Annotated in this window: 419 protein-coding genes, 2 tRNA genes, 1 pseudogene and 2 riboswitches (2 of these 424 cut by a window edge); of the genes and pseudogenes, 246 read left to right on the top strand and 176 right to left on the bottom strand. The window is 70.0% G+C overall.

The window, feature by feature from the left end:
* The 3 genes from FHS07_RS04250 to FHS07_RS04240 form a co-directional block, all read left to right on the top strand.
* On the top strand, positions 1–178 hold the 3' portion of the coding sequence (locus FHS07_RS04250) for a hypothetical protein (protein WP_183418615.1). Its footprint begins 20 nt before the window's first position; the window shows 178 of its 198 coding nt (coding positions 21–198); its start codon lies beyond the left edge, outside the window; it ends in the stop codon at positions 176–178.
* 64 nt (positions 179–242) lie between these two features.
* Positions 243–1,709 (top strand): cardiolipin synthase, encoded by a 1,467-nt coding sequence (gene cls / locus FHS07_RS04245; RefSeq protein WP_183418614.1) that lies wholly within the window; start codon positions 243–245, stop codon positions 1,707–1,709.
* A 79-nt stretch (positions 1,710–1,788) separates the two neighbouring features.
* Entirely contained in the window at positions 1,789–2,511 is a 723-nt protein-coding gene (locus tag FHS07_RS04240; RefSeq protein WP_183418613.1) for a hypothetical protein, read from the top strand.
* Positions 2,512–2,627: 116 nt separating this feature from the next.
* On the opposite strand, the gene FHS07_RS04235 is transcribed toward FHS07_RS04240, so the two are convergent.
* Together FHS07_RS04235 and FHS07_RS04230 are read right to left on the bottom strand one after the other, a co-directional pair.
* Positions 2,628–2,861 (bottom strand): helix-turn-helix domain-containing protein, encoded by a 234-nt coding sequence (locus tag FHS07_RS04235; protein WP_183418612.1) that lies wholly within the window; start codon positions 2,859–2,861, stop codon positions 2,628–2,630.
* The gene (locus FHS07_RS04230; RefSeq protein ID WP_183418611.1) at positions 2,858–3,484 is read right to left on the bottom strand and encodes a hypothetical protein; all 627 of its coding nucleotides are present in this window, start codon (positions 3,482–3,484) and stop codon (positions 2,858–2,860) included. The genes FHS07_RS04235 and FHS07_RS04230 overlap by 4 nt, the downstream gene beginning before the upstream one ends.
* Positions 3,485–3,673: 189 nt before the next feature.
* On the opposite strand from FHS07_RS04230, the gene FHS07_RS04225 reads away from it, so the two are divergent.
* The 4 genes from FHS07_RS04225 (at position 3,674) to FHS07_RS04210 (ending at position 8,171) form a co-directional block, all read left to right on the top strand.
* On the top strand, positions 3,674–6,199 hold the full coding sequence (locus FHS07_RS04225) for an ATP-dependent Clp protease ATP-binding subunit (RefSeq protein WP_183418610.1): 2,526 nt from the start codon (positions 3,674–3,676) through the stop codon (positions 6,197–6,199).
* Positions 6,200–6,270: 71 nt separating this feature from the next.
* The gene (locus FHS07_RS04220) at positions 6,271–6,780 is read left to right on the top strand and encodes an amino-acid N-acetyltransferase (protein ID WP_183418609.1); all 510 of its coding nucleotides are present in this window, start codon (positions 6,271–6,273) and stop codon (positions 6,778–6,780) included.
* 91 nt (positions 6,781–6,871) lie between these two features.
* A complete protein-coding gene (locus FHS07_RS04215; RefSeq protein WP_183418608.1) occupies positions 6,872–7,552 on the top strand; it encodes a hypothetical protein in 681 nt (226 codons plus the stop codon).
* A 208-nt stretch (positions 7,553–7,760) separates the two neighbouring features.
* Positions 7,761–8,171 carry a dehydrogenase gene (locus FHS07_RS04210; protein ID WP_183418607.1) on the top strand — a complete coding sequence of 137 codons (411 nt, stop codon included), beginning with the start codon at positions 7,761–7,763 and terminating at the stop codon, positions 8,169–8,171.
* A gap of 536 nt (positions 8,172–8,707) precedes the next feature.
* On the opposite strand, the gene radA is transcribed toward FHS07_RS04210, so the two are convergent.
* Together radA and FHS07_RS04200 are read right to left on the bottom strand one after the other, a co-directional pair.
* Positions 8,708–10,075 (bottom strand): DNA repair protein RadA, encoded by a 1,368-nt coding sequence (gene radA / locus FHS07_RS04205; RefSeq protein ID WP_183418606.1) that lies wholly within the window; start codon positions 10,073–10,075, stop codon positions 8,708–8,710.
* Positions 10,076–10,407: 332 nt separating this feature from the next.
* Complete coding sequence (locus tag FHS07_RS04200; protein ID WP_183418605.1) at positions 10,408–11,361, bottom strand: L-lactate dehydrogenase; 954 nt, start codon at positions 11,359–11,361, stop codon at positions 10,408–10,410.
* A 126-nt stretch (positions 11,362–11,487) separates the two neighbouring features.
* On the opposite strand from FHS07_RS04200, the gene FHS07_RS04195 reads away from it, so the two are divergent.
* Positions 11,488–11,577, top strand: a tRNA-Ser gene (locus FHS07_RS04195).
* A 67-nt stretch (positions 11,578–11,644) separates the two neighbouring features.
* Here FHS07_RS04195 and FHS07_RS04190 read toward each other — a convergent pair.
* The gene (locus FHS07_RS04190; protein ID WP_183418604.1) at positions 11,645–12,292 is read right to left on the bottom strand and encodes a hypothetical protein; all 648 of its coding nucleotides are present in this window, start codon (positions 12,290–12,292) and stop codon (positions 11,645–11,647) included.
* A gap of 74 nt (positions 12,293–12,366) precedes the next feature.
* Between FHS07_RS04190 and FHS07_RS04185 the strand changes: the two genes are divergently transcribed.
* On the top strand, positions 12,367–13,731 hold the full coding sequence (locus FHS07_RS04185) for a 3' terminal RNA ribose 2'-O-methyltransferase Hen1 (RefSeq protein WP_183418603.1): 1,365 nt from the start codon (positions 12,367–12,369) through the stop codon (positions 13,729–13,731).
* The gene (locus tag FHS07_RS04180; protein WP_183418602.1) at positions 13,728–16,247 is read left to right on the top strand and encodes a polynucleotide kinase-phosphatase; all 2,520 of its coding nucleotides are present in this window, start codon (positions 13,728–13,730) and stop codon (positions 16,245–16,247) included. The genes FHS07_RS04185 and FHS07_RS04180 overlap by 4 nt, the downstream gene beginning before the upstream one ends.
* 142 nt (positions 16,248–16,389) lie before the next feature.
* On the opposite strand, the gene FHS07_RS04175 is transcribed toward FHS07_RS04180, so the two are convergent.
* The 6 genes and pseudogenes from FHS07_RS04175 to FHS07_RS04150 all read right to left on the bottom strand — a co-directional run.
* A complete protein-coding gene (locus FHS07_RS04175; protein ID WP_183418601.1) occupies positions 16,390–17,007 on the bottom strand; it encodes a hypothetical protein in 618 nt (205 codons plus the stop codon).
* 148 nt (positions 17,008–17,155) lie between these two features.
* Entirely contained in the window at positions 17,156–18,010 is an 855-nt protein-coding gene (gene panB, locus FHS07_RS04170) for a 3-methyl-2-oxobutanoate hydroxymethyltransferase (protein ID WP_183418600.1), read from the bottom strand.
* Positions 18,007–18,888, bottom strand: a complete 882-nt coding sequence (gene panC, locus FHS07_RS04165; protein WP_183419397.1) for a pantoate--beta-alanine ligase — start codon at positions 18,886–18,888, stop codon at positions 18,007–18,009. Before panC ends, panB begins: the two co-directional genes overlap by 4 nt.
* 2 nt (positions 18,889–18,890) lie before the next feature.
* A complete protein-coding gene (locus FHS07_RS04160; protein WP_183418599.1) occupies positions 18,891–19,655 on the bottom strand; it encodes a DUF2520 domain-containing protein in 765 nt (254 codons plus the stop codon).
* Between the two features lie 98 nt (positions 19,656–19,753).
* Positions 19,754–20,782, bottom strand: a complete 1,029-nt coding sequence (locus FHS07_RS04155) for an agmatine deiminase family protein (RefSeq protein WP_246383104.1) — start codon at positions 20,780–20,782, stop codon at positions 19,754–19,756.
* Between the two features lie 358 nt (positions 20,783–21,140).
* A pseudogene (locus FHS07_RS04150) lies at positions 21,141–22,814 on the bottom strand (amidase); the annotation flags it as partial.
* A gap of 89 nt (positions 22,815–22,903) precedes the next feature.
* On the opposite strand from FHS07_RS04150, the gene FHS07_RS04145 reads away from it, so the two are divergent.
* The 4 genes from FHS07_RS04145 (at position 22,904) to FHS07_RS04130 (ending at position 26,418) form a co-directional block, all read left to right on the top strand.
* Complete coding sequence (locus tag FHS07_RS04145; RefSeq protein ID WP_343054654.1) at positions 22,904–23,524, top strand: TetR/AcrR family transcriptional regulator; 621 nt, start codon at positions 22,904–22,906, stop codon at positions 23,522–23,524.
* A gap of 79 nt (positions 23,525–23,603) precedes the next feature.
* Entirely contained in the window at positions 23,604–24,350 is a 747-nt protein-coding gene (locus FHS07_RS04140; protein WP_246383103.1) for a phosphatase PAP2 family protein, read from the top strand.
* A 16-nt stretch (positions 24,351–24,366) separates the two neighbouring features.
* Positions 24,367–25,170 (top strand): DUF1206 domain-containing protein, encoded by an 804-nt coding sequence (locus FHS07_RS04135; RefSeq protein WP_183418596.1) that lies wholly within the window; start codon positions 24,367–24,369, stop codon positions 25,168–25,170.
* A gap of 93 nt (positions 25,171–25,263) precedes the next feature.
* The gene (locus FHS07_RS04130) at positions 25,264–26,418 is read left to right on the top strand and encodes a PQQ-dependent sugar dehydrogenase (RefSeq protein ID WP_183418595.1); all 1,155 of its coding nucleotides are present in this window, start codon (positions 25,264–25,266) and stop codon (positions 26,416–26,418) included.
* A gap of 66 nt (positions 26,419–26,484) precedes the next feature.
* Here FHS07_RS04130 and FHS07_RS04125 read toward each other — a convergent pair whose 3' ends face one another.
* Positions 26,485–27,291, bottom strand: coding sequence for a DeoR/GlpR family DNA-binding transcription regulator (locus tag FHS07_RS04125; protein WP_183418594.1), 807 nt, complete (start codon positions 27,289–27,291; stop codon positions 26,485–26,487).
* A gap of 233 nt (positions 27,292–27,524) precedes the next feature.
* On the opposite strand from FHS07_RS04125, the gene FHS07_RS04120 reads away from it, so the two are divergent.
* From FHS07_RS04120 to FHS07_RS04100, 6 genes are all read left to right on the top strand, one after another.
* Positions 27,525–28,424, top strand: a complete 900-nt coding sequence (locus FHS07_RS04120) for an ABC transporter substrate-binding protein (protein WP_246383102.1) — start codon at positions 27,525–27,527, stop codon at positions 28,422–28,424.
* Between the two features lie 120 nt (positions 28,425–28,544).
* Positions 28,545–28,820, top strand: coding sequence for a hypothetical protein (locus FHS07_RS16405; RefSeq protein ID WP_246383100.1), 276 nt, complete (start codon positions 28,545–28,547; stop codon positions 28,818–28,820).
* 70 nt (positions 28,821–28,890) lie between these two features.
* The gene (locus tag FHS07_RS04115; RefSeq protein WP_183418593.1) at positions 28,891–29,820 is read left to right on the top strand and encodes a carbohydrate ABC transporter permease; all 930 of its coding nucleotides are present in this window, start codon (positions 28,891–28,893) and stop codon (positions 29,818–29,820) included.
* A 1-nt stretch (position 29,821) separates the two neighbouring features.
* Positions 29,822–30,718, top strand: a complete 897-nt coding sequence (locus FHS07_RS04110; protein ID WP_246383099.1) for a carbohydrate ABC transporter permease — start codon at positions 29,822–29,824, stop codon at positions 30,716–30,718.
* Positions 30,719–30,751: 33 nt separating this feature from the next.
* Positions 30,752–31,615 carry a ketose-bisphosphate aldolase gene (locus FHS07_RS04105; protein ID WP_183418592.1) on the top strand — a complete coding sequence of 288 codons (864 nt, stop codon included), beginning with the start codon at positions 30,752–30,754 and terminating at the stop codon, positions 31,613–31,615.
* 19 nt (positions 31,616–31,634) lie between these two features.
* Entirely contained in the window at positions 31,635–32,876 is a 1,242-nt protein-coding gene (locus tag FHS07_RS04100; RefSeq protein ID WP_183418591.1) for an ADP-dependent glucokinase/phosphofructokinase, read from the top strand.
* 118 nt (positions 32,877–32,994) lie between these two features.
* On the opposite strand, the gene FHS07_RS04095 is transcribed toward FHS07_RS04100, so the two are convergent.
* Positions 32,995–33,966, bottom strand: a complete 972-nt coding sequence (locus FHS07_RS04095; RefSeq protein WP_183418590.1) for an alpha/beta fold hydrolase — start codon at positions 33,964–33,966, stop codon at positions 32,995–32,997.
* A 78-nt stretch (positions 33,967–34,044) separates the two neighbouring features.
* On the opposite strand from FHS07_RS04095, the gene FHS07_RS04090 reads away from it, so the two are divergent.
* Positions 34,045–34,284 carry a DUF3072 domain-containing protein gene (locus FHS07_RS04090; RefSeq protein WP_183418589.1) on the top strand — a complete coding sequence of 80 codons (240 nt, stop codon included), beginning with the start codon at positions 34,045–34,047 and terminating at the stop codon, positions 34,282–34,284.
* Between the two features lie 32 nt (positions 34,285–34,316).
* Here FHS07_RS04090 and FHS07_RS04085 read toward each other — a convergent pair whose 3' ends face one another.
* Positions 34,317–34,805: a MarR family winged helix-turn-helix transcriptional regulator gene (locus tag FHS07_RS04085; protein WP_183418588.1), complete on the bottom strand. Its 489-nt coding sequence runs from the start codon at positions 34,803–34,805 to the stop codon at positions 34,317–34,319.
* A gap of 136 nt (positions 34,806–34,941) precedes the next feature.
* Here FHS07_RS04085 and FHS07_RS04080 point away from each other — a divergent pair, with 136 nt between their 5' ends.
* A complete protein-coding gene (locus FHS07_RS04080) occupies positions 34,942–35,469 on the top strand; it encodes a MarR family transcriptional regulator (RefSeq protein WP_183418587.1) in 528 nt (175 codons plus the stop codon).
* 98 nt (positions 35,470–35,567) lie between these two features.
* Positions 35,568–35,822, top strand: coding sequence for a three-helix bundle dimerization domain-containing protein (locus FHS07_RS04075; RefSeq protein ID WP_183418586.1), 255 nt, complete (start codon positions 35,568–35,570; stop codon positions 35,820–35,822).
* 1 nt (position 35,823) lies between these two features.
* Here the strand turns inward: FHS07_RS04075 and FHS07_RS04070 are convergent, their stop codons facing one another.
* Positions 35,824–36,135, bottom strand: a complete 312-nt coding sequence (locus FHS07_RS04070) for a DUF7882 family protein (RefSeq protein WP_183418585.1) — start codon at positions 36,133–36,135, stop codon at positions 35,824–35,826.
* A gap of 114 nt (positions 36,136–36,249) precedes the next feature.
* Here FHS07_RS04070 and FHS07_RS04065 point away from each other — a divergent pair, with 114 nt between their 5' ends.
* Positions 36,250–36,567 (top strand): DUF7882 family protein, encoded by a 318-nt coding sequence (locus FHS07_RS04065; RefSeq protein WP_055959437.1) that lies wholly within the window; start codon positions 36,250–36,252, stop codon positions 36,565–36,567.
* A gap of 44 nt (positions 36,568–36,611) precedes the next feature.
* Here FHS07_RS04065 and FHS07_RS04060 read toward each other — a convergent pair whose 3' ends face one another.
* Positions 36,612–36,938 (bottom strand): DUF7882 family protein, encoded by a 327-nt coding sequence (locus FHS07_RS04060; RefSeq protein WP_183418584.1) that lies wholly within the window; start codon positions 36,936–36,938, stop codon positions 36,612–36,614.
* Positions 36,939–37,055: 117 nt separating this feature from the next.
* Here FHS07_RS04060 and FHS07_RS04055 point away from each other — a divergent pair, with 117 nt between their 5' ends.
* The 8 genes from FHS07_RS04055 to FHS07_RS04020 all read left to right on the top strand — a co-directional run bounded on the left by FHS07_RS04055 (position 37,056) and on the right by FHS07_RS04020 (position 48,188).
* On the top strand, positions 37,056–37,193 hold the full coding sequence (locus FHS07_RS04055; protein WP_183418583.1) for a hypothetical protein: 138 nt from the start codon (positions 37,056–37,058) through the stop codon (positions 37,191–37,193).
* Positions 37,194–37,236: 43 nt separating this feature from the next.
* On the top strand, positions 37,237–37,914 hold the full coding sequence (locus tag FHS07_RS04050) for a GTP pyrophosphokinase (protein WP_183418582.1): 678 nt from the start codon (positions 37,237–37,239) through the stop codon (positions 37,912–37,914).
* Positions 37,915–37,965: 51 nt separating this feature from the next.
* Positions 37,966–38,835, top strand: coding sequence for a transposase (locus tag FHS07_RS04045; protein WP_183418581.1), 870 nt, complete (start codon positions 37,966–37,968; stop codon positions 38,833–38,835).
* Complete coding sequence (locus FHS07_RS04040) at positions 38,832–39,320, top strand: glutaminase (protein ID WP_183418580.1); 489 nt, start codon at positions 38,832–38,834, stop codon at positions 39,318–39,320. The genes FHS07_RS04045 and FHS07_RS04040 overlap by 4 nt, the downstream gene beginning before the upstream one ends.
* Before the next feature lie 90 nt (positions 39,321–39,410).
* A complete protein-coding gene (gene glgX / locus FHS07_RS04035; RefSeq protein WP_183419392.1) occupies positions 39,411–41,624 on the top strand; it encodes a glycogen debranching protein GlgX in 2,214 nt (737 codons plus the stop codon).
* Between the two features lie 5 nt (positions 41,625–41,629).
* Entirely contained in the window at positions 41,630–44,035 is a 2,406-nt protein-coding gene (gene treY / locus FHS07_RS04030) for a malto-oligosyltrehalose synthase (RefSeq protein WP_183419393.1), read from the top strand.
* A 66-nt stretch (positions 44,036–44,101) separates the two neighbouring features.
* Positions 44,102–45,853, top strand: coding sequence for a malto-oligosyltrehalose trehalohydrolase (gene treZ / locus FHS07_RS04025; protein WP_183418579.1), 1,752 nt, complete (start codon positions 44,102–44,104; stop codon positions 45,851–45,853).
* A 184-nt stretch (positions 45,854–46,037) separates the two neighbouring features.
* Entirely contained in the window at positions 46,038–48,188 is a 2,151-nt protein-coding gene (locus FHS07_RS04020; RefSeq protein WP_183418578.1) for an alpha-galactosidase, read from the top strand.
* Positions 48,189–48,350: 162 nt separating this feature from the next.
* On the opposite strand, the gene FHS07_RS04015 is transcribed toward FHS07_RS04020, so the two are convergent.
* The 3 genes from FHS07_RS04015 to FHS07_RS04005 form a co-directional block, all read right to left on the bottom strand.
* Complete coding sequence (locus tag FHS07_RS04015; RefSeq protein WP_183418577.1) at positions 48,351–49,166, bottom strand: tryptophan-rich sensory protein; 816 nt, start codon at positions 49,164–49,166, stop codon at positions 48,351–48,353.
* Positions 49,167–49,247: 81 nt separating this feature from the next.
* On the bottom strand, positions 49,248–49,976 hold the full coding sequence (locus tag FHS07_RS04010; RefSeq protein WP_183418576.1) for a glutamine amidotransferase-related protein: 729 nt from the start codon (positions 49,974–49,976) through the stop codon (positions 49,248–49,250).
* A gap of 227 nt (positions 49,977–50,203) precedes the next feature.
* The gene (locus FHS07_RS04005) at positions 50,204–50,920 is read right to left on the bottom strand and encodes a LysR substrate-binding domain-containing protein (RefSeq protein ID WP_183418575.1); all 717 of its coding nucleotides are present in this window, start codon (positions 50,918–50,920) and stop codon (positions 50,204–50,206) included.
* Between the two features lie 34 nt (positions 50,921–50,954).
* Between FHS07_RS04005 and FHS07_RS04000 the strand changes: the two genes are divergently transcribed.
* Positions 50,955–51,344, top strand: a complete 390-nt coding sequence (locus tag FHS07_RS04000) for a DUF1304 domain-containing protein (protein ID WP_425488141.1) — start codon at positions 50,955–50,957, stop codon at positions 51,342–51,344.
* A gap of 70 nt (positions 51,345–51,414) precedes the next feature.
* Here the strand turns inward: FHS07_RS04000 and FHS07_RS03995 are convergent, their stop codons facing one another.
* From FHS07_RS03995 to FHS07_RS03985, 3 genes are all read right to left on the bottom strand, one after another.
* Positions 51,415–51,822, bottom strand: coding sequence for a transferase (locus FHS07_RS03995; protein ID WP_055959412.1), 408 nt, complete (start codon positions 51,820–51,822; stop codon positions 51,415–51,417).
* A 548-nt stretch (positions 51,823–52,370) separates the two neighbouring features.
* A complete protein-coding gene (locus FHS07_RS03990; protein WP_183418574.1) occupies positions 52,371–53,147 on the bottom strand; it encodes a DNA-formamidopyrimidine glycosylase family protein in 777 nt (258 codons plus the stop codon).
* 104 nt (positions 53,148–53,251) lie between these two features.
* A complete protein-coding gene (locus tag FHS07_RS03985; RefSeq protein WP_183418573.1) occupies positions 53,252–57,925 on the bottom strand; it encodes an ATP-dependent helicase in 4,674 nt (1,557 codons plus the stop codon).
* A gap of 137 nt (positions 57,926–58,062) precedes the next feature.
* Here FHS07_RS03985 and FHS07_RS03980 point away from each other — a divergent pair, with 137 nt between their 5' ends.
* Positions 58,063–58,398 carry a hypothetical protein gene (locus FHS07_RS03980; RefSeq protein WP_183418572.1) on the top strand — a complete coding sequence of 112 codons (336 nt, stop codon included), beginning with the start codon at positions 58,063–58,065 and terminating at the stop codon, positions 58,396–58,398.
* Positions 58,399–58,525: 127 nt separating this feature from the next.
* On the opposite strand, the gene FHS07_RS03975 is transcribed toward FHS07_RS03980, so the two are convergent.
* Entirely contained in the window at positions 58,526–59,194 is a 669-nt protein-coding gene (locus FHS07_RS03975; RefSeq protein WP_183418571.1) for an alpha/beta hydrolase, read from the bottom strand.
* Positions 59,195–59,439: 245 nt separating this feature from the next.
* Here FHS07_RS03975 and FHS07_RS03970 point away from each other — a divergent pair, with 245 nt between their 5' ends.
* Positions 59,440–60,054: a DUF4916 domain-containing protein gene (locus FHS07_RS03970; RefSeq protein WP_183418570.1), complete on the top strand. Its 615-nt coding sequence runs from the start codon at positions 59,440–59,442 to the stop codon at positions 60,052–60,054.
* Positions 60,055–60,101: 47 nt separating this feature from the next.
* On the top strand, positions 60,102–62,030 hold the full coding sequence (locus FHS07_RS03965; RefSeq protein ID WP_183418569.1) for a M3 family metallopeptidase: 1,929 nt from the start codon (positions 60,102–60,104) through the stop codon (positions 62,028–62,030).
* Between the two features lie 51 nt (positions 62,031–62,081).
* Here FHS07_RS03965 and FHS07_RS03960 read toward each other — a convergent pair whose 3' ends face one another.
* Positions 62,082–63,149, bottom strand: coding sequence for a beta-eliminating lyase-related protein (locus FHS07_RS03960; protein ID WP_183418568.1), 1,068 nt, complete (start codon positions 63,147–63,149; stop codon positions 62,082–62,084).
* Between the two features lie 100 nt (positions 63,150–63,249).
* Between FHS07_RS03960 and FHS07_RS03955 the strand changes: the two genes are divergently transcribed.
* Positions 63,250–66,447 carry a DEAD/DEAH box helicase gene (locus tag FHS07_RS03955; protein WP_183418567.1) on the top strand — a complete coding sequence of 1,066 codons (3,198 nt, stop codon included), beginning with the start codon at positions 63,250–63,252 and terminating at the stop codon, positions 66,445–66,447.
* 65 nt (positions 66,448–66,512) lie between these two features.
* Positions 66,513–68,036 carry an MFS transporter gene (locus FHS07_RS03950; protein ID WP_183418566.1) on the top strand — a complete coding sequence of 508 codons (1,524 nt, stop codon included), beginning with the start codon at positions 66,513–66,515 and terminating at the stop codon, positions 68,034–68,036.
* A gap of 50 nt (positions 68,037–68,086) precedes the next feature.
* On the opposite strand, the gene FHS07_RS03945 is transcribed toward FHS07_RS03950, so the two are convergent.
* Both FHS07_RS03945 and FHS07_RS03940 read right to left on the bottom strand, forming a co-directional pair.
* Positions 68,087–68,782 (bottom strand): SDR family NAD(P)-dependent oxidoreductase, encoded by a 696-nt coding sequence (locus FHS07_RS03945; RefSeq protein WP_183418565.1) that lies wholly within the window; start codon positions 68,780–68,782, stop codon positions 68,087–68,089.
* A gap of 141 nt (positions 68,783–68,923) precedes the next feature.
* On the bottom strand, positions 68,924–70,315 hold the full coding sequence (locus FHS07_RS03940; protein WP_246383271.1) for a DUF6421 family protein: 1,392 nt from the start codon (positions 70,313–70,315) through the stop codon (positions 68,924–68,926).
* Positions 70,316–70,429: 114 nt separating this feature from the next.
* Between FHS07_RS03940 and FHS07_RS03935 the strand changes: the two genes are divergently transcribed.
* The 3 genes from FHS07_RS03935 to FHS07_RS03925 all read left to right on the top strand — a co-directional run bounded on the left by FHS07_RS03935 (position 70,430) and on the right by FHS07_RS03925 (position 72,946).
* Positions 70,430–70,921, top strand: coding sequence for an Lrp/AsnC family transcriptional regulator (locus tag FHS07_RS03935; RefSeq protein WP_183418563.1), 492 nt, complete (start codon positions 70,430–70,432; stop codon positions 70,919–70,921).
* A 68-nt stretch (positions 70,922–70,989) separates the two neighbouring features.
* Entirely contained in the window at positions 70,990–72,183 is a 1,194-nt protein-coding gene (locus FHS07_RS03930; RefSeq protein ID WP_246383097.1) for a sensor histidine kinase, read from the top strand.
* 112 nt (positions 72,184–72,295) lie between these two features.
* Positions 72,296–72,946 carry a response regulator gene (locus tag FHS07_RS03925; RefSeq protein ID WP_183418561.1) on the top strand — a complete coding sequence of 217 codons (651 nt, stop codon included), beginning with the start codon at positions 72,296–72,298 and terminating at the stop codon, positions 72,944–72,946.
* Between the two features lie 61 nt (positions 72,947–73,007).
* On the opposite strand, the gene FHS07_RS03920 is transcribed toward FHS07_RS03925, so the two are convergent.
* A complete protein-coding gene (locus FHS07_RS03920) occupies positions 73,008–73,523 on the bottom strand; it encodes a hypothetical protein (protein ID WP_183418560.1) in 516 nt (171 codons plus the stop codon).
* A gap of 86 nt (positions 73,524–73,609) precedes the next feature.
* On the opposite strand from FHS07_RS03920, the gene FHS07_RS03915 reads away from it, so the two are divergent.
* Positions 73,610–74,239 (top strand): 2-phosphosulfolactate phosphatase, encoded by a 630-nt coding sequence (locus tag FHS07_RS03915; protein ID WP_183418559.1) that lies wholly within the window; start codon positions 73,610–73,612, stop codon positions 74,237–74,239.
* A 171-nt stretch (positions 74,240–74,410) separates the two neighbouring features.
* Here the strand turns inward: FHS07_RS03915 and FHS07_RS03910 are convergent, their stop codons facing one another.
* From FHS07_RS03910 to FHS07_RS03900, 3 genes are all read right to left on the bottom strand, one after another.
* Complete coding sequence (locus FHS07_RS03910) at positions 74,411–74,899, bottom strand: SprT-like domain-containing protein (RefSeq protein ID WP_183418558.1); 489 nt, start codon at positions 74,897–74,899, stop codon at positions 74,411–74,413.
* Between the two features lie 30 nt (positions 74,900–74,929).
* Positions 74,930–75,457 (bottom strand): hypothetical protein, encoded by a 528-nt coding sequence (locus FHS07_RS03905; protein WP_183418557.1) that lies wholly within the window; start codon positions 75,455–75,457, stop codon positions 74,930–74,932.
* A 94-nt stretch (positions 75,458–75,551) separates the two neighbouring features.
* On the bottom strand, positions 75,552–76,418 hold the full coding sequence (locus FHS07_RS03900) for a spermidine synthase (protein ID WP_183418556.1): 867 nt from the start codon (positions 76,416–76,418) through the stop codon (positions 75,552–75,554).
* 293 nt (positions 76,419–76,711) lie between these two features.
* Between FHS07_RS03900 and FHS07_RS03895 the strand changes: the two genes are divergently transcribed.
* From FHS07_RS03895 to FHS07_RS03885, 3 genes are all read left to right on the top strand, one after another.
* Positions 76,712–78,385 carry an ABC transporter substrate-binding protein gene (locus FHS07_RS03895; RefSeq protein WP_183418555.1) on the top strand — a complete coding sequence of 558 codons (1,674 nt, stop codon included), beginning with the start codon at positions 76,712–76,714 and terminating at the stop codon, positions 78,383–78,385.
* Positions 78,386–78,522: 137 nt separating this feature from the next.
* Positions 78,523–79,527 carry an ABC transporter permease subunit gene (locus FHS07_RS03890; RefSeq protein WP_183418554.1) on the top strand — a complete coding sequence of 335 codons (1,005 nt, stop codon included), beginning with the start codon at positions 78,523–78,525 and terminating at the stop codon, positions 79,525–79,527.
* Complete coding sequence (locus FHS07_RS03885; RefSeq protein ID WP_183418553.1) at positions 79,524–80,483, top strand: ABC transporter permease; 960 nt, start codon at positions 79,524–79,526, stop codon at positions 80,481–80,483. The genes FHS07_RS03890 and FHS07_RS03885 overlap by 4 nt, the downstream gene beginning before the upstream one ends.
* A gap of 140 nt (positions 80,484–80,623) precedes the next feature.
* Here FHS07_RS03885 and FHS07_RS03880 read toward each other — a convergent pair whose 3' ends face one another.
* Entirely contained in the window at positions 80,624–82,291 is a 1,668-nt protein-coding gene (locus tag FHS07_RS03880) for an ABC transporter ATP-binding protein (protein ID WP_183418552.1), read from the bottom strand.
* 221 nt (positions 82,292–82,512) lie between these two features.
* On the opposite strand from FHS07_RS03880, the gene pxpA reads away from it, so the two are divergent.
* From pxpA to FHS07_RS03855, 5 genes are all read left to right on the top strand, one after another.
* A complete protein-coding gene (gene pxpA, locus FHS07_RS03875) occupies positions 82,513–83,265 on the top strand; it encodes a 5-oxoprolinase subunit PxpA (RefSeq protein ID WP_183418551.1) in 753 nt (250 codons plus the stop codon).
* Positions 83,259–84,905 (top strand): 5-oxoprolinase subunit B/C family protein, encoded by a 1,647-nt coding sequence (locus tag FHS07_RS03870; protein ID WP_343054598.1) that lies wholly within the window; start codon positions 83,259–83,261, stop codon positions 84,903–84,905. Before pxpA ends, FHS07_RS03870 begins: the two co-directional genes overlap by 7 nt.
* Positions 84,906–85,179: 274 nt before the next feature.
* Complete coding sequence (gene rpoB, locus FHS07_RS03865) at positions 85,180–88,677, top strand: DNA-directed RNA polymerase subunit beta (protein ID WP_183418550.1); 3,498 nt, start codon at positions 85,180–85,182, stop codon at positions 88,675–88,677.
* A gap of 56 nt (positions 88,678–88,733) precedes the next feature.
* Entirely contained in the window at positions 88,734–92,609 is a 3,876-nt protein-coding gene (gene rpoC / locus FHS07_RS03860) for a DNA-directed RNA polymerase subunit beta' (protein ID WP_183418549.1), read from the top strand.
* A 167-nt stretch (positions 92,610–92,776) separates the two neighbouring features.
* On the top strand, positions 92,777–93,391 hold the full coding sequence (locus FHS07_RS03855; RefSeq protein WP_183418548.1) for a hypothetical protein: 615 nt from the start codon (positions 92,777–92,779) through the stop codon (positions 93,389–93,391).
* A 12-nt stretch (positions 93,392–93,403) separates the two neighbouring features.
* Here the strand turns inward: FHS07_RS03855 and FHS07_RS03850 are convergent, their stop codons facing one another.
* Complete coding sequence (locus FHS07_RS03850) at positions 93,404–93,991, bottom strand: hypothetical protein (protein ID WP_183418547.1); 588 nt, start codon at positions 93,989–93,991, stop codon at positions 93,404–93,406.
* 118 nt (positions 93,992–94,109) lie between these two features.
* Between FHS07_RS03850 and FHS07_RS03845 the strand changes: the two genes are divergently transcribed.
* The 47 genes from FHS07_RS03845 (at position 94,110) to FHS07_RS03615 (ending at position 134,750) form a co-directional block, all read left to right on the top strand.
* Positions 94,110–95,216, top strand: a complete 1,107-nt coding sequence (locus FHS07_RS03845) for an ABC transporter (RefSeq protein ID WP_183418546.1) — start codon at positions 94,110–94,112, stop codon at positions 95,214–95,216.
* 10 nt (positions 95,217–95,226) lie between these two features.
* On the top strand, positions 95,227–95,709 hold the full coding sequence (locus FHS07_RS03840; RefSeq protein WP_183418545.1) for a hypothetical protein: 483 nt from the start codon (positions 95,227–95,229) through the stop codon (positions 95,707–95,709).
* Positions 95,710–95,798: 89 nt separating this feature from the next.
* Positions 95,799–96,461, top strand: a complete 663-nt coding sequence (locus FHS07_RS03835) for a spermidine/putrescine ABC transporter substrate-binding protein (protein ID WP_183418544.1) — start codon at positions 95,799–95,801, stop codon at positions 96,459–96,461.
* Between the two features lie 100 nt (positions 96,462–96,561).
* Positions 96,562–97,698 (top strand): serine/threonine-protein kinase, encoded by a 1,137-nt coding sequence (locus FHS07_RS03830; protein WP_183418543.1) that lies wholly within the window; start codon positions 96,562–96,564, stop codon positions 97,696–97,698.
* Positions 97,695–103,634 (top strand): Ig-like domain-containing protein, encoded by a 5,940-nt coding sequence (locus tag FHS07_RS03825; protein WP_183418542.1) that lies wholly within the window; start codon positions 97,695–97,697, stop codon positions 103,632–103,634. Before FHS07_RS03830 ends, FHS07_RS03825 begins: the two co-directional genes overlap by 4 nt.
* Positions 103,635–103,682: 48 nt before the next feature.
* Entirely contained in the window at positions 103,683–104,648 is a 966-nt protein-coding gene (locus FHS07_RS03820; RefSeq protein WP_183418541.1) for an AAA family ATPase, read from the top strand.
* A gap of 46 nt (positions 104,649–104,694) precedes the next feature.
* Positions 104,695–106,071: a DUF58 domain-containing protein gene (locus FHS07_RS03815; RefSeq protein WP_183418540.1), complete on the top strand. Its 1,377-nt coding sequence runs from the start codon at positions 104,695–104,697 to the stop codon at positions 106,069–106,071.
* Positions 106,068–108,596, top strand: a complete 2,529-nt coding sequence (locus tag FHS07_RS16790; RefSeq protein ID WP_343054597.1) for a transglutaminase TgpA family protein — start codon at positions 106,068–106,070, stop codon at positions 108,594–108,596. The genes FHS07_RS03815 and FHS07_RS16790 overlap by 4 nt, the downstream gene beginning before the upstream one ends.
* A complete protein-coding gene (locus FHS07_RS03805; protein WP_183418539.1) occupies positions 108,593–110,308 on the top strand; it encodes a DUF5684 domain-containing protein in 1,716 nt (571 codons plus the stop codon). The genes FHS07_RS16790 and FHS07_RS03805 overlap by 4 nt, the downstream gene beginning before the upstream one ends.
* A complete protein-coding gene (locus FHS07_RS03800; RefSeq protein WP_183418538.1) occupies positions 110,305–111,078 on the top strand; it encodes a hypothetical protein in 774 nt (257 codons plus the stop codon). Before FHS07_RS03805 ends, FHS07_RS03800 begins: the two co-directional genes overlap by 4 nt.
* A gap of 353 nt (positions 111,079–111,431) precedes the next feature.
* A complete protein-coding gene (gene rpsL / locus FHS07_RS03795) occupies positions 111,432–111,800 on the top strand; it encodes a 30S ribosomal protein S12 (protein WP_013584051.1) in 369 nt (122 codons plus the stop codon).
* 5 nt (positions 111,801–111,805) lie between these two features.
* Positions 111,806–112,276: a 30S ribosomal protein S7 gene (gene rpsG, locus FHS07_RS03790; RefSeq protein ID WP_055833595.1), complete on the top strand. Its 471-nt coding sequence runs from the start codon at positions 111,806–111,808 to the stop codon at positions 112,274–112,276.
* 92 nt (positions 112,277–112,368) lie between these two features.
* Positions 112,369–114,483, top strand: coding sequence for an elongation factor G (gene fusA / locus FHS07_RS03785; protein WP_183418537.1), 2,115 nt, complete (start codon positions 112,369–112,371; stop codon positions 114,481–114,483).
* 160 nt (positions 114,484–114,643) lie between these two features.
* Positions 114,644–115,837, top strand: a complete 1,194-nt coding sequence (tuf, locus tag FHS07_RS03780; RefSeq protein WP_055959340.1) for an elongation factor Tu — start codon at positions 114,644–114,646, stop codon at positions 115,835–115,837.
* 158 nt (positions 115,838–115,995) lie between these two features.
* Positions 115,996–116,214 carry a hypothetical protein gene (locus FHS07_RS03775; RefSeq protein WP_183418536.1) on the top strand — a complete coding sequence of 73 codons (219 nt, stop codon included), beginning with the start codon at positions 115,996–115,998 and terminating at the stop codon, positions 116,212–116,214.
* 435 nt (positions 116,215–116,649) lie between these two features.
* Entirely contained in the window at positions 116,650–116,958 is a 309-nt protein-coding gene (rpsJ, locus tag FHS07_RS03770; RefSeq protein WP_013584016.1) for a 30S ribosomal protein S10, read from the top strand.
* An 8-nt stretch (positions 116,959–116,966) separates the two neighbouring features.
* Positions 116,967–117,626 carry a 50S ribosomal protein L3 gene (gene rplC / locus FHS07_RS03765; RefSeq protein WP_055959336.1) on the top strand — a complete coding sequence of 220 codons (660 nt, stop codon included), beginning with the start codon at positions 116,967–116,969 and terminating at the stop codon, positions 117,624–117,626.
* Positions 117,627–117,628: 2 nt separating this feature from the next.
* Positions 117,629–118,291, top strand: coding sequence for a 50S ribosomal protein L4 (gene rplD / locus FHS07_RS03760; RefSeq protein ID WP_183418535.1), 663 nt, complete (start codon positions 117,629–117,631; stop codon positions 118,289–118,291).
* The gene (gene rplW, locus FHS07_RS03755) at positions 118,288–118,587 is read left to right on the top strand and encodes a 50S ribosomal protein L23 (protein ID WP_055959332.1); all 300 of its coding nucleotides are present in this window, start codon (positions 118,288–118,290) and stop codon (positions 118,585–118,587) included. Before rplD ends, rplW begins: the two co-directional genes overlap by 4 nt.
* Before the next feature lie 24 nt (positions 118,588–118,611).
* Positions 118,612–119,451, top strand: coding sequence for a 50S ribosomal protein L2 (gene rplB, locus FHS07_RS03750; protein ID WP_013584012.1), 840 nt, complete (start codon positions 118,612–118,614; stop codon positions 119,449–119,451).
* Positions 119,452–119,463: 12 nt separating this feature from the next.
* Positions 119,464–119,745: a 30S ribosomal protein S19 gene (gene rpsS / locus FHS07_RS03745; RefSeq protein WP_013584011.1), complete on the top strand. Its 282-nt coding sequence runs from the start codon at positions 119,464–119,466 to the stop codon at positions 119,743–119,745.
* Positions 119,746–119,767: 22 nt separating this feature from the next.
* The gene (gene rplV / locus FHS07_RS03740) at positions 119,768–120,166 is read left to right on the top strand and encodes a 50S ribosomal protein L22 (protein WP_183418534.1); all 399 of its coding nucleotides are present in this window, start codon (positions 119,768–119,770) and stop codon (positions 120,164–120,166) included.
* Positions 120,166–120,924 carry a 30S ribosomal protein S3 gene (rpsC, locus tag FHS07_RS03735; protein WP_055959329.1) on the top strand — a complete coding sequence of 253 codons (759 nt, stop codon included), beginning with the start codon at positions 120,166–120,168 and terminating at the stop codon, positions 120,922–120,924. Before rplV ends, rpsC begins: the two co-directional genes overlap by 1 nt.
* Complete coding sequence (gene rplP / locus FHS07_RS03730; protein ID WP_055833705.1) at positions 120,924–121,343, top strand: 50S ribosomal protein L16; 420 nt, start codon at positions 120,924–120,926, stop codon at positions 121,341–121,343. Before rpsC ends, rplP begins: the two co-directional genes overlap by 1 nt.
* On the top strand, positions 121,343–121,657 hold the full coding sequence (gene rpmC / locus FHS07_RS16645) for a 50S ribosomal protein L29 (RefSeq protein ID WP_183418533.1): 315 nt from the start codon (positions 121,343–121,345) through the stop codon (positions 121,655–121,657). Before rplP ends, rpmC begins: the two co-directional genes overlap by 1 nt.
* Positions 121,657–121,983: a 30S ribosomal protein S17 gene (gene rpsQ, locus FHS07_RS03720; protein WP_055959326.1), complete on the top strand. Its 327-nt coding sequence runs from the start codon at positions 121,657–121,659 to the stop codon at positions 121,981–121,983. Before rpmC ends, rpsQ begins: the two co-directional genes overlap by 1 nt.
* Positions 121,984–122,018: 35 nt before the next feature.
* Positions 122,019–122,387 (top strand): 50S ribosomal protein L14, encoded by a 369-nt coding sequence (gene rplN / locus FHS07_RS03715; protein WP_055959324.1) that lies wholly within the window; start codon positions 122,019–122,021, stop codon positions 122,385–122,387.
* Positions 122,388–122,389: 2 nt separating this feature from the next.
* A complete protein-coding gene (rplX, locus tag FHS07_RS03710; RefSeq protein WP_013584004.1) occupies positions 122,390–122,749 on the top strand; it encodes a 50S ribosomal protein L24 in 360 nt (119 codons plus the stop codon).
* Between the two features lie 2 nt (positions 122,750–122,751).
* Positions 122,752–123,372, top strand: coding sequence for a 50S ribosomal protein L5 (gene rplE / locus FHS07_RS03705; protein ID WP_235561318.1), 621 nt, complete (start codon positions 122,752–122,754; stop codon positions 123,370–123,372).
* A gap of 92 nt (positions 123,373–123,464) precedes the next feature.
* A complete protein-coding gene (rpsH, locus tag FHS07_RS03700; RefSeq protein ID WP_055959322.1) occupies positions 123,465–123,863 on the top strand; it encodes a 30S ribosomal protein S8 in 399 nt (132 codons plus the stop codon).
* A 6-nt stretch (positions 123,864–123,869) separates the two neighbouring features.
* The gene (rplF, locus tag FHS07_RS03695; protein ID WP_183418531.1) at positions 123,870–124,406 is read left to right on the top strand and encodes a 50S ribosomal protein L6; all 537 of its coding nucleotides are present in this window, start codon (positions 123,870–123,872) and stop codon (positions 124,404–124,406) included.
* A gap of 2 nt (positions 124,407–124,408) precedes the next feature.
* Complete coding sequence (gene rplR / locus FHS07_RS03690) at positions 124,409–124,768, top strand: 50S ribosomal protein L18 (RefSeq protein WP_043361012.1); 360 nt, start codon at positions 124,409–124,411, stop codon at positions 124,766–124,768.
* Positions 124,765–125,445, top strand: coding sequence for a 30S ribosomal protein S5 (gene rpsE, locus FHS07_RS16640; RefSeq protein WP_055959318.1), 681 nt, complete (start codon positions 124,765–124,767; stop codon positions 125,443–125,445). Before rplR ends, rpsE begins: the two co-directional genes overlap by 4 nt.
* Positions 125,445–125,630 (top strand): 50S ribosomal protein L30, encoded by a 186-nt coding sequence (rpmD, locus tag FHS07_RS03680; protein ID WP_013583998.1) that lies wholly within the window; start codon positions 125,445–125,447, stop codon positions 125,628–125,630. The genes rpsE and rpmD overlap by 1 nt, the downstream gene beginning before the upstream one ends.
* Entirely contained in the window at positions 125,630–126,160 is a 531-nt protein-coding gene (rplO, locus tag FHS07_RS03675; RefSeq protein ID WP_183418530.1) for a 50S ribosomal protein L15, read from the top strand. The genes rpmD and rplO overlap by 1 nt, the downstream gene beginning before the upstream one ends.
* A gap of 110 nt (positions 126,161–126,270) precedes the next feature.
* A complete protein-coding gene (gene secY / locus FHS07_RS03670) occupies positions 126,271–127,593 on the top strand; it encodes a preprotein translocase subunit SecY (protein WP_055959315.1) in 1,323 nt (440 codons plus the stop codon).
* Positions 127,590–128,186: an adenylate kinase gene (locus tag FHS07_RS03665; RefSeq protein WP_183418529.1), complete on the top strand. Its 597-nt coding sequence runs from the start codon at positions 127,590–127,592 to the stop codon at positions 128,184–128,186. Before secY ends, FHS07_RS03665 begins: the two co-directional genes overlap by 4 nt.
* Position 128,187: 1 nt before the next feature.
* Positions 128,188–129,027: a type I methionyl aminopeptidase gene (gene map / locus FHS07_RS03660; protein ID WP_183418528.1), complete on the top strand. Its 840-nt coding sequence runs from the start codon at positions 128,188–128,190 to the stop codon at positions 129,025–129,027.
* Between the two features lie 5 nt (positions 129,028–129,032).
* Complete coding sequence (locus tag FHS07_RS03655) at positions 129,033–129,731, top strand: DsbA family protein (protein WP_246383094.1); 699 nt, start codon at positions 129,033–129,035, stop codon at positions 129,729–129,731.
* 140 nt (positions 129,732–129,871) lie between these two features.
* Complete coding sequence (infA, locus tag FHS07_RS03650) at positions 129,872–130,093, top strand: translation initiation factor IF-1 (protein ID WP_013583992.1); 222 nt, start codon at positions 129,872–129,874, stop codon at positions 130,091–130,093.
* Positions 130,094–130,154: 61 nt separating this feature from the next.
* A complete protein-coding gene (rpmJ, locus tag FHS07_RS03645) occupies positions 130,155–130,271 on the top strand; it encodes a 50S ribosomal protein L36 (protein WP_005050492.1) in 117 nt (38 codons plus the stop codon).
* A gap of 169 nt (positions 130,272–130,440) precedes the next feature.
* The gene (gene rpsM, locus FHS07_RS03640; protein ID WP_055959307.1) at positions 130,441–130,815 is read left to right on the top strand and encodes a 30S ribosomal protein S13; all 375 of its coding nucleotides are present in this window, start codon (positions 130,441–130,443) and stop codon (positions 130,813–130,815) included.
* Between the two features lie 36 nt (positions 130,816–130,851).
* On the top strand, positions 130,852–131,250 hold the full coding sequence (gene rpsK, locus FHS07_RS03635; RefSeq protein ID WP_013583990.1) for a 30S ribosomal protein S11: 399 nt from the start codon (positions 130,852–130,854) through the stop codon (positions 131,248–131,250).
* Positions 131,251–131,438: 188 nt separating this feature from the next.
* The gene (locus tag FHS07_RS03630; RefSeq protein WP_055959305.1) at positions 131,439–132,428 is read left to right on the top strand and encodes a DNA-directed RNA polymerase subunit alpha; all 990 of its coding nucleotides are present in this window, start codon (positions 131,439–131,441) and stop codon (positions 132,426–132,428) included.
* Between the two features lie 43 nt (positions 132,429–132,471).
* Positions 132,472–133,032 carry a 50S ribosomal protein L17 gene (rplQ, locus tag FHS07_RS03625; protein ID WP_183418526.1) on the top strand — a complete coding sequence of 187 codons (561 nt, stop codon included), beginning with the start codon at positions 132,472–132,474 and terminating at the stop codon, positions 133,030–133,032.
* Between the two features lie 100 nt (positions 133,033–133,132).
* The gene (gene truA, locus FHS07_RS03620) at positions 133,133–133,990 is read left to right on the top strand and encodes a tRNA pseudouridine(38-40) synthase TruA (protein ID WP_183418525.1); all 858 of its coding nucleotides are present in this window, start codon (positions 133,133–133,135) and stop codon (positions 133,988–133,990) included.
* 67 nt (positions 133,991–134,057) lie between these two features.
* Complete coding sequence (locus tag FHS07_RS03615) at positions 134,058–134,750, top strand: endonuclease/exonuclease/phosphatase family protein (protein ID WP_183418524.1); 693 nt, start codon at positions 134,058–134,060, stop codon at positions 134,748–134,750.
* A gap of 72 nt (positions 134,751–134,822) precedes the next feature.
* Here the strand turns inward: FHS07_RS03615 and FHS07_RS03610 are convergent, their stop codons facing one another.
* The 5 genes from FHS07_RS03610 to FHS07_RS03590 all read right to left on the bottom strand — a co-directional run bounded on the left by FHS07_RS03610 (position 134,823) and on the right by FHS07_RS03590 (position 141,478).
* A complete protein-coding gene (locus FHS07_RS03610) occupies positions 134,823–135,377 on the bottom strand; it encodes a hypothetical protein (protein WP_183418523.1) in 555 nt (184 codons plus the stop codon).
* A 187-nt stretch (positions 135,378–135,564) separates the two neighbouring features.
* Positions 135,565–137,331, bottom strand: coding sequence for a DUF4012 domain-containing protein (locus FHS07_RS16785; RefSeq protein ID WP_183418522.1), 1,767 nt, complete (start codon positions 137,329–137,331; stop codon positions 135,565–135,567).
* Positions 137,332–137,662: 331 nt separating this feature from the next.
* Positions 137,663–139,333, bottom strand: coding sequence for a sensor histidine kinase (locus tag FHS07_RS03600; RefSeq protein ID WP_183418521.1), 1,671 nt, complete (start codon positions 139,331–139,333; stop codon positions 137,663–137,665).
* An 86-nt stretch (positions 139,334–139,419) separates the two neighbouring features.
* The gene (locus FHS07_RS03595) at positions 139,420–140,499 is read right to left on the bottom strand and encodes a hypothetical protein (protein WP_183418520.1); all 1,080 of its coding nucleotides are present in this window, start codon (positions 140,497–140,499) and stop codon (positions 139,420–139,422) included.
* Positions 140,500–140,608: 109 nt separating this feature from the next.
* Positions 140,609–141,478: a response regulator transcription factor gene (locus tag FHS07_RS03590; protein WP_183418519.1), complete on the bottom strand. Its 870-nt coding sequence runs from the start codon at positions 141,476–141,478 to the stop codon at positions 140,609–140,611.
* 357 nt (positions 141,479–141,835) lie between these two features.
* Here FHS07_RS03590 and FHS07_RS03585 point away from each other — a divergent pair, with 357 nt between their 5' ends.
* Entirely contained in the window at positions 141,836–142,150 is a 315-nt protein-coding gene (locus FHS07_RS03585) for a DUF7882 family protein (RefSeq protein ID WP_183418518.1), read from the top strand.
* A gap of 6 nt (positions 142,151–142,156) precedes the next feature.
* Here FHS07_RS03585 and FHS07_RS03580 read toward each other — a convergent pair whose 3' ends face one another.
* On the bottom strand, positions 142,157–142,612 hold the full coding sequence (locus FHS07_RS03580) for a MarR family winged helix-turn-helix transcriptional regulator (protein ID WP_183418517.1): 456 nt from the start codon (positions 142,610–142,612) through the stop codon (positions 142,157–142,159).
* A gap of 95 nt (positions 142,613–142,707) precedes the next feature.
* On the bottom strand, positions 142,708–143,001 hold the full coding sequence (locus FHS07_RS16635) for a sigma-70 family RNA polymerase sigma factor (RefSeq protein ID WP_183418516.1): 294 nt from the start codon (positions 142,999–143,001) through the stop codon (positions 142,708–142,710).
* A 149-nt stretch (positions 143,002–143,150) separates the two neighbouring features.
* Here FHS07_RS16635 and FHS07_RS03570 point away from each other — a divergent pair, with 149 nt between their 5' ends.
* The 4 genes from FHS07_RS03570 (at position 143,151) to FHS07_RS03555 (ending at position 145,193) form a co-directional block, all read left to right on the top strand.
* Positions 143,151–143,528: a DoxX family protein gene (locus FHS07_RS03570; protein WP_183418515.1), complete on the top strand. Its 378-nt coding sequence runs from the start codon at positions 143,151–143,153 to the stop codon at positions 143,526–143,528.
* Positions 143,510–144,076, top strand: coding sequence for a 2'-5' RNA ligase family protein (locus tag FHS07_RS03565; RefSeq protein ID WP_343054593.1), 567 nt, complete (start codon positions 143,510–143,512; stop codon positions 144,074–144,076). Before FHS07_RS03570 ends, FHS07_RS03565 begins: the two co-directional genes overlap by 19 nt.
* Positions 144,070–144,447, top strand: a complete 378-nt coding sequence (locus FHS07_RS03560) for a TIGR03618 family F420-dependent PPOX class oxidoreductase (protein ID WP_183418514.1) — start codon at positions 144,070–144,072, stop codon at positions 144,445–144,447. Before FHS07_RS03565 ends, FHS07_RS03560 begins: the two co-directional genes overlap by 7 nt.
* A 254-nt stretch (positions 144,448–144,701) precedes the next feature.
* The gene (locus FHS07_RS03555) at positions 144,702–145,193 is read left to right on the top strand and encodes an FBP domain-containing protein (RefSeq protein WP_183418513.1); all 492 of its coding nucleotides are present in this window, start codon (positions 144,702–144,704) and stop codon (positions 145,191–145,193) included.
* 218 nt (positions 145,194–145,411) lie between these two features.
* Here FHS07_RS03555 and FHS07_RS03550 read toward each other — a convergent pair whose 3' ends face one another.
* The 12 genes from FHS07_RS03550 to FHS07_RS03495 form a co-directional block, all read right to left on the bottom strand.
* The gene (locus tag FHS07_RS03550) at positions 145,412–146,377 is read right to left on the bottom strand and encodes an LLM class F420-dependent oxidoreductase (protein WP_183418512.1); all 966 of its coding nucleotides are present in this window, start codon (positions 146,375–146,377) and stop codon (positions 145,412–145,414) included.
* Positions 146,378–146,529: 152 nt separating this feature from the next.
* Positions 146,530–147,552, bottom strand: coding sequence for a TerC family protein (locus FHS07_RS03545; protein WP_183418511.1), 1,023 nt, complete (start codon positions 147,550–147,552; stop codon positions 146,530–146,532).
* 246 nt (positions 147,553–147,798) lie between these two features.
* On the bottom strand, positions 147,799–149,355 hold the full coding sequence (locus FHS07_RS03540; RefSeq protein WP_183418510.1) for a glycoside hydrolase family 32 protein: 1,557 nt from the start codon (positions 149,353–149,355) through the stop codon (positions 147,799–147,801).
* Positions 149,356–149,433: 78 nt separating this feature from the next.
* Positions 149,434–150,828, bottom strand: coding sequence for a glycoside hydrolase family 32 protein (locus tag FHS07_RS03535; protein WP_183418509.1), 1,395 nt, complete (start codon positions 150,826–150,828; stop codon positions 149,434–149,436).
* A complete protein-coding gene (locus tag FHS07_RS03530) occupies positions 150,825–151,814 on the bottom strand; it encodes a LacI family DNA-binding transcriptional regulator (RefSeq protein ID WP_183418508.1) in 990 nt (329 codons plus the stop codon). Before FHS07_RS03530 ends, FHS07_RS03535 begins: the two co-directional genes overlap by 4 nt.
* Before the next feature lie 16 nt (positions 151,815–151,830).
* On the bottom strand, positions 151,831–152,742 hold the full coding sequence (locus tag FHS07_RS03525) for a carbohydrate ABC transporter permease (RefSeq protein WP_183418507.1): 912 nt from the start codon (positions 152,740–152,742) through the stop codon (positions 151,831–151,833).
* Positions 152,742–153,620 (bottom strand): carbohydrate ABC transporter permease, encoded by an 879-nt coding sequence (locus tag FHS07_RS03520; protein ID WP_183419387.1) that lies wholly within the window; start codon positions 153,618–153,620, stop codon positions 152,742–152,744. Before FHS07_RS03520 ends, FHS07_RS03525 begins: the two co-directional genes overlap by 1 nt.
* 76 nt (positions 153,621–153,696) lie before the next feature.
* Positions 153,697–155,037, bottom strand: coding sequence for an ABC transporter substrate-binding protein (locus FHS07_RS03515; protein WP_183418506.1), 1,341 nt, complete (start codon positions 155,035–155,037; stop codon positions 153,697–153,699).
* Between the two features lie 39 nt (positions 155,038–155,076).
* Positions 155,077–156,552 carry a glycoside hydrolase family 32 protein gene (locus FHS07_RS03510; RefSeq protein ID WP_183418505.1) on the bottom strand — a complete coding sequence of 492 codons (1,476 nt, stop codon included), beginning with the start codon at positions 156,550–156,552 and terminating at the stop codon, positions 155,077–155,079.
* 101 nt (positions 156,553–156,653) lie between these two features.
* Positions 156,654–157,487 (bottom strand): glucose PTS transporter subunit IIA, encoded by an 834-nt coding sequence (locus tag FHS07_RS03505; RefSeq protein WP_425488140.1) that lies wholly within the window; start codon positions 157,485–157,487, stop codon positions 156,654–156,656.
* Positions 157,391–158,539 carry a PTS transporter subunit EIIC gene (locus FHS07_RS03500; RefSeq protein WP_246383260.1) on the bottom strand — a complete coding sequence of 383 codons (1,149 nt, stop codon included), beginning with the start codon at positions 158,537–158,539 and terminating at the stop codon, positions 157,391–157,393. The genes FHS07_RS03505 and FHS07_RS03500 overlap by 97 nt, the downstream gene beginning before the upstream one ends.
* Positions 158,540–158,755: 216 nt before the next feature.
* The gene (locus tag FHS07_RS03495) at positions 158,756–160,363 is read right to left on the bottom strand and encodes a glycoside hydrolase family 68 protein (protein WP_343054591.1); all 1,608 of its coding nucleotides are present in this window, start codon (positions 160,361–160,363) and stop codon (positions 158,756–158,758) included.
* A gap of 269 nt (positions 160,364–160,632) precedes the next feature.
* Here FHS07_RS03495 and FHS07_RS03490 point away from each other — a divergent pair, with 269 nt between their 5' ends.
* Genes FHS07_RS03490 through FHS07_RS03480 form a run of 3 tightly spaced genes read left to right on the top strand, consistent with a single transcriptional unit; the run spans position 160,633 to position 164,464 of the window.
* Positions 160,633–161,757 (top strand): choice-of-anchor L domain-containing protein, encoded by a 1,125-nt coding sequence (locus FHS07_RS03490; protein ID WP_183418503.1) that lies wholly within the window; start codon positions 160,633–160,635, stop codon positions 161,755–161,757.
* Entirely contained in the window at positions 161,754–162,842 is a 1,089-nt protein-coding gene (locus tag FHS07_RS03485) for a hypothetical protein (protein WP_183418502.1), read from the top strand. The genes FHS07_RS03490 and FHS07_RS03485 overlap by 4 nt, the downstream gene beginning before the upstream one ends.
* A complete protein-coding gene (locus tag FHS07_RS03480; protein WP_183418501.1) occupies positions 162,839–164,464 on the top strand; it encodes a glycoside hydrolase family 32 protein in 1,626 nt (541 codons plus the stop codon). The genes FHS07_RS03485 and FHS07_RS03480 overlap by 4 nt, the downstream gene beginning before the upstream one ends.
* Positions 164,465–164,531: 67 nt before the next feature.
* Here the strand turns inward: FHS07_RS03480 and FHS07_RS03475 are convergent, their stop codons facing one another.
* Both FHS07_RS03475 and FHS07_RS03470 read right to left on the bottom strand, forming a co-directional pair.
* The gene (locus FHS07_RS03475) at positions 164,532–165,506 is read right to left on the bottom strand and encodes a LacI family DNA-binding transcriptional regulator (RefSeq protein ID WP_183418500.1); all 975 of its coding nucleotides are present in this window, start codon (positions 165,504–165,506) and stop codon (positions 164,532–164,534) included.
* Positions 165,507–165,736: 230 nt separating this feature from the next.
* Positions 165,737–165,895: a hypothetical protein gene (locus FHS07_RS03470; protein ID WP_183418499.1), complete on the bottom strand. Its 159-nt coding sequence runs from the start codon at positions 165,893–165,895 to the stop codon at positions 165,737–165,739.
* A 101-nt stretch (positions 165,896–165,996) separates the two neighbouring features.
* Between FHS07_RS03470 and FHS07_RS03465 the strand changes: the two genes are divergently transcribed.
* Positions 165,997–166,185: a hypothetical protein gene (locus tag FHS07_RS03465; protein WP_055960171.1), complete on the top strand. Its 189-nt coding sequence runs from the start codon at positions 165,997–165,999 to the stop codon at positions 166,183–166,185.
* Between the two features lie 236 nt (positions 166,186–166,421).
* Here the strand turns inward: FHS07_RS03465 and FHS07_RS03460 are convergent, their stop codons facing one another.
* Entirely contained in the window at positions 166,422–166,667 is a 246-nt protein-coding gene (locus tag FHS07_RS03460; RefSeq protein WP_183418498.1) for a hypothetical protein, read from the bottom strand.
* 144 nt (positions 166,668–166,811) lie between these two features.
* Here FHS07_RS03460 and FHS07_RS03455 point away from each other — a divergent pair, with 144 nt between their 5' ends.
* A complete protein-coding gene (locus FHS07_RS03455) occupies positions 166,812–167,492 on the top strand; it encodes an esterase/lipase family protein (RefSeq protein WP_343054590.1) in 681 nt (226 codons plus the stop codon).
* Between the two features lie 54 nt (positions 167,493–167,546).
* Here FHS07_RS03455 and FHS07_RS03450 read toward each other — a convergent pair whose 3' ends face one another.
* On the bottom strand, positions 167,547–168,338 hold the full coding sequence (locus FHS07_RS03450; protein WP_183418496.1) for a transglutaminase-like domain-containing protein: 792 nt from the start codon (positions 168,336–168,338) through the stop codon (positions 167,547–167,549).
* Positions 168,335–168,919: a MarR family winged helix-turn-helix transcriptional regulator gene (locus FHS07_RS03445; RefSeq protein WP_183418495.1), complete on the bottom strand. Its 585-nt coding sequence runs from the start codon at positions 168,917–168,919 to the stop codon at positions 168,335–168,337. The genes FHS07_RS03450 and FHS07_RS03445 overlap by 4 nt, the downstream gene beginning before the upstream one ends.
* An 81-nt stretch (positions 168,920–169,000) precedes the next feature.
* On the opposite strand from FHS07_RS03445, the gene FHS07_RS03440 reads away from it, so the two are divergent.
* Positions 169,001–169,372: a DUF7882 family protein gene (locus tag FHS07_RS03440; protein WP_183418494.1), complete on the top strand. Its 372-nt coding sequence runs from the start codon at positions 169,001–169,003 to the stop codon at positions 169,370–169,372.
* Between the two features lie 167 nt (positions 169,373–169,539).
* On the opposite strand, the gene FHS07_RS03435 is transcribed toward FHS07_RS03440, so the two are convergent.
* Positions 169,540–169,758 (bottom strand): hypothetical protein, encoded by a 219-nt coding sequence (locus FHS07_RS03435; protein WP_183418493.1) that lies wholly within the window; start codon positions 169,756–169,758, stop codon positions 169,540–169,542.
* 271 nt (positions 169,759–170,029) lie between these two features.
* Between FHS07_RS03435 and FHS07_RS03430 the strand changes: the two genes are divergently transcribed.
* Complete coding sequence (locus FHS07_RS03430) at positions 170,030–170,485, top strand: hypothetical protein (protein ID WP_183418492.1); 456 nt, start codon at positions 170,030–170,032, stop codon at positions 170,483–170,485.
* Between the two features lie 36 nt (positions 170,486–170,521).
* Here FHS07_RS03430 and FHS07_RS03425 read toward each other — a convergent pair whose 3' ends face one another.
* The gene (locus FHS07_RS03425; RefSeq protein ID WP_183418491.1) at positions 170,522–171,460 is read right to left on the bottom strand and encodes an aldo/keto reductase; all 939 of its coding nucleotides are present in this window, start codon (positions 171,458–171,460) and stop codon (positions 170,522–170,524) included.
* Positions 171,461–171,494: 34 nt separating this feature from the next.
* Positions 171,495–172,862: a coiled-coil domain-containing protein gene (locus FHS07_RS03420; RefSeq protein ID WP_183418490.1), complete on the bottom strand. Its 1,368-nt coding sequence runs from the start codon at positions 172,860–172,862 to the stop codon at positions 171,495–171,497.
* 524 nt (positions 172,863–173,386) lie between these two features.
* On the opposite strand from FHS07_RS03420, the gene FHS07_RS03415 reads away from it, so the two are divergent.
* Positions 173,387–174,079, top strand: a complete 693-nt coding sequence (locus FHS07_RS03415; protein WP_183418489.1) for a DUF998 domain-containing protein — start codon at positions 173,387–173,389, stop codon at positions 174,077–174,079.
* Positions 174,072–174,323 (top strand): hypothetical protein, encoded by a 252-nt coding sequence (locus FHS07_RS03410; RefSeq protein WP_183418488.1) that lies wholly within the window; start codon positions 174,072–174,074, stop codon positions 174,321–174,323. The genes FHS07_RS03415 and FHS07_RS03410 overlap by 8 nt, the downstream gene beginning before the upstream one ends.
* Here FHS07_RS03410 and FHS07_RS16375 read toward each other — a convergent pair.
* Positions 174,298–176,769 carry a LuxR C-terminal-related transcriptional regulator gene (locus tag FHS07_RS16375; RefSeq protein WP_246383092.1) on the bottom strand — a complete coding sequence of 824 codons (2,472 nt, stop codon included), beginning with the start codon at positions 176,767–176,769 and terminating at the stop codon, positions 174,298–174,300. The genes FHS07_RS03410 and FHS07_RS16375 overlap by 26 nt on opposite strands.
* 315 nt (positions 176,770–177,084) lie before the next feature.
* On the opposite strand from FHS07_RS16375, the gene FHS07_RS16780 reads away from it, so the two are divergent.
* On the top strand, positions 177,085–178,734 hold the full coding sequence (locus FHS07_RS16780) for a polysaccharide biosynthesis tyrosine autokinase (RefSeq protein ID WP_183418486.1): 1,650 nt from the start codon (positions 177,085–177,087) through the stop codon (positions 178,732–178,734).
* Between the two features lie 58 nt (positions 178,735–178,792).
* On the opposite strand, the gene FHS07_RS03395 is transcribed toward FHS07_RS16780, so the two are convergent.
* Positions 178,793–180,268 carry a sugar transferase gene (locus tag FHS07_RS03395; protein WP_183418485.1) on the bottom strand — a complete coding sequence of 492 codons (1,476 nt, stop codon included), beginning with the start codon at positions 180,266–180,268 and terminating at the stop codon, positions 178,793–178,795.
* 350 nt (positions 180,269–180,618) lie between these two features.
* Here FHS07_RS03395 and FHS07_RS03390 point away from each other — a divergent pair, with 350 nt between their 5' ends.
* The gene (locus FHS07_RS03390; RefSeq protein ID WP_183418484.1) at positions 180,619–180,894 is read left to right on the top strand and encodes a helix-turn-helix domain-containing protein; all 276 of its coding nucleotides are present in this window, start codon (positions 180,619–180,621) and stop codon (positions 180,892–180,894) included.
* A gap of 94 nt (positions 180,895–180,988) precedes the next feature.
* On the top strand, positions 180,989–181,339 hold the full coding sequence (locus tag FHS07_RS03385) for a DUF6907 domain-containing protein (RefSeq protein WP_183418483.1): 351 nt from the start codon (positions 180,989–180,991) through the stop codon (positions 181,337–181,339).
* A gap of 16 nt (positions 181,340–181,355) precedes the next feature.
* On the opposite strand, the gene tatC is transcribed toward FHS07_RS03385, so the two are convergent.
* Both tatC and tatA read right to left on the bottom strand, forming a co-directional pair.
* Complete coding sequence (gene tatC / locus FHS07_RS03380; protein WP_183418482.1) at positions 181,356–182,087, bottom strand: twin-arginine translocase subunit TatC; 732 nt, start codon at positions 182,085–182,087, stop codon at positions 181,356–181,358.
* 62 nt (positions 182,088–182,149) lie between these two features.
* A complete protein-coding gene (gene tatA / locus FHS07_RS03375) occupies positions 182,150–182,401 on the bottom strand; it encodes a twin-arginine translocase TatA/TatE family subunit (protein ID WP_425488139.1) in 252 nt (83 codons plus the stop codon).
* A 197-nt stretch (positions 182,402–182,598) separates the two neighbouring features.
* Here tatA and FHS07_RS03370 point away from each other — a divergent pair, with 197 nt between their 5' ends.
* Positions 182,599–183,261 carry an arsenate reductase/protein-tyrosine-phosphatase family protein gene (locus tag FHS07_RS03370; RefSeq protein ID WP_183418481.1) on the top strand — a complete coding sequence of 221 codons (663 nt, stop codon included), beginning with the start codon at positions 182,599–182,601 and terminating at the stop codon, positions 183,259–183,261.
* A gap of 304 nt (positions 183,262–183,565) precedes the next feature.
* On the opposite strand, the gene FHS07_RS03365 is transcribed toward FHS07_RS03370, so the two are convergent.
* The 6 genes from FHS07_RS03365 to FHS07_RS03340 form a co-directional block, all read right to left on the bottom strand.
* A complete protein-coding gene (locus tag FHS07_RS03365) occupies positions 183,566–184,000 on the bottom strand; it encodes a hypothetical protein (protein WP_183418480.1) in 435 nt (144 codons plus the stop codon).
* A gap of 47 nt (positions 184,001–184,047) precedes the next feature.
* On the bottom strand, positions 184,048–186,054 hold the full coding sequence (locus FHS07_RS03360) for an AarF/UbiB family protein (RefSeq protein ID WP_183418479.1): 2,007 nt from the start codon (positions 186,052–186,054) through the stop codon (positions 184,048–184,050).
* Between the two features lie 22 nt (positions 186,055–186,076).
* A complete protein-coding gene (locus tag FHS07_RS03355; RefSeq protein WP_183418478.1) occupies positions 186,077–186,256 on the bottom strand; it encodes a hypothetical protein in 180 nt (59 codons plus the stop codon).
* A 104-nt stretch (positions 186,257–186,360) separates the two neighbouring features.
* Positions 186,361–186,585 carry a hypothetical protein gene (locus FHS07_RS03350; protein WP_055959202.1) on the bottom strand — a complete coding sequence of 75 codons (225 nt, stop codon included), beginning with the start codon at positions 186,583–186,585 and terminating at the stop codon, positions 186,361–186,363.
* Between the two features lie 286 nt (positions 186,586–186,871).
* Positions 186,872–188,197 carry a nucleotide sugar dehydrogenase gene (locus tag FHS07_RS03345; protein ID WP_183418477.1) on the bottom strand — a complete coding sequence of 442 codons (1,326 nt, stop codon included), beginning with the start codon at positions 188,195–188,197 and terminating at the stop codon, positions 186,872–186,874.
* A 74-nt stretch (positions 188,198–188,271) separates the two neighbouring features.
* Positions 188,272–189,819: a sugar transferase gene (locus FHS07_RS03340; RefSeq protein WP_425488138.1), complete on the bottom strand. Its 1,548-nt coding sequence runs from the start codon at positions 189,817–189,819 to the stop codon at positions 188,272–188,274.
* 262 nt (positions 189,820–190,081) lie between these two features.
* Between FHS07_RS03340 and FHS07_RS03335 the strand changes: the two genes are divergently transcribed.
* Positions 190,082–191,179, top strand: coding sequence for a PIG-L family deacetylase (locus FHS07_RS03335; RefSeq protein WP_183418476.1), 1,098 nt, complete (start codon positions 190,082–190,084; stop codon positions 191,177–191,179).
* A 197-nt stretch (positions 191,180–191,376) separates the two neighbouring features.
* On the opposite strand, the gene FHS07_RS03330 is transcribed toward FHS07_RS03335, so the two are convergent.
* Together FHS07_RS03330 and FHS07_RS03325 are read right to left on the bottom strand one after the other, a co-directional pair.
* Positions 191,377–191,901: a YbhB/YbcL family Raf kinase inhibitor-like protein gene (locus FHS07_RS03330; RefSeq protein WP_183418475.1), complete on the bottom strand. Its 525-nt coding sequence runs from the start codon at positions 191,899–191,901 to the stop codon at positions 191,377–191,379.
* A 62-nt stretch (positions 191,902–191,963) separates the two neighbouring features.
* A complete protein-coding gene (locus FHS07_RS03325; RefSeq protein WP_183418474.1) occupies positions 191,964–192,254 on the bottom strand; it encodes a hypothetical protein in 291 nt (96 codons plus the stop codon).
* 230 nt (positions 192,255–192,484) lie between these two features.
* On the opposite strand from FHS07_RS03325, the gene FHS07_RS03320 reads away from it, so the two are divergent.
* Positions 192,485–193,546, top strand: a complete 1,062-nt coding sequence (locus tag FHS07_RS03320) for a PIG-L family deacetylase (protein ID WP_183418473.1) — start codon at positions 192,485–192,487, stop codon at positions 193,544–193,546.
* Between the two features lie 114 nt (positions 193,547–193,660).
* On the opposite strand, the gene FHS07_RS03315 is transcribed toward FHS07_RS03320, so the two are convergent.
* The 4 genes from FHS07_RS03315 to FHS07_RS03300 all read right to left on the bottom strand — a co-directional run bounded on the left by FHS07_RS03315 (position 193,661) and on the right by FHS07_RS03300 (position 196,718).
* Positions 193,661–194,080, bottom strand: a complete 420-nt coding sequence (locus tag FHS07_RS03315) for an organic hydroperoxide resistance protein (protein ID WP_055959174.1) — start codon at positions 194,078–194,080, stop codon at positions 193,661–193,663.
* A gap of 38 nt (positions 194,081–194,118) precedes the next feature.
* Positions 194,119–194,598 carry a MarR family winged helix-turn-helix transcriptional regulator gene (locus FHS07_RS03310; RefSeq protein ID WP_183418472.1) on the bottom strand — a complete coding sequence of 160 codons (480 nt, stop codon included), beginning with the start codon at positions 194,596–194,598 and terminating at the stop codon, positions 194,119–194,121.
* Between the two features lie 100 nt (positions 194,599–194,698).
* Positions 194,699–196,003 (bottom strand): hemolysin family protein, encoded by a 1,305-nt coding sequence (locus FHS07_RS03305; protein ID WP_183418471.1) that lies wholly within the window; start codon positions 196,001–196,003, stop codon positions 194,699–194,701.
* Between the two features lie 175 nt (positions 196,004–196,178).
* Positions 196,179–196,718, bottom strand: a complete 540-nt coding sequence (locus FHS07_RS03300; protein WP_183418470.1) for a PepSY domain-containing protein — start codon at positions 196,716–196,718, stop codon at positions 196,179–196,181.
* 143 nt (positions 196,719–196,861) lie between these two features.
* Between FHS07_RS03300 and FHS07_RS03295 the strand changes: the two genes are divergently transcribed.
* From FHS07_RS03295 to glmM, 5 genes are all read left to right on the top strand, one after another.
* Entirely contained in the window at positions 196,862–197,698 is an 837-nt protein-coding gene (locus tag FHS07_RS03295; RefSeq protein ID WP_183418469.1) for an alpha/beta fold hydrolase, read from the top strand.
* Positions 197,699–197,901: 203 nt separating this feature from the next.
* A complete protein-coding gene (locus FHS07_RS03290; RefSeq protein ID WP_183418468.1) occupies positions 197,902–198,654 on the top strand; it encodes a CPBP family intramembrane glutamic endopeptidase in 753 nt (250 codons plus the stop codon).
* A 187-nt stretch (positions 198,655–198,841) separates the two neighbouring features.
* Positions 198,842–199,288: a 50S ribosomal protein L13 gene (gene rplM / locus FHS07_RS03285; protein ID WP_183418467.1), complete on the top strand. Its 447-nt coding sequence runs from the start codon at positions 198,842–198,844 to the stop codon at positions 199,286–199,288.
* A gap of 24 nt (positions 199,289–199,312) precedes the next feature.
* Complete coding sequence (gene rpsI, locus FHS07_RS03280; RefSeq protein WP_183418466.1) at positions 199,313–199,783, top strand: 30S ribosomal protein S9; 471 nt, start codon at positions 199,313–199,315, stop codon at positions 199,781–199,783.
* Between the two features lie 14 nt (positions 199,784–199,797).
* Positions 199,798–201,153: a phosphoglucosamine mutase gene (gene glmM / locus FHS07_RS03275; protein ID WP_183418465.1), complete on the top strand. Its 1,356-nt coding sequence runs from the start codon at positions 199,798–199,800 to the stop codon at positions 201,151–201,153.
* An 84-nt stretch (positions 201,154–201,237) separates the two neighbouring features.
* On the opposite strand, the gene FHS07_RS03270 is transcribed toward glmM, so the two are convergent.
* Positions 201,238–202,167, bottom strand: coding sequence for a Ppx/GppA phosphatase family protein (locus tag FHS07_RS03270; protein WP_183418464.1), 930 nt, complete (start codon positions 202,165–202,167; stop codon positions 201,238–201,240).
* A gap of 203 nt (positions 202,168–202,370) precedes the next feature.
* Between FHS07_RS03270 and coaA the strand changes: the two genes are divergently transcribed.
* The 5 genes from coaA (at position 202,371) to tsaE (ending at position 207,548) form a co-directional block, all read left to right on the top strand.
* The gene (gene coaA, locus FHS07_RS03265; RefSeq protein WP_183418463.1) at positions 202,371–203,333 is read left to right on the top strand and encodes a type I pantothenate kinase; all 963 of its coding nucleotides are present in this window, start codon (positions 202,371–202,373) and stop codon (positions 203,331–203,333) included.
* 66 nt (positions 203,334–203,399) lie between these two features.
* Positions 203,400–205,250, top strand: a complete 1,851-nt coding sequence (gene glmS, locus FHS07_RS03260; RefSeq protein WP_183418462.1) for a glutamine--fructose-6-phosphate transaminase (isomerizing) — start codon at positions 203,400–203,402, stop codon at positions 205,248–205,250.
* Between the two features lie 272 nt (positions 205,251–205,522).
* Entirely contained in the window at positions 205,523–205,930 is a 408-nt protein-coding gene (locus FHS07_RS03255) for a holo-ACP synthase (RefSeq protein WP_183418461.1), read from the top strand.
* Positions 205,927–207,048: an alanine racemase gene (alr, locus tag FHS07_RS03250; protein ID WP_183418460.1), complete on the top strand. Its 1,122-nt coding sequence runs from the start codon at positions 205,927–205,929 to the stop codon at positions 207,046–207,048. Before FHS07_RS03255 ends, alr begins: the two co-directional genes overlap by 4 nt.
* A complete protein-coding gene (gene tsaE / locus FHS07_RS03245; RefSeq protein ID WP_343054589.1) occupies positions 207,045–207,548 on the top strand; it encodes a tRNA (adenosine(37)-N6)-threonylcarbamoyltransferase complex ATPase subunit type 1 TsaE in 504 nt (167 codons plus the stop codon). Before alr ends, tsaE begins: the two co-directional genes overlap by 4 nt.
* A 16-nt stretch (positions 207,549–207,564) precedes the next feature.
* Here the strand turns inward: tsaE and FHS07_RS03240 are convergent, their stop codons facing one another.
* Positions 207,565–208,497: an alpha/beta fold hydrolase gene (locus FHS07_RS03240; RefSeq protein WP_183418459.1), complete on the bottom strand. Its 933-nt coding sequence runs from the start codon at positions 208,495–208,497 to the stop codon at positions 207,565–207,567.
* A gap of 76 nt (positions 208,498–208,573) precedes the next feature.
* Between FHS07_RS03240 and tsaB the strand changes: the two genes are divergently transcribed.
* Genes tsaB through FHS07_RS03220 form a run of 4 tightly spaced genes read left to right on the top strand, consistent with a single transcriptional unit; the run spans position 208,574 to position 211,363 of the window.
* Positions 208,574–209,206, top strand: a complete 633-nt coding sequence (gene tsaB / locus FHS07_RS03235) for a tRNA (adenosine(37)-N6)-threonylcarbamoyltransferase complex dimerization subunit type 1 TsaB (RefSeq protein WP_343054588.1) — start codon at positions 208,574–208,576, stop codon at positions 209,204–209,206.
* Positions 209,206–209,703 carry a ribosomal protein S18-alanine N-acetyltransferase gene (gene rimI / locus FHS07_RS03230; RefSeq protein WP_183418457.1) on the top strand — a complete coding sequence of 166 codons (498 nt, stop codon included), beginning with the start codon at positions 209,206–209,208 and terminating at the stop codon, positions 209,701–209,703. Before tsaB ends, rimI begins: the two co-directional genes overlap by 1 nt.
* A complete protein-coding gene (gene tsaD / locus FHS07_RS03225) occupies positions 209,703–210,821 on the top strand; it encodes a tRNA (adenosine(37)-N6)-threonylcarbamoyltransferase complex transferase subunit TsaD (RefSeq protein WP_183418456.1) in 1,119 nt (372 codons plus the stop codon). The genes rimI and tsaD overlap by 1 nt, the downstream gene beginning before the upstream one ends.
* Positions 210,818–211,363: a hypothetical protein gene (locus FHS07_RS03220; protein ID WP_183418455.1), complete on the top strand. Its 546-nt coding sequence runs from the start codon at positions 210,818–210,820 to the stop codon at positions 211,361–211,363. Before tsaD ends, FHS07_RS03220 begins: the two co-directional genes overlap by 4 nt.
* Before the next feature lie 64 nt (positions 211,364–211,427).
* On the opposite strand, the gene FHS07_RS03215 is transcribed toward FHS07_RS03220, so the two are convergent.
* Entirely contained in the window at positions 211,428–212,615 is a 1,188-nt protein-coding gene (locus FHS07_RS03215) for a THUMP-like domain-containing protein (RefSeq protein ID WP_183418454.1), read from the bottom strand.
* A gap of 381 nt (positions 212,616–212,996) precedes the next feature.
* Between FHS07_RS03215 and FHS07_RS03210 the strand changes: the two genes are divergently transcribed.
* The 4 genes from FHS07_RS03210 (at position 212,997) to FHS07_RS03195 (ending at position 218,310) form a co-directional block, all read left to right on the top strand.
* Positions 212,997–213,854, top strand: coding sequence for a hypothetical protein (locus FHS07_RS03210; RefSeq protein WP_183418453.1), 858 nt, complete (start codon positions 212,997–212,999; stop codon positions 213,852–213,854).
* Positions 213,855–213,883: 29 nt separating this feature from the next.
* Complete coding sequence (locus tag FHS07_RS03205; RefSeq protein WP_183418452.1) at positions 213,884–214,735, top strand: hypothetical protein; 852 nt, start codon at positions 213,884–213,886, stop codon at positions 214,733–214,735.
* A 126-nt stretch (positions 214,736–214,861) separates the two neighbouring features.
* Positions 214,862–216,778, top strand: coding sequence for a dynamin family protein (locus tag FHS07_RS03200; protein ID WP_343054587.1), 1,917 nt, complete (start codon positions 214,862–214,864; stop codon positions 216,776–216,778).
* Positions 216,775–218,310, top strand: a complete 1,536-nt coding sequence (locus FHS07_RS03195; protein WP_183418451.1) for a dynamin family protein — start codon at positions 216,775–216,777, stop codon at positions 218,308–218,310. The genes FHS07_RS03200 and FHS07_RS03195 overlap by 4 nt, the downstream gene beginning before the upstream one ends.
* Positions 218,311–218,358: 48 nt before the next feature.
* Here FHS07_RS03195 and FHS07_RS03190 read toward each other — a convergent pair whose 3' ends face one another.
* From FHS07_RS03190 to FHS07_RS03175, 4 genes are all read right to left on the bottom strand, one after another.
* Positions 218,359–219,057, bottom strand: coding sequence for a hypothetical protein (locus FHS07_RS03190; protein ID WP_183418450.1), 699 nt, complete (start codon positions 219,055–219,057; stop codon positions 218,359–218,361).
* The gene (locus tag FHS07_RS03185) at positions 219,044–219,787 is read right to left on the bottom strand and encodes an IniB N-terminal domain-containing protein (protein ID WP_183418449.1); all 744 of its coding nucleotides are present in this window, start codon (positions 219,785–219,787) and stop codon (positions 219,044–219,046) included. The genes FHS07_RS03190 and FHS07_RS03185 overlap by 14 nt, the downstream gene beginning before the upstream one ends.
* 91 nt (positions 219,788–219,878) lie before the next feature.
* Positions 219,879–222,455 (bottom strand): helix-turn-helix transcriptional regulator, encoded by a 2,577-nt coding sequence (locus tag FHS07_RS03180; protein WP_183418448.1) that lies wholly within the window; start codon positions 222,453–222,455, stop codon positions 219,879–219,881.
* A 25-nt stretch (positions 222,456–222,480) separates the two neighbouring features.
* Positions 222,481–224,325 carry an Hsp70 family protein gene (locus FHS07_RS03175; RefSeq protein WP_183418447.1) on the bottom strand — a complete coding sequence of 615 codons (1,845 nt, stop codon included), beginning with the start codon at positions 224,323–224,325 and terminating at the stop codon, positions 222,481–222,483.
* A gap of 484 nt (positions 224,326–224,809) precedes the next feature.
* On the opposite strand from FHS07_RS03175, the gene groES reads away from it, so the two are divergent.
* Positions 224,810–225,106: a co-chaperone GroES gene (gene groES, locus FHS07_RS03170; RefSeq protein WP_039394204.1), complete on the top strand. Its 297-nt coding sequence runs from the start codon at positions 224,810–224,812 to the stop codon at positions 225,104–225,106.
* A 9-nt stretch (positions 225,107–225,115) separates the two neighbouring features.
* On the opposite strand, the gene FHS07_RS16630 is transcribed toward groES, so the two are convergent.
* Positions 225,116–225,247: a hypothetical protein gene (locus FHS07_RS16630; RefSeq protein WP_281369376.1), complete on the bottom strand. Its 132-nt coding sequence runs from the start codon at positions 225,245–225,247 to the stop codon at positions 225,116–225,118.
* An 11-nt stretch (positions 225,248–225,258) separates the two neighbouring features.
* Here FHS07_RS16630 and rarD point away from each other — a divergent pair, with 11 nt between their 5' ends.
* Entirely contained in the window at positions 225,259–226,200 is a 942-nt protein-coding gene (gene rarD / locus FHS07_RS03165; RefSeq protein ID WP_183418446.1) for an EamA family transporter RarD, read from the top strand.
* Positions 226,201–226,392: 192 nt separating this feature from the next.
* A complete protein-coding gene (locus tag FHS07_RS03160) occupies positions 226,393–227,679 on the top strand; it encodes an ABC transporter substrate-binding protein (protein ID WP_183418445.1) in 1,287 nt (428 codons plus the stop codon).
* A gap of 250 nt (positions 227,680–227,929) precedes the next feature.
* Here FHS07_RS03160 and FHS07_RS03155 read toward each other — a convergent pair whose 3' ends face one another.
* The 5 genes from FHS07_RS03155 to FHS07_RS03135 are packed head-to-tail and all read right to left on the bottom strand — an operon-like array spanning position 227,930 to position 232,766.
* Positions 227,930–228,733 (bottom strand): hypothetical protein, encoded by an 804-nt coding sequence (locus FHS07_RS03155; RefSeq protein WP_183418444.1) that lies wholly within the window; start codon positions 228,731–228,733, stop codon positions 227,930–227,932.
* 35 nt (positions 228,734–228,768) lie between these two features.
* Entirely contained in the window at positions 228,769–229,551 is a 783-nt protein-coding gene (locus FHS07_RS03150; RefSeq protein WP_183418443.1) for an ABC transporter ATP-binding protein, read from the bottom strand.
* Complete coding sequence (locus FHS07_RS03145; RefSeq protein ID WP_183418442.1) at positions 229,551–230,483, bottom strand: ABC transporter ATP-binding protein; 933 nt, start codon at positions 230,481–230,483, stop codon at positions 229,551–229,553. The genes FHS07_RS03150 and FHS07_RS03145 overlap by 1 nt, the downstream gene beginning before the upstream one ends.
* Positions 230,476–231,456 (bottom strand): branched-chain amino acid ABC transporter permease, encoded by a 981-nt coding sequence (locus tag FHS07_RS03140; protein WP_183418441.1) that lies wholly within the window; start codon positions 231,454–231,456, stop codon positions 230,476–230,478. Before FHS07_RS03140 ends, FHS07_RS03145 begins: the two co-directional genes overlap by 8 nt.
* Before the next feature lie 11 nt (positions 231,457–231,467).
* Positions 231,468–232,766, bottom strand: a complete 1,299-nt coding sequence (locus tag FHS07_RS03135) for a branched-chain amino acid ABC transporter permease (RefSeq protein ID WP_183418440.1) — start codon at positions 232,764–232,766, stop codon at positions 231,468–231,470.
* A gap of 302 nt (positions 232,767–233,068) precedes the next feature.
* On the opposite strand from FHS07_RS03135, the gene guaB reads away from it, so the two are divergent.
* The 7 genes from guaB (at position 233,069) to FHS07_RS03100 (ending at position 241,101) form a co-directional block, all read left to right on the top strand.
* Positions 233,069–234,571, top strand: coding sequence for an IMP dehydrogenase (gene guaB / locus FHS07_RS03130; protein ID WP_183418439.1), 1,503 nt, complete (start codon positions 233,069–233,071; stop codon positions 234,569–234,571).
* Positions 234,572–234,647: 76 nt separating this feature from the next.
* A complete protein-coding gene (locus FHS07_RS03125; RefSeq protein WP_183418438.1) occupies positions 234,648–235,310 on the top strand; it encodes a TMEM175 family protein in 663 nt (220 codons plus the stop codon).
* A 15-nt stretch (positions 235,311–235,325) separates the two neighbouring features.
* Positions 235,326–236,441 (top strand): GuaB3 family IMP dehydrogenase-related protein, encoded by a 1,116-nt coding sequence (locus tag FHS07_RS03120; RefSeq protein WP_183419381.1) that lies wholly within the window; start codon positions 235,326–235,328, stop codon positions 236,439–236,441.
* Positions 236,442–236,451: 10 nt separating this feature from the next.
* Positions 236,452–237,321, top strand: a complete 870-nt coding sequence (locus FHS07_RS03115) for an SURF1 family protein (RefSeq protein WP_183418437.1) — start codon at positions 236,452–236,454, stop codon at positions 237,319–237,321.
* 10 nt (positions 237,322–237,331) lie between these two features.
* Positions 237,332–237,853 carry a DUF3817 domain-containing protein gene (locus tag FHS07_RS03110; RefSeq protein WP_183418436.1) on the top strand — a complete coding sequence of 174 codons (522 nt, stop codon included), beginning with the start codon at positions 237,332–237,334 and terminating at the stop codon, positions 237,851–237,853.
* Positions 237,850–239,430 (top strand): glutamine-hydrolyzing GMP synthase, encoded by a 1,581-nt coding sequence (gene guaA / locus FHS07_RS03105; protein WP_183418435.1) that lies wholly within the window; start codon positions 237,850–237,852, stop codon positions 239,428–239,430. Before FHS07_RS03110 ends, guaA begins: the two co-directional genes overlap by 4 nt.
* 303 nt (positions 239,431–239,733) lie before the next feature.
* Positions 239,734–241,101 (top strand): glycosyltransferase, encoded by a 1,368-nt coding sequence (locus FHS07_RS03100; protein ID WP_343054586.1) that lies wholly within the window; start codon positions 239,734–239,736, stop codon positions 241,099–241,101.
* A 48-nt stretch (positions 241,102–241,149) separates the two neighbouring features.
* On the opposite strand, the gene ligD (FHS07_RS03095) is transcribed toward FHS07_RS03100, so the two are convergent.
* Entirely contained in the window at positions 241,150–242,379 is a 1,230-nt protein-coding gene (gene ligD, locus FHS07_RS03095) for a non-homologous end-joining DNA ligase (RefSeq protein WP_183418433.1), read from the bottom strand.
* 262 nt (positions 242,380–242,641) lie between these two features.
* Complete coding sequence (locus tag FHS07_RS03090) at positions 242,642–243,514, bottom strand: Bax inhibitor-1/YccA family membrane protein (RefSeq protein ID WP_183418432.1); 873 nt, start codon at positions 243,512–243,514, stop codon at positions 242,642–242,644.
* 142 nt (positions 243,515–243,656) lie between these two features.
* On the opposite strand from FHS07_RS03090, the gene FHS07_RS03085 reads away from it, so the two are divergent.
* Both FHS07_RS03085 and FHS07_RS03080 read left to right on the top strand, forming a co-directional pair.
* Positions 243,657–244,646 carry a glycerophosphodiester phosphodiesterase family protein gene (locus tag FHS07_RS03085; RefSeq protein ID WP_183418431.1) on the top strand — a complete coding sequence of 330 codons (990 nt, stop codon included), beginning with the start codon at positions 243,657–243,659 and terminating at the stop codon, positions 244,644–244,646.
* 162 nt (positions 244,647–244,808) lie between these two features.
* Positions 244,809–245,738 carry an NAD(P)/FAD-dependent oxidoreductase gene (locus FHS07_RS03080; protein WP_183418430.1) on the top strand — a complete coding sequence of 310 codons (930 nt, stop codon included), beginning with the start codon at positions 244,809–244,811 and terminating at the stop codon, positions 245,736–245,738.
* A gap of 245 nt (positions 245,739–245,983) precedes the next feature.
* On the opposite strand, the gene FHS07_RS03075 is transcribed toward FHS07_RS03080, so the two are convergent.
* From FHS07_RS03075 to FHS07_RS03045, 7 genes are all read right to left on the bottom strand, one after another.
* Positions 245,984–246,175 (bottom strand): hypothetical protein, encoded by a 192-nt coding sequence (locus FHS07_RS03075; RefSeq protein ID WP_183419464.1) that lies wholly within the window; start codon positions 246,173–246,175, stop codon positions 245,984–245,986.
* Between the two features lie 239 nt (positions 246,176–246,414).
* Positions 246,415–246,639, bottom strand: coding sequence for an RNA-binding S4 domain-containing protein (locus FHS07_RS03070; protein ID WP_183418429.1), 225 nt, complete (start codon positions 246,637–246,639; stop codon positions 246,415–246,417).
* Positions 246,640–246,749: 110 nt separating this feature from the next.
* Positions 246,750–247,259, bottom strand: coding sequence for a DUF1697 domain-containing protein (locus FHS07_RS03065; RefSeq protein WP_183418428.1), 510 nt, complete (start codon positions 247,257–247,259; stop codon positions 246,750–246,752).
* 31 nt (positions 247,260–247,290) lie between these two features.
* A tRNA-Met gene (locus FHS07_RS03060) sits at positions 247,291–247,366 on the bottom strand.
* Positions 247,367–247,450: 84 nt separating this feature from the next.
* Entirely contained in the window at positions 247,451–248,179 is a 729-nt protein-coding gene (locus FHS07_RS03055; protein ID WP_183418427.1) for a GntR family transcriptional regulator, read from the bottom strand.
* Positions 248,160–249,065, bottom strand: coding sequence for a DMT family transporter (locus FHS07_RS03050; RefSeq protein WP_183418426.1), 906 nt, complete (start codon positions 249,063–249,065; stop codon positions 248,160–248,162). The genes FHS07_RS03055 and FHS07_RS03050 overlap by 20 nt, the downstream gene beginning before the upstream one ends.
* A 155-nt stretch (positions 249,066–249,220) precedes the next feature.
* Entirely contained in the window at positions 249,221–249,658 is a 438-nt protein-coding gene (locus FHS07_RS03045; RefSeq protein WP_183418425.1) for a MarR family winged helix-turn-helix transcriptional regulator, read from the bottom strand.
* Between the two features lie 54 nt (positions 249,659–249,712).
* On the opposite strand from FHS07_RS03045, the gene FHS07_RS03040 reads away from it, so the two are divergent.
* Together FHS07_RS03040 and FHS07_RS03035 are read left to right on the top strand one after the other, a co-directional pair.
* Positions 249,713–250,081 (top strand): VOC family protein, encoded by a 369-nt coding sequence (locus FHS07_RS03040; protein WP_183418424.1) that lies wholly within the window; start codon positions 249,713–249,715, stop codon positions 250,079–250,081.
* 87 nt (positions 250,082–250,168) lie between these two features.
* Complete coding sequence (locus FHS07_RS03035; protein WP_183418423.1) at positions 250,169–251,104, top strand: hypothetical protein; 936 nt, start codon at positions 250,169–250,171, stop codon at positions 251,102–251,104.
* A gap of 113 nt (positions 251,105–251,217) precedes the next feature.
* Here FHS07_RS03035 and FHS07_RS03030 read toward each other — a convergent pair whose 3' ends face one another.
* Positions 251,218–251,625, bottom strand: a complete 408-nt coding sequence (locus FHS07_RS03030; protein WP_183418422.1) for a YccF domain-containing protein — start codon at positions 251,623–251,625, stop codon at positions 251,218–251,220.
* 141 nt (positions 251,626–251,766) lie between these two features.
* Here FHS07_RS03030 and FHS07_RS03025 point away from each other — a divergent pair, with 141 nt between their 5' ends.
* The 3 genes from FHS07_RS03025 (at position 251,767) to FHS07_RS03015 (ending at position 256,177) form a co-directional block, all read left to right on the top strand.
* On the top strand, positions 251,767–252,243 hold the full coding sequence (locus FHS07_RS03025) for a YflT domain-containing protein (protein ID WP_183418421.1): 477 nt from the start codon (positions 251,767–251,769) through the stop codon (positions 252,241–252,243).
* Positions 252,244–252,302: 59 nt separating this feature from the next.
* The gene (locus tag FHS07_RS03020; protein WP_183418420.1) at positions 252,303–254,735 is read left to right on the top strand and encodes an ATP-dependent helicase; all 2,433 of its coding nucleotides are present in this window, start codon (positions 252,303–252,305) and stop codon (positions 254,733–254,735) included.
* Positions 254,736–255,019: 284 nt separating this feature from the next.
* A complete protein-coding gene (locus tag FHS07_RS03015) occupies positions 255,020–256,177 on the top strand; it encodes an SseB family protein (protein WP_183418419.1) in 1,158 nt (385 codons plus the stop codon).
* A gap of 280 nt (positions 256,178–256,457) precedes the next feature.
* Here FHS07_RS03015 and FHS07_RS03010 read toward each other — a convergent pair whose 3' ends face one another.
* Positions 256,458–257,084: a DUF1684 domain-containing protein gene (locus tag FHS07_RS03010; protein WP_183418418.1), complete on the bottom strand. Its 627-nt coding sequence runs from the start codon at positions 257,082–257,084 to the stop codon at positions 256,458–256,460.
* Positions 257,085–257,280: 196 nt separating this feature from the next.
* Here FHS07_RS03010 and ligD (FHS07_RS03005) point away from each other — a divergent pair, with 196 nt between their 5' ends.
* Positions 257,281–258,309: a non-homologous end-joining DNA ligase gene (ligD, locus tag FHS07_RS03005; protein WP_183418417.1), complete on the top strand. Its 1,029-nt coding sequence runs from the start codon at positions 257,281–257,283 to the stop codon at positions 258,307–258,309.
* Between the two features lie 57 nt (positions 258,310–258,366).
* On the opposite strand, the gene FHS07_RS03000 is transcribed toward ligD (FHS07_RS03005), so the two are convergent.
* The 8 genes from FHS07_RS03000 to FHS07_RS02965 all read right to left on the bottom strand — a co-directional run bounded on the left by FHS07_RS03000 (position 258,367) and on the right by FHS07_RS02965 (position 269,600).
* Positions 258,367–259,410, bottom strand: a complete 1,044-nt coding sequence (locus FHS07_RS03000) for an ATP-dependent DNA ligase (protein WP_183418416.1) — start codon at positions 259,408–259,410, stop codon at positions 258,367–258,369.
* Positions 259,411–259,415: 5 nt separating this feature from the next.
* Positions 259,416–260,588: an AI-2E family transporter gene (locus tag FHS07_RS02995; protein WP_183418415.1), complete on the bottom strand. Its 1,173-nt coding sequence runs from the start codon at positions 260,586–260,588 to the stop codon at positions 259,416–259,418.
* A gap of 195 nt (positions 260,589–260,783) precedes the next feature.
* The gene (locus FHS07_RS02990) at positions 260,784–262,025 is read right to left on the bottom strand and encodes an acyl-CoA dehydrogenase family protein (RefSeq protein WP_183418414.1); all 1,242 of its coding nucleotides are present in this window, start codon (positions 262,023–262,025) and stop codon (positions 260,784–260,786) included.
* A gap of 142 nt (positions 262,026–262,167) precedes the next feature.
* Positions 262,168–262,836, bottom strand: a complete 669-nt coding sequence (locus FHS07_RS02985; RefSeq protein ID WP_183418413.1) for a TetR family transcriptional regulator — start codon at positions 262,834–262,836, stop codon at positions 262,168–262,170.
* A 586-nt stretch (positions 262,837–263,422) separates the two neighbouring features.
* Positions 263,423–264,055, bottom strand: a complete 633-nt coding sequence (locus FHS07_RS02980; RefSeq protein ID WP_183418412.1) for a LysE family translocator — start codon at positions 264,053–264,055, stop codon at positions 263,423–263,425.
* A 376-nt stretch (positions 264,056–264,431) separates the two neighbouring features.
* Positions 264,432–266,045 (bottom strand): FAD-dependent oxidoreductase, encoded by a 1,614-nt coding sequence (locus tag FHS07_RS02975; protein ID WP_183418411.1) that lies wholly within the window; start codon positions 266,043–266,045, stop codon positions 264,432–264,434.
* Positions 266,038–268,206, bottom strand: a complete 2,169-nt coding sequence (locus FHS07_RS02970; RefSeq protein ID WP_425488144.1) for a molybdopterin oxidoreductase family protein — start codon at positions 268,204–268,206, stop codon at positions 266,038–266,040. Before FHS07_RS02970 ends, FHS07_RS02975 begins: the two co-directional genes overlap by 8 nt.
* Positions 268,207–268,211: 5 nt before the next feature.
* Entirely contained in the window at positions 268,212–269,600 is a 1,389-nt protein-coding gene (locus FHS07_RS02965) for an MFS transporter (RefSeq protein ID WP_183418410.1), read from the bottom strand.
* 476 nt (positions 269,601–270,076) lie between these two features.
* Here FHS07_RS02965 and FHS07_RS02960 point away from each other — a divergent pair, with 476 nt between their 5' ends.
* The 4 genes from FHS07_RS02960 to FHS07_RS02945 all read left to right on the top strand — a co-directional run bounded on the left by FHS07_RS02960 (position 270,077) and on the right by FHS07_RS02945 (position 277,252).
* On the top strand, positions 270,077–271,783 hold the full coding sequence (locus FHS07_RS02960) for an aspartate:alanine exchanger family transporter (RefSeq protein ID WP_183418409.1): 1,707 nt from the start codon (positions 270,077–270,079) through the stop codon (positions 271,781–271,783).
* Between the two features lie 14 nt (positions 271,784–271,797).
* Positions 271,798–273,426, top strand: a complete 1,629-nt coding sequence (locus FHS07_RS02955) for a bifunctional aspartate transaminase/aspartate 4-decarboxylase (RefSeq protein WP_183418408.1) — start codon at positions 271,798–271,800, stop codon at positions 273,424–273,426.
* A 35-nt stretch (positions 273,427–273,461) separates the two neighbouring features.
* Entirely contained in the window at positions 273,462–275,531 is a 2,070-nt protein-coding gene (locus FHS07_RS02950) for a bifunctional lysylphosphatidylglycerol flippase/synthetase MprF (protein WP_246383087.1), read from the top strand.
* A gap of 101 nt (positions 275,532–275,632) precedes the next feature.
* A complete protein-coding gene (locus FHS07_RS02945) occupies positions 275,633–277,252 on the top strand; it encodes an L-lactate permease (RefSeq protein ID WP_183418406.1) in 1,620 nt (539 codons plus the stop codon).
* A gap of 48 nt (positions 277,253–277,300) precedes the next feature.
* Here FHS07_RS02945 and FHS07_RS02940 read toward each other — a convergent pair whose 3' ends face one another.
* The gene (locus FHS07_RS02940) at positions 277,301–278,251 is read right to left on the bottom strand and encodes an L-lactate dehydrogenase (RefSeq protein ID WP_183418405.1); all 951 of its coding nucleotides are present in this window, start codon (positions 278,249–278,251) and stop codon (positions 277,301–277,303) included.
* A 313-nt stretch (positions 278,252–278,564) separates the two neighbouring features.
* Between FHS07_RS02940 and FHS07_RS02935 the strand changes: the two genes are divergently transcribed.
* From FHS07_RS02935 to FHS07_RS02910, 6 genes are all read left to right on the top strand, one after another.
* Positions 278,565–279,410 (top strand): MarR family transcriptional regulator, encoded by an 846-nt coding sequence (locus tag FHS07_RS02935; protein ID WP_183418404.1) that lies wholly within the window; start codon positions 278,565–278,567, stop codon positions 279,408–279,410.
* A gap of 81 nt (positions 279,411–279,491) precedes the next feature.
* Positions 279,492–279,965 carry a hypothetical protein gene (locus FHS07_RS02930; RefSeq protein ID WP_183418403.1) on the top strand — a complete coding sequence of 158 codons (474 nt, stop codon included), beginning with the start codon at positions 279,492–279,494 and terminating at the stop codon, positions 279,963–279,965.
* A gap of 5 nt (positions 279,966–279,970) precedes the next feature.
* Positions 279,971–280,348 (top strand): hypothetical protein, encoded by a 378-nt coding sequence (locus FHS07_RS02925; protein WP_183418402.1) that lies wholly within the window; start codon positions 279,971–279,973, stop codon positions 280,346–280,348.
* Between the two features lie 67 nt (positions 280,349–280,415).
* The gene (locus FHS07_RS02920) at positions 280,416–281,201 is read left to right on the top strand and encodes a CPBP family glutamic-type intramembrane protease (RefSeq protein ID WP_183418401.1); all 786 of its coding nucleotides are present in this window, start codon (positions 280,416–280,418) and stop codon (positions 281,199–281,201) included.
* A 184-nt stretch (positions 281,202–281,385) separates the two neighbouring features.
* Positions 281,386–282,798: an alanine--tRNA ligase-related protein gene (locus FHS07_RS02915; RefSeq protein WP_183418400.1), complete on the top strand. Its 1,413-nt coding sequence runs from the start codon at positions 281,386–281,388 to the stop codon at positions 282,796–282,798.
* Between the two features lie 19 nt (positions 282,799–282,817).
* Positions 282,818–284,116, top strand: coding sequence for an alpha/beta fold hydrolase (locus tag FHS07_RS02910; RefSeq protein ID WP_183418399.1), 1,299 nt, complete (start codon positions 282,818–282,820; stop codon positions 284,114–284,116).
* A gap of 13 nt (positions 284,117–284,129) precedes the next feature.
* Here the strand turns inward: FHS07_RS02910 and FHS07_RS16365 are convergent, their stop codons facing one another.
* Complete coding sequence (locus FHS07_RS16365) at positions 284,130–284,861, bottom strand: CPBP family intramembrane glutamic endopeptidase (RefSeq protein WP_343054584.1); 732 nt, start codon at positions 284,859–284,861, stop codon at positions 284,130–284,132.
* Between the two features lie 409 nt (positions 284,862–285,270).
* Here FHS07_RS16365 and FHS07_RS02900 point away from each other — a divergent pair, with 409 nt between their 5' ends.
* A complete protein-coding gene (locus FHS07_RS02900; protein WP_183418397.1) occupies positions 285,271–285,528 on the top strand; it encodes a nuclease in 258 nt (85 codons plus the stop codon).
* A gap of 6 nt (positions 285,529–285,534) precedes the next feature.
* Here FHS07_RS02900 and FHS07_RS02895 read toward each other — a convergent pair whose 3' ends face one another.
* The 3 genes from FHS07_RS02895 to FHS07_RS16775 all read right to left on the bottom strand — a co-directional run bounded on the left by FHS07_RS02895 (position 285,535) and on the right by FHS07_RS16775 (position 287,372).
* Positions 285,535–285,936 carry a four-helix bundle copper-binding protein gene (locus FHS07_RS02895; RefSeq protein ID WP_246383085.1) on the bottom strand — a complete coding sequence of 134 codons (402 nt, stop codon included), beginning with the start codon at positions 285,934–285,936 and terminating at the stop codon, positions 285,535–285,537.
* 111 nt (positions 285,937–286,047) lie between these two features.
* A complete protein-coding gene (locus FHS07_RS02890; protein WP_183418396.1) occupies positions 286,048–286,761 on the bottom strand; it encodes a GAF and ANTAR domain-containing protein in 714 nt (237 codons plus the stop codon).
* 29 nt (positions 286,762–286,790) lie between these two features.
* Positions 286,791–287,372 (bottom strand): ANTAR domain-containing protein, encoded by a 582-nt coding sequence (locus tag FHS07_RS16775; protein WP_183418395.1) that lies wholly within the window; start codon positions 287,370–287,372, stop codon positions 286,791–286,793.
* Between the two features lie 269 nt (positions 287,373–287,641).
* Here FHS07_RS16775 and FHS07_RS02880 point away from each other — a divergent pair, with 269 nt between their 5' ends.
* Together FHS07_RS02880 and FHS07_RS02875 are read left to right on the top strand one after the other, a co-directional pair.
* The gene (locus tag FHS07_RS02880) at positions 287,642–287,989 is read left to right on the top strand and encodes a DUF7882 family protein (RefSeq protein WP_183418394.1); all 348 of its coding nucleotides are present in this window, start codon (positions 287,642–287,644) and stop codon (positions 287,987–287,989) included.
* On the top strand, positions 287,986–288,345 hold the full coding sequence (locus FHS07_RS02875) for a hypothetical protein (RefSeq protein ID WP_183418393.1): 360 nt from the start codon (positions 287,986–287,988) through the stop codon (positions 288,343–288,345). Before FHS07_RS02880 ends, FHS07_RS02875 begins: the two co-directional genes overlap by 4 nt.
* A 56-nt stretch (positions 288,346–288,401) precedes the next feature.
* Here FHS07_RS02875 and FHS07_RS02870 read toward each other — a convergent pair whose 3' ends face one another.
* A complete protein-coding gene (locus FHS07_RS02870) occupies positions 288,402–288,611 on the bottom strand; it encodes a DUF1653 domain-containing protein (protein WP_183418392.1) in 210 nt (69 codons plus the stop codon).
* A 311-nt stretch (positions 288,612–288,922) separates the two neighbouring features.
* Between FHS07_RS02870 and FHS07_RS02865 the strand changes: the two genes are divergently transcribed.
* Together FHS07_RS02865 and FHS07_RS02860 are read left to right on the top strand one after the other, a co-directional pair.
* Positions 288,923–289,075 carry a hypothetical protein gene (locus FHS07_RS02865; protein WP_183418391.1) on the top strand — a complete coding sequence of 51 codons (153 nt, stop codon included), beginning with the start codon at positions 288,923–288,925 and terminating at the stop codon, positions 289,073–289,075.
* Positions 289,076–289,127: 52 nt separating this feature from the next.
* Positions 289,128–289,601, top strand: coding sequence for a nucleoside deaminase (locus FHS07_RS02860; protein WP_183418390.1), 474 nt, complete (start codon positions 289,128–289,130; stop codon positions 289,599–289,601).
* Positions 289,602–289,619: 18 nt separating this feature from the next.
* Here FHS07_RS02860 and FHS07_RS02855 read toward each other — a convergent pair whose 3' ends face one another.
* Together FHS07_RS02855 and FHS07_RS02850 are read right to left on the bottom strand one after the other, a co-directional pair.
* Positions 289,620–290,222 (bottom strand): hypothetical protein, encoded by a 603-nt coding sequence (locus FHS07_RS02855; protein WP_183418389.1) that lies wholly within the window; start codon positions 290,220–290,222, stop codon positions 289,620–289,622.
* A 137-nt stretch (positions 290,223–290,359) separates the two neighbouring features.
* Positions 290,360–290,860 carry a small multidrug efflux protein gene (locus FHS07_RS02850; RefSeq protein ID WP_183418388.1) on the bottom strand — a complete coding sequence of 167 codons (501 nt, stop codon included), beginning with the start codon at positions 290,858–290,860 and terminating at the stop codon, positions 290,360–290,362.
* A 304-nt stretch (positions 290,861–291,164) separates the two neighbouring features.
* Here FHS07_RS02850 and FHS07_RS02845 point away from each other — a divergent pair, with 304 nt between their 5' ends.
* Genes FHS07_RS02845 through FHS07_RS02835 form a run of 3 tightly spaced genes read left to right on the top strand, consistent with a single transcriptional unit; the run spans position 291,165 to position 293,522 of the window.
* Positions 291,165–291,725: a GNAT family N-acetyltransferase gene (locus tag FHS07_RS02845; RefSeq protein ID WP_183418387.1), complete on the top strand. Its 561-nt coding sequence runs from the start codon at positions 291,165–291,167 to the stop codon at positions 291,723–291,725.
* Between the two features lie 43 nt (positions 291,726–291,768).
* Complete coding sequence (locus FHS07_RS16770) at positions 291,769–292,923, top strand: sensor histidine kinase (protein WP_343054583.1); 1,155 nt, start codon at positions 291,769–291,771, stop codon at positions 292,921–292,923.
* A complete protein-coding gene (locus tag FHS07_RS02835; RefSeq protein WP_183418385.1) occupies positions 292,920–293,522 on the top strand; it encodes a response regulator transcription factor in 603 nt (200 codons plus the stop codon). Before FHS07_RS16770 ends, FHS07_RS02835 begins: the two co-directional genes overlap by 4 nt.
* Positions 293,523–293,609: 87 nt before the next feature.
* On the opposite strand, the gene FHS07_RS02830 is transcribed toward FHS07_RS02835, so the two are convergent.
* The gene (locus FHS07_RS02830; RefSeq protein ID WP_183418384.1) at positions 293,610–294,017 is read right to left on the bottom strand and encodes a RidA family protein; all 408 of its coding nucleotides are present in this window, start codon (positions 294,015–294,017) and stop codon (positions 293,610–293,612) included.
* Positions 294,018–294,128: 111 nt separating this feature from the next.
* Between FHS07_RS02830 and FHS07_RS02825 the strand changes: the two genes are divergently transcribed.
* Entirely contained in the window at positions 294,129–294,341 is a 213-nt protein-coding gene (locus tag FHS07_RS02825; RefSeq protein WP_183418383.1) for a hypothetical protein, read from the top strand.
* Here FHS07_RS02825 and FHS07_RS02820 read toward each other — a convergent pair.
* Positions 294,307–295,335, bottom strand: a complete 1,029-nt coding sequence (locus tag FHS07_RS02820) for an alcohol dehydrogenase catalytic domain-containing protein (RefSeq protein WP_183418382.1) — start codon at positions 295,333–295,335, stop codon at positions 294,307–294,309. The genes FHS07_RS02825 and FHS07_RS02820 overlap by 35 nt on opposite strands.
* A gap of 208 nt (positions 295,336–295,543) precedes the next feature.
* On the opposite strand from FHS07_RS02820, the gene sucC reads away from it, so the two are divergent.
* Together sucC and sucD are read left to right on the top strand one after the other, a co-directional pair.
* On the top strand, positions 295,544–296,707 hold the full coding sequence (gene sucC, locus FHS07_RS02815; protein WP_183418381.1) for an ADP-forming succinate--CoA ligase subunit beta: 1,164 nt from the start codon (positions 295,544–295,546) through the stop codon (positions 296,705–296,707).
* Positions 296,708–296,726: 19 nt separating this feature from the next.
* Positions 296,727–297,629: a succinate--CoA ligase subunit alpha gene (sucD, locus tag FHS07_RS02810; RefSeq protein WP_183418380.1), complete on the top strand. Its 903-nt coding sequence runs from the start codon at positions 296,727–296,729 to the stop codon at positions 297,627–297,629.
* 182 nt (positions 297,630–297,811) lie between these two features.
* Here sucD and FHS07_RS02805 read toward each other — a convergent pair whose 3' ends face one another.
* The gene (locus FHS07_RS02805) at positions 297,812–298,411 is read right to left on the bottom strand and encodes a hypothetical protein (RefSeq protein ID WP_221189104.1); all 600 of its coding nucleotides are present in this window, start codon (positions 298,409–298,411) and stop codon (positions 297,812–297,814) included.
* Positions 298,412–298,977: 566 nt separating this feature from the next.
* Entirely contained in the window at positions 298,978–300,429 is a 1,452-nt protein-coding gene (locus FHS07_RS02800; protein ID WP_183418379.1) for an NCS2 family permease, read from the bottom strand.
* Positions 300,430–300,494: 65 nt separating this feature from the next.
* Between FHS07_RS02800 and FHS07_RS02795 the strand changes: the two genes are divergently transcribed.
* From FHS07_RS02795 to purH, 9 genes are all read left to right on the top strand, one after another.
* Positions 300,495–300,932 (top strand): nitroreductase family deazaflavin-dependent oxidoreductase, encoded by a 438-nt coding sequence (locus FHS07_RS02795; RefSeq protein ID WP_183418378.1) that lies wholly within the window; start codon positions 300,495–300,497, stop codon positions 300,930–300,932.
* Positions 300,933–301,257: 325 nt separating this feature from the next.
* A complete protein-coding gene (nirB, locus tag FHS07_RS02790) occupies positions 301,258–303,915 on the top strand; it encodes a nitrite reductase large subunit NirB (RefSeq protein WP_183418377.1) in 2,658 nt (885 codons plus the stop codon).
* Positions 303,912–304,379: a nitrite reductase small subunit NirD gene (gene nirD, locus FHS07_RS02785; protein ID WP_246383081.1), complete on the top strand. Its 468-nt coding sequence runs from the start codon at positions 303,912–303,914 to the stop codon at positions 304,377–304,379. Before nirB ends, nirD begins: the two co-directional genes overlap by 4 nt.
* A complete protein-coding gene (gene cobA / locus FHS07_RS02780) occupies positions 304,376–305,608 on the top strand; it encodes a uroporphyrinogen-III C-methyltransferase (RefSeq protein WP_183418376.1) in 1,233 nt (410 codons plus the stop codon). The genes nirD and cobA overlap by 4 nt, the downstream gene beginning before the upstream one ends.
* A complete protein-coding gene (locus tag FHS07_RS02775; RefSeq protein WP_183418375.1) occupies positions 305,605–306,744 on the top strand; it encodes a uroporphyrinogen-III synthase in 1,140 nt (379 codons plus the stop codon). The genes cobA and FHS07_RS02775 overlap by 4 nt, the downstream gene beginning before the upstream one ends.
* A complete protein-coding gene (locus FHS07_RS02770; protein ID WP_183418374.1) occupies positions 306,741–307,610 on the top strand; it encodes a sirohydrochlorin chelatase in 870 nt (289 codons plus the stop codon). Before FHS07_RS02775 ends, FHS07_RS02770 begins: the two co-directional genes overlap by 4 nt.
* 40 nt (positions 307,611–307,650) lie before the next feature.
* Positions 307,651–309,345 carry a cell division protein PerM gene (locus FHS07_RS02765; protein WP_246383078.1) on the top strand — a complete coding sequence of 565 codons (1,695 nt, stop codon included), beginning with the start codon at positions 307,651–307,653 and terminating at the stop codon, positions 309,343–309,345.
* 87 nt (positions 309,346–309,432) lie between these two features.
* The gene (purN, locus tag FHS07_RS02760) at positions 309,433–310,032 is read left to right on the top strand and encodes a phosphoribosylglycinamide formyltransferase (RefSeq protein ID WP_183418373.1); all 600 of its coding nucleotides are present in this window, start codon (positions 309,433–309,435) and stop codon (positions 310,030–310,032) included.
* Between the two features lie 65 nt (positions 310,033–310,097).
* Positions 310,098–311,708 (top strand): bifunctional phosphoribosylaminoimidazolecarboxamide formyltransferase/IMP cyclohydrolase, encoded by a 1,611-nt coding sequence (gene purH, locus FHS07_RS02755; RefSeq protein ID WP_183418372.1) that lies wholly within the window; start codon positions 310,098–310,100, stop codon positions 311,706–311,708.
* Positions 311,709–311,989: 281 nt separating this feature from the next.
* Here purH and FHS07_RS02750 read toward each other — a convergent pair whose 3' ends face one another.
* Together FHS07_RS02750 and FHS07_RS02745 are read right to left on the bottom strand one after the other, a co-directional pair.
* Entirely contained in the window at positions 311,990–312,508 is a 519-nt protein-coding gene (locus FHS07_RS02750; RefSeq protein WP_183418371.1) for a DUF1697 domain-containing protein, read from the bottom strand.
* Between the two features lie 223 nt (positions 312,509–312,731).
* Positions 312,732–314,159 carry a dihydrolipoyl dehydrogenase family protein gene (locus FHS07_RS02745; protein ID WP_183418370.1) on the bottom strand — a complete coding sequence of 476 codons (1,428 nt, stop codon included), beginning with the start codon at positions 314,157–314,159 and terminating at the stop codon, positions 312,732–312,734.
* A gap of 514 nt (positions 314,160–314,673) precedes the next feature.
* Between FHS07_RS02745 and FHS07_RS02740 the strand changes: the two genes are divergently transcribed.
* The 15 genes from FHS07_RS02740 to FHS07_RS02680 all read left to right on the top strand — a co-directional run bounded on the left by FHS07_RS02740 (position 314,674) and on the right by FHS07_RS02680 (position 329,945).
* Entirely contained in the window at positions 314,674–316,311 is a 1,638-nt protein-coding gene (locus FHS07_RS02740) for an AlkA N-terminal domain-containing protein (protein ID WP_183419377.1), read from the top strand.
* Positions 316,308–316,805 (top strand): methylated-DNA--[protein]-cysteine S-methyltransferase, encoded by a 498-nt coding sequence (locus tag FHS07_RS02735; protein WP_183418369.1) that lies wholly within the window; start codon positions 316,308–316,310, stop codon positions 316,803–316,805. The genes FHS07_RS02740 and FHS07_RS02735 overlap by 4 nt, the downstream gene beginning before the upstream one ends.
* Positions 316,806–317,177: 372 nt before the next feature.
* Positions 317,178–319,034 (top strand): ABC transporter ATP-binding protein, encoded by a 1,857-nt coding sequence (locus FHS07_RS02730; protein WP_183418368.1) that lies wholly within the window; start codon positions 317,178–317,180, stop codon positions 319,032–319,034.
* Positions 319,031–320,848 carry an ABC transporter ATP-binding protein gene (locus tag FHS07_RS02725; RefSeq protein ID WP_183418367.1) on the top strand — a complete coding sequence of 606 codons (1,818 nt, stop codon included), beginning with the start codon at positions 319,031–319,033 and terminating at the stop codon, positions 320,846–320,848. The genes FHS07_RS02730 and FHS07_RS02725 overlap by 4 nt, the downstream gene beginning before the upstream one ends.
* Positions 320,849–321,105: 257 nt before the next feature.
* Positions 321,106–322,215, top strand: coding sequence for a daptide biosynthesis RiPP recognition protein (gene mpaB, locus FHS07_RS02720; protein ID WP_183418366.1), 1,110 nt, complete (start codon positions 321,106–321,108; stop codon positions 322,213–322,215).
* A complete protein-coding gene (gene mpaD, locus FHS07_RS02715; protein ID WP_183418365.1) occupies positions 322,212–323,462 on the top strand; it encodes a daptide-type RiPP biosynthesis aminotransferase in 1,251 nt (416 codons plus the stop codon). The genes mpaB and mpaD overlap by 4 nt, the downstream gene beginning before the upstream one ends.
* Positions 323,459–324,673, top strand: a complete 1,215-nt coding sequence (locus FHS07_RS02710) for an iron-containing alcohol dehydrogenase (protein ID WP_183418364.1) — start codon at positions 323,459–323,461, stop codon at positions 324,671–324,673. The genes mpaD and FHS07_RS02710 overlap by 4 nt, the downstream gene beginning before the upstream one ends.
* The gene (gene mpaA1, locus FHS07_RS02705; RefSeq protein WP_183418363.1) at positions 324,670–324,807 is read left to right on the top strand and encodes an MpaA1 family daptide-type RiPP; all 138 of its coding nucleotides are present in this window, start codon (positions 324,670–324,672) and stop codon (positions 324,805–324,807) included. Before FHS07_RS02710 ends, mpaA1 begins: the two co-directional genes overlap by 4 nt.
* A 40-nt stretch (positions 324,808–324,847) precedes the next feature.
* Positions 324,848–324,976, top strand: coding sequence for an MpaA2 family daptide-type RiPP (gene mpaA2, locus FHS07_RS16620; RefSeq protein WP_281369375.1), 129 nt, complete (start codon positions 324,848–324,850; stop codon positions 324,974–324,976).
* A gap of 62 nt (positions 324,977–325,038) precedes the next feature.
* Complete coding sequence (gene mpaA3, locus FHS07_RS16615) at positions 325,039–325,161, top strand: MpaA3 family daptide-type RiPP (protein ID WP_279390918.1); 123 nt, start codon at positions 325,039–325,041, stop codon at positions 325,159–325,161.
* A gap of 70 nt (positions 325,162–325,231) precedes the next feature.
* Positions 325,232–326,053 (top strand): daptide-type RiPP biosynthesis methyltransferase, encoded by an 822-nt coding sequence (mpaM, locus tag FHS07_RS02700; RefSeq protein ID WP_183418362.1) that lies wholly within the window; start codon positions 325,232–325,234, stop codon positions 326,051–326,053.
* Positions 326,043–327,734, top strand: a complete 1,692-nt coding sequence (gene mpaP, locus FHS07_RS02695) for a daptide biosynthesis intramembrane metalloprotease (RefSeq protein ID WP_183418361.1) — start codon at positions 326,043–326,045, stop codon at positions 327,732–327,734. The genes mpaM and mpaP overlap by 11 nt, the downstream gene beginning before the upstream one ends.
* Positions 327,731–328,447 carry an ABC transporter ATP-binding protein gene (locus FHS07_RS02690; protein WP_183418360.1) on the top strand — a complete coding sequence of 239 codons (717 nt, stop codon included), beginning with the start codon at positions 327,731–327,733 and terminating at the stop codon, positions 328,445–328,447. The genes mpaP and FHS07_RS02690 overlap by 4 nt, the downstream gene beginning before the upstream one ends.
* Before the next feature lie 8 nt (positions 328,448–328,455).
* Positions 328,456–329,172 carry an ABC transporter permease gene (locus tag FHS07_RS02685; protein WP_183418359.1) on the top strand — a complete coding sequence of 239 codons (717 nt, stop codon included), beginning with the start codon at positions 328,456–328,458 and terminating at the stop codon, positions 329,170–329,172.
* The gene (locus FHS07_RS02680; protein WP_183418358.1) at positions 329,169–329,945 is read left to right on the top strand and encodes a hypothetical protein; all 777 of its coding nucleotides are present in this window, start codon (positions 329,169–329,171) and stop codon (positions 329,943–329,945) included. Before FHS07_RS02685 ends, FHS07_RS02680 begins: the two co-directional genes overlap by 4 nt.
* A 58-nt stretch (positions 329,946–330,003) precedes the next feature.
* Here FHS07_RS02680 and FHS07_RS02675 read toward each other — a convergent pair whose 3' ends face one another.
* Complete coding sequence (locus tag FHS07_RS02675) at positions 330,004–330,456, bottom strand: GNAT family N-acetyltransferase (protein WP_055958767.1); 453 nt, start codon at positions 330,454–330,456, stop codon at positions 330,004–330,006.
* A 218-nt stretch (positions 330,457–330,674) separates the two neighbouring features.
* Between FHS07_RS02675 and FHS07_RS02670 the strand changes: the two genes are divergently transcribed.
* A complete protein-coding gene (locus FHS07_RS02670) occupies positions 330,675–332,894 on the top strand; it encodes an NADP-dependent isocitrate dehydrogenase (RefSeq protein ID WP_183418357.1) in 2,220 nt (739 codons plus the stop codon).
* Positions 332,895–333,517: 623 nt separating this feature from the next.
* Here FHS07_RS02670 and FHS07_RS02665 read toward each other — a convergent pair.
* The 3 genes from FHS07_RS02665 to FHS07_RS02655 form a co-directional block, all read right to left on the bottom strand.
* On the bottom strand, positions 333,518–334,909 hold the full coding sequence (locus FHS07_RS02665; RefSeq protein WP_183418356.1) for a L,D-transpeptidase family protein: 1,392 nt from the start codon (positions 334,907–334,909) through the stop codon (positions 333,518–333,520).
* 104 nt (positions 334,910–335,013) lie between these two features.
* Positions 335,014–336,378 (bottom strand): FAD-linked oxidase C-terminal domain-containing protein, encoded by a 1,365-nt coding sequence (locus FHS07_RS02660; RefSeq protein ID WP_183418355.1) that lies wholly within the window; start codon positions 336,376–336,378, stop codon positions 335,014–335,016.
* Positions 336,375–336,761 carry a YrdB family protein gene (locus FHS07_RS02655; RefSeq protein ID WP_343054582.1) on the bottom strand — a complete coding sequence of 129 codons (387 nt, stop codon included), beginning with the start codon at positions 336,759–336,761 and terminating at the stop codon, positions 336,375–336,377. Before FHS07_RS02655 ends, FHS07_RS02660 begins: the two co-directional genes overlap by 4 nt.
* A gap of 200 nt (positions 336,762–336,961) precedes the next feature.
* Positions 336,962–337,047, top strand: a riboswitch (ZMP/ZTP riboswitch).
* Between the two features lie 57 nt (positions 337,048–337,104).
* On the opposite strand from FHS07_RS02655, the gene glyA reads away from it, so the two are divergent.
* From glyA to FHS07_RS02640, 3 genes are all read left to right on the top strand, one after another.
* Entirely contained in the window at positions 337,105–338,379 is a 1,275-nt protein-coding gene (gene glyA, locus FHS07_RS02650) for a serine hydroxymethyltransferase (protein ID WP_183418354.1), read from the top strand.
* Between the two features lie 381 nt (positions 338,380–338,760).
* Entirely contained in the window at positions 338,761–339,642 is an 882-nt protein-coding gene (locus FHS07_RS02645; RefSeq protein WP_183418353.1) for a bifunctional methylenetetrahydrofolate dehydrogenase/methenyltetrahydrofolate cyclohydrolase, read from the top strand.
* 125 nt (positions 339,643–339,767) lie between these two features.
* Positions 339,768–340,247, top strand: coding sequence for a cytochrome C5 (locus FHS07_RS02640; RefSeq protein ID WP_183418352.1), 480 nt, complete (start codon positions 339,768–339,770; stop codon positions 340,245–340,247).
* A gap of 50 nt (positions 340,248–340,297) precedes the next feature.
* Here the strand turns inward: FHS07_RS02640 and FHS07_RS02635 are convergent, their stop codons facing one another.
* From FHS07_RS02635 to FHS07_RS02610, 6 genes are all read right to left on the bottom strand, one after another.
* A complete protein-coding gene (locus tag FHS07_RS02635) occupies positions 340,298–341,098 on the bottom strand; it encodes an aldolase/citrate lyase family protein (RefSeq protein ID WP_183418351.1) in 801 nt (266 codons plus the stop codon).
* Entirely contained in the window at positions 341,083–341,868 is a 786-nt protein-coding gene (locus FHS07_RS02630) for an FAA hydrolase family protein (protein WP_183418350.1), read from the bottom strand. The genes FHS07_RS02635 and FHS07_RS02630 overlap by 16 nt, the downstream gene beginning before the upstream one ends.
* Positions 341,869–342,129: 261 nt before the next feature.
* The gene (gene hpaD / locus FHS07_RS02625) at positions 342,130–343,317 is read right to left on the bottom strand and encodes a 3,4-dihydroxyphenylacetate 2,3-dioxygenase (RefSeq protein ID WP_246383076.1); all 1,188 of its coding nucleotides are present in this window, start codon (positions 343,315–343,317) and stop codon (positions 342,130–342,132) included.
* A gap of 133 nt (positions 343,318–343,450) precedes the next feature.
* Positions 343,451–344,977, bottom strand: coding sequence for a 5-carboxymethyl-2-hydroxymuconate semialdehyde dehydrogenase (gene hpaE, locus FHS07_RS02620; RefSeq protein ID WP_183418349.1), 1,527 nt, complete (start codon positions 344,975–344,977; stop codon positions 343,451–343,453).
* A 90-nt stretch (positions 344,978–345,067) separates the two neighbouring features.
* Positions 345,068–345,760 (bottom strand): GntR family transcriptional regulator, encoded by a 693-nt coding sequence (locus FHS07_RS02615; RefSeq protein WP_183418348.1) that lies wholly within the window; start codon positions 345,758–345,760, stop codon positions 345,068–345,070.
* Positions 345,760–347,313: a fumarylacetoacetate hydrolase family protein gene (locus FHS07_RS02610; RefSeq protein WP_183418347.1), complete on the bottom strand. Its 1,554-nt coding sequence runs from the start codon at positions 347,311–347,313 to the stop codon at positions 345,760–345,762. The genes FHS07_RS02615 and FHS07_RS02610 overlap by 1 nt, the downstream gene beginning before the upstream one ends.
* A gap of 119 nt (positions 347,314–347,432) precedes the next feature.
* Between FHS07_RS02610 and FHS07_RS02605 the strand changes: the two genes are divergently transcribed.
* On the top strand, positions 347,433–348,815 hold the full coding sequence (locus tag FHS07_RS02605; RefSeq protein ID WP_183418346.1) for an MFS transporter: 1,383 nt from the start codon (positions 347,433–347,435) through the stop codon (positions 348,813–348,815).
* 397 nt (positions 348,816–349,212) lie between these two features.
* Here FHS07_RS02605 and FHS07_RS02600 read toward each other — a convergent pair whose 3' ends face one another.
* Entirely contained in the window at positions 349,213–350,181 is a 969-nt protein-coding gene (locus tag FHS07_RS02600) for a hypothetical protein (protein WP_183418345.1), read from the bottom strand.
* A gap of 237 nt (positions 350,182–350,418) precedes the next feature.
* Between FHS07_RS02600 and FHS07_RS02595 the strand changes: the two genes are divergently transcribed.
* Positions 350,419–350,583 (top strand): hypothetical protein, encoded by a 165-nt coding sequence (locus FHS07_RS02595; protein WP_183418344.1) that lies wholly within the window; start codon positions 350,419–350,421, stop codon positions 350,581–350,583.
* On the opposite strand, the gene FHS07_RS02590 is transcribed toward FHS07_RS02595, so the two are convergent.
* Complete coding sequence (locus tag FHS07_RS02590) at positions 350,567–352,219, bottom strand: thiamine pyrophosphate-binding protein (protein ID WP_183418343.1); 1,653 nt, start codon at positions 352,217–352,219, stop codon at positions 350,567–350,569. The genes FHS07_RS02595 and FHS07_RS02590 overlap by 17 nt on opposite strands.
* A gap of 316 nt (positions 352,220–352,535) precedes the next feature.
* The gene (locus tag FHS07_RS02585; RefSeq protein ID WP_183418342.1) at positions 352,536–353,240 is read right to left on the bottom strand and encodes an IclR family transcriptional regulator; all 705 of its coding nucleotides are present in this window, start codon (positions 353,238–353,240) and stop codon (positions 352,536–352,538) included.
* Positions 353,241–353,359: 119 nt separating this feature from the next.
* Between FHS07_RS02585 and FHS07_RS02580 the strand changes: the two genes are divergently transcribed.
* Together FHS07_RS02580 and FHS07_RS02575 are read left to right on the top strand one after the other, a co-directional pair.
* Positions 353,360–355,207, top strand: a complete 1,848-nt coding sequence (locus FHS07_RS02580; protein WP_183418341.1) for an FAD-dependent monooxygenase — start codon at positions 353,360–353,362, stop codon at positions 355,205–355,207.
* 202 nt (positions 355,208–355,409) lie between these two features.
* Entirely contained in the window at positions 355,410–356,882 is a 1,473-nt protein-coding gene (locus tag FHS07_RS02575; RefSeq protein WP_183418340.1) for an NAD-dependent succinate-semialdehyde dehydrogenase, read from the top strand.
* Between the two features lie 279 nt (positions 356,883–357,161).
* On the opposite strand, the gene FHS07_RS02570 is transcribed toward FHS07_RS02575, so the two are convergent.
* Positions 357,162–358,601 carry an XRE family transcriptional regulator gene (locus FHS07_RS02570; protein ID WP_183418339.1) on the bottom strand — a complete coding sequence of 480 codons (1,440 nt, stop codon included), beginning with the start codon at positions 358,599–358,601 and terminating at the stop codon, positions 357,162–357,164.
* Between the two features lie 118 nt (positions 358,602–358,719).
* Here FHS07_RS02570 and FHS07_RS02565 point away from each other — a divergent pair, with 118 nt between their 5' ends.
* Positions 358,720–360,624 carry a phosphoenolpyruvate carboxykinase (GTP) gene (locus FHS07_RS02565; protein WP_183418338.1) on the top strand — a complete coding sequence of 635 codons (1,905 nt, stop codon included), beginning with the start codon at positions 358,720–358,722 and terminating at the stop codon, positions 360,622–360,624.
* A gap of 448 nt (positions 360,625–361,072) precedes the next feature.
* Here FHS07_RS02565 and FHS07_RS02560 read toward each other — a convergent pair whose 3' ends face one another.
* From FHS07_RS02560 to ribD, 7 genes are all read right to left on the bottom strand, one after another.
* On the bottom strand, positions 361,073–362,938 hold the full coding sequence (locus tag FHS07_RS02560) for an ABC transporter ATP-binding protein (RefSeq protein ID WP_183418337.1): 1,866 nt from the start codon (positions 362,936–362,938) through the stop codon (positions 361,073–361,075).
* A gap of 370 nt (positions 362,939–363,308) precedes the next feature.
* Complete coding sequence (locus tag FHS07_RS02555) at positions 363,309–364,760, bottom strand: MFS transporter (RefSeq protein WP_183418336.1); 1,452 nt, start codon at positions 364,758–364,760, stop codon at positions 363,309–363,311.
* Positions 364,761–364,966: 206 nt separating this feature from the next.
* Positions 364,967–365,320 carry a Fe-S protein gene (locus tag FHS07_RS02550; RefSeq protein ID WP_183418335.1) on the bottom strand — a complete coding sequence of 118 codons (354 nt, stop codon included), beginning with the start codon at positions 365,318–365,320 and terminating at the stop codon, positions 364,967–364,969.
* An 82-nt stretch (positions 365,321–365,402) separates the two neighbouring features.
* Entirely contained in the window at positions 365,403–365,876 is a 474-nt protein-coding gene (gene ribH, locus FHS07_RS02545; RefSeq protein WP_183418334.1) for a 6,7-dimethyl-8-ribityllumazine synthase, read from the bottom strand.
* Entirely contained in the window at positions 365,876–367,144 is a 1,269-nt protein-coding gene (gene ribA, locus FHS07_RS02540; protein WP_183418333.1) for a GTP cyclohydrolase II, read from the bottom strand. The genes ribH and ribA overlap by 1 nt, the downstream gene beginning before the upstream one ends.
* Positions 367,141–367,794 (bottom strand): riboflavin synthase, encoded by a 654-nt coding sequence (locus tag FHS07_RS02535; RefSeq protein WP_183418332.1) that lies wholly within the window; start codon positions 367,792–367,794, stop codon positions 367,141–367,143. Before FHS07_RS02535 ends, ribA begins: the two co-directional genes overlap by 4 nt.
* Positions 367,794–368,918, bottom strand: a complete 1,125-nt coding sequence (gene ribD, locus FHS07_RS02530) for a bifunctional diaminohydroxyphosphoribosylaminopyrimidine deaminase/5-amino-6-(5-phosphoribosylamino)uracil reductase RibD (protein ID WP_183418331.1) — start codon at positions 368,916–368,918, stop codon at positions 367,794–367,796. Before ribD ends, FHS07_RS02535 begins: the two co-directional genes overlap by 1 nt.
* 58 nt (positions 368,919–368,976) lie before the next feature.
* Positions 368,977–369,126: riboswitch (FMN riboswitch) on the bottom strand.
* 318 nt (positions 369,127–369,444) lie between these two features.
* Here ribD and FHS07_RS02525 point away from each other — a divergent pair.
* On the top strand, positions 369,445–371,151 hold the full coding sequence (locus tag FHS07_RS02525) for a S8 family serine peptidase (protein ID WP_183418330.1): 1,707 nt from the start codon (positions 369,445–369,447) through the stop codon (positions 371,149–371,151).
* 220 nt (positions 371,152–371,371) lie between these two features.
* On the opposite strand, the gene FHS07_RS02520 is transcribed toward FHS07_RS02525, so the two are convergent.
* On the bottom strand, positions 371,372–372,235 hold the full coding sequence (locus FHS07_RS02520) for an Fpg/Nei family DNA glycosylase (protein ID WP_183418329.1): 864 nt from the start codon (positions 372,233–372,235) through the stop codon (positions 371,372–371,374).
* Between the two features lie 510 nt (positions 372,236–372,745).
* On the opposite strand from FHS07_RS02520, the gene FHS07_RS02515 reads away from it, so the two are divergent.
* On the top strand, positions 372,746–373,564 hold the full coding sequence (locus tag FHS07_RS02515) for an endonuclease domain-containing protein (RefSeq protein ID WP_183418328.1): 819 nt from the start codon (positions 372,746–372,748) through the stop codon (positions 373,562–373,564).
* A 358-nt stretch (positions 373,565–373,922) separates the two neighbouring features.
* On the opposite strand, the gene trpS is transcribed toward FHS07_RS02515, so the two are convergent.
* The 7 genes from trpS to sdhC all read right to left on the bottom strand — a co-directional run bounded on the left by trpS (position 373,923) and on the right by sdhC (position 381,119).
* Positions 373,923–374,927 carry a tryptophan--tRNA ligase gene (trpS, locus tag FHS07_RS02510; RefSeq protein WP_183418327.1) on the bottom strand — a complete coding sequence of 335 codons (1,005 nt, stop codon included), beginning with the start codon at positions 374,925–374,927 and terminating at the stop codon, positions 373,923–373,925.
* 118 nt (positions 374,928–375,045) lie between these two features.
* Positions 375,046–375,894 carry an exodeoxyribonuclease III gene (locus tag FHS07_RS02505; protein WP_183418326.1) on the bottom strand — a complete coding sequence of 283 codons (849 nt, stop codon included), beginning with the start codon at positions 375,892–375,894 and terminating at the stop codon, positions 375,046–375,048.
* A 122-nt stretch (positions 375,895–376,016) separates the two neighbouring features.
* Complete coding sequence (locus FHS07_RS02500; RefSeq protein WP_183418325.1) at positions 376,017–377,237, bottom strand: YhjD/YihY/BrkB family envelope integrity protein; 1,221 nt, start codon at positions 377,235–377,237, stop codon at positions 376,017–376,019.
* A 326-nt stretch (positions 377,238–377,563) separates the two neighbouring features.
* A complete protein-coding gene (locus FHS07_RS02495; protein ID WP_055958605.1) occupies positions 377,564–378,349 on the bottom strand; it encodes a succinate dehydrogenase iron-sulfur subunit in 786 nt (261 codons plus the stop codon).
* 1 nt (position 378,350) lies between these two features.
* Positions 378,351–380,180 carry a succinate dehydrogenase flavoprotein subunit gene (sdhA, locus tag FHS07_RS02490; protein ID WP_055958601.1) on the bottom strand — a complete coding sequence of 610 codons (1,830 nt, stop codon included), beginning with the start codon at positions 380,178–380,180 and terminating at the stop codon, positions 378,351–378,353.
* 46 nt (positions 380,181–380,226) lie between these two features.
* Positions 380,227–380,685: a succinate dehydrogenase hydrophobic membrane anchor subunit gene (locus FHS07_RS02485; RefSeq protein ID WP_183418324.1), complete on the bottom strand. Its 459-nt coding sequence runs from the start codon at positions 380,683–380,685 to the stop codon at positions 380,227–380,229.
* The gene (gene sdhC / locus FHS07_RS02480) at positions 380,685–381,119 is read right to left on the bottom strand and encodes a succinate dehydrogenase, cytochrome b556 subunit (protein WP_082485057.1); all 435 of its coding nucleotides are present in this window, start codon (positions 381,117–381,119) and stop codon (positions 380,685–380,687) included. Before sdhC ends, FHS07_RS02485 begins: the two co-directional genes overlap by 1 nt.
* Before the next feature lie 216 nt (positions 381,120–381,335).
* Between sdhC and FHS07_RS02475 the strand changes: the two genes are divergently transcribed.
* The 8 genes from FHS07_RS02475 (at position 381,336) to FHS07_RS02440 (ending at position 390,949) form a co-directional block, all read left to right on the top strand.
* Complete coding sequence (locus FHS07_RS02475; protein WP_183418323.1) at positions 381,336–382,454, top strand: mannose-1-phosphate guanylyltransferase; 1,119 nt, start codon at positions 381,336–381,338, stop codon at positions 382,452–382,454.
* Positions 382,455–382,688: 234 nt separating this feature from the next.
* A complete protein-coding gene (locus FHS07_RS02470; RefSeq protein ID WP_183419375.1) occupies positions 382,689–383,756 on the top strand; it encodes a BMP family lipoprotein in 1,068 nt (355 codons plus the stop codon).
* Positions 383,757–383,908: 152 nt separating this feature from the next.
* Positions 383,909–385,429: an ABC transporter ATP-binding protein gene (locus FHS07_RS02465; RefSeq protein ID WP_183418322.1), complete on the top strand. Its 1,521-nt coding sequence runs from the start codon at positions 383,909–383,911 to the stop codon at positions 385,427–385,429.
* Positions 385,426–386,790, top strand: coding sequence for an ABC transporter permease (locus FHS07_RS02460; RefSeq protein WP_183418321.1), 1,365 nt, complete (start codon positions 385,426–385,428; stop codon positions 386,788–386,790). The genes FHS07_RS02465 and FHS07_RS02460 overlap by 4 nt, the downstream gene beginning before the upstream one ends.
* The gene (locus tag FHS07_RS02455; RefSeq protein ID WP_425488137.1) at positions 386,787–388,085 is read left to right on the top strand and encodes an ABC transporter permease; all 1,299 of its coding nucleotides are present in this window, start codon (positions 386,787–386,789) and stop codon (positions 388,083–388,085) included. Before FHS07_RS02460 ends, FHS07_RS02455 begins: the two co-directional genes overlap by 4 nt.
* Before the next feature lie 43 nt (positions 388,086–388,128).
* On the top strand, positions 388,129–388,530 hold the full coding sequence (locus tag FHS07_RS02450) for a cytidine deaminase (protein ID WP_055834370.1): 402 nt from the start codon (positions 388,129–388,131) through the stop codon (positions 388,528–388,530).
* A complete protein-coding gene (locus FHS07_RS02445) occupies positions 388,527–389,819 on the top strand; it encodes a thymidine phosphorylase (RefSeq protein WP_183418320.1) in 1,293 nt (430 codons plus the stop codon). Before FHS07_RS02450 ends, FHS07_RS02445 begins: the two co-directional genes overlap by 4 nt.
* Positions 389,820–389,842: 23 nt before the next feature.
* Positions 389,843–390,949, top strand: coding sequence for an adenosine deaminase (locus tag FHS07_RS02440; protein ID WP_183418319.1), 1,107 nt, complete (start codon positions 389,843–389,845; stop codon positions 390,947–390,949).
* A gap of 106 nt (positions 390,950–391,055) precedes the next feature.
* Here the strand turns inward: FHS07_RS02440 and FHS07_RS02435 are convergent, their stop codons facing one another.
* Positions 391,056–391,733, bottom strand: coding sequence for a response regulator (locus tag FHS07_RS02435; RefSeq protein WP_183418318.1), 678 nt, complete (start codon positions 391,731–391,733; stop codon positions 391,056–391,058).
* On the bottom strand, positions 391,733–393,319 hold the full coding sequence (locus FHS07_RS02430; protein WP_183418317.1) for an ATP-binding protein: 1,587 nt from the start codon (positions 393,317–393,319) through the stop codon (positions 391,733–391,735). Before FHS07_RS02430 ends, FHS07_RS02435 begins: the two co-directional genes overlap by 1 nt.
* A 169-nt stretch (positions 393,320–393,488) precedes the next feature.
* Between FHS07_RS02430 and FHS07_RS02425 the strand changes: the two genes are divergently transcribed.
* The 3 genes from FHS07_RS02425 to FHS07_RS02415 are packed head-to-tail and all read left to right on the top strand — an operon-like array spanning position 393,489 to position 396,727.
* Positions 393,489–394,505, top strand: coding sequence for a Bug family tripartite tricarboxylate transporter substrate binding protein (locus FHS07_RS02425; protein WP_183418316.1), 1,017 nt, complete (start codon positions 393,489–393,491; stop codon positions 394,503–394,505).
* Positions 394,502–395,053 carry a tripartite tricarboxylate transporter TctB family protein gene (locus FHS07_RS02420; protein WP_183418315.1) on the top strand — a complete coding sequence of 184 codons (552 nt, stop codon included), beginning with the start codon at positions 394,502–394,504 and terminating at the stop codon, positions 395,051–395,053. Before FHS07_RS02425 ends, FHS07_RS02420 begins: the two co-directional genes overlap by 4 nt.
* A 12-nt stretch (positions 395,054–395,065) precedes the next feature.
* Complete coding sequence (locus tag FHS07_RS02415; RefSeq protein ID WP_183418314.1) at positions 395,066–396,727, top strand: tripartite tricarboxylate transporter permease; 1,662 nt, start codon at positions 395,066–395,068, stop codon at positions 396,725–396,727.
* Between the two features lie 78 nt (positions 396,728–396,805).
* On the opposite strand, the gene FHS07_RS02410 is transcribed toward FHS07_RS02415, so the two are convergent.
* From FHS07_RS02410 to FHS07_RS02365, 10 genes are all read right to left on the bottom strand, one after another.
* Positions 396,806–397,738 carry a class C sortase gene (locus FHS07_RS02410; protein WP_246383074.1) on the bottom strand — a complete coding sequence of 311 codons (933 nt, stop codon included), beginning with the start codon at positions 397,736–397,738 and terminating at the stop codon, positions 396,806–396,808.
* An 11-nt stretch (positions 397,739–397,749) separates the two neighbouring features.
* Entirely contained in the window at positions 397,750–399,264 is a 1,515-nt protein-coding gene (locus tag FHS07_RS02405; protein ID WP_183418313.1) for a SpaH/EbpB family LPXTG-anchored major pilin, read from the bottom strand.
* A 71-nt stretch (positions 399,265–399,335) separates the two neighbouring features.
* Complete coding sequence (locus tag FHS07_RS16610; protein WP_183418312.1) at positions 399,336–403,637, bottom strand: DUF7933 domain-containing protein; 4,302 nt, start codon at positions 403,635–403,637, stop codon at positions 399,336–399,338.
* Positions 403,638–403,949: 312 nt separating this feature from the next.
* Complete coding sequence (locus FHS07_RS02395) at positions 403,950–404,720, bottom strand: alpha/beta hydrolase (protein ID WP_183418311.1); 771 nt, start codon at positions 404,718–404,720, stop codon at positions 403,950–403,952.
* A gap of 108 nt (positions 404,721–404,828) precedes the next feature.
* Positions 404,829–405,980, bottom strand: a complete 1,152-nt coding sequence (locus FHS07_RS02390; RefSeq protein ID WP_183418310.1) for a mannitol-1-phosphate 5-dehydrogenase — start codon at positions 405,978–405,980, stop codon at positions 404,829–404,831.
* Entirely contained in the window at positions 405,977–406,414 is a 438-nt protein-coding gene (locus FHS07_RS02385; RefSeq protein ID WP_183418309.1) for a PTS mannitol transporter subunit IIA, read from the bottom strand. Before FHS07_RS02385 ends, FHS07_RS02390 begins: the two co-directional genes overlap by 4 nt.
* A 101-nt stretch (positions 406,415–406,515) precedes the next feature.
* Positions 406,516–408,180: a PTS mannitol transporter subunit IIBC gene (locus FHS07_RS02380; RefSeq protein ID WP_183418308.1), complete on the bottom strand. Its 1,665-nt coding sequence runs from the start codon at positions 408,178–408,180 to the stop codon at positions 406,516–406,518.
* Positions 408,181–408,233: 53 nt separating this feature from the next.
* Positions 408,234–409,919 (bottom strand): phosphoenolpyruvate--protein phosphotransferase, encoded by a 1,686-nt coding sequence (ptsP, locus tag FHS07_RS02375; RefSeq protein ID WP_183418307.1) that lies wholly within the window; start codon positions 409,917–409,919, stop codon positions 408,234–408,236.
* Between the two features lie 15 nt (positions 409,920–409,934).
* Complete coding sequence (locus FHS07_RS02370) at positions 409,935–410,210, bottom strand: HPr family phosphocarrier protein (protein ID WP_183418306.1); 276 nt, start codon at positions 410,208–410,210, stop codon at positions 409,935–409,937.
* A gap of 19 nt (positions 410,211–410,229) precedes the next feature.
* The gene (locus FHS07_RS02365) at positions 410,230–410,556 is read right to left on the bottom strand and encodes a PTS sugar transporter subunit IIB (protein ID WP_183418305.1); all 327 of its coding nucleotides are present in this window, start codon (positions 410,554–410,556) and stop codon (positions 410,230–410,232) included.
* A gap of 186 nt (positions 410,557–410,742) precedes the next feature.
* On the opposite strand from FHS07_RS02365, the gene FHS07_RS02360 reads away from it, so the two are divergent.
* From FHS07_RS02360 to FHS07_RS02340, 5 genes are all read left to right on the top strand, one after another.
* Positions 410,743–411,072 carry a PadR family transcriptional regulator gene (locus FHS07_RS02360; RefSeq protein ID WP_183418304.1) on the top strand — a complete coding sequence of 110 codons (330 nt, stop codon included), beginning with the start codon at positions 410,743–410,745 and terminating at the stop codon, positions 411,070–411,072.
* A 1-nt stretch (position 411,073) separates the two neighbouring features.
* Positions 411,074–411,433: a DUF1048 domain-containing protein gene (locus FHS07_RS02355; protein ID WP_183418303.1), complete on the top strand. Its 360-nt coding sequence runs from the start codon at positions 411,074–411,076 to the stop codon at positions 411,431–411,433.
* Between the two features lie 89 nt (positions 411,434–411,522).
* Positions 411,523–412,311 carry an ABC transporter ATP-binding protein gene (locus FHS07_RS02350; RefSeq protein ID WP_183418302.1) on the top strand — a complete coding sequence of 263 codons (789 nt, stop codon included), beginning with the start codon at positions 411,523–411,525 and terminating at the stop codon, positions 412,309–412,311.
* Positions 412,308–413,069, top strand: coding sequence for an ABC transporter permease (locus FHS07_RS02345; protein WP_183418301.1), 762 nt, complete (start codon positions 412,308–412,310; stop codon positions 413,067–413,069). The genes FHS07_RS02350 and FHS07_RS02345 overlap by 4 nt, the downstream gene beginning before the upstream one ends.
* A gap of 195 nt (positions 413,070–413,264) precedes the next feature.
* Positions 413,265–415,193: a BglG family transcription antiterminator gene (locus FHS07_RS02340; RefSeq protein WP_343054580.1), complete on the top strand. Its 1,929-nt coding sequence runs from the start codon at positions 413,265–413,267 to the stop codon at positions 415,191–415,193.
* A 383-nt stretch (positions 415,194–415,576) separates the two neighbouring features.
* On the opposite strand, the gene FHS07_RS02335 is transcribed toward FHS07_RS02340, so the two are convergent.
* The 6 genes from FHS07_RS02335 to FHS07_RS02310 all read right to left on the bottom strand — a co-directional run bounded on the left by FHS07_RS02335 (position 415,577) and on the right by FHS07_RS02310 (position 421,656).
* On the bottom strand, positions 415,577–416,536 hold the full coding sequence (locus FHS07_RS02335; protein WP_183418300.1) for a type IV toxin-antitoxin system AbiEi family antitoxin domain-containing protein: 960 nt from the start codon (positions 416,534–416,536) through the stop codon (positions 415,577–415,579).
* A gap of 415 nt (positions 416,537–416,951) precedes the next feature.
* The gene (wecB, locus tag FHS07_RS02330; RefSeq protein ID WP_183418299.1) at positions 416,952–418,136 is read right to left on the bottom strand and encodes a non-hydrolyzing UDP-N-acetylglucosamine 2-epimerase; all 1,185 of its coding nucleotides are present in this window, start codon (positions 418,134–418,136) and stop codon (positions 416,952–416,954) included.
* Positions 418,133–418,795: an exosortase S gene (xrtS, locus tag FHS07_RS02325; RefSeq protein ID WP_183418298.1), complete on the bottom strand. Its 663-nt coding sequence runs from the start codon at positions 418,793–418,795 to the stop codon at positions 418,133–418,135. The genes wecB and xrtS overlap by 4 nt, the downstream gene beginning before the upstream one ends.
* 8 nt (positions 418,796–418,803) lie before the next feature.
* On the bottom strand, positions 418,804–420,168 hold the full coding sequence (locus FHS07_RS02320; RefSeq protein ID WP_183418297.1) for an XrtP-associated glycosyltransferase: 1,365 nt from the start codon (positions 420,166–420,168) through the stop codon (positions 418,804–418,806).
* The gene (locus FHS07_RS02315; protein WP_183418296.1) at positions 420,165–420,362 is read right to left on the bottom strand and encodes an LPXTG cell wall anchor domain-containing protein; all 198 of its coding nucleotides are present in this window, start codon (positions 420,360–420,362) and stop codon (positions 420,165–420,167) included. Before FHS07_RS02315 ends, FHS07_RS02320 begins: the two co-directional genes overlap by 4 nt.
* Positions 420,363–420,366: 4 nt before the next feature.
* Positions 420,367–421,656 (bottom strand): PVV-CTERM domain-containing choice-of-anchor G protein, encoded by a 1,290-nt coding sequence (locus FHS07_RS02310; RefSeq protein ID WP_183418295.1) that lies wholly within the window; start codon positions 421,654–421,656, stop codon positions 420,367–420,369.
* 260 nt (positions 421,657–421,916) lie between these two features.
* Between FHS07_RS02310 and FHS07_RS02305 the strand changes: the two genes are divergently transcribed.
* Positions 421,917–424,352 carry a helix-turn-helix transcriptional regulator gene (locus FHS07_RS02305; protein WP_183418294.1) on the top strand — a complete coding sequence of 812 codons (2,436 nt, stop codon included), beginning with the start codon at positions 421,917–421,919 and terminating at the stop codon, positions 424,350–424,352.
* A 33-nt stretch (positions 424,353–424,385) separates the two neighbouring features.
* Here the strand turns inward: FHS07_RS02305 and FHS07_RS02300 are convergent, their stop codons facing one another.
* Entirely contained in the window at positions 424,386–426,104 is a 1,719-nt protein-coding gene (locus FHS07_RS02300) for a phospho-sugar mutase (protein WP_183419371.1), read from the bottom strand.
* A gap of 53 nt (positions 426,105–426,157) precedes the next feature.
* Positions 426,158–426,991, bottom strand: a complete 834-nt coding sequence (locus FHS07_RS02295) for a purine-nucleoside phosphorylase (RefSeq protein WP_183418293.1) — start codon at positions 426,989–426,991, stop codon at positions 426,158–426,160.
* A gap of 113 nt (positions 426,992–427,104) precedes the next feature.
* On the opposite strand from FHS07_RS02295, the gene FHS07_RS02290 reads away from it, so the two are divergent.
* Positions 427,105–428,565, top strand: a complete 1,461-nt coding sequence (locus tag FHS07_RS02290) for an NAD(P)H-quinone dehydrogenase (protein WP_183419370.1) — start codon at positions 427,105–427,107, stop codon at positions 428,563–428,565.
* A gap of 815 nt (positions 428,566–429,380) precedes the next feature.
* On the opposite strand, the gene FHS07_RS02285 is transcribed toward FHS07_RS02290, so the two are convergent.
* Positions 429,381–431,147, bottom strand: coding sequence for an ATP-binding protein (locus tag FHS07_RS02285; protein WP_183418292.1), 1,767 nt, complete (start codon positions 431,145–431,147; stop codon positions 429,381–429,383).
* Between the two features lie 77 nt (positions 431,148–431,224).
* On the bottom strand, positions 431,225–431,872 hold the full coding sequence (locus FHS07_RS02280) for a Maf family protein (RefSeq protein WP_183418291.1): 648 nt from the start codon (positions 431,870–431,872) through the stop codon (positions 431,225–431,227).
* Between the two features lie 181 nt (positions 431,873–432,053).
* On the opposite strand from FHS07_RS02280, the gene FHS07_RS02275 reads away from it, so the two are divergent.
* Genes FHS07_RS02275 through FHS07_RS02260 form a run of 4 tightly spaced genes read left to right on the top strand, consistent with a single transcriptional unit; the run spans position 432,054 to position 436,319 of the window.
* Entirely contained in the window at positions 432,054–433,313 is a 1,260-nt protein-coding gene (locus FHS07_RS02275) for a class I SAM-dependent RNA methyltransferase (protein WP_183418290.1), read from the top strand.
* A 57-nt stretch (positions 433,314–433,370) separates the two neighbouring features.
* A complete protein-coding gene (locus tag FHS07_RS02270; protein WP_183418289.1) occupies positions 433,371–434,039 on the top strand; it encodes a response regulator transcription factor in 669 nt (222 codons plus the stop codon).
* Positions 434,032–435,288 carry a sensor histidine kinase gene (locus FHS07_RS02265; protein ID WP_183418288.1) on the top strand — a complete coding sequence of 419 codons (1,257 nt, stop codon included), beginning with the start codon at positions 434,032–434,034 and terminating at the stop codon, positions 435,286–435,288. The genes FHS07_RS02270 and FHS07_RS02265 overlap by 8 nt, the downstream gene beginning before the upstream one ends.
* On the top strand, positions 435,285–436,319 hold the full coding sequence (locus FHS07_RS02260) for a hypothetical protein (RefSeq protein ID WP_183418287.1): 1,035 nt from the start codon (positions 435,285–435,287) through the stop codon (positions 436,317–436,319). Before FHS07_RS02265 ends, FHS07_RS02260 begins: the two co-directional genes overlap by 4 nt.
* A gap of 250 nt (positions 436,320–436,569) precedes the next feature.
* Here FHS07_RS02260 and FHS07_RS02255 read toward each other — a convergent pair whose 3' ends face one another.
* Together FHS07_RS02255 and FHS07_RS02250 are read right to left on the bottom strand one after the other, a co-directional pair.
* A complete protein-coding gene (locus tag FHS07_RS02255; protein WP_183418286.1) occupies positions 436,570–436,806 on the bottom strand; it encodes an acyl-CoA carboxylase epsilon subunit in 237 nt (78 codons plus the stop codon).
* Entirely contained in the window at positions 436,803–438,392 is a 1,590-nt protein-coding gene (locus FHS07_RS02250; RefSeq protein ID WP_183418285.1) for a carboxyl transferase domain-containing protein, read from the bottom strand. Before FHS07_RS02250 ends, FHS07_RS02255 begins: the two co-directional genes overlap by 4 nt.
* Positions 438,393–438,550: 158 nt before the next feature.
* On the opposite strand from FHS07_RS02250, the gene FHS07_RS02245 reads away from it, so the two are divergent.
* The 10 genes from FHS07_RS02245 (at position 438,551) to FHS07_RS02200 (ending at position 450,729) form a co-directional block, all read left to right on the top strand.
* Positions 438,551–439,333: a biotin--[acetyl-CoA-carboxylase] ligase gene (locus tag FHS07_RS02245; protein ID WP_183418284.1), complete on the top strand. Its 783-nt coding sequence runs from the start codon at positions 438,551–438,553 to the stop codon at positions 439,331–439,333.
* A gap of 66 nt (positions 439,334–439,399) precedes the next feature.
* On the top strand, positions 439,400–439,954 hold the full coding sequence (locus FHS07_RS02240; RefSeq protein ID WP_183418283.1) for a PH domain-containing protein: 555 nt from the start codon (positions 439,400–439,402) through the stop codon (positions 439,952–439,954).
* Between the two features lie 428 nt (positions 439,955–440,382).
* Positions 440,383–441,516: a 5-(carboxyamino)imidazole ribonucleotide synthase gene (locus tag FHS07_RS02235; protein WP_183418282.1), complete on the top strand. Its 1,134-nt coding sequence runs from the start codon at positions 440,383–440,385 to the stop codon at positions 441,514–441,516.
* Positions 441,517–441,617: 101 nt separating this feature from the next.
* Positions 441,618–442,085, top strand: a complete 468-nt coding sequence (gene purE, locus FHS07_RS02230; protein ID WP_183419369.1) for a 5-(carboxyamino)imidazole ribonucleotide mutase — start codon at positions 441,618–441,620, stop codon at positions 442,083–442,085.
* Between the two features lie 86 nt (positions 442,086–442,171).
* Complete coding sequence (locus tag FHS07_RS02225; RefSeq protein ID WP_183419368.1) at positions 442,172–443,545, top strand: LCP family protein; 1,374 nt, start codon at positions 442,172–442,174, stop codon at positions 443,543–443,545.
* On the top strand, positions 443,542–444,645 hold the full coding sequence (locus FHS07_RS02220; protein WP_183418281.1) for a glycosyltransferase: 1,104 nt from the start codon (positions 443,542–443,544) through the stop codon (positions 444,643–444,645). Before FHS07_RS02225 ends, FHS07_RS02220 begins: the two co-directional genes overlap by 4 nt.
* Positions 444,646–444,696: 51 nt before the next feature.
* Entirely contained in the window at positions 444,697–445,635 is a 939-nt protein-coding gene (locus tag FHS07_RS02215) for a glycosyltransferase family 2 protein (protein WP_183418280.1), read from the top strand.
* Between the two features lie 60 nt (positions 445,636–445,695).
* Positions 445,696–446,217 (top strand): hypothetical protein, encoded by a 522-nt coding sequence (locus FHS07_RS02210; RefSeq protein WP_183418279.1) that lies wholly within the window; start codon positions 445,696–445,698, stop codon positions 446,215–446,217.
* The gene (locus FHS07_RS02205; RefSeq protein WP_183418278.1) at positions 446,214–448,580 is read left to right on the top strand and encodes an FG-GAP-like repeat-containing protein; all 2,367 of its coding nucleotides are present in this window, start codon (positions 446,214–446,216) and stop codon (positions 448,578–448,580) included. The genes FHS07_RS02210 and FHS07_RS02205 overlap by 4 nt, the downstream gene beginning before the upstream one ends.
* A gap of 100 nt (positions 448,581–448,680) precedes the next feature.
* Positions 448,681–450,729: a DUF7657 domain-containing protein gene (locus FHS07_RS02200; protein WP_183418277.1), complete on the top strand. Its 2,049-nt coding sequence runs from the start codon at positions 448,681–448,683 to the stop codon at positions 450,727–450,729.
* Between the two features lie 30 nt (positions 450,730–450,759).
* Here the strand turns inward: FHS07_RS02200 and FHS07_RS02195 are convergent, their stop codons facing one another.
* The gene (locus FHS07_RS02195) at positions 450,760–452,172 is read right to left on the bottom strand and encodes a sugar nucleotide-binding protein (RefSeq protein ID WP_183418276.1); all 1,413 of its coding nucleotides are present in this window, start codon (positions 452,170–452,172) and stop codon (positions 450,760–450,762) included.
* A gap of 2 nt (positions 452,173–452,174) precedes the next feature.
* Positions 452,175–453,173 (bottom strand): dTDP-glucose 4,6-dehydratase, encoded by a 999-nt coding sequence (gene rfbB, locus FHS07_RS02190; protein ID WP_183418275.1) that lies wholly within the window; start codon positions 453,171–453,173, stop codon positions 452,175–452,177.
* 81 nt (positions 453,174–453,254) lie between these two features.
* On the opposite strand from rfbB, the gene rfbA reads away from it, so the two are divergent.
* The 5 genes from rfbA to FHS07_RS02165 all read left to right on the top strand — a co-directional run.
* Complete coding sequence (rfbA, locus tag FHS07_RS02185; protein WP_183418274.1) at positions 453,255–454,139, top strand: glucose-1-phosphate thymidylyltransferase RfbA; 885 nt, start codon at positions 453,255–453,257, stop codon at positions 454,137–454,139.
* An 87-nt stretch (positions 454,140–454,226) separates the two neighbouring features.
* On the top strand, positions 454,227–456,149 hold the full coding sequence (locus tag FHS07_RS02180; RefSeq protein ID WP_183418273.1) for a rhamnan synthesis F family protein: 1,923 nt from the start codon (positions 454,227–454,229) through the stop codon (positions 456,147–456,149).
* Positions 456,146–458,074, top strand: a complete 1,929-nt coding sequence (locus tag FHS07_RS02175) for a rhamnan synthesis F family protein (RefSeq protein WP_183418272.1) — start codon at positions 456,146–456,148, stop codon at positions 458,072–458,074. The genes FHS07_RS02180 and FHS07_RS02175 overlap by 4 nt, the downstream gene beginning before the upstream one ends.
* Before the next feature lie 22 nt (positions 458,075–458,096).
* A complete protein-coding gene (locus tag FHS07_RS02170; RefSeq protein WP_246383072.1) occupies positions 458,097–459,014 on the top strand; it encodes an ABC transporter permease in 918 nt (305 codons plus the stop codon).
* Positions 459,014–460,201 carry the 5' portion of an ABC transporter ATP-binding protein gene (locus FHS07_RS02165; RefSeq protein WP_183418270.1) on the top strand. It continues 21 nt past the right edge of the window, so 1,188 of the gene's 1,209 nt are visible here — the first part of the coding sequence; its start codon is at positions 459,014–459,016; the stop codon falls past the right edge of the window. The genes FHS07_RS02170 and FHS07_RS02165 overlap by 1 nt, the downstream gene beginning before the upstream one ends.

Here is a 460,201-nt window from a genome sequence, read left to right as displayed (position 1 = left end):
TGTGCTGTGGGCGATCCTGCCGACGATCGTCGTGTCGTTCGTCTTCTTCTTCATCCTCCGCAACGTCATCCGCATGGACCGCACCGAGCGCAGGGCCTACGCGCGCATCGAGGCGCAGGAGCGGGCCAAGCGCGGTCTCCCGCCGGTGGCGTCAACGGGCGACGGCCCCGCGAACTGAGGTCCGACAGACCGCTGTCGGCGGTCATCGCTACGCTGGGTCCACAACCCGTCCAGGAGGACCCGTGATCAACGCCTCGTTCGACGCGAGCTGGCTCGTCATCACGCTGTTCGTCGTCGACCTGGTCGTGCGTATCGCCGCGGTCATCATCGTGCCCCGCAACCGCCGTCCCACTGCGGCGATGGCCTGGCTCCTGGCGATCTACTTCATCCCGTTCGTCGGTGTCTTCCTCTTCCTGCTCATCGGCAATCCGCGTCTTCCGCGGAAGCGGCGGCGCAAACAGACGGCGATCAACGAGTACATCCACGACACCAGCGCGTCGCTCGAGTTCGGAACGCTCCGACCCCACGCGCCGCACTGGTTCCGCGCCCTCGTTCAGCTCAATCGCAACCTGGGCGCCATGCCGATCGCGGGCGACAACGCCGCCACCCTCATCGCCGATTATCAGCAGAGCCTGGACGCCATGGCCGAGGCGATCAGGCAGGCCACCCGTTACGTGCACGTCGAGTTCTACATCCTGCAGTCCGACGACGCCACCGACAATTTCTTCCGCGCGCTCGAAGAGGCCGCCCAGCGCGGTGTGGTCGTACGGGTCCTGCTCGATCACTGGGCGAACCGGGGCAAGCCGTTCTACAGGCAGACCCTGCGCCGCCTCGATGCGATGGGGGCTCACTGGCACCTCATGCTCCCGGTCCAGCCGTTGCGGGGGCGGTGGCAGCGGCCCGACCTGCGCAACCACCGCAAGCTGCTCGTCATCGACGGAGAAGTGGCCTATATGGGCTCGCAGAACGTCACCGACTCCTCCTACAACCTGCGCAAGAACATCCGCCGCGGGCTGCACTGGGTCGACCTCATGGTTCGCGTCGAGGGTCCCGTCGTCGCCAGCATCAATGCGGTCTTCCTCTCCGATTGGTACAGCGAGACCGACGAGACCCTGGCCGACGAGATCGACCTGTTCAGCGTGACCTCCGGCCCGGGCGACCTGGATTGCCAGATCGTGCCGTCGGGTCCGGGCTTCGACTTCCAGAACAACCTCAAGCTGTTCCTCGGCCTGCTCTTCGCCGCGCGGGAACGCATCATCATCGTCAGCCCGTACTTCGTGCCCGACGAGGCGCTGCTCCTCGCCATCACCACCGCGTGCCAGCGCGGCGTGCACGTGGAACTCTTCGTATCGGAAGAGGGCGACCAGGCCATGGTCTACCACGCCCAGCGCAGCTACTACGAGGCGCTGCTGCGCGCCGGCGTCGTCATCTGGATGTACCGGAAGCCCTTCATCCTGCACAGCAAGAGCGTCACCATCGATGACGAGGTCGCCGTGATCGGCTCGAGCAACATGGACATGCGTTCCTTCGGTCTGAACCTCGAGGTGTCGATGCTCGTTCGTGGCGAGGAGTTCGCCCGCGACATGCGAGCCGTCGAAGACCGCTACCGGGAGTTGAGCCGTCAGCTCACGATCGAGGAGTGGCGCCGCCAGCCCCTGCGCTCGACGATCCTCGACAACCTGGCTCGCCTCACGTCCGCGCTGCAATGACGCGACGCGGTGTTTCGCCGCCGGCATCCAGGAAGCTTCGCCATCATGGGTCGGAAGCGAACCGACCCCGGAGGTTTCCATGTCTCGCCGTCGTCTGACCCTCATCGGCCTGCTCGGTGCGGGCGTGCTCACCGCCGGTGCCCTGACCGGTTGCGCCTCGGGCGCGGCGTCAGCGCCCTCGTCGTCTTTGCCGTCGGAAGCCGCCACCGCGGTACCCGCGGGCGAGGTCGGGGCCGCGTGGGTGGATGCGGGCCGATCGATCGCGGTGGTCACGTATGGAAGTTCGTCGTGCGTCCCCACCGTCGGGGGAGATCCGCAGATCGCCGACGGGGCCCTCACGGTCGATCTCGTCGATCCGTCGCAGGGTCCCTGCACGCGTGACATGGCACCCCGCGCCACCCTGGTGGGGCTTCCGGCGGGAACAGATCCGAGCGCCGACCTCGCCGTGCGGGTGACGGGAGCCGCCGACGGCGAGACGCTGCTCGCCGGGTTGACGGACGTGCCCACGGCCTCCGAGGACCTTGCGCCGAGCGCCGGCTGGGTGAGCTCATCGCTCGTCGCGATCGTCACCTACGGCAGTTCCAGCTGTGTTCCGACCGTCGAGTCGGTGAGCGCCGACGGGGACGATGTGGCGGTGCAGTTCGCGACGCCCCCCGCCGACCAGGTCTGCACGATGGACTTCGTCCCGCGCGTGACGCTGGCCGACGTGGGCGCCGAGGCCGGCGATGGTCCGGTGTCGCTGATCCTCTCCGGCGGAAACGTCCAGGCGCCCGATCCCATCGCGGTGCTCGGTAGCCGCTGACGCGGAGACCTGGGAGTCCGACCGACCTCGTCCCCGTGCTCGGCAGCCGCTGACGCGGAGACCTCGACGCTCGACCGACCTCGTCCCCGTGTTCGGCTGCGGCTGACGGGGAGACGTCAGCGCTCGACCACGAGGAGGTCGCCGACCTCGCACTCCAGCACGCGACAGATCGCCGCGAGCGTGGAGTAGCGGATCGCGCGGGCGCGGTCGTTCTTCAGCACCGACAGGTTCACCACCGAGACCCCGACCAGTTCGCTGAGGCGGGTGAGCGTCAGACCCCGCGCCTCGAGGAGCTCATCGAGGCGGCAGTGGATGCCGGTGGGCCCGTCCTCCGCGGTCGCCGGGGTCATACGAGACCTTCGGTGTCGCGCTGAAAACGGTCGCCGACAGCGAAGACGGTGCTCGACAGGCCCGCGACGAAGCCGATCGCGATGAGGACGGGCAGATCGATCTGCTGAGTGAGCCCACGGTCGTACGTACGCTCGGACAGCAAGGCCAGCGCGCCATTGGCCACCATGTTGTGGAAGAAGGGGACGCCGAAGGCTCCCACCAGCGCGACGGCTCCCACGGACGTGACAAGGACGGTGTGGCGGCGGCTGAAGATGTGCCCGCGCAGGATGCCGACGCACAGCACGAGCAGCAGGACGACCACCGTGACGACCGTTGCGGCGAAGATGCCCTCGCCCAGGAAGAGTGCCCAGAGGGAGGCGAGCGGCAACGACGGGGCGGTGACCACGGCGCCGGTCAGCTCGACGGGCACGCCGGCGCCGTCGGGACCGATGGGGGCCTGCGCGACGGTGTCGAGGAACTCGATCGGCACGCGCACGTCGCGGTTTCCGACCGCCGCGACGATGTTGCCGATGCTGCGGATGACCGCCCATGCGGCGATCGCTATTCCCGCGACGATGAAGAGCAGGAAGCTCCAGGTGTCGCCACGGGAGAGGGTGCGAGAGGTGGATCGGGGGGATGCCATGATCGCTCCTTATCGATGATCGTTGTTATCGGTGATCGATAATGTAACGACTATCGATAGGTCCCGCAAGACCGGCCGCAGTCGCGGTATGCCCACGGCGAACACGCGTCCCTGGCCTCCGGCCGCTGGTTACTCTCGATGTACGGCGCGCGGAGGCGTGCCTGTCAGCCCATTTCTGGAGGGACTGAGATGTTCGAGAGATTCACCGACCGTGCCCGTCGTGTGGTCGTCCTCGCCCAAGAAGAGGCGAAGATGCTCAACCACAACTACATCGGCACCGAGCACATCCTGCTGGGACTGATCCACGAGGGCGAAGGTGTCGCGGCCAAGGCGCTCGAGTCCCTCGGCATCTCCCTCGACGCCGTGCGCGAGCAGGTGCAGGACATCATCGGCCAGGGACAGCAGCAGCCCACGGGGCACATCCCCTTCACGCCGCGTGCCAAGAAGGTCCTGGAGCTGTCCTTGCGCGAAGCGCTGCAGCTCGGCCACAACTACATCGGCACCGAGCACATTCTGCTCGGCCTCATCCGTGAGGGCGAGGGTGTGGCGGCCCAGGTGCTCGTCAAGCTCGGCGCCGACCTGAACAAGGTGCGCCAGCAGGTCATCCAGCTGCTCTCGGGCTACCAGGGCAAAGAGCCCGCAGGGGTCGCCTCCGGCGCCGGCGAGCAGCAGTCCGCCGCCGCTCAGGGCGGCTCGGCCGTGCTCGACCAGTTCGGTCGCAACCTCACGCAGGCCGCGCGCGACAACAAGCTCGACCCCGTGATCGGGCGCGAGAAAGAGATCGAGCGCGTCATGCAGATCCTGTCGCGCCGCTCCAAGAACAACCCTGTCCTCATCGGCGAGCCCGGTGTCGGAAAGACGGCGGTCGTCGAGGGTCTCGCGCAGGCCATCGTCAAGGGCGACGTGCCCGAGACGCTGAAGGACAAGCAGGTCTACTCGCTCGACCTCGGTTCGCTCATCGCCGGTTCCCGCTACCGCGGTGACTTCGAAGAGCGCCTGAAGAAGGTCACGAAAGAGATCCGCACGCGCGGTGACATCATCGTCTTCATCGACGAGATCCACACCCTCGTGGGTGCCGGTGCGGCCGAGGGCGCGATCGACGCGGCATCCATCCTCAAGCCGCTGCTCGCTCGTGGAGAGCTCCAGACCATCGGCGCTACCACGCTGGATGAGTACCGCAAGCACTTCGAAAAGGATGCCGCGCTCGAGCGCCGCTTCCAGCCGATCCAGGTGGCCGAGCCGAGCCTGCCCCACGCGATCAACATCTTGAAGGGTCTGCGCGACCGTTACGAGGCGCACCACAAGGTGCAGATCACCGACGGCGCCATCGTCGCCGCGGCCAATCTCGCCGACCGCTACATCAGCGACCGGTTCCTCCCCGACAAGGCGATCGACCTGATCGACGAGGCCGGCGCCCGCCTGCGTCTGTCGATCCTGTCGTCGCCGCCGGAGCTGCGCGAGTTCGACGAGAAGATCGCCAAGGTCCGCGAGCAGAAGGAGCAGGCCTCCGAGGAGCAGGACTTCGAGAAGGCCGCGTCGCTGCGCGACGAGGAGAAGTCGCTGCTCGCGGAGCGCCTGCGCCTCGAGAAGCAGTGGCGCTCGGGAGACGTCGCCTCCCACGCGGTGGTCGACGAGGGCCTGATCGCCGAGGTGCTCGCCCAGGCGACCGGCATCCCGGTGTTCAAGCTCACCGAAGAAGAGTCCAGCCGCCTCATGTTCATGGAGAAGGCTCTGCACCAGCGCGTCATCGGCCAGGAAGAGGCCATCGCGGCCCTTTCGCGGACGATCCGTCGTCAGCGGGCCGGCCTCAAGGACCCGAAGCGCCCCTCTGGCTCGTTCATCTTCGCCGGCCCCACGGGCGTCGGAAAGACCGAACTCGCCAAGGCGCTCGCCGAGTTCCTCTTCGACGACGAGGGCGCGCTGATCTCGCTCGACATGTCGGAGTTCGGTGAGAAGCACACCGTCTCGCGTCTGTTCGGTGCCCCTCCCGGGTTCGTCGGATTCGAAGAGGGTGGCCAGCTCACCGAGAAGGTGCGCCGCAAGCCGTTCTCGGTCGTGCTCTTCGACGAGATCGAGAAGGCTCACCCCGACATCTTCAACTCGCTGCTGCAGATCCTCGAAGAGGGTCGCCTGACCGATGGTCAGGGTCGCGTCATCGACTTCAAGAACACGGTGATCATCATGACGACCAACCTCGGTTCGTCGGCGATCGCCGGGGGCCCGGTGGGCTTCCAGGTCGAGGGCAACGCCCAGACGTCCTACGAGCGGATGAAGGGCAAGGTCGACGAGGAGCTCAAACGACACTTCAAGCCCGAGTTCCTCAACCGCGTCGACGACGTCATCGTCTTCCCGCAGCTGAGCAAGCCCGAGCTTCGCCAGATCGTCGGCCTGTTCGTCAAGCGGCTGGCCGACCGTCTGCTCGACCGCGACATGACGGTGGAGCTGTCGGATGACGCGAAGGACAAGCTCATCGAGATCGGTTTCGACCCGACTCTCGGTGCGCGTCCCCTCCGCCGCGCCATGCAGCGCGAGGTGGAAGACCGCCTCAGCGAGAAGATCCTGCACGGCGAACTCGAGGCCGGCGACCACGTCAAGGTCGGCGTCGAGAACGGGCAGTTCTCGTTCGAGACCAGCCCGCGGGGCGAGAAGGTCGCGCTCGGCGTCGGGACGGTCGGCGAGATCGCCGCTACCCCCGACACCCTCGCCGGCAGCTGACGCCGTAGCACGAAGGGGCCCGGATGCCATGGCATCCGGGCCCCTTCGCCGTCGCGGCGTACGCTGGGACGATGACTTCTCCCGCGCCGTTCGTCGTCCGCTCCGCCGGAACCGCCGACGTCCGACGCATCCACGAGCTGCTCGAACCCTTCGTGCAGAAACGGATCCTGCTGGGCAAAGACCTGGTCGTGCTCTACGGCTCGGTTCAGCAGTTCGTCGTCGCCGAGGTCGACGGCATCGTCGTCGGCTGCGGCGCGCTCCACATCATGTGGGAGGACCTCGGCGAGATCCGCACCCTCATCGTGCACGACGACTGGCTGCACCTGGGAGTCGGGCGTGCCCTCGTCGAGACGCTCGAGCAGCGCGCCCGCGAGCTGGGTGTGTCGCGCCTGTTCTGCCTCACGTTCGAGGTGGATTTCTTCACTCGACGCGGGTTCGCCGAGATCGGCGAACAGGTGGTGCCCCCCGACGTGTACTCGCAGCTCGTGCGCAGCCCCGACGAGGGTGTCGCCGAGTTCCTCGACCTCGCGCATGTGAAGCCCAACACGCTCGGCAACACCCGCATGTTGAAGAACCTCTGAGCTCAGTCGGCGTCCCGCGGGGCGGTGACGCACCGGCGATTCCGAGCGTGCCGTGGAGAGGGCTCACGGCCAGGACGCCTACCCTGGAACCATGACCGATGCCCCCCGTAGGCGGAGGCAGTCCCCGGCGGTCTATCGCCGACGCCGTCTCGCGGCAGGGCTTCTCGCCCTGATCGTGATCGGCCTCGTCGTGTGGCTCGTCGCGGCTCCGCCCTGGCGTGTCGCACCGACCGCCGCCCCCTCGTCCGACCCGTCCGTCAGCAGTGCTGCGGCGTCGCCGTCGGCGACCGCTGCGTCGCCCTCGGCGGCCGTCACGCCGACGGCAGGCTCCTCGGCGACACCGACGCCGAGCGTGCCGGCAGGGCCCCTCGAGTGCACGGCGGCGAACATCACGGTGGAGGCGCTGTCGGACAAGGCGGAGTACGCCCAGGGTGAGAATCCGCAGTTGTCCATTCGGCTGTCGAACACATCGGCCACCCCGTGCGTCTTGAATGTGGGCACGAGCGCGCAGTCGTTCACGGTGACGAGCGGGACCGATGTGTGGTGGCGCTCGACCGATTGTCAATCGGAGCCGAGCGACATGGAAGTGACGCTCGCCGCGGGCCAGGTCGTCACCAGTTCCGCCCCGCTGACCTGGGATCGCACGCGCTCGTCCGTCAGCTCGTGCGACGGGGAACGTCCCTACGCACCGGGCGGAGGCGCGACGTACCACCTGAGCGTTTCGATCGGCGGCATCCCCTCGGCGGGGACTGCGTCGTTCGTGTTGCAGTGACGCGGCTCCCGTTCGGGACACGTCTCGGCTGACCCGGCGCCGGGTACCGGTCGTCGTCCCTGCGGCCGTGATGCGGGACCGGGGGACGGGATGCGGCGAGCGGAGGATGCTTTCGCGTCGGTGGTCCTCCCTTCGCCGCATCTCCTCCCTCCGGCGCGGTCACGGGCGCGGGAACCGGAGGGCGCGGGGCCGCGGATAGGCTCGGAAGATGGCCGCAGGCAAGAAGCGCAAGGGGAAGAAGCTCGACGTGGACTTCAAGAACACCGCACTCTCCGACGCGCTGCAGACCCAGGACATGGCCGCCATCGCATTCGCGCTGCGTCACGGCCCCACCGTCGTTCCCCTGATGACCCCGGGTGACGCGGACAACCCCCTCAGCGTCGGCGAGGTGTGGACGTACCGCGACCCGAACAACGGTCAGGTCGCGCTGCTGCTGTTCAGCGACGCCGCGCACAAGCCCGAGACGCTGCCCCCGCACGTGGCGTTGCAGTCTCCCCAGTGGCTTCGGGCGTTCCTCGGTGCGCATCAGGATGCCATCACCACGGTGTTCATCGACATCGCCGGGCCTCACCCCATCCAGGCGTCACCCGCCGATCTCATCGCCGCACTCGACGCCTGACACGGCGGGAGTCGATCCGAGGTGACTTCGCGCGCGAGCGCGTTCGTCCGGCCTGGATGCGTGTGATCGAACCACATCGCGTGCAGGATCGCCCGCCTGCGGGTGGGCGGGGAGGCCGCTGCGTGTGGGCTCGACCAGCGGCGCGGTGCTCGCGGGCTATGCCACCGGAGCGTGTGGGCGGGCCGGCACTGCGGGCGAGCGGTTCGCTTGGGTGGTGAATAAGGTGAGTCGCGCGGGTGAGGCCGGCGTGCAAGACTCGGGGCCATGGAGTTCCTGATCGCCGGCGCCGTGTGCGCCGCCGGACTTGTCATCCCCGCCGTTCTGGGCATGACGTCGCCGCACCGCCGCCGTCGGTCCGCTCCTCCCGGGCGCTGACCCGAGGCGCGCCGCCACCGGTCCGCTCCTCGCGGGCGCCAATCCCAGGAACGTGGCCACAGGGCGGCCGCGACGGACGCACCACCGAGCCCTCCGGCTTTTCTGCCATGTGACCGACCATGGCTTCAGGTCGAGGCGGTGAGCCGGCGCCCGGCGGCGGGTCAGAATCCGGGCTCGCCCTCGTCGCGCGGCATACCACGCACCTGCAGTTCGTTGAGTGCCTGAGCGAGCTTGCGCGACGACGAGTCGAGCACCGTGTGATACCCGAGCCGTTTGGCCTCGGATGCCCGCTGTGCAGCCTGGGTGACGTTGCGGATCTCGCCGGTCAGGGTCAGCTCGCCGATCGCGGCGAGACGTTTCGACACCTTGCGGTTCTTCACCGCATTGGCCACGGCGATGGCGATGGCGAGGTCGGCCGCGGGCTCGACGAGGCGTACGCCGCCGACGGTCGAGACGTAGACGTCGCGGTCGGACAGCGTCAGGCCCATACGACTCTCGAGCACGGCGAGCACCATCGCCACGCGCGACGAGTCGACGCCGTTGACGATGCGCCGTGGGTTGGGGGCGGTCTGCCGCACGGCGAGCGCCTGGATCTCGACGGGCAGGGCACGTCGCCCCTCCATCGCGATGGTGACGCACGTGCCCGGCTCGGGTTCGCCGTGCCCGAGGAACAGAGCGCTGGGGTCGGAGACCTCGGCGATGCCGGTGCCGGTCATGTCGAAGCAACCGACCTCATCGGTGGGCCCGAAGCGGTTCTTGAGCGCGCGGACGAAGCGCAATGACGTCTGCCGGTCGCCCTCGAAATGGCACACCACGTCGACGAGGTGCTCGAGGATGCGGGGGCCGGCGATCGACCCGTCTTTCGTGACATGGCCGACGAGGATCACGGGCAGGCCCCGCTCTTTCGCCACGCGGATCAGCGCCGACGCGACCTCGCGCACCTGCGCCGGCTGACCCGCGGCGCCGTCGCTATGCGCTGATGACACCGTCTGCACGGAGTCGACGATGAGCAGGCCCGGCTCGACCTGATCGATGTGACCGAGGATCGTCGCGAGGTCGGTCTCGGCCGCGAGGAAGAGCTCGTCGTGCAGCGCGCCCGTGCGCTCGGCGCGGAGACGCACCTGCGCGGCGGACTCCTCGCCGCTGGCGTACAGCACGCGGCGCCCCGCGCGGGCGCTCTGTGCGGCGACCTCCAGCAGGAGCGTCGACTTGCCCACGCCCGGCTCGCCGCTCAGCAGGATGGCCGCGCCGGGGACGATGCCCCCACCCAGCACGCGGTCGAACTCGCCGACGCCACTGGTACGTCGAGGGGCGTCTTGCGTGTCGATCTCGGTGATGCGACGGGCGGCGCGCGCGGCTCCGGGTGCGACCGGCGTGATCGAGCGGACGATGCCCGTCTGCTCGGCGGCCTCGACGACGGTGCCCCACGACTGGCACTCACCGCAGCGACCGACCCACTTCAGCGTCGTCCACCCGCACTCGGTGCAGCGGTACGGAGCGGGGGCTGCAGCGGGACGTCGGGATGCCATGGGTTCAGGCTACGCGGGGCCTCCGACATCGGCCGTCGAGGTCGCGGCATCCGGGACCGCGTTCCACCGGCCTCATCGCCGAGAAACGCTCCTCGCGGCGAAACACGTCTCGACGAGGCGTTTCTGCGCGCCGATCGCGTTTCTCGCACGAAGCCCGGGCGCGTGACCCGCGCGGATCCCGATCGCGTTTCTCGCACGAAGCCCGGGCGCGTGACCCGCGCGGATCCCGACCGAGTCCCTCGCAAGGAGCCCGGGCGCGTTGTCTCGCACGAAGCCCGACCACGTCCCTCGCGAGCAGGCCGATCGGGTCCCTCGCGAGCGGGGAGGCGGCCTCAGCCGCGCAGCGAGTCGGCGACCTCGGTGAGGGCGTCGGCGGAGCGGCGCAGCAGTGCCACCTCAGCGTCGGAGAACGGCGTGCCGGCGACCGGTACGGCCCCCGCCGCGCTGACGACCGACGGCACCGACAGGGCCATGCCGTCGATGCCGTGGAAACCCTGCAGCACGGTGCTGACGGGCATGATGGCGTGCTCGTCGCGCAGGATCGCCTCGACGATGCGAGCGCTCGACAGGCCGATCGCGTAATTCGTCGCGCCCTTGCCCTTGATCACCTTGTACGCGGCATCGCGGACGTCGACGGCGATGGCATCCAATTCGTCCTCGTCGAAACGGCTGCCGTCGGGAAGCTCGAACTGCGTGATCGGCACCGATCCGATCGTGGCGGTGGACCAGAGCGGGAACTCGGTGTCGCCGTGCTCGCCGACGATCCAGGCGTGGACGCTCGAGGTGGCGACGCCCGCGCGCTGCGCGATCTTCCACCGCAGCCGCGAGGTGTCGAGCACCGTGCCCGAGGCGAAGATGCGGCGGGTGGGCACGCCCGTGGCCTCCTGCGCGAGCACCGTCAGCACGTCACAGGGGTTCGTGACGATCACGTAGACGGCGTTCGGTGCGACCTCGAGCAGGTTCGGCATCATGTCGCGGATGATGCGCGCGTTCGTGGCGGCGAGCTCGGTGCGGGTCTGCCCCGGGTTCTGCTTCGCCCCCGCGGTGATGACGACGACGTGGGAGCCCTCGGCGACGGAGACGTCGCTGCCCCCGGTGATGTCGCTGGAACCGGTGAACTGCGTGCCGTGCGCAAGGTCGAGCACCTCGGCCTCGACCTTGTCGGTCGCGATGTCGTAGAGCGCGATGTGCCGCGCCGAACCCCGGATGAGGGCCGCGTACGCGACACTCGCCCCCACGCTTCCCGCGCCCACGACCGTCAGCTTGGAGTTCTCGATCACGCTCATGGCTCGATCCTGGCAGCGGCCGTGAGCGGCCTCCACCGTGGTCGTTCGACGGTGGACGAATGGATGCCGGGACCTCGCCCGGGCGCCGATTCGCGGCATCCGCGCATCTGTCGTAAGCTTTCCGGCGGTGACGTGTCCGAGCGGCCGAAGGTGCAACACTCGAAATGTTGTGTAGGTTCACCCCTACCGTGGGTTCAAATCCCACCGTCACCGCCACCACGAAGGCCCCGATCCTCACGGATGCGGGGCCTTCGTCCTGTCGTCCGGACATCGCCCATCGCCGTCATGCGCCTGTTTCCGGCGGCCGCATTGTGTCGAGCGATCGTCGGTATTCCCGCCGAAGCGACGGGGGCGCGGACGAGCCGGCGCGGGACCGGCGTCGTGCGCGGGCCAGCAAGCGGCGGACGTCCACCCCCAGGACATGGCACAGCCCCCACAGTAGTAACGCGCCGATGACCCACGGAGCGACGCCCGTGAGGAGGGAGGAATGGACGATGTCAGCTGACTCGCCGCCGAGGATCGCGGTGGGCTGGTAGCTGGCGCGCGAGGTGCCGTCGTCCTCCGGCCATCCGTCGAGGTAGACGTCATGTCGGACGAGATCCCCATCGTCACTGACCCACGTTCCGATCGCGCGGCAGCCGCCCCGAGGACGCGGCTCGCAGTCCGTCTGCGTGAACGTGCCCCAGATCACGGGCTGTCTCAGATCGAGGACGCTGATCACCAAAAGCACCACGAGGACGACGGCGAGGGCGCCCACGATCAGGGCGGACGCGACTCGACCGAAGCCCCGCCACCAGTCACCCCACCGCTCCCTCCGCGCGATGTCACGGTCGTACGCGGCGTGCGGAGTTGCGGGGGTGTCCACGGACGGCACTCTAGCGAGACACAGCGTCGAGGCCCGCAGCGGAGACGCCACGAACGGCGTGGTCATGCGGCGGGGTACGGCGTGGCGCGTAGATCGTCCCCGCTTTACAGTGGGCGGATGCCCCGGAGATGGAACCGTCGATGCTGGTGACCGTGACACACGAGCCCGACAACGGCTCGGAGATCGATGCCACCGTGCTCGGCTACCTCCTGCACAAGCACCCCGCCCGCGCGCAGACCTTCACCGCGCCGGTCGGCGACATCCACGTGTTCGCCCCGGAGGCCCGCCCACAGCGGTGCACCTTCGCGATGATGCTCGAGGTCGATCCGGTGGGTCTGGTGCGCGACAAGAGGTTCCGCGGAGATACCCGAGCGCTCGACCACTACGTCAACGACCGTCCCTATGTCGCCTCGAGCATGCTGGCCGTGGCGATCGGCGCCGTCTTCCGCACCGCGATGACCGGCCGCAGCGACTCCTATCCCGACCTCGCAGCGTCACCGCTTCCGCTTCGCATCGAGATCCCCGTCGTTTCGGTCCGCGGCGACGACGACCTGGTCGAGCGCCTGTTCGCTCCGTGCGGTTGGAGTGTGAAACAAGAGCAGATCCCCCTCGACCCGGAGTTCCCCGAGTGGGGCGTCTCGCGTTTGCGTTCCATCACGTTGACGGGACGCTTGCGCTTGGCCGATGCCCTGCGCCAGCTTTACGTGCTGCTCCCCGTCCTCGACGATGCGAAGCACTACTGGGTCGGCGACGACGAGATCGCGAAGCTCGAACGCGCCGGTGAGGGATGGCTGTCCGCGCACCCCGAGCGCGAACTCATCACTCGCCGATATCTCCTGCACCACGCTTCGCTCGTCTCCCAGACTGTCGGAGCGGTCGCCGACCCTCCTGCCACGCCGCTTCGGTCGATGCGCGCGGACGCCGTCGTCCAGGCTCTCTCCGACGTCGGAGCGCGCAGCGTCGTCGACATGGGCTGCGGACAGGGCGCGCTGCTGGGTCGACTGGCGAAGGACCGGGCGATCTCGCGCATCATCGGCGTCGACGTGTCGGCGCGCTCGCTCGAACAGGCGGCGCGGGCGCTGCAGGTCGAGAGGATGTCGGATGCCGAGCGGCAGCGGATCCAGCTGCTGCATGGTTCGGTCGTCTACCGCGACGACCGGCTGCGCGGTGCGGACGCGATGGTGCTGATGGAGGTCATCGAACACCTCGAGCCGTCGCGCCTGTCGGCGCTGGAAGACGCCGTCCTCGCCGGTGCCCGCCCCGGGGCGGTCATCTTGACCACACCGAATGCGGAGTACAACGTGCTCTACCCCGGGTTGCCGGCGGGCGCGCTGCGCCACGAAGATCACCGGTTCGAGTGGACCCGCGCCGAATTCCGGGAATGGGTGGATGCGGCGGCCCGGCGGCACGGGTACGCGGCCGAATACCGCCCGGTCGGGTCCGAACACCCGGACCACGGCGCCCCCACCCAACTGGCGCTGCTTCGGCGGGAGGTCGCGGCATGAGCGTTCTCGACATCCCCGAGCGCTCGCTCGTCGTGCTCGTGGGGGCGTCGGGCTCGGGAAAGTCCACTTTCGCCCGGCTGAACTTCGGGCCGTACGAAGCGCTTTCCAGCGATATCTTCCGCGGTCTGGTCGCGGGCGACGAGGCGGACCAGTCCGCGACGTCCGCGGCGTTCGATGCGTTGCAATACGTTGCGGGCAAGCGTCTCGAGGCGGGGTTGCTGACGGTGATCGACGCCACCAGCGTGCAGCCGGAGTCCCGGCGGCGGCTGGTGGAGCTGGCGAAGGCACACGACGTCCTGCCGGTGGCCATCGTGTTCGACCTCCCCGAGTCGACGTGCCTCGCGCGAAACGCCGAACGGTCGGACCGGCTCATCCCTCCGGCGGCCGTCAAGCGGCAGTCGGACCAGCTGCGACGCGGTCTGCGCCACATCGGCAAGGAGGGCTTTCGTAAGGTGCACATTCTGCGGACGCCCGACGAGGTGACGGCGGCGACCGTCGAGCGTACGCGCCTTCTCAACGACCGCTCCGACGAGCACGGTCCCTTCGACGCGATCGGCGACGTGCACGGCTGCTTCGGTGAGCTGGTGAGCCTCCTCGGGCGCTTGGGATACGACATCGTCCGCGACGACGAGGGCCGCCCCGTCGACGCGGTCCACCCCGAGGGGCGACGTGTCATCTTCCTCGGCGACTTGGTCGACCGCGGTCCCGACGTCGTGGGTGTCCTGCGTCTCGCGATGGGGATGGTGGCATCCGGGTCCGCACTCGCTGTTCCCGGGAACCACGAGGCGAAGCTCGTCCGAGCGCTCCGGGGAGCACGGGTGACGCCCACCCACGGTCTCGCGGAGACCCTCGCGCAGCTCGCGGAGGAGTCGGCGGAGTTCCGCGAGCACGTGGCCGACTTCTGCTACGACCTCGTCTCGCACCTCGTGCTCGATGAGGGGCGGCTCGTCGTGGCCCACGCGGGCTTGAAGGAGCAGTACCACGGCCGAGCCTCAGGGCGCGTGCGCTCGTTCGCGTTGTACGGGGACACGACGGGTGAGACCGATGAGTTCGGCTTGCCCGTGCGATACCCCTGGGCCGAGGATTACCGCGGCAAGGCCGTCGTGCTGTACGGCCACACTCCGGTCCCCTCCGTCGAGTGGATCAACGGCACCGCGTGCTTGGACACGGGGTGCGTGTTCGGCGGTGCGCTGAGCGCCATGCGCTACCCGGAGCGCGAAGTGGTGTCGGTTCCGGCCGAGCGGGTCTGGTACGAACCCGTGAGGCCGCTCGTGCCCGAGGCTCCTCAGCGCGCCCCCGGCGTTCTGCAGTTGGCCGATGTGCAGGGCAAGTTGATCATCGAGACCGGTGTCATCGGCCGCGTGAGCATCAAAGAGCAGCAGGCGGCGGGCGGACTCGAGACCATGAGTCGCTGGGCCATCGACCCCCGCTGGCTCACCTACCTCCCGCCGACGATGACACCACCGGCGACGTCCGCACGGGAGGGATTCCTCGAGCATCCCGACGAGGCGTTCGCCGCGTTCCGCGGCCACGGTGTGACAGACGTGATCTGCGAAGAGAAGCACATGGGCTCGCGCGCCGTCGTCCTGGTGTCTCGCAAGCCCGCTCGCTTCGACGCCCCCGAGGGTTGGCGGGGAGTCATCCACACGCGCACCGGGCGCGCGTTCTTCCCCGCCGACGTCGAGTCGGTCATGCTCGCACGACTCGACGACGCTCTCGAACGCGCCGGACTGTGGAATGAGCTGACGGCCGACTGGATCCTGCTCGACGGCGAGATCGTCCCGTGGTCGGCGAAGGCCGGGCCGTTGATCCGCGATCTCTTCGCCTCGGTGGGTGCGGCGGGAGCGGCGGCCACCACGGCGGCGTCTGACGTGTTGGCCACAGCCCTGGCATCCGGAGTCGACGTCGCCGCACTCGCCGAGCGCACCAAGGTGCGCGCCGACGACGTCGATCGCTTCCGTCAGGCGTACCGGCGATACGTCGGCGGCGCGGACGAGGTGCGGTTCGCACCGTTCCAGCTGCTCGCAGCGGGCTCGGAGACCTTCGAGGAACGCGACCACGGCTGGCATCTCGCCGCCGCCGACCGGCTCGCGCAGGCGGCGCCGGAGCTGGTGATGTCGACCGGGCGCATGCGGGTAGACCTCGACGACCCTGCGTCGGTGCAGGCCGCGACGGCCTGGTGGGAACAGCTGACAGACGCCGGCGGGGAGGGGATGGTCGTGAAGCCCTTCTCGAATCTGACGCGCACCGGAAAAGGGCTCGTGCAGCCGGGCATAAAGGTGCGCGGTCGGGAGTACCTCCGCATCGTCTACGGGCCCGACTACACCACCACGGAGAACATCGTGCGCCTGCGCGACCGTGATGTCGGGCACAAGCGCTCACTGGCTGCGCGGGAGTACGCGCTCGGCATCGAGGCGCTGCGTCGTGTGACCGCGGGTGAGCCCCTGTGGCGCGTCCACGAGGCCGTGTTCGGGGTCCTGGCATTGGAGTCGGATCCGCTCGACCCGCGGTTGTGAGCGCGGAAGCGGAGAGGTCGTTCGCGGACCCGACTCGACGGGGCCGATCACTCGCTCGGCTTCAGCCACTCGGGTGCGGTCGCGCGGGCTCGGAGTGAGCCGCGGGCACGGGCGGTCGATGGCGGCTGCTCCGGAGCGCGACTCAGCCCCCCGGCCCCGATGGCTGAATCGGGGCGCCGTCGCCGTTCTCGGGAAGGTCGCCGCGTTCGACGGGTGCCGGTGGCTCGGTCGGCGCGTCGGCGAACAGCGCTTCCAACTCGGCATCCGAGGGGATACGCACCGCCTCGGCGGCTTGGTGCAGGTCGTCGAGCGGCGTTCCGTTCGGGCCGATCACCCAGATCGTGGCGCCGCCCCGCGCGACGAAGAACTCGTGCGTGCCACCGCCCTCGCGATGCCACAGGCCGGACTCCTCGGTGCAGGTGACCGTGGCGTCGGGCAGGTCCCACAGCGGCGTCGCCGCGCAGCCCGCAGCGTCGGGTTCTCCCGGCGAGGTGCGGATGGTGATCATGGCCGCGGTCTGCTCATCGACCCACGTCGCCGACAGGCCGTCGTCGTTCGCCGGTCCGACCGACTGCGATGCGAGGTCGTATCCCTCGACCTGGGTCGTGAAGACCAGTGCGGGGTCGATGTCGAGAAGTGCGGCTTTCTGGGCGATCGAGGCGCTGTCGGCCGGCGTCGGCGTTCCCCCGCAGGCGGCGAGGGAGAGGGCGACGACCCCTGCGAGGCCGACGAGGATCGGAGCACGGGAGGCGGGGCGCATGACAGCATCTTCGCTCAGCCGGCCCGCGCGGTCGATGGTCCGTCCACCCGCGGCCGGGTCTGAGGGATGCCGGAGCCTCGGCGCGCGTCGACCGGAGCGACCCGCACGATCCGACTCCGTCACCCCGCCGACGGCCGACGGGAGCTTGTCAGAGCCCGTCGATGAACTCCCGCACCGCCGTCGCGGCGTCGGCGGCGGCGGGGTACGTGTGCTCGTCCGCGGGGAAGACGCCCTCGCGCACCTCTCGGGCGTACGCCTCGACGCCCTCGACCATCGCGTCGCCGAGGGCGGCGTAGCGCTTGACGAAGACGGGTGCGCGGCCCTCCGTGATCCCGAGCAGGTCGTGCTGCACGAGCACCTGCCCGTCCGCGGCTCCGGCGCCGATGCCGATGACGGGGATACGCAGGGCCCGGCGGATCTCGTCGACGACATCGGCGGGCACGGCCTCGATGACGAGCATGAACGCCCCGGCCTCCTGCACGGCCAGCGCATCGCGCGCGACGCGGACCGCCTCGTCGGACGTACGTCCCTGCGCGCGGAGACCACCGAGCGCGGTCGCGGTCTGCGGGGTGAGTCCCACGTGCCCGACGACCGGGATTCCGGCCTCGACGATCGCCCGCAGACGTGACAGTCGTGCCGGGTTCGCGCCCTCGATCTTGACCGCCTCGGCACCGGCCTCGTGGACGAAGCGGATCGACGTCGCGACCGCCTGTTCGTCGCTCAGCTCGGTCGACCCGAACGGCAGATCGCACAACAGCAGGGGGGTCTGAAGCGCCCTGCGGACGGCTTTCGACAGCGTCAACATCTCGTCGAGCGTCACCGACGTGGTGTCGGGGTGCCCCAGCACCACCTGCGCGCCGGAGTCGCCGACCAACACGATGTCGACCCCCGCGCGTTCGGCCACCCGGCCCGAGGCGTAGTCGTATGCCGTCACCATCACCAGCGGCGTACCGGTCTCGGCGAGCTCGCGGAGCCGGCGGAGCGTCATCCTGCGGCGGGTCATGCCGTGCTCCTCTCGAGGACGATGCGGTCGTCGACACCGGGATCGAGCACCACGTTGTCGATGAGTCGGACCTGGCCCACCCGCACGGCGAGCGCGAGCAGCGCCGGGCGCGCGATGTCGGTGAGCGGTTCGAGGCTGTCGGCGTCGACGATCTCCACGTACTCCTGATCCAATCCGGCGTGGGCGAGTCCCTCGTGTACGAGGGCGGTGAGGCGATGAGGATCCCGGATGCCGGAGGCGAAGGCATCCTGCGCCGCGCGGAGCGACCGCGGGACGGCCGCCGCGAGCGTGCGCTCCTCGGCCGACAACCGCGCGTTGCGGCTGGAGCGGGCCAGGCCGTCGGCGTCGCGCGAGGTCGGGCACGCCACGATCTCGACGGGGATGCGCAGGTCGGTGACCATGCGCCGGACGACGACGACCTGTTGGGCGTCCTTCGCGCCGAAGTACGCGCGATCGGGTTGGACGGCGAGCAGCAGTTTGGCGACGACGGTGGCGACCCCGTCGAAGTGGGAGCGGCCGCGGACGGCGCCCTCGAGCGTTGCGGTGAGGGCCCCGTCGACCGAAACGGTCGTGGCGAAGCCCGCCGGGTACATCTCGGCCGCCGACGGCGCGAAGACGACGTGGGTGCCGACGTGCGCGGCCGACGCGATGTCGGCCTCCTCGGTACGCGGGTACGCCTCGAGGTCGGCGGCGTCGCCGAACTGGGTCGGGTTCACGAAGAGCGACAGCACCACGGTGGTGTTCTCCGCCCCCGCGGCGCGCAGCAGCGAGAGGTGCCCCTCGTGGAGGGCGCCCATGGTCGGCACGAACCCGATCCGTCCGGCGCGATGCGGTTCGAGCGTTGCGCGCAGTTCGGCGACGGTGCGCACGATGCGAATGGTCACGGGAGGGACTCGATTCCGGTTCGTTGAGCAGTGGCGAGGTCGCGCGTCGCGTCGACGAGCGCGTCGAAGAGTGCCACGCGGTCGGGCAGGCGCTCGACGACGGCTCGCCGCTGCCGCGCCACTGTGGCGTCGTCGCCGCGCGAGACCGGGCCGGTGAGGGCTGCGGCCGCCCCGCGTTCCGCCCAGTTGTCGACGGCGGCGCGCACGAGGGGGACGAGGGCTTGCCTGCTGATCCCCGCGGTCGCGGCGAGCTCCTCGGCCATCCCCTCGAGCGTCACCAGGAAGTTCGCGGCGACCGAGGCGGCCGCGTGGTACGCCGCCCGGTCGCGGTCGCGCACCTCCACGCCCGTCATCCCGAGAACCTCCGCGAGGGCCGACGCGATGGCGAAACTCTCGGGAGTCGTCGCTGCGAGGGCGGCGGTGACCCCGGCGAACGACGCCCCGGCCGTCGTGACCGTCATGAGCGGGTGGACGCTGAAGGCGTCGTGAGGATGGAGGATCGACAGGTCGAGCGCTCCCGAGAGGTGACCGACCGTGCGGCCGGGGGCGATGGCGCGCGCGGCGGTGGCGATCGCGGCATCCGGGACCGCGAGGAGCACGATCGCGGCGTCTGCGCCCGACTCACCCCGACCCGCCGGGCCGACGACCGGCACCTCGGCGGCGTCCAGGGCGGCCACGAGCGCGCGCCCCATGCGACCGTCGCCGACGACGAGAACGGGGCCCGGGGGCGTCAGGGCGGAGGAGAGGGGAGGCGGTGTCATATGCGTGTGGCGCCGGCCCCTGGGGCGGCTTCGCCGTCTTCCACCGTACTCGCTCTCGCCCCCGCCGGAGCGGTGCTCGCGATCGACCGCGGCGGCCCTCAGCTCACCCGCGGCTGCTGCTGCGTGATGCAGTGGATGCCGCCGCCCCGGTCGAAGATCGGGCGCGCGTCGACCAGAACCACACGACGCCCCGGATAGGCGTCGGCGACGATCTCGGCCGCGCGCGCGTCTGCGGCCTCGTCTCCGAAGCCGCAGAGCACGACGCCGTCGTTGGTGACCAGGTGGTTGATGTAGCTCCAGTCGACCCAACCGTGATCATCGCGCAGGGTCGTGGGGGCGGGTACCCCGGTGACGGTCACGGAGCGCCCGAGCGCGGCGAAGGCGGCCTCGAGTTCACCGCGGACGATGCGCGACACCTCGTGATCGGGGTGGGTGGCATCCCTCTGCTCGTGCAGGAGCACGTGGTCGGGCGAGGCGAAGGTCGCGACGATGTCGACGTGGCCGTTGGTGCCGAACTCGTCGTAGTCGCGGGTGAGGCCGCGCGAGAGCCACACGGCATCCGTCGCCCCGAGGGTGCGGGCCATCTCGGCCTCGACACGAGCGCGGTCGGCGTGGGGGTTCCGGCGCGGGTCGAGCTGCACGGTGTCGGTGAGCAGCACCGTGCCGACGCCGTCGACGTGCAGACCTCCGCCCTCGGCGACGAGCAGCGAGTCGATCACCTCGGCGCCGGCGTGCTCCGCCACCACGCGCGCGATCAGGGCCGACTTCTGCCACTCGGCCCAGTCGGGAGCACCCCAGCCGTTGAAGATCCAGTCGACCGCGCCGAGGGCGCCCGGCCGGTCGGGGTCGGTGACGAAAGTGGGACCGACGTCGCGCATCCAGAACTCGTCGAGCGGGGCCTCGACGATCTCGATCGACGAGTCGAGCATGCGGCGGGCACGGGCGATCTCGGTCGGGTCGACGACCATCGACACCGGCTCGAATCGCGCGACCGCGTGGGCGACATCGGTCCAGGCGCGGTATCCCTCCTCACGCGCCACGACGGTGTCGCCGAGGGTGACACCCTCGCGGGGGAACGCCATCCAGGTGCGCTCGTGCGGGGCGGATTCGGCGGGCATGCGCCACATGTCGTGCTCCTCGTGTCGAGTCGGGTCAAAGGGGAGAGCTGGATGCCGTGGCCACGGCTCCGGCGACGGCTCCGGTGTCGTCGCGCACGGCGATGACGACCAGGGGGCCGTAGGGGCCGATCCATTCGCTCACGGGTTCACCGGCGAGCGTGACAGGAGACGACCCGTGCAGTCGGTCCCCGTCACGCGAGAGAGCCACACGCACGCCGTCGACGTACGCGGCGTGTTCGGCGGCCGCGCCGCCGCGGACCGTCGCGGTGAAACGAACACGGTCGCCGTCGACGACGACCTCGTCGATGTCGACCCGCACCTCACCGTCCGCGGCCGGCCGGGGCTGGGCGAACAGTGCCTCATCGGCCAGGGCGGGCGTACGCGGGGGCGGGGTGCGGCGCTCGCCGAGCCCGGTGATGGCGGACCCGAGCTGCACGAGCCGGACGTCGCTGTAGGCGGGCCCGGCGATCGTCAGGCCCACCGGCATCCCCGTGTCATCCATCGTGCCCATCGGCACGGTGACGGTCGGGATGCCGAGGTGACGCGGAACGAGGTTGCCGTTGGACACCCACACGCCGTTCCGCCACGCGATGTCGGCGGAGTCGGGATTCCGGTCGGCGTCGGCGGGCCCCACGTCGGACTGCGTCGGGAAGATGACGGCGTCGAAGCCGCCTGCCTCCATCCACTCCTCGAAGTCGACGCGGCGCGTGTGCTCGAGGCCGCGCAGGCCCTCTTCGAGGCTCGTCACCTCGCGCCAGTCGGGCTGCCGCTGCTTCGCCCGGCGCACGTAGTCGCCGATGTCGTACGAGATGTCGTAGTGCCAGATGCCGTAGCAGTCGGGGAGGGCGCCCGGGGGGTGCGGGAAGATCTGCGCGGCGTCGACGTCGGCGAGGCGGTTGAGGGCCGGGTCGTCGTTGTGGCGGAGGAAGGCGTCCATCGCCCAGACGGCGAGGTCGCCCACCTCGTCGTCGAGGAAGCGCCGGGTGACGAACCCGCGGTCGAGGAAGTCCTCGTCGCCGGGGTGGAGCTTCTCGTAGCGGTCGACGACGGGGAAGTCGGTCTCGATGACCTCCGCGCCGGCGGCCTGGAGGTCGGCGCGCAGGTCCGCCCACAGCCGCATCACGCTCGCGCGCGTTGCGATGGGGGAGGCGTTGTCGGGGTCGCCGTTGACGTAGATGCGCGGCACGGCCAGGCGGAGCCCCGCCAGCGGCAGCGGCTCGAGTTCCACGAAGGACTCGGGGCGTACCTCGGAGGGGCGCGGCAGGGCGATCCACGGCTGCGTGCGCCACAGGTCGCCGTCGGTCACCGGGTCGTCGGCCACGACGGCGTCGAGCACGAACTGCAGGTCGCGCATCGACCGGGTGTGGGGGACCACGACGTCCATGGTCGGCACGAGCGGCCAGTTACCCCGGATCGAGATGACCCCGCGTGAGGGGGTGTAAGCGACGAGGGCGTTGTGCGAGGCGGGGGCGCGGCCGGACGACCAGGTCTCTTCGCCGAGTCCGAAGGCGGCGAAGCTGGCCGCGGTGGCCGTGCCCGAGCCGTTCGAGGAACCCGAGCCGAAGGCCGACGGGAGATAGTCGCCGTTGTAGGGCGACTCGGCGCGGCCGTAGACGCCGCGCTGCATGCCGCCGGCGGCCATCGGCGGCATGTTCGTCAGACCGAGGAAGACCGCCCCGGCCGCGCGCAGCCGTTCCACCGCGAAGGCGTCGTCCTGCGCGATGAGATCGCGGAAGGCGGGGGATCCGGATGCCACGGGCAGCCCCTCGACCCGGTAGCTGTCCTTCGCGGTGAAGGGAATGCCGTCGAGCGGGCCGCGCGGCTCGCCGTGGGAGCGGCGGAGGTCCGCGGCGCGGGCTTCGTCGAACGCCCGGGGGTTCAGTACGGGCACCGCGTTGAGTCGGATGCCGGAACGGTCGTACGCGCCGATGCGGTTGAGGTAGCGGGCGACGAGCTCGACGCTCGTTACTTCTCCCGCCTCGAGGGCGGCGCGCAGCCGGTCGATGTCGGCTTCGACGACGGTGAGGGCGGCGGTGTCCATGGCGGTAAACATACACCGTTTGTTTTAGGAAGGCGAGGGCTGATCGACGCAGTCGCGCCTAGGCTCGACAGCGACCCCAGGAGGCCGCCATCGCTCGCCCGTCGACGCCGCTGCTGAACCGTGCGCTGATAGCCCGCACCGCGCTCGCCCTCGTCGACCGGCACGGCCCCGACGGCGCGAGCCTTCGGCGTGTGGCCGCGCGCCTGGGGGTGAACCCGACGTCCCTGTACAACCACGTGCCCAACCGCGCCGCGATGATCGAGGACGTGCGCGCGCTGGTCTCGGCCGGTATCGACTCGGAACCGCTGCGCTCGCTGCCGTGGGAGGAGGGGCTGCGGGCCTGGGCGCGGTCGTATCGTCGAGCGTTCGCGCGTCACGCCCGCGCGATCCCGCTGCTGATGACCGAGCGCGCGTCGACGCCGGTGCTGTTGTCGGGGTACGAGGACTTCGTCGTGGCGGCCGAGGCGGCGGGCTGGAAGAGCAGCGACGTCCTGCCGCTCCTCACGGCTTTCGAGAACTTCATCCTCGGGAGCGTGCTCGACATGTCGGGGCCCGCGGTGGTGTTCGACCCGACCGGGCAGGAAGACGACTTCCCCCGCTTCGCCGCCGCCTTCCAGACCCTCGCCGACGAGGACCCCGCCGATCCGGTCGCCACCCGGGCCTTCGAACGCGGGCTCGACATGCTGATCGCCGCGGCCCGGCCCCGCTGACGCGGCGAGCGGTCACGCCGTGCGCACCGCAGCGCAGACGCCGGGCGCGCGGCCCCCGCTGACGCGGCGATGAGGGCCGATGACCGATCCGCGCGGTCACGGCAAGTGCTGGCTCGCGAAGCCTGCGACCTGGGACGATGCGCGGATGGATGCCACGACAGACGACACCGCCCTGCTCCCCGATCGGCCGCGCATCGACCCGCGCCGCCCGATCGCCCTGGTGGTGGGCGTGGTGGCGACGGTGCTGTTCGTCGCCCTGCGTTTCGCGGTGGCCCTGAGCGGATCCGCCCCCCTGCCGATCGACCAGGCCTGGGACGACGCGATGGCGGCGCTGGCGAATCCCGTCGGGGTGATCGTGGCGTGGGTGCCGGCGATCGTGGGCGGAACGATCGGCATGATCGTCATCGGGGTCGCCACGACCATCGTTTTCCTGATCGTCCGCCGCCCGTGGGACGCCCTGAACGTCGCGGCATCCATCGCCCTCGTTGTGCTGATCGGTGCGCCGCTCGCGGCGGTCATCGCCCGCAGTCGTCCGGCCGACTCGCTCGCCGAGACGGTGGCGACCTCCTTCCCCTCGGGGCACACCGCCGTGGCGACCACCATCGCGCTGACGCTCGCGCTGATTCTGAGACGCCGATGGGTCTGGATCGTCGGGGCCGTGTGGGTGGTGCTGATGATGTGGAGCCGCACCTACCTGCATGCGCACTGGTTGTCGGACGTGGTGGCCGGCTTCCTCGAGGGCGTCGCCGTGGCCACGCTCGTGTGGGCGATGGTGGAGGTGTGGCGTGTGCGCCGCGCGCAACGCCTTCACGCGTCCGCGGAGTGAGCGCTAGGGTTCGCGGATGACCTCCGCAACCGCCGCCGCCGACAAGGCACAGGACTCCACCGCGTTCCGGGTGACAGCCCGCGTCGGCTATGTCGTCCTCGGCCTCCTCCACCTGCTCATCGGCGTCATCGCCGTCTCGATCGCCACCGGCGCCGGTGGCGACAGCGCCGATCAGAGCGGGGCGCTGCAGCAGGTGCGCGACGCGCCGCTCGGCACGGCGCTGCTGTGGGTGATCGTGGTGGGACTCGCCGCTCTCGCGGTCTGGAAGATCGCCGAGGCGATCGTGGAGCGCGATCCGGATTCCAAGAAGCGGTGGGCGCACCGCGCGAAGGACGTGGGCACCGCGATCGCGTACGTGGCGATCGCCGTCACGGCATTCACCCTCGCGACGGGCGGGAGCTCGGAGTCGTCGGAGTCGTCCAAGACGCTCAGTGCGCAGATCCTGGCGATGCCCGGCGGCGTCGTCCTCCTCGTCGTCGTCGGACTCGGTGTCGCCGCGATCGGTGTCGCGTTCGTGGTGCGCGGCATCACGCGCGCCTTCGAGAAGAGCCTGTCGATCCCCGGAGGCAACACGGGTCGTGGCATCCGGGTGTTCGGCACCGTCGGCTACATCGCCAAGGGCATCGCGGTGGGGGTCGCCGGCATCCTCTTCATCGTCGCCGCGCTCACCCACGACCCGAACGCGGCCGGCGGCATCGACGCGGCCCTGCGATCGCTGGCGAGCCTGCCCTTCGGCCAGATCGTGCTGTGGGTGGTCGGTGCCGGGCTCGTCGTCTACGGCGTGTTCTGCTTCGCCCGCGCCCGCTACGCGCGCATGTGAGGGCCGGGAGGCGACCGGCGGGGCGCAATCCCCAGAGCGCTCGCAGGTGCGACGGGTAGGACGGACCCACCACCGCAGCGCCGAGGAGGCCCCATGATCGACCTCGAACCCGTCGGCCCCGTCCGGCGCTCCCACGCATCGTCCCCGCGTCGATCGGCTTTCGCGGTCGTCGCGGCGCTGTCGCTGGTCGCCCTCGCCGGGTGCGCGGCAGAGCGCGAGACGGATGCCGCGCCGACCGCCGCCGCTCCGATATCGACGCCGCCCGCCAGTCGTGCCGCGCCCACCCTCGGAGTCGTCGCCCCCGCCGGAGCGCCCGGGGTGGTGGCATCCGGATTCACGACGCCGTGGTCGGTCGTCTTCGTCGACGACGCCGCGCTCGTGAGCCAGCGCGACACCGGGGAGATCCTCGAGATCGTCGGCGACCAGACCCGCGTCGTGGGGGAGGTGCCCGACCTCGCCGCCCGAGGAGAAGGGGGACTGCTCGGTCTCGCCCATGCCGAGGGCTACCTCTACGCGTACGTGACCGTACCGGGCGGCAACCGGGTGCTGCGGTTCGCGCTCGAAGGTTCGGCCGGAGCGTTCTCGCTCGGCGCCGCGCAGACCGTCGTCGACGGCATCCCCTCGGCGAACATCCACAACGGCGGACGGATCGCCTTCGGTCCCGACGGCATGCTGTACATCACTGCGGGAGACGCCGCCGACCCCGACGCCGCGCAGGACCGGGCGTCGCTGGGCGGAAAGATCCTGCGCGTCGAGCCCGATGGCGCGGTGCCCGCCGACAATCCGTTCCCGGGATCACCGGTGTGGAGCCTGGGGCACCGCAATCCGCAGGGGATCGGGTGGGATGCCGCCGGAACCATGTACGCCTCGGAGTTCGGGCAGGACACCTGGGACGAGCTCAACGTCATCGAGCCCGGTGCGAACTACGGCTGGCCCGAGGTGGAGGGCATCGGCGGACAAGACGGTTTCGTCGACCCGGTGCAGCAGTGGGCGCCCGTGGATGCGAGTCCGAGCGGCCTCGCGGTCCTCGACGGCGCGGTGGTCATCGCCAACCTGCGGGGCGAGCGCCTCCGCATCGTCCCGACCGACGACCTCGGCGCATTCGACGACTATCTCGTCGGAGAGTACGGGCGCCTCCGCGACGTCGCGGCGGCCCCCGACGGCTCGCTGTGGGTGGTCACGAGCAACACCGATCGCGGCGGCGGCGACTCCGACACGATCCTGCGGGTCGCCCTGTCGGCGGAGTGAGTCTCGCACCGACGCGGCCCAGCACTGCCCGCTCTCGCGTGCGGAACCGGGCGGTGTCACGGCCGTCTAGGGTGTGAGCACCGTCACTCCCGCCTCGGCCAGGGCGGCCGCGAGGTCGGGGGAGGGCGGGGCGTCGGTGACGAGGTAATCGGCCTTCTGCAGCGGTGTCACCTGGGCGAAGAGTCGGCGATCGAGCTTGCTCGAGTCGGCGAGGATCACGGTGCGGTCGGCGCGCTCGATCATCTCGCTCATCATCGTCGCGTCGCCGAGGTTGCTCGTCGAGTACCCCGAGGCGTCGACCGCGCCCACGGCGATGATCGCGTAGTCGCAGCGGATGTCGACCTCGGTGGTGTTCGAGGTCATCGCGAGCGTGACCGGACCGGTCGTCGCCTGCGTGATGGTACGCACCGCGCCGCCGAAGATGAAGAGGTCGCGGAAGACGCTGGGGGAGATCTCCGCGGGGATGCGCAGGTTGTTCGTGGCAATCGTCAGGTTGCGGTGGTTGCGCAGAGCCCGGGCGACGGCGAGCGTCGTCGTCCCCGCGTTGAGCATGAGCACGGAACCGTCTTCGATGAGCTCGACGGCGAGCGCGGCGATGCGCTCCTTCTCGGAGATCTGCATCTGCAGGCGCACGTCGAGACCCCGGTCGCGGCCGGGCACCGACATCGCGCTGACCGCACCTCCGTGCGTGCGGACCACGATCCCCTCGCGGTCGAGCTGATCGAGGTCGCGCCGCACCGTGTCGATCGAGACTCCGAAGTGCGACGCGAGATCGACGACGGTGACCTGACCGGATTCGGCGACGTAGGCGGCGAGTTCCGCTTTGCGCCCCGCCGGCAGTCGTCGCTTCGTCGTGGCTGTGGCTGCATCCATGCCGTCATCTCTAGCACAGCGCGGCGTCGAAACGGAGGCCGAGAACGGCAAAGACGCACGAATCGGCACTGATTCTGCAAGGTTTGCTGCTTTCGGTGCGGATGCGTGCCCTTATTGTCACGAATCTGCATCAGCGTCTTGACGATCGCCGCACGACGGCGCATACTCATGCTTAAAGCAGCAAGAACGCGCAGAAGAGCGCGAAACAATGCAGATCTCAACGAGGAGAAACGATGGACAACAGCGGGCGCCGGCGTCGGAACGCCATCAAGCTCGTCGGTGTCGCAGCAGCGGCCACGACCCTCCTGGCGATGGCGGGGTGCTCGTCGAACAGCACCGGAACCGCCGGCGACGGAGGAGACGTCACGATCGAGTTCGCCCAGTGGTGGGAGCCCGAGCTCGGCGACGGCGAGTTCCGCGGTCTCATGGACCAGTTCGAACAGGAGAACCCCGGCATCAAGGTCGATCTGGTCAGCGGCCCGTACGCCTCGACCAAGGAGCAGCTCTTCGCGGGCGCGGCCTCCGGCACCATGCCCGACGTCGTCGGTCTCGACGGCGCCTGGGTGAGCGACTTCGCGAAGCAGGGCGTGATCGCCGACCTGACGCAGCTGATGAGCGAGGCGGGGTACGACGACAGCCAGCTGGCCAGCCAGATCAAGGTCGACGACAGCACCTACATGATCCCCGTCGTCAACTTCGTCTACCCGATGTTCACGAACGACGGCCTGCTCGCCCAGGCGGGTGTCACGGCTCCGCCCTCGACCCGTACCGAGTTCGCGGATGCCGCCAAGAAGATCACGGCTCTCGGCGGAGACGTGTCGGGATGGGTGCTCCCCCTCTCGCTCGAGGCGCCCAACGGCGTGCAGAACGACGTCATGTCGTGGGTCTGGGCCTCCGGCGGTTCCATGCTCAAGGACGGCCAGCCCGACCTCACGAACTCCGACGTCTCGGACGCGACCGACTACATCCAGCAGCTCTGGGCCGACGGGGTCATCGCTCCCGGATCCTTCACCATGAAGGAGCAGGACAAGGTCGAGGAGTTCACCAACGGTCGCGTCGGCATGATGATCGACTCGCTCGCGCACATCAACCTCATCCGCGAATCCAACCCGGACCTGACCTTCTCCATCTAGGCGATCCCGGCCGAGGACGGCTTCTCGGGTGAGCGCGGCATCCCCTACGCCTCGTGGGGCATCGGCGTCGCCGAGAACTCCGAGAACAAGGACGCCGCCTTCAAGCTCGTGCAGTTCCTCATGGGTCAGGACGTCAACAGCGAGCTGTCGACGATGGCCAAGGCCTTCCCGGGCAACACCGAGAGCGTGCCGACCTTCGTCGAGGACGACGAGCTGTTCAAGACGGCGTTCGAGATCTACAAGGACGGATACCCCGCGAACGAGTTCACGGGCCTGCCCGTCGCCGAGGAGCTCATGCGCCAGTTCGGCACGCAGTTCCAGTCGGCGCTGGACGGTCAGCAGTCGATGAGCGACGCGCTCACCGAGACGCAGGACGAATGGACGTCGGAGTTCTGATCCGACGCCGATCCGGGATGCCGCATCGCCCCCCGCGGTGCGGCATCCCGCTCATCGAAAGCCGCACACCATGACCATGCGCACCCTCACACCCCCCGACACCGAGGTGATCGTCACCGGACGACCGGCCTCCCGCCGTACGCGGCAACTCCGCAAGGCCGGCGAGGCCTACGTCTTCCTCTCGCCGACCCTGATCCTGCTCTTCATCCTCATGATCGTCCCGATCGTGATGGTGATCGGCTACTCGTTCCAGGACAACGTCATCCTGAACAAGAGTCCCGATGTCGTCGGCGTCGCCAACTACGTCGCGATCCTCACCGACCCGAGCTTCTGGAAAGCCACCGGCAACACCCTCTTCTTCACGATCACCAGCGTCGCCGCCCACCTCGTGCTGGGGCTGTCCTTCGCGATGCTCCTCAACAGCACCCTCATCGGCGCCGTGCCCCGCGCGATCTTCCGCGGTCTGTACGTCCTCCCGTGGCTGTTCACCGTCGCCGTGATCGCAGTCCTCTGGCGGATGCTCCTGGCCCCCAACGGCATCGTGAACTTCCTGCTCAACACCGACATCGAGTGGCTCGCCTCTCCGCAGCTCGCGCTGGGAACGGTCACCTTCATCAACATCTGGGCCGGGTACCCCTTCTTCATGGTGAGCCTGCTCGCCGGCCTCCAGGGCATCCCGAGCGACCTGTACGAGGCCGCGACCGTCGACGGGGCGAGCCCCGCGCAGCGGTTCTGGAACGTCACCGTCCCGCAGTTGCGCCCGATCATCGTCAGCCTCGTGCTGCTCGACCTGATCTGGACGTCGCAGCAGTTCGCACTCATCTGGCTGACCACCGGCGGCGGTCCCATCGACGTCACCGAGATGCTCAGCACCTTCACCTACAAGCTCGCGTTCGCTCAGTACGACTTCTCGATGGCCTCCACCTCTGCGGTGCTGGTCCTGGCGATGTCGATGATCGTCGCGGTGCTCTACGTCCGCCATCAGAAGGCGAGGGACTGACATGGCCCTGACCACCGCCGCTCGCCAGCGCGCCACCAGCCCCGCGCGCCAGCGCCCCACCCGCACCGTCACGCGACGCCGCCTCGCCCAGACAGGAGTCTTCCTCGGCCTCGTCCTCGGCGCGGTCTTCGCCGCCGGCCCCGTGCTCTGGATGCTGTCGAGCTCGTTCAAGTCGAACACGCAGATCTTCGAGCTGCCCCCGCGACTGGTCACCGAGACGTTCTCGTTCGACGCCTACGTCGCGATCTTCACCAACCCCGAGACGGTGCGCTTCTTCATCAACAGCTACGTGGTGGCGGGAGCGGTCACGATCCTGACGCTGCTCGTCGCGATCCAGGCCGCGTACGCCTTCAGCCGCTTCGAGTTCCGCGGCAAGCGCATCGTGAACGTCATCATCGTGAGCGTGCAGGCCGTGCCGCCGATCACCCTGCTGATCCCGTACTTCGGCCTGATGGTCGGGCTCGGGCTCTACAACACCTACCCGGGCCTCATCTTCACCTACATGGTGTTCACGCTGCCCTACGCGATCATCATGATGACGGGGTACTTCAACACCCTGCCGAAGGAGCTCGACGAGGCCGTCCGGGTCGACGGTGCGGGCTCCTTCACGGCCCTCTGGCGCGTGCTCGTGCCGATCTCGATCCCCGGGATCGTGTCGGTCGGCATCTACACGTTCATGATCGCGTGGAACGAGTTCCTCTTCGCGCTGACCCTCACGCGCACCATCGACATGCGCACCGTGCCGATCGGCATCCAGTTGCTCATGGGGCAGCACTCGTACGAGTGGAACCAGATCATGGCGATGAGCATCCTCGGTTCGATCCCGGTGTTGCTGCTCTTCCTCTTCTTCCAGCGCTTCTTCATCAGCGGCCTCACGGCCGGCTCGGTGAAGAGCTGATCCGCCCGACCCCACCCAACAAGGAGAATCTCCGTGCTCTACACCGGCAAGTCCATCCTCGACGTGGCCAACGCCCACAGCTTCGCCATCCCGGCGTTCAACATCAGCGACTGGGCGATGTTCACCGGAATCATGGACATCAGCGAAGAGAAGTCCGCTCCGGTCATCATCGCCATCCACCCCGACGAGGTCTCGCACATCACCACCGACCTGATCCCCGCGATGCACGCCCGTGCGCACCGCTCGAGCGTGCCCGTGGCCATCCACTGGGACCACGGCGGAACGTACGACCAGATCATCACGGCGATCAAGGCCGGCTTCACCTCGGTCATGATCGACGCCTCTCTCGAGCCCTTCGATCAGAACGTCGCGCTGACCCGCAAGGTCGTCGAGGCCGCGCACGCGGTCGGCGTGCAGGTCGAGGGCGAGCTCGGAACCATCGGCGCCAACGACAGCTACGGCGAGTCGGGTGCCGCAGAGATCATCTACACGAACGTGGATGACGCGGTGCGCTTCGTCGAGCAGACCGGCGTCGACAGCCTGGCCATCGCGATCGGCACCTCGCACGGGCTCTACCCGGCCGAGAAGAACCCCGAGCTGCGTCACGACCTGCTCGAGCAGATCAAGGCCGCCGTCGGCATCCCGCTCGTGCTGCACGGCGGCTCCAGCAACCCGGACGCCGAGCTCTCGCGCGCCGTGTCGCTCGGCATCAACAAGATCAACATCTCCAGCGACATCAAGGTGGCCTATCACGACCGCATGCGCGAGGTGCTGGGCACCGACCGGCGCCTGCGCGAGCCCAATGCCATCCAGCCCGAGTGCATCGCCGCGATGAAGGTCACCGCGGCGGAGAAGATCGACCTGTTCGGCGCCGCCGGCAAGGCCGACCTGTACTGAGAGATCGGAGACCGGCGTCATGGGGGAAGACCTCGTCCTCGGACTCGGCGGCACCGTCGACTACGAGATCAGATGGGATGCCGCGGTGCTCTCCGCCCTCGCGCGGGAGCACGGCATCCACCTCGGGGAGCTGACCACCACGACGCCGATCATCGACGAGCGCGCCCTCGTCGTCACGGTGCTCGCCTTCCTCGCCACGGGCGGGGGAGGCGAGCGCTTCGTGCTGTCGTCGGAGATCGTCGAGCGCTTCGCGTCGCATTTCGACGTCGAGACCACCCTCGGGGGTACGGGCGTGCGCGCGGGGATCGCCCTCGACCGCATCGGCGTGCCCACGGTGCAGCACCTCGTGAGCATCGATGACAACGTGCGGCGCCTGCTTCCGACCTCGATGCGCATCGTGTCGTCGGCGACGCAGGACACCCTCGACCCCCACCTCATCGTGCAGTACCCCGAGGGCACGACCGTCGAACTGGTGGATGCTACGGTGACCGCCTCGGCATCCAATCGCCTGATCTTCGCGAACGACGCCCCCAACCGCGAGATGGCGATCGCCGCCGGACTCGGCGAGGCACTGGCGCGAGCGGCGGCCTTCCTCGTCTCGGGCTTCAACACGATGCAGGATGCCGCCATGCTCGAGCGTCGTCTCGACGACCTCACCGCGGCGATGCGGCATCTCCCCGCCGACGCTCTCGTGTACTACGAGGACGCCGGGTTCTACCAGCGCGAGCTGTCGTCGCTCGTGCGCGCACGTCTGCTCGACCGCATCGACGTGTACGGCATGAACGAGGACGAGTTGCAGGAGTACCTCGCCCGTCCGGTCGACCTGCTCTCGCCCGACGACGTCGTCGCAGCTCTCGCCGAGGTGCACGACCTCATCCCCGCCCGGGCGCTCGTGGTGCATACGAAGTACTGGGCGATCGCGGTCGGTCCCCACGCCGCCCGTCATCGCGCCGGCCTCGAGAGCGCGGTGCGCACGGCCGCGACCCGCTACCGTCTGGGCGACGCGTGCACGGCCGCAGACCTCGAAGACACGGCACGACTTCCTCGACACGCCGGGGGCGCAGCCGTTGTCGCGGCGGCGGAGAGCAGGCGGGGGGCGACCGGCGTGCCCGCGTTCCTGGTCGACACCGCGCATCCCACGACCATCGGGCTCGGCGATACGTTCGTCGGCGGTTTCCTCGCCGCGGTCCCCGCAGCCGCCCGTCTCGCGACGGCGGTGGCCCTGGAACGTGCGCTCGACGCGACATCGCCCGTGCGCTGACCGGTCGGCGCAGGATGCGGGAGCCGCCGAGGGCCGACCGGCTCGCCGGCACTCCGCTCATCCCTGCCCCTCCGCTCGGCACGCTCGAGCGAGCCCCGCACGGCGGGGGTACCCGGCGTCAGTCGCGGGAGCCGGGCCGGTAGGCGCTCCACAGCACGCGAGTGTGGCGCGCTTTGGCCTGTTCGACCCCGTCCTCGTCCTTTCGGGCGGCGCTGATCCATTCCGCCAGCCGGCTCGCCATCGCCCCGAGCACCATGCGCAGATCGGCGTGCGCAGCGGGCGGGACCGCGGCGTCGGCGGCCGGCATCCGTCCCTTCGGCGCGAGCTCGTCGTGCACGTGCCGCATCGTCAGCCGCGCGACGCCGACGGCATGGCTGTTGACGACGCAATGCGCGGCCCCCTCGATCTCCCACCGTCGGGCCGCGTGAGCGCGAGCCACCAGACGCGAGTGGAGGCGTCGGGGAGAGGGGCGGTCGAACTCCCCGCGGATGAGCAGCACGGTGGCACGGCCCGCACCGATGCGATCGGAGATGCGGTACCGCAGCATGTGCGGGAGCGTCTCGAAGAAGTAGAGGAACCCGCACAGCAGATACGCCGAGAGGGCCAAGAACGCGATGTGGATCGACTCGCGCACGGTGGACTGCGCGAAGCGCACGGCCTGCAGCAGCGCGTTCGACTCGGTCTCGTCGATCACCGGGCTCACCAGCACGGCGTGCGTCAGTCGATGGCGTCGTGCCAGGACTTCGGTGACGACCTGGGTGCCCATCGAGTGACCGATGAGCACGGGTTCGGTGAGGCCGTAGTGATCGAGCACGCCCTCCACCTGATCGGCGAAGAACTGCGCGGTCGGCTGCTCGCCGGACGCCGGGACACCGCCGAAGCCGGGCAGGTCCAGGGCGTACACCTCGCCCTCCTCGGCCAGCAGAGGGGCGAGGAACTCGAAGTACGACGAAGCGACCCCGATGCCGGCGACGAGCACGAAGGACCGGCCTGTCTCCGTACCCGTCGAGATGCGGGTCACGCGCGTCCGCGCGCCACCTCGGCGGTACGTGTCGACCTGAACGTCGGCGGGGCGGGAGGCATCGGGCATCCGACCAGGATGCCGTACGTGCCTGAGCGCCCTGTCAATCCCGGTCGCGGCGTCACGGAACGCGCCTAGCCTCGGGTCATGAGCGATTCCTCCCGTGAAGAAGAGACCCTGGGCGCCGTCCGCGAGGGTGAGAACCCCGCCGAGAAGGACCCCTCCGACTGGGTCACCGGCGACGAGCCGATGACCGCTCCCCAGCGCAGCTACCTCGACACCCTCGCGCGCGAGGCGGGTGAGGAGATCCCCGCCGACCTCAACAAGGCCGAGGCCTCCGAACAGATCGAGCGTCTGCAGAACGAAACCGGTCGCGGCAACAGCTGACCTCTGGTGCGAAGCGCCCCGAGACCTGGAACTCAGGTCGTGCGGGGCGCTTCGTCGTTGGGGCACATGGCGCCCATGTCCTCGGTCTCGCCCCGCGCGATGTCGTCGAGGAAGTCGGCGACGATCCTCCGCTCCTCGGGACCCAGTCGCTCGGCCGCAGCGACGGCGGACGCACGTCGGACGGCGAGCATGCGGCGCGCGGGGGACGCGGCGTCGATGGTCTCGCGCACGACGATGGAGCGCCGGTCGCCGGGGTACGGCTCCCTCGCCACCCAGCCCGCGTCGGCGAGACGGTCGATCAGGGCCGTCGTCGCCGCCGACGAGATGCCCAGCATCGCCGCGAGCATGCGGGGGGTGACGGGTTCGGCGTCGTCCCCGCGCTGCAGCAGGAAGCGCAGGACCTTCGCATCGTTGGGGCCAATGCCCAGGGACTGCAGCGCCGCGCGCTCGGAGGCGATGCCCGAATCGGTGAGGTCGTTGAGTGCTTTCACCACGTCGTCCGCTGTCGCCGGGTCTCGCATCTCGCCTCCTCAAATGTCTCGATGGGTTAGTGTCTTCGGCGCCGATCAAGTAGTCAGCCGCTCTAATTGCATGCTACCCGCCCGTCACAGGGGTGGGCAGGGGGCTGGACGAGCTGGGCTGTCATAGGATGCCCTGGTGGAAAACGGGTCGGAGTCGTCGCGTTACTGGTACGGCGCGGGCGAAGAGGATCGCCGTCGTCGCGCCGTCGACGTGCTCCAGGCCTTCCGCGTGTACCGGGCCGCCGAGGTGGCGATGCGGCGACGCACCCGTGACTCGATGTCGATGGGCGAGAACGAGCTGCTGGTCCTGCGCTACCTGCTGAGGGCAGCGGGTCAGAAGCGGCAGGTCTCGCCGAGTGAGTTGACGCGGTACCTGGGGGTGTCGACGGCGTCCACCACCGCGATCGTCGACCGCCTCGAGAAGTCCGGCCACGTGGTGCGGGTGCCACACCCCACCGACCGCCGCAGCATCTTCATCGTCGCCACGGAGGCGAGTGACGACGAGGTGCGAGCCACCCTCGGATCGATGCACTCGCGCATGATGGCCGCCGTGGTCGACATGACCCCGGAAGAGAGCGCCGCCGTGATCGCCTGCCTCGGCCGGTTGCAGGATGCCGTCGACCAGGTCGACCCGCACCCGGTCGACTCCGAACTCGCGCACTGATCTCGCCCCGTCGCGATGAAGAGGCGTCCGAGAAGCTCGCCTAGCTACTTTTCCTCGAAGCATTAGGCCTCGGCCGGGTGCCGTGAAACTATCGACGCATGGACGAACGCGCAGTCGAGACCCGCGCGCCCGGTGTCCCGGGTGAGATCGTCGCCGTCGTCGACGGGGTGCCGGTGGCGTCGTTCCGCGACGTGGTCGCGCGGCTGCGCGCGGAGTACCCCGGCGAAGACCCCGCACACATCGAGGGGGTCGTCCTCCGCGAATGGGACGCCTTCTCGGCGGGTCGCCCGCTCGTCGTGCCGACCGCTGTCGAAGAGGGCGCGCGAGAGATCCTCGACCAATCGCGCGTCTGACTCACGACCCGGGGTGCGGGGGCTCCTCGACGAGGATCAGTCCTCCCGACGAGTTGGCCGAGTTCGCGAGGGCCTCGATCCACGCGCGACTCAGAAGTGCCGGCTCGGGCTCGTCGAACACGAAGCGCAGCGGGATCGACGGGTGCAGCCACACCGTGCTGCGTCCCACCTCCTGACCGGGTCCGTGCGTCCACGACAGCGTGAAGCTCTCGCCGCGGCGGAGCTTGGTGGCGATGACGACCTTGAGGTGCGCCAACGCACGGTCGTCGATCTCGATCGGCGTCGCGACATCTCCGTAGTAAAGGGTTCCCACACGAGCACGTTAGTCTCGCCGCGCATCACCGGCTCGAGGGCTTGATTCGGGTGGGCCGGCATGGCATCCGGGAATGCGGAGGGCGCTCTGTTTTCCTCGACTAGGCTCGTCGACATGGGCAGATTCATCTACGACACCGTGGCCAATGCGGTCGACATCGATGACCGTACGCTGGCGCACCTGCGCATCGTCGTGATGAACAAACTGCGCCGCTCCGAGTCGTTCATGTTCGACGTCGAGGTCGGCGACGGCAGCGGGCGTCGCAGCTTCTGGATGCACCCCTCGGTGCCGATCCAGTTCCACTTCTACGGCAGCCGCCAGCCGCGCATCAACCGCGTCTGGGTCGAAGACCTCATGCTCGCGGCGTCCGGACCGAACGGCCTCGCGATCACCCCCGAACCCAGCGAAGACGCTCACGTCGAAGAGGGCTGATCCCGCCACGACGCGAGGGTCGCACGCTGCGCGTGGAGCGGAGCTCAGGCCGTTCCGGAGTGTTCGGCGGGGCTCATGTCTTCCGGCACCAGCATGATGCCGCCGGACGAGTTGGCGGAATCGGCGAGACGCTCGATCCATTCGCGACTCAGCGTCGAGGGTTCGGCCTCGTCGAAGACGAAGCGCAGGGGGATCGCGGGATGCAGCCACAGCGTGCTGCGCCCGCGTTCCTCGTCGTCACGGTGACGCCATGAGAGTGTGAAGCTCTCTCCGCGACGCAGCTTGGTCGAGATCACGACCTTGAGGTGGGCGAGAGTACGGTCCTCGATGTGGACGACCGTGCCGCCTCCGCCGTAGTGAATGGTCCCCATGCGGCCACGATACGCCAGAGCACCGGCGAAGTACGCCGAGGACCGCGCGGTGTCAAGACCACCCGGGGGTCCGCGGGCCGCCTGGCAAGGTGGAGGAACGCACGGAAGGAGAGCGCCGTGACACATCCCCCGATCCCCAGGCACTCCGAGCCCGCGGACGACCCCGATCTGCCGGAGGTCTTCCGCAGCCTGATCGGCATCGACGTGATCGATGGCGAGCTGGTCCCTCGAGCGTCGGAGCCGCCGCAACGGTGAGGTTCCCAGCGGCCTCGTAATCATCGTCGGTACCGTCGTGTCCATGTCGGATGCGCTGGACGATCAGCAGATCACCGTTTCCGGTGCCGCACTCCGGGCGATGCGCGACGAGTTCCAACGCTTCCTGATGGAGTACCGGTTCGGGCTCGCGGAGGTCGAGACGAAGATCTCGATCCTTCGCGAAGAGTTCCAGGAGATGCACGCGTACAACCCGATCGAGCACGTTTCGAGCCGGGTCAAGTCGCCCGACAGTCTCGTCGACAAGGTGCGGCGCAAGGGCATCGAGGCCGACTTCGACTCGATCCGCTCCGCGATCACCGACATCGCCGGCATCCGCATCACGTGCAGCTTCGTCGACGACGCCTACCGTCTGTCCGACCTGCTCACCCGGCAGGACGACATCACCGTGCGCGACGTGAAGGACTACATCGCCCAGCCGATGGCGAACGGGTACAAGAGCTTGCACGTCATCGTCGAGGTCCCTGTGTACCTGTCGACGGGGCGCGTAGACGTGCCGGTCGAGGTGCAGTTCCGCACGATCGCGATGGACTTCTGGGCCAGCCTGGAACACAAGATCTACTACAAGTACGACCGCCTCGTGCCGGCTGAGTTGCTCGCCGAACTGAAGAACGCCGCCGACACGGCGTCGGAACTCGACGCGCGCATGGAGCGACTGCATCGCGAGATCCGCGGCCCGCGACCGGGCATCGTCTCGCTCTGAGAGCGCGGCGAGCGGGTGGTCACGCCCCTCCCGGTTGGGGACAATAGGGGGATGAGCGACGACGACGCACGCCTCGACGAGGTCGCCGCCGATCTGCTCGCCCTGCCGCCCGCGCGCTTCACCGCCGCGCGCAACGAACGCGCCGCGGAGATCGGCGGAGGTGTCGGTCGACGGATCGCCAAGCTCCGCAAGCCCACCGTCGCCGCCTGGGCCGTGAACCTGCTCGTGCGCGATGGGCAGCTCGGTGAAGCGGTGGAGCTGTCGCGCGCGCTGCACGAGGCGCAGGACGACCGGGATGCCGCCGAGCTCGCGCGGCTCGGACGTCAGCGCCGGCAGCTGGTGGCAGCGCTCGCCCGCCGCGCGGGGGAGCTCGCCGCCGGCGCGGGCACGCCGCTGAGTGCGGCGATGGCCGATGCCGTGGAGAAGAGCGTCAACGCCGCGATCGTCGATGAGACGGCCGCCGCCGCGATCCTGACGGGCCGTCTCGTGGCCACGGTCGACCTGGCCGCCCTCGAGGGTGATGCGCTCGGCCAGGCGGTCGCCGGCTCGCTCCCCGAAGCCCTGCCCGCGCTTCCCGCACGGGACGACCTCGCCGCCCGCCGCGCGCGCAAGGCCGCCGAACGAGCGGTCCGCGAGGCGGAGCGAGTGCTCGCCGACGCCGAGCGTGAGCGGACCTCCGTCGAGAAGAAGCTCGCCTCGGCGCGAGAGAAGGCCGACCGCGCGCAGGAGCGCGTCGATGCCCTGCGAGCCGACCTCGCGCGCGCCGAGAAGGACGCTGCGGACGCCGATGCCGCGGTGCAGCGGCGGGAGGGTGAGCAGAAGGATGCCGCCGACGCGGTGAGCACGGCCCGGCGCGCCGTCGTGCGCGCCGAGTCGGAGCGCGACGCCGAGGCGCAGCGAAACGAAGGGGGCGGGGCATGATCGAGGGGTCGGTGGACGGGATTCTGTCCGCCGCGCGCGCGCGCCTCGGTGACGCGCCGCGCGAACGGCTGGGGGAGCTGCAGGAGGGGCGCCGCCTGCTCGGCATCCCGCGCGCGACCCGCATCGCCCCGCGCGGGACAGCCTGGCACCTGGGGGCGCTGCTCCTCACCGACGACGGCGTGCTGGCCACCGGAGACATCGTGCGTTCGCGCGCCGAGGTGCGCCGGGGTTTCGCGGCGGAGTCGCAGCGGCGCCGCGCCGAGCTGTCGGCCGCGGCCGCGCGCGGCGGCGTCCCCGAGGGGGAGACCGTGCACATCGAATGGCATCCGATCGATCTCGCCAGCGTGGACGCGGGATCGACCCCCCTGGCGGTACGCGGCGGAGAAGCGCTCGTGAGATGGAGCGCGGCCGGCGGCTACATGCCCCTGACGCGCTACCTCGACGAGCGGATCGACCTGCTACGGCATCCCCCGGAGCGCGCGTGAGGACCTGCACCCATAGTCGGGGTGGGGGGACCTGTCAACAGCGATGACCGCGTTCCTGGCCGGAAACGACGCTGGTCTATCGTGAGCCACGTGCAGCAGGTATGGCCAGGATCCAGTTATCCCCTCGGGGCCACATACGACGGAAATGGGACGAACTTCGCCCTTTTCAGCGAAGGAGCGGAACGCGTAGAGCTCTGCCTCTTCGAAGAGGACGGAACGGAGACGCGCTTCGACCTCGTGGACGCCGACGCGTTCGTGTGGCACGGCTACCTTCCCAACATCCAGCCCGGGCAGCGGTACGGCTATCGCGTGCACGGGGAGTACGAGCCGAAGAGCGGCAAGCGCTACAACGCGAGCAAGCTCCTCCTCGACCCGTACGCCAAGGCCGTCGAGGGCCAGATCGATTGGGGCCAGCCGGTCTTCAGCTACGAGTTCGGCGACCCCGACTCGTTCAACGACGAGGACTCCGCCCCGCACATGATGAAGGGCGTGGTCGTGAACCCGTTCTTCGACTGGGCGGGCGACCGTCAGCCGAAGATCCCCTACGCCGAAAGCTTCATCTACGAAGCCCACGTGAAGGGCCTCACCCAGCTGCACCCCGACGTGCCCGAGGAGTTGCGCGGCACCTACGCCGGCATCGCCCACCCCGCCGTCATCGACCACCTGCGAAAGCTCGGCATCACCGCCATCGAGCTCATGCCGGTGCACCAGTTCGTCAACGACTCCACTCTCGAGGAGAAGGAGTTGTCGAACTACTGGGGCTACAACACCATTGCGTTCCTCGCCCCGCAGAACACCTACTCCTCGACCGGTGACCACGGCCAGCAGGTGCAGGAGTTCAAGGCCATGGTGAAGGCGCTCCACGCCGCCGGCATCGAGGTCATCCTGGACGTGGTGTACAACCACACCGCCGAGGGCAACCACATGGGCCCCACGCTCTCCATGCGCGGCATCGACAACGAGGCGTACTACCGCCTCGAGGACGACGACAAGCGCTACTACACCGACTACACCGGTACCGGCAACAGCATGAACGTGGGCAATCCCCACACGCTGCAGCTGATCATGGACTCGCTGCGATACTGGGTGCTCGAGATGCACGTCGACGGCTTCCGCTTCGACCTGGCATCCACCCTGGCCCGTGAGTTCTACGAGGTGGACAAGCTCGCGACCTTCTTCGAACTCGTGCAGCAGGATCCGATCGTGTCGCAGGTCAAGCTCATCGCCGAGCCGTGGGACGTCGGCCCCGGGGGGTACCAGGTCGGCAACTTCCCGCCCCAGTGGACCGAGTGGAACGGCAAGTACCGCGATACCGTGCGCGACTTCTGGCGCGGCGAGCCCCAGGCTCTCGGCGAGTTCGCCTCGCGCCTGACCGGTTCGGCCGACCTCTACGAGCACTCCGGCCGGTTCCCCGTGGCATCCATCAACTTCGTCACCGCGCACGACGGCTTCACGCTCCGCGACCTCGTGTCGTACAACGACAAGCACAACGACGCCAACGGCGAAGACAACAACGACGGCGAATCGCACAACCGCTCCAGCAACATGGGTGTCGAAGGTCCCACCGACGATCCCGAGGTGCTGAAGCGTCGCGCGCAGCAGCAGCGCAACTTCATCGCGACGCTCCTGCTCAGCCAGGGTGTGCCCATGCTGCTGCACGGCGATGAGCTGGGCCGCACGCAGGGCGGAAACAACAACGGCTACGCGCAGGACAACGAGATCACGTGGGTGGACTGGTCGAACATCGACACCCCGCTCATCGAGTTCACCGCCGCCCTCGCGCGTCTGCGCAAGCAGCACCCGACGTTCCGTCGCAGCAGGTTCTTCGACGGCCGCCCCGTGAAGATGGAGGAGGGCGCTCCCATCCCCGACGTGGTGTGGCTGCGTCCCGACGGCTCGCTCATGCAGCCGGAGGACTGGGACAACGGCTTCGGCCTCGCCGTGGGCGTGTTCCTCAACGGCCAGGGCATTCGCGAACGCGATCGCCGCGGCGAGTCGATCAGCGACGACCACTTCCTCGTGCTCTTCAACGCGGGTGACGACAAGGTCGACTTCCGGCTCCCCGACTTCGAGTACGCCCCCAAGTGGGACGCGTACGTCGACACCGCGGGGGAGCGGGCCAACACCGAGCCCCTCGACCCGGGCGAGACGCTGCCGCTGGAGCCGAAGTCGCTCATGGTGCTGCGCGAGCACCACCTGCCCGAGCCGGAGATCGACCACTCGGTCGCCGCTTCGCTGACGGCGCAGATCCAGGTCGTCGGCACCGACGAGATGCCCGGGCAAGCCCCCAAGCCGGAGCTGTGACCGAGATGCGGCATCCGCTCTCGACCTATCGCCTGCAGATCCGCGAATCGTTCACCCTCGACCAGGCCGCCGAGGTCACGGACTATCTCCGTGACCTCGGGGTCTCGTGGGCGTACCTCTCGCCGATCCTCGAGGCCACTCCGGGTTCCGACCACGGCTACGACGTCGTCGACGTCACGCGGGTGGATCCGGCCCGGGGCGGCGCTGCCGGTCTCGACCGTTTCGCGGCAGCCGCGCGCGCCGAGGGACTCGGCATCCTGATCGACATCGTGCCCAACCACATGGGCGTGTCGGAACCCCGCACGAACGCGTGGTGGTGGGACGTGCTCCGCCAGGGCCGCGCCTCGGCGCACGCGACCGCGTTCGACATCGACTGGGAGTTCGGCGGTGGCAAGGTGCGCGTGCCGGTTCTCGGCGATCATCTGGACGCCGTCATCGACGAGATCTCGTACGACCCCGCCCCGGCCGCGGACGCCCCCGACGGGCTGATCCGGTACTACGACCACGTCTTCCCGGTCGCACCGGGCACGGGGACGGATGCCGCGGCCTCGGGGTCGCGCGACGCGATCCGGGCCCTGCTCGACGCGCAGAACTTCGAGCTGCGCTTCTGGCAGGACGAGGCGGCGGACCTCAACTACCGTCGGTTCTTCGCCGTGACGACCCTCGCGGGCGTGCGCGTCGAACTGCCGGAGGTCTTCGAGGCCACGCACGCCGAGATCCTGCGATGGGTGCGTGAAGGGCTCGCCGACGGCCTTCGGGTCGATCACCCCGACGGCCTCGTCGATCCGGGCGGTTACCTCGACCGGCTCGCCGCGTCATTGGCCGAGGCGAGCGATTCCGAGGTGGGCTACGTGCTGGGGGAGAAGATCCTCGAGCACGGTGAGGCTCTGCCCTCGTGGTGGAAGACCGCCGGTACCACGGGCTACGACGCGCTGGCCGAGATCGACCGCGTGCTGACCGATCCCGCGGGGGAGGCGGCGCTGGACGCCCTCGACGCGCGCCTGCGCGCCGGCAGCGACCTGCCGGCACTCACCGGCTGGCACGACCTCATCCACGACACCAAGCGCAAGATCGCCGACTCCATCCAGGTGTCGGAGATCCGCCGGATCGTCCGGGGGCTTCCCGCACCGCTGCGCGAGGAGTTCGAGGCCGAGGTGCTGCAGGACGCGCTCGCCGAGATCCTCGCGTGCTTCCCGGTCTACCGCTCCTACCTCCCCGCCGGCCGCGCGCACCTCGACGCCGCCGCGGGCGAGGCCGAGGTGCGCCGACCCGAGCTCGGCGACGTCATCGAGAAACTCGTGCCGGCCCTCGCCGACACCGACCTCGAGATCGCCTGGCGTTTCCAGCAGACGACCGGTCCCGTGATGGCGAAGGGCGTCGAGGACACGGCGTTCTACCGCTACACCCGTCTCGGCTCGCTCACCGAGGTGGGCGGCGACCCGGGCCAGTTCGCGCTCGACGTCGCCGGCTTCCACTCCGCGCAGGCCGCCCGACACGCGTCGTGGCCGCTGGCGATGACGACCCTGTCGACCCACGACACCAAGCGCGGGGAAGACACGCGCGCGCGCATCGCGGTGCTGGCCGAGATGCCCGAGCGGTGGGCGGCGCGCTTGGAGCAGTTCCAGGGCATCGCCTCGACCGGTCACGGTCCCTTCGACGCCCTGCTGTGGCAGGCGATCATCGGGGCGTGGCCCGCGTCGGCATCCACTCCCGAGGGCCTGAAGGTGTACCGCGAGCGTCTGCACGCGTACGCCGAGAAGGCCGCACGCGAGGCGAGCGAGGTCACGGGCTGGTGGGAGCAGGACGAGGCGTTCGAAGAGCGCATGCATGCGGTGGTCGACGCCGCGACGGGCCCCGCCGCCGAGCGCGTGCGCGCGTTCGTCGACGAGATCTCGGCCGCGGGCTGGTCGAACGGCCTGTCGGCCAAGCTGATCCAGATCGTGGGCGCCGGTGTTCCCGACGTGTACCAGGGCTCCGAGCTGTGGGAGCAGTCGCTCGTCGACCCCGACAACCGTCGCGCGGTCGACTTCGTCGAGCGACGTCGACTGCTCGCCGAGATCGACGCAGCAGGCGCGGCGACGCCCGAGGTGGACGCCACGGGTGCTGCGAAGCTGCTCGTGACGTCCCGTGCGCTGCGCGTGCGCCGCGATCACCCCCTCGAGGTGTACCGGGCGCTCGAGGCGGCGGGCGTGGCATCCGACCATGTGGTCGCCTTCGACCGCGGCGGGGTGTCGGCCGTGGCGACGCGTCTGCCGTGGGGTCTGGCCGAGCGTGGCGGGTGGCGCGACACCGTGCTGCTGCTGCCCGAGACGCCGGTCACCGACGTCTTCACCGGTCGCACGTACCCCGGCGGCCCGACTGCGCTGTCGGACCTGCTGGCGACGTACCCCGTGGCCCTGCTGGTCTCGTAATCCCGCGCGCGGCGGGGTGGCCGCCCCGCCGCGCGACGACAACTCACGCGTGAAGGAAGAACCCACATGAGCATCGACGTCTGGGCACCCAAGGCGAAGCGGGTGCGGCTGCGCCGACTCGACGACAGCGGCGACACCGTCGTCGGAGACGTCGAGATGGAGGCGGCCCCCGACGGGTGGTGGACGGCTCCCGTCGACCTCGCCGACGGGGAGCGCTACGGCTTCGTACTCGGCGACGGCGACGACCTGCGCCCCGACCCGCGCTCGCGGCGTCAGCCGGGCGGCGTGCACGAGGCGTCGGCGTGGTTCGACCCCTCGGTGTACTCCTGGAACGACACCGCGTGGACGGGCAAGCAACTCGCGGGCGGGCTGATCTACGAACTGCACCTCGGCACCTTCACCCCCGAGGGGACCCTGGATGCCGCGATCGGTCGCCTCGACCACCTCGTCGACCTCGGCGTGACCCACGTCGAACTGCTGCCGGTCAAGGGCTTCAACGGCACGTGGAACTGGGGCTACGACGGCGTGCTCTGGTACACCGTGCACGAGGCCTACGGCGGCCCCGAGGCGTACCAGCGGTTCGTCGACGCGGCGCACGCGGCGGGCCTCGCCGTCATCCAGGACGTCGTGTACAACCACCTCGGCCCCTCGGGGAACTACCTGCCGGAGTTCGGCGAGTACCTGCGCGAGGGCAGCCGCAACACGTGGGGCGACTCCGTCAACCTCGACGAAGACGCGGTACGCGCCTACATCGTCGAGAACGCGCTGATGTGGATGAGCGACTATCACGTCGACGGCCTGCGTCTGGATGCCGTGCACGCGCTGCTCGACCACCGTCCGGTGCACGTGCTACAGCAGATCGCCGAGCGCACCGACGCCCTGTCGGCCCACCGCGGGGTGCCGCTCACCACCATCGCCGAGAGCGACATGAACGACCCGAAGCTGATCCTCCCGCGCGAGGCCGGCGGGTACGGGCTCACCGCGCAATGGTCGGACGACTGGCACCACACCGCCCACGTCGCGCTGACCGGCGAGACCATCGGCTACTACGAGGACTTCGCCGATGTCGAAGCGTTCCGCAAGGTCAGCGAGGGCGGCTTCTTCCACGACGGGACGTACTCGACGTTCCGCGAGGAGAAGCACGGCAAGCCCATTCCGGAGGTCGTCCCCAACTGGCGCCTCGTGACCTTCGCGCAGGACCACGACCAGATCGGCAACCGCGCCGCCGGCGACCGGCTCTCGCAGTCGCTCGGTTACGACCGTCTCGCCGCGGCCGCCGTCCTGACCCTCACGGCGCCCGGCACGCCGATGCTCTTCATGGGGGAGGAGTGGGGAGCGACCACGCCGTGGCAGTTCTTCACCTCGCACCCCGAGCCCGAGCTCGGCAAGGCCACCGCCGAGGGGCGCATCGCCGAGTTCGAGAAGATGGGCTGGGACGAATCGACCGTCCCCGACCCGCAGGACCCCTCGACGTTCGAGAACTCGAAGCTCGACTGGGACGAGGTGGGCGAGGGCGATCACGCGCAGCTGCTCGGGCTCTACCGCGAACTCGCGAAGCTCCGCCGCGAGCGCCCCGAGCTCACCGACCCGTCCCGTGAGGGCCTGTCGGCCGAGGCCCGTGAGGCCCGGGGCGGACGTGTCTACGAGCTCCGCCGCCGCGACCTCGTCGTCGTGGTGAACCTCTCGGACGCCGAGGCCACGGCATCCGTCGTCCCCGGCGCTCGGGTGCTGCTGGCCACGGCGGAGGGCGTCGTGCTCGACACCACGTCGCTGACGGTGCCCGCGGGTGCCAGCGCGATCGTCGGCCCGGCGCTCTGACACACCTTCGGCGGCCCCGTCCCCTCGGGGGGCGGGGCCTCTGCCGTGCGGGCGCGGCTGGGCTGCGGGTTCAGACTGTGATCAACATAAAGCGGTCGAAGCGGCCCCGCATTCGATGAGCTTCGCGCCGCTTCCCCTGTATCGCTCGGTGAACACGTCTTCGTTCGGTGAGAGGAATCACGCCATGTCGCACACCGCTGTCGTACCCGAGACCGCTCCGGCGGTGCACCTCCGAGCGGGCGGCACGAGCATCGTCGTCGACCTCGCCGCGCATCCGGCCCCGGCGATCATCCACTGGGGCCCCGACCTCGGCGTGCTCGGGGCCGATGCCCTGTCGTCGATGGTGGTCTCCGCGCGTCCGCAGCGCGTCTCGGGGGGCATCGACCAGACCCCCCGACTCACGATCGTTCCGACCGCCGCGGCGGGGTGGCCCGGTGCTCCCGGCTTCGAGGGCGGGCGCGGCGGTGTCGTGCAGGGGACGGTGTTCACCCTGGAAGCCGTCGACTCCGACACCGACACGCTCGTGCTGCACCTCGTCGACCGCCAGCGCGCACTGCGCCTGCGTGCCGATCTGCGGGTCGAGACGTCGGGCCTGTTCTCCCAGGCGCTCACCGTGGTCAACGACGGCGCCGACGACGTCGTGATCGCGGCACTGCAGCCCACCTTCCCGCTGCCCTGGGAGGCGACCGAGATCCTCGACACGACCGGCCGGCACCTGCGCGAACGTTCCGCGCAGCGTCACGCGTTCACCTTCGGCACCCACCTGCGCGAGAGTCGGCGCGGGCGCCCCGGCGCCGATGCGACGGTACTGCTGGCCGCGGGTCGCCCCGGCTTCGGCTTCGAGACGGGGCTGGTGCACGGCATCCACGTCGCATGGAGCGGCAATCAGCGCGTGCTCGCCGAGCGGTTGCCGCTGGGGGAGTCGCTGCTCGCGGGCGGCGAGCTCGCCGCGTGGGGGGAGATCGTGCTCGCGCCGGGGGAGGAGACGTCGTCGCCGACGGTCTACGGCTCGTGGGGTGACGGCCTCGACGAACTCGCTGCGCGGTTCCACGACACCTGGCGCGCGCGCCCTCAGCACCCCGCGCGGCCGCGCCCGATCACGCTGAACACATGGGAGGCGGTCTACTTCGACCACCGCCTGCCGAAGCTCACCGCGCTCGCCGACGTGGCCGCGGAGATCGGCGTGGAGCGGTTCGTGCTCGACGACGGCTGGTTCCGTCATCGTCGCGACGACACCGCGGGCCTGGGCGACTGGTACGTCGACGAGGACGTGTGGCCCGACGGGCTGAGCCCCCTCGTCGAGCACGTCACGGGCCTCGGAATGGAGTTCGGACTGTGGTTCGAGCCCGAGATGGTCAACCCCGACAGCGACGTCGCCCGCGCCCACCCCGAGTGGATCCTGCGCGGTCGCGAGGAGCTGCCCCCCTCTGCCCGCCAGCAGCAGGTGCTGAACCTCGCGCATCCCGACGCCTACGCGTTCATCCTCGAGCGCATGAGCGACGTGCTGCGGGCCTACCCGATCGCCTACGTGAAGTGGGACCACAACCGCGACCTCGTGGATGCCGCGACCGGCCCCGGCGGCGGTTCGGCCGTGCACGCCCACACGCTCGCGGTGTACCGGCTCCTCGACGAGCTCAAGGCCGCGTTCCCGGGGCTCGAGATCGAGAGCTGCGCCTCGGGCGGAGCGCGGGTGGACCTCGGCATCCTGGACCGCACCGACCGCATCTGGACCAGCGACTGCCTCGACCCCGTCGAGCGGCTCGAGAACCAGCGTCACACCGCGCTCGTCGTGCCGCCCGAGATGATGGGCATGCATCTGACCACCCCGCACGTGCACTCCACCGGTCGCACGGTCTCGCTCGCGTTCAGTGGCGCTGTGGCCCTGTTCGGGCATTTCGGCATCGAGTGGGATCTCACGACGCTCGACGAGCACGACCGCGCTCTCGTGGGCGAGTGGGTCGCCCTCGCCCGCCGCGTGCGGCCGTTGGTGGCGACGGGGCGTGTCGTGAACGCCGACGTGAGCGACCCCGGTCTCGACGTGCGCGGTGTCGTCGCAGCCGGTCGCGATCGCGCGTTCTTCACCATCGCGCAGACCCGCACACTCGTTTCCTCGCCCGCCGGCCGCGTGCGCCTTCCGGGACTCGACCCCGATCGCGTGTACCGGGTGCGCCTCGTCACCCCGGGCGGGCTGGTGCAGGAGCCCGCGCAGTCGCCCCTGGCGTGGGCGCATCACGACACCGTGCTGACCGGGCGTCAGTTGGGAGTGACCGGCATCCGGCCGCCCGTGCAGAATCCGCAGCGGGCCGTGGTGGTGGAGTTGACGACGGCGAGCTGACGCCGTCAGCTGGTCCGGCGGAGACCACGCAGAGACCGCCGATGCCGAGAGCACGCGCACGCTCGGGCGCCACGCACGCCGCCACGGCATCCGGAGTATTCACGCCCCGGGATGCCGAGGAACCGAGGGCTCCGGCTCCCGCGTGGGGGCGTCGTCGGACCGTCAGTCGACGCTGGGGCGGATGAGTCGCAAGAGGCTGACGACCGCCGGCGGTACCAGCACGACGACGGCGACGATGATCGCCGTGACGCCGATCGGTGTGCTCTGAGGCTCGCCGCCGAAGCGTTCGACGGCCAGCCAGCCGAGGCCCCACGCGAGAGCGAGCGCGGGGGTGACACGCCAGGAGCTGCGCCACGCGATCGCCAGTCCGATGAGCGCGACCACGATCAGCACGGCGATGCCGATGGCACTTGCCGCGTCCTCCCAGCTGGGCGGGACGACGGTCGTGAGGTAAGCCGCGGTGTTCGCCACGGTGGCCAGCGTGACCCACCCGAGGTGAAGGCCCGTGACGCCGTCGATGAGGACGGAGTCGACCACGCCGCCGCGCGGCTCGCGCGTGGTGACGGCGACCTTGAAGGTCCAGCCCAGGGCGGCGAGCAGCAGCACGATCACCACGACCGTGAGGAACAGCGTGCCGAAGCGGGCGGCGACGAGCCAGAGGCCGTTCAGCGTCATCGTGAGCGCGATGAGCCACCCGAGTGCGCGCTGGCGCGGATTCGTCCGCTGGCCGGGGAGCGCCTGCCAGATGCCGTAGACGATGAGTCCGAGGTAGATGACCGACCAGATCGAGAAGGCGGGGCCGGCGGGGGCGAGGTAGGAGCCGTCGGTGTCGAGGGCGCCGCCCTGCTGGTCCTCGACGGCGGAGTTGCCGAAAGCGCCCGCGCCGATGACGGCCGCGATGAGCATGAACGACAGCGCGGACAGGACGACGATCTGGCGCGCGAGGTCGGAACCCCGCCAGGTGCGTGAAGCGTTCATATCGAGAACACTAGAAAAGCTAGGTAAATGTGCGGGGTGGGCTTGACATCGCGACGTGCACCTCGTCGGGGCCGGCAGAGATCAGGCGGCGACGGCGCGAGCCGCGAACGAGCGCAGCAGGCGGGTCGGCTGCTCGACCGACGCCGTGCGGACGTGCGCCGAGACCTCGTCGAAGGCGTCGGCGTCGAAGTACCCCGCGTCGCGGTACACCCGCATGCGTGCGACGAACGCATCGGTGGTCGGCTCGGGGTGGAACTGCGTGGCCCACAGCCCCGCGCCGGCGCGGTAGGCCTGCACCGGGCACGCATCGTTCTCGGCGAGAAGGGTCGCGCCGGGCGGCACGCTGTCGGCGCCCTCTTTGTGCGCGGTGAGCGCCTCGAAACGGGGGCTCAGGATGCCGAACAGCTCGTCGCCACGCCCCGCCTCGGTCAGCACGATGTCGGCGGGACCCGTGTCTTCGGGGTGCTGCAGCGTCACCGTTCCGCCCAGCAGGCGGGTGACGACGCCGATACCGAAGCAGGTGAAGAGGACGTTGGTCCGGCCCTCGATGGCCGTCATCGCGAGGCGCTCGAGGTCGATCTCGAGACGGCGCTGCTCGTCGGTCTTGTCGGGGTCGGTGACGTTGAAGGGGCTTCCTCCCACCACGACGGCGGCGAAGCGCTCGAGGTCGGCGGGCAGGGGCTCGCGCACGAGGTCGTGGTGCACCAGGTCGGCGTCGCCGACGCCCAGCCCATCGCGGAAGGAAGCCCATTCAGCCACGGCCGCAGCACGCTGCGGGCGGGCGCAGACGTAGAGCAGGGAGGCGGTCACCAGGAGATTTTATGCGGTGTGGCCCGCGCGCGGGGTGGGGGTGGAAACGCGGCGAAACGTTCGCGTGGCCTGGCGAGCAGCCACGTCTCCCGCGCATGGACGCTGTCGGTGCGCAGCAAGGAGTCGAGGGAGCGTTCATTTGCACCGGTCGCGTTCATGCGGGAACGGCGGCGCGACCGACGTCGAAACGGCTGACGCGGCCGCACTCGACCCGTCGAGGAGGCGCCTCAGCGCGACGAGCGGGCGGTGCGTCCGCGCACGATGCCGACGAACGCTTCGACGTCGGGCGTGGTGCGATCACGCAGCCAGGCGAGGGCGACGCGGGACTCCGGCCCGTCGCGCAGCACGCGGTACTCGACGTCGCGGCGTCGATTGGCCCGCGCCAGAGACATCGGCACGATCACCACGCCCACCCCGGCAGCCACCGTCGCGATCGCCTCCGCGGTGTCGGCCGGCGCCGCGAACGCGGGGGGTATGGCATCCGGAACCCGGATGCCCAGCACGTCGTCGTCGGGAACGATGACGATCTCTCCGGCGAGATCGGCGAGCTCGATGTCGTCGCCGGCGGTGAGATCGGCGTCGACCGACATCACCACCACGGGCTGCTCGTCGTAGAGCGGGATGAGGTGAAGGTCGTCGGGTGCGTCGATGGGCAGCCGTACGAGGGCGGCATCGACGTCGTCGAGCACCGTGCGTTGGTCGGCGACCGCGATCTCGCGCAGCACGAGCGTCACGTGCGGCATCCGTTCGCGCCACAGGCCGATCCACTTGCCGGGGGTCGCACCCGGAACCGCGCCCAGTACGAAGTCGCGCGGTTCCTCGCGGGGAGGCGGCTCCGGCTTGTCGCGCTTCGGCGTCTTCGCGCGAGCGCGGGCGGGGGGCTTTCCGGCCCCGGTGCGACGGGGTCCACCGGTGCGCCCCCGAGACCCGCCGCCGTTCGCCATGGTTCCAGGCTAGCCGCGGGGGTAGCGTTGACGCGTGATCGGCACTCTCGCGCTCGTCTTCGCGGGGCTCGCGGCCCTGCTGCACGTCTACATCTTCGTGCTCGAGAGCGTGCGGTGGACGAAGCCTGCGACCTGGCGGGTGTTCGGCATCGCCGACCAGCAGACGGCCGAGACCACCAGACCGCTGGCCTACAACCAGGGGTTCTACAACCTGTTCCTCGCCATCGGCGCCGCCATCGGCATCGTGCTGTGGATCGCGCACGGCACGGGCGATGTCGCCGGGCGCACGCTGCTGATCTTCTCGCTCGGGTCCATGGTGGCCGCCGCCCTCGTGCTGCTCACCTCGGGGCGCAGATACCTGCGGCCCGCGAGCATCCAGGGAACGCTTCCGGTCATCGGGCTGGTGCTGGCGATCCTCGCCTGAGCGCCCCGGGCACGAACAAACCCGCACGCTCCGAGGAGTCGTGCGGGTCGTGGTCTCGTCATCCTTGGCGTCAGGCTGCCAAGCGCAGCCCCCGCTGGTCAGTGGCGACCGCTTCGCCGTCGTTGATGATCTCGTCGTCGCCGATCAGAGAACCGACCGCGATGCGAGCGTTGTGGCCGACCTGCGTCCGGACGCCGATGTGGGCACCCGCGCCGATGACCGCTCCGGCGCAGATGTGCGCGTGCGGTTCGATGTGCGCCTCCGGTCCGATCACGGCGTCCGATTCGATCCAGGCGCCACGGCCGACACGAACACCCGCGGCGATCTGCACGCCGGGTTCGACGTAGGCGCCGTTCTCGACCAGCGCCGACGGGTGGACCTTCGCGCCGTGCGCGACGAGTCCGCGACCATTGACGTGCTTGCGATAACGCAACGTCTCGCCGTGGTCGTTCTCGATGTCGATGTAGTTCTTTCCCACGATCCCCTCCGGTCGGTCATCGGGTCTGCCGACATGTAAGACAACTGGTCGGAAGTACCCTTCATTCCCTCGAATGGTTCTTCGTCGCCCCTACCGGTATCGGTTTTCTCGATGTCGAGAGACCTGCCGCTGTGGTGTCGTCTCCCTTGTTCTCGCATGTCGGCCAGGTAGCCGCGGGCGGGTTGACACGCAGGCTTCAGGGAGTCGATCGCCTCGATGCGGAGGCATCGGATCCAGCGGAAGCAGCGGGGCCGGGCGCCGAAGCGGAGGCGACGGGCCCGGCGGGCGCGGCCGGGCTGACCCAGGCGGGGCCGGTGGAGCGAGGGGATGCCGTCGCTCCGGCTTCGTGCATTCCGCCGCCGGTGCGCCCATCACGCGCCGGCGTCGCGCCGCTCGCGCCCATCACGCGCCGGCGTCGCGCCGCTCGCGCCCATCACGCTCCGGCGTCGCGCGGCTCGCGCCCATCACGCGCCGGCGTCGCGCCGCTCGCGCCCATCACGCTCCGGCATCGCGCCGCTCGCGCCCATCACGCGCCGGCGTCGCGCCGCTCAACCGGGCTGGCAGGTGGGGCACCAGTAGACGTTGCGCTCGCTCGTCGCCGACGCACCCAGGCTCGTCGCACGGATCGGCGTACCGCACCGTCGGCACGGTGCGCCGTCGCGGCCGTACACCCAGAAGCGCCGCCCGGGGCGGGTGTCGCCGGTGAAGGTGCGTTCCGGCCGGGGGAGGTTGGCGCGGATCATGCGCTCGCCCAGGGCGATCGTCGCCTGCACGTCGATCTCGGTCGCGGGCGTCGTCGGCGCGATCCCGCGCACGAACAACAGCTCGTTCGCGTAGACGTTGCCGAAGCCCGCGACATTGCGCTGGTCGAGCAGCGCCACGTGGGCGGCGCGTTCGTCGGAGGCCACGCGGCGGACGGCCTCGGCCTCGTCCCAATCGGCGGCGAGGAGATCGGGGCCCAGGTGACCGATCACCGTGTGCTCGTCGACGGTGCGCAGCACCTCCACCATGGCGAGGTCGAAGCCGACGGCGTCGGCACCGGCCACGCCCACGATCGCTCGCGCCTTGAAGGCCTGGCGCCGCCATCGCTCGCCCGGACGGTACACGTCCCAACGGCCCTCCATCTTGAGGTGGGAGTGAAGGGTGTAGCCACCGATCCGGTGCAGCAGGTGCTTGCCGCGTGCGCCGACCTCGTGCACCGTCTCACCGCGCAGGTCGGCGGTCGCGCTGCCGGGGACGCGGATGTCGAAGCGGGTGACGACCTTGCCCGCCAGTGCCGCGGTGAGCTTCGCCGCGGCTCGATACACGGTGTCGCCCTCAGGCATGCGCGGCCTTCGGGCGTCGCGCGGTCCGGGAGACGGTGCGTCGGTGTTCCTGTCGCGCAGCGGCCGCGATCGACATCGGCATCCGGTTGTTCCGACATGTCGCGTCAGGCACGGGCGGCCTCCCGCAGGGTGTCACCGGCGGTGAGTTTGCGCAGCGTCAATCCCTTGGGCGACTCGACGAACCCGGCCTCGCGGAGAGCGCGGCCGACCGCGGTGCCGTAGACGAACTCTCCGTTGACCTGCTCGACGGTGAGGGTCTCGAGGCGCCGTTTCTTCGCCGTCTCGGCCAGGTGGCGCGCGGCGGCGAGCAGGGGAGCTTCGGCGTCGGTGAAGGCGAGGGCGCTGCGGCCCCCACGCTCGAGGTACAGCGTCAGCTCGCCGTCGACCAGCACGACCAGCCCGCCGGCTTTGCGGCCGGGGCGGTGCGTGACGCCCTCGATGGCGGGCCAGCCGAGGGCGGCGCCGTACGGGTTCGCGGGATCTGTCGCGGCGAGAGTGACCGTTCGGAGGGGCGGGGGATCGGCGACGGCGGCGAACTCGCGCAGGCGGTCGACGGTGGCGGAGGCGGCGAACTGGGCGGCGCCGAGCTTCTCGATGACGTAGCCGCGACGGCAATGCCCCGCCTCTTCGAAACCGGCGAGGATGCGGTACACCTGCGCGAAGCCGCCCGGCACGCCCTCGGACTGCACGGCGCCGCGGGTGACGACGCCGTACCGGTCGAGCAGCAGGCTCGCCGTTGCGGTCGCCCGGGCCGCGGCATCGTGTTCGCGCTCGGGGAGGAGCGACCACCGGCCGCCCAGGGTGGGCGGGCGGGGAGCCGACGTCGCGCGCGGCATGGTCGCACCCCGGTACATGCGGGCGCGGGGGGCACGGCGGGCCACCCGGTGCGATTGCCCGCCGCCGCTCAGAAGCGTGCGCACGGGCGCGAAGGTGTCGTTCGTGACGCGCCCCGCCCAGGTCAGCGCCCACAGGGCGTCATTGACCGACTGCTCGTTGTCGGCGCCCGCCAGCTGCTTCAGCTGCGAGGCGAAGTACGCGCCTCCCCCGGCCAGGGCCGTGAGCAACCGCGCTTCCAACGAGTCCGGAGCGGGGTCGTCGGCGTCGGAGGGGTCTTGCAGCGTGAACGGCGCGGCTTCGGCCGGGTGCAGCGCGATCCACCCGTCACGGCCGGGAAGGGTGCCGTGACCCGACCAGACGACCTCGCCCGTCGCGGTCAACTCGTCGAGGAGGGCGGGGGAGTAGTCGGCGACGCGCGAAGGCAGGATGAGCGACTCCCAGGCGCTCGCCGGGATGGGCACTCCCGCGAGCTGCTCGACCACCGCGAGCACCCCGTCGATGCCCTCGAGCGGACGACCGAGGTGCTGCCAGACCGGGAGGAAGCGCGCGTAGGCCGACGGGGGCACCGGCTCGACACTGCCGCGGATCGCCGCGAGCGAGCGCATGCGCAGGCGTCGGAGCACCTCGACGTCGCACCACTCGGTGTCGTCGCCGCGGGTGCCCCCGGATGCCTCCGGCAGGAAGAATCCGCTGGCCAGACGCCCCTGCGACTCGAGCCGTTGCAGAGTGAGGCGGGCGACGGCGATCCCGACGCCCAGGCGCTCGGCCACCGCGTCGGTCGTGAAGGGGGCATGGGTGCGGGCGTATCGCGCGACGAGGTCGCCGAGGGGGTCGGCGAAGGGTTCGAGGAAGGCGTTCGGGATGCCCACCGGCAGGGCCGCGCCGAGGGCGTCGCGAAGACGTCCGGCGTCTTCGATTCCGGCGACCCGCGGCACACCGCCGAAGGTGACGCGGATCGCACGGCGGTCGTCGACGAGGGTCGCCAGGTGCTGCTCCGCCTCGCCGAGAGCGTCGGATTCGGCGTCGAGGCGCGCGGCGACCTCGGTGGCGTTCAGCGGACCGAGGATGCGCAGCAGGTCGGCCACGCCTTCCACGCCGCGGGCGCGGCGGTCGGGGTCGAGGCGCTGGGTCTCGCGTTCGAACTGGGCGATCACCTCGGGGTCGAGCAGCTCCCGCATCTCGACCTTGCCGAGCAGTTCGCTCAGCAGCGCGGGGTCGACCGAGAGGGCCGCGGCCCGGCGCTCGGCGAGGGGGGAATCGCCCTCGTACATGAACGCACCGACGTAGCCGAAGAGCAGGTCGCGGGCGTACGGCGAAGGTTGCGACGTCGTGATCTCGACGAGGCGGATGCGGCGCTCGCCGATCTGGCGGGTCACGCGCAGCAGGGCGGGGAGGTCGTAGACGTCTTGCAGCACCTCGCGCAGCGTCTCGAGGATGATCGGGAACGCGGGGTGGCGTTTGGCGACCTCGAGCAGCTGAGCCGAGCGTTGGCGCTGCTGCCAGAGGGGTGAGCGGCGGTTGGGGTTCAGTCGCGGCAGCAGCAGTGCCCGCGCAGCGCACTCGCGGAACCGTGAGGCGAACAGTGCCGAGCCCCCCACCTCGTCGGTGACGATCTGCTCGAGCTCCTCGGGTTCGAACACGAAGAGGTCGGCCCCGGGCGGCTCGGCCGCGGCATCGGGAACCCGGGCGATGATGCCGTCGTCGCTCGCGACGGCGGCACCCTCGACGCCGAGGCGCTCGCGGATGCGCGCGTTCACCGCCAGCGCCCACGGTGCGTGCACCTGCATGCCGTAGGGCGAGTGCAGGATGATGCGCCAGTCGCCGACCTCGTCGCGGCTGCGTTCGACGGTGAGACTGCGGTCGGTGGGCAGCGTGCCGGTGGCCTCGCGCTGTTCGGCGAGGTACGACAGCAGGTTGGTGATGGCGTAGTCGTCGAGGCCCGACTCTCGCAGGCGCTCCTCGGCTTTCGCCCGTTCGGCGCCGGCGACGTCGCGCGAGAATTTGCCGAGGGCTTCGCCCAGTTCGGCGGGGCGGCCGATCCCGTCGCCGTGCCAGAAGGGCAGCTTGCCGGGCTGGCCGAAAGCGGGCAGGACGTTGACGCGGTCGTGGGTGATCTCGACGATGCGCCAGCTGGTCGTACCGAGCGTGAAGACGTCGTTGACGCGCGACTCGTAGACCATCTCCTCGTCGAGCTCGCCGACCCGTGCGTTCTGCGATTCTCCCGCCACGAACACCCCGAAGAGCCCGCGGTCGGGAATGGTGCCACCGCTGGTGACCGCGACGCGCTGTGCGCCCGGGCGCCCCGTGAGCGTTCCCGCGTCGCGGTCCCACACCAGGCGCGGTCGCAGTTCGGCGAACTCGTCGGAGGGGTATCGCCCGGCGAGCAGGTCGAGGGTCGCTTCGTATGCCGAGCGGGGGAGCGAGCGGAACGGCGCGCTGCGCTTGACCGTCTCGAACCATTCCTCGACATCGATGGAACCGAGGGCGGACGCTGCCACCGTCTGCTGCGCGAGGATGTCGAGCGGGTTCTGCGGCACCGAGATGGCCTCGATGCGCCCCGCGAGCATGCGCTCGGTGACGACGGCGGTGTGCAGTACGTCGCTGCGGTGCTTGGGGAAGAGGGCGGCCCGGCTGACCTCGCCGACCTGGTGGCCGGCGCGTCCGACGCGCTGGAGCCCGGATGCCGCGCTCGGCGGCGCCTCGACCTGGATGACGAGGTCGACCGAGCCCATGTCGATGCCGAGCTCGAGGCTGCTCGTCGCTACGACGCAGCGCAGGACGCCAGACTTCAATTCGTCTTCGACCTGGGCGCGCTGCTCTTTCGACACCGATCCGTGGTGGGCCTTGGCGAGGATCGCGGGAACGCCGGCCGAAGACCCTGCCTGTGCCATTTGCGCGGCCGGTACCGTCGGATCGGGAACGTCGATGCCCTGCCGCTCGGCGTAGATCTCGTTCAGCCGCCCGGTGAGCCGCTCGGCGAGACGGCGCGAGTTGGAGAACACGATCGTGGAGCGACGCTGGAGGATGCGGTCGACGATCGCCTCTTCGACGTGCGGCCAGACGGAGCCGGCCATCTCGGTGCTCTCCGGGCGTTCCGAGAACCATTCGCCATCGGCCGCTTCGTCGGGCGCGGGGGAGCCCGGCGGCGGGGGCGGGTTGAGCATGTCCTCGATCGGCACGACGACCGAGAGGTCGAACGCCTTCGTCGCTTTGGGTGCGACGATGTCGACGGGCTGTGCGCCGCCGAGGAAGCGCGCCACCTCGTCGATGGGCCGCACGGTCGCCGAGAGACCGATGCGCTGTGCGGGCTTGTCGAGCAGTGCATCGAGCCGCTCGAGACTCAGCGCCAGGTGGGCGCCGCGCTTGGTCGCGGCGACCGCGTGCACCTCGTCGATGATGACGGTGTGCACGCCGCGGAGGGTCTCGGCGGCCTGACTGGTCAGCATGAGGTAGAGCGACTCGGGCGTCGTGATGAGGATGTCGGGCGGGGCGGTGACGAGTTTGCGCCGGTCGCTCGAACTCGTGTCGCCGGAGCGCACGCCCACCGTCACCCCCGGTACCTCGATGCCGAGCCGTCGTGCCGATTGACCGATGCCCACCAGGGGGGAGCGGAGGTTGCGCTCGACGTCGACACCGAGCGCCTTCAAAGGCGAGATGTAGAGCACGCGCGTGTTCGTGGGAGCTGCCTTCGGCGCCGAGCGCTTCGCGCGCCGGACGGGCTCTGCATCGACGACTTCGGGCGCCTTCTCGCGGAAGATGCGGTCGATCGCGAAGAGGAACGCCGACAGCGTCTTGCCCGAGCCGGTAGGCGCGACCACGAGCGCGTTGCGTCCCGACGACACGGACTCCCACGCGCCCTTCTGCGCATTCGTGGGAGCGGCGAAGGCGCCGCGGAACCAGTCCTGCGTCGCAGGACCGAATCTCTCCAACACGTCGGCCATGCCGACATCCTCTCTCGGACCTCCGACATCGGGTCGGGGTTGACGTTCGCGGTCGCGGAACGGCTCCCCCCGGCGGTGGAGCGCGGGTCCTCCGGCGGAGGGATGCCGACGGGATCGTCCAGGTCTAGCGTCGGGGCATGAACAGCGCATCGCCTCGTCGGGCGACCGTTCCGGTCGTGCTGGTCGCCGCCGCCATCGGGCTGGGGATCGGCGCGGCCATCGGGCTCGGATCGCAAAACCTCGTGATGGGGGCCACGATCGGCGGCATCCTCGCGGTGCTCTTCGGCGGCTTCGCCGCCTTCACCGCACGGCTGCCCGCGACGGGTCGCCGGCGCGAGACCGCAGACGGGGGAGCCGTGATGTTCGGCACGGCCGGAGGCTACGGCGGCTCCGACGGCAGCTGCAGCGACAGCGGTGGAGGCAGCGGTGGAGGCAGCGACGGCGGTGGAGGCGGGGGCGACGGCGGCTGCTGACGTCACCGCGCGCACTCGCGCAGTCGTTCCTCGTCGACTTTCAGGCGCAGGTCGAGGTCGAGCCGCGCGAGGGACGGGGACTGCTCGTCCGCCGAGGCTCCGTTCGCCCGCACTCCGGACGCGGTTCTCAGTCGGCGGTCGGCGCGTTCTTCTCTGCCAGCCGCGCGTCGAGGAACGCCCGGACGTCATCGAGCTCGTCCTGCGAGATGGAGTGCGTCAGCCCGGGGTACACCCGCCCGCTCAGTTCGCTGTGCGCCGGCAGCCATTGCGCCGTCAGGTCGACGAGCGCCTGCGGGATGACGTCGTCGGCGGCGCCGCGCCCCCAGAAGACCGGGGGGCGCCGCTCGGCCAGGACGGCGTCGCCCGGCAGCTCGCCGCCCGCGACGTAGCCGGCGAGGACGACCGCGAACGACACCGCGTCGGGCGCCACGCGCAGGGTCTGCAGCGCCACCGCACCGCCCTGCGAGAACCCCAACAGGCCCACGGGCGCGTCTCCCACGGCATCCTGGATCCAGGCGAGCACCCCGCGTGCCGCAAGGGTCACGGCCGCGGGATCCCGGCCGTCGAGTCCCTCGATCGGGTACCACGAGGCGCCCGGCATGGGCCAGGGCGGCGCCAGCGGAGCGCGGACGCTCGCCACGACGAAGGCATCGGGAAGGTACGGCACGAGGCCGAAGAGGTCGTGCTCGTCGGAGCCGTAGCCGTGCAGGAGCACCAGCACGGGCCTGTCGCCGCGCTCGTCGAGGGGCACCGACCAGCGCACGACGGCGGGATCGAGGGAGTGATGCGCGCTCATGCGGCCATTGTGGCAAAACCCTCCGACATCGCCGCCAGGCGCGGCGCGGGTGGAGCCGCCCCGGGCGGACGGGAGGAGATTCCGGGAACGGAGGACGCTTCGCCGGGTACCCTGCCCTCCGCCGCCCGAATCTCCTCCGCCCACGGCGACGGCGAAGCCCGCGGGCGCCGAGACACGCTCCGGTGAACGGGTCTTCCCGCGCGGGACACGCGGCATCCGGCACCGGCGGTTGATATACAGGGGGTATGCCCGTGCGAACCCCCGACCCCGAACCCGGTGACAACGGCGACGAGCGCGAACCGCTCGGCGCCTCCTTCTCGGGCGCGTCCGGTACCCCCAACCCCAACCCGGGCTGGCTCAGCGAGGTCGAGTTGGCTGAGGCGCGACGCCGCCTGCCGATGATCTACGTCGAGGCGCTGCCCGTGCGCACCGACGGTATGGGGGCGGTGACGCAGGTCGGCATCCTGCTGCGCGCGACGCCGCTGGGCGAGATGACCCGCACCCTCGTGTCGGGCCGCGTGCGCTACGGCGAGACCGTGCGCGACGCCCTCTTCCGTCACCTCGAGAACGATCTCGGGCCCATGGCCTTCCCGCTCCTGCCGCCGTCCCCGACGCCGCTCACCGTCGCCGAGTACTTCCCGCTCCCCGGGATGACCGCGTTCCACGACGATCGTCAGCACGCCGTCTCGCTCGTCTACGTGGTGCCGGTCACGGGCACCTGCGAGCCCCGCCAGGACGCACTCGAGGTCACCTGGCTGTCGCCGCAGGAAGCGGCATCCGACGCCCTCTCCGACGAGATGGAGGGCGGTCGCGGAACGCTCATCCGCCTCGCCCTCGCCTCGGTGGGTGCCCTGCGCTGACCCGGAGGGCCATTGCCGGTGTCGGTGGCCCTGCCTAGGGTCGGAGGATGCCGGAATCCCCGCTCGAACCCCTCACCCTGCCGACCGACCCTGACGCGTGGCTCGCCTTCGCCGACGAGCGGCCGCGCGAACGACTCGACCGGGTCGCCGCGATCGATGCGCGGCTCATCGCCGAGACCGGTCTGACCCTCCGCGAGCGCCTCGCGCTGTGGAACGAGGCCGACATCGCGCTCGCCGAGGCGGCCGCGCCCTCGCACCTGATCAGCGAGTCGCACCCCGATGCCGCTGTGCGCGACGCGGCTGAGAAGCAGGCGCAGGCCGTCGACGCGGCGCAGTCCCGCCGCCTGCTCGACCGTGACCTGTGGGGCGTCTTCGCCGATGCCGATGCCGATACCGCGGGTCTCGAGCCCGACGAGCAGCGCTTGCTGGACCACGTGCGCCGCGACTTCCGCCGCGGCGGCGTCGACCTCTCCGACGCCGACCGGGATCGTGTGCGCGAGCTCACCGAGCGCGACACCGAGCTGTCGCTGACGTTCTCCCGCAACATCCGCGAGGGGCGCCGTCAGATCCGCGTGCCCGCCTCGTCACTCGAGGGTCTCCCGGCCGACTTCATCGACGAGCACCCCGTCGATGAAGAGGGCATGGTCACCCTCACCACCGAGTACACCGATCTCATGCCCGTCCGCGAGTACGCGCACGATCGGGCGGTGCGCCACGCCCTCGTCGGCGCCTACAACGACCTCGCATGGCCCGAGAATGAGCCCGTCCTCACCGAACTGCTCGCGGGGCGGGCCGAGCGCGCGACGCTGCTGGGCTACGGCGACTGGGCCGACTACGAGACCGAGACGCGCATGATCGGTTCGAGCGCCGCGGTGGCGACGTTCCTCGACCGCGTGGCCGAAGCCGCGGCTCCCGCCGCCGCGGCCGAGTACGAGCGGGTCCTCGAACGCCTCCGCCGTGACGCGTCCGACGCCGATGCGGTCACCATCGCCGACTTCTGGTACCTGCTGGGTGCGCTCAAGCGCGAGGAGTACGACGTCGACGCGCAGGTCGTTCGCTCGTACTTCCGCTTCGACCGCGTGCTCGACGGCGTCCTCGCGACCACCGGACGCCTGCTCGACGTGCAGTACGTGCCCGTCGACGCGCCGTCATGGCACGACGACGTGCGCACCTACGACGTCGTCCGAGCGGGGGAACGCCTGGGCCGCATCCACCTCGACCTCCACCCCCGCGAGGGCAAGTACAACCACGCGGCCTGCTTCGGTCTCGCGCCCGGCATCAGCGGGCGCACGCTCCCCGAGTCGGTGCTGCTGTGCAACTTCTCGCGCGGCCTGCTCGAGCACGACGAAGTGGTGACCTTCTTCCACGAGTTCGGGCACCTGGTGCACGACATCCTCGGCGGGCACCAGAAGTGGGGACGGTGGACGGGCGTCGCGACAGAGTGGGACTTCGTCGAAGCGCCGAGTCAGTTGCTCGAGGAATGGGCGTGGGATGCCGAGGCGCTGGCATCCTTCGCCGTGAACGACGAAGGGCAGCCCATCCCGGCCGATCTCGTCGATCGCATGCGCACCGCCGACGCTTTCGGTCGCGGTCTCGAGGTGACCCGCCAACTCGGTCACGCGACGACGTCGTACCGCCTGCACGTCGACCGTCCCGCCGATCTGCAGACCGCGGTCGACGGGTACTACCGGGCGGCGAGCCCCGTCACTCCCCTGGACGGCTCCCACTCGTACGCCGGCTTCGGACACCTGACCGGCTACGGCGCGTGCTACTACACGTACCAGTGGAGCCTCGTGATCGCTCGAGATCTGCTCTCGGCCTTCGGCGACGACCTCTTTGACCCCGCGACGGCGACGCGCTACCGCCGGGAGATCCTCGAGCCCGGTGGCACGCGAGATGCGCGCGACCTCGTGCGGACGTTCCTGGGCCGCGACAGCACGTTCGACGCCTATCGCGACTGGCTCGCGGGAGAGTGAGACGGTGGGCCGCGGCATCCTGAATCGGATGCCGCAGCCCCCCGGGCGCGCTCAGGCGGTGGTCTCGCGCGCGATCGCCGCGATGAAGGCGTCGATGTCGTCTTCGGTGGTGTCGAACGAGCACATCCACCGCACCTCGCGGCGAAGCTCGTCCCAGTCGTAGAAGCGGAAGCTCTGGCGGAGGCGGTCGGCGACACCGACAGGCAGGGTCGCGAAGACACCGTTCGCCTGCGTCGGCTGCGTGAACTCCACGCCCCGGATCGAACCGTCGGCGAGCCCCGCCTCGACACCGGCGCGCAGGCGCTGCGCCATGGCGTTGGAGTGTCGCGCGTTGCGCAGCCACAGGCCGTCCTCGAGGAGCGCGACCAGCTGCGCCGAGACGAAGCGCATCTTGCTCGAGAGCTGCATGTCGAGCTTGCGGAGGTAGGTCAGCCCGGTGGACGCTTCAGGATCGAGCACGACGATGGCCTCGCCGATCATCGCGCCGTTCTTCGTTCCGCCGAAGCTCAGCACGTCGACGCCGGCGTCGCGGGTGAAGGCCCGCAGCGGCTCGTTTAGCGCGGCGGCGGCGTTGGAGATGCGGGCGCCGTCCATGTGCAGGCGCATGCCGTGGCCGTGCGCGTGCGCGGCGAGCTCGCGGATCTCGTCGACCGTGTACAGGGTGCCGAGCTCGGTCGACTGCGTGATCGACACGACCAGCGGCTGCGCGCGGTGCTCGTCGCCCCAGCCCCAGGCTTCGCGGTCGACGAGCTCGGGGGTGAGCTTGCCGTCGTCGGTGGGGACGGTCAGCAGCTTGATGCCGCCCACGCGCTCGGGGGCTCCGCCCTCGTCGACGTTGATGTGGGCGGTGGATGCCGAGATCACAGCTCCCCACCGGGGAAGCATCGACTGCAGTCCGACCACGTTGGCGCCCGTGCCGTTGAAGACCGGGTAGGCCTCGACGCCGTCGCCGAGCAGGTCCGTGAAGAGCTCCAGCAGGCGAGCGGTGTAGACATCTTCGCCGTACGCGACCTGGTGGCCCTCGTTCGCTGCGGTGATCGCAGCGAGGACGTCGGGGTGGATTCCGGAATAGTTGTCGGACGCGAAGCCGCGTACGGACGTGTCGTGGAGGGATGTCACCCCTCCAGCGTAACTTTTCCCGGCTCCTCCCCAAGGGGCTTCTCTCCACCGTGGCACCCGTGGGCACCGGGGTGTCGGTGACCCCGACGACAATGGGGGGATGCGGTTGGATCCCGAAGCGCTCAGCATCGCCGGCGAGATGTTCTCGTCGTCGGCGATGATGCGCGCCGATCGCCTCCTCGTCTACGGGTCGGTCGAGGTGGGCGATGCCCGCTCCGTCGGCGGTGTTCTCGTCGTGTCGGCGCAGTGCTTCGGCGCGGCGGGCTACGAGAACCTCGAACTCCGGGTTCCCGCCGACTTCTCCCGACTGTCGGGATGGTGCTCGTGCGGGCGCGGTCCCGAGTGCGAGCACTCCTGCGCGGCCGCTCTCGTGCTCTTCGACCGCATGATCTCCGCCGGCCGTCCGCCCCGCCCCGAATGGCAGCGGTCGCTCGACGAGCTGTTCTCGGCGGCACCGGTCGTCGACGACGAACCGGCCTTCGAGCTCTGCCTGTTCCTCGCGATCCGCCGGGGCGGAGGGCACGGCCGCAGCACCGCCCTCACCGTCACTGCCCGACCCGGGGTCCGCGGCACCCGCGGCACGTGGATCAAGGGCCGCGCCGGGTGGTCGGCTCTCGCGGCCCTGCCGGCCGATCCGCGGGCGCGCGCCGCGCTCGACAGCCTCGGGCGGCTGGGGCGATCGGGCTCCGGCGCGTACCTCTCCGACGAATGGATGCCGCTGTCCGCCGTCCCTCCGCACTCGCTGTGGTTGCAGCTCGAGGCCGTCGTCGCCGCCGGCGTTCCCCTCGTGTCGGCGGCGGGTGCGCATCACCCGGTGCGGGTCGTCGACGAGGCGGCGACGGTCGCCGTCGCCCTGGACCGCAGGGGCTCGACCCTGCACGTGCGCGGCGTCGTCCAGGGCATAGACGACGAGACCGCGGGCCTCCCCTCCTGGGTGGTGGGCGACCCGGTGGTCGCGGTGGCCTTCGTCGCCGACCGTGACGGAGAGGGCGAGCACATCACCCTCGCGCGCCTGTCGACGCCCGCGGCGGGGCCCGTGCGCGGTCTGCTCGCACGATCCGGCGCGCTCACCATCGACCAGGGCGGTTCCGACATGTTCCTGCGGGAGTACCTCCCGCGACTACAGCTCGACGCGCCCGTGGTCTCGCCCAAGGGCACGGTGGAGGTGCCGGTCGCGCCTCTCCCCGTGCTCGAGGTCGTGGTGGAGCACCGCGACGAGTCGACGACGCTTGCCACGAGCTGGGATCGCTCGCCCACTCGTGGTCGCCGTCACGACGAACACGAGCGGGCCGTCTGGGCTGCCGTCGCACGCCTCGCCGACGATCTGCGAATCGAGATCCCGGGGCCGTTCGACACGGGGAGGGCGCCGGCGCGTGCTCTGGCCCCCGCTGCCGCGGCGGTCTTCGTGGTCGAGGGGGTCCCGCGTCTTCGAGCGATGGCAGACGTCCGGGTGCAGCTGACCGGTGAGGAGTTGCCCTATCGGGCGGCGCCGGAGGCCCCGGTGGTGCAGCTGAGCACCGGCGACGACGATGGCAGCGACTGGTTCGACCTGAACGCGCGGGTGAGCGTCGGCGACATCGAGGTCGACTTCACCGCCCTGTACACCGCTTTGGCGCTCGGCGACCGGGTGCTGTTCCTCGGCGACGGGGAGTACGTGCGCCTCGACACGGCGGAGTTCGACCGGCTTCGCGCCGTGATCGACGAGGCCCGGACCCTCGCCGATCGGCCCGGGAACGAATTGAAGCTCAACCGCTACAACGTGGGCCTGTGGGACGACCTGACCGAACTCGGCTTGCTCGCGGCCCACGAGGCGGAATGGTGGCTGCGGGTACGAGGTCTCACCGACGAGGCCTCCCTCGCACCCGTCGCGCCGCCGGTGGGCCTTCGGGCGACCCTGCGCGATTATCAGCGCACCGGTCTCGACTGGCTGCACTTCCTCCGGGTTCAGGGCCTCGGCGGCATCCTCGCCGACGACATGGGACTCGGCAAGACCGTGCAGACCATCGCCATGATGGAGGTGGCCCGCGCCGCTGATCCCGACATGGCGCCCTTCCTCATCGTCGCGCCGACCAGCGTCGTCGGCAACTGGGCGCGCGAGTGCGCTGCCTTCGCCCCCGATCTCGACGTGAGGGTGATCTCGGCCACACGGGCGCGGCGGGCGACGAGCGTCGCCGAAGTGGTCGCGGGCGCGCACGTCGTGGTCACCAGTTACGCGCTCTTCCGGCTCGAGCAAGAACAATACGGCGACGTGGAGTGGTCGGGACTCGTGCTCGACGAGGCCCAGCAGATCAAGAACCCGTCCTCCCGGGGCTACCGAGCCGCCCGCGCTCTGGCGGTGCCGTTCACACTCGTCATCACCGGCACGCCCATGGAGAACAACCTGCTCGAGCTGTGGGCCCTGGTCTCGCTCGTGGCGCCGGGCCTGCTCGGCACCCGTGAGTCGTTCACCACCCTGTACCGCACGCCCATCGAGAGGCACTCCGACGCGGCGCGGCTCGACCTCCTGCGGCGGCGCATCCGTCCGTTCCTGCTCCGGCGCACCAAAGACCTCGTGGCCTCCGAGCTACCGCCGAAGCAGGAGACGATCGTCGAGGTCACCCTGCATCCCGCGCACCGCAAGCTCTACGACCGCCGCTTCCATCGCGAGCGTCAGCGCCTGCTCGGTCTGCTCGACGACTATGCCGAGGGCAATCGCTTCGCGATCTTCCGCTCGCTCACGATGCTGCGTCAGCTCGCCCTCGACCCTGCGCTCGTCGACGAGGGCGAGGCGCCGTCGGCGAAGCTCGACGCTCTCGAGGAGTTGCTGGTGGAAGCCGCGGCCGAGGGGCACCGCGTGCTCGTGCTCAGTCAATTCACCCGTTTCCTGCGCGCGGCCCGCCAGCGGTGCACCGATGCGGGTGTCTCGTCGGGCTACCTGGACGGCGCCACCACGCACCGTCAGGCCGAGATCGACCGGTTCCGCGACGGCGACGACCCCGCCTTCTTCGTTTCGCTCAAGGCGGGCGGCGTGGGCCTCAACCTCGTCGAGGCCGACTACGTGGTGCTGCTCGATCCCTGGTGGAATCCCGCGGTCGAAGACCAGGCGATCGACCGGGCGCACCGCATCGGCCAGACGCGTCCGGTGATCGTCTATCGACTCGTCTCCTCCGACACCGTGGAGCAGAAGGTCGTCGCGTTGCGCGAGGCCAAGGCCGACCTCTTCTCGCGCGTCCTCGACGGGGGTGCCGACGGCGGCGGCGCGACGTTCGCGGGCGGTCCGCGTCTCACCGCCGACGACATCCGCAGCCTGCTCGACTGACGCCAGCGGGGAGCGTAGGAGGCTCGGTCTGGCCGATGTCGGAGGTCGGGTCTAGCGTGACTGCCATGTCCGATGCACAGCCCTCGCCCGTCGATGGGGCGTCCGCCGCGCCGGCGGAAGGAAATCGCACCTTTCTCGCCGTGCTCATCAACACGGCCGCGGCCAACGTCACCACGAGTTTCCTGTGGTTCGCCCTGACCTTCTGGGTCTACCTCGAGACGCGCTCGGTGCTGGCGACCGGCATCGTCGGGGGCGCGTACATGCTGCTGCTCGCCGTCTTCGCGATGGTGTTCGGCTCGATCGTCGACCGCCACCGCAAGCACCGCGTCATGGTGTTCTCCGGGCTCGTCACTCTGACGGCCTTCCTCGTGGCGGGCGCTCTGTGGTTGGCCTTCCCCGAAGCGGCACTGCTCGATCTGGGCGGGCCGTGGTTCTGGCTGTTCTCCGGCATCATCCTCGCCGGTGCCGTCGTCGAGAACATGCGCAACATCGCCCTGTCGACCACCGTCACCCTCCTGGTACCGGTGGAACGACACGCGAACGCGAACGGTCTCGTCGGCACGGTGCAGGGGCTCGCTTTCGTCGTCACGAGCGTGTTCAGCGGATTGTCCGTCGGGTTCCTCGGCATGGGGTGGACCCTTGCGATCGCCATCGGCCTGACGCTCGTGGCTCTGATGCACCTGCTGACCATCCGCATTCCCGAGGAGCGACCGGCGGCCGGCGGCGAGCCCGGCCCGATGGTGGACATCCGCGGTGCCGTCCGCGCCGTCCGCGCGGCACCCGGGCTTTTCGCCCTCATCATCTTCTCGACGTTCAACAACCTCATCGGCGGCGTCTACATGGCCCTGATGGATCCCTATGGCCTCGAGCTGTTCCGCATCGAGATCGGCGGTCGGGTCTACGACGCCGAGGTGTGGGGCATCGTGCTCGCGGTCAGCGCGACCGGCTTCATCATCGGTGGTGGCCTGGTCGCGAAGTTCGGGCTCGGCCGCAACCCGATCCGCACCATGCTGTGGATCGTCATCGCCATGGGGGTGCTGGGGGCGGTGTTCACGCTCCGCGATTGGTGGTGGCTGTATGGGATCGGCATCTGGGTCTACATGGCGCTCATCCCACCGGTGGAAGCCGCCGAGCAGACCGTGATCCAGAAGGTCGTGCCTTTCACCACGCAGGGGCGGGTGTTCGGGTTCGCCGCCGCCTTCGAATCGGCCGCGGCGCCGGTGACGTCGTTCCTCATCGCCCCGATCGCCGAGTTCGCGATCATCCCCTACATGGAGGGCTCGGAAGGGCGCGCGACGTGGGGCTGGCTGCTCGGCGACGGTCAGTCGCGCGGGATCGCGCTCGTCTTCGTCTTCGCGGGCCTGGTGATGGTGATCGCCGCCTCGCTCGCCTTCGTCACCCGGTCGTATCGCATCCTGTCGCAGCAGTATCGGACGGCAGAGGTCAACGCCGACGTCGCCGAGCACCTGACCGACCACGTCGACGACGGAGCAGACGACGCGTCGCCGCCCGTCGAGATGCCCGAGGCCGCCTCCCGGGGGATGCGCGGGTCAGCGCCCACTCCCGTGTCCGAAGAGCCGCGCGACTAGGCGCTGATCGCACCGACGTCGAGTGCCACCCGGCTCACCCGCGCCACTGCTCAGACGGGCGCGGCGATGTCGATCGTGACGTCGTTCCACGCCTCGGCGTCGTCATCCCAGAGCGCGACGAAAGAGGCCGCCAGCGCGTCCTCGAGTCCGTCAAGACTCTTCACGCGGAAGACGACGGCCGCCGCGGCCGGATCGTGCCCCGCGTCGCGCGCGTGCTTGCCGTACCCCTGCGCGACCGCGCGCACCCAGGCCTCGGACGCCGCCTTCACCGCCGCGTAGTTCGCGCCGCCGGCGATGGGCCGGGCGACCGCGCTCGATGAGACGATCGCGAGGCGTCCGGCATCCGAGGCGCGGATGTCGTCGTCGAAGGCGCGACTGACGTGTCGCAGCGCGGTCAGCGACCGCAGCAGGAAGGCGAAGTCGTCGTCGCTCTGGCCGGCGAGACCGCCGCCGCCCCGCCACCCGCCGACGAGGTGGAGGATGCCGTCGACGGGGCCGTACGCGGCGTGCACGCGATCGCGGAGTGCGTCCACGGCATGCGCGTCGGTCAGATCGCAGCGCTCGACGGCGACGCCGGGGACCTCCGTCGAGACCGCGGCCAGTCGATCATCGTCGCTGCCGACGACGAGCACCTGTGCTCCGGCGTCCGAGAGGGCACTCGCGCACGCCCGTCCCGCGGCGCTCGTTCCGCCCGCGAGCAGCACCCGACGCCCGCGCACTCCCTCGTCCACGGCTTCCGCGTTCATCATCGTCGCCCCTTCTTCAGTGTGTGCCCCCGCGTGGCCGACGTCGAGCCCCCTCCCGCGGGAACAAGCGCCGAGGGGCCGCCGTGCGTCAGTCGGCGCTGCTCCCCTCCCGGAGGGACGAGCGCCCGGGGCCGCCGCGCGTCAGTCGGTGCCGCGGATGCCCTCGGTCGACGCGATCACGGGCCGCATCTTCTTCTCGAGCGCCTCGAAGAACATCGACAGCGGGAACTCGTCGTCGAGGACCGCGTCGGTGTAGCCCTTGGGTAGCCCCGCGAGCACGTCGTCCGCAAGACCGCGCGCCCACATCGACGCCGGGTGGGGCGTCACGACCGAGCGGACGAGGTCATACGCGGCGAGCCAGTGCGCCGTCTTGGGGCGGTCGATCGAGCGCCAGTACAGCTCGTCGATCGCGTCGGCCAGGGCGACGACCGCGGCCGGCACCTCGTCCCAGTCGAAGGCGAGCGAGGTGTCGGTCCAGTGCAGCACCCGGCGCTGGTGCAACCACGCGAAGAGCAGCTGACCGCCGAGACCGTCGTAGTTGCGCACGCGCGAGCCGGTGAGGGCGAAGCGGAAGATTCGGTCGAAGATCACCGCGTACTGCACGAGCTCGGCATGTTCGAGCATGGCCCGCTCGGCCGCATCCAGGTCGTCGCGGGCCGAGAGGCGGGCCTGCAGCGCCACGCTCTCGCGGAAGGCGGTGAGGTCGCAGCGCAGTTCTTCGAGCGAGTACAGGAAGAACGGCATCCGCTGCTTGATCATGAACGGGTCGAAGGGCAGGTCTCCGCGCATGTGGGTGCGGTCGTGGATGAGGTCCCACATGACGAAGGTGCGTTCGGCGAGGTCCTGGTCCTCGAGCAGGCGGGCGGCGGCGTCCGGCAGCTCGAGCTTGGTGATCTGGGATGCCGCGCGCGTGACGCGTCGGTATCGAGCCGCCTCGCGGTCCTGGAAGATGGCGCCCCAGGTGAACGAGGGCACCTCTCGCATGGCGACCGTCTCGGGGAAGAGCACGGCCGAATTGGTGTCGTAGCCCGAGGTGAAGTCGATCAGGCGCAGCGAGACGAAGAGTTTGTTGGTGTACTCCGTTTCGAGCCGCGCGATGAACTCCGGCCAGATCGCCTCGACGAGGATCGCCTCGACGTGTCGATCGTTCGAGCCGTTCTGCGTGTACATGGGGAACACGACGAGGTGACGGATGCCGTCGACCCGGTGCTCCTGCGGCTGGAACGCCACGAGGGAGTCGAGGAAGTCCGGAGCGCCGAACCCCTCCGCGCGCCAGCGGCGGAAGTCGGCGACCGAGGCGGTGAGGTACGCGGCGTCGTGGGGGAAAAGGGGGGCGAGGGCGTCGAGAGAGGCGATGACGTCGTCGATCAGGGGCCCGGCCGCGGCGGTGTCGTCGATCGACCCGTCCTTGGCCTGCAGGGACTGCAGGGCGGTCGCGGCGCTCTTCATCTGCGTCCAGGCGGGGGTCTGCTCGACCGTGTCGACGCCGTGACCGGCGAGCAGATCGTCGGCGGCACGGGTGGGCGTGGTCATGGTCATGGCGTCCTCCGTTCGAGGCGGTAAATTTTCCTGCTGAACGTGGATACTAACGGAAAACCTACGGTACTCGCCATTGTCGCTTCTCCGGCCCCTGCTACTGTCGACCCCATGACCGAGGCTCCCGCGCCCCGCGCCCCGCGTCTCGAAGACGCCGTCGATGCCGCGATCGTGCGAGAGATCTCGCTCGACGCCCGCGCCACGCTCTCGCACCTGTCCGATCGCGTGGGCCTGTCGGTCTCCGCCGTGCAGTCGCGTCTGCGCCGGCTCGAGGCGCGGGGCATCGTGAAGGGGTACCGCCCCATCCTCGACGCCGAGGCCCTCGGCCGGCCGCTCGCCGCCTTCGTCGAGATCACCCCGCTCGATCCCGCCCAGCCCGACAACGCCCCCGAACTGCTCGCCCACCTCAGTGCCATCGAGGCGTGCCACTCCATCGCGGGCGAGGCCGCATACATGCTGTTCGTGCGCGTGCCCACCCCGCGCGACCTCGAATCCCTCATCCGCGACATCCGCGCCGCCGCCCAGGTGAACACGCGCACCACGGTCGTGCTGCAGACATTCTTCGAAGCCCGTCCGGTCGAGCCAGCCGATTTCCCGGCCTGACTCGCGCCCGGTCGGGATACATCCGGAGACGGATGCCGAAGCATCCACCCCCGCGTAACGTGGCGACGATGCTCACCCTGCGCCCGCTCCAGCGATACCAGCTGATCACTGACCTCGGCCTCGCCGCGGTGTTCGGTCTGCTCGTCTTCGCGGTCGAGCTCACCTCGCCTCCGTGGCGAGTCGACCTGGGGCCGGCCACTTCGGCCCTGGCGGACTCGGTGGGGGCGTCGCTCACGGCTGCCGCCTTCACGGCGGCCGTGGCGATGCGGCGGCTCCACCCCGGTGTCGCCCTTTCGCTCGCCTGGGTCGGGGCCCTCGTGCAGATGGCTTTCTCGCGGTCTCCGTCGCCGGCCGACCTCGCCGTCTTCGCGACGCTGTACACGACCGGCGCCTACGGGTCGCGGCGCGTCTTCTGGGCGGGATTCGCCTCGGCGATCGCGGGCGCCGTGATCGTCCCGATCTACCTCATGCGCGGCGGCGTGTCGGCGCCGCTGGGCGCGGAGGAGTGGTTCGCGGTCATCGCGATCATGCTCGCCGCGGGGTTCGCCCTTCTGCTCTCGTGGGTGTCCGGCGCCCTCGTGCGCACGGCGATGCGTGCGGCGGCGAACAGTCGGGCCCAGCGGGCGGCCGAGGCCGAGACGATCGCGGAACAGCAGCGGGTGCAGATCGCACGCGACATGCACGACGTCGTCGCGCACTCGCTCGCCGTCGTGATCGCGCAGGCCGACGGAGCGCGGTACGCGGCGGCGTCCGACCCCGGGGCGACCGTCGAGGCCCTGACGACGATCTCGTCGACCGCGCGCTCCGCCCTCGGCGACGTGCGGCTGCTGCTGTCGCAGCTCCGCCACAGCCAGGGCGACGGGCCGCAACCGACCCTCGCCGACACCGAGGTCCTCTTCGAGCGGATGCGGGCGGCGGGCATCGATCTGCAGGTCGAGGTCGACCCCGAGCCCTCGGGCCTCCCGCCCGCCGCGGTCCAGCTCGCCGTCTATCGCATCCTGCAGGAGGCCCTCACCAATGCCCTGCGTCACGGCGTCGATCCGCGCGTGCGCGTCCACCTCGCCTGGTGGCCCGACCGTGTCGTCCTCTCCGTGCGCAATGCTCGTCCGACCTCCGCGCCCGCGGGCTCTCCGCCACCCGCCGGGCACGGCCTCATCGGCATGCGCGAGCGCGCTCAGCTCGTCGGCGGGCACCTCACTGCCGGACCGGAGTACGGCGAGTTCGCCGTCCGCGCGACCCTGCCGATCGGGGCGACGGCGTGACGACCTCGCCCGCACCTCTCGCCGCGACACCGGGGAGCACCGTGGCCGTCGCATCCCCTCCACCGCCTCGAGTCGCTCCGTTCCGCTCCCGCCCTCGAAAGGACGTGTCGTCATGACCTCTCCCGTCCGCATCGTCCTCGTCGACGATCAGGCGCTCTTCCGCGCCGGCATCAGGATGGTCCTGAACTCGCAGCCCGACCTCGAGGTGGTGGGCGAGGCCTCCGACGGACGGGAGGGTGTCGATGTCGTGCGCGCGACCCGGCCCGATCTCGTCTTGATGGACGTGCGGATGCCGGTCATGGACGGCCTCGCCGCGACCGCGGAGATCCTGCGCGAACCCGACGCGCCGCGCGTGGTCGTGCTCACCACGTTCGACCTCGACGAGGCGGCCGCGCGGGCGATCCAGGGCGGGGCGAGCGGTTTCCTGCTGAAGGACTCCGAGCCGGAGTTCCTCCTCTCCGCGGTGCGGACGGTGCACGCGGGATCGGCGGTCATCGCGGCGTCCGCGACACGCGAGCTGTTCGCGCACATCGCCGAGGGCGGGTCGACGGAGCCCGTTCCCCCGTCTTACGGCGGGCTGACCGACCGAGAGCGCGAGATCTTCGCGCACGCCGCAGCGGGTCTGAGCAACGCCGAGATCGCCGAGCGGGAATTCCTGTCCGAAGCCACCGTGAAGACCCACATCAGCCGCATCCTCACCAAGCTCGCGCTGCGCGACCGCGTGCAGCTGGTCGTGTTCGCCTACCGGCACGGACTCGCCTGACCGTCTACCGCAGGTGACGGAACGGCCGTCGTCCGGCCTCGCGCCCCCGCGGTCGCGTGCGTCACGCCGCGTCGTCGGAACCCGACTCGTCCTCGAGGTCGTACGCCCAGGTGGGCGCGAGCGCCCGGATGCGCGTCGCGCGCCATTGCCAGGTCGCCCACAGTGCCGGCCACAGGGCGGGGGCGGCGGCGCCGCCGATGGTGAGACGCTCACGCCACAGCGTGCGTGTCGGATCCCCCGGGGCGGCCGACACGGCCATCTGGTGATCCCACACGTCGAGGACCGACAGCGGTCCCGTCAGCGGTACGCCCCAGTCGCGGAACACGCGGACGCTCCCGTTCTCGTCGGTCGTCTCGCGGTCGGCGACCGAGATGAGCTGGCGGCCGACGGGGACGATGCCCGCGACGCTCATCTGCACCGGCACGTCGTCGCCCGAGGCGAACGAGGTCGGCATGGTGCCCAGGGCGTCGACCTCGAGGAGGGGGCCGTACAGTTCGGCCACGGCACGGGGCGAGTGCAGAGCGCGCCAAGCGGCATCCGGATCGCAGTCGACGACGAACTTCAGCAGGATGCGCATGACACCGATCCTCGCCGATCGGCGCCCCCGCCGTGCAGACCTTGACGTGATCCCGGCCAGGGGTGCACCGGTCTTAGGCTCGAGGGATGCCGAACACCCCCGCCCACGCGCAGTCCGACTACCAGGTGCGTCTGGAATGGGGTGCAGCGGGAATGGCACGTCTCGCCCCCGCGGACGTCGTGGTGATCGTGCAGACGCTCGGGCTGTCGGCCCGCGCCCTGAACGCGTGCGAGCAGGGCGGCACGCTCGATCTCGCAACCGACGACGATGCCGCCGCGTCACTCGCCCGTGCGGCGGAGGCGGGTGGCGCCCACGTGATCGTCGGGGGTCTCAGAAACGCCGCCGCCGTCGCCGCGCACGTGATGGAGGTGCAGCGCGCGCGAGGCGTTCGCACGAGCATCTCGATCATCGCGGCGGGCTACGTCGACGACGGCGACGCCGCCGGTGTCCGCTTCGCGGTGGACGATCTGCTGGGCGCGGGGGCCGTCGTCGCGGCGCTCGGCGATCTCGGCATCGACCACGCCTCTCCCGATGCGGCCGTCGCCGGCGAGGGGTTCCGTGCACTCGGGGGAGCCGTGCGGCACTTGCTCACCGCGAGCGGCACCGGCCGGGCGCTCGCGGCCGAGGGGCGGCGCGACGCGGTTCTCGCCGGGGCGACGCGCGACGCGGCGTCCGTCGTGCCGGTGCTCCGCGCCGGTGTGATGTCTGCGGCCTGAGCGTCGTGGCATCCGTCGTTCCGGTGTTCCGTGGTGCCCGGCCCGGGCTCGCGGAAGTCGTCGTGCCGGTGCTCCGCGGCGGTCCGGCGTCCGCGGCCTGAGCCGGGCGGCGTGCGCGATCCCGGTGCGCGGCGGCACCCGGGAATCAACGTCGGGTATCTCGAGGCTCCCTCAGCGCGGCGTCGCGGCGGCGAGCCTCGCAGCCGGGCTGATGTCGCGACGCACCCACGACAGCGCGAACCGCGGGTCGAAGGTCGGCGCGCACTTCGCGCACGACGTCGGGCGCGTCGCGCGACGGTGGCGGTAGGCGACGTGACCGGCGGGACAGGTGCCGACCCAGGGGGCGAGCTCGTTCGCGGTCTCGCCGGCGTGGGTAGTTCCCCCGACGTAGCCGAGCTCGCGCGCCGTGCGCTTCCACGTCGCCCCGTGACCGGCCGGCGCCCCCGCGATCGCGTGCGCGACCTCGTGCAGGAGTGTCTGGTGGTTGGTGTCGTCGTCGTAGCGGGCGGCGAGGTAGCGCGACACGCTGATGCGCTTGCGTCCGTAGTCGCACAGGCCGGCGCGACGCTTGGCGTTGTCGAACGCGAACGACCACGACGCATCGAGGTGCAGGGCGATCAACGCCTCAGCCCAGGTGCGCACGCGCTGCAAGTCGGACATGACGGGAAGACTAAGCGGGGCCTACGACATTCAGCTCGCGACGACCTCGCGCGCACGTCGGCGTTCGGCGGCGTCGATGGCGAGCAGCGTCGACTGGAGTTGCGCGTCGGTGGCGCCGGCGTTCTGCCGCAGGAACAGCGCCTGCTTGAAGTCGCGACGCGCGGACTCGTAGTCGCCCTCGTCGTAGTGCACCTTGCCGCGGTGCTGCAGCGCGAAGGCGGCGATGCTCGCCCAGCCCTGTCCGTCGGCCTCTTCGGCGCACATCGTCAGTTCCTGCTCGGCGGCGGCGTACGCCCCTCGGCACTGCATGATCGTGGCGTGCAGGATGCGGGCGCGCAGCAGGTCGCGACGGGTTCCGGCCATGCGCGCGACGCGCACCGACTGGTCGGAGATGTCCAGCGCCTCATCGAAGCGGTCGAGCACCTTCAGCAGCCACACCCGTTCGAGCAGGGCGTGCAGGCTCCGTTGCGAACCGATCTCCTCGAGACGCTCCGCGCACTCGCGAGAGTCGGTGATCTCGCGCAACGTGTCGGGGTCGTACCCGTGGATATAGCTCACCGTCGCTCCTCTCGGTCGGGCAGGACTTCCAGTGTGCGTGGCGCGCGGGCCGAGAGCGACACCGCCACGCGGTCGGGCGGCGAAGACGTGCCCGTCATCGCTCGAAAATGGATGCCGAGGGCTTCGGCGACGGCGTCGCATCGGCATCCGTCGCTGCGCGCGCCCCGCGCGTGAACTCCGTGATCTCGGCTCCCTGCGCGACCTTGGCGGGGTGGGGGCCGGCCGCCATGAGCCGCGGGAGCCACTCGACGGGGAGCGGCGCCGCGGAGGCGGCGACGACGAGGTTGCCGAAGCGGCGACCCTTGAGCACCTGCACCTCGGCGAGCACGATGACCTGCGTGAGCACCTCTCGGATGGTCGCGACCTGCCGACGGGCGAAAGCGAGACCCGGCCCGTCGGAGACGTTCACCAGCAACACCCCGTCGGGTGCGAGCAGCCGTGCGGCGTCGCGGTAGAACTCCACGGTCGTCAGGTGCGCGGGCGTCTGCGCGCCCGAGTAGACGTCGCTGATGAGCAGGTCGACCGCGCCGGTGAGCCCGGCGGGCAGGCGCGAGAGCCCCGCCCGTGCGTCGCCGATCCGCACGCGTATCGAGGCGCCGCGGGGGAGGGGGAGGTTCTCGCGCACGAGGTCCCACAGCGCCGGCTCCAACTCGATCACCTGCTGGCGCGAGCCGGGTCGGGTCGCCTCGACGTAGCGCGGGAGGGTGAGCGCGCCGGCGCCGAGGTGCACCGCGGTGAGGGGCTGCCCCGGCATCCGGAGCCGATCGATCACGGCGCCCATGCGAGCCACGTACTCGAAGTGCAGGTGCGTGGGATCGTCGAGGTCGACGTGCGATTGCGGGGTGCCGTCGACGACGAGCTCGAAGCCCGAGACGAACCCCGAGGGGGTGACGCGCGCGGTCGTGCCGTCCGATAGGCGCGCCGTCGGGGCGTCGTCGGGTTCGATGCGCATGCGGGCCATGTGTCAACGCTAGTCCGGCTGCCGCTCGGCCCCCGCGCATCGGGTGATCGACGCACCGCGCGCCTCGGGGGCAGGGTGCTGAACGTCGGCGATGCAGCGCGAGCGGATTGCGTCATTCGTACCCGTAGGAGCGATCAGGATGCCAGGATGCCGAAACACGATCGATACAAAGGTGCAATGGGCAGCGCGCCACCCGCCCTGTACGGTCGTCAGAACACAGCAAGTGGAGCGCGGCACGACGATGTGACAGCGCCGTCGTCCTCCTCCTTTTCCCCCGGAAGGTGCATCGAACAATGCTCAGTACTCTTCGACGACGTCTGCTCGTCGGCGGCGCCGCCGTCGCCATCGGCGCCCTCGCTCTCTCGGGCTGCTCGAGTCAGCGCGACGACAACGACGGCGGCAGCGGTGACGCCGCTGGCGACGTCGACTCGACCTTCGTCTTCGGCGCGTCGGGTGACCCCTCGAGCCTCGACCCCGCCTTCGCCAGCGACGGCGAATCGTTCCGCGTCTCACGGCAGATCTTCGAGGGCCTCGTGGGCGTCCAGCCCGGGACGGCCGACCCCGCCCCGCTGCTCGCCGAGAGCTGGGAGCAGTCCGACGACGGTCTGACGTACACCTTCCAGCTCAAAGACGGCGTGACCTTCCACGACGGCAGCGAGTTCAACGCCGAGGCCGTCTGTTTCAACTTCGACCGGCAGAACAACTTCACCGGCATCGCCCAGTCCGAGAGCCTGTCGTACTACTGGGGCAAGCTCATGCGCGGGTACGCCGACACCGGCACCTCCATCTACGGCGGGTGCGAGGCGGTCGGCCCCACCGAGGTGACGATCTCCCTCACCGAGCCGTTCGCCGGGTTCATCCCCGCGCTCTCCCTGCCGGCGTTCGCCATCCAGAGCCCCACCGCTCTGCAGGAGTACGGCGCAGACGACGTGGGGGGAACGTCCGAGGCCCCCACCCTCAGCGAGTACGCGCAGGCGCACCCCACGGGCACCGGCCCCTTCGCCTTCGAGTCCTCGGAGCCCGGCGCGCAGACGACCGTCGCCGCGTACGACGGCTACTGGGGTGAGCAGGGTCAGGTGCAGCAGGTCATCTTCCGCGTGATCGGCGACACCACCGCCCGCCGCCAGGCGCTGGAGTCGGGCTCGATCGACGGATACGACCTCGTCGCCCCGGCCGACCTCGGTGCCCTCGAGGGCGCGGGCTACACGCTCATCAACCGCGACCCGTTCAACATCCTCTACCTCGGCATGAACCAGGCCAACCCGGCGCTCGCCGACATCCGCGTGCGTCAGGCCATCACCCAGGCCATCGACAAGGAGCAGCTGGTCACCCAGGTCCTGCCCGAGGGCACCACCGTGGCATCCCAGTTCATGCCCGACAGCGTCATCGGCTTCAACTCCGGCGTGACGACCTACGACTTCGATCAGGATGCCGCCCGGGCGCTGCTCGCGGAAGCCGGTTTCTCCGAGGCGAACCCGCTGACGATCACGTTCAACTACCCCGTGAACATCTCGCGTCCGTACATGCCGAACCCCGAGCAGATCTTCACCAACCTGCAGTCGCAGCTGCAGGCGGTGGGCATCGTCGTCAACCCGGTGTCCAACGAGTGGGGCGAGTACCTCGACCTCATCCAGGGCGGCGCCGACCACGGCATCCACCTGCTCGGCTGGACCGGCGACTACAACGATCCCGACAACTTCGTGGGCACGTTCTTCGGTGGCACCTCGAACGAGTGGGGCTTCGACAACGGCGAACTGTTCTCGGCGCTCACCTCGGCCCGCGGACTTGCGACCGAGACCGAGCAGGACTCGGCGTACCAGGCGGTCAACGAGCAGATCGCGACGTTCGTGCCCGGTGTTCCCCTCGCGAACCCCGTGCCCACGCTCGCTTTCGCCTCGCGCGTGAAGTCGTACCCCGCCAGCCCCGTGCAGGACGAGGTCTACAACCAGATCGAACTCACCGAGTGATCCGGATGCCGCGGGCTCCGCGCCGTCGAGGCGCCGGGGTCCGCGGCATCCTGGTGCCGGGGGTTCTGCTCCGCTCGCGCGGTGGCGGAACCCTCGGCATCCCGCGTCCCCCCGCTCCCGACTCCCTGTGAGAACCCGTGCTCCGCACCATCGGCAGGCGCCTGCTCCTGCTCATCCCGACCCTGTTCGGCCTCTCGATCCTTCTCTTCGCCTGGGTGCGCGCGCTACCCGGTGGCCCCGCGGTCGCTCTCCTCGGTGAGCGCGCGACCCCCGAGGCGGTGGAGCGCATCAACGAGCTCTACGGCTTCAACGAGCCGCTGTACGTGCAGTACTTCACCTGGCTCGGGCGACTGGTCAGCGGCGACTTCGGCTCGTCGATCCAGACCGGCCGGCCCGTGCTGGAAGAGTTCGTCCGGCGCTTCCCGGCCACCCTCGAGCTGTCCATCGCCGCCCTCATCGTGGCCGTGGGCATCGGCATCCCGCTCGGCTATTGGGCGGCTCGCCGCCACGGCAAGATCTGGGACCACAGCGCTGTCGTGCTGAGCCTCATCGGCATCACGATCCCGGTTTTCTTTCTGGCGTTCATCCTGAAGTACGTCTTCGCCGTGCAGCTGGGATGGCTGCCGTCGGACGGTCGGCAGAACCCGCGCATCGACGCGACGCACTATACGAACCTGTACGTGTTCGACGGGCTCATCACGGGTGAGTTCGACGCGTCGTGGGATGCCATCCTGCACCTGATCCTGCCGGCGATCGCGCTGGGCACGATCCCGCTCGCGATCATCGTGCGCATCACCCGCGCCTCGGTCCTCGAGGTGCAGAACGCCGACTACGTGCGCACCGGGCGCGCCAAGGGCATCAGCACCGGGACGCTCCGCAACCGATTCATCCTGCGCAACGCCATGCTTCCCGTCATCACCACGGTGGGTCTTCAGGCGGGACTCCTCATCTCGGGGGCGGTGCTCACCGAGACGGTGTTCGCCTTCCCCGGCATCGGGCAGTTCCTCGCGCGGGCGATCTTCACGCGCGACTTCCCCGTGCTGCAGGGCTTCATCATCTTCATCGCGATCGCGTACGCGCTCATCAACCTGCTGGTCGACCTGTCGTACAGCGTCATCGACCCGAGAGTGAGAGTCCAGTGAGCTCCGGCATCCTTCCTCCCGCTCCCAGCGGCGGTCCCGTCGACGACAACGCCGTGGTCGACTCGCAGTTGCTCGCCGCGCAGACCCGCGGGGGCTTCTGGCACGACGTCTTCCAGCGCCTCCGCCGCAGTCCCGTGGCGTGGATCGGCGCGATCATCGTGCTGGCGTTCCTGCTCGTCGCGGCCCTCGCGCCGCTGCTGGCGCCCTACCCGGCGGAGTCGTTGCCGGGCCAGCGCTTCATCACGCCCACCGACATCCCCGGGCCGGGCGAGCTGGCGGAGTTCCCCCTGGGCCTCGACCGCTTCGGTGGCGACGTGCTGTCCAAGCTCATCTGGGGCGCGCAGGCGTCGCTGCAGATCGGTGTGATCTCGACCGCTCTCGGCCTCCTCGGCGGGATGGCCCTGGGGCTGCTGGCCGGCATGTTCGGCGGGTGGGTCGACGCCGTCGTCATGCGCTTCGTCGACATCCTGCTGTCGGTGCCGAACCTGCTGCTCGCCGTCTCGATCGCGGCCGTCCTCGGACAGAGTCAGCTCGCGATCATGATCGCCATCGGGGCGTCGCAGGTACCCGTGTTCGCGCGTCTGCTGCGCGCCTCGATGCTCCAGCAGCGCGGCGCCGACTACGTGCTGTCGGCTCAGACGCTGGGCCTCAGCCGGCGCTCGATCACCATGACGCACGTTCTGCCCAACAGCGTCGGACCCGTCATCGTGCAGGGCACCCTGACCCTCGCCACCGCCGTCATCGATGCGGCAGCGCTGTCGTTCCTGGGCCTGGGCGGCGGCCTCCCGCAGACCGCCGAGTGGGGCCGCATGCTCACGTACGCGCAGGCCGAGCTCGCGATCGCGCCGTGGCTGGCGTTCCTCCCAGGTATCTGCATCGCGGTGACCGCACTGGGCTTCACGCTGCTGGGCGAATCTCTCCGCGAGGCGATGGACCCCCGCACCCGCGCGCGGTAATCCCCCTCCAGCGCCGTTCCGGCCCCGGTCCGCTCGCGCGGGCCGGGGCCTCGGCGTTGCGGGCACAGGGGATCGTGCGAGAGCAGGACGTTCCGAGCCCGGGTCGACCTGTTCTCGAACGATCTCCTGCTCCGGTGGGATCAGCCGGTCAACCCCAGCTCGTTGCCCGGGATCGACGACAGCAGGCGCCGCGTGTACGGGTCGCGGGGGTTGGTGAAGACCTCTTCGCTGGATGCCGCCTCGACGAGGCGTCCGTCCTTCATGACGCAGACGTAGTCGCTGATCAGGCGCACCACCGCGAGATCGTGCGAGATGAAGAGGTAGCTCAGGCCGTACTCGCGCTGCAGGTCGCCCAGTAGGTCGAGGATCTGCGCCTGCACCAGCACGTCGAGGGCCGACACCGGCTCGTCGCACACGATGAGCTGGGGCGACAGCGCGAGGGCGCGGGCGATCGCGACGCGCTGGCGCTGTCCGCCTGACAGCTCCGACGGGTAACGGCGGAGCATGGATGCCGGCAGAGCCACGTCATCCATCAGCTGACGCACGCGCTTCGCGCGATCGGCCTTCGAGCCGCGCTTGTAGACGTTGAGCGGTTCCTCGACGATGCGCTCGACGGTGAACATCGGGTTCAGGCTCGAGTAGGGGTCCTGGAAGATCGGCTGCACCTTCTGCCGGAATTGCCGCAGTGCCTCGCCCGTCAGGGCGGAGACGTCCTGCCCGTCGAAGCGGATCGTGCCGCTGGTGGGCTCGACCACCTTCAGCAGCATGCGCGCGGTCGTCGTCTTGCCCGAGCCGGACTCGCCCACGATCGCCACCGTCTGGCCCCGCGGGATCGACAGCGAGACGTCGTCGACGGCGCGGAAATCGTCGCCACGTCCGCGCACCGGGTAGACCTTGGTCAAACCCTCGATCTGGACGATGTCGTCGCGGACCGCCGTCTCGGGCCGCTCGGTGCGGAAGTCCTCCGGGCGCAGGCGCACCGCCGCCACCGACGGCGCCGCAGCGACGAGCGATCTCGTGTAGCCGTGCTGCGGGTTCTCGAGGATCTGCTTCGCCGGACCCTGCTCGACCACGCGCCCGCGATGCATCACGACGACCTTCGAGGCACGTTCGGCCGCGAGGCCGAGGTCATGGGTGATGAGCAGCACGGCGGCGCCCAACTCGTCCGTCTGCTTGTCGATCTGGTCGAGGATCGTCTGCTGCACGGTGACGTCGAGGGCGCTGGTCGGCTCGTCGGCGATGAGCAGCCGCGGCCGGCACGCCAGCCCGATCGCGATGAGCGCGCGCTGACGCATACCGCCGGAGAACTCGTGGGGGTACTGAGTGGCACGCTTCGCGGCATCCGGGAGTCCGGCGGCCTCGAGCGCCTCGACGACCTTGCCCTTGACGCTCGAACGATCGGCGAGGCCGTGCGCGAGCAGCGTCTCGGCGACCTGCGTGCCGATCTTGGCCACGGGGTTCAGGTTCGACATCGGGTCTTGGGGGACCAGGCCGATCTGACGTCCGCGCACCTGCCGCATCCGGGCCTCGCCGAAGGTGGTGAGGTCTTCGCCGTCGAGCAGGATCTGCCCGCGCGCGACGCGTCCACCGGATGCCAACAGGCCGATGATCGCCATCGCGGTCGTCGACTTGCCGGAGCCGGACTCGCCGACGATGGCGATGGTCTCGCCCGCGTGGATGTCGAGATTCACTCCGTCGACGGCCCGCACGGGACCGTCCATGGTGGCGAAGTCGACCGCGAGGTCACGGACCGAGAGCAGGGGAGGGGGGGATGCCGGAGCGGGGGGACCGGCGACATCGGAGGTCATCCCTCCATCCTCACCCGTCGCGGCGTTCCTGCCCAGTCCTCCCGCCCGATCGTCACACCCCTGTAACGCACTCGGCCGCCCGTGCACCGGGGTTCGGGGTGCGTTCCGCCATCCGGGGCGGAAGAATCTCGTCCCGAAGCGAGAACCCGGCCCCACAGCGCTACCCGGCCGCCCCCGACACCGCACCCGGGGAGCACGACGTGCAGCGCTACCGTGGCAGCATGCGCGTGGACCTCAACGCCGATCTCGGTGAGACCGTCGACGGGATGCCGACCGCCGACGACGAGGCCATGTTCGCCGTCATCTCCAGCGCCAACGTCGCCTGCGGGGGTCACGCGGGCGATGAGGCGTCGATGCGCGAGGCCGTCGGTCGCGCCGAACGCTTCCGCGTCGCCGTGGGAGCCCACCCCTCCTACGACGACCGCGAGAACTTCGGACGCATCCGGCGCGACCCCGCTGCCGCGGAGCTCCGCGCCAGCGTCGCCGCGCAACTCGCCGCGCTCGCCGCCGCCGGCGCCGACATCCGGTACGTCAAACCCCACGGCGCGCTCTATCACGCGGTGATCGACGACACCGGTCACGCCCGCGCCGTGGTCGCCGCCGTCGCCGACCTGTCGTCCCGCCTCGGACGCGCCCTCCCCGTCCTCGGCCTTCCCGGCGCGATCGCCGAGGCGGCGGCATCCGCGGGGCTGCCGTTCGTGCAGGAGGCGTTCCTCGATCGCGGCTACACGGTGCGGGGCGGGCTCGTGCCGCGGGGTGAACCCGGCGCCCTCGTCGACGACCCCGCCACGGTCGCCGAACGCGCGCTGCGCTTCGTGCGGGATCGCGACGTCGAGACCGTCGACGGTACGCGCATCGCGGTGGACGCGGCATCCCTGTGCCTCCACGGAGACACCCCGTCGGCGGTAGCGATGGCCCATGCCGTTCGCGCGGCGCTCGACACCGCGGGCGTCGAGGTGTGCGCGCCGTGGTGACGACGTCGCACGACCTCGCGGAACCCCGCGTGCGGCTGCTTCCGATGGGGGAGCGGGCGGTGCTCGCCGAGGTCCCCGATCTCGCCGCCGTGCTGTCGTTGCACGCCGCGCTCGCCGAGAATCCGCCCGCCGGCGTCGACGATCTCGTCCCCGCAGCCCGTACGGTGCTCGTCGCCTTCGACCCGGCCCGGGTGTCGCGCGAGGTCGTGCGAGCGTGGATCCTCGACGCCGCCCGACGGACTCCGGATGCCGACGCCTCCGGCCCCCTCGTCGAGGTGCCGGTGCGCTACGACGGCGCCGACCTCGCGTCGACCGCCGAGATGCTCGGCATCCCGGTCTCCGAGCTCGTGTCGCTCCACGCGGGCGTGGAGTGGACGGTGGCTTTCACGGGCTTCGCGCCCGGGTTCGCGTACCTCGTCAGCGCGGAGTGGCCCCACGACGTGCCGCGCCTGGCCGAGCCGCGGACGCGCGTGCCCGTGGGTGCCGTGGGACTTGCGGGCGGCTTCAGCGGGGCCTATCCCCGCGAGACGCCCGGAGGCTGGCGGCTGATCGGCACGACCGATGCGGTGCTGTTCGATCCGGATGCCGCAGCTTCCGTGCTGCTGCCCCCGCGCGCCCGCGTGCGCTTCGTGCCCGAGCCCGACCGCATCGTCGCCGCGGTCGCCTCGGCGCCGAGCGGAGGACATTCCGGGAAGGGAGGAGAGGACGCCGCGGAGTCGTCCTCTCGTGCCGGAGCCTCCTCCTCCCCGGCCGCCTCCGCCCCGATACCCGCCCCCGCCGCGGCGGCGCCCGCCCTCCGCGTCCTCTCGCCCGGCGTCTTCACCACCGTGCAGGACCTCGGCCGCCCCGGTCGGGCAGCGCTCGGTGTCGCGCGGTCGGGAGCGCTCGACCGGATGGCCCTGCGCGTCGCGAACCGCCTCGTCGGCAACGCAGAGGGTGCAGCCGGCCTCGAGATCGCGATGGGCGGCTTCGTCGCGCGTGCCGAGGTCGACACCTGGGTCTGCGCGACCGGCGCCCTCGTCGACATCGACGTCGACGGACGGCCGGCGGACGCCTTCGTCCCCCAGCTCGTTCCGGCCGGAGCCGAGCTGCGCATCGGCACCGCGAGAGCGGGGCTCCGCGTCTATCTCGCCGTGCGAGGCGGGATCGTCGCACCGGCCGCACTGGGGTCCCGCGCCCGAGACGTGCTGGCGGGTCTCGGGCCCGACCCCGTGGCCGTCGGTGACACCCTCCGCGTCGGGGTCGCGGCATCCGCGGTCCCCGTGGTCGACGCGTTTCCGTGGTCGGTTCCGCCGGCACTCTTCGAGGTGCGCGTGGCCGTGGGCCCCCGCGCCGACTGGTTCTCCGCCGGCGCGCTCTCGACGCTGCGAGGCGCGACGTGGACGGTGTCGTCGCACGCCGATCGCGTCGGCCTGCGCCTCGAGGGCCCCGCGCTGGAGCGCACCCGTCGCGACGAGCTGCCGAGCGAGGGGATGCGCCCCGGAGCGATCCAGGTGCCACCGCACGGGCGTCCCGTGGTGTTGCTGGCGGACGGCCCGGTGACCGGCGGGTACCCCGTGATCGCCGTGGTGACGGATGCCGCGCTCGACGCGCTCGCCCAGGCGCGGCCCGGTGATCGCGTGCGGTTCCGGAGCGCCTGATCCGCCCTCCACGCAGGAATGCCCGGCGGGCGCACGCGGTTATACCGCAGGTCCGCAGACGCGTCAAGAATTGGACTGGACACGGCGAGTCCTCCCGCGTATGCTTGGACTTTGCGCTCCTCGATTCCCCCTGCCCTCATATGGTGGTCGGCTGAGTCTGCCCCGTCCCCGCTTCCCAGCGGTGTGCGACGAGCAGATTTTCGGGGCAGGAACGCACTCCACCTGACGACAAGGAATCACGAGCCCCTCGCCCGGGCTTCTGGAGGTTATTCCCTTGGCTGCTGCGAGCAACGCATCCACCACCACCACCCCCAAGAGCGGACGCGGAGCATCCCGCCTCTCGTTCGCGAAGATCTCCGACAAGCTGACCGTTCCCGATCTGCTCGCGCTGCAGACCGAGTCGTTCGACTGGCTGGTCGGTAACGAAGCCTGGAAGGCGCGTGTCGCCGAGGCCCAGGAACAGGGTCGCACCGACGTTCCTGAGATCAGCGGTCTGGAAGAGATCTTCGAGGAGATCTCCCCGATCGAGGACCTCAGCGAGACGATGCAGCTCTCGTTCACGAACCCCTACCTCGAGCCCGAGAAGTACTCGATCGAAGAGTGCAAGGAGCGCGGCAAGACCTACGCCGCCCCGCTGTACGTCGAAGCCGAGTTCATGAACCACCAGACCGGTGAGATCAAGACCCAGACGGTCTTCATGGGCGACTTCCCGCTCCAGACCGACAAGGGCACGTTCATCATCAACGGCACCGAGCGTGTCGTGGTGTCGCAGCTCGTGCGCTCGCCCGGCGTCTACTTCGACAAGACGCCCGACAAGACCTCCGACAAGGACATCGTGTCGGCGCGCGTCATCCCCTCGCGCGGTGCCTGGCTCGAGTTCGAGATCGACAAGCGCGATCAGGTCGGCGTGCGCATCGACCGCAAGCGCAAGCAGTCCGTCACCGTCTTCCTCAAGGCTCTGGGCCTGACCAGCGAAGACATCCTCGCCGAGTTCTCCGGATTCGACTCCATCGAAGAGACGCTGTCGAAAGACACGATCCTCACGAAGGAAGACGCGCTCCGCGACATCTACCGCAAGCTCCGTCCGGGCGAGCAGGTCGCCGCCGAAGCCGCCCGTGCGCTGCTCGACAACTTCTACTTCAACTCGAAGCGTTACGACCTGGCCAAGGTGGGTCGCTACAAGATCAACCAGAAGCTCGGCCTCGACAAGCCGCTCAGCGACTCGGTGCTGACCGTCGACGACATCGTCGCCACGATCAAGTACCTCGTGCGCCTGCACCGCGGCGACGCCACGTTCGACGGTGTCCGCGCGGGCAACGCTGCCGAGATCCGTCTCGACACCGACGACATCGACAACTTCGGCAACCGTCGCATCCGCGCCGTCGGAGAGCTCATCCAGAACCAGGTCCGCACCGGTCTGTCGCGCATGGAGCGTGTCGTCCGCGAGCGCATGACCACGCAGGACATCGAGGCGATCACGCCGCAGACCCTGATCAACGTGCGCCCCGTCGTCGCCGCGATCAAGGAGTTCTTCGGAACGAGCCAGCTGTCGCAGTTCATGGACCAGAACAACCCCCTCGCGGGTCTGACCCACAAGCGCCGCCTGTCGGCGCTGGGCCCGGGTGGTCTGTCGCGCGAGCGTGCCGGCGTCGAGGTCCGTGACGTCCACCCCTCGCACTACGGCCGCATGTGCCCGATCGAGACCCCGGAAGGCCCGAACATCGGCCTGATCGGCTCGCTCGCCTCGTTCGCGCGCATCAACGCGTTCGGATTCATCGAGACGCCGTACCGCCGTGTCGTCGACGGCCGGGTGACCGACCAGATCGATTACCTCACCGCCAGCGAAGAAAGCGACCACATCGTCGCTCAGGCCGGTGTGGCCCTCCAGGCCGACGGTCACTTCGTGGACGACCGCATTCTGGCCCGCCGCGGCCAGGGTGGCGAGGTCGACCTGTTCCCCGTCGATGAGATCGGCTACATGGACGTCTCGCCGCGCCAGATGGTGTCGGTGGCGACCTCGCTCATCCCGTTCCTCGAGCACGACGACGCCAACCGCGCCCTCATGGGTGCGAACATGCAGCGTCAGGCCGTGCCGCTCGTGCGCAGCGAGTCGCCCGTCGTCGGCACAGGTATGGAGGGCTTCGCGGCCATCGACGCCGGTGACGTCGTCACCGCCGACAAGGCCGGTGTGGTCATGGAGGTCTCGGCCGACGTCGTGACCGTCCAGCTCGACGAGGGTGGCACGCAGGACTACTTCCTGCGCAAGTTCGACCGCTCCAACCAGGGCACGTCGTACAACCAGCGTGTGGTCGTCTCGGCCGGTGAGCGCGTCGAGGCCGGCGAGGTCATCGCCGACGGTCCCGCGACCGAGAACGGCGAGCTCGCTCTCGGCAAGAACCTCCTCGTGGCGTTCATGACCTGGGAAGGCCACAACTTCGAGGACGCGATCATCCTCAGCCAGGACCTCGTGAAGGACGACACGCTCTCGTCGATCCACATCGAGGAGTACGAGGTCGACGCGCGCGACACCAAGCTCGGCAAGGAGGAGATCACCCGTGACCTCCCCAACGTCAGCCCCGACCTGCTGAAAGACCTCGACGACCGCGGCATCATCCGCATCGGTGCCGAGGTGCGTCCCGGCGACATCCTCGTCGGCAAGGTCACGCCCAAGGGTGAGACCGAGCTGTCGGCCGAGGAGCGTCTGCTCCGCGCGATCTTCAACGAGAAGAGCCGCGAAGTCCGTGACACCTCGCTGAAGGTGCCCCACGGCGAGCAGGGCACGATCATCGCCGTCAAGGAGTTCAACGCCGAAGACGGTGACGACGAGCTCGGCTCGGGTGTCAACCGCCGCGTCGTGGTCTACATCGCCCAGAAGCGCAAGATCACCGAGGGCGACAAGCTCGCCGGTCGCCACGGCAACAAGGGTGTCATCGCCAAGATCCTCCCGATCGAGGACATGCCCTTCCTGTCCGACGGCACGCCGGTCGACATCATCCTCAACCCGCTCGGCATCCCCGGTCGAATGAACTTCGGTCAGGTCCTGGAGCTCCACCTCGGCTGGATCGCCCAGCAGGGTTGGAAGGTCGAGGGCACGCCCGAGTGGGCGGCGAACCTGCCCGAGGCGGCTCGCGAAGCCGCCCCCGGCACGAAGGTCGCCACCCCGGTGTTCGACGGTGCGTTCGAGGCCGAGATCGCGGGTCTGCTCGACTCGACGATCAAGAACCGCGACGGCGACCGCCTGGTCGACTCCTCGGGCAAGACGCTGCTGTTCGACGGCCGCTCCGGCGAGCCGTTCCCGGCGCCCATCTCGGTCGGCTACATGTACATCCTGAAGCTGCACCACCTCGTCGACGACAAGATCCACGCGCGTTCGACGGGCCCGTACTCGATGATCACCCAGCAGCCGCTCGGTGGTAAGGCGCAGTTCGGTGGTCAGCGCTTCGGTGAGATGGAAGTGTGGGCGCTCGAGGCCTACGGCGCCGCGTACGCGCTGCAGGAGCTCCTCACGATCAAGTCCGACGACATCCTCGGCCGCGTCAAGGTGTACGAGGCCATCGTCAAGGGCGAGAACATCCAGGAGCCCGGCATCCCCGAGTCGTTCAAGGTGCTCATGAAGGAGATGCAGTCGCTCTGCCTGAACGTCGAGGTCCTCTCGGCCGACGGCACCGCGGTCAACCTCCGCGACACGGATGACGACGCCTTCCGCGCCGCGGAAGAGCTCGGCATCAACATCTCCAGCCGCTTCGAGTCCTCGTCGATCGACGAGATCTGAGCTCCCAGCTCAGCGACCCAGCTCAGATTTCAGAGAATTCCGACACAGGAGAACCAGTGCTCGAATCAACCACTTTCGATCAGATCCGTATCGGTCTGGCCACCGCCGACGACATCCGTCGTTGGTCCTTCGGTGAGGTCAAGAAGCCCGAGACGATCAACTACCGCACGCTGAAGCCCGAGAAGGACGGCCTCTTCGGCGAGCAGATCTTCGGGCCCTCCCGCGACTGGGAGTGCGCCTGCGGCAAGTACAAGCGCGTGCGCTTCAAGGGCATCGTCTGCGAGCGTTGCGGCGTCGAGGTCACCAAGAGCTCGGTCCGCCGTGAGCGCATGGGCCACATCGAGCTCGCCGCGCCCGTCACGCACATCTGGTACTTCAAGGGCGTGCCGTCGCGCCTCGGCTACCTGCTCGACATGGCGCCGAAGGACCTCGAGAAGGTCATCTACTTCGCCGCCTACATGGTGATCTCGGTCGACGAGGATGCTCGTCACCGCGACCTCGCCACGCAGGAGAACAACATCCGTCTCGAGCTGAAGACGCTGGGCGACCGCCGCGATGCCCGCATCGCCGCCCGCCTGGCAAAGCTCGAGGAGGAGCTCGCCGCCCTCGAGGCGGAGGGCGCCAAGGCCGACCAGAAGAAGAAGGTCAAGGACGCCGCCGAGAAGGACATGACGTCGGCTCGCAAGAACGCCGACGAGCAGATCGCCAAGCTTGAGCGCGTGTGGGAGGACTTCCGCACGCTCGAGGTGGGTGCCCTGAAGCCCGAGGACGACGTCTTCCACGAGCTGCAGGACCGCTTCGGTCAGTACTTCGAGGCGCACATGGGCGCCGAGTCTATCAAGCGTCGCCTCGAGGCGTTCGATCTGGCCGCCGAGAGCGAGAACCTGCACCTGCAGATCTCCGAGGGCAAGGGTCAGCGCAAGATCCGCGCGATCAAGCGCCTGAAGGTCGTCAACTCGTTCCTGCAGACCGGCATGTCGCCGGCCTCGATGGTGCTCGACGTCGTCCCGGTCATCCCGCCGGAGCTTCGTCCGATGGTGCAGCTCGACGGTGGCCGTTTCGCCACCAGCGACCTGAACGACCTCTACCGTCGCGTGATCAACCGCAACAACCGCCTCCGTCGCCTGATCGACCTCGGTGCCCCCGAGATCATCGTCAACAACGAGAAGCGCATGCTGCAGGAGGCCGTCGACGCGCTGTTCGACAATGGCCGCCGTGGTCGCCCCGTCACCGGTACCGGCAACCGCGCCCTGAAGTCCCTGAGCGACATGCTCAAGGGAAAGCAGGGTCGCTTCCGCCAGAACCTGCTCGGAAAGCGCGTGGACTACTCGGGCCGTTCCGTCATCATCGTCGGACCCCAGCTCAAGCTCCACCAGTGCGGTCTGCCCAAGCAGATGGCCCTCGAGCTGTTCAAGCCGTTCGTGATCAAGCGTCTGATCGACCTCGGTCACTCGCAGAACATCAAGGCCGCCAAGCGCGCCGTCGAGCGCTACCGTCCCGAGGTCTGGGACGTGCTCGAGGAGATCATCCGCGAGCGCCCCGTGCTGCTGAACCGTGCACCCACCCTGCACCGTCTCGGCATCCAGGCGTTCGAGCCCCAGCTCGTGGAGGGCAAGGCGATCCAGCTGCACCCGCTCGTGTGTGCGGCGTTCAACGCCGACTTCGACGGTGACCAGATGGCCGTGCACCTTCCGCTCTCGGTCGAGGCTCAGGCCGAGGCCCGCGTGCTGATGCTCGCCTCGAACAACATCCTCAAGCCGTCGGACGGCCGTCCGGTGACCCTGCCCTCGCAGGACATGATCATCGGTCTGCACCACCTGACCACCCTCAAGGAGGGCGCGAAGGGCGAGGGCCGTGCGTTCGGTTCGGTGGGCGAGGCGATCCTGGCCAAGGACGAGGGCACCCTCGACCTGCAGGCCAAGGCGCGCATCCGCATCCCCGGCCTCACGTTCCTCGAGGGCCAGGCGCCCGAGGGCTACGAGAAGCACGGTCTCGTCGACGCGTCGCTCGGTCAGGCGATCTTCAACGACACCCTCCCCAAGGGCTACCCGTTCGTGCGCGAACAGGCCGACAAGGGCAAGCTGTCGCAGATCGTCAACAAGCTGGCCGAGGAGTACCCGAAGGTGGAGGTCGCAGCGTCGCTCGACCGCATCAAGGACGCCGGTTTCTACTGGGCCACCCGTTCGGGTGTCACGGTGGCACTGAGCGACATCCTCACGCCGCCGAACAAGGCCGAGATCGTCGCGGGCTACGAGAAGCAGGCCGCGAAGGTCCAGGGACAGTACGAGAAGGGTCTCACCACCGACGCCGAGCGTCGTCAGGAGCTCATCAAGATCTGGACCGAGGCCACCGACGAGGTCCAGAAGGCGATGCGGGACAACTTCCCCGCCGACAACACCATCAACCGCATGGTCTCGTCGGGCGCCCGTGGTAACTGGCTGCAGATCCGCAACATCGCGGGTATGCGCGGCCTGGTGAACAACCCCAAGGGTGAGATCATCCCGCGTCCGATCATCTCCTCGTACCGCGAGGGTCTGTCGGTCGCCGAGTACTTCATCGCGACGCACGGTGCCCGTAAGGGTCTGGCCGACACGGCCCTCCGTACGGCCGACTCGGGGTACCTCACCCGTCGTCTGGTCGACGTCTCGCAGGATGTCATCATCCGCGAGGAGGACTGCGGCACGTCGAAGGGCCTCGAGCTCCCGATCGCTGCGGCCGACTCGACCGGCGCGCTGGTCAAGGACGCCAACGTCGAGAACTCGGTGTTCGCTCGCACGCTCGCCACGGCGGTCGTCGACGCGCAGGGTGCCGTGCTGGCCGAGGCCGGCGACGACGTGGGCGACGTGCTCATCAACAAGCTGGTCGAGGGCGGCGTGGAGTCGATCAAGGTCCGCTCCGTGCTGACCTGCGACTCGGCCGTCGGTGTCTGCGCGAAGTGCTACGGCCGTTCGCTCGCCACCGGCAAGATCGTCGACATCGGCGAGGCCGTCGGCATCATCGCGGCCCAGTCGATCGGTGAGCCCGGTACCCAGCTGACGATGCGTACCTTCCACACCGGTGGTTCCGCCTCCGCAGACGACATCACGCAGGGTCTGCCCCGCGTGCAGGAGCTGTTCGAGGCCCGTACCCCCAAGGGTGCGTCGCCGATCGCCGAGGCCGACGGCCGCATCACGATCGACGAGACCGACAAGGCCAAGAAGGTCATCCTCACGCCCGACAACGGCGACGAGCCGGTGGTCTACCCCGTCCTGAAGCGCGCGACGCTGCTGGTCGAGGACGGACAGCACGTCGTCGTCGGTCAGCCGATCCTCGTCGGAACGCTCGACCCCAAGGAGGTCATGCGCGTGCAGGGTGCCCGCGAGGTGCAGAAGTACCTCGTCAACGGCGTCCAGGGCGTGTACCGCTCGCAGGGTGTGCCGATCCACGACAAGCACATCGAGGTCATCGTCCGACAGATGCTCCGTAAGGTCACCGTCGTCGACCACGCCGACACCGACCTGCTGCCCGGTGAGCTGGTGGACTTCAAGCGCTACCAGGCCATCAACCGCGAGGCGGTCGGCGAGGGCAAGCGTCCCGCGTCGGGCCGTCCCGAGCTGATGGGTATCACGAAGGCGTCGCTCGCGACGGAGTCGTGGCTGTCGGCCGCGTCGTTCCAGGAGACCACCCGCGTCCTGACGCAGGCGGCCATGGAAGGCAAGAGCGACCCGCTCGTCGGCCTCAAGGAGAACGTCATCATCGGAAAGCTCATCCCCGCCGGAACCGGACTTGCGAAGTACCGCAACGTCACGGTCGAGGCGACGGAGGAAGCGAAGAGCGAGCGGTACCCCAACCGCATCTTCGCCTCGGACGGCGCGTACAGCGATGCCGACCTGAGCTACGTCGACTTCGACAGCTTCTCGACGGACGACTTCACGCCCGGCACGTACAACTGATCGCTGAACGGATGCCGCGCCCCGGCGTGGCATCCTGATCCCCGAAGGCCCCCGGCTCACGCCGGGGGCCTTCGTCGTGTCCGGCGATCGGTGTCCACCCGTGCGTGCGGCGTGTCGGGAACCGTGTGCGGTGGGGGAGTGCGCCTACCGTGGATGAGGAGGATCGCATGGCCCGGATCGGTGGACGCAGCCTGTGGCTGGCATGGCCGGCCGGGCTCTTCTGCGCGGCGGCGGTCGTGGGGCTGGGCGTGCTCGCGGCCCCCGGGGTGCCGGGAACCATCGCGTTCGTCGGCGACACCCTCCGTGCCGCGACCGGAACGCCCACCGCGGAAGACCCCGAGCCGGTATCACCTGCCACCGACTGCCGGCATCTGTATTCGCAGCCCATGTGGTCGTCGCTGGTGTGGTCGCCGGAGGCGCTGCTGTCGCAGCGTCGGACGCCGCCGCTGTCGACCGCCGAAGCGGTCGCCGCGGCAGCGCCCACGACGGTGGTCACGTGTCACTGGCGGGGTGTGGGCGGTCGCTTCCTCGAGACGACGGTGTCGACCGTGTCGGTGGAGAGCGCCGCCACCGTGTCCGCGACGCTGGCCGCCCAGGGGTTCGCGTGCGAGACGGCGGCCGATGCGACCGAGACCGACGTGACGCATTGCGAGCGCACCTCGGGGGACGTGAAGGAGGCGCACGACCTGCGGGGCGACCGGTGGGTGTCGTCGACCCTCAGCGGGTGGCAGCCGGTCGGCTACGCCGAGACCGTGGCATCCCATGCCTTCTTCGGCGAATGACGCCGCACCACGTCACCCGAAGATCGAGGCGATGATGCTCGCGGTGTATCCCGTCGGGGCCAGGTTGGAGTACTGCGTGTCGATGAGCACGTCGTCGCGCCAGTAGAGCGTGCGCCCGTCGTTGACCGGGTAGGTGGCGTTGATCCACGTCTTCTCGCAGCGGGTGCCGCCGTCGGGGGTGTAGCAACTGAACCCCTGCGTGGCGACCAGATCGTTGAGCATGTCGAGCGCGGGCCCGCGGTTCATGCGGGAGATCGTGGTGGAGAGCCCCGTCGTGTCAGCGGCGGGATCGCGCCAGATGCACGTGATCGAGCCGTCGGGCTGCACCCCGGACGGACCCAGCGCCGGATCGTTCAGCGGAATGGTGCCCAACTGGGCGAGCACGTCGGCCGAGAGCATGGCCTTGCAGTCGGCGGGGAGCCGGACCTCGGTGGGTGCCCGCGAGAAGGTCGGGATGTTCGACGGGGTGGGGGAGGACGACACGGACGCCGAGGGGGCGGGAGCCGCCTCCTCGGCAGCGGGGGCGCAGGCGGTCAACGCGAGCAGGGCGGCACCCACGAGCGCCGCGGGGACGGCCGGACGGAGCGGGTGACGTGGCATGGGAACACCCTAAGCCGAGGTTCCGACACGGTCGAGACGCATTCCGTCGGCACGCCTACGCGGCGGGTCGCCCCCGGCAGGTTAGCCTGACGCCGCAATCACCGCGTGAGGAGACCCCATGAGCGACAACACGTCGGGCAGCGACCGCGTCGCTGCACGGACGGATTCGTACGGCGACCCCGTCGTCGAACCCAAAGAAGACGCGCACGACGTCGTCGGTCAGGCCCACGAGGGTCTCGCCGACGCCGAGGCCGCCCGTCGCGACGCCGTCGACCCCCAGACGGCCGAGGCCGCCTGGCATGAGCGGGAACAGCACGAGCACGACGACGCGGCCGCGATCTCGGATCGCCGCGACCACTCGGCGCCGGTCGTCCACGACGCCTCGCCCATCGAACCGCAGACGGCGCCCGCCGCCGCTCCCGCGTCGTCGTCGGCCGACCTCGACGACGAAGACGCACGCTGGGCCGCCTACGCCGCCTCCGCCGAGCCGGAGCGCCAGAGCGCGCCGCACACGCGCCACGACGACGACGCGCGGACCACGGTGTCGCCGGTGGCCGAGACGGCCGTCGCGGCCGGAACGGGTGCCGCCGTCGCCGGTGCCGGTACCTCCGCGGCGACGCCCGCGTCCGAAGAGCCCACCCGCGCGTTCGGCACACCGCAGCCCATCTTCGTTCAGGCCCCCGAGGCTCCGCGGCCCCGCGGCAACCGCGGCGCCGCTGGCGCGATCGGTCTCCTCGCGGCCGTCGCCTTCGCCGCGCTGTACCTCGCCGCAACCCTCGGCCTGCGCCTTCTCACGGACGGCCTGCAGGTCGCCGAACTCGGCTCCGCGGCCCTGTCTGCGCTCACCACGTGGGGCCTGTGGGTGCCGACCGTGGCGTTCTTCTTCGGTTTCTGGTTCCTCGGCGCGCTGATCAACCGCGGTCGCTGGGGTCACTGGGTGGTCTGGGGCCTGGTCGTGGGCGTCATCGCCTGGGCCGGGCACCTGCTCGGCGTGCTCATCGCCGCGCCGTTCTGGATGATCACCGGGCGCGAGTCGGCCGACCTCTTGCTGAACAACGTGCTCGCACCGCTGGCCATCGTGGCCTTCGTGCTGGGCCGCGAGCTCACCATCTGGTTCGGGGCGTGGGTGGCCGCCCGCGGTCGCCGCGTGACCGAGCTCAACGCCGAGGCGCAGCGCGAGTACGAGCGCACCCTCGAGGCCGGCCCACAGCTGTCGCAGCGCTGAAACAGATGCCATGACGAATGAGCCGCGACCGGCGGGGGTGACCCCGCCGGTCGCGGTCGTTTTCGCCTCCGTCGTCTTCATCGCGCTCTCGATCGCCTCCCTGGGGGTGGCCAGCCTCGTCCTCGACACCGACGTCATCCCGGTGCGCGGCCTGGGGGCGGTGCCCGGCGTGATCGGACAGGTGGCTGCCCTCGGATCTTTCGCGGGCGTCCTCTTCTGGGGCCTGCGGGCCGTCCCTCCGAGCTTTCTCACCGCCGTTCCCTGCGCGATCGCGGCCTACGTGGGAGAGATCGTCGGGGTCGTGATCGGCGCCCTCGTCAGCGGGGCCGATCCGGTGCGCGGCGTCGCGGCCGCCAGCAGCGTCGCCCTGGGTTTCGCCGGTCCCGTCGTTGCGGCGGTGGGCCTTCTGGCGGCGCTGTTCGGGGTCTTCCTCGTACGCGCACGCACGAGCGGACCGCGGTGGACGTGGGAAGACGACGACGACGCGCCGTGACACACGGCATCCGGGTGTCGGACGCCCTCCTGACGCGCGGGGACCGTGGCGTCCGCGAGTTCCCGGGCGTGTCGGGCTAGCGTAGGAGCGTGGAGCGGTCGCTCGAGAGCCAGGTCGGTCAGGCGGTGGATGCCTGGCTGCGTTGGCTGCCCCGATGGGAGCCGGCGAATCATCGCGGGCGCGTCGCCCCGTGCCGCCGCTGCTTCGGCTCGCCGGTGCTCTCGGCCGCCGGGCTGGGCTCGGATGTGCCGCACGGCGTGCAGCATGGGCTGAGCACCCGGGTGAAGGGGATCGTCGATCACGCCGTCGCCGACTACACCGCCCGCAACCTCCCCATGCTCCAGGCAGAACTCGACCAGCAGTCCGAGCGCAATCGGCGTCGCTCCTACCGTCCGTCCGAGGGTCTCGAGCCCGAGTTCGAGGGGATGCCGCTCGATCCCGATCCCGAGCCCGGATCACCGTTCCTGTTCACCCTGACGGGGCTGGCCGCCGAAGAGGATGCCGAGATCCCCGCCCTTCCCCCACTCTCGGATGCCGCCAAAGCGGCCCTTCGCCAGGAGGTCGGGCTGGCCGATGACTACGCGAACATGATCGGTCGCGAGGTGTGCTCGATCCTGCTCCATCACCGCCTGCGCATCCAGTCGGCGGTCGCGGAGTACGTCGAGCCGCAGATCGCGGCGCTCCTCGATGACCTCACGCGTTCGTTGGACGCGCCGTTCGATCCCCGGGAGTCCGAGCCTCCGGCATCGTGAACCGCCTGTGTACAGACGGCGGGCGCGATCATGCTGCTTTGTTAGCATCGTCGGGTCGTTCGCCAGTGGTGTCGCGGACGCATCGTCCGGAGGGAGCTCGATGCCGCAGCGGCTCCCTTCGTCGCCACCCATCCTGCCGGGGCTCGCGTACATCCGTCCCCTCGGCTCGGGTGGCTTCGCCGACGTCTTCCTCTACGGGCAGGACATGCCCCGCCGCGACGTCGCCGTGAAGGTCCTGCCCAGCGACGTCCGAGATGCCGATCTGCTGCGCATGTTCAACGCCGAGGCCGACGTGCTCGCTCACCTGTCGGCTCACCCGTCGATCGTCACGGTGTACCAGGCGGGGATCTCGGCCGACGGCCGGCCCTACATCGTCATGGAGTACTGTCCGGGCTCGCTCGCTCAGCGTTTCCGTGTGGAACGGATGCCGCTGGCGGAGGTGCTGTCGATCGGCGTGCGCATGGCGGGGGCGCTCGAATCAGCGCACCAGGCGGGCCTCATCCATCGCGACGTCAAGCCGAGCAACATCCTCGTCACCACCTTCGGTGCCCCCGTGCTCGCCGACTTCGGCATCTCCTCCTCGCTGGTGCGGCAGGGGGCCGACGAGATGCTGGCCATGTCTGTGCCGTGGAGCGCGCCCGAGATCGTCGCCGAGCAGACCGCGGGAACCGTCGCGAGCGAAGTGTGGAGCCTCGGGGCGACCGTGTACTCGCTGCTGGCCGGACACAGTCCGTTCGAGCGGCGCGAGAAGGGGCAGAACTCGCGAGAGCAGTTGCGCCGCCGCATCGCGCGGGGGTCGTACACCGACATCGCCCGCGCCGACGTCCCGGCGGCCCTGCAACGGGTGCTCGCACGGTCGATGTCGCGCAACCCCTCCGATCGACATGCCAGCGCCCGCGAGCTCGGCGAGGCGTTGCAGACGGTGCAGGCCGAGATGGGCCTGCCCGCGACGCCCCTCGAAGTCCCCGCCGCAGAGTGGGCGCCGGCCGCCCGTTCCGTCGACTTCGCCGACGGAACGCTGCGGGGACCGGCCCGCTCGCACATCGAGCGCGAGGGCTCGCGCAAACACCGCGCCTCATCGGGGGTCGCCGGCTACGCCCGCGACGAAGACACCGGCATCGCCGCACCCCCGTCGAAGACGTTCCACCCGCTGCCCTGGGTGCTCGCGGCGGCCACGGCTGCGACGGCGGGCGCCGTCGTCGTGGCGGCCCTCCACGCCACGGGCGTGCTCCGATGAAGCGCAGCACCGTCGCAGGCCTGACCGCCGCCGCGGTGTCGGCGGCGCTGGTCGTGACGGCGAGCGTCGTCTGGCCCGGGCTCGACGCGCAGCAGACGCCCGAGGTCGACACTTCCGTCTGGGCGCTGCAGACGGGCGACGGCCAGCGCTATGCCCGTGTGAACACCGCTGTCGGCGAGCTCGACACCGTCCGCACCGCGGGTAATCCCAGCCAGGTGGCTCAGTCCGGCGACGGCGCGTACCTCTTCACCGACAGCTACAGCAAGCTCACCCGCATCGATGAGGCGCTGCCCGTCGATCTGCAGGAGGAGCAGCTGCAGGCCGCCCCCGACACACCCCCGGGGACGACGTCCGTCGTCACGGCGGGCGACTACGTCGTGTACCGCACCGATGCCGGGGCGCTCTTCGCCGGGCGACTGAGCCGCGCCGGTCAAGCGGCCGTCGAGCTCGACCCGTTCGGTGCCGAGGGCGACGATGACGCGGCCGCCTACGCGGCCGATGCCGTCGCCCTCGATGACCGGGGGATGCTGTTCGCCTACTCGTCGGCTGACTCGTCGGTTCTGCGCTACGACATCGAGTCCGATGAGGTCAGGGGCCGCGACGACCTCGACGTCGACGTCGCGGCGCCCGTCATCTCGGCAGCGGGCGACACCTGGGTGCTCGTCGACGCCGAGGCCGGTCGCGTCTGGGTCCGAGGGGGCGACCCCGTCGACATCGAGACCGGCGACCAGGTCGTGGTGGGCGATGCCGACCCCGACGCCCGTGCCGTCTACGTGGCCGACGATCGATCACTGTGGACGATCCCCACCGACGGCTCCGCGCCCCGGCGCGAGATGGGCGGCGGCGGCAACGTGCTGGGGCAACCCGCTCGACCGGTCTGGCACCAGGGTGTCGCCTATGCCGCGTGGCTGCTCCCGGGCGAGGCGCGCGGCACGCTGTGGCGATCCGACCAGGGCGAGACCGGTCTGGACTACGGCGGGGCGACGATGCCCGACCAGCGTCGACCGGTCTTCGTCGCCACCTCGCACGCGGTCATCCTGAATGAGACGCGGACAGGCTGGGTATGGACGGTGCCCGATGGCTCGCTCGTCCCCTCGAGCCAGAACTGGTCGCTGGACGACCGGACCGAGCAGACGGCGGTGCAGAGCGAGGAGCAGCTCAGCGTCGTGCTCGACCCGAAGCCGCCGATCGCCGAACCGGACTCGTTCGGCGTGCGTCCGGGGCGGCTCGTCACGCTTCCCGTCCTGCTGAACGACCACGACCCCAACGAAGACGTGCTGAGCATCGTGGGCGAGAGCGTGACGGGCCTGGACCCCGGCTTCGGATCCCTCTCGCTGACCGACTCCGGACAGCGACTCGCGGTCCGGGTCTCGCCCACGGCCGTGGGCAGCGCGACATTCACCTACGCGGTGACTGACGGCACCGCGGCAGATGGGCTGACGTCCGCGCCCACGACGGTCACGCTCGCCGTGTCACCCGCCGACGGCAATGCGGCGCCGGTGTGGTGCGGTGTCAGCGCCTGCCTGCAGCCCTGGCCCACCCCCGAGGTGGCCCGCGGGGGCACCGTCACCGTCCCCGTCCTCTCCGGTTGGGTCGACCCCGACGGCGACCCGCTCCTGCTGCTCTCCGTCGAGAACCCGGGCGGTATCGGCACTGTCGCCGCGACCCCCGGTGGCGACATCGTCTACCAGCACGCCGACGACGGATCCGGCGGCGAGCAGAACGTCGAACTCGATGTCACCGTCGCCGACACCCGCGGAGAGACGACCACCAAGCCCCTCCTCGTCCGCGTGGCGCCCGACCCGGCGCTCTCCGTGCAGTCCTTCGCCGTCGTCGACACCGTCGATTCGTCGATCTCCATCGACGTCGGCCCCCACGTGACGGGCACCGCGGGTGACATCTCGCTGGCCTCCGTCCGTGTCGTCGACGGCGCTGCGGCGACCGCCACGGTCATCGGCGGCAGCACCGCGTTCGAACTCACCGCGGCGCAACCGGGCGTCTATCGCGTCGATTTCACCGTCAACGGGGGAGGCCGAGACGCGAACGGGACGACGCGCATCACCCTGCTTCCCGCCGATGCCCCGGCGCAGTTGTCGACCGCGCCCGTGGTGGCCTTCGTCCGGCCGCAAGAAGATGCGACCCTCGATGTCTTCCAGGCCGTCTCCAATCCGACGGGACGTGTGCTGCTGCTGAGCGACGTCGACGTCGACGCCGAAGAGGGCGCGTCGCTCACCGTCGACACGGTGGGCCAGAACGACCTCCGCGTCTCGGGGAGCACCGCCGACGGTGCGGCCGGCCTCCTCGGCACGGTGGGCTACACCGTCAGCGACGGCACCGACGACGACGGTTCGCAGGTGACGGGGGAGGCGACGGTCTATCTGCTCCCTCCGGCGCCCGAGATCGCGCCCATCGCCGTCGACGACACCGTGACCGTCCGCGCCGGCGCACAGATCGACATCCCCGTGCTCGACAACGACATCTCGCCCGCGGGCGGGCGTCCCACGCTCGATCCCTCGAGTGTCCAGGCCACCCCGGCCGCCGACGGTCTCGCCTTCGCGTCCGGCGGTCTCCTCCGCTACTTGGCGCCGACGACGCCGGGCGCCTACGAGGTGGCGTACCGCGTGTCGACGACCGGGACGCCGTCGCTGTGGGACGAGGCGACGGTGCGCATCACCGTTCTCGGCGACGACGCGAACCGCGCGCCGCTCCCGGGAACGCTCGAGGGGCGCGTGCTCAGCGGGGGGACGACCTCGATCGACTTCGACGCCTTCGCCGTCGATCCCGACGGCGACGCCGTGACGCTCGACCGCATCGTGACGCAGCCCGAGCGGGGGACGGCATCCGTGTCGCCCGACGGGGCGTCGATCCTGTATTCCTCCCTCCCGGGGGACCGCGGCCAGGTGTCGCTGCGCTATCGCGTGTCCGATTCCGCGGGCGCGACCGGAGAGGGCACCGTCCGCATCGGCGTGCTGGATGCCGAGGCGAATCCGAGCCCCATCACCTTCACCGACTACGTGCAGGTGCAGGCGGGCGCCGACCGTACCGTCCGTGTCAGCCCCCTCGCGAACGACATCGATCCCACCCAAGGCCGTCTCGCCCTCACCGGCGTGCGCCCCGATCTCCCCGAGACGCTGGTGGACGGCAGCGACAACCCGGAATACGAGCGCCTCGACGGCTCCATCGGGGCCGTGTCCGATACCGCCGTCGTCCTCCGCGCGGGCGAGCAGCCGGGCACCCTCTCCTTCCTGTACGACGTGACGTCGGACTCCGGCAACACCGGCCGCGGTTTGATCGTGGTGAAGGTCGTGCGCGAGAACGTGCCCGACTATCCCGTCGTCACCGACACCGTCTTGACGGTGGAGAACCGCGACGACTTCGCCGCCGGTGTCGACGTGATCGCCGGCAGGGCTACGTGGTCGGGCGGCGAGGTGAGCGATCTCGACGTGACGCTGTGGGGCGATCCGGTAGACGTGCAGGTGGACGGCCGGCGCATCTCCGGCGCACTCCCGGCGACGCGCCGGGTCGTTCCGTTCGCCGTCACCGGGAGCGTGGGCGGCGCCGACGTCACCACGTACGCCTTCCTCCGAGTGCCCGGCGACGACGACCTGAGCCTCTCGCTCCGACCGAACGCGGCACAGCGGGTCGACGAGCTCGCGTCCGTCGCGTTCGACATGGCATCCCTGGTCGCCCTCCCTCGCCGTGCCACGCTCGAGGTCGGCACCGACGTCACCCCCACGGGTATCCGCGACGAGGCGAGATGTACGGTCGCCGGGTCGGTCGTCACCTACGACGCGGGCAGCGGCTCACCGTGGACCGACGCGTGCCGCGTTCCCGTACGGGTCGCGGGCAGCGAGGAGTGGACGGTGCTGTCGGTGCCGATCGGCGTCGTCGCCCGCAACCCTCAGCCCGAACTTCGGCCGGGCGCACTCACCGTCGGGCCGGGGGAGACGGCCACCTTCGACCTGCGCAACATGACGTCGTGGCAGCTGGGTCGCGAAGACGCGGGAGGCGTGCGCTATGCGCTGGAGTCCTCCGGCTCGGCCTTCGCGGTGTCGCTCGACGGATCCATCGCGACCGTGACGGGTGACGACCGCGCCCTGCCCGGGACCGAGAACGCCGCCGTCGTGTCGATCACGAGCCATGAGGCGGTGGCGCCGGCACGTCTCGTGCTGCGTGTGGGCGCTGCGCCATCCACCCTCCCCCAAGGAGGCACCACGTCGTCGCAGTGCTCCCAGGCCGCGGGGACGAGCTGCACCATCGACGTCATCGGCATCCCGGGCGAGGTGAACCCTCTTCCGCGGACACCGCTCGAGGTCGTGGCGGTCAGACCGACGGCCAGCTGTACGGGCGTGAGCTTCTCCGTCGCATCGCCGACGAGCGTCACGGCCTCGTGGAACGACGACACACCGGGTGCATCGTGCAGCGCCGGCGTGACCCTCCGCGATGCGCAGGGACGCACGACCGCGTCCACCCGCGACGCCCGCGTCACCCTCGACCTGCTGGGCTACCCCCGCTCACCGGCCAGCGTGCGCCAGACCGCATTCGCCGATGGTTCGTTGACGCTCCGCGTCGATCCGGGGGAGGCAGGACGCGCGTATCCGGGCCTCTCCGGCTTCACGGTGCGTACGGGTGGACAAACCGTGGGCCAATGCGCGCCCGACGGGTCGTGCCCGCCCATCTCGGCCCCGAACGGCGAGCAGCGGGAGTACGTCGTGACCGCGGTCAACGCCGTCGGGGAGTCCCGGGGGGCGGTGCGCACGACCGGTTGGGCGTACCGCCCGCCTGCGCAGCCGCGGGAGCTGGCGTTCACGCCTGTGCAGACCGGCGGTGAGGGCAACGTCGCCGACCTGATCGTCAGCGGTGTCGACGGGTCGGAGACGGGCGCGCTAGAGATCTCCAGCCCGGTCGGCGAAACCGTCCGCGTCGATGTCGGGCGCAATCAAGACGAGGTGCCGGTGCGCCGCTTCGTCGTCGGATCCAACACCGCCACCAGCATCACCGTCCGCCCGATCTCGCGATTCACCCTGCCGCCGGGACTCGGCGGCGCGTCGAACGGGAGCGAGCTCGTCGGCACCGCGCACGGTGTGGGCGTCGCGCAGAACCTCGTTCTGAACCTCACGTCGCGTTCGACGGGCAACCAGCAGTCCACCGTCGTCGCCGAGGGCTCGGCCCAGCCCAACGGTACCGACGTCGAGCTGAAGTACGACATCTCCGAGGGGCGGTCCCGATGCCAGCCGACGTCTGATTCCGCGCGCGAGGAGTTCCCGAACCGCAACGACGGCGAGAGCTACGACTACACGCTCTGCGTCGAGACGTTCTTCCGTGGCGAGTCCTACGGGGCGGTCGGCGTCAAACAGAGCCTGAACGTCGCGCAGAACGACGCCGCGCCGGAGGGCTACACGTTCCGCGTCAACCCCGATGCAGACGTCAAGGACAACACCGCGCGCTGGTTCTTCGATCGCAAGATCGAGGCGGGCACCCCGCCGCCGCGCAAGAACGAGGTCGTGTACGACAACTGGAACCCCGGGTCCACCGTGTTCGGCCGCGACCCGAACATCCTCGTCTACTTCCAGCACGAAGTATGGGGCACACGGTCGCAGCCCGGCCTGGTGCAACCGTCACGGGGAAGCGCTCCCTACCAGGTGCAGGCGTCGTGGAGCATCGCCAGCTGCGAGGGCGGCGGCAGACTCAGGGCCGAGGGCACCGCGACCAATGGCGAGGGCACCGTGACCCCCAGCTACCAGAACGTCGTCTATCGAGACGCGAGCGGGACGCAGCTGCCGACGAACCCGGAAGACCCGGCCCTCGTTCCGGTCGGTGCGACGACCGTCGACCGCGTTGGCGCCACCGTGACCTGGGCCGATCCGGCGTGGAATCTGAACCCGAAGACCGTCGAGTTCGCCGGCACCTGCCGACCCGGCACGCCGACCCCCTGATAACCGAGCCGTCCCGGCATCCCTCCCCTTACAGCCAAGGAAGACGACATGACGATCACCCAGGAGCAGGCCACCTGGTTCGCCCAGACCTTCTCGCAGATCGCCGACAACGTCGAGCGCGCCGTCCTCGGCAAGCGTCACGTCGTCGAACTCGTACTGACGGCCATGCTCAGCGACGGTCACGTGCTGCTCGAAGACGTCCCCGGCACGGGCAAGACGTCGCTCGCGCGCGCCGTCGCGCAGTCCGTGCAGGGCACGAACACGCGCATCCAGTTCACGCCGGATCTGCTTCCCGGCGACATCACCGGCATCACCGTCTACGACCAGAAGACCGGCTCGTTCGAATTCCACACCGGTCCGATCTTCGCCAACATCGTGCTCGCCGACGAGATCAACCGCGCGAGCCCCAAGACCCAGTCGGCACTGCTGGAAGTCATGGAAGAGGGCAGCGTCACCATCGACGGCGTCTCGCGCCAGGTGGGTGTGCCGTTCCTCGTGCTGGCGACGCAGAACCCCGTCGAACAGGCCGGGACCTACCGCCTCCCCGAGGCGCAGCTCGACCGGTTCCTCCTGCGTACGTCGCTCGGATACCCCGACCACGCCGCAACCGTCCGCATCCTCGACGGGGCGGCTGTCGCCACCGCGGAGCTGCACGCCGTCATCACCCCGCAGGCACTCGTCGGCATGGCCGACCTCGCGGCATCCGTGTATGTCGACGCTCTCGTGCTCGATTACATCGCCCGCCTCGTGGATGCCACCCGCACGGCCGACGAGGTACGGCTGGGCGTCAGCATCCGTGGTGCCCTCGCCCTGACCCGGGCGACGCGTGCCCGCGCGGCCGCGAAGGGCCGGACGTACGTCACTCCCGACGACGTCAAAGCCCTCGCCGTCGCGGTGCTCTCGCATCGCCTGATCCTCCACCCCGAGGCCGAGTTCGACGGGGTCACGCAGGAGGCCGTGATCGGCCAGGTCCTGCTCGACACGCTTCCGCCCACGCAGCGCGAGAGCGCGTGACGATGGCCCGCATCCCCGCGGTCCGTCCGGCGACGGGAGGTGACGCATGCCCGATGCCGGTCTCACCGAGTCGCGCCTGACGCGAACGTCCGCCGGCACGCTGCGGACCGGCTCGCGCACGTCGGTCACGTCGACGTCGGTCCGCCGTCAGCGCCGGATCGTGCGCGCCGTGGTGCGGGCGACGGAGCTGTGGAGGGCCCTCACCGATTCCGTCGTGATGACCGCGCGGTGGGCCGGTCGAACGGTGCGCCCGGCCGGCGCCGTCGTGGTCGCCGCCGCCACGATCGGTCTCGTCCTCGGCATTCTGTTCGGATGGGTCGAGTGGATGGTCGCGGGAGCTGCCGCGTTCCTGCTGCTGTTGATGAGCGTGCCGTTCCTCTTCGGTGCCCGCGCCTACGACGTCGACCTCACGCTGGAACACGAGCGCGTGGTCGCCGGCCATGGGGTGACGGGCCGGATTGTGGTGCGCAACGACGGTGCGCGCGCCGCTCTCCCCGGACGACTCGACATCCCGGTGGGGCGCGGGCTCGTCGAGTTCGGCGTGCCCTTCCTGCGTCCGGGACATGCGACGACGGAGCCGCTGCAGATCCCTCCGCTGCCCCGCGGCGTCGTCCGGATCGGTCCGGTGACGACCGTGCGGAGCGACCCGGTGGGGCTGTTGCGGCGCGAGCACGCCTTCCGTGACGTGCACGACCTCTTCGTGCACCCGCGCACCGTCGGCCTTCCCTCCACCAGCGCCGGGTTGATCCGCGACCTCGAGGGGAGCGCGACGCGGCGCCTCGTCGATGCCGACATGTCCTTCCACGCCATCCGCGAGTACGTCCCCGGAGACGCGCGCCGTCAGGTGCACTGGAAATCGACCGCCAAGACCGGGCGCCTCATGGTCCGCCAGTACGAGGAGTCCCGTCGCTCCCGCATGGCGGTCGTGCTCGCCGCGGCGACGCCGGAGTACGCGGATGCCGATGAGTACGAGCTCGCCGTCTCTGCGGCCGCTTCTCTGAGCCTTCGCGCCGTTCGCGATGCCCGCGACGTCGACGTCGTCACCGGTTCCGAGATCCCCCGCGTGGTGAAGGGGCGTCTCCGCGCGATCCGTCGCCTTCCGGTGGCGTCGCCGCGGGCGATGCTCGACGGCTTCAGCGGCCTCGATCGGCACGACAACACCATGCCCGTGGAAGACGTCTGCCGCCTGGCATCCGAGGCCGGCGAACGCCTGTCGATCGCGTTCGTCGTCGTGGGCTCGGCCGTGCCTCTGGCGCGCCTGCGGCACGCGGCCCTGGCTTTTCCCGTCGACACCGCCGTGGCGGCCGTGATTTGCGACGAACGCGCGCACCCGCGCATGCGGAGCGTGGCGGGCCTCACGGTGCTGACCATCGGTACGCTCGACGACTTGTCAGGGCTGCTGGTGCGGGGAGCTGCGTCGTGAGCGCGCGCCGTGACGCGCGCCCCACGGCGGGCGCTCGCGATCCGTCGGCGACGCCCCGCGTGGCCGCCGGCGCGATCTACACGGCGGTGTGCGTCGTCCTCGCCGCGGTCGCCGCGTGGCCGGTGTACGCGACGGGCGCGTTCCTCCTGCTCGTCGCGGTCTCCGCCGTCGTCGGGGCGGGGGTCGTCGCCCTCGTCTCCCGGCGAGCCGGGGGAGGGTGGACGCTCGCGGCCGCGCTCGCGGCGGCTTTCGCCGTGCTCGCCGTCCCTTTGGCGGTGCCGTCGCGGATGACCTCGTTCCCCGAGGGGATCAGGGGCCTCGGCGAGGCCTTCGCCGGCGTCGTCGTCGCGTGGAAAGACCTCGTCACCGTCGACCTGCCGGTCGGGGCCTACCGCAACCTGCTCGTCCCGGCGCTCGTCGTCTTCCTCGTGGGCACGGCCGTGACGCTCGCGCTCTCGGTCCGCTCCGACCGTCGAGCACTCGCCGCCGTGGTTGCGGGCTCGGCCATGACCGGGTTCGGGCTGTTCTTCGGCCGCAGTGCGACGAGTGCTGCGCTGTCGATCGGACCGGTCGAGGTCGCCGCGCCGGTCGAGACGGCGGTCGGGCTCGGAGCACTCCTCGCCGCGGTGCTGTGGCTGGCCTGGCGCGCCCGCGAGGAGCGTGTCCGCGCACTGTCGCGGGCGAGCGCCCGGTCCGCCGTGAACGTCGGGCGGGGGCCGTCTCTCGCCGACCGCCGACGAGCAGCTCTCGGCGTCGCCATGCTCGTCGTCGCGGTGGTCGTGACCGTGGCCGTCGTCCCCTGGGCGGCGCGCGATGCGGACCGCCGCGTCCTCCGGTCGGTGACCGGACCCGAGCGCCAGATCGCCGAGGCGGTGAGTCCGCTCGCCGCCTACCGCGCCCTGTTCTCGGACGCCCGCTCCGACGACGTGCTGTTCCGCGTGTCGAGCCCCGGCGACGCGGATGCCGCCCGGCTTCCCGAGCGCATCCGCATCGCCACGCTCGATGCGTACGACGGCGAGATCTTCCGCGCGTCCGGCGATTCGGGGGGAGGCTTCGTCCGACTGCCGTCGTCCCGCGACGCCGGCGAGGGCCGTGCGGTCGACGCCGATGTCGAGATCGTGGACCTCGATGGGTTGTGGATGCCGACGGCCGGGCGTCTGTCGGAGGCGACGTTCGACGGCGAGCGTCGCACGCTGCTCGCCGATCGGTTCTACTACAGCGCCGATGAGCAGGCCGGCGTGCAGATCGCCGACGGCGGCTTGCGCTCGGGCGACCGGTACCGCCTCGACGCCGTGGAGCCCGAGGGCGCCGACCTCGCGTCGCTCTCGCCCCCCGGTGTCACCGCCGGGACGGCCGGCGGTGACAACCTGCGCCGGTGGGTGGAGCAGAACGCCTCGGGGTCGGGAGGGGCGGCGCTGCAGGGGCTCGTGCAGCTGCTCCGCGAGCGCGGCTATCTCAGCCACAGCCTCGCCCTCGAGGGATCCGCACCGCCGAACTGGACGCAGGACCTGCCGGGCTACCGACTCCAGCCGAGTGCCTCGGGCCACTCGGTCGCCCGTATCGACCGCATGTTCGAGCGGCTGCTGGAGCGTGAGGACGATCCGCGCGCCGCTGCGTCCGACAACTTCGTGGCCGCGGTCGGCGATGACGAGCAGTTCTCGGTCGCGACGGCGCTCATCGCCCACGAACTGGGATTCCCCGCCCGCGTCGTGGTGGGGGCGCGCTTGAGCTCGACCGACACCTCACTCTCGACCTGCGACGCGGGGGAGTGCCGGGCACGCGATGTCAGCGCGTGGACCGAGGTGCAGGGCTCCGACGGTCGCTGGACGCCGGTGGACGTGACGCCGCAGTGGGAGAAGTCGCCGAGCCTGGAGGTCACCCAGCAGCAGGACCCGGAGAACGTCACCGAGGTCCGGCCGGACACCGTCGAAGAGGTCGTCCCGCCGGAGCCGGTGCAGGAAGACGATGCTCTCGATGACGACGAGCGCGCCGACGACGGTGTCGATCTCGCCTGGCTGTGGGCGCTCGTGCGGGTCGGCGGCATCGTGATGCTCCTGCTCCTCATCGTGTTCGGGCCGTTCCTGACGGTCATCGTCGCCAAGCTGCTGCGCCGGCGCGGCCGTCGGCTCGACCCCGACCCGCGCTCGGCCATCGTCGGCGGCTGGGACGAATACGTCGACTCCGCCCTGGATTCCCGACGCACCCTGCCCCGCGCGCCGACCCGTCGCGAGGTCGCCGAGGGGCTGGCGACCCCCGGCGGGATCCGTCTGGCCGACGACGCGGATCGGGCGGTGTTCTCGCAGGGTGCGGTGACCGCTGACGACGCTGCGGCCTTCTGGCGCATCGTCGATGAGGAACGGCGCGCCCTGCGCAGCCGCCAGAGCACGTGGCAGCGGGTGCGCTCGGCCGTATCGTTGAGATCGTTCCTGGGGTTCCTCGCCCCAGGCCGTCGGCGGCGGAGGCCGCCGCACCGCGACGAGAGGGGGAAGCGTTCCACCGTCCAGGTGGAGCGCGACACGACATGACCGATTCGACGATGGTGGTTCTCGGGGTGACGTCGCTCGCGCTCGTCGTCGTGCTGTACGTCTGGTTCGCCCTCGCCCTGGCGGCGATGTTCCGCAAGATGCACGAGCCGGCGTGGAAGGCCTGGGTGCCGGTGCTGAATGTCGCGACCGTGCTCCAGCGGGGTGACTTCTCGCCGTGGCTCGTGCTGTTGAACATCGTGCCGCTCTTCGGCGCGATCGCGTTCTTCATCGTCTTCGTCGTCGCCGTCCACCGCATCACGACGGCCTTCGGCGCCGGTGCCGGGCTCACGGTGGTGGGTGCGCTGTTCCCGGTCGTCTGGGCCAGCATCCTCGGGTGGGGCTCGGCGCGGTGGTCGGGCCACGAGGGTGCCGGTCGTGTCGAGGAGCGCTCCGGGCCGTTCCGGCGTGGTAGCGACGATGCTCCGGCTTACGTCCCGCTCGTGGGCGGATGGACCCCCGATGCCGAGGGCGCATCGGACGCGCCGGGGTCCGCGCGGAGCCGGTGGACTCCGGACGCCGATGGCGCGACGAAGGCGCCGAGTTCGGCGCGGAGCCGCTGGACCCCGGATGATGCGGGCGTGACGGAGCCGCCCGGGTCCGAGCGCGGCGGAGCGCCATCCGTCCCCCTCTCCGAACCGGTGGTGATGCCGTTCGCCGCGCCCTCGGTGTCGCTGGCCGATGCGGTTCCCTCGCCCGCCGACTGGTCGCCCCCGGTTGATCGGGCGCCTGCGGTCTCCGCCGATCGCGAAGGCATCGACGACGATGCGCGTCTCGGACGATCCGGCGCCGTGCCCGACACGTCGGTGTCGGAGGTTCTCGACGCGCTGCGTCACGACCCCCGTCGTGGCTCGGGCGGTCCCCGCCGCGGTCTCGCGGTGGATGCGCTCCAGGGCATGTCGGCCGCTCGCATCGAGGAGACGCCCCCCGCCCCGGAGGGGTCGCCCCGCACTCCCGCGGCCGGTTCGACCGTCGACGGAGCGGCCGAGGGCGACGAACCCCCCGCCTCCCCGAGGCGCGGTCAGCCCGACGACCGCGAGGGGGCGGGCGCGGATGCAGAGCCGCCCGTCGCCCCGTGGGTCAGCCCATCTCGGCGATCGCAGCGATCTGCCGGCGAGCCCGCGGTACCGATCGCCGACGTCCCCCTCACGCGTCCCTCGCCCGAGCCCGTGGCGGCTTCGCGCCCGTCGGTCGTCGCGCCCGGTGAGGAGTTCCCCGAGCTGTCCGAGGCGGTGTCGGCCGTCGCCGAGCTGCCGGAGGCGGGGTCCCCCCGGTCCGCGCGCACGTCGGTCTCGACCCTGTTCACGCAGTCCGAACTGCCCACCATCGACGACGATGATGTCGATGCGCTCGATCACACCGTCGTGACGCGTCGCAAGCGCATTCCGTGGATGCTGGTGCCCCCCGCGGGTGCTCCGGTGGCGCTGACGTCGGGAGTCGTCATCCTCGGGCGACGGCCGGGACCGGATACCGAGCACCCGGACGCGCAGCTCGTCGCAATCTCGGATGAGACGCGGACGGTCTCCAAGACGCACGCGCGCCTTCAGCTGCGCGGCGAGGTCTGGTACGTCACCGACCTCGATTCCACGAACGGCGTGTTGTTCGCCACGCTCATGGGCACCGAGGTCGAAGCGCCGCCGGGGGAGGAGATCGAGGCCGGAGAACGGTTCTTCCTCGGCGACGCGGAGGTGCGGTTGACGCGGAGCGACGGGTGAACGATCCCGACGAGCACGACGACGACCCCGACGGCGTCACCCTCTGGTCCGGCCGCCTGCGCCCGTGGCCGGTCGCACCCGGGCCCGACGGGAACGAAGACGACACGGTCGGCATACGCCGGACCACGCCCGGCGGGGACACCGCGTCGTCGCGCGAAGCCGAGCGCGACGAGACCGCGTCGTCCTCGCCGCCGTCTCCCGATGTCGACACGGCGCCGTCCTCGCCGCCGTCTCCCGATGTTGACACGGCGCCGTCCTCGCTCGACGACGTCGCGCCGCCGTCGTGGCCCGACGCTGACACGGCGCCGTCGCGCTCGCGGAGACCACCGGCAGGGTCGGGACGGTCGCTGCCGGGGGACACGCCGACGATCCCCGCCGCGATCGACGACAGTCTCTCCGCGTCCGTCGTCGACACCTCGACGGTCCCCCGCGCGGGTGTCGAGCAGCGTCTCTCGGCATCCGTCGCCGACACCGAGGCCGACGCCCGCCCCCGTGGCATCCGGAGGCCCGTCCCCGTCGCCGACGGCGAACCGCCGGGGGAGCGCCAGGCCCGATCACCGGTCGCGCTGCACCGTGAGTCCTACGCACCGCGCGTCGACGAGCCCGCGAGGGTCGCGCGGGCCTCCACCGTCGGCACGGCCCGGTCGGGCGACGCCGCGGTCGTCCACCCCCGGCGGTCGCCGGGCCGGGCGCGTCTCGTCGTGTTGACAGCCGCGATCATCGTCGTCGTCGTGCTCGCAGCGCTCGGCGTCGCGCTCCTGCTCGGGTAGGTGACGGCATCCGACACCTCCTGGGGTGACCGCTCTCGCGAATGTTTGCCGCACCCCAGGAGAACGCGTATCATTGAGTGGGTGTGCGTTCACGCGCGCCGTGCGCCATGCCCTCGGGCGTGTCACGCGGATCAACGCTCGCACCATCTCAGGGATCGACCTGCGAACAGGTCGCCCCCACGGCATATCCACCACGAATCGCGCCAGATCATTCTGTCGCGGGGTGGATCACACGTGAGCCCGACACGTCATGAATCGAAAGATGAGCGACATGCCGGGGGAGACACGACGCTGTCACCGTGCAGCACCTGGGTGGGACCGAGAGGTACTCCCCAGCCAATCAAGGAGAGAACGTGCCAACCATTCAGCAGTTGGTTCGCAAGGGCCGCTCGCCGAAGGTCTCGAAGACCAAGGCTCCCGCGCTGAAGTCGAACCCCCAGCAGGCCGGCGTGTGCACCCGCGTGTACACGACGACCCCCAAGAAGCCGAACTCGGCGATGCGCAAGGTCGCTCGTGTGAAGCTGCGCAACGGCACCGAGGTCACCGCCTACATCCCCGGCGAGGGCCACAACCTGCAGGAGCACTCGCTCGTGCTCGTCCGCGGTGGTCGCGTCAAGGACCTCCCCGGTGTCCGTTACAAGATCGTCCGCGGTGCGCTCGACACCCAGGCTGTCAAGAACCGTAAGCAGGCTCGTAGCCGCTACGGCGCGAAGAAGGGCTGACCCAGATGCCTCGTAAAGGTCCCGTCACCAAGCGCCCGGTCGTCAACGACCCGGTCTACGGTGCTCCGATCGTCAGCCAGCTGGTCAACAAGATCCTCGTCGACGGTAAGAAGTCGATCGCAGAGTCGATCGTCTACACCGCCCTCAAGGGTGTCGAGGCGAAGAACAGCCAGGACGCCGTCGCCACGCTGAAGAAGGCGCTCGACAACGTCCGTCCCACCCTCGAGGTCAAGAGCCGCCGCGTCGGTGGCTCGACCTACCAGGTTCCCGTCGAGGTCAAGCCGCACCGCGCGAACACCCTCGCGCTGCGCTGGCTCGTGAGCTACGCGAAGGGTCGTCGTGAGAAGACGATGACCGAGCGTCTGCAGAACGAGATCCTCGACGCCTCGAACGGCCTCGGTGCCGCGGTCAAGCGCCGCGAAGACACCCACAAGATGGCCGAGTCGAACCGCGCCTTCGCGCACTACCGCTGGTAACAGCTCCCTCTTCGACGGGCTCGGGCGGCCGACCCGGCCCGCGAGCCCGTCGAAGATCCCACGACATCCGCCACCACACGTAAGGACATCCCGTGGCACAAGACGTGCTCACCGACCTCACCAAGGTCCGCAACATCGGCATCATGGCGCACATCGATGCCGGCAAGACGACGACGACCGAGCGCATCCTGTACTACACGGGAACCAACCACAAGATCGGCGAGACGCACGACGGCGCCTCGACGACCGACTGGATGGAGCAGGAGCAGGAGCGTGGCATCACGATCACCTCCGCTGCTGTCACGTGCTTCTGGGACAAGAACCAGATCAACATCATCGACACCCCCGGGCACGTCGACTTCACCGTCGAGGTGGAGCGCTCCCTCCGTGTGCTCGATGGCGCTGTGGCCGTCTTCGACGGCAAAGAGGGCGTCGAGCCCCAGTCCGAGACCGTCTGGCGTCAGGCCGACAAGTACAACGTTCCCCGTATCTGCTTCGTCAACAAGATGGACAAGCTGGGCGCGGACTTCTACTTCACGGTCGACACCATCATCAACAAGCTCAAGGCGAAGCCGCTCGTCATCCAGCTGCCCATCGGCGTCGAGAACGACTTCATCGGTGTCGTCGACCTCGTCGAGATGCGCGCTCTGGTCTGGGCGGGTGACGCCAAGGGCGATGTCACCATGGGTGCCAAGTACGACATCCAGGAGATCCCGGCCGACATGGCCGACGTCGTCGCGAAGTACCGCGAAGAGCTCCTCGAGACCGTCGCCGAGACCGATGAGGAGCTTCTCGAGAAGCACTTCGGTGGCGAAGAGCTCACCGTCGCCGAGATCAAGGCCGCGATCCGCAAGCTGACGGTCAACTCCGACATCTACCCCGTGCTCTGCGGCTCGGCGTTCAAGAACCGCGGTGTGCAGCCCATGCTGGACGCCGTCATCGACTACCTGCCGTCGCCCCTCGACGTGCCGGCCATCGAGGCGCACGACCCGAAGAACGAAGAGACGATCATCGAGCGGCACGCCGATCGTGAAGAGCCCTTCACCGCGCTGGCCTTCAAGATCGTCACGCACCCCTTCTTCGGTCGTCTCACCTACATCCGCGTGTACTCCGGTCACCTGGATTCGGGCGCGCAGATCGTCAACTCGACGAAGTCCAAGAAGGAGCGCATCGGGAAGATCTTCCAGATGTACGCCAACAAGGAGAACCCGGTTCCCTCGGTCACGGCCGGCCACATCTACGCGGTCATCGGCCTGAAGGACACCACGACCGGCGACACCCTGTGCGACTCGCAGAACCAGGTCGTCCTCGAGTCGATGACGTTCCCCGAGCCCGTCATCGAGGTCGCGATCGAGCCCAAGACCAAGGCCGACCAGGAGAAGCTGGGTCTGGCGATCCAGAAGCTCGCCGAGGAAGACCCGACGTTCCGTGTCGAGCAGAACAACGACACCGGCCAGACCGTCATCAAGGGCATGGGCGAGCTGCACCTCGACATCCTCGTGGACCGCATGAAGCGCGAGTTCAAGGTCGAGGCCAACGTCGGCAAGCCGCAGGTCGCGTACCGCGAGACGATCAAGAAGACCGTCGATCGTCACGACTACACGCACAAGAAGCAGACCGGTGGTTCGGGTCAGTTCGCCAAGATCCAGTTCGCGCTCGAGCCCCTCGAGGTCACGGCCGACAAGATCTACGAATTCGAGAACAAGGTCAGCGGTGGTCGTATCCCCCGCGAGTACATCGGACCCACCGACCAGGGCTTCCAGGACGCCATGAACGTCGGCGTGCTCGCCGGCTACCCCATGGTCGGCGTCAAGGCGATCCTCCTCGACGGCGCTTCGCACGACGTCGACTCCTCGGAGATGGCGTTCAAGATCGCCGGCTCCATGGGCTTCAAGGAAGCGATCCGCAAGGCGAACCCCGTCATCCTCGAGCCGCTCATGTCGGTCGAGGTGCGTACTCCCGAGGAGTACATGGGCGACGTCATCGGCGACCTGAACTCCCGTCGTGGGCAGATCCAGTCGATGGAGGACGCCCAGGGTGTCAAGGTCGTGCGGGCGCTCGTCCCGCTGTCCGAGATGTTCGGCTACATCGGTGACCTGCGCTCGAAGACCTCGGGCCGTGCCGTGTACTCCATGGAGTTCGACAGCTACGCCGAGGTTCCTCGCGCCGTGGCCGACGAGATCGTCCAGAAGAACAAGGGCGAGTAACACCGCTCTCATGGATGCCGGGAACTCGGGTTTCCGCTCGGTTCCCGGCATCCACTCAAACTGAATACCGACTCTCTAGTAATCTGAGAACCATCCCCGCGAAGAACCGGTCGCAATCCAGTGCCCGAGACCTCGCAACCAACGTCCTGAGGAGGACCCAGTGGCTAAGGCCAAGTTCGAGCGGACCAAGCCGCACGTGAACATCGGAACGATCGGTCACGTCGACCACGGCAAGACCACGCTCACCGCTGCCATCTCGAAGGTGCTCGCCGACAAGTTCCCGTCGGCCACCAACGTTCAGCGTGACTTCGCGTCGATCGACTCGGCGCCCGAAGAGCGTCAGCGTGGTATCACGATCAACATCTCGCACGTCGAGTACGAGACCCCCAAGCGTCACTACGCGCACGTCGACGCGCCCGGCCACGCCGACTACATCAAGAACATGATCACCGGTGCCGCTCAGATGGACGGCGCGATCCTCGTGGTCGCCGCCACCGACGGCCCGATGGCTCAGACCCGTGAGCACGTTCTGCTCGCCAAGCAGGTCGGCGTGCCCTACCTGCTCGTCGCGCTGAACAAGAGCGACATGGTCGACGACGAGGAGATCCTGGAGCTCGTCGAGCTCGAGGTTCGCGAGCTGCTTTCGTCGCAGGACTTCGATGGCGACAACGCCCCCGTCGTGCGCGTCTCGGGCCTCAAGGCTCTCGAGGGCGACGAGCAGTGGGTCAACGCCATCGTCGAGCTCATGGAAGCCGTCGACGAGTCGATCCCCGACCCGGTGCGTGACAAGGACAAGCCGTTCCTCATGCCCATCGAGGACGTCTTCACCATCACCGGCCGTGGCACGGTCGTCACGGGCCGCGCCGAGCGCGGTACCCTCGGCATCAACTCCGAGGTCGAGATCGTCGGCATCCGCCCGACGCAGAAGACCACGGTCACCGGTATCGAGATGTTCCACAAGCAGCTCGACGAGGCCTGGGCCGGCGAGAACTGTGGTCTGCTCCTGCGCGGCACCAAGCGTGACGACGTCGAGCGCGGCCAGGTCGTCGTGAAGCCCGGTTCGGTCACCCCGCACACCAACTTCGAGGGCACGGCGTACATCCTGTCCAAGGAAGAGGGCGGCCGCCACAACCCGTTCTTCACGAACTACCGCCCGCAGTTCTACTTCCGTACCACCGACGTGACCGGCGTCATCACGCTGCCCGAGGGCACCGAGATGGTCATGCCCGGTGACACCACCGAAATGTCGGTCGAGCTCATCCAGCCGATCGCCATGGAAGAGGGCCTCGGCTACGCGATCCGTGAGGGTGGCCGCACCGTCGGCGCCGGCACGGTCACGAAGATCGTCAAGTAAGTCTCAGCGACTTCACTCGGCACAGGCCGGGCCTTCGGGCCCGGCCTTTGTCGTTCCCGGACGACATCGGAATCGCGGGGCTTCCGCTGGTGGTCGTGCGCACTCCACAATGAACGGGAGGTCGGCGCGTTGGTCGATCCGGTCACGAGGGAGACGTAATGAGCGGCGTGGACGACATCATCGCGAAGGGCAAGAAGCTCCTCGACGACAACCGCGGCAAGATCGAAGAGGCGCTCAAGAGCGAGAAGGCCGAAGAGGTCAGCGACAAGGTGCTCGACGGCGCGGCGGAAGCGATCAAGAAGGTCGTGCCGGCCGAGCAGCATGCCAAGGTCGACGAGGTGCGGGCCAACGTCGACAAGAACATCGGCAACGCCTGAGCCCGATCGACGACGGCGCCGTTCCCGTAGGGGAGGGGCGCCGTCGCTGTTTCCCGCTCCGGATTCTGGGGAAACGCCGCACGCGACACGCCCGGGTTTGCGACACGCCCGACGGGTCCGTAGACTAGTCCAGTTCCACATTCCGGTGCGCGCTCGGCGTGCGCCAGGATCACTGTCTCGGCAGTGCACAGGCGGCGCGTCAGCGCAGGGTCCTGGGCCGCGGGCAGCAGAACACACACCGAACCCCCTCATCCCCAACGGGATTCGCACGCGTGCGTGCGACGGGCGGGCCGGATGCCAAAGCGTCCGGTTTGACAGCTGAACAGCGGTGCAGCATCTCTCGCGCGAGCGAGGGGAAGTGCCAGGGTGCGTCAGCACCACCGTGCGTCCAATGCCCCAGGTCGGGTAAGACGCGAGAAAGAGAGAGAGCAGACAATGGCGGGACAGAAGATCCGCATTCGCCTGAAGTCGTACGACCACGCCGGGCTGGACTCGTCGGCGCGCAAGATCGTCGACACCGTGACCCGCGCCGGCGCCACCGTGGTGGGCCCGGTTCCCCTTCCGACCGAGAAGAACGTCGTGTGCGTCATCCGGTCGCCCCACAAGTACAAGGACAGCCGCGAGCACTTCGAGATGCGCACCCACAAGCGCCTCATCGACATCATCGACCCGACGCCCAAGGCCGTCGACTCGCTGATGCGTCTCGACCTCCCGGCCGATGTCAACATCGAGATCAAGCTCTGAGGTTCGACATGGCTGACATCAACTCCAAGATCTCCAAGGGCCTCCTCGGCACCAAGCTCGGCATGACCCAGGTGTGGGACGAGAACGGCAAGCTCGTTCCCGTCACCGTCATCGAGGTCGCTCCGAACGTCGTGACCCAGCTGCGCTCGCTCGAGAAGGACGGCTACAACGCCGTTCAGATCGGCTACGGCCAGATCGACCCCCGCAAGGTGAACAAGCCCCTGACGGCTCACTTCGACGCCGCCGGTGTCACCCCGCGCCGCCACCTCACCGAGGTTCGCACCGCGGATGCCGCCGACTACGCGCTGGGCCAGGAGCTCACCGTCGACGGCCTCTTCGAAGCCGGCCAGCTGGTCGACGTCGTCGGCACCAGCAAGGGCAAGGGCACCGCCGGTGTCATGAAGCGTCACAACTTCAAGGGTGTCTCCGCTTCGCACGGTTCGCACCGCAACCACCGCAAGCCCGGTTCGATCGGCGCCTCGTCGACCCCGAGCCGCGTCTTCAAGGGCATGCGCATGGCCGGCCGTATGGGTGGCGAGCGCGTGACCGTCCTCAACCTCACGGTGCACGCCGTCGACGCCGAGAAGGGACTCATGCTCGTCAAGGGCGCCGTCCCCGGTGCCCGTGGCCGCATCGTCTACGTCCGCAACGCAGTGAAGGGTGCCTGAACATGGCTGACTCGACTCTCGCGCTCGACGTCGTGAAGGCCGACGGCAACAAGGCAGGCTCCGTCGAGCTGCCCGCCGCGCTCTTCGACGTCAAGACGAACATCCCCCTCATCCACCAGGTCGTCGTGGCGCAGCGCGCCGCGGCTCGCCAGGGCACGCACTCGACCAAGCGTCGTGGCGAGGTCTCGGGTGCCGGCCGCAAGCCCTTCAAGCAGAAGGGCACCGGTAACGCCCGTCAGGGCTCGATCCGCGCGCCGCACATGACCGGTGGTGGCATCGTCCACGGGCCCAAGCCCCGCGACTACAGCCAGCGCACCCCCAAGAAGATGATCGCCGCCGCCCTCCTGGGCGCGCTGAGCGACCGTGCTCGTGGGCAGCGTCTGCACATCGTCGACAGCTTCGCCATCGAGGGTGCGCCTTCGACCAAGGCCGCTGCCGCCGCGCTGAAGGCTCTCGGTGCCGTCAAGAACGTCCTCGTGGTCATCGACCGCGACGACGAGCTGACGATCAAGAGCGTGCGCAACCTCGCGTACGTCCACGTGCTGACCGTCGGCCAGCTGAACACCTACGACGTGATCGTCTCCGACGACCTCGTCTTCACCAAGGCCGCCTACGACACGTTCGTCGCGTCGAAGGCCGCGCCCACCGAGGAGGTCTCGGCATGACCACCGTCAACAAGGACCCGCGCGACATCATCCTGAAGCCGGTCGTCTCCGAGAAGAGCTACTCGCTCATCGACGAGGGCAAGTACACCTTCCTGGTGGACCCCCGCGCCTCGAAGACCGAGATCAAGCTCGCGATCGAGAAGATCTTCAGCGTCAAGGTGGCTTCGGTCAACACGATCAACCGCGTGGGCAAGGCCCGTCGCACCCGCTTCGGCATCGGCAAGCGCAAGGACACCAAGCGCGCCATCGTCTCGCTGAAGTCGGGCACCATCGACATCTTCACGTCTGTCGGCTGACGGTCGGGATAGAGGACAAGAACAATGGCTATTCGCAAGTACAAGCCCACGACCCCCGGTCGCCGCGGCTCGTCGGTGGCCGACTTCGCCGAGATCACCCGATCGACGCCCGAGAAGTCGCTGCTGCGCCCGCTGTCGAAGACCGGTGGCCGCAACAACCAGGGTCGCATCACCACGCGTCACATCGGTGGCGGTCACAAGCGTCAGTACCGTCTGATCGACTTCCGTCGTAACGACAAGGACGGCATCGACGCCAAGGTCGCCCACATCGAGTACGACCCCAACCGCACCGCGCGCATCGCGCTGCTGCACTACGCCGACGGCGAGAAGCGCTACATCCTCGCTCCCGCGAAGCTGTCGCAGGGCGACGTCGTCGAGTCGGGTGCCGGCGCCGACATCAAGCCGGGCAACAACCTGCCGCTGCGCAACATCCCCACCGGTACCGTCATCCACGCGATCGAGTTGCGTCCCGGTGGCGGCGCGAAGATGGCCCGTTCGGCCGGCGCATCTGTGCGTCTGGTCGCCAAGGACGGCCCGTACGCGCAGCTGCGTCTGCCCTCCGGCGAGATCCGCAACGTCGACGTGCGCTGCCGCGCCACGATCGGCGAGGTCGGCAACGCCGAGCAGTCGAACATCAACTGGGGCAAGGCCGGCCGTATGCGTTGGAAGGGCGTCCGCCCGACCGTGCGTGGCGTCGCCATGAACCCGGTCGACCACCCGCACGGTGGTGGTGAGGGTAAGACCTCCGGTGGTCGTCACCCTGTGTCGCCGTGGGGTAAGGCCGAAGGCCGCACCCGCCACGCGAACAAGGAGAGCGACAAGCTCATCGTCCGCCGTCGCACCGCCGGCAAGAAGCGCAAGTAGGAGTAGAGGAAGATGCCTCGCAGCCTTAAGAAGGGCCCCTTCGTCGACGAGCACCTGCTTCGCAAGGTCGTCTCGCAGAACGAAGCCGGTTCGAAGAACGTCATCAAGACCTGGTCGCGCCGTTCGATGATCATCCCCGCCATGCTGGGACACACCATCGCCGTGCACGACGGTCGCAAGCACATCCCCGTGTTCGTGACCGAGACCATGGTCGGCCACAAGCTGGGCGAGTTCTCGCCCACCCGCACCTTCCGCGGCCACGTGAAGGACGACAAGAAGGGCCGTCGCCGTTAAGGCGACCGAGGAGGAGAGAGAAATGGTGGAGTCCATCGCACGTGTGCGACACATCCGCGTGACCCCTCAGAAGGCTCGTCGTGTCGTCGCGCTCATCAAGGGCAAGCAGGCCGAAGAGGCCCTTGCCATCCTGAAGTTCGCGCCGCAGGGCGCGAGCGAGCCGATCTACAAGCTCGTCGCCTCGGCGATCGCGAACGCTCGCGTCACCGCCGACAAGACGAACGAATACCTGGATGACGCCGACCTGTACGTGAAGAACGCGTACGTCGACGAGGGCACGACGCTCAAGCGTTTCCGCCCCCGCGCACAGGGTCGCGCCTTCCAGATCAAGAAGCGCACGAGCCACATCACGGTCGTGCTCGCGACGCCGGAGACCGCTGAGGCGACCCCGGCCCGCGCCAACAAGAAGGCGAGCAAGTAATGGGACAGAAGGTCAACCCGTACGGCTTCCGCCTCGGCATCACCACCGACCACGTATCGCGGTGGTTCTCGGACTCGACGAAGCCCGGTCAGCGTTACGCCGACTACCTCGCCGAGGACATCAAGATCCGTCGCCTGCTGACCACCTCGCTCGACCGCGCCGGTGTCAGCAACATCGAGATCGAGCGCACGCGTGACCGCGTCCGCGTCGACATCCACACCGCCCGCCCGGGCATCGTGATCGGTCGCCGCGGCGCCGAGGCCGAGCGCATCCGCGCCGACCTCGAGAAGCTCAGTGGCAAGCAGATCCAGCTGAACATTCTCGAGGTCAAGAACCCCGAGGCCGATGCTCAGCTGGTGGCGCAGGGTGTCGCCGAGCAGCTCTCCGCACGCGTGGCGTTCCGTCGCGCGATGCGCAAGGGCCTGCAGGGCGCGCAGCGTGCCGGCGCCAAGGGCGTCCGCATCCAGGTGTCGGGTCGCCTCGGCGGCGCCGAGATGAGCCGCTCGGAGTTCTACCGCGAAGGCCGTGTGCCGCTGCACACCCTCCGCGCGAACATCGACTACGGCTTCTACGAGGCCAAGACCACCTTCGGCCGTATCGGCGTGAAGGTGTGGATCTACAAGGGCGACCTCACCAACAAGGAGCTCGCCCGCGAGCAGGCCAACGCGCCCAAGTCGCGCGGTCGTGACGACCGCGGTGGCGACCGTCGTCGTGGCCCGCGCAACGAGGCCCCCGTGGCAGAAGGAGCGTCGGCGTAATGCTCATCCCTCGTAAGGTCAAGTACCGCAAGCAGCACCACCCCGGCCGTTCCGGCCAGGCCACCGGTGGCACCCAGGTGTCGTTCGGGGAGTACGGTATCCAGGCGCTGACCCCCGCTTACGTGACCAACCGTCAGATCGAGTCCGCTCGTATCGCCATGACGCGTCACATCAAGCGCGGTGGAAAGGTGTGGATCAACATCTACCCCGACCGTCCCCTCACCAAAAAGCCGGCTGAAACCCGCATGGGTTCCGGTAAGGGTTCGCCCGAGTGGTGGGTTGCGAACGTCAAGCCGGGCCGCGTCCTCTTCGAGGTCGCTGGTGTCGACGAGCAGCTCGCTCGTGAAGCACTGACCCGAGCCATTCACAAGCTGCCCCTGAAGGCACGCATCATCAAGCGCGAGGAGGGCGACGCGTAATGGCGATCGGCACCAAGCAGCTCGCTCCGAGCGAGCTCGACACGTTCGAAGACCAGCGCCTCGTCGAGGAGCTGCGCAAGGCCAAGGAAGAGCTGTTCAACCTGCGCTTCCAGTCGGCCACCGGCCAGCTCGAGAGCCACGGTCGCATCCGTGCAGTCAAGCGCGACATCGCGCGTCTGTACACGGTGATCCGTGAGCGCGAGCTCGGCATCCGCGCCACCCCGGCCCCGGTCGAGGCGGCGACGAAGGCGAAGAAGAGCAAGGCGAAGAAGGCGGATGCCGCTGACGACGCCACGAAGGAAGAGGCGGAGTAATGGCTACCGCGAAGAAGGCCGAGGCGCAGGTCGCCGGCCACGAGCACGCCGAGAACGATGTCCGTGACGAGGACGCCCGCGGTTACCGCAAGGCGCGTCGCGGCTACGTCGTGAGCGACAAGATGGACAAGACGATCGTCGTCGAGGTCGAGGACCGCGTGAAGCACCCGCTCTACGGCAAGGTCATCCGTCGTACCTCGAAGGTCAAGGCGCACGACGAGACCAACTCGGCGGGCATCGGCGACCTGGTCGTCATCAACGAGACCCGTCCGCTCAGCGCCACCAAGCGCTGGCGCCTGGTCGAGATCCTCGAGAAGGCCAAGTAAGCCTCGCGGCTTACTTGGAACCCAAGGAGTAAAAAGTGATTCAGAACGAATCCCGGCTGAAGGTCGCCGACAACACCGGCGCGAAAGAGCTGCTCACGATCCGGGTGCTCGGCGGCTCCAACCGTCGGTACGCGGGCCTGGGCGACGTCATCGTCGCCACGGTCAAGGACGCGATCCCGGGTGGAAACGTCAAGAAGGGCGACGTGGTCAAGGCCGTCGTCGTCCGCGTCGTCAAGCAGACCCGTCGTTCCGACGGCTCGTACATCAAGTTCGACGAGAATGCCGCCGTCATCCTGAAGAGCGACGGGGAGCCCCGCGGCACCCGCATCTTCGGACCGGTCGGCCGTGAGCTTCGCGACAAGAAGTTCATGAAGATCGTCTCGCTCGCCCCGGAGGTCATCTGATCATGGCGAAAATCAAAAAGGGCGACCTGGTTCAGGTCATCTCGGGTGCCAAGCCCGAGCGTGGCGGCGACCGCGGCAAGCAGGGTAAGGTCCTCGAGGTCCTCACCGAGCAGAACCGCGTCATCGTCGAGGGCGTGAACTACGTCACCAAGCACAACCGCGTGGGTCAGTCCCAGCGCGGAACCAAGACCGGCGGCATCGAGACGTTCGAGGCCCCGATCCACATTTCCAACGTCGCGATCGTCGACCCCTCGACCAAGAAGCCGACCCGTGTCGGCCGCCGGGTCGAGGAGCAGGTGAAGGACGGCGTCAAGCGCACCGTCCGCGTGCGCTTCGCGAAGAAGAGCGGCAAGGACCTCTGACTATGAGCACCGACACTGCCGCGGTGACTGGCACTTCGTCCGAAGGGCAGCCCTCCAAGGGCGCCGGCCAGCCCCGCCTGAAGCAGAAGTACAACAACGAGATCAAGAAGGCCCTGCAGGAGGAGTTCGGTTACGCGAACGTCATGCAGACGCCCGGCCTGGTCAAGGTCGTCGTCAACACCGGCGTCGGCGAGGCTGCTCGTGACAGCAAGGTGATCGATGGTGCGGTCGACGACCTCACCAAGATCACCGGTCAGAAGCCGATCGTCACGAAGGCCCGCAAGTCCATCGCGCAGTTCAAGCTGCGCGAGGGTCAGGCCATCGGTGCGCACGTCACCCTCCGTGGTGACCGCGCATGGGAGTTCGTCGACCGCCTCGTCAACCTCGCCCTGCCCCGCATCCGCGACTTCCGCGGCCTGTCGGCAAAGCAGTTCGACGGAAACGGCAACTACACCTTCGGTCTCCAGGAGCAGTCCGTGTTCCACGAGATCGACCAGGACCGCATCGACCGCGTGCGTGGTTTCGACATCACCATCGTCACCACCGCCAAGACCGACGACGAGGGCCGTTCGCTGCTGCGCCAGCTCGGCTTCCCGTTCCAGTCGGCCGACGCTCAGGCCTGACCCCATGGGCCCCCGGACACCCGGGGGCCCCTCATCGAAGGTCGACTGTCGTGTAACGGCAGCCGAAACCTCATGAAAGAAGGAAGCAACACATGACGATGACAGACCCGGTCGCAGACATGCTGACCCGTCTGCGCAACGCGAACTCGGCGCACCACGACTCCGTGTCGATGCCGAGCTCGAAGCTCAAGACCAACATCGCCGCCATCCTCAAGCAGGAGGGCTACATCGCCGACTGGAACGTGGAAGACGCCCGTGTCGGCCACACCCTCAACATGACGCTGAAGTACGGCCCGAACCGCGAGCGGTCGATCGCCGGCATCAAGCGCGTCTCCAAGCCCGGCCTCCGCGTGTACGCGAAGTCGACCGAGGTCCCCACGGTCCTCGGCGGGCTCGGCGTGGCCATCCTGTCCACCTCCTCCGGTCTCCTCACCGACCGTCAGGCCGAGCAGAAGGGCGTCGGCGGGGAAGTCCTCGCCTACGTGTGGTGATCTGACATGTCGCGTATTGGACGTCTTCCCATCGACATCCCCGCCGGCGTCACCGTTTCGGTGAGCGGCCGGGAGGTCTCCGTCAAGGGCCCGAAGGGCGAGCTCGAGCTCACCATCGCACAGCCCCTCGAGGTGTCGGTCGAGGAGAACCAGGTTCTCGTCACCCGCCCCGACGACGAGCGCGAGTCGCGGTCGCTCCACGGCCTGACCCGCACGCTCATCAACAACAACATCATCGGTGTCACCCAGGGCTACACCAAGGGCCTCGAGGTCGTCGGCACGGGTTACCGCGTCGCCCAGAAGGGCAGCGCGATCGAGTTCGCACTCGGCTTCTCGCACCCCGTCCTCATCGACCCGCCCGCGGGCATCACCCTCACGGTCGAAGGCAACAACAAGGTCACCGTGAGCGGCATCGACAAGCAGGCCGTCGGCGAGGCCGCAGCCAACATCCGCAAGATCCGCAAGCCGGAGCCCTACAAGGGCAAGGGTGTGCGGTACGCGGGCGAGGTCGTCCGCCGCAAGGCCGGAAAGAGTGGTAAGTGACCATGGCTGTCAAGACAAAGTCCGTCGCTCGTGCTCGTCGCCACGCGCGTCTTCGCAAGAAGGTCGTCGGCACCGAGCTGCGTCCCCGTCTCGTCGTGACGCGTTCCGCGCGCCACGTGTTCGTCCAGGTCGTGGACGACAGCAAGGGCCACACCGTGGCCTCCGCTTCCACCCTCGAGACCGACCTGCGCGGCTTCGACGGTGACAAGACCGCCAAGGCCCGCAAGGTCGGCGAACTCGTCGCCGAGCGCGCCAAGGCCGTGGGCGTCTCCGACGTCGTGTTCGACCGTGGCGGCAACCGCTACGCCGGCCGCGTCGCCGCGATCGCCGACGGAGCTCGCGAAGGAGGGCTGAACCTGTGAGTGACAACAAGGAGACCGAAGTGACCGAGCAGACTGCCCCGGCTGAGGGTGCGGCTGCCGCTCAGGCCCCCGCCGAGCGTGAGCGCGAGCCGCGTCGCGGTGGTCGCGAGCGCAACACCAACCAGCGTGACCGTGGTTCGCGCGACCGCAACGAGAGCCAGTTCCTCGAGCGCGTCGTCACCATCAACCGCGTCTCGAAGGTCGTCAAGGGTGGTCGTCGCTTCAGCTTCACCGCACTCGTCGTCGTCGGTGACGGCAACGGCGTGGTCGGTGTCGGCTACGGCAAGGCACGCGAAGTGCCCCTCGCCATCTCGAAGGGTGTCGAAGAGGCCAAGCGCAACTTCTTCCGCGTTCCCCGCTCGGGCTCGACCATCCCGCACCCCGTGCAGGGTGAAGCCGCTGCCGGTGTGGTGCTCCTGCGCCCCGCCGCCGCAGGTACCGGTGTCATCGCGGGTGGACCCGTCCGCGCCGTGCTCGAGTGCGCCGGCATCCACGACGTGCTGTCGAAGTCGCTCGGCTCGTCGAACACGATCAACATCGTGCACGCGACCGTCGAGGCGCTCAAGGCGCTCGAGGAGCCCCGTGCCGTGGCCGCCCGTCGTGGCCTGGAGTTCGACCAGGTCGCCCCGGCCCGCCTCGTGCGCGCCGAGGCAGCCGCCCAGAAGGTAGGTGCCTGATGGCCGAGCGTCTGAAGGTCACGCAGATCAAGTCCAAGGTGAGCGAGAAGCAGAACCAGCGTGACACGCTGCGTTCGCTCGGTCTGAAGCGGATCGGCGACTCGGTCGTCCGTCCCGACGACGCGCAGACGCGCGGCTACGTCAAGACCGTCGCGCACCTCGTCAAGGTTGAGGAGATCGACTAATGGCTGCCAAGAAGGACGAGACCGCAACGGTCGACACCTCGAAGAAGGCATCGGCCGCCAAGGCCGGCAAGAAGGAAGCCCCCGCGGCGCGCCCCGGCGTGCTCAAGGTCCACCACCTGCGTCCCGTCCCGGGCGCCCGCACCGCCAAGACCCGTGTCGGTCGCGGTGAGGGCTCGAAGGGTAAGACGTCCGGTCGTGGTACCAAGGGAACCAAGGCCCGTTACCAGGTCAAGGTCGGCTTCGAGGGTGGGCAGATGCCGCTGCACATGCGCACCCCGAAGCTCCGCGGCTTCAAGAACCCGTTCCGCGTCGAGTACCAGGTCGTGAACCTGGACAAGCTCGGCGAGCTCTACCCGCAGGGTGGCGACGTGACCGTCGCCGGCCTCGTGGCCAAGGGTGCTGTGCGCAAGAACGAGAAGGTCAAGGTGCTCGGCACCGGCGACATCTCGGTCGCACTGACCGTCTCCGTCGACAAGGTCTCCGGCTCCGCCGAGCAGAAGATCGTCGCCGCCGGCGGTACCGTCAACTGACGACCCGACCCGGGAGGGGCCGGCGGCCTTACGGCCGTCGGCCCCTTCTGCATTAGTCTGATTGGGAGTGCGCACTGCCGCGCTCCGAGATCGTTCTGGAGGAATCTCCCTTGTTCAGCGCCATCGCGCGGGTTTTCCGCACGCCCGACCTGAGGCGGAAGATCGCCTTCACGCTGGGCATCATCGCCATTTACCGGCTGGGTGCCCACGTGCCGACGCCTTTCGTCGACTTCCCGAACGTTCAGCAGTGCCTGAACCAGTCGGGCGGTACCGAGGGTCTGCTGTCTCTGGTGAACCTCTTCTCGGGCGGCGCTCTGCTGCAGCTGTCGATCTTCGCCCTCGGCGTCATGCCGTACATCACGGCGACGATCATCGTGCAGCTGCTGCGTGTGGTCATCCCGCACTTCGAGACGCTCTACAAAGAGGGTCAGGCGGGTCAGGCGAAGCTCACGCAGTACACGCGTTACCTCACGATCGCGCTGGCGCTGCTGCAGTCGACCACTCTGGTCACCGTCGCGCGCTCGGGACAGCTCTTCGGCTCGGCGGGGGTGCCGGAGTGCCAGCAGCTGCTGACCAATGACATCTGGTGGGCCCAGCTGCTCATGATCATCACGATGACCGCCGGCACCGGCCTGGTCATGTGGTTCGCCGAGCTCGTCACCGAGCGCGGCGTGGGCAACGGCATGTCCATCCTCATCTTCACCTCGATCGCCGCCACGTTCCCCGGTGCCATGCTGTCGATCCTGAACGCGCGTGGTGTCGAGGTCTTCCTGCTCGTCTTGGCTGTGAGCATCGTCATCGTCGCGCTCGTGGTGTTCGTCGAACAGTCGCAGCGGCGCATCCCCGTCCAGTACGCCAAGCGCATGGTCGGCCGTCGCACGTACGGCGGCACGAACACCTACATCCCGATCAAGGTGAACATGGCCGGCGTCGTGCCCGTCATCTTCGCCTCGTCGCTGCTGTACATCCCGGCCCTCATCGCGCAGTTCAATCAGCCGCAGCCGGGCCAGGAGCCGTCGCCGTGGGTGACCTGGATCTCGCAGTACCTCACGCGTGGCGACCACCCGCTGTACATGCTGATCTACTTCCTCCTCATCATCGGGTTCGCGTACTTCTACGTCGCCATCACGTTCAACCCGGTCGACGTCGCCGACAACATGAAGAAGTACGGCGGGTTCATCCCGGGAATCCGTGCGGGTCGTCCGACCGCCGAGTACCTCGACTACGTCCTGACGCGCATCACCCTGCCCGGCTCGATCTACCTCGGTCTCATCGCGCTGCTGCCCCTGGTGGCACTCGCGACGGTGGGAGCCAACCAGAACTTCCCGTTCGGCGGCGCCTCCATCCTGATCATCGTCGGCGTCGGTCTCGAGACGGTGAAGCAGATCGACGCGCAGCTTCAGCAGCGTCACTACGAGGGGCTTCTTCGATGAGCGCGCGTCTTCTGATCGTGGGCCCGCAGGGGTCGGGCAAAGGAACGCAGGGCGCCCGCATCGCGGAGGCACTCGCTATTCCGGTGGTCTCCACCGGCGACGTGTTCCGCGCCAACGTCGCGCAGGGCACCGAGCTGGGCCAGCAGGTCAAGGCGATCATCGACGCCGGGAGCCTCGTACCCGACGAGCTGACCAGCGCCGTCGTTCGCGACCGTCTGTCGCAGGCCGACGCGGCAGAGGGATTCCTCCTCGACGGCTACCCGCGCAACCTCGCCCAGGTGATGCACCTCGACGAGTTCCTCGAGGGACGCGACGAGTCGCTCGACGCCGTCATCGCCCTCGTCGTACCCCGCGAGGAGTCACTGTCGCGTCTCACCGCGCGTGCGTCCGAGCAGGGGCGCGCCGACGACACCGAGGAGGCGATCGCCACGCGCCTGGGCATCTACGAGCGCGAGACGGCCCCCATCCTCGATGTGTACGGCACGCGCGGGGTGGTCGACGAGATCGACGGGGTCGGCAGTCTCGACGAGGTGACCGCCCGCATCTTCGCGGCCCTCGAAGCGCGTGGTCTCCTCGCGTCGCCGGCTGCGTGACGTGGGTCTTCGTTCGTCCATTTACAAGAAGCCGGCCCAGCTGCGCTCGATGATCGAGCCCGGCCTCATCACCGCCGACGCGTTGGACGCGGTTCGTGCGCTCGTCGCTCCGGGTGTCACCACCCTCGAGCTCGACGCAGCGGCATCCGCGTTCATCACCTCGCGCGGCGCCGTCTCGAACTTCCAGATGGTGCGGGGCTACCGCCACACGATCTGCGCCTCGGTCAACGAGCAGGTGGTGCACGGCATCCCGAACGACCGCCCTCTCCGGGCGGGCGACATCCTCTCGATCGACGCGGGCGCCGAGCTGCGCGGATGGAATGGCGACTCGGCGTTCACCGTGATCGTCCCGGGCGATGCTCCCGACGACATCGTGGAGCCACGTCGACGTCTCTCCGAGGTCACCGAAGGATCGCTGTGGGCGGGCATCGCCGCGCTGAGCCGTGCGTCGCACCTCGGCGAGGTCGGAGCCGCGGTCGAGGACTACATCGAGGCCCATGCGCCCGATGGGGGATACGGCATCCTGCGCGACTACGTCGGTCACGGGATCGGCCGAAAGATGCACGAGTCGCCGAGCATCTTCAACTATGCGGTGCCCGATCGCGGCGCCGAGGTGCGCCCGGGACTGGCCGTGGCCATCGAACCCATGGTCGTCATCGGCGACCAGGAGACCTTCGTCGAAGACGATGGTTGGACGGTGTCGACCCTCGACGGGACGGCCGGCTCCCATTGGGAACATAGCGTCGCCGTGCATGATGGGGGCATTTGGGTGCTGACCGCCCACGACGGCGGTGCCGAGAAGCTGGCGCCGTTCGGCGTGGTGCCGAAGGAGATCGACTGATGATGATGGCTGCTGTGCGAAAGTCCACGAACTGGTTCGCGATCGGTGTGACGGCGGCGGTGCTCGTCGTCGTTCTGATCGTGGCGGGCGTCGTCTGGTTCGCCAACAGTCAGGCCACCTCGCCAGGGACACTGCCGGAGTCGTCGGCGGTCAACACCGAGACGGGTGCGATCGCGGTCGGGTCCGGAGACAAGACCGTCGACACGTACATCGACTTCATGTGCCCGGTCTGCAACCAGTTCGAGCAGGCCTATGGGCCCACGCTCGATCAGCTCGTGGCGAGCGACGAGATCACGTTGAACATCCACCCGATCTCGATCCTGGACCGCGCCTCCCAGGGCACCGAGTACTCCACCCGCTCCGCATCCGCGGCCTACTGCGTCGCCGTGGACGATGCCGCCAATGTTCCCGCGTTCGTGAAGGCCCTCTACGCGCAGCAGCCCTCGGAGAACACGGCCGGTCTGGATGACGCGACCCTCGCATCCGTCGCCGCCTCGGTCGGAGCGTCGGATGCTGCGACGTCGTGCATCTCCGACGGCACGTACACGAGGTTCGTGACGGCCATGACTCAGAACACCCCCGTGCAGCCCGGGAGCGGCGGGATCGCCACGCCGACCATCGCCGTCAACGGGACCGTCCTGTCCAACCAGACCGACCTGACGGGCGACCCGCAGAAGGACATCGTCGACCGCCTCAACGGCTGACCACTCCGCCGGCGAGTTGCCGGAGTGGGCGATACCACGTATGCTTGATCTTTGGTGCGTTGCGCCTTTCTTGGCGTGTCGAAGCACCGAATCCCATCCACCGCAGACCGGCCGGTCTGCAACTGAGCGTGAGCGAGTTTATGGCGAAGAAAGACGGTGTCATCGAGATCGAGGGCACGGTGTCCGAGGCACTGCCCAACGCGATGTTCCGTGTCGAACTGACCAACGGTCACAAGGTGCTCGCCACCATTTCGGGCAAGATGCGGCAGAACTACATCCGCATCATCCCGGAGGACCGGGTCGTCGTCGAACTGAGCCCGTACGACCTCACACGCGGTCGTATCGTTTATCGCTACCGCTGAGTCCGGCCGAGAAGTAACGAGCCGCACCCCGCGCGTTCGAAGACAGCGAAACAGGAACATCATGAAGGTCAACCCCTCCGTCAAGCCCATCTGCGACCACTGCAAGGTGATCCGTCGCCACGGGCGCGTGATGGTGATCTGCAAGAGCAACCCGCGCCACAAGCAGCGCCAGGGCTGAATTCTTCGCCGTTCGACCCCCTTTCAACTGAATACACACCGGCAGGATCAGATCCGTCATCGTCCGGGCGCTTCGACAGGCTCAGCGATCGCATGACGGGGACACCTCGGGGCGGAGGCCCGAGCACCGATCCTGCTCCACACCTCCACGACACTCTGAGGAGAGCCGCATGGCACGTCTCGCCGGCGTCGACATCCCGCGCGACAAGCGCGTGGTGATCGCACTTACTTACATCTACGGCGTGGGTCGCACCCGCTCCGTCGAAATCCTCGCGGCAACGGATATCGATCACGACATCCGCGTGAAGGATCTCACCGACGACCAGTTGGTCGCTCTGCGCGACCACATCGAAGGCACCTACAAGGTGGAGGGTGACCTCCGTCGCGAGGTCGCCGCCGACATCCGCCGCAAGGTCGAGATCGGTTCCTACGAGGGCATCCGCCACCGTCGCGGCCTCCCGGTGCGCGGTCAGCGCACGAAGACGAACGCGCGTACCCGCAAGGGTCCCAAGCGCACCGTCGCCGGCAAGAAGAAGGCGCGCTAAGCCGCGGGCTGAGCGTCAGGATTCAGGAGAACGCACATGGCACAGGCCAAGTCCGCCGCGCGCAAGCCGCGCCGCAAAGAGAAGAAGAACATCGCCGTGGGCCAGGCCCACATCAAGTCGACGTTCAACAACACCATCGTTTCGATCACCGACCCCTCGGGTGCCGTCATCAGCTGGGCTTCGTCCGGCGGTGTCGGATTCAAGGGCTCGCGCAAGTCGACGCCGTACGCCGCCGGCATGGCCGCCGAGTCGGCCGCTCGCCAGGCGCAGGAGCACGGTGTGAAGAAGGTCGACGTCTTCGTGAAGGGACCGGGTTCGGGTCGTGAGACCGCGATCCGTTCGCTCACGGCCGCCGGCCTCGAGGTCGGCTCCATCCAGGACGTGACGCCCCAGGCCCACAACGGCTGCCGTCCGCCCAAGCGTCGCCGCGTCTGACGCGATCGTTCCCGGGGAGTGTTCGTCACTCCCCGGGAACGCCGCGCTCGCACGCGAAACAGACTTCCGGATGCCACGGCTCGCCCTCGGCGCATCGCCCGCGTGACGCGGCATCCCGCGAGTACAACTCAACACCTCACCCCATTACACGTGTCATATAGCGGGCACGTGATCGAAAGGAACACATAGTGCTCATCGCACAGCGTCCCACTCTGACCGAGGAGAAGATCGGGGAGTTCCGCAGCCGTTTCGTCATCGAGCCGCTCGAGCCCGGCTTCGGTTACACGATCGGCAACGCGCTGCGTCGCAGCCTCCTGTCGTCGATCCCCGGCGCGGCCGTCACGAGCATCCGCATCGACGGCGTCCTGCACGAGTTCAGCACGATCCCGGGCGTGAAAGAAGACGTCACCGAGATCATCCTGAACATCAAGCAGCTGGTCGTCTCGAGCGAGCGCGACGAGCCCATCACGGCGTACCTGCGCAAGACCGGCTCCGGTGAGGTCACCGCCGCCGACATCTCCGCTCCCGCGGGTGTCGAGGTGCACAACCCCGAGTTGGTCATCGCGACGCTCAACGACACCGCGAAGTTCGAGCTCGAGCTCACCATCGAGCGTGGCCGCGGCTACGTCTCGGCGACGCAGAACCGCAACGAGTACGCCGAGGCCGGTCAGATCCCGATCGACTCGATCTACTCGCCCGTGCTCAAGGTCAGCTACCGCGTCGACGCCACCCGCGCCGGCGAGCGTACCGACTTCGACAAGCTCGTCCTCGACGTCGAGTCGAAGGCATCCATCGCCCCGCGCGACGCCGTCGCCTCGGCCGGACGCACCCTCACCGAGCTGTTCGGTCTCGCCCGCGAGCTGAACGTCGAGGCCGAGGGCATCGAGATCGGCCCCGCGCCGGTCGAGACCGTCCTTTCGAACGAGCTGTCGATGCCGATCGAGGACCTCGATCTCTCGGTCCGCTCGTACAACTGCCTCAAGCGTGAGGGCATCAACACCGTTTCGGAGCTGGTGGCCCTTTCCGAGACGCAGCTGATGAACATCCGCAACTTCGGTCAGAAGTCGGTCGACGAGGTGCGCGACAAGCTCACTTCACTCGGCCTGTCGCTCAAGGACTCGGTGCCCGGCTTCGACGGCGCTCAGTTCTACAGCGGCTACGACGAAGAGACCGTCTGACCCCGGTCGGACCCGACCGAACCTCTCACTGGAGTAACACGACATGCCTAAGCCCACGAAGGGTCCCCGCCTCGGAGGCGGCCCGGCCCACGAGCGTCTGCTTCTCGCCAACCTGGCTGCAGCGCTGTACACGCACAAGTCCATCAAGACGACCGAGACCAAGGCGAAGCGCCTGCGTCCGCTCGCCGAGCGCCTCATCACCTTCGCGAAGCGTGGCGACCTGCACGCGCGTCGTCGCGTGCTCGGCGTGATCGGCGACAAGGACGTCGTGCACACGCTGTTCACCGAGATCGCGCCCCTGGTGGCCGAGCGTGACGGCGGATACACCCGCATCACCAAGGTCGGAAACCGTAAGGGCGACAACGCCCCCATGGCCGTGATCGAGCTCGTTCTCGAGCCCGTCGCGAAGAAGGCGTCGAACAAGGCCGCCGCGGCTCCCGCCGCCGCGGCCGCACCGGCCGCCGAGGAGCCCGTCGCCGACGAGGCCCCCGCCGAGGAGAACACCACCGACGAGGCCGCCGACGCCGGCGCCGAGTCGCCCGAAGAGGGAGCGGCCGCAGAGGCCGCCGCCGCGGACGCCGTCGAAAGCGACGCCAAGGCCTGAGTCTCTCTCACCGCGTACGATGCCCTCACCCGATTCGGGTGGGGGCATCGTCGTTCCCGGTGGCTCCGCGGCCACCGTCCGCTGCTCGTAGGCTGGTGGGGTGCGTATCCGCCTCGACATCGCCTATGACGGCACACACTTCCGCGGGTGGGCGCGGCAACCGCAGCTGCGCACGGTGCAGGGCGAACTCGAGGCGGCTCTCGCCCGTATCGTCGGCGGCGCCCCGCGGCTGATCGTTGCGGGACGCACCGATGCCGGCGTGCACGCGTCGGGGCAGGTCGCGCACGTGGATCTCGACGAGGACCAGATCGGGCGCTTGCCGCGACGGCGCCGCGACAACGACGAGGCCGATTCCATCGCCGCCCTCGCGGGTCGCATGCGTGGCGTTCTGGGCCAGTATCCCGACGTCTCCGTCCTGCGCGCGTCGCGCGCCCCCGACGGATTCGACGCGCGGTTCTCGGCCGTGTGGCGGCGGTACGCCTACCGCCTGGCGGATGCGACCACCGGCTACGACCCCCTCGACCGCCTCCGCACGACGACTCTGCGCAGCGTCCTCGACCTGGAAGCGATGGATGCCGCCGCCTCGCGCCTGATCGGCTTGCACGACTTCGCCGCGTACTGCAAGGCGCGCGAAGAGGCGACGACCATCCGCACACTGCTCGAGTACGACTGGCGGCGCGGTGACGACGGTGTCCTCGTGGCGAACGTCCGGGCCGACGCGTTCTGTCACAGCATGGTGCGTGCCCTCGTAGGGGCGTGCGTCGCCGTGGGGGAGGGGCGTATCGAGGTCGACGACGTCGTGGCCATCCGCGACGCGCGCATGCGCATCCCCGAGACGAAGGTACTGGCCGCGCGGGGGCTCGTGCTCGCAGAGGTCGGCTACCCGGCGGACGATCTGCTGGCGGCGCGCGCCGAACAGACACGCAACAGACGGGATGCCGAGGACCCGGCATCTTGATTCCCCTCCGCCCGTCGATGCAACCCCTCGGGAGGCACCGCGCGGCCGGACGTATGCTGACATCGCCATGAAGGTCATTTCCTACAACCTCAACAAGCACCGCGCCGCCGGAGAGCTGACCGCGCTCCTCGAGACGCACGGGGTCGACGTGCTGTGCCTGCAGGAGTGCGACACGAACGACATCCCCGAACAGGTCGGAGGGTTGCGCCTCGCTGAGGCGACCCAACGCAACCGGCTCGGTCTCGCCGTGTACTACCGGGAGAACACGTTCCGCGCCGAGGAGGTGCGGGCGATCTCGTTGAAGAAGTCCCTGCACGACTATGTGCTGAAGCCCGCGGAAGAACGGATGCTGGGGGTTCGGCTGCGAGACATCGACACGGGGCGCGATGTGATCGTCGCCTCCTTCCACGCGGCGCCCCTGACGGCCCTGAACTCGCTACGGCGACACCAGATCCGCACGGCGCTCACCGAACTCCAGAACCTCGGGCCCGGCCTTCCCGCACTGATGGTGGGGGACTACAACTACCCGGTCTTCAAGGAGAACCTGGGCCAGAAGGTCCGTGACCAGGGGTACGAATTGACCCTGAGCGATGCGCGCACCTACACCCGCTACCGGTTCTTCCGCGGACACTACGACTTCGCGACCTCGGTCGGGTTCGACATCGCGCACATCACGACCCTGCCGCAGGGCCTCAGCGACCACCTGCCGATCCTGATCACCGCGGAGGTCACGGCGTCCCGCGGCGGTGGTCTGGGTTGAGTTCCGTCGCTACCTGATCGACGAAGAGGGGGCCGTCCGAAGACGACCCCCTCGTTGCAGATCTGCGGTGGATCAGGATCGTGCGCTGCGGCGACGACGGACGACGGCGCCGACAGCCACCGCGCCGCCCGCGAGCACGAGTGCCCCGCCCGCGACCCAGAGTCCGGCGGAGTTGCCGGAGTCGAAGCCGGTCACGGCCAGGCCCCCCTTGGCGGGTGCCGTGCTCGAGCCCGCCGGGGTGACGGTCACACTCGAGTGCAGGACGACACCGCTCGTGGCGCCGGTGAAGGTGAAGGAGTAGACGCCCTTGGCGTTGCTCGGAAAGCGCACCGGCGTCTTGAGGTAGCCGTTGACCGCGCGGGAACGCAGGGAGTCGTTGGTCTCGGTCGCGACCGAGGCGAGCGTGATGCCCTTGGCGGCGCCGCCGGTGACGGAGATGATGATCTCCTCGTCGCCCTGGTAGGCCGCGCGGTCGGTGGTGAACGTCGCCACGCCGCCGGGGGCGGCCACCGATGGCGAGACGCTGATGACGGCGGGGTCGGTATAGGCGTTGGCGGCCGTGGGGGCCATCAGCGCAGCCGCGGCGAGCGAGAGCGCGACGACGGCCCGGACGATCTTGGTCTTCATGGTGTGCCCCATCTGCTTGGCGAAGTCGAGCCGGCACGGGGTTACGGGGCGAAGTCCGCCTGCCGTAGTCCGAATGGCTTCTAGCGGAGAGTCTTGTGGAGGAGCAGTGTGTGACTCGCCCCGGACGAGGCGGTTTCACGTGGTGGCGCCCCGGAGTTCACCCCATCGCGGGGCTCGTCCGGTTCGGTTACCCGGGGAAGCGGCACTCCCCGCCGCGGGGGAGCTCTGAGCCGTCGCGGGTGGGTGTCGCCACCGCATCCAGTTCGGCGGTGGCTGTCAGGCGCACGAGGAGATCGAGCTGCGAGGTCTCGCCCGGGGCCAGGCGCACGGACCACTTCACCACCTCGCGACCGTCGTGCACACCACCGGCGAAACCCGTCGCACCGTCCTCGCCGGTCGTCCGACGCTCGAGGAGCTGGGCACCGGGCGGGAGGTAGACGTAGACCCCGGTGAGGGCGTCGCCGACGGGCACGCCGTATTCGCCGCCTCCGGTCACGTACGCCGGAAGCGAGGCGGGATCGGGGGCGTCACTGCGCAGCTCGACGTGCACCGAGGCCAGGTCGGCGCCGCACCACGCGGTCTCGACGAGGGGGTGCAGGTAGTAGTCCATCTTGGAACCCGTGCCGTCGTTCAAGTAGACCCCGAAAGTGGTGCGCGTGCCGTCGGAGGCGGGGAGAGCTCCCTGCAGGGTCGACCCGTCGAGCACGGCCTGCTCCGTGGCATCCGCACTCCAGACGAGCAACCGCCGCTCGCGTCCGGCCTGACCGACGGCATCCACGAGGGCCACGGGATTCACCCGGCCGTCGGCGAGTGCCTGGAACACCGCTGCCGCGGCACTCTGGAAGAAGGCGTCCTGCTGGCGCGGGTCGGGGTAACGACGATAGGTCTCATCGAGAAGGAGCCGGACGGCGTTGTCGGCGGTCAGGTCGTCGCCGGATGCCAGACGCACGGGACCCGTCGCGCGCAGCAGGTACGACAGGGTCACGGGATCCAACGCGACCACAGCGTCGACGTCCGTGCCGTGCACGCGGCGCCACATCTCGCGCGCGAGCGGCGCACCGACGGTGAAGTCGGGCACCTGTGTGGTGTTCTGCAGGTATCGGGCGGGACGGGTGTCGTAGATGCTCCGCACGTCGGCGGCGAGCTCGGCCACCGGCTCCGCGCTCAGGTCGCCGACGTCGGCGGAGGACGCCTGGGCCACCAACGTCATCCGGCCGTCGACGGTATCGAGCTGCGCGACCGCGCCCACGACACCGCCCAGCGAGCGCCACTCGGCGTTGTTCTGGAACAGCACGAGCGTGGATCGCGGGCCGTCGGCGCCGAGCATCGCGGGCACGAGTCGGGCGGCCCGCTGGAGCGCGTCGGCCGCACCGGCCGCCGTGTCGAGGAGCTCGCCCGCCTGTGAGACCCCGTCCGCCACACGCCCGAGCAGCGGCCCCTTATCGATCGCGGAGAGGCGATCGGCCGACTCCCGCAGCCCCGATGCGGCCGCGGTGGCCGCGGGCGCGATGGCGGCGATCGTTGCGACATCGACGGCACCGTCGACGGGTCGGATCACGTCGACCGACAACCCGGCGGACGCCGCGGCCAGCGGCTCGAGGGCGCGGACGGCGCTGTCGATCGCGCCCGCGGTGTCGGAGACCGCCGACAACTGCGGTCCGATCCAGGGCAGCGCCTCCGCGAGTCGCCAGCCGGGGTCGCCGGTGAGCTCGCGTGCCGCGGACGTGTCGTCGCCGATGGACGCGAAGACGGCCGCCGCGGCCGCCGGATCGTCGAGGGCGCCCGTCGCGGCAGACACCGCCGCCCGAGCCTGCAGCAGATGAGTCTGCGCGAGCACGGCTCGCACACCGATCCACGCGGTGAGCGCGAGCCCCGCCACGGCGATGAGACAGACCGCGCCGGCGAAGGCCCGACGCACGACGGGCGTCGATTTGGAGCGCGGGGTGTCGATCACGCGAACACCCTAAGCGGCTCGCCGAGTCGGTCCCACGCGCTCTCCTTCACATGAAGCGACGCCGGGACGCGCCTCGGAGCTCGATCAGAGACAGGCCAGGACGAGGAGGCGACCACCCGCCGAAGCCCCGACTGCTGTTCTGCGCCTCGCACCGCGCGCACGCCCGGGCTCACTGACGCACGCGCCCACCCGCCTGTGCAGACCCTCGTCGCGGACGACGTTCCCCGCGAGGCCGCTTTTGTCACCCGCCGGTTCACCTTCGCGAACGCGTGCGGACCACACCTCCCGGGAGCGACGTCGGGACGGCTCCGCTCGTACGCCGACCTCCCGATCAGGAGAGCTGGTCTTCGGCGGGCGCGGGGAGGATCACCGTCACGGTCGTTCCGAGGCCGAGCTCGCTCTCGAGGTACAGCGAACCGCCCTGCTCCTCCACGATGCTGCGGACGATCCCCATCCCGAGGCCCGTGCCCGGGATGGCGCTCTCGCGCGCGGTGCGCGCGCGGAAGTACGGGTCGAACACGCGCGCCAGATCGTCGGAGTGGATACCGATCCCGGAGTCGGCGAATCGCAGGATGACGTCGTCGGGGGACACCTCGCCGGAGACGCGGATCGTGCCGCCCGCGGGGGTGTACTTGATCGCGTTGCTCAGGATGTTGTCGAAGGCCTGACGCAGGCGGAAGCCGTCTCCCGCCACGTCGGCGATCGGGGGGAGCTCGTCGACGACGCTCACGCGCCGTGCAGCGGCCGCGGGGCGGAAGGACTCCAGGGAGGATGCGATGATCCGACTCGCGTCGGCGCCGGCGGGCGCCGCCGGTTCGCGGAACACACCACGTGAGGACGCGAGGATCTCCGAGATGAGCTTCTGCATCCGTTCCCCGGCCCCGGCGATCACCTCGAGCTGCTCGCGCACCTTCGGGGGAAGGCCGGGATCGTCGAGAGCGAGGTCGGCGTGGCCGACGATGGCGGTGAGCGGGTTGCGGAGTTCGTGCGACACGGTCGCGGCCAGTCGTTCCCGGGCGCGCTCGGATTCGATCAGCGCCGTCACGTCGTGGACGATGAGCAGCGTGCCCTCCGGTTCGTCGGACGAGACCAGGCGTCGCGTCGACACCGACAGCGCGTGCCACTCGCCGCGGGTGTCGAACAACCACATCCTCTCGTCGTCGAGCTGCTCTCCCCGGGCCGCCCGGGCGAAGGGGCGTTGGTCATCGGAGAGGGGTTCGCCGCGCAGCGCGGCGTACTCGACCGCACGGCCGGGTCGCTGCGGATCGTCGCGCTCGATGCCGTAGAGGGCGACGTACGTGTCGTTCAGGGCGAGAACCTCACCGTCCGCCGAGAGCCGCGCGATACCCGTGTCGAGGCCGTTGAGCATCTGCGACACGCGACGCTCCTGACCCGATACCCGCTGGAGCGTGCCCTGCAGCCGTCGAGCCTGGCGCCGGAGCAGTTGCTTGAACGCGCGGGTCTGTCGTGCGGACAGGTAGGCGGTGATCGCGATGAAGGTCAGCGACAGCAGCACGACCAGCAGCCGCAGCGCAGAGGACGGCCCGGCGGCGCTCAGCGTGGCGTCGAGGAAGATGATGAGCGCGACCCCTCCGAGCGCGGCGATGAGGGAGACGAGCGAGAAATGCGTGGCGATCCACATGATGGGGAACACCCAGAAGAACCCGAAGCGCAGATCCGTGCCGACGCTCATGAGGCCGACGGCGATGATGTCGCCGAAGGGGATGACGGAGACGGCCGCGCGGGGGACCTTGTGCCAGGGGACGACGATGGCGACGGCCGTGAGCGCGATCACGACACCCACGCCCGCGGAGAACGGCCAGTAGGCGAACAGCGTCGGTTCGATCACCTGGACGAGGAGGACGGTGATCATGACACTCGCACCGAGGAGGAGCTGGAGAAGCCACACCGATCGCGTGCGCCCGCCAGGGCCGTCTGCGTCGTCGTGGCGCACGCCGTCGTCCGCGGGGGCCGCCGAAGGAACGCTCCTCGGGGATGCCATGCCCCGAGCTTATCGACCGCGCTGCGGGGGTTCCCTCAAGGATCGGGCCGCGTCTCGTGCGGCCGGTACGCGGGGTACCGGTCGGGTCAGAGCTCGTCGACCCCGCCGGGGCGCGCATGCGGACGACGGTGATTCATGAGGGCGGAGAGTGCGTCGACCGTCCGGATAACGGAGTGCTCGAACGACAGGTCCGGAACGTCGTCGAAGTCGAGCAAGACCATGCGGCGGGCGAACGCGAGGCGCACGGCGATCTCGACGGCATCCGTCGTCATTCCCTCGGGCGCGACGGCGAAGACGGTGTCGCGAGAGGGAACGCCGGTCACCGCCTCGGAGAGGGCGTCGTCGACGGCGTCGGCGGCTGCGCGGAGCATCTCGTCTCCGCATGCGACGCTGTGCGCGGTGCGGATGAGGTCGATCTCGGGAACGCGCACGAGGGTGACCCGCGCGCTGCCGTGCGCCGCGACGAGGCGCGCGGCCTCGCGCCGGAGAGCGCCACGATCGTGGGCCCGTGTGCCGGGCGAGGGACGGTCGTCGAGCTGTCGGCCGATGCGGACCGCGCTCGTGGAGACGAGGGCGATGGCCACCGCACTCACGATCGCCGTGGCCTCGGGGGAAACGACCCCCGGTTCGACGAGGGGAGCGGTGCCCACCGTCACGACCACCCCGATGCGGGCGGCGTTGTAAGCGGCGTACACGCCCATGGTCCACGTCAGCAGACGACTGCCCCGCAGGTCGCCGAGCGGACGACGCGCGCACTCGAGGGCGCCGAGGAAGGCGAAGACGACGAGCCCCGCCGTCTTGAGCACGGTGGCTTCCTCGAGGGAGAGCAGGAACGTCAGGCCGAGGAGGAAGATCCCGCCCGCCACGATGCCGACCGCGCCGACCGCGCGGCGGCGATTGAGACGGCGGGCGCCCGCCCACACCATGCCCGCGGCCATCACGTTGGTGGCGTTGCCGCCGGCGGCGGCCGCCGTACCGCCGCCCGCCGCCTCGACGACGTTCATCGCCCCGCATAGCAGGGCGGCGACCGCGGCCATGCCGAAGTACTTCACCATCTCAGCCCGAGCGCCCCCTCGGTCGTCGTCGGTGCGGCCATGGGTGAGGAAGAGGATGGTCAGGGCGACACCGGCGGTGGTGATCGTCGACAGAAGTGCGAGAACGATCACGTGGTGCTCGTCCGGCGAAGGGGGATCGGCGTTCGGCCCGCCCGAACGGTCGGAGGGGCGGACACCTCGGCCCCGGAGGGGGGCGAGGCATCTGTTCGACGCGGTGGCATCAGGACGCGGACGACTCCGACGTCATCCGGTACCCGACGCCGCGAACGGTTTCGATGTAGCGCGGGCTCGCCGGATTGTCGCCGAGCTTCCGGCGGAGATTGGTCATGTGCGCCTCGATCGCGCGCTTGTCCGCGTCGCCGACGAAATAGCTCGTGACGTAGGACTCACCCCGGAGCACCAGGGTGAGATCCGCTTTGCTGCGGACGCGTCGCTTGGACTCCATGAGGGCGGCGAGGAGGTCGAACTCCGTGCGGGTGAGATCGAGCTCAAGGTCTGCCATCCGCACGAGCCGGCTCTCGGGGTCGAGGTGCAGGTCGCGGTGCGTGAGCCAGCCGTCATCCGGGGCGGGGACTTCGTCGAGGAGAGGCCGGGCGGCGACGTCGGTCCGGGTCATCGCGGGAGCGTCCGCCTCGGTGTGTGCGGCGGGGAGAACGTATCCGACATCCTCCCGACCGGTAGCGGACGCGGCCCCGCCGGACTCGCCGGCACGGGGTCGACGCAGGAGCGCCTCGATCCGGGCGCGCAACTCTCGCGGACGGAACGGTTTGACCACGTACTCGTCGGCGCCGGCGCCGAGGCCCAGGACGACGTCCGCCTCCTCCTCGAGGCCCGTCAGCATGATGATGTAGGTGTCGCTCTGGCGACGGATGCGTCGCGCGGCTTCGAACCCGTCGATGCCCGGCATGTTGACGTCGAGTGTGGTGATGAGCGGCTGGTGGGCGATGACGGCTCGCACTCCGTCGATGCCGTTACCGACCGAGACGGTGGCGAATCCCGCTGACTCCAGCACATCGGCGAGGAGATGCCGGATGTCGGGGTCGTCCTCGACGATGACCGCGGTCTTCGGGAGCTCTGCCACGTCGTTCATTTGCCCAACTCCTCCGCCTTCGCGCTCACGCGCCCGCATTCTCCCCCGAGACACGGTGTCGCACTGCGACGAGCGCAATCTTGGCACACTTCCCGCCGTCCTCCACGGGCGCGCACGTGCGGGGTCGGTGACACCACGTCGGCGGTGGCATGCAGCCACCGGAACCCGACGCGAACCCGGCATCCCATGGACCTGCACCCCGTGCCGGGGAGCTGCCGCTCCGTCGAACGGAGTCGTGATCCGGGCGAGGGTCGAGCAGCCCGGTCCCCCACGGCGGACCGGACCGTCCGGATCGCCCCGCGGCGCATCCGGCACTCGTCAGATAGTTAACAACCCGAAGCCATATAGACTCGTGCGGTGGGAAAACTGGTTTACAACACGCTCGGTCACGCATTCGACATCGAGGACCGGACGCTCTCACATCTGCGCGTCGTCTTCATGAACAAGCTGCGCCGCAGCGAGCCGTTCATGTTCCACTTCCCGATGGGGGACGGAAGCGGCACGCGCTCCCTGTGGATCTCGCCGTCGATCCCCCTCGTCTTCCACTTCTACGGCAGCAGGCCCCCGCAGCTGAATCGCCGGTGGGTCGAGGATCTGATGAACGAAGCGAGTGCGCCCCAGGGACTCAGCGTCACCCCCGAGCCCGATGCCGACTCGGCGATCACCGCGTAATCGCGCTCAGGCGCATTCCGCGTCGACGACCTCGCGCACGCGGTCGAGGAACGCAGCCACGTGATCCGCCGCGTCGTCGGGCAGCTCGGCGGCGAAAGCGCGGATCTGCGCCGTGACCGGATCGATGGCGTCGGGATCGGTGCCGCGATCGAACGGCACGACGAATTTGCTGCGCCGGTCGGTCGGGTTCGCGACGAAGGCGATCAGACCGCCGGCGTGCAGTCGGTCGAGCATGCCCGTGACCGATGCGGCGGAGATGGCGAGGTGCTGCGCGAGCTCGGAGGGAGTGACGGTGGCTCCCGCGTCGGCGCGCTCGAGGATGAAGCGCATCGCGGCGCGCGCGTTCTCGCTCGGCCCGCAGTCGGACTGGCGGCGGCGGGCGAGCCGCGCCTCGGCGAGGCGTAGGCGCTCGACCGCCCGTGCAGCGATGGTTGCGGCGTCGTCTTCGATCTCGATCGTCATACGTCTCCTCGAGGCTCAGCCACCCGTGGCGTCATTCTAGTTCGACCGCAGAGAATCACGATCGTGGAACGAAAGGGGGCCTCGGGCCCGCGGGCTCAGCGGCGACCGGCGGCGTGGCGGTGGGCGATCGCGGACACCCACTGCATTCCGGGGCAGGGTGGGGCGCTGCGCCCGCGCATACGTTCCCACGCCTCGAGGTAGATGCCCTCGAGCAGCGCCTCGGCCCGTTCCGCGACGCCCGTCACCGACAGGAGAACCCCGTACACGCGCGAGGCGGTCGCATCGTAGAACGCGACGAAGGCATCGCAGTCGCCGCTGGCGGCCCGCACGAGAAGGGCATCGAGATCGCCGTCGCGGGTCACGGGGGACACGGCGTCGGTCACGGTCACGGAGCACCTCCTTCTTCGAGATCCAGTCAACCGGGGTCGGCGGAGGGCGGCCCGGGGTTGCGGAATCCGGACGCGTGCCGTAGCAGCCCGGCGTGAGCGCTTCGTCAAGCCCGCGGAGCCCGTCCGTACGGCGAAGTAGCGTGGCGGGCATGAGATCTGTCGTGCGTTGGACGCTGGCCGCGGCCATGGTGTTCGCCGGTACCGCCCACCTGACCTTCGCCCGGCGCGATTTCCAGGCGCAGGTGCCCGACGTCATCGTGGAGCGCGGCCCGCTGGACCGGGACGCCGTGGTCGTGGCATCCGGAGTCGTCGAGGCCGCCTTCGGTCTCGCACTCCTGACTCTGCCGCGCGAACGGCGCCGGATCGGTGCCGCGCTGGCGGCGTTCTTCATCGCCATCTTCCCGGGCAACATCGACCAGTGGCGCAAGGGTCGCTCGGCGTTCGGGCTCGACACCGACCGCAAGCGCTTCGTCCGCCTGTTCTTCCAGCCGCTGCTGGTGGCGGCGGCGTGGTGGTCGACGCGCTGAGCACCGTGTCCACCGTCGTCAGCCTGGAACTCGTGTTCGACGGGCCCTCGGATGCGGCGGTTCGCCGGGAATGGGACGCGCTGGTCGCCGCGGACCTTCCGAGCCAAGCGCGCCACACCGGCGAGAGCAACCGCCCGCACATCACCCTGCTCGTGCGCCCCGAGCTCGCCGAGTCCGATCTGTCGCCGCTCGCCGCGGGGCTGCCCCTGCGGCTCACACTGGGCGCACCGCTGCTCTTCGGGGTCGGACGGTCGCGGGTGATCGCGCGGTCGGTCATCCCCTCGTTCGAGCTCCTGGATCTGCACGCCCGCGTGCACGCGCTCGCGGAGACGGGGGACGACGCCCTTCACACCCGGCCGGGCGCGTGGACAGCGCACGTCACTCTCGCGCGCCGGGTGCCGCTCGAGCGCATCGGCGAGGCGTTGGCGGTGCTCGCCGAGACGGGGGAGGCGGAGCTCGCCGTCACCGCGACCGGCGTGCGCCGGTGGGATTCCGCGACGCGGACGGTATCGGACCCCGTCGGCCGTGGCACGCTGGAGACGTGCTGACCGACGACGCGCGCTCCTTCCTGAGCGAATACCACCTGGCCACCCTCTCGACCGTGGGACGTTCGGGGCGCGTGCACGCCGTCCCCGTCGGCTTCACCTACGAGGGAGGCATCGTGCGCGTCATCGGTTCCCGCGGTACGCAGAAGTTCGTCAACGCCGCCCGCAGCGGGCGGGCGTCGATCTGCTCCGTCGACGGAGGCCGGTGGATCAGCTTCGAGGGCACGGCACGGGTGAGCGACGACGCGGATGCCGTGGCGCACGCCGTCGATCTCTACGCAGCGCGCTACCGCCAACCGCGCGTCAACCCCGATCGCGTCGTGCTCGAGATCACGGTCGAACGCACCCTCGGGTCCGCGGCCCTGCGCACCTGACCGGCGTATCGTGGGGGTGTGCTCCCCTCCACCTCGTCGATGCCCTCCGGGCGTGAGGGGGTCGTCGGCGCGCGGAGCGCCGGCGGCACAGGCGCCGTGCGCGCCGCCTTCCTCGCCGGGTGACCGGTGCCGACGTCTCGCCGCTCGTGCGGGCGTCGCCGACCCGTGGTCCTCTGACGACCGGGTCCCCTCGTTCGCGCGCCCCGCGGACGCCATGCCGCCCGCCGACCGGGCGGCCCATCGATGGGAACATCATGCACGCCCTCTCCGCAACCGCCCTCCGCGCCTCGTTCGTCAACGTCTCCACTCGTGAGCGCAGCGCCATCGTCATCCCCACCGACATCGACACCACCGACTGGGACCGGCGCGACTACGTCGGCTGGCGCGACGCCAAGGCCCCGCTCCTCGGGTTCGTCGTGGCCGAGATCGACGGAGAAGCCGTCGGCCTGCAGCTGCGCCAGGCGGAGCAGCCCACCCGCTCGCGGCCGCAGTGCTCGTGGTGCTCCGACATCACGCTGCCCAACGACGTCGTGTTCTTCTCGGCCCGCCGCACGGGCAAGGCCGGGCGAGCCGGCAACACGGTCGGCATTCTGGTGTGCGCGCGGTTCGAGTGCTCGCGCAACGTCCGCCGGCTCGATCCGCCCGCGTACCTCGGGCACGACGCGGCAGCCGCGCGCGATCGCCGGATCGAGGGGCTGCGGTCGCACGTGGAGACGTTCTTCCGCGATATGCGCGACGGCGTGTAGGAAGGGGCGCTCGTCTGAGCGCCGGTTCCGCGACGGTACCGGCCCCGTCGACGGGCTCCGGGATCCGTGTGCGGGTCTGAGAACTGCGAGCGGGGTCGAACGACCCGGCGCAGGCCCCGGGCGCTCCTGCGCGGAGGCCGGAGACCTCTCCGCGGGGCCCGGGGCCCCATGTGCGTGGGGTCCCCGGGTTCCCGCGCGCCGAGGCGCTCGGGCGACGGTCAGAGGGCGCGGAGCTTCTCCAGAAGAGGAGCGGCGATCTCGTCCACGAACCGCTGCTGCTTCTCATCGCCGACCTGCACGATGGCGATGTCGGTGAAGCCGGCGTCGATGAAGGGGCGGACGCTCTCGGCGAGCTCGTCGAGGTCGGGGCCGCAGGCGATGGACTCCGCGACGTCCTCCGGGCGCACGAACTGCGATGCTCCCGCGAACCCCGCCGGAGTCGGTAGGTCGGCGTTCACGGCCCAGCCCCCGGCGAACCAACGGAACTGGTCGTGCGCGCGCGCGATCGCGGCACCCTTGTCGGGATCCCAGCTGATGGGAATCTGCCCGATCTTGCGGGACTCGCCGTCGTGGTGCTCGTCCCAGCCCTTCACGATCTCGGCGTCGGGCTCCGTGGTGATCAAGTGGTCGCCGAGCGGGGCGAATCGCTTGATCGAATGCTCACCCGAAACGGCCACACCGATCGGGACGCCACCGTCGGGCGAATCCCACACCCGCGCCGAGTCGACGCGGAAGTACTCGCCGTCGTAGGTGACGAGGTCACCCGTGTGGAGGGCGCGGATGATCTCGATGGCCTCCACGAGCATGTCTTGACGGGCGTGCACCGCCGGCCAGCCTTCGCCGACGACGTGCTCGTTGAGGTTCTCACCCGAGCCGAGGCCGAGCGTGAAGCGCCCCTCCGACAGCAGCTGCAGAGTCGCCGCCTTCTGCGCGACCACCGCGGGGTGGTACCTGACCGTCGGGCAAGTGACGTAGGTCATCAGCTCGACGTCCGACGTCGCTTGTGCGACCGCGCCGAGCACGGTCCAGGCGTAGGGTGCGTGGCCCTGGCTCGTCAGCCACGGGGAGTAGTGGTCGCTGGAGACCAGGAAGTCGTAGCCGGCGCGCTCGGCGCCGACGGCGTAGTCGACGAGCGCCCGAGGGCCGCTCTGCTCGGTCATGAGGGTGTAGCCGAATCGCGTCATGTCCGCCACGGTAGGCCGCGGCATCCGCCCGCTCGCCGGGGTTGCGCGCCGACATCGGATACGACAGCGGGCCCGTGGCGTGCGCCACGGGCCCGCTGCGGGGCTCGGTTCTCAGGGGCGTGGCGTGCGCCACGGGCCCGCTGGATGAGGGATCAGTCCTCGGGAGCGTGGATGACCTTCTCGCCGTCGAAGGTCTCGCGCTGCTTCGCCTGGCGGTCGTTGCGGGTCTTTCGAAGACTCAGCCACGTCGCCACCGCCACGGTGGCCGCGATGAACAGCAACGAGAACCAGATCGGGATCTCCGGAGCCCACAGCATCGGCTCGCCGCCGTTGATGAAGGGGAGCTCGTTGACGTGCATGGCGTGCAGCACGAGCTTCACACCGATGAAGGCGAGGATGACGGCCAGACCCTGTGCGAGGTAGACCAAGCGCTCCAGCAGGCCACCGATGAGGAAGTACAGCTGGCGCAGGCCCATCAGCGCGAAGGCGTTCGCGGTGAAGACGATGTACGCCTCCTGCGTCAGACCGTAGATGGCAGGGATCGAGTCGACGGCGAAGACGAGGTCGATGAAGCCGATGGCGATGATGACCAGCAGCATCGGGGTGACGAAGCGCTTGCCGTTCTTCCGGACCGTGAGCTTGTCTTCGTTGTACTCCTCGCTCACGGGGAGGATGCGTCGCACGAACTGCATGAACTTGCCGTTGGCGGGATCGCTGTCACCGTGCGAGAACGCCTGCTTGTAGGCGAGGAAGAGCAGGAGGGCGCCGAAGATGTAGAAGATCCAGGAGAAGTTCTCGATCAGCGCCGCGCCCACCGCGATGAAGGCACCGCGCATGATGAGCGCGATGACGATGCCGATCATCAGCACCTTCTGCTGGTACTTCTTCGGCACGGCGAACCCGGTCATGATGATCAGGAACACGAAGAGGTTGTCGATCGACAGGGCCTTCTCGGTCAGGTACCCGGCGAAGTACTCACCGCCGTAGGTCCAGCCCGAGACGACGCCGACGCCCACGCCGAACAGCAGGGCGAGGCCGATGTAGAACGCCGACCACCGGGCGGACTCGCCGACGGTGGGCTCGTGAGGCTTGCGCACATGGGCGAAGAACTCGAAGACGAAGAACGCGATCGTGACCGCGATGGTGATGATCCAGACAAGGGGTGTGACGCCCAAGACGGCCTCCAAGGGAATTCGGTGTACGACAGAACACCAAGGTCTCCTCCACCCGGCGAGATGGGCCGACGTCCCGGGTTCACGATGGCGTGGACCGTACTGACGAGATCGTCGCGGTGGGAGTACTCCCCTTGCTCCCGCCGATTCTACGGGATGCCGTCCTGTGAGCAGGCACTCTACGGCGCATCCGCTCCTGTGCTATTCCGGGGACGCGCGGAGCGCGCCCCCGGATACCCCCCTTTTCCCCTACACCGGCACCGCGAACTCGCGGATCGTGATGCGGGAGAACAGTGCCGCGCCTCCGTCGGCGTACAGCGAGATGCCGGTGTCTCCGTCGAGGAAGTGCACCTGCTGCGACAGCACCGTGTGCCCGGCGTTGACGAAGACCTCGACGCTCTGCCGGTCGACGAAGATGCGCAGATGCACCGACCGGGCAGCGGGGTCGATCGGCGCCGCCGCCCGCGTGTAGGGCGAGAGAGCGTAGCCGCTGCGCTCGGAGGGGCTGCGGTCGACGTAGAGGTCGGAGCCGTACTTGCCGACGTTGGTGTGACGCGAGCCGTCGGCGGAGCGACCGACCGAGACGCCGACGTTGGCGGCATCCGTCCACGAGATGTCGAGCTCGAGCTCGTAGGCCCGCCCCGTCCAGGGCAGCACCGCTGCGCCGTTCACGGTGCGATCGGGAAGCGTGACCGTCGAGGTGGCGCGGGAAGAGAGAGCGGCGATCGGGGTACTCAGCAGGCTGTACCACCCGCCTCCCTGACGCGCGAGCCGCAGTTCGCGCACGATCGAGTTCTGGCCGTTGTACCCGTCGGTCACGTCGGTCGGCACGTCGCGGGCGGCATACTTCCAGTTGTTCATCCACCCGATCGCGAGTCGTTTCGTGTCGGGGGACTCGATGCTCGGCCACGTCACCGCGCCGTACCAGTCCCACCCCCAGTCCAGCCACTGGGGAGTGAGGTCGTCGGCGACGAACCGCGTGCCGTTCCACGTGCCCATCCAGTACGCGTACGTCATCGGAAGGCCCACCCCGTAGGCATCCATGCTGGCGCCCAGCACCCAGTGGCGGGTGCCGTCGTCGGCGGTCATCTCGAACAGGTCGGGGCACTCGATCCCGCCGAGCTGCGGGTTCGGGTAGTCGAAGTTGCTGCGCCAGGTCCACTGCCGCAGGTTCGGCGAGGTGTAGAAGCCGGCATAGCGGGCGCGACCGAGGGCCATGACCCACTCGCCGTGCACGGCGTCCCAGTGCACCTTGGGGTCGCGGCACCATTCGGCGTTGTCGATCTCGGCGGGGGTCTGGGCGGTGCGGCCGTCGGTGTTGACCAGCACGGGGTCGGGCAGCATGGTGAAGCTGAAGCCGCCGTCGGTCGACCAGTACAGGTACTGGTCCTGGTACTTGCGGATGCCGTCGGTGGGACGGGTCGCGAGCGCGATGACCGTCCCCGCACCGAAGCCGGCGGTGTTCGCCTCATCGACGACGAGGCATCCCGACCACACCGGCACGCCGTCGGTGAGCGGCATGACCGTGCCGTGATGGGCGAAGCTCACGCCGTCGGTGGTGGCGTGATCCCACCCGCCCGCGCCGTTGTTGACGTCGGAGTGCAGGTAGTAGAGCTGGTACTGCCCGCCCGAGACGATCGGACGCTGCGGGTCGCACAGCCATCCGGTCGGGGGCGTCATATGGAACATCGCGCGCTGCGACGTGGCCGCATGGGCGGACGGTGCGGCGGCGGAGGCCAAGGCGAGACCGAAGGCCCCGGCCCCGGCGCCCTGCAGGAGGGCGCGTCGGGAGATCTCGAACGGCATGGTGCTACTCACTTCCTCGTGATCGGCAGGCGCGACGGTGCGCCCGCCGGGTGGGCCGGCGGTTCAGGGAGACGTCGGTCAGGCGGCCGCCGGAGCCGCGGGACCTTCCTGCGCGGTGTCGGCGGGCGCGTCGACGCGCACCGTTCCGACCTGCACGGTGGGGACGACGGAGGTCGCGGCGCTCGCCGAGATCGTGACGGGACCGGCGCCGAGGGTGACCAGGTGCGAGAGCACGGTGAGGCCGTCGTCGGCGAAGACCTCCAGCAGTGGACCGTCGATCACGAGCGTGAGGCCGCCCGAGGCGGGGTCCGCCAGCGGCGCGGTGCGGACACCGGCGAAGTCGGGGTGCAGGGCGTCGGCGGTGCGACCCGTGCGCGAGACGGAGAGCGTGCGGGCGGCGGGGTCGTGCACGACGTCGACCGCGGCATCCCCCTCTCCCGCCAGCCGGAGGCGTACGGTGCCCGCGGCGGCAGGATCCCACCGCACGTCGAGTACGGCGTGCGGCTCGATCCGGAGGGCGGAGGCGTCGAGCACGTCGAAGCGAGGCAGCACGGGGCGCTGGACGAGCTGCAGCGCGTCGCCGGTGCGGCGCAGCCCCAGCGTCCGGGGCAGCGACATGGCCCCGCGCCACGGCGAGGACGGGACGACGTGGGCGTAGCGCCAGTTGCCCATCCACGCCAGCATCACCGCGGAGCCCTCGGGGGCGCTGTCGAAGGTGACCCCGGCATAGCAGTCGCGGCCGAGGTCGAGCGGGCGAAGACCGCCGTCGAGGCAGTGGAAGACACCGTCGGCGAGATCGCCCACGACGTAGTGCATCGCCGAACCCGCCGGGTCGGCGTCGTCGCCCACCGGGTTGGTACTCAGCAGCAGCACCCACACGCGCTCGGTGGTGCCCTCCACCGGCAGACGCACGAGGTCGGGGCACTCCCAGACCACTCCCTCGGGGCCGATCGGACCGAACGACCCCGTCTCGCGCCAGGTCGACAGGTCGTCGGAGGAGTAGAACACCACCCGGCGCTCGACGGCTTCGACGGCGAGCATGAGCCAGCCGCCGTCGGGCACGCGCACCACCTTGGGATCGCGGAAGTCCGAGCTTCCACGATCGATCACCGGGTTCGCGGCATCCATGGTCCAGGTCGTTCCGCCGTCGACGCTGGTCGCGCGCGAGGTGGCCTGGATGCCGCGGTCGTACGCGCTGGTGTAGAACGCGCTGAGCGTGCCGTCGTCGCCCGCCACGATCGAGCCCGAATAGATCTGCTCGCCGGGTCGGTGGTGAAGCGCCACGGGATGCTCGTCCCAGTGCAGGAGGTCGGGGCTGGAGGCGTGGCCCCAGCTCATGTTGCCCCAGTCGTTGCCCTCGGGGTTGAACTGGAAGAACGCGTGCCACCGGTCGCCGGTGAACACCAGGCCGTTGGGGTCGTTCATCCAGTTGCGCGCGGGGGTGAGGTGGAACCGCGGGCGGGGGAAGCTCATACGGACTCCCGGGGAACGGAGGGGCACGCGATCAGCTGCCGCGCGCCGGTGGCGGGGGATTCGAGGCCGAGAAGCGTGCGCACTCCCGCGGCGCCCAGCTCGTAGTGGGGGAGAGCGACGGTCGACAACGGCGGCCGGAGGTGCGCGGCGATGACGTCCTGGTTGTCGAAGCCGATGACGGCGACGTCGTCGGGGATGCGCAGTCCGCGCTCGCGCAGGCCGTCGTACAGTCCCATCGCAACGCGGTCGTTGTGGCAGAACACCGCCGTCGCGCCCGAGGCGATGACGGCGGCGGCGGCGTCGTAGCCGCCCTCCTGCTGGGGCGCGGCCTCGAACACCAGCGCGTCATCGCCGGCGATGCCCGCCGCCTCCAGCGCCGAGCGATACCCGGCGAGTCGGCCGCTGCGCGCCGGCGAGGGCGAGGTGGTGTTCACGAACGCGATGCGGCGATGCCCCGCGGCCAGCAGCTGCTCGGTCGCGGTGCGCCCGCCCTGCTCTTCGTCGGGGACCACCGCGGCGAACGAGTCGTCGCCCGCGAAACAGTTCACCAGCACCGTTTCGGTGTGCTGCAGCGGCGGCGGAACCTCGATCTCGCGGTGGTACCAGGTGGAGTACAGAATGCCGCGCACCTGGTGCTCCAGCATCATCGCGATCGCGTCGTTCTCCGCGGCGGCGTTGCCCTCGGTGTTGGCCACGAGCAGCACGAAGCCGTGACGCCACGCCTCGTCCTGGGCGCCGTGGATGATCTGACCGGCGAAGGGCGTGGTGGCGATGGCATCCGCCACTAGCCCGATGAAGCGCGAGCTGCCCTCCGACAGCGTCTTGGCCAGGGCGTTCGGGCGGTACCCGAGCGCCACGATCGCCTCCTGCACGCGGCGACGGGCGTCGTCGCCGATCCGGGCGCCGGGCTTGTCGTTGACGACGTGCGACACGGTCGCGACCGAGACGCCGGCGGCCTTGGCGACATCGCGCATGGTCGTGGTCATGAGGGGGTCCTCGCGTTCATCCCTTGGTGGCTCCGCTCTCCAGGCCCGCGATCATCGCTTTGTTGAGCACGAGGAACACCAGCAGCAGTGGCGTCACCGTGACGCACACCGCGGCGAACGTCGCCGTCCAATCGGTGTTGCCCATCGCTCCGATGTAGTTTTGCAGGCCCAGAGGGATGGTCTTCAGTCCGTCGGACAGCACGAAGGTGTTCGCGAAGATGAAGTCGTTCCAGATGAAGATGCTGTTGACGAGAACGACCGTGATGATCGTGTTGACCGACAGGGGCGCCGTGATCTGCAGGAAGATGCGGTACGGACCTGCTCCGTCGAGGGAGGCGGCTTCGTACAGCTCCCGGGGGATGTACTCGTAGAACGACGAGAACAGATACACGCCCATCGGCAGCGAGAACGCCGCCAAGGGCAGGATCATCGACAGGTGGGTGTCGAGCAGCCCCACCTGCGAGTAGTCGATGAACAGCGGCACGAGCGCGATCTGGACCGGCACGATGATGCCCAGCAGGAACAGCGCCCGCACGAACCCGCTCAGGCGGAAACCGAGCACCTGCAGCGCGTAGGCCGCCATCATGCCGGCGACCACGATGAGCAGGCTCGCCCCCAGCGTGACGATGAGGGAGTTGCCGATGTTCAGCAGCAGGTTGCCGGTGCCGAAGGCACGGGCGTAGTTGTCGAGTGTCCACTCCCGCGGCAGGGCGAACGGGTCGCCGCCGGCGAAGTCCGCGGCGCTGCGGAAACTCGTGAGGAACAGCCACAGCAGGGGGTACACCTGCACGATCACGATCAGCACGACGGTGACGGTCAGCAGGGTGCGCTGCACACGAAGGCGCGGCGGGCGGTGGACCCGGCGGGTGTCGGGCTCGGGAGCCCGGGGGGCGGATGCCACGGGGGCGGGGGTGAGGGTGATGCTCATCACGCGTCCTTCCGACGCAACAGCAGGAAGATGAGGCCGACGGCGACGAGGCACTCCACGACGATGAAGACCGAGATCGCACTGGCGTAGCCGTAGTCGGTGTGGACGAAGGCCGTCTTGTACATGTAGGTGGTCAGAAGCTCGGACGCTTGTCCGGGGCCGCCGTTGGTCAGCAGGTAGGGGATGTCGAAACCGCGGAGGGCGAAGGTCGTCGCCATGACGGTCGTGGTGATCCAGACGGGGCGGATGTAGGGGAAGCGGATGCGCCAGAACGTCTGCCACCACGAGGCGCCGTCCAGGCGGGCGGCTTCTTCGAGCTCCTTGGGGACGGCGATCAGGGCCGCGTAGATGATGAGCATGTACAGGCCCGTGAAGCGCCATCCCTCGGGGATCGACACGGCCGCCAGCACGGTCTGCACGTTCGACAGCCACGCCGTCTGCAGGCCCTCGAGACCCACCCACGACAGCAGCTGGTTGAGCAGGCCGACCGGCTCCAGCGAGTACACGCGCAGGAAGAGGAAGGCGATGGCGACGGTGGAGATCACCGCGGGCAGCAGGTAGAGGGTCTTGACCAGCTCACGGGCCCGGGGGAGGGCCGTCAGCAGCCCCGCCACCGCGAGTGCACCGCCGAGTTGCAGAACGAGGCAGATGGCGAGGTATCCGAGCGCGTTGCCGAACGCCGTCCAGAAGACGTCGTCGCGGGTGAACATCTTGACGTAGTTGTCGAGCCCGACGAACTGCAGGTCGGTGATGCCGTCCCACTCGAACAGGCTCAGCACGAGCGACTGACCGATGGGCAGCAGCACGGCCGCGCTGTAGAGCAGCAGCGGCGGGACGAGGAAGACCGCCACGGCCAGACCGGAGCGGCGCGGAAGCATCGAGGTGCGCATCGGCGCGCGGCGTGGGGTGGGCCGGCCGGCCCCGGTCACCCGGGGCCGGCGCGGGGCGAGCGTGTCAGCCACCGACGTTCTCCGTGAGGGCGGCATCCATGGTGCTCACGAACTCGTCGGGCGTGATGTCGCCCTGGACGAGCAGGGTCAGCTCCTGCTGGAGGCGGGTGTTGGTGGCGGGGTCGAGCTGCGTGTCCCACGGCATGGCGATCTTCTCGCCGACCTCGCCCGCCTGGGCGATCGCCCGGCTGTACAGCGGGGTGGCGGCCGCCGGGATCTCGGTCTCGACGCCGGTGGTCGGCGAGAGGGCGCCGGAGGCGGCGACCTCGGCGGGGTAGCGCTCGAGGGCGAAGGCGAGGAAGTCGCGCACGAGCGGGTCGAAGGTGGCGGAGTTGACGGCCATGCCGATGCCCGACGGGGTGACGTACTCGTCGTCGGCGGTGACGGCGCCGGGGAGCGTGGGGAGAGTGAAGTAGTCGACGCTGTCGCGGACGCCCGCGTCGAGCGTGTCGGTGGCGAGGTTGCCGAGCTCCCACGTGCCGATGTTGTAGACAGCGGCCTTGCCCGAGGTGAACTGCGCCTGCGCGTCGGCATAGCCGGTGGAGGAGAAGCCCTCCTGGAAGCACCCCGCCTGCCCGAGGCCGTACAGCCAGTCGGCGGCGGCACGCCCGGGGGCGTCGGAGAACTTCGCTTCGCCGGTCTTGAGCTTCTGCACGTACTCGGGGCCGGCCTGACGGAAGGGGTAGTACGCCATGTAGCGCTCGAGCGGCCAGCCGTCGGCGCCGTCGAGGGCGATGGGGGTGATGCCCTGCGCGCGCAGCGCCTCGCACATCGGCGCGAAGTCGTCGAGCGTCGCGGGCACCTCGACGCCGGCCTGGGCCAGCAGGTCGCGGTTGTACCAGAAGAACTCCAGCTGGAACTCGAACGGCACCATGTAGAGCGAGCCGTCGTCGAAGCGTTGGTAGTTCAACGCCGCCTCGCGGTAGTCGTCGGCCAGGCCCAGATCCTCGAGCAGCAGGTCGACGTCGACCATGCGCCCCTGGCCCGCGAGCTTCTGCGCGAAGGGGGTGGCATCCGTGTCGAAGAGCTCGGGCAGCTTGTTCGCCGCGGCGAGCGTCTCGTACTTCTGGATGTAGCTCGGTCGATCGGGCGTGGTGATGAGGTTGAGCGCGAAGCCGGGATGGCTGGCCGCGTACTCGTCGGCGATCTTCTGCATCGCGGTGATGACGCCGCCGTCGGCGGGGCGCGAGAGCAACCACGAGATCTCGCGGGGCTTCACCTCCCCCTCGGGGTTGACGTTCGTGGGGTCACCGCCGCCGCCGCCGGTGCCGGCGCAGCCGGAGAGGACGAGGGCGGTGGCGGCGGCCAGGGCGACCCAGGATGCCGTGCGTGCGTGGTGGACCATGTGAATCTCCGTTGATGTGTGGTTCGGGTGCGGGTGGAGTCAGGAAGAAGAGGTGACGAGCAGGTCGTCGTGCCGGGCCGTGGAGGCGCCGCCGTCGGTTTCGCGGGTGGATACCTCGAGAGCGACGACGCTGACCTCGCCCTCGCCGACGAACGCGCGGATTCCGCCGGTCGTGCGGTCGTAGAGGCGGGTGCTCAGGGTGACGGCCCCGTCGACGGTGGCGACGCACAGGTCGCCGTCGACGACCACCTCGAGCCGGTGCGGTCCGGCTTCGAGCGTGACGGCGCGCTCGAGCTCGACCGCGAAGGGCACGTCGCCCGAGACCTGCCATTGCTCACCGCCGGTACGAAGACGCGGCCAGCGGTCGAAGACCAACCGGTTCCGACGCGGCTCCACACGCAGGACGTAGCCCTCGTCGCCGTCGTCGCTCGCGCGCAGCAGGAGGCCGAACTCGGTCGTCTCCGCGGCGATGTCGAACACCGCGTCGACGCGGAAGGTCGCCGGGGCGGTCTCGGCGACGACGAGGTCGGCATAGCCGTCGGGAGCCGACAGGACGGCTCCGGATGCCACGGCGGCAACGCCCCGATCGAAGCTCTCGGCGAGTTCGACCGGGGGGTGGAACCGCAGCGTGCCGTCGGGGTTCTGCTCGGCCTCCAGCACCGAGAGGGTGCCCGCCCACTGCCAGGCGCCGTCGTCGACGCCGCCCTCGCGCGAGGCGATCCAGCCGAAGAAGAAGCGACGGTCTCCCCGGGCGGCGGACTTCGCCGCGTAATACGCGCGGCCGTCGAGGCTGTCGTCGGCGGGGACCGTCCAGGGGCCGTGGAGGCTGCGCGAGACGCGGTACCGGGTGGTGAACGACTCGCTGAACTCGGAGTAGACCAGGTACCACCAGCCGTTCCACTCGAACACCTCGGGGCACTCGTGCGCGATATAACGCCGCGGGTCCCAGAACGCCTCCGCGGGTTCCCACGTGCGGAGGTCGTGCGAGACGCATTGCGCGATGACACCGCGGCGGCGCTCCGGTCCGTCGGCGTGGCGGGCGGTGATGAGCATGCGCCAGAGACCCGCGGCCTCGTCGCGGAAGACGAAGGGATCGCGCCAGTCGGCCGTCTCGTAGCCCGCGGTCGCGCCGAACGTGTGCGCGGGGTGACGCTGCCAGGTGCGCATGCCGTCGGTGCTGGTCGCGTGCAGAACCAGCTGCAACGGCAGTCCGTCGGCGCCGCGGCGGTCGGGGTTCTGCCCGGTGTAGAAGAGGTGATGGACTCCGTCGGCCACGACGACGCTGCCGGTGTAGACGTTGAAGTCGTCGGCATCCGGACCGCCCGAGGCCAGCGCTGTACCCGTCTCGGTGAACGTGACGAGGTCGTCGGTGACGACGCGGTGCCACGGCATCCCGATCTTCGGCGTCCGGCGCGACTCGTGCAGGTAGAACAGGTGGAAGCGGCCGTCCTCCTGCCACGGGATGACGTCGCCGACCCAGGCCTGGGGCGGGCGGAAGAACCCTCGTTCGTACATCGGATGACTCCTCGTCGAGACTCACAGCACCGATGAAACCCGTGTGGTTAATCGGTTACGCAGACGCTAGCAAGCTCTCTGAGCGATGGTCAAGCGGTTAATCAGATTTCGTTCGCGGATGTCTTCCGGCGCAGCACGGGCGTCCCCGCGGTCACGTCGACGGACCCGTCGACGGCGCTGAACGCGCGTTCGTCGGCGTTCGTGACGATCGTGAGCACCACCGGATCCAACCCCGCAGCCGTGACGGCGGCGAGGTCGACGTGCACGAGCGCGTCACCGGGCGACACCCGGTCGCCGACGCGCACGAGCGGGCGGAACCCTCGACCGCCCAGTCGCACCGTGTCGATGCCCACGTGCACGAGCAGCTCCGTGCCGTCGTCGGTGGTGACGCCATACGCGTGGGAGGCCGCGGCGATCGCGCTCACCGTTCCCTCCGCGGGGGAGGAGACGAGACCGGAGGCGGGGGCGACCGCCGAGGTCGGGCCCAGTGCGCTCCCGGCGAAGGCCGGGTCGCCGAGGGTCGACACCTCGACCCGGGTGCCCGACACGGGGGAGCGCACGACGGAATCGTCGCGCGGCTCGGCGCCCCCGTCCCCATCGAGAGGGCGCCCGCGTCGTCGCCGCCATCGCGCCCACGACAGCGTGCCGATGAACGACAGCGCGATCGAGACGCCGAGGCACAGCAGGAACGGCCCCACCTGACCGGGAGCGATCGAGAGGAAGCCGAAGACACCCGCCGCCCCCAGGGTCACCGCCTCCACGCGGAAGGCCGCGAGCAGGGTCGCGGAGACCGCCGTCGCCCCCACCGCGATGGCGAAGGGGACCCGGAGGCGCAGGGTCACGCCGAACATCGCCGGTTCGGCGATGCCGAGTGCGGCCGGAGCGGTCGCGGTGGCGGCCAGCGCCCGCAATCGGGAGCCCCGGCGCGCCGACACCCACACGGCGAGCGTGGCCGCGGCCTGGGCGACGTTGGCGGCGGCGGCACGGGGAAGATGAACGAGCCGCCGGTCGACAGCAGCCCCAGCTCGATGGCGATGAGCCCCTGGTGCAGTCCGGTCACGACCAGCGGGGAGTACACCGCGCCCACGACGGTGCCGCCGAGCAGTCCGGCGCTGCTGTACAGCCATTCCAGGCCGACCGCGGCGGCGTCCGCGGTGAAGCGCAACGCCGGCCCCAGGACCAGGAAGGCGAGCAGGCCCGTCGTCAGGAGGGTCAACAGGGGGACGAGCAGCAGGCGCGCCGAGCCGCGCAGTCGGCGGCCGAAGAACCGTTCGAGGCGCGCCAGCACGAAGCAGATCGCGATGATCGGCAGGACCGTGCCCTGGTAGTCGATGGCGAGCACGTCGACTCCCGCGATCACCCACCCCGTGTCCGGGGTGAGGTGGATGGCGGGCAGGGCGGAGTCGGCCGCGAGACCGGGGGCGGCCACGAGGGCTGCCCCCATCGCCGCCCCGAGATACGGGCTGCCGCCGAAACGCCCCGCGGCGGAGAAGCCCAGGAGGACGGGCAGCAGCGCGAAGACGGCCGCGCCCAGCAGACCCACCAGGGCCACCGGTCCGCGCAGCCACGGCACGGCATCCACCACCGCGAGGTCGCCGAAGGCCCCGGGGCCGGCGAGGACGTTGTGGAGCGCGGTGAGCAGTCCGCCCGCGACGAATGCAGGCAGCAACGGTGTGAAGACGTCGACGAGCACGCTGATCGCCCGCGTCGGAAGGGGGCGAACGGAGGCCGCCGCCGGCGGTGCGAGCCGACGAGCCACCGCATCCGCGAGGTCGTCGACGTGCCCCGGGCCGACCACGATCTGCACCTGTTCGCCGACCACCTGCGCGGCCAGCACGCCGGGAACGGCGTCGAGTGCTGCGGTGTCCACCCTCGAGAGCTCCCGGGGGTTGACCCGCAGGCGCGTGGCGCAGTGCGTCGCGGCGACCACGTTCTCGGTGCCGCCGAGCGCACGGAGGATCGCGTCCGCCATCGACATGGCATCCATCGGCACCCGGACCCCTCGCCACTCCTCCCCAGGGGTGGTGGAAGCCAGCGTACGCGTCCGGGCCCCTCGCGCTGACGCGCTCGCATCCGCCCCGGTCCGGAAACGCCGAAACGGGGCCCCGCCGTAGCGGGGCCCCGCTCCCGGGGTGGGGTGCCCCGTTTGCGAGGTGGGGTGCCTCATCTCCCGGGGTGGGGCGCCCCGTTCAGGGGCGGGGGGTCAGCCGATCGGCCGCGGGTCGGACGTGCCGGCGATCTCGTGCGCGTAGCCCGAGGGGATGTCGGCCCACTCGCCGAGCCCATTGGTGCCGTACGAGCGATCGACCGTGACGGCATCGCCCTCGATGTCGAGGCGCACCGTCGGGGCGAGGGTGCCGCCGCGGACGAAGTCGTCGCTCGTACCGATCGTGTCGATGAACGACTGCACGAGGCCGTCGGGCATGACGTAGTGGGAGTATGCCTGGAACTGCCCCGGGTGCTGATCGGGGTTCGGGGCGAAGGGGGTGCCCGCGGGGAAGTTCAGGTTGGCGGGACTTCCGAGCGCGAGTCCCGAGCCGCGGTTCACGGGCTGGAAGTCGCTGCGGATGCCATCTCCCACGAAGCCGTAGACGCCCTCGGGGCCGTCGATGCCGGCCGCGTACGTGCCGCGGTGGGTGATGGTGAAGAGGTAGTACTTGCCGTCCTTGATGTAGATCTGCGGACGCTCGGTCTGATCGTTCACGCAGTTGGCCGACAGGATCGGCGGCAGGAAGCGCCACTCGGTGAGGGCGGCGTTCTCGGCGACAGCGAGGCCGACGTTCGCCATCTGGAAGTGCGCACCCTTGTCCATGGCCTCATCGGCGGTCTCGGCGTGCGGGTCGCCGGGGGCGTAGCCCATGTCTTCCTCGGTGCACGCGCGCTCGCCGCGGGCGAAGGCCGAGTTGCCCTCGAACACCATGTAGGTCTTGCCGGGGTGCGCGGGGTCTTCGAAGGTGAACGGGTCGCGGAAGTTGAAGAACTCGTTCTGCGCGCCGGTCTGGTAGTACTCGCCATCGGCCTGCAGCATGTCGTGCTGGTCGCGGAAACCGGTCATCCAGACGCCGTTCTCATCGGCGAACAGACGCCCCTCGCTCTGGACCAGGCGCGGGTCGTACGGCTTGCGGTTGGATCCGTCGTCGTTGCGGTAGAAGGCCACCGCGGTGTAGAAGATGCGCAGCTTATTGCCGTCGAAGATGCGCGTCGAGCCCGACCACTCCGTCTGGTGGCTGAAGGACTGGTCCTCGAAGATCGCGCCGGACGCGCCGTCGGGGAAGACCAATCCGCCGTAGGTCCAGCCGCCGTCCTCGGGACGCTCGGCGACGTCGGCTTTGCGGAAGAAGTAGCCGAGCTTGGCGTAGGTGTGTCGGTCGTCGAAGCCGAGCTTGCGGTCGGCGACGAGCGAGAAGACGACCTCCCAGCCTTTGAAGCTGGGCTGGGCGGAGGTGCCGTCGGTGAGGGTCCAGCTGTCCCAGACCCACACCTCCTCGTTGCTCATGTCGGGGAAGTCCTGCGGCACCGTCGGCATCGTGTACTCCTCGGGCATGGAGTTCTCTCGCGATGCGGCTGCGGGATCGCTCATGGCCTGGAGCTGGCGCGCATCGGCGCGGGTCCACTTGGCGGTGAAGTCGGCCTCGGGGTCGTAGGCCTTCTGGGTGTGTTCGGTCGGCGCGGGGAAGCCCGATACGGCTTCCGGTGCGGGCTGCGCATGGGCGGGGGCGCCCGCCGCCAGAGCGGCGGTGGTGGCGATCACAGCGGCGATCGCCGCGAGCCGGTGGCGCGTGCGCCCCGCTCGGTTGTGCGTGGTGGTCACGTCGTTCTGCTTTCTCGTTCGCAAGACGTGGATCCTTCTCCTCGTCGCTCAGCGTAGGAGCATGCCTCGTTTCTGTCAAACGATTAACATAATTTGTGTTCGCCCAGAATCTCTGGCACTCTCGACCTCGAGTCGCCGCATGGCGTACTTCGTGGCATCCCTCCTCTCGCGGTCATCTGAGCCCGCACCAGCCACCCTCTTCGCGACGACGTGAATCCGGTCGGAAAGACCCGCACTCGTCGCGCCCATCCGTAATCCACAGGAGTGTCATGACCCAGCTCGTCCCCACCGCCCGCAGGTCTCCTGCGCGGCGCATCCCCTTCGCGGTGGCGGCCGCCGCCGCGTCGTCGGCCGCGATCGTCCTGCTGGCCGCGGCTCCCGCGCAGGCCGCCGCCACGGTCGTAACCCTCGAGGGCCAGGATGCCGCAGCCGCGGCGAATTACCTGGTCGGAGAGCATGTCTCGCTCCCGTCCGCCGCGCTCTCGCTCGGTCGCGCCGTGCAAGCCGGAACCGTCGACTCTCTCGACCTCGGCCTCCCCTCCGGTGCGTTCACCGGTGTGGCACTGAGCACCGGTTCGCTGCGCGCGGCCAACCCCGCCGCCGCGGGCGACGTCGACTTCACGTCGTCGTCGCTGGTCGGCCCCAACACCAAGCTCACGACCACGGGCGACCTGGGTGGGCCGGGCTCGGCGCTGCTGGAATCGTCGTTCGCCGCCACCACGTACGACGCGGCGGAACTGCGCCTCACCGTCGTGCCTGAGGGCGACAAGCTGGCAATCGTTTATCACATCGGTAGCGAGGAGTACGCGGGCTGGGCGGAGCGCGACTACACGGACGCATTCGGCGTGTACGTCGGCGGGCGCCTGTGCTCGACCCTCGGCGACGTGCCGGTGGGCGTCACCAGCATCAACGCCGACACGCGCCCGCAGTCGTACGTCTCCAACCTGACGGCCGACGGCGCGCCGGGCGAGGCCGACACCGAGATGAACGGCTACTCCGTCGCGCTGACGTGCACCGCCGCCGTCACCCCCGGCCAGCCGGTCGAGGTGGTCGCCGCGGTCGCCGATACGGTCGACGGACAGCTCGACTCGACGCTGCTGCTCGCCGCGAACGGCATCACCTCGGTGCCCGGGCCCGTGCAGCCCTCGCCCTCGCCCACCGAGGCGCAGCCCGCGGCGAGCCCCTCCGCGACGTCCGTCCCCGTCCCCGCGTCGGTGAACGGACCCGCCGCGGGCGGCACCACCCGACCCGGCTCGCCGCTGGCCGTGACCGGTGTGGACTCGGCGTCGCTGGTCACCGGCGTGGGCCTGGCGGTAGCCGCGGTCGGCGCAGGGGCCGCGGCCCTCGTCATCTCGCGTCGTCGCCGGACCGCCCGTGAGGTGAGCGAGCAGTGATCCGCGTCGGCTCCCGTCTCCTCGCCCGCTCGCTCGCCGTCTCCGGCGGCGTCATCCTCGGCTCGACACTGATCGCCGCCCCCGCCAACGCTCTCACGGTCGCGCCGCTTCCGGCCGATGTGACGGTGACGCGCGACGGCGCCGAGACGGTCTCGGACGTGCGGTGGGAACTGCCCTCCGATGCGGCGCCCGGTGACGTGGTCACGCTGTCGCTGCCCGAGCACGCGGGGGCTGTGGCGGGAGCCGACTGGATCGCCTCGACCGGAGTGTCCATCGGCGTCGTGCGCCTCGACGGCGCCGGACTCGCTGCGATCGAGTTGAACGAGGCCGCCGCAGACCCCGCCCACCGGCGCGGCGAGGTGGTGGTGCGCTCCGAGCTCGATCAATCGCCCCCGACGATCGAGACCTCGACGTCCACTGCCGATGCGACCCTCCGCCCCGGTGAGGAGCCCGGCCCGTTCTACGGCGCCCCCGACCGTTCGCGGGGCAACAAGTACGGCGCCTGGACCGATGAGACCGAGACGCGCGCCCGCTGGGTGCTCGAATCGCCGTCGGGGCCCTGGGACGCGCTCGACGTCGTCGACCGCCCGGGACCCGGCCAGCGCGTCGACTGCGCGGCGGGGATCCGCGTCCGCGCGGCGGGCGAGACGGATCCGGTGACGGGGTACCTGGTGAACCCCGTCGAGGTCGCCGCCGAACGCGTGACCATCGCCTGCGGGGACTCCGAGGTGAGCGTGCGAGTCGAGCCCGTGGGCGCCGAGATCGTCGAGATCACCCTGGAGACGATCCTCGACGTCGCCTCGACCGAGGTGTCGAACGCCGCGGACTTCAGCGCGGAGCGCTCGCTCCCCGGACAGGCGACCCGCACGCTCTGGTTCGAGCCCCGGCTGACGGTCGCGCCGTCACCCTCGCCGACCCCCACGGTTCCCCCGGTCGTCGAGACGCCGAAGCCCCATCCGGCCCTTCCGGACCGCCTGGCGGAGACCGGAACGGATGCCGCGCTGCCCCTCGGCATCGGCGCGGTACTGCTGCTGGCCGGTGCCGCGACGGCGGTCCACCGACGACGGGGACGGAGGCGCGCATGAGGGGTATCGACACCCGCGCGCGCGGTCGCCGCGTCGGCATCCTGATCGCGTCGATCGTCGCGGTCGTGGTCGCGGTGGTCCTCGTGATCGTGCTGTTGCCGCGCACCGAGGAGCCGACGCCGCAGCCGACGCCCACGCCCACGCAGACGCCGGATGCCTTCGCCACCCCCGAGGGGTGGGAGAGGTTCCGCCCGACGTTCCACCTGACCCCGGAGCAGCACTGGATCAACGATCCCCAGCGCCCCGTCTTCGTCGACGGCGAGTGGCGCCTTTACTACCTCTACAACGCCGATTACCCCGAGGGGAACGGCACCGAGTGGCACCTGGCCACCTCCACCGACATGGTCACGTGGAAGAACCGCGGTGTCGCGATCGAGAAGTACCGCAACGGTCTGGGCGACATCCTCACCGGCAGCGCCGTCGTCGACGAGCGCAACACGGCCGGGTTCGGGGCGGGAGCGATCATCGCCCTGACCACCCAGCAGGACGACGGCGTGCAGCGCCAGTCCTTGTTCTCCTCGACCGACGGCGGCGTCACCTTCCAGAACTACGAGGGGAACCCGGTCATGGATAATCCCGGCACGACCGACTGGCGCGATCCGAAGATCGTGTGGGACGACGCGCGAGAACAGTGGGTGATGGTGCTCGCCGAGGGGGAGCGCCTGGGGTTCTACACCTCGCCCAACCTCCGCGAGTGGACCTACGTCTCCGACTTCGTGCGCACCGAGTACGGTCTGCTCGAATGCCCCGACCTGTTCGAGATGGTCGACCCCGACTCGGGGCGGCGCACGTGGGTGCTGGGCGTGAGCGCGGATGCCTCCCGAGAGGGCGGGTCGACGGGCTTCGCTTACTGGACGGGAGCGTGGGACGGGGAAGGCTTCACCGCCGACGCCGACGAGCCGCAGTGGCTCGACGGGGGCGCCGACTTCTACGCCGCCGTGACGTGGGACGACCCGCGCGACGGTGATGAGGGCCGGCTGGAGCGCCGCTTCGCACTCGGCTGGATCAACAATTGGGCGTACGCCCGGGATCTCCCCGGGGGGAGCTGGCAGGGCGGATCGCTCTCGACCACCCGCGAGATCGTCCTGCGCGAGATCGACGGGCGCCTCAGCCTGCTGTCGCAGCCCGTCGCCGCCCTCGATGCGCGCCAGGGGGAGCCCGCGACAGCACCGGCCTTCACGGTCGCCCCCGGCGAGATCGTCGACCTGCCCGCGCAACCGCGCACCGGCGCCTATCGCCTGCGGGCCCAGGTCGACGCGACGGACGGTGGCGAACTCCGCCTGCGATTCGGCTCCGCCGATGCCGAAGTGACCGTCGGGTACGACTCCGAGGCGGGGGTGATCTTCCTCGATCGACGACAGGATGCGGTGGCGGATGCCATGCCCGAGACCTACCGCGAGATCCGCACCGCCCCGGTGGATGCCGACGGCTCGCTGGTCCTCGACATCCTCGTCGACGCCTCGTCGGTGGAGGTGTTCGCCGGCGACGGCCGCGCCTCGCTGACCTCGGCGGCGTACGCCGATGCCCGCTCCGGCGTCACCGCGGAGGCGTCGGGCGGGGCGATCGGCATCCGGGACCTTTCGGTGACCCCGCTCGCCGTCAACGATCCGAACGCCCCGTAGGCCCGCGGCCGCACCGCAACCCCCACCCGGTGCGGCCGCGACTCCGTCCCGAAAGGGCGGAGGGGACTCAGGACGTCCAGCCATGACGCAGCGCCACCGGAAGCGGTTCCTGCGCAGCAGTGCTCGCGGTGGCATCCGTCATCCGCTCGAGGAGCAGGTCGACCGCCCTCGTCGCCATCCGCTCGATGGGCTGGCGGACGGTGGTGAGGCCGGGTACGGCCAGATGCAGCGCCGCCGCTCCGTCGTATCCGACGATCCGCAGGTCGTCGGGGACGCGGCGCCCGGTCTTGCGCGCCCACTCCAGCGCCATGAGGGCGGTGAGGTCGTCGCTGGCGAAGACGCCGTCGCAGGCGTTTACCGTCAGCCAGGTCTCGATCGCGGCCCGGCGCTCGTCGAGTGAGGTGTCGTAGCCGTAGGCCATGACGCGCGGTTCGAGGCCGTGGGCGCGCATGCGTTCGCGATACGCCGCCGCGCGCTGGTTGCCGGGGTGATCGGTGGCCGTGAGATGCACGGCGGAGCGCGATCCGCGGGCGATGAGGTGCTCGGTGGCGAGCACTCCGCCGGTGCGATTGTCGCTGTGGACGGTGGGGATGCCCTCGCCCAGGCGGCGGTCGATCGCCACGATGGGCAGGTCGGCCCGCCCGTAGCCTGCGACGTCGCGGTTGTGCGTGGAGCTGATGATCCCGTCGACCCGGTTGCCCTGCAGCAGATCGAGGTACTTCTCCTCGCGCTCGGGGGTGTCGTGGCAGTCGCACAGCAGCATCTTGTAGCCGCGCGTGGCGAGCGCCCCCTCGACGTGGGATGCCAGCTCGCCGAAGAAGGGATCGGCGACCGTGGGCACGATCAGGCCCACGAGGGTCGAGCGCTGACCGATGAGCGACCGGGCGATCTCGTTCGGACGGTAGCCGAGCTCGGACACCGCGTCGTCGACGCGACGTTTGATGTCGTCGCTGAGATAGCCCCGGTTGTTCAGCACACGGGAGACGGTGGTCACCGAGACGCCGGCGCGCGCGGCGACGTCTTGCAGCTTGGGTCGGCTCATCGAATGCTCATCGGGTCGAGGGATGGATGACGCTTCGACGCTATCCCACTACGCGTTGCCGGCCGTCAGCGCGGGGGGAGTGCGCTCTCCCACGCCGGCCCCATGCGCGTGCGGAGGCGCATCGGCCCGGTGGCGATCGTGCCGGCTCGACCGCCTCAGCCTCATCCTCGACGTCGAGCGGTCGGCGCTCGAGCGGCGGCATCCGGCGCACCACGGATCGGCGATGGTGCTCAGTCGGTGGAGCGCCGTCCAGCGCGCCACCACCGCACGACCACGACCGTCACGATGCCCACGGAGAGCCCGGCGACGGGGCCGAGGATCGACGTGGGGGCGCCGAGGACGATCGCGACGCCGCACGCGACGATGGCATTCGTCCGTGCGCCGACCATGACGCGGTCGTCGAGACGGCGCCGCCCGCCGCGCAACCCCTCCCGCGGTCATGAGCCGCTGCGCGAGGATTCCGATCACACCTGTTCCGAGGAGGACGATGATGACTGATCGCGAAGAAACCCAGGACGCCCCCGTGATGGACGGCGCCACCGACGCCGGCGTGGAGGAGAAGAAGGACGGCGCGCGTGAGCAGCGCGCCGCCGACGCCGCGGTGGCCGATGAGGGTCTGCCCACCGAAGACCTGAAGGACGACCTCCGCAGTATCCGCGGCTACGGCGAGGATCGCTGAGCAAGCGAGCACGCCCGCAGGGCGGACGACGACCCTCGCCCGGAGCCACGTGGGGGAAGGCTCGACGGGCGAGGGTCACCGAGGACGCCAGAGGGGCGTCATCCGCGCCGACGATGGCGGCGCGGGGTATACGCAGAGTACGCCGCTCCACCGCCGTGCCGGCCGGGTCCCAGCCAATCCGAAGGCGGCGCGGGCACTGCTCCCGGACGCTCGGCGCGGCGCCCGGGAGCGGGGGCTCATCCGCCGTCGGTCGGAACCTCGCCGGCGGCGATCGCGTCGGCATAGGTGCGGATGTCGGGGCCCGGCTCGTAGTCGATGAAGCGGTCCTTGATGCGCGCATTGATCTGGGCGAAAGCCTCATCCGACGAGATGTCGTCGCTCTCGCGGGCGATCGCGACGACCGCCTCGCGCAGGACGTTGTCGGCGTCGTCGAGGATCTTCTGGCGGGCGGGTTCGTTCCAGCGGATGTCTGAGATGTCCATGGGCGAAACGATAGGACGGGCCCACGGGCGTCTTTCCGGGGTTGCGTCGGGGGGCTGCGTGTGCGGAGCCGACCGCGCAACCCTTCTGCTCCGCGGCATCGCCGTGGTGAGGATGGATGCATGTCGAGGGATGCCGGAAGAAGCGTGGCAACGAGGCTCTGCGCCGTCCTACGCGACCTGCGGTGGTGGGCGAGGGACTACGCGTACGCGCTCCGCGCGCAGTCGCGCGCCCTCGTCGGTCGGGAGGGCGCCGATCGTCTGTCGGAGGGGGAGGGCACCCCGATCGTGCTGCTCCCGGGCATCTACGAGACCTGGCGCTTCCTCGAACCCCTTGCCCGCGCCCTGCACGAACGCGGTCATCCGGTGTACGTCGTCGACGAGCTCGGAGACAACCGTCGTCCGATCGCCGAGCAGGCCTCTCGCGTCGCGGTGCTGCTCATCGCCCGCGGCCTGGACGACGTCGTTCTCGTCGCGCACAGCAAGGGCGGCCTCATCGGCAAGCACGTCATGGCGTTTCATCCGGCCGGATCCCGGGTACGGGCGATGGTCGCCGTCGCCACGCCTTTCGGCGGATCGCGCTACAGCCGGCTGATGCCAACCCCCTCGTTGCGGGCGTTCGCGTCGGGCGACGCCACGATGCGTGCGCTCGCCGCGGCAGCCGACGCCAACGCGCGGATCGTGTCGATCTACGGGGCCTTCGATCCGCACATCCCCGAGGGCAGCGAACTCGCGGGAGCGCGCAATGTGCGCTTGGCCGAGGGAGGGCACTTCCGCGTGCTCGCGGACCCCCGGGTCATCGCCGAGGTCGTGCGGGTAGCCGGGTAGGCACATCGCCGTCGACCGCCCGTCGAGCCCGTCAGGCAGGGCGGGTCGCACCCGTCAGCGCAACAACACGGACCGAGCGTGGTCGTCGGCGACGATATCGCCCGCCGCGACGGCCGTGACCTCGACGGACTCCAGCGTGAGTGCTCCTGACAGGGTCGTCAGAAACGCCGTGTCTGCCGCATCCCTGCCGGTGGCGATGCGCACGAGGTGGTGGCGGGGCGCGAGCCGGGTGGCGTCCACGACCTCCCATCGGCCGTCGACGAAGGCCTCGACCACCGCATGGAAGTCCATCGGGTCGAGTCCCGGCGCGAACGCGGAGACCAGACGAGCCGGCACTCCACTCGCGCGGAGGAGGGCGACGGTCAGATGGGCGTAGTCGCGGCAGACGCCCTCCCCTGCTCGGAGGGTGTCTGCGGCGGTATCGGTCGGTCCGCTCGATCCGGGGACGTAGGAAAGGTGCTCCCATACCCAGGCCGGCACTCGCTCCACCGTGTCGCGCGGGCTGAGATCCGAGAAGATGGATGCTGCATCGCCGAGCTCGTCCGAAGGGACGTACCGACTCGGCCGGAGGTAGCGCACGGTGTCGACATCGTCGGACTCGGCCGGCGCGGTGGGCGGCGAAACCTCGGCGCGGTACGCGACGACCGCTGTGCCCACGGGCAGTGTCGCGCGATGCAGACGAGTGCCGTGGGCGTCGTACTGCTCCCTGAACGGCACCGCGAGGCCCTCCACGGTGATCTGCAGATGCTCTTCGACGACCCAGCCGGCGGCGGGGGCGATCGACAGGACCACCTCCGCCTCGTCGTCGACGCGAAGAACCACCTCGGCTGCGACCGACGCGTTCATGCGGCCGCGTCCGGCATCGTGTCGGCGTCGGGGAGGATGGCGGGAGGGGCCATCGATCGCACGGCACAGCATCCGTCGCCTGCGACGTCGCATCCGTCGGCGACCGCGCAGCGCATGCGGTGCAGGAAGGACGTCACGGCAGCGGTCTCGTTGTCGCTCATGCCGCGGGTGGCCTGCATCATGCGTGCGTGCATGGAAGAAAGAGTGTCATGCATCTCGACGTCGGCGTGCCCGGTCGTGGAGACCAGCACCTTCCGCCTGTCGGTCGGGTGAGGTCCTCGCTGAAGGTGACCGGAGCGTTCCAGCCTGTCCAGGAGCGCCGTGACCGATGCGGTCGACACGCCGAGGTGTCGAGCGAGGTCGATCGGGGTCACCTCGCGCGCAGAGGCCGACGCGCGGGTCAGCAACCGCAGAACCAGCAGTTCGTTCTCGGTCATCGACATCGATGCCTGCGTTCGACGGCGCATGGCCATCTCGGCGGTGCGGTACGAGCGCATGGCCTCCATGATCCGCGTTCCGCGGTCGTCGTCCGTGCTCTCGCTGTACCAGTACGACGGAGGTGATGGGGTGTGGTTCGTCATCATCTCTCCTAATATCTCGTTTGCCTATTCGCTAGTCTAACTAGTAAGTTGATAGACAAGCAACGAGCAGAGGGGTACATCATGGCGAAGCTCTACTACGGCACGACCACCGCGCCGATCAGCGTCGACGACCGCGTGCTGGCACACATCAAGGTGGTCGTGGCGACCAAGCTCCGCCGTGGCGAGAGCTTCACCCTGTCGTGGGTCCACGGACCCGACGAGCCCGTGGGGCGCTCCACCATCTGGCTGCAGCCGTCGATCCCGCTGCGCTTCGTCTTCGAGTCGGAGCAGCCGGAGTCGCTCGACCAGAACCTGCTGAAGCGTATGGCGAACGACGCGAACTCCTCTCGCGGCCTCAGCCTCGACGTCGCGATCGACGAGCTGGCTGCGGCACCTGCTCCCACCGCTCCGGCTCGCGCCAAGAGCTCCCGCACGCTCGCCCGCGTTGCGTGATCGGCGGGACGCACACCGAGGCGGTGCGCGCCGCGTGCCCGGCTCGCCCGCCGGTCCGGTATGGGACGCCCCCACCGAACCGATCGTGATCGTCGGCCCCGACGCCCCCACCCGCTGATACGGATCGGCGTCGTCCCCCACCCGCGGGTTCGTCGCCGAGACGTCTGTCAGTCGGAGGTGATCTCCGAACCAGGGTGCGGACGCGGTCCCTCCTCGCTGCGCACGCGCACGACGCCGACGATGAAGACGACTGCGGCGATCGCGAGGAGTGCGACCTTCGGTGCATTCGGCGAGTCCGCCGGCAGCACGAGGGTGGGTACTGCGCAGATCATCGCGGCCATCGCGCTCAGGATGGCGCCCAGGGGCAACCGCGTGAGCATCCTCATCCGATTCTCCCTCCCGTGGGCTGCGGCCAGCTTAGGGGAGTGGGCAAGGCGACCCTCATACCGTGTGGGTGCGCGGCCGTCCATGGTCGGGCGCGGACGCCCGGGCGTCACTAGCGTTGCCCGGACCGACGAAGGGATTCCCGTGCGAATCAGAACATCTCCGCTGGCCGTTGCCGTCCTGCTCGCCGCACTGATCAGTGTTCCGTCGCCCGCCTCCGCGGCCGCCACCCCCGCTGTCGTGGCGGCGCCTTCGTCCCCTTCCGTCGGTGAGGTGACGACCCTCACCGCGTCGGGCCTCGGTGGTCTCGAATCGGCCACGTTCGGAATCGGCGACACGAGTGCCGGGGCGTTCTCGGGAGACGGCGCCGAGACCGGTGCGACCACCGCCGTCGTACCCGTCTCGCAGGGGTCCGCCGTCGTGGAGTTCACCCCCACGCGTTCCGGAGACATCGTCATCGCGGTCGGCACGGGGGAATCGGACCTCGCAGAGGTGACGATCTCGGTCTCGGCGCCGACGGCGGAACCGGCACCGTCGACTACCAGCCCTCCTCCCGCTCCGGCTGCGGCGACGCCGGCGACGGATGATTCCGCCCAAGCCGAACCGGACTCCGAAGCCGAGGCCGGCCGCTTCGCCTTCGTCCTGATCCCGCTGATCGCGGCTGCGATCGTCGTCGTCGGGGGGATCATCGTGATCAGTCGCGGTCGCCGGAGGCGCCGCGGCGACTGACGGCGGACTCCCGGCGGTTGAGGGTCACGCGCCCGTTCAGGGGACGACGTATCCCGCGGCCCGAACGAGCCCGTACCACTCCGCCCGCGTCAGCCGGAGGTCGGACCCCGCGGCCGCATCGGTGACGCGACCCGGGTTCGTCGTGCCGAGGACGACCTGCATGTCCGCCGGATGCCGGGTGATCCAGGCGACCGCGATGGCAAGGGGCGGGACGCCGTACTTCTCCGACAGCTGGTCGATGTCGGCGTTCAACTCGGCGTAATCGGGGTGACCGAGGAAGACACCCCCGCCTCCACGCGTTCCCTGCAGCGGCGACCAGGCCTGAAGCGTGATGCCCTCGATACGGCAGTACTCGACCAGCCCACCGCCGTCTCGCACCGACGACTGGGGGGCGCTCTCCATGTTCGCGGCGAGTCCCTGCACCACGACGGGCGCGTGAGCGATCGACAATTGCACCTGATTGGCCACGATGGGCTGACGCACGGCGGTACGAAGCAGGTCGATCTGGCGAGGCGTGTGATTGGACACACCGAACGCGCGCACCATGCCCGAGCTCTCGAGGTGATCGAAGGCGCGCGCCACCTCGTCCGGCTCGACGAGTGCGTCGGGGCGGTGCAGAAGCAGGACATCGACGTAGTCGGTACGCAGGGCGCGCAGCGACGCCTCCACGGATGACACGAGGTGTTCGTAGGAGAAGTCGAAGTACGGCCCTTCCCGCACGATGCCCGCCTTCGTCTGCAGACGGATCTCACCGCGTTCGGCGGTACTCAATCGCAGGGCCTCGGCGAACCGCTCCTCGGCGGAGTGCAGGGAGCGCGCGTAGATGTCGGCGTGATCGAAAAAGTCGATCCCGGCGTCACGCGCGGCGCCGTAGAGCGCGCGCACGTCGCCGTCGGTCTTGTCGTCGATGCGCATCATGCCGGCGACGACGTTGGGGACGGCCAGGCCGGTGGTGCCGAGGGGAACGTTTCGCATCATGCCACGCTAATGCGCGGCATGGCGGGCCGGCTCACTCTTCCCGCTCGGTGCTCGGCATGTCGGTCTCCGTCGCCGGGGGAGCGGTCGTCCCGGGATCCGGTACCTGATCCCGCTCCAGGTCGACAGGGGTGCGCGAGCCCCGGGGGACGGCGCGCAGCAACTCGTTCATCTCGGCCAGGAAGCTGCCGAGCTGCTGCTGCTGCCACCGCAGGTCGCGCGTACGGTCCTCCGCGTCGCGCAGCACATCGACGCTGTGCGAAGTGATCTTGTCGGCGATTCTCTGCGCTTTCTCGCCGGCGTCTTCGAGGATCTCGCGGGCTCGCAGCTGAGCGTCGGCTTCGACGTGCTGGGCTTGAGCACGGGCGAGTCGTTCGAAGTCGTCGGCGCGAGCACTGATTCGCCGCGCGTGTTCGAGGGCGGCGGACACCTGCTCGTTCGCGTCTTCGGTTATCCGCTCGGCGTGCGCCACGGCCTGATTGTGCAGAACGAGGAACTCCTGTTGAGCTTCGTCCTGGCGGCGGGTGAGCGACTCTTCGAACTCGAGCACGCGCGCGGTCATCTCGCGCACGTCGTGCTCCGCTGCGGATCGCAGTTCGCTCGTCTCGCGCGACACCATCGACCGGAGTGCAGCGGCGCCCCTCTCCGACTCGGTGCGCACGGCGACGGCCTCGCGCTCGGCCTGAGCGACGCGTTCGGCCGCGTGCGCGCTCTCGCGGTCGAGGCGCGCGGCGTGGGCGGTCGCCTCCGTCTCGATCCGCAGGCGCACCTGATCCACGTCGTGTTGGGCCTCGGCGCGCAGGCGCGTCTGTTCGGCCATGGCCTCTTCGCGGAGGGATGCCGCTTCGTCGCGCGCGCTCGCGAGCAGTCGTTCGGCCTGGCCGACGGCGTTCTGGACCAGCACGGATGCCTGCTCCTCGGCCACGCGCAGGATCGCATCGAACTGCTGGCGTTCCTGCGGCGGGTCGGAGTGCTCGTCGCGACCGGAGGTGAACTCCGCCGACAGCGCCGCCGCCCGCATCTCGGCTTCTGCCGCGCGCGCCGAGGCTTCGCGCGCCTGTTCGTGGAGGGCGGCGGTCTCTTGTGCGCGAAGTCGTGCGGCTTCTTCGAGTTCCCGATCGTGCTCGGCCCGCTGCTGGGCGAAGACCGCCTCGGCATGCAGCTTCGTTTCGCGTGCCTCGGCGGTGGCCCGTCGCACGCGCTCCCCGAGCTCGCGGAACGCATCATCGACGCTCTCGCGGTCGTATCCGCGGAAGCCGACGGGAAAAGCCGGTGCCGACCGGTCGTGCGACCCGATCGGATCCAGGAGTGCGTCCAGCGGTGAGGCGTCCGCCTCGGCGGCGACCGGAGCGGACGCGCGGTCCCGCCGCATGCCGTCTGGCTCGTCGACGCTCTCGTTCACGGGTGTCCTCCTGGGTTCGTGCGTCGGTCACGGACGTGTCCGCGTCACGCGAACCGGGCGCGTCCGCGCACCGGATGGTCCGTGAGGAATGCGCGGTCCCGGGCTCGGGTGCCGGAGCCGCGGGACCGCGCATCGGGGAGAGCGATCGCTTTCGCAGAGGGGAGTCTTGGGGGAGAACCACTCGACGACCGCTCGGTGTCGAGGCTGGCACACCCTCGGGTGGCCGACGTGGGACGAGGCCCTTTTCTCACCCGTGGATTCGCCCCTCGGGGGTGCCCGGGTCGACGGCGGGACGGGTCTGCCAGGGGGAGAAGGTGCGGGCAGAGCGAGGGCGTCCAGCGGTGCGGCCCCCCGGCTCGCAGGCGACGCGCTCGCTCTGCCCGCACCTCCAGCTTGGTGCGGGGCGCCCGCGCGCGCGGACCCCCCGGCGCGAAATCACCCGCGCCGACAGGCAGATCACCTTGCACCCCTGAGGACGCGCGGGAGGAAACGATAAGGTGGCCGAGCCCGACCAGGAGGAGCCGATGACCGACACTCTCGAACGGCCCGTCGACGCGGAACCCGGGCGCATGAACACCCGCCCGGCGTGGCTGGCCCTGTTCGGCGCGATCGCCGCCTTCGCCAGCGCCGCGCTCATCTGGATCTGCCGTGCGGGTGATCCCAGCGTCCACTACGTCAGCCAGCTCGGGGCGACGGGGATGCCGACGGCGCCCCTGTTCAATCTCGCGCTCCTGCTGCTGGCAGTGGCAGCCGTCCTCGTCGATCGCGCCACGATCGCCCGCGGGGCCGGGTACGTGGTGGGGTGGCCGGTGGCGACGACCCTGCTGGTGTGCGGCCTCTGCTTCGGGGTGGCATCCGTGATCACCTGTTCTCCGGGCTGCCCCGTTCCGTTCACTCCCGGGTCCCTGGTGCAGGATTTCGTGCACATCTCGTTCGCGGTGCTGGGCTTCGTGCTGGCGATCGTGGCCATGGGTCAGGTCGCCGCGCTCCGTCGACGTCCGTGGATGCGGGCGGCCAGCATCATCACCCTGGTGGCGGTGGGTGCCACCTCGCTCACCGGTGCCATGATCGCTCTGTTCAAAGGCGACACCGTCCTCGGGGGCAATCTGGAGTTCACCGCCGCCACGCTCGCCATCGCGTGGTTCGGGGTCTTCGGGCTGCAGGTCTTCGCCGATCACCGGACGGCGCGCAGGCGCGCCGCTCGAAGCCATGAGTGACGGTCGCGGCCGAAGGAGCAGACCCGTCCGTCTTCGGCGCCTCCGTCAGGTGCTGTCGTGGATCCTTCCGCTGGCATCGTTCGTCGTCATCCTGCTCGTGCTCCGCGGCGCCGGCGTCCCGCTGTCCGTGCCGGGGGTCGTCGTCGTTCTGGTCGTGCTGGCGGTCGCTCGCGTGGTCGGGGCCCGGTCGCGGCGTCGCCGCGGCCGCGACCGGGCGCTCACACCTCCGGATCGGTCTCGATGAGCCCCCAGGCGTGCGCCGCCCTGATGGCGCTCGACCGGTCGGAGACCCCGAGCTTGCGGTAGAGACTCTGCAGCTGCGTCTTGACCGTGTTGGGCGAGACCACGAGGGCCTTCGCGATGTCGGAGATCGTCGACGTCGGGGTGAGATGCGCGAGGACCACCTGCTCGCGCTTCGTCAGATGGGGGACGCTCACCGATGAGGCGAAGAACGAGCATCTGCGGGTGATCTCGTCCCTCGAGGCGGGCGAGAGCATCTGCAGCACGAGAGCCCGGTCCTCCGGTGCGACGGCACTCCACGGACTCCACAGGTCGTGACGTGCGCTCAGCGCCTCGGCCCGCTGCGCGGCCGTGCGGTGCGCGGCGACGCCGTTCAAGCGCACATCCGCCACGACGCTCACGACGAGACTCTCGAGCGCGGCCCTCGGGGCAGGCTCGTGATGCAGCCCCCACTTCACGCTCATCACGAAGGCCTCGTGAGCCCGTCCTGCGTACAGCTGCGACAGGGCGATGGCGGGCGCCGTCGTCGACGCGAGCGCGAACGGTCCTTCGAACAGCGAGAGGGCTTTACGGGCTTGGCGGAGGGCGATGAGGACCTTCGCCCGCGCGGTCAGGATCTGGGTGGACTGGTAGTGCGACGGCGGCGTGCTCCGCGCCCGCCCCATCCAGGTGCGCAGAAGCCCGAGTGCGTCCGAGGCCGACCCGGACAGCAGGAACGACAGAGCGTGCACGGCGGCCGCGAACGGCCACAGCTCGCGCGCTCCCGCCGTCGCCGGGATGTCGTCGAGCAGAGCACGCGCGCCCGCCGCGTCACCCGTCTCCAGCTCCAACCACGCTTCCGCGAGCCGGATGCCCTCCCCCCAGGGGGATCTGCGCCAGTTGTCGTCCCTGTCGGGGGTCAGAACCTGACGGGCACTGCGGACATCGCCTTCGAGCAGGTCGATGATCGCGATGACGCCACGGGCCCGCATCCGAAGTGCCGGGGGTGCGGCCCCCTCGACGTGAGTGAGCGACGTGCGCGCGTCGCGCAGTTTTCCCATCGCCAATGAGGTCATCCCGATCTGGTACCAGGCCTCGCAGGTCACCTCGGGCCGCAGGTCGCGCGACCTGCGGACGACGTCGCCGAGCATGGTCGCAGCCTCCGTGGAGAGCGCGAAGCGGCCGGCCGCTCGCAGGAGGCTCACGCGGAGGATCAGGGCGTCGAGGTTGCCCGAGGCGGCGCTCTTGGCGTCCGGAAGCTGACCGAGCGCCGCCACGACGAGACCGGGAGTGTCGAGCGACGTCGCCGTCACGGGATCGAGCATCAGCAGTACGTCGACCACCGCCGGCGTCATGGACGCGCGCGTTCGCAGATGAGCGACCAGCTGCTCGAAGCCCTGCGGATCGCGTGCCCAGATCTCCGGGCCCGACGAGCGCAGCACGCCGGCGAGGGTGGTCCACTGCGCGGCGTCGGTCGCCAACTGTGCGGCGAGCAGGGGTTCGCCGCCGTCGACGAGGTGGGCGAGCAGGCGCAGGCGGGCGCGGCCCACGTCATCGGGCCGGCGCGCGGTGATCTCACGCAGCCACTGCTCCCGGATGGGCTCGGCGAGGGTCAGTCGCGTCGAACTCGGCCACATGAAACCCGCATCCCGCAGGTGGGCGACCAACTCGCCCGTGGATCCCGACATCGGATCCACCCCCATCGCATCGGCGATCGCCACGGTCACGTGGGGGGCGACGGCCAGCAGGCGTACGTCATCGGACACGGGCATGTCCAGACGCTGCTCGAGATCGGCGGTCAACGCGGCATTGGCGTACTCGGCCACCGCCATCGCCTCGTCGCGCGTGCGCAGCGGCATGCCTTCGAGGCGAAGGCGGGCGCTGGCGAGTTGCACGAGTGCGGGCCACCCGTGGGTGCGCTCCGCGAGCGCGTCGATCCCCACCTCCGTGGTCGCGACCCCGTTCAGTTCCAGGACCTCCGCGAGTTCGTCCCTCGTCATGAGCAGGTGCTCGGCGGGGATCACCTGCACGTCGAACTCGAGGGCAACCAGCGGGCTCTCCAATCCCGACGCCTGTCGGGTGGCCACGACGATCTGCAGGTTCGAGTCGGAGCGGAGAAGGTGCAGCAGGTGGTCGGTCGACAGCCCCGCCCCTTCGACGTGGTTGTCGATCAGCAGAACGTGCGCGCTCGGCCCCTCCGCGAACGCCGCGAGGATCTGCGGAATACTCTCGGGGGTGGTGAGGCTGCCGTCGATGAACTGGACGCCGCGCTGGGTGTCGTCGTCGAGGTAGGCGGCGAACTGCCGGAGCAGAGATGTCTTGCCCACTCCGGCCGGGCCCCGCAGGAGCACGACGTCGCTCGTGAGGGCGTCGCGCAGGAGTGCGAGGGAATGGGTGCGTGCGGCCCAGAACCGGCTGATCCGCCGGACCGAGCGAACGGCGGTGGGAACGGTGTCCACGTCGATGAGCATCGGAACCTCCAGGTGATCGGGACGACCTCTTCCTTGGGCGGGCGAAGAGGTCCGTCATCGCGGCGAGACCTCCACCGCGTGTAGATGATCCTGAGGGTGAAGGCGAGTCGGATCGGGCGAAAAGCGCATCTTTCATCCCACTCGTCATCCCCTTCTCACCCCTGTGGCGTCACCCCTGTGATCGCCCGAACTCCCCTCCGGCGCCGCCTTCGCCCGCGGCGCCGGGACCGCGGGCGCGCCGGGACCGGCGCGTGCCTGTGCCTATGCTGCGGGCGACCCGACGGTGCCGCCGTCGCGTCGCGAAAGGCGGACGTTGTGGACATTCAACGGATGGTGCGCGTCGTGCGCGCCTATTGGAAGGCGATCGTCGCCCTGATCGTCGTGGGCGGGTTGGCGGGGTTCGGATGGAGCGCGCTGCAGCCGCGGGTGTACACCGCAGACGCGAGCGGCTACGTGGCCGCTGTGGCGTCCGACGGCTCCACGGGCGCCGCGCTCGCCGGAGATCAGCTCGCTCTGTCCAAGGTGAAGTCGTTCATCGACATGGGCTACTGGCGCAGCGTCGCCGAGACCGCGCGCGGCGAACTCGGGATCTCCGACAGCCCGGAGTCCCTCGTTCAGCGTGTCCGGGTCTCGAACCCGATCGAGACCGTCAACGTGCGAGTGGATGCCACGGGGCCGACGCCGGAGTCCGCGCGCGACCTCGCAGAGGCGTGGATCCGTGGCATGACGGAGGAGGTCGACCAGCTCGAGACGGGTGGGGGCGGGCAGAGCGCGGTGCGGCTGGTCGCCGGCGACTCGGCGCGTCTGCCGACCGCCCCATCGTCGCCGAACGTGCGGCTCGCCGTCACCCTCGGGGCGCTCGCCGGTGGCGTGGCCGGACTCGTCTTCGCCCTCGTCCGACGGGCGTTCGACCGGCGGGTGCGTTCGGCTCGCGACATCACCGACGCCGTCGACGCCTCCGTCGTCGGCGTCCTCCCCGTCGACAAGGAGCTGGCCGGGGGGCGCGCGGTGTTCTCCTTCGACGACATCAAGGACGGTCGCGGGTCCTTCGCGCATAAGGAGGCGATGCGCGAGCTGCGGACCAACCTGCAGTACGTCGACGTCGACCGCCCGGCCCGCGTCCTGGTGGTCACCAGCCCGCTCCCCGGTGACGGCAAGTCGACGATCGCCGCGAACCTCGCCGTGAGCATCGCGGCCACGGGACAGTCCGTCGTCCTCATCGACGCCGACATGCGGCGCCCGGTCGTGGGCGGCATGTTCGGGTTCTCCGACGACGTGGGTCTGTCGGACGTGCTCGCAGGTCGAGCGCAGATCGAGCAGGTCGCGCACCAGGTCGACGAACACGGGCGTCTGTTCGTGGTCGCCGCGGGACGGACGCCCCCGAACCCGAGCGAGATGGTGGGATCGCAGCGCATGCAGTCGCTCGCCCGCAAGCTCGCGGACGACATGGTCGTCATCATCGACTCGCCGCCGACCCTTGCCGTCGCCGATGCGGCCGTCATCGCGAGCTGGGCCGACGGGGCCGTGCTCGTCGTGACCGCCGGTCGCACGACCGACGACATGCTGACCCGCGCGACCGACAACATCACCAAGACCCGCGGGCATCTCCTGGGGATCGTGTTGAACCGGATGCCGTTGCGCGGTGCCGATTCCGGCTATTACGGATCGCAGTACGGCGGGTACTACGGGTACGGCGCGCCGGGCTCCCCGGCGAAGGGCTGGTGGCGTCTGGGTCTGCGTCGACGGGGGAAGAAGGCCGATGCGGTCGACGCCGAGCAGGAGGCGGGACCGCGCCGACGGTCTGGCGGGCTGCCGCCGGAGAATGTCAGCGGGTTGCGCACACTGTCGCAGCGGAGGATGTCCGCCACGGCCGAGGGTGAAGCCGCGAGCGAAATGACGGTCGCACCCATCGCGGAGCCCGGCGCCGTCGACACGATGAGCCGCCGTCGCACCCGTCGGGGCTGACCACCTCCGCGCACACGACGAAGGCGCCGGCTCGCAGGAGCCGGCGCCTTCGTCGTGTTCAGTGCGCGGTACCGCCTGGAGCCAGCACCGCCTTGAAGGTGCGGAGCAGAATGACGATGTCGCCGACGAGCGACCAATTCTCGACGTAGAAGAGGTCCAGGCGGATGGCGTCGTCCCAGGCGAGAGCCGATCGACCGCTGACCTGCCACAGTCCGCTCATCCCCGGACGGACGATGAGGCGGCGGTGGGCGTCGTTGTCGTAGAACTCCACCTCGGCTTCGCGCTGCGGACGAGGACCGACGAGGCTCATCTGGCCTCCCAGGACATTGAACAACTGCGGCAGCTCGTCGAGCGAGAACTTGCGGAGCCACCGTCCGACCGACGTGATGCGAGGGTCGTTCTCGACCTTGAACAGGGGTGTGCCGTCGCGTCCCTGCTCGCTGAGCAGCTCTTGCAGGCGGGAATCGGCGCCGTCCACCATGGAACGGAACTTCAGCATGCCGAACCGACTGCCGCCCTGGCCGACGCGCTCCTGCCGATAGAGGATCGGGCCGGGGCCGGAAGCGCGCACGAGCACGGCCAGCGCGGCGAAGATCGGTGCCAGGACGACGACGAGCATGCCCGCTCCCACGATGTCGAATGCGCGCTTCAGGACGCGTTGCGTGATCGAGTACTGCGGGGTCTCGATGTGCACCAAGGGGAGTCCTGCGACGGGACGCGTGTGCAATCGCGGTCCGGCCACGTCGGTGAGGTTGACGGCGACGATGAGATGCTGACGGCCCGGGTCGAGGCTCCAACCGATCCGGCGGATGTCGTGTGCATCGACCGCGGCGCCGCCGGAGACGAGGACGCTATCGGCATCGAGGTCGTCGAGTCGTCGGCGTAGGTGGCGGGTCTGCTCCTCCGACCACGTCGATCCGAACTCGGCACGGTCGAGGGTGTGGACACCGACGACCTGGAGCCCCGCTGACGGCTGACGGGCGAGCTCGGTGGCCACACGCGCATTCTCCTCGGCGCTGCCGATGAGCACGACGCGTGCGCTCATCGAGCCGCCCCGCCTTCTCCGAGCGAGCCCGCTGCGACAGAGGAGCCTGCCGATGATCAACGCCATGCAGCCGAGCGGGAGTCCGAGGAGGAAATACCCGCGGGACAGCTCCGCACCCGTCAGGTACGCGACGATGGCCACCAGTCCGAACAACTGCACGGACGCGCCGACGACGAGCCGGTACTCGGCGACGCCGTAGCCGACGACGCGGGCCTGTCGGGTGCCCCAGAGCGACAGTGCAGCCATCCACGCGATGCTCAGTCCGACCGAGACGGTCGTGTACGTGAACGGCGAAGAAGCGACGGCGACGGGGCGCGGGCCGAGCCACAGGACCTGAGTGCCGAGGGTGACCGCCGTCACGACGATGGCGTCCACGATGGTCACCCATCGCGCGTACCGACGCTGCCAGGGAGACGCGCGCGGTCGGGGGCGGGGGGTGATGTCTCCCCACTGCTCAGGTGACTCGATGAGTGAGACGGATGTACTCATGTGTGCTCCGTGGTCCAGGCCCGTCGGGTGTTCACGAGACCGGCGTCCGGGGTTGGACGCAGCGGTGGGCGCGGGCACTCTCTCACCGCCCCGCCCGGGCCCGACGGCCCGGAGCGGCCGCAGGGACGGGGTGAGGCGCCGCGCGAAGGCCTTTCGTCGTGAGGCGACCGGCCTGTCGGAACCCGCTCGTGGACGACGGCGCAGCGGCGCGCGAGGACGATCGCCTCCGCACTCACCCGGCCAGGACGGCGCCTCACCTCAGGCGGGGGTGACGTGCGACGGCGCGCGGGGGACCCGTGGGGAATGTTTACATGTTCATGTGAGAGTGGGTGGGCCTGCAAGCTGGACCGATGAGCGACGAGCCCGACCCCTGGAACGACTTCGCGCGCGAGCTCGGCGCCCGGATGCTGCGCGCCCGAGCCGAGAAGCGGATGTCGCAGGAGCAGGTGGCTCATGCCGCGGGTCTTGCGACCTTCACCTATCGGAAGCTGGAGAAGGGCGAGTCGAACCCAGGTACGGCGGCGAACCCGAGACTGCGCACACTGGTGGCGCTCGCCGACGTGCTGGGCGTGCCGCTGCGCGAGCTGATCCCGGCTCCTCCGCAGGGGCTTCCCCCCGCGCACTGACCTCGATGTCGGAGGTTCGCGGTTCACTTCGTTCGTGCCCACCGATGTTCGGGTCGTCGTCGCGTACGACGGCCTCGCGAGAAAGGTGTCAGGCATGAACGAGGGATTCCCCACCGACGGCGTCGACCGCGGGCGGTGCATCCACCCGTGGTGCGTCACTGAGCACGGCGTCACGGTGCACCCCAATGACGAAGATCATCGCAGTGCGGGTGTCGCCCTGACGGTGAGGGCCCGCAGGGCTGAGGCGCACGGCTCCGGAGAAGCGACCGAGCTCGAGCTCGGCGCGCTTCGCCGCGCCGGGGAGTCCGAGACGTGGATCGTCATCGAGACGGGGATCGGCGCCTCGCTGGCGCTGACCCGTGACGGCGCGCGGCTCTTGCAACGACGGCTCCACGACGAGATCGGACCCGGCGGGACCCTCGCTCGCGACGGCGACGAGCGCTGAGCCGGCGCCGCGCCGATCAGGCAGATGAGCGCGCGCGGCGCGCCGACCGGTGGTCGTGCACCCACGTCCACGCGGCCGCACCGACGTAGAGCACGCAGAGCGGCAACGCGATGATGCCCATGCTCATCAGGTCGGCCGGGGGCGTCACGGCTGCAGAGAAGACGACGATCACGACGAGCGCGACGCGCCAGCCCCGCACGACGCTGCGAGCGCTCAGCACGCCGACCGCGTTGAGGGCGATGATCGCCAACGGCGAGACGAAGGCCAGACCGACGCCGACTACGAGCTTGAGAAGAAAATCGAAGTACTGGCTGGCGGTGAGCATGGTCGTCGAGCCCGACGGGGCGAACCCGGCCAGCAGCTCGACGATCTGCGGCACGACCATCCAGCCGAAGCCGGCACCCCCGAGGAACAGCGGCACGGCAAGGCCGACGAAGGTGACGCCGGTGCGTCGTTCGCGCGACGTGAGCCCGGGCACGAGGAATGCCCAGGTCTGAGCGATCCACACCGGCGACGCGAGCACGATGCCGACGGTCAGGGCGATCTTGAACCTCAGATCGAACGCTTCGCCGATGCGAGTGAAGTTGAGCCCCGTCATCGAGGGGCCGTGCACGTGGGAGAGCGGTTCGGCGGCGGCCGCGATGAGGGCGTCCGACAGCGTGAATCCGACCACTCCGCCGATCACGACGGCGATCGCGGCGATCGTCAGGCGCTTGCGCAACTCAGACAGATGGGACAGGAGGGGCATGGCCCCTCCTGTCCCATCTGCGGGACGCCGCTCGCGCGGGCTGCGAGCCCTTTGCGCCCGCGTCACGTCGTGGTCGACGACCCGGGCCGGGTGCGGTCCGAGTCTGCGTGCGTGGTCGGCTCGTCTTCGCTCGTGGAGGCGGCGTCCTTGCTCTCGGAGCGGAGGATGCGCACCGACTCGCCGACGCTCTTGGCCAGCCCGGGGAGCTTCGCCGCGCCGAACAGGAGCAGGACGACGGCGAGGATGAGGAGGAGGTGCCAGCCGGAGAATGCGTTCCCGAAGATGCCCATGACGACCTTTCGTGTGGGGGTCAAGGTCCCATGTTCGGGCGGACTCGCCGGCATCCGTCGAAGGCGACCGCAACCTCGCCCGTCGGCATCCGGGATATCACCCTGTGGGGCAGGGGCGGGTGTCAGCCACCGACGGGCGATGGCGGTGGGGGCATCCGTTTGACTGGGCGCTGAGGCGACCGTCGCACGGGCGGGTCGCTCTGTCGGGAGAGGGAACCGCGTTGGGCAATCGCATCGTCGTCGTCTGTACGGCCAACATGATCCGTTCGCCCTTCGTCGCCGGGCTCCTCTCGTCACGGCTGGCGTCGACGACGCACGACCGTCCGCAGGTCGAGAGCGCCGGGACGGCGGCGAGGTCGGGAGACGAGGCGGCGGCAGAGATCGTCGACCTCGGCCGCACCTACGGGCTCGACCTCTCCACTCATCGCACGCGACGGCTCGACGACGGCGTCCTCGCGACCGGCGACACGGTGCTGTGTGCGGAACGCGCCCACCGCAGGGTGGTGCTCGATCTGCGCCCCGACCTCCTCTCGAGCGTGTTCACGGTGCGGGAGTTCGCGCGGCTCGTGGACGACGAGGCCGTGCAAGCCGCTGCGTCCGACTGGGCCGGGCTCGTCCGGGCGGCGTCGCGGGCGCGTCTGGCCGGGCGGGTGGCGGCGGACGAGGTCGACGATGTCATCGACCCCGTCGGCCGGCCGCAGCACGTGTGGACGGAGTTCGAGCGCCAGGCCACCCGGGCCGTGTCGACGATCCTGGGGGCGATCGCGGGACTGCCCGCGACGGGGTCTCCCGTCGAGGCGCCGCAACGGGTTCCCGGGACACGCCGCGAGTACCGGACCCGCCATGACGTGCCATCGAGTCGCCGCGCGGCGCGAGAGGGTTGAGATGTTCGGCATCGAACTCGACAAGCTCATCTTCGTCGGCGTCCTGATAGGGCTGATCGTGGGGCCCGCGCGCCTCGTCGGATGGCGCCGGAAAGTGCCGCAGATGGTCGGACGCGTGCATGCCCTGTACCAGCAGGGCAGAGCCCAGGTCACGCGCGATCTCGACGAGATGGCCCCCGACTGGCGCGAGTACGATCCGCGGCAGTTGCATCCCCGACGCATCCTGAGCGAGCTCGGGGCCGACGTGCGGAAGGCGACCGGGAGTGACGGCGAGCGGGTGGAATCCGGCATACCGACGGGTGAATCACCGGTTGAGCCGAAGGCGCATGCCCGCGACGAGCAGAGCCGCCGTGAGGCTGCCGGCGACGCTCGCGGCGACGTCGGAGATGCTGCGGACGCGGGCGGGCGGGATGAGCCCCTGGGCGATCTCGACGAGCGTCGGAACGATCCTCGCGGTGACCAGCACCGCCCAGGCGCATCGCTGCCGGAGGGGCGCCAGAAGCCCGCCGAACGGCAAGAGGAGCAGCACGTCCAGGCCGAAATCCCCCTCCCGGCGAGTGGCGGACGGGAACGGACGGAACGCGAGGCGGAAGACCACGTCCGCATTCCGGTCGAGATGGTCGGGCCACCGAACCATGACCGCGAGGGCGACGAGGGAGATCGTCGCGGCGACGATCCCGAGCCGAGCGACGGTCGTGAAGGGTCGACGGCCTCCGGAGGGATCTGGGACGGAAGGCACGCCGCACCGTAAGCGGCGCCCCGCCCCGTGGACCCGCCGCGCGCGGCTCAGCTGCGACGGGTGAAGCCGCGGCGCACGATTCTGAGCAACCCGAGGAAGCCGAAGAGCCCGATGACGGCGCCCAGAACGGCGAAGAGGGTGATCGACCCGCCCAGGACGGGGCCCCCGCCCGCGATGACGAGCACGACGGCGATGACCACCGCCGCGATCGAGACCAGCGTCGATGCGATCTCGCCGGTCGCGCGCGCCAGGATGCCGCTGATGTCGGAGCCGTCCTGTCCGCGCAGGGTGATGCCGATCGAGCCCTTCTCGGCTCCGGTCAGGAGGGCGTCGAGCCGACGGGGGACCTGCTCGAGACGCGCGAGGGCGATCACGGATTGGGCCTGGAGGTCGGTCACCATCCGCGAGAGCGACAGGGTGCGCCGCAGCAACATGGGCATGAGCGGCAGGGCTCGGCCGGCCATGTCGAAGTCGTCGACGAGCACCCGCAAGCATCCCTCGAGCGTGGCGAAGCTGCGGAAGGCCGAGGCCAGCTCGCCCGGAAGTGCGATGCGGTGCTGACGGATGACGTCGACCATTCGCGTGAAGATCGATCCGTGTCCGGTCGTGCGCAGGTGTTCGGTCGTGAGGACGACGCCCACGTCGTGGCGGAAGGCGTCGAAATCGAGATCGTCGGGGACGTCGACGATGAGCAGCAGCGCATCGGCGGCGGCGACGTCGTTCTCGCTGAGCGCCGCCAGCAGCAGGGCGGTCAGATGCTGGCGCCGACTGCGTTCGATGATCCCCACGGCCCCGAAGTCGATCATCCCGAGTGTCCCGTCGGTGCGCAGGAGCACGTTACCCGGGTGCAGATCGGCGTGGAAGACGCCGTAGACGAGGATCTGCTCGATGACCGTCGACATCAGCACCTGCGCAAGACGGTCGCGTTGCGCGGCATCCATGGCCGATAACCGGTCGGCGGAGTCGCTCAGCGCCGTGCCGTCGACGAGCTCCATCGTCAGCACCCGCTGATGCGACGCCGACGGGAAGACGCGGGGCGCCGCGACGACACCGCGCCGGCCCGGTTCCGCGCGGTCGATCTCGTCGAGGGTCGCGCCGATCATCAAGGTGTTGCGCGCTTCGATGCGGTAGTCGAGCTCCTCGAGCAGGGTGGCGGTGAAGCCGCGCGTGACAGCCTCGAGGCGCAGATCGCGACCGACACGGGTGCGCGCCTCGGCGCGGTGCGCCAGGCGACCGATGATGTCGGCATCCGCCTCGACCTGGGCGCGCGCCGCGGGGCGCTGGACTTTCACGACCACATGAGTGCCGTCGAGAAGGCGCGCCCGGTGAACCTGAGCGACGGAGGCCGCGGCGAGGGGAGTGGGCTCCACATCGGCGAACACCTGATCGATCGTGGTTCCGAGGTCCGCCTCGATGACCTGTCGCACCGTGGACCACGGCAGCGTCGTGGCGTTCGTCTGCAGGGACGCCAACGCGCTGAGATACGGCTCGGGCACGAGGTCGCGGCGGGAGGAGAGCACCTGGCCCAGTTTGACGAAGGTGACTCCCGCGTCGTTGATCGTCGCGACGATGGCGTTCGCGCGCTCCTCGGACGTGCTCAACTGCTCTTCGACCTGGGAGCGGCCGCCGTGGAACAGCCAGCCCACGCCGTGTCGCGAGGCGATGGTGAGGATCTCGAGATAGCGGCGCGTGCGCTTGCGCTGACGCAGCGCCGCGCGGACGAGGTCGATCGGGTTGGGCATTGCTCGCGTCGGGAAGATCGCCTCGCTCGCGACGAGCGCCGCGACACCGAGGGCGAAAACCCAGGCGAGTGACAGGGCGACGAGTCCGACCCACAGCCACACCTCTTCGGCGGGGATCGTGTCGCCCGCGGCGCCGAGGCCCGTCTGCCGCAGGGTCCAGGCAGCCGATGGCACGCCCAGCACGAACACGAGCAGACCCACCACGATGCTCCGCGGCCATCCCACCGCGGTGCCGATAATGCGGCGCGCGACGAAGCCGACGAGCACCGCCGAGACGACGGCGGAAATCGAGATGAGGATACTGGCGACCACGGGGTCAGCGTAGCCGCCGCGGTCAGCCGATCAGAGCGAGTGCGCAGTCCGGACACCGCCAGGCGAGGGCCCGGCCCGCCTGCCAGGGCTCGCACGTACGCAGGCACCGGGGGCACTGCGGCGCGAAGCCGACGGCATCGTCGACGAGGTCGTCGACGTCGCCGACTCCGCGGATGAAGAGGGGAGGCGGGATGATGTGCATGGGTCTCCTCGGTGTGACGTGCACATTTTTACATGCGCACGTCGGAGGCGGTGGATGTCATCCACAGGGTGCTCGCCTCGCGCCCACCCTCTCGTCGCCCCGCCTCAGTGACGCAGGTCGCGGAACGTCTTCTTCGCGCGCTTCTCCGCCGCCGCTGCGGCTTTCTTGGCGGCCTTGTGACGGCGCTTGCGGGCGCGAGGGTCGTTCCACAGGCGGACCACCTGATGTCCCACCGATTCCCGGTTCTTCACCTGGACCCTCGAGGTGCGGGTGCCCACCACATAGGCGATCAGCGCGACGGCGCCGACCAGGATGATCTTGTTGCGCATGGCATCCTCCGTTCGGACGAGGCGGTCCCCCTCACCGGCTCCACCCCGATGGCGGTGGAGGTAGGGGCTCGTCACCTAGAAGACGTGTCGAAACGATGATTCGTCACGCCCGCTCCGTGTCGTCCTGTCGCCGAGCACGGGGAGCGGCAGACGCGGGCCCCCGGAGGTACGGCCGCTCGGCGCGGACTTCGACCCACGGCACTCTGCCGCAGGCCGATGCAACCCGCTCGCCACAGAGAAGACGCCCCGACCGCACGGTCGGGGCGTCTCGCCTAGGGCGCGTCGATCAGGGGCGACCCATGCCGAAGTAGGTCCAGCCCGCGGCGCGCCACGCGGCGGGGTCGAGGCAGTTGCGGCCGTCCACGACGACGAGTCCACGAGCGAGCGACGCGGCGTGCTCGGGGGAGAGTTCACGGCGGTACTCATCCCACTCCGTGACGACGATGACGGCATCGGCGTCGCGCAGGGTCGCGTCAAGGTCTTCTTCGTAGGTCAGCTGCGGGTGGAGGCGACGCGCGTTCTCGATCGCAGCGGGGTCGGTCAGCGTGACGCGGGCACCCAGGCCGTGCAGACGCACGGCGACGTCGAGCGCGGGGGAGTCGCGGATGTCGTCGCTGTGCGGCTTGAAGGCCGCACCGAGCACGGCGATCTTCTTCTCGAACACGCTGCCGCCGAGCGCGTCGGTGGTGAGCTCGACGGCGCGATCGCGCCGACGGAGGTTGATGGCGTCGATCTCGCGCAGGAAGGCGACGGACTCGCCGCGGCCGAGCTCCTCGGCGCGGGCCGAGAAGGCGCGGATGTCCTTCGGGAGGCAGCCGCCGCCGAAGCCGATCCCGGCGCCGAGGAAGCGCCGTCCGATGCGGGCGTCGTGGCCGATGGCGTCGGCCAGCGTGGTGACGTCGGCACCGGTGACCTCGGCGATCTCGGCGATGGCGTTGATGAAGCTGATCTTGGTCGCCAGGAACGCGTTCGCGGAGACCTTCACCAGCTCGGCCGTGGCGTAGTCGGTGACGATGAAGGGCGTTCCCTTGGCGATGGAGGGGTGATAGACCTCGCGCAGCACCTGCGCCGTCCGTTCGCCCTCTGCGGTCGGAGCGCCGTTCTCGGTGGGGACGCCCGCCACGAGGCGGTCGGGGTCGATGGTGTCCTGCACCGCCCAGCCTTCGCGGAGGAACTCGGGGTTCCACACGAGGGTGGCCCCACGCTCGGCCACACGGGGAGCGAGGCGAGCGGCGGTGCCGACGGGGACCGTGGACTTGCCCGCGACGATGTCGCCCTCGCTGAGGTAGGGCAGCAGGCCGTCGATGGCGGCATCCACGTAGGTGAGGTCGGCGGCATGCCCGCCGGCCTGCTGCGGGGTGCCGACGCCCACGAAATGCACCTTCGCGCCCTGCGCGGCAGCCATGTCGGTGGTGAATGAAAGGCGCCCCGACGCGATGCCCTCGGTCAGGATCTCTTGCAGGCCCGGCTCGAAGAAGGGCGCCTGGCCCTTCGACAGGACGGCGATCTTGCGCTCATCGACGTCGATACCGACGACCTCGTGACCGATGGATGCCATGGCCGCGGCGTGCACGGCCCCCAGGTAGCCGCAACCAACTACAGACAGACGCACGATGGAAGCCTTTCGGAGGGGTGTCGCCCCGCGCCGGCGGTGCCGGCTCGCGGGTGTGGGAGGGGATGGAAGTGTTACGCGGCGGTCTCGCCCGGCGCGAGCGCGGCGCGGGCGGTCCTACCCAGGATGACGAAGTCACCGAGCAGGGTCCAATTCTCGACGTACGACAGGTCGAGTCGGACCGACTCCTCCCAGGACAGCGATGAGCGTCCACTGACCTGCCACAGACCGGTGATGCCCGGCTTGGCCAGGAAGCGCCGGTGCACGTGATCGGCGTAGACGGCGACCTCCGAGGGAAGCGGAGGGCGCGGGCCGACCAGCGACATCGAACCCCCGATCACGTTGAACAGCTGGGGGAGCTCGTCGAGGCTGTACTTGCGCATGACGCGACCGATCGGCGTCACGCGCGGGTCGTTCTTCATCTTGAAGAGGACCTCGTTGCCCGAATCGCGCTGCTGCTCGGCGAGCTGGGCGAGCAATTCCTCGGCGTTGACGACCATCGAGCGGAACTTGATCATCGTGAACTCGCGACCACGGAAGCCCACCCGGGTCTGCCGGAAGAAGATCGGACCGTCGCTGGAAAGCCGGACCGAGAGCATCAGGAAGACCAGGAGCGGGCTCAACAGGGCCACCCCCACCGACGCGGCGGTGAGATCGACCGTGCGCTTGAGGAAGCTCTGTCCGCGGGAGAACTTCGGAGTCTCCACATGGATGAGGGGGAGACCGGCGACGGGACGCGTGTGGAGGCGGGGGCCCGCGATGTCCACGATGCTCGGGGCCAGAACGAGGTGCTGACGCCCGGCTTCCAGGCTCCACGAGATCTGCTTGACCTTGTCGGCGGGCAGCTCGTCGGCGCTCGTGACGGCGACCGTATCGGCCCCGGTGACCTCGAGGGCGCGGGAGACGTCTCCCACGTGACCCATGACCGGGATATCCGTGCCGGGGATGACGTCGGCGATCTTGCCGTTCGGGACGCAGGCGCCGACCACGCGATAACCCGCGCTGGGCATGCGGGCGAACTCGCGTGCGAGCTGGGTGACCGAGGTCAGCGATCCGACGAGCAGGACGTTCGCGGAATAGCGGCCCTTGGAGCGCTGCACGATCAACCACTGACGCCAGACCCACCGGGTGAAGAGGAGGACGGCGATGCCCAGCGGCAGGCTGATGAGGAGGTACCCGCGGGCGATGTCGATCTGCGTGAGGAAGGCGATGATGGCGACGGTGCCGAAGAGTCGGAAGCTCGCGTCGGCGATGCGGACGTATTCGGCCGACCCGGTGCCGATCACGCGGTCGCTCCGCGACTCGACGAAAGCGAGGGCCCACATCCAGGTCGCGACGAGGATGGCGGAGAACGCCCAGTACGACAGGTCGGTGATCCGCCCGTCGTTTCGCGCGGCCAGCTGCGCATTACCGAGACCGAACCAGAGCAGCTGCGTACCGTAGACGACCCACGCGAGCGACAGGAGGTCGGTGATCACCAGGGCGCGGCGGTACGTGCGGCGCCACGGATGGCGGCTGTACATCGGAGCGGGACGGTCGGCCGTCAGCGGCGCTGTCGTCGTCTCGGCGACCGGCGGGTGCGACCCCGATACCGATGCGCTTCCCCGAAGGTCCACTGTCACGACCTATGCCTCCCCCCGATCGACCTGCGTCGATCCCACCTCGCGAACACTAACAGGCCGATGTCACCCGCAGATTCACCCGTCAGATGTCTTCATACGCCCGAAACGTGAACGGGAAGCGCACGGTGCGCGGTCAGGAGCGACGCATTCGCTCCCCCTGCGGCCTTCCCCTACACTCGGGCGCGCGTCGGCTCGGCTCGACCGGCGTCGAGTCCCCTCCCGCGGGGGCCAGCTGTGTCCGCCGTCCGCGAAAGGGGCATCGATGTCAGGCGCCTCCGTACGTACGCGACGTGCCCGCCGTCGACGCCGATCTGCGGGCCTCATCGCGGCCGTCGCCCTCGCCGTCGTCGTCGTCTCGGCGGTCGCCGGCATCTTCTCCTTCGCCGTCCTGCGGCCGGACCCCCCATCGGTGGCGCCACCGGCGACGCCCTCGCCGTCGTCCTCCTTCGCGCCCACCCCGACGGCATCACCGACACCCACTCCGTCACCGGGCGCGACGACCGCACCGTCACCCGCGGCGCCCGTCTCGCCGGCGGCTCAGGGATGCGACGGCGCGACAACGGTGATGAGCGTCTGGGCACACCCCGACGACGACCTCATCTTCGGCAATCCGACCATCTCCGACGCCCTCCACGCCGGCGACTGCGTCCGGACGGTGTTCGTGACCGCCGGTGACGCGGGGAAGGGGATGCGTTACGTCGAAGCCCGCGAACTCGGCATCCTGCGCGCCTACAACGACATGCGGGGGACGCAGGGACTCTGGGACACCACCGATCTCACCCTGACGAGTGGCGTCCAGCTGCGCCGCCTGACCCCCCAAGGGGACCCGCGGGTCTCGGTGATCTTCCTCCGACTGCCGGACGGCAACATCACGGGCGCCGGATTCGCGGACACGGGCTTCGCAACGCTCGGCCGCCTGTTCGACGGGGGCATCCCCGCCCTCTCGCCGGTCTCGGGCGGCGCAGCACTCTCGCGGGACCAGCTGCTCGCCACCGTCCGCGAGCTGTCGACGGGGTTCGCGCCGGGACGCGTCCTCACCCACATCCCACGGGGGAGCGCCTTCGCCCCTGGTGACCACCCCGACCATTCGGTCGTCGGCAGCGTCGTCCGCGACGCCCTCTCTCCTGATCCGGCCGTGGGCCCTGGCATCCGTTACTTCGTGGGCTACCCCTCGGCCGACCTGCCGCAGAACCTCGACGGGGCGGTGCTGAACGCCAAAGTCGACACCTACCGCATCTACGCGCAGCAGGACGAGGTGATCCGTTGCGCCGATCGCGCCGCATGCCTGGGGACACGCAAATTCGGGGAGTGGTTGCGGCGCTCCTACCCGATGACCGAGGCGGAACTGCACCTCGGCTGAGCGTGGTCAGCCCTGACGCGTCGTCTCCTCGACGGCCGTGCGAACCTCACGCTGGGCGATGATCTCGGCAGCCACGACGACCTCGTCATGGACGACGTCCGGCGCCGCCCCGGGAATCGAGCGGTCATGCGCTCCTCGACGCCGGCGACCGCCTGCGCCCCATCTACGTCGTCCGTGCGTTGCGTCGTGACCGGTCCTCAGTGCCGGTAGGTGCCGTGCACGATGGCTCGGCCCAGGGTGGTGAAGGCCAGCGCGAACGACGCCGCCGCGGGGGTGGCATCCGCGTCGATGCCCAGACTGTCCTCGCCGACGGCGTGCACGACGAAGAAGTAGCGGTGCGGCTGGTCGCCCTGGGGCGGCGCGGCGCCGAGGAACCCGGCGCGGCCGCCGTCGTTGCGCACGTGGAAGGCTCCCTCGGGGAGCGTCCCTGAGGCGGCGCCGGTGGGCAGCTCGCGGGTGTCGGCGGGAAGGTCGACGAGCACCCAGTGCCAGAAGCCGCTCGGCGTCGGGGCATCGGGGTCGAAGCACGTCACCGTGAAGGACTTCGTGCCGTCCGGGACGTTCGACCAACGCAGATGCGGCGAGGTGTCGCCTTTGTCGGCGACCTGAGCGTCGTCGAGCGGTCGCCCGTCGACGACATCGTTGCTCGTCACATCGAACGCGGCCACGGCGGGCAGCAGCGGGTACGGATCGGGAGTCTGCGGGCGGGTGAGATCGACCATGCACCGCACCTTAGAACGGTCTGCGGAGGCGCGGCAGGGCTTGCCCCGTCAGCCACCGCCGATTAGTGCGACCGCTCGACGAGCGAGAGGAGCGATCGCGCAGCATCGTGGGATCCCATCGGCGTCGGGAGCCCGTAATCGTGTTCGACGACCTCACGGAGCTCGGCCGCCAGATGGTCGACCGAGGGGTGGACGTCGAGCGCGTCGAGGACGGGCAGGATCAGGTCGTCGTACTCGTCATCGGGCCAGCCGTGACCGATGTGGTGGACACCGATGGGGTCCCACTCGTTGAGCACCGCGCGAACGCGGAGTGCGACGGGCGTCAGTGACCGCGGCGGTGAGGAGGTCTGCATACGGCGAGTGTCACGACTGACCTTAGGCGCCCGCTGAGGATCACCGATGTGTGGGGTGCGGACTGCTGCGCCGCCTCCGCACGCGCCGGATGATCGATGCATCCCGACACCGGCGGAGCGCCGGGGCGCGTCCGGGGAGCAGTGTCGAGCGCGATAGCGTCGAAGGGCGCCCACGGGCGCGACAGATCTGAAAACCGTCGCCGGGGGGCGCACCACAGGACGGAGTCGCCGTGAGTGACATCGACGAGCCTTCGCGTGGGGACGGGGGCGATGCGGCACGGCGGCGTCGTGTCGTCGGTCGCCGCACCCTGGTCTTCGGGGGGATCGCCGTGGGGGGCCTCGCCGCACTGGGCGGGGGCGCGCTGGTGTACCGCGACATCCGCCGGTCCGCCGGTCCGGAGGGCGCGTGGGTGAAGCTCGCCCCGATCGTGCCCGCGCCGGGCGCGCCACCGCGCGCGTCGTCGCCCGCCTTCGAAGAGCCGGGAGAGGACACCACCGTCGCCGTGTGGGCGCACGCCGACGACGACATCATCTTCGCCAACCCCCACCTCGCGACCATCATCGCGTCGGGGGCCACCCTGCGCACGGTCTTCGTCACGGCCGGGGACGCGGGGCGCGGACTCGCTTACGCACGGCAGCGCGAGGCCGGCATCCGCGCGGCCTACGACCTCATGCGCGGCAGTACGGCGGCGTGGGACACGCGCGAGATCACCCTGTTGAGCGGAGCACGTGTGACCCGGTTCGTGCCCGTCGACGACGCTCGCCTGTCCATCACCGTGCTGCGCCTGCCCGACGGCAACCTCAGTGCCAAGGGGTTCCCGAGCACGGGTGACGCCGGCCTGACGCAGCTCATCAACGGCACCGTGCCGGTCCTTCGTCCGATCGACGACGGGCCGACCCTCGACGCGAGCCGCTTGGCCGACACCGTCGCCGAGCTGATCCACGCGGGACGCCCCGACCACGTGACGACGAACATCCCGCACGAGAGCGCGTTCGCTCGGGGAGACCACCCGGATCATTCGTGCGTCGGCTCTCTGGTGCGAGCGGTCGCACCCGCCGCCGAGGTGCCGGCCGATGCCGTCACCTACTACATCGGGTACCCGTCGCAGCATCAGCCGGTCAACATCGAGGGCGATGTGCTCTCCGCCAAGGTGGACGTGTACCGGACGTATGCCGCGGAGGACTCCGTCGTCACGTGCGAGGACGCTTCCGCGTGCCTGTCGCAGCCCGGTTTCGGTCAGTGGCTGCGTCGCTCCTACGGCAAGGTCGAGAGCGAACTGCAGCTGAACTGATCGGTGGGTGGACGCAGCGACGCCGCCCGCGGAGCGGACGGCGTCGGGGGTGGTGCAGACCGGGACGGGATGCGATACGTGGGCTCAGCGCCCCGCCCCGGTGTCGAGGGGAGGTCAGTCCTCGGAGACCGTGACGGTGACCTCGATGTTTCCGCGCGTGGCGTTGGAGTACGGGCAGACCTGGTGGGCTTCGTCGGCGAGCTGCTGGGCGAGCTCGGCGTCGATGCCCGGGAGGACCACCTCGAGCAGCACGGCGAGCTGGTAGCCGCCCTGACCGTTGGAGCCGATCTGCACGCGTCCGCCGACCGAGGAGTCCTCCAGCGTCACCTTGTGCCCGCGGGCCACCGCATGCAGAGCACCGTGGAAGCACGCGGCGTAGCCGGCGGCGAAGAGCTGCTCGGGGTTGGTGCCCTGACCCGAGCCGCCCATCTCCTTCGGGGGAGCGACCTCGAGGTCGATGTAGCTGCCGGCGGTGACGTGGCCGGTGCGGCCGTGGCCCGTCGAGACGGCTTCGGCGGTGTAGAGGGCTTCCATGGGGTGTCCTTTCGAAGGGTGGTCGGGGGAGGGGATGCTCATGCCGTGCGACGAGGAGCGCCGACGGAGGCGAGCACCGCGTCGGGGTGATCGCGGAGGTCCTTCATCGCATCGGTGAGACGGTGCAGCGCGTCGATGAGCTCGCGCGCGTCGTCGGCGTCGGTGAAACCGGCGCCGGCAGCGATGCAGCGCGGTACGTGCGCGAGTTCTTCACGCAGCGCGACGCCGCGTTCGGTGAGGGAAACGGTGACGACGCGCTCGTCGCGGGAGGTGCGGGTCCGCGTGACATAGCCCGCCGCTTCCATCCGCGCGAGCATCGGCGACAGGGTGCCGGAATCCAACTGCAGGGCCTCGCCGAGACTCTTCACCGTCTGCTCGCCGTCGACCCACAGGGTCACCAGTGAGATGTACTGCGGGTAGGTGAGATCGAAGGGCTCCAGCAGCGCACGGTAGGCCTGGGTCGTGGTGCGGTTGGCGGCGTACAGCGCGAAGCACACGAGAGTGTCGACAGCGGGCATGGAAAAAGTATTGCACGCAATATGGTTGCGCGCAATCTTTCCCTCAGGCCGCGGTCGTCCCGGCGACGTCGAGCCCGGCCACGACGACCGGCCTCGCGGGTCAGTCGCGCCCCGCGCGCTCGCGATCGGCGTCCGACTCGTCGAGGGGATGCCGGGTGACCAGCAACTCCGCCACGCGTCTGCGTTCCACAGCGCTGACTTTCAGCGTCGCGCCGTCGACCTCGACGGTGTCGCCGACCCGGGCGAGGCGCCCCAGTCGCTCCACGACGAACCCGCCGACCGTGTCGGCCGCGCCGCGCGGCAGGGTCACCCCCGTCGCCTCTTCGAAGTCCTGCAGGTTGAGGCGACCTTCGACGACGCCGTGCTCGCCCTCGGCGAGGGGCTGCTCGGCGTCGGTGTCGTATTCGTCGAAGATCTCGCCGACCACTTCCTCGACCAGGTCCTCGAGCGTGACGATGCCGTCGGTGCCGCCGTACTCGTCCACGACCACCGCGATGTGGCTTCCGTCGGCGCGCATCGCCGTGAGCGTCGGCAGAACCCGTGCGGTCGAGGGGATGTAGCGGATCTCGCGCATGACCGCGCTGAGCGGACGCTCGGTGTCGTCGGAGAGATCGCGGACGTGCACGAACCCCACGACGTCGTCGATGGACTGCTCCGCGACGGGATAACGCGAGTACGGCAGGTCGCGGACCGTCTCGCGGGCCTCGGCGATGGTGCCCCCGGCATCCAGGGTCACCACCTCGGGCCGCGGACGCATGACCTCGCTCACATGGCGCCCGCGCAGTGACAGCACGTCGTCGAGGATGCGACGCTCGTCGGCCGGGAGCCCCTCGTGACTGGACACGATGTCGCGGAGCTCCTCCTCGGTGAGCTCCTCGCCGGTCTTGTTCGGGTCTCCGCCGAGCAGGCGCACGAGGACGTTGGTCGATAGAGACAGCAACCAGATCACCGGCCGCATGAGCTTCGCGAAGCCGTTCAGCACCGGTGCGACGGTGTACGCGAAGGCCGCATTGCGCTGGATGGCAAGGCGCTTGGGCACGAGTTCGCCCAGCACGAGCGACAGGTAGGCGATCACGAGGGTGAGGGCGATGGTCGACACCGTCGCCGCCATGCCCGGCTCGAGACCGAGGTTCTCGAACAGCGGAGTGACCGAGGGGGCGATGGACGACGCGCCGTACGCGGCCGAGGCGAACCCCGCCACCGTCACGCCGATCTGCACCGCCGACAGGAACGTGTTGGGGTTACGCGCGAGATCTGCGACCTTCTGTCCCCGCTTGCCCCGGGCGGCGAGGGCGTTCACCTGGCTCTCGCGCAGAGTGACCAGTGCCATCTCGGTCGCGGCGAACACCCCGCCGATCAGCACGAACACGACGACGAGCACGATGTTGAGTGCGAGGTCGTTCATCGGTGGGTCACCCCCGATCGGGGGGAGGCTGCGCCCGGGGTCACCCGGGCGCTCGGACTGTGGCCGACGGAGTCGCAGGCGTGATTCATGGCGCGAGTGTAATGAGGCTGCAACCTCCTCGCGCCGTCGGGTGGAAGGGTTGCGTCCAGCGGGCGCCTCTGCTTCGGAGAGGGGGTCAGAGGACCGCCCCGTCGGCGGCGGCGATACGCACCGTCGTCCCGTCGCGCACTTCCACCTTCCAGATCCACGTCCCGTCGTCTTCGTCGAGCTGGACCTCGTCGAGGCGCTCGCCGCCCGGGTTCTGCGCCGTGGCGATCCGCACGGCGTCGGCGAGCGTCGTGACGGCGGCATCCAGCGCGGCACGTTCGTCGGCATCGACGGCGTCGTCGTCCTGCGAAGACTGCACGCTCGTCCCCTCGGATGCCACGCGCACCTCGACCTCGCGCTCGCCCACGGCGACGTGCACCTCCCAGGTGTCGTCGTCGCCGCGTTCCAGCTCGAAGGCCCTACCGCCGGCGCTCGCTTCGGCGGTGGTGATCGCGGTGACGGCGGTTCTGCCGTCGTCGTCGACTCCGGTCGCACCGGATGCCCCGCTCCCGGGCGCGCCCGAGGTCCCGGGGACGAGGTCGCCCCCTGATGCGGGGGCGCAGGCGCTGAGGGAGAGCGCGCCGGCGACGATGAGCAGGGCGATACCGGGGATGCGGGTGGGAGCCATGCGGGCAGGCTAACGACGCCGAACGTGTGTCCCCGAGCTGTTGCATCCGCCCGCGCCCTGTGCGTGGGGTGGAGCGTTACCAATCCGAAACATGTACGTCAAGCAGGGGCCCACGTTCAGGTACGAGCCGAAGCATTACGGCCATGAGCGAGATCACCGCACACCACGGACTTCTGACCGACATCGACCTCCACGTCGACGACACCGGCGGCACCGGCCGCCCCGTCGTCCTCATCCACGGGTGGCCCCTCTCGGGCGAGTCGTGGGCGCACCAGGTTCCCGCGATCGAGGCGGCCGGGTACCGCGTCGTGACCTACGACCGTCGCGGGTTCGGACGCAGCGACAAGCCGCGTTCCGGGTACGACTACGACACCTTCTCGGACGACCTCCAGGCCGTGATCGAGACCCTCGATCTGCGTGACGCCACCCTCGTGGGCTTCTCGATGGGCGGCGGCGAAGTGGCCCGCTACCTCACGCGTCACGGCGCCGACCGCATCCACAGCGTGGTCTTCGCGTCCGCCGTCCCGCCGTACCTGGCCAAGACGGACGACAACCCCGAGGGTCCGCTCGACGACGAGACCGCGGACGGCATGAAGCAGGGGCTGAAGAGCGACGAGAAGGCGTTCTATCACCAGTTCACGACCGATTTCTTCTCGGTCGACGGCACCCTCGCCGTCTCGGAGGCCGACCGCGCCGAGGCCGAGCGCCTCGCGAACCAGGCCGACCATCACGCTGCGCTGAAGTCGATGGAGGCGTTCGCCACCACCGACTTCCGCGACGACCTGCCGAACGTCACCGTTCCCGCCCTCGTCATCCACGGTGACAGCGACGCGACCGTCCCCTTCGAGGGATCGGGCAAGCGCACGCACGAGGCGATCGCCGGCAGCGAGCTGCACGTCGTCACCGGCGCGCCCCACGGCGTGAACGTCAGCCACGCGGACGAGTTCAACCGGGTCGTCATCGACTTCCTTCAGCGCTGATCCCCAGCGCGCGCGTCCGCACTCTCGCCCGCATCCGCGGTGGACGCGTTCGTACGGACATGCCCCGTCGCCTCCCGGCGGCGGGGCATCGTCGTGCCGGGGCCATGCCCGCGAGAGACCGGGGTGAAAGCGGTGGTGAAGCCTGCGGTCCGCGCGCCGTCTGACGCGTCACCACGGGGTATCGGCGTCCTACCCTGACCCGCATGTCCTCTCTCGACGCCCCCGCCGCTCGTCACCGGGGCCGTCGTCGACGTCGCCTATGGGGGGAGGGTGGATCGAGCGTTGCCCGGTGGGACGCCGAGATGCTCGGGTGGGCGGTCTGCGCAGTCGGAGTGGCGGCGATCGGGGCGCACGCCGCGCCCCTGCTGTTTCCCGTCGAAACAGCCTCCGGCGGCGCGCAGGGGATCGTCTGGACGTCGATGGCGGTACCCGTCGCCCTGGCCTTCGCGCGTTCGCGCCCGCGGGGTCTGCTGCGCTTCCGGGTGATCGACCTCGTGTACGGCGTCGTCTTCGGCATCCTCCTCCGACTCGTCCAGGGCGCCGTCGCCGGCTCGGGAGACGGCGCCGCACCCTGGCCCTCGACCTTCTCGACCGACGGCGAGCTGCCCCCGGCGTTCATCGTCGACGCGGTCGTCGGATCGCTGGTCACCCCGCCCCTGGAGGAGCTCTTCTTCCGCGGGGTCGTCCTGGTCAGCGTCTTCGCGGTGCTCCGGCGCGGCGTCGGCGGTGTCGCCGCTCGCATCGCCGCGGTGGCTCTGTCGACGGCGCTCTTCGTCGCCGCGCACGAACTGACCGCACCCCGCGATCCGTCGGATCTCGTCTCGCTCACGCTGCTCGGCGTCGTCGCGGGAGTGTTCACCATCGGGACGGGGCGAATGTGGCCGGCGGTGGTCGTGCACGTCGTCTTCAACGCGTCCGGTTTCGCCCTGGTCGCCGCGGGCACGATCCTCGCCTGACGGCTGGCGGCATTTGGCCATGGCATCCCGATGCCGTAGTCTCGATCTTTGGTGCCCGCCTCTCTGCGAGCGGGTTGCCCGAACGTGAGCCCTCCACCGGCCTTGGTTGCCTCGTCATCGACGGAGCAACGGACCACCGGAGCGGGATTCACGAACTCCTCCGTTCGAACAAGAAAGCAGCACTACTGTGACGCGCACTTTCACCCCCAAGGCCGCTGAGGTCACGCGCGAGTGGGTCGTTATCGACGCCACCGACGTCGTCCTCGGCCGTCTCGCCTCGCACGCGGCGGTCCTCCTCCGCGGCAAGCACAAGGCGACCTTCGCCAACCACATCGACTCCGGCGACTTCGTCATCGTGATCAACGCCGAAAAGGTGGCGCTCACGGGTCAGAAGCTCCAGAAGAAGAAGGCCTACCGCCACTCGGGTTACCCGGGCGGCCTCAAGTCGGTCACCTACGAGGAACTCCTCGATAAGAACCCCGTCCGCGCGGTCGAGAAGGCCATCCGCGGCATGCTGCCCAAGAACAGCCTCGGCGCGGCGCAGCTCAAGAAGCTCAAGGTGTACCGCGGCGCCGAGCACCCCCACGGTGCCCAGCAGCCCACGGCATACACCTTCGACCAGGTCGCCCAGTAAGCGCCGCCGGATAAGGACGAAACAGTGTCGAACATCGACCCCAGCAACTACAGCACCGAGACGCCCGCCGAGCAGTCGGCCGTCGCCGCCGAGCGCCCCGTGCTCTCGGTCCCCGGCGCAGCCGTCGGCCGTCGCAAGCAGGCCATCGCCCGCGTGCGCCTCATCCCCGGCTCGGGCACGATCACGGTCAACGGCCGCACGATCGAGGACTACTTCCCGAACAAGCTGCACCAGCAGCTGATCAACGACCCGTTCACGGTTCTCGAGCTCGCGGGCTCGTACGACGTGATCGCGCGCATCTCCGGTGGTGGCCCCTCGGGTCAGGCCGGCGCGCTGCGTCTCGGCATCGCCCGTTCGCTGAACGGCATCGACGAAGAGAACAACCGCCCCACCCTGAAGAAGGCCGGCTTCCTCTCCCGCGACGCTCGCGTCAAGGAGCGCAAGAAGGCCGGTCTCAAGAAGGCCCGCAAGGCGCCTCAGTACTCCAAGCGCTGAGTTCGACTTTCCGGATGCCTCTTTTCGGCACGGACGGGGTGCGGGGGCTGGCCAACGGCCTCCTCACCGCCGAACTCGCGCTGCACCTGGCCCAGGCGACTGCTGTCGTCCTGGGCCAGGGCCGTTCGGCGGAGGCGCGCAAGGCCGAAGGCCGCCGCCTCACCGCCGTCGTCGCGCGCGACCCGCGCGTCTCGGGGGAGTTCCTCGCGGCCGCGGTCTCCGCGGGACTCGCTTCGTCCGGCGTCGACGTCCTCGACGCCGGTGTGATCCCCACGCCCGCCACCGCCTTCCTCATCGCCGACCATGACGCCGACTTCGGCGTGATGGTGTCGGCGTCGCACAACCCCGCACCCGACAACGGGATCAAGATCTTCGCCCGCGGCGGCACGAAGCTGCCCGACGTCGTCGAGCGGCGCATCGAGCTCGCCCTCGAGGGCGAACGCCTGCAACCCACGGGCGCCGGCGTCGGTCGCATCCGTCGCTTCGCCGACGCCGAAGACCGCTACGTCCTGCACCTGCTCGGTTCGCTGCCGCACCGTCTCGACGGCATCCACGTCGTGCTGGACTGCGCCCACGGCGCCGCCGCCGGAGTGTCTCCTGAGACCTTCAAGGACGCGGGCGCGACCGTCACCGTCATCGGCGCCGAGCCCGACGGCCTCAACATCAACGACGGCGTGGGCTCGACGCATCTCGACGTGCTCGCCGAGGCCGTCGTGCGCCTCGGAGCCGACGTCGGCATCGCCCACGACGGCGACGCCGACCGCTGCCTCGCGGTCGACGCGCAGGGCAGTGTCGTCGACGGCGACCAGATCATGGCCATCCTCGCGGTGGCGATGAAGCAGCGCGGCGCGCTCGTCGACGACACCCTCGTCGCCACGGTGATGAGCAACCTGGGGCTGCACCGCGCAATGGCCGACCACGGCATCCGCGTACTGCAGACCGGCGTCGGCGACCGCTACGTGCTCGAAGCCATGAACGAGGGGGGGTACTCCCTCGGTGGTGAGCAGTCGGGCCACGTCATCATGAGCGAGTTCGCCACCACCGGTGACGGCCTGCTGACGGGCCTGCACATCGTGGCCGAGATGGCCAGGCAGGGCAAGACCCTCGCCGAGCTCGCGTCGCTGATGACGGTGTACCCGCAGGTGCTCGTCAACGTGCGCGGGGTCGACCGCGACGGCGTGACCGACGCGGCCGTGCAGGAGGCGGTGGCGGCGTCCATCGCCGAACTCGGTGATTCCGGCCGGGTGCTGCTGCGCGCGTCCGGCACCGAACCCCTGGTCCGCGTGATGGTGGAGGCGGCGTCGGAAGAGGTCGCCCGCGCCCATGCGGATCGTCTGGCCGACGTCGTTCGAGAGCGTCTCGCGCTCTGACGCGGCACCTGCTCGCTGACGTCGGTCGAATGCTCGCATGACCCCTCGTCGGGCGAGCACATGACCGGAGTCAGCGGGGAGGGGTCAGTACTCTAGCGACTCGATGTACCGCAGGAGGACTCCCTCGCGCAGCGCCCAGGGGGATACCTCCAGCTCCTCGACGTCCAGCGCCTTCATCGCCCGCTCCACGACGACGGCCGCGGCGACGATCTGGAACGTGCGGTCGGCGGTGATGCCGGGTAGCGCTTCGCGTGCCTCGGCGGGAATGCGGGCCAGCCGCGGGATCCAGTCCTTCAGCTCCCGGCGGGGCAGCACCATACGGTCGATTCCCGACCAGCCCGGCACGGGGTAGCCCGCGAGCTTGGCGAGCGAGCGGATCGCCTTCGACGAGCCCACCACGTGGTCGGGCCGGGGGAGCGCCGCGAAACGCTCGGCCACGGGCGCGAGCACGGACATCGCGTGCTGACGCAGCTCGTCGATCTCGTCGGCACTGGGCGGGTCGTGCGGCAGGAACTGCACCGTCGAGCGTCCCGCACCCAGCGGCACCGATTCGGCGAGGTCGGGCAGCTCGTCTCCGCCGCCGGCGATCTCGAGGGAGCCGCCGCCGATGTCGAACAGCAGGATCTGCCCCGCGGACCAGCCGAACCACCGCCGTACCGCCAGGTAGGTGAAACGCGCCTCCGTCTCGCCGCCGAGGACCTGCAGCGGTTGGCCGAGGACGTCCTCGATCTGCGCGATGACCGCCTCGCCGTTGGTCGCGTCGCGCACGGCCGAGGTCGCGGTGGCGAGGAGCTCGTCGACCCCCTCGGCGCGCGCGTGCGCGCAGGCCGCGGCCACGGCATCCACGAGTCCTTTCACGCCCTCGGGCGAGATGGAGCCGTCGGGCTGGAGGTAGCGCATGAGGCGCAGCACCGAGCGGTGCGAGGTGGTAGCCGTCGGCCGACCCCCCGCACGGGCGTTGGCGACGAGCAGATGGACGGTGTTCGAACCGATGTCGAGGACTCCCAGGCGCACGGTCCGAGCGTAGTGGTGCCGCCCCAGGCCGCCGGTGCGGCGAAGATCCGCCCTGCCGCCGGTGCGGCGAAGCGCCGGCCCGCCGCCCGGTGCGGCGAAGCTCCGCCCTGCCGCTCGGTGCGGCGGTCACCGTCGCCGGCCGGCGCGGCGCGGACGGTGCGGCCGCGCCGGATCATCCGGAGGAGCGTGACCGCGCCGGTAGCATGGGGCGGGTGTCCGCCGCCGAGACCGACGCTCCCGCGCCGTCGCTGAGCCCCTACCGTCAGATCGACCGCGACGACTGGTCGCGCTTGGCCGGCGGACTCCCACAGCCGCTGACCGAGAACGAGATCGTGCAGTTGCGCGGGATCGGCGACCGCCTCGATCCTCGCGAGGTCGCCGAGGTGTATCTGCCCCTGAGCCGGCTGCTGAGCCTCTACGCACGCGCCACGCGCCGACTGGGCGCCGACACCAGCGAGTTCCTCGGCGAACCCGATGCCACGACCCCGTTCGTCATCGGCGTCGCCGGCTCCGTGGCGGTCGGGAAATCGACCATCGCCCGTCTGCTCCGCGAGCTCATGAGCCGCTGGCCCGACACCCCGCGGGTGGAGCTCGTCACCACGGACGGCTTCCTCTATCCCAACGCCGAGCTCGAACGCCGCGGACTCATGGATCGCAAGGGTTTTCCCGAGTCGTACGACCGGCGGGCGCTGGTGCAGTTCCTCAGCGAGGTGAAGTCGGGCGCCGAGGAGGCGCGCGCGCCCTTCTACTCGCACGTGCGGTACGACATCATGCCCGACGCCCACGTCACCGTGCGCCGACCCGACGTCGTCATCGTGGAGGGGCTGAACGTGCTGCAGCCACCGCCCTCGCCGAATGAGGTCGCCGTGAGCGACCTGTTCGACTTCTCGATCTACGTCGACGCCGACGCCGCCCACATCGAGAAGTGGTACGTGGAGCGGTTCCTCGCGCTGCGCGACAACGCCTTCACGAACCCCACATCGTTCTTCCGCGTGTTCGCCGACATCAGCGACGAGGAGGCCGTCGAACGCGCCCTCGGCTACTGGCGCGAGATCAACCTCCCCAACCTCGAAGAGAACGTCCTGCCCACGCGACACCGTGCCGGGCTCGTGCTGCAGAAGGGCGCCGACCACAAGGTCGAGTCGGTGCTGCTGCGCAAGCTCTAGGGCCGACCACCGCCGTCGGCCGCGGTCGCCGGGAGTGCGCGGCATCGCCCCGTAGGATGGGGGCTCATGTGCGGAATCATCGGTTACGTGGGTCCTCGTCAGAGCCAGGACATCCTTCTCGCCGGGCTGTCTCGGCTGGAGTACCGGGGCTACGACTCCGCCGGCATCGCGGTGATCGACGGCGAGGGCACTCTCGACATGCGCAAGCGCGCGGGAAAGCTCGCGGTGCTCCGTGACGACCTCGTCGCCTCGCCCATGCCGAACGGCACCACCGGCATCGGCCACACCCGCTGGGCGACGCACGGCGGCCCCACGGATGCCAACGCGCACCCGCACCTCGCAGACGACGACAAGCTCGCCGTCATCCACAACGGCATCATCGAGAACTTCGCCGAGCTCAAGAGCGAGATGGTCGGCGAGGGCTTCGCGTTCCGCAGCGAGACCGACACCGAGGTCGCCGCCGTCATGATCGGCCGCGAGTACGCCCGCACCAAGGATCTGGTGCAGGCGTTCCGTGCGGTCGTCTCGCGTCTCGAGGGTGCCTACACGCTCCTCGCCATGCATCAGGACCACCCGGGTCTGGTCGTGGGCGCGCGCCGCAACTCCCCGCTGGTCATCGGCCTCGGCGAGGGCGAGAACTTCCTCGGATCCGACGTCGCCGCTTTCGTCGAGCACACTCGCAACGCCCTCGCGATCGGGCAGGACGAGATCGTCGCCATCACCCCCGAGGGCGTCGAGGTGACCGACTTCTCGGGTGCACCGGTCGAGGTCGAGGCGTTCGAGGTCACGTGGGACGCCTCGGCGGCCGAGAAGGGCGGCTGGTCGTCGTTCATGGCGAAGGAGGTCTCGGAAGAGCCCGAGGCCGTCGCCAACACGCTGCGCGGCCGGATCCACGAGGGCCGGGTCGAGATCCCCGAGCTCCAGGGACTCGACGACTTCCTCGCCGACATCGACCGCATCCTCGTCATCGCGTGCGGCACCGCCGCCTACGCGGGCATGGTCGGCAAGTACGCACTCGAGACGTGGACGCGCGTTCCCGTCGACGTCGAGCTCGCCCACGAGTTCCGCTACCGCGACCCGGTGCTCTCCGACCGCACGCTGGTCGTCTCGATCAGCCAGTCGGGCGAGACCATGGACACGCTCATGGCGGTGAAGTACGCCCGTTCCCGCGGGGCGAAGACGCTCTCGATCTGCAACACGCAGGGAGCGACGATCCCACGCGAATCGGATGCCATCGTCTACACGCACGCCGGTCCCGAGGTCGCCGTGGCGTCCACGAAGGCCTTCGTCGCGCAGATCACCGCGCTGTACCTCCTCGCGCTGCACGTGGGCCGGATCCGCGGCGCCATCGATCCCGTCGCCGCTGTCGAGGCCGTCGCCGAGCTGGAGGCCGTTCCCGGCAAGATCGCCCGCGTGCTCGAGAGCGAGCAGGCGCGCATCGAGCAGCTCGCCCACTGGATGGCCGACACGCGCTCGGTTCTCTTCCTCGGCCGCAATGTCGGTTACCCGATCGCGCTCGAGGGTGCGCTCAAGCTCAAAGAATTGGCGTACATCCACGCCGAGGGCTTCGCTGCCGGCGAGCTCAAGCACGGCCCCATCGCCCTCATCGAGCCGGGGCAGCCCGTGTTCGTGGTCGTGCCGTCGCCGCGCGGCTCGGGCGAGATGCACAAGAAGGTCGTCTCCAACATCGAGGAGATCCGCGCGCGCGGTGCCCGCGTGATCGCGATCGCCGAAGAGGGCGACGTCGCCGTGCTTCCCGCCGCCGACGAGGTGCTGCGCATCCCCCTCGCCGCCCCCCTGTTCGAACCGCTGCTGGCCGTGGTGCCGCTGCACATCTTCGCGATGAGCCTGGCCGAGGCCAAGGGCCTCGACGTCGACCAGCCGCGTAACCTGGCGAAGTCGGTGACGGTCGAATAGACCGTCGTCTGAGGGGCCGGATGCCGTGGCATCCGGCCCCTTCGTCGTTGTCCCCGGATGCCGGGGAACGAGGCCGCGGCGACACGACGCAGGAGATCGGCGCACGAGGGCGGACGGCGAGTCGCCGCCGCGGGAGAGGACGGCAGAATCTCCTGCGTTGTGTTCCGGGGGTGGCGGGACGGGCTCCGGCGTCTGCCTCGGGCGGCGGGAGCGGCAACCCGATGTCGGCGGGCACCGGCAGAATGGAGAGGGATGCCACGAGGGGAGGGCGCATGATCGTCGGAATCGGCGTCGACGTGGTCGACGTTCCGCGCTTCACGGCCACTCTGGCGCGCACCCCGCGGCTGCTTCCCCGCCTGTTCGCCCCCGCCGAGCGCGCGCTCAAGCCCCGCTCGCTCGCCGCGCGGTACGCGGCGAAGGAGGCGTTGATCAAGGCCCTCGGCGGATCCGACGGGGTGCACTGGACCGACATCGAGGTCGCCTCCGAACCGTCGGGACGCCCCACCTTCGCGCTGACCGGCGAGACGGCCATGGCCGTCGCAGCCCGAGGGATCACCGCCCTGCATCTCTCGATGTCGCACGACGCGGGGCTCGCGACGGCGTACGTCGTCGCGGAGGCCGTTCCTCCGGCCGAAGGCCCGGCATCCGTCCCCCCCACCGCCCGAGAGGACACCGCATGAGACTGCCGCGGGGAGTGCTGCGTGAAGCGCTCATCGACGTCGACGCGATCACCGAGAACGTGCGGCACCTGCGCACGCTGACGGGCTCGCAGATCATCGCGGTGGTGAAGGCCGACGGCTACGGTCACGGAGCCCTCCGCACGGCCCTCGCGGCGCTCGAGGGCGGAGCGACCCGCATCGGCGTCTCCGACATCGACGAGGCGTTGGCGCTGCGGCGCGCGGGCCTGCGTGCCCCCCTGTTCGCGTGGCTGCACGCACCGGGAGCGTCGTTCACCGAGGCGGTGCAGCACGACGTCGAGCTCGGCATCTCCCACCTCGACCAGCTCCAGCGCGCCGCAGAGGCGTACGCGGGCGGACGACCCGCGACCGTCCACCTCAAGATCGAGACGGGACTGTCGCGCAACGGCATCGCCCCCGAGCAGTGGCGGATGGTGTTCTCCGAGGCGGCGCGACTCGAACGCATCGGGCGCGTGCGGGTGATCGGGGTGTTCTCGCACCTGTCGAACACCAGCCTCGACGACGATCGCGCGGCGCTCGCCCGCTTCGAGGAGGGCGTGGCGCTCGCCGTGGGCGCGGGGCTCACCCCTTCCCTCCGGCACATCGCGGCGACGAACGCGGCGATCACCCTCCCCGAAGCGCGGCTGGGATGCGTGCGCATCGGCATCGGCCTGTACGGCGTCTCGCCCCTGGCCGACCGCACGGCCGCCGACCTGGGCCTTCGCCCGGCCATGACGTTGCGCGGAGCCGTGGCCGCGGTGCGGCGCGTCCCGGCGGGCACCGGCGTGTCGTACGGCTACGACTACCGCACCGAGCGCGACACGACCCTCGTGCTCGTGCCGCTGGGCTACGCCGACGGCGTTCCCCGCCAGGGATCCGGCCGGGGACCGGTGTCGATCGGCGGTCGCCGATTCACCGTCGCCGGTCGCATCGCGATGGACCAGTTCGTCGTCGATGTCGGCGATCACCCGGTCGCGCTGGGCGATGAGGTCGTGCTCTTCGGCGATCCGACTCTGGGCGCGCCCTCGGCGCGTGACTGGGCGGATGCCGCCGACACCATCGACTACGAGATCGTCACGCGCGTGGGCGCTCGCGTCCCCCGGCGAGAGGTCGAGGCGTGAGCGTCCCCGACGAGCTCCTGGGTACGCGAGAGATCGCCGGCCCCGCCGACATGCACGAGCTGGGCCGCGCGATCGGCCGCGCTCTGGCGCCCGGTGACGTCGTCGTGCTCACCGGGCCGCTCGGCGCGGGCAAGACGACCCTGACCCGCGGGATCGGCGAGGGACTCGGCATCCGCGGTCCGGTTCAGAGTCCGACGTTCGTCATCGCGCGCACGCACCCCTCGCTCGTCGACGGCACGCCCCTGGTGCACGTGGACGCCTACCGGCTGGGGGCGGCGGTCGAGCTCGACGACCTCGACATCGACGTCGCGCATTCGGCCGTGATCGTGGAATGGGGGCGAGGGGTCGCCGAGTACCTGTCGGATGCGTGGTGGGAGATCGAGATCGACCGCCATCTCGGCGGCCGCGGTGTCGACAACGCGTGCGGCGAGATCGCCGTGCACACCGTCGAGCTCGACGTCGATGCGCCGCGGACGGTGACCATCTCGCGTCGACCCTGACCCGCCGACGGAGCGATCACCGCGTTCCGGTCCCCGCCGACTGCGGCTTCGCCCGGGTGGACCGCCCCGGCGCGCGGTCGGCCGCCCAGACGTCACGGAGTGCCCGCAGCGTCTCGGCCGGCTGCTCCACGTGCGCGAAATGCCCGCTCTCGTCGAGCACGACGTCGTCGTAGTCGCGCAGCATCCGCCTCCAGGCGCGGGGGTCGCTCGCGGCGACGAAGACGTCGTGACGGCCGCGCACCGACCGCACGGGGCACACGATGCGGCGCCACACGCCGTCGTCGTGCGTGCGCGAGATCCTCGCGGCGGCGAGGAACGCCGCCGGACGGATCTCCGAGGCGAGGGCGTCGGTCAGAGAGCGCCCCACGCGCTCGGGATGCCGGAACAGCGGTCGCGCGAGAACGCGGAGCACCCCCGTGCGCCGCAGCCCCCGCAGGAGTGGACCGGCGACCGGTCCGATGGCGCGCAGCACCCGCATCGCCGCCACCATGCCGGCCAGCCAAGGGAGGCGCACGGCACCCGAGAGGGGACGGCGCGTGACGGCCCGGGCGCCCGCGCCGCTCGGCGACACGACACCGACGGCGACGGTCTCGCGAGGGAAGCGGGCGGCGATGTCGAGTGCGACGACCCCGCCGAGCGAGTGTCCGACCACCCGCCACCGCGGGTAGCCGAGGGCGCGGGCGACGGCCGCGATCGCGACGGCGAGTTCCGCCGGGTCGGGAACGGGGCCGGGCGTCTCGCCCCAGCCCGGAAGATCCACGGCGATCACGTCGGAGAGGCGGCCCGCGGATGCCGAGAGCATCGGCGTCCACGTCGTCCATGACCCGGCTGCCCCGTGGAGCAGGACCGTCGCGACGGGACTTCCCGAGCCGCGACCCGCGCGCACGACGATGGGCCCTGCGCCGGTGGGGACGACCACGCGGCGGAGGTCGAGCTCGGTGGCATCCACAGCCCTTGTTCGGAGCGGACGGCGCAAACGGATGCCGCCACGGGAGCGGTGTCGAAGGGCCGGATACCCTGGAACGGTGATCATCGGCATCGACACCTCGCTCGGCACCGCCGTCGCGGCGATCGCCCGCGACGGGGAGGTGCTCGCCGACGAGCAGAGCGCGAACCCCCTCGGCCACGCCGAGGTGATCGGCGACCTGTTGCGGCGGGCGACGGCGGTCGTCTCCGCGCCGACGCACGTCGCGATCGGCATGGGACCGGGTCCGTTCACCGGGCTGCGCGTCGGCATCGCCACCGCGCGGGTCTACGCGCTCGGGCGCGGTGTGCCGGTGGTCCCCGTGCCCAGTCACGACGCCGTCGCGCTCGGCGTGCTGCTGGCCGACGCCCTGACCGGCGTCGACACCCCCCGCTTCGCCGTCGTCACCGACGCCCGCCGCCGAGAGTTCGCGTACAGCGTCTACGACGGGATCGATGACGACGGACTCCCGGTGCGCATCACCGACGCCACGCTCAGCCCCCGCGACGACGTCGACGAGCGGCTGTCCGATCTCGGCGCCGTACGGATCGAGGCGACGAGGGTGTCGGCGGCGATGATCGCGCTCTCCGCCGCGCGCGCCCTCGCCGCCGGCCGCACCCTCGCCGGCACGGAACCGCTGTACCTGCGCAGCCCCGACGTGGTCGCCGCGCACGCGCCGAAGCGGGTCAGCTGATGGCCACGCGCACCGCCACGGTCTCCGACCTCGACGCGATCATGGCGCTCGAGAACGCCTCGTTCCCGACCGACGCGTGGAGCGCGGCGATGATGCGCGAGGAGCTCGCGTCCCCGCACGGATGGTACGTCGTCGTCGAAGAGGGGGAGCGCCTGGTCGGCTACGCGGGACTGCGCGCGGTGCGCGGGGCACGGGATGCCGATGTGCAGACCATCGCCATCGCCGCGACCGCGCGAGGTCGCGGTCGCGGCCGGGCGTTGCTGGGCGAACTCCTCGGCGAGGCCGTGCGCCGCGATGTGCACCAGGTGTTCCTCGAGGTGCGGGCGGACAACCCCGTCGCGCAGACGCTGTACGCCTCGGAGGGCTTCGCCGAGGTGGGTCGCCGCCCGCGGTACTACCAGCCCGACGACGTCGACGCGATCGTCATGCAGCTCGACCTCCGGGGGTGGGCGGCCGCCCGCGCCACCGCCACGTCGACCGGAAAGGGATGGTGCTGATGGACGCGCCCCTCGTCCTGGGCATTGAGACCAGCTGCGACGAGACCGGCATCGGGATCGTCCGCGGCCGGCGGTTGCTCAGCAACACCATCGCCTCGAGCATGGACGAACATGCCCGGTACGGCGGTGTCGTTCCCGAGGTCGCCGCCCGCGCGCACCTCGAGGCCCTGCAGCCCTCCATCGACGCCGCCCTCGCCGAGGCCGGGGTGACCCTCGCAGACCTCGACGCCGTCGCCGTCACGAGCGGCCCCGGGCTCGCCGGCGCGCTGATGGTCGGTGTCGGGGCGGCGAAGGGGCTGGCCGTCGCACTCGACAAGCCGCTCTACGCCGTGAACCACCTGGTCGGGCACATCGCGGCCGATATCCTCGACGCGGACGCCGGCGAGCTCGAATACCCCACGGTCGCGCTGCTGGTGAGCGGTGGACACACCTCGCTGCTGCTGGTGCGCGACCTCACGACCGATGTCGAACTGCTCGGCGAAACGATGGACGATGCCGCCGGCGAAGCCTTCGACAAGGTCGCGCGTCTGCTGAAGCTGCCGTACCCCGGCGGACCCGAGATCGATCGCGCCGCAGCGACCGGCGATCCCGCCGCGATCCGCTTCCCCCGCGGGATGTCGCGGGCCTCCGACATGGCATCCCACCGCTACGACTTCTCGTTCTCGGGCCTGAAGACCGCCGTCGCGCGCTGGGTCGAACAGCACGAGGCCGCGGGACAGCCGGTGCCGGTGGCGGACGTCGCGGCCTCCTTCCGCGAGGCCGTGGTCGACGTTCTCGTCACCAAGGCCCTCGACGCGTGTGCGCGCCACGGTGTTCCCCGCCTGCTCCTCGGCGGAGGCGTCATCGCCAACAGACGTCTGCGCGACGTCGCCCTCGAGCGCGCTGCCGCCGCCGGTGTGGCCGTGCGCATTCCGCCTCTTCGCCTGTGCACCGACAACGGCGCGATGATCGCCGCGCTCGCCGCCGAGCTCATCGCCTCGGGTCGGCGCCCCTCGACTCTCGCTTTCGGCGCCGATTCGACGTTGCCGGTAACCGAGATCCAGGTCGCCGAGGATCCGGATGCCGAGCCCCCGACCCTCCGCGCCGCGTCGTCGCCGCGCGACGGGGCGGCATCGTGACCGAGGTGCCGCCGCCGACGCGGCGCGGGCGCAAAGACACCTCGGCGTCCGGGAACGAGGCGGCGGCGGGCGGGAGGGGTGAGGACTCCGCCCCGGCGGCGCCGGGGATCACTCCGACCCCCCGCACGATCGCAGCCCCGGGCGGGAGCACGTCGGTGCCGGCCGCCGCGGCATCCGGGACGGCGGTGCCAGGCTCGTCGGTCCCCCTGTTCGACGAGGACCCCGAGCGCATGCCGACGGCCCAGCTCGAGATGGCCGCGTTCGGCGACCACCTCATCCCCTACGTGCCCCCGGTGCCGCCTGCCCCACCGTCCTTCGCGCCGTGGGCGCTCGCGCTGGCGATCCTCGCGCTGCTGGGATCGCTGTTCACCGGGTGGCTCCTGCCGTTGGGGGTGACCGCCGGCGTCCTTTCGGCGTTGTCGCTGCGGCGGCCGCACGACAGTCGACACGCTGCCGTGTGGGCGTTGTGCCTCGCCGTGCTCTCGCTCGTCTTCAGCGTCGGCTGGCTCGTCTGGGGCTTCTCGCAGCTCGCCGTGGTCTGAGAGTCGTCGCGGTACGTGTCGCCGGGAATTCCCCCGCGCCGCGGTAGCGGAGCGGGGGAGGCTCTCACACGCGGTCGGCGAGCAGAGCGAGGCGCTGGGACCCCACGCGGGTCACGATGAGCGTCGCCGATTCGTCGCCGCGCAGCGAGAGCTTCTTCCGCAGGACGGCGGGGTCGATGTCGACGCCGCGCTTCTTGATCTCCAGCGTCCCGATACCGCGTGCGCGCAAGGCCTGAGCCAGCTTCTTCGTATCCACCGGGAGCTGCTCGCGCACGCGGAACGTCGAGACGAACGGGCTCGTCAGCGCCGCATCCGAGGTCAGATACGCGATCCCGTCCGACAGCATCCCCGCGTCGAGGGCGCGGGCGACCTCGCCGATGAGCCGGGCGCGGATCACCGCCCCGTCGGGCTCGTGCACGAAGGCGCCGAGCTCGCGCACATCGACATCGGGGCTGTCGGCGGCGGCGGTGAGCTCCCAGGCCTCGCCGCCGCGCACCACGAGCGCCGCACGCCGCACGCGCTCGCGGGAGAGGGCGCCCGCCCACAGCACCAGCTCGATCGTGGAGCCGTCGGCGCTGATCCATTGCGCTTCGACGTCGTCGGCGATCTGCGCGCGGTCGAAACCCGGGCCGAGCTTCACGCCGCCCGGGGTGCGGCGAAGGACGTCGAAGACCCACTCGAGCGACGGCGACCACTCCGCCGACGCCACCTGCCGCGTCTCCGCATGGCCGGCGGTGCGCCGTGCAGGATCGAGCCACACCGCATCCGTCGCCGACAGGTCGACGTCCTCCGCGCGTGCGTGGGCCACGCTCACGGCCTCGCCGAAGGGGGCGAGGTTGAACGCGGCGATGGCGGCGGTCACCTCGTCGGCGTCGACGGCGTGGACCCGGATGCCGAGGCCGGCGAGGCCGAGGGCGTCGCCGCCGATTCCGCAGCCCAGGTCGGCGACGCTCGTCATCCCGGCGTCGCGGAACCGTCCCGCGTGCCGGGCGGCGATCGACAGGCGCGTCGCCTGCTCCAGACCCGCGCGGGTGAACAGCATCCGGTCGGCGAACGGGCCGAATTTCGTCGCCGCCCGCACCCGGAGACGGGCTTGTCCCACGACGGCGGCGACCAGGTCGGGGGAGTGGCCGGCCGCCCGGAGCCGGGAGACGGCGCGCGCCGCGTCGTCGGTCGACGCGAGGGGTCCGATGTCGTCGAGCAGGCGGAGGCCCTCGGGGGTGAGCAGGGCGGTGAGCTCGGCGGTGTCCACCGAACCAGCCTAGGTGCGGGGGTCCGCGTGCGCGGGGCGGCCTCGTGGGGGTCGGCCCCTCGGCGGGCTCCGGGTCCTGGCTCCTCGGAGGGATTCTGTGCTCGCGGGGTGAGGAACTGCTGAACGGCTCAGGGCCCGGGCTCCCGTGAGATGGCGGGGGTCGTGCGGGCTCAGCGTTCCGTTCCCCAGGGGGCGGCCGAACCCGTCGAAGCCATCGGCCCCGATCGGCGGACACCCCCGGTCCCCCTCCCCGTCCCCCGAAACCCCGGGGTACCCCGCACCCGATACCGGGGAGGCCCCCGATGCCGGATCCGCGGCCCGTTCTTACTCTCGAAGAACGAACAGTACTGCGGGCCGCGGCCCGAGAATGGGATGGAAGAAATGCCTACCACCGGCGACATCAACAACTCGCTCAACACGGCCGTCGCGGACTCGCTCAACGACACGAGCGTCGTCAACGAAGACAACTCGGAGAACGCCGACCTCAGCGCGACGGACTCGTTCAACACCGACAACTCGACCACCGACGCCAGCGAGACCACCGTCGACCTCGACGGCTCGTTCAACGAGGGCTCGTACAACGAGTCCAACGAGTGGGTCGACTCGTTGAACACCGACAACTCCACGAACGACTCGGGCAACAGCCTCGAGTGGGCCGACGGCTCTTACAACACCGACAACTCGCACACCGACAACTCGGTCAACGCGGGTGTCCGCGAGTACAACACGGGCTTCGGCGCGTGGGGCGGCGCCTCGGCAGCAGACTCCGGTGCGGCGGGTGGCGGCGGCCACACCGAGATCTGGAGCAGCTCCACGATCGTCGACCAGTCGGTCAACCAGAACATCGCGGCCGACGGCGACGTCGACCAGACGTTCGGCAACTCCTCGGTCACCGCCTCGGGTGAGGGCTCGATCGCAGCCGGCGGCAACGTCGACTGGGACTACTCGGTCGACGAGTCCAGCAACTTCAGCGCCGGCGGCGACATCAACATCGGCAACGAGACCACGATCACCACGATCACGGACTCGATGAACGAGTACAACCTCGACTACTCGTACACCGACAACTCCACCGTCATCGACGTCACCGACTCGTTCAACGACTTCTCGGAGAACTACTCGGCCGACGGCTCGTTCAACTCCTCCGAGGTGTTCGACAGCGAGACGACGATCGACGTCGACATCACGGCGGTCGTGGACAGCTTCAACACCGCCGACCTCAACCTGCCCCTGGCCTGAGCCTCTTCGTAAAGTAAGGAACCAACATCATGGTGTGGAACATCGGTGACGTGAACGACTCCGGCAACGCGGACTGGTCGAACGTCGGCAACAGCAACAGCACGACCAACACGAACAACAGCCAGAACCTGGCCGTCGACCTCGAGAGCGTCGGCAACGTCGACAACTCCTCGACCGATGAGTCGACGCAGGACTGGTCGTTCGTGGACTCGGGCAACGTCGACTCCAACAACCTCGACAACTCGTGGGACAACTCGGGTAACACCGACAACTCCACGAACAACTCGGGTAACTCGTACGAGATCGCCGTCGACTCCTACAACACGGACAACTCGGTGGAGGACAACTCCACCAACGCGGGTGTCCGCGAGTACAACACGGGCTTCTCCGGCTGGAGCGGTGCGGGTGGCGGCGGCAACGCCTCGATCTACAGCCAGTCGACCATCGTCGACCAGTCGGTCAACCAGAACGTCATCGGTGGCGGTATCGGCCAGGACTTCAGCAACAGCGCCGTGACCGCCTCGGGTGAGGGTGCCGTGGCCGCCGGCGGCGACGTCTCGATCTCGCGCTCGCTGGACGCGTCGACGAACTTCGACGCCGAGGGCGACATCAACCTCAACAACACCACCGAGATCACCACGTGGGACAACGTGGGCAACACGACCGACATCTCGGTCGAGCTCACCGACAACTCGCAGGACTGGTCGTTCGACAACTCGTACAACGACGAGTCGACGAACGTGGACGTGACCGACTCGTTCAACGACGACTTCAGCTCCACGGAGTCCGAGAACTGGACGATCAACGCCGACGTCATCTGGGGCTCCGGCAACTCCGAGGTCGTGGACGTCCAGGTCCCCGACCTGGATCTCGACGCCTGAGTCGCCATCCGTACCCACGGAAGCGTCTGAACGGTAGCCCTGGGCGGGTTTTCCCGCCCGGGGCTATCGTCGTTCCCAGATCCTTCGACGTCGAAGAGGCGTCGGCCCGACCGAGAGGTTCCCCGCGTGTCCGCACCGGCCCAGCCCACCACGTCTCCCGCGCCGAACGGCGCCGCCGAGGACGGGAGGAAGAGCCCGGCGCCGGCCGCCGAACTGGCCGCCCTCGTCGAACGGGCGCGTAAGTACTCCGGGGTCCTCGGGCGCGAGGACCTGGTCGAGAAGCTGACGAGCACCCGTGCCCGGCTGCAGGACCCGCACGTGCGCGTGGTCATCGTCGGGCAGTTCAAGCAGGGCAAGAGCAAGTTGGTCAACGCCCTCATCAACGCTCCCGCCTGCGCCGTCGACGACGACATCGCCACGAGCGTGCCGACCTCCGTGGGCTACGCCGAAGAGCCCTCCGCGACCGTGCTCGTGAAACGCGAGAGCGGGGAGTCGCACGAGGTCCGCCGGGTCGACATCCCCTTCGAGCGTCTCTCCGACTACGTCACCTCCCGCGCCGATGACGAGCAGGACGGCGACGTGGTGGGCGCCGAGGTGCTGCTGCCGCGCGAGATCCTCAAAGGGGGTCTGCGCATCGTCGACTCGCCCGGTGTCGGCGGGCTCGAATCGACTCGCTCCCTCGCCACCCTCGCGGCCCTCACGACCGCGCACGCCGTCCTGCTGGTCTCCGACGCGTCGCAGGAGTACACCGAGCCCGAGATCCAGTTCCTGCGCCACGCGATGCGCATCTCGCCGAACGTCGCGGCTGTGCTGTCGAAGACCGACCTGTACCCCGAGTGGCGCGAGATCCAGCGCGTCGACGAGAAGCACCTGAACGAGCTGGGCGTCGACGTCGACGACGTGCCCGTCTTCGCCGTCTCGAGCGACCTGCGGTTGCTGGCCGCCGAGCAGCAGGACCGCGAACTCAACGACGAGTCCGGCTTCCCCGAGCTCGTGGCGCATCTGCGCCGCGACGTGCTGGGCAAGGCGGAGGACCTGAACCGCCGTGCCGCCGTGCACGACCTGCTGACCGTGTCGGACCAGCTCTCGCTGGCCGTGAAGACCGAGCTCAACGCCCTGCTGCACCCCGAGGACACCCCGGGCATGATCGCCCGGCTCGAGGATGCCAAGGCCAAGGCCGACGATTTCCGCAGCCGCACCTCCCGCTGGCAGGTCACGCTCTCCGATGGCATCGCCGACCTGATCTCCGACACCGAGCACGACCTGCGCGATCGTCTCCGCAAGGTGCAGCGCGAGGGTGAGGCGGCGATCGATGAGGGCGACCCGGGCCCCATCTGGGACCAGATCGCCGAGTGGGTCGACCAGCGGGTCAACGCCGCGGTCTCCGAGACGTTCGTCTGGACCAACGAGCGGTCCCAGTGGTTGGCCGAGCAGGTGGCTGAGGAGTTCCGCATGGGCGAGGGGTCGATCCCCCTGATCGACGTCGCCGGCACCGATGGACTGCTCGACCCGGTCGAGGAGCTGCAGCACCTCGACGACGGCAAGATGGGCGCCGCCGAGAAGATCTACATCGGCGTGCGCGGCTCCTACGGCGGCGTGCTGATGGTGGGTCTCGCCACCAGCATCGTGGGCCTCTCGCTCATCAACCCGCTGTCGCTGCTCGCCGGCGTGCTGGTGGGTCGCCGCGCCTTCCGCGAGGACATGTCCTCGCGTCTGCTCCGTCGGCAGAACGAGGCGAAGAACCTCCTGCGTCGTCACATCGAAGACACCGTCTTCCAGGTGGGCAAGCAGCTGAAGGACCGTCTGCGCATCGTCCAGCGCACCGCCCGCGACCACTTCGGCTCGATCGCCGAAGAACTGCACCGCTCGCTCAGCGACTCGGTGCTGGTGGCCAAGCAGGCAGCGGCCACCTACACCGCCGACCGTGACAAGCGCATCACCACGCTGCAGGCGCAGCTGCGCGACATCGACGCCCTGCGCGGGCGCATCCCCACGGCCGAGCTCGAGGCGGCACGCCCCGCCCGCGCGGCGGTCGGTCGGTGAGCGCCCGGCTGCCGGAGGTCGCCCGCATCGTCGACGACGCCCTCGATGCGTACGCCGACGACGCGGCTGCCGTCGAGGTACTGGAGTCGTTCCGTGCGCGGCTGCGCGAGCCGCTGCGCCTGGCCGTCGCCGGCATCGTCAAAGCGGGCAAGTCGACGCTGCTCAACGCCCTCATCGGCGAGCGGATCGCCCCGACCGACGCGGGGGAGTGCACGCGCACGATCACGTGGTACCGGTACGGATCGACCGCCCGTGTGGATCTGCGCCTGCACGACGGCCGTCGGATCTCGCGTCCGGTGCGCCGGCACGAGGGGCGCCTCGTGCTGGACATGGGCGGCTACACCGCCGAAGAGGTCGCCTGGATCGACGTGGCGTGGCCGAGCGAGAGCCTCCGTTCCACGGTGCTCATCGACACCCCGGGTATCGCGTCGCTGACCGTGGAGAACTCTGCACGCTCGACGGACTTCTTCATCCCCAAGGACACCCCGACGGCGGCGGATGCCATCATCTACCTGCTCCGGCACGTGCACGCCGAGGACCTGAAGTTCCTCGAGGCCTTCCGCGACACCGCCGCGGGGGAGTCCCAGACCGTCAACGCCCTGGCCGCCCTCTCTCGTGCCGACGAGATCGGCTCGGGACGCATCGACTCGCTGCTCTCGGCGGCCAAGATCGCCGACCGGTACCGCCGTGACGGCGAGCTGCGCGCCCTGGCGCTCGACGTGGTCCCGGTGGCGGGCCTGCTCGCCGAGGGCGGTCGCACACTCCGCGAGAGCGAGTTCATCGCCCTGCGCCACATCGCGCTGATGGACCGCGAGGCCCGCGACAAGCTGCTGCTGACCGTCGACCGCTTCACCCGTGCCTCCGACGACACCGCCCTGAGCGTCGAGATACGCCGCGGCCTGCTGCACCGCTTCGGCCTGTTCGGGGTGCGGTTGGCGGCGGCGCTCATCCGCGGCGGGGCGACGACATCGTCGGCTCTGTCCGACCGGCTCGTGCAGCAGAGCGGCCTGGTCGAGGTGCAGCGCTTCGTCGAGGATCAGTTCCGCGGCCGCGCCTTCGCGCTGAAGGCGCGCGGCATCCTGCACAGTGTGGAGCGTCTCGTGCGCGAGCGCCCGCGCCCGCACACCGCCGGGCTGCTGGCATCCATCGAGCGCCTCACGGCGCAGAGCCACGATCTGCGCGAGCTGTCGCTGCTGGCGGAGCTGCGCACCGCCCCGCCCGAACTCGATGCCGAGGCGCTCGCGGAGGCGGAGCGGATCGTCGGCGGATCGGGTCTCGCCCCGACGCGCCGGTTGGGTCTCGGCGACGATGCGGCCCCTCCGGTGCAGCGCGAACGCATCGACGGTCTGCTCGCCCGCTGGCACTCCCTGGCGGAGTCCCCCCTCACCGACCGCCACACCGCCGACCTGTGCCGCGGCGTGGTCCGCAGCGTCGAGGGCGCGGCATCCGATCTCCTCGGACACGGCCAGACGGATGACGCCGAGAGCGGTGTCGACGCGTCGGACGCGGTGCTCTCGAGCGGACCTGCCTGACGCGAAAGAGAAGCGGCATCCGTCCGTCCAGGATCGGATGCCGCTTCGTCAGAAATCGGCCGAGGGGCTGCTGCCGGGGCTGCCGCGTCGGATGTCGTGCTTGCGCCGGGTCCAGCGGAGGGCTGCCGGGATCACAGAGAACAGCAGACCGAGCGCGGACAGGCCGAGCTGGATCAGCAGCAGCCGATCCAGCGGCACACCGCGGTCGCCGACGGCGACGAACTGCCGCGCGGCCAGGACCGTCACGGCCAGGAACAGCAGGATGCCGAGCATCCACCAGCGCGCGTTGTTGCGGCGGTTGTTGAACGACACGAGCGAGGTGATCTGCACCAGCAGAACCGTCACCAATGCGCCGAAGACGCACCAGAAGACGATGTCGGCGGCGGTGCTGACGGTCTCGGCCGGACGGGAGGAGTCGACCCCGCGCACGATCGCCTCGATGTCGGGATCGATCGTCTGGCGGATGATGAAGAGGTACCCCACGGTGATGGCGCCGACCACCAGGCTGAGCACCCAGCTGATCTGCGCGAGGCGCACCGCGGCGGGCGGCGGCATCTTGACCATGACGGGGGCTGCGGCCTTGTCGTGCAGCGCGGGGCGCTCGGGCTTCGTGGCCTTGGGGGGCGGTTCGTACGGCGGCGGTGCCGGCGAGCGGCGCACCTGCGCTTGCGGGGCGGGCGCACCGGAACGGCGGGTGAGCTCGTGTGAGCCCACCCGCCGTTCCGAGGGCGTGTCAGAGGGTGTCATCCGAGGTGTCTTCGATGACGACATCGTTGCCCGAGTCGAACACCACGGTGGTGTCCTCGTCGACCGAGGTGTCGATCGTCGTGTCGGTGGTGTCGTTGAACGAGTCGTCGACCACGACATCCGTCGAGGAGTCGTTGGCCGAATCGGTCAGATCGACGTCGGTGGAGTTGTCGGTCGTCTCGGTGGTCTCGTCGGTGTCGTTGTACGAGCCGTCGATGTCGGTGTTCGTCTCGTCGTTGCCGATGTTGACGTCGTTGCCGGCGTTGATGTCGGTGGAGTTGTCGAGAGTGGTGTCCTGGTCGACATCGTTGCCGGCGGCGATCGCGTCATCACCCGAGGCGACGACGGCTTCGTTGCCGAAGGTCTGGTTGACGTCGCCGTTGGCCCAGATGTTCTGGTTCACCGACTGGTCGACGATCGTGTCACGGTCGTCGATGTGGGTGTAGGACAGCTGGGTGGTGATCGACTTGATCTCCTTCACCACCGGGTTCCACTCCGGCTTGGGACCCACCGGAACCGGCGCGGGCTGGGTGTTCACGATCACGTGGGGCTTCTCTGCGATCACCGGGGCGACCGAGCACACGTCCGCGTACGAGACGTTGTTCAACCCCCGTGCCGCCATCGCGCCTTCCGGGTCTTCTTCGAACTCGGCTGCGGCCTCCGGATCGCGTAGGAGGCTCAGGATGAATTCGATCAGCGCATCTGCCATGGTCGCCAGCGTGACGCTCATTGGGGTCTCCTCACGGTTGTTCCTTGGGATCGACGTTAGGTCGAGGGGGTGTGTGTGCGCGTCGGGGGGAATCCCCATAGCGCGGGGTGGGTCATAGGGGTTTGGCGGACGCGAGCACCCTGGCGGATCGCGCGTCGTCGCCGGTCGCCTCCGCCGCCGGTTCCGGGGCGTGCGAACCGTCGTCGAGAGCCATGCGCAGACGGCTCATGAGGTCGGAGCGCGAGGTGGCGCCGAGGCGCCTGCGGATGCGGGCGATGTGGTGCTCGGCGGTGCGCGGGGAGATGAAGATCGTCTCGCCGATCTCGGCGTACGTCTTGCCCTGCAGCACCAGCGCCGCTACCTCTCGCTCGCGTTCGCTCAGGATGCCGGAACCCTCGGCCCCGCGCGTGGGCACCGGGATCGGGCCGGTGTCGGTCGCCGGGGTCACGGGCGTCTCCACGCGCTCGCGCGGGTGCAGCTGACGGGCGCACGCGAGGAGGCGCGCGATGATGCGTCGATCGGTCGACTTGCTCGCGCCGTGACTGGCCAGGCGCGCACCGTCCCAGGCGAACCCGCTCGCCGCGAGGCCGGCGGCGGACTCCTCGATGGCGTCCACGTCGACGGCGCCGGTGAGGACGTCGGTCCACACCCGTCCGGCGCGCGCCAGGCGGGCGGCCAGCGGCGAGTGCGCGGCCGCGGCCCGCAGGGCCCGCGCGTGCACCGTGAGCTCCTCGGGACTGCCCAGCAGGATGCTGGCATGCAGGCCCGACCACTGCAGGCTCGTTTCCCACAGGGCCGGTCGTCCGAGATCGGTGAGCAGCTGCTCCGCCCGTTCGAGCGACGAGCGCACGGCGCTGAATTCACCGACACGAGCCGCCGAGACGGCGAACTCGCCGAGGGGGACGAGCGTGAACAGGTCGACCTGCACGCGCAGCAAGGACTCCTGCGCGCGTTGCCAGACCGGCGGGAGCTCGGAGGGCTGGCCGTTGCGCCGCACGAGCCCGAGTTCGACGGCGTCGGCGAGCAGGCGATCGCGCGCGCCGAGCGGGCGTCCGCCGGTCGCCGCACGCAGCGCGTTCTCGGCCTCCGAGGCGTGCTCGCGCTGCAGGGCGACCCACGCGCGCCAGAGCTGCAGTCGCGGAGCGGCCCACGCTCCGCCCTGCGCGCCGGCGATCGCGGCATCCAGCACCCGTTGGGCGACGGCCGCTTCCCCCAGGTGCAGGGCGACGAGCGCGGCGATCACGGCGGGCAGTTCGGGCAGAGGGGCGTCGCTCCCCGATGCGGTGTACATCTCGCTCGCACGCACGAGATCCTGCAGACCGTCGTGGTCGCCGGTGTCGAGCGAGGCCCGGAGGCCCCGCGAGAGGAGTTCGAGCGAGACGCCGTGGGCGGTCGGGATGGTGCGCACGGATGCGGAGCCGGTCATTGCGGCCGGGTCGGTGTGACCGGCGCCCGCGGCGGCGATCGTCCACTTCGCCCGGCTCTCGGATGCCGTCGGAACACCGCCGCGGTAGACCTGCGCCCCGAGGTCCATGTCGCCGCGCATCGCCCAGACGGCGGCGGCCATGTCGAGAGCCGCGTCGCCGGGGGCATCGGGGCCCGCGAGCAGACGGTCGACGAACGTCCCGGCGGCGTCCACGTCGCCCAGCGCCCAGGCGGCCCGCGCGCGACGCAACGACAGCGTGGCCGAGGGGGCACCTGCACGGTCCGCCGCCTCGTAGAGTTCGGCCGCCTTAGCGGGATCGCGCGACAGCTCGCGGTCACCGTCGGCGAGAAGGGCGGATGCCACCCGCTCGTCCGTCGTGCCGCCGAGAAGCGCCTGCACCGAGGCGGCGTCGCGCACGAGCCGTGCGGAATACAGCTCGAGCAGGCGGTCGGCGGTCAGCCGTGCGCGCACGGCGTCGCGCACGAGCGGCACCGTGCGTCCGCCGCGCTGCAGCAGACCGGCGTCGTAGCCGGCGGCGCAGGCGGGGCCGGCGCCGGCGTCCAATGCGGAGCGCTCGTCGAGGCACAGTGCCTCGACCGCGAGCCGCAGCGACGGGTCGAGGGAGTCGATGCGGTGCGAGACGAGGTCGTCCAGCGACCGGGCGATCTCGTCGTGGTCGCAGCGACCGTCGCAGACCGCGTCGCCGTGCAGCATGAGCGCCTCGGCGGTCAGCCACGCCAGACCCCCGGTGGCCTCGAGGAGGCGCGTGAGGCACCCTCGCGACGAGTCCGTCGCTTCGGCGCCCAGATGCGCGGTGACGTCGGACATCGTGACGTGTCCGAGCAGCATCGGCGGCTGATGGCGTTCGATGTCGTCGATCAGCGCGCGAAGTGCGGGGGAGTCGGGGTCGGGACGGGTGGCGAGCAGCACCGTCGCGGTTCCCGTGCGCAACCGCTCCGCCAGTGCGGACAGCGTCTCATCGTCGAGGAGGTGCGCGTCGTCGACGATCACGACCGCGTCCGCCGCGGCGGGCAGGTCGGAGAGGTGCGTGAGAGCGACGGGGGAGGCGCCGGCCGCGCGCAGCGCCGTGAAGAGGTGGCGCAGCACGCGGGATTTGCCGGAGCCGGCCGTTCCCACGACCGCGAGAGGGGTGGGTTCGACCGCCGCGACGGAGGCGTCGAGGAGAGCGCGCGCGACACGCGGCAGCAACAGCGACTCGAGGTCGCCGTGGGCAGCATCGGAGGACGTGTTCGAGATCGACATCGGTGGTGACCTTCGACGGCGCGCGTCAGGGCGTGGGCTCGGCGGAGGCGGACGGCGTCTCGGGGGCGGGAGCGCTCGTCTCGGCCGGCTGCTCCGACGGCGGCGAGGTCTCTGTCGGCGGCGGGTTCTCCGTCGACGGAGACGGGGCCGGCTCCTCGGTGGCCGGCGGGTCGGTGACCGGCGTCTCGGTGACCGGCGTCTCGGTCGGCGGGGTGGTGGGGGCCGGGTCGCTGGGCGAGGGGGAGGTCGTCGTCGGGTCGGTCGACGGGGTGCCGGTCGACGGCTCCGCCGGGGTCGACGAGGAGGGCTCGGTAGCGGAGACGGGGTTGCCGCCCCCGCCGCCACCGCCCGAGGCCTGCTGCTGCGCGGGGGGTGCCGCGGAGGGGCTGCGCTGCTCGGCGGCCTGGGGGGTCAATCGCTGGGGAGTGCGCTGGCGCTCCTCGCTGCGGTTCGTGGCGCGGGGCTCCGCGGGCGCTGCGGCGTCCTGCGGGGCCGCGGGCTGCTCGGCGACGGGCTGCACCTGGGGGGCGGCGATGCTCGCCGGGGGAGCGGAGGGCAGGTCGAGCGCGTCGAACACGCGCACGTCGAGGTCGGCGGCCATGGGCTGCGAGGTGACGGCCATCCCGGTGCGGGCCAGGATGCCGACGCCGAGGGCGGGCACGCTGACGATGCCCACGCTCACGGTGAGGACGGCGACACCCGCCGCCACGTACGCCGTGGCGGGGACACGTCGGAACCACGGAGCACGCTTCTCGCTCCGCTGGGCGGTGAAGACGGACTCGGGGGTCACGTCATCGTCGTCCCGGTCGTCGTCATCGTCGTCGGTCAGGGCGTCGTCGGCGGCCAGGAGCGTGTACGGACGCAGGCCACCGCCTGCGGCGGTGCGGGCGGCGCCGAGGGCGATGATCGCTTTGGGATCGGCGTCGATGGCGATCGGCCGGTCGAAGCGCTCCGAGAGCAGCTGCGCCACGCGGGGAATGCGGGAGGTGCCGCCCGTGAGCAGGATCGCATCGAGGTCGTCGGCGGTGAGACCCGACTGCTCCAGCGCGATCTCGAGTACCTCGACGGTGCGCTCGATCTCGGGCTCGATCATGTCCTCGAACTCGGCGCGGGTCAGGCGCACGGCGCCGTGCCCGTCTCCGATGAGCACCGGCACGACGGCCTCGCCGTCGAAGGACAGCGATTCCTTGGCATCGACGCACTCGCGTCGGAGCGACGCCAGCGCCATGCGGAGGCCCGCGTCGGACTGCACGCCCGCGAGGGCGGATGCCGGGATGCCGGCGGCGCGGACGGTGTGGCGCAGCACGATGTCGTCGAAGTCGGCGCCGCCCAGGTCGGGGATGCCCACGGGGCTGCCGACGAAGTCCACGTTGCCGTCGGGCATCTTCTGAAGGATGACGGTGTCGAACGTGCCGCCGCCGAAGTCGTAGACCGCGAGGGCACGGCCGTTGTCGAGGGGGTGCGTCGATTCGTAGTGCCGCGCGGCGGCCTCGGGTTCGGTGATGACCTGCACGTCGCTCCAGCCGAGACGGCCGATGGCGTCGCGCACGAGCTGGGTGCGGTATTCGCCCCAGGTGACGGGGACCGAGACGGCGATGCCGGCGGGGTGCTGTCCCTCGCGCTCGACCGCGGTGCCGATCACCCACCCCACGACGAGGGCGTACAGGTCTTGCGGCGAGAAGCGCCGGTCTCCGGCCACGATGGGGACGTCGTCGCCGATGCGGCGCTTGAACTCGCGCACCAGGCGCTCCGGCTGGGCCGTGCCCCGACGCTCCGCCGCGTCACCGAAGAGCAATCCGCTGTCCGAGACGAAGACGGTCGTCGGGGTGCTGTCGGCGTTGCGCCCCAGCGGCAGCGATGCTGCCAGCAATGCCCCGTCAGGTGCGGAACGCGCGGTCGCAGCCGCAGTCCTGCTCGTTCCTACATCGATCGCCAAGAAGTACGGCGTAGCCATGTGTTTCGACCCCCCGAAGGCGCACAGAAGCGCCGCATGGCACTCCTGAATCCCCCGACTCTCCGAGCTCGACGACGAGCCCGTTCGTGTTCCATCAACCCATGCCCCCTGCACGTGTCGACGCTGTTCCTGAAGTGTTGCACACCCGTAAACAGGATGAAAGGGCGGGTGAGATGGGTATGACTCGGGGCGTAAAGGTGCAATACTTCGCGCCGCTCCCGCCCCCCGTTCGCCGCAGACTGCGCGTGGGGGCCGAGCACGTCGTCTCGCGTCTCGAACGCCTCGATGCGAGACACGTTGGCACTCGCATTGCACGAGTGCCAACCCTTCTCTAGACTTGGGTTAGCACTCTCCCCGTGTGAGTGCTGACAAGTCTTCTGTAACGAGAAAGAGGTAGACCGTGTCGGTTTCCATCAAGCCGCTCGAGGACCGGATCGTCATCAAGCAGGTCGAGGCTGAGCAGACCACCGCGAGTGGTCTGGTCATCCCCGACACCGCCAAAGAGAAGCCGCAGGAGGGCGAAGTCGTCGCCGTCGGCCCCGGCCGCATCGACGACAACGGCAACCGTGTCCCCCTCGACGTCGCCGTCGGTGACCGCGTGCTCTACAGCAAGTACGGCGGCACCGAGGTCAAGTTCGGCGCCGACGAATACCTGGTGCTCTCGGCTCGCGACGTCCTGGCGGTCGTCGTCCGCTGATCGCGTGACTCAGCCGAAGACCCCGGATGCCACGGCATCCGGGGTCTTCGTCATTCGATCGGCCTGCGCGGCGCGGCGTCGGCGTTCACGGATGGCAGGAAAGCGGGGCTCGTCGGCGGTCCCTGCCTCGACGGCGCGCATAGGCTGAGGAAGTGACCGCCGCCCCTCCCGCACCCGCCGGCGGGAGCACCCGCGGCGCGCTGTACGCACTGAGCGCCTATCTGCTGTGGGGCGTCCTGCCGATCTATTTCCTGCAGCTCACGCCGACCGATCCGTTCGAGGTCGTGGCGTGGCGGATCATCCTCGCCTTCGCGTTCTGCCTCCTGCTCATCACGGTGCTGCGCACGTGGCGCTCTTTCCTCACGATCGTGCGGCAGAAGCGTTTGATGGCGCTGACGGCCCTCGCGGGGGTGCTCATTTACGTCAACTGGCAGACGTACCTGATCGGGGCGCTCACCGGGCACGTCATCGAGACGAGCCTCGGCTACTTCACCAACCCGATCGTCACGGTCCTGCTCGGGGTCATCGTTCTGCGCGAGCGACTGCGCGTGCTCCCGTGGATCGCGGTGGGCATCGCCGTCGTCGCGGTCGGCGTCATCGTCGTCGGCTACGGCTCCTTCCCGTGGATCGCTCTGACGCTGGCGTTCTCGTTCGGCTTCTACGGTCTGGTGAAGAAGCAGATCGGCCCGTCGGTGGATGCCGTGAGCGGTCTGACCCTCGAGTCGATGTGGCTCCTGCCGGTCGCCGCGATCCAATTGGTGGTCGTCGCGAACATCTCGGGGATCACGCTGGGCACCGTCGGCGTGCTGCACACAGTGCTCCTTCTCTCGGCCGGTGTCGTGACGGCTATCCCGCTGCTGCTGTTCGCGTCGGGTGCCCGGCGGGTGCCGCTGACGGTGATCGGACTGCTGCAGTTCGTGGCGCCCGTCATCCAGTTCGTCATCGGAGTCTGGGTACTCCACGAGCCGATGACCCTCGAGCGCTGGATCGGCTTCGCCCTGGTCTGGGTGGCGCTGGTGCTCTTGAGCGCCGATTCGATCGTGGCCTCGCGGCGTCACCGTCGCGTGGTGGCCGATGTCGCCGAGCCGGTGTGAGTCCCGGGATTTCTGCGTTTACCGGCTGAATCCGTCCGTTCTCGGTGCGGTGGCGCCGACCGTTATGCGCCCGTGACCGGGGAGACGCACATCGTTAACGAACGGCAACATGCGGAAAACGTGGGTCCGATTAGGTTTAGGGCATCGGGTGGCCTCATGGGCCGCCCACGTTCATCCACAGCAAGGAGCACTATGAACGTCTTCCCGCGCACGCGCAGCGCCCGACTCCTCGGCGGTCTCGCCCTGGTCGGCGCCAGCGCGCTCGTCCTCGCCGGTTGCGCCGGTGGCGGCGGCGGAGCCGAGTCCAGCGATGCACCGAGCAGCGCCGTTGGCGGCACCTCGACGGCAGACAGCGTCTTCCACGTCGGCACTATCCTCCCCGCCACGGGCAACCTCGCCTTCCTCGGCCCGCCCGAGGTCGCCGGTGTCAAGCTCGCCGTGCAGGACATCGAGGCCACGGGCGACGCCTTCCCGTTCTCGGTCGAGCTCACCGAGCGCGACTCGGGTGACACCACCACCGACATCGCCACGCAGTCCGCGACCGAGCTCGTCGACGCCGGCGCCGACGTCGTCATCGGTGCGGCCTCGTCGGGTGTGTCGTTCACGTTCGTCGACCAGCTCGTCAACGCCGGTGTCGTCCAGATCTCCCCGGCCAACACGTCGCCCGACTTCACCACCTACGCCGACGGCGGGTACTACTGGCGTACCGCCCCGTCCGACGTGCTGCAGGGCCGCGTTCTCGGCAACCTCATGACGGGTGACGGTGCCGCCAACGTCGGCATCATCTACATCAACGACCCGTACGGCATCGGCCTGAAGGACAACGCGACGACGGCCATCGAGGCCGCCGGTGGCGAGGTCTCCGTCGCGGTTCCGTACAACCCGGGTGACACGGTCTTCACGTCGCAGGTCGACGAGCTGCTCGCGGCTCAGCCCGACGCCGTCGCGGTCATCGCGTTCGAAGAGACCTCGTCGATCATCCCGCAGCTCGTCAGCACGCAGGGCTACCCGGCGTCGCAGGTCTACTTCGTAGACGGCAACCTGTCGAACTCGTACGAGTTCCCCGCCGGCACCCTGCAGGGCGCCAAGGGCACGCTGCCCGGCAACCCGGCCGACACGACGTTCCAGTCGCGTCTGAAGGAGATCGACGCCGCGCTGACCGACTTCAGCTACGCGCCGGAGTCGTATGACGCCGTCATCGTCGCAGCTCTCGCCGCGGCGCAGGCCAAGGACGACTCGGGCACCGCGATCCGCGACAACCTGCAGTCGGTTTCGGAAGAGGGCGAGAAGTGCACGACCTTCGCCGACTGCCTCGCGCTGATCAACGAGGGCACCGACATCGACTACGACGGTGTCTCCGGCCCGATCACGTTCGACGAGAACGGTGACCCCACCGAGGCGTACATCGGCATCTACCAGTACGGTGCCGACAACAAGTACACCCTGCTGAACACGGAGTTCGGCTCGCTCAACGAGTGACCTGAGTTCGCGAAGGGCCCGGATGCCATCGGCATCCGGGCCCTTTCTCGTGTGCGGGGCGGTGGCTCACCGTCGTCATAGCGGGCGCGCAACCCGCTCGCATCGTGTCGCACGGGTCGCCGTCGGTGGGGTCGCCAAGGCGGCCTCGACCGTGGCAGCCCGGCCTCGCCAACCCGGCCCCGCCAGCCGTGGCCTCGTTGGATCGAGCCCGTCCGTGGCGGTGCGGTCCCGGCGCCGCCGCACGCCTTCGTCAGCTCGCCGGTGTCAGGCCGCAGGTCGCCGCGGTGAAGGCCAAGAGGTCGCCGGCCACATCCTGCGAGCGCGGAAGGGGAATGACGACCTCTCGGCCGTCCACCCGCGCGACCAGGTCGAACAGCGTTCCCACCTTGTCCTCGGCGATCGCGTGCGCATCGCATCGAATCGGCGTCACGGACACGGAGGTCTTCGATGGCGCGTCGCCGCCGTCGACCGTCAGGCCGATCGGTGCTTCGGTGCCCCCCACGAAACGCAGCAGGGGAGTGCCACGCAGAGACACCATCTCGAGCCGTCCGGCTGCGGCGTCCCCGCTGGGCTCGATCGACAGCACCAGGTTCGCGAACCCGCCGCCGGTGGGGGTCACCGTGGTCGCCGAGATGCGGGCGATGGATGCCACGGCATCTCGGTCGCACTGCGTCGCGCCGAGCCGCGAGAGCACGCTCAGCGGGTCGTCCACCGCCACGGTGGCATCGAAGTCGCGGTCGCCGTCGACACGCAGCACGGCCTCGGCCGCGGCATCGTCGCGCGAGCACTGGATCGCGGGGAGGGGAACGGGGAGATCGGTCGTGCGTCCGGGGCCGATCGTCACCGGACGCGCGGTCTCGCCGCCGGCGACGCCATCGAGAGCCGCCGAGGTCAGTCCCGCCGAGGTCACCGTCACCGGCGTTCCGGAGGTGTTCGTCACCCGCAGCTGCACCCGCTGGTCGGCGATGTCGCCGCGTTGCTGCACGAGGACGACCTCGAGCGACGGAGCGGGCGGCGCGGAGGCCGAGCATGCCGCGAGTGCGACGCCCACCAAGGTGAGCGCCGCACTCGCGATCAGGAAACGGTCGATCAGGCCTCGGGCTGCGGGCGGTCGCGCTTGGCGTCCTCGTCGGCGGCGAGCGTGCCGAGGTACAGCTCGATGACGCGGGGGTCGGTGAGGAGTTCCCGGCCGGTTCCGGTGTACGCATCCTTGCCCTGGTCGAGCACGTAGGCACGGTGGCAGATCTGCAGGCATCGCCGCGCGTTCTGTTCGACCATGATGATCGTCACGCCCGCGCGGTTGATCTCGGCCACGCGCAGGAACGTCTCGTCCTGGCGCACGGGGGAGAGACCAGCCGACGGCTCGTCGAGCAGCAGCACGGAGGGGTCCATCATGAGCGCACGACCCATGGCGACCATCTGACGCTCACCGCCCGAGAGCGACCCGGCGCGCTGGCGGCGCCGTTTGGCCAGCTCGGGGAAGAGCCCGCTGACGAACTCGAATCGCTCGGCGAACACCTTGGGCCGCTGGAAGAGACCCATCTGCAGGTTCTCCTCGATCGACAGGCTCGGGAACACGTTGTTGTTCTGCGGCACCATGCCGACGCCCTTGCCGACGAGCTTGTCGGCCTTGAGCGCGGTGATGTCCTCGCCGTTGAGCAGCACGGCGCCGCTGCGGATCTTCACCTGACCGAAGATGGCCTTCAGCAACGTCGACTTCCCCGCGCCGTTGGGGCCGATGATGCCGATCAGGTCGCCCTGGTAGGCGTCGACCGTGCACCCGTTGAGGATGTTCACGCCCGGCAGGTACCCGGCGACGAGGTCGTCGGTACGCAGCACCGCGGTGCGCGTGGTGGTGGCGGTGTCGGCCATCAGAGCTTGCCGTCCTTCTCGTCGGCGATGAGCTCCGCTTCCGCCTCGGCGGCGGCCTCGGACTGGATGGTCTCGACCTGCGACGTGGTCATGTCGCCGAGATCGGTGTCGTGGTGGGCGCCCAGGTACGCGTCGATGACGGCCTGGTCGCTCATCACGGTGTCGGGCGGACCCTCGGCGACCACGCGCCCCTCGGCCATGACGACGACCCAGTCGGAGATGTGGCGCACCATGTGCATGTCGTGTTCGACGAACAGCACGCTCATCCCCTCCTTCTTCAGGTCGAGGATGTGCCCGAGCAGGCTCTGCGTCAGCGCGGGGTTCACGCCGGCCATCGGTTCGTCGAGCATGACCAGCTTCGGATCGCTCATCAGCGCCCGCGCCATCTCGAGGAGCTTGCGCTGGCCGCCCGACAGTGACGCAGCGAAGTCCTCGCGCTTGGCATCCAGTTTGAAGCGGCGCAACAGGTCGTCGGCCCGCGCGGTGTTGGCCTGCTCCTGCGAGCGCCAGGTCGAGGGGATCAGCGCGCGGAAGATGTTCTCGCCCTTCTGCCCGCGGGCCCCGAGCAGCATGTTCTGCAGCACCGACAGGCGCCCGAGCGACTTGGTGAGCTGGAAGGTGCGCACCATTCCCTTGCGCGAGACCTTGAACGCGGGCACGCCGGCGAGGTTCGACCCCTCGAAGCTCCAGCGACCCGTGTTGGGCTTGTCGAAGCCGGTCAGCAGGTTGAAGAGGGTCGTCTTGCCGGCACCGTTGGGTCCGATCAGAGCGGTGATCTGTCCGCGCGGGATCTCGAGGTGCTCGACATCGACGGCTTTGAGCCCGCCGAACTGCCGGGTGACGCCATCTGCGACGACGATCGGGTCGACCTTGGCGCAGCCGGGGCCGACATCGCCCTTGACGAGCGGATGGGTGACGGTGGTGTCAGACATTGAACGACAGCTCCTTCTTGTTGCCGAAGATGCCCTGTGGTCGGAAGATCACCAGGAGCATCAATCCGATGCCGACGAGGATGAATCGCACCTGCCCCGTCTGCGTGCTGGACATGAAGCCCAGGATGCCGACGTCGCGCAGTCCCACGATGATGCCGTTCGACAGTGACAGGAGCACCCAGAACAGCATCGATCCCACGATCGGGCCGAGCAGGGTCGCGGCCCCGCCGAGCAGGAGCGCGGTCCAGATGAAGAACGTCAGCGCCGTTCCGTAGTTACCCGGCTGCACCGCGCGCGGGAGGATGAACACCACGCCCGCGAGGCCGCCCATGACACCGCCGAGCACGAGAGCCTGCATCTTGTAGGAGTAGACGTTCTTGCCGAGGCTGCGTACGGCGTCCTCGTCCTCGCGGATGCCCTTGACCACGCGGCCCCAGGGACTGCGCATCAGCAGGTAGACGAGGAGCGTCGCGATGATGACGAGGCCCCAGCCGAAGACGCGGACCCACCAGTCGTTCGCGGAGTAGGTCCACGGCCCGATGCCGTAGGTGCCGGCGGGCAGGGGGTTCAGCGCCTGGAACTCGCGGTTGTAGCCGTTCAGGCCCTGCGAGCCGCCGGTGATGTCGGTGAGACCCACCGTCGACACCACGTACCGGACGATCTCGGCCGCCGCGATCGTGACGATCGCGAGGTAGTCAGCGCGCAGACGCAGGGTCGGGATGCCGAGCAGGAACGCGAAGAGCACCGAGGCGCCGATGGCGATGAGGATGGCGAGCCACACCGGTGCCGAGAGCGACAGGGTCGCGATGGCGAAGGCGTAGGCGCCGACGGCCATGAATCCCGCTTGACCGAAGTTGAGCAGGCCCGCGTAACCGAAGTGCACGCTGAGTCCGATGGCGGCGAGGGCGTAGGCCGCGGTGGTCGGGCTGATGAGCTCGCCCGCGGCGTTGTTGAAGATCGAAAACCAGTCCATGTCGTCTTTCCTCAACCGATCCGCTCTTTACGACCGAGCACACCTTGCGGCCGGAACAGCAGCACGCCGATGAGCACGATCAGGGCCACCGCGTACCGCAGGTCGGGTGGGATGACGATGGTCGACAGTTCGGTGATGATGCCGATGATCAGCGAGCCCACGAGAGCGCCGAACGCGCTCCCGAGTCCACCGAGCGTGACGGCAGCGAACAGCAGCAGGAGGATGGCGAAGCCCATGTCCCAGGTGACGCCGCGGTAGAGGCCGTAGAGGACTCCCGAGAGGCCCGTGAGGGCACCGGCGAGCACCCAGACGATGCGGATCACGCGGTCGACGTTGATGCCGGACGCGGCGGCGAGCGAGGCGTTGTCGCTCACCGCGCGCGTCGCCTTGCCGATGCGGGTGCGGGTGAGGAAGTACCCGACCAGGCCGAGCATCACGATGCTGATGCCCATGCTGATGATCGAGGTGAGCGTCACCGTGACGGGACCGATGGTGACGTTGTCCGTGATGCCGGTCGCGATGTTGCGCGTTCCGCCGTCGAAGAAGTAGAGGTACAGGTATCGCAGCACGATCGAGAGACCGATCGTGACGATCAGCACTTGGACCAAGCCCACTCCGCGTTTTCGCAGAGGTTTGAACAGCACGGCATCCTGGGTCCACCCGAGCGCGGCCGAGAGCGCCACCGTCAGCAGGATCGCCAGCAGCAGGTTCCAGCCCATCGCCGTGAAGACGTAGAAGATGATGGCGCCGAACGTGAGCATCTCACCGTGGGCGAAGTTGTTGACTCCGGTCGTTCCGAAGATCAGCGAGATGCCGATCGCGGCCAGCGCCAGCAGCAGGCCGAAGTTGAGGCCGTAGAAGAAGCGCGAGAAGAGCGTGTCCCAGATCGTTCCGCTGGCCGCCGTCCCCTCACCCGTCGGGAACAGCACGTTGACCGTGTTCGTCGTGCCGATCGTGACATCGCGCGTGACGTTGTCGGGGTCGCGCGGGGCGACGCCGTCGGGCAGCGTGTCCACCTGCAGCTCGGCCGTGTACTCGCCCGCTCCGGGCACGGCGACCGACCAGCGCCCATCGGCGCCCGTCGTGCCGGTCTCGGAGAAGCCCGAACCGGAGACGAGCACCTCGACGCCCTCGACCGGATCGTCGCCGGCGCGGATGATGCCGCCGATCGAGAATTGGGTCGAGACGTCACCGGTGCCCGCCGAAGCGGCAGGGGTGGGCGCCTGCGTGGCCTGCGCGATCGCGGGTGACGCGAAGAACAAGCTGAGGACGGCGATCGCGCTCGCGAAGAGCGAGACGATCACGGCCATGCGGGACAAAGTTCGCGATCGTATCGCGGTGGGGGAGGAATGACCCACGGAATCTCCAGTTCGGCAGCGCTGACGAAGTCGTCCCGTCAGCTTCGACGGTCGACGCTACGAGCGTAATGTGTCCAGGGTGTTTCGCCGACCGGGTCGTTAGCGAACCGTGTCATCGCACGTGCGCATGGCGGCCAGCCGTTGCGGGAACAATTCACGGCTTCTCGACGCTTAGAATCGCAGGCGGAGCGCGCGATGCGCGCCCCGGCCGACGACGTCCCTTTTCAATAGGCGCCGCGTGCGCAGGAGGATCCATGGAGCAGCACGACCCCTTCGGTTTCATCGGACTGACCTACGACGACGTCCTGCTCCTGCCGGGGCACACCGACGTCATCCCGAGCGAGGCCGACACGTCGTCGCGGCTCACGCGTCGCATCACCGTGGCGACGCCCCTGCTCTCCAGTGCCATGGACACCGTGACCGAGGCTCGCATGGCGATCGCGATCGCGCGCCAGGGGGGGATCGGCATCGTGCACCGCAACCTCTCCATCGAGGACCAGGCGGGCATCGTCGACCAGGTCAAGCGCAGCGAGTCGGGCATGGTCTCCAACCCGATCACCACGACCCCGGATGCGACGGTGGCCGAGGTCGACGCGATGTGCGCCCAGTACCGCATCTCGGGTCTTCCCGTCATCGACCCCGACGGCGTGCTGGTGGGCATCATCACCAACCGCGACATGCGCTTCGTCTCGGGCTTCGAGCGCCAGACCACGAAGGTCAAAGACGTCATGACCAAGGACGGCCTGATCACCGGGCACGTCGGCATCCACGCGAACGACGTCATCGCGACGTTCGCGAAGCACCGCGTCGAGAAGCTCCCCCTCGTGGACGACGAGGGCAAGCTCGCCGGTCTCATCACGATCAAGGACTTCGACAAGAGCGAGAAGTACCCCCTCGCCACCAAAGACGACCAGGGCCGCCTCCGCGTGGGTGCCGCCATCGGATTCTTCGGTGACGCGTGGCAGCGCGCCGAGGCCCTGCGCGACGCGGGCGCCGACGTACTGGTCGTCGACACCGCCAACGGGCAGTCGGCGGGTGTCATCGACATCGTCACGCGTCTGAAGGCCGACGCCTCGTTCGCGCACATCGACGTCATCGGCGGCAACGTCGCCACCCGTGAGGGCGCGCAGGCCCTCATCGACGCGGGAGTGGACGCCGTCAAGGTCGGCGTCGGCCCGGGTTCGATCTGCACGACGCGCGTCGTCGCGGGTGTCGGCGTGCCCCAGGTCACCGCCATCTACGAGGCGGCCCAGGCGGCGATCCCCGCGGGCGTCCCCGTGATCGCCGACGGCGGGTTGCAGTACTCGGGCGACATCGCCAAGGCCCTCGTCGCCGGCGCCGACACGGTCATGCTCGGTTCGCTCCTCGCCGGCACCGACGAGTCGCCGGGTGAGATCGTCTTCCAGGGCGGCAAGCAGTTCAAGCAGTACCGCGGCATGGGCTCGCTCGGCGCACTGCAGACGCGCGGCAAGAAGACGTCCTACTCGAAGGACCGCTACTTCCAGGCCGACGTGCCCAGCGACGACAAGCTCATCCCCGAGGGCATCGAGGGTCAGGTGCCCTACCGCGGTCCCGTGGCCGCCGTGGCCTACCAGCTCATCGGCGGCCTGCGTCAGTCGATGTTCTACGTCGGCGCCCGTACCGTCGAGGAGCTGAAGACGAAGGGCCGCTTCGTCCGCATCACCTCGGCGGGTCTCAAGGAATCGCACCCGCACGACGTGCAGATCGTGGTCGAGGCACCGAACTACAAGAAGTGACGGATCATCTCGCGACGGGCCGGGCGGCGAACCGTCCGGCCCGTCGTCGTGTCCCGGACGGCGTTACGCTGTCCGCATGATCCGGCGGAGGAGTCACCCCGATGCGTCGGTGTCGGCGCGGCGCACCGAGGCCTTCACCGACGGGGTCTTCGCGATCGCGGCGACCCTGCTGGTGCTGGGACTGACCGACCAGCCGCTGGGTTCGGTCACCACCGACGCCGACCTCGCCGCGGCGCTTCGCGAACTGGCGCATCCGGTGTTCTCGTTCGGGATCAGCTTCCTCATCCTCTGCCTGATGTGGATGACCCACGTACGGCAGTTCGAGTACATCGCCCGCGTCGACGCGTTGGGCATGTGGATCAACAGCTTCCGTCTGCTCTTCGTCGTGCTCGTGCCGTTCACGTCGTCGCTGAACACGACCTACGCCGATCTGCTCCTCGGACGCGTGCTCCTGCCCGTCAACTTCTTCGTCGCGATCCTGCTCGGGTGGGTCCAGTGGGTGTGGGCCGTACGCTCCGACGCGATCCCCGGCCTCTCGCGAGCCGACGCGCGCCGCGTCGGGCGGGCGGGGCTGAGCGCCGTGCTCCTCAGCGTGGTGGCGGTGGCAGTGAGCCCCCTCGTGGGCTCGATCGCCTTCCTCGTCTTCTTCTTGGACGGCCCGCTGACGCGCCTCCTGCGAGGCGGTAACGCACCGACCGAGCTCTCGCCTGCCGACGGTGATGTCGGAGGGCGCGGGTAGGCTGGGCGGGTGACCATGGAGATCGACCTCGGCCGCGCCAAGCGCGCCCGCCGCGCCTACACCTTCGACGACATCGCCGTCGTGCCGTCGCGGCGTACGCGAAACCCCGAAGACGTCTCGACCGCATGGACCATCGATGCGTTCTCGTTCGAGATCCCGGTCCTGGGTGCGCCGATGGATTCCGTCGTCAGCCCCCGCACGGCGATCGAGCTCGGTCGCCTCGGCGGTCTGGGAGTGCTCGACCTCGAGGGCCTGTGGACGCGCTACGACGACCCCGAGCCGCACCTGGCCGAGATCGCGACGTTGCCCGACGCCGACGCGACCCGCCGCATGCAGCAGCTCTACTCCGAACCCATCAAGCCCGAACTCGTGCGCGACCGGCTCGCCGAGGTGCGCGACGCGGGCGTGCCCGTCGCCGGAGCCCTGACGCCGCAGCGCACGCACGACCTCTACGAGACCGTCGTCGCCGCCGGCGTCGACCTGTTCGTCATCCGAGGTACCACCGTGTCGGCGGAGCACGTCTCCAAGGTCGCCGAACCGCTGAACCTCAAGAAGTTCATCTACGACCTCGACGTGCCCGTCATCGTCGGCGGCGCCGCCACCTACACGGCGGCCCTGCACCTCATGCGCACGGGAGCCGCCGGCGTGCTCGTCGGCTTCGGCGGGGGAGCAGCCTCGACCACCCGCGCCACCCTCGGCCTGCACGCCCCGATGGCCACCGCGGTCGCCGACGTCGCCGGCGCACGCCGCGACTACCTCGACGAGTCGGGTGGACGCTACGTGCACGTCATCGCCGACGGCGGCGTGGGCACCTCGGGCGACATCGTGAAGGCCCTCGCCATGGGAGCAGATGCCGTCATGCTGGGCGTCGCACTGGCTCGCGCGACCGACGCTCCCGGACGCGGCTTCCACTGGGGCCCCGAGGCGCACCACGCCAAACTGCCGCGCGGCCGTCGGGTCGCGGTCGACCGCGTCGGCCCGCTCGAGCAGATCCTCTACGGCCCGGCGCCCGTCGCCGACGGCACCGCCAACCTCATCGGGGCGCTGAAGAAGTCGATGGCCACCACCGGCTACTCCGACCTCAAGGAGTTCCAGCGCGTCGAGGTCGTCGTCGCCCCCTACGGTCACTGACCGACACCGCATGACGTCGAACCCCGCGACCCAACCGGCCCCGCCGCAGATCTTCCCGCCCACCCTGCGGGAGGTGATGCTGCGGCCGCGCTGGATCGCGCTGCTGGCGTTCTCGCTGATCGTGGCGGGTGTGCTCGCGTGGCTGGGGCAGTGGCAGCTGGGCCGTGCGGTCGACACCTCGCCGCCCGAGCCGGGCATGACCGAGGTCGTCCGTCCGCTCGCCGACGTCGTGCAGCCGGGCGACTACCTGTCCGAACCCCTCGTGGGTCAGCGGGTCGCGGTGACGGGCACGTGGGTGGCATCCGATTTCATCGTCGTCTCCTCGCGCTTCAACGACGACGTCGAGGGGTACTGGGTCACTGGTCAGCTCCGCGTCGCCGGTGCCGCGGACCGCACCTCGGTGGCCGTCGCGACCGGCTGGACCCCGAGCCTCGACCAGGCGAACACCGCCGCCGCCGAACTCGAGCGACAGGTCGAGGCCGACCCGACGGCCGTGGTCGAGGTCACCGGACGCTTGATCTCCGACGAGGGGCCGTCCGTGCCGCCGTCGGGTGCCGACCCGTACACCCTCACGCGCATGTCTCCCGCGATGCTGCTCGGCCGGTGGCACGACATCACCGACGTGAGCGTCTACCGGCAGTACATCGCGGCGCAGACCGCCATCGGTCCGCTCGTCGACATCTCCTCCCCGGCCCCCGACGAGCGGTCTCGGGTCAACTGGTTGAACATCTTCTACGCCGCCGAGTGGGCCGTCTTCGCCGGTTTCGCGCTCTACCTCTGGTACCGCCTCGCCCGCGACGCGTGGGAGAAAGAGGTAGAAGACCTCGAGGACGAACAGGCCGAAGCCCTCGCGGCGGGGCCCCCAGCGTCTCGCGAGTAGACTGGCATCCATGCCCCGCGCCCCCAAGCTCGCCTCGTTCCCGGCGATCCGCGGAGCCCTGAAGTTCTACCAGATCTGCTCGGTCATCACCGGTGTCGGCCTGCTGCTGCTGGTCGCCGAGATGATCCTGAAGTACACGCCCATTCACGTGGAGCTGTTCCTCGGCGGTTCCGGTGGCTTCCTGTGGTTCGCGGATGCCGTGCCCGGTCCCGACTGCCAGTGGTTCTCGCTGTTCGTGCCCGGCGGCAGCGGCTGCGAGATCCTGTCGACCGGAGACGGTGTCAACGTCTCACTCGCGATCCTCGTCGCCCACGGCTGGTTCTACGTGGTCTACCTCTTCTCCTGCTTCCGCGTGTGGAGCCTCATGCGGTGGCCGTTCCGCCGTTTCGTCTTCCTCGCCCTCGGTGGCGTGGTGCCCTTCCTCTCCTTCATCCTCGAGGTGCGCACCGCCCGAAGCGTGCGCGCCTACCTCGCCGAGCGCGAAGCCGCCCAGGCCAGTGCTCCCGTTCCCACCCCGGAAGGCAACCGGTGACCGAACAGACCGAAACGTCCCAGCGCCCCGTCCTCGTCGTCGACTTCGGCGCCCAGTACGCGCAGCTCATCGCCCGCCGGGTGCGCGAAGCCGGTGTGTACAGCGAGATCGTCCCCCACACCGCCACCGCGGACGAGATCGCGGCGAAGAACCCCGTCGGCATCATCCTGTCGGGCGGCCCGTCGTCGGTGTACGAAGACGGCGCTCCCAGCCTCGACAGCGGCGTGTTCGACCTCGACGTGCCGACTCTCGGCATCTGCTACGGCTTCCAGGTCATGGCCAAGGCGCTCGGCGGCGAGGTCGCGAACACGGGCCTGCGCGAGTACGGCGCGACCGACGCCACGATCGTGACCGAAGGCACGCTTCTGCACGGTCAGCCGGTCGATCAGAACGTGTGGATGAGCCACGGCGACCAGGTGTCGCGCGCCCCCGACGGCTTCGAGGTCCTCGCCCGCACCGCGCACACGCCCGTCGCCGCCTTCGCGAGCGACGCGCGCCGCATGTACGGCGTGCAGTGGCATCCGGAGGTCAAGCACTCCGACCACGGTCAGCACGTGATCGAGAACTTCCTGCACAAGGCCGCGGGTCTTCCCGCCGACTGGAACAGCGGCAACGTCATCGCCGAGCAGGTCGAGCGCATCCGCCAGCAGGTCGGCACCGGACGTGTCATCTCGGCGCTGTCGGGCGGAGTCGACTCCGCCGTCTCGACCGCTCTCGTGCACGAGGCCGTCGGCGACCAGCTCATCGCCGTCTTCGTCGACCACGGGCTCCTCCGCCAGGGCGAGCGCGAGCAGGTCGAGAACGACTACGTGGCCTCCACCGGCGTGAAGCTCATCACCGTCGACGCGCGCGAGACGTTCTTGGGCGCACTCGCAGGTGTGAGCGACCCCGAGCAGAAGCGCAAGATCATCGGTCGCGAGTTCATCCGTGCGTTCGAGCAGGTGCAGGCCGACCTCGTCGCCGAAGCCGAGGCGGAAGGCGAGCAGGTGCGGTTCCTCGTGCAGGGCACGCTCTACCCCGACGTCGTGGAATCGGGCGGCGGCGCCGGTACCGCCAACATCAAGAGCCACCACAACGTCGGAGGACTCCCCGAAGACCTGCAGTTCGAGCTCGTCGAGCCGCTTCGCACCCTCTTCAAAGACGAGGTGCGCGCGATCGGTCGCGAGCTCGGCCTGCCCGAAGCGATCGTCGGCCGCCAGCCCTTTCCGGGGCCCGGTCTTGGCATCCGCATCGTGGGCGAGGTCACCGCTGACCGCCTCGAGATCTTGCGTGAGGCCGACGCCATCGCGCGCGCCGAGCTGACCAAGGCCGGCCTCGACAACGAGATCTGGCAGTGCCCCGTCGTGCTGCTCGCCGACGTGCGCTCCGTCGGCGTCCAGGGAGACGGCCGCACCTACGGCCACCCCATCGTGCTGCGCCCCGTCTCGAGCGAAGACGCGATGACCGCCGACTGGACGCGCCTGCCCTACGACGTGCTGTCGAAGATCTCCAACCGCATCACCAACGAGGTGCGAGACGTCAACCGCGTCGTGCTCGACGTGACCTCGAAGCCGCCGGGGACGATCGAGTGGGAGTGAGCTTCGGCTGACTCCTGACCCCGCTACGGCGTCGTCGTCTCGCGCCGAGCTGCGTGCCGCTTCCCTCCGGATCGAGAACGGGGCCCCTACCCCGATCGACCCGGAGGGAAGCGGCACTCCGCTCTCTGCGAGTCGTCGGCGCCGTTGCTCTGTCCTCAGCCTGCGCGGGGGATGGGCGCGCCTGCGGCGGTCGGGCGGGCGAAACGCGCCCCGAACGGCGATATCCGCCCCGAACCGCCGCGTGCGGCGGAGCGTGGTCGCGGCGTGAGCGGGGACGCGGCGCGCGTGGGAGAGGATGGGGGCGTGAGCGACGCTGAGTTCCCCGACGCCTGGTATCTCATCCTCTCGAGCCGGCTCATCCCCGACCTCGACGGGGGATACACGATCTCCGCCCTGGCGCGCGCGCGACAGATGACCGGGGCGGGGGCGCCGCCCCTGCTGCTGACCGTCGACCCGGGAGCGGTCGCCGCTCACGCCGCGCACCGGGCGACCTTCGTCGAGCGCGGGGCCGCCTCGGCATCCGAGATCTTCCGCAACCTCTTCGACGAGGCCGTCGCATCCGCCGGGGGAGCGGCCGACTGGCTGCGTGAAGCGGCCCACGGCGGTCACGCGGATCCGTCGCTGGAGTATCGCGACGTCGCGGGTGGGGCGGTCTCGCTTCCCGTCATCGTCGATCCCGACTGGCATCTCACGCGCGCACCGATCGTCATCCGCGACACCACGGGTGAGACCGTGGGTGTGGTCGACGGCTTCGGGGCGCTGTACCGGGCGTGGCTGTCGCGCATCGCATCGGATCTGCGCGCCGAGAACGCCCGTCCGGTCGTGCTGATCTGCGAATCGCGGCAACTCGGCGAGCTCCTCGTCGGGTGGGGTGACGACGACGTGCGCATCGTGCACACCGTGCACACGATCCACCTCGAGCCGCCCTACCGGGCCGATTCCCCCCTCAACAGCCTGTGGTCGCGGTGGTTCGAGATCGCCTCTCGCTTCGACGCGGTGCTCTGGCCGACCGTCCAGCAGCGCGACGATGTGCGCGAGCGTTTCGGAACAGCCGCGAACGATCTCGTCGTCCCGCACGCCGTCGCCGCGCCCGCCACGACCGTGCCGGCCGCCGATCGCGACCCGGGCCGCGTCGTGGTCTTGGGTCGTCTCGCGCCCGGCAAACGACTCGCCCAGGCCGTCCGCGCGTTCGGCCGCGTCCGCGCCGACGTTCCCGAGGTCCGGCTCGAGCTTTGGGGGGAGGGCGCCCAGCGCGCCGAACTCGAGGCGCTGATCGACGAGCTCGATCTACGCGAGGTGGTGTCGCTCCCCGGCCTCACGACCGACCCGGGTGCTGTCCTCGACGGTGCGGCGGTCTACCTCACGACCTCGGCGTTCGAGGGGCAGGGTCTGGCGATGGCCGAGGCCCTCGCGCACGGTACGCCGGTCGTCGCCTGGGACATCCGATACGGCCCGCGCGACATGCTCGCCCGAGGCGGTGGCATCCTTGTCCCCGACGGCGACGAGGACGCACTGGTGGCGGCGCTGGTCGGGATCCTCACCGACGCCGACACGCGCGAGCGGCTCTCGGCCGAGGCGCTCGAGGCCGCGACGACCATGAGCCCCGCCCGAACGATGCAGGCGCTCGCCGCAGCGGCCCGCGAAACCCTGGCGCGGCCGCGTCGCCGTTGACGCCTGCCGGTACGGCATCGCCCACCTCGTCGGCTCCCTCTCTCGGAGTCAGGAACCGGAGCGGCCCGCCCAGGGGTCGTAGTCGGCAATCAGGTCCTCCTGCGGCGGGCGTTCGGCATCCGGGACGTGCTGCAGGTTCACGCGCACGCGGTACCAGAGTGAGCTCGAGCCGCGCATGCCGTCGACGAGCACGTCGGCCGGGTGCAGGGCGGCGGTGGCATCCGGATGCCGTTGCTTCCACGTCTCGAGAGCGTCGAGGGCCTCGGGCTTGGTCTTCGTGCGTGCCACCTCGATGAGGGGCATGGTCGAGGTACGGCGGCCGGATCCGTCGGAGCCGCGCGGGGGCTTCTCGGCGGGGCCGAGTTCCCTCGCGAGGGCGAGGAGTGCGTCCAGTGAGCCCGCGGCGGCGTCGATGCCGGCATGCGGGTCGCCGATTCGGCGGAAGCGCTCCGGCACGGTGAGCACGGTGAACTCCTCGGGGCGGCGATCGCGCACCTCGTCCCACGCGAGCGGCGTCGACACCCGTGCATCGGGGAGCGCACGGATCGAGTAGGCGGAGGCGACGGTGCGGTCCTTGGCGTTCTGGTTGAAGTCGACGAAGACGCTCTCGCCGCGCTCCTCCTTCCACCAGCGGGCCGTCGCGAGGCCCGGAGCGCGGTTCTCGACCTCGCGGGCGAGGGTCTCGGCCGCCAGGCGCACGTCGGTGTAGTCCCATTCGGGGCGGATACGCACCAGGATGTGAAGCCCCCGAGACCCGGAGGTCTTCGGCCAGCCGACGAGGCCGTGATCTTCGAGCACCTCCCGCGCGATGAACGCGACATCGACGATCTGCGCCCAATCGACGCCCGGCATCGGGTCGAGGTCGACGCGCAACTCGTCGGGGTGGTCGAGGTCTTCGGCGCGCACGGGATGCGGGTTGAGGTCGAGGCAGCCGAGGTTGACGACCCAGGCCAGGCCCGCGGCATCCCGGATCACCGTCTCTTCGGCGGAGGTGCCGGAGGCGTAGCGCAGGGTCGCGGTGTCGATGAACGCGGGGTGCTTGTCGGGGACGCGCTTCTGGAAGAATGGCTCCTGATCGAGGCCCTTCGAGAAGCGCTTCAGCACCATGGGTCGCCCGCCCGCCCCGCGGAGGGCCCCCTCGGCGACGGACAGGTAGTACCGCACGAGGTCGAGCTTGGTCAGGCCCGGCTCGGGGAAGACGACGCGGTCGGGGCTGGTGACGCGCACCTCGTGGCCGTCGACGTCGAGGATCTCGGGGGGAGTCTTCGCGGGGCTCATGTCGCGAGGCTAACGCTGCGGCATCCGGTGCCGCCCACCCCTTGCGGTGGGTGGGGCGGGGTGGGTGTCCAGGACGCGCCGTCGTAGGGGGTGTGGCTGTCGAGTGTCCAGGACACGCCGTTGCGTGGGCGGCAGTGCGGAGTGTTGTGGACACTCAACCCCGGCGGTGGCGGCGGCGGGGGCGGGGCGGGGCGCGGGGGCTTCGGTAGGGACGGCGAAGGGCCGCCCCGGAACGGGACGGCCCTTCGTGCGGATCAGTGCGTCAGTTGTTGCCGCGGACGATCGCGATGAGGCGGAGGATCTCGACGTACAGCCACACGACGGTGACCATGATGCCGAAGGCGCCGACCCAGCCGTAGACACGGGCGGCGCCGTTGCGGACGCCGCGCTGGATCTGGTCGAAGTCGAGCACGAGCGAGTACGCGGCCATGATGACCACGAACACGCCGATGAAGACACCGAGCGGGATGCCGAGGATCTTGACGTCGCTCAGCAGGCCGAAGGCGCCACCGGCGATCGGCACGTTGAACAGCATGAGGCCCAGGTTGACCAGGCTGAAGACGAGGTAGCCGACCATCGCGATCATGAAGATCTTGGTGGCTCGCTTCGAGGCGCGGATCTTGCCGCTCGCGAACAGCGCGAGGGTCACGCCGACGACCGAGAGGGTACCGAGCGTCGCCTGCAGGACGATGCCGGGGAAGATGAACTCGAAGAACGCCGAGATTCCACCGACGAACAGGCCCTCGAACGCCGCGTAGGCGATGAAGACCGGGACGGAGGGCTTCTTCTTGAACGTCGCGACCATCGCGAGCACGAAACCGACGAGGCCACCGACGATCATCGGGGCGGCGCTCGGGTTCGGGTTGGCGGCGCTGACGCCGGCCATCGACCAGATCCAGCCGACGACGGCGGTCACGACGAGGATGCCGAACAGGGCCAGCGTCTTCATGACGGTGTCTTCGACCGTCATGCGGCCGGTGTCGACGGCGCTCGCGGACGGAGCCGCGTACGCGCCTTCGATCGACGCGGCGGCGGCGGGATCGACGGCCGGGGGCGGGCTGTAGCGCGTGTTCGCGCCACCGGCTCGAGGGTCCTGGAACGCCGGGTTGTTGAATGCCGGGTTGTTGAGGGCCACGGGAACTCACACTCCAAAGATGGTGATCACAGCACCGTGCTGTCAGACAACACTAGCTGAGGTGCGTGTCTGATTCCTTGGCGTGACTGGGATTCTGCTATGAGCGATACTGCCGTTCACCTGGGACTCGTACGCTTCCCGGGTGCCCCTCATCATCGGTCATCGCGGCGCCCCGGGGTATCTGCCGGAGCACTCGCGCAGCTCGTATCAGCGTGCGATCTCGGCGGGAGTGGATGCCGTCGAGCCCGACGTCGTTCCCTCGCGCGACGGCGTGCTCGTCGTGCGGCATGAGAACGAGATCGGAACGACCACCGACGTCGCCACGCGACCCGAGTTCGCCGACCGGCGCACGTCGAAGGTCGTCGACGGCGAACGTCTCACCGGCTGGTTCACCGAGGATTTCACCTGGGACGAACTGCGGACGCTCCGCTGTCGCGAGCGTATCCCCGCCCTCCGGCCGGACAGTGCTGCTCACGACGACACCGAGCCCGTCCTCCGGCTGCGCGACGTGCTCGACCTGGCGCGCGCGGGCGGGGTGGGCGTCGTGGTCGAGATCAAGCACGCGGCATCCTTCGCCCGGCTCGGGTTCGACATGGCGGAGCTCGTCGACGCGGAGCTTCGCGAGGCGGGATGGGCGGACGCCGCGAACGCCCTCGTCATCGAGTCCTTCGAGCCGCTGGTGCTCTCGCGGCTGCGTGGTCGTGGCATCCGGGTCCCCCTCGTGCAGCTCATCGACAGTGAGGGGGCGGCGTGGGATCTGCGCGAGCGAGACGGCGGGGAGGCGGCGACCTACGCCTCGATGCTCACGCCTCTCGGTCTCGACGCGCTCGCTGCGGAGGTCGACGGGATCAGCCCCGCCAAGAGTCTCGTGCTGGCGCCCGACGGTGAGGGGCGCCTCCGTCGACCGGCGCGATTCGTGTCCGAGGCGCGGAACCGCGGCCTGACCGTCTTCACCTGGACGTGTCGGCCCGAGAACGTCTTCCTGCTGCCGGAACACCGCCTCCCCGGCGGTGACGGCGCATTCGGCGACTACCGCCGCGAGTGGTCCGTGCTGCGCGACGCGGAGCTCGACGGGGTGTTCGTCGATCATCCCGACCTGGGGGTCGATTTCTTCGGGGCGGGTCGAGGCTGACCGGCGGGCGGTGGCAGTGCGGGCCGAACCCCGGAGTGTCCGGAGCACCTCGAGACAGGGGGGCGGGGTGGGGGCCGATCATGCGGACTTCGGTCGGCGGGGCCGCTGCAACTGCCGCGCAACCCCGGCTCCCGCCCGGGCCCGCCGCGCGAGGATGACCCCATGACGGTGGATGTGACGGTGGTCGGCGGGGGAATCTCGGGACTCGCGTGCGCGCGAGCGGTGCAGGATGCCGGGCGCTCGGTGCGGGTGCTCGATCGCGGTCGGCGCGTGGGCGGTCGCCTGTCGAGCCGGACGATCGACGGCCGACCGGTCGACCTCGGGGCGTCGTACTTCGTGGTGGGCGAGGCCGCGGAGTTCGGGCACGTCGTCGCCGACTGGGAGGAGCGTGAGCTCGCCCGACCGTGGACGGACACGTTCCAGGTGATCGACGCCGAAGGCGGGTGGACGCCCAAACCCGGACCGATGCGGTGGGCAGCCCCCCTCGGCTTGCGTACGCTCGCTCTGGATCTGGCCGAGGGCCTCGACGTCGAATCCGAGCGGGTCGTCGAGCGGGTGGAGCCGTATCGGATCGACGGGGAAGAGGCGGGCGAAGTGGTGCTCGCGATGCCGGCGCCGCAGGCAGCCCGCGTGACCGGCGCCGCCCCCGGCGGTCCGCAGGAGTGGGAGCCGGTCATCGCCATCGCGCTGCGGTGGGACGAGCGGCACTGGGATGCCGACCTGCACGGCGCCTTCGCCGACGGCGACGCCGACGTGTCGTTCCTCGCCGACGACGGCGACCGCCGCGGCGACGGCGCTCCCGTACTCGTCGTGCACACCACGGCCGATCGCGCACGGCGACACCTCGACGACCCGGATGACGCGATCGCGCCGGTGCTGGCGGCGACCCGTCGCCTGCTGCGTATCGACGCCGATCCCGTCAGCACGCATGCGCATCGTTGGACCTTCGCGCGGCCCGCGCAGACGACCGGGCAGCCGTTCTTCCGCTCACCCGGGCTGTCCGCGTGCGGGGACGCGTGGGGCGAGAGCGCGGCCGTCCGCACGGCCTGGACGTCGGGTGATGCGCTGGGGCGGGTGCTGGCGGCATCCTGAGATCCGGCGCCCGGCTCCGGTGTCGATCCCGGTCGGTGGTCGGCGCATACTCCCGGAGTGGGCTTGCCGACGCCGATCGCCGACGCGCGTCAACGGCCACCTTCGCGCGCGGGCTTCAGGGCCCGACGGATGGGCGCCGGCCCGTCGAGCTCACGACCGGTGAGCGCGATGCTCGGTGAGCGCTCGGCCGGCGGGTGCGCCCGTCGGCCGAGCCGACGGGCTGGCGACCGCTGAACGCGGAGCGCTCAGGCGTGTCCCTCGGCGGCGGGGAAGCCGGGGTCGGGCTCGAGCACGTCGCCGGTGTGGTCATCGAGGGTGGCGTGCTCCTCGGCCTGGGCGGCGTCCTCGCGCACCTCGTCGGTCACGGCATCGGTGGGGGCGGCAGAATCGGCGCGGGCGTCATCGGAGTGGCGGGTGGGGATGTCAGGAGTACTCATTCGCCTACCGTGCCGCCTCGGCCCCGCGGGGTCGACCGGCTTGACATCGCGGGCTGTTGCGTCGGTCGCGCCTCCGGACGTCCTGCGTGCCGGAAGCCCGTGAGTCGAGGACCGTCGGGGTAGCCGTAGTTCGGGGCGCGACGTGTGCAGCGGGGCGCGCGTCACCCACCCCGGTGCACAAGACCTGCCACGAACTCGACCCGCGCGGGCTGACGCGTGCGGCGGTGCAGAAGCGGGGTTCAGACCTGGACGCGGAAGGAGCGACCCTCGAACGTCACGACGTCGCCGACCTGCAGCTGCCGCCCACGCCGACGGTCGATCTCGCCGTTGACCTGGACATAGCCGTCGATGATCGCCTCTTTCACATTTCCGCCGGAGTCGAGGACGCCCGCGAACTTCAGAAACGAGCCGAGGCGGATTCCTTCGCTGCCGACGGGGATGTCCTGGGGTGGGGGAGACGTCATCGCTCCAGTCTGGCAGCAGCGAGGCGACGCATGAGGGTCGGATGGGCTGCTCCACCGCGCGGGTCCACGCCCCGTCCTCCGCCCGGTGCCCTGTCGGTGCGCGACCCCGGTCATGGCCGGCGATCGACGAGACGAGCGAGCGTCGGTAGACCTCGCGAGGTCGCCGGAGTGCCGGTCAGTCGCTCGATCACCGGCGTCGCGTTCGACTCGCGGTCGCGCTCGTTGGCGGTCACGGTCCAGCCCACGTCCGTCTGGAGGAGGCGACACCGGCGTCGGGCTGCTTCGCTCTCGGAGCGTCCGTCGAGGGCGATGCGGACGGGTGCGTGCAACGTGAGTTCGCGTCGTGCGGCATCCTCGGCATGGCGGTGGACGTCGACGATGTCGGCGAGGTTCTCCCAGACCAGGGTGAACACCTCGCGTTCGACGCCCGTACGTGCCGTGAGGGCGCTCATGGCGTCGGCGGCAAGGACCGCTTCTCCCGAGAACACGATCGTGCCGTTGCTCTGGAAGGGCAAGACATCTTGGCATCCGGCGTCGACGAAGGCCGCGTCCAGATCCGCCGTCGAAGCATGCCCGCGTTGACCCTGGTTGAGGTTGCGGACGAACGCGACGTGGCGCATGAGAGGAGGCTACTGCTGCGCCTCGAGGAAGTGGACGCGACGGCGGGAGTCGAACCCGCCACGCCTTCGGTTATGAGCCGAGGCCCGGGACCGCCCGGATCGCCGCGATGTGCCCCACGCTAACCCGGGTCGTGAGAGCGGTGGGCGGGCGTTGCGGGAAGTGACGCGTTGTGTCGTCGGTCGTGTGGCGCTCAGCGCCCGCGCCGGCCGTCGATGATCGCTCGTGTCGAATGCTCCAGGTGGGCGCGCACAGCGTGTTCCGCGTCGACCAGCGCCTCCTCCACGTATGCGCGATGCTCCGCGGTCAGCGCACCGGGCGCGTAGGCCGGTCGCACGTGCGTCAACAGAAGGTGCATCTCGGAGTCGAGGCGTCGATACTCCTCGGCGATGCGTGGAGAGCCGGCAGCCTCGACGAGTGCGAGATGCACGCGCGCGTGCGCGGCGAGCGTGGCGGGCCAGTCGCCCGAGGCTTCGGCCGCGGCGAGGTCGTCGAGCGCCTCGTCGACGTCGGAGGGGCGGATGCCGCGGTCGCGGACGATCCGCAGCGCCTCGGTCTCGAGCGCGCACCGAAGGTGCTGCAGGGCAACGAGCGCGTCGTCGTCGAGGAGCGAGACCCGCACGCCGCGGTAGGGCTCGGCAGTCACCAGGCGCTCGGCAGCGAGACGCGTCAACGCGGTGCGGGCGGTGTGACGGGAGACGCCGTGGATCGCGCTGAGCTCCTCTTCGCGCAAGGGCGTGCCGGGGGCGAGGTCTCCGGAGAGGATGCCGGCGCGCACGGCGTCGGCGACGAGATCGGCAGCCCGGGGGCCGGGGGAGTCCGCGGTGGCGCGGCCGGGTGCCGCCGCGGCGCGGGTGTCCCACCCGGCACCGCCGGGTCCAGCCGCGGCGCGCGCGGAGGAGTCACGCCCGAGCCGTGGCATCCGGGACCTCCTCTCGCCGGCGTGACGGGACCGACACGACAGCCAGGCCCACCGCGATGAGCGCGAGGCCGACGGCTCCCAGGGGCGTGAGCTGCTCATGCAGCACGAACAGCCCGAGCAACGTTGCCGCGAGGGGCTCGGCGAGCGTCAGGGTCGAGACCGTGACGGCGGTCAAGCGCGCGAGACCCCAGCCGAACAGAAGATAGGCGATCGTCGTCGTGACCACCCCGAGCCACAGCGCGAGCGCGAGGCCGTCCGGGGTGAACAACCATGAAGCCCCGGCGAGCAGCAGTACCGGCACGCTCGCCACCGCGGCGACTCCGAAGACCGTGCCCATGACGCGGGTGGAGTCCCACCCCCTCTCGATCAGCGCCTTGCCGCACACCGTATAGAGGGCGTACGACATTCCCGCTCCCGCCGAGGCGAGAAGTCCGCCCGGGGCGAGCGCGACCGACCCTCCGGTCACGCCGGACACCAGCGCGACGCCGGCGAGGGCGATGGCGGTCGCGAGCATCCAGCGCGGCGAGGGGGCGCGGCGCAGGCGCACGGCATCGACGATTCCGGTGGCGATCGGCGCGGAACCGAGCGCGACGACCGTGCCGATGGCGACACCGTTCTCGCGCGTGCCGAGGAAGAACAGGGGTTGGTAGGCCAGGACGCCGATCGCGCCGATCGCGATGAGTCCTCCCACGGACCCGCGCGCCGCCCGCACCGGGGGAGCCGGGGCACGACGCAGAAGGGCGAGCAGACCCAGGATGCCGCCGCCCACGACGATCCGCGCGGCACCGACGGCGACGGGCGAGGCGTCGACACCCGCCAGCGCCTGCGCCGTGCCGGTGGTCGAGAAGCACAGGGCCGCGGCGAGGACGGCGAGGGCGGGAAGCATGGATGGATTGTTACACAATCTCCAGGGCAGGTGTGGGCCGCCGGGGAGCACGACGGCGGACCGGGCGGAGGGCATGCCGAGCACACGCGAACCGCACCGGCGTGTCAGCGGATCCCCCCGCCGTCCTGTGTGGCGTCGCCCGCGTCGAACCGGGATCAGCCGCGCAGCGCCTTCACCATCGAACGCAGCGCGTGCAGGGCGGCGGCCTGCTCGGCATCCGTCATCCCGCTGAGCATGCGCTTCTCCACCGCGCGCACGGAGGCGCTGGCGGCCTCGAGCGACCGGCGGCCCTTCGCCGTCAGGCGGGTCGGGAGCGCCTTGCCGATAGGGGCCGCGTCGGGTCGCTCGACGATGCCGTCGCGCTCGAGCGACTGGAGGAGCACGTTCATCGACTGGCGCGTGACGAAGGCGCCGCGCGCCAGGTCGGAGTTCGACAGGCCGGGGCGCTGGGCGAGGAGCTCGAGGCAGGAGTAATGCGTGATCGTCATGCCGAGTGGGCGCAGCACGTCCTCCATCGCCGCGCGCAGTGCGCTCGCCGCCTCTTTCAGGAGATAGCCGAGTGACGTGTCCAGATCGATCGCCTCTTGCGCCATGTCAGTAGTCTGACATATCGTTGATGTCAGATAACTGACACAAAGGACCACGCCATGCCCGTCACCGGACCCGACTTCATCTCGCTGCAGGTGCGCGACCTCGCCGCCTCCCACGCGTTCTACGAGCAGTACCTCGGCCTGCGGCGGTCGCCCGCCGGGCCGCCCCACGCCGTCGTCTTCGACACCGCGCCGATCGTCTTCGCGCTGCGCGACCTCGCCCCGGGAACCGACCTCGCGGGCGTCGCCCAACCCGGTATCGGTGCGGCCATCTGGCTCCACGCCACCGACGTCCAGCAGATCCACGACGCGCTCGCCGCCGATGGATACCGCATCGTCATGGCACCGATCGATGGACCCTTCGGGAGGACGTTAACCTTCGCCGACCTCGACGGCTACCACGTGACCCTCCACGACAAGGCCTGAGCGCGCCCGTCGAATCGCCTCGTCGCGCCGAGCGCACGTGCGGGTGGTGCGGTCGGGGCCGCTAGGCGCGACGGGTAACGTAAGTGCATGGCGACGGCGGCGGGGCGAGGCATCCTGGCCCTGGGCGTCGCTGCTGTGCTCCTCCTCTCCGGCGCGGTCGTCGCTGTCGCGATCGATCCATTGGCCCGGGAGCCGAGGGCGGTCGGTCCGACGACCGAGTGGGTCGCCCGCCTCCTGCTGCTGCTGGGGGTCGTCTGGGTCGGGATCGGCATGATCTCCGCCCGCACCCGGCTCGTGCGTCGCCCGGGAGCCGCTGCCGCTCGCGCCACCTGGGTCGCCTCGACGAGACCGTGGCGGGCGCGTGAGTCCAGTCTCGGTCTGCTTCCGCTCGACCGGTGGCTCATGATCATCGTCCCCGGTGGCATCCTCGTCGCCACACGTGTGGTCCAGACCCCGCGCGACGGTCTCTGGAGTGAGGCGCTGGCCGTCGCGAGCTGGCTGGTGTTCGCCGTCGCCGTGCGCTTGCTGCTCGGACGCCGGTCGCCGTGGCCCATCATCGCCGCGGTCGGAGGTGCCATCGTGCTGCGGTGCGTTGTCGCGCTGCTCGCGGTGTCGTTCTCGGGACCCGCCGGCGTCTGGCCGGAAGTGTGGTCCTCACCCGTCCTGCGTGTGCTCTACCTGACGGTGGCGTTCGCCCTGGTGGCATGGGTCTTCGTGGTCGCGGGGTGGTCTCTCTCCGCGCAGATCGGCCCGCGCCGAGCGGTGGGCATCGCGCTCGCCGGGGTCGGGGTGGCGTCGGCGCTTCCCGCGGCGACCATCGCGGTGGTGGGGGCGCGCGACGCTGTACGTTCCTGGAACGACCAGATCGGCATCCTGCCGTGGGATCTCGCGCGCCTGGCCGGCGCGCGCGACGGATCGTTCCCGATCGAGATCGTCACGGCGACGACGGTGGTCGGCGTGGTGGTCGCGGTGATCGGGACGGTACTCGCTCTGCCGACGCGCAGCTCCAGCCGGGCGCGCTGAGGGACGAAGCTCGGCGCCCGATCGTCTGGTCCGACTCGTGGGCGATGCTCGCCGCCCGATCGTCTGGTCGCATCACGTTCGACGCTCGGCGCCCGGGCGCGTCGCCCCCGCGGTCAGCGTCCGAGCGTGTTGTCGAACGGTCCGCCGCGGCGGATCTCGCGCACCTCGGTGCCCAACGGCATCAGCGATACGGGCACGAGCTTGAAGTTGGCGATGCCCAGCGGGATGCCGATGATCGTCACGCACAGCAGCAGTCCCGTGAAGATGTGACCGAGTGCCAGCCACCACCCGGCGAGGACGACCCACACGATGTTGCCGAGGAGCGAGCCGAGGCCCGAGGTCGACTTCGAGACGGTCTCGCGTCCGAACGGCCACAGCGCGTAGAACCCGATGCGGAACGAGGCGATACCCCACGGGATCGTGATGATGAGGATGCACAGCACGACGCCCGCGGCGAGATAACCGAGGAAGAGCCAGAAGCCCGACAGGACCAACCACAGGATGTTGAGGATCAAGCGCATGGGTCCATCATCGCGGCCGCGGCTGGGTGGTATCCGTGGTTTGACAGGGGGTCGCCTATCCGGGTGTCGAACGGCGCGCAAGCGCCCTCTGCGCATGACCCGCCGCGTCTAGCGTGGATTCACCGAGGGAAGGAACCCATCATGTCTGACGTCACCCGCGCCACGCCGGAACGCCGTGTCCTGTCGAGCTTCAGCGACTACACGGGGGCGCAGGCCGCCGTCGATCGTCTCTCCGACGCCGGGTTCCCCGTCGAGCACACCGCGATCGTCGGGCACGACGTACGCATCGTCGAGCAGATCACGGGGCGGATGACGCGGGGTCGCGCGGCAGGTCTCGGTGCGGCGTCGGGCGCGTGGTTCGGCCTGATGATCGGCGTGCTCATAGGACTGCTCAGCCCGGGCGGTTTCCTCGGGCTGCTGCTGATAGGACTCGTGCTCGGTGCGGTGTGGGGCGCCGTGTTCGGCTTCGCCGGCCACGCGTTCACCGGCGGCCGTCGGGACTTCTCGTCGGTGCAGGGCTTCGAGGCCGAGCGGTGGGACGTGTCGGTGGATGCCGAGCACTTCTCGCGCGCGCAGTCGCTGCTGTCATCGGGTGCGGCGGGCGAGACGCGCCCGTAAGTCGGGCCGCGAGGCGCCCGGGGCGGATGTCGGAGGCCCCGCTTAGACTTGATCCCGCCATGACCGACGCCTCCATGCCCCTCATCGTCGACGGCCCGCTGCCGTCGTCGGCCCGACCCGACGCCGACCTCCTCGAGGGTTTGAACGGTCCCCAGCGCGAGGCCGTGACGTACCGCGGCCAGGCGTTGCTCATCGTCGCGGGCGCCGGTTCCGGAAAAACGAGCGTGCTCACGCGGCGCATCGCGTCTCTGCTGCGCACGCGCGAGGCATACCCGAGCCAGATCCTCGCGATCACCTTCACCAACAAGGCCGCGGGTGAGATGCGCGAGCGCGTGCACCAGCTGATCGGGCAGAAGGCCGACGGCATGTGGATCTCGACGTTCCACTCGGCGTGCGTGCGCATCCTCCGCCGCGAGGCCGAGCAGTTCGGTTTCACCAAAGCGTTCACCATCTACGACTCCGGCGACTCGCGCGCGCTCATCAAGCGGCTCGTGAAAGAGCACGAGGGTGACTCGTTCGGGTTGACGCCTGCCGGCACGCAGAGTCGCATCTCGAAGCTCAAGAACGAGTTGGCCGATGCCGAGTCGTACGCGCGGTCCGCCAACATGAGCGACCCGGCCGAACGCGTCTTCGTCGAGATCTTCTCGTCCTACCAGCGTGAGCTGCAGCGGGCCAACGCCTTCGACTTCGACGACCTCATCGCGCAGACGGTCTACCTCTTCCGCGCGTTCCCGCAGGTCGCCGACGTGTATCGCAAGCGGTTCCGCCACATCCTGGTCGACGAGTACCAGGACACCAACCACGCGCAGTACGCGCTCATCCACGAGCTCACGCGGCCCCCCGGGTCGGATGCCGAACCGTTCTCCTCCGGCGGCATGATGATCTTCGACGCGGAGCCCGCGCATGACGATGCCGGCTCCCTCACCGTGGTCGGCGACTCCGACCAGTCGATCTACGCGTTCCGCGGCGCCGACATCCGCAACATCAGCGAATTCGAGCGCGACTACCCGGGTGCGAAGGTCGTGCTGCTCGAGCAGAACTACCGCTCCACGCAGAACATCCTGTCGGCGGCCAACGCGGTCATCTCGAACAACTTCGACCGCAAAGACAAGAAGCTCTGGACCGACGTCGGCGCGGGCGATCCCATCATCGGCTTCACCGGCTACTCGCAGCACGACGAGGCGCAGTTCGTCGCCGACGAGATCGAAGCGCTCCACAAGAAGGGCGTCGACTACTCGGGGGTCGCGGTGTTCTACCGCACCAACTCGCAGTCCCGCGCGCTCGAAGAGATCTTCATCCGCTCGGCGGTGCCCTACAAGATCATGGGCGGCACCAAGTTCTACGAGCGCGCCGAGATTAAAGACGCCCTCGCCTACCTGGTCGCGGTCGCCAACCCGGCCGATGGCATGGCGGTGCGCCGCATCCTGAACCGCCCGCGTCGCGGTATCGGCGACGTCACCGAGACAGCCATCGCCCGCTACGCCGCCGAGCACGGCATCACCTTCCGAGACGCCCTGGCGAATTCGGCCCAGATCGGCGTCGGCCCGAAGCTGCAGAAGGCCATCGACCAGCTCGACGCGGTGCTCACCGAGGCGACGGCGATCATGCTCCCGGCATCCGGAGAGCTCGCGCCCTCCACCTCGGTCAGCGAGGGACTCACGCTGCTGTTGAACAAGAGCGGCTACTTCGACGCTCTGCGCGCCAGCAAAGACCCGCAAGACGAGGCGCGCCTCGAGAACCTCGACGAACTCGTCGCGGTGACCCGCGAATTCGCTCGCAACAACCCCGAGGGCACCATCATCGACTTCCTCACCGAGGTCACCCTCGTGGCGGATGCCGACGACCTCGACGACGCGTCGGGCTCGGTGTCGCTCATGACGCTGCACACCGCCAAGGGCCTCGAGTACGACGCGGTGTTCCTCACCGGCGTCGAAGAAGACCTGCTGCCGCATCGCATCTCGGCGAACGAACCCGGCGGCCCGCAGGAAGAGCGGCGTCTGTTCTACGTCGGCATCACCCGCGCGCGCAAGCGCCTGCACGTGTCGCTGGCCATGACCCGCGCCCAGTTCGGCGAGGTGACCGTGGCGATGCCGAGCCGGTTCCTGCAAGAGATCCCCGCCGACCTCATCGACTGGCGCCAGTCGCCCGGCGACGTCAACGGCCGGGGCGGCTCGCAGTCGCGTGCGCTGAACGCTCGGGGGCGCCGCCCCGGCCAGCCCGGAGGCGGCAACCGCTACGGAGACGACCTCGTGCCGCTGCCCAAGCGCGCGCCGGCCGACCCGAGCAAGTTCCCCAACCGCATCCCCGCGAAGGTCCGCGACAACGGCGACATGGAGCTGGCATCCGGTGACCGCATCCGTCACGACGACTTCGGCGAAGGACGCGTGGATGCCGTGACCGGTGAGGGCGCGAAGCGCGTGGCGCACGTGCGCTTCGACACGGTCGGGCCGAAGAAGCTGCTGGTCAAGATCGCGCCGATCGCGAAGCTGTAGCGCGGTTCGGCGGCCTCCTGGGTTCGTCGGTGACTCGGCGTGGCCGCGGTGGGGTGGGCGTCGGCCGCCCCGGTGTGCGGTGCGTGCCTCGGGAGGTGGCAGCTCCGGGCACGCACTGGACGGCGCGAGCGACCCGGTCTCCGGGCGTGGGCGCGAACGTTGCGCGGCAGCGACGGCTATGCCCCGGTGGCTCCTCACGACGCGCGGGTTGTGGGGCACAGGTTCGACGAGCCCACCGCCGCCCCGACCCGCCGCCGCGCGGGCGCCCCGGCTAGGCTTGCCCAATGGCTCTTTTCTCGCGCCGCAAGAAGTCCGATTCCGACGACGCATCGACCGACCGGCCCGACACCGTGATCGAACCGGGTGAGCAGCCCGTCGACCCCGCCGGCCCGAGCGACGCCGCTCCGGCCGCACGGGCGAATACTGCTGACGACGACGTATCCCCCGCGCAGGCCCCCACGCCGACTCAGACCCCTGCGCAGGCGGAAACGACTCCGACGGTCGGCATCTCAATGTCGTCGTTCCGCGGCGTCGGTGCGGGGCCCGAGACTCCCGCTGAGGCGTCGGCTCCGCCGACCGCCGCGCGTCCCTCGGCCCGCCAGCCCGGAGAGATGGTGGCACCGGAAGCCCCCGAGACCATGCCGGGTCTTCGCGACAACGTGCTGCTCAGCAACGCGCTGGCTGAGATCGTCGGTCAGGCCGAGCCCGCCCAGCTGCTCAACGTCGCGCGCCAGCTGTTGCAGGGACACGTCTTCCTCCGCGTGAAGGGCGACGCGCGCGCCCTGATGGCCGAGGGCAAAGACCTGCCCCTCGCGGTGGCGAACAACGGCGCCGAGCAGCTCGTGCTCGGCTACAGCGGCGGCATGGCCCTGCGGGCCAGCGTCGAGGCCGACGGAGACCGCGACACGTCGGCGATGGCCCAGCCCGTGCTGACGCTGCTGCGCCACATCATCGACGGCCCGTACGGCGGCATGGTGCTGAACCCCGCCGCAGCCGATGGGCGCGCGGTGCTGCCGAAGGCTCTGCTCGAGCGGATGATCGCCGAGGTCGACCCGCAGCTGCGCATCAAATCGGCTCTGTGCGACGTGCGGACGGAGTCCACGGCATCCACCGTCGTCGAGGCCATCGTGGCCGACGCACCCATGTGGATCGCCGTGAATCAGACCGAAGAGGGCGGTCCGATGGGCGTCGCGGAGTCGCGGGCCGCCACGGGCGAGCGTTTCCTCGAGGTGTTCTCGCACCCGCTCGAGCTGCTCGCCCTCGGCCGCGGCGACCAGCCCCTGCCGATCCGCACGATGCAGCTCGCCAAGGCGCTGTCACAGGATGCCGGGCTCACCGGCATCCTGATCGACCCGGCCGGTCCATGGATCCGCCTCGGACGCGACGAGCTCGGACCGGTCATCGCCCTGGCCGCCTCCGAAGACGACGCGCCGACCGCCTGAATCCCGACGATCGACGGGCCGCTTTCTCTCCGGGGGAGCGGCCCGTCGGCGTGTGGGCCGATTTTGTGCACGCGACGGTCGCCCGTGTGCTGCGAGTCACGGGTCCGGCCAAACTCCGCAAGATCGGTCTGCTCACGCCCCGAGAGGGGCGGAGCGGGGATAGGCGGGGAGTTCCTCCCGAGTTCGGCCCGCTCCCGTGCGCGTCGGACCCCTTCAGCTCGATGATGGGCCCGGCGACCGGGCAGGCGGGGGAGTTCGTCGAGTTCGGTGCGGGCGTGTGTCAGACGCCGTACATCTCCCCGACCGGCACGGCGACCGGTAGCACGTTGCCCGCCGGAGCCAACGGGCACGCCCACATCGGGTCGTACGCGCACGAAGGGTTGTACGCGAAGTTGAAGTCGATCACGAGACTGTCGGGGGCCGCGCCTCGGCCGAGATCGGCGCCCTTGACGGTGTCCAGCAGGTAGCGCCCACCGCCGTAGGTGCCGCCGGGGCGGCCGGCCGCGGCATCCCGAACGGGAACGAACAAGCCGCCGCCGTAGGACGACAGCCGCCACACGTCCAGCGATCCCGTGTCGGGCAGATCCACGCGCCCGATGCGTTCGAAGCCGACCTCGCCGTCGGTGCCGGTGGTGGCGACGAACGACGCCTCGTCGGCGTCGAGCAGGGGCACTTCGAAGCGCCAGGCCGCGTCGTACGGTGCGAGGGGCAGACCGACGAACCCCTCGCGCTGCGCCGGAAGGAGGGGAGTGGCGGGATGGTCCGCGAACAGCGCGTCGCGCTCGATGCGCCAAAGTTCGTGCGCGTCCTCGGGATCGTCGGCTTCGCGCACCGCGTCGTACAGCGCGAAGACGCGCAGGCGCCAGTCGGCGATGTCGAGGGCGGTGCGGGCGGCGGCGGTGGTCATGTTCCGAGCGTAGGCGGAGAGCGGATGCCACGTCCCGGGGCTGGACACCCGGCCCCCGCGTGAGGGGTCGACGCCTCGCCGAGTCGCTACCCGGAGACGCGAGTCGCCCTCCCTCGCGGGGACGCGCGGCGAGCGCAGCGGGTGGGTTCACCGCAACGGGCAGACACGGCACCGGGCCCGGCACTAGCGTCGGGACATGGCATCCCCCCGCATCACGCTGACCGTGCCGGGCCCCGAGGGCGACCGCGAGGTCGGCATCTCCAACCCCGATCGCGTGCTGTGGCCCGACGTCGGTATCACCAAGCGCGAGCTCGCCGAGTACCTCATCGCCGTCGCCGAGCCCTTCATCGCGGCGAACGGGCATCGGCCGGTGTCGCTGGAGCGCTTCCCCGAGGGCGTCGGCGGTGAGGCGTTCTTCTCGAAGAACCCACCGAAGGGCGCACCCGGGTTCGTGGAGGCGGTGACCGTGACGTACAACAGCGGGCGTCGGCATCCACAGCTCTTCCTCGGCGAGATCGCCTCGGCCGTGTGGGCGGCGCAGATGAACACCATCGTCTTCCACCCGTGGGCCTCGCTCGCGAGCGACCCCGACCACCCGGTCGAGTTGCGCATCGACCTGGATCCGCAGCCGGGCACGGGGATCGCCGAGGCGGTGGTCGCTGCGCACGAACTGCGGGCCGTGCTGCGGGAGGCTGATCTGGAGGCGTGGATCAAGACCAGCGGCAACCGCGGCCTGCACGTGTTCTGCCCGATCGAGCCCACGCACGAGTTCCTCGACGTGCGGCACGCGGTCATCGCCGCGGCGCGGGAGCTCGAGCGACGGATGCCGGATGCCGTGACCACCAACTGGTGGAAGGAGGAGCGCGGGGAGCGCATCTTCGTCGACTTCAATCAGGCGAACCGCGACCGCACGATGGCGGGGGCCTACTCGCCGCGCGCACTGCCCACCGCGACCGTGTCGACGCCGGTGTCGTGGGACGAACTCGACGGTCTCGATCCCCTCGCGTTCACGGTGCGGTCGATCCCGGAGCGCCTGGCGTCCGTCGGCGATCCGTGGGCGGGGTTCTCCGAGAAGCCGGGACGCGTCGACACACTGCTCGAGTGGTGGCAGCGCGACCTCGACGACGGCCTCGGCGAACTGCCCTTCCCTCCCGAGTTCCCGAAGATGCCCGGGGAGCCGCCGCGCGTGCAGCCGTCGAGGGCGAAGAACCCCGCGTCGGGGTGAGGCAGCGCGTTCCCGTGCCATGACGACGGGGATCCGACCAGAACAGGGCGTCTGCGATCAGTCGAGTACGCCGCCCAGGTCGTAGGAACTCACCGTCTCGAGTTGCGCGAAGGTGCACGAGTGCGCGTCGCGGTCGGGGCGCCACCGGTCGAACTGCACCGTGTGCCGGAAACGCATGCCCTCGAGCTGGTCGTAGCGCACCTCGAGCACGAGTTCGGGGCGCAGGCGCACGAACGACACGTCTTTGGACGCCGAGAAGCGCGAGCGGTCGGTCTCTCCGACGACGGCGTCGCCCTCGGCATCGCGTTCGACGAGAGGAGCGAGCTCGTCGATCAGCTCTTTGCGTCGCTTGTCGGTCCAGGCTGAGACGCCCCCGACGCCATGCAGGCGGCCCTCGGCGTCGTAAAGCCCGACGAGCAGCGAACCGACACCCTCGCCTGACTTGTGGATGCGATAGCCCAGGGCGACCACGTCGGCGGTGCGGGCGTGCTTGATCTTGAACATCGTGCGCTTGTTGGGCGCGTACGGCTGCGCGAGCGGCTTGGCGATGACGCCGTCGAGGCCCGCCCCCTCGAACTCGGCGAGCCACCGGCGGGCGAGATCGGGGTCGGCGGTGGTGCGGGTGACATGCACGGGGTGCGGGACGGCCCCCAGCATCTCTTCGAGCTGCGCGCGTCGCTCCGAGAACGGCTCCGCCTGCAGGTCGCGCTCGCCGCGCGCGAGCAGGTCGAAGGCGATGAACATGGCCGGCGTCTGCTCCGACAGCATGGTCACGCGGGAGGCCGCGGGGTGGATGCGCTGCGAAAGGGCCTCCCAGTCGAGGCGCTGCGCACCCGGCTCGCCGCGCGCGACGACGACCTCGCCGTCGATGAGGCACGGCTCGGGCAGGATCTCGGCGAACGCGTCGACCAGCTCGGGAAAGTAGCGGGTGAGCGGCTTGGCGCCGCGGCTGCCGATCTCGACCTCGGTGCCGTCCCACGACACGAGGGCACGGAAGCCGTCCCACTTTGGTTCATAACTGAAGCCGCCGGCGACCTTGGCGTGCTCGGGTACTTCGGGCACCGACTTCGCCAGCATGGGCGCCGGAATGTCGTACGGCATGCGCGTCAGCTCTCGTCACCCGACAGGGGCACGGGGTCTTTGCGCTTCTTGCGTCGCGCCCACTCGGCCGGCTTGTCCGGGCCGTTCCAGACGGTGATGATGCCCCAGACGACGGCGGTGAGCGGCACGGCGAGCAGGGTGCCCAGGATGCCGCCGATCGCGGTGCCGCCGGCGAGCACCACCAGCACGACGAACGAGTGCAGCTTCATCGAGCGGCCCATGAGGACGGGCTGCAGGAAGTTGCCCTCGAGCTGGTTCACGAGCACGACGATGCCGACGACGATGAGGGCCACGATGGGGCCGTTGGTGACCAACGCCACGAGCGCCGCGAGGATGCCGGCGGTCACTGCACCGACGATCGGGATGAAGGCGAGCAGGAAGACCAGCACGGCCAGCGGAAGAGCGAGGGGAACCTGCAGGATCGCGAGACCGATACCGATACCGATCGCATCCACCGCGGCGACGGAGGCGGTGCCACGGACGTACGAGCCCAGCACCGTCACCGTCTTGTCGCCGATGCGGCGCGCGCGGTCGTAGTCGCTGCCGTGGAACGGGCGCAGCACGAACTCCCACATGCGGGGGCCGTCTTTGAGGAAGAAGAACAGGATGACGACCATGAGCACGAAGCCCGTGACGAACGAGGCGATCGCGCCCACGCCTGCGAGGGCGCCGGTGCCGAACTGGGCGCTCGTGACGAAATCGGCGATGCCCTGCAACGCGGCGTTCACCTGGTCGGACGAGATCGCGAACGGAAGAGTCTGGTACCACTCCTGCGCCTTCTCGAACCCTTCGACGGCCTGGGAGCTGAGCGAGTCCCATTGATTGACCACGGCGTTCACCACGAGCCAGCCGAGGGCCGCCAGCACGGCGACCACGGCGAGCAGGGTCAGCAACGTCGCGATGACGGACGGCACACCCTTGCGCCGCATCCACATCGTGACGGGGCCGAAGGCCGAGGCGAAGATGAGCGCCAGCACGAGGGGGATGATCACCAGCGTCACCTGCTGGATGCCCCAGATCAGACCGGCGACGAGGGCTACGACGATGAGGATCTGCACGGCCCGGACGGCGAGACGACCGAAGCCGTCGGACCACAGGCTCTTGGGTGGCGTCTGCACCGCCTCGGCGACGGAAGCGACCACGTCGCGAGGCGCGGGATGACGAGAGAACAGGCCCATGCTCACACGGTAGCGGGGGCCTCCGACATCGCCAGCGAGGTTGCGCGGTGCCTCAGCCCCGGATAGGACGCCGGGTCCCGGCATCCGTCCGGCTCTTCACCTGCCCGGGCCCGCTCCGTCGATCGACCCCCGTGCCGGGCGCCGGCCCTGGACGAACCGACCGTGGGCACCCGGCATCGGCGCCCGGCACCCGGGTCAGACGAACGCGCTCATGCCGGTGATGTCGCGGCCGAGGAGGAGGGCCTGCACGCTCTCGGTGCCCTCGTAGGTGTGGATCGCCTCGATGTCGGCGAGGTGCTGCATGACGCCGTTCTCGAGCAGGATGCCGTTGCCGCCGAGCAGATCACGTGCGATCGAGGCCACCCGGCGCGCGGCGCGGGCGTTGTGGTACTTCGCCAGAGACGCCTGCGTGGGACGCAGGCCCCCCGTGGCTTCGAGGTCGGCGAGGCGCCGGCAGTACAGCTGCATCGCGGTGAGCTCGTCGAGCATCTGCGCGAGACGCTCTTGCACCATCTGGAACGCCGCGAGGGGCCTTCCGAACTGCATGCGTTCGGTGGCATACGTCCGTGCGATCTCGTAACACGCGGTGGCGTGTCCGAGCGCCGACCAGGCGACGCCGGATCGCGTGGCGTAGAGCACACGAGACGCGTCCTTGAAGGTGTGCGACCCGGGCAGCACGGCATCCGAGGCGAGACGCAGGTCGTCCATCGCGATGTGGGCCTGGTGGATGCCGCGCAGCGACACCTTGCCGGTGATGACGGTGCCCGCGTAGCCCGGGGTGTCCTGTTCGACGAGGAAGCATCGCACCTTGCCGTGGTCGTCGGCGCCGTCGTCGTCCACCCGCGCCCACACGAAGGTGATGCCGCCGGACGCACCGTTGCCGATCCACTTCTTCGTCCCGTTGAGCGACCAACCGTCGGTCGTGCGGACGGCGGTGGTCTCGAGAGACACGGAATCGGAGCCGTGGTCGGGCTCGGTCAGGGCGAACGCGCCGAGAACGGTGCCCTCGGCGAGGGGCTTCAGCCACCGCCGCTGCTGTTCGGGGGAGCCGAACAGCGCGAGGGTGCGCAGCGCGAGCCCTCCCTGGACGGCGAGGGCTGTCGCGAGGGAGCCGTCGTGCCGCGACACTTCCATGTTCACGAGGCCTGCGGCCAGCGGCGAGGTGTGCGGGAGCTCGGGGTGCTCGATGCCGTCGGTGAACAGCTCGAGCTCGCCCATGCGCTGAACCAGCTCGACGGGGTAGGTCGCGGCATCCCACTCGCCCTGCATGCGCGTGCCGACCTCGTCGGTGAATGCCTTGGCGCGGTCCCAGACCGCGCGGTCGGCGTCGGGGATATCGGTGAACACCGCGTAGTAGTCGGTGTCGCGGCGGCCCAGCAGGTCGTAGTGGGAGACGCGCTCCCCGGGGAGCGTGCGGGCATCGGCGTCGATGGTCATGGTTCCCAGTATCGCTCATGTTGGAACTGGGTGGCAGTGTTTTGCACGTGCGCGACAAACGGTGTCGCGGTACGCGCAGCCGCACGGGCGGCGCCGCCCGTCCGCGCGTCGGCAGCGGTGGACGCCGCCGGACGTCGGTGCTTCAGTCGGGCAGGCTCGCCCGGAGCCGCCGCGTGACCTCTGCGGCGGGCATACGACGCGGGAACACGGCGACGACGAGGTCGTCGCCCGCGGCATCCTCACCGTCGGGGTGCACGCCGTAGCGACGAAGAGCGTCGTCGAGCGCGCGACGCAGAACGGATGCCGGCACCCGAGCGCCGCGCATCAGACGGCGCAACACGTGGTTGTGCACGGCGGTGACAAGGGCGGCGAAGCCGACGGCATCCAGGGGGTCGAGGCCGGGGAGCGCATCGCGCAGATACTGGTCGAAGAGGCGCTCGTAGCGGAAGACGGTGACGATCTCGCGGTCGCGAAGACCCGAGACCTCGCGCACGATCTTGTATCGACGGCGGGCGAGTTCGGGGTCGGCGGCGAAATGGCGGAACACCCGCACCGACGCTTCGCACACGGCCGCCCACGGGTCGTCGTGCTGCTGCGACAGGTACGCGCGCGTCTCGGCGAGGAGTACTTCGTGGTCGGCGAAGACCACGTCTTCCTTGCCGCCGAACTGGCGGAAGAAGGTCGAGCGCGACACCCCCGCGGCCTGGGCGATCTGCTCCACAGAGGTCTGGTCGTAACCGTGCTCCGCGAAGAGGTCGATCGCGGCGGCAACGACCGCCGTGCGGCTCGAGGGGGCGGCGCTGTCGGTCACGTGCCGAGCATATCCGCGGCCCGGCGGTGGGGCGGCGCGGGCGCGGTGTCCGGGTGTCCGGGGACGACGATCGGTCGGGGGATCGGCGTGGAGGGGCGGCGCGAGGGCGAGGGCGGCGCGGGGCGGGTTGGGGCGGGGCGAGGGCGAGGGCAGGGCGGGGCGGGGCGGGGCGAGGCGGGGCGAGGCGGGGCGAGGGCGGGAGTGGCGCGGCACGGCGGCGGGGCGGCGGCGCGGTGCGGCGGGACCGAGGTGCCGCGCGAGAAACGCGATCCGCGCAGAGAAACGCGTTGACGCGGCGTTTATCGCCGCGGATCGCGTTTCTCGGGCGGGCAGGGCGGCTGCGCGCTGACCGCAGCGAGCGGGCCCACGGATGGCACGTTGCACCTCGGATGACGCGGTTGCATCCGTCGACGACGAGGCCGGGCGACGTCGGGGGCAACCGAGAAACGCGATCCGCGCGAAGAAACGCGTTGAGACGGCGTTTCTCGCCGTCGATCACGTTTCTCGCGCGTAGCGATAGCGCGCACCGGAGCGCGGTATCCCGTGGGCTCGGCTCGGTCGGGGGTCGGCCTCGCTGGGCGGTGTCTCAGCTCTTCGCGCCGGTGAAGGCGAGCGCGCCGCCGAGGCCGATCATCATGACGCCGCCGGTCGCCGACAGCGTCGAGATGCGTCTCGGGGAGCGCGCGAACCACGTGCGCGCGGTGCCGGCGGCGAGGGCCCAGACACTGTCGCAGGTCAGCGCGAGCACCTGGAAGATGAAGCCGAGCACGAGCAGCTGCAGCCAGACGGCCCCGGCGTGCGGGTCGACGAACTGCGGCAGGACGGCGACGAAGAAGGCGATGGTCTTGGGGTTGGTCAGGCCCACGATGAACCCCTGACGCAGCAGGGTCCATGACGAGGTGGGGACGACCGCGGCTCCCGTGACGTGCGCGTGGCGATGGCGGATCGCCTGGATGCCGAGCCACGCGAGATAGATCGCGCCGGCGATCTTGAGCACGGTGAAGGCGACGATCGACGAGGCGACTATCGCGCCGACTCCGAAGGCGACGGCGAGCACCGCGGGCACGGTGCCCAGCGCATTGCCGACGACGCTCAGCACGCCCGCGCGGCGGCCCAGCGCGATGGAGCGACCGATGACGAACAGCACGCTCGGACCCGGGATGACGATGATGACGACCGACGCGGCGACGAAGGCCACGAGGTTCTCGATCGGGGGCATGCCGGAAGCGTACTGGTTTCGCGTTTCGCGGACGTTCCGTCTCGGCGCCCCGGCGCGTGAGTTGCCGGTGTTGGTCGCATCCGCGGCGCTCGGGCGGCGAAGTGCGGCAATTCAGGCGGGGTGGCGGCCTCGCGGACGCGGGCTGATGCTCTCGGTGCGGCCGCGTCGGCGCGTGGGTTGCCGGTGTTGGTCGCATCCGAGGCGCTCAGGCGGCGAAGTGCGGCAACTCACGCGACCTGGCATCCGCCGCACGCGAGCCGCCGTCCCCGCCGCACGCGAGCCGCCGTCCCCGCCGCACGCGAGCAGCCGCCCCGCCGCACGCGAGCAGCCGCCCCGCCGCACGCGGGCAGACGGCGCACGCCGCACGCCGCACGGCCTACGCCGGCACGGCCTCACGCGCGATCAGCTCGTTGATCCGGCCGACGCAGCCGCCGCAGCCGGTGCCGGCGCGGGTCGACGCCTTCACGCACGCGACCGTCGGCTCCCCGGCGGTGACGGCGTCGCGGATGGCCCCCGCGCTCACCCCGTTGCACCAGCACACCGTGGCGTCCGCGGCGAACGGGTCGGCGACGACGGTCATCCCGGCGTCGGGGGCGTCGAGCCGCAGGAGGGACGAGCGGTCGGCGGGCAGCTCCGAGCCCCGCTCGAACAGCAGGGTGAGCTCGGCGCCGGTGCGCGGCATCCCGACCGCGACGAAGCCGGTGAGCACGCCGTCGACGGTGACGAGCTTGACGTACGCGCCGCGCGCGGGGTCGGCCCAGAGGGTGATCTGGGGGCCGTGGCATCCGGGAGCGTGCGAGAAGGGGTCGGCGTCGACCGCGCCCCCGGCGACGACGTCGATTCCCTCGGCTTTGAGCATGACGACGCCGGGGCGTTCGACGGGTGCCGGGGCCGCGGACACATCGCCTACGAGGGGTGTCGCTACGGCGGCGCCCCCGCCCGACATCCCCGACGACAGCAGCGCCGCGAGCCGATCGGCCTGCCGCCAGCCCGGTCCGATGAGCCCGCTCGGGCCTCCGGGAACGCGGCCGTCGGCGCCCGCATCGGCGGGGTCGGCGACGTGCGCGCAGTCGCCGATCGCGAAGACGGCGGGGTCCGTCCACGAACGGGAGGAACCGTCGACGAGCACGCCGCTCGAGATGGCGAGTCCGGCGAGGGATGCCACTTCGGTGCGTGCCGCGACCCCGCACGACAGCACGAGCAGGTCGCCCGTGAGCACCTTGCCGTCGGCGCACACCAGGCCGTCGAACCACGCCTGGCCATGATCGTCGTACCGCTGCACGATGCTCTCGGCGCGGGCGTGGTGCATCATCTCCACCCCGACGGCGGTGGCCGCGGCGGCGAGTACGCGTCCGCCGTTCTCGTCGAGCGTGCGGTTCATCGGGGCGGCGGAGTGGTACGCCACCACCACCTCGGCGCCGGCTTCGGCGGCGGCCAGCGCCAGCTCCATGCCGAGCACGCCCGCGCCGAGCACGACGATGCGCTGCCCGGCCGAGACGGCGGCACGCACGTGCTCCGCGTCGGCGAGGTCGCGCAGGGCGACGACTCCGCGGGGCAGAGGCGCCGACCCGTGGTCGAGTTCCGCCGCAACCGCCGGCCGGGCCGCGCGATGCCGCTGCGCCCGCTCGAGACCGGCGAGGGTGGGGACGTTCGCGCGTGCCCCTGTGGCCAGCACGAGCCGGTCGTAGGGGATCCGGATGCCATCGTGCAGCCGCACGACGCGACGATCGCGGTCGACGCCGACCACCGTCATGCCGAGCACGAACCGGACGCCGGCTTCTTCGGCGACGAGCCGGTCGCCCATGTCGAGGCCTTCGCGGTCCGCGCGCCCGACGGCGTACTCGGCGAGCAGTACGCGGTTGTAGACGTCGTGCGTCTCGGCGCCGATGACCGTCAAGTCGATGAGCCCGTCGCGCACCGCCGGCAGGAGTCCCTCGATCAGCCGCGCCCCGACGGGGCCGTAGCCCACCAGCACCACACGCTCAGACATGCATCTCCTCGGCGATTTCACTGACACGGGAAGAAGGGGAAGCCGTCCGCCCGACCGCCGGATGCTCCGACACCACCACCGGCCCGTGGCCGACCGCGGCGACGGACACCGCGGCATCCGGAGCCACCCGCACGCGCGTGCGCTTGAACTCCGGCATCGCCGAGGTCGGGTCGACCAGGGCCTCGGTCAAGCGGTTGGCGCACTCGTCGCCGGCGTAGTGGAAGGGCAGGAAAACGGTGTCGTGACGGATGTCGAGCGTCACGCTCGCCCGCGCCCGCACGGTGCCGCGCTCGTTCGACACCGCGACCAGCGCACCTTCGCGGATGCCGAGCCGCGAAGCCGTCGCCGGATGGATCTCGAGCCGTGCCTCGGGGCGGGCGCCGTTCAGCTCGGTGACGCGGCGGGTCTGCGTGCCCGACTGGTACTGCTGCAGGTAGCGGCCGGTGACGAGGGTCAGATCGCCGCCGCGGTCGGTCGGCGTCGGGGGAGTGGCATCCACCGGCACGAGACGTGCGCGACCGTCGGCGTGCGCGAAACGCCGGGCGAACGGACGCGGCGTGCTCTCGGAGCGGTACGGCCAGTACGCCTCGACGCCGGTGTCGAGCAGCGCGTGCGAGAGGCCCGAGTAGTCGGCGATGCCGCCCTCCGACGCGCGCGCGAGCTCGTCGAAGACTTCGGCCGGATCGGTCGACCAGGTGGATGCCGCGCCCAGGCGCCGTGCGATCTCGGACATGATCCACAGCTCGCTGCGGGCACCGTCGGGTCCCGGTAGCGCCTGTCGGCGGCGGATGACCCGGCCCTCGAGGGAGGTCATCGTGCCCTCCTCCTCGGCCCACTGGAGCACGGGCAGCACGATGTCGGCGAGTTCCGCGGTCTCGGAGAGGAAGAAGTCGCAGACGATGAGGGTGTCGAGGGCTTTCAGGCCAGCCCGCACGGTCTCGACGTCGGGCGCCGACACGACGACGTTGGAGCCGGCGACCAGCAGCGTCTTCACCGGCCCGCCGAGTTCGCCGAGCAGCGCGGTGGCCGGGATGCCGGCATCCGGAAGCTCGTCGGGGCTGATGCCCCAGACTCCCGCGACGTGCCGGCGGGCGTCGGGGTCGCGGATGGACCGGTATCCGGGCAGCTGGTCGGCCTTCTGGCCGTGCTCGCGGCCGCCCTGGCCGTTGCCCTGTCCGGTGAGGGTGCCGTAGCCCGAGCCGGCGCGGCCGACGAGGCCGAGCACGAGGGCGAGGTTGATCGCGGCGGTCGCGGTGGCGGTGCCGTCGACGTGCTGTTCGACGCCGCGTCCGGTGAGGATGTACGCGCGTCCCGCGGCGAGGCGCCGGACGGTCGCTCGCAGCTCCGGAACGGGAACGCCGGTGGTGGATGCCGTCCGCTCCGGCCACCACGGGGCGACGCTGCGCCGCACGGCGTCGAAGCCCGTCGTGCGCTCATCTATATATGCGCGGTCGGCGAGGCCCTCGGCGAGGGCGATGTGCGTGAGACCGAGGAGCAGGGGCAGGTCGGTGCCGGGGGCTGCCTGCAGGTGGGTGCCGGCACCGTCTTCGGTGAGGCGCGCGGTGGCCGAGCGGCGCGGGTCGACGACGATGAGGCCGCCCGCGGCGCGCGCTCCGGCGAGGTGCGCGAGGAACGGCGGCATGGTCGCGGCGACGTTCGAGCCGAACAACAGGATCGTCGAGGCCGCGTCGAGATCGGTGACGGGGAAGGGCAGGCCCCGGTCCATGCCGAAGGCCCGGTTGGACGCTGCGGCGGCCGACGACATGCAGAACCGGCCGTTGTAGTCGATGCGCGAGGTGCCCAGGGCGACGCGGGCGAACTTCCCGAGCTGGTACGCCTTCTCGTTGGTGAGGCCGCCGCCGCCGAAGATGGCGTTGGCGTCGGATCCGTGGGTGGCCTTCGTCTCGCGGAACGCCGCCGCGACGGCATCCAGTGCGTCGTCCCAGGTGGTCTCGGCGAGGGTGCCGTCGGAGCGCCGCATCAGCGGCATCCGGAGTCGGTGGGGGGATGCCAGGAGCTCCGCCGACGTCCAGCCCTTGGCGCAGAGTCCTCCCCGGTTGGTGGGGAAGTCGCGGCCCGTGACCGTGGCGTCGCCCGCGTGGGTGACGGTCATGGCGCACCGCAGCGCGCAGTAGGGGCAGTGGGTGTCGGCGGAGCTCATGGTCATCAGATCCGGGTGCCGGTCTTCTTGGACATGCGCAGGTAGACGCCGGCGGTGAGGGCGAGGAAGGCGACGTAGGCCAGGGCGAACCAGCCCAGGGCGGGGGTGTACGAGCCGAACGTCGTCTTCGACAAGCCCAGCAGCTGCGGGATGAAGAAGCCGCCGTACGCGCCGATCGCCGAGATCAGGCCGAGGGCTGCGGCGGCCTTGCGCTGCGCGCCGATGCCGTTGTCCGAGCGCAGGGCGAAGATCGTCGGGATCATGCGGTAGGTGGCGCCGTTGCCCATACCGGCGGCGGCGAACAGCACCAGGAAGCACAGCAGGAAGATGGCGAAGTTCTGCATCGGCAGGGTGACGATCACGCCCAGGATGCCGAGACCCATCACCGTGAACGCGCCCATCGTGATGACCGTACCGCCGAAGCGGTCGGCGAGCTTGCCGCCGTAGGGGCGGGCGAGCGAGCCGACGAGCGCGCCCAGGAACGCCAGGGTGACGGTGGCGGTTCCGATCGCAATGCCCTTGAAGTCGGGGAACGTGTCGGCGAGCAGCTTCGGGAAGACGCCCGCGAAGCCGATGAACGATCCGAAGGTGCCGATGTAGAGCACGGCCATGATCCACAGGTGCGGCTCCTTGAGAGCGGCGAGGGATGCCGTGATGTCGGCCTTCGCGCTCGAGAGGTTGTCCATACGGAAATACGCACCGACCATGGCGACGAGGATGAGCGGTACCCAGATGAGACCTGCGAGCGGCAGGTTGAGGGTGGCGGCGGCACCGACGGTGATGACGATCGGCACGACGAACTGCGCGACCGAGGCGCCGAGGTTGCCGCCCGCGGCGTTGAGTCCGAGCGCGTAGCCCTTCTGCGCGGCCGGGTAGAAGAACGTGATGTTCGCCATCGAGCTGGCGAAGTTGCCGCCACCGAAGCCGGCGAATGCGGCGATGAGGAGGAGCAGACCGAAAGGTGTTGCGGGGTTCGACACCGCGATGGCGAGCCCGATGCTCGGGATGAGCAGGAGACCCGCCGACACGATCGTCCAGTTCCGGCCGCCGAAGCGCGGAACCATGAACGTGTAGGGGATGCGCAGCGTCGCGCCCACCAGGCTCGGCATGGAGATGAGCCAGAAGATCTCACCGGTGGAAAGCTGGAAGCCCGCGGCGGGGAGCGACACGACGACGACCGACCACAGTTGCCACACGACGAACCCGAGGAACTCGGCGAAGATCGACCACCGCAGGTTGCGGGAGGCGATGGCCTTGCCCTCGTTGGCCCACTGGGTGGCGTTCTCGGGGTTCCAGTTGTCGATCCACCGGCCGGGACGGTGTTGCAGATCCGCGCTCTGGTCGAGTGCGGGCGGCGCCGTTACGGCTTCGGGGCGCGGGTCGGTGACGGTCACGGGTTCCTCCGGAAGGCGATGTGGGGAGGTGCAGCGCCCCGCATGGGTGGGGCGTGCCGCCAGCGTAGGGAGGAGGGATTACCCCGGACGACGCGGGGTGGGGCGGGGAGGTAACGACTCTCTCACCCGGGTGGAGGGGGTGGGAGAGGGGGAGTTTACGTGGGCGTTACATGGGCGGCGAGGGGAGGTCGACAGGAGATGCGAGCCGTACCACCGATGAGCACGGTCGGTACCGAAGACGCAATCTCATTCAGTGGTGTCTTGGTTCGGGGTTAGGGTGTCACCTACGTATCGTCCCGATGCGCGGGGAGTCGAGGGGGCCGAGGATGCCGGGAGACCGTCTCGTACGCGAAGGTCGTCTGCCGGAGAGCGCCCTTCTCGCGCGGACACGTGACACGCAGAGCATCCGCGACCCCGCTGCCGGTGTCGATGACGCGGCGACCGCGGCCAGCCGCGCGACGGAGGGCTGAGGTCTTATGGAATGGGTTCGTAACGCCGTCGTCAACCACCCCGAGATCGCCGTCTTCGTGGCGCTCGGTTTCGGCTTCCTCATCGGAAAAGTGACGATCCGTGGCCTGGGTCTCGGCGCCGTCACGGGAACGCTGCTCGTCGGGGTGGTCATCGGGGCGGTTTTCGGCGAGGACCTGCGGGTCGACCCCCTCGTCAAGCAGATCTTCTTCCTCCTCTTCCTGTTCTCGCTCGGATACAAGCTCGGGCCGCAGTTCGTCGCGGGCCTCAAGGGTTCCGGACTGCCGCAAGCGGCGTTCGCGGTGGCTCTCGCCGCCGTCGGTCTCGGCACCGCCGTCGCGACCAGTCTCGTCCTGGGCTACAACCCCGGCATCGCCGCAGGCCTCGCCGGCGGGGGGCTCACGCAGTCGGCCATCATCGGCGTCGCGCAGGATGCCATCTCCGGACTACCGATCGACGGGGACACTGCGGCGCAGTGGAGCGACCTGGTGCCGGTGGCGTACGCCGTGACCTACATCTTCGGCACCATCGGGGCTGCCCTCTACATCTCCTTCGTCGCTCCCCGTCTCCTCGGGATCAAGAACCTCCCCGCGGCCGCACACGATCTCGAGGTACAGCTCGGGTTCCATGAGGACGACCCGGATGTCACGAGCGCCTACCAGCACATCCATCGCCGTGCCTACCTGCTCAGCGACGTCTTCTCGGCTCAGACCATCGAGGAGTTCGAAGCCGAATCGGTCCGCCGTACCGGCTCGCATCTGTATGTCGCCCGGGTTCGCCACGGTGGCGAGCTCGTCGAACCGGAACTCGATTACGGTCTCGTCGCCGGAGACGTGATCGTCGTCGCCGGCTCGTACCCGGCCCTCATCGACGAGCATCTCGAACGGGTCGCCGTCGAGGTTGTCGATCCGGACATCCTGGACTTCCCGCTCGAGACCCTCAGCATCGTCGTCACGAGCAAGCAGGTGGTCGGGATGACCGTTTCCGACCTCCGCGCCGACCCGCGCTCGCGACGCATCTTCCTCACCAAAGTGACCCGGGCCGGCCAGTCCCTGCCGTTCACGGGCGCCACCGTTCTGCACGCAGGCGACGAACTCCGTGTGCAGGGCCCTCTCGCCCTGCTGGAACAGGGGATCCGTCACGTCGGCTACCCCGAACGCACGGATCCCAAATCCGACATGGTCACCGTCTCGTTCGGTATCGCGGCGGGAGCATTGATCGGGGTCCCGACGATCGTTTTGGGGTCGGTGCCCTTGTCTCTGACCACGAGTGTGGGCGCTCTCCTGGTGGGCCTCGTGCTCGGCTGGCGACGATCGAAGAGCCCCACATTCGGACACGTCCCGCCGGGGGCGCAGTGGTTCTTCGAAACGGTCGGACTGACGCTTTTCGTCGCCGTCGTCGGCATCAATGCCGGACCGGGTTTCATCGCGGGCCTTCGAGACTACGGAATCCAGCTCTTCCTCGCGGGAGTCTTCGTCACCTTGGTGCCGCTCATCGTGATGACCCTCGTCGGCCGGTTCCTCTACAGGAAGACCCATCCCGTCCTCATCCTGGGCATGCTGACGGGTGCCCTCACCACCACCGCCGCGGTGGGAACCCTGCGCGAGACAGCGAAGAGCAGCGTGCCGCTGCTCGGTTTCACCGTGCCCTACGCGGTCGGAAACATCGTGCTCACGATCGGGGGCGCCGTCGTCGTCGCCGTCACCACCGGATAACCCGAGGAGAACCCATGCCCATCGCCAGCGTGTCTCGCGAGCAGATCGCCCGACTGCAGACGCTCTCCCCGTTCGAACTCAAGGCGGAGCTGCAACGTCTCGCCGGTGAGCACGAATCCCGCACGGCCTTCCAGATGCTCAACGCCGGCCGAGGGAATCCGAACTTCATCGCCTCCACACCTCGCGAGGCGTTCTTCGCTCTCGGGCAATTCGCCTTGACCGTGTCGCGGGAGAACAAGGAGTGGGATACCGAGCTGATCGGGGTACCCGAGAAAGACGGGATCGCCGATCGTTTCCGCAGCTGGCTGGTCGAGCACGACGGCGAGCCCGGAGTCCGCCTGCTCTCTGAGGTGCTCGCGTACGGCGTCGACACGCTGGGCTTCAGCCCCGATTCGTTCGTGTGGGAACTGGCCGATTCCGTCATCGGCGACCACTACCCCGAACCGGACCGGATGCTCGCCCACGCCGAGGCCATCACGCATGCCTACCTCGTCCAGGAGATGTGCGCGGGCATCGCTCCGGAGCATCCCTTCGATCTCTTCGCCGTCGAAGGTGGTACGGCAGCCATGTGCTACATCTTCGACACCCTTGTCAAGAACCGCTTGCTGCACAGGGGCGACAAGGTGGCGATCATGACGCCCATCTTCACCCCCTACCTCGAAATCCCTCGGCTCGCCGACTACGACTTCGACGTCACCCACATCGAAGCGAGCGTCGTCGACGACAGGGGCGTGAACATGTGGCAGTTCCCCGCGGAAGAAATCGAGCGCCTGCGCGATCCGTCGGTGAAAGCGCTGTTCGTCGTGAACCCGACCAACCCGCCCTCCGTGCGGATCTCCGAAGAAACGCTGCAGCACATCGCTCAGGTGGTCGCCTCGGACAATCCCGACCTCGTCATCATCACCGACGACGTCTACGGCACCTTCATCGACGGCTTCCGCTCACTGATGTCGGAGGTCCCGCGAAACACGATCGGCGTGTACTCGTACTCGAAGTACTTCGGAGCCACCGGTTGGCGCCTCGGGGTGATCGCGGTCAACCGCGACAACATCTTCGACCAGCGTCTGGCGGACCTCCCGGAGGCAGTCCTGACCGAGCTCGATGCACGCTACGGCACACTGTCGCTGAACCCGAGGCGGATCCGGTTCATCGATCGCCTGGTCGCAGACAGCCGATCCGTTGCTCTGAATCACACGGCCGGTCTGTCCCTGCCGCAGCAATGCATGATGCTCCTCTTCTCGGCGTACTGCCTCCTCGACACCGAGAACCACTACAAGCACGAGACGCAGGCGCTCATCGCCCGACGTCTGGCTTCGCTGACGAACGGGATGCAGGTGCATCTTCCCGAGGATGCGAACCGCGTCGGCTACTACATCGAGCTGGACATGCTGGCGTATGCACGCCGGCATTGGGAGCCCGCTTTCGCCGACTTCCTCGAGGCGAACTACGAACCCACGGACATCCTTTTCCGGCTTGCCGAACAGACGGGGATCATCCTGCTGAATGGGGGAGGTTTCGAGGGACCGATATGGTCCATTCGTATTTCCCTGGCCAACCTGCGCGACACGCAGTACGCGCAGATAGGAAAAAGCTTGCGTGCCGTCGCCCTGCAGTATGTAGATGAATGGGAGCGAACGCGTTGAACTCCGAAGACGGCAATACCCCGGAAGACTCCCGGTTGACCGAGGGTGCGGACCGCCCCCGAGGGGTGATCGTCTCCGCGCTGCGACGGGTGCCGCTGACGCTGTCTCTGGTGGCGGTTCTCCTCGTCGTCGGTGTGGCGACGGGTGGGCTATGGGCTTCATTCGAACAGAACGGGTTGTTCGCCTCCGTGGCATACGGGCTGCCGGCGCTGGAAGCAGGGCGATGGTGGACCCCGATCACGGGGACCTTCTTCGTGGCGCACCCGATCTTGTACCCCGTCGTCATCACGAGTTTCGTGGGACTTGCGGTGCTGGAGTACCGGCGCGGTTCGCGAGCGGCGGCCGGATACTTCGGCGTCGGTCAGCTCTTCGGCATCTTCGCCACCGCGCTGTTCCTGTGGCTGGCGTCTCTGCTTCCCTGGTCCTGGGCGCAGGAGCAGGCCACAGTGCTCGATGTGGGACCGTCGGCCGGGACGATGGCGGGCCTCGCCGCCGCTGCCGGTCTGATGAAGGCGCCGTGGCGTGTGCGGGCGTGGTTCCTTCTGTTGGGCTTCACCCTCGTGATGTTGCTCTTCGTGGGGACATTGGCCGACCTCGAGCACGCGTTCGCCGTCCTCCTCGTCCTCGCCGTCGATCGTTCTCTGCGCGCCCGACGTACGACCGTTCGAGAACAACGGCTCATCGCCTTCGCCCTGACCCTGCTGATTCTCGCGGTCGAACTCCTCACCCTCCTGGTGCCCACGGATGGCCCTTTCGGTGCCACGGGGGCGTTCCAGGGCCCCTTCATCGACGCCGCGATAGACGGAGTCGTCATCGGCCTCCTCGCGGTCGGGCTTCGGAGGGGGCGCAGATGGGCGTGGATCGCGGCCCTCGTGCTGGCGATCGTCAATTTCTTGACCGGCACGTCCCTGTTCGTCCTGGCCACCGTCTTCGATCCCGCGGAGCTGGCCGCGCAGATCGGAGAGTTCAACGTCACGTTGGCACAATCCGTGCTGTGGCTGATGCTCGTCGTCTACCTGGTGGTGGTGCGCCGAGCGTTCCGCGCCCGCCGGAAGTCGACGATCGGGGATGCCGTGGTTCCCTCTGCGGACGAGGTCAGGAGTGCCCTCCGGGACAACGGCGGCGGGACTCTGTCCTGGATGGCCACGTGGGAGGACAACACCTACTTCCGTTCCACGTCCGGCGCCATCGTCGCTTACCAGCGGCGGGCGGGAGTTGCGATCGCCCTCGCAGACCCCATCGGCTCGCCCACGGCACGCGCCTCTGCGGTGGGCGAGTTCATCCGCGTCGCCGAAGACGCCGGGCTCGTTCCGTGCTTCTTCAGCGCGAGCGAGGAGACGCATCGCGCCGTTCCCGCCGGTTGGCGCAGCATCGTGGTCGCCGACGACACCATCGTCGATCTGCCCGGTCTGGAATTCACGGGGAAGCGGTGGAACTCGGTCCGCACCGCCATCAACCGTGCGGATCGCGAACAGATGACCTTCCGCCTCACCCGGCTCGTGGACGAGTCGTGGGGCATCAACCAGCAGCTTCGGGCCATCTCCGAAGCATGGGTGGGGGATAAGGGGCTCCCGGAGATGGGATTCACCTTGGGCACGCTCACCCAGGCAGAGGATCCCGAAGTGCGGGTGGCGCTCGCCGTCTCGCCCGCGGGCGACGTCGACGGCTTCCTCTCGTGGCTCCCCGTGTACGGGGACGAGGGTCGAGTGACCGGTTGGACCCTCGACCTGATGCGACGCCGCGAGGGCGGATTCGGTCCGGTGATGGAATACCTGATCGGATCGTCGGCGCGGGAGTTCTCCCGCGAGGGAGCCCAGGTCATGTCCCTCTCCGGTGCGCCCCTGGCGCACGAGTACCCTCCGGATGCGGGCTCGATCGCACTCCTGTCCGACTGGCTCGCAGGCGTCCTGGAACCGGTCTACGGGTTCAAATCCCTGCATCGCTTCAAGGAGAAGTTCCACCCTCGCTACGAAACGATGTACCTGCTGTTCCGAGACGAAGGCGACCTCGGCCGTATCGGCGCGGGCCTCACTCGTGCGTTCCTGCCGGAGGCGACACTCCGTCAGTTCGCCGAAGCAGGACTCGACCTCGTCAAGGAGAAGTGAGAGAACGTGGCCGCGCTCTGTGAGGCCCGCGAATCCTCCGTGGCGCGTCCGTCAGGCCGCACTCACCGACTCATCGCCCAACCGATAGAGGGGGGTACGACATGTGGATGCAAGTAGTGAACCCGACGGGGCAATTGTGGCTGTCCGCGGTCATCGCCGTGGTGCCGATCCTCGTCTTCCTCCTCTGCCTGGTGGTGTTCAAGCTCAGCGGCATCGTGGCCGGAGCGATCGCCACCGTGCTCCAGGTCATCGTGGCGGTGTGGCCTTTCGGGATGCCGCTCACCTCCATCGCGGGGGCCGGCCTCCTGGGAACCCTCACGGCGCTCTGGCCCATCGCCTACATCATCGTGATGGCCGTCTGGCTGTACAAGCTCTCCGTCGCCAGCGGACGGTTCGACGTCATCCGCGCGAGCATCTCGGGGATCTCCCCTGACCAACGCGTTCAGGTGCTCCTCATCAGCTTCTGCTTCGGCGCGTTCCTCGAAGGAGCTGCCGGCTTCGGGGTGCCGATCGCCATCTGTGCGGCCCTGCTCGTGCAGCTCGGCTTCGCTCCCATCAAGGCGGCCATGCTGTGCCTGGTTGCAAACGTCGCGGCCGGCGCATACGGCGCCATCGGAATCCCCGTCATCGTCGGAGCTCAGGTGGGTGAGGTCGCCCTCGCAGACCTCACGATCGACATGGTCCTCGTTCTGCAGGTGCTCACCCTCGCCGTCCCGGTGATCCTCGTCCTGATCCTCGACGGCTGGCGAGGCGTACGCGAAACCTGGCTCGTGCTCCTCGCAACCAGTGTCGTCTACAGCGCGAGCCAGGCGGGGATCCTCGTGCTCCTCGGCCCCGAGCTCGCCGACATCCTCCCCGGCTTGATCGGCATGGTGACCATCTTCGCCGTGGGTCGTGTGTGGCAACCCCGCCGTATCTACCGCGAGGACGGCGGGACCGCCCCCGATCCCGTCGGCCAGAAATTCCGTGACGTCGTGGTGGCATGGAGCCCGTTCTACATCCTGACCGGCGTCGTCTTCGTGTGGAGCATTCCGTGGTTCAAGGCTCTGTTCGCGCCGGGCGGGGCGCTCGCCGGGCTCGTCGTGAATGTGCCCATCCCGGGCATCACCGGCGTCGTCATCCCCGCAGGGTCGAGCGACGCGGTCACGGCGACGTGGGCGTTCACCCCTCTCAACGCCACGGGCACGGCCATCCTGCTGGCCGTCCTGCTGACGTTCTGGACGACGCCGCAGGTTGACTCCGCCCGGCTGCGGCGGGAACTCGCCGCCACCGTTCGCGGACTGTGGCGTCCCGTCATCCTCATCGCGTTGATCCTCGTCGTCGCGAACATCGCGAACTTCTCCGGCGGTTCGGCCAGTATCGGGAACGCGCTGGCGGCGGTCGGGGTCCTCTTCCCCCTGCTCGCGCCCGTCATCGGATGGTTCGGGGTGTTCATCACCGGGTCGGTGGTGAACAACAACACCCTGTTCGCACACCTGCAGACCGTCACCGCGCAGAACATCGGGGTCGACCCCACGCTGCTCGTCGCCGCCAACACCGCCGGCGGCACCGTCGCGAAAGTCGTCTCGCCGCAGTCCATCGCGATCGCAGCCGGCGCCGTCGGGCTCACGGGAAGGGAGGGCGAGATACTCCGCGCGTCCATCTTCTACAGCGTGGGCATGCTCGCCTTCGTCTGCGTCTGGGTCTTCGTCCTCTCGCTGGTGACCCCCGCGACATCGTGAGACCCCGGTCGAGACCGTAGCGACGAACGAGGCCCCTGCCGGCGGATGTCAGCGCAATCCTGCGGCGACCGAACCCAGGGCGTCCGCAGATCGGCGCAGTAGTCCGAGCTCGCTGGGGGAGAAGGGTGTTCGCGTCACCGGTGCAACGCCCCGGGCGCTCACGACCGACGGGACGGACAGAGCGACCCCGTCGATGCCGTGGAAATCCTCCAGGACGGAACTCACCGGCATGACGGCGTGTTCGTCATTCAGGACGGCCTCGACGATGCGCGCCACCGACAGCCCGATGGCGTAGTTGGTGGCTCCCTTACCTTGGATGACCTTGTACGCGGCATCGCGGACGTCGACGGCGATCGAATCCAGATCATCGGGACTGAACGTCTCTCCGCCGGGGCCGACCCAATCCAGGATGGGGACGGTGCCGATGGTGGCACGCGACCACAGGGGGAATTCCGTATCGCCGTGTTCGCCGACGATGTAGGCGTGCACGCTCGATGTGGACACTCCCGCACGTCGGGCGAGCTTCCAACGAAGTCGCGACGTGTCGAGAACCGTCCCGGAGGCGAAGATGCGCCCTGCGGGCAGACCGCTCTGCTCTTTCGCAAGGATCGTCAGGACGTCGCAGGGGTTCGAGACGATCACGTAGACCGCGTCGGGCGCGACCGCCATCAGCTGCGGCATCATGCTCTCGAGGATCTGCGCGTTCACCGCGGCGAGTTCGATGCGCGTCTGGCCCGGCTTCTGCTTGGCCCCCGCGGTGATGACGACGACGTGCGATCCGCTCACGACCGAGATGTCGCTGCCGCCGACGACGTCGCTCACCCCGGTGAACTGCGCTCCGTGCGCGAGGTCGAGGACTTCCGCCTCCACCCGGGCCGCTGCGATGTCGTACAACGCGACGTGACGCGCTGAGCCGCGGATGAGACATGCGTAGGCGGCGCTGGATCCGACACTGCCGGCGCCGACGATGGTGACCTTGGAGTTCTCGATTGCGCTCATACCCCTCAGTCTGATGCAGGACATCTCCTACAGACAATGAGGTGGGCGAACGACTGGAGGCGCCGGGACGCACGTGCGGACGGGGCGTGCACGCTCGAGCTCGAGCGGGAGTCCTCCGTCATCTTCAGGGCCGACCTACGGAGAGGTTGTAGCGTGCAGGGAGGCGATGCGACATGATCGCCGACGCTGCGTGGAAACCGGAACCCGAACCGGCTTCCCTCAGCGGGTTCCGCGGTGTGTTCAGCCGCGCCGCGACGAGCCCCGGGGTGTTCACCCACCCGGGCTGAGCCCGTCGCGCGGTGAGGAGAGATCGATGCACGACGAGTCACGCGCCAGGGCGATGGAACTGCTGGGGCAGTTCAACGACGACCTGACCCGAACGATCGATGCCGTGTTCGATACCCGTTGGGCCGAGATCGAGGAGGTGATCGCCCTCATCGCGATGGCCCGGGACTCCGTCATCACCACCCGCTCCCTCGCTGACATCAGTGGACTCGGTCGTCGTGCGATCTCCCGGCTGATCGTCCGTCTCACCGATACCGCTCTGGTGTCGACGCGACCGGCATCCCACGACCGGCGGGCCGTCGAAGTCGTTCTCTCGACGCTCGGACGCGCGCACGCCGACGACCTGCGCGCCCGCGCCTCGGCCCTTTTGCGAGACAGCGAGAAGCTCGCCGGCGAACTCGTCGCACTCCTCGAGGCCGACGGTCAGGAGAGCCCTCCGGCTGCGGCGGACCCGCTGACCCTCCTGCTCGATGCCGCCGAAGCGGGTGCGAAGCTGGTGAGCTACATGCCGACGGCTGCGACACAAGGCCGGATGGCGGCTCGTCAGCGAGCCGCCCTCTTGTACATCGCCACGCACCCAGACGTGCGCCCCGGTGCACTCGCCGAGCCGCTCGAGGTGTCGCACGCGGGAGTCGCGTACCTGGTCGACCAGCTCTGCGAGAAGGACTTCGTCCGCCGTCATCGAAATGAGATCGAGGGGGATCAACGCGCCGTCGTCCTGCGGGTCACTCCCGGTGGTCTGGCCGCCGTGTCGGCGGTCGCTTCCGCGATCCAGGAGGAGCGGATGCCTCTCTCCCTCGTCTTCCAGCAGATCGCCGCGTGGTGCGTGGAATCCCGCGTAAGTGGCGATCGATTCGCGCGTTCGCCTCACTGAGGCGTGCTCGTACAACGGGAATCCTCCGTCGACACCGGACACATTGTTCAGTAGTGTCCCAATCAAGACGAAAGGTATTCCATGTCTCGAGAAGAACACGCCCGCGAGGGAGCGCAAGCCGCTATCTCAGATGACGACATCGTCGACGTCGCCGTCGTCATGCCCCGAGGCTCCACGAAGGCGGGAGTGCTCGGCGCCGCAGTCGGAGTCGGGTTCGGCGGCGGGAATCAGATGGCCTGGGGTGTGGCCGGCAGCATGATCGGCCAACGTGCCCACAGTGCGTCGCACGGCAGCTACCCCTCCATCGTCCTGGCGCTTTCATCGACCAAGCTGTACGTGCTCGGCCGCCGGTCGACCGGACTCGTCGGCGGATGGAAGGACCTGCAGCCCGTCGCCCATATCGACCGCGATCGTCTCGCCGTCGAACGCCGCCACAGCGGCACCGTTCGCGTCATCGAGCTGACCGACACCACCACCGGGACAACCCTCGAATTCGAGGCGCTGAACATCGGCGGCCTCGGACTCGACGACCTGCTGGCGGACCTGGAGGGGTAAGGGCCATGGCTTACAACGACCGTCCTCCCGGGGTCACGTTCGTCGCCGTTCTGGCGTGGCTGACGGCCATCCTCCAGATCGGTCTCTCCATCTTGATCCTCAGTGGCGCCATCAACGTGCCCGGCGCGTCCGTCCCCTCGACCTGGTTCGGCATCATCATCGGACTGATCACGCTTCTGGTGAGCTTCGGGTTGTTCGGCGCACGGAACATCGCGCGCGTCATCGTGACGGCCTCACTGGCGTTGAGCATCGTGGGATCGATTCTCCAGGCCATCACGCACCAGAACGCCAACGTCGTCGTCGGAGCCCTCATCGCCGTCCTTCTGGCGGCACTCGGCATCGCCCTTCTGTACACCTCACGGGCGAATCGCTTCTTCGCTTGACGACGGCGTCGGGACTATTCGGAATTGTCCTGAAATATTAGGCTGACCGCACCGATCACCTGGGGGAATGACGATGTCTCACACCACCGACCACACGCGCGACCGGCGCCTCGGCCGCTTCTTCGAGCGCAAGGACGACCGGGACTTCCCCTTCTACAACGGTCAGCCGGTCGAGATCCCCACGTGGAAATGGATCGTCATCCTCGTGGGGTGCGTCGCGGGCTTCGCGGCACTCCTCACCATCCCCGCCGAGAACAACGTCGAGTCGCTTCTTCCGCGCGCCCTCTTCACGGGCATCATGCTCGTCGTATTCATCGTCATGGCACGTACGCACTGGACAGCCATCTTCAAGAAGCTCACCGGTGGCGACTGGCTGGCGATGATCGTGTACGGAGTCCTGACCCTGGTGGTGTCGTTCATCATCGGGTTCGTCGTTCGTGCCGTGTTCGGCGCCACAGGGAACACCGCCACCGACGGACTCGCCGCCGGCGGTGCGTCGGAGATCATCGCCTTCTACGTCGGTACGGCAATACAGTTGCTCGGCGAGGAGCTGTTCAGCATCCTCCCGTTCCTCGCTGTGATGTATCTCCTCCACGCAAAGCTGAAGCTCAGCCGTGGAGCTTCCATCCTCATCGCCTGGTTCGTCGTCTCCGCCTGGTTCGGCGCGGCCCACCTATCGACATACGGCTGGAACTTCGCCCAGGCCTTCCTCGTCATCGGAGGCGCCCGGCTCGTGCTCACCCTCGCCTACATCCGGACGAAGAACATCTGGGTCTCGACGGGTGCGCACATCATCAACGACTGGGCCGGCTTCACCTTCTTCCTCGTCACCACCACCGCCCTCGTGGTCTGAGCCGGGGCGTAGGGACGCGATAGACGAGGGTCGCGGTGAAACTCAATGGTGGAGGACCCAGGAATTGCACCTGGCGAGGCGACTGATGTGCGCATCCCCCGAGGAGCACAACCGTATTCGTTGGTGCCGTCCCGGTCAACAGCAGTAAGCAAGAAGCAACCGTCCACAAACGGGGGAGAATTCCATGTCCGATGCCGCACTCACCGCTGACGAGATCCGCCAGGTCTTCCTCGATTTGATGGTCGAACGTGGGCACGCCGTCGTACCGCGCGCTCCGCTCATTCCGAAGGACGACCCGACGACCCTTTTCACCGGCAGCGGCATGCAGCCGCTGCTGCCGTATCTGCTCGGCGCGGAGCATCCCGCCGGTCGTCGCGTAACCGACAGCCAGACCTGTCTGCGCGTCCAGGACATCGAGGAGGTCGGCGACAACCGCCACACGACCTTCTTCGAAATGCTGGGTAATTGGAGCTTCGGCGACTATTTCAAACAGGAGCAGATCACGCAGGTGTGGACGTTCCTCACCGACCGGGTCGGGCTGGACCCCGCGCGCATCTACGTGTCGTGCTTCAGTGGGGACGCCGCGCACGGTATCGCCAAAGATGCGGAGTCGGCAGCGATCTGGAGCGGTCTGTTCGACGCGGCCGGGGTCTCCGCGGACCAAGTCGATGTGGGGACGGAGGAGCACGCATCCGAGGTGGGAACCCACGGAGCCCGCATCGCGTTCTACAGCAAGAAGAACTGGTGGTGCCGCGGGGGTAAAGCCGAGGACATGCCCGTCGGCGAGCCTGGCGGGCCCGACACGGAGATCTTCTATCTCTTCCCCCACGTCGAGCACGACCTCGCGTTCGGAGCGCACTGCCACCAGAACTGCGACTGCGGTCGATTCATCGAGCTCGGCAACTCGGTCTTCATGGAGTACCGGCGCACCGAGGACGGCTTCGAGCCATTGCCCCAGAAGAACGTCGACTACGGCGGTGGTCTCGCCCGCATCGCCGCCGCCGCCATGGACAGTCCCGACGTGTTCCGCATCGGCCTCCTGTGGCCGATCATCGAGAAGATCGAAGAGCTCTCCGGCAAGCGCTACGAGGACGAGACGGTGGCCATGCGCGTCATCGCCGATCATCTCCGTGGCGCAACGTTCCTCGCCGTGGACGGCGTGCAACCCAGCAACAAGACACAGGGTTACGTGATGCGCCGGCTCATCCGCCGTGCTCTCCGGTTCGCCTTCGACCTGGGCCTGGAGGACGACTTCCTTCCTCAGATCATCCCGACCATCGCGCGGATCTATGACGCTCACTACCCAGAGGTCGCGGAGCACGCCGAGGTCGTCCAGAGGGTGCTCGCCAAAGAGGAGAAGGCGTTCCGGCGCACTCTCCGCAAGGGACTCAGGGAGTTGGGAAGCTACCGCACGACGGGTCTCACCGGCAGGGAGCTGTTCACCCTCTACGACACGTTCGGGTTCCCCGTCGAGCTGTCTACCGAGGAGGCGCGCCGACAGGACATCTCCCTCAGCGAGAACTGGCAGGCCGAGTTCGACAGGGAGATGGCGGCGCAACGGGCGCGATCGCAGCAGTCCACCCCGCTTCACGTGTGAGCGCCGGAAAGGGGCAGCCGTGACCGCTTTCCTCAGCCTGCAGATCATCGACTCTCCGCTGATGTGGGGAGCGTACGGCCTCGGCGCCATTCTCCTCGTGGCACTGCTGGTCCGGCGGTGGCCGGCGCGTTCCGCTGTCGCGGCGGGAATCGCGTCGCTTCTCGGAGCTGTCGTGGGGATGATCGCCACAGTGGTGGCGAACGAGACCAACGCCTTCGGTGTCGCTCTGCCCATCGAGGTCGCACTCTGGGCGACCGCGGGGCTCGCGTGCATCGGATTCGCCGTCGCATCGCTGTGGCGGTCGCCGGTGTGGCGGAAGGTGCTCGCTTCCGTGTCCGTGATCTGGTTCGCCGTCGTGACCGCCCTCGGCATCAACGCGTCCTTCGGTCTCAACCCCACCGTCGGAGCGTTATTCGGCGTCGTCGCCGCAGACCCGATCGACCTTCCGCGCGGAACAGATGCTGCGCAGGCCCCCGCTCGGCCGATCTACCAGACCTGGCGGCCGCCGGCCGGCCTGGCGCTGCAGGGAGATCGTGGAACACAGAACATTCCGGGCACCCGGTCGGGTTTCGACGCGCGAGATGCGAGTGTCTACCTGCCCCCGGCGGCGCTGGTCGATGACGCCCCTGCTCTGCCTCTCGTCATCATGATGATGGGGCACCCGGGGAATCCCGACGGAACCATCATCAGCGATGTCCTCGACGAATTCGCGGCGCAGCACTCGGGGCTCGCCCCTGTCGTTCTCACCGTCGACCAGCTCGGCGCCGATGGCAGCGCGGACCCCGCTTGTGCCGACTCGCCGACGTTCGGAAATGCTGAAACATACGTGACGGCAGATGTGGTGGCGTGGGCGAGGGAGAATCTCAAGATCATCGACGATCCGAAGTACTGGATCATCGCCGGGTACTCCAACGGCGGCGGATGCGCCGTGAAGTACGGGGCGAAGTACCCGCAGACGTTCCAGAACATCATCGATGTGTCGGGGGAGGAGTTCCCGGGCTCCGAGGACCCCGATGCGGTGACGTCCGAGGTATACGACGGCGACGCCGCCGCATTCGACGCCTCGAAGCCCGCGGCCATCATGCGGGGTACTCCGGCGGAAGACTATGCGCAGACGACGGCCGTCTTCACCGCGGGAAGCGACGACCCGAGTTTCCTCGCCGCCGCTACGACGATCTCCGCGGAAGCGCTCCGGGCGGGTATGACGGCGAGTCTGGTCGAGATACCCGACGCCGATCACGGGGTGACCGCAGTTGCGGGCGGTCTGAGGAAGGGATTCTCCGTCCTTTTCCCCGTCCTCGGACTCGCCGCGAACTGAAGATCGCCGACGCTCAGCCGAGCTTCTCGTCGGACCCGCGGATGACGAAGATCACTCCCACCAGCCCCACCACGATGGCGACGGCCTGGATGGCGGCCGCGTACGCGTAGAACGGGCCAGGCGTACCGTGTCCGAGACCGAAAGTGGAGAAGTCCCAGAGCCCGTGCAAGATCATGGCCCACACGAGACTGCCGGTGACACGTCGCAGCACGTAGAAGATGGTGCCCGCCCCGAAAGCCAGTCCGACCTGCTGCAACGTGGTCTCCCACGCTTGGCCGCCGACCGAGTTGAGAAGGTGCATGAGCGCGAAGAGTGCTGATGTGACGAACCACACCCACGCTTCGGAGAGTCGGGTGCGAAGTCCGGTCAGGAGCAGACCGCGGGTGGTGAGTTCCTCGGTGAATCCGACGAGCAGGAGCACGACGGACGCGCCGAAGAATGCGCCGTCGTAGGAACCCCAATCGGTGGAAGCGAGTGAGACGATCACCGCGATCGCCATGAGGACCGGTGCGATGATCGGCCACTTGTGGCGGGCTCGGGATCGGTCGAATAGAGCAGGGCGCCACCAGCCGAGGAGACTGGTCGTGATGGCGAGGAGGATGGCGCTGATGATGAGCGAGAGCCCTGCCCCGAGGAACAGGTCGCGGCCGCTCTTGCTGAGATCCGTGTAGGGAATGCCCGAGATCTGCTGAACAGTGAAGACGACGGCGACGTAGCCCACATAGATGGCGAGACCGATCCACACGCGCGGACGCACGCGGTACCGACGTGTGGACGTCGGATCGCCTGAGGCCGTCACGAGGCGAAGGCCGGTCGCGGGAGGGATACGACGGCCGAGGTGCGAAAGCCCCCGTGCGCGTGTGTCTGTCGGACCATCGGTGATCTCCTTGCTCGAACGTCGATCTGCTGCGGGCAACAGATACGGAGTTGCGACCAAGGTACCCGAATGCGGGACAATCCTGAACTACTTGGCGGAAGGAGCGCGCACCTGTCTCGTGAGTACATCGTGCTGCCGGACTGGTGATGTCCGGCTCGGCGGGCGATCCACGCCGGAGGCACTTCTCCGTTGTTACGCCCCGCGACGCGCGGGATGTCGCCCTCCTTCGGCATCCCGTAGCTTCATCTCACCAACCCCTCCGAAGGCAGGTGAAGCCATGTCCCGCACGATCTCGTCGACAGTCCACCCGATCCAGCGCTGCATGGCAGCCTCGAACCCGTCCGCGTGGGGGGACGGCCTCGTGGTGGACGCCGATGGCACGACGATCACCGTCGCGCTCTTGAATGGCATGACGCTGGAGTTGCGGGTCGTGGGACCTGCGGTCGACGTCGCGGTGGGGGAGCCGGTGGCTTACCACTCGGTCGCGGAACTGCTCAGCGCGTCGGCGTTCCTCACGACCGCGCGCGCCGCGTAAGCGGGTTCAGGCGGACATCGATGCCATCATGGCCTCGCACTTCATGACCATGTCGTCGCAGGCCATCGCGCAGTAGCGGCACATCTCGTCCATGTCGGCGTGCGCGCGGCACTCGGCGGCGCAGGCCTTGCCCATGGTCATGCAGGCGGTCATCATGGCGCGCATCACGTCCATGTTCATCCCGGCCGGACGCATCATCATGTGCATCGTCGCCTGCGCCATCTCGACCATGTTCGAGCACGTCGCGCAGCACGTGGCCATCTCGGGGCCGTGCATCATGTCGCTGCCGGCGCACATCGCCGCGGCCATCGCGCAGGCATTGAGCGACTGCATGCATTCCTGCATGGCATCCATGTCCATGGTCATCTCGCCCATGTCCATCGACTTCATCATTGCCATCGTGTCCATCTGGATCTCCCGTGTTCTCGTCGGTTCGGAGGGACCGGATGCCGCGGAGGGACTCCGGCGTACGGGCGATGCTACGCCTGGACCACGGCCCCGCGCGCTCCCGTAGCCACCTCAGCGGCCGCTGGCGGCGGCGATGATCTCGCGGGCGACGTCCGCCAGCTTCCGCTGGGTGCTGCGGGCTCGTTCGCGCAGAAGCCGAAACGCTTCCTCCATGTCGACACCGTGGGTGTGAGACAGGATGCCCTTGGCCTGCTCGATCACGACGCGACTGTCGAGTGCGTGTTGCAACTGCGTGCGGGCGAGGTTCGACTCTCGGAAAGCCCGTTCGTGGAGGATGCCGATGGTGGCGATGTCGGCGAGGCCCCGCGCCGCCAGCGCATCCTCGGCGGTGAGCGCACCGGGTTGGTCGCCGAAGAGGTTCAGCGAACCGATGACCTCCTCGCGGAGTCGGAGGGGGATCGCGTGCATCCAGGTGTACCCCTGCTCGCCGGTGGCCTCCGCGAACCGCGGCCACCGGTTGCGGATCGCGTCGAAGTCGTCGACGGTGACCGGTTGGCCGGAGTGGTAAGCCTCGAGGCAGGGGCCTTGTTCTTCGTTGAGTTGCAGCAGAGAGATGAGCTGGCTGCGCTCGCTCGTCGAGGCGACCACCTCCAGCGACCCATGCGAGTCGGGAATCAGGATGCCGGCGTCGGCAGCGCCCAGGATATGCGCGCACCGGGTGACCAACCGGTACAGCAAGTCGACGATGTCGTACCCGTTGACCATGGTGTCGGCGAGCTCGACGAACGTATCGACCAGTTCTTTCTCGCGCGGTGTGCTCGTCATGAGTGCAACCTACTTCCGTCCATCCGTCTTCACACCGAAAAATCGATGTCGCGCGAGATGATCGCTTCCGCTACCTCGCGTACCGACCGGCCCGACGCGAACGCGTGGGCGCGGATGACGAGCAGTGCATCTTCGGGCCCCACCTGCAACTGCGCGACCACCATTCCGGTCGCTTGGTGCACGAACCGCCGCGGTGAGGCGTTCGTGGAGACGTCGTCGTCCAGCCCCTCCAGCGCCGTCCGGAGGATCCGGTGACCAGCCGAATCCGCCAGTCGTGCGGCTTCATCGACCTGATCGACCGTCAGAGCACGCACACCGGTGGCGTAGAGATTCACGACGCCCACCTCCACCAGGCCCACCGCCATCGGAAACGCGTACACCGATGAGATCCCGTACCGTGCGGCTGCCGCCAGAAACACCGGCCATGCGGTGCGCGCGTCCTGCCACAGGTCGGGAAGCAACACGGGTGAGGCGGTGTCTCGAGCTCTCCAACACGGTCCCACACCGGAATCGAGCTGCGTCTCGTCCAGGTGGGCGGCGACGTCGTCGCTCGAGCAGATCGTCTCGACCTCGAAAGGGGCGCCCAGCGTCGAGATGGCGATGTGCGGCACCGGCAGTGCGGTCACGAAATCGGTGCACAAAGAGCCGGAGGACTCGCTATCGGCTGACATGACACTCCTGACCTAGTGGGACACAGCGGCCTAGGTCCAGGGGACGCCTGTCGTCACTCTACGGGCACAGCGACGGCAGCGCAGAGGTCCGCGGCCCTCCCGCCCGCGGCGATCCGTTCATTGCTTTCCCCTGCGAGCTCCCCTACTCTGTGCTGAGTTGCCCCAGACCTCGGTAGACCGTCATGTCGTCGTGTCAGCTGGGGGCGAAGATGGGCAGCCTGTTCTACGGCTCAACACAAGAGCCTGTTTCGATACCTGACGTCGTCCTCGCGCATCTGCAAGCGGTGATGACGGTGAAACTGCGCCGCGGCGAGAGCTTCACGGTGTCGTTACGGCAATCCGGCGCCGGGGCGGCGCACCTGTGCACGCTGTGGGTGCATGCCGCGATCCCGCTGCGATTCGTCTTCGACACCGTCGCGGACATCGCATTCGACAGAGCGACCCTGCATGACTTCGCGCGCGCCGCGAATTCTGCGACGGGTCTATGCATCGACCTCACCGAACACGGCGGGCACGACCACGTGGCGCCGCCGAGCGCGGATCGGTCCGTCGCGTGAACACGCGAGGAGTGCACCCCACGCCCGACCACGTGTCGCCCGCGTGGATCATGCAGGAGGAAGGACACCGCGTCGCGAAGATCGGGGACGTGACCCTCGGCCATGTCGTTACCGTTCCCGACGGGTCCTTCATCGCTTTCGACCGGCTCGGAACGCCCTTGGGGCGGCACGACTCGCTGCGCGCCGCTCAACTATCCACGCTCCACGCGGCCGAGCTCCCCCGGATCCACGCCGCCGACACCGTCGATACATCGACCACGGTCCGTCCCTTCGGCTCCGTCGTCGCGATCGTTGCGGGCGCGCTGGCGGCGACGCTGCTGACCGTCGGGATCGTCGTCCTGTCCATCGCGCGCTGAGACGACCGCACGCCGGAGGCTCCAGCGTCTCTCGCGTCCCCCCGTGCCGACCGTGACTACTCGATCCGGCGGAACCTCGGCCCTACGTACCCGTCGCGGTCGACAACCCCCGTGAACATGTCCACGGGGCGCACCCAGCAGGAGTAGTCGTCGTAGAGCTTGCGGTAGGAGACGAAGACCTCCTCGGTCTCGGAGTGTCTGGCGGTCCCGAACACCTCGTAGCGCTGGCCCTTGAAGTGCTCGTAGATGCCGGGTTCGATGTTCATGGGGGAGTCCTCCTCAGTCGGTCCTGGTCCAGGGATGTCAGGCGCGGAACGATGGAGCGATCGACCGCCGAGATGCGCCGCCATCTGCATCCCTCCCTCCGACGTCGTTCCTCGCGACCGGATGTGACTGCGCTCGTCATGACGCGCGGATGGCCGGGGAGTGCGGCCGACTTCGTCGACGTCATCGACGAGCTCACGGAGCCTCAGGATGCCGCGGCGCTGGCTTTCCCTGTCGTTGCGCCGTCGCCTCCGGACTGCCGATGCCCCGATAAGCCGGCTGAGGAGGGGGTGGGGCACCGAGCCTATCGCGGGTGCGATCGCGCTCGCCGGTCGATTCGCGGAGCACGTCATCGGCATCCACGCGGGCGGCAAGAACCCTCGTCGGCCAGTTCCCGGCGCTGGAGATGCCGGATGCCATCGTGCGCGAACTGCAGGAGGGGCTCGCGGCGGCGCTGGCCGCCTGAGATGTGCGCGGTGTGCTTCCCGAATCCCCACGCGCCGACGATCATCGACTGCATGGCCGACACTCTCGCCCCGACCGACCTCGCCCATCTCCGCCGCGCGATCGAGCTGTCGCAGCTCGCCCGCGAGCACGGCAATCACCCTTTCGGAGCGCTGATCGTCACGGCAGACGGTCGCATCATAGAGGCCGAGAACACGGTCATCACCGACCACGACGTCACCTGCCACGCGGAGACGAACCTCGTGCGCTTCGCGGGGAAGGAGATGGATGCCGCTGACCTGCCGGCATCCACCCTGTTCACATCGTGCGAACCCTGCGCCATGTGCTGCGGGGCGATCTTCTGGGTGGGGATCGGCCGAGTCGTGTACGCGCTGTCGGGCAGAGCGCTCATCGCCCTCGCGGGGTCGGGAGACGATCTGGATCTGCCGTCACGCGAGGTGTTCGCTCGCGGGGGTCGGCCGACGAGCGTGTCGGGGCCGCATCTCGAGGACGAGGCGGCGCGGGCGCATGAGGGCTTCTGGGGCTGACGTGGGGGCGTTGTCGGCCTAAGGGACGCGGATGCCGACGGACCTCAGCTCCAAGCCGGCGAGCTCACGCACCACCTGGGGGTCTCCGCGACGCCAGGCGCCGAGGGCATCGGGAGAGACCTTCGCAATCGTGCCCACCTTCTGATGGGTGAGCGCGCGGAGCGCGAGCAGGTCGGTGTCGAGCCCGGCGCGCATCAACGTGCGGGTGCGCGTCGCCCGCGAGATGAAGCGGAGGCGCGGGAGGAGCCACACCAGCAGAACGAGCAGGATCGGCAGGGCGGCGACGCCGACACCGAGCGCGATCGCCGCTTGCATCACGAGGTCTTGCTGCGTCTGACCGGCGGCGGCGAGGGTGTCTCCCGCCGAACTCGCCGTGTCGAAAGGTGCGCTGATGCCCGAACCGATGAGGGGGACCCCGCCCAGTTGGGCGCCGACGTCGGTCATCGACGTGCGGAAGTCGGCGCCCGCGGTCTGCATCTGACGACCGAACCGCGCGAGCTGGGCCACGGTGGAGAACACGAACACCCCCACCGCGATACTCACGGCGATGAGCGCGAGGGCGATGATGTCGGCCGTCACCTGACGCGCGCGTTGCGCGGCGAAGTCGGAATACAGTTTCACGTCGCCACTCTCCCACGCGCCTCGAGCGCGACCGTCGTCGCAACGCTCGCGAAGCGGCCCGGCGGAGGATTCGGCTGTTCCGGGTGGCCTGTGGGAGTCGCATCGAGGGCGGACCTGAGCCCACGGGGTAGATGCGCTCAGGCGGCGACCCGGATGACGCCGACGATGATTAGGGTGATCACGGTGGTCCAGAGCGCGATCGCGGCGGCCTGCCAGGCGATCACACGCGCCGGCGACACACCGGTCGAGGTGAGGGCGGCGGCCGTGAACTGGGTGGGGAGGAGCAGCGGGCCGAGCAGGCTCACACCGGGGGTTCCGTAGCGGTGGTAGGCCCGCTCGAACTTCTGGCGGCGGGCCGTGACGGGCTTCTCGACGGCTCCCCGGCGGGTGGTGACGGCGGTGCGCACGCGCGAGGCGACCAGCACGACGACGGCGACGCAGATGAGGTTGCCGATCGCGCCGGCGACAGCGGCGACGACGGGGGTGATGCCGCCGATGATGCCGATCGCGGCGGCCCCCTCGCCCTCGATGAACGGCACGGCCCCCGCGAGGGCGACGACGATCGGTTGCACGAGGTCGGGCACGTCTTCGACGAGGCCCTGGAAGCCGAGGACGAGATCACTGAGGGGGTTCGACATTGCTGCTCCTGGGGGTGATGTGCGGCGTGTTCCGCGGTGAGTCCATCCGATCGGTTCCGGCCGCCCGGCGGCAGTGTCGCGGTGTCACGACCGCGCGGGAGGATGCGGCGGGCCACCCGTGACGAATGTCACGGCAGGGGGGAAGGGAGGAGATCTGGCGACGGGAGGACCGAGAAGGACGAATGCCTCCTCCGCTCCCTGACCCTCCTCCCGCCATCACCCGATCGCGCGCTGAACGACCTGCCAGACGATCACCGCGACGTCGGGAGGAGAGATCGACCCGCGGCACGGGCAGGATGGACCCATGCCGCCGATCTCACTTCCGCCCTGGCCTGCCACGCCGCCCGCCCACGGCGGCATCCTGTTGCGCGAGGTGACCGACCGCGACGTCAAGATGGTGCGCGAATTGGCGACCGACCCGTACATCGCGCAGACGGGCACCCTCCCCGCCGATGCCACCGAGCAGCACGCGCGCGCGTGGATCGCCCAGCAGCGCGGCCGTCACGGCGAGAGGGCCGGCTTCTCTTTCACCATGGCGAATGCCGCGACAGGGGAGGCCGTCGGACACTGCGGTCTCTGGACCGCCGAGCTCGGCGCGGGCCGGTCCACCGCGGGCTACGTCGTCGCTCCCTCCTTTCGCGGCCGAGGGCTCGCGGCCGATGCGCTCAACGCCCTGACGGCCTTCGGCGCGTCGGTTCCGGGCCTGTTCCGCATCGGGTTGTACATCGAGCCGTGGAACGCGCCGTCCATCCGCACCGCCGAGCGAGCCGGATACGAGCGCGAGGGGCTGCTGCGCAGCTATCACCGCATCGGCGACCGGCGTCGCGACATGCTCCTCTTCGGCCGGGTTCTGCACAGCGACTGATCCGCCCACCCGTGACGAATGTCACGGCCGTACAGTGGCCGGGGTGAGCACCTCCTCCGCCGCCACCTACGCCCGCGACGTCCGCGTCACGTGGTGGTACACCGTCGCCTCGATCCTGTCGCTGCAGGTTTTCGCCCTGGTCATCTGGGCCGCGGTCGTCGTGCCGGGCGCCTCGCCGCTGGCCATCGGGCTCTACCTGGTCGGCGCGGTCGGGGCCACGGCATCCGCTGTCCTGCTGCTCCTGCGCTACCGGCGCGAGCCGCTGGACGATCCCGACACCTCACGCCCCGTCTGGCCCCTGGTCATCGTCGGCGTCGCGTTCGGCGCCTTGACCGGTGCGACCGTCGGTTCGCTGCTGGTCGCGGTCGCCCTCGCGGCGCAGGCTCTCTGTCTCGTGCGGTGGCGCAGCGGCATCCGGCTGCGCCTCGTGATGCTGCTCATCGTCGCGATCGTGGCTGCCTGGATCGTGGACACCACGCGCCTCACCCCCTCCGTCGCCGCGTTCTTCGGGCTGGCGCTCTTCGTCGCGATGCTTCCGCCGCTGTCGGCCACGTCGCTCTGGTGGTGGGACATCGTGCGCGAACTCGACCGCGCGCGCCGCGCCGAGGGACGCCTCGCCGCCGCTCAGGAACGACTTCGCCTCGCGGGCGACCTGCACGACCTGCAGGGGCATCACCTGCAGGTGATCGCGCTGCAACTCGAACTCGCCGAGAAGATGATGGACCGCGACCCCGACGCCGCCGTCGAACAGGTGCGCGCGGCACGCACGAGCGTCGACGAAGCGCGCCGCGGCACCCGCGACCTCGCGGCGCGGTTCCGAGGCGTCCCCCTCCCCGACGAACTCGCCAACGCCGCAGACCTGTTGCGCGCCGCGGGACTCACCGTCGACCTGCTCATCGACGGCGAGGCGGGCGGGGCGCCCGCCGACGTACTCGGCCCGGTCGTCCGCGAATCGACGACGAACGTGCTCAAGCACGGCGCAGGGGGCTCGGCATCCCTCTCCCTCGCCCGTCACCAGGGGGCGTGGGTGCTGACAGTCGAGAACGACTCGCGCCGCGCGGCCTCGCCGGTGGGTGATGGGGCAGGCCTCTCGGGAATCGCCGAGCGCGTCGGGACCGTCGGAGGGACGATGGATGCCACCCGGCTCGACGACCGCTTCCGCCTCACGGTCCGCGTGCCCGAGGGGGTGACGGCATGATCCGCGTGCTCATCGCCGACGACGAGGACATGATCCGCACGGCGCTCGCCGCACTGCTGCGACTGGAAGACGACCTCGAGGTCGTCGCGGAATGCCGCGACGGCGAAAGCGCGCTCGCCGAGGCCGAGCGCCTGCGACCCGACGTGTGCCTGCTCGACCTCGAGATGCCTGGGCTGGACGGCGTCGACACGGCCGCGCGGATCCTGCGAAGCGTTCCCTCGCGCTGCGTGATCGTCACGCGCCACGCGCGGCCGGGCGTCCTGCGGCGCGCGCTCGGTGCGGGCGTCGACGGGTTCCTGCCGAAGTCGCGGCCGGCGGATGACGTGGCCGCGGTCATCCGCGAGGTCGCCGCCGGTCGCCGCTACGTCGACCCCGAGATCGCCGCCGACGCTCTGAGCGACGAGCGCAGTCCCCTCACCGACCGGGAGCTCGACGTACTGCGGGCTGGAGCTCGCGGCGAGACGGTCGCCGAGATCGCGGCGGCGCTGCACCTGTCGGCGGGAACCGTGCGCAACCACGTGTCGTCGGTGCTCGGCAAGCTCGGGCTCGCGAGTCGGCAGCAGGCGACGATCCACGCGCGCGAGAGGGGGTGGATCTGATGCGCGACGATCTTCCCCTGATCGCGTTCGTCTTCCCGGGTCCGCTGCGCGATCGGCTCGTCGCCGAGTAGTGCGTCGCGCCGGTGCTCAGTCGAGCAGGGCGGCGACCGCCTCGATCTCGACGAGCTGGTCGTCGTAGCCGAGCACGGTGACCCCGAGCAGGGTGCTCGGGACGTCGTGAGGGCCGAAGGCGTCGCGCACGACGCCCCAGGCCGCGACGAGATCGGCCTGCTTCGCTGAGGCGACGAGCACGCGCGTGCTGATCACATCGGTGATCTCGGCGCCCGCCTCGGCCAACGCCGTGCGCATGTTCGCGATGCACTGCGCGGCCTGCTCCGCGTAATCGCCGACACCGACGGTGGCGCCCTCTCCGTCGAGCGGGCACGAGCCGGCGAGGAAGATGAGGCGCGCGTTCGCCGGCGCGGTGGCGGCGTAGGCGTATTCCGCGGTGTCGGCGAGGTCGGAGGAGCGGATGAGCCTGACGGCGGAGGGCATGTGCGCGCCTTTCGAGGAGACGACGGTGCGATCGAGCGTACCGATGCGGGCGTCCGGGTCATCCCCGTCAAGGTCTGGAAGCCGACCGAAGTCCCTCGCTACGGTCGCGGCATGGGTGAGAAAGCAGCGGGCGATAAGGCAGCAGCGGCAGACGCCGGATTGACGCGATACATTATCATCGGGGTCGTCGTCGGCGTGATCGCGGGTCCTGTGCTCGGCCTGCTCGTGCCCTCGATCGGGGTGGGGTTCGGCATCTCGATCGGACTCTTCGTCGGCATCGTCGGCGCGGTCATCGCGTGGTTCGTGGTGCGCCCGAAGAAGTAGCGCCCGGCACGAGCACGAACCGTCCGACGAAGCCGTCGTCGGTGCGCGGCAGGTCGCCCGCCTCCATGCGCCGGTGCGCGTCAGCGGCATCCGCGAATCCGAGCACCTCGCCGACGTGGGCGGTCAAGGGCCGGCCCGCGGCCCATCGTGCGTTCACTCGGCCCGCGACTCCTCGCAGTTCTGAGGCGTCGAGCGCGCTGAGGATGAACCCTTCGACGCGCAGTTCGCGTACCTGCAGCCCCCACAGGTCGATCTCGGCCGACGTGCGCCCGGCCAGAACGATCACCCGCCCGCGGCGGGCGAGGTGGCGGACGGCGGCTGCCGTATCGGCGCGACCGGTGGTGTCGACGAACACATGGATGCCATGCGGACGGTGCTCCGCGACGGCATCGGCCGCGGCACCCGCGTCGGCGACGACCACCTCGGCGCCCCATGCACTCAGCACCACGGCGGAGCGCGGATCCCGGACGACCGCGACGACGTCGGCGCCGGAGGCCACGCCCTCCTGCACGAGCGCCGCGCCGACCGCGCCGTTCGCCCCGACCACGACGAGCGTTTCGCCCGGCCGCACTCCCGCGCGCAGGTGCAGTGCGGCGACGGCGGTGGTCGCGGGATGCAGCGAGGCGACGAGGGCGACGGGGTCGGCGGCATCCGGCACGTCGTACAGCCGGTCGCGGTCGACGACGACGAGCTCGGCGGTCGCGCCGGGGCGTCCGGCGTAGCCCGCGGAGCTCGTCCAGACGCGATCGCCGGGGGAGAGGTCGCCGACACCCGCCCCCACCGCATCGACGACGCCGACGAGATCGCGGCCCACCGCCACGGGGAACGCCAACGGAGTGCTCCAGCGTCCGGAGCGCACCAGCGTGTCCACGGCATCCACGGCCACAGCCTGCGGACGCACCCGCACCTGCCCGGGCCCCGGCACGGGATCGGGCAGCTCGCCCCACTCGATGACCGACGGGTCGCCCGTGCGCGAGAAGGAGGCAGCATGCACGAGGGCTCCCGTCGTCGGATGGGGAGAGGCTAGCCCCCGCAGGGATGCAATGCACGCGTGGGCGCGGAGCGGTGGCATCCCTCCGTTCGAAGGGGAGGGGGTCGGGGGGTTTCAGCCCCGTCGGGTAGGGTTGTGGATTGGCGAAGATCTCTTGATATCGAGAGAGTTCGCCTCCTCCCACCACCGATCGCCCAGCGAAGGATTGTCCGTGGATCTCTACGAGTACCAGGCACGTGATCTGTTCGAGAAGTACGAGGTGCCGGTACTCGCCGGCATCATCGCCGACACCCCTGAGGAGGCGAAGGCGGCCGCTGAGAAGCTCGGTGGAGTCGTCGTCGTCAAGGCTCAGGTCAAGACCGGAGGCCGCGGCAAGGCCGGCGGCGTGAAGGTCGCCAAGACCCCCGACGAGGCGTTCGAGGCGGCCCAGGCCATCCTCGGTCTCGACATCAAGGGCCACGTCGTCAAGCGCGTCATGGTCGCCGCCGGCGCTCGCATCGCCAAGGAGTTCTACTTCTCGGTGCTGCTCGACCGCGCCAACCGCTCCTACCTTTCGCTCTCGAGCGTCGAGGGCGGCATGGAGATCGAAGAGCTCGCCGTCGAGCGTCCCGAGGCGTTGGCGCGGGTCGAGGTCGACCCGCTCGACGGCATCACGCCCGAGAAGGCCCTCGAGATCGCCAAGGCCGCGAAGTTCGATGACGAGTTGGCGCCCAAGGTCGCCGACGTGTTCGTCAAGCTCTTCAACGTCTACAAGGGCGAAGACGCCACTCTCGTCGAGGTGAACCCCCTCATCCAGAGCGAAGACGGCGACATCATCGCCCTCGACGGCAAGGTCTCGATCGACGAGAACGCCGGCTTCCGCCACCCCGACCACGAGGCGCTGGAAGACAAGGACGCGGCCGACCCGCTCGAGGCCAAGGCCAAGCAGCACGACCTCAACTACGTCAAGCTCGACGGCCAGGTCGGCATCATCGGAAACGGCGCGGGTCTGGTCATGTCGACCCTCGACGTCGTCGCCTACGCGGGCGAGAAGCACAACGGCGTCAAGCCGGCCAACTTCCTCGACATCGGCGGCGGCGCCTCGGCGACCGTCATGGCCGCCGGTCTCGACGTCATCCTCGGTGACGAGCAGGTCAAGAGCGTGTTCGTCAACGTCTTCGGCGGGATCACCTCGTGCGTCGCCGTGGCCGAGGGCATCGTGAAGGCCCTCGAGATCCTCGGAGACACCGCGACCAAGCCCCTCGTCGTGCGCCTCGACGGCAACCAGGTCGAGGAGGGTCGCGAGATCCTCGCCGCCGCCAACCACCCGCTCGTCACCCTCGCGGCCGGTATGGACGAGGGCGCCGACCAGGCCGCCGAACTCGCCAACGCGTAAGGGACAGGGACAGAGAGAAATGTCGATCTACCTCAACAAGGACTCCAAGGTCATCGTCCAGGGCATCACCGGCGGCGAAGGCACCAAGCACACCGCCCTCATGCTCAAAGCCGGCACGCAGGTCGTCGGCGGCGTGAACGCGCGCAAGGCCGGCACCACGGTCACGCACAAAGACGCGTCCGGCAACGACGTCGAGCTCCCCGTCTACGCGTCGGTCGAAGAGGCCATCCGCGAGACCGGTGCCGACGTGTCGATCGCGTTCGTGCCCCCGGCCTTCACGAAGGACGCGATGGTCGAGGCCATCGACGCCGAGATCCCGCTGCTCGTCGTGATCACCGAGGGCGTGCCCGTCGGCGACACCGCCGAGGCCTGGGCGTACGCGAAGTCGAAGGGCGAGAAGACCCGCATCATCGGCCCGAACTGCCCCGGCATCATCACCCCCGGCGAGGCGCTCGTGGGCATCACGCCCGCGAACATCACCGGCAAGGGCCCGATCGGCCTCGTGTCGAAGTCGGGCACCCTGACCTACCAGATGATGTTCGAGCTGCGCGACCTCGGCTTCTCGACCGCCATCGGCATCGGCGGCGACCCGGTCATCGGCACCACGCACATCGACGCCCTCGCGGCGTTCGAGGCCGACCCCGAGACCAAGGCCATCGTCATGATCGGCGAGATCGGTGGAGACGCCGAAGAGCGCGCCGCCGACTTCATCAAGGCGAACGTCACCAAGCCGGTCGTCGGCTACGTCGCGGGCTTCACCGCCCCCGAGGGCAAGACCATGGGCCACGCCGGTGCCATCGTCTCCGGCTCGGCCGGTACCGCTCAGGCGAAGAAGGAGGCCCTCGAGGCCGCCGGTGTCAAGGTCGGCAAGACGCCCTCTGAGGCCGCGTCGTTGATGCGCGAGATCATCGAAGCGCTCTGACGCTTCGCAGATAGGGCCCGGATGCCATGGCATCCGGGCCCTATCACGTTCCTCGTGCGGCGCCGACGCCGCTCGCCGCGCGAGATCACACGATCGGCGCGAGATCGCCGGGTCGAGGAGCGGCCCAGCGCGTGATCTCGTGCCGCACGTGCTTTCGCCGCGCGGGCGCGGAGGCCGGAGCCTCACATACCGTCGGCTTTCATCGCCTCGACGATGTCGACGTGACGGTTCGCGTTCTGCTCAGACCACTCGTTGTCGTAGTTCAGGCCGTAGGGCCAGAAGTGTCCGCCACCGCACGAGATCGTGGCGTTCTCGCCCTCCCAGCTCTTGATGAGTGCGGATGCCTGGGGGCCGGTCCACGTGCCCGAACCGCAGTTGTTCCAGAACCCGCCGCTCTGGCCGACGCCGAGCGTGTGCGACATCTCGTGCAGCGCGGTGCGCTCGCTCATGAACGAGCGATTGTCGCCGAAGCGGATGTCGCCGTTGCCGCTGGCCTCGGCGGTCGGTACGCCCGGCGCGTAGTACACGTTGAGCTGCTTGGTGAGGTCGGACAGGTTGTTGTAGCGGGCAACCGCGGCGTCCATCGCCGCGCGGATGCGATCGTACGCGTCCTGCTGATCCGCTGTGGGGTTCTCGGCGGTGTGCAGGGTGTACGTGATCTCACCCTCGGCGGCGATGGCGGGTGGGGCGGCGAGTGCTCCCGTTCCGAGGATCCCCGCCACCGCGAGTGCGGCGGCCAGGACGGTGCGATGACGACAAGGGGACATGTTCGTCTTCTGCATGGGTCTTCTCCTTCGAAGCGACGGATGCGGTCGTTGCATCCGTGTGACGACGGTAGGCCGAAGTTGTCGTGTTAGCGCCAACATGAGAGACGTCTCACGGGGCTCTCATCCTCGGCGAGAGGCGTGACGCACGCTCCCGATACCCGCCGAGCGAGCGACGCACCGCGGTTGCGGCGTTGCGCAGATGGGTCGGGGCTTCGGCGGCACCCGCCGTCTTCTCATCGTCGGAGGTGCGGTCGGGGCGGTCGGCGCGTCATGGTTCGGGCCCCGCTGTGCGAGACCGCGTCGGCTCGTCGGCGATGTGCGTGCGGGGCAGCGAACAGGCGCGGTGTCAACGGACGGGTGCGGTTCCGGCGCCGGAGGGCGGTGGCGCGGAGGGAGCGCTGCACCGACGCGCGTCGGGCGAGAGCGCGCGATCGCGTCGAGGGCACCCGACGTGGACGGTCGCGACGTGTGTGCTCGGGCAGATCTCGTGATCTGGCGGCGGCGCGCGGCGCTCACCGGCCGAAACCCCGAGGGCGAGGTGCCGGATGCCGTGGCATCCGGCACCCCCTCGGGTGCCCGGCTCAGCCGAGCAGCGCCTCGACCGGGCCTCGGGCGAAGAAGACGACGAAGCCGGCGGCGACGATCCACAGCAGCGGGCTCACCCGGCGCGCACGACCGGACAGAGCCTGGATCAGCACCCAGCTGACGAAGCCCGCGCCGATGCCGTTCGCGATCGAGTACGTCAGGGGCATCACGGTGACGGTGAGGAAGACCGGGATGAGCACGGACAGGTCGCTGAGGTCGACGTGGCGGATCTGGCCCATCATCAGCGCCCCGACGATGACGAGGGCTGCCGCAGCGATCTCGGTGGGCACGATGCTCGTCAGCGGCGTGAAGAACATCGCGAGAAGGAACAGGGCTCCGGTCACGACGTTCGCGAGGCCCGTGCGGGCGCCCTCGCCGATACCCGATCCCGATTCGATGAACACGGTGTTGGACGACGACGAGGTGGCGCCGCCCGCGACAGCGCCGATGCCCTCGATCACCAGTGCCGAACGCAGGCGCGGGAACGTGCCGTCGGGGGCGGCGAGTCCCGCCTCGCGGGACAGGCCGGTCATGGTGCCCATGGCGTCGAAGAAGTTCGTGAACACGAGCGTGAAGACGAGCATGAGGGCGGCGAGCACGCCGATGCGGCCGAACGAACCGGCCAGGTCGACCTGGCCGACGAGCGAAAGGTCGGGGAGGCTCACGAGCTGTGCCGGCAGGGTGGGGACGCTGAGGCCCCAGCCTCCGGGGTTGCCGTCGGCGCGGGCACCGAGGTGCGCGACCGCTTCGACGATCACGGCGATGACCGTGCCCGAGAGCAGGCCGATGAGCAGCGCGGCCTTGACCTTGCGCACGAGCAGCACGGAAGTGATGACGAGTGTCAGCACGAACAGGGCGGTGGGGATCGTCGTGATGGAGCCGCCGACACCGAGACCGACCGGGGGAGAGTTGAGGCCGGTCGAGGTGACCAGGCCGCTGTCGACGAAGCCGATGAACGCGATGAACAGGCCGATGCCGACCGTGATGGCGGTCTTCAGCGCGAGCGGCACGGCCTCGAAGATCATGCGGCGAAGGCCGGTGACGGCGAGCAGCACGATGATGAGGCCGTTGATCACGACGAGCCCCATCGCCTCGGGCCACGTGACCCCGCCGACGATGCCGACGGCCAGGAACGAGTTGATGCCCAGCCCCGCGGCGAACGCGAAGGGCAGGCGCGTGACGAGGCCGAACAGCATCGTCATGACGCCGGCCGTCAGGGCGGTGACCGCCGCGACCTGCGGGAAGCCGAGGGCGTTGCCCGCGACGTCGGGGGTCCCCGACAGGATGATCGGATTCAGGATGACGATGTACGCCATCGTGACGAACGTCACCACGCCGCCGCGTACTTCGGCACCGACGGTGGAGCCGCGGGCGGTGATCTCGAAGAACCGGTCGAGGCGGTTCTTCGGTGCGGAGGTGGCGGTGGTCTCGGGAGCGGAAGCGCTCATGAAGGCTCCAGAAAAAGGGGGAGGGGCTAGACCGGAGGGGAAGACGCCGACGTATCGTGTGAGCTATGTCACTCTCAGGAGAGTATCTACCCAGCACCAGCGAATGGGCCCGTCAGCAGGCGGAGACGTTCGAAGCCACGGGGGGCCAGGAGTCCGCCGACATGCGGGGCGTACCCATCATCGTCCTCACCACCGTCGGCGCCAAAACCGGGGGCCTGCGGAAGACCGCCCTCATGCGCGTCGAGCACGACGGGAAGTACGCGGTCGTGGCATCCAAGGGAGGCGCCCCGGAGCATCCCGCGTGGTTCTACAACCTCGTGAAGAACCCCCGCGTCGCCCTGCAGGACGGCGACGTGAAGAAGGAGTACGACGCGCACCAGGCCGAGGGGGCCGAGCGCGAGGAGTGGTGGGGCTACGCGACCGAGGTCTGGCCCGACTACGACGAGTACCAGAAGAAGACGGATCGGCGTATCGAGCTGTTCGTGCTGGAGCCGGCCGAGTAACCCGGTGCGGGCGCCCGCCCCGCCCGTTGAGTGTCCAGCACATGCCGCTGCGCCTCCGGGGAGGCGGCGTGTTGCGGACACTCGAGGTGGGCCGCGACCGCCGCGCGGCGTCGAGGCGGGCACCGCCCGTCGAGTGTCGAGTGTCCGAGACACGCCGCTGCGCGCCGGGTGGATGCGGCGTGTTCTGGACACTCGACGGGTGAGGGAGCGGCGGATGCCGGGGGCGCAAACCTCACAGGGACGACGCGGCCCCGTGAGAGAAACGTTCGCCGGGGGTAACGCCGGGGCGACGGCGGGGGAAACCTCCGTTGCTTAGCGTCGGGGCATGGCCCGCACGAACCCCGCAACCGGTACGAAACACGCCGCTGACCGCCGCGCAAAGTCCACCGCGTACGGTGACGACGTGCTCCACCCTGCGTCATCCGGATCCGTCGTCGTCGTCGGCGCGGGCATGGTGGCGCACCGATTCGTCGAGAGCCTCACCAGCCGCGACACCGACGGTCGTTGGTCGGTCACGGTGCTCGGCGACGAGGCGCGCGGCCCCTACGACCGGGTGGGCCTGACCGGCTACTTCAGCGGCAAGACGCCGGACGACCTCGCCCTCGACCCCACCGTGCTCGATCACGAGCGCGTGCGCGTCGAGACCGACGCACGCGTCACCAAGATCGACCGCGCGGCCCGCACCGTCACCACCGCCGGCGGCTCCACGCACTCCTACGACCGCCTCGTGCTGGCGACCGGCTCCTACGCCGCGAGGCTCGCTCTGGACGGGTTCGACCACCAGGGCTGCTTCGTCTACCGCACGCTCGACGACGTCGCCGGCATGCGCGACTGGGTCGCGAAGCGCACGGCGCAGCTGGGTCGTCCCCTGCGCGGCGCTGTCGTCGGTGGGGGCCTGCTCGGCCTCGAGGCAGCCGGGGCGCTGCAGGCCGAGGGCGTCTCGCCGTTCGTGCTGCAGTCGAACGAGCGCCTGATGTCGGCCCAGCTCGACCTGGGCGGCGCGAAGGCGTTGCAGCGGCTCATCGAATCCCGCGGTATCGAGGTGCGCACGAGCTCGGTGACGACCAGGGTGGATGCCGACAAGTCCGGCGCCGTGTGCGGCATCGAACTGCGCGACGGCACGTGGGAGGCCGTCGACATCGTCGTCTTCACGGTCGGTGTGCGCCCCCGCGACGAACTCGCCCGCACCGCGGAGCTCGCCGTCGACGCCCGCGGCGGTGTCGTGATCGACGAGGGCTGCGACACCTCCGACCCCTCGATCCTCGCGATCGGCGAGGTCGCGAGCTTCGACGGCCAGTGCATCGGTCTCGTCGCCCCGGGTTACGCGATGGCCGAGGTCGCCGCGACCCGCCTGCTGGGAGGCGCGGCGTCGTTCCCCGGCTTCGACACCTCGGCCAAGCTCAAACTCTCGGGCGTCGAGGTCGCCAGCTTCGGCGACGCGTTCGCCGAGACGCCGAACGCCCTCGACGTCACCTACGCCGATCCGGTGTCGGGCGTCTACAAGAAGCTCGTGCTGAGCGACGACGCGCAGACCCTGCTCGGTGGCATCCTCGTCGGCGACGCGTCGGCGTACACGTCGCTCCGCCCCCTCGTCGGTCGCGCCCTCGGCGGCGACCCGGCGGCGTACCTCATGCCCTCCGACCTCGCCCCGGCCCCGCAGGGCGACCTGCCGGCCGACGCCATCATCTGCTCGTGCAACGGCGTGACCGCGGGGACGGTTCGGGATGCGGTGACCGAGCACGACTGCGCGGATGCCGCCGAGGTCAAGGCCTGCACGAAGGCGGGAGCGGCGTGCGGCTCGTGCTTCACGCTCGTCAAGAAGCTCGTGGCGACCGAGCTCGCGGCATCCGGAAAGGAAGTCTCGAACGGCCTGTGCGAGCATTTCGCTTTCACCCGCGCGCAGCTCTTCGATGCCGTCCGCGTCTCGGGACTGACGACCTTCACCTCGATCGTCGAGCGCTTCGGCACCGGCCGCGGCTGCGACATCTGCAAGCCGGCGCTCGCGAGCATCCTGGCGAGCCTGTACTCGGGGCACGTGCTCGACGGCGAGCTCGCGACTATGCAGGACACCAACGACCACGTCATGGCGAACATCCAGCGCGACGGCAGCTACAGCGTGGTGCCGCGCATCCCGGGCGGAGAGGTCACGCCCGAGGGGCTCGTCGTCATCGGCGAGGTGGCGCGGGACTTCGGGCTGTACACGAAGATCACCGGCGGCCAGCGGATCGACCTGTTCGGAGCGCGTCTGGACCAGCTGCCCGACATCTGGAAGCGCCTGGTCGACGCCGGCTTCGAGTCGGGACACGCGTACGGGAAGTCGCTTCGCACCGTGAAGTCGTGCGTTGGTTCGACGTGGTGCCGCTATGGCGTGCAGGACTCCGTCGGCATGGCCGTGCAGCTCGAGCTGCGCTACCGGGGCCTGCGCTCTCCGCACAAGATCAAGTTCGGGGTCTCGGGCTGCGCGCGCGAGTGCGCCGAGGCCCGCGGCAAGGACGTCGGGGTCATCGCGACCGAGGCCGGCTGGAACATGTACGTCGGCGGCAACGGCGGATTCACCCCGCGCCACGCGGTGCTCTTCGCCGAGGGCCTCGACGACGAGGGGCTGCTGCGCGCGATCGACCGGTTCTTGATGTTCTACATCCGCACCGCCGACCGGCTGCAGCGCACCGCACCGTGGATGCAGGACTACGAGGGCGGCCTCGACGCGCTGAAAGCGGTCGTGTTCGACGACAGCCTCGGCATCGCCGACGACCTCGACCGGGCCATGGCCTCTCACATCGATGCGTACGAGGACGAGTGGGCGGCGACGCTCGCCGACCCCGAGAAGCTCAAGCGCTTCCAGAGCTTCGTCAACGCCCCCGAGGTCGCCGACCCCTCGCTCGCCTACGTCGCCGAGCGCGGCCAGGCCCGCCCCGCCACGGCCGAGGAGCGCGCCTCGGGAGCCGTGTTCATCGGCGGCACCACGCTGGCGGTGCGCTCATGACGATCGTGGATGCCACGAGGACGGATGCCATGACACCTCACTCCTCCACCCTGCCGGTGGCGCCGGCGGAGCCCTCTACCGCGGGGACCGCGACCCCGGTGGCCGCTGCGACCCCCGCCGCGGGCTGGGTGCGCGTCTGCCGCGTCGACGACCTGCTCGTCGAGCGCGGGGCCGCCGCTCTCATCGGCGACCGGCAGATCGCGTTGTTCCGCACCTTCGACGGCCGGCTCTACGCCACCGACCAGATCGATCCGTTCAGCGGCGCGGCGATCATGTCGCGGGGCATCGTCGGTGATCGCGCGGGTGTGCCCACCGTGGCATCCCCCATGTACAAGCAGGTGTTCGACCTGCGCACAGGTGGCTGCCTCGACACCCAGGGCAAGGACCCGCAGTCGCTCGCCGTCTACCCGGTGGCCGTCGCAGACGGCGATGTGCTCGTGAAGATCCCAGGAGACCCCCGATGATCGCTCTCGCCGGCCTCGACCTCACCGACCGACTCGTCGTCTGCGTGGGCGCCGGGCGCGTCGCAGAACGGCGTATCGAGCGCCTCCGTGCGGCGGGGGCGCGCGTGCGCATCGTCGCGCCGGAGGCGACCGAGAGGCTCGCAGCCCTCGCCTCCGCCGGCGACATCGAGTGGCTCGCGCGCCCGTTCGACGCCGGTGATCTCGACGACGCCTGGTTCTGCCACACGGCCACGGGCTCGGCATCCGTCGATGCGCTCGTGGTCGACGCGGCCGAGACGCGGCGCGTGTGGTGCGTGAACGCCGGGCACGGGGGCAAGGGCACCGCGCGCCTGGCCGCCGAGACCACCAGCGGCGACGTCATGGTCGGCGTCGTGTCGACCGCCGGGGCCGATCCCCGCCGCAGCGTCGCCGTGCGCGACGCCATCGCCTCTCGCCTCGCCGAGGGCGCCCTTCCGCTCCGCCGCCGACGGCGCACACCCGTGGGGGGTGTCGCGCTCGTCGGCGGCGGCCCCGGCCCGGTCGATCTGCTGACCGTCCGCGCTCGCGCGCTGCTCGCCGAGGCCGACGTCGTCGTGCACGACCGTCTCGGCCCCACCGGCGTGCTCGCCGAACTCGGCGACGACGTCGAGCTCATCGACGTCGGCAAGCGCCCCCAGCACCACCCCGTGCCGCAGGACGAGATCAACGCCCTCATCGTCGACCGCGCCGCGCGAGGCCTGAGGGTCGTGCGCCTCAAGGGCGGCGATCCCTTCGTCTACGGCCGCGGCGGCGAAGAGGTCATCGCGTGCCGGGCCGCCGGCATCCCCGTCGAGGTCGTCCCCGGCATCTCGAGCGCCATCGCCGTGCCCTCGGCCGCGGGTGTCCCCGTCACGCATCGGGGCGTGGCCGGTACTCTGCACGTTGTGAACGGTCAGGAGACGCCGAGCGAGGCCACCCTCGCCGCCCTTCGCGACGACACCGCCACGGTGGTCGCGCTGATGGGGGTGAGCGCCCTGCCCCGGTTCGTCGCCGCGGCCCGCGCCGCAGGGGCCCCCGAGTCGCGTCCCGTCGCCTTCGTCGAGAACGGCCACACGCCCGCCCAGCGCACGATCCGCACGACCCTCGGCACGGCGATCCAGGATGCCGAGACCCACCGCCTGGCCAACCCGGCGGTGCTGGTGTTCGGTGAGGTGGCCCGCGCCGACCTGCTGATGCCGGTGCCCGCGATGGCGGGCGAGGGGGCCGGGTGACCGTTCCCGTCCGGACGATCAGCACGGTGCTCCAGGGGTGCACCGTGCTGCTTCCCGTGGACCGGCGGTCGGGGGAGCTGTCGGCGGCCCTCGAACGTCACGGCGCCCGCGTGCGCGTGGCTCCGGCGCTGACGATCATCCCGCACGTCGACGACGACGAACTCGTCTCGCAGACGCGTCAGCTCGTCGCCGATCCGCCCGACGTGGTGGTGGCGACCACCGGCGTCGGCTTCCGCGGCTGGATGGAGACCGCCGACGAAGCGGGACTGCACGACGACCTGAGCGCCGTGCTCGAGGGCGCCCGCATCGTCGCGCGCGGACCGAAGGCGCGTGGGGCGATCCAACAGGCGGGGTTCGAGGCCGACTGGGTGGCCGAGAGCGAGACCGCGGCGGAGCTGCGCGACTTCCTCGTCGCCGAGGGGATCGCGGGGCTCCACGTCGCCGTGCAGCACCATGGCTCCGGTGCCGACGGCCTCGACGAGGCGTTCGAGGCGGCGGGCGCCCGCGTGACGAGCCTCACCATCTACCGGTGGGGCCCGCCGCCCGATCCCGAGGTCGTCGCCGCCTCCACCCGCCAGGTCGCCCGCGGCGAGGTCGACGCCGTGCTGTTCACCTCCGCCCCCGCGGCCCGCGAGTGGATCCTCGCCGCCGAGCGCGCCGACGCGCTCGAGGGGGTGGCATCCCGAGCCCGCGACGGCCGGGTGCTGATGGCCGCGGTCGGTCCCATCACCGCCGGCCCCCTGCTCGACGCCGGGATACATCCGCTGGTCCCCGACCGGGGGCGCCTCGGTGCGCTCGTCCGCGCGGTCGTGACGCACTACGGCGGGCCCGACGCGCCCGCGATCCCCACGACCGTCGGTCGCCTCGGCGTCCGCTCCGCCGGGATCGTGCTCGACGGCGTCTTCACGGCCCTGCCGCGCACGGGGGTGGAGATCCTGCGAGCCCTCGCACGTCACCCCGGCGCGGTCGTCTCGCGCACCGACCTGGTCGCCGCGCTGTCGAGCGCCGAGGCGAGCGGACACGCGGTCGAGGTGGCCGTCGCCCGCACGCGCGAGGCGCTCGGCGGCATCGACCTGATCCGCACCGTCTACAAACGCGGCTACCGGCTCGACCTGGTCGACGAGGAGGACTCATGACCGCCGTACTCATCGCCTGCGCCCACGGCACCCGGTTCGAAGAAGGACGCGTGGTCATCCGCGCCCTGCTCGACGTGCTGCGCGAGACCGCACCCGCGGGCGTCGAGGTGCACGAGGCCTACGTCGACGTGCACGGGCCCTTCGTCACCGACGTGGTGGCCGCGGCGCGCGAGCGCACGGACGACATCGTCATCGTGCCGCTGCTGCTGTCGACCGGGTATCACACCGAGGTCGACCTCGTGGAGGCCGCCGGGGGCTTGCCCATCGCCCGCGCCCTCGGCCCGCACCCGGTGCTCGCCAAGATCCTCGCCGACCGCGTGCGCGCCACCGGTGCCGGCGCCACCGATACGGTCGTTCTCGCCGCCGCCGGTTCCACGCGCCCGGGAGCGGTCGTCGACGTCGAGCGGATGGCGGCGCTCATGACCGATGCCGGTGTCGCCGGTCCCATCGTGACGGCGTACGCCGCGGCATCCGAACCGCGCATCCCGGATGCCGTGGGCGCGGCGCGCACCGCGGGGGAGCGGACCGTGGCCGCGAGCTACGTGCTCGCCCCCGGGCACTTCTCGCGCGTGATCGAGAAGGCCGAGGCCGACCTGACCTCGGAGCCGATCGGAGCCGACCCGCGGCTGGCGGACATCGTATGGGAGCGCTGGCGCGAGGCGCGGGAGGGTTCGGCGGCTGCATCCGGCGCGGCTCCTTCGACGGGCTGGGGGACCTCTCGGCGGGGGCGCCTCGTGAAGCGGGTCGCGCGGGTGACGGGCAAGGCCCTGCTGATGGCGCTCCTCGCGACCCTGGTCGGGGTCGTCGTCCTCGCGGCCGCCGGGCTGTCAGAGGATCGGGGAGTGCGGCGACGCCGCCGCGCCTGAGAGGCGGGCTCCGGCTGCCCGGGTAGGGTTCCTCTCGCCCATGCATCGCCTTCTCGTCGCCCTCCTCGCCGCCCTCGACGCCGTGCTGGCCGCCGCGGGCGGCATCGCGGTGATCCTCGCACCCCTCGCACTGCTGTGGGTCTTCGGCGTCGGCGACCCCGACTGGACAGCGCTGTGGCCGGCCTCGGCCTCCATCTGGCATCTCGGCCACCTCGTGCCGGTCTCGGTCACCCTGCCCGACGCGTACCTTGCGGCGACCGGCATCGATCCGACGTTCTCATCGTTCACGTTGTCGCTCGCGCCGCTCGCCTTCGCGGCCTTCACCGCCCTGTTCGCCGCCCGCTCCGGAGCGCGCGCGGCCGCCGCCGGTGCAGCGATCACCGGGTGGCTCTCCGGTTCGGTGGTCTTCGCCGGGATCGCGGTACTCGTGGGGCTGACCGCCAACGCGGAGCTGGTGGCATCCGAGGTGTGGCTGGCCATCCTGCTGCCGTCGCTGCTGTTCTTCGTGCCGTCGTTCCTGGGCGCGTTCGCCGGGGCCTGGCGCGTCGGCGACGACGGCCCGGTCGACGCCCTGCGCGCACGCATCCGACGGCTCCCGCACGCGTGGGCCGACGTCCCCGCACTCGTCGTGAGGGGACTCGCCTTCACCACCCTCGGACTCGTCGCCGTCGGCGGCGTCGTGGTGGTCGCGGGCCTCATCGCCCGCTCCGCCCAGGTCATCGGCCTGTACCAGGCGAGCAACGCGGATGCCATCGGCGCGACCGTCATCGCCCTCGGCCAGCTCATGTACCTGCCCACCCTCGTCGTATGGGCGGTGGCCTTCACGGCCGGTCCCGGATTCGCGCTGGGCACCGACACCGCCGTGACCCCGGCCGCGACGCAGGTCGGCGCACTCCCCGGCATCCCGGTGCTCGGCGCCGTGCCGGACTCGACCTCATCGTGGCTTCTGCTGCTCGTGCTGCTGCCCATCACCGTGGGAGCGCTGACCGGATGGATGCTGCGATCCCGGATGCCGCGCACCACCGGCCCCGAACCGTTCGGCCCGCGCCTGGTGGTGACGCTCGCCGTCGCCGTGCTCACGGGAGGTGTCGGTGCGCTCGCCGCCCTCGCCTCGTCGGGCTCGATCGGTCCGGGACGCCTCGCCGACACGGGACCCGAGCCCGGCCCTCTCGCGCTCGCGCTCGGACTCGAGGTGCTCGTCGGGCTCGCGATCCTGCTGCTGAGCCCGCGCGCGGGCGGGGACGACGTCGACGATGACCGGTACGACGTCGCCTCCCGTCCGGTCGGTGACTCGGCGTTCGTGTCGTCCGGCGCTCGTTCGGACTTCACGTCGTGGCCCTCCACCGACCCGACCTCCGTGGCGGCGCCGGCCACTGCACCGTCGGGGTGGGGGCATCTGCCGGGGTGGGGCGCAGGCGACGCGGACGAGCCGACGGATGCCGTGTCGGCGGGTACGACCCCGAGCGGGGCGCCGTCGACGGTCGACGGTTCGACGGACGGCGTCGCCCTCGCGGCCTCGCCGAAGGGGATGGCCCCGGCCGGCGCGGGAGCGTCGACGAAGAAGGCGAAGGCTTCGGCGAAGCCCGCGGACCTGCCGCCGAGCGACCCTCCGACGCCGGACTCGCCGCCATCGACCCCGGATGCCGCGCCAGACGACGACGTGCGGGCACGTATCCGCGCGGCCTGGGCGGCGGCCGACGGCGACAGCACCGACGGCTCCGACCACCGGCGCTGAGGGGGCGACGAACCGCACCTCGGACGCCTCCCGCCCACGACCCCGTCCGACCGTATGAGCGTCGACGCACCTGCGTAGACTGGGCGCGTGCTCACGGTCGCCGTTCTCATCTCCGGCACCGGCTCCAACCTCCGCGCCCTGCTCGAGGCGGCATCCGCCCCCGACTTCCCGGCGCGCGTGGTCGCGGTCGGTGCGGATCGCGAGGCCGACGGCTTCGCCCACGCCGAGCACTTCGGCATCCCGACCTTCCTCGTGCCCTACGGGGCGTTCGACTCTCGCGAGGAGTGGGGCGCCGAACTCGGGGCTCAGCTCGCCGTGTGGCGGCCCGACCTCGTCGTACTGAGCGGCCTCATGCGCCTGCTGCCCGCCGACCTCGTCGCCGCGTGGCAACCCCGCATGATCAACACGCACCCCGCCTACCTGCCCGAGTTCCCCGGCGCGCACGGCGTGCGCGACGCGCTCGCCGCGGGGGTCGAGCAGACCGGCGCGAGCGTGATCGTCGTGGACTCGGGCGTCGACACCGGTCCGATCCTCGCCCAGGAGCGCATCCCCGTGCTGCCCGGCGACGACGAAGACGCCCTGCACGAGCGCATCAAGCCCGTCGAGCGACGCCTGCTGATCGACGTCGTCCGACGCATCGCCGAGGGCGAGCTCGACCTCGCCGCCACGGCATCCCGAACCGCCTGACCCGCCGGCGGGCGCCGGCCCGTCGCGCATCACGAATCCGACTCGAGACACAGGAGCCGAAAGCCATGGCCGGACCCCGCCACGACCCCGCCGACTACCGTCCCCGCGACGTCGTCCCGATCCGCCGCGCGCTGGTGTCGGTGAGTGACAAGACCGGTCTTCTCCAGCTCGGCGAAGCGCTCGCCGCCGCCGGCGTCGAGATCGTCTCCACCGGCGGCTCGGCCACGCTGCTGCGCGACGCCGGCTACGACGTCACCGACGTCTCGGCCGTCACCGGCTTCCCCGAGTCGCTCGACGGACGCGTGAAGACCCTGCACCCCAAGGTGCACGCGGGTCTCCTCGCCGACCTGCGGCTGGCCTCGCACGAGGCGCAGCTCGAGGAGCTCGGCATCCACCCCTTCGAGCTCGTCGTGGTCAACCTCTATCCGTTCGTGGAGACCGTGGCATCCGGTGCCGAGGGCGACGACGTCGTGGAGCAGATCGACATCGGCGGCCCCGCCATGGTGCGCGCCTCGGCGAAGAACCACGCCAACGTCGCCATCGTCGTCTCGCCCGAGTCGTACCCGGCGATCATCGACGCCCTGCGCACCGACGGCGGCACGTCGCTCGTGCAGCGCCGCGAACTCGCCGCGCGCGCGTTCTCGCACACCGCCGCGTACGACACCGCCGTGTCGACGTGGTTCGCCGAGGGCACGCTCGGCGACGACATCGACCTGCCCGCGCACCTCACCATCCAGGCCGAGCGCCTGTCGACGCTGCGCTACGGCGAGAACTCGCACCAGCGCGCCGCGATCTACTCGCGCGTCGGTGGGCACGGCATCGCCCAGGCCGCGCAGCTGCAGGGCAAGGAGATGTCGTACAACAACTATGTCGACGCCGATGCCGCCCTCCGCGCCGCCTTCGACATGGTCAAGCCCGCGGTGGCGATCATCAAGCACGCGAACCCCTGCGGCATCGCCGTCGCCGCCCCCAACGCGCTCGACCCGATCGCCTCGGCGCACCTGCGCGCCCACGAGTGCGACCCGGTGTCGGCATTCGGTGGCGTCATCGCCGCGAACCGCACCGTGACGCTGAAGATGGCCGAGAACCTGCGCGACATCTTCACCGAGGTCATCATCGCGCCCGACTTCGAGCCCCAGGCGCTCGAGGTGTTCGCGCTGAAGAAGAACCTGCGCGTGCTGCGCTTGCCCGTCGACTGGCAGCAGGAGCGCATGGACGTGCGTCTCGTTTCGGGCGGACTCCTGCTGCAGGATGCCGACCGGTTCCCCGACGACATCGAATCCGTCGCGAAGGACTGGGAACTCGTTTCCGGCGAACGTCCCGCTGAGGCGGACATGGAGAGTCTCATCTTCGCGTGGAAGTCGTGCCGCGCGGTGAAGTCGAACGCCATCGTGCTCGCCCAGGGCTCGGCCACGGTCGGCATCGGCATGGGTCAGGTCAACCGCGTCGACTCGTGCCGCCTCGCCGTCGAGCGCGCCGGTGATCGCGCAGCCGGTTCGATCGCGGCATCCGATGCCTTCTTCCCCTTCGCCGACGGCCCGCAGGTGCTCATCGACGCCGGGATCTCGGCGATCATCCAGCCCGGTGGTTCGGTGCGGGATGCCGAGGTGATCGACGCCGCGCGCGCGGCCGGTGTGACCATGTTCTTCACCGGCGAGCGTCACTTCTTCCACTGACGCGTCGCCTGTTCGCCGCCCTCGTGACTTCGGTCGCGGGGGCGGTGTTGCGTGTGCGGGGCCTGGGGTGCGGTGTGGGGTTGGGGTGCGGGGTTGGGGTGCGGTGTGGGGTTGGGGTGCGGGGTTGGAGTGCGGTGCGGCGCGGGGTGCGGCGTGGCGTGAGAAACGCTTCGGCGTGGAAGAAACGCCTTGACGGGGCGTTTCCTCCGCGCGAGGGCGTTTCTCGATGGGGGATGACGCTGTGCGGGGCATCCGCGCCGACCGACGCCGTGCGAGCAGCGTCAGGCGCTCATCTCGATGAGCTTCGCCACCGTATTGGCGTTGCGGGCTGTACCGACGACCCCCAGTCGCTTCTCGAACCAGCCGGCCTGCAGCTTCGATCCACCGATGCCTTCGGGATACCTCACGAACACCTCGCGGCCGTCGAGAACGGCCTCTTCGGGGAGGCCGTCGGGCAGCGCCAGGGTCGCTGACGACGGTCGGCGGTCGAGGAACACGGTCTGCACCCACCGCCCCTCTGCGGCATCCGCGTACGGGTTCCGCGACACGGTGGCGACGAGTTCCTCGTGCGTGCGCACGACCACGGGAAGGTCGAAGCCGAACGCGCCGCGCACGGCGCCGCGGATCGCCTGCGCAATGTCGTCGGATGCGCGCCCGGCAGCGTCGAGCACGACGTTGCCCGCCACCTGCAGCGTCGCGACCTCGCCGAGACCTGCGGATGCCAGCACCTCGCGCAGCGCGGGCATCTTCAGCGCCGTGGGGCCTCCGACCCCGCGGATGAGGGCAACAGTGCGAGGCATGCTGCGACCCTACGCCGACCGGAAGACCACCGGCCTCGACTCGTCGCGCAGGCCCGGGAATCTCGACGAGAAACGCCTCGACGAGTGAGAAACGGCGGGATGAGGCGTGTCTCGCACGATAGGGCGTTTCTCAACGCGTCGGAACCCTGCCGTCCCGGCCGCGCGCTACCGCGACCGACTTCGTCGGGATTACGTATCGCCGCTCCCGGCCGCGCACTCGCCGTCAGGCGGAGTCGCGGCCGAGCGTCTCGAGCAGACGGAGCCACACCTCACTCACTGTCGGGTACGACGGCACCGCGTGCCAGAGGCGCTTCACGGGCACCTCGCCGACGATGGCGATGGTGGCGGAGTGGAGCAACTCGGCGATGTCGGGGCCGACGAAGGTGGCTCCGACGAGCACACCGCGGTCGAGGTCGACGATCACGCGGGCCTTGCCCACGTACGCGTCGGACTGCTCGCTCGATCCGGCGATGCTCGCGAGGTCGTAGTCGAGGACTTTCGCGTTCAGCCCCTTCTGTTCCGCTTTGGCGGCAGTGAGACCGACGGATGCCACTTCGGGATCGGTGAACGTCACCTGGGGGACCGCGTCGTGATCGGCGGTGGCGACGTGCGCGCCCCATGGAGCGTCGTCGACGTCGGTGCCCTGCGCGCGGGCGGCGATCACGTCGCCGGCGGCGCGGGCCTGGTACTTGCCCTGGTGGGTGAGCAGCGCGCGGTGATTGACGTCTCCCACCGCGTAGAGCCAGTCGAAGCCGCGCACGAGCAACGTGTCGTCGACGTCGAGCCACGAGCCGGCCTCGAGGCCCACGGCATCCAGTCCGAGATCTTGCGTGCGGGGGGTGCGACCGACGGCGACGAGCACCTCGTCGGCGGTGACGGTCGTGCCGTCTGAGAGCTCGAGAACGGCGCGGCCGTCGTCATCGCGACGGGCGGCGGTCGTGTCGGCCCCCGTCTTGACGGTGACGCCGCGGTCACGGAGCGACGTGGCCACGAGTTCGCCCGCGAACGGCTCGTTGCCGCCGAGCAACCCGGAGCGCGCGATGATCGTGACCTGCGAGCCGAGGCTTCGGAAAGCGGTCGCTATCTCGGCGCCGACGACGCCCCCGCCGATGATCGCGATCGATGCGGGGATCTGCTCGACGGCGGTGGCCTCGCGGCTCGTCCAAGGGGAGATGTCGGTGAGGCCCGGGATGTCGGGCAGGAGTGCCGCCGAACCCGTGCAGACCGCGACGGCATGCCGGGCGACGAGGTCGGTGACGCCGCCGTCGGCGGCCGTGACGCGCACGGTCTTCTCGCCGGTGAGGGTGCCGTGGCCGCGCACCAGGTCGATCCCCGCGCCCTGGAGCCACTGAACCTGGCCGGAGTCGTCGTAGTTGCTGGTCATCGTGTCGCGGCGGCGCAGAACGGCTTCGACGTCGAGGTCGCCGGTGACGGCCTGCTTCGCCCCGTCGACGTCGCGTGCAGCGCGGAGGACGGCGGCGCTGCGCAGCAGAGCTTTGGACGGCATGCAGGCCCAGTACGAGCACTCGCCGCCGACGAGTTCCGACTCGACGATGGCTGCGGTGAGACCGGCCTGCACGGCGCGGTCGGCGACGTTCTCGCCGACGGGGCCGGCACCGATGACGATGAGGTCGTATTCGCGTTCGCTCATGCCGGTCACGTTATCGAGGGCCACCGACATCGCATGGGGGTTGCGTTGTCCGCCCGGAAGCCGGAGTGCTCGACCGCGGGCGTCGGGCGGGTGGAGGGGCGTGGGGGAGGGAGCGGTAGGCGGCTTCGCCGGGCACACCGCGCACGGCGGCGCACGGGCATCCGGTTCCCCGGCAACCGAGAGAGCGCGGGAGTTCCTCGACCTCGCCCTCTGCCGCGTCGGACCGACCTCTGCCGAGGGCGCCGCCGAGGACGCCAGCCGCAGCGGCGTCTCCGTCTTCACGCCCGAGTCGTCGTGGACGGCGGAGTCCAGCCGCCCGGGCGACGGGCTGCCCCTGCAACCGCGCTGCCGCGCCGCACGGGACCTCCGCGAGTCGGACGTGAGCCGATGGGTCGAACTCGTCGTCGAGACCGGAGCGGGGCGGCGGCGCGGTGGCGCGGTGGCGCGAGGCCCGTCCACACCCGTGTCCGATTTCCGCCAGCCGATGTCGGAGGTCGGTGGCAGGGTGGATGCCATGACCCCCACCATCGTCGATGCTCCCGGCTTCACCGAGCGGTACCGCGTCATCCAGTCGCGCGATCGCCGCTTCGACGGGCAGTTCGTCACCGCGGTGCGCTCGACGGGCATCTACTGTCGCCCGAGCTGCCCGGCGCGCACGCCGAAAGAACAGAACGTCACGTTCTACGCCACCTCGGCCGCCGCGCACGAGGCCGGGTACCGGGCGTGCAAGCGGTGCCTGCCCGAGGCCGCGCCCGGCTCTCCGCTGTGGGACGTCCGCGGAGACGTCGTGGCGCGCGCCATGCGGCTCATCGCCGACGGCGTCGTCGATCGCGAGGGCGTGCCGGGGCTCGCCGGCCGGCTGGGCTACTCGTCGCGGCACCTCAGCCGTCTGCTGCAGGCCGAGCTCGGCGCCGGGCCCCTCGCGCTCGCTCGCGCCCACCGTGCACACACCGCGCGGGCCCTGCTGGTGGGCACGGAGCTCTCTTCGGCCGACGTGGCGTTCTCCGCGGGTTTCTCGAGCGTGCGGCAGTTCACCGACACCATCGGCGAGGTGTTCGGGATGCCGCCGCGCGACCTTCGCGCCCGGCGCTCGCACGCCTCGGGGATCGAGGCGTCGGCGGGTGAGATCGACCTCGCCCTCCCGGTGCGCGGCCCGATCGACACGGTGGGCCTGTTCGGATGGATGCGCGCACACGCCATCCCGGGTGTCGAGGTGGGCGGCGCCCGCTCCTTCGCGCGCGTCGTGCGCTTGCCGGGCGGGCCGGCGTGGTTCGAGGTACGTCTCGCCGACGACGGGCGCCTACGCCTGCGAGCCCGGTTGTCGGCCCTCGCCGACCTGGGCACCCTCATCTCGCGCGTGCGACGCCTCTTCGACCTCGACGCCGACCCCCTGGCCGTCGATGAGTCGCTCTCGCAGCATCCCGAACTCGCCCCCGCCGTCGCGGCCATCCCCGGTGTGCGGGTTCCGGGTGCGATCGACGCCGACGAGATGCTGCTGCGGGCCATGATCGGCCAGCAGATCAGCGTGGCATCCGCCCGGACGATGCAGGGGCGTCTGACGGCCGAACTCGGGGAGTCCGTCGCGGTGGGGCCCGAGCCGATGACGCTGTTCCCCACGCCCGCGGTCATCGCCGAGCGGGGGCTGGAGGTGCTGCGCGGTCCGGCTGCGCGGATGCGGGCGATCGTCGAAGCGGCGGACGCCCTCGCCGACGGCCGCCTCACCCTCAGCCCGGGCGACGACGGGGTCGAACAGCGCGAGCGGCTCCTCGCGATGCGCGGGATCGGACCGTGGACCGCCGACTACGTGCGCATGCGGGTCCTCGGCGATCCCGACGTCCTGCTTCCCGGCGACGTCGCGGCGCGCGCGGGTGCCGCCGCCCTCGGGCTGCCCTCCGACCCACAGGGCTTCACGGCGTGGTCCGAGCGCCTCGCTCCGTGGCGCAGCTACGCCATGGCCCACTACTGGTACGCAGCTCCCGTCACGCAGGCATGGCGTGCACCGGCCGAAACGGCGGCAGTGGTCGCTGCGGCGCGACCGCGCCGGGCGCCCCGCAGCGGCCGTGCCGACGTCGTCGTCTCCGGCCTCGCCGTCGAGATCCCCGCCGGATTCCCCGCATCCCGTCCCGAAACAGAGAGCGAGACCCTCGCATGACCACCGCGACCCTTCAGTTCGTCGACACCCCCGACGGCCCGTTCGCCATCCTGGCCGACGACGCCGATCACGTGATCGTGTCGGGGTGGACGGCCGAGGTCGACGCCGTGCTCGCCCGGCTGCGCCCTGCTCACCGGCCGACCGACATCGTCGCGGGCGAGACCATCGCCGCCGACGCGGTGCGCGCGTACTACGCCGGTGACCTCGCGGCGATCGACGAGGTCGTCGTGGCTCAGCGGGGGACGACGATGCAACTCGCGGGCTGGAAGGCGCTGCGCGAGATCGCGCCGGGTGCCCCGCTGACCTACACCGGATTCGCCTCGGCGCTCGGCTCGCCGACGGCGGTGCGTGCCGCGGCGTCCGTGTGCGCGCGCAACGCGGTCGCGCTCTTCGTGCCCTGTCACCGCGTGCTGCGCGGCGACGGGAGCATGGGCGGCTTCGCCTGGGGCACGAGCGTGAAAGAGAGCCTGCTCGCGCGAGAGCGCGCGGCGTGATCGTGCGGGCCCGTGCACGCGGCGCGCCGGGAGCCGGACGCGGCTGACCGCCCGTCGAGCGTCACGACCGAACGGGAGCGAGAGCTCGGGTGTCGAAGACGCTCTTGCCCCCAGCGATCTCCCAGGGATATTCTGGAGGGCTGCCGTCCCCCCGGCGGAAGCTCCACACGATGAAGGAGGATGCCATGTACCGAACCGACGCCCTCGTCGCCGTGGTCGCCGCGCCCTCCGTCGCTGCGCGCCCCGGCCGACGCCTCTAGGGTTCCGTGTCGCGCTCCGGCGCACCGGCACCGCCCGAGCGACGACTTTCGTCGCGCCCCGGCATCCCTCCCCGCGCCCCACCCCGGCGCCCGCTTCGACCCCACGAGGATCATGACCACCGCTTCGCCGCCACCCCGCCTGTCGACACTGCGCGCTCTCGCGCGGTTGCTTCCCATCGCGCGCCCCGTGCTGCCTCGCCTCATCGCCGGTGCCGCCACGGCTCTCGTCGCGAGTCTGCTCGCGCTCGCCATCCCGCTCGTGCTCGAGCAGATCGTCGCCGGCCCCATTGCCTCGCTCGACGCCGGCGCCCTCGTCTGGGGCTCGCTCGCGGTACTCGGCCTCGGCCTCGCTGAAGCCGCGATGGTGTGGCTGCGGCGTTGGTTCGTGCTCGCGCCCGCGACCAAGGTCGAGTACGACCTGCGTCAGTCCTTCTACTCGCGTCTGCAGCGGCTTCCGGTGGCCTTCCACGATCGCTGGCAGTCGGGGCAGCTGCTGTCGCGCATGATGCAGGACATCAGCATGCTCCGCCGCTGGCTCGCCTTCGGCGTCATCCTGCTCGTGGTCAACATGCTCACGATCATGATCGGCGCGGTGCTGCTGTTCCGGTGGCACTGGCTGCTGGGCGCACTGTTCCTGGTCACCTCCGCCCCGGTCATCTACGTCGGTTTCCGGTTCGAGAAACGCTACGGCGCACTGACCCGTCAGAGCCAGGACCAGGCGGGCGACCTCGCCACCTCGGTGGAAGAGAGCGTGCACGGCATCCGTGTGCTCAAGGCTTTCGGGCGCGGGAAGCACGCGCTGCAGAAGTTCACCCGCCAGGCGGAGTCGCTTCGCGAGACAGAGATCGACAAGGCCCGCGCGATCGGCTGGATCTGGTTCTGGCTCGTGCTGCTGCCCGACATCGCCTTCGCCGTGTGCCTCGGTGCGGGTATCGTGCTGACCCAATCGGGTCAGCTGCAGGTCGCCGAGCTGGTGGCGTTCTTCGCCATGGCCACGGTGCTGCGGTGGCCGATGGAGTCGATCGGCTTCCTGTTCTCGTTCCTGCTCGACGCGCGCACCGCGACCGACCGCATCTTCGAGGTCTTCGACGAGGAGAACACCATCGTCGACCCCGAGAACCCCCGCACCATCGCCGCCCCCCGTGGCGAGCTCACGTTCGAGGGGGCGCGTTTCCGATACCAGGATGCCGCCGACACCGAGCCCGATCTGCTCGACGGCGTCGACTTGGTGCTGCGCCCGGGCGAGACGATGGCGCTCGTGGGCCTCACCGGGTCGGGCAAGACGACGCTCACGACCCTGCCCGGTCGCCTGTACGACGTCACGGGCGGACGCGTGCTGATCGACGGCGTCGACGTGCGCGACCTCACGCTCGCCGAGCTCCGCCGCCACGTCGGGATGGCCTTCGAAGACGCGACGCTGTTCTCTCAGACGGTGCGCGATAACGTGCTTCTGGGGCGCGAAGACCTCGTGCCCGGGTCGCCCGAGTCGGAGGAGATCCTGCGCGAAGCGCTGCAGGTCGCCCAGGCGCACTTCGTCTACGACCTGCCCGACGGACTCGACACGGTCATCGGCGAAGAGGGTCTGAGCCTTTCGGGCGGCCAGCGCCAGCGTCTCGCCCTCGCCCGCGCGGTAGCCGCGAGACCGGCCGTGCTCGTGCTCGACGACCCGCTGTCGGCGCTCGACGTCGACACCGAAGCCCTCGTCGAGGACGCCCTGCGCGAGGTGCTCAGCGAGACCACCGCCCTCGTCGTCGCGCACCGCCCGTCGACGGTCACCCTGGCCGACCGTGTCGCCCTGCTCGAGGACGGCCGCATCACCGCCGTCGGCACGCACTCCGACCTGCTGCGCGAGAGCGATCACTACCGATACGTCATCTCGAGCCTCGAAGAGGCCGAGCGCGAGGCGCGGACCGGAGCCATCCCGGTGATCCCCGATGACGCCCGCACCGAGAAGGAGGCGACCCGATGACCACCGCGACCGTCTCCGGAACCAGCGGCGAAGACCGCTCCGACTACACCCGTGCGGAGAGCCGCGCGATCCGTCAACGTTCGCTGCGGCTGCTCGGCACGCTCGTGTCGCCGCTGCGCGGACAGCTCGTGCTCGCCGCGGCCGTGCTGGTGGTGTCGACGGCGCTGCGCGTCGCCGGCCCCGCGCTCATCGCCTTCGGTATCGACAACGCCCTGCCCGCCGTCATCGAGCGCAGCGAGTGGATGCCCACCTACGGGGTGGTCGGCGTGTATCTGCTCGCCGGCATCGGTGGTGCCGTGCTCATCGGGTGGTACGTCGTCGTCGCCGCCCGGCTGACGCAGGCGGTGATGCTCGACCTCCGCAAACGCATCTTCCTGCACACGCAGAAGCTCAGCCTCGAGTTCCACGAGTCCTACACGTCGGGCCGCATCATCTCGCGTCAGACGAGCGACCTCGACACGATCCGCGAGCTGCTCGACGGCGGTCTGAACGAGCTCGTCTCGGGTGTGCTCTACGGCTTGTTCACCCTCATCGCGCTCTTCCTCATCGACTGGCAGTCGGGGCTGATCCTCACCGTCATGGGTATCCCGATGTACCTGCTCATGCGCTGGTTCTACATGCGCTCGCAGGTGATCTACCGGGAGTCCCGTGTGATCAGCGCGCAGGTCATCGTGAAGTTCGTCGAGACGATGACGGGTATCCGCGCGGTGAAGGCGTTCCGTAAAGAGCCGCGCAACGACGACGACTTCGGCACGCTCGCCGCCGACTACCGCGACGTCAACATGCGCTCGATCAAGCTCTTCGGAACGTTCGAGCCGGGCATCATGGCCGTCGCCGCGGTCTCGGTCGCCCTCGTGCTGCTGTGGGGCGGTGGGCGAGTGATCGCCGGTCCGCTGGAGATCGGTGTGCTCACGGCGGCCGTGCTGTACGTACGCAACTTCTTCTCGCCTCTGCAGGAGGTGGCGTTCTTCCTCAACTCCTACCAATCGGCCACGGCCGCTCTCGAGAAAGTGTCCGGTGTCCTCGAAGAGGAGCCGACCGTTCCCGACCCGAGCGACCCTGTCGACCTGTGGACGGCGAAGGGGAATGTGCGCTTCGACGAGGTCACCTTCGGCTACTCCGACGATCGCGTCATCCTTCCGCACTTCTCGCTCGACATCCCCGCCGGGCAGACGATCGCGCTCGTGGGCACCACCGGTGCCGGCAAGTCGACGCTTGCCAAACTCGTGTCGCGGTTCTACGACCCGACCCGGGGCTCAGTGACTCTCGACGACGTCGATCTGCGCCGGTTGCACCCGAAAGACCTGCGCCGCGCCATCGTGATGGTCACTCAGGAGGCGTACCTGTTCAGCGGGACCGTCGCCGACAACATCGCGCTCGGAAAGCCGGATGCGACGATGGACGAGATCCGCGCCGCGGCTCGCGCGGTGGGCGCCGATGCGTTCATCGCGAAACTGCCCGACGGCTACGACACCGACGTGAACAAGCGCGGTGGACGCGTCTCGGCGGGCCAGCGTCAGCTGATCTCGTTCGCCCGGGCGTTCCTCGCCGACCCGTCGGTACTGATCCTCGACGAGGCCACGGCGTCGCTCGACATCCCGAGCGAGCGTCTCATCCAAGACGCGCTGCAGACCCTGCTGGCCGACCGCACCGCGATCATCATCGCCCACCGCCTGTCGACGGTGGCCATCGCCGATCGTGTGCTGGTGATGGAGCACGGGCGCATCATCGAAGACGACAGTCCCGCCGCCCTCATCGCGGGTACGGGCAAATTCGCACAGCTCCACGCCGCCTGGCGCGAGTCGCTCGTCTGACCTCGCCTCCAGGGGATGCCACGTCCCTGCGCCGCCCGGTGTACGTGGCATCCCTCGGCCGTGATGGCGTGGCGCCCGCGTGCCGACGAGCGGCCCGCCGGGCTGCTGAGGTGATCGCTTCCGGGCGACCGGGTGAATCGGAACTCCTCACCGCGCGCCGCCCATGAGGCATGTATACATTTCTTCTCAGTCCTCTGTCTCAGCGGGGACCTCCGCACTCCGGACGAGCGCGGAGCTGCGGCGAGGGGAGGTGTCTTGTGACCGGAGGAGCGGTCGACGAGCGCGACGCGCGCCTCGTCGTGGAATGGATCACGGGGCGACACCGGTCCTTCCGGCGTGCGGTCTTCTGTGCTCCGGGCGCGCCCGCCGGTCGGGTCGCGGTCGCGCTCGGCGCGGACGACGTCCTGCTCGTCCCCGATGCCCGCCCGGTTGAGACGGCGGCGCGGGTCATCGGCTACCGGGGAGCGTTCGACGACATCGGCGACACGCTCCACGTCGCCGGTCACACGGTCGAGCTGCAGCACTACGCCTCGGCGGCCTACGTCGAGCTCGTGGGTCCCACCGCCATGCGCTTCTTCGACCTCGACGGATGGCGCGCTTTCCTCGACGACGCCGACCTCGCTCGAGACGCGGGCGTCTTCGCCGGCCCGCTCGTCGACCCGAGACTGCGGCTCGCTGATGCCGACGCGGTCGACGCACCGTTCGACGTCGCCCCGCCGAATGCTCTCCACATCCACGCCGATGGTCGCATCACCGCGGGCGCCCAGGGCGAGCACCTCGGCTCCGTCGACACCGCCGTCGACGACCTGTGGGCCGCCCGCCCGCGGTGGACGGCCCTGACGGACGTCGTCGCTGAACCCGTCCTCGTCGACGGACTCGCCTCCCGGCCGTGGCTCGCGCGCTACCTGCGTGCCGCAGAGGTGTGGGGCGTGCTCGGGATCCGACCCGGTGAGGGGCGGGTCGACGGGTTCGGATGGTCTGCGGACGCGGAGTCGGAGGGTGACGCGCGGCCCCGGCCAGAGGACGCCTTCCTCGTGGAGACGGCGGCGGGAGTGCTCCTCGCCGACCTGCGCACCCGTCGACGGCAGCGCCTCTCCGACACGACCGCCGCGGTCGTGGCGATCCTGCAGACCTCCAGCGATCCCGACAGTGCCGCGCAGCGTCTCGCGCGGATGAAGCGGATATCCGCGACGTCCGCCGCGCACTTGTGCGCCGAGGCCGCGGAGCGTCTCGGAGTCCGTGCCGGCGTACCCCTGGCATCCCGGTTCGCCCGCTCCGCGCGCGAAGTATCGTCGTCACCGGTTCCCGGGCCGAGGGCATCGGGGCCCGGTCCCTCGGCGCCCGTCGTCGTCAAAGGAAACGCGTGAGTCCCGTCTGGCCGGCCCTGGTGCGCGCCGATGCGAGATTCGGCGCCGATCGGATCGCCGTCTCGGCGCGCGGCCACCGCATCCGCTACGCCGACGGGTCGGAGCGCCTATGCGCGACGAGCGGCCTGTGGAACGTGCCCCTCGGCTACGGCCACGAAGGCGTCGCGGATGCGATCGCGAAAGCGCTGCGCGACGCGTCGTACCTCACGCTCTTCCGGACCGTTCACCGCCCCGCGCTCGAGGCTGCGGACGCCCTGCTCGACCTGACGGGGCGCGAGTCGTACCGCCGCGTGATCTTCTCGACGTCGGGCGGTGCGGCCAATGACGCGGTGATGAAGCTCGTCAGGCAGTACCAGGGGGAGCGCGGCGAGGGTGCGCGCACGCTCGTCGTGGGCCTGCGCAGCAGCTACCACGGCACGATGTACGGCAGCCACGCGCTCAGCGGCGACGCCCTCGGCCAGGGTGCGTACGCACTCGACCGGCGCACGGTGCGTCACGTCGACCATCGCGACGAGGGTGCGGAGCTCAGGGCGCTGCTGCGACGCGAGGGGCCCCGCGTGGCCGCCGTCGTCGTCGAGCCGGTGCTCGGCACCGGCGCTCACCCGCTTTCGAGAGCGTTCGTCGAGACGGTTCTGGACCTCCGCGACGAGCACGGCTTCCTGCTCGTCGCCGATGAGGTCGCGACGGGATTCGGTCGCACCGGGCCGCTCTTCGCCTCAAGGGAGTGGACGCGTTCGCCCGACCTGCTGGTGCTGTCCAAGGCCCTCACCAACGGAGCGGTCGGAGCCGCGGCGGTGCTCGTCGGTGCGCGCGTCGCGGCGGAGTTCGCCGACCGCGGCGCCGTGTTCGTGCACGGCGAGACCCAGGCCGGGACGCCGACGTGCGCCGCTGCCGTCAGCGCGGTCGCGGAGGAGTTCCGCGGGTGCGGGATGCGGGATGCCATCGCCCGCGTGAGCGCGGGGGTCCGGGCGCTCGCCGACGGCCTCCTGCGCGACGGTCTCGCCATCGAGGTCCGGGGTCGCGGCGCCTTCCTCGGCCTGGCGCTGGCGGACCCTGTCGAGCCCCGCTTGCCCGCTGCGCGCGTCGCCGAGCTGGTGGCCGCAATCCACACGGCCGGGGCGATCGTGCATCCGGGGGTCGACGGCATCCAGCTCCTCCCCGCCTACGGTTACACCGACGCCGACTTCGCGGAACTCGACGCGGCGATCCGGGTGGGCCTTGCCCGAATGGCGGAGCGGTGGTCGTGAGCGCAATCGTGCACCCGCGACGCTCGACGCTCGTCGCCGGGTTCTCCGTCGCCCGTTCGGTATGCGCGGCGGTGACGGCGGGACGTCGGACGGCTGTCGTGGTCGACGCGCGGCTCGCGCATCTGGCCGACGCCGTCGCGCATCCTGCGGTCGTCGTCGCCCTCGACACCGCCCGCGTCGACGCCTCGGCCGTCGCCGCCATCTCTGCACGCCTTCGGGACGCCCGGGTCGAGACGGTCGTCGCGGTGGGAGGGGGCACGACGATCGACACGGCGGCGGTCGCCGCGGTCGGTATCGCGTCGCCCCGCACGCTCAGGTGGGCGCTCGATCGGTCGGAGCGTGTCGCGGTCGTGCCGCTGCCGCCCCCCGACGTCGCAGCGATCGACGTCATCGCCGTTCCCACCACCGTCGGCACGTCCGCCGAGACGAACGCCGTCGCGATCGTCCGCACGGATCACGGGCAGCGCTTGATCGTCGGCGAAAGCCTTCGCCCGCGCCACGCCGTACTGGACGCCGATCACTACACCACGCTCGCGGGAGTGCAGGTCCGGACGGGATGCCTCGAAGCGCTCCTGCGTTTGGCCGGTGCCAGCACGGCGGAACGTGCGCACCCCCGGGCGCACGCGCACGCCGTCGCGATCGGCCGTGCCCTTATCGGGCTCGGCGACGGACCCCTGTCACCCGCGGCGCGGCTGAGGGTCGCGCGCTGGAGCGCGGCCACGCAGCGCACGGCGGCCTTGCGCGGGCGCGCGTCCTTCAGCCCACGTCACTGGTACCTCGCCAACGAGGTGTCCTTCGTCGCCCGCACGACGAAGATGCGCGCGACGGCGTCGATCGTCGCCGGCGTGTGGCGATGCATCGAGGACGGCGACCCCCGCTGGGGAGCGTCGCGGCCGTTGAAGGCGTTCTGGCGCGAGGTGGTCCGCGAGACGCGGCTCCCGACGGCTCCGTCGGCCGGCATCGATGCTCTGGTCACGCGATGGGCGCTCCCTCTCGCGACCCGACCCGACCCGGACGCCCTGACGTCGATGGCGGTCCGCGTGGAGCGGTGGTGGGGCGGGCGGGCACCCGCTCTGCCCGGGATAACGGCGCCCGACGTGCGCGCGGTGCTCGAGGGGGCCCGGTGGGCTCCGACCCCGCGTGCGTCGACGCGTCACGACTCGCCCCCGGAGACCATCCCGATGAGATCGAGAGGAGGTGACCACACATGACGTCTCTCGCTCTTTCGCCGCAGCTGCAGTTCGAGGAGCTCGACGCCCTGGAGACCCCGAGCTGGGAGAGCTTCTATCAGGGCGTCCTGGGCGGACTCGCCGTCGTCGGTATCGGCGTCGCTATCGCCACGTGAGGGTCGAACCGGTCGACCCCACGACCTTCGAGGAGGTGACATGCACATGACTTCCACCCTGGAGTTCGTCGAGCTCGACTCGATGGACGCCCCTGACGACGGATGGGATTGGTTCCGCGGCTTCAGCTACGGCGTGGCCCTCGGGCTCATCGCCCTTTCCGCCACCTGAGAACTCGCGACGGATGCCGCGACCGTGGCATCCCTTCCTCTACCGCACCGAGGAGGTGACACATGCCGAACGATCTCGCTCTGGGCTTCGAGGAACTCGACGCCCTCGACGCGCCGATGGAGTGGTGGGAGCACGCCAGCTACATCATCGCCATCGCCGCCGCGACGGTCGCCATCGCAACCTGAACGCCGCCGAGGGGGAGACGCCGCCCGCGTGTCCCCCTCGACGGTCCACCGCTACACCCCACGAGGAGCCATGACCGCACCGCTGACCGACTCCGTGCGCCACCGCCTGGCGGAAGCCGGATGCGTCGCCGACCCGAGCGACGTGTACGCCGGCGACGGCGCACGGTTCTACGACGATCTCGTCGGGCCGGACCGATCCGAGATCCGTGAGGTGCTCGCCGTCGCGCGCCGCAGCGGTCCCGAGGTGCTCGACCTCGCCGCCGGGACCGGTCGGCTCACCGTCCCGCTGCTGCGGTCCGGCGCGCGCGTCACCGCCCTCGACCTCTCGGCCGACATGCTCGCACGGCTGCGCGACGCCGTCCCCCCGCAGGCGCCCTGCACGTTCGTCGTCGCCGACATGTGCGCGTTCGATCTCGAGCGAGTCTTCGATCTCGTCGTGCTCGGCGCGACCTCCATCACGCTGCTCGGCGGAGCGGACCGTCGACGCCTCTACGCCGCCGTCCGTCGGCACCTCGCTCCCACTGGGAGCGTGCTGCTCTCGGTCGCGGGGCCCGTCGCGGTCACCCGGCTACGCGCTTCCGCCGATCAGGAGATCGCCGTCGAGACGGCACGCGGACGCAAGGCCTATCTGCAATCCCAGCAGGTCGAGGCGGGCGGCGCAGCACGCATCGTCAACTGGATGCCGCTCCCGCTGCCCGCGTCACCCGGCCCCGTGCGCGTATTGACCACGCGTCTGCAGCTCCTCGACGCGGCGACGGTGTCCGCCGAGCTGCGGGAAGCCGGATTCGCCCGGCCTGCGGCGATCCCGGTGCGCACGAACGGGGCCGTCCCGGGCGAGGGCATGGTGCTGCTGCACACCCGTGCCGACGACGGAGGCGCCGATGTCACGTGATGTGCTCCCCCCGCACGCCCCTGCACCGCACGCCGCGGTACCGCCGCGGCTCGCCGACACCGTGCGCATCGAGCCCGCGGCCGACGGCGGGCATTGGCTCGTCAGCGTCGACGGCGTGCCGGTGTCGCGGGCGTCCTCGACCGTCGCGGCGACCCTGCGTGCGATGGACGGCGCCGCCGCCGTCGACGACCTGCGCCGGCGCTTCGCCCCCGATCAGGAGCCGGAAGCGTTCGCCGCACTCGTGGAGCGGTTCCGGCGGGCCGGTCTGCTCGAGGGTGCGCAGCGGCGTCCCGCCGGGCGCCTGACCTACCGGCCGCCGCTGACGATCCAGCTCGCCACGCTGCGCGCCCCCCTCCTCTTCGATCGTCTGCTTCGGTTGTTGCGGCCGCTCCTGCGTCGGTGGCTGGTGTGGCCGCTCGCGGCGGTGGTCGTGCTGGGTGTGGTCGCGCTGCTGTGGCAGGCCGAGACGGCGGCGCGCGCGCTCACGGCTCCGCTCCCGCTGGTCGACGTGGTCCTCGTCGCGGCGGTGATGATCGCCGCGACCGTCGCCCATGAGGCCGCGCACGGCGTGACGCTTTCGCATGCGGGTGCACGGCCGCGGCGAGCCGGGGTCATTCTGTTGTACCTCGGGCCGGCGTTCTTCGTCGACGTCACCGACGCGTGGCGCCTTCCCTCGCGCGCCTCCCGCGTCGCCGTCGCCTTGGCGGGTCCGGCGGTCCACGCCGTCCTCGGCGGGGCCGCAGCCCTGGGGGCGCTCGCCGTTCCCGACTCCGACCTGCGTCGGGCGCTGCTCGTCGTGGCGTGCACGTGCGGCACCGTGGTCGTCGTCAACCTCGTCCCCTTCGTCCGATTCGACGGGTACGTGGCGCTCATGAGCGCGCTGGACGAGCCCCGTCTGCGCGCCCGCACGATGGACGACGCCGCGGACGCCCTGCGTCGCGTCCTCTTCGGCGGCTCGGCGGTCTCTCGGGCGTTCCCGCGTCGATGGAGCGTGCCCTTCGGGGTGCTCAGCGCCCTGGTGCCCGCCGTGATCGTGTGGCTCGCCGTCGAACGGACGGTGCGCGCGCTCGCCGGCACGGGACCGGTGGGCGCGTTCCTCGTCCTCGCCCTTCAAGCGTTCGTCGTGATCGCCGTCGGTGTCCGCGTCGCGCGATGGCTCGCGGCGTGCTGGAGGCGGGGCAGGGGGCGCGTCCGATTCGTCCTGCTGGCGGCGTCCGTGACCGCGGTCGCCCTCGGCGCGGCGGCCTTCACCCCGGTCGACGACGTCCGCACGACCGGCTTCGTCGTGGTCGACGACCGGGTGCTCCTCGTGTCGACGGCTGGTTCGCCCGCGCCGCTCCCCGTGGCCGACGGCACCCCGGTCGACCTGTCGACGAGCGGGATCCTCTCCGCGCAGGTCGCGACCGGGACCGCGCGGGCGACGGCGCTGCGCCCCCGGGCAGCGCCCCTCTCGGCGTTCTCGCCCGTCGAGGTGAGCGGAGTCGACGTGGACGCCGTCGCCATCGGCGCCGTCGACGTCGCCGAGAGCGCCGAGTTGCCCGCTGCCGGCCGCGCGAGCCTTCGCATCGGCTCCCGCTCCGCGCTCGAGGCGGCGTGGACGACCCACGTCGTCGAGCCGGCGTCTGTCCTCCTCTCGTTCCTGCGCCCGCCGGACACCGATACGAAAGAGACCCGACAATGATCGACCCCGCTATCGAGGTGCGCCACCTCACCAAGAGATACGGATCCCGCACGGCCGTCGATGACGTCTCGTTCGCCGTGCGTCGCGGCAGCATCGTGGGACTGCTCGGCCCGAACGGAGCGGGGAAGTCCACGACGCTGCGCACCGTCGTCGGCCTGTCCGCCCCGACCGAGGGCGAGTCGCTCGTCGACGGCCTGCCGTTCCGCCGTCTCGTACAGCCATCGGCCCACATCGGTGTGCAGATGGACGGATTCGGCTTCGAGACCGGCATCACCGCGCGGCGACACCTCGAGATCGCCCGCCTCGCCGTCGGCGCCCCCCGCCGGCGTGTCGACGAGGTTCTCGACGAGGTCGGACTCGCCGACGACGCCCGGCGACGAGTGAAATCCTTCTCGACGGGCATGGTGCAGAGGCTCGGGCTCGCGGCCGCCCTCATCGGCTCGCCTCGCACGCTCGTCCTCGACGAACCCTCCAACGGTCTGGACCCGGACGGCATCCGGTGGTTGCGTCGCTACCTGCGGGCCTTCGCGGAGGGCGGGGGATCGGTCCTGGTGTCGAGCCATCAGCTCGCCGAACTCGAGCACACCGTCGACGAAGTCGTCATCCTCCAGCGTCGGGTGCTGTATTCCGGCGCGCTCGGCGACCTCGTGTGCGGCCCCGGAGATTCCCTCGAGGATCGCTACTTCGACCTCGTCGAGGGGAGTCGCGCGTGATGAGGGCGATGCGTGCCGAGATCCTGCGCGCGCGCAGTGGATTCAATACCCTCGCCGTCCTGCTGCTGGCGGGGTTCGTCCCCGTCATCGTCCTCACCAGCGACGACACCCTCGGGCGGATGACGAGCCTGGATGCCGAGACCGCCGCGGGTCTGCTCTTCGCCCCGGTCGCGTGGACCTTCGTGGTGGCGGCGTTCGCGGGGGCGTTCGGCGTGACCCGCGAGTTCTATTACGGATCCATGGGCCGGACGGTCGTCCAGGTCGGGTTCGCGCGCGCGTTCGTGGGCAAGGTCCTCGCGGCGATGGTCGTCGGACTGATCCTCACCGCGGGCCTGACCCTCCTATGGTGCGGTGTCGTCGCCGTGGTGATGAGCGTGAACGGTCTCACGTTCGCCCCTTCCCCGGCGGTGTTCCGCACGGCGCTCGGAGCGCTTCCCGCGACGGCGCTGGGGTCGGTCTTCGGTGCCGCGGTCGGCTGGATCGTGGGCAACTACTACGCCGCGGCAGCCCTGGTGCTGGCAGGCCCGATCGCCTTCGAGCTCGCCCTGCTCGGCACCGCGCCCGACGTGGCCCGCTTCCTGCCGGGGTTGTCGCTCGCTGCGCTGGCGTCGCCTCAGAACCATCCCGTGCTGCTCCCGCCGGGCGGCGGGTTGGCCGTGGCTCTGGCCTGGGCCCTCGCACTGACGACGGGTGCGTGGATCGTCGGACGACGGCGGTTCGCGTGACGGCCGCTTCCGTGGTCACCCGTCCCTCCCTGCTGCGCCGCGCGGGTCGCACTCTCGCCGCTCAGGGGCGGAGCTTCGAGGTCGACCTGCCCCTGGGTGGGATCGCTGCGGCCACGCTCGTGCTCTCCGCGTCCATCGCCGCGAGCATCCCCGCTGACGTCGCCGGCGCGCCCGATGACGTGAAGATGCTCGTGGTCGGGCCGTTGTCGGCGGTGATCGGCGTCTATGCCGCCGTCATGGCCGCGATCTACGGCTCGTTCCGGTACACGCTGGACCGTCGCTCCGGGGTGGTCGCGCAGAGGGCGACGCTGCAGTCGCGCCCCTGGGCGCTCGTCGGTCGGGTGCCGTTCACGGCGCTGGGCGGAGCGATGGTCGCCGCCGCGGCGGTGCTCGGCGGACGTCTTGCGCTGGTGCCGACCTTCGGTCTCGCCGGCGTGGACCTCGGTGGTGTCCTGGCGATCCTCGCCGTGGGCGCGGCCGCCGCGGTCTGGGGTCTCGGCGTGGGGCTCGTCGTCCAGGCGCATCTGCCGGCGCTGTTCGTCGCCCCCTTCTCGATCAGCGCCGCGCTCATGGCGGCTTCCCCGTGGCCGGACATCGCGGCCTGGATGCCGCTGCCCACGATGCTCCGCGGCGCCGGGCTCGATCTCGCGGCCCTCGGTGTCGGCGAGGCCGTCGGGCCGACGCAGGAAATGGCGTCCGCTCTAGCGACCGCGTGGGTAGCCACCGCGCTCGCCGCGGGCGCGTGGTCGTTCCTGCGGCGAGACGTACGGTGATCCGAGCGCCGTCGGCGCTTGCGGGGGCGGCGGAGGAGGGATCGCCTCGCCGGTCGGGTCAGACCCGCACGCGCGCGATGATCTCGCCGTACTCGGTCTCGCCGACCGCCTCGAAGCCGACGCGTTCGAAGAACGCCTCGGGGCCGCCGACGCCGGGTTCGTAGATGACGTCGACGTGGTCCATGCCGCGGCCGCGTGCCTCTTCGAGAACGGCGGCGAGGGCGTAACTGCCGACGCCGCGGCCCTGCTCGTCGGCGTCGACGTTGATGCGCCAGAGCACCGAGCGGAAGTGCTCTTCGTGGGCGTCGGGGTCGAAGTTGGCGCTGACGAAGCCGACGACCTCGTCGGCGTCGAGCACGACGCGCTGCCACGACGTCTGCGGATTGCTGACGGTCGCGGCGATGCCGTAGCTGACCGGAGCGAGGAACTGCTCCTGGCCGGGCTTGAGCGACAGAGTGTTCACCGCCACGATCGTGGCGGCGGACAGTTCGACGAGACGCAGGTCAGCCATGCGCCCAGGCTAGCGGCCCGGCAGCGCAGTCCCAAGATCGCATGCCCTCGCATGCGTCCCCGTCATCCGCCCGCCGGCGACACGCACCCGCGCGTTCACCCGAAACAGCGACGCAGATCCCCGAGGGGGCAACCCCGAACTATCTCGATATCAAGAGACTTTGCCGACGTGCGATAGGCTGAAACGCAACCCTGGCCGCCTCTACGGAGAGATCTGACGTGCCCGATTCCACCATCATTTACACGTACACCGACGAGGCGCCGGCTCTTGCCACCGCGTCGTTCCTGCCGATCGTGCAGGCCGTCACGAAGCAGGCGGGAGTCGACGTCGAAACCCGCGACATCTCGCTCGCCGGCCGCATCCTGGCGGCCTTCCCCGAGCGCCTCACCGCCGATCAGCAGGTCGGCGACGCGCTCGCAGAGCTCGGGGGCCTTGCGACGCTCCCCGAGGCGAACATCATCAAGCTGCCGAACATCTCGGCATCCATTCCCCAGCTCAAGGCGGCGATCGCCGAGCTGCGCTCGCAGGGCTACGACATCCCCGACTACCCCGATGAGGCGTCGAGCGACGACGACAAAGACGTGCGCGCGCGCTACGACCGCATCAAGGGATCAGCTGTGAACCCGGTGCTGCGCGAGGGCAACAGCGACCGCCGCGCGCCCCTTGCGGTGAAGAACTACGCCAAGAAGCACCCGCACCGCAACAAGCCTTTCGGTGAAGGTTCGAAGACCCGGGTCGCCACCCTCGGCCACGACGACTTCCGCTCGAACGAGAAGTCCGTCGTGATCGCCGCGGACGACGTGCTCTCGATCCAGCACGTCGCCGCCGACGGCACCGTCACCACCCTGAAGCAGTCCCTGAAGGTGCTCCAGGACGAGATCGTGGATGCCACGTTCCTCTCCGCCGCAGCCCTCGACGCGTTCCTCGCCGAGACGTTGGCCGAAGCGAAGGCCGACGACGTGCTGTACTCGGTGCACCTCAAGGCCACGATGATGAAGGTCAGCGACCCGATCATCTTCGGCCACGTCGTGAAGGCGTTCTTCGCCGACGTGTTCCACCGCCATGGTGACGCCCTCGCCGCCGCCGGCCTGACCCCCAACGACGGCCTCGGCTCGATCCTGGCGGGTCTGTCGAGCGTCGAGGGGGGCGACGCGATCGCGTCCGAGATCCGCGACGCCCTGGCATCCGGTCCCCGCCTCTCGTACGTCAACAGCGACAAGGGCACCACCAACCTGCACGTGCCCTCCGACGTGATCGTGGATGCCTCGATGCCCGCGCTCATCCGCAACGGCGGCAAGCTGTGGGGCGTCGACGGGGGAGAAGACGACACCCTCGCCGTCATCCCCGACTCGTCCTACGCCGGTGTGTACCAGGCGACCATCGAGGACGTCATCGCGAACGGTCCGCTGAACCCCGCCACCATCGGCTCGGTGCCGAACGTCGGACTCATGGCCCAGGCCGCCGAGGAGTACGGCAGCCACGACAAGACCTTCGAGATCGCCGCCCCCGGACGCGTGCAGGTCCTCGCCTCGAACGGTGACGTGCTGCTCGAGCACGAGGTGGACGCGGGCGACATCTGGCGCGCGACGCAGACGAAGGACGTCGCCGTGCGCGACTGGGTGAAGCTCGCCGTGACGCGCGCCCGCGCGGCGGGTGTGCCCGCGGTGTTCTGGCTCGACGAGAGCCGCGCGCACGACCGCAACCTCATCGCCAAGGTCACCGAGTACCTCGCCGACCACGACACCGAGGGCCTTACGATCGAGATCCTCGCCCCGGCGGAGGCGACGACGTACTCGCTGGAGCGCATCCGTCGCGGCGAAGACACCATCTCGGTCACCGGCAACGTGCTGCGCGACTACCTCACCGACCTGTTCCCGATCCTCGAGGTGGGCACGAGCGCCAAGATGCTCTCGATCGTCCCGCTCCTCGCGGGCGGCGGCCTGTTCGAGACCGGTGCCGGCGGCTCCGCTCCCAAGCACGTGCAGCAGCTCGTCGAAGAGGACTACCTGCGCTGGGACTCGCTGGGTGAGTTCTTCGCCCTCGCGGCCTCGCTCGAGCACCTCGCCGACACCACCGGCAACGACCGCGCCCGCGTGCTCGCGCAGACCCTCGATGCCGCAACCGGCACGTTCCTCGAGAACGACAAGTCCCCCGGCCGCGCCCTCGGCACCATCGACAACCGCGGAAGCCACTTCTACCTCGCCCTGTACTGGGCCGAGGAGCTGGCGCAGCAGACGACGGATGCCGACCTGGCCGCCGTCTTCGCCCCCGTGGCCGAGAAGCTCGCCGCCGAAGAAGAGACGATCGTCTCCGAGCTCAACGCGGTCCAGGGTCACGCCGCCGAGATCGGGGGCTACTACCGCCCCGACACCGCGCTCGTCGAGAAGATCATGCGTCCCTCGGCCACGCTGAACGCCGTGGTCGACGGCTTGCGCTGAGTCGCGGCCCGAACGCCAGAGGGGGCGGATGCCATGTGCATCCGCCCCCTCTGGCGTTCCATGCCGACCGTGACTCCAGCGGGTCGGAGCACAGCTCTTGCACCCTGTGCTCGCCCCACTCGTCAGGTGCCTCGCGCGGACACAATGCAGGAGTTGTGCGCGCTGCACAGGTCGGGGGCGGGCGCTGACGCGGCGGACGGGGCCGGAGTCCTGCGTCGTGTCCGTCGGCAGTCGGCATGGGGCGGTCCGCCGTGGCCCGTCGGGCAGTCGGCATGGGGGTGGCCCGCCGTGGCACGGGGAGACCGCAGGCGCTGAGTGGGCGGCCTGCCATCACTCCTGCAGCCCGTGCTCGCCCTGTCCCCGGGCGCCGTGCGCGGGCACAACGCAGGAGTCGCGTCGGCGGATCCGCGGGGATCCGGCGGCTGACGCGGCGGCGAGGGGGAAAGTCCTGCGTTGTGTCCGCCGGGTGCAGAACGGCCCGTTCTCGCGGCCTGCCGGCGGACCGCGCCGCGGTCGGCACACCCCCGCCGGGACGAGCCGTGCGCGCCGATCAGCCACCATGCCCCGGCGACGACAGAGGGGGTGGATGCCGATGGCGTCCACCCCCTCGAGAGGTCACGGGCTCAGTAGTGGACCGAGACCTCGGTGCCCTGGTAGGCCCAGTCGTACAGCTCTTTGGCGTTGTTCACCGTGAGGTTCACGCAGCCGTGGCTCATCGGGGTGCCGAAGTTGTTGTGCCAGTACGTGCCGTGGAACGCCTCATCGCCGTTGAAGTAGGCGACCCACGGAACATCTTTGGTGCACCAGTCGTAGCCCGGGACGCACCCCATGTCTTGCATCGACGTCTTCCAGCCGATGCGGTAGTCGCCGGTGTGGGTCTCCCAACCGCTCTTGCCCGAAGACATGGACCAGTTGCGATAGACCTGCCCGTTCTCGTACAGGGTGACCGACTGCGCGCTGAGGTTGACCTCGATGCGACGCTCGGTCTTCTTGGTGTCGAAGGGCGTCTCGGCGACGGTGAGACCGAAACGCGCATTGCCGTCGGCGAGCTGCGACGCGAAAGCCGCGGCGATGCCGCTGGTGTCACCGAGCGAGCGACCGGTCTGGCCCTCGGTGAGGGCCTTGATGACCTCGCCGCCGCTGTCGACGATGACGTCGGCATTGACCGCGGCGCGGTCGACGCTGCCGGCGAGACCCGAGACGGCGTTCTGAATGGCGGCTTCATCGGCCGAGATGGCGAACTCGCCCGTGCCGTCGGGGGTGACGGTGATCCAGGATGCCGCCGTGGCGCGGTCGACGGGCACCGTGCGCTCGTCGCCGATGTAGAAGCCCGCGGAGTCGAGGATGCCGTTGAGCTTCGCCACGGCGGCGTCGGCTTCTTCGGTCGAGACGGGGGCGTCGACAGCGACCAGGCCGGCCTCGACCGTGGTCGAGGGGGTGCCGGCGTCGAACGCGGACTGCAGTGCGGCGGCGACGACGGTGGCGTCGATCCCCTCGCCGGCCTCGGCGGGGATGGTCACATAGGTCTCGGAACCGGCGTCGTAGGCGAGCGAGGCGTCGACCGGCGCGCGGAACGCTCCGGGGGCACGGTCGCGCAGGGTCGCGGCCGCGTCGGCGGCATCGACCGCGACCGCGACACCGGTGCCCTGCGGGAACCACGATGCGGGCTTCCACATGGGGTTGTCGGAGAACGCCTTGTCGGCGAGGGCTGCGGCGTCGACCGTGGCGCCGAGATCGGCGCCGGTGACGGTCACTTCTCCGGCGGGGCTCTCGACGGTGACCGTCGTCTGCGCCAGGCGGGTCTCGATGGCCTGAGCCGCGGCTCCGGCGGTCAGGCCGCCGATCTGCACACCGGCGACGGACGCGCCGGGCGCGATCAGGACCAGCGAGGCGGCGATGAGGGCCACGGCCGTGGCGCCGGCGGGGATGCCGATCCACAGGCCGGAGCGGTTCTTACGCGCCTTCGGCTCGGCCGGAGCCCAGGCGTACGTGGCGCCGTCGGTACCGTCGGTCATTGGTCAAACCCCCCACAAGTCAGTCTTCCCATGCTATTGGAGAGCGCTGCGCATTCGCCGGGAGCCACGTCACGTTCTCATCACGCCGGCGCGACCCCCGACCCTCAGGACGCGAAGACCTTGCCGGGGTTCAGGATTCCGAGCGGGTCGAACACCCGGGCGATGTCGCGTTGCAGTCGCCACTGGTCGTCGCCCAGCTCGTCAGCCAGCCAGCGACGCTTCAGCACCCCGATGCCGTGCTCACCGGTCAGCGTGCCACCCAGTGCGAGGGCCGCGCGGAAGAGCTCCTCGGCGGCATCCCACACCACCGGGGGGACGTCGGGGCCCTCGAATACGAAGTTCGGATGCAGATTGCCGTCGCCCGCGTGAGCGACGGCCGGGATCACGAGTCCGAACTGCCGCTCGATGCGCGCGATCTCGTCGAACATGTCGGGCAGTGCGCTGCGGGGGACGGAGACGTCCTCGATGAGCGTCGTGCCCAGCGTCTCCATCGCCGGGTGCATGGCGCGGCGGATCGCCAGCAGCTCCTCGCCCTCGGCGGCGTCGGCGGCGACGGTCACGGTGCCGCCGGCCGCGCGGAGGACGTCGGCGATCGCGCGGGCCTCGGCGGCGGCGACGGGCCCGTCCGTCTGCACCGTCAGCTGCGCCGCGCCCGGGGGAGGAGCCGGCAGCGACAGCAATCGGTGCACGGCCGCGAGGCTCGTGGCATCCATCAGCTCCATGACCGCGGGCTGCGCACCGGATGCCGTGACCCCGGCCGAGGCGACGGCGGCGGCCCGGACGCCGTCGAACAGCGCTGTCAGCGTGACACGCTCGCCCTCGACGAGGCGGCGGAGCTTGAGGGTGGCGCCGACCACCACACCGAGCGTCCCCTCCGATCCGATGACCAGCGAGGTGAGGTCGAGGCCGGTGACGCCCTTCACGCTGCGATGACCGAGGCGCAGCAGGCGTCCGTCCGCGAGGACGAGGTCGACACCGAGCACCGCGTCGCGCACCACGCCGTACTTCGCGCAGAGCAAACCGCCGGCACCGGTGGCGATGTTGCCGCCGACCGTCGAGATGGCGCGGCTGGCCGGGTCGGGCGCCCACCAGACGCCGTGCGGTTCGAGCAGCGCATTCAGGTCGGCGTTGAGGATGCCGGGTTCGACGACCGCGAGGAGGTCGTCGGGTCGCACCTCGATCACCCGGTCCATCCCGCGCACCGACAGGCTGATCTCGCCACCGCCGGTGTTGGCACCTCCCGCGAGTCCCGTGCCGGCGCCGCGCGGGACGACGGGGGTGCCGGTGGCCGAGGCGATGCGCAACGTCGCCTGCACGTCGGCCACGGACGCCGCGTGCACGACGGCGAGGGGGAGGCCCGAGGCTGCGTGACCCGACTTGTCGGACCGTGCCGCGTCGAGGGCTGCGGGGTCGACGTCGACCCGCTCGCCGAGTTCCGCGCGCAGCAGGGCGACGACGTCGGTGCTCACGCCAAGCGCCGGCGGCCGTTCACCGCGCCCACGGTCACCGCGACGACGGCGAAGGCGAGTCCGATCCACGCCTGGCCCATGCTCCACCAGGCGATGGTGGCCGCGGCGTAGACGAAGAGCTCGACGATCGCGCGGATGAAGGGGTGCACGGCGAGCACCGCGCGGGGGGAGACGAACAGCGCCCACACGACGATGGCGAGGGCGGGTGCACCGAGCCCGGCGACGATGTTCCAGGGCAGCGGCCAGGCCGTGAAGCCCCAGATGGCCATCGTGATGAAAGCGACGAGACCGCAGGCGACGCTGATGATCTCGATCGCGGTGGGGCGGGGGCGCATGCCCGGATCGAGGGGCGCAGCGGCACGGACGCGGGGAGTGTCGGACACGTCTTCGATGGTACGTCGTCTGCGATGGTGCGGTGCCGGCCGGCTCCGCGCGGACGCGCTCTTTCGGCCGTCCGCCGCCCGGGGGCGGTGCCTCCGGCGCGACGGGGTCTTCCGCGCGGGCAGAGGTGCGCCCCCGCCCCCGCCGACTCCCCGGGAACCCGCAGGATGCACTCGGCGTACCGCGGGGGAAACCGGTAATGTGGCAGCGTCGCGACTGGCGTTGAGGTGGGACACCACCGGGGAGCGACCGCTTGACGGTATTCGACCGTACGCCTGGGTCGATGCGGTATCTCCGCGGATTCGCCGAGTCCGTGGCATCCCGAACCATCGTCAAGGAGATCGCATGACCGATCCGTACTTCAACGCCCCCCTCTCCGAGGTCGACCCCGAGATCGCCGAGGTTCTGCAGCGCGAGCTCGATCGTCAGCGCGGCTTCCTCGAGATGATCGCGTCCGAGAACTTCGTCCCCGTCTCGGTGCTGCAGTCGCAGGGCTCGGTGCTCACCAACAAGTACGCCGAGGGCTACCCGGGTCGTCGGTACTACGGCGGCTGCGAAGAGGTCGACGTGGCCGAGTCGCTCGCGATCGAGCGGGCCAAGACCCTGTTCGGCGCCGGGTACGCCAACGTCCAGCCGCACTCGGGTGCCTCGGCGAACGCGGCGGTGCTGCACGCCATCGCCCGCCCCGGCGACACGCTCCTCGGTCTCGCCCTCGACCAGGGCGGTCACCTGACCCACGGCATGAAGATCAACTTCTCGGGCCGTCTCTACGACATCGTCGCGTACGGCGTCGACCCCGAGACCTCGATCATCGACATGGACGAGGTGCGCCGTCTCGCCCTCGAGCACAAGCCGAAGGTCATCATCGCCGGCTGGTCGGCCTACCCCCGCCAGCTCGACTTCGAAGCCTTCCGCGCGATCGCCGACGAGGTGGGCGCCCTGCTGTGGGTCGACATGGCGCACTTCGCCGGTCTCGTCGCCGCGGGCGTGCACCCCTCGCCGATCCCGCACGCCCACGTCGTCTCGACCACGGTGCACAAGACCATCGGCGGCCCCCGCTCGGGCCTCATCCTCACCAACGACGAAGCCCTCGCCAAGAAGATCAACACCGCGGTCTTCCCCGGCCAGCAGGGCGGTCCGCTCATGCACGTCATCGCCGCCAAGGCGACGGCGTTCAAGCTCGCGCTGACGCCGGAGTTCAAGGAGCGTCAGGAGCGCACCCTGCGGGGCGCGTCGATCCTCGCCGACCGTCTCACCCAGGACGACGTCAAGAACGCCGGCATCGCCGTGCGCTCGGGTGGCACCGACGTGCACCTCGTGCTCGTCGACCTGCGCGAGGCCGAGATCGACGGCAAGCAGGCCGAAGACCTGCTGCACGAGATCCACATCACGGTCAACCGCAACGCCGTCCCCAACGACCCGCGCCCGCCGATGGTGACCTCGGGTCTGCGCATCGGCACCCCGGCGCTCGCGACCCGCGGCTTCGACGACGCGGAGTTCACCGAGGTGGCCGACATCATCGCGCTCGCGCTGATCCCCGGCGCCGACGTCGAGGCCCTGCGGGCACGCGTCGCGAAGCTCGCCGACGCCTTCCCGCTGTACCCCGACCTGCAGCAGTGAGCCCCGCCGGGGCGGGGTCGCGGTTCTCTCGCGGCCTCGTCCCGGCATCCGGCGTCTGTCGGTCGCCGCCACCGCCCTCGCGAGAAACGCGATCGGCGGCGAGAAACGCCCCGACGAGGCGTTTCGTCCTGGCAATCGCGTTTCTCGACAGCAGCGCACGCACGGACACCGCGTCGTCCGGCGACGCGCTCCGCGCCGCGGCACATCTCGGCATCCGGGAACCGCCGCCACCACTTTCGCGAGAAACGCGATCGGCGGGGAGAAACGCCCCGACGAGGCGTTTCCTCCCGGCAATCGCGTTTCTCGACGGCAGCGCACACCCGCCGTCACCTTCTCGACACAGAACCCCCACGACCCGCACACCACAGAACGAGGGATGCCATGACGGCGACGATTCTCGACGGTAAGGCCGCCTCCGCGGCGATCAAGGACGAACTGGCTGAGCGGGTCGCCGCTCTGCGCGAGCGCGGCATCGTGCCGGGTATCGCCACGGTGCTCGTGGGCGCCGACCCGGCCTCGCAGCTGTACGTCGGGATGAAGCACAAGCAGTCCGAGGCGATCGGCATGAACTCGATCCAGGTCGAGCTGCCCGCAGAGGCCACGCAGGAAGAGGTCGAGGCCGTCATCGACCGGCTCAACGCCGACCCCGCGTGCCACGGGTACATCGTGCAGTTGCCGCTGCCGAAGCACATCGACACCGATCGGGTGCTCGAGCGCATCGATCCGGCCAAGGATGCCGACGGCCTGCACCCCACCAACCTCGGCCGCCTGGTTCTCAACGTCAACGCGCCGATCCTCACCCCGCTGCCCTGCACGCCGCGGGGCGTGATCGAGCTGCTGCTCCGAAACGACTACGACCTGAAGGGCAAGGAGGTCGTCGTCGTCGGGCGTGGGGTGACCATCGGCCGCTCGATCGGCCTGCTGCTGACCCGCCGCGAGATCAACGCGACCGTGACGCTGACCCACACCGGCACCGCCGACCTGTCGAAGCACCTGCGGGAAGCCGACGTGATCGTGGCCGCCGCCGGTGTGAAGCACATCGTCCGCGCCGAAGACGTCAAGCCCGGAGCCGCCGTGCTCGACGTGGGCGTCACCCGTGAGACGGACCCCGACACCGGCAGGTCGCGCGTGTACGGCGACGTGCACCCGGACGTCGCCGGGGTGGCGGGCTTCGTCTCGCCCAATCCGGGGGGCGTCGGACCGATGACGGTGGCCCTGCTGATGACAAACGTCGTCGAGGCCGCCGAGCGCGCGTCGGCGTGAGGCCGGGGTGCGCGACGCGTCCATGAGCATCCACCGGTGAACCGTGCCATGCCGCCGACTGAACAGACGGATACTCCGGCGCAATGGGGGAGGCGCGCACCCGCGCGACGTGGGAAGGTTTTCTCATGACTGAGTCTGTGCTGAACGACCTCCTCCGCCGCGTCACCGAGAGCGGCCTTCTCGACGACGCCCAGATCGACGAAGACAGCGTCATCGGTGCGGCGCACCTGGAGGCTGCGGGTGTCGAGGTCGAGGTCGACCTCGACCCGGAGATCGACGATGAGGACGCCCCCGATCTCGACGCCATCATGTCGGGCTTGAAGGACATCCTCACGGTGAGCGAGGATCGCTGGCGCGCGATCGTCGAAGAGGTCGCGAGCGACATCGAAGACGCCCTGGACGACGGCGAACTCGACGCCGACGTCGACCTCCGCACCGACCTCGAAGCGATCGGCGTGGGCGTGTTCGCCGACGCGATCATCGTGGTCTTCGCGGGCGAGACGTCGTTCCCCGACGCGCTCGTGCACGTGCAGTTGACGCCCGACCTCGAGGTCGAGGACATCGAGATCATCGGCGACGACGAGGGCGACGACGAAGACGAGTGACTCCTGACGAAGGGGGCCGGACGAGATCGTCCGGCCCCCTTCGCGTGCCCTCAGTAGCTGGCGCGGTCCTCGGCCCGCGGCGCGACGAAGCGTGCCGCGAGTGCCTCCGACGCCCGGGCGAGCAGGGCGACGTCGGCGCCGACGGCGACGAAATCGGCGCCCGCGTCGAGGTACGCCTCGGCCACCGCGGGATCGAAGGCATTCACGCCGACCGGGGTCCCGGAATCCCGACAGGCGGCGAAGACGGCGTGCACCGCCGCCACGACCTCGGGGTGCGACTGCTGCCCCAGGAGCCCCATGGATGCCGAGAGGTCGGAGGGGCCGACGAAGACGGCATCCACCCCGTCGACGGCGGCGATCTCGGTGGCGTTCGCGACGCCGGAGGCCGTCTCGATCTGCACCGTCAGCGAGACGTGCTCGACCGCCTCGGCGAGGTAGCCGTCGACGCGGTTCCAGCGGGCGCTTCGGGCGAGGGCGCTGCCGACCCCGCGGATGCCCGCCGGCGGATAGCGCGTCGCCGCGACGGCCGCGCGCGCCTCGTCGGCGGTGGAGATCATGGGCACGATGAGGTTCTGCGCGCCGAGGTCGAGCACCCGCTTGATGGTCACGGGGTCGTTCCACGGCACCCGGACGACCGGGGTCACCGGGTAGGCGGCGGCGACCTGCAACTGGGTCAGCACCGACTCCAGCGAGGTCGCGGAATGCTCCATGTCGAGCAGCAGCCAGTCGAGGCCGGAGCCGGCAGCGACCTCGGTGACGACCGCGCTGCCCGAACACACCCACATGCCGGCCAGCGGACGATCGGATGCCGCGAGGGCGGCGCGGAAGGTGGGGCTCAGACGAAGCGGCACGAGATCGTTCCCATCGGTCCGTAGTCGCACAGCACGTCATCGCCCTGCGACACCCACATCGGGCGCGTGAACGATCCTGCCAGGATGATCTCGCCAGCCTCCAGGCGCGCGCCGTGCTGGTGGAACTTGTTCGCCAGCCACGCGACACCGGTCGCGGGGTGGCCGAGGACACCGGCGGCGACGCCGGTCTCCTCGATCTCGCCGTTGCGGCTGAGGACGCCCGGAACCCACCGCAGGTCGATCTCGTCGGGGCGCTTGCGGACGTCGCCGAGCACCATCGCGCCGTAGGCGGCGTTGTCGCTGATGGTGTCGACGATCGTCCGTCCCTCGAGCTCGATGTGGGAGTTCAGTACCTCGAGCGCGGGCACGGCGTAGTCGATCGCGGCGAGGGCGTCGTCGAGCGTACAGTCGGGCCCCTCCAACGGCGTCTTCAGCACGAAGGCGAGCTCGACCTCGACGCGCACGTTCGAGAAGAGAGCGACCGGGATCTCGTCTCCCGAGCGGTACACGGTGTCGTCGAACATCACGCCGTAATCGGGCTCGGTGATGCCCGTCGCCTGCTGCATGGCTTTGGAGGTCAGCCCGATCTTGCGCCCCACGAGGGTGCGGCCGGCGGCGATCTGCGTGTCGCGCCAGCGACCCTGAATGGCGTACGAGTCCTCGATCACGGCATCCGGATACCGCGCGGTGATCCGCGGGATGACCGCGTGCGCGCGGTCGGCGGCGGCGAGCTCGGCGGCGATGGCGTCGATCTGTGCGTCGGTGAGCATGGGGTCCTTTCGTTTCGGCGGACACAACGCAGGAGATCGCGGGTGTCACGGGCGGAACCGGCCGCCTCCGGCTCGATCGCCGAAGGATCTCCTGCGTTGTGTCTCGGGTCGAGCGGGTACCGGGGCGAATCCGCGTCCGCAGTCGGCGCAGACGCTTGCGCGAACACAACGCAGGAGGTCACGCGCGAAGCAGCCGCGCCGATGCCCTCACCCGCGGCGGGGTGGCGAGAACTCCTGCGTTGTGTCACGACGGGATGCGGCTCAGAGCTGGTTGCCGAGCTTGAACTCGCCGGAGGGTCGGGAGTCGGAGGAAGCGGATGCCGACGTCCCGGCCCCGACCTCCTCGGGCGGGCGCGTGTAGCTGAAGCCGTCGGCGCCGATCGTCACGGCCATCTCGCTCGAATCGGTGCGGGCGCGTACGGGCTGCGGGGTGCCGTCGAGGTCGAGCACCAGCGAGCCCTCGGTGTACCACGACGGAACGACCGGGTTACCCCACCAGTCTCGGCGCTGGTTGTCGTGCACGTCCCACGTCACGACCGGGTTGTCGGGGTCGCCGGTGTAATAGTCCTGCGTGTAGACCTCGACGCGGTGGCCGTCGGGATCGCGCAGGTACAGGTAGAACGCGTTCGAGACGCCGTGGCGGCCGGGGCCGCGCTCGATGGCATCCGATCGGCGGAGCGCGCCGAGCTTGTCGCAGATGGCGAGGATGTTGTGCTTCTCGTGGGTGGCGAAGCACACGTGGTGCATCCGGGGGCCGTCGCCGCCGGTCATGGCGGTGTCGTGCACGGTGGGCTTGCGGCGCATCCACGCGGCGTACACGACGCCGTCTTCGTCCTGGATGTCCTCGGTGACGCGGAAGCCGAGCGACTGCATGAAGTTCACCGCCCGGGGCACGTCGGGGGTGATCTGGTTGAAGTGGTCGAGGCGCACGAGCTCGCCGGGGGAGTACAGGTCGTAGCGCCACGACAGGCGCTCCTGGTGCTCGGTGTCGAAGAAGAACTCGTACGGGAAGCCGAGCGGGTCGACCACGCGCACGGAGTCGCCGATGCCCTTCGTGAACCCGTTCGACTCGCGGCGCACCTCGCAGCCGAGCTCGGTGTAGAACGCGACGGCCCTGTCGAGGTCTTCCGTGCTGCGGACGCGGTACGAGAACGCGGCGACCGCGGCGATCGGTCCCTGGCGCAGGACCAGGTTGTGGTGGATGAACTCCTCGGTGGAGCGGAGGTAGATGGCCTCGTCGTCCTCCTCGGTGATGTGCAGGCCCAGGATGTCGACGTAGAAGACACGGGATGCCGCGAGGTCGGTGACGACGAGCTCCATGTAGGCGCAGCGAAGGATGTCGGGCGCCGGGGAGGAGGGGGTGGGGATGGGGTTCTCGGCCTGGATGGGGGCCTCTTGCGAGACGAAGAAGCCCGAGGAGGTACGGGTCATCTGGCTGCGGTCTGTCATGTCGCGTCCTTGCGTGTGAGGAGGAATGGATGCCGGGGGTGCGGGGTGTGCGGCGAGGTCGCAGGATCGTTCCGAGATGACGCGTCTTCGGCGGTGCAGAACGGGTGATCTCGGGCGGAACGTGTGACCTCGCTCAGTGCGCCTGTCCCGGCGCCTTGCCGAAGGTGGGGTTGTGGGCGGGGCCGAGCGTGATGTGCACGGCCTGCTGGTCGGTGTAGAAGTCGATGGAGCGGTAGCCGCCCTCGTGTCCCAGCCCCGATGCCTTCACCCCGCCGAACGGGGTGCGGAGGTCGCGGACGTTGTTGGAGTTCAGCCACACCATGCCGGCCTCGACGTTCTGCGCGAAGTTGTGGGCACGTCTGAGGTCGCTGGTCCAGACGTAGGCGGCGAGGCCGTACTTCGTGTCGTTCGCCAGGGCGAGGGCTTCGTCGTCGGTGTCGAACGGGCTGATCGCGACGACGGGGCCGAAAATCTCCTCCTGGAAGATGCGCGCGTCGGGGGCGACGTCGGCGAACACCGTGGGGCGGACGAAGTTGCCCTCGTCGAAGCCCTCGGGACGGCCGCCGCCGGCGACCAGGCGTCCCTCGGCCTCGCCGAGTTCCACGTACGACATGACCTTCGCGTAGTGCTCGGGATGAACGAGGGCCCCGACCTCGGTCTCGGGGTCGTCGGGGTAGCCGACTTTCACGCGGTCGGCTTGGGCGGCGTAACGCTCGACGAACTCGTCGTACACCGAGCGCTCCACCAGGATGCGGCTGCCCGCGGTGCAGCGCTCGCCGTTGAGCGAGAACACCCCGAAGATGGTGGCGTCGATCGCGGCATCCAGGTCGGCGTCGGCGAAGACGATCGCGGGACTCTTTCCGCCGAGCTCCATCGACAGCCCCTTCAGGAAGGGCGCGGCGTTGCCGAAGATGAGCTTGCCGGTGCTGCTCTCGCCGGTGAACGAGATGAGCGGCACCTCGGGGTGCTTCACGAGAGCGTCCCCGGCGTCTTCGCCGAGGCCGTTGACGAGGTTGAACACGCCCTCCGGCAGGCCCGCCTCCTCGAAGATCCCTGCCCACAGCGACGCCGACAGCGGCGTGAACTCGGCCGGTTTGAGCACGACGGTGTTGCCGGTCGCGAGGGCGGGGCCGAGCTTCCACGACTCGAGCATGAAGGGCGTGTTCCACGGCGTGATGAGACCGGCGACGCCGATCGGCTTGCGGTTGACGTAGTTGAGCTGACGGCCGGGTACCTTGAACGCGTCATCGGTCTGGGCGACGATCAGGTCGGCGAAGAAGCGGAAGTTCTCGGCCGCACGGCGAGCCTGGCCCAGCGCCTGCGTGATCGGGAGTCCGGAGTCGAAGCTCTCGAGCTCGGCGAGACGTTCGTCGCGCGACTCGACGATGTCGGCGATGCGGTGCAGCACGCGCGAGCGCTCGCGGGGGAGCATCCGCGGCCATGGTCCCTCGGTGAAGGCCTTCCGCGCGGCGGCGACGGCGAGGTCGATGTCGGCCTTCTTGCCCGCGGCGGCGGTCAGGTAGACCCGGTTGGTCACCGGGTCGAGCACGTCGAACGTGTCGGCGTCGACCGAGTCGACGGAGCGGCCGCCGATGTAGTGCTGAATGCGCTCCGGGAGGTCGGCCGGGGTGCGGCGGGTGGTGGTGAGCGGGGTGGTCATGCGAGCTCCTTCGATGGAGGGGTGGATGCCGGTGGCGTACGGCCCGGGGCGACGGTGCTGCGGGGGCGTCGGGTGGACGGCATCCGGAGATCAGAAAGCGGGGAGGCCGAGGACTTCGTCGGGGTGCTCGTGGATCATGTAGGCGTCGAGGGTGGCCGAACGGTGGCGCCGCGAGACCTTCTCGATCTCGGCGAGGGGCGCTGCGTTCTCGATGAGCACGAGGATGTTCTCGTGCTCGCGCACCGACTCCGCAGCGCGGCCCGGTACGAAGCTGAAGGTGGAGTCGCGCAGGTGCCCGAGGCGCGCCCACTCGGCCTGCACGAGTTCGAGCATGCGCGGATTGGCGCACTTGGCGAACAGGATGGCGTGGAACTCCTGGTTCAGTGCGGTGAACGCCCGCGGGTCGAAGTGTTCGAGGGTCTCGACCATCAACTCGTTGATCTCGCGCGCGCGGCGCACGTCGTTCGCGGTGAGGGCACGTGCGGAGAGCGCGGTCGCCGCCCCCTCGAGCAGGCTGAGCGCCTGCATGCTGAAGCGGTAGGCGGTGTCGTCGACCATCGAGACGCGCGCGCCGACGTTGCGCTCGAACATCACCAGGCCCTCGGCCTCCAGCTGTCGGATGGCCTCGCGTACCGGCACGACGCTCATGTCGAGCTCGCCCGCGATCGTGCCGAGCACGAGGCGGTAGCCGGGGGTGAACTCCTGCGACGCGATGCGTTCCTTGACCCAGTGATAGGCCTGTTGCGACTTGCTGCGGGAGGTCGCGGGGGTCGTGGCATCCATCAGGCGTTCCTTTCGCTCTCGTAACGGGCGCGCCAGTCGGTGTTCATCGGGAAGAGTCCGTCGAGGGGATGACCGGATGCCACCTGCCCGGCGATCCAGGCGTCCTCCTCTTCTTGCGCGAGAGCGGCATCTACCACCTCCTCGGCGATCGCGGGAGGGACGACGATGACGCCGTCGCCGTCGCCGACGAGGATGTCGCCGGGTTCGACGGTCGTGCCGCCGCAGCCGACGGCCACGTCGGTCTCCCAGGGGACGTGCCGGCGACCGAGCACCGCCGGGTGCGGCCCGGCGGTGAAGACGGGGATGCCGACCGCGGCCACCGCCTCGGCGTCGCGGACGCCGCCGTCGGTGACGATCGCGGCCGCTCCCCGCGCGTGGGCGCGGACGGCGAGGATGTCGCCGAGCGTGCCCGATCCGGTCTCGCCGCGGGCCTCGATGACGATGACCTCGCCCTCGCCGACCGCGTCGAACGCGCGCTTCTGCGCGTTCTGACCGCCGCCGCGGCTCGCGAAGAGGTCTTCGCGGTGGGGGAGGAAGCGGAGGGTCCGGGCCGTGCCGACGAAGCGGCTGCCGGGCGTGAGGGCGCGGACGCCGTCGATCGTGACGTCGTTCAAGCCGCGTTTGCGGAGCTGTCCGCTGAGGGCGGCGACGGGGACGCGCGACAGCTTCTCGCGCAGCTCGGGGGTGAGGGAGGGTCGGGCGGCGTGCGGCGCAAGGACAGGGGATCCGGCGAGAACAGGACGATCCGCGTCGGGGTGCCCTGTTCCGGGGTGATCCCCTGTCCTCGCCAGGGCTCCGGCGGCCGCGGCCTCGGGCGAGCCCCACGCCTCGGTGCGCTGGGTGTCGTCGACCGCGGGGAGCGAGCCGAGCCCGGCGTCGAAGCTCCGCGAACCCTGCACCACCGTGGTGCGGAGCCGGCCGGTCGAGTGCGCCCCGGCATCCACCTGCACCTCGACGGTCTGACCGGGAACGACCACCGACGAGCCCGCGGGGGTGCCGGTGAGGATGACATCGCCGGTCTCGAGGGTGAAGTGCTGCGACAGGTCGGCGATGATCTGCGCGAGCGGGAAGATGAGGCCTGCGGTGGTGTCGTCCTGCACGAGGTCGCCGTCGACCCAGGCGCGCAGGCGCAGGGCCGTGGGGTCGACCGCGCGGGCGTCGATGAGTCCCGGACCGAGCGGCGTGTAGCCGTCGCCGCCCTTCGACCGCACGTTGGAGCCCTTGTCGTTCGCGCGCAGGTCGTACAGGCCGAAGTCGTTCGCGGCGGTGAGGGATGCCACGTGGCTCCACGCGGCATCCGGAGTCACCCACCGTGCGGGCTCGCCGATGATCAACGCGATCTCGCCCTCGAACGCCAGGAGTTCGGTGCCGGCCGGGCGGACGATCTCGGCGTCCGAGGGGGCGAGTGAGCTCGACGGCTTGAAGAAGTAGGACGGGGCCGCGGGGCGTCGGCCCCTCTGGTCGGCGCGCGAGGCGTACGAGAGGTGGACGGCCACGATCTTGCCCGGGCGCCCGTCGAGGACGGTGAACCGGGGGTCGGTGCGGTCGGTCATGGAAGCTCCCTTGCGTCGTATCTGAAATCGTATACGATGACCAACGCCCCAGCAACACGCGCCTCGTCACCGACGACGACGTCCGGGGTTCATGACGACGACGTCTCGAAGGAGTCCCCATGTCTCGCTCGCAACCGCCGGGATTCACGCCCACCGGCACCATCTCCACATCGACGGACCGCCGCCGCGTGGTCTTCGCCACCGTTGTCGGCACCACCGTCGAGTGGTACGACTTCTTCCTCTACGCCTCGGCCGCAGGGCTGGTGTTCGGGCAGTTGTTCTTCGCACCCGCCGGTCCCGGTATCGCGCAGATCCTGTCGTTCCTGACCGTGGGTCTGAGCTTCCTGTTCCGCCCGCTCGGCGCCTTCCTCGCGGGCCACCTCGGCGACAAGTACGGCCGCCGGGTCGTGCTGATGCTGACGCTCATCCTCATGGGAGCTTCGACCACCCTCATCGGCGTCCTGCCGACGTACGAGGTGATCGGCGTCGCCGCTCCCGCGCTGCTGATCCTGCTGCGCGTGCTGCAGGGCATCTCGGCCGGTGGCGAGTGGGGCGGCGCGGTGCTCATGGCCGTCGAGCACGCCCCCAAGGCCAAGCGCAGCCTGTTCGGCGCGTCGCCGCAACTCGGCGTTCCCCTCGGTTTGCTGCTCGCGAGCGGCATGCTCGCGCTCATGGCACTCATCGCCCCCGGCGACGCGTTCCTCGCGTGGGGCTGGCGCGTGCCGTTCCTGTTGTCGTTCGTGCTCATCCTGATCGGCTACTACGTGCGCCGGAAGGTGGAGGAGAGCCCGGTGTTCGTCGAGATCGCCGAACGCAAGGAGCAGACCCGCATGCCGATCGTGCAGCTGTTCCGCAAGCACGCGCTGCTCGTGATCATCGCCGCGTTCGTGTTCGCCGGCAACAACGCCGTGGGCTACATGACCACCGGTGGCTACATCCAGCGGTACGCGACCAACCCCGACGGCCCGCTGGGGCTCGCCACCGCCGACGTGCTCGGCGCGGTGACCCTGTCGGCGGTGTCGTGGTTCGTTTTCACCTGGATCGGCGGCTGGCTGGGCGACAGGATCGGGCGTCGCAACACCTACATCATCGGGTGGATAGCGTTGCTCGTGGCGATCATCGCCCTGTTCCCGCTGGTGAACTCGGGCAGCCTCGCGCTTCTCACGCTCGGGCTGATGCTGCTGACGGTCGGACTCGGCCTGACCTACGGCCCGCAGGCGGCGCTGTACGCCGAGCTCTTCCCGGCATCCATCCGCTTCTCCGGCGTCTCGATCTCGTACGCCATCGGCGCGATCTGCGGTGGTGCGTTCGCCCCCACGATCGCCACGGCGCTGGTGGATCTGACCGGAACGACCGTGTCGGTGACGGTGTACCTCGCGATCATGGCCGTGCTCGGACTCGTCGCGACACTGCTCCTGCGCGACCGAAGCGGCATCCCCCTCGGCCCCGACCACGAGGCCGAGCAGGAGGTCAGCCCGATCCGCGGGTTGTCTCGGGTCTGACGTGCGGGGGAGCGGCCCCGTCGCGCTTCGGCGTGGCGGGGCCGTCAGCGTGAGCGGGGCGGGCATCGGAGCCGTCACCCGAGCCGTCACCCGAGCTCGAGACTGCGTGCGCGGGCGTCGTGGTGCGGCGAGATACGTGTGCCCGAGAGGGTCGCAAAGCCCGGCGCTGGCGATCCTCTGAGGCAACGGGGCGCGGGGTCGTCGGTTGGTTCGCCGGGGATGGTCGGTCATGCCCGGTGTTGCTGACCATCAGCGGCAACGGGACGTGTGGCCGTCGGTTGGTTTGCCTGGGGTGGTCGCCCGTGGGGCGTGGCGCGGCCATGCGAGGCAAGTGAGCGGATGCCGCGGCTCGGTCAGCTGCGGGCTGCCGCCGACGCAGCGGCTGCGCGGCAGGATGCTAGCGGGCGCGGGATCGCGCGGTGACCGCGGCGCGCGCCCTCTCCACGAACTGCACCCGGTGCTCGGCGAGGTCAGAGGCGGTGACGCGGATGATGCGCCACCCGAGGTCGGCGAGCATCTCGTTGCGCCGGATGTCGCGCGCCCACTGTCGCGGGTCCGTGAGGTGCTGCTCGCCCTCGTACTCGAAGCCCACCTTGCGCTCCGGATAGGCCAGATCGATCAGCGCCACCACCCTTCCCTCCACGACCACCGGCCAGTTCAACGACGGCTCGGGAAGCCCCGCAGCCATCAGCACCAACCGCGTCTCGGTTTCCTTCCTCGACCGCGAGCGTGTGCGTACCAGGGACAGTGCCTCGCGCAGCGTGACCGCACCCCGGCGGCGCCCCGCCTCGAGGGCTGCCGTGAGCTCGGCGGTCGTCGCGAGCGCCGGTGGGTCACCCGAGCGCATCGGCTCGCGCACGAACGCGTCGCCGTGGGCGACCAGGTCGTCCCGCTGCAGCAGGGTGCCCATCATCGCCCACGTCGTGGCCGGGCTCGTTGCTCGCAGGCCGCTCACGGGTTCCGTGCGGACGCCGCCCATCCCCGCCGCGATCGAGGTCCCGCGCACTCCGCGGGCCCTGCTCGCGCGCGAGGGCAGGAGCACACCGACGTCGAGGGGGCGCTCGACGAGCCGGTTCGATCCGTCGCGGATGCGAAAAACCGACGAGGGGAGCGGCGCGCCCCACGCCACCACCGCGGCGACCAGGCAGAGGAACTCGCACTCCCGCATCCGCGCGGCGTACTCGGCCGATCGACGCCGAACGGATGCCTCGAACGCATCGTCCGGCGGGGCAGAGCGTGTCCGTACGCCGGAGAAGGGAGAGGAGAGGTCGGCAGCCCGGAGTCGTCGCCGCGACACGCCGAGCTGCAACGCCGCACCGACGGAGAAGGACTCGGGCAGATCGGCGGGCAGGGATGCAGCTCTCACCCCCGAAACATCGCACCTTGGGAGCCGCGCGTCGGTACGGCATCCGCGATCTGTGGAGAGAATCCCGCTCCTCACTGTGACGCGTCGCCTGCCCCTCGGCGTTATTCGCCTCACATGGTCGGTCGGTCCCTCTCGAACCTGACCATCTGGGGCAACCGTGCCTTCTCTGGCCGGCGTTATCTGTCTTGCGTTGTCGCTCCACGTGCGCGGGGTCGACCATCTGCGGCGAACGAGCGGATGACGCGCTGGCACCACGCGCGGTGCGACGACGTCCTGGGCAACGTCGACGGTCGCGATCCCGCGGCGCAGTGGGACATCGAGGGTCGCGCGCGGCTGTTCACGGCGATCGCCACAGCTGTCGCGGCGGCGGTGGGACCGACCGCGCTTACGCGTTCACCTTGATGATCTCGCGCTGGTACGGCGCGATGACGTCGCCGCTGATGCGCAGATCGAGCAGCAGGAACGAACGCTCCTCGGGATCGCGTCGCGTCCACTCCGCCAGGGCCTCGAGATCGGCCACCTCGCGCACGACGACGCCCTCGGCGCCGAAGCCGCGCGCGACGGCGGCGAAGTCGACCTCGGGGATCAGCATCGGCTCGCGAGCGAGGCCCTTGAGGCCGTACAGGTTGATCTCGGCGCCGTAGGCGGCGTCGTTCCACACCACCGCGATGCCGTGGCCCCGCGCCGAGCGCACCGCGCTCTCGAGGTCGGCGATCGCCATGAGCCCCCCGCCGTCGCCGGTGGTGAGCACGACGGTCGATTCGGGGCGGGCGGCGATGGCTCCAGCGACCGAGGGGAAGCCGAGGCCGATCGACTGGTAGGCGGTGCCGACCATCATGACGCGATCGGGTGAGGCGACCGGCCAGTACATGTTCGACCAGCCGAGGAAATGGCCGCCGTCGGAGACGACGACGCGGTCTTCGGGCAGCAGTTCGGCGATGCGCGAGGCGGCTGAGCGGGGGTCGAGGCGGCCGTCGGGGGCGAGACCGTGGCCGGGCTCCTGTTCGCGCAGAGGGGCCACCTCGACGCGGTCACGCCACCCCGAAGACACCGCGCCATGGGAGTGCAGGCGCGAAACGAGGGCCTCGGCCGCGAGCGCGGCATCCGCCCGTACGAACCCGCCCACCTGTGCGTGCGTGGCGGTGGGGGTGACGTCGATCTGGAAGACCTGTGTGCCCGGGGCGAAGAGCTCGCCGAAACGCATCGTGAACTGGTTGAGACCCGCGCCGAAGACGACAGCGACATCGGCCTCGCGCACGAGACCCATGGCGCCCTCGGCGCCGAAGCCCCCCGTGACGCCGAGGTCGTGGGCGGTGTCGGGGAAGATCCCGCGACCGAGGGCGGTGGATGCCGTGATCGCACCGGTCGCTTCGGCGAGACGCCCGAGCGCCGAGCCCGCGCCGGCGAGCCACGCGCCGCGGCCGGCGAGCAGGAACGGACGCGCGGCGCCGGCGAGGGTGTCGGCGATGCGGTCCAGGGTCGCCTCCGCCGCGGGTCCCCGCGGGGCGAGTGGAGCGGGCAGCGTCACGGTCCCGGCATCCGTGAGCGGACCCGCCTCGCGTGTCACGACGTCGTAGGGGATGGCGAGCACGACCGGCACGCGGTAGGTCAGGGCGTGCTCGAGCGCGATGAGGACGGTGGCCGCGGCATCCCGATCGCCGACCGTGTACGTGCGCACGCCGACCGCCGAGGCGAGGGCGACCTGGTCGACGCCCCACGGCCGGGGGCCCGAGGTGGGCTCGTCTCCCACGACCAGCAGCAGGGGGATGCGGGCCTGAGCTGCTTCGGCGAGGGCGGTGAGGGTGTTGGTGAAACCGGCGCCGTATGTCGCGGTGGCGGCGGCGATGCGTCCCGACGCGCGGTAGTGCGCGTCGGCGGCGACCACTCCGCCGGCCTCGTGACGCATCGCGGTGAAGGTGACGTCGGTCTCTCGGTGCACCACGTCGAGGAAATGGGCGTTGCCGTTGCCCATCACCCCGAACACGTGGTCGATGTGGCGGCCGAGGGTGTGGGCGACGTGCGCGGAGACGATGGGCATGCGAAGCCTTTCGCGAAACAGGAACGGGAATGAGCCGTGTGTGTCTCGCGCGGTTCTCGCGCTACGTGCCCTTTTTTCGAGCAGCGACGCACGACCCCGTGCGCCTGACGGGAGTGATCATATACGATCTGCCGCGTCGAGGGGAGGGGGAATCGGTGGCGGTGCGCCGAACTCCGGACTTCTCCGTCCCGTTCGGCCCTGCCGGGACGGTCCCGCCGATTTCTCCGGAGTCCGGCCCGCCCCGCCCCTCGGCCCCCGGCGTCTCCGGTGGCGTGAGCCCTGGCGCCGCCGGGTACCGCCTCGCGGCCCGCTGTGGTCAGAGACCCTCGAGGATCGCGGATGCCGCCGCCTCGAGCCGCGCGGCGATCTCCGCGTCGTCGAGGTCGGTCGCCACGTGCACGGCGGCGATCGCGGCGGGCTCCCGACCCTTCACCGCGAGGGGGACCGCGACCGCGCGGAGCGTCGGGATCACCTCGTCATGACTGCGCGCCCACCCCCGTTCGGCGGCGTCCGCCACCTCGGACGCCAGGCGCGCGTCGACACCGTCGGGCCAGCGCCGCGGGGGGAGCTGCGCGAGGATCGCTCGGCCGGGTGCGCCCCGGGTGACCGGATGCCGCGACCCCGGGCGTTGCGCGACGGCGGTGACCGCGTGGCGGGGCTCGACGCTGGCGAGGGTGACGCACTCGTCGTGGTCGAGGACGACGAGGAAGCAGGTCATGCCGAGGTCGTTCGCCGCGGCGGTGAGTTCGGGAAGCGCCTCGGCCTGCAGGTCGGCGGCGACTCCCGCGGCGAGGACTGCCAGGCCCGTTCCCAGGCGCACCGCGCCCGCGGCATCCCGGGTCACCAGGCCGTGGTCCTCGAGAGTGCGCAGGAGCCGGTAGGCGACGGAGCGGTGCAGTTCGACGCGGGCCGCCAGTTCGTCGATGGTCAGGGGGATCCGGGCGTCGGCGAGCTCTTCGAGCAGGCGGATGCCGCGACTCAGCGTCTGCGAGGCGGGGGAGGAGTCTTGCCGTGCGGGCATGGATCGGGCTACTCTCTCGTTCGTTAGCAGAATACTGTGTTCGAATATAGAACACAGGCGGATCTGCCCGCAAGCATCGCGAGGTCGCGATGCCCCCGACATCGACGTCAGGAGAATCGATGCAGTTCCACCACCACGGCTACGTCTCGGGCGACCCGCGCGTGCAGAACGCCGCCGGCACGGGTGTCGATCGTCCTGACCGACTCCCCGACGAGGTCGACGTGCTCATCGTCGGCTCGGGTCCCGCCGGGATGCTTCTCGCGGCGCAGCTGTCGCAGTTCCCGCACCTCACGACCCGTCTCATCGAGAAGCGCGAGGGGCGTCTCGCCCTCGGCCAGGCCGACGGCATCCAACCCCGCAGCGTCGAGACCTTCCAGGCGTTCGGTTTCGCCGACCGCATCACCGCCGAGGCGTACAACATCGGGTGGATGAACTTCTGGGCCCCCGACCCCGAGAACCCCGAACGGATCGTGCGCACCACCCGCACCGAGGACTACGGCTACAAGATCAGCGAGTTCCCGCACCTCATCGTCAACCAGGCGCGGGTGCTCGACTACTTCGCCGAGGCCGCGGCCCACGGCCCCGCGCGCATCGTGCCCGACTACGGTGTGGAGTTCGTGGGCCTCGAGGTGGGCGCCGACGACGTCGAGGTCCGTGTGCGCACGGCCGAGGGTCAGCGGACGATCCGTGCGAAGTACGTCGCCGGGTGCGACGGCGCACGCAGCGGCGTGCGCCAGGCGATCGGCCGCACGCACGTGGGGGCTGCCGCGCGCCACGCGTGGGGCGTCATGGACGTGCTCGTCGAGACCGACTTCCCCGATTGGCGGATCAAGTGCGCGATCAACGCCGCCGCCGGGAACATCCTGCACATCCCGCGCGAGGGCGGCTACCTCAGCCGCATGTACATCGACCTCGGCGAGGTCGCCGAGGGCGACAACCACCGCGTGCGGCAGACCCCGATCGACGAGGTGATCCGTCGGGCGAACGAGATCCTTCACCCGTACTCCATCGACGTGAAACAGGTCGCGTGGCACAGCGTGTACGAGGTGGGTCACCGGGTCACCGACCAGTTCGTCGACGACCTCGACCACCCGCGCGTCTTCCTCACCGGTGACGCCTGCCACACGCACAGCGCCAAAGCGGGGCAGGGCATGAACGTCTCGATGCAGGACGGCTTCAATCTCGGCTGGAAGCTGGGCCACGTGCTCACCGGCCTTGCGTCGGCGGAGCTGCTGCGCACGTACGACCGGGAGCGCCGGCCCGTCGCCCAGCAACTCATCGACTTCGACCGCGAGTGGTCGTCGCTCATGGCGCGCAAGCCCGGCGAGATCACCGATCCCGCGGAGCTGTCGACCTACTACCTGGCCACGGCCGAGTTCCCCTCGGGCTTCATGACGCAGTACGCCCCCTCGTCGATCACCGCCGAGGCGCCGGCCCAGGAGCTGGCATCCGGATTCCCCGTCGGCAAACGCTTCCACAGCGTCGAGGTCGTGCGGGTGTGCGACGGCAACGCCGTGCACCTCGGCCATCACGCGAAAGCCGACGGGCGCTGGCGGATCTACGCGTTCGCGGATGCCGAAGGCTCGGCGCTGCGCGAGTGGGCCGGGGCCGCGCAAGACATCGTGGAGCGGTTCACGCCCGAGGGCGCCGACCCCGACGCGGTGTTCGACGTGAAGGCGGTGTTCCCCGGCCGGTGGGAGGACGTCGTCGGTGTGCCGGCGCTGTTCCGTCCGCGCTCGGGGCCGCTCGGCCTGACCGACCTCGAGAAGGTGTTCGCCGCAGCCCCCTCGGCTTGGACGACGGCCGACGTCTTCGCCGAACGCGGCATCGGCGCCGAGGGTGCCGTCGTGGTCGTGCGTCCCGATCAGTACGTGGCGCACGTGCTGCCGCTCACCGCCCCCGACGAGCTGGAGCGGTTCTTCGCCGGGGTGGTGGCGATGCCGGCCGCGGTCGCGTCGCGCCCATAAACGCCCCTCACGCGAAGAAACGCGTCGGCGAGGCGTTTCGCCCCGCGGATGCCGTTTCTCGCGGCCGGCGCGCCACCGACGACTCCTGCCAGGAGCGTCCACGGCGGCGACACCGGCATCCGCTTTGTACGCCACGTATATCGGCCCCACGGCGCGGGCTGACGAGAATTGGCGGGAACCCCGCCCCGATCCAGGAGGACCCATGACCGATCCGCGCGAGAGCGAGCTGCTGGCATCCGTACCCACCGGCCTCTTGATCAACGGCGAGTGGCGCCAGGCGACCGGCGGCAGGACCGTCGCCGTGAACGACCCCGCCACGGGTGACGTCATCCACGAGATCGCCGATGCCACGGTCGACGACGGCGTCGCGGCGATGGATGCCGCGGCCGAGGCGTTCCCGTCGTGGGCGGCCACCCCGGCGCGTGAGCGTGCCGAGATCCTCCGCCGCGCCTTCGACCTGCTGCAGGAGCGCAAGGAAGACGTCGCCCTGCTGATGACGCTCGAGATGGGCAAGCCCCTCGCCGAGGCGCGCGGCGAGGTCGCGTACGGCGGCGAGTTCCTCCGCTGGTTCAGCGAGGTCACCGCGCACACGCAGGGCCGCTACGGCGCGAACCCCGAGGGCACCGGTCGCATGATCGTCTCGCATCACCCGGTGGGGCCCTGCTACCTCATCACCCCGTGGAACTTCCCCCTCGCCATGGCCACCCGCAAGATCGCCCCCGCGCTCGCCGCCGGTTGCACGGTCGTGATCAAGCCCGCCACCCTCACCCCCCTCACGACGCTGTTCTTCGCCCAGATCCTGCAGGACGCCGGCGTCCCCGCCGGTGTCGTCAACGTCGTCACCACGACCGATACCGGGCCGGTGTCGGAGCGCATCATCTCCGACCCGCGCCTGCGCAAGCTGTCGTTCACCGGCTCCACCCCGGTCGGCGTGAAACTGCTGCAGCAGGCGGCGCCGGGCGTGCTCCGCACGTCGATGGAGCTCGGCGGCAACGCCCCCTTCGTGGTGTTCGAGGATGCCGACCTCGACAAGGCCGTCGAGGGTGCCATGCTCGCGAAGTTCCGCAACATCGGCCAGGCCTGTACCGCGGCCAACCGCTTCCTGGTGCAGCGCGGCATCGTCGAGGACTTCACGAACCGTGTCACCGAGCGCGTGCGGGCCATGAAGGTCGGCCGCGGCACCGAGGAGGGCGTGCAGATCGGACCCCTCATCGACGACCGCGCGGTCGACAAGGCCAAGACGCTCGTCGGCGACGCCGTCGAGCGCGGCGCCACCGTCACGACCGGTGGTGCACCGGTCGACGGCCCCGGCACCTTCTTCGAGCCGACCGTCGTCGCCGACGTGCAGCCGGGCAGCGACATCCTGCGCGAGGAGATCTTCGGACCCGTGCTCGCCATCGTCCCCTTCGACGACGAAGACGACGCGGTCCGCCTCGCGAACGACACCGAGTACGGTCTCGTCTCCTACGTCTTCACCGAGTCGTTCGCGCGCGGACAGCGCATGATCGACCGTCTCGAAACCGGGATGATGGGCCTCAACGTCGGGGTGGTCTCCAACGCCGCGGCGCCTTTCGGCGGCTGGAAGCAGTCGGGCCTCGGCCGCGAGGGCGGCGACGAGGGCATCCACGAGTACCTGCAGACGAAGTACACCCTGACGGCGAACCCCTACGCCTGAGACACCGGATGCCACGACCCCGACGCTCTCCGGAGCGTCGGGGTCGTGGCATCCGTCGTCCTGCTGAGCGGAACTCCTGCGTCCTCGACCGGGCGGCGGCTCCCGGCGCCCGGGGAGGGCGTTCTGCAGGACGTGTGCGGCCCCGGCCCTGCGGGGCAGCGGACCAGGTGCCGTGAGCCGGCGGCGACGCGTGACTCCTGGGGATTCGCCGGTCCGGCGGCCTGCGCGGAGCGCTCTCGCCGGTTCTGCAGGAGTTGTGCAGCCCCGATCCGCCCCGCCTCAGCCGTCGGCGTGCCGATCGAGGAACGCGAAGACCTCCGCATCGTCGACGCCCGGGAACATCCCGCGCGGGAGAGGCGAGAACATGTACCGGTGCACGCGGGCACTCGGCCACGCCTTGCCCTGCCAGCGTTCCGCGGCCTCGGTGTCGGGGCGTCGGCAGCACGACTCGTCGGGGCAGTGCGACACCCCGCGCTTCGACGTCTCGCGCCCGCGGAACCACCGCGCGTCGTCGAAGGGAACGCCCACGGTGATCGAGAAGTCGCCGTCGCTGGTGGTTCCCGTCTGCGAGGAGCACCAGAAGGTGCCGGCGGGGGTGTCGGTGTACTGGTAGTGCTCGGTCGTGCGGTTGTGCTCGGCGAAGGCGGCGCGCGCCGAGAACTTCTTGCACACGACCTGCCCCTCGACCGACCCCGTGACATCGGTCGGCAACGGCAGTCCGTCGTTCTCGTACACGCGCGAGATGGCGCCGTCGCCGTCGACCCGGAGGAAGTGCAGATGCACGCCCAGGTGGGTCGTCATGAGGTTGGTCATGCGCATCGCCGCGGCTTCGTGGGTCACCCCGAACGCATCGCGGAAGTCCTCGACGGCGAGGTTGCGATCCTTCTTCGCCTGGGCCAGGAAGGCCACGGAGCTGGTCTCGGGCATGAGGCAGCACGCGGCGTAGTAGTTGATCTCGAGGCGCTGTTGCAGGAAGTCGGCGTAGTCAGTGGGCGGGCGGTGACCCAGCAGACGATGGGCCATCGCCTGCAGGGCCATCGAGCGCAGGCCGTGCCCGCCGGGGATGGATGCCGGGGGCAGATAGATGCGACCGTGCTCGAGGTCGGTGACCGAGCGCGCCGAATGCGGCAGGTCGTTGACGTAGATGAGCTCGAACCCGAGCTGCTCGGCCATGATGCTGACCGTGCGGTGGGTCAGGGCTCCGGTCGCGTGTCCCGCCGCTTTGAGCTGCTTCTCGGCGAGGCTCTCGATCTCGGGCAGATGATTCGCCGTCTCGCGCATGCGCAGGCGCAGCTCGGTGTTGGCGCGGCGCGCCTCTTCGGGGCTCGCGATGGTCGCGCGCTCGCGACGCTGCAGCTCCCGGTGCAGGCCCAGCACGGCCTCGATGGTGTCGTCGCTGGTGCCTTTGCTCACCTTGACCGGGGGGATGCCGAGCTGTCGGAAGAACGGGCTGCCCTGCGCCCGATCGAGCTCGATCTCCAACGCCGCGCGGCGGTTCGGCGGCTCGCTCGAGAGCAGCTCGGTGACTTCGGTCTCGGTCGCGCGCGCGATCTCCTGCAGGAGCGAGAGCTTCGGCTCCCGCTTACCGTTCTCGATGAGGCTCAGTTGGCTGCCGGCCACGCCGACGAGCGCTCCCAGCTCATCGAGCGTCAGTCCGCGGGCCAGACGGTGATGACGGATGCGGTGACCCAGGGTGGTGAGTTCGAACGACGACGCCATTCCTTGACCATATCGAAAGAAACCCATTTCTTACAGCTGGATACCACTGAAAGTGTGGTTGTGAGGGCCGCAATATGGAGGAACGACACCGAGTTTGCTCTCAACCGAGGAGAACGACATGGCTCTCGCCGACATCTTCAGCTCCAGCTCCAGCTCCAGCTCCCCCAACGCTGCGCCCGCTGCCGCCGCTGCTCGCGCCGCGCGTCCCGGTCACGGCATCCGTCCGGCTCTCGAGGGCCCGGGTCTCTCCGCGCTGACCGCGTGGGTCGACCAGGTCGCCGCCCTCACGCAGCCCGACCGCATCCACTGGGTCGACGGCTCGCCCGCCGAGAACGACGCGCTGCTGCGCGACATGGTCGACGAGGGCAAGCTCATCAAGCTCAACCCCGAGTGGCGGCCCGGTTCGTACCTGGCCCGCTCGCACCCCGGCGACGTCGCTCGCCTCGAGTCGCGCACCTACATCGCCTCCGAGAGCGAAGAGGACGCCGGCCCCACGAACAACTGGATCGCCCCGGCCGAGATCCGCGAGACGCTGAACGGTGTCTTCGAGGGCTCGATGCGCGGACGCACCATGTACGTCGTCCCCTTCTCGATGGGCGCGGTCGGCGGCCCCCTGAGTCACATCGGCGTGCAGATCACCGACAGCGCCTACGCGGTGGCATCCATCGGTGTCATGACCCGCGTCGGCACGGCGGTGCTCGAGCAGGTCGCGAAGGGTGCCCCGTGGGTCAAGACCGTCCACTCGGTCGGTGCTCCGCTCGCGCCGGGTGAGGCCGACGTCACGTGGCCGTGCAACGACGAGAAGTACATCGTGCATTTCCCCGACACCCTCGAGGTGTGGTCGTTCGGCTCGGGCTACGGCGGTAACGCCATCCTGGCCAAGAAGTGCTTCGCACTGCGCATCGCCTCGGTCATCGGCCGCGACGAGGGCTGGCTCGCCGAGCACATGCTGCTCATCCGCGTGATCGACCCGAAGGGCAAGGCGTACCACGTGGCCGCCGCGTTCCCCTCGGCCTGCGGCAAGACCAACCTCGCGATGCTGCGCCCCACCATTCCCGGCTGGCGCGTCGAGACCCTCGGCGACGACATCACCTGGATCCGCCCCGGTGAAGACGGACGCCTGTGGGCGATCAACCCCGAGGCCGGCTTCTTCGGCGTCGCACCCGGGACGGGCGAGTCGACCAACGTCACCGCGATCGAGACCCTGTGGGGCAACACGATCTTCACCAACGTGGCGCTGCGCCCCGACGGCGACGTGTGGTGGGAGGGCCTCACCGACGAGGCGCCCCCGCACCTCACCGACTGGGAGGGCAACCCGTGGACGCCCGCGTCGGGTCGTCCCGCCGCCCACCCCAACTCGCGGTTCACCGTCGGCGCCGCCCAGTGCCCGCAGATCGCCGCGGACTGGGAGGCCCCCCAGGGTGTGCCGCTCGACGTCATCCTGTTCGGCGGTCGTCGCGCGACGAACGTGCCGCTCGTCGTCGAGGCCACCGACTGGTCGCACGGCGTCTTCATCGGTTCGACGGTGTCGTCGGAGAAGACGGCCGCTCAGGAGGGGACGGTCGGCGAACTCCGCCGCGACCCCTTCGCGATGCTGCCTTTCTGCGGCTACAACATGGGCGACTACTTCGGCCACTGGCTGAAGGTCGGCCAGAAGCTCCGTTTCGACCGGGCTCCGCGCATCTTCCAGGTCAACTGGTTCCGCAAGGGCGACGACGGCCGCTTCCTCTGGCCCGGATTCGGCGACAACGCCCGCGTCATCGACTGGATCATCCGCCGTGTCGACGGCCAGGTCGAGGCGGTCGACAGCCCCATCGGCCGTCTGCCGAAGATCGAAGACCTCGACCTCACGGGGCTCGACCTCCCGGCCGCCGACCTCGCCGAGCTCTTCTCGGTCGACGCCCACTCGTGGCTGGCCGAGGCCGACATGACCGAGGAGTTCTACGACACGTTCGGCTCGCACCTGCCGGCGGCTCTGCGCGCGGAGCTCGCTGCGCTGCGGTACCGCCTCCAGCGGTCCTGAGCCGACCCCCTGCTCTCGCCCCGCCCGCCGTTTCGCGCGGTGGGGCGAGTGTCGGACTCGACGCCCCTCCCGTTCTTGGCGCGCAGGAGGGGCGTCGTTCTGTCCGCGTCCGGCCGGGTGGTACGCCGGCCGCCGCAGCCACCCCGTCGGGTTGCGTGAGAAACGCTCCTCGCTGGAAGAAACGCGTCGTCGGGGCGTTTCCTCCAGCCGATAGCGTTTCTCGCGCCGCCTTATCGACCCACGCCAGCACCGCGGCGGGTGGATGCGTCAGCTACGCCGGCCGCCGCAGCCACCCCGTCGAGTTGAGTGAGAAACGCTCCTCGCCGGAAGAAACGCGTCGTCGGGGCGTTTCTCCCAGCCTATAGCGTTTCTCGCGCCGCCCACCGCGACCACCCCCACCGCGAGCGCGAGGGCCGCACCACGCGGCGCCGCCGCTACCCGCCCGAGGTCACACCAGCAGCTGATGCTTCGCCAGATCGCGGTAGAGGGGAGTGGATGCCACGAGCTCGCTGTGCGTGCCCTGGCCGACGACCCGACCGTCTTGCAGGACGACGATGAGGTCGCTGTCGACGACGGTCGACAGGCGGTGGGCGATGACGAGGAGCGTGCGGTCGGTCGCGACGGCATCGATGGCCTCGCGCATGCGCTGCTCGTTCACGCCGTCGAGTGACGACGTCGATTCGTCGAGAAGCAGCACCGGGGGAGCGGCCAGCAGCGCCCGCGCGATCGCGAGACGCTGACGCTCGCCGCCCGAGAGCATGACTCCGTCTTCTCCGACGGGTGCGTCGACGCCGAGCGGGTTGCGCTCGAGGACGTCGCCGAGGTTCACCGCGCGCAGCACGCGCTCGCAGTCGGCATCGGATGCCGCAGGCGAGGCGAGGCGCAGATTGTCGGCGATCGTCCCGGCGAGGGTGGGGGCGTCCTGCTCGACGTAGCCGAATCGGGCGCGCAGCTCGTCGCGGGGGAGCTCGCGCGCGTCGATGCCGTCGATGAGGATCGCCCCGTCCGTGGGGTCGTAGAAGCGCTCGACGAGCGAGAGGATCGTGCTCTTCCCCGCCCCGGACGGTCCCACGAGCGCGACACGCGACCCCCGCGGCACAATGAACGACACTCCGCGCAGCACCTCGCGATCGGTCTCGGTGGGCGGCTCGGCGGAGTCGAGATGGACGTCCGCCAACACCGACCGCGCCTCCGCGGCGGCGGCCTCGCGCGCCTTCACGACGTGGTCGGGGTAGCGGAAGCGCACGTCGCGGAACGCGATCGCCGCGGCATCCGCAACCGCTGTGGACGTGCCCGGCAGGTCTCCCTCGTCTTCGAGGGGCAGGTCGAGCACCTCCTGGATGCGTCCGAGCGCCCCCAACGCCTGATTGACCGACGTGATCGCGCCGATCGCCGATGCGAGCGGCTGCACCAGCAGGAACAGGAAGATGACGAAGGTGACGAGGGCGGCGACGTCGATGGCTCCGGATGCCACGCGGAACCCGCCGACGCCGAGCACCACGAGCAGTGACACCTGCAACGCGATCCCTGCGACCGGCACGATGAGCGCCGACACCTTGGCGATGCGCACGCCCGCGTTGTAGGCCGCGGTCGCGGTCTCGGTGACCGAGTCTGTCTCGCGTGCGGTGGCTCCCGCGGCGCGGATGGTGCGGATGGAACCGACGGCGCGCTCGACGCCGGCCGACAGTTCGCCGACCTTCTCCTGTTGCGCGGCGGAGGCTGAGCGGATGCGGGTGCTGAGCACGACGACGGTTGCCAGCGACGCCCCGATGACGACCACGATCAGGCCGAGCAGGAGGGGATCGATGAACGCCATCGCGATGACCGCGCCGACGAGGATGAGCGCGTTGCCCACGGCATCCGCGAGTCCCTGCGTCAGCACGGCGTACAGCAGCGTGGTGTCGGTGCCCACGCGTGAGACGAGGTCGCCGGTGCGGCGCGCGTCGAACTCGCTGATGGGCAGGCGCAGGATCCGCGCGATGAGCCGCCGGCGGCTCGAGTAGACGACGGCGGTGCCGGTGCGCTGGAGCAGGTAGTGCTGGTACCCCGAGATGAGCGACGACAGCACGACGAAGCCCACGAGCAGCCACACCAGCGCGCCGAGCGGCACGGACTGTTGCACGCGCGTGATCACCTGGCCGACGAGAAGCGGCTGCACGAGCGTCGCACCTGCGCCGAGGATGCTCAAGACCGCGACGACGACGAGCGTGCGCTTGTGCTCGAGCAGGAAGGGCAGCAGCTGCCGGAACGACGCGCGCGGGCCCTCGGGCACGCGGCGGCCGCGCCGACCGCGCGCGGGAGCGGGAACGGACATGCTCACCTCGGAGAAGGAAATGGGGGTCCTTCGACCGTACCTCTCGCGGCTATGGGCGGGCCGCCGTCCCCGCCCGCGACTCCGCAGGCCCGATCCGTCCCCGCCCGTCGCTCCGCAGGGCCGATCGGCCCCCGCCCGCAACTCCGCAGGGCCGATCGGTGCCCGCCCGCAACTCCGCAGGCCCGATCCGTCCCCGCCTGTGCACAACGCAGGAGTTCTCTCGGACAAGACGTCCGGCTCGGCGGTCTCGCGGCGGCGCCGCGGCACGTCTCCTGCGTTGTGTACCGCTGCGTGTCGGCACACCGCGTCGGGGAACGACGGATGCCACGAGGCGCAGGCCCCGTGGCATCTGTCGTTCGAACAGAACGCGTTACGGCGCGGTCGCTCCGGCGGCGATGTTGTCGTCGTAGTCGACGTCCTTCGTCTCGGGCGAGAGCAGGACGGCGATGAGGGTCAGCACGCCCATCCCCGACAGGTACACGCCGACCAACCACGGGTTGCCGTCTCCGGCGGCCCAGAGCGCGACGGCGACGATCGGGGCGAGGGCCGCTCCGAGGATCGACGAGACGTTGTACGAGATGGCCGAGCCGGTGTATCGCGTGTTCGTGGGGAACAGTTCGGGCAGCACCGCGCCCATCGGTCCGAAGGTCGTGCCCATCAGCAGGAACCCGAACACGAGGAAGGCCTGCACGAGCGCGCCGGTGAACTTCGGGTCGGCGTGCGGCAGCAGGAACACCGAGAAGGTCAGGCCGAACACGATGATCGCGATCGTCACCCCGATGAGCAGACGCTTGCGCCCGATGGCGTCGGCCACGGGGCCCGACAGCATCGTGAAGACGCCGAAGAACACCACGCCGATGATCTGCATGATCACGAAGTCGGTGTAGCCGAAGCCCAGGCCCGGCACATAGGCGGCCGCATCGAACGGGGTGCCGGCCTTCTCGGCGGCCGCGGCGGCGGCTTCGACGGTGGGCTTGGTGCCGTACGACAGGGTGAAGCTCGTCATCAGGTAGAACAGCACGTAGGTCGCGAGCATGATGAACGTGCCGAGCACCAGCTGCTTGCCGTTGCGGCGAACGACCTCGCCGAGCGGGAACTTGCGGATCGCGCCGCTCTTCTCGGCCTTCGAGAACGACGTGCTCTCGACGAGCTTGAGGCGCACGTACAGGCCGACGATGACCATGACGGCAGAGAACAGGAACGGGACGCGCCAACCCCAGGTGAGGAACTCCTCGGATCGCTGGGCCGTGCCGTCGGGGTGCGGCAGTGCGAAGTTGATCACGAGGAAGACCGTGTTGGCGATGATGAAGCCGATCGGGGCGCCCAGCTGCGGGAACGTGCCGAACAGGGCGCGCTTGCCCTTCGGGGCGTTCTCGGTGGCGACGAGCGCGGCGCCCGACCATTCACCGCCGAGGGCGAAGCCCTGCGCCAGGCGCATGATCAGCAGCAGGACGGCCGCCCAGACGCCGATCTCGTTGAAGGTCGGGAGGCATCCGATGAGGAAGGTCGCGACACCCATCACGAGAAGGGATGCCACGAGCGTGGCCTTTCGGCCGAATCGGTCGCCGAAGTGGCCGAACACGACGGCGCCGAGGGGGCGCGCGACCATCGCGGCGCCGAAGACGCTGAACGACAGCAGCAACGAGGTCGTCTCGTTGCCGGTGGGGAAGAAGAGCACCGGGAAGACGAGGACTGCGGCGGTGGCGTACGCGTAGAAGTCGTAGAACTCGATCGTCGTTCCGACGAGGCTCGCGGTGATGACACGCGAGCGCGGGTTGGCCGGTGCGGCGGTGGAGCGGGTGGAGGGGGATGACGTGGTCATGACTGCCTGACGGGAAGGTTCTTCGTTCGCGTCCGGGATGGGGCGCAGCGGTGGGGCGCAGCGATCACAGGGGTGGGAGTGAGGGAGCGCACGGCGGGAGCACCGGCGACGTCCCCGGGTGAGGGGCGTCTAGACCCTCCAGTCTATGCGTGCGCTGAGCGTACGCCGGGTGCTGCCGAGAGGGCGCCCTCACGAGGGAGCGGTGATCAGCGCCAGATGACCGCGAGGCCGGCGTTCAGGAGCGCGAGGATACCGACCGGCCAGAACAAGGCCGGCGAGAGCGAGCCCGTGCGCTTCTGGCGCGCCGAGCCGATGCCGATCAGCGCGCCGATCACGAGCAGGACGACCAGCTTGACGCCGATCTTGACGTAGTTGAGGCCGTGGTCGAGGCCCCACGGCGCCGACAGGATGAGGCCGGTCAGCAACGAGATGCCCAGGGCGTTGTTCATCAGCGGCGTCACGCGTACGCGTCGGGCCACCGCCTCGACGGTCCAGGCGCCGAAGAGCACGGCGAAGCCGACGAGGTGCACGAGGACGACGACGTCACGCAGGATCTCCATACCCGTCAGGGTAGGGATGCCGCGGCCTGCGTCGCCAGCAAGGCGGGCCTCAGTCTCGCGGGTTCCCGCGCCGGTGTCCGCGTCAGCCGCGCAATTCCCGCAGCACCAGGGCGGTGCGGATCGCCGCGTCGGCGGCCTCCTCGCCCTTGTCCTCCTTCGAGCCCTCGAGTCCGGCGCGGTCGAGGCCCTGCTGCTCGTCGTCGAGCGTCAGCACGCCGAAGCCGACGGGCTTGCCCGCGTCGAGGGCGACACGCGTCAGGCCGTCGGTCGCCGCCGACGAGACGAATTCGAAGTGCGGCGTCCCACCCCGGATGATCACGCCGAGGGCGACGACGGCATCCGCCCCGCCGTCGAACGCGGCACGCGCGGCGACCGGCAGCTCGAATGAGCCCGGAACCCGGACGACACGGTACGTGGCTCCCGTGGCATCCAGGATCCGCCGGGCGCCCGCGATCAGGCCGTCGGTGATGACGTCGTGCCAGGTGCCGGCGATGACGACGACGTTCAGGCCGGAGGCGTCGACGCCGCCGGTCTCGGGTGCTCCACTGCCGGCCATCAGGCGCTCTCTTCCTTCGCGTGCGCGAGGGCGTCGCGCAGGTCGTCCTCGCCGATGATGTGGCCCATGCGGTCACGCTTCGTCTCGAGGTATTGGTGGTTGTTCGGGCCGACACCCACGAGCAGGGGCACCTGCTCGACGACGTCGAGACCGAAGCCGCGCAGCTGCGCGACCTTGTCGGTGTTGTTCGTCAGCAGTCGCACCTTATCGACTCCGAGGTCGGCGAGGATGCCGGCCGCGGCGGCGTAGTCGCGGGCGTCCGCGGGCAGGCCGAGGGCCAGGTTGGCATCCACGGTGTCCAGGCCCCGCTCCTGCAGGTTGTAGGCGCGCAGCTTGTTGATCAGCCCGATGCCGCGGCCCTCGTGCCCGCGCATGTAGATCACGATGCCGCCGTCGCGGTCGATCGTGTCGAGCGCGGCCTCCAGCTGGGGTCCGCATTCGCACTTCAGCGACCCGAAAGCCTCACCGGTCAGGCACTCGGAGTGCACCCGCACGAGCGGCGCGGACTCCGTGAGGTCGCCCGAGACGACGGCGAGGTGGTCGGTACCGGTCACGCGGTCTTTGTACGCGAGGAAACGGAACGTCCCGTGCGAGGTGGGGACGTTCGACTCGGCCCGCAGGCTGACCCGCCGACGCGCGGGGGTGGCCGCGGGGAGCGGGTCGGTCTCGTTCAGGTAGGCGACGAGCTGCTCGATCGTGATGACCGGGATGCCGTCGCGCTCACCGAGTTCGAAGAGTCCGGGCAGACGCATCATGCTGCCGTCGTCGGCCACGACCTCGGCGATCGCGCCGACCGGTTCGAGGCCCGCGAGCCGCATGAGGTCGACGGCGGCCTCGGTGTGCCCCGCGCGCTCGCGTACGCCTCCGTCGACGGCGCGGAGCGGCAGCACGTGTCCCGGACGGATGAGGCTCGTCGGCGCCGATTCGGGGTCGGCCAGTACGTTGAGGGTGCGGGAGCGGTCGGCGGCGCTGATGCCCGTGGTGACACCGGATGCCGCGTCGACGCTCACCGTGTAGGCGGTGCCGCGGGCGTCCTGGTTCACCTCGACCATGGGGGGCAGGTCGAGGCGGTCGGCCCACTCGCCGGGCATGGGCGCGCAGACGTATCCGCTCGACCAGCGGACCGTCCAGGCGAGCCATTCGGGGGTGGCGAGCTGGGCCGAGATGATGACATCGCCCTCGTTCTCGCGGTTCTCGTCGTCGGCGACCAGGATGGGCCGCCCCTGACGCAGGGCGTCCAGGGCCTCGGGGATGGTGGACAGGCTCATTCGGAGCCCCTCTCGGTCTCGTCGCTGCCGGACGCGCCGGCGGTCGTGCGGAAGGCGAGCATGCGTTGCACATGCCGCGCCAGGATGTCGGTCTCGAGGTTGACGGGGGTTCCGGCCTCCGCCCCGCCGAGCGTGGTCGCCGCGAGGGTCTCGGGGATCAACGACACCTCGAGCCACGGCTGCGGGTCGGGGGCGTCGCTGACCGCGCTGACGGTGAGCGAGACGCCGTCGATCGCGATCGAGCCCTTGTCGACGACGAGGGGTGCCAGGTGCGTCGGGATGCCGATCCGCACGACGCTCCACTGGGCACCGGGGCGCACCTCGCGCACGATCCCGGTGCCGTCGATGTGTCCCTGCACGATGTGTCCGCCCAGACGTCCGTGCGCGGCCGTCGCCCGTTCGAGGTTGACGGCGCGGCCCGGTGCCACGTCGACGAGGGTCGACATGTCGAGGGTCTGCTTCATGACGTCGGCGGTGAACCAGTCGTCGCCCTGGTCGACGACGGTGAGGCACACCCCGCTGACCGAGATCGAGTCGCCGTGCCCGGCATCCGACACCGACAGGGGGGCTCGCAGCGTGAGTCGCACGCCGTCGCCGGACGGCTCGACGGCGGTGACGGCGCCGATCTCTTCGACGATTCCGGTGAACATCAGGCGTCTCCTTCGTTCTCGCGCGCGGTCGCGCGGGCGGGTTCTGCGGGGGCGATCTCGTCTCCTGCGCCGGACGGTTCCGGCGACACGTGCGGGGGAGCGTCGTCGTGTGCGGGCGTGGGACGCGCGACGATCAGCAGATCGTCGCCGAGGTTCTCGATGGATGCCACGGCCAGCCGCTGCGCCTCGCCGATCGTCGAGACGCCCACATCCCCGACGGCGAGGCGAGACCCGCCGAGCAGGACCGGGGCGATGTAGACGAGCAGCTCGTCGGCGAGCCCGTCGCGCACGAACGCGCTCGCCAGCGTCGGGCCGCCCTCGACGAACACTCGTTGCATGCCCTGCTCGGCGAGATCGGTGAGAACGGCGGGCAGGTCGTGGGTCGCGTAGAAGAGCGGCTGGCGTGGATGGCGGCGCACCGCGGCATCCGGAGCGGTCTCGCTCTCGCCGATGATCACCGGAGTCGGCTGGGTCTCGCGCAAGGAGCCGTCTTCGGCGCGGGCGGTGAGAGCGGGATCGTCGGCACGGACGGTGCCGGTACCCGCGACGATCGCGTCGGCGTGGGCGCGGCGGACGTGCACGTCGCGACGTGCGGCAGGACCCGTGATCCACTGGCTCGTGCCGTCGTCGGCGGCGGCTCGTCCGTCGAGGCTCTGCGCCCACTTGACGGTGACGTGCGGGCGGCCGGTGCGCTGCAGGGCGACCCAGTCGCGGATCAGCTCCTCGGCGGCGTCGGCCCCGACCCCGTTCTGCACGTCGATCCCCGCGCTGCGGAGGCGGTCGGCGCCACCGGCGGCGGCAGCGGTGGGGTCGTCGAGGGCGTAGACCACTCGCGCCACCCCGGCATCGATGAGCGCTTGGGCGCAGGGACCCGTGCGGCCGGTGTGGTTGCACGGCTCGAGGGTGACGACGGCGGTGCCGCCGCGCGCGGCATCCGGTGCCAGCTGCGACAGGGCGTCGACCTCGGCGTGCGCGGTACCCGCGCCGCGGTGGAAGCCCTCGGCGAGGACGTCTCCGGTGGGGGAGAGGATGACGGCACCGACCTGCGGGTTCAGCCCGCGCGGGCCGCGCCGGGCGAGCTGCAGCGCTCGCCGCATGGCGTCGATCTCGACGGCGGATGCCATTTCCCTGTCCTTCCCGCGGAGTCCGGGGGCAGGGTCAGCGGGAAGGCGCGACGCGCCATCCGTGCTGCCTCCTATCCGGACTAGCGGGGGAGGACCCCCGCATCACCGTCGGTCCCGGAATTCCACCGGATCGGCCCCACCGCGGATCGCGGAGGGGTTCGCGGACTATCACCGCCGGTTCGGATTCTCACCGACCCCGGAGCACGTTGTTGCACTTCTGAGTGTAGTGAACGCGCCCCACGCGGTTTCATTCCCCGACATGGATGGACACGCGCCGACGCCCGCGATAGGCGAGATGCGGAGAGCGCGGGCCCGAGGTGTCGGTCGACGAGCCCCTCCGGCCGGCGTCGCGGAGCAGCTGGAGCGGTAGGGGTCTGACGCTGTGGCGTTCCGAGGCGCGGAACGGATTCTGAATCCTTATCAAAGAATTCGGCCTCCGTCACGTGGTTGAAACGTTCAGCCCCTATCCTGTGAAATGGCGGATTGCGTATTCCTCCGCCCTGAGTCTTTTACGAGGGTAGAGAGAATGGCTTCGAAGATTTTCCGTCCTGCGGGCGCGATGGTGGCTGTCGCCGCCGTTCTGCTCGCCGGTGTGGTCGGCGCAGCGCCGGCGTCTGCGGCCACGCGTGCCGCCGGCGACTATGTCATCGGCTTGGCCGACGGCGTCGATGCGGCCGCACTCGCGGCCCGCTACGGCGTCGATATGGACGAGCGGTACACCGCTGCCCTGAACGGGTTCGCGGCGTCGCTCACGGCCGCAGAGGCGACGGCGCTGGCGAACGACCGCCGCGTCAGCGTCCTCTCTGCCGACGTCGAGGTGGAGGGTTTCGCGCAGGCCGACACTCCTACGCCTAAGACCGTCCAGGCGGATGCGCCGCCGGTCAGCGCGGGCGACGGTGTGCAGAAGCCGTGGACAGGACCGGCGGTCGCCGTGATCGACTCCGGCGTCAACCCGCACATCGACTACAACCTCGTCGGCGCGGTCAACTGCCTCGGCACCAGCGACGAGCGCGACGGCAACGGTCACGGCACCGGCGTCTCGGGTTACATCGCCGCGTACGACAACGACTTCGGCACCGTCGGTGTCGCCCCCGGCGCGCCGATCTACTCGGTTCGCGTGATGGATGCCAAGAACAAGGGCACCCTTTCTTCGGTGCTCTGCGGTGTCGACTGGGTCGTCAAGAATGCAGCGACCTACAACATCAAGGTCGCCAACATGAGCCTCGGATTCGAGGGCGTCGACGACGGCAATTGCGGCTTCTCCAACAGTGACGCTCTCCACCAGTCGATCTGCAAGCTGACGTCGCAGGGCGTCGTGGTGGTCTCCGGAGCCGGTAACGGCGCCACCGACCTCGGGCGCGTCCTCCCCGGCTCGTACGACGAGGTCCTGGTCGCGACCAACATGGCCGACTACGACGGGAAGCCCGGCGGACTCGCCGCGAGCACCTGCGGCCTGTCCACCAAGGACGACTCGCCGTGGTTGAACACGAACTACGCCGTCTCCGACGCCGACAAGGCCCACACGCTGGCAGCCCCCGGCACGTGCCCCTACACGACCCTCAAGGGCGACCGCTTCGGGTACATCCAGTCGGGCACGTCGATGGCCACCGCGGCTCTCAGCGGCGTGGTCCTGAACTGCTTCGCCACGGGCAGCTGCCCCGGTTTGAGCACTCCGCAGGTCATCCGACAGGTCATCGCGCAGGCGTCGGCTGCTGACGCCAAGGGCCACACCTGGTTCGGCAGCCCCTCGGCCGCCGGCTCCTCGCCGAGCAAGTACTACGGCTATCTGGCGACCGTCGGCCCCACGGGTTCCGGACCGGTGCCGACGCCGACGCCCACCGCGACGCCGACGCCCACCCCGACGCCGACCGCGTCGCCCACGCCGACCGCGTCGCCCACACCGACCGCGTCGCCCACGCCCACCGCGACGCCGACCCCGGGGGCGGACAAGACGGCCCCGACGACGTCGATCGTCAGCCCCACCACAGGCACGACGATCTCCGGACGCGGTGACCTCGTCGCCTCGGCGAGCGACAACGTCGGTGTGACCGCTGTCAGCTTCTGGGCGGGATCGACCAAGCTCGGCGATGCCGTGCGCGGCAATGACGGGCTCTGGCGCGCGACCCTCGACTCCAGCCAGTACCCCAAGGGCCGGTACCAGATCCGCTCGCGCGCCACGGACGCAGCCGGCAACATCGGGTGGAGCCCGATCGTGACGATCTCGGTTTCCTGACGCTCTGAACGACAGCGGCGGGCGGCACTTCGGTGTCGCCCGCCGCTGTTGTTGCTGCCGGCCCCGTCAGGGGGGGGCTGACGGGACACCCGTGAACGACGGCGCCGCCGCGCCGTCGTCATTCCCGGGGGATCCGCGGCTTCGCAACGCGGGGCGTGCCGGTCTCGACGCGGGCCCCGGGTACGCTCATTCGCCGCAGGACGCGGGCGGGTACGCCGACCTACTTGAGCAGTCGCGAAAGCCGCCGGTCCGCCAGCAGTTTGCCGCCGGTCTGGCACGTGGGGCAGTACTCGAGGGAATTGTCGGCGAAGAAGACGCTGCGCACCTCATCGCCGCATACCGGACACGCCTGACCGCGCCGCCCGTGAACGCGCATGCCCCGCCTCTTGGCATCCTTCAACTCTGCCGGCGGCTTGCCGCGGGCGGTGTCGATCGCCTCGGCGAGGGTCGTCGTGAGCGCGGCGAAGAGACGGTCGACCTCGTCGTCGCTGAGGGTGGCGGCGAGGGCGTAGGGCGACATCTTGGCCGCGTGCAGGATCTCGTCGGAGTAGGCGTTGCCGACACCGGCGACGATCGACTGATCGCGCAGCACCCCCTTGATCTGCGTACGCCGACCGGTCAGCAGCGCGCCGAACTTCTCGCGGCCGAAGTCGTCGTCGAGGGGATCGGGACCCAGGCGGGCGATGCCCGGCACCTCGTTCGGATCGGTGACGGCGTACACGGCGAGCGACTTCTTCGTGCCGGCCTCGGTCAGGTCGAAGCCCGAACCGTCGTCGAAGCCCACCCTCAGGGCGATGGGCGTCTTGCCCGGCTTGATGAGTGTCGCGGGCAACGCGTCGTACCAGCGCAACCAGCCCGCCTTGGCGAGATGGAAGACGAGGTGGATGCCACCGTCGGTCGCGATGTCGACGAATTTGCCGTGGCGTTCGACGCCCGTCACCGCCCCGCCGATGAGGTCGGTCAGGGGAGGGGCGTAGGTCTTGAGCGCGTTGATCGCCGACACGGCGGCCTTGTCGAAACGGTGCCCCGTGAGGCGCCCCCGAAGGAATTCGACGAGCCCTTCGACCTCTGGCATCTCCGGCATGCGCCCATGCTCCCACGCACGCCCGACATCGCGAATGGTCTTGCGCACGTTCCCGCGGATCCACCGCGCAGCCCCATCGACGGTCCGGGCGTGCACACCGGTTCGCCGCCACCGGGGACACAACGCAGGACTTCCGCTGCAGCGTGCGCGTGATCCGGCGTTGTCCGGCCGTGTCGAAGCCGGTATTCCTGCGTTGTGTCCGCCCGGTCGGCCGCCACCCGGGGCCGGGCGTGCGTGCCGGCCCGCCGCCGCCGGGGTCCGGGCGTGCGTGCCGGTTCGCCGACACCCGGGACACGACGCAGGACTTCCGCAACAGCGCGCGCGTGATCCGGCGTTATCCGACGTGTCGAGGCCGGTACTCCTGCGTTGTGTCCGCCCGGGTCCTCCCCGTGCCGTCGATTCCGGGGACTCTGCACATTCCGTGGACCGCGGTGCGCGGCGCGTCCAGGGGTCGAGCATGGTGGGCGGGTGCGACCCGAACACTCCTCTGACTTCGCCCCGGATTCGACCATGTCCTACGCCGATCTGCGGGCGGGCGGTGCGACTCGTGCCGGCATCCGCGAGGCTCTGGCGACAGGTACCCTTCACCGCGCCAGACGCGACGTCTACCTCGCCGCCGGAGCGGGGGAGAGGGCCGTTGCGGCACAACGCGTGGGCGGGCGGTTGGACTGCGTGTCCGCGATCGCCGCATCCGGCATCTTCGTCCTGGATCGCACGAGGCTGCACGTCCAGGTCGAACCGACGCGTGGGAGGTTGCGCTCACCGGTCTCGCGCCGTCGGCGTCTCGCGCACGACCCCGACGTCGTCGTGCACTGGCGTCACGCTGGGCACGGGGACGCGCACTCGATACCCCTCACCGAGGCGCTGAGGGTCGCCGTCCGCTGCCAGAGCCCCCGAGCATCGGTCGCGATGCTCGACAACGCTTTCCACCAGCGCCGAATCTCCGCCGCGGATGTGCACGACATCTTCGCCGGTCTTCCCGCGAAGTACGCGGTCTTGGCGTCGCTTCTCGACGGTCGCGCCGAGGCGGGCTCCGAGAGTATCGCGCGACTGCTGCTGAGGGGTCTCGGGTGCAGGGTGCAGGTCCAGGTGTCGATCGACGGCGTCGGGCGTGTCGACCTGCTCGTGGACGGGTGGATCGTCGTCGAGTGCGACAGCCGCGCACACCACGGGGGCTGGGAGTCGCAGGAGCGGGACCGGCTGCGTGACCTGCTGCTGGCCGAACGCGGATACGCGGTGATCTGTCCCACGGCGAACATGATCTTCGATGAACCGGAGGTGCTGCGGCGTGCTGTTCAGGGACTCCGGGGCGGCGGTGCGCTCCGTTAGGACACAACGCAGGAAACTCGAGCGACACGAGCCGGCCAGGCGCCGACGGGTCTCAGGAAGCGGCAAGAGTCCTGCGCTGTGTCCCGCCGGAGGGCGACGCTCGATTCTGCGACCGGGCGATGCTGGGCCCTGCTGACCGGGTCACGATACGCCTTGCGTCTGTCGGCGGGGCCGGCTCTAAAGTCTGACCCGGTCGGTTCGCCGGACATAACGCAGGAGAATCAGCACCATGACGGCTGCACGTCGCCACGTCGACGCGACGCCCGCACGTCTCATGCGTCGTGTCGTGACCGGACACGGTCCGGCTCTCTGACGTCGGGCACCCGGAGGTGCGGGGCGCCCTGATCGCCGGGACGAATCAGCCGCGGCGCAGCAGCCCGATGCGGTCGTAGACGTCGGCAAGGGTCTTTTCGGCGACGGATGCCGCCTTGCCGGCGTTGACGGCCAGCACCCGGTCGAGCTCGGCGGGGTCGTCGAGCAGCTCGAGGGCACGCTCGCGCACGGGCTCGAACTCGTTCACCACGACTTCGGCGAGACCCTTCTTGAAGTCGCCGTACCCGCGGCCGGCGTACTCGTCTTCGATCGCGGTGATCTCGCGTCCCGTCAGCGCGGAATAGATCACCAAGAGGTTCGAGACGCCGGGCTTCTCGTCGCGGTCGAAGCGCACCGCGCCCTCGGAGTCGGTGACGGCGCGCATGATCTTCTTCGCGCTCACCTTCGGCTCGTCGAGCATCCACAGCACGCCGGCGTCGGATTCGGCCGACTTCGACATCTTCGACGTGGGGTTCTGCAGGTCGTAGATGCGCGCGGTCTCGCGCTGGATCATCGGCTTCGGCATCGCGAAGGTCTCACCGAAACGCTGGTTAAAGCGCTCCGCCAGGTCACGCGTCAGCTCGATGTGCTGCTTCTGGTCATCGCCGACGGGTACCACGTCGGTCTGGTACAGCAGGATGTCGGCGGCCATCAGCACCGGGTAGGTGAAGAGGCCGACGTTGGTGGCATCCGCGCCGTATCGGGCCGACTTGTCTTTGAACTGCGTCATGCGTCCGGCCTCACCGAAGCCCGTGAGGGTCGACAGTACCCATTGCAGTTCGGCGTGCGCGGGCACGTGCGACTGCACGTACAGCGTCGACCGCGAGGGCTCGATGCCTGCGGCGATGTACTGCGCGGCGGTGCGACGGGTCTTCTCGCGACGCTCGGCGGGGTCGCCGGGCTGGGTGAGGGCGTGCAGATCGACGACCGAGAAGAAGGCGTCGTACTGGTCTTGCAGCTCGCGCCACTGCAGGAGGGCCCCGATGTAGTTGCCGATCTGGAGGCTGTCGGCGGAGGGCTGCATTCCGGAGTAAAGGCGCTGCTGAGTCACCTCTCGATCCTAGGTGCCGCCGCCTGGCCGCCGCGGCCCCCGATCGCTCACCCGACCGCACCGCCGTGGGGCCGACTCGACCCCGCCGTTACGCACCGGCGCCGCGCGCAGACGCCCGTCAGCGCCCGAGCGTGTAGTCGACGATGACGGGGGAGTGGTCGCTCCACCGGGTGTCGTACGAGGGCGCGCGGTCGACGCGGTAATCGGTGACGCGTTCGGCGAGGGCGGGGGTGGCCACGTGGTAGTCGATGCGCCACCCGCTGTCGGTGTCGAACGCCTTCCCGCGCATCGACCAGAACGTGTACGGCCCGTCGACCTCGCCCGCGGCACGGCGCCCCACGTCGACCCAGCCCAGGCCGGTGCCGGTCGAGCCGTCCACACCCTCGACCTGCTCACCCGCGGGGCCGAAGAAGCGATCGAAGTAGGCGCGTTCGCGGGGCAGGAACCCGGCGTTCTTGCGGTTGCCCCGCCAGTTTTTGATGTCGAGCTCGCGGTGCCCCACGTTCAGGTCGCCGAGGACCAGGGCGAGATCGCGTTCGGACTTCAGCGTGGCGAGGCGCTGCTCCATCGCATCGAGGAAGAGCCACTTCGCGTCTTGCTTGGGGGTGTCGACCTCGCCGCTGTGCACGTACGCGCTGACGACGGTGACCGTCTCGCCGTCGATGTCGAAATCGGTCTCGATCCATCGGCCGGACGCGTCGAGCGGCTCGGGGCCGAGATGGCTTCGTGTTTCGACGCCGGGCAGTCGGCTGATGATCGCCACGCCCGCGCGCCCTTTCTGCAGCGATTCGTCGTTGACGATCTGCCAGCCGGGCAGGGCCTCTGCGAGCTGTGCGGCCGTCGCGCGCACCTCTTGCAGGGCGACGATGTCGGCGCCCGAGGCGTCGAGCCATTCGGTCATGCCCTTGCGGACGGCGGCACGGATGCCGTTGACGTTGACGGAGACGATACGTACAGAACGAGGCACCCCCCGAGCGTAGCCCGAGCCTCCGACACCGCTCCTGACGAGACCACCGAGGGAGAGCCCCCCAACGGGTATTCCGCCAACGAAGACGGTTGTTCCCGGAGCGCCGTCGACTACCCCGACGGTCAGTCGGGGAGGAGGGAGACCCGCCGCGGCGCGGGCACGTCGGCCTCCGAGCGCGCGAGCTGCTTCTCGGCGGCGGCGAGTCTGCGCTTCGCGCGCCAGCGCAGGGGCCACCGCGACAGGGCGACCTCCTTCTCGGCTTGGCGGACGCCGACCTGCGCCGCGATGACGAGGGCCGCCTGTTCCATGGCGAGGCGGTCCTCGGGGGAGCGCAGGGGTACGTCGCGGTCGCGCGCCGCCACGGCGATCCACGCCGCCGAGACGAGGATCACGATGCCGATGAACCGGAACCACAGCAAGAACCCGATGAGCACGGTGAACGTGGCCAGGAGCGGGTTCGACGGCGTGTATACGAAGAGGAAGCCCGCGGCGACCTGCAGCACGACCATGCCCGTCGCCCCGACGATCGCGCCCGGCCAGGCGCGTCGCCACGTGAGGGTCGTGCCCGTGAGGAAGCGGAACAGGGACGCCAGAGCGACGGTGTTCACACCGAAGGCCACGATGAGCGAGATGATCCGTGCGCCCACCGACCAGCCGAGGGTCTCGCGGTCCCAGCCGATGAGCCCGAACACCAGGTCGACCGCGCCGGTGGTGATCGAGCCCAGCAGGGCGCCGACCAGCAGAGCGATGCCGAACAGGAGCGAGGCGACGAAGTCGCGTGCCTTGAGCAGCACGTAGTTGCGCAGGTCGAAGGGCAGTCCGAAGGTGTCGCGCACCGCGCGGCGGGTGAACGTGACGAACCCGATGGCCGTCCACACCACCACCACGACGGCGACGATGCCCGTGATGGTGAGGAGGCGTCCGCTCTCCTGCGCGACGGCCTCTACCTGCTCCCGGTCGACGAGGCCGTTCTCGCTGATGATGCCCGGAATGTAGCTGTTGACGATGTGGATCAGACCGTCGATCGCGGTCTTGCTGCCGCCCAGCCAGATACCCACGCCGGCGAATGCCAGGTACAACGCCGAGAACACCGCGAACAGCCCCTGGTAGCTCATGCCGGCCGCGAGCAGGAAGCCGTTGTGCTGAAGGAAGTGCCGCCACACGCGGATCGGGAACCATTGGGCGATCTTCGCCGCCCGGGCGATGGGCTGATCCAGTCGCTCCCGCACGGCGGTCTGCGCGGCCTCGAAACGGTCGCGGAGCGAAGCGTCGTCGTCGCGCACGGAGGCACGGTCGTCGCGCACCGCGGGCAGCGGCCGAGGGTCGTGGCGGTTCCCTGTCACCTGACGAGCCTAATCAATGGAGGAGGGAGCCCCCGGCGACGTGCGGACGTGCGGGAACCGTCGCCGCCGGACACGACGCAGGAAATCAACTCCTCCGCCGGTCCCCGTCGGCCAATCCACCGGCCCGCCGTCGCGGGTTTCCTGCGTTGTGTCGCGGCGAGGGAGCGGATCGCGTGGCGCGACGCCGGGGACTCGCGGTCGGCGCGGGCGCGGACGGGGCGGATCGCCGACGCGGCAGCCCGGTGGGAGCCGCGACCGTGGTCGGCGCCCCGGAACGCCGAACGGCGGGGCGCCGAAGCGCACCCGCCGTTCGAGAAAGGATGGTCTTAGCGACCGCCGCGGAGGACGGCCTGCTTGACCTCGGCGATGGCCTTGGTGACCTCGATGCCACGGGGGCACGCCTCGGTGCAGTTGAAGGTGGTGCGGCAGCGCCACACGCCCTCTTTGTCGTTGAGGATGTCCAGGCGCACATCGCCCGCGTCATCGCGCGAGTCGAAGATGAAGCGGTGCGCGTTCACGATCGCGGCGGGGCCGAAGTACTGACCGTCGGTCCAGAACACGGGGCACGACGAGGTGCACGCGGCGCACAGGATGCACTTGGTTGTGTCGTCGAAGACCTCGCGGTCGACGATGGACTGCACGCGCTCCTTGCCCGGCTCGGGCTTCGAGTTCGAGATCAGGAAGGGCTGCACCTCGCGGTAGGAGGCGAAGAACGGCTCCATGTCGACGATGAGGTCCTTCTCGAGGGGCAGGCCCTTGATCGCCTCGACGTAGATCGGCTGCGAGATGTCGAGATCCTTGATCAGCGTCTTGCAGGCCAGGCGGTTGCGGCCGTTGATGCGCATGGCATCCGATCCGCAGATGCCGTGCGCGCACGAGCGGCGGAACGACAGCGACCCGTCGGTCTCCCACTTGATCTTGTGCAGAGCGTCGAGCACACGATCGGTGGAGTACAGCTCCACGTCGTAGTCGACCCATCGCGGCTCGTCGTCGACCTCGGGGTCGAAACGACGGATGTTGAAGGTGACGAGGAACGACTGGATCCCGGTGTCTTCCGGCGTCTGCTCGACCTCGTCCGAGGTGTCGACGTTCTCGAGGACGGTGGATGCCATCTCAGTACTTCCTCTCCAGCGGCGGGTAGCGCAGCTCCCCGGCCTCGTTCTTGGTGAACACCACGGGCTTCCAGCCGAGTTCGATGTGATCGGCGGGGTGCGACGAGTGGGGGTCTCCCGACAGGTACGCCATGGTGTGCTGCATGTACTTCTCGTCGTCGCGCGTGGGGAAGTCGTCGCGCATGTGACCGCCACGGCTCTCTTCGCGGTTCTGCGCCGAGTAGACGACGACCTCGGCCAGGTCGAGCAGGAAGCCGAGCTCGACGGCCTCGAGCAGGTCGGTGTTGAACCGCTTGCCCTTGTCGTCGACGTGGATGTTCTTGTAACGCTCGCGCAGATCGGCGATGACATCCATCACGTGGGCGAGGGACTCGTGCGTGCGGAACACCTGCGCGCCCTTGTCCATCTCGTCCTGGAGCGTCTTGCGCAGGACCGCGATGCGTTCGGTGCCGCCGTTGTTGCGCAGGCCCTCGATCAGACCGCGCACCTCGGCGGCGGGGTCTTCGGGCAGCGGCACGAAGTCGGCGGTCTTGACGTACTCGACGGCGTTGCGGCCGGCGCGCTTGCCGAAGACGTTGATGTCGAGCAGCGAGTTGGTGCCGAGGCGGTTCGAGCCGTGCACCGAGACGCAGGCGCACTCGCCGGCGGCGTAGAGGCCGGGGACGACGGTGTCGTTGTCGGCGAGCACCTCGGCCTTGATGTTGGTGGGGATGCCGCCCATCGCGTAGTGCGCGGTCGGCATGACCGGCACGGGCTCGACGACCGGGTCGACACCGAGGTAGGTGCGGGCGAACTCGGTGATGTCGGGGAGCTTCGTCTCGAGCACCTCAGCGCCCAGGTGCGTGCAGTCCAGCAGAACGTAGTCGCGGTGGGGACCCGCGCCGCGACCCTCGGCCACCTCTTGCACCATGCAGCGGGCGACGATGTCGCGCGGTGCGAGGTCTTTGATGGTGGGGGCGTAGCGCTCCATGAAGCGCTCACCACTGGCGTTGCGCAGGATCGCGCCCTCGCCTCGGGCGCCCTCGGTGAGGAGGATGCCGAGACCGGCGAGGCCGGTCGGGTGGAACTGGAAGAACTCCATGTCCTCCAGGGGGAGGCCCTTGCGCCAGACGATGCCGACGCCGTCACCGGTGAGGGTGTGGGCGTTGGAGGTGGTCTTGAAGATCTTGCCGAAGCCGCCGGTGGCGAAGATGACCGCCTTCGACTGGAAGACGTGCAGCTCGCCCGTGGCGAGGTCGTACGCGACGACACCCGAGACCTGGGTCTTGCCCGCCGCGTCCTTCACCGTGATGAGGTCGAGCACGTAGAACTCGTTGAAGAAGTTGATGCCGAGCTTGACGCAGTTCTGGAACAGCGTCTGCAGGATCATGTGGCCGGTGCGGTCGGCGGCGTAGCACGCGCGGCGCACGGGGGTCTTGCCGTGATCGGCGGTGTGTCCGCCGAAGCGGCGCTGGTCGATCTTGCCCTCGGGGGTGCGGTTGAACGGCAGGCCCATGTTCTCGAGGTCGATGACGGCGTCGATGGCCTCTTTGGCGAGGATCTCCGCGGCATCCTGATCGACGAGGTAGTCGCCGCCCTTGATGGTGTCGAACGTGTGCCACTCCCACGAGTCCTCTTCGACGTTGGCGAGCGCCGCCGCCATGCCGCCCTGCGCCGCACCGGTGTGCGAGCGGGTCGGGTAGAGCTTCGAGATGACGGCGGTCTTCGCGCCGGGGCCGGCCTCGATGGCCGCGCGCATGCCCGCGCCGCCGGCACCGACGATGACGACGTCGAACTGGTGGTAGTGGACGCCGTCTTTGACGATCGAGTCCGAGGAAGTCTGGGTGCTCACGTGTGCGATGCCTCTGCTGTCAGGGGAAAGAAGGGATGCCGTCGGCTCACGCCGCCTGGCACGCGTCCCAGAGGGAGCTGCTCTCGGTCACACCGAGGCAGGGGTCGAAGGTGAACACGACGAGCGTGCCGAGCAGGATCAGGAACCCCGCGGAGATCCACAGCGATCCGACGAGGATCTTGCGGATCATCGCGTTCGTGACGTAGTCGTTCACGATCGTGCGCATGCCGTTGGCGCCGTGGATGAGGGCGAGCCAGAGCATCAGCACGTCCCACCACTGCCAGAACGGCGAGGCCAGCTTGCCCGCGACGAACGCGAAGTCGATCTGGTGGATGCCGTCGTTCGTCATCAGGTTGACGAACAGGTGGCCGAAGATGAGGACGATCAGCAGCACGCCGGAGGCGCGCATGTAGATCCATCCCCATTTCTCGAGGTTGGAGCCCTTCTTGCGGACGCTGGGCGTGCGCGGGGCGGGGATCGTGGCGGCTTCTTGGGCGACGGACATCAGTGGCTCCCGGTGACGGCGCTGAAGACGTTGATCAGGTGGCGGGGGGTGAAGCCGAGCATCGTGACGACCCAGAGGCCCAGGACGCCCCACCACAGCTGACGCTGGTGGCGCGTGGCCCACGGCCAGAAGTCGACCAGGATGATGCGCAGCCCGTTGAACGCGTGGTACGCGATCGCGCCGACCAGGGCCACCTCGCCGAGACCCATGATCGGGTTCTTGTAGGTGCCGATGACGGCGTCGTACGCCTCGGGCGACACGCGGATGAGCGCCGTGTCGAGGATGTGAACGAGGAGGAAGAAGAAGATCGCCACACCGGTGATGCGGTGCAGGACCCAGGACCACATGCCCTCACGGCCGCGGTAGAGAGTGCCGCGGGGCCTCTTCGAAGTGGTCGTTTTCACCGACGGCGTGGCACGTGCTGGTGCTGACACGGTCGTCCTCCCTGATCGAACACGGTGTGGGGACCGGCACCGGCCCCGAGCGTCACACGGGCGCCCCTGAATACTACGTCCGGCCTATGAACGCGGAGGATAAGGGGCGCCTAACTGTCTCTCGACATCGAGATAAAACGGAGCGCCGTGAGTGCCGTGTCTCACCCGGTCGGGGCCCGTCGGAGGGGACAAGTCCGGACCGCTAGGGTCGGAGCCATGTCAGATCGCGCTATCGACGACTTCTACGCCGTGATCCCCGCCGGAGGCATCGGCAGCCGCCTCTGGCCTCTCTCGCGGGCGGACGCCCCCAAGTTCCTCCATGACCTGACCGGCTCGGGCCAGACCCTGCTGCGCGACACGTGGGACCGCCTCGCACCGCTGTCGGGCGAGGACCGCATCGCCGTCGTGACCGGTCGCGCCCACCGCGCCGCCGTCGAGCGCGAACTGCCCGGCGTGCCCGACCACAACGTCTTCCTCGAATCGGAGCCCCGCGATTCCTCGGCCGCCATCGGCCTGGCCGCCGCGATCCTCGTGCGCCGCGAGCCCGACGTCATCATCGGTTCCTTCGCAGCGGACCACGTCATCCGTCAGACCCGCCAGTTCGACTTCGCCGTGCGCCAGGCGGTCGCCGTCGCGCGCGCCGGATACATCTGCACGATCGGCATCCAGCCCTCCGAGGCGTCGGTGGGCTTCGGCTACATAAAGAAGGCCGACGAGCTCATCGTCGACGGTGCCCCCGAGGCGTACACGGTCGAGCGGTTCGTCGAGAAGCCCGACCTCGACACGGCGAAGGAGTATTTCGCCGACCGCGCCTACCTGTGGAACGCCGGCATGTTCATCACGCGGGCCGACGTGCTGCTGGCCGAGCTCGCCGTCAACGAGCCCGAACTGCACGCGGGGCTGCTCGAGCTCGCGGCGTCCTGGGACGACCGCGACCGCCGCGGTCCCGCCGTCGACCGCATCTGGCCGGGGCTGAAGAAGATCGCCATCGACTACTCGGTCGCCGAGCCCGCCGCCGAGAAGGGGCGGCTCGCGGTCATCCCCGGGCACTTCGACTGGGACGACGTGGGCGATTTCGCCAGCCTGTCCAAGCTCAACTCCTCGGGAGGGCGCAATGAGCTCGCCATCCTCGGCGAAGACGCCCGCGTGCTCTCCGATTCCTCCAGCGGCATCGTCGTCTCGCAGACCAAGCGCGTGATCAGCCTCATCGGCGTGCGGGACATCGTCGTGGTCGACACCCCCGACGCCCTGCTCGTCACGACGACCGAGAACGCCCAGCGTGTGAAGGGCGTCGTCGATGCCCTGAAGCTCACGGGTCGGGGCGACGTCCTCTGAGACCGGATGCCACCGGCTGTGGCATCCGGTCCCGCCCGATGTCGCAGCGTGTGGCGGTCGCGTGACGCGAGATTGCGTCTTTGTAACCATTGCCTCGCACGGCGGCTCCTGGCACACGAGCGCGGCGACACACTGGGTAACGTGACGGGATCGTCCCCCGAACCCGTTGGGGGCATCCGTCTTGGAGGACCCCTCGTGAAGACCACGAAGAAGGCCGTCGTCAGCGGCTTCGCCATGATCGGCGCCGCCGTGCTGCTCGCCGGCTGCGGCGCAGCGCCCGAGAGCAACGGCGCGTCGGGCGGTGCCGGTTCCGGCGCCAGCGATTACCTGCCCTGCATGGTGTCGGACGCCGGCGGCTTCGACGACAAGTCGTTCAACCAGCTCGGTAAAGAGGGCGTCGACGCCGCTGCCGCCGAACTCGGGTCGCAGACCCCCATCGAGGTCGAGTCGCAGGCCGAGACCGACTACGCCTCCAACCTGCAGAGCCTCGTCGACCAGGGATGCAACACCATCGTCACGGTCGGCTTCCTCCTGGCCCCCGCGGCGCTCGAGTCGGCCACGGCCAACCCCGACCTGGAGTACGTCTCGATCGACGACACCGTCGACAGCGACTTCGACGGCCAGACCGACGCGCCCAACATCAAGCCGATTATCTTCGACACCGCCCAGGCTGCCTACCTCGCCGGCTACCTCGCCGCGGGCACCTCGAAGACCGGCGTCGTCGGCACCTTCGGTGGCCTGAACATCCCCACCGTGAGCATCTTCATGGACGGCTTCGCGCAGGGCGTCGAGAAGTACAACACCGACAACGGCGCGAGCGTACGCGTCGTCGGATGGGACCGCGCCGCGCAGGACGGCTCCTTCACCGGTGGATTCGAGGCCAACGACACCGCGCGTCAGACCGCGCAGGCGATCATCGACCAGAACGTCGACGTGCTCCTGCCCGTCGGTGGCCCGATCTACCAGTCGGCTGCCGTCGCGGTCCGTGACGCCGGGCGCGAGATCGCCCTCGTCGGCGTCGACGCCGACGTGTTCGAGACCGACCCGACCGTCGGCGACCTGCTGCTGACCTCGATCCTCAAGGGCATCGACGTCGGCACCAAGGATGCCATCGTCGCCGCCGGCAACGGCTCGTTCGACGCAGCGCCCTTCGTCGGCACGCTCGAGAACGAGGGCGTCGGCATCGCCGACTACCACGACTGGTCGGACCGGGTCCCCGCCGAGCTCACCAGCAAGATCGAGGACCTCAAGGCTCAGATCATCGACGGCTCGATCACCGTCGACTCGTACCTCGCGGGCTGAGGTAGCGAACTCTCTCGGGGAGGCCGGCGTACGCCGGCCTCCCCTCCCTTTGGCCGGGGACGCCGGCCGCCCCCTGCCCGGGTCCGCTCACGAGGCGGCCCTTCCCGTCGGACGCCTGCCGCGTCCGGCGTCGAGAACTTAGGATCGGGAACATGAAGCTCGAACTCCGCGGGATCACGAAAACCTTCGGGTCCCTGGTGGCGAACGACCACATCGACCTCACCGTGCATGCCGGTGAGATCCACTGCCTGCTCGGCGAGAACGGTGCCGGCAAGTCCACTCTGATGAACGTCCTCTACGGTCTCTACCAGGCCGACGGGGGAGAGATCCTGCTCGACGACGTCGTCCAGCACTTCTCGGGTCCCGGCGATGCGATGCGCTCCGGGATCGGCATGGTGCACCAGCACTTCATGCTCATTCCCGTCTTCACCGTCGCCGAGAACGTCATGCTCGGGCACGAGCCGACCAGAGCCGGCGGCCGCCTCGACATCGCCGCCGCGCGCGCGAAGGTCACAGAGATCTCCGACCGCTTCGGGTTCGACGTCGATCCCGACGCCCTCGTCGACGACCTGCCGGTCGGCGTGCAGCAGCGCGTCGAGATCATCAAGGCGCTGTCACGCGACGCGAAAGTCCTCGTGTTCGATGAGCCGACCGCCGTGCTCACCCCCCAGGAAACCGACGAGCTCATGGCGATCATGCGCCAGTTGAAGGCCGCGGGCACCTCGATCGTCTTCATCACCCACAAGCTGCGCGAGGTCCGCGAGGTCGCGGACCGCATCACCGTCATCCGCCTCGGCAAGGTGGTCGGCGAGGCCGAGCCCACCGCCTCCAACGCCGAGCTCGCTTCGCTGATGGTGGGCCGCGCGGTCGAGCTCACCGTGCAGAAAGACGCGCCGACGCTCGGCGACGTGGGCCTGTCGGTGAAGGGCCTGACCGTGGTCGACGCGATCGGCCAGGTCGTGGTCAACGACGTCAGCTTCGAGGTGCGCCGCGGCGAGGTCCTCGCCATCGCGGGCGTGCAGGGCAACGGCCAGACCGAGCTCACCGAGGCACTCGTGGGCCTGCAGGAGCGCGTCGAGGGGTCGATCACCCTCGACGGCAAGGAGCTCAGCGGGTCGAGCGTTCGCACGGTGCTCGACGCGGGTGTCGGCTTCGTGCCGGAGGACCGCAAAGAAGACGGCCTCGTGGGGGAGTTCTCGATCGCCGAGAACCTCATGCTCGATCGCGCCGACGGCGCTCCCTTCGTCAAGGGCGGTGCCCTCCAGCTCTCGACGCTCGCCGATTTCGCGCGCGACAAGGTCGCCGAGTTCGACGTGCGCACACCGTCGATCGAGACCCCCGTCGGACGCCTGTCCGGCGGCAACCAGCAGAAGGTCGTGCTGGCTCGCGAGCTCAGCCGAGAGCTCCGGCTCTTCGTCGCCGCGCAGCCCACGCGCGGTGTCGACGTGGGCTCCATCGAATTCATCCACAAGCGCGTCATCGAGACCCGCGATGCCGGCGTGCCGGTGATCGTCGTCTCGACCGAGCTCGACGAGGTCACCGCGCTCGCCGATCGCATCATGGTGATGTACCGCGGCCGCGTCGTCGGCATCGTGCCCGGCGACACCACGCGCGACGTGCTCGGTCTGATGATGGCCGGCGAGACGCCCCAGAACGAAGGAGTCGCCGCGTGAGCGATCCGCACAGCCCTCACGACCCGAGTGTCGGGCGCGCGGACCGCGCCGCCGAGGCTACCGACCCGACATCCACCGACGCCGCTCTCGCGGGGGCGTCGACGGTCGACCCCGCCACCGGTGCCCGCGTCGTGGCCCCCGCGCCGGCGACGGACGAGAACCGCTGGCGTCGCGCGTTGCGCGAGGTCGCCACCGGCAACGCCATCATCTCGGTCCTCGCCGTGATCCTCGCGCTGCTGGTCGGAGCGGTCATGATCGCCGCCACCGACGAGAACGTGCAGTCGACATCGGGATACTTCTTCGCCCGTCCCGGCGACACCCTCGTCGCGATCTGGCAGTCGGTGTCGGGCGCGTACGCCTCGTTCTTCCAGGGCGCGATCTACAACTTCCGCCGCCCCGAGTTCGCCACCGGCATCCGACCCCTCACCGAGACGTTGACGTTCGCGACCCCGCTGATCGCCGCGGGCCTCGGTGTGGCGCTCGCGTTCCGGGTCGGCATGTTCAACATCGGCGGTCGGGGCCAGATGCTCGTCGCGGCGGCTGCCGGCGGCTACGTCGCCTTCGCCTTCGACCTGCCGTGGGGCCTGCACACGCTCGTCGCGCTGATCGCGGGCATCGCGGCGGGAGCCCTCTGGGCCGGAATCGCCGGTCTGCTGAAGGCCCGCACGGGCGCGCACGAGGTGATCGTCACGATCATGCTCAACTACGTCGCGTTCTACCTCGTCTACTACCTGCTGCGCACCCCCGGTCTGCTGCAGGCGCCGGGGTCGAGCAACCCCACCACGCCGGCGATGAAGGAGACCGCGGTCTTCCCCGACCTGTTCGGTCCCGCCTACAACCTGCACTTCGGGTTCGTCCTCTCGCTCGTGGCCGTCGTGCTGGTGTGGTGGATCCTGGAACGGTCGTCGCTGGGCTTCCGCTTCCGCGCGGTCGGCCTGAACCCCAACGCCGCCCGCGTGGCGGGCATCAACGTCAAGTCGATGTACGTCGTCGCCATGCTCATCTCGGGCGGACTCATCGGTCTCGCCGGGGTGGACCAGGTGCTCGGCACCGTGACCACCGGGTTCTCCAGCGGAATCGACGCCGGTATCGGGTTCGACGCCATCACGGTCGCGCTGCTCGGTCGTTCCACTCCCGTGGGAGTGCTGGTCGCCGGCATCCTGTTCGGGGCGTTCAAGGCCGGCGGCTTCTCCATGCAGGCCGCCAACGGCGTGCCGATCGACATCGTGCTCGTCGTGCAGTCGCTCATCGTGCTGTTCATCGCGGCACCGCCGCTCGTGCGCGCCATCTTCCGTCTGCCCGCGCCCGGTGCGCGTGCGCCGAAGACCCGCGCCGCCAAGAAGAAGGAGGCGGTCAAGTGAGCACCACCGCTCAGCACCCCGGGGTGTCGCCGCAGCCGGACGCCCTCGACAAGACCATCGTCATCAGCTGGAAGGCGCCGATCGTCTACGGCGTCATCACCGTGCTCGCCGCGGTGCTCTTCGTCGTCGCGCGCCAGGACGGCGACGCCGTCTTCCGCGTCTCGAGCCCGGGGGAGTTCCTGCAGCTGCCCGAGGTGGTGCTCGGCGGTGTCGTCACCGGCGCTGTCTGCACCGTCCTGCTCGCGCTCATCACCGCCGCCAGCTTCCTGCTGGTGCGCGCGCACCGTCGCCCGCCGCTGTGGCTGGCCGTCATCTTCGCGCTGATCTTCATGATCGGCTTCCTCACGTGGGCCGCGGCCGGAGCGACCACGTCGGTCATCCCGCTGACGGGCCTGCTCGCCGGTGGACTGAGCCTGTCGGTTCCGCTGATCTTCGGGGCGATGGCCGGCGTGCTGAGCGAACGCGTGGGCGTGGTGAACATCGCGATCGAGGGCCAGCTCCTCGCGGGTGCCTTCACCTCGGCGATCGTCGCCACAGCCACCGGGAACCCCTTCATCGGGCTCCTCGCCGCCGGCGTCTCGGGCGTGCTGGTGTCGTTCGTCCTCGCGGCGTTCGCTATCAAGTACTTCGTCGATCAGGTGATCGTCGGTGTCGTGCTGAACGTGCTCGTGGTGGGGCTGACGAGCTTCCTCTTCTCGCAGTTGCTCGCACCGAACGCGGCGACGTTGAACGCCCCGCCGCGCTTCCCGCGCCTGCCGATCCCGTTCCTCGCGGACATCCCCATCATCGGGCCGATGCTGTTCAACCAGACGATCATCGTGTACCTGATGTACGTCACGGTGGCGCTGGTGTACCTGGGGCTGTTCCACACCCGCTGGGGTCTGCGCCTGCGCGCGGTCGGCGAGCACCCGCAGGCAGCCGACACGGTCGGCATCAACATCGCCAAGACCCGCTTCTGGAACGTCTCTCTCGGCGGCGCGATCGCCGGCCTCGGCGGCGCGTTCTTCACGCTCGGTTCGGTCGGCGCGTTCAACAAAGAGATGACCGCCGGTGCGGGATACATCGCGCTCGCCGCCGTGATCTTCGGCCAGTGGGACCCGATCCGCGCCACCCTCGCGGCGCTCCTGTTCGGCTTCGCCTCGAACCTCCAGAACACCCTCGGCGTCATCGGCTCGCCGGTGCCCAGCGAGTTCATGCTGATGCTGCCGTACGTGGTGACGATCTTCGCGGTCGCCGGTCTCGTCGGAAAGGTGCGTGGCCCCGCGGCCGCAGGCAAACCGTACATAAAAGGCTGATCAGGCCCGTCACCCCCCCCACGAGAGGACCCCTCACACCACGATGACCGACATCGACTGGGACGAACTCCGTTCCGCCGCGACGGATGCCATGCACCGCGCGTACGCGCCCTACTCCCGCTTCAAGGTGGGCGCCGCAGCGCTCGTCGCCGACGGCCGCATCGTCTCGGGGTGCAACGTCGAGAACGCCTCCTACGGCGTGACGCTGTGCGCCGAGTGCGGCCTGGTGTCCGAGTTGCACATGTCGGGCGGCGGCCAGCTGGTCGCGTTCGTCTGCGTCGACGGCGAGGGCCGCACCCTCATGCCGTGCGGACGGTGCCGACAGCTGCTGTTCGAGCACGCCATCCCCGGCATGCTGCTCGAGACGGTCAGCGGCATCCGCACCATCGACGAGGTGCTGCCCGACGCGTTCGGCCCGCGCGAGCTCGAGGAGGCCGCCCGATGACCACTGTGCACCCGCACGACGCGGTCGAGGTCATCCGCACCAAACGTGACGGGGGTGCCGTCTCGGAGTCCGCCCTGCGCTGGCTCATCGAGCACTACACGAAGGGTTACGTCTCGGACGCCCAGATGGCGTCGTTCGCGATGGCCGTGCTGCTGCGGGGCATGGAGCGCGAGGAGATCCGGGTGATGACGGATGCCATGATCGCCTCGGGCGAGCGCATGGACTTCTCGTCGCTCGGCAAGCCGACGGTCGACAAGCACTCGACCGGCGGGGTGGGCGACAAGATCACCCTGCCGCTGGCGCCGCTCGTCGCTGCCTTCGGCGTCGCCGTCCCGCAGCTCTCGGGCCGCGGCCTCGGGCACACCGGTGGCACACTCGACAAGCTCGAGTCGATCCCCGGCTGGCGCGCGGCGCTGTCGAACGACGAGATCATGGCGCAGCTCGCCGACGTCGGCGCGGTCATCTGCGCCGCCGGCTCGGGCCTCGCCCCCGCCGACAAGAAGCTGTACGCGCTGCGCGACGTCACCGGCACGGTGGAGGCGATCCCGCTCATCGCCTCGAGCATCATGTCGAAGAAGATCGCCGAGGGCACCGACTCGCTCGTGCTCGACGTGAAGTTCGGCTCGGGTGCGTTCATGCAGGACATCGATCGCGCCCGCGAACTCGCCCGCACGATGGTGGCACTCGGCACCGATTCGGGCGTGAACACCACCGCGTTGCTCACCGACATGAACACCCCGTTGGGCCTGGCCATCGGCAACGCGAACGAGGTGCGCGAGTCGGTCGAGGTGCTCGCCGGCGGCGGCCCCGCCGACGTGGTCGAACTGACCGTGGCGCTCGCCCGCGAGATGCTCACCCTCGCGGGTCAGCCCGATGCCGACGTCGAGGCGGCGCTCCGGGACGGTCGCGCGATGGACGTGTGGAAGCGCATGATCCGTGCGCAGGACGGCGATCCGGATGCCGCCCTCCCCACGCCTCGCGAGACGCACACGGTCGTCGCCGAGCGTTCGGGCGTGGTGACCCGCATCGAGGCCCTGCCGTTCGGTATCGGTGCCTGGCGCCTGGGCGCCGGTCGCGCGCGCGCCGAGGACGCCGTGGTGCACGCCGCGGGCATCGACCTGCACGTCACGGTCGGCCAGCCGGTCACCGCCGGCCAGCCGCTGTTCACCCTGTCGGCCGACGACGGCGCCCGCTTCGATCGCGCACTCGGTGCGGTCGAGGGTGCCTGGGAGATCGGCGACGCGGTCCCCGCGGCATCCCCCCTCGTCCGCGAACGCATCACGGCGTGATGGCCGCTCAGCAAAGGAACACGATGGCATCCGACGACGTCCGCATCGGCGACCGCACGGTGCGCGACCTCCCCAAGGTGTCGCTGCACGACCACCTCGACGGGGGTCTGCGTCCACAGACCGTGCTGGAGCTGGCCGACGAGATCGGTCTCGACGTGCCCGCCGGCGACGCGAAGGGTCTCGGTGCGTGGTTCTCGGACCACATCGACGGCGGCTCGCTCGAGGACTACCTCGAGAAGTTCTCGGTCACGGTCGGCGTGATGCAGACACGCGAGGGACTCGTGCGCACCGCGAGGGAGTTCGTCGAGGACCTCGCGGCCGACGGCGTCGTGTACGGCGAGGTGCGGTGGGCGCCCGAGCAGCACCTCACGCGCGGCCTCACCCTCGACGAGGTCGTGGATGCCGTGCAGGAGGGCCTCGAAGAGGGCGAGGACGCCGCCGACCTGCGCGGCCACGACATCCGCGTCGGGCAGCTGCTCACGGCGCTCCGCCACAACGACAACGCCCGCGACATCGCCGAGCTCGCCGTGTCGTGGCGCGGCCGCGGCGTGGTCGGCTTCGACCTCGCCGGTCCCGAGGACGGGTTCCTGCCGTCGGGCCACCGCGCGGCGTTCGACTACCTCGCCGAGCAGTTCTTCCCGACGACCGTTCACGCCGGCGAAGGTGCGGGGCTGGCATCCATCCGCTCCGCCCTCATCGACGGCCGGGCCCTGCGCCTCGGCCACGGCGTGCGCATCGCCAACGACCTCGACGTCGTCTCGCGCGAGGGAGAAGAGGTGCAGGTGACCTTCGGCGACCTGGCCCGCTGGGTGCGCGATCGCGAGATCACGCTCGAGCTGTCGCCGACGTCGAACCTGCAGTCGGGGGCCGTCACGGCATGGGGCGACACGATGGACGCCCACCCGTTCGACCTGCTCTACCAGCTCGACTTCTCGGTCACCGTGAACGTCGACAACCGTCTGATGAGCGCGACCTCGCTCACCCGCGAGCTGGGTCTGCTGGCGCAGGCGTTCGACTACGACCTCGACGACCTCGAAGCGTTCCAGCTGAACGCTGCCGCAGGGGCCTTCCTGCCGGTCGAGGAGCGTGAGGAGCTCATCGAGATCATCTCGGACGGGTTCCAGCGCTGACGGGCAGGGAGCGTCCCGTCCGCTCCCTGCCCGTCGAGTGTCCCAGACACGCCGCTGGCTCCGACAGAATGCGGCGGGTCGTGGACACTCGACGGGGAAGCGGCGCTCACGTCGCCGGGCCGGCGACCGTGTACCGCGTGCTCGGTCGCCCGGCGGTGGTGTAGTCGAGACTGCGCACGCACTCGCCGTCGTCGGCGAGGTGCTCGAGGTAGCGGCGGCAGCTCACCCGCGACAGCCCGAGGTGGTCGGCGACCTCGGCCGCGCTCGCCGATCCCAGCTCGACCAGGGCGGTGCGCACCAGATCGAGCGTCGGGCGCGACAACCCCTTCGGCAGGGGGCGCTTCGTCACGGGCCGCAGTACCGCGTCGACGCCCTGCTGGTCGAGCGAACCCGCGACCGCGGCGGAGGAGCGCCGCTCGGCCAGGACGTCGTCGATCCGCGCGTGCAGATCACCGGCCGTGAACGGCTTGACGAGGTAGTGCTGCACGCCCATCAACCGCGCCGTACGCACCGTGTCGACGTCGCGCGCGGCCGTCACGGCGATCACCTCCGGCTGCACGAGCGCGCCGTCGGCGCGCACGGAGCGCAGGGCGTCGAGGCCCGAGAAGCCCGGGAGGTGCACATCGAGCAGCACTAGGTCGGGCTGAAGTTCCGCCACCGCCGACACGGCATCCGGTCCGCTCCCCGCCGTCCCCACGAGATCGCACCCCGGATGCGCCGACACGAACCTGCCGTGCAGCGACGCCACGGCGGGGATGTCGTCGACGACGAGGACGCGCAGCATCACGACACCCTCTCGGCCACGGGGAGCACCACCTCGAAGCGTGCGCCGCCCAGCGGAGAGCGCTCGACACGGGCCTCGCCGCCCCGCCGGCGGGCGACGCGTCGGACGAGGGCGAGACCGATGCCGCGGGCGCGGGAGTGGGTGCCCTTCGTGCTCACGCCCTCGTCGAAGACGTGCGCGCGCAGCGCGTCGGGCACGCCGGTGCCGCTGTCGTCGACCCGCACGCGCACCGAGGAGTCGGTGGCATCCACGGTCACCCGCAACCGATCGCCGGGCCGACACGCCTCCAGGGCGTTGTCGACGAGGTTGCCGACCACGGTGATGAGATCGCCGATCGACTCGGGTGGGGGAGCGCCGTGCGCGACGACTTCGAGGGCGACGTCGAGCTCGCGGGAGCGGGCGATCTTGACCGACAGCAGCGCGGTCAGCTCGCTCCCGAGGGCTGCGGCATCCGGTCCCGGATCCAGTGGCCCGCCCGGACGCACCTGCGCGATGAACTCCCGCGCGTCGTCCCACGCGCCGAGTTCGAGCAGGCCCGACACGACGTGCAGCGAATTGGCGAACTCGTGCGCCTGCGCGCGCAGTCCCTCGGTGAGCGACTGCTGTCCGTCCATGCTGCGCAGCGCTTCGTGGAGTTCGGTGTGATCGCGCAGCAGCAGCGTGCCGCCCACGACACGGCCCCGGTCGTCGCGCAGGCCGGTCGACCGCGCGATCACGGGGCGTTCCCCCGCGAGCACCAGCCGCCCCTCGGGCTCGCCGTCCTCCATCACCTGCAGAAGCGGCCCGTCGAGCGTCTCGTCGGCGTGGCGCCCGCTCAACGGCCCGCGACCGATGAGGCGCTCGGCGGCGTCGTTGGCGCTGGTGACCACGCCGCGGTGGTCGACACGGATCACGCCCTCGCTGAGGCGGTGCAGCATCGTCTCGCGCTCGCCCACCAGCTCGGCGATCTCGTCGGGTTCGAGTCCGAGGATGCGGCGACGGATGAGGGCGGACACCCACGCGGCGCCGAAGACCCCGGCCACCGCGGCCCCGCCGAACGCCAGCAGCAGGCCCGGCAGGCGTGACTGCAGGTCGGCGGCGAGTTCGGACTCGAGCACTCCCACCGACACCGCGCCGATGACCCGGGCACCCTCGTCGTCGGCCCGGGTGTCGCCGTCGGAGAAGACCGGCACCTTCACGCGGTACGACTCGCCCAGCGTCCCCGTCTCGGTGCCCGACCACACCTGTCCGGACAGGGGGATTGACGGGTCGGTCGACACGCTCTCGCCGACGCGGTCGGGGTTCGGGTGCGACAGACGGATGCCGTCGAGGTCGGTCACCACGACGTAGGTCAGCGCCGACGCTTCGCGGATGACCTCGGCCACGGGTTGTATCGCCACGGAGGGGGCGGGATCGTCGAACGCCTCGACGATGACGGGCAGGCGCGCGATCGACAGCGCCACCCCGACCATGCGCTCGCGGTAGGAGTCGCGGATCGCGCTCTCTTGGATCCAGACGGTGACGATGCCCGCCCCGAGGGTCACCACGCACACGATCAGCGCCTGCAGCAGCAACAGCTGCAGTCTCAGCGACAGTGCTCGGACCACGGTTTATTCTCTCGTGCGGCACGCGTCGGGTGCAGGCCGGCGTGCGACCAATAGTTGCCGAAGTCGTCGTTAGTTGCACAAGCGCGACGGCGGACTTCGGGGCTGTCTACGGTGAGCCCTCAGCGGGGAGGCGACGGCGCCTCCTCGAACTCGAAGAGGAGTACCGCGCATGCGTCGCACCATCATCGCCCTCGTCCCCCTGGCCGCGCTGTCGCTCGCCGCCCTCACCGGGTGCAACCCGCAGGGTGCCGGCGCCGGGGGCGCGGCCGCCTCCGACGACGCCGCCTCGATCGACTCGGTGAACATCGTCGTCCCCGCCGACCCGGGCGGCGGCTGGGACCAGACCGGTCGCGCCGTCTCGGACGTGCTCACCGGTGACGGCCTGGTCGGCACCGCGGCGGTCAGCAACGTCGGTGGAGCCGGCGGCACGGTCGGCCTCGCCTCGCTCGCAAACGAGCGCGACCCGTACACGCTCATGGTCACGGGTCTGGTGATGGTCGGTGCCGTCGAGACGAACGCCGCCGAGAACCGCATCGAGGACACCACCCCCATCGCCCGCCTGACCGAGGAGCCGCTCGTCGTCGTGGTGCCCGCCGCGAGCGAGTTCCAGACGCTGAAGGACCTCATCGACGCGGTCGTGGCCGACGGTCAGGGTGTCACGATCACCGGTGGCTCCGCCGGCGGCGCCGACCACATCCTCGCGGGACTCCTGCTCGAGGAGGCCGGCCTCACCGGTGCCGACATCACCGAGAAGCTCAACTACGTGCCCAACGCCGGTGGCGGAGAGGCCGTGTCGCTGCTGCTGGGCAACAACGCCGCCGCCGGCATCTCGGGCGTGGGGGAGTTCGCCGAGTACGTCGAGTCCGGCGACCTGCGTGCCCTCGCCGTGTCGAGCGAGGAGGCGGCGACGCTGCTGCCCGACGTCCCGACCATGACCTCCGAGGGCTTCGACGTCGTCTACACCAACTGGCGCGGCCTGCTGGCCCCCGGCGGGATCAGCGAAGCGGATGCCGCCGGCCTCACCGCCCTGGTGACCGACATGCACGAGTCGGGCGCGTGGAAGACCGTGCTCGAGGAACGCGGCTGGACCGACGCCTTCCTGACCGGTGACGAGTTCACGTCGTTCGTCGGCGAGAACATCGTCGACGTGTCGGGAACCCTGAAGAACATCGGGTTGGTCTCGTGACGACGACCGAGACACCGGGGGCGGACACCGTCCGTCCCCGGTGGGGCGCCGAGCGCATCGGCAACGCGATCTTCGCGGGCGTCGTGTTCGGTCTCGGCGTCTTCGCCCTGGTCGGAGCCTTCGCCATCCGCGTCCCCGCGGGGCAGGCCATCGGCCCGCAGGTCTTCCCGGTCGCCGTGGCGGTGATCCTGCTCGGCTCCGGTGCGGCGCTGGTGATCTCGGCCCTCCGGGGCCAGGTGGCGCCGCGCGAAGAGGGCGAAGACATCGACCCGGATGCCAAGACCGACTGGTGGACGATCCTCAAGCTCGTCGCCCTCCTCGTCGCCGTCCTTCTGCTGCTCGAACTGCTCGGCTGGTGGATGGTCGCGGCCCTGCTGTTCGGCGGCGTCGCCTGGACGCTCGGGGCGAAGCGCCCCTGGGTGGCCCTCCTCGTCGGGCTCGCCATCGGCATCGGCACCCAGCTCCTCTTCGGAGAGGGCCTGGGCCTCTTCCTTCCTCGCGGGGCCGCCTTCGACTGGTGGTACGGCCCCGGACCCCTGTTCGGCTAGGAGACCGTCGACATGGATTCTGTCAACTCCCTCATGGAGGGCTTCGCCACCGCGCTGCAGCCGGAATACCTGCTGTTCGCGCTGCTCGGCGTGGTCATCGGGACCGCGGTCGGGGTGCTCCCGGGCATCGGCCCGGCCATGACCGTGGCACTGCTGCTGCCTCTGACCTACACGCTGTCGCCGACGGCGGCGATCATCACGTTCGCGGGCATCTACTACGGCGGGATGTACGGTGGCTCGACCACCAGCATCCTGCTCAACACCCCGGGTGAATCGGCCTCCGTCATCACCGCGATCGAGGGCAACAAGATGGCCAAGCTCGGTCGTGGGGCTGCGGCCCTGGCGACGGCGGCGATCGGCTCGTTCGTGGCCGGCACCATCGCCACGGTGCTGCTGACGCTCTTCGCGCCCCTGCTCGCGCGTTTCGCGGTCAACCTCTCACCGGCCGACTTCGTCGCGCTCATCGTGGTGGCCTTCATCACCGTCGGAGCGTTGCTCGGCTCCTCTCCCGCCCGCGGGCTCGCCTCGCTCGGCATCGGCCTGCTCGTCGGCCTCATCGGCACCGAGGTGACCACGGGCCAGGCGCGGTACACGATGGGTGTGCTCGCGCTGTCGGACGGCGTGAGCGTCGTGCTCGTGGCCGTCGGGCTGTTCGCGGTGGGCGAGACCCTCTACGTCGCCGCGCGCCTCCGCCACGGACCGATCCCGGTGATCCCGGTCACGCGGGGCTGGCGCAACTGGATGACGCGGGAGGACTGGCGACGCTCCTGGAAGCCGTGGTTGCGCGGCACGTTCATCGGCTTCCCCGTCGGCACCATCCCCGCCGGCGGCGCGGACGTGGCCACCTTCCTGTCGTACGCGAGCGAGAAGAAGCTGTCGAAGAACAAGGGGCAGTTCGGTCGCGGAGCGATCGAGGGCGTCGCCGGTCCCGAGGCCGCGAACAACGCCGCGGCGGCGGGCGTGCTCGTGCCGCTTCTGACCCTGGGGCTTCCGACGACGGCCACCGCGGCCATCATCATCACGGCCTTCCAGTCGTACGGCATCCAGCCGGGGCCCCAGCTGTTCCAGAACCAGGGCGACCTGGTGTGGGCGCTGATCGCGAGCCTGTACATCGGCAACGTGCTGCTCATCGTGCTGAACCTGCCGCTGGCGGGACTGTGGGTGAAGGTGCTGCAGATCCCGCGGCCCTACCTCTACGCCGGCATCCTCACCTTCGCGGTGCTGGGCGCGTACGCCGTCAGCTTCTCGACGCTCGACATCGTCATCCTGCTGATCGTCGGGGCGCTGGGGTACTTCATGCGGCGCTTCGGCTTCCCGATCGCTCCCCTCATCGTGGGGCTCATCCTCGGACCCATGGGTGAGCAGCAGCTGCGCAAGGCGCTGCAGCTGAGCCAGGGCAACGTCGCCGATCTCGTGCTGCACCCCTTCGCCGCGTCGGCGTACGTGCTGCTGGCGGTGTTCCTGGTCGTGGGTCTGTGGCTCAAGCGTCGTCAGAGTCGCTTCGAGCGGGCGCTGGAGGCGTCGCTCGCCGCCACCGAGGGGCACCCGCAGGCCGGGGTCGACCACCTGTGGGAGTCGGGCGAGCGCCCGACCGATGTGCGCACCGAGTCGATCCGCGCGGAGTTGGCCGCGGAGAAGGCCCGCGCGGCCCGGGACGAACCGCCCCGCGAGTAGCGCGACCGCGCGCCCCGAGTGTCCAAGACACGCGGATGCCGAGCCCTGGCATCCGGAGTGTCTTGGACACTCGTGTGTTCACCGCCGCCGCGGAGGGCGCCCGGCCCACCAGACGTAGACGGACGCGGCGAGGAAGGCGGCCGCGAGGACGAAGATCCACCAGGGGAATGCGGGGATGTCGGGGCGGGCGCCCGCGCCGTCGAGTTCGGACTGCGGAGTGGGGATGACCCTCTCGCCCGTCACCAGGATGCGGTGACTGTTCACCCCCAACGGGGTGCAGGTGACGAGGGTCACCAGGTCGCGGCCCACCACCGGGGCCAGGGATTGGGTGTCCTCGGGCTCGACGACGCGCGTGTCGACGACGCGGTACACGAGCACCTCGCCGAAGACCTCGATGGTGAAGGTGTCGTCGAGGCCGACCCGGTCGAGGTGGGTGAACAACTCCGCGGTCGCGAGGCCGCGGTGAGCGGTCAGCACGGAGTGCGTCGTCTCCCCGCCCACCGGCAGTGCGGTTCCTTCGAGGTGACCGACCCCCTCGTACAGCACCTGCTCGCTGGTGCCGTGGTAGACGGGCAGGTCGACGTCGATGGCGGGGATCTTCAGCCGGGCCATGAGGCCCGCGGCATCCGATCGCAGTTGCTCGGCGTAGTCGCTGGTCTGGTCGGGGGAGTTGGCCAGGGGGAGGCGTTCGTTCGCGGCGATCTCGGCTCCGCCGTCGATGAGGCGGGAGTTGTACGCCCGGGCGGCGTCGAGCTGGTCGGCGAGCGTGTCGGCACCGAGGTCGCGGATCTGGTTCGAATAGCCATCGACGACCTGGGACTGCACGTACTGCGCGAACCAGGCGGCCACCGTCGGGTACATCAGCAGGCCCACCCCGGCGAGGGCACCCACCGCGAGCGCCAGGGAGACGAGCGAGAGCCTCCATCTCGGACGCCGGAGGTCGCGTCTCAGCGGCGCGGATGAGGGGGACGACGGCGCGGCATCCCGCCGCATCGTCGCCCCCCTCGTCATTGCGTGATCCTTCAGGCGGGTGCCTGGACCGCGCGGGTGCGGCGACGCGACACGACGAACGCCGCGCCGACCATGGCGGTCAGCAGGGCCGCGCCACCGACGCCGAACCACAGGCCACCGTCGCCACCGGTGATGGGCAGGGCGAACGCGGGCACCTGGTTGTGCGCGAACTCGACGTAGTTGCGCACGGGCGCGGTCGTCGAGGTCGGGCCGGGGACGACCGCGGTGAGTACGCGGTCGGGCGAGGGCAGCTGGTACCCGGTCGGGGGCACCGTCTCGCGCACCCAGTAGTTGCCGGGCGTGATGATCGGCACGACGACGTTGCCGTTCGCGCCGGTCGTCCAGGTGGTCTCGCCGTTGATGACGATCGGGTTGGCGCCGTTGATGGCATCCTGCTCCGTCAGGAACACCTGGTAGACCGCCCCCGCGAGCGGCACGCGCGCGCCGTTCGAGGTGGTGTAGGCCGACACGGTGAGCTGGCCGATCGGGGTGCTGCCGGTGACCGACTCGGTGGCGCCGTTGACGTTCGCCGTCGCGGTGTTGACGATGACGCCGCTGGCCGGGATCGACGTGGCGCGCGTCAGCACGTTGAACGTCACCGTTCCGCCCTGCAGGCCCGCGAGGCGGGAGCGACCGGCCGCGGTGAAGTCCAGCACGAGGTTGCCGCCCGTGTTCGTGATCGTGTAGTCGGTCCCCTCGGTGAACGTCTGCGCGGTACCGGCGGCGTTGGCGACCACGACGCTGGACGGCGCGACGCCGGCGGGCACGGTGGCCGCGGTCAGGTAGGTCAGCTCGGCGGGCAACACGTCCGTCAGCGTGAACACGTCGATGGTGTCACCGGTCGCGAGCGTCGGGATCGACGAGGCGATCGCCCACCGGATGAGGTCGGGGTTGCGCTGCTCGACGGAGCCGGCGGGCGCGGGGACGCGCGTCTTGGTGAGCTGGGTGACGGCGTTCTTGGGGTAGACGTGCACGTCGTAGATCCACTGGTTGGCGGGGGAGCCCGCTGCCCCGGTGGGCGTGGGCAGCGTCACCAGGAACGGCGCGGCCGGATTGGTCGCGGTCGCCGGCAGCTGCGTCTCGGTGATGAGGTACACGCCGATGGGCAGGCCCGTCGGGTACAGCGCCGGGTCGGGGGAGAACGTCGCCACACCGGCGGTGTTGGACACCGACGACACGAAGCTCACCGTGTTGGGACGCTGGGCGGCCTGCGACGGCGTGAGCGATGCGGCCTGCGTCCAGCCGGCGGCCGTCGTCAGGTCGACGCCCGACACGAGCGTGGCGGTGAACTGCGCGCCCGCCAGCGGGTCGGCCGGCGGCGTGGCCAGCTGCTGGCCCGTCGACGTCGGGTTCAGCGGCGTCGAGGGACCGAGCGCGTGCTTGTGGAGGGTGAGGGTGCGATTGACGGTCGAGTCGATGTTGCCCGGCAGCGTCACGGCCGATGCGGGGGCGACGGCCCCGACGGCGGTGAGGGCCCCGAGCGCGAGGACGCTCAGGACGGTTGCCGCTTTCTTGCGGATGGACATGGTGGTTCCTCTCGGAAGGTGATCGGTGATGCGGAGGTTGTGCCGTCGGCGGCGTCGCGCGACGGGAGGGGTCACGTCGGAAGGCTCCCTCCCCTGCGTCTGCGATGGATCAGGGCGCCCACGACGGTGAGGGCGAGCAGGAGGCCTCCGGCGATGACGAACGCGTCGGCGCCGACACCGCCCGTGAGGGGGAGTACGGGGCCCGCGACGGGGGCGTTGACGAAGCGGTAGATCGCGCCCTGGCCGGCGGCGGGAGCGGTGACGCTGCGTCCGGTGACCGCGGTCCACGTGGAGCCGTCGAGCCGTTCGAGGCGGAGGGTCGTATAGGCCAGCCGCGTCCCGGGCACGGTGGGTGCCTCCGACAGCGTGTAGCCGTGCCCCGGGCGCACCTCGAACGTGCTCGCGGCGTTGCCGGCGACGGGGTCGTATGCCGCGCCCACTCGGCTCTGCGTCGGAAGCGTCGCGCCGCTCAGGGCGGCGGGAGCGGCCGTCACGGTCCAGGTGGCGGGCACGAAGCCGGGGCTCGGGGCGGTGACGTCCTTCAGCAGCGTCAGGGTCGCGGTGGCGTTCGTGACGGTGCACGTGACGGCGGTGCCGGTGCGCAGGGTCACGTCGCTCGCGGTGGTGACGGCGACCTCGGCGCCCGTGGACTCCACGCAGCGCCACGCGCCGACCTGCACGTAGGCGGCGTTCGTGCCGGTCTCGGCCAGCCGGTAGGGGCGGGCGGGTGACACCGGGACGTTCGTCGTCGCTGCGGTCGCCGTGCGGCCGGTGGGTCCGGCGAGTGCGCCCGTGGGGGCGGTGGCCGACAGCGTCCAGTCGGTGGCGGCGACCGAGCCCGACGACACGGTCTTCACCAGGGTGAGGGAGGTGATCGGTTGGTTGACGAGCGTGCACACGACGATCGCCGACGGCCCGACCCCGGTGATGCCGCCGCTGACCACCCCGCCCGCGGTCGCGAAGCTGACGGGCGTGACGGCGCCGTTGACCGTGCACGTGCCGCTGACGAAACTGAAGCGCGTCTGCTGCACCTCCGAGATCGTGAGCGTGGCGCGCGAAGAGGCGGAGCCGAACAGCACGCTCCACACGGCCGTGCCCGCGGCGTCGCTCGTCTGACGGGGCGCTTCGCTGGGCAGCACGGTGGCGCTGCCGGCGGTGGCGACGGCCGCGGCGCCCAGGCTCCAGCCCGCCGCGGGTGCCGATTGGCCGGTGGCCGGGTCGAGCACGCGTTTGACCACCGTGACCGATGCCACGGGACTGGGGGAGTTGAAGAAGGTGCACACGACGTTCGCGCCGAAGCGGTCGGGCATGGTGACGGCGGCGCTCGTCGTGGGGGCGTTCGCGATCCGGATGCCGTCGGCCCAGCACTCGAGGCGGACGGTGTACGCCCCGATGGCCGAGGTCGAACCCGCCGCCATGGTCTCCGACACCGTCAGCGTCGACCCGATGGGGGCGGGGAAGGCGCCGACCTGCGCGGCCTGTCGACCGGTTGCGGTGCCGGCGGTCGTGGCCGTGCCCAGGGTGCCGTTCGCGTCGGCGAGGGTGAGTTGGAACTGGTCGGCGGTGGCCGCCCGCCCGACCACGTTCTTCAGCACGGTTATCGTGCCGGGGCTGTTGCAGCTGGCGAGATCCGTGGCGGCGAAGTCGATGCGGGGGGTGCCCGCGACCCGGGTCCAGGTGGTCGGGTCGAACTCGTAGGTGCTGGTGGAGCTCGAGAGGTAGACGGTGCCGCGGGGAGAGAAGGCGATGCCGTTCACGCTGCCGAAGGCCGGCGTGGCATCCAGGCCGTTCAGGGTTCGCGTCGCCGCGGTGCTGACGGAGAGGGTGCCGCCGGTGGCGCCGGCCAGGGTCTCGGCGGTCACGGTGAAGATGGCGGTGCTGCTGGCGTTGTTGACGGTGGCGGCCCCGAGGACGTACAGGTTGCCGCGGTTGTCGAAGGCCATGTCGCCGTTGCCGTTGGGGGCGGAGCCCGCGCTGAAGGAGCCGAGGTAGGTGAAACGGGATGCCGCGGGGGCCGATTCGGTGAAGCTCCACGCGTAGAAGGAGCCGTTGTTGTACTTGCCGAAGAGGTAGCGGCCGGTCACCAGATCGATGGCTCCGGCGACGATGCTGCCGGGGATCACCGTGCCGGCCCGATCGGTCGTCGTGTACGCCGAGTTGGCGAGGGTCTCGAAGCCGCCGGTCGGCGTCCATTTCAGGATCGAGAGCACGTTCGCGGCGTCCGTCGATCTGTTGAGGGCGTAGGCCCCGGTGCCGCCGGCGGAGACGCCGAGCGCATTCGCCCCCGTGACGTTCGCCCATGAGCCGACGGTGGCCTGGCCGCCCACTGCGCCGTCGGCCTGAACGAGGGCGCCGTTGGTTGTCAGACCGTAGAACAGCCCGCTGTCGCAGAACAGGCGCGGCTGCTGCAGGGTGTTGGTGAACGTGCAGACGACCTCGGCGCCGTCGTCCTGGGGCATGGTGAGCGGGCCCGAGCGCGAGCTGCCCGCGGCGATGACCGTTCCCTCGCGCGTGCACTCATAGGTGCTGGCGTACCCGAGGGCGACGCCCGAGGTGGGTGTCTCGGAGATCGTGTAGGTGTCGCCGGCCTCGACGATCTGTCGTGACACCTGCGCCGCCTGCAGCCCTGTCGCGGTGCCGGTGGTGGTCGCCGACGCGATGACCGTGCTGCCGCTGCGCACCGAGAGGGTGAACTGGTCGGTGGAGGCGAGGCGTGCCGGCAGGTTCTTGCGGACGGTGAGGCGCGAGGCGGGCGTGACGGTCAGGGTGGCGGTGTCGGGGGCGATCAGCGGCGTGACGACGTTGGAGGGGGTGTTGGTGAAGGTGGCCTCGGCGGATGCCACGACGTTCACGGTGACCGTGCACGACGAGGCTGCGGCGGCCAGGTCGCCCCCGACCGCCGAGATGCTCGAGGACCCGGCGAGGGCGGTGACGGCGAAGGTCGTCCCCGTCACCTGGGTGCAGGTGCCGCCGACGGCGGGCGTCGGGGCGACCGTGAGACCGGCGGGGAGGGTGTTGGTGAACGTCCAGTCGCTCTTGGCGAGGAGCTCGGAGGTGTTGGTGATCGTGTAGGTGAGGGTCGAGGCCGTCCCGACGGGGACGCTCGCCGGGCTGAACGCCCAGTCGAGGCTCGGGGTCACATCGAGCACGCGCAGATTGTCGACGCCGAACCCGCTGCCGACGCCGGTGGTGCTGTTCGACACGCGCACGCGCGCGGAGGCGATCTGCGCGGGGGTGAGGAGAGCGGCGGATGACCCGGTGTAGATCGCGGCACGGGCCGAGGCGGTGATGGCGGGGTCGCCGATGCCGAGCACGACGCCGCCCGTGGCCGCCAGCACCGGCGACGAGCCGTAGAAGACCGGGCCCGTGAGGCTGCACGGGGTGACGGGAGACGAGAACGGCGCCAGGAGGGTGGTGGACCCCGTGAACAGGCTCATCGAGAGGGTCGGTGCGCCGGTCGCGCAGCCGGCCGCGGCGGCGTGGAGTCGCAACGTGTAGTACCGCGATCCGGGGGCCGTGATGCCGAGGGCGGCGTTGGATTCGGCCACGGTCGTCGCGCCGGGCGCTGTGGCGGGATATCCGACCAGCGCGTGGTTGCCGCGGGTCGCGTCGGTCGAACCGACCGCGGGGGCCGCCGCCGACGACGACCCGGTGGTGCCCGCCGCCACCTGACCGAGGACATCGGCGAGACGCCGGACCTCGCGTGCCGGGAGGGTGGAGACCAGTCCGCCGTTGAGGAGCTGTCGGGGGCAGCTGCTGGTCTCCGCGGGGTAGTAACCGGCCAGATAGTTCACCAGCACCCCGGTGCACGTCGAGGGTGTGGACCATCCGGGGGAGGCCGTGTACCGGCCGCTCGCGTAGGCCGTCAGGGCCGACGGCGCGGTGGCGCTCAGGCCCTGCTCGAAGTTCTCGGTCCAGACCTCGGCCGGCGCTTCCGCAATGCCTGCGGCCAGGATGCCGATGCGCGACTCCGGGGGAGCGCGCATCCGGGCGGACGTCGTGGGGTCGTCGACCGGTTCGTCCGGCGGGGACTCGACGGCCTCGGGCGCCGCTGTCGGCTCATCGGTCGGAGCGCCCGGAGCGTCGGCGTCGTCGGCCGGGTCGGCATCGGTCGGAGGGGTCGACGTGACCGGCTCGGGAACGGTTTCCGCGGCCGGCTCGCGGGGGGAGGGCGTCGGGGTCGCCTGCTCCGAGGGTGTCGGCGTCACCCCCGGCGCGGATTCGGTCGGCGTCGGAGAGGCGGGGGGAGACGGGGTCGCGCTCGCCGCGGTCACGCTCGACCCGAGAAGCATCGCCACGACGACCGCCACGGCGGCGGTGGAGGCGGCCCGCGTCCGAGCGGGACGCGCGGGGAGACGGCGCGACGAGAACATGAGCCTTCCGCACGACGATGAGCGCCGTGTCGACGTGATCCCGGTGCGATTCCGTGCGAATGAAATGAATGAAGACCGGCTATTTGAATCGTATGAATCGGCCGGATATCGGAGCAATTCGCGGACTACTCAGCTGACTACTGATTACGCACTACTGAGATCGCGTCATCGTCGGGCGCGGCCGGGGTTTTTCGCATCGCGGCTTGCCGCGTCCATCGGCGGACGCGGGCCACGGGCGACGGCGTCGGTTCGTCGGCGCGGCCGCACGCCGGTCGGGCGCGCGGCGACCACGCGCGGGCGTCCGGGCGCGCGTCAGGGGCGCGGCAGGAATCCGGCCAGCTGCTCGGCGATCACGCGGTCCACCTCGTCGGGGTCGGCCGTGGGGGTGCCGTCGCCGGGCTGCGGGCCGTAGGCGCCGAAGGAGGCGTGCGAGGCACCGGGAATCTCGACGAACGTGGCCGACGCCGGCAGCTGTGCGGTGGCATCCGCGATCTTCTGCGGGGTGCTGAGGCCGTCCTCGGAGCCGGAGAGGCTGAGGACCGGGAGACCTGAGGCCGATAGATCGTTCGCGCAGTACGAGGCGAACAGCACCAGCGCGTCGGCGTCGGAGGCCAACTGGCACGCGCGGACCCCGCCGAGGGAATGGCCGCCGACGGCCCAGCCGGTGACGTCGGGGGCGAGATCGGTGAACGCCGACAGGGGCCGCGGATCGAAGAAGGCCAGGTTCAGCCACGGGCGGGTGATGACGACGGTGATGCCGTCGTCGACGACCGTGTCGGCGAAGGTGGCGATGTACCCTTCGGCCTCGACCTTGGCGCCCGGGATGAACACCAGGCCCTGGCCGGTCGCCCCGGTGGTGGGGGAGAGCACGATGCCGGCCCCGTCGTCGGTGATCGTCAGGTCGGGGTTCTGCTCGGCCTCGGCCAGCGGCCCGGGCTCGGCGCCCATCACCCCGACCTGGGTGTAGATCAGGATGCCGCCCACCAGCAGCACCACGACGGCGCCGAGGCCCCCGAGGGTCCAGCGCAGCCACCGGCGACGGCGGCGGGGACGGGCCTCGGACGGGTGCGGGGTGTCGGTCACGTGACGAGGGTAACCCCGCCGCCCGCGCGAACGACCGCCGCCGACGCGGCGCACGGGCGTCGCGTCGGCGGCGGTGGGAATTCGCGCCGGTGTCGGCGCGGTGACGGCTCAGGCGCTGAGCGCTGCCTGACGGGTCGCGACGACCTCGACGACCCGGGGGTACAGCGGGTGCGCGGGGTCGAGGCCGGTGACCTCGGCCGTGAACGCCTCGGCATCCACTTCGTGCAGCATCCGCTGCAGGTCGACGGCCTGGGCGTCCTCGACATCCGAGAATTCGAGGGCGGCGGCCATCGCGGCCACGAGCGCGTCGACGGGCAGACCCCGCTCGACGGCCTCGGCGGCGGGACCGACGAAGCGCTCGTGACGCGAGAGCTTGCGCAACGGCTGACGGCCCACGCGCCACACGGTGTCGGGGAGGGCGGCGTTGCGGAAGCGCCGCAGGATCGTCGCGCGGTACTCGCCCTGCACGCCGGCATCCAGCGAGTGCTTCTCGACCAGGAGGGCGCTGGTCTCCTCGAGTGCCGCCTCGACCTTGGCCGCGATCCCCGGGTCCGCGAGGGCGTCGGAGATGCGGTCGATGCCCGCTTGCGCACCGAAGTACGCCGTGGTGGCGTGACCGGTGTTGACGGTGAAGAGCTTGCGCTCGATGTAGGGCTCGAGGTCGTCGACGAAGTGCGCGCCGGGGATGTGCGGCGGATTGTCGCCGAACGGGGGACGCTCGATCGCCCACTCGTAGAACGGCTCGACGGTGACGTCGACGCCGCCCTGGGCCTGCGCCGGCACGATGCGGTCCACCGCGGTGTTGGCGAACACGGCACGGGATGCCAGGGCGTCCCACGATTCGCCGGCCAACGCGACCACGTGCTCGCGCAATTGGTCGGTGGCGCCGATCGCGTTCTCGCACGCCATGATCTGCAGCGGCGCGAGCGAGGGGTCGCGAAGCGCCAGGCCGGCGACGATGTGCGGGGCGACGAACTTGAGGATCGTCGGGCCGACGGCGGTGGTGACGACGTCGGCGGTGGCGATCTCGTCGACGAGTGCCTCGGCATCCACCGAGCTGTCGATCGCGCGGAAGCCCGTCACCTGCTTGTCGACGCCGCCGTCTCCCACCTCGTGCACGGTGTACGACGACGCGTCGTTGATGGCCTGGACGAGGGCCGCCGAGACGTCGGAGAAGACGAGGTCGTAGCCGCCCTCGTGCAGCAGCAGGCCGACGAAGCCGCGACCGATGTTTCCGGCGCCGAAGTGGACGGCCTTCATGCGTTGACGGACCCGGAGAGGGCCTCGTAGAGCTCCTCGGGGGAGGAGGCGGCCTTCAGGCGCGCGACGTCGTCCTCCTCGGAGAAGAGGATGGCGATCTGCGACAGGATCTCGAGGTGCTCGTCGCCCTTGCCGGCGATGCCGACGACGAAGGTCACCGGCTCGCCGCCCCAGTCGACGCCGCCGTCGTAGCGGACGACCGACAGGCCCGAGGTGAGGATGGCCTGCTTGGTCTCATTGGTGCCGTGGGGGATCGCGAGCTCGTTGCCCATGTACGTGGACACGGTCTCTTCGCGCTGCTGCATGGCGGAGAAGTACTCGGCGGTGACGGAGCCCGCGGCCTGCAGCAGGTCGGCGGCCTCTTTCATCGCCTCCTCGCGGGTGGCGCTCCCGGGGTGGATGCGGACGGATTCGATGCGGAGGACGTCTGACATGGTTCTCGCCTTTCTCGTCGTGCTGTCCAGCCTCGCAAATGACGGGCCGGACGGGAAGGCGGAGGGGCCGGGCTTGCGCGCCGGCCCCTCCGTGGTAGGTGTTACTTCGCGTCGTGCTGCGCGCGGACCATCTCCACGACCTCGTCGTACTTCGGCGAGTTCATGAAGTTGTCGACCGAGACGTGCACCGAATCGGGCGACTGCGCCTTCGCGCGGTCGGTGAGCTGGTTCTGCGTGATGACCAGGTCGGCCGAGCCGTCGAGGTTCGCGATCGCCTGGTTGGTGACCGTGACCCCGTCGAGGCCCGCCTTCTTGATCTTGTTGCGCAGGACGCTCGCGCCCATCGCCGACGAGCCCATACCGGCGTCGCAGGCGAACACGATGTTGCTCAACTGCTTCGTGGCGACACCGCCGCCGAGACCGCCGAGGGCGCCGTCGACATCGCGGTCGGCCGCCTCGGTCGTACCGGCGCCGGTCGTACCGGCAGCACGCGTGCGGAGGGCGCCGAGGGCCGACGACTCCTTGCCCTTGTTGGCCGCGGTCTGGTCGATGGCCGCGGCGAAGCTGTCGCCCTCGGCCTCCTGGTCGCGCTTCCGCGAGGCGCGCAGGATGACGCCCGCCACGAGGAAGGTGACGACGGCGGCGACGACCACCGACAGGTAGACCACCAGAAGGTTGGCGGGGCCCGCGCCGATGGCGGCGACGGTGACGGCGATGATGCTGCCGGGCGCGGCCGGGAAGGCCAGGCCACCCTGGAAGATCATGTTCGTGGCGACGCCCGAGGCGCCACCGGCGATCAGGGCGAGGATCGTCATGGGCTTCGCGAGGGCGTACGGGAAGTAGATCTCGTGGATGCCACCGAGGAACTGGATGATGATCGCGCCGGGGGCCGAGGCCTTCGCCGCACCCACACCGAAGAAGGTGAAGGCGAGGAGGAGACCCAGGCCGGGGCCGGGGTTGGCCTCGATGAGGAACAGGATCGACTTGCCGCTCTCCGCGGCCTGCTCGATGCCGAGCGGGGTGAACACGCCGTGGTTGATGGCGTTGTTGAGGAACAGCACCTTGGCCGGCTCGACGATGATCGACAGCACCGGCAGCAGGTTGAACTGCACGAGGAACGCCACGATGCTGCCGAGGACGGCGCTGATGCCGAGGAACACCGGACCGAAGGCGAAGAAGCCGACGATCGCGAGGATCATGCCGAGGATTCCGGCGGAGAAGTTGTTCACGAGCATCTCGAAGCCGGGGCGGATCTTGCCGTCCCACAGCCGGTCCATCTGCTTGGTGATCCAGGCCGCGAGCGGGCCCATGATCATCGCGCCGAGGAACATCGGGATGTTGGTGCCGACGATGACACCCATCACGGCGATCGTCGCGACCACGCCACCGCGTGCGCCGTAGACGATGCGTCCACCGGTGTTGGCGATGAGCAGCGGCAGCAGGTACGTGATCATCACGCTGACCAGACCCACGTAGCCCTGGTAGGTGGTGCCGTCCTCGGTCGCGGTGAGCGCGGTCATGGCGCCGGGCCAGTTGATGACCGCGGCGTCACCGCCGCCGCCGAGGATCTCGGCGACCGGCGACCAGTGCCAGCCGAAGGGGCTGTTGGCGCCGAAGAAGCCGGCGGGGATGAAGAGCATGGTGATGAAACCCCATGCGATGAATGCCGCGATGTTCGGCATGATCATGCCGGAGAGGAACGTGCCGAATCGCTGTACGGCGATCCGTGCTCCTCCCGGCTTCTTGGTGGCTGACGTCGTCGTCATTGCTGTGTCTCCTTGACTAGCGGTGCGGCGGGGCCGCGGTTGGGGTGAGCGGCTTACACCGCGACGGGGGTCGAGGAGGCGGCCTGGGCCGCCTCGCGGGCTGAGGCCGCGTCATCGGCGGCCAGGGCTGCCTCGGCGATGCGGCGGGCATCGTCGAGAGTGTGGGTGAGCAGGCTCGCGCGCACGTCGGCGAGGGCGGTGGGGGCCATCGACAGCGTGGTGGCGCCGAGTCCGACGAGCACGACGGCGAGCAGCGGGTCGGCCGCGGCCTCGCCGCAGATGCCCACGGGCTTGTCGTTCGCGCGGCCCGCGGCCCCGACCTCGCGGATGAGGCGGAGGACGGCCGGATGCCACGGGTCCTGGAACGACGCGACCGAACCGAGCAGGCGGTCGGCGGCGAGGGTGTACTGCGTCAGGTCGTTGGTGCCGATCGAGGCGAAGTCGGCGATCTGCAGGATGCGGTCGGCCAGCAGGGCCGAGGACGGCACCTCGACCATCACACCGGTGGTCTTCAGGCCGTAGTCCTTCGCCAGGTCGGTGAAGTAGCGGGTCTCCTCGACCGTCGACACCATGGGCGCCATGACCCACAGGTCGGCGGGGCCGGCCTCGGACGCCCGGGTCGCGGCATCCGCTTCGGCGAGGGCCGTCAGCTGCTCGCGCAGGATGTCCTCGCTCGCGCGCAGGGCGCGGAGGCCGCGAAGGCCCAGCGCGGGGTTCTCTTCGTGCGCGTCGTTGAGGAAGGGCAGCGGCTTGTCGGCGCCGGCGTCGAGCACGCGCACGACGACCTTCTTGCCGGGGAAGGCGGCGAGCAGCTCGGTGTACGCCGTGCGCTGCTCCTCGACCGTCGGGGCGGAGCTCGAGCTCAGGAACAGGAACTCGGTGCGGAACAGGCCGACGCCTTCGGCGCCCAGCTCCACGGCCTCCGAGGCGCCGCCGGGCTTGCCGAGGTTGGCCAGCAGCGGGATCTTGGTGCCGTCGGCGAGGGCGCCATCGGTGATCGGGGCGGATGCGGCGGCTGCCCGCGAGGCGGCACGGGTGAGCGCGCGCGCCTTCTCGTCGTCGGTCGGGTCGACGGTGACGACGCCCGCGGCGGCATCCACGATGACGGACTGTCCGTCGACGAGGTCTTTGGCGCCGCTCGCGCCCACGACGGCGACGATGGACTTCTCGCGGGCGAGGATCGCGGTGTGCGAGGTGGGCCCGCCCTCGGTGGTGACCAGGGCCAGCACCTTGTCGAGGTCGAGCAGCGCGGTGTCGGCGGGGGCGAGGTCCTTCGCGACCAGCACGAACGGGTGGCCGGGGTCGGGGATGCCGGGGGCGGCGACGCCGCGCAGGCGTGCGATCACGCGCTGGGCGACGTCGTCGAGGTCGGCCGCGCGCTCGCCGAGATAACCGCCGAGGGCGACCAACTGCTCGCGGAAGGAGGCGAACGCGTCGTGCACGGCGAACTCTCCGGTCTTGCCGCTCGCGAGACGGCTGTCGACCTCGGCTTCGAGGGTCGGGTCTTCGGCGATCATCGCCTGCGCTTCGAGCACGTCGCGGGCGGCACCGCCGGCCTGGGCCCCGCGGGCCTCGAGTTCACGGGCGACGGCGGCGACGGCCTCGCGCACGCGCGCCGTCTCCTCCTCGACCGAGAGGTCGCTCTTGGCGTCCTTCGGGGCGGGCAGGGGCTCTGCCATGCGCGCGATGGGTCCCTGGGCGACGCCCAGTCCGATTCCGACTCCACGGAGTTCCGTCATGTTCCTGTGCTTCCTTTACTCGGCGTCGTGGTCGGTGGTCAGCAGTTCGCTGAGGCGGTCGATCGTGGCTTCGGCATTCGCGCCGTCGGCCGTGAGGGTGACGTAGTCGCCGTACTCCAGACCCAGGGCGATGATGCCGAGGATGCTCGCCGCGTTGATCGGCTTGCCCGCGTCTTTGGCGATGGTCACGGGGATGCCGGACTCCTTCGCCGCCTGCGCGAAGAGTTTCGCGGGGCGCGCGTGAAGGCCGTGCGACGATCCGATGCGGACGGTGCGGGTCAGGTGTGGCATGGGGTCCTTTCCGTCGATGTCAGATCGTGTCCGCGGGCTGGCGGACGCGCAGCGCCTCTTCGACCAGGGCGAGGGTTCGGGTGCCGGTGACGTCGGCGAAGACGTCATCGGGGAGCAGGACGACGGCGACGCTCCGCGCTGCGGCGGCGTCTCGGATGCGATCGATCTCGGCGGCGAGGTGGGGCCCGACGAGCACGATGTCGGCCGAGTCGATGTCGATCGGGAGGGAGCGCGCGGTGCTGGCCGATGCGGTGTGGTCCAGGCCGCACTCGTGCGCAGCACGACGGACGCGCTGCGCCACGAACGTGCTCGACGCACCCGCTCCACACACCACGAGGATCCTCATCGACCGGCCTTTCTTCCTCATGATTGTCCGCATCCCGCTCCCAGCCGACAACCAGGTTCGTTTCCCACCCCCCGGAACATGGATGCCGCCTGCACGCCGGAGGCGCGGCTGTCACCGCTACTCACTGTTGCGGGGTACCGGTACTTAGTGTTACTTTGTACCGGTAGTCAGCGTTAAGGAGTAGTGATGGGTAAGCAGGACAGCGAGATGCTGAAGGGCGTCCTCGAAGGCGTCGTGCTCGCTGCGCTGGCGCGGCGACCCGCCTACGGGTACGAGATCACCGCAGACCTGCGTGAGCGGGGGTTCGCCGATCTCGCGGAGGGCACGATCTACGCCATCCTCGTGCGCATCGAACAGCGCGCTCTCGTCGACGTCGAGAAGGTCGCGTCCGAGAAGGGCCCGCCGCGCAAGGTCTTCACGCTCAACGACGACGGGCGGGCGCAGCTCGCCGAATTCTGGACGACCTGGGGCACGCTCGCCGATCGGCTCGAAGCACTCCGCGAGAAAGGACAGTGACATGGCCTGGTACGAGAAGATCATCGGCGACCTGAGCGCGAAGAAGCAGTGGCGCGAGTACCGGCAGCGCGTACGCGCCCTGCCCGAGCCGTACCGGCAGACGGCCGCGGCTCTCGAGCGCTACCTGCTCAACCTCGGCCCCACCGAGAACACCGACGGCCTCATCCGCATGGTGAGCGACCTCGCCGACCTGCTGGAGCAGGCCGCCGCCGCACAGACGCCCGTGCGCGACCTCGTCGGAGAAGACCCCGTCGTCTTCGCCGAGGAGTTCATGGCCAACTACGGCGACGGCAGCTGGATCGGTCGCGAACGCGCGCGCCTCACGCGCGCCATCGACGAGGCGGCTCGCAGCCAGAGCTGATTCCCCCGCCCGCACGTCCTCCGACACCCGGTCGGTCGGAGACGGCGGTCTCGTGCGCCCTCCGGCCGGTCGAATCGGAAGGAACACCCATGCCTGTCATCGAGACGGCCCCCGCCATTCGCGTGCGGGGGCTCGCGAAATCGTACGGCGACGTGCGCGTGCTGGCCGGCGTCGATCTCGACGTCGCACGCGGCACGATCCTCGCCCTGCTCGGCTCCAACGGCGCCGGCAAGACCACCGCGGTCCGCATCCTGTCGACGCTCATCCCCGCCGACGGCGGAACGGCCGAGGTCGACGGCTCGGATGTCGCGACCGATGGGGCGCGGGTGCGCGCCGCGATCAGCCTGACGGGGCAGTTCGCGGCCGTCGACGACGTGCTCACCGGGCGCGAGAACCTCGTGCTGGTCGCCCGCCTCCGACACCTCGCGCACCCGCGTCGTGTCGCCGACGAGATGCTCGCGCGGTTCTCGCTGACGGATGCCGGCGGGCGCACGGCATCCACCTACTCCGGGGGCATGCGGCGTCGACTCGACATCGCGATGAGTCTGGTCGGAGATCCGGCGGTCGTCTTCCTCGACGAGCCGACCACCGGACTCGACCCGCAGGCGCGCGTCGAGGTGTGGGGCGCCGTCCGCGAGCTGGCCGCGGCCGGCACCACCGTGCTGCTGACCACGCAGTACCTCGAAGAGGCCGAGCACCTCGCCGATCGCATCGCGATCCTGCACGAGGGTCGCATCATCGCCGAGGGCACCCTCGCCGACCTGCGCTCGCTGTTCCCCGCCCCCACGCGGGAGTACATCGAGAAGCAGCCCAGCCTCGAGCAGATCTTCCTCGCCATCGTCGGTCCGACCGGCGCCACCGAAGCGGAGTCCTCATGACCACCCACGCCCTCGCCGACACGGCGGTGCTCACCGGCCGGTCGTTGCGGCACATCCTGCGCAGCCCCGACACCATCGTGACGACGGCGGTCATGCCGATCGCGATGATGCTGCTGTTCGTCTTCGTCTTCGGCGGCGCGATCGACACCGGCGGCACCGCGTACGTCGACTACCTGCTGCCCGGCATCCTGCTGGTGACCGTGGCATCCGGGATCGCCTACACCGCCTACCGGCTGTTCCTCGACATGAAGGGCGGCATCGTCGACCGGTTCCGCTCCCTGCCGATCGCGGCCTCCAGCGTGCTGTGGGGCCACGTGCTCACCTCGCTCATCGCGAACGCGGCATCCCTGGCGCTCGTCGTGGGAGTCGCGCTGCTGCTGGGGTTCCGCTCGGGGGCGTCGGTCACCGCGTGGCTGGGGGTGGCCGGCATCCTGATGCTCTTCACGCTCGCGCTCACATGGATCGCGGTCATCGCGGGACTTGCCGCGAAGACCATCGACGGTGCCAGCGCCTTCAGCTACCCGCTGATCTTCCTGCCGTTCGTCAGCTCGGCGTTCGTGCCCACCGACACGATGCCCGGCCCGGTTCGGTGGTTCGCCGAGAATCAGCCCGTCACCTCGATCGTCGACACCATCCGCGCGCTGCTGGCGCAGCAACCCGTCGGCGGCCGGATCTGGATCGCACTGGCGTGGTGTCTGGCGATCCTCGTCGTCGCCCTGACGATCGCGGTCACCCTGTTCCGGCGCACCGCGCGGTGAGGGTGCCGCGCGCGCCGGGTCGTGCCGACGGGTGTCGTCCCGCGCCGCCGGCGCGCGCGATCGAGACGACGACCCCGTCCCGCGCCGCTGGCGCGCACGCGCGGTCGCGACGGCGGGTGGGCCCCGCCCCGCTGCCGCGCACGCGTGGTTGGATGGAGGGGACGCGGCCCACCGGGGCGGTGCGGAGGACGGATCGTGACGACGAAGACTCGCCAAGACCGCCTCGTGGCACTGCTGCTGCGCGACGCGGAATGGTCGACGGCGGCGTCGCTGGCCGACGCGCTCGGCGTGACTCCGCGCAGCGTCCGCTCCTACGTCACCGCCGTCAACGCACGCGTCCCGGGAGGCTCGGCGATCGAATCGGGCCCGCAGGGATACCGTGCCGGAAGCAACGCCGCCGCCGCCCTGCGCTCGATCACCGGTTCCGACGCGGGCACCCCGCGCGACCGCCTGCACACCCTCGTGCGTCGTCTGCTCGATGCCGCCGACGGCATCGACGTCTTCGACACCGCCGACTCGCTGCACGTCAGCCCCGCCACCCTCGAGGCCGACCTGTCACGCGTGCGCGGGCTGCTCGGCGGCACCGAGTTGACGCTCGAGCGCTCGGCATCCACGGCGCGTCTGCGGGGGACCGAGGTCGCGCAGCGGCGCCTGCTGTCGAAACTCGCGCACGACGAGATGGATGCCGGCCTCTTCGACCTCGACGCGTTGCGGCGGACGCTCGGGGAGCGCTCGGTCGGCGCGCGCGCCTTCGGACCGTTCAAGGCCGAGTTGGTGACCGAACTCGGAGCCCTGGGCTACTACGTCAACGAGATCGGCATCGGCGACGTCGTCATGCACATCGCCATCGCCGCCGACCGCACCACCCGCGACCGCGCCCTCGGCTCCCCGGGCGGCGACTCCTCCGACGCCGCGGCCGCCGTCGTGACGCTGCTCGACCGTCTCACGCTCAAGCACATCGGCGTGCAGCTGGGCTCCGGCGACCTGCGCCACCTCGCGACCCTCGTGCTCACCCGCATCGTCGCCCCCGGCTCCCCGGGCGGTGACGACGTGCGCGCGCGCCTCGACCCGGCGGTGGAGGTCGCCGTGCGCCGCGTCGTCCAGAACGCGGCATCCGAGTTCCTCGTCGACATCGCCCACGACGACTTCATCCTGCGCTTGGCGCTGCACGTGCAGAACCTCCTCGCGCGTGCGCGGGAGCAGGCGTGGTCGCGCAATCCGCTGACGCGATCGCTCAAGTCGACGTACCCGATGATCTTCGAGGTCGCCGTCTACATCGCCAAGGGGTTGCAGGACGGCCTCGGCATCCCGATCCTCGACGACGAGATCGCCTACATCGCCATGCACGTCGGGGGGCGGCTCGAACGCAGTCGGCGGGCCGACCAGCTGTTGACGGCGACCATCGTGTGCCCCGGCTACTACGAGATGCAGGAGCTGTTGCGCTCGAGCGTCGACCGCTCCCTCGGGCAGGCGATCGAGGTCGTCGGCGTCGAGACGCGGATCGATCCGGCCTGGGATGCCATCGACACCGATCTCGTGCTCACCACGATCGACCCGCCGCGCCCGGGTGACCGCTTCGTGCGGATCCAGCCGTTCCTCACCGACGCCGACGTCGAGCGCGTGCAGGCCGCCGCCGGACGCATCCGCCGCGGTCGACGCCTGGCGCGTCTGCGGGCCGAACTCGAGCGGTACTTCGCGCCCGAAGCGTTCGTGCGGGGCCTGGATGCCACCGACGGCGAGGCGGGCGTCATCCGGCGCCTGGGCGGGCTCCTTGTCGAGCAGGGCGTCATCGATGAGGCGTATGTGGCGCGAGCGGTGGAGCGTGAGTCGATCTCGTCCACGGCGTTCACCGACGCGCTCGCCGTGCCGCACGCGATGGGCATGACCGCGACCAAGACGCGGATCGCCATCGGCATCGCCGACCCCTCGATCGCGTGGGGTGAGGGACGCGTGCAGGTGGTCGCGCTCGTGGCGTTCAGCGAGACCGACCGCGAGGCGTTCCAGACGGTGTTCGAGCAGTTCGTCGAGGTCTTCAGCGAGCGCGACAGCGTGCAGCGGATCGTCCGCCGGGCGACGTCGTTCCCGGCGTTCCTCGACGAACTCGTCGCGGTGATCGACGGCTGAGGTCCCGCCGTAGGCGCCGGTCGGGGCTGCCGGGTGCGGTGCGGGGCGTGGACCGTGCAGCGGGGCGGGTTCCGGTCGCCCCGGTGCACAGTGCGGGGCCCGGTGGGGGAGGTGGCCGGCGTGTGCGGGCCGGGGTGGGTGCGCGGCGCGTGCGGCGTTGCGGAGCCGGTGGGCGGTGCCGTGCGGGTGCGCCGGGCGCGGTGTGGGGCGTGGATTATGCAGTGGGGCGGGTTCCGGTCGCCCCGGTGCACAGTGCGGGCCCCGGTGCGGGAGGTACCGGCGCGCGCCGCGGCAGGGGGCGAGGCGCGCCGCGACACGGGCGCCGAGCGGGCCGTTCGGGCCACGGGCCCCGGGTCGCCAGCGGGATGTCGCACTGCGCGCGATCAGCGCGGCGGTGTGATCCCGAATGCATGCAGGCGACGACCGAGAGTGGCGGCGTCGCGGAGGTCGTCCCAGCCCCAACGGGCAAAGCGCCTGTTCGTCGTGCCGCGGATCCAGTCCTCGCGCCGTTTCTCACGATCGACGACCTCGAACGCCGACCTGCCGTCCGCCTCCGCGAGCTCGTGGTACTTGGCCTTCCCGTCGAATTCGCCCCACGCATCCACGTCGTCGAGGCCGAAGTCGATCCAATAAGTACCGCCGTGTGGCGCGGCCACGGGGACCTGAAGGGACGGCGGGGCGAAACCGAGATCACGTAGTCGCATCCGACTCACGCTCTCTCCCGGGAGCTGGGCTCGACCGTCCGCGAGGTGAAGGATGCGCTCCGCCGTGCGCCGGTTCCGCGTCGTCAGCCCCGCCCAGTCGAGGGCGTCTTTCCGCAGACGCGACGCCGCGTCCTCGTCGTACGCCCCCGGTGGCTCGAACGCGTGTCGCCGCAGCGCCGCGTCGGCGACGCTGAGGGCCACGTCCCGCGTTTCGTTCCGCGCGACGTCGGCGACGGTCCGAGCGAGGGGTGTGCACAGCAGGCCGTTCACCTCCTCGACGCTCCGATGGTCGAGGTCCCGATGCCGCACGACATCTGCTGGTGCACCGGGGCGATCGTGGGTGCTGAGAACATGGAGTCTGCCGTCGTCCCGCAGGCAGGGGAGGCCGTGTATGGCTGCGGCGGTCATGCCGCAGAAGCTCGGCCGCGAGCGACCGACGAGCGCCAGCGCGCGAGCCCGCACGACGACCTTCTGCTCCGTGCGGGTGAGGTGGGCGATATCGGCCGCGCGGGCGTACACGCCGTGCCGGACGACCGCGAGGTACCCCTCCTCAACTTCGCGGCGCACGCGCCGGGAACCCCACCCGAGGTCGTCGAGCTGTCGGCGGCGGATGAGCGGCAGCGTGAGTTCCGTCGTCATCCGCCCACGATGCCGCGATCCCCGTTCCGCCGTGGCCGCTCACGCGGGAGTCGTGGAGGAGCCCGACGGAAGCGGTGCAGGGGAGGAGGGCTGCGGCACCCGCTACTGGGGCCGGGGATGTGCAGTGGGGCGAATCTCGGTCGCCCCACTGCACATCCCACGCCCCTGACGCGGCCCGGCACCCCGCCCCCGGGCAACCCGCCCCCGGGCACCCCGCAACAGCACCGCCCCGCGGTCGCAACCCCCGCCCCGGCTACCGGCCGATGCCCGCGAGTTCCGCGGCCGCTGCGACCCCCGGCGTTCCGGCTCCCGCCGACGAAACGCCGAGCAACCGCTACCGGCCGATGCCCGCGAGTTCCGCGGCCGCTGCGACCCCCGGCGCCCCGGCTTCCACCGACGAAACGCCGGGCAACCGCTACCGGCCGATGCCCGCGAGTTCCGCGGCCGCCGCGACCCCCGGCGCCCCGGCTCCCACTGACGAAACGCCGAGCAACCGCTCGATCGCGTCGACGGCGCGCGGGGCGGCGCGACCGTCGCCGTAGAGGTTCTGCGCCCGGGACATGCGCGCGTGCACCGCGGGGTCGTCGAGCAGGGAGGAGAGCTCCGCCACGACCGCCTCTCGGCGCGTGCCGATGAGCCGCGCCGCCCCCGCGGCGACCCCCTCGCCGCGTTCGGTGGTCTCGCGCACCACGAGCGCCGGCACGCCGAGCGCCGGGGCCTCCTCCTGCACGCCGCCGGAATCGGTCACCGTGCAGTACGCGCGCCCCAGCATGCGCCCGAACTGGGCGTAGGGGAGGGGTTCGCAGAGGACGACCCGCTCGACTCCGCCGACGGCGGCGCGCACCTCGGCGCGCACCTGCGGATTGGGATGCAGGGGGAGCACCGCGACCACGTCGGGACGTGCGGAGACGACTTCGGCGACACCTGCGGCGATACGCGCGAGCGGTCCGCCCCACGATTCGCGGCGGTGCACCGTGACCAGCACGACGCGCTCGGCGCCCACGGCGATCTGCTCCATCGCGGGATCGTCGAAGCGTTGCGGGTGGGTCTTCTGACGGTGCAGCGCGTCGATCCCGGTGTTTCCGGTGACGACGATGTCGTCGGGGCTGACGCCCTCCGCCAGGAGGTTGCGTTCGGCGGCCCCCGTCGGCGCCAGATGCAGGGATGCCAACGGGGCGATGAGGCGACGGTTGCCCTCCTCCGGAAAGGGCGAGCGCAGATCTCCCGAGCGCAGGCCCGCTTCGAGGTGGATGACGCGGGCGCCGGCGTAGTAGGCCGCGACCGCCGCGAGCGCAGCGCTGGCGGTGTCGCCCTGCACCACCACGGCATCCGGTGCCCCGTCGGCCCAGCGGGCCGAGAGGGCGGAGAAGATCGTCGAGGTCGTCTCGGCGAGAGCGGCGCCGCGGCGGAACACGTCGAGGTCGGCGTCGGGGCGGATTCCGAACGACGCGTTGATCTCGGCCACCATCTCGCGGTGCTGTCCGGTGACGGTCACCGTCGTGCGGATGCCGTCGCGTCGCTGCAGCTCCGCGACGAGCGGTGCGCACTTGATCGCCTCGGGACGGGTGCCGTAGACGACGTCGATCCAGGGAGGTGTCATGGGCGGCTCGATTCGTTCGAAGGGGACGCGATCCCGCCGGACGCGGCCGGGTGGGATGCCGCCGGAGCGGGCGCGGACGAACGAGGTGCTCTCGATCGGGCCGGGCCACGACGCGGGCCGGACTCGCGCAGCGAGATGCGCAGCAGCAGCACGATCGCCAGGACGAATCCGACGATGACGAACAGCGAACCGACGTAGCGATGCACCACGTCGAAGCCCTCGCGTCCGTACGCGCCGTATGCCCAGGCGGCGGAGGCGAAACGGACCATGTTGCAGAACACCGCGATGCCGAGTCCCAGCAGCAGCCCGAGCCCCACGCGGTTGGACGGGGCACGGGTGATGCCCATGATCGCGACGGCGAGCAGCAGCAGGGGCACGGCGAGCACGGTGGTCGAGCACATCGTGGTGATGACCAGGCCCGTGACCTCGGGGGTGTCGATGCCGAACCACACGATGGGCCCGGCGGCGACCGCGCGGCCGGGGGCGACGAGGCCGATGAACTCGCGCGCGAGGATCGCCTCGGCGGCGCGCGTCGTCGCCTCGGTGGCGATGAGGGCGGCGGCGGCGATCGCCAGCGCCCCCGCGGTTGCCCCTCGGGCGATCCGGACGCGTCGATCGCGGGCGTTCGCCCGGCCGCCGCGGGCACGCAGGGTCGTCACCGCGACGCTCACGCTTCCACCGCCAGCAGCAGGCGTCCGGCCTCGGCGTTGCGGCGGGTCTTGGTCCAACCCCGGCGCCCGGTCATCATGCGGCCGAAGGCGCGGACCACGCAGATGTAGCTCTGGTACATGTACAGCCAGTAGCCCAGGCCCCAGAGCCCCGCACGCCAGAGGGGATGCCGTTCCTCGCGCCGCACGTACACGAGCGGCCAGAGGGCGAAGGGGAGGATGCCGGTGAGCACCCACAGCGGGATGATCCAGGTCGCCCCGGCCAGCCAGCCGAACAGACCGCCGGGCGACAGGGCTCCCGATACGACCATGGCGATGGTGACCGTGGGCCACAGCACGAACCCGATCAGCTGGATGTAGGGGATGGCGAGGAAGTAGGCCGCCTCCAACGCCCCCGCGTTGGTGAAGGTGCGCGACGCGTAGATCTTCGGGAGGTAGCGGGCGCACTGCAGACCGCCCTGGCACCAGCGGGTGCGCTGGGTGAGCAGGCGCCGTGCCGAGGGCAGGGCTTCCTGCGACACCCAGGTGTCGTGGGCGTACACGGTGCGGTAACCCGCGAGCATGATGCGAAGGCCCACCTCGTAGTCCTCCAGCAGGGCGTCGCCCCACGGCACGCCTTCCTCGGCGGAGGCGGCGCGCAGGGCGCTGAGGCGGGTGAACTGCCCGTTGCCGCCGAGCCCGACCGACACCGTCCGCATCCGCAGCACCTGCATCGCGGCGATGGTCGTTCGGAACTCGATGTCCTGCATGCGGATGAGGTAGCGCGCCCACGCCTGCCCGAACCTGCCCTGTCCCGGAGCCGGGGCGGGGTCGTCGCGGTTGCTCATGCGCACCGCCACCTGCATCGCGCCCACATCGGACGAGCCGAAGGCTGCGAGCCCGGCCGCCTGCCGGAGGGCGTTCTCGGCGAGCGATCCGTCGGCGTCGAGGACGATCACGATCGTGTGATCGTCCTCGACGCCGCGGTCGCCGCGCAGCTCCCGCCACTCCGCTAACAGGGCGTACGCGGCGTTCAGGGCGGCTCCCTTGCCCGTGCGGGCATCGGGGAGCCGGCGGATCACGGCGTGCACCAGCGGATCCGCGTCGGCGAAGGCGGCGACGATGTCTCCGGTGCCGTCGGTGCTGGCGTCGTCGATGATCCACAGATGAACCGTCGGAAAGCGCTCTCGAGTCCTCCTGATCGTCTCGGCGATCACCGCCGCCTCGTCTCGACAGGGGATGAACGCGTGCCACTCGAACGCCGCGGGATCGCCCTCGACGGCGCCACGACGGCGTACGAAGGGGACGACGATGAGCGTCGTGTAGGTGAGGAACATCACCAGGAAGACGAAGGAGAGCGAGAAGAGGAACTCGAGCGCGTTCACGAGCGGGGGGTGTCCTCTCCGGATGCCAGGTCGACGGCATCCTGCGACCGATGACGCCGCGAGCGCCAGGCCAACAGTCCGCCGATCACGGCTGCGCCGACCCCGACGACGGCGAGTGTCGCCGTCGGGGCCGCGTAGCCGGTGACCGCGAGAATGCCGACGGCGCCGCCGCCCATCGCACCGTTGCGGTACACGTGATCAGCCCTGGGCCGGTGCGGCAGCGTGCTGGCTGCGACGTCGCAGCATCACCGCGGCGACGATGATGGCGGCGAGACCGAACCCGCCACCGGCGAGTGCCAGCGACTCGGGACCGGCGACGGGAACCGCCAGCTGTCCGGCGTTGGGACCGACCGACGCGGTGGCCAGATCGACCGTCGCGATCGCGCCCGCCGTGCCGAGGCCGACCCGCAGCGCCGTCTGGGTGAAGGTGCCCCCGTCCGTCGACTGCACGTTGACCTGCAGCTGCGCGAGCGCGGTGATGGCGTCGCCGAGCGGGCCCCGGAGGGTGTCGGCCAAGCCGCCGAGCACCGGGTTGATGATGCCTTCCGCGACACCGAGCGCGGTGCCGAGAACGAGACCGGCGAGGCCCAGCTCATCGACGCGGGCCTGAACGGCATCCAGGATCGCGTTGACGTCGTCGGAGATCTGGGTCACCACGGCGGCGGGTACGAACGACAGCAGGTCCGTTCCGGGCGGGAGAGCGTTGATGTCGGCGACCCCCGCAGCGGCGAGCAGGTCGTCCTCGGTCAGCGTGATGGTGCCGGAGGTGAACGGGTTGTCCAGCTCGAGACCGGCGACGGCGGCCGCGGTCAGCAGGGTGTCGATCGCGGGGTTGAGGGTGTTCAGCACGCCCGAGACGAGGGTGCCGCCCACGACGACGCCGACGTCGGCGACGACGTATTGCCCGCTCTGCGTGCCGTCGGTCGTCTGGGTGGCGGATGCCGCGAGCGTTCCGATGTTCACCTGCAGCCCCGCGAGGGCGTCGGCGCCGCCGACCGTGATGCTGGCCGAGTTCTCCGCCGAGGGGTCGCCGACGCTGGAGGGCGTGACGGTGCCGACACCGATGAGGCTCGGTGCCGCCGAGACGGCACCCGAGAACGCCGACGAGCTGCCGTCGTCGTTCGCGCGGGCGTACTGTCCCACCGCGCCGAGCTGGATGATGCCGTTGTCGCCGAAGAGGTTCGTCGAACCCGCCTGCAGTGCGACGAGGCCGGCGATGGCCTCGGCGTCGAGGGGCTGGTCGACGATGACGTCGCCCGAGGCGTCGGTGTTGACGGCGTTCGCACCGCGGAGGGCGACCACAGCGTCGAGGATGTCGGTGCCGAGGAGGGACGTCTGAACGAGACGGCCCGTGCCCTGCGAGACGACGTCCGCGGGGGCGGCGTTCGCCGCCGTGGCGGGGAGGAGGAGTGCTGCGACGACGGCGGTGGCGCCGACGGCGCGCACGGCCCGCCCCGTTCGGGCAGCGACGTGTGGACGAATGGTCATGGATGCCTGCTTCCTTGAAGGCCGCTCACCTTCGAGCCCACCGCGGGCCGGATGGTGCGGTGCAAGGCGAAGTTAGGCGCGGGATCGAGCGTGGACATCCGTGCCCCGTACGGAATCGGACTACTTAGGGGCCACCTGTGAACTCCGTATGCCGCCTCGACTACTGATTCACCCGGCGAAACCTCGGAGTCGACACCGTGTTCGGTGTAGGAACGGATCGGGGCGCGTCCGCAGACGCGAGGAGTACGGGGAGACACGGCATGGGTGCAGGTCGACCACTGGTGGGGCGAACGCGCGAGAAACGGATCGCCGCGGAGGCGTTGCGTGCAAAGCGCAGCGTGCTGCTGAGCGGGCCCGCGCGCAGCGGCCGCTCGCGCCTGCTCGCCGCGATCGTCGAGGCGCAGTCGCGACCGACCTTCGTCGTCGAGACGCGGGCCGGTGTCGTGACCGTGCGCTCGGGGGTCTCCGATCGGCGTGCCCTCGTCGGTGCCGAGGACGTCCGCGACGTGGTCGCGGAGGTCGAGGCTCGCGACGGGATCCTCGTCGTCGATGACATCGACCTGCTTCCGGATGCCGCGGCGGCGGCCCTCATCGACATCGTCGGTGCGTCGGATGCGGTGCTGCTGACCGCACTCGCTCCCCGGCACGAGGTCGCCCGCCGCTCGATCCACCGCTGGGAGCTGCTGCGACCGCTGGTCGAGGACGCCGACCTGCTGACGATCGCGGTGGGACCCCTCACCCTTCCCGAGACTGCCACCCTGGGGAACGCGCTGCGGGAGAGCCGGCACGGGGTCGGACCCGCGGACGACGCGTGGATGATGGCGCTGCATCACCTCAGCGCGGGAAGCCCGGCGCTCGTCGACGAACTGATCGAGGTGGCGGCGGTGCGCGGGCGGATGCACGCGGTGTGCCCGATCGAGCCGTTCGCCGATCTCCTGCCCGGCGGACTCGTGGAAACCCTCACGCGGATGCTGGCGCCTCTCGACGCGCGCGACCGCCGTCTGCTGGGCATCGTGTTCGAGCTCGGCGCGGTACCGCTTCGTCACGTGGGGTCGGTCGTGCCCTCGGACGTACTCGCTCGCCTGCACGACGGGAATCTCGTCGTCGCCTCGGTCGAGGCGGGGTCGGCCGCCGTGAGTCCGCTGCTGGCCCGGGTCGTGCACGAGTCCGCGCCGCGCGACGAGTACCGGGAGGAACGTCGCGACATCGCCCACCGCCTTCTCGACCTCCTCCAGCACGGTGATGCGCTGACCCCCGCCGAGGAGGTGTTCTGCGCGCGGTTCGCCGGGCCCGTCGAGGCGGCCGGACCCCTGGCCGGGCCGCTGGCCGCGGTGCTGCCGCGCGCAGCGCTGTCGCTGGCCCGATCGGGTGTGCCGCGCGATGCCCTGGCGATCATCGCCCGGGTTCTGGACGACGGCCCCGACCTACGCGCCTCGGCCGCGCTGATCCTCGCGCGCATCGCCCTCGAGGACCACACCGAGGCCGAGCTCCTGCTTCGCACTCTTCCGGAGCCGGTCACGGCGGCCGAGCGCGAACTGGCGCTGCACGTGTACGTGCGGACGCTCTGCGCCACGTGCGCAGGGTCGGATGCGGCCCGCGACCGCCTTCAGGCCCTGGTGAGGTGGGCACCCGACGACGGTGAGTGGCGGGTCCGTGTCGAACAGGCGGTGGCGATGCTGTCCCTGCCCAACGGAGCCTCGTTCGCCGAGAGGGCGCTCGGCCCGCAGCCCGTCGATGCGATGCGGCCCGACGCGACGATCCTCGACGACGCCCTCCAGGCGGCGCTCGCCGCGTCGCGCGGAGATGCCGCCCGTGCGCGGGCCCTGCTGCGCGGTCGGCAGGCGACGCACGGCTGGGACGTCGAATCCGATCTCACCGTGTTCCTGCTGCACGCCTACGCGATGCTGATGATCGGCGAAGACCTCGTCGCCATCGAGAGCGGGACGCGGCGCCGCCTGCTGTCGGCGCGGTGGGACGACCGTCAGGACGAAGTCGCCGTCCTCGCCCTTCTGGACGCGTCGGTGCAGCTTCTGCGGAGGCGCCCCGACGTCGCCATCGCCAGTCTGCAGATCCCGCGGATCGCCCCGCCGGAGTCGCTGCGCATCTGGTTCGACGCCATGCGAGCCGTGGCCTTCATCGCGCGGGGCGATCTCGTGCACGCGGCCGAGGCGCTCGAGCGGGTCTACGCGGCCTCGACGGGATGGGCGTGCGGCAGTTTCTCGCTGCTGCGCGAGACGGTGTGCGCCCGCTTCGAGGTGGCGAACCGCCGGTTGGACGCCGCAGCGGCGCGCGCGCATCGAGCGATCGTGCTGGCCGAACGGCGGATGCCGATCCTCCTCCCCTCGCTTCTGAGCATTCTGGCGGACGCCGGTGTCCCCCTCCCGCAGGTCCGTGAGCGTGCCGTGTCGCTGGCGGAGCGATTCGATCTCGCCCCGTTGCGCACGTTCGTGGACGAGCTGCTCGTGGCCGCCCGGGTCGACGCTCAGCCCTCACGGGATCTGTTGACCTCGCGCGAGCGGGAGGTGGTCGATCTCGCCGTGACGGGCGCGTCCAACGCGCAGATCGCCCGCCGTCTCGGTCTGTCGGTGCGCACGGTCGAATCGCACCTGCACCACGCCCGCACGCGCCTGGGGATGAGCCGCCACGAGCGTTTCGGGCAGGACGTCCGCGCGACCCGCCCGCTTGCGCGGCACTGACGGGATCGAGCCCGTCGGGGTCGTCCACCGCCGTCAGCGCACCGCCGCGAGCACCTCCTCGGCGCCGGCGCGGAGCGCCTCGAGGCGGCGGCGGGCCTTCTTGGCCGAGGAGCCGCGCACGTCCAGGTAGAGCTTGAGCTTCGGTTCGGTGCCGCTCGGGCGCACGATGAGGCGCGATCCGCCGTCGAGCCAGACCCGCAGCACGTCGCCGGGCGGCAGACCGTCGACGCCCGTGAGAAGGTCGTCGATCCGCGTGACCGCGACCTCGCCGACCGTTGTGGGCGGGTGAGCGCGGAGGGATGCCATGATCCCGGCGATCTCGCTCACATCGCTGACCCGGATCGAGATCTGGTCGCTCGCGAACGCGCCGAACGTGTCGCGGAACTCCTGCAGCAGGTCGGCGACCGTGCGCCCCTGCCCGCGCGCCTCGGCGGCCATGCCGAGCATCGCCACGGCGGCGGAGATCCCGTCTTTGTCGCGGACGGTGCGGGGGTTCACGAGGTAGCCGAGGGCCTCTTCGAAGCCGAAGACGATGCCCGGCGCCCGCGAGATCCACTTGAAGCCCGTGAGGGTGGAGTGGAAGGCGAGGCCGTAGTGCTCGGCGACCGCCTGGAGCCCGGGCGACGACACGAGCGAGCAGGCGAGGGATGCCGGGGCCCCGGCATCCGCGTCCGGGGCGCCGTGCGACGCGCCATCCGACGAGCCGTTCGGAGTCGCGCCTGCGGAGGCTGCGCCGTCGCGCGCGGCGGCCGCTTCCCGGGCGGCCCGCCACCCGAGCAGCAGGCCGATCTCGTTGCCGGTGAGCCGGCGCCAGCCGCCCTCGGCGTCGGCGTCGGGGATGGCGACGGCGAGGCGGTCGGCATCCGGATCGTTGGCGATGACGAGCTCGGCGCCGGAGGTGCGCGCGGTCTCGAAAGCGAGGTCCATCGCGCCCGGCTCCTCCGGGTTGGGGAAAGCGACGGTGGGGAAGCGCCCGTCGGGCTCGATCTGCGCCTCCACGAGCGTGGGCGCGGGGTACCCGGCCGCAGCCAGCACCCGCGAGACGGTCTCCCATCCCACGCCGTGCATCGCGGTGTAGACCCAGCGCAGTCCCGCAGCGCCGGCGGGGGCCGGGGAGATCGCGGCGGTGGACGCGACGTAGGCCTCGATGAGCGATTCGGGGGCGTTGGCGTATCCGACTGAGCGGGGGAGCACGCTCACGTTGCCCGCGTCGGCGATGTGCTGGATGTGGGCGGCGATCTCCGCGTCGGCGGGCGAGACGATCTGCGCGCCCTCGTCGGCGCCGCCGAGGTAGACCTTGTATCCGTTGTCATCGGGTGGATTGTGGCTGGCGGTGACCATCACGCCGGCATCGGCTCCGAGGTGGCGCACGGCGAAGGCGAGCACAGGGGTCGGCAGCATCCGCGGGAGCAGCACCGCGTTCAGCCCCGCCCCCGCGAAGATCTCGGCCGAGTCGCGCGCGAACACGTCGGAGTTGCGCCGACCGTCGTAGCCGATGACGACGGTCGGGGTCGTCGATCCGGCGCGCTCGCCGAGGAAGGCGGCGAAGCCGGCCGCGGCCTGGGCGACGAGCACCCGGTTCATGCGGTTGGGGCCGGCGCCGAGCGCGCCGCGCAGTCCCGCGGTGCCGAACGCCAGGCGCGTGCTGAAGCGATCGGCGAGGTCGTCGGCCGCTTCGGCATCCCCGTCCTCCACGCGCGCGAGCAGAGCGGACAGCTCGTCGCGGGTCACGGCATCCGGATCCTGCGCCATCCAGGCGCGGGCCGCGTCGACGAACGTGCCGGGAACGTCGGAAGGGTTCTCGCTCACAGCGCGCCGATCACGCGGGCCAGCAGCGCCGAGATGACGGGCTCGGCCTCGCGACCGGCCTCGAGCACCTCCTCATGGCTGAGCGGTGTCTCCTGGATGCCGGCGGCCAGGTTCGTGATCAGCGAGAAGCCGAGGATCTCCATACCCGCCTGGCGTGCGGCGATCGCCTCGAGGGCGGTCGACATCCCGACGATGTGTCCGCCGATGGTCTTGGCCATCTGCACCTCGGCTGGGGTCTCGTAATGCGGCCCGCGGAACTGGCAATAGACGCCCTCGTCGAGCGACGGGTCGATGCTCCGGGCGATGTCGCGCAGACGCGTCGAATACAGGTCGGTGAGGTCGATGAAGGTGGCGCCCTCGAGGGGCGAGTCGGCGGTGAGGTTGATGTGGTCGCTGATGAGCACGGGCTGCCCGGGTTTCCACGTCTCGCGGATGCCGCCGGCGCCGTTCGTCAGGATCATCGTCCGGGCGCCGGTCGCGGCGGCGGTGCGCACACTGTGCACGACCCGGCGCACGCCGTGGTTCTCGTAGTAATGCGTGCGCGCGCCGATGACGAGCACGTTCTTGCCGCCCGGGGTGCGGACGCTGCGGAGCGTTCCGACGTGCCCCTCGAGGGCGGGCTTCGAGAAGCCGACCACCTCGGTGGCGGGGAACGATGCCGTCTCCTCTCCGATGAGCTCGGCGGCGCGCCCCCAACCCGACCCGAGGGTGACGGCGATGTCGTGGTGCGCGACGCCCGAGAGGCGCGCGATGTCGGCCGCTGCGGCCGCGGCGACCTCGAAGGGGTCGACCGCCGGGTCGTCGAGCGGGTGAGAGATGCTGTTGGACATCCCCCCACTCTAGAAACTGCGGGCCGCGCGGGCCAGACGGCGAGCCGCCCCGGCCACACATCGTCTGCGCCGCCGAGTCGGGCGGAGTGGGCGTGGGCCGCCGCGCTGACAGAATGGATGCCATGGTGCAGAGCTTCGAGCGCAAGCAGTCCGTCGCGATCGTCGGCGGCGGCCCCGGCGGGTACGAGGCGGCCCTGTCCGCCGCGCAGCTCGGCGCCGACGTCACCCTCGTGGAGCGTGCGGGCGTCGGCGGCTCCGCCGTCATCACCGACGTGGTCCCCTCCAAGACCCTCATCGCCACGGCCGACGCCGCCGTCGCCATCCGCAACGCCAGCAGCCTGGGCGTGCAGTTGTTCGCCAAGGACGACCGCGGCAAGCCCCTCGCCCCCGAGGTCGCGATCAACCTCGCCGCCGTCAACCAGCGTCTTCTCTCGCTCGCGCGTCAGCAGTCCGACGACATGCGCAGCTCGCTCCTCGAGGCGGGTGTGCGCATCATCTCCGGGCACGGCCGTCTCGACGGCTCGGGTGCGGTGGTCGTCTCGACCGAGGCCGGCGGCACCGACTTCGATCGCGTCGAGGCCGAGACCCTCGTCGTCTCGGTCGGCGCCTCCCCGCGCGAGCTCCCCTCGGCCAAGCCCGACGGCCAGCGCATCCTCACCTGGACCCAGCTCTACACGATGAAGTCCGTGCCCTCGCACCTCATCGTGGTGGGGTCGGGGGTCACGGGCGCGGAGTTCGCGTCGGCCTACATGAACCTCGGCGCCAAGGTCACGCTCGTCTCCAGCCGCGATCAGGTGCTCCCCGGCGAGGATCAGGATGCCGCGGCGGTGCTCGAGCGCGTGTTCCAGCGCGGGGGCATGACGCTGCTGGCGAAGGCCCGTGCCGAGTCGGTCGTCAACACCGGTGACGGCGTTCTCGTCACCCTCGCCGACGGTCGCACGATCGAGGGCAGCCACTGCTTGATGGCGGTCGGTTCGATCCCGAACACGGCCGGCATCGGTCTCGAGCAGGCCGGGGTGCAGATGACCGCGGGCGGCAACATCCGCGTCAACCGGGTCGCGCGCACCTCGGTCCCCAACATCTACGCGGCCGGTGACTGCACGAACTTCGTGCCCCTGGCATCCGTCGCGTCGATGCAGGGACGTCAGGCGATCTTCCACGCGCTCGGCGACATCGTCATCCCCCTCGAGACGCGTCGCATCACGGCCAACATCTTCACCGCCCCCGAGATCGCCACGGTCGGCTTCAGCGAGCAGGACGTCACCGAGGGCCGCATCGCGGGCGTCGTGCGCAAGCTGCCGTTGTCGGCGAACCCGCGCGCGAAGATGCAGGGGATCACGGACGGCTTCGTCAAGCTCATCGCGCGCAAGGGCAGTGGCACCATGATGGGCGGCGTCATCGTCGGCCCCAAGGCGTCGGAGCTGATCTACCCGATCGCGATCGCCGTCGAGCGTCGCCTCACCGTCGATCAGGTCGCCCGCGTCTTCGCCGTCTATCCGTCGTTGACGTCGAGCATCACGGACGCCGCCCGCGCGATGCACATCGTCGACCGCGACGACCCCGGCGAGGACTGAGCCTGCGGATGCCGGCGTCCCCGGCATCCCCTCCTTCCGCCGCTGTGGCGCCGCCGGGTTGTCCTCGCGAGAAACGCGTTCTGCGGGCAGAAACGCGTCGTCGAGGCGTTTCTCCCCGCGGATGCCGTTTCTTGTGCCGTCGCAGCTGACGCGTCGCCGCCGTCGCCGAGCCGCTGCCGTCGCTGAGACGCGCGTCGCGTTGAGCCGGCGTCGCGCTGAGCCGGCGTCGGGTGTCCGCGCGTCGCCGCTGAGCCGGCGTCGCCGCTAAGCCGGCGTCGGGTGTCCGCGCGTCGCCGCTGAGCCGGCGTCGCCGCCGCCGCGTTCCGCCGTGTGCGACCGTCGCGCGCGATCCGGTTCGCGTTGCGCCGGGTTCTGTTCGTGAGAAACGCGATCCGCGGGAGGAAACGCCTCGTCGGGGCGTTTCTTCCGGCGGATGCCGTTTCTCGCGCGGTCCAGCCGCACCGCCGCGCCGCCGCGCCGCGCCGCTGCGCCGCCGCGCCGCGCCGCGCCGTCGCAGCTGACGCGTCGTCGCTGTTGTGGTCTGCGTCGCCGACGTCGCAGCCCCGCGGGTGGTCCCTCTCGGATCGCCGCCGTGCGCGATCCGGTTCGCGTTGCGCCGGGTTCTGTTCGTGAGAAACGCGATCCGCGGGAGGAAACGCCTCGTCGGGGCGTTTCCTCCGGCGGATGCCGTTTCTCGCGCCGTCCGGCCGCACCGCCGCACCGCCGCACCGCCGCGCCGCCGCGCCGCGCCGCGCCGGAACCGACGACGGCGCCGCACCCCGAGGGAGTGCGGCGCCGGACGGACGAGCGAGACGTCAGTTGATCAGCAGCAGCTGGTGACCGGCCGAGACCGTGGTGCCGGCGGTGGCGTCGATACCGGCGACCGTGCCGTCCTTGTGGGCCTGGATGGGCTGCTCCATCTTCATCGCCTCGAGCACGACCACGAGGTCGCCCTTGACGACCTGCTGGCCCTCTTCGACGGCGACCTTGACGATCGTGGCCTGCATCGGCGACTTCACCGCGTCTCCGGTGGCACCGGCCGCGGGCGAAGCCGCGTGCGAACGCCGCAACGGGGGAGCGGCCACGGGGCGGCCCACCGCGGGAGCCGCGGCCGTGATGCGGTCGGGCAGGCTGACTTCGAGGCGCTTGCCGCCGACCTCGACGACCACCGTGTGACGACCGGGGACCACCGCGGGCGGCTCGGGCTCGCCATCCCACGCGGGGATGTCGTTGACGAACTCCGTCTCGATCCAGCGCGTGAAGACGCCGAAGTCGCCGTCTTCGGCGGTGAAGGCGGGGTCGCGCACGACCTTCCGGTGGAAGGGGAGGACGGTGGGCATGCCCGAGACCTCGAACTCGTCGAGCGCGCGGCGCGAACGCTCGAGCGCCTCGGCACGGTCGCGGCCGGTGACGATGATCTTCGCCAGCAACGAGTCGAACGCTCCCGAGACGCTGTCGCCCGCGGTGACGCCGGAGTCGAGACGGATGCCGGGGCCACCGAACGTCTTGAAGACGTGGATGGGGCCGGGCTGAGGCAGGAAGTTCCGGCCCGGGTCCTCGCCGTTGATGCGGAACTCGATCGAGTGACCCACGGGGGCGGGGTCGTCATACCCGAGCTCTTCGCCCTCGGCGAGACGGAACTGCTCGCGCACGAGGTCGAGGCCGGTGACTTCTTCCGAGACGGGGTGCTCGACCTGCAGGCGCGTGTTCACCTCGAGGAACGAGATGGTGCCGTCGGCGCCGATGAGGAACTCGCAGGTGCCCGCACCGACGTAGCCGACCTCCTTGAGGATGGCCTTGGATGCCGAGTACAGCACCGCGTTCTGCTCGTCGCTGAGGAACGGAGCCGGCGCCTCTTCGACCAGCTTCTGGTGGCGGCGCTGCAGCGAGCAGTCGCGGGTCGAGACGACGACGACGTTGCCCGCGGCATCCGCGAGGCACTGGGTCTCGACGTGGCGGGGCTTATCGAGGTACTTCTCGACGAAGCACTCGCCGCGGCCGAAGGCGGCGACGGCCTCGCGCGTGGCGGACTCGAACATCTCGGCGACCTCATCGAGTTCGCGCGCGACCTTCAGGCCGCGTCCACCGCCGCCGTACGCAGCCTTGATGGCGATGGGAAGGCCCACCTGCTCGGCGAAAGCGATGACCTCGTCGGCGCCCGAGACGGGGCCGGGAGTGCCGGGGGCGAGCGGTGCCCCGACCTTCTCGGCGACGTGGCGGGCGGTGACCTTGTCGCCGAGGGCCTCGATGGCATCCGGCGAGGGGCCGATCCACACCAGCCCCGCAGCGATCACGGCACGGGCGAAGTCGGCGTTCTCGGCGAGGAAGCCGTACCCGGGGTGCACCGCGTCGGCGCCGGCGCGGCGAGCGACCGAGAGGATCTTCTCGATCGAGAGGTAGGTGTCGGCGCTGGTGGCGCCGTCGAGGGCGTACGCCTCGTCGGCCAGGCGCGTGTGAAGGGCGTCGCGGTCCTGATCGGCGTAGACGGCGACGGAGGCCTTACCCGAGTCACGGGCGGCTCGGATGACACGGACGGCGATCTCGCCGCGGTTGGCGACAAGGACCTTGGCGATCTTCGGCATCCTCCCAGCCTATCGAGGGGCCACCCCCTCCTTTTGACCCCTCTCGACAAGAAACGCCGAAAAACGTGTGCGGGAGTCTACGAACGATTCCACAGGGCGGTCCACGAGCCCCCGAGCTCCCGCGCGAGTCGGCGTACCGTCGACAACGACATCCCGACCACCGTGGAGGGGTCGCCCTCGACGCGTTCGATGAAGGCGCCGCCGAGGCTGTCGACGGTGAAGGCGCCGGCGACGAGCAGCGGTTCACCGCTCGCGACGTACGCGGCGATCTCGTCGTCGTCCACGTCGGCGGCGAAAGTCACCGACGCCTCGGCGACCGCGTGCGCCTCGGTGGGCTCGGCACCGGGGGAGAGACGGAACACGCTGTGACCCGAGTGCAGGATGCCGGTGCGTCCGCGCATCTGCCGCCACCGCTCGATGGCAGCCTCGGGCGTGTAGGGCTTGCCGAGGATCTCGTCGCCGAGCTCGAACATCGAATCGCCCCCGATGACGAAGCCGTCGAATCCGGGGTCTTCGGCGTGCAGGCGCTTGGCGACGTCTTCGGCTTTGCGTCTCGCCAGCAGCAGCACGTGCTCGGCGGCGGGGAGCCGACGCCCCTCGGCCGCCTCGACCTCGGCGATGACGGCCTCCTCGTCGACCTGCGGGGCACGCGCTTCGGGCTCGATGCCCGCCTGCCGCAGCAGCATGAGACGGGCGGGAGAAGTGGATGCCAAGCACACGCGCATGCGACAACGCTACCCACGCCGCAGGTTCGGGCGCGCGACGGAAGAGCAGTGTCGGTGGCTGAGCCTGCCGGAATCCCCTGGCCGGGGTCGGATGCCCGGTCCCGTCGGCCGGGCTCAGGGTCCGCGGCGTCGCGGCATCCGCCCCCGGCCGTCTCCCGGCCGGATGTGTCAGGCTCGGGGGATGCACGACGGCGACCTCATCGAACTCGACATCACCGGTATCGCCCACGGCGGTGTCTTCGTCGGACGGCACGAGGGGCGCGTGGTGTTCGTGCCCGACACCCTGCCGGGAGAGCGGATCCGCGCCCGGCTCACCGACACCCGCAAGAAGGCGTTCTGGCGCGCCGACGCCATCGAGGTGCTCCAGCCAGCACCCGAGCGGCGACCGCACGTCTGGAACGCCGCGGGCATCGACGTCGACCCCGGCCAGCGCGTCGGCGGGGCCGAGTTCGGTCACATCGAGCTCGCCCACCAGCGCGCGCTGAAGGAGCGGGTCGTCCGCGAGGCGATCGAGCGGGTGGGCCGGCTGGAGCTGCCGGTCGACGTTCGCGCCGCGGGCACCCCCGAGCAGGGCGAATCGGTCGACGGCACGGGCTGGCGCACCCGCGTCAGCCTGCACGTCGACGCCGACGGTCGCGTCGGCGCGTTCGCCGCCCGCACGCACCGCATCGTCGAAACGCCCGACCTGCCCCTCGCGACCGACGCCGTCGCGCGAGCCGCCGCCGAACTCGGATCCGGTGCGCAACCCGGTCGCATCGACCTCGTGCAGCCGGCCGACGGACGCGTGCGGGTGCTGCCGCGCCCGGACGGATCGCGTCCGAGCGGGCCGCCCGAGGTCGTGGAAGAACGCGTCGGCGACCGGGTGTTCCGCGTCGATGCGGGCGGGTTCTGGCAGGTCCACCGGCTCGCTGCGCGCACGTTGACCTCGGTCGTGTCGAGCGAGCTCACGGCATCCCTCGGCGGACTCGACCCCGAGGCGACGCACCTCGACCTCTACGGTGGCGTCGGCCTGTTCGCGGCGACCCTCGGCGAGCTGGGCGGGACGGGCACGCGGGTGGTCAGCGTGGAGTCCGATCCCCGCGCGACCGAGCACGCCGGCGAGAACCTCGTCGAGTGGGTCGGTGCCCGTGCCGAGACAGCGCGCGTCGACCGCTACATCGGGCGCCTGGCGGCCGACGCGTCCGATCGGGAGCGCGAGCGGCTGGCCCGTGGCGTCATCCTGCTCGATCCGCCCCGCGCCGGGGCCGGAGCGCAGGTCGTCGAGGGCATCGCCACGCTGTCGCCGGCGGCGGTGGTGTACGTCGCCTGCGACCCGGTCGCCCTCGCCCGCGACCTCGCCACCTTCGCCGAGCGCGGTTATCGGGCGCATGACGGCATCCGCGGGATCGACCTGTTCCCGAACTCGCACCACGTCGAGGCCGTCGCGGTCCTGCGTCGCTGAGCCTCGGAGGCCTGAGTTCTCCCGCATCGGCGGGGGCGGCGTGGATACGATGTGAAGATGACCAAAGTCGCTCTCATCGATGACCACGAGTCGGTTCGGCTCGGGCTGGAGGCGGCCCTTGCGCGCACCGCGTCGACCGAGGTCGTCTTCTCGGGTGCCAACGTCGCCGCCTACCTCACCTGGCGTCAGGCGGCCGTGGCATCGCCGGCCGATGTCGTCGTCCTCGATCTGACCCTGGGCGACGGGACGACCGTATCGGAGAACGTCGACCGCGTCGTCCGCGACGGGTCGAGCGTCATCATCCACAGCGTCGCCGACCGTCCGGCGGCCGTGCGCGAGGCTCTCGCCGCCGGGGCCGCGGGCATCGTCAGCAAATCGTCGCCGACGCACGAGGTGCTCGGCGCCATCGTCGCCGTCGCCCGCGGAGAGCTCATCGACAACGTCGAATGGGCCAGTGCCGTGGAGGGCGATCGCGAGTTCGCCGACGCCCAGCTCTCGGCCCGCGAACGCGAGGTGCTGCGGCTGTATGCCGCGGGTCTTCCTCTCAAGGCCGTGGCCGAGCGGCTCGGCGTGGCCTACTCCACCGCCAAAGAGAACATCACCCGTGTGCGGGTGAAATACGTCGAGGTGGGACGACCGGCCCCGACGAAGGTCGATCTGCTTCGACGCGCGATGGAAGACGGCATCCTTCACGACGCTCCCGACGGCGCCGCTCCACATGGCTGAGATCCAGAGGTCGGTCCTCGACGAGGCGTGGGGCCGCATCCCCCACACGCGCGAGACGCAGGCCGATCAGGGCTCCTTCACGCAGACGCGCATCGAGCGTGTCATCACGCTGATCGTCGGATCCGGGTCGCTCGTCCTCGGGGCGCAGGCCCTGGCTGCCGCACTGGGATCGCCCGACGAGGCCACCGAATGGCATGCGCCGCTGGTCGTCGCCGTCTTCGTGCCGTTGGCGGCGATGATCCTCGCCTGTCTCGTCGGCCGGTTCACGAGGGTGTTCGCGGGGATCTTTGCGATCGTGTTCGTCGTGACCCTCGCGCTCTGGCCGTGGGCGACCGCCGGCGGGCCCGCCCCGGCGCCCACCCAGGATCCGTGGGTGTTCTTCCTCGTCAACGTGGCGACCGTCGCGAGCATCGTCGCCTTCCCGATCGGGCTGCAGATCGCGTGGACGATCGCGACCCCCGTCCTGTACGGCGTCGTCCGGCTGCTGCAGGCGCGAAACGACGCGGACTTCGTCGTACCGGTGGCGCTCGACGTCTCGTTCGCGCTCATCCTCGGCAGCGTCCTGCTGACCCTGGGCTGGATGTACCGGTCCGTCGCCGCCAACGTCGACCAGGCGCGTGCGGCCGCCGTCGCCAGCTACGCCTCCGCCGCGGCGACGGCGGCGACCGAGTCCGAGCGGGTGGCGGTGGCCGCCCTCATGCACGACAGCGTGTTGGGCGCCTTGCTCGCGGCCGAACGCGCGTCGACCCCCCGCGAGCGCACGCTCGCCGTCAGCATGGCGCGCGAGGCGCTGACGCGGCTGGCTAACGCCGAGAAGGACGCCTTGGAAGGCAGCGACGAGCCCGTTCCCGCTTCGCGACTGGCCGACGACATCGAGGCGGCCGCGAACGAGCTGGGGGTGCAGCTGAGCGTCATCCGTCAGCTCGACATCGATACCCCCCGCGTGCCCGGACGCGTCGCGCGGGCGCTCGTGCTCGCCGCGCTCCAGGCCGTCGCCAACGCCGTCCAGCACGCTGACGCGCAGGGCCTGACGGTGCAGGTGACCGGCTCGGCGTCGCCGGGCGGGGTGGTCCTGCGCGTGCGCGACACCGGTTCGGGGTTCGATGTCACCTCGGTGGCGCCCGACCGTCTCGGCATCCGCGGGTCGATCCACGCCCGTCTCGCCGCGGTGGGCGGTCGCAGCGACATCGACTCGCATGCGGGGGGCACCACGGTGACGCTCGAGTGGGAGAGCGGGGACCGCTGGTGACCGTCCGCGCCATCCTGTCGTTCCTCGGTGTCGCCCTCACCGCGTACCTCGCCGCCCGTGGTCTCATCTGGACCTCGCCCGAGACGGTCGTGCGCGGCTGGTTGATCGTCGCCGCCCTCGTGGTCTACCTCCCGGTGACGCTGTTGTGGATCTTCGCCCTCGGCGTCCGCGATCGCCCGAGGTCGGCTCCGGCCGCAGCTCCGCCGCGCGCACCGGCGTGGCAGGTCGTGCTGGCACTCGTCGTCGCGGTCTTCGTCTCGAACGCGACGTTCCTCGCCGTCACCGAGGCGGGGCGCACCGAGCCCTTCGTGACGTGGGTCATCGGGGCGATCGGCGCGCTCATGATGATCGTCATGGCACGTCGGCGGCCGGTCGCCGCCTGGACCGGCATCGCGGTGCTCGCGCTGTCGACATCGGTGTGGCTCGGACCCGTGCAGGCGATGGGTCTGGGTCTGCTCGGCTCGATCGTCTGGGTGGCCGCCGCGCAGTTGGTCGTCTTCGCCCTCGATCGGGCGGCGAAGGATGCCGAGAGGCTCGCCGAACTGCAGCAGGCGGCGTCGGCGTGGCAGGCGTCGCAGAGCGGACGTCAGCGAGAGCGTCGGCTGCACGTGCAGCGGGCCCTGCAGACGGCGGGTCCGATCCTGTCGCTCACCATCGAGAACGGCGGCAATCTGCGTCCGTCCGACAAAGCGGCTGCGCGTCGAGCCGAGGCCCGGCTCCGCGACGAGTTGCGCGGCAATCGTCTGCTCGACGACGAGGTGCGCACCGAGATCGACGCCGCGCGGTGCCGCGGCGCGGCCATCAGCCTGTTCGACGAGGGCGGTCTCGACGGCCTCGGTGCGCGCGAGCTCGCCGAGGTCCGGCGGGAACTGGCGAGCATCCTGCGCGAGTCGGTCTCGGAGCGCGTGATCATCCGCACGTCTCCCGACGAGCAGATCGCGGTCACCGTCGTGGGGCGCTCGAGCGGCGACGCCGCGGCCGGCGACGACGACAACGTCGACCTCTGGCGCGAGATCCGCCGCCCGCGCTGACCCTCCGCGGTGCCCGCGCCCGCCGCCGGTGTCTGCGAACCCCGCCTCGCGCCCGAAACAGGTGAGGGGTGAGGGGCGGCGATACGCCGACCCCTCACCCCTGGCGAACGGTTACCCGAAAACCGCCCGCAAGGCCGGATCCGGCTCGATGAGCGGACCGACCGAACGCATAATGCGTTCCAGCTCTTCCAGTATTCGCATCGCTCGTCCCGTCGTCTGTAGGTATTTCGGGGGACACGATGCGCCGGTCTCAGCCGGTGAAGCCGTTCCAGCCCGCCGCACGGTTCAACGGCTCGCGCAGACCGCGGGCATGGAGTTCCCACCGCGAACGCACCGCATCCTCGGGCGCGGTCGCGCCGGCGACCTCGCGGGCGTACTCCTCGCTGACCACGACGATCGCCGCGGCCAGCTCCTCCTCGGTGGGCGCACCGCGCACCACCTCCACCACGACCGGCGGAATCTCCCGGGCGTCGTCCGTGCCGCTCACAGCGGGATGTTCCCGTGCTTCTTCGCGGGCAGGCTCGCGCGCTTGTTGCGCAGCGCCCGCAGCGCCTTCGCGATCGACACGCGCGTCTGCGCCGGCTCGATGATCCCGTCGAGCTCGCCGCGCTCGGCGGCCAGGAACGGGGATGCCACGTTGTAGGTGTACTCGTTGGCGAGACGCGTGCGTACGGCCGCGACGTCTTCGCCGGCCTCTTCGGCACGCTTGATCTCGCCGCGGTAGAGGATGTTCACCGCGCCCTGACCGCCCATGACGGCGATCTCGGCGGTGGGCCAGGCGAGGTTGATGTCGGCGCCGAGCTGCTTGGAGCCCATGACGATGTACGCCCCGCCGTACGCCTTGCGCAGGATCACGGTGACCAGGGGAACGGTGGCCTCGGCGTAGGCGTACAGCAGCTTCGCGCCACGGCGGATGACGCCGGTCCACTCCTGGTCGGTGCCGGGCAGGTAGCCGGGCACGTCGACGAGGGTGACGATGGGGATCGAGAACGCGTCGCAGAACCGCACGAAGCGGCTGGCCTTCTCGCCCGCGTCGATGTTGAGCGTTCCGGCCATCTGCGAGGGCTGATTGGCGATGACGCCGACGGTGCGCCCCTCGATGCGACCGAAGCCGATCACGATGTTCGGCGCGAACAGCGGCTGCACCTCGAGGAACTCCCCGGCATCCACGATCCCGTCGATGACGGTGTGGATGTCGTAGGGCTGGTTGGGGGAGTCGGGGATGACGGTGTTCAGCGAACGGTCGGCGTCGGTCGTCTCGAACTCGAACGGTGTGTCGTAGACGGGGATCTCGGCGAGGTTGTTGTCGGGGAGATACCCGATGAGCCCGCGTGCGTAATCGATCGCGTCGTCCTCGTCCTCGGCGAGGTAGTGCGCGACGCCCGAGCGGGTGTTGTGCGTGTGCGCGCCGCCGAGCTCTTCCATGCCGACGTCCTCGCCGGTGACGGTCTTGATCACGTCGGGGCCGGTGACGAACATCTGGCTGGTCTTGTCGACCATGATGACGAAGTCGGTCAGGGCGGGGGAGTACACCGCGCCGCCCGCTGCCGGGCCCATGATGATCGACAGCTGCGGGATGACGCCCGAGGCGGCGGTGTTCAGACGGAAGATCTCGCCGTACTTGCCGAGGGCGACCACGCCCTCCTGGATACGCGCGCCGCCGGAGTCGAGGATGCCGATGATCGGGATGCCGCTGCGAAGCGCCAGCTCCATCACCTTGATGATCTTGTCGCCGGCGACCTCGCCGAGTGAACCGCCGAAGGTCGAGAAGTCCTGCGCGTACACCGCGACGGTGCGGCCGTGGATGGTGCCGGTGCCGGTGACGACGGAATCGCCGTAGGGACGCGACTTGTCCATTCCAAACGCGCTGGTGCGGTGGCGCACGTACTCGTCGAGTTCGACGAACGAGCCCGGGTCGACCAGCATCTCCAGCCGCTCGCGAGCGGTGAGCTTGCCCTTCGCGTGCTGCTTCGTGCGGGCGGCGGTTTCGGCATCGACGACCGCCTCCTGGAACCTGTTGCGCAGGTCGGCGATCTTGCCGGCGGTCGTGTAGAGATCGGGCTGGTCGGTCACCCTTCCCACCCTAGCGACCGCACCGTCACCCACGTTGGAGGGTGCACACAAGCCAGAGCCGCGGGGGCTGTGGCATCCGGCCAGCGTCGGCGGTATGCCTCCGAGACGATCCGGGCAAGTGGATGCCACGGCACCCGACCGTTCTCTAGGGTGTGGGCATGCCGATCCCCGCCGCCGGATACCCGCTCACCGCCGCCCACAGCCCCCGTGTCCAGGTGGTCGAGACCACCGACTCCACCAACGCCGACGTGGTGGCCGCCGTCGTCGCCGACCCCGCCGGGTGGCCGCACCTGTCGCTGCTCGTCACCGACGACCAGCGCGCGGGTCGGGGACGCCTCGACCGCACGTGGACCGCCCCGGCCGGCACGGCGCTCGCCGTCTCGGTCGTCGTGGACGCCACGATGATCCCGCCCGCCCAGAGGGGGTGGATCCCGCTCGCCGCGGGCGCCGCGATGACCCGCGCGGTGCGCCATCAGCTCACCGGCCACGGCGCGACGGCGGAGCTGAAGTGGCCGAACGACGTGCTCGTCGACGGGGGCAAGATCTGCGGCATCCTCGCCGAGGTCGTGCCCGGCGACGCCGACACCGTGGTGGTGGGTGCGGGGGTGAACACCCGCATGAGCCGTGCCGACCTGCCGGTGACCACGGCGACCTCTTTCGCCGCGATCGGTGCCGAGTGCGACGACGACCGTCTGCTCGCCGACTTCGTCGACGACTTCGGCAAGACCCTCGCCCGCCTCGTGCACGATGACGTGGAGCGCGTGCACCGCGAGATCGAGAAGCTCTGCGCCACCGTCGGCCGTGAGGTCTCGGTGTCGCTCCCCGACGGGTCGACGCTGCAGGGCACGGCCGCGCGGCTCGATGCCGACGGCCGTCTGGTGGTCGGGGTGGGCACGATCGAGACGGTCGTGTCGGCCGGAGACGTCGTGCACGTGCGCTGAGGCGCGGCCCCCTCGACCTCCGCGTGGCACCGGGCGCCCGCCCGCCCGACGCCGCACAATGGGAGCGTGAGTCAGCCCTCGACCCCCCTCGGACGCCCGCGCATGCCGGCGCCGGGAGCGGCCGCACCCGAACTACGCATCGCGCGGCTGCGGTCGCACGCGCGGCGACTCTTCTGGTCGGCGCTCGTGCTGATCGCCACGGCCGGAGCCACGGCCTACTTCTACGACAACCTCCCGGCTCCGTACGAGAATTGGATGCTGCTGACGACGGCGGGCGCGCTTGTGCTGCTGCTCGTCGTGATCCCCTTCTTCTTCTGGCTGTCGCGCACGTGGACGATCACCACGAGGCGCGTGATCGAGCGGTCGGGGCCTTTCGGCGCGAATCGACGCGAGATCTCGCACGTGCGCGGGTACGCGATCCAGCTGCGTCGCGGCATCCTGCAGCGGATGTGGGGCGCGGGAACACTGACACTGTCCAATGGCGTGGAGCCGGCGCTGCGACTGAAGAACGTCCCGAACGCGGTCCTCGTGCACGAGACCCTCGTCGATCAGGTCGAGGTGAACCAGATCCTGGCCCACCGCGACGCGCAGACGTTCGGGTCGGGCTCCGTCGGCCCCTGACCTGCCGCCCTCCCCGCCGCCGCCCGCCCTGGCCTGTCCTGTCAGGTCGGGACACAACGCAGGAGATCCTGGTCGCCCGGCCCTGACCGGCCTCCGCCGCCCGCCCCGCCGCCGCCCGCCCCGCTTGTCCCGCCTGTCCCGCCGGATGGGGACACAACGCAGGAGATCCTGGTCGCCCGGCCCAGGATGACGGCTCTTCGAGCGCAAGGCCGGCGTCCATCTCCTGCGTTGTGTCCTCCATGGTGCGCCCGTCGCCCGGCCTCCCGGCTCGATAGCTGGCGACATGACGCAGGAAGACAGCCGTGCGGGGGACCGCGGTGGACCTGCCCGCCCCGGAGGCGGTGGGAACTCCTGCGTTGTGTCGGGGAGCGGCCGGCTCGCGCCCCCGCGGCCGTGCCGACAGAATGGATGCCGACGGAAGGAGCGGCATGGCGCTGCGAGTCGGAGTGGTCGGTGGCGGACAGCTGGCGCGGATGATGATCGCGCCCGCCGTCGAGTTGGGCATCGAGATCCGCGTCCTCGCGGAAGACGAGGGCATGTCGGCGGCGCTCGCCGCCACCGCCGTCGGCGACTACCGCGACGCCGACACCGTGCTGGCCTTCGCCCGTGACGTCGACGTGATCACCTTCGACCACGAGCACGTGCCGCAGGACGTACTGGCCGCCCTCGTCCAGGCGGGTGTCGCCGTGCACCCCGGCCCCGTCCCCCTCGGCGTTGCGCAGGACAAGCTCGTCATGCGTGCACGAATGGCCGAGCTCGGCCTGCCGCAGCCCGACTGGGCGGCCGTGTCCGACGCCGCCGCGCTGCAGGACTTCCTCGACGCCCACGGCGGTCGCGCCGTGGTCAAGACCCCGCGCGGCGGGTACGACGGCAAGGGCGTGCGCGTCGTCTCGGCGGCGACCGAGGCGGACGACTGGTTCGCCGCCCTCGCGGAAGACGCCGGCGGCGGGTCGCTGCTCGTCGAGGAGCTGGTCGACTTCACGCGCGAGCTCGCGCAGCAGGTCGCTCGCCGTCCGTCGGGAGACGTGCGGGCCTACCCGATCGTCGAGACCGTGCAGCGCGGCGGCGTGTGCGCCGAGGTCATCGCCCCGGCTCCCCGCGCCGACGACCGGGTGCAGCGCGTCGCGGCCGAGATCGGGGTCGCCGTGGCCGAGGGGCTCGGTGTCACCGGCATGCTCGCGGTGGAGCTGTTCGAGACGAGCGACCAGCGCATCCTCATCAACGAGCTCGCCATGCGCCCGCACAACAGCGGCCACTGGACGCAGGACGGCGCCGTCACGAGCCAGTTCGAGCAGCACCTACGCGCCGTGCTCGACCTGCCGCTGGGCTCGACGGATGCCGTCGCCCCGTGGTCGGTCATGATCAACGTCCTGGGTGGCCCCGCCGAAGGCGGTCTCGCCGAACGGTTCCCCGCGGCGATGGCCGCGCATCCTTCAGCCAAGATCCACACCTACGGCAAGGCGCCGCGCCCCGGGCGCAAGGTCGGGCACGTCAACGTCGTCGGCGGCGATCTCGACGAGATCGTCTACGAAGCACGGGGTGCGGCTTCGTTCTTCGACTGATCGTGTCGCGTGCCGTTCCGCGATCTTCCAGCGAGCGCGCCTAGCCTGGACCGGTGACCCGGCCGCTGCATTCTTCCGAGACGCCCGTGGTCGGCGTCGTCATGGGCTCCGACTCCGATTGGCGCGTGATGAGCGACGCCTCCCAGGTGCTGACGGAGTTCGGTATCCCGCACGAGGTCGAGGTGGTCTCCGCACACCGCACCCCCGACAAGCTCGTGCGGTACGGCCGTGAAGCGCGCGACCGGGGTCTTCGCGCCATCATCGCCGGCGCCGGCGGCGCCGCGCATCTGCCGGGCATGCTGGCATCCGTCACCGCACTCCCCGTCATCGGCGTGCCCGTCCAGTTGGCGACACTCGACGGTCTGGACTCGCTGTTGAGCATCGTCCAGATGCCCGCCGGCATCCCGGTCGCCACGGTCTCGATCAACGGCGCGAAGAACGCGGGCCTCCTCGCCGCTCGCATCCTCGGCAGCGCAGACGCCGCCCTCGCCGAGAGCGTCGAGGCCTACGCGAAAGACCTGGAGGCGCAGGTCGAGGAGAAGAACCGCCGCCTCAAGGACTCCCTGTGACGCTCACCGCCGCCCGGCCCGGCACGCCGGCTCGGGCCATCGAATCCCGACCGCTGCGCAATCCCGACGCCACCTCCTCCGAGGTCATGACGCGTCGCGGCTGGTGGCTCGTCGTGCTCAATTTCCTGATCCCCGGGTCGGCGCAGGTGCTGGCAGGCAATCGCCGGCTCGGCCGCATCGGCCTCGGCGCGACCCTCTTCATGTGGACGCTGATCGCGCTCGGCGCGTTGACGGGGCTGCTGTGGCCGACGGGTCTGTTCACCTTCGTGACCGGGTCGTTCCTGCCCGACTTCCTCTCGGCCCTCCGGCCGCTGCCACTGACGGTCGTGCAGATCGCCCTCCTCGCCTACGTGGCGCTGTGGATCGTGCTGACCATCGACACGCTCCGGCTCGTGCGCCTCGTGCGGGTGGGGCCGTTGGCGCGGGTCGCCATGGCCGTCGTGGCGGTGGTGCTCCTGGTGCTCTCGGGTTCGGGGGCGGCGTATGCGGCGCAGATCGCGGGGAGCACGCGCGACGCGTTGTCGTCGCTCTTCGCCCAGTCGGGGCCGATCGTGCCGCCGTCCGACGGGTACTACAACATCCTGCTGCTCGGAGCGGACTCCGGCGAGGGGCGCGATTCGATGCGCTTCGACAGCATCTCGGTCGTGTCGATCAACGCCGACACCGGTGCGACGACGATCACCGGCATCCCGCGCGACATGCCCCACTTCCCGTTCGCGCCCGGGCCCATGCAGGACAAGTACCCCGACGGTCACCAGGGCTACGCGGACCCCACCTGCGGATGGGGGAGCGGTGTGAACCAGCTCCGCACCGAGGTCGAGGTGTGCCAGAACGGCGACGCGCTGTACCCCGATGCGCGCGCGAATGCCTCCGAGCCGGGGATCGAAGCGACAAAGGATGCCGCTGAGGGCATCCTCGGCATCCAGATCCCCTACTACGTGCTCATCGATATGAAGGGCTTCGCCGACGTGATCGACGCCCTCGGCGGCGTCGACATCACGGTGCAGGAGCGACTGCCCAAGGGCGGCCCCGCGTACGACGGCCAGCCCGTCGACGACTGGGCGTTCGGCTGGATCGAGCCCGGCGCGCAGAAGATGGACGGCGACACGGCGCAGTGGTACGCGCGGTCGCGCTACACCACGAGCGACTTCGACCGCATGCGCCGCCAGCGCGAGCTGCAGGAGGCGATCCTCGCCCAGTTCACGCCGCAGAACGTGCTGACGCGGTTCCAGCAGGTCGCCGAGTCCAGCACGAATATCGTCCAGACCGACCTGCCGCAGAGCCTGATAGCCCCCACGCTCGTCGATCTCGCGCTGAAGGCGAAGGATCAGCCCATCAACACCCTCGAGCTCACCCCCGAGGGCGGCGTCGACGAGTACGACCCGGACTACGCCCAGGTGCAGCAGATGGTGCGCGACGCACTTCACCCGGCGACCGCGACCGAGGAGCCGGCACCGTGACCGTCACCCTCCGCGTCGTGCTCGACCAGCTCGTCTCGCCGACCTCGCCCGACCTCGCCGAAGCATCGGCGTCGCTCACCGAGGCCCTCATCGCCACAGCTCCCCGCGGGTGCGACGTCTCGGCGATCGTCCCCGCCCCGGGCATCCCCGACGACGCCGCCGTGACCGGGCTCAGCTCCGAGACGCGGCTGGCCGTGCGCCGACGCGAGCTCGCGGCATCCTGGCAGCTCGGTGTCACCCCCGGTATCGGCAGGGGCCTGATCCACTCGCCGACGGCGCTGGCCCCGCTCGTGCGGCACGATCGCGTCAACGAGACGCACCAGATCGTCGTCACCCTGTGGGAGCTGCGGGCGTGGGAGACGCCGGACGAGCTGCCGAAGGCCGAGATCCTCGCCTGCCGGGCCCTGCTGTCGCGCGTGACCAAGCACGCCGACGCCGTCATCGTGCCCACCCACGCCATGGCGGCGCGCCTGACCGAGCTGGCGAAGAGCAAGCTGTCGAAGAAGGTGCGCGTCATCGGCGGCGCTCCCGCCGCCGGCCTCCGCGTGCCCTCGGATGCCGTGGGGCGCCTCCGCGCCCTCGACCTGCCGTCGTCGTTCCTCGCGCTCGCCGGCGGGTCGGCGCCGTCCGACGCGCTCGCCGCCGCCTTCGCCGCGGTCGTCGGGGCGAAGTGGGACGGCGACGTCGTCGTGCTCGACGTGCCCGAGGGGGAGGAACCCGCCGTCGCCGACATCGCCGCCGCCGCCGGCCTCGCCGAGGCGCGCGTGCACAGCCGCGGAACCCTCGACCGGTGGGATCGGGCCGCCGTGCTCTCCCATGCGGCCGCGTTCATCGCAGCGTGCGGCCGCACCGACTGGCCGTGGCGCGCGGTCGACGCCCTCGCCGTCGGGGTACCGATCGTCGCGGTCGACAGCCCGGTGCACCGCGAGGTGCTCGCGGACGCGGCCGCCTACGCCGCCCCCGACGACCTCGGCGACGCACTCTCCCGTGCTCTGGGCGAGGATGCCGAGCGGCTGCGCGTGCTCGCCGGCGACCGCGCGAAGGGCTTCGCCTGGAACGCAGCGGCGGAGCGCGTGTGGGCGTTGCACGCGGAGTTGTAACGGGGTCCGCGCTGAACGGCGCCGGTTGCTCACCGCAATAAGCTCGTCACCATGACAGAGCGCGTCGGGATCGTCGTCCGCACCCGGCAGCGGCCGGAATTCCTTCGCAGGGCGCTCGACGACATCGCGGCGCAGTCCTTCCGCTCCTTCCGCGTCGTCGTCGTCAACGACGGCGGTGATCCCGCCGAAGTCGATGACGTGGTCGCCGCCTCGGAGCTGCCAGCCGCGACGGTCCTCCACATCGCCGCCGGCGACGGCGGACGGTGCGTCGCCGCCAACCTCGGCGTCCGCGAGGCGGAGACGGAGTACGTCGTGCTGCACGACGACGACGATCGCTGGCACCCGGAGTTCCTTTCGCGGACGGTGGCCTGGCTCGACGACACCTCGTCCGACGCGGCCGTCGCCGTGCCCACCGAGATCGTCTACGAAGAGAACCGCGCGGGAACGTGGGTGGAGGTGGGGCGAGCTCCGTTCTGGGCCGGCATGCAGCGCATCTCCCTCACCGAGATGCTCAGCGTCAACCGCGCGGTCCCGATCTCGGTGCTCTATCGTCGCGCTCTACACGACGAGGTCGGTTGGTATGACGAGACCCTCGACGCCGTGGAGGACTGGGACCTCTATCTGCGCATCCTGCGAGCCGGCGGCATCGGTTTCCTTCCCGGCGAGGCGCTCGCCTTCTGGACGCAGCGACCGGATGCCACGGGCCGGGATGCCAACAGCATGTTCGCCCTGACCGAAGAACACGCCGCAGACGACGCACGCGTGCGCGACCGATCGCTGGCGGAGTGGGTGCGCCGGGAGGGCGACGGGTTGCCGCTGTACCTCGCCTCGTTGCACGAGGAGACCGCGAGGCACATCGACGCCCGTGTCGACGAGCTGGAGCGGACTCTGCGCGCGCGGATCCAGGACGATCTGCGTCGCGAACTCGACGCGCATCAGCCGGTCTGGTCGCGACTCCGGCGGCTCCGTCGCCGCGTCGGACGACGGTGACGACGGCGGCGCACCCGGTTCGGCAGTGACGTCAGCGGTGCGATCATTCATACTGATCGCGTGAAGCACGTCATCGACGCCGTCGTCCCCCGCCCGTCCCGGCATCGCCGTGTCGTGCTCCCCGGAGTGATCGTGGCGGGCCTCGCGCTGCTCTCGGCCTGTGCCACGGCGGGGGGATCCGTGGCTCCCAGCCCCACCCCGGACACGTCCGCGACGGTGTCCGCGTCCCCGACGCCGACCGGTGCCGCCTCGCCCGACCCGAGCCCCCAGGCGACGCCCGCGACGGATGAGCCGTTCAACGGTCAGATCCTCATCGTGACGTCGGAGATCCGCGACGGCCGTCTCGAAGTCACGGCCATGGTGCCCGAGGTGGCGGAGTCCGGGGGCGTGTGCACCCTCACGGTGCCATCGAGCGGTGCCAGCGTGGCGACGGAGGCGACCGAGGGCAAGGACGTCACCTATTGCGGGGTGATGTCCGTCGAGGTCGCGGGACCCGCCGAAGACGTCGCCTTCACGGTGTTGTACGCATCGGCGACGACGCGGGCCGAATCGTCGCTCACGACGGTCGAGCCCGCCGCGTGACCCGCGCGACGACCCTCGGTCGGCGCGCGGCGGCGTTCATCACCATCTGGGCCTGCGCCCTGGCGGTGCTCGTCGCGCTCCCCGCCACCGTCTCGCCGACCTCGTCGGCCTCGGCCGCGAACGCGGCGGACTGGAACGCGGGCAACATCATCGACGACGCGGTCTTCTACGACAGCAACGCGATGAGCTCGGGTGAGATCCAGACGTTCATGGAGCGCCAGGTGCGCTCGTGTCAGTCGGGCTACACCTGCATCAAGGACTATCGCCAGAACACCGACAACAGACCCGCCGACCGCTACTGCGACGGATACTCCGGGCGGGCGAACGAGAGCGCGTCGACCATCATCGACCGCGTCGCCCGCTCGTGCGGCATCAGCCAGAAGAGCCTCCTCGTCCTGCTCCAGAAAGAGCAGGGCCTCATCACCTCCACGTCGCCGTCGGCGTGGAACTACTCCGCCGCCACCGGTCAGGGCTGCCCCGACACCGCCCCCTGCGACGCCTCGACCTCCGGCTTCTTCTACCAGGTGTACTACGCCGCGCGGCAGTTCGAGATCTACCGGCTCTCCCCGACCTCGTGGGGTTATCAGGCGGGCCGCTACAACAACATCCTGTACAACCCCAACGGCAATTGCGGAACGCAGCGCGTCTACATCGAGAATCAGGCGACGGCAGGGCTCTACATCTACACGCCGTACGTCCCGAATCAGGCGGCGCTGAACAACCTCTACGGCACGGGTGACGGCTGCTCGGCCTACGGCAATCGCAACTTCTGGCGCACGTTCACGGACTGGTTCGGCTCGACGCGGTATACGCCGAAACTGCCGCAGTACGGAGAGGATCCGTCGGTAGTGGCGGTGGACGCTTCGGGGAGTGTGCTGTCGTACCCCTTCAAGAACAGCGCGTGGGGAGCCCGTGTCCGCACCGCCGGGGGTGTAGCCGGCACGGACCGCGTCTTGTCGATGGGCGACTTCGACGGTGACGGGCGGCGCGACATGATCGTGATCGACGAGGCCAAGACGGTTTGGCTGCGTCCCCTCGCCGAGCAGGGCAACGATCTACCTCCCAAACGCATCGACGTCGACTGGTCGGACGCCCCGTTCATCAGCGCGGCTGGAGACGCCGACGGTGACGGTGCCCCCGACGTGTACACGACGACGAAGGACGGACGGCTGCTGTTCTGGAAGGGGACCGGCTACGGAACTTTCGCCGCGCCTCGTCAGGTCGGAAGCGGCTGGACCGGATACACCGCCTTCGTCGGCGGCTCCGACATCACCGGCGACGGTGCGCCGGACCTGCTCGCGCGGGACGACTCCGGAGCACTGTGGAGCTACCGTGGTGACGGCAAGGGCGGGTTCCGCGACGGCCGGGATTATCTCGGCGGTGGATGGGACGCCATGAGGATCATCCTCATGCCCGGTGACTTCACCGGAGACGGCCCCGGCGACATCCTCGCCGTCGACAGGTCGGGTGTGATGTGGGCCTACGCCGGTGGCAACAACGGCACTTTCAGTCGTGCGAGCGCACCGGTCGGCAGCGGTTGGTCGGTAATGAGTGTCGTCACGAGCGAGGGGGCCCGGCCGGGTTGGCGCAGATCGTTCCCCGGCGGAGCGGGAGACCTTACCGGCGACGGCCTGAGCGACGTGGTCGCCGTGTCGAGTAAGGGTGTGATGAGCGTCTACCCCGGAAACGGCTCGGGCGGCTGGCTGGGCCCCATTCAAGTGGATGCCAAGTGGGGTTCGGCGAAGATCGTGCCCCTGGGCGATTTCACCGGCGACGGTCGCGCGGATCTCGGCCGTATCGCGAGTGACGGCACCTTCCAATTGCTGCGCGGCAAGGGGGACGGAACGTTCGAAAAGCCGACGACGATCGGTAGCGGGTGGAGCGGATTCGGGATAGTAACCGGTGGCATCGATTTCGACGGCGACCGCCGCGTGGACGTCGTAGCCCGCGACGCCTCGGGAGGGCTGCAGCTCTACCGTGGCGACGGAATGGGCGGGTGGTTGATCGACCAGGCCCAGCCCATCGGTTTCGGCTGGGGAATCATCGATTCCCTCTCCGCGGCGGGCGACGTCGACGGCGACCGGGTCAATGACTTCATCGCACGCCGTACCGACGGCACGCTGTGGATGTACGGTGCCGACGGGCGCGGCAACTGGGGGTCGATCAGGCAGATCGGCACCGGCTGGAATGTCTTCGGCACCGTCTTCAGCCCCGGGAACTTCGACGGATCCGGCGGACCGGATGTGCTGGGCCGGGCCTCCAACGGCGACCTCTTCCTTTATCGCGGCGACGGCGGCGGCGGCTGGCAGGGCGACAAGGTGCTTGCGGGCATCGGGTGGAGCGTCATGTCGCAGATCCGTTGAGCCGTCGTTCGGTGAAGCGGAGGCCGGCCCCGTCGTTCACGACGTACAGGAGCATCGAGGACACTGGAGTGTCGGCGTTTTCGAAAGTGAGACCTGCTCTGTGACGAACACCCTCGCCCCTGACGTACAGCGTGCCTTCCGCGACCGGTACCGCAGATGGACGACGCCACGACCCGACGGGCTGCCGAACCGCGCGGTCGTGGGCGTGCCCCTCGGTATCCTCGGGGCGGTGCTTGTGGCCTTCGTCGCGCTGGGGTTGACGGGCTCGTCGACGGGAGTCGTCTACGACCTCATTCGTCAGGGCCAGGATCCTGCTTTGATCGCGGGGGAGCCCGAGCCGATCCGCAGCGACGAATGGTTCGTGCAGACGTCCTGGGTGATCTCGCAGGTGGAGCAGGATCTCCCGGCTCGTAATGAGACGTTCCCCGGCGGGATGGACGCGACTGTTCAGAACGACCTCCCCACCACCGATTGGTCGACGGCGCTGAGGCCGCACCTGTGGGGCTTCTTCTTTCTGCCGCTGGACCAGGCGATGGCGCTCAAGTGGTGGCTGCCGGGCTTCGCCGTGATTGCGGCCGGGTACCTCCTCTCCGTGGTGCTGATGCCACGTCGGCCCGTGACGGCGGCGGCGCTGACGGTGGGCTTCTTCTTCGCGCCGTTCTTCCAATGGTGGTACCTCTCCACCACGCTCTATCCAGCGGCGTGGGCGTTCCTGGTGATGACGACGGCGGTGTGGTGTCTGCGGTCACCACGACGACGGGGCGCGTGGATCCTTGCTGCCGTTACAGCTTGGACCACGGCCGCCATGGCGGTCGGGGTCTATGCCCCCTTCATCGTCCCTGTGGTCCTTGTCGCCGCGGCTTTCGTCGTGGGGGCGATATTGATGCCCACAGACGACCCCGTCCCGCTCCGTCGGCGACTGAGCCGACTGACGCCCCTTCTCGTCGCGGGCGCGGTCGCGGCTGTCGTGATGGTGGTCTGGCTGATCACGCGGTGGTCGACGATCCAGGGCTTCACGTCCACGGTCTATCCGGGCGAGCGCCTACAGAAGATGGGCGAGGGCGGATGGTCCGAACTCGCACAGCTGTTCGGAGGGTTCTTATCGTTCGATCTCGGTCGCACCGCCGGGAAGCCCTTCGCTATGAACATGTCGGAGGCATCGACGTTCTTCCTCCCCGGTTTGTTCCTGGTGGTCGTGATGGGGTGGCTTGCCGTAGACCGGTGGCGGACCGCACGCCGTGCGGATCCCGTGTCGATCGCGCTCGTCGTGGCGGGGGCGGTCATGCTCGCGTTCCTCTTGGTGCCGGGATGGGACGCGATCGCGCACCTGCTTCTCCTGGATCGCACGACATCCCCCCGTATGCGCATCGGCTTCGGCGTGCTCAGCTTCGTCATGGTGCTCGTGGTCGGCGCCGCCCTCGACGACAGACGGAGACGCGGGGCCGGCCGAGGGCCGTGGTGGGTCTCCCTGTGCGCGCTCGCTGTGGCCGTGGCATCGATTGCGATGGTCCTCTGGCGTGTGCATCGAACGGGGGGGCTGACGGTCTACCTGAGCGGCATCGGCCCCGCGGAGGTGGGCGTGGGTGTGGTTTTGGCAGTCCTCTTCCTCTTCTCGGTCGTGGCTTTCGCACGAGGCGGGGTCACGGCCGGCGCGATCGCTCTTCTCGTGGTGTCGATCGTGTCCAGCCTGGGAGTGAACCCCCTCTACCGCGGGGTGCTGGACCTGCGAGAGACCTCGACGGTCCAGGCGGTGCAGCAGCGAGACGAGCAGGATCCGGGAACCTGGGTGGGCATCACGTCGAGCTCGTTGCCCACGATGATGCTGGTCGAGGCGGGTGTCACCGCTTTGAACGGATTCCAGGGCGCGCCGTCCGCCGAGATGTGGGCGCAGATCGACCCGACCGGGGCAGCCGAGGAGGAATGGAACCGGCTGGGTATGGTCTCGTGGGTGCTCGGTTCCGGCGATCCCGCGCCACGAAATCCCTACCCGGATCAGGTCCAGATGACGTTCGACGCGTGCGCCCCCTTCGCCCAGGATCATGTCACCTGGGTGCTGAGCGAGGTGCCGATCGAGTCGGCATGTGTAGCCCTCTCTGAGACCGTGCAGGAGGGACCCACGACCATGCGCATTTACGAAGTGCAGAAATGATGAGGGGGGCCGCAGGCGGCCCCCCTCATGTCACCCGCGGAGATAGGTGTTCAATCGCTCATCGATGTCGCCCGTGACGACGGGGCCAGCGTCGTCCACGCGCAGTACGCTGTTGCGCGGACGAGGCGCCACCGGTGTGGGCGAGACCGCGAAGTAATCGTCGGTGCTTACGCCGGTGACCCGCTCGGGGTCGTGACCGGTGATCTCGAATACTTCGCGAGCGATGTCGTACCAGGTGCGGGGGGTCCCGGTCCCGGTGACGTTGTAGACACCGAAGGGGGCCGAACCGTCGATGAGGGCGTGCACCGTGGAGGCGATGTCGGTGGTGAAGGACAGGCGTCCGACCTGATCGTTCACCACACGCGGGTCAATGCCCCGCTCGGCGAGCGTCGCCATCGTGCGGACGAAATTCGCTCCGTCACCGATGACCCAACTGGTACGCAGGATGTAATGCCGCGGCACGGTCGCCACGATGGCGTCGCCGGCGGCTTTGGTCTGGCCGTAGACGCCCAGAGGCGACAGCGCGTCATCCGTGGAGTAGGCGCCGTCCTTCGTTCCGTCGAAGACGTAATCGCTCGAGACGTGCACGAGCAAGATCCCGTTCTCCGTCGCGATCCGCGCCAGAGCGGCTACGGCGGTGACATTGGTCGCCCACGCCTCCGTGCGGCCCTCGGGCGTCTCCGCGACGTCGACCTTGGTGTAGGCCGCGGCATTGATGACCGTGCCGTAGTCACGCCAGCGGCGCGCGGCATAAAGATCGGGGGAGGCGAGATCGAGCTCTGCCCGTGTGGTGTATTCGATCCAGGGGTGATCGCCGAACTGCTCGCGCAGGGCCCGGCCGAGTTGCCCGTTGGCACCCGTGATGAGGATCTTCTTCGGGGGCATCGGGACCACCTCGGCCAGACGCGGGTGGTTCATGTCCTTCGCGCTGATCTCGACGGTGTCGAGTGGGATGGGCCACTCGACCGCCGCGGTCTCGTCGGCGAGGTTGAGAAACGTGTAGGTCGCGTCGGGCGACCAGTGGTCGTTGACCAGGTAGGTGTACGCCGTGTCGGGGTCGAGAGTCTGGTATGAGTTGCCGACGCCGCGCGGGACGAAGATGGCGGTCGACGGGTCCAGCTCGGCCGTGAATACCGCGCCGAACGTCTCCCCCTCCCGCAGATCGACCCATGCGCCGAAGATCCGGCCGGTCGCGACCGAGACGTACTTGTCCCAGGGCTCGGCATGGATGCCACGCGTGGTGCCGACGGCGTCGTTGAAGGAAACGTTGTTCTGGACGGGGCCGAAGTCCGGTAGATCCACGCCCGCGGCCGACATCTTCTCGCGCTGCCAGTTCTCTTTGAACCATCCTCGGGAGTCGCCGTGGACGGGCAGATCGAGAAGGAGCAGACCCGGGATCGTCGTCTCGCGAGCGGTGAGGGTCTTGCCGAAAGCGGTGGCCACGATCACTGCCCCTTGCTGGCGTAGAACGCCTCGACGCCGTCTTTGGCCGGTGCCCACCACTTCTCGTTGTCTCGGTACCAGTCGATAGTCGCAGCGAGGCCCGACTCGAAGTCGCCGTAGGTGGGTGTCCAGCCCAGCTCCGTGCGCAGCTTCGTGGAATCGATGGCGTACCGCAGATCGTGTCCGGGGCGATCCGTGACGAGGTCGTAGGCGTCGGCCGGCTGCCCGGTGATCTGCAGGATGAGTTCGACGACGCTCTTGTTGTCCTTCTCGCCGTCGGCGCCGATGAGGTAGGTCTCGCCGATCTCGCCCTTGTCGAGGATCGTGAGCACTGCGGAGGAGTGGTCGTCGGCGTGGATCCAGTCGCGCACGTTCTCGCCCGTCCCGTACAGCTTCGGGCGAATTCCCCGCAGGACATTGGTGATCTGGCGGGGGATGAACTTCTCGACGTGCTGATAAGGGCCGTAGTTGTTCGAGCAGTTGCTGATGGTCGCGCGCACCCCGAAGGAGCGCACCCACGCGCGCACGAGGAGGTCGGAGCCCGCCTTCGTCGAGGAGTAGGGAGAAGACGGGTTGTAGGGCGTGTTCTCTGTGAAACGGGCCGGGTCGTCGAGCTCGAGATCGCCGTAGACCTCGTCGGTGGAGATGTGGTGGAAGCGCACATCGTGACGGCGCGCGGCCTCGAGGAGGGTGTACGTACCGATGATGTTGGTGTCGAGGAATGGACGCGGGTCGTGCAGAGAGTTGTCGTTGTGCGACTCGGCAGCGTAGTGCACCACGGCGTCGGCGTCGGCGATCAGCGGATCGACGACCGCCGCGTCGGCGATGTCGCCGACGACCACGCGCACGCGGTCCTCCGGGAGGCCCTCCAGAGAGGCCCGGTTGCCCGCGTAGGTGAGCTTGTCGAGCACGGTGACGATGTGGTCGGTGTGCGCGATGACGTGGTGCACGAAGTTGGAACCGATGAAACCGGCGCCACCGGTCACGAGAAGACGACTCATGCGCTCCAGATTAGCGGGCGGCGCTCGCCCGCCCCGGCGGTGCGATTGGCGTGCGTCCCGGTATGCGGAAGACTGGGGCGCATGCGCGGAATCATTCTGGCGGGCGGCACGGGCTCGCGACTTCATCCCATCACCCTGGGCATCTCCAAGCAGCTCGTGCCCGTGTACGACAAGCCGATGATCTACTACCCGCTGTCGACGCTGATCCTGGCCGGCATCCGTGACATCCTCATCATCACAACGCCGCAGGACTCCGAGCAGTTCCAACGGCTGCTGGGTGATGGTTCGCAATTCGGCATCTCCCTCACCTACCGCGTCCAGCCCTCGCCCGACGGTCTCGCGCAGGCGTTCCTCCTCGGCGAGGAGCACATCGGCTCGGAACCGGTGGCTCTGGTGCTCGGTGACAACATCTTCTATGGGCAGGGGATGGGCACCCGCCTGCGTCAGTACACCGAGCTCGACGGCGGCGTCGTGTTCGGTTACCGGGTCGCCGACCCGACCGCGTATGGCGTGGTCGAGTTCGATGCAGATGGACGCGTCGTCTCCCTTGAAGAGAAGCCGATCGTGCCGAAAAGCGACTATGCCGTCCCCGGTCTTTACTTCTACGACAACGACGTCATCGAGATCGCCCGCGAACTCACTCCGTCTCCGCGTGGCGAGCTCGAGATCACGGATGTGAACCGAACCTACCTAGAGCAAGGACGACTCCGTGTCGAGCTTCTCCCGCGCGGAACCGCATGGTTGGACACGGGGACCTTCGACTCGCTCAGCGAGGCGACGGAGTTCATCCGAACTGTGGAGAAGCGTCAGGGACTGTCGATCGGCTGCCCCGAAGAGGTCGCGTGGAGAATGGGATTCCTCAGCGACGATGAGCTGCGACAGCGTGCCGAGCCGTTGGTCAAGAGCGGTTACGGCCAGTACCTGCTCAAGGCCCTTGCACAGGGAAACATCGACGGCCCCCTCTAAGCTCGCCGGTGGTCTGCGTGCGGTTGAGGCCCCTGCCGCACCCGAGAAAATCACGGGATTTTCCGAGGGGTCGAACTGGAGCAAGCGTTGGTTTTCCCCCCCGATGGGCGTCGGCTCGTCGTCTACGTCGTGTACGACCGGCGCGGCGGTGTCGACGACTATGTGATCCACGCCTTAGAGGGGATGCGTGACCGTGCGTCTCACATTCTCGTCGTAATCAACGGGAAGCTCTCTGACGACGCCAGGCGGCGCCTCGCCCCCGTCTCAGATGAAATCCTGCTGCGCGAGAACGTGGGTTTCGACATCTGGGCACACAAGGATGCTCTCGACCACCTCGGACCGCGACTGGTCGATTTCGACGAGATCGTGCTGACGAACGACACGTGGTTCGGCCCCGTACGCCCATATGGACCGGTCTTCGACCGGATGGACGCCCTCGACGTCGACTTCTGGGGGATGACCGACCACGCCCGGGAAGAGCCAAATCCCTTCACGGGCGAGGGTGTGCTGCCATATCACCTGCAGTCGTTCTGGATCGCGGTACGCCGAAGCATGTTCGCCTCGCCGCAATGGGAGCGGTACTGGCGCGAGCTGCCCGAGATGCCGTCGTACTTCGACGCTGTGCTCAAGCACGAGACGATCTTCACCGAGACCTTCGTGGAGGCCGGGTTCGCGTCGGCGGTGGCGTTTGCGTCGGACGACTACCCGACCGACCACCCGGCGCTGTTCAACCCCACGTTGCTCATCGACGACGGCTGCCCGTTGGTCAAGCGTCGTCCGTTCTTCCACTGGCCGCCGTTCCTAGACCGGCATGCAGTGATTGGTCGCGCAGTGCTCGAGAAAGTGGAAGCGAGCGGCTATCCGACTTCGTTGATCTTCGAGAACCTCGCGCGGACGGTCCCGCCGAAGGTCGTGACCACCAATCTCGCGTTGCTCGACATCCTCCCGCGCACTGAGGTAACGGCATCCGAAGACCCGGCATCCCTGCGCGTGCTCATCGTGATCCATGCGACCGGGGTGGCCTCGGTGAGTCCGCTTCTGGAGCGGCTGTCGTGGTTCCCTGCGCCGGTCGACGTCATTGTCACCACCTCCGATCCTGAGCTGGCCCCGGCCGTGGAGGAGTTGCTGCTCAAGCACGGACAGAACATCTCCACCGGTGACGTGCGCGTCGTGCCGTCGGCGAACGGCCGCGACATGAGCGCTTTCCTGATCGGCTGCCGGGACGAATTGCTGAGCGACCGCTACGACGTCTTCGTCAAACTCCACGACCGTCTGCCTACCCGCCGTGGCAGGACCGTTTCGGAGTACTTCCGCCGGTACACGCGCGACAACCTCGTAGGAAGCCCGGCGTATATCGCGAATATGCTTGCGCTGTTCGTGCGCGAGCCGGGTCTTGGGGTCGTCTTCCCGCCGGTCATCCAGACCGGCTACGCCACGACCGGCGAAGGCTGGTCCTGGTATCGCGGGATGGGCCAAGACCTGGCCGATGATCTCGGTATCCGGGTTCCACTGGACGGAATCACCCCGCTGGCGCCCTTCGGCGGCATGTGGGTCGGGCGACCCGAGGGACTTGGCCCGTATCTCGCGGCGGAGTGGACCTACAACGACTTTCGCGATCGTTCTCGCGAGCTCGTCCCGGACATGCAGCGGTTGTTGGAGCGTCTAGTGTCGGCCGCGGCGGGGGAGCAGGGCCTGCACGCGCGGACGGTGCTGGACGCCGAGCACGCGAGTCTCACGCACTTGTCGACCGAGTACAAGATCGACCAGCTCGCCGTCAACCTGCCTGGGTACCCCATCGAACAGATCCAGTTCTTGCACCGTGCCGGCTGGATGGGAACGGCGGGTGCCGTGGCATTCTTCCGCATGTACATGAAGACCAATCACAACAAGGTCGTCCAGCGCCTCGATCCGATCATGCACCCGTTCGGTCAGGGAGCCCGCGCGGTGCTGCGACGCGTGCGCGCCGGTGCGGCCGCGGGACGCGCTCTGGTGAAGGGAGCCCGCAGGTGAGCGAAACGGAGATCGCGCCGGCGGTCCGCTTCCCCCACGACGGCCGCCGACTGGTCGTCTATACGATTTTCGATCGCCGCGGCGAGGTCGAGGATTACGTGCTTTACGCGCTGAACGCGCTCCGCGAGCATGCCGATCGAATCATCGCCGTTGTGAACGGGGTGCTCACCGATACGGCTCGCGAACGATTGGCCGGGGCTGCCGACGAGATCATCGAGCGTGATAACGCCGGATTCGACATCGGCGCTCAACGCGCCGCCCTGATCCATCTCGGCGACCGCATTGCGGAGTTCGACGAGATCGTACTGACCAACGACACGTGGTTCGGTCCCGTGCACCCCTTCGCCGCGGTCTTCGAGCGGATGAACAGTCGTCCCCTGCACTTTTGGGCGATGACCGACCACACCGCGGAGGACCACAACCCGATCACGGGCAACGGCACTCTCCCGTACCACTTCCAGTCGTTCTGGATCGCCGTGCGTCGCGAGATGTTCCAGACCGAGCGGTGGCGGCGATACTGGCGTGAGCTACCCGAGATCTCCACCTACACCGACGCGGTCGTTCGTCATGAACTCGTCTTCCACGGCACGTTCACGGGGAGCGGCTTCACGGGGGAGGCGGCGTTCTCGTCCGACGATTACGACGTCGTCAACGCCTCGTTGTTCGCCCCGCGCGCCCTCATCGAAGACGGCTGCCCGGTGCTCAAACGGCGACCGTTCTTTCACTGGCCCCCATTCCTGGATCGTCACGCGGTGATCGGCCGCTGGGCGCTGGAAGCGGCGGCGGAGGGCGGGTACCCGGTCGAGATCGCGCTATCGAATCTCGCCCGCAACGTTGCTCCGAAGGTGTTGAACGCCGACGCCGGGCTCATGGACGTCATCGGCCCCGATCACGCGCCCTACGATCCGGCTGCGGCGCTGCGGGTGGTCGTCATCGCCCACATCTTCTACGACGAGATGACCGAGGAGATGATCGAGCGCGCAAACACCATGCCGGGGCCGTACGACCTCATCGTCACGACCCCCGACGCCGAGCGCGCCCGCCGGATCCAGACGCGCATCGCGGCCTCGCCGGGGCAGCGAGGCGCCGTGTCGGTGCGGGTCGTCGCCTCCAACGACGGCCGTGACCAGAGCGCGTTCCTCATCGGATGTCGAGACGTGCTGCTTTCGGATGACTACGATCTCGTCGTCAAACTACACAGCAAGAAAACGCCGCAGGACGGGTACAACGTCGGTACGCACTTCCGCGAGCAGCAATTCCTCAACCTCCTGCACGACGACGAGCACACCTCCCGCGTGCTTGGGCTCTTTCAGCGTGAGGCAGGTCTGGGGCTCGCCTTCCCGCCCATGATCCATATCGGCTACCCCACGTTGGGTCGGGCCTGGTGGTCGAACAAGCCCGGCTTCGAGCGGCTGGCCGAGCGACTCGGCATCCGGGTACCGCTCGACGACGTGTCGCCGCTCGCGCCCTACGGTTCGATGTTCTTCGCGCGTCCGAAAGCGCTGCGCCTGCTGGTCGAGCATTCGTGGGAGTACTCCGACTTCGGCGGCGCGGAGGCGTACCACGACGGGGGACTGGCGCATATCCTGGAACGCATGCCGTCGTACGCGGCAGGCGAACTGGGTTACCACAGCCGGACGATCGTTGCACCCGACTACGCGGCGGTCAGTCACACGGCCCTCGACTACAAGCTCGACGAGATGGCCGGTACGACGCCGGGATACGCCTTCGAGAAGATCGACCGCCTGCGGGCGCTCGGATTCGTAGGCACCGGTTCCGGCAAAGATTTCCTGAGGATGTACATGCGCCTCAACCACATGGGTACTGTGCACCGGCTGAGGCGGTTGATGGACCCGAACAGAAGCCCCGGTCAGTGGATCGACCGGGCCGCGCGCATGCTGAAGAAACGACGAAAGAACTCATGACGGAACAGCGAGAATGCCAGCGATGAGCGAGGAGAGCGAGGCCCGATTCGCCCGCATTGCCGATGCGCCCTACGCGGTCGTCGATGTGACGGGTCGACGTACCACCGGTCGGCTCGGCAAGGTTGGAGAGATCCTTCAACGCCGCGACCTGTTGAACCTGCTCGTGCGCCGCGACCTGCAGGCCCGGTATCGCGACAGCTTCCTCGGCTTCCTCTGGACTGTGATACGTCCGCTGATCCAGTTCCTGATGTACTTCATCGTGCTGGGGCAGTTCCTGCGCGCGGCCGAGGGCATCGACGACTTCGCGGTCTACCTCTTCTCGGGTCTGACGCTGTATGTGTTCTTCAACGATATGGTCTTCGGCGCCACCGGATCGATCCTGCAGAACGGAGGGCTGGTAAAGAAGATCTATCTCCCGCGGGAGATCTTCCCCCTCGCGAGCATCGGCGGAGCGGGGTTCATGTTCCTCGTTCAGCTCGGTGTGCTGTTGGTGGCGGCCATGCTTTTCCGCGCGCTGCCCGAACCGGCCGAGATGCTCTGGTTCTTCCCGTCGGTCATTCTCATCACCATCTACGGGCTCGCCATAGGCCTGTTGCTGTCAGCTCTGAACGTGTATCTGCGCGATATCCAGTACCTGACGGAAGTGGTGCTGATGCTTGCGATGTGGGGTGCGCCGATCGTTTACTCCTGGCGAATGGTGCAGGACGTCATCAACCGTTTCCAGCTTCCCGAATGGGTCCTCGATGTATACGCCGCGAATCCCCTCACGATCGCTGTCCTCGGATTCCACCGCGCTTTCTGGGGCGCCGGAACGGCCGAGGATTATCCTTCCCAACTAGGTTTGCGAATGCTGATCGCCGGCGTCGTCGGTCTGGTTCTGCTCGTGATCTCGCATCGGGTGTTCACCCGGATGCAGGGCAACTTTGCTCAGGAGCTGTAATGTCGGACACCATCACCATCGCACCGGATATCGTGCGCCTTATTTCGGTCTCCAAGCATTTTCGAGTGCGCAAAGACAACAGCCTCAAGGACCGGGTCGTGCACCTCGGTCGTCTCGGAAAGTCTTTCCGTCGCGACTTTGTGGCGGTCGATGACGTCTCGCTCACCATTCAGGCCGGCACCACGGTGGGTCTCCTGGGCGCGAACGGTTCCGGCAAGAGCACGCTTCTCAAACTCATCGGTGGAATCCTTTCACCGTCGACCGGCCACATCGAGACCCGCGGCCGCATGGCCGCTCTGCTCGAGCTGGGGGCTGGTTTCCACCCCGACCTCAGCGGTCGCGAGAACGTCTACCTGAATGCCTCGATCCTGGGCATGACGCGCGAGGAGATCGATCGCGAATTCGACAACATCGTCGAGTTCAGCGGCATCGGCGACTTCATCGATACCGCGGTCAAGTTCTACTCCTCGGGCATGTACGTGCGTCTCGCTTTCTCGGTTGCGATCCACACCGACCCCGATGTTCTCCTCGTCGACGAGGTACTCGCCGTCGGCGACGAGACGTTCCAGCGGAAGTGCATGGATCGCATCACCGAGTTCCGCGCTCAAGGGCGCACGATCATCCTGGTGACGCACTCCGCCCAGCAAGTTGCGGAGCTGTGCGATCGCGGCATCGTGCTGAAGGACGGCGCGGTGGTGTTCGACGGCGAAACGCGCGCTGCAATCGGGGCACTGCGCGACGTGCTCGAGGGTCGCCGCGTCGGTGAGGCACCGCCTGAGCAGACCGTGCACCCCATCCAGGTCAAGCAGGTCGAACTGCTCGCTGACGACGGCTCCCTCACGAAGTCCGTGAATGAGGGCGACCCCCTCACCATCCGTGTGCACGTTGACTCGATGAAGCCGATCGATCGTTGGGAACTGGGCTTCAGTATCGATACCCCGCTCGGACACATGGTTCTCGCCTCCAACACCGAGATGCTCGCACACCGTCTCGACCCGATCACAGGTCCGGTGACGGTGGATCTCCGGGTTGCCTCCATCAACCTCGGCGCCGGTCAGTATTACGTCAACGCGAACGCCGCGGGCGTGAGCGAGCCCAGCAGCCACGGACTGTCGCAGGGGGCGCTCTTCACCGTAAGAACCCGAGAGGATGTCACCGTCGGAACCGTCGCAGCGAGCGTCTCTTTC

This window comes from Microbacterium proteolyticum (assembly GCF_014192415.1).
Lineage (GTDB): Bacteria > Actinomycetota > Actinomycetes > Actinomycetales > Microbacteriaceae > Microbacterium > Microbacterium proteolyticum.
The sequence above is the reverse complement of the archived record's forward strand: the minus strand, read 5'-3'. Positions and strand labels throughout refer to the sequence as shown.

Coding starts and splice junctions, on each gene's coding strand:
- FHS07_RS04240 (WP_183418613.1), top strand. CDS start 1,789: ATGTCTCGCCGTCGTCTGACCCTCATCGGCCTGCTCGGTGCGGGCGTG.
- FHS07_RS04235 (WP_183418612.1), bottom strand. CDS start 2,861: ATGACCCCGGCGACCGCGGAGGACGGGCCCACCGGCATCCACTGCCGC.
- FHS07_RS04230 (WP_183418611.1), bottom strand. CDS start 3,484: ATGGCATCCCCCCGATCCACCTCTCGCACCCTCTCCCGTGGCGACACC.
- FHS07_RS04225 (WP_183418610.1), top strand. CDS start 3,674: ATGTTCGAGAGATTCACCGACCGTGCCCGTCGTGTGGTCGTCCTCGCC.
- FHS07_RS04220 (WP_183418609.1), top strand. CDS start 6,271: ATGACTTCTCCCGCGCCGTTCGTCGTCCGCTCCGCCGGAACCGCCGAC.
- FHS07_RS04215 (WP_183418608.1), top strand. CDS start 6,872: ATGACCGATGCCCCCCGTAGGCGGAGGCAGTCCCCGGCGGTCTATCGC.
- FHS07_RS04210 (WP_183418607.1), top strand. CDS start 7,761: ATGGCCGCAGGCAAGAAGCGCAAGGGGAAGAAGCTCGACGTGGACTTC.
- radA (WP_183418606.1), bottom strand. CDS start 10,075: ATGGCATCCCGACGTCCCGCTGCAGCCCCCGCTCCGTACCGCTGCACC.
- FHS07_RS04200 (WP_183418605.1), bottom strand. CDS start 11,361: ATGAGCGTGATCGAGAACTCCAAGCTGACGGTCGTGGGCGCGGGAAGC.
- FHS07_RS04190 (WP_183418604.1), bottom strand. CDS start 12,292: ATGACCACGCCGTTCGTGGCGTCTCCGCTGCGGGCCTCGACGCTGTGT.
- FHS07_RS04185 (WP_183418603.1), top strand. CDS start 12,367: ATGCTGGTGACCGTGACACACGAGCCCGACAACGGCTCGGAGATCGAT.
- FHS07_RS04180 (WP_183418602.1), top strand. CDS start 13,728: ATGAGCGTTCTCGACATCCCCGAGCGCTCGCTCGTCGTGCTCGTGGGG.
- FHS07_RS04175 (WP_183418601.1), bottom strand. CDS start 17,007: ATGCGCCCCGCCTCCCGTGCTCCGATCCTCGTCGGCCTCGCAGGGGTC.
- panB (WP_183418600.1), bottom strand. CDS start 18,010: ATGACCCGCCGCAGGATGACGCTCCGCCGGCTCCGCGAGCTCGCCGAG.
- FHS07_RS04160 (WP_183418599.1), bottom strand. CDS start 19,655: ATGACACCGCCTCCCCTCTCCTCCGCCCTGACGCCCCCGGGCCCCGTT.
- FHS07_RS04155 (WP_246383104.1), bottom strand. CDS start 20,782: ATGTGGCGCATGCCCGCCGAATCCGCCCCGCACGAGCGCACCTGGATG.
- FHS07_RS04140 (WP_246383103.1), top strand. CDS start 23,604: ATGACCGATCCGCGCGGTCACGGCAAGTGCTGGCTCGCGAAGCCTGCG.
- FHS07_RS04135 (WP_183418596.1), top strand. CDS start 24,367: ATGACCTCCGCAACCGCCGCCGCCGACAAGGCACAGGACTCCACCGCG.
- FHS07_RS04130 (WP_183418595.1), top strand. CDS start 25,264: ATGATCGACCTCGAACCCGTCGGCCCCGTCCGGCGCTCCCACGCATCG.
- FHS07_RS04125 (WP_183418594.1), bottom strand. CDS start 27,291: ATGGATGCAGCCACAGCCACGACGAAGCGACGACTGCCGGCGGGGCGC.
- FHS07_RS04120 (WP_246383102.1), top strand. CDS start 27,525: ATGGACAACAGCGGGCGCCGGCGTCGGAACGCCATCAAGCTCGTCGGT.
- FHS07_RS16405 (WP_246383100.1), top strand. CDS start 28,545: ATGGGTCAGGACGTCAACAGCGAGCTGTCGACGATGGCCAAGGCCTTC.
- FHS07_RS04115 (WP_183418593.1), top strand. CDS start 28,891: ATGACCATGCGCACCCTCACACCCCCCGACACCGAGGTGATCGTCACC.
- FHS07_RS04110 (WP_246383099.1), top strand. CDS start 29,822: ATGGCCCTGACCACCGCCGCTCGCCAGCGCGCCACCAGCCCCGCGCGC.
- FHS07_RS04100 (WP_183418591.1), top strand. CDS start 31,635: ATGGGGGAAGACCTCGTCCTCGGACTCGGCGGCACCGTCGACTACGAG.
- FHS07_RS04095 (WP_183418590.1), bottom strand. CDS start 33,966: ATGCCCGATGCCTCCCGCCCCGCCGACGTTCAGGTCGACACGTACCGC.
- FHS07_RS04090 (WP_183418589.1), top strand. CDS start 34,045: ATGAGCGATTCCTCCCGTGAAGAAGAGACCCTGGGCGCCGTCCGCGAG.
- FHS07_RS04085 (WP_183418588.1), bottom strand. CDS start 34,805: ATGCGAGACCCGGCGACAGCGGACGACGTGGTGAAAGCACTCAACGAC.
- FHS07_RS04075 (WP_183418586.1), top strand. CDS start 35,568: ATGGACGAACGCGCAGTCGAGACCCGCGCGCCCGGTGTCCCGGGTGAG.
- FHS07_RS04065 (WP_055959437.1), top strand. CDS start 36,250: ATGGGCAGATTCATCTACGACACCGTGGCCAATGCGGTCGACATCGAT.
- FHS07_RS04060 (WP_183418584.1), bottom strand. CDS start 36,938: ATGGGGACCATTCACTACGGCGGAGGCGGCACGGTCGTCCACATCGAG.
- FHS07_RS04050 (WP_183418582.1), top strand. CDS start 37,237: ATGTCGGATGCGCTGGACGATCAGCAGATCACCGTTTCCGGTGCCGCA.
- FHS07_RS04045 (WP_183418581.1), top strand. CDS start 37,966: ATGAGCGACGACGACGCACGCCTCGACGAGGTCGCCGCCGATCTGCTC.
- FHS07_RS04040 (WP_183418580.1), top strand. CDS start 38,832: ATGATCGAGGGGTCGGTGGACGGGATTCTGTCCGCCGCGCGCGCGCGC.
- treY (WP_183419393.1), top strand. CDS start 41,630: ATGCGGCATCCGCTCTCGACCTATCGCCTGCAGATCCGCGAATCGTTC.
- treZ (WP_183418579.1), top strand. CDS start 44,102: ATGAGCATCGACGTCTGGGCACCCAAGGCGAAGCGGGTGCGGCTGCGC.
- FHS07_RS04020 (WP_183418578.1), top strand. CDS start 46,038: ATGTCGCACACCGCTGTCGTACCCGAGACCGCTCCGGCGGTGCACCTC.
- FHS07_RS04015 (WP_183418577.1), bottom strand. CDS start 49,166: ATGAACGCTTCACGCACCTGGCGGGGTTCCGACCTCGCGCGCCAGATC.
- FHS07_RS04005 (WP_183418575.1), bottom strand. CDS start 50,920: ATGGCGAACGGCGGCGGGTCTCGGGGGCGCACCGGTGGACCCCGTCGC.
- FHS07_RS03990 (WP_183418574.1), bottom strand. CDS start 53,147: ATGCCTGAGGGCGACACCGTGTATCGAGCCGCGGCGAAGCTCACCGCG.
- FHS07_RS03985 (WP_183418573.1), bottom strand. CDS start 57,925: ATGGCCGACGTGTTGGAGAGATTCGGTCCTGCGACGCAGGACTGGTTC.
- FHS07_RS03980 (WP_183418572.1), top strand. CDS start 58,063: ATGAACAGCGCATCGCCTCGTCGGGCGACCGTTCCGGTCGTGCTGGTC.
- FHS07_RS03975 (WP_183418571.1), bottom strand. CDS start 59,194: ATGAGCGCGCATCACTCCCTCGATCCCGCCGTCGTGCGCTGGTCGGTG.
- FHS07_RS03970 (WP_183418570.1), top strand. CDS start 59,440: ATGCCCGTGCGAACCCCCGACCCCGAACCCGGTGACAACGGCGACGAG.
- FHS07_RS03965 (WP_183418569.1), top strand. CDS start 60,102: ATGCCGGAATCCCCGCTCGAACCCCTCACCCTGCCGACCGACCCTGAC.
- FHS07_RS03955 (WP_183418567.1), top strand. CDS start 63,250: ATGCGGTTGGATCCCGAAGCGCTCAGCATCGCCGGCGAGATGTTCTCG.
- FHS07_RS03950 (WP_183418566.1), top strand. CDS start 66,513: ATGTCCGATGCACAGCCCTCGCCCGTCGATGGGGCGTCCGCCGCGCCG.
- FHS07_RS03945 (WP_183418565.1), bottom strand. CDS start 68,782: ATGAACGCGGAAGCCGTGGACGAGGGAGTGCGCGGGCGTCGGGTGCTG.
- FHS07_RS03940 (WP_246383271.1), bottom strand. CDS start 70,315: ATGACCACGCCCACCCGTGCCGCCGACGATCTGCTCGCCGGTCACGGC.
- FHS07_RS03935 (WP_183418563.1), top strand. CDS start 70,430: ATGACCGAGGCTCCCGCGCCCCGCGCCCCGCGTCTCGAAGACGCCGTC.
- FHS07_RS03930 (WP_246383097.1), top strand. CDS start 70,990: ATGCTCACCCTGCGCCCGCTCCAGCGATACCAGCTGATCACTGACCTC.
- FHS07_RS03925 (WP_183418561.1), top strand. CDS start 72,296: ATGACCTCTCCCGTCCGCATCGTCCTCGTCGACGATCAGGCGCTCTTC.
- FHS07_RS03920 (WP_183418560.1), bottom strand. CDS start 73,523: ATGCGCATCCTGCTGAAGTTCGTCGTCGACTGCGATCCGGATGCCGCT.
- FHS07_RS03915 (WP_183418559.1), top strand. CDS start 73,610: ATGCCGAACACCCCCGCCCACGCGCAGTCCGACTACCAGGTGCGTCTG.
- FHS07_RS03910 (WP_183418558.1), bottom strand. CDS start 74,899: ATGTCCGACTTGCAGCGCGTGCGCACCTGGGCTGAGGCGTTGATCGCC.
- FHS07_RS03900 (WP_183418556.1), bottom strand. CDS start 76,418: ATGGCCCGCATGCGCATCGAACCCGACGACGCCCCGACGGCGCGCCTA.
- FHS07_RS03895 (WP_183418555.1), top strand. CDS start 76,712: ATGCTCAGTACTCTTCGACGACGTCTGCTCGTCGGCGGCGCCGCCGTC.
- FHS07_RS03880 (WP_183418552.1), bottom strand. CDS start 82,291: ATGACCTCCGATGTCGCCGGTCCCCCCGCTCCGGCATCCCCCCCTCCC.
- pxpA (WP_183418551.1), top strand. CDS start 82,513: ATGCGCGTGGACCTCAACGCCGATCTCGGTGAGACCGTCGACGGGATG.
- FHS07_RS03855 (WP_183418548.1), top strand. CDS start 92,777: ATGGCCCGGATCGGTGGACGCAGCCTGTGGCTGGCATGGCCGGCCGGG.
- FHS07_RS03850 (WP_183418547.1), bottom strand. CDS start 93,991: ATGCCACGTCACCCGCTCCGTCCGGCCGTCCCCGCGGCGCTCGTGGGT.
- FHS07_RS03845 (WP_183418546.1), top strand. CDS start 94,110: ATGAGCGACAACACGTCGGGCAGCGACCGCGTCGCTGCACGGACGGAT.
- FHS07_RS03840 (WP_183418545.1), top strand. CDS start 95,227: ATGACGAATGAGCCGCGACCGGCGGGGGTGACCCCGCCGGTCGCGGTC.
- FHS07_RS03830 (WP_183418543.1), top strand. CDS start 96,562: ATGCCGCAGCGGCTCCCTTCGTCGCCACCCATCCTGCCGGGGCTCGCG.
- FHS07_RS03825 (WP_183418542.1), top strand. CDS start 97,695: ATGAAGCGCAGCACCGTCGCAGGCCTGACCGCCGCCGCGGTGTCGGCG.
- FHS07_RS03820 (WP_183418541.1), top strand. CDS start 103,683: ATGACGATCACCCAGGAGCAGGCCACCTGGTTCGCCCAGACCTTCTCG.
- FHS07_RS03815 (WP_183418540.1), top strand. CDS start 104,695: ATGCCCGATGCCGGTCTCACCGAGTCGCGCCTGACGCGAACGTCCGCC.
- FHS07_RS03805 (WP_183418539.1), top strand. CDS start 108,593: ATGACCGATTCGACGATGGTGGTTCTCGGGGTGACGTCGCTCGCGCTC.
- rpsG (WP_055833595.1), top strand. CDS start 111,806: ATGCCTCGTAAAGGTCCCGTCACCAAGCGCCCGGTCGTCAACGACCCG.
- FHS07_RS03775 (WP_183418536.1), top strand. CDS start 115,996: ATGAGCGGCGTGGACGACATCATCGCGAAGGGCAAGAAGCTCCTCGAC.
- rpsJ (WP_013584016.1), top strand. CDS start 116,650: ATGGCGGGACAGAAGATCCGCATTCGCCTGAAGTCGTACGACCACGCC.
- rplC (WP_055959336.1), top strand. CDS start 116,967: ATGGCTGACATCAACTCCAAGATCTCCAAGGGCCTCCTCGGCACCAAG.
- rplD (WP_183418535.1), top strand. CDS start 117,629: ATGGCTGACTCGACTCTCGCGCTCGACGTCGTGAAGGCCGACGGCAAC.
- rplW (WP_055959332.1), top strand. CDS start 118,288: ATGACCACCGTCAACAAGGACCCGCGCGACATCATCCTGAAGCCGGTC.
- rplB (WP_013584012.1), top strand. CDS start 118,612: ATGGCTATTCGCAAGTACAAGCCCACGACCCCCGGTCGCCGCGGCTCG.
- rpsS (WP_013584011.1), top strand. CDS start 119,464: ATGCCTCGCAGCCTTAAGAAGGGCCCCTTCGTCGACGAGCACCTGCTT.
- rplV (WP_183418534.1), top strand. CDS start 119,768: ATGGTGGAGTCCATCGCACGTGTGCGACACATCCGCGTGACCCCTCAG.
- rpsC (WP_055959329.1), top strand. CDS start 120,166: ATGGGACAGAAGGTCAACCCGTACGGCTTCCGCCTCGGCATCACCACC.
- rplP (WP_055833705.1), top strand. CDS start 120,924: ATGCTCATCCCTCGTAAGGTCAAGTACCGCAAGCAGCACCACCCCGGC.
- rpmC (WP_183418533.1), top strand. CDS start 121,343: ATGGCGATCGGCACCAAGCAGCTCGCTCCGAGCGAGCTCGACACGTTC.
- rpsQ (WP_055959326.1), top strand. CDS start 121,657: ATGGCTACCGCGAAGAAGGCCGAGGCGCAGGTCGCCGGCCACGAGCAC.
- rplX (WP_013584004.1), top strand. CDS start 122,390: ATGGCGAAAATCAAAAAGGGCGACCTGGTTCAGGTCATCTCGGGTGCC.
- rplE (WP_235561318.1), top strand. CDS start 122,752: ATGAGCACCGACACTGCCGCGGTGACTGGCACTTCGTCCGAAGGGCAG.
- rpsH (WP_055959322.1), top strand. CDS start 123,465: ATGACGATGACAGACCCGGTCGCAGACATGCTGACCCGTCTGCGCAAC.
- rplF (WP_183418531.1), top strand. CDS start 123,870: ATGTCGCGTATTGGACGTCTTCCCATCGACATCCCCGCCGGCGTCACC.
- rplR (WP_043361012.1), top strand. CDS start 124,409: ATGGCTGTCAAGACAAAGTCCGTCGCTCGTGCTCGTCGCCACGCGCGT.
- rpmD (WP_013583998.1), top strand. CDS start 125,445: ATGGCCGAGCGTCTGAAGGTCACGCAGATCAAGTCCAAGGTGAGCGAG.
- rplO (WP_183418530.1), top strand. CDS start 125,630: ATGGCTGCCAAGAAGGACGAGACCGCAACGGTCGACACCTCGAAGAAG.
- FHS07_RS03665 (WP_183418529.1), top strand. CDS start 127,590: ATGAGCGCGCGTCTTCTGATCGTGGGCCCGCAGGGGTCGGGCAAAGGA.
- FHS07_RS03655 (WP_246383094.1), top strand. CDS start 129,033: ATGGCTGCTGTGCGAAAGTCCACGAACTGGTTCGCGATCGGTGTGACG.
- infA (WP_013583992.1), top strand. CDS start 129,872: ATGGCGAAGAAAGACGGTGTCATCGAGATCGAGGGCACGGTGTCCGAG.
- rpmJ (WP_005050492.1), top strand. CDS start 130,155: ATGAAGGTCAACCCCTCCGTCAAGCCCATCTGCGACCACTGCAAGGTG.
- rpsM (WP_055959307.1), top strand. CDS start 130,441: ATGGCACGTCTCGCCGGCGTCGACATCCCGCGCGACAAGCGCGTGGTG.
- rpsK (WP_013583990.1), top strand. CDS start 130,852: ATGGCACAGGCCAAGTCCGCCGCGCGCAAGCCGCGCCGCAAAGAGAAG.
- rplQ (WP_183418526.1), top strand. CDS start 132,472: ATGCCTAAGCCCACGAAGGGTCCCCGCCTCGGAGGCGGCCCGGCCCAC.
- FHS07_RS03615 (WP_183418524.1), top strand. CDS start 134,058: ATGAAGGTCATTTCCTACAACCTCAACAAGCACCGCGCCGCCGGAGAG.
- FHS07_RS03610 (WP_183418523.1), bottom strand. CDS start 135,377: ATGAAGACCAAGATCGTCCGGGCCGTCGTCGCGCTCTCGCTCGCCGCG.
- FHS07_RS03600 (WP_183418521.1), bottom strand. CDS start 139,333: ATGGCATCCCCGAGGAGCGTTCCTTCGGCGGCCCCCGCGGACGACGGC.
- FHS07_RS03590 (WP_183418519.1), bottom strand. CDS start 141,478: ATGAACGACGTGGCAGAGCTCCCGAAGACCGCGGTCATCGTCGAGGAC.
- FHS07_RS03580 (WP_183418517.1), bottom strand. CDS start 142,612: ATGACGATCGAGATCGAAGACGACGCCGCAACCATCGCTGCACGGGCG.
- FHS07_RS03570 (WP_183418515.1), top strand. CDS start 143,151: ATGAGATCTGTCGTGCGTTGGACGCTGGCCGCGGCCATGGTGTTCGCC.
- FHS07_RS03555 (WP_183418513.1), top strand. CDS start 144,702: ATGCACGCCCTCTCCGCAACCGCCCTCCGCGCCTCGTTCGTCAACGTC.
- FHS07_RS03550 (WP_183418512.1), bottom strand. CDS start 146,377: ATGACGCGATTCGGCTACACCCTCATGACCGAGCAGAGCGGCCCTCGG.
- FHS07_RS03540 (WP_183418510.1), bottom strand. CDS start 149,355: ATGCCGTTCGAGATCTCCCGACGCGCCCTCCTGCAGGGCGCCGGGGCC.
- FHS07_RS03535 (WP_183418509.1), bottom strand. CDS start 150,828: ATGAGCTTCCCCCGCCCGCGGTTCCACCTCACCCCCGCGCGCAACTGG.
- FHS07_RS03530 (WP_183418508.1), bottom strand. CDS start 151,814: ATGACCACGACCATGCGCGATGTCGCCAAGGCCGCCGGCGTCTCGGTC.
- FHS07_RS03525 (WP_183418507.1), bottom strand. CDS start 152,742: ATGAGCATCACCCTCACCCCCGCCCCCGTGGCATCCGCCCCCCGGGCT.
- FHS07_RS03520 (WP_183419387.1), bottom strand. CDS start 153,620: ATGCTTCCGCGCCGCTCCGGTCTGGCCGTGGCGGTCTTCCTCGTCCCG.
- FHS07_RS03515 (WP_183418506.1), bottom strand. CDS start 155,037: ATGGTCCACCACGCACGCACGGCATCCTGGGTCGCCCTGGCCGCCGCC.
- FHS07_RS03510 (WP_183418505.1), bottom strand. CDS start 156,552: ATGTACGAACGAGGGTTCTTCCGCCCGCCCCAGGCCTGGGTCGGCGAC.
- FHS07_RS03500 (WP_246383260.1), bottom strand. CDS start 158,539: ATGGATGCCATGTCGATGGCGGACGCGATCCTCCGTGCGCTCGGCGGC.
- FHS07_RS03490 (WP_183418503.1), top strand. CDS start 160,633: ATGACCCAGCTCGTCCCCACCGCCCGCAGGTCTCCTGCGCGGCGCATC.
- FHS07_RS03480 (WP_183418501.1), top strand. CDS start 162,839: ATGAGGGGTATCGACACCCGCGCGCGCGGTCGCCGCGTCGGCATCCTG.
- FHS07_RS03475 (WP_183418500.1), bottom strand. CDS start 165,506: ATGAGCCGACCCAAGCTGCAAGACGTCGCCGCGCGCGCCGGCGTCTCG.
- FHS07_RS03470 (WP_183418499.1), bottom strand. CDS start 165,895: ATGGTCGGCGCACGGACGAATGCCATCGTCGCGTGCGGCGTCGCGATC.
- FHS07_RS03465 (WP_055960171.1), top strand. CDS start 165,997: ATGACTGATCGCGAAGAAACCCAGGACGCCCCCGTGATGGACGGCGCC.
- FHS07_RS03460 (WP_183418498.1), bottom strand. CDS start 166,667: ATGGACATCTCAGACATCCGCTGGAACGAACCCGCCCGCCAGAAGATC.
- FHS07_RS03450 (WP_183418496.1), bottom strand. CDS start 168,338: ATGAACGCGTCGGTCGCAGCCGAGGTGGTTCTTCGCGTCGACGACGAG.
- FHS07_RS03445 (WP_183418495.1), bottom strand. CDS start 168,919: ATGACGAACCACACCCCATCACCTCCGTCGTACTGGTACAGCGAGAGC.
- FHS07_RS03440 (WP_183418494.1), top strand. CDS start 169,001: ATGGCGAAGCTCTACTACGGCACGACCACCGCGCCGATCAGCGTCGAC.
- FHS07_RS03435 (WP_183418493.1), bottom strand. CDS start 169,758: ATGAGGATGCTCACGCGGTTGCCCCTGGGCGCCATCCTGAGCGCGATG.
- FHS07_RS03425 (WP_183418491.1), bottom strand. CDS start 171,460: ATGCGAAACGTTCCCCTCGGCACCACCGGCCTGGCCGTCCCCAACGTC.
- FHS07_RS03415 (WP_183418489.1), top strand. CDS start 173,387: ATGACCGACACTCTCGAACGGCCCGTCGACGCGGAACCCGGGCGCATG.
- FHS07_RS03410 (WP_183418488.1), top strand. CDS start 174,072: ATGAGTGACGGTCGCGGCCGAAGGAGCAGACCCGTCCGTCTTCGGCGC.
- FHS07_RS16375 (WP_246383092.1), bottom strand. CDS start 176,769: ATGCTCATCGACGTGGACACCGTTCCCACCGCCGTTCGCTCGGTCCGG.
- FHS07_RS03395 (WP_183418485.1), bottom strand. CDS start 180,268: ATGAGTACATCCGTCTCACTCATCGAGTCACCTGAGCAGTGGGGAGAC.
- FHS07_RS03390 (WP_183418484.1), top strand. CDS start 180,619: ATGAGCGACGAGCCCGACCCCTGGAACGACTTCGCGCGCGAGCTCGGC.
- FHS07_RS03385 (WP_183418483.1), top strand. CDS start 180,989: ATGAACGAGGGATTCCCCACCGACGGCGTCGACCGCGGGCGGTGCATC.
- tatC (WP_183418482.1), bottom strand. CDS start 182,087: ATGCCCCTCCTGTCCCATCTGTCTGAGTTGCGCAAGCGCCTGACGATC.
- FHS07_RS03355 (WP_183418478.1), bottom strand. CDS start 186,256: ATGCACATCATCCCGCCTCCCCTCTTCATCCGCGGAGTCGGCGACGTC.
- FHS07_RS03350 (WP_055959202.1), bottom strand. CDS start 186,585: ATGCGCAACAAGATCATCCTGGTCGGCGCCGTCGCGCTGATCGCCTAT.
- FHS07_RS03335 (WP_183418476.1), top strand. CDS start 190,082: ATGTCAGGCGCCTCCGTACGTACGCGACGTGCCCGCCGTCGACGCCGA.
- FHS07_RS03330 (WP_183418475.1), bottom strand. CDS start 191,901: ATGGTCGATCTCACCCGCCCGCAGACTCCCGATCCGTACCCGCTGCTG.
- FHS07_RS03325 (WP_183418474.1), bottom strand. CDS start 192,254: ATGCAGACCTCCTCACCGCCGCGGTCACTGACGCCCGTCGCACTCCGC.
- FHS07_RS03315 (WP_055959174.1), bottom strand. CDS start 194,080: ATGGAAGCCCTCTACACCGCCGAAGCCGTCTCGACGGGCCACGGCCGC.
- FHS07_RS03310 (WP_183418472.1), bottom strand. CDS start 194,598: ATGCCCGCTGTCGACACTCTCGTGTGCTTCGCGCTGTACGCCGCCAAC.
- FHS07_RS03305 (WP_183418471.1), bottom strand. CDS start 196,003: ATGAACGACCTCGCACTCAACATCGTGCTCGTCGTCGTGTTCGTGCTG.
- FHS07_RS03300 (WP_183418470.1), bottom strand. CDS start 196,718: ATGGCTCCCACCCGCATCCCCGGTATCGCCCTGCTCATCGTCGCCGGC.
- FHS07_RS03295 (WP_183418469.1), top strand. CDS start 196,862: ATGAGCGAGATCACCGCACACCACGGACTTCTGACCGACATCGACCTC.
- FHS07_RS03290 (WP_183418468.1), top strand. CDS start 197,902: ATGTCCTCTCTCGACGCCCCCGCCGCTCGTCACCGGGGCCGTCGTCGA.
- glmM (WP_183418465.1), top strand. CDS start 199,798: ATGCCTCTTTTCGGCACGGACGGGGTGCGGGGGCTGGCCAACGGCCTC.
- coaA (WP_183418463.1), top strand. CDS start 202,371: ATGGGGCGGGTGTCCGCCGCCGAGACCGACGCTCCCGCGCCGTCGCTG.
- glmS (WP_183418462.1), top strand. CDS start 203,400: ATGTGCGGAATCATCGGTTACGTGGGTCCTCGTCAGAGCCAGGACATC.
- FHS07_RS03255 (WP_183418461.1), top strand. CDS start 205,523: ATGATCGTCGGAATCGGCGTCGACGTGGTCGACGTTCCGCGCTTCACG.
- alr (WP_183418460.1), top strand. CDS start 205,927: ATGAGACTGCCGCGGGGAGTGCTGCGTGAAGCGCTCATCGACGTCGAC.
- rimI (WP_183418457.1), top strand. CDS start 209,206: ATGGCCACGCGCACCGCCACGGTCTCCGACCTCGACGCGATCATGGCG.
- tsaD (WP_183418456.1), top strand. CDS start 209,703: ATGGACGCGCCCCTCGTCCTGGGCATTGAGACCAGCTGCGACGAGACC.
- FHS07_RS03210 (WP_183418453.1), top strand. CDS start 212,997: ATGCCTACCACCGGCGACATCAACAACTCGCTCAACACGGCCGTCGCG.
- FHS07_RS03205 (WP_183418452.1), top strand. CDS start 213,884: ATGGTGTGGAACATCGGTGACGTGAACGACTCCGGCAACGCGGACTGG.
- FHS07_RS03190 (WP_183418450.1), bottom strand. CDS start 219,057: ATGACACCCTCTGACACGCCCTCGGAACGGCGGGTGGGCTCACACGAG.
- FHS07_RS03185 (WP_183418449.1), bottom strand. CDS start 219,787: ATGAGCGTCACGCTGGCGACCATGGCAGATGCGCTGATCGAATTCATC.
- FHS07_RS03180 (WP_183418448.1), bottom strand. CDS start 222,455: ATGTCGATCTCGAACACGTCCTCCGATGCTGCCCACGGCGACCTCGAG.
- FHS07_RS16630 (WP_281369376.1), bottom strand. CDS start 225,247: ATGCGCGCCGTCGAGGCAGGGACCGCCGACGAGCCCCGCTTTCCTGCC.
- FHS07_RS03160 (WP_183418445.1), top strand. CDS start 226,393: ATGAACGTCTTCCCGCGCACGCGCAGCGCCCGACTCCTCGGCGGTCTC.
- FHS07_RS03150 (WP_183418443.1), bottom strand. CDS start 229,551: ATGGCCGACACCGCCACCACCACGCGCACCGCGGTGCTGCGTACCGAC.
- FHS07_RS03145 (WP_183418442.1), bottom strand. CDS start 230,483: ATGTCTGACACCACCGTCACCCATCCGCTCGTCAAGGGCGATGTCGGC.
- FHS07_RS03140 (WP_183418441.1), bottom strand. CDS start 231,456: ATGGACTGGTTTTCGATCTTCAACAACGCCGCGGGCGAGCTCATCAGC.
- FHS07_RS03135 (WP_183418440.1), bottom strand. CDS start 232,766: ATGGCCGTGATCGTCTCGCTCTTCGCGAGCGCGATCGCCGTCCTCAGC.
- guaB (WP_183418439.1), top strand. CDS start 233,069: ATGGAGCAGCACGACCCCTTCGGTTTCATCGGACTGACCTACGACGAC.
- FHS07_RS03125 (WP_183418438.1), top strand. CDS start 234,648: ATGATCCGGCGGAGGAGTCACCCCGATGCGTCGGTGTCGGCGCGGCGC.
- FHS07_RS03120 (WP_183419381.1), top strand. CDS start 235,326: ATGGAGATCGACCTCGGCCGCGCCAAGCGCGCCCGCCGCGCCTACACC.
- FHS07_RS03115 (WP_183418437.1), top strand. CDS start 236,452: ATGACGTCGAACCCCGCGACCCAACCGGCCCCGCCGCAGATCTTCCCG.
- FHS07_RS03110 (WP_183418436.1), top strand. CDS start 237,332: ATGCCCCGCGCCCCCAAGCTCGCCTCGTTCCCGGCGATCCGCGGAGCC.
- ligD (WP_183418433.1), bottom strand. CDS start 242,379: ATGAGCCCCGCGAAGACTCCCCCCGAGATCCTCGACGTCGACGGCCAC.
- FHS07_RS03080 (WP_183418430.1), top strand. CDS start 244,809: ATGACGGTGGATGTGACGGTGGTCGGCGGGGGAATCTCGGGACTCGCG.
- FHS07_RS03075 (WP_183419464.1), bottom strand. CDS start 246,175: ATGAGTACTCCTGACATCCCCACCCGCCACTCCGATGACGCCCGCGCC.
- FHS07_RS03070 (WP_183418429.1), bottom strand. CDS start 246,639: ATGACGTCTCCCCCACCCCAGGACATCCCCGTCGGCAGCGAAGGAATC.
- FHS07_RS03065 (WP_183418428.1), bottom strand. CDS start 247,259: ATGCGCCACGTCGCGTTCGTCCGCAACCTCAACCAGGGTCAACGCGGG.
- FHS07_RS03055 (WP_183418427.1), bottom strand. CDS start 248,179: ATGCCACGGCTCGGGCGTGACTCCTCCGCGCGCGCCGCGGCTGGACCC.
- FHS07_RS03050 (WP_183418426.1), bottom strand. CDS start 249,065: ATGCTTCCCGCCCTCGCCGTCCTCGCCGCGGCCCTGTGCTTCTCGACC.
- FHS07_RS03045 (WP_183418425.1), bottom strand. CDS start 249,658: ATGGCGCAAGAGGCGATCGATCTGGACACGTCACTCGGCTATCTCCTG.
- FHS07_RS03040 (WP_183418424.1), top strand. CDS start 249,713: ATGCCCGTCACCGGACCCGACTTCATCTCGCTGCAGGTGCGCGACCTC.
- FHS07_RS03035 (WP_183418423.1), top strand. CDS start 250,169: ATGGCGACGGCGGCGGGGCGAGGCATCCTGGCCCTGGGCGTCGCTGCT.
- FHS07_RS03030 (WP_183418422.1), bottom strand. CDS start 251,625: ATGCGCTTGATCCTCAACATCCTGTGGTTGGTCCTGTCGGGCTTCTGG.
- FHS07_RS03025 (WP_183418421.1), top strand. CDS start 251,767: ATGTCTGACGTCACCCGCGCCACGCCGGAACGCCGTGTCCTGTCGAGC.
- FHS07_RS03020 (WP_183418420.1), top strand. CDS start 252,303: ATGACCGACGCCTCCATGCCCCTCATCGTCGACGGCCCGCTGCCGTCG.
- FHS07_RS03015 (WP_183418419.1), top strand. CDS start 255,020: ATGGCTCTTTTCTCGCGCCGCAAGAAGTCCGATTCCGACGACGCATCG.
- FHS07_RS03010 (WP_183418418.1), bottom strand. CDS start 257,084: ATGACCACCGCCGCCGCCCGCACCGCCCTCGACATCGCCGACTGGCGC.
- ligD (WP_183418417.1), top strand. CDS start 257,281: ATGGCATCCCCCCGCATCACGCTGACCGTGCCGGGCCCCGAGGGCGAC.
- FHS07_RS03000 (WP_183418416.1), bottom strand. CDS start 259,410: ATGCCGTACGACATTCCGGCGCCCATGCTGGCGAAGTCGGTGCCCGAA.
- FHS07_RS02995 (WP_183418415.1), bottom strand. CDS start 260,588: ATGGGCCTGTTCTCTCGTCATCCCGCGCCTCGCGACGTGGTCGCTTCC.
- FHS07_RS02990 (WP_183418414.1), bottom strand. CDS start 262,025: ATGACCATCGACGCCGATGCCCGCACGCTCCCCGGGGAGCGCGTCTCC.
- FHS07_RS02980 (WP_183418412.1), bottom strand. CDS start 264,055: ATGCCCCCGATCGAGAACCTCGTGGCCTTCGTCGCCGCGTCGGTCGTC.
- FHS07_RS02975 (WP_183418411.1), bottom strand. CDS start 266,045: ATGTCTGAGCGTGTGGTGCTGGTGGGCTACGGCCCCGTCGGGGCGCGG.
- FHS07_RS02970 (WP_425488144.1), bottom strand. CDS start 268,206: ATGAGCTCCGCCGACACCCACTGCCCCTACTGCGCGCTGCGGTGCGCC.
- FHS07_RS02960 (WP_183418409.1), top strand. CDS start 270,077: ATGGAATGGGTTCGTAACGCCGTCGTCAACCACCCCGAGATCGCCGTC.
- FHS07_RS02955 (WP_183418408.1), top strand. CDS start 271,798: ATGCCCATCGCCAGCGTGTCTCGCGAGCAGATCGCCCGACTGCAGACG.
- FHS07_RS02945 (WP_183418406.1), top strand. CDS start 275,633: ATGTGGATGCAAGTAGTGAACCCGACGGGGCAATTGTGGCTGTCCGCG.
- FHS07_RS02940 (WP_183418405.1), bottom strand. CDS start 278,251: ATGAGCGCAATCGAGAACTCCAAGGTCACCATCGTCGGCGCCGGCAGT.
- FHS07_RS02935 (WP_183418404.1), top strand. CDS start 278,565: ATGCACGACGAGTCACGCGCCAGGGCGATGGAACTGCTGGGGCAGTTC.
- FHS07_RS02930 (WP_183418403.1), top strand. CDS start 279,492: ATGTCTCGAGAAGAACACGCCCGCGAGGGAGCGCAAGCCGCTATCTCA.
- FHS07_RS02925 (WP_183418402.1), top strand. CDS start 279,971: ATGGCTTACAACGACCGTCCTCCCGGGGTCACGTTCGTCGCCGTTCTG.
- FHS07_RS02920 (WP_183418401.1), top strand. CDS start 280,416: ATGACGATGTCTCACACCACCGACCACACGCGCGACCGGCGCCTCGGC.
- FHS07_RS02915 (WP_183418400.1), top strand. CDS start 281,386: ATGTCCGATGCCGCACTCACCGCTGACGAGATCCGCCAGGTCTTCCTC.
- FHS07_RS02900 (WP_183418397.1), top strand. CDS start 285,271: ATGTCCCGCACGATCTCGTCGACAGTCCACCCGATCCAGCGCTGCATG.
- FHS07_RS02895 (WP_246383085.1), bottom strand. CDS start 285,936: ATGGACACGATGGCAATGATGAAGTCGATGGACATGGGCGAGATGACC.
- FHS07_RS02890 (WP_183418396.1), bottom strand. CDS start 286,761: ATGACGAGCACACCGCGCGAGAAAGAACTGGTCGATACGTTCGTCGAG.
- FHS07_RS02880 (WP_183418394.1), top strand. CDS start 287,642: ATGGGCAGCCTGTTCTACGGCTCAACACAAGAGCCTGTTTCGATACCT.
- FHS07_RS02870 (WP_183418392.1), bottom strand. CDS start 288,611: ATGAACATCGAACCCGGCATCTACGAGCACTTCAAGGGCCAGCGCTAC.
- FHS07_RS02860 (WP_183418390.1), top strand. CDS start 289,128: ATGGCCGACACTCTCGCCCCGACCGACCTCGCCCATCTCCGCCGCGCG.
- FHS07_RS02850 (WP_183418388.1), bottom strand. CDS start 290,860: ATGTCGAACCCCCTCAGTGATCTCGTCCTCGGCTTCCAGGGCCTCGTC.
- FHS07_RS02845 (WP_183418387.1), top strand. CDS start 291,165: ATGCCGCCGATCTCACTTCCGCCCTGGCCTGCCACGCCGCCCGCCCAC.
- FHS07_RS02835 (WP_183418385.1), top strand. CDS start 292,920: ATGATCCGCGTGCTCATCGCCGACGACGAGGACATGATCCGCACGGCG.
- FHS07_RS02830 (WP_183418384.1), bottom strand. CDS start 294,017: ATGCCCTCCGCCGTCAGGCTCATCCGCTCCTCCGACCTCGCCGACACC.
- FHS07_RS02825 (WP_183418383.1), top strand. CDS start 294,129: ATGGGTGAGAAAGCAGCGGGCGATAAGGCAGCAGCGGCAGACGCCGGA.
- sucD (WP_183418380.1), top strand. CDS start 296,727: ATGTCGATCTACCTCAACAAGGACTCCAAGGTCATCGTCCAGGGCATC.
- FHS07_RS02805 (WP_221189104.1), bottom strand. CDS start 298,411: ATGCAGAAGACGAACATGTCCCCTTGTCGTCATCGCACCGTCCTGGCC.
- FHS07_RS02800 (WP_183418379.1), bottom strand. CDS start 300,429: ATGAGCGCTTCCGCTCCCGAGACCACCGCCACCTCCGCACCGAAGAAC.
- FHS07_RS02795 (WP_183418378.1), top strand. CDS start 300,495: ATGTCACTCTCAGGAGAGTATCTACCCAGCACCAGCGAATGGGCCCGT.
- nirB (WP_183418377.1), top strand. CDS start 301,258: ATGGCCCGCACGAACCCCGCAACCGGTACGAAACACGCCGCTGACCGC.
- nirD (WP_246383081.1), top strand. CDS start 303,912: ATGACGATCGTGGATGCCACGAGGACGGATGCCATGACACCTCACTCC.
- cobA (WP_183418376.1), top strand. CDS start 304,376: ATGATCGCTCTCGCCGGCCTCGACCTCACCGACCGACTCGTCGTCTGC.
- FHS07_RS02770 (WP_183418374.1), top strand. CDS start 306,741: ATGACCGCCGTACTCATCGCCTGCGCCCACGGCACCCGGTTCGAAGAA.
- FHS07_RS02765 (WP_246383078.1), top strand. CDS start 307,651: ATGCATCGCCTTCTCGTCGCCCTCCTCGCCGCCCTCGACGCCGTGCTG.
- purH (WP_183418372.1), top strand. CDS start 310,098: ATGGCCGGACCCCGCCACGACCCCGCCGACTACCGTCCCCGCGACGTC.
- FHS07_RS02750 (WP_183418371.1), bottom strand. CDS start 312,508: ATGCCTCGCACTGTTGCCCTCATCCGCGGGGTCGGAGGCCCCACGGCG.
- FHS07_RS02745 (WP_183418370.1), bottom strand. CDS start 314,159: ATGAGCGAACGCGAATACGACCTCATCGTCATCGGTGCCGGCCCCGTC.
- FHS07_RS02740 (WP_183419377.1), top strand. CDS start 314,674: ATGACCCCCACCATCGTCGATGCTCCCGGCTTCACCGAGCGGTACCGC.
- FHS07_RS02735 (WP_183418369.1), top strand. CDS start 316,308: ATGACCACCGCGACCCTTCAGTTCGTCGACACCCCCGACGGCCCGTTC.
- FHS07_RS02730 (WP_183418368.1), top strand. CDS start 317,178: ATGACCACCGCTTCGCCGCCACCCCGCCTGTCGACACTGCGCGCTCTC.
- FHS07_RS02725 (WP_183418367.1), top strand. CDS start 319,031: ATGACCACCGCGACCGTCTCCGGAACCAGCGGCGAAGACCGCTCCGAC.
- mpaA1 (WP_183418363.1), top strand. CDS start 324,670: ATGACGTCTCTCGCTCTTTCGCCGCAGCTGCAGTTCGAGGAGCTCGAC.
- mpaA2 (WP_281369375.1), top strand. CDS start 324,848: ATGCACATGACTTCCACCCTGGAGTTCGTCGAGCTCGACTCGATGGAC.
- mpaA3 (WP_279390918.1), top strand. CDS start 325,039: ATGCCGAACGATCTCGCTCTGGGCTTCGAGGAACTCGACGCCCTCGAC.
- mpaM (WP_183418362.1), top strand. CDS start 325,232: ATGACCGCACCGCTGACCGACTCCGTGCGCCACCGCCTGGCGGAAGCC.
- mpaP (WP_183418361.1), top strand. CDS start 326,043: ATGTCACGTGATGTGCTCCCCCCGCACGCCCCTGCACCGCACGCCGCG.
- FHS07_RS02690 (WP_183418360.1), top strand. CDS start 327,731: ATGATCGACCCCGCTATCGAGGTGCGCCACCTCACCAAGAGATACGGA.
- FHS07_RS02685 (WP_183418359.1), top strand. CDS start 328,456: ATGCGTGCCGAGATCCTGCGCGCGCGCAGTGGATTCAATACCCTCGCC.
- FHS07_RS02675 (WP_055958767.1), bottom strand. CDS start 330,456: ATGGCTGACCTGCGTCTCGTCGAACTGTCCGCCGCCACGATCGTGGCG.
- FHS07_RS02665 (WP_183418356.1), bottom strand. CDS start 334,909: ATGACCGACGGTACCGACGGCGCCACGTACGCCTGGGCTCCGGCCGAG.
- glyA (WP_183418354.1), top strand. CDS start 337,105: ATGACCGATCCGTACTTCAACGCCCCCCTCTCCGAGGTCGACCCCGAG.
- FHS07_RS02645 (WP_183418353.1), top strand. CDS start 338,761: ATGACGGCGACGATTCTCGACGGTAAGGCCGCCTCCGCGGCGATCAAG.
- FHS07_RS02640 (WP_183418352.1), top strand. CDS start 339,768: ATGACTGAGTCTGTGCTGAACGACCTCCTCCGCCGCGTCACCGAGAGC.
- FHS07_RS02630 (WP_183418350.1), bottom strand. CDS start 341,868: ATGCTCACCGACGCACAGATCGACGCCATCGCCGCCGAGCTCGCCGCC.
- hpaD (WP_246383076.1), bottom strand. CDS start 343,317: ATGACAGACCGCAGCCAGATGACCCGTACCTCCTCGGGCTTCTTCGTC.
- hpaE (WP_183418349.1), bottom strand. CDS start 344,977: ATGACCACCCCGCTCACCACCACCCGCCGCACCCCGGCCGACCTCCCG.
- FHS07_RS02615 (WP_183418348.1), bottom strand. CDS start 345,760: ATGGATGCCACGACCCCCGCGACCTCCCGCAGCAAGTCGCAACAGGCC.
- FHS07_RS02610 (WP_183418347.1), bottom strand. CDS start 347,313: ATGACCGACCGCACCGACCCCCGGTTCACCGTCCTCGACGGGCGCCCG.
- FHS07_RS02605 (WP_183418346.1), top strand. CDS start 347,433: ATGTCTCGCTCGCAACCGCCGGGATTCACGCCCACCGGCACCATCTCC.
- FHS07_RS02595 (WP_183418344.1), top strand. CDS start 350,419: ATGACGCGCTGGCACCACGCGCGGTGCGACGACGTCCTGGGCAACGTC.
- FHS07_RS02590 (WP_183418343.1), bottom strand. CDS start 352,219: ATGCCCATCGTCTCCGCGCACGTCGCCCACACCCTCGGCCGCCACATC.
- FHS07_RS02585 (WP_183418342.1), bottom strand. CDS start 353,240: ATGCCCGCACGGCAAGACTCCTCCCCCGCCTCGCAGACGCTGAGTCGC.
- FHS07_RS02580 (WP_183418341.1), top strand. CDS start 353,360: ATGCAGTTCCACCACCACGGCTACGTCTCGGGCGACCCGCGCGTGCAG.
- FHS07_RS02575 (WP_183418340.1), top strand. CDS start 355,410: ATGACCGATCCGCGCGAGAGCGAGCTGCTGGCATCCGTACCCACCGGC.
- FHS07_RS02570 (WP_183418339.1), bottom strand. CDS start 358,601: ATGGCGTCGTCGTTCGAACTCACCACCCTGGGTCACCGCATCCGTCAT.
- FHS07_RS02565 (WP_183418338.1), top strand. CDS start 358,720: ATGGCTCTCGCCGACATCTTCAGCTCCAGCTCCAGCTCCAGCTCCCCC.
- FHS07_RS02560 (WP_183418337.1), bottom strand. CDS start 362,938: ATGTCCGTTCCCGCTCCCGCGCGCGGTCGGCGCGGCCGCCGCGTGCCC.
- FHS07_RS02555 (WP_183418336.1), bottom strand. CDS start 364,760: ATGACCACGTCATCCCCCTCCACCCGCTCCACCGCCGCACCGGCCAAC.
- FHS07_RS02550 (WP_183418335.1), bottom strand. CDS start 365,320: ATGGAGATCCTGCGTGACGTCGTCGTCCTCGTGCACCTCGTCGGCTTC.
- ribH (WP_183418334.1), bottom strand. CDS start 365,876: ATGGCCGGCAGTGGAGCACCCGAGACCGGCGGCGTCGACGCCTCCGGC.
- ribA (WP_183418333.1), bottom strand. CDS start 367,144: ATGAGCCTGTCCACCATCCCCGAGGCCCTGGACGCCCTGCGTCAGGGG.
- FHS07_RS02535 (WP_183418332.1), bottom strand. CDS start 367,794: ATGTTCACCGGAATCGTCGAAGAGATCGGCGCCGTCACCGCCGTCGAG.
- ribD (WP_183418331.1), bottom strand. CDS start 368,918: ATGGCATCCGCCGTCGAGATCGACGCCATGCGGCGAGCGCTGCAGCTC.
- FHS07_RS02525 (WP_183418330.1), top strand. CDS start 369,445: ATGGCTTCGAAGATTTTCCGTCCTGCGGGCGCGATGGTGGCTGTCGCC.
- FHS07_RS02520 (WP_183418329.1), bottom strand. CDS start 372,235: ATGCCGGAGATGCCAGAGGTCGAAGGGCTCGTCGAATTCCTTCGGGGG.
- FHS07_RS02515 (WP_183418328.1), top strand. CDS start 372,746: ATGTCCTACGCCGATCTGCGGGCGGGCGGTGCGACTCGTGCCGGCATC.
- FHS07_RS02495 (WP_055958605.1), bottom strand. CDS start 378,349: ATGGCATCCACCGTCCTCGAGAACGTCGACACCTCGGACGAGGTCGAG.
- FHS07_RS02485 (WP_183418324.1), bottom strand. CDS start 380,685: ATGTCCGTCGCCCAAGAAGCCGCCACGATCCCCGCCCCGCGCACGCCC.
- FHS07_RS02475 (WP_183418323.1), top strand. CDS start 381,336: ATGTCAGATCGCGCTATCGACGACTTCTACGCCGTGATCCCCGCCGGA.
- FHS07_RS02470 (WP_183419375.1), top strand. CDS start 382,689: ATGATCGGCGCCGCCGTGCTGCTCGCCGGCTGCGGCGCAGCGCCCGAG.
- FHS07_RS02465 (WP_183418322.1), top strand. CDS start 383,909: ATGAAGCTCGAACTCCGCGGGATCACGAAAACCTTCGGGTCCCTGGTG.
- FHS07_RS02450 (WP_055834370.1), top strand. CDS start 388,129: ATGACCGACATCGACTGGGACGAACTCCGTTCCGCCGCGACGGATGCC.
- FHS07_RS02445 (WP_183418320.1), top strand. CDS start 388,527: ATGACCACTGTGCACCCGCACGACGCGGTCGAGGTCATCCGCACCAAA.
- FHS07_RS02440 (WP_183418319.1), top strand. CDS start 389,843: ATGGCATCCGACGACGTCCGCATCGGCGACCGCACGGTGCGCGACCTC.
- FHS07_RS02435 (WP_183418318.1), bottom strand. CDS start 391,733: ATGCTGCGCGTCCTCGTCGTCGACGACATCCCCGCCGTGGCGTCGCTG.
- FHS07_RS02425 (WP_183418316.1), top strand. CDS start 393,489: ATGCGTCGCACCATCATCGCCCTCGTCCCCCTGGCCGCGCTGTCGCTC.
- FHS07_RS02415 (WP_183418314.1), top strand. CDS start 395,066: ATGGATTCTGTCAACTCCCTCATGGAGGGCTTCGCCACCGCGCTGCAG.
- FHS07_RS02410 (WP_246383074.1), bottom strand. CDS start 397,738: ATGACGAGGGGGGCGACGATGCGGCGGGATGCCGCGCCGTCGTCCCCC.
- FHS07_RS02405 (WP_183418313.1), bottom strand. CDS start 399,264: ATGTCCATCCGCAAGAAAGCGGCAACCGTCCTGAGCGTCCTCGCGCTC.
- FHS07_RS16610 (WP_183418312.1), bottom strand. CDS start 403,637: ATGTTCTCGTCGCGCCGTCTCCCCGCGCGTCCCGCTCGGACGCGGGCC.
- FHS07_RS02390 (WP_183418310.1), bottom strand. CDS start 405,980: ATGAAGGCCGTCCACTTCGGCGCCGGAAACATCGGTCGCGGCTTCGTC.
- FHS07_RS02385 (WP_183418309.1), bottom strand. CDS start 406,414: ATGTCAGACGTCCTCCGCATCGAATCCGTCCGCATCCACCCCGGGAGC.
- FHS07_RS02380 (WP_183418308.1), bottom strand. CDS start 408,180: ATGACGACGACGTCAGCCACCAAGAAGCCGGGAGGAGCACGGATCGCC.
- ptsP (WP_183418307.1), bottom strand. CDS start 409,919: ATGACGGAACTCCGTGGAGTCGGAATCGGACTGGGCGTCGCCCAGGGA.
- FHS07_RS02370 (WP_183418306.1), bottom strand. CDS start 410,210: ATGCCACACCTGACCCGCACCGTCCGCATCGGATCGTCGCACGGCCTT.
- FHS07_RS02365 (WP_183418305.1), bottom strand. CDS start 410,556: ATGAGGATCCTCGTGGTGTGTGGAGCGGGTGCGTCGAGCACGTTCGTG.
- FHS07_RS02360 (WP_183418304.1), top strand. CDS start 410,743: ATGGGTAAGCAGGACAGCGAGATGCTGAAGGGCGTCCTCGAAGGCGTC.
- FHS07_RS02355 (WP_183418303.1), top strand. CDS start 411,074: ATGGCCTGGTACGAGAAGATCATCGGCGACCTGAGCGCGAAGAAGCAG.
- FHS07_RS02350 (WP_183418302.1), top strand. CDS start 411,523: ATGCCTGTCATCGAGACGGCCCCCGCCATTCGCGTGCGGGGGCTCGCG.
- FHS07_RS02345 (WP_183418301.1), top strand. CDS start 412,308: ATGACCACCCACGCCCTCGCCGACACGGCGGTGCTCACCGGCCGGTCG.
- FHS07_RS02335 (WP_183418300.1), bottom strand. CDS start 416,536: ATGACGACGGAACTCACGCTGCCGCTCATCCGCCGCCGACAGCTCGAC.
- wecB (WP_183418299.1), bottom strand. CDS start 418,136: ATGACACCTCCCTGGATCGACGTCGTCTACGGCACCCGTCCCGAGGCG.
- FHS07_RS02310 (WP_183418295.1), bottom strand. CDS start 421,656: ATGACCATTCGTCCACACGTCGCTGCCCGAACGGGGCGGGCCGTGCGC.
- FHS07_RS02305 (WP_183418294.1), top strand. CDS start 421,917: ATGGGTGCAGGTCGACCACTGGTGGGGCGAACGCGCGAGAAACGGATC.
- FHS07_RS02300 (WP_183419371.1), bottom strand. CDS start 426,104: ATGGCGCAGGATCCGGATGCCGTGACCCGCGACGAGCTGTCCGCTCTG.
- FHS07_RS02295 (WP_183418293.1), bottom strand. CDS start 426,991: ATGTCCAACAGCATCTCTCACCCGCTCGACGACCCGGCGGTCGACCCC.
- FHS07_RS02290 (WP_183419370.1), top strand. CDS start 427,105: ATGGATGCCATGGTGCAGAGCTTCGAGCGCAAGCAGTCCGTCGCGATC.
- FHS07_RS02285 (WP_183418292.1), bottom strand. CDS start 431,147: ATGCCGAAGATCGCCAAGGTCCTTGTCGCCAACCGCGGCGAGATCGCC.
- FHS07_RS02280 (WP_183418291.1), bottom strand. CDS start 431,872: ATGCGCGTGTGCTTGGCATCCACTTCTCCCGCCCGTCTCATGCTGCTG.
- FHS07_RS02275 (WP_183418290.1), top strand. CDS start 432,054: ATGCACGACGGCGACCTCATCGAACTCGACATCACCGGTATCGCCCAC.
- FHS07_RS02270 (WP_183418289.1), top strand. CDS start 433,371: ATGACCAAAGTCGCTCTCATCGATGACCACGAGTCGGTTCGGCTCGGG.
- FHS07_RS02265 (WP_183418288.1), top strand. CDS start 434,032: ATGGCTGAGATCCAGAGGTCGGTCCTCGACGAGGCGTGGGGCCGCATC.
- FHS07_RS02245 (WP_183418284.1), top strand. CDS start 438,551: ATGCCGATCCCCGCCGCCGGATACCCGCTCACCGCCGCCCACAGCCCC.
- FHS07_RS02235 (WP_183418282.1), top strand. CDS start 440,383: ATGGCGCTGCGAGTCGGAGTGGTCGGTGGCGGACAGCTGGCGCGGATG.
- purE (WP_183419369.1), top strand. CDS start 441,618: ATGGGCTCCGACTCCGATTGGCGCGTGATGAGCGACGCCTCCCAGGTG.
- FHS07_RS02225 (WP_183419368.1), top strand. CDS start 442,172: ATGACGCGTCGCGGCTGGTGGCTCGTCGTGCTCAATTTCCTGATCCCC.
- FHS07_RS02215 (WP_183418280.1), top strand. CDS start 444,697: ATGACAGAGCGCGTCGGGATCGTCGTCCGCACCCGGCAGCGGCCGGAA.
- rfbB (WP_183418275.1), bottom strand. CDS start 453,173: ATGAGTCGTCTTCTCGTGACCGGTGGCGCCGGTTTCATCGGTTCCAAC.
- rfbA (WP_183418274.1), top strand. CDS start 453,255: ATGCGCGGAATCATTCTGGCGGGCGGCACGGGCTCGCGACTTCATCCC.
- FHS07_RS02170 (WP_246383072.1), top strand. CDS start 458,097: ATGAGCGAGGAGAGCGAGGCCCGATTCGCCCGCATTGCCGATGCGCCC.